Annotated in this window: 401 protein-coding genes, 9 tRNA genes, 13 rRNA genes, 7 pseudogenes and 1 riboswitch (2 of these 431 running past the window's edge); of the genes and pseudogenes, 215 read left to right on the top strand and 215 right to left on the bottom strand. The window is 41.5% G+C overall.

The window, feature by feature from the left end; genetic code table 11:
- Positions 1-969, top strand: the 3' portion of a protein-coding gene (locus FCN25_RS10745) for an electron transfer flavoprotein-ubiquinone oxidoreductase (protein WP_137224601.1). Its footprint begins 681 nt before the window's first position; the window shows 969 of its 1,650 coding nt (coding positions 682-1,650); the start codon falls outside the window, past its left edge; it ends in the stop codon at positions 967-969.
- Positions 970-1,200: 231 nt separating this feature from the next.
- Complete coding sequence (locus tag FCN25_RS10740) at positions 1,201-3,111, top strand: methyl-accepting chemotaxis protein (RefSeq protein WP_137224598.1); 1,911 nt, start codon at positions 1,201-1,203, stop codon at positions 3,109-3,111.
- A gap of 227 nt (positions 3,112-3,338) precedes the next feature.
- Here FCN25_RS10740 and FCN25_RS21155 read toward each other — a convergent pair whose 3' ends face one another.
- Together FCN25_RS21155 and FCN25_RS21150 are read right to left on the bottom strand one after the other, a co-directional pair.
- A complete protein-coding gene (locus tag FCN25_RS21155) occupies positions 3,339-3,827 on the bottom strand; it encodes a transposase (RefSeq protein ID WP_254693771.1) in 489 nt (162 codons plus the stop codon).
- Complete coding sequence (locus FCN25_RS21150) at positions 3,812-4,480, bottom strand: RNA-guided endonuclease TnpB family protein (protein WP_254693628.1); 669 nt, start codon at positions 4,478-4,480, stop codon at positions 3,812-3,814. Before FCN25_RS21150 ends, FCN25_RS21155 begins: the two co-directional genes overlap by 16 nt.
- A 73-nt stretch (positions 4,481-4,553) precedes the next feature.
- On the opposite strand from FCN25_RS21150, the gene tnpA reads away from it, so the two are divergent.
- Positions 4,554-4,913, top strand: a complete 360-nt coding sequence (gene tnpA / locus FCN25_RS21345; RefSeq protein WP_217495339.1) for an IS200/IS605 family transposase — start codon at positions 4,554-4,556, stop codon at positions 4,911-4,913.
- A 944-nt stretch (positions 4,914-5,857) separates the two neighbouring features.
- On the opposite strand, the gene rplQ is transcribed toward tnpA, so the two are convergent.
- From rplQ to FCN25_RS10505, 45 genes are all read right to left on the bottom strand, one after another.
- A complete protein-coding gene (gene rplQ / locus FCN25_RS10725) occupies positions 5,858-6,253 on the bottom strand; it encodes a 50S ribosomal protein L17 (RefSeq protein ID WP_011635664.1) in 396 nt (131 codons plus the stop codon).
- 40 nt (positions 6,254-6,293) lie between these two features.
- Positions 6,294-7,283, bottom strand: coding sequence for a DNA-directed RNA polymerase subunit alpha (gene rpoA / locus FCN25_RS10720; RefSeq protein ID WP_101033750.1), 990 nt, complete (start codon positions 7,281-7,283; stop codon positions 6,294-6,296).
- A gap of 24 nt (positions 7,284-7,307) precedes the next feature.
- Positions 7,308-7,928: a 30S ribosomal protein S4 gene (gene rpsD, locus FCN25_RS10715; protein WP_137224595.1), complete on the bottom strand. Its 621-nt coding sequence runs from the start codon at positions 7,926-7,928 to the stop codon at positions 7,308-7,310.
- 32 nt (positions 7,929-7,960) lie between these two features.
- On the bottom strand, positions 7,961-8,353 hold the full coding sequence (rpsK, locus tag FCN25_RS10710) for a 30S ribosomal protein S11 (RefSeq protein ID WP_011635661.1): 393 nt from the start codon (positions 8,351-8,353) through the stop codon (positions 7,961-7,963).
- Between the two features lie 17 nt (positions 8,354-8,370).
- Entirely contained in the window at positions 8,371-8,727 is a 357-nt protein-coding gene (gene rpsM, locus FCN25_RS10705) for a 30S ribosomal protein S13 (RefSeq protein WP_011635660.1), read from the bottom strand.
- Between the two features lie 116 nt (positions 8,728-8,843).
- Positions 8,844-8,957 (bottom strand): 50S ribosomal protein L36, encoded by a 114-nt coding sequence (rpmJ, locus tag FCN25_RS10700; RefSeq protein WP_011635659.1) that lies wholly within the window; start codon positions 8,955-8,957, stop codon positions 8,844-8,846.
- A gap of 23 nt (positions 8,958-8,980) precedes the next feature.
- Positions 8,981-10,321, bottom strand: coding sequence for a preprotein translocase subunit SecY (gene secY, locus FCN25_RS10695; RefSeq protein WP_137224592.1), 1,341 nt, complete (start codon positions 10,319-10,321; stop codon positions 8,981-8,983).
- A gap of 7 nt (positions 10,322-10,328) precedes the next feature.
- Positions 10,329-10,763, bottom strand: coding sequence for a 50S ribosomal protein L15 (gene rplO / locus FCN25_RS10690; RefSeq protein WP_137224589.1), 435 nt, complete (start codon positions 10,761-10,763; stop codon positions 10,329-10,331).
- Between the two features lie 4 nt (positions 10,764-10,767).
- Positions 10,768-10,950, bottom strand: coding sequence for a 50S ribosomal protein L30 (gene rpmD, locus FCN25_RS10685; RefSeq protein ID WP_137224586.1), 183 nt, complete (start codon positions 10,948-10,950; stop codon positions 10,768-10,770).
- Positions 10,951-10,956: 6 nt separating this feature from the next.
- Positions 10,957-11,460: a 30S ribosomal protein S5 gene (gene rpsE, locus FCN25_RS10680; protein WP_137224583.1), complete on the bottom strand. Its 504-nt coding sequence runs from the start codon at positions 11,458-11,460 to the stop codon at positions 10,957-10,959.
- 12 nt (positions 11,461-11,472) lie between these two features.
- A complete protein-coding gene (rplR, locus tag FCN25_RS10675; protein ID WP_011635655.1) occupies positions 11,473-11,823 on the bottom strand; it encodes a 50S ribosomal protein L18 in 351 nt (116 codons plus the stop codon).
- A 10-nt stretch (positions 11,824-11,833) separates the two neighbouring features.
- Entirely contained in the window at positions 11,834-12,367 is a 534-nt protein-coding gene (gene rplF, locus FCN25_RS10670; protein ID WP_137224580.1) for a 50S ribosomal protein L6, read from the bottom strand.
- A gap of 10 nt (positions 12,368-12,377) precedes the next feature.
- Positions 12,378-12,770, bottom strand: a complete 393-nt coding sequence (gene rpsH / locus FCN25_RS10665) for a 30S ribosomal protein S8 (protein WP_137224577.1) — start codon at positions 12,768-12,770, stop codon at positions 12,378-12,380.
- Positions 12,771-12,794: 24 nt separating this feature from the next.
- Positions 12,795-13,100 (bottom strand): 30S ribosomal protein S14, encoded by a 306-nt coding sequence (gene rpsN, locus FCN25_RS10660; protein ID WP_137224574.1) that lies wholly within the window; start codon positions 13,098-13,100, stop codon positions 12,795-12,797.
- Between the two features lie 10 nt (positions 13,101-13,110).
- Positions 13,111-13,650, bottom strand: coding sequence for a 50S ribosomal protein L5 (rplE, locus tag FCN25_RS10655; RefSeq protein WP_137224571.1), 540 nt, complete (start codon positions 13,648-13,650; stop codon positions 13,111-13,113).
- Positions 13,651-13,663: 13 nt separating this feature from the next.
- On the bottom strand, positions 13,664-13,978 hold the full coding sequence (gene rplX / locus FCN25_RS10650) for a 50S ribosomal protein L24 (RefSeq protein WP_124729279.1): 315 nt from the start codon (positions 13,976-13,978) through the stop codon (positions 13,664-13,666).
- Between the two features lie 10 nt (positions 13,979-13,988).
- Positions 13,989-14,357, bottom strand: a complete 369-nt coding sequence (gene rplN / locus FCN25_RS10645) for a 50S ribosomal protein L14 (protein ID WP_011635649.1) — start codon at positions 14,355-14,357, stop codon at positions 13,989-13,991.
- Between the two features lie 177 nt (positions 14,358-14,534).
- Entirely contained in the window at positions 14,535-14,783 is a 249-nt protein-coding gene (gene rpsQ / locus FCN25_RS10640; protein ID WP_137224568.1) for a 30S ribosomal protein S17, read from the bottom strand.
- A complete protein-coding gene (gene rpmC / locus FCN25_RS10635) occupies positions 14,783-14,974 on the bottom strand; it encodes a 50S ribosomal protein L29 (RefSeq protein WP_137224566.1) in 192 nt (63 codons plus the stop codon). The genes rpsQ and rpmC overlap by 1 nt, the downstream gene beginning before the upstream one ends.
- Complete coding sequence (gene rplP / locus FCN25_RS10630; protein ID WP_137224563.1) at positions 14,974-15,384, bottom strand: 50S ribosomal protein L16; 411 nt, start codon at positions 15,382-15,384, stop codon at positions 14,974-14,976. The genes rpmC and rplP overlap by 1 nt, the downstream gene beginning before the upstream one ends.
- An 11-nt stretch (positions 15,385-15,395) precedes the next feature.
- Positions 15,396-16,085, bottom strand: coding sequence for a 30S ribosomal protein S3 (gene rpsC / locus FCN25_RS10625; RefSeq protein ID WP_011635645.1), 690 nt, complete (start codon positions 16,083-16,085; stop codon positions 15,396-15,398).
- 12 nt (positions 16,086-16,097) lie between these two features.
- Positions 16,098-16,430, bottom strand: coding sequence for a 50S ribosomal protein L22 (gene rplV / locus FCN25_RS10620; protein ID WP_011635644.1), 333 nt, complete (start codon positions 16,428-16,430; stop codon positions 16,098-16,100).
- 15 nt (positions 16,431-16,445) lie between these two features.
- Positions 16,446-16,724 carry a 30S ribosomal protein S19 gene (gene rpsS / locus FCN25_RS10615; protein WP_006083596.1) on the bottom strand — a complete coding sequence of 93 codons (279 nt, stop codon included), beginning with the start codon at positions 16,722-16,724 and terminating at the stop codon, positions 16,446-16,448.
- A gap of 14 nt (positions 16,725-16,738) precedes the next feature.
- Positions 16,739-17,563 (bottom strand): 50S ribosomal protein L2, encoded by an 825-nt coding sequence (gene rplB, locus FCN25_RS10610; RefSeq protein ID WP_137224560.1) that lies wholly within the window; start codon positions 17,561-17,563, stop codon positions 16,739-16,741.
- Positions 17,564-17,579: 16 nt separating this feature from the next.
- The gene (gene rplW / locus FCN25_RS10605) at positions 17,580-17,882 is read right to left on the bottom strand and encodes a 50S ribosomal protein L23 (protein ID WP_124729276.1); all 303 of its coding nucleotides are present in this window, start codon (positions 17,880-17,882) and stop codon (positions 17,580-17,582) included.
- Entirely contained in the window at positions 17,879-18,484 is a 606-nt protein-coding gene (rplD, locus tag FCN25_RS10600) for a 50S ribosomal protein L4 (protein WP_137224558.1), read from the bottom strand. Before rplD ends, rplW begins: the two co-directional genes overlap by 4 nt.
- Positions 18,485-18,501: 17 nt before the next feature.
- Positions 18,502-19,140 (bottom strand): 50S ribosomal protein L3, encoded by a 639-nt coding sequence (rplC, locus tag FCN25_RS10595; protein WP_137224555.1) that lies wholly within the window; start codon positions 19,138-19,140, stop codon positions 18,502-18,504.
- A 27-nt stretch (positions 19,141-19,167) separates the two neighbouring features.
- Positions 19,168-19,479 (bottom strand): 30S ribosomal protein S10, encoded by a 312-nt coding sequence (rpsJ, locus tag FCN25_RS10590; protein WP_124729273.1) that lies wholly within the window; start codon positions 19,477-19,479, stop codon positions 19,168-19,170.
- Positions 19,480-19,833: 354 nt separating this feature from the next.
- Positions 19,834-21,018, bottom strand: a complete 1,185-nt coding sequence (gene tuf, locus FCN25_RS10585) for an elongation factor Tu (protein WP_137224523.1) — start codon at positions 21,016-21,018, stop codon at positions 19,834-19,836.
- A gap of 69 nt (positions 21,019-21,087) precedes the next feature.
- Positions 21,088-23,184 (bottom strand): elongation factor G, encoded by a 2,097-nt coding sequence (fusA, locus tag FCN25_RS10580; protein WP_137224551.1) that lies wholly within the window; start codon positions 23,182-23,184, stop codon positions 21,088-21,090.
- 79 nt (positions 23,185-23,263) lie between these two features.
- Positions 23,264-23,734: a 30S ribosomal protein S7 gene (gene rpsG, locus FCN25_RS10575; RefSeq protein ID WP_124729270.1), complete on the bottom strand. Its 471-nt coding sequence runs from the start codon at positions 23,732-23,734 to the stop codon at positions 23,264-23,266.
- 82 nt (positions 23,735-23,816) lie between these two features.
- Entirely contained in the window at positions 23,817-24,191 is a 375-nt protein-coding gene (gene rpsL, locus FCN25_RS10570) for a 30S ribosomal protein S12 (RefSeq protein WP_137224548.1), read from the bottom strand.
- A gap of 177 nt (positions 24,192-24,368) precedes the next feature.
- Positions 24,369-28,595 carry a DNA-directed RNA polymerase subunit beta' gene (gene rpoC, locus FCN25_RS10565; RefSeq protein ID WP_137224545.1) on the bottom strand — a complete coding sequence of 1,409 codons (4,227 nt, stop codon included), beginning with the start codon at positions 28,593-28,595 and terminating at the stop codon, positions 24,369-24,371.
- Between the two features lie 82 nt (positions 28,596-28,677).
- A complete protein-coding gene (gene rpoB, locus FCN25_RS10560; RefSeq protein WP_137224542.1) occupies positions 28,678-32,709 on the bottom strand; it encodes a DNA-directed RNA polymerase subunit beta in 4,032 nt (1,343 codons plus the stop codon).
- Positions 32,710-32,943: 234 nt separating this feature from the next.
- Complete coding sequence (rplL, locus tag FCN25_RS10555) at positions 32,944-33,309, bottom strand: 50S ribosomal protein L7/L12 (RefSeq protein ID WP_137224540.1); 366 nt, start codon at positions 33,307-33,309, stop codon at positions 32,944-32,946.
- Positions 33,310-33,363: 54 nt separating this feature from the next.
- A complete protein-coding gene (gene rplJ, locus FCN25_RS10550) occupies positions 33,364-33,864 on the bottom strand; it encodes a 50S ribosomal protein L10 (RefSeq protein ID WP_137224537.1) in 501 nt (166 codons plus the stop codon).
- A 274-nt stretch (positions 33,865-34,138) separates the two neighbouring features.
- On the bottom strand, positions 34,139-34,840 hold the full coding sequence (gene rplA, locus FCN25_RS10545; protein ID WP_137224534.1) for a 50S ribosomal protein L1: 702 nt from the start codon (positions 34,838-34,840) through the stop codon (positions 34,139-34,141).
- A 4-nt stretch (positions 34,841-34,844) separates the two neighbouring features.
- Positions 34,845-35,273 (bottom strand): 50S ribosomal protein L11, encoded by a 429-nt coding sequence (gene rplK / locus FCN25_RS10540; RefSeq protein ID WP_137224532.1) that lies wholly within the window; start codon positions 35,271-35,273, stop codon positions 34,845-34,847.
- Between the two features lie 128 nt (positions 35,274-35,401).
- A complete protein-coding gene (nusG, locus tag FCN25_RS10535) occupies positions 35,402-35,953 on the bottom strand; it encodes a transcription termination/antitermination protein NusG (RefSeq protein ID WP_137224529.1) in 552 nt (183 codons plus the stop codon).
- Positions 35,954-35,963: 10 nt separating this feature from the next.
- Positions 35,964-36,335 (bottom strand): preprotein translocase subunit SecE, encoded by a 372-nt coding sequence (gene secE / locus FCN25_RS10530; protein WP_137224526.1) that lies wholly within the window; start codon positions 36,333-36,335, stop codon positions 35,964-35,966.
- Between the two features lie 268 nt (positions 36,336-36,603).
- Positions 36,604-37,788, bottom strand: a complete 1,185-nt coding sequence (tuf, locus tag FCN25_RS10525) for an elongation factor Tu (RefSeq protein WP_137224523.1) — start codon at positions 37,786-37,788, stop codon at positions 36,604-36,606.
- A gap of 116 nt (positions 37,789-37,904) precedes the next feature.
- Positions 37,905-37,977, bottom strand: a tRNA-Thr gene (locus FCN25_RS10520).
- Between the two features lie 9 nt (positions 37,978-37,986).
- Positions 37,987-38,060, bottom strand: a tRNA-Gly gene (locus tag FCN25_RS10515).
- 34 nt (positions 38,061-38,094) lie between these two features.
- Positions 38,095-38,179 (bottom strand) — tRNA-Tyr (locus FCN25_RS10510).
- Between the two features lie 6 nt (positions 38,180-38,185).
- Positions 38,186-38,261 (bottom strand) — tRNA-Thr (locus FCN25_RS10505).
- A gap of 222 nt (positions 38,262-38,483) precedes the next feature.
- Between FCN25_RS10505 and coaA the strand changes: the two genes are divergently transcribed.
- Positions 38,484-39,434 carry a type I pantothenate kinase gene (gene coaA, locus FCN25_RS10500; RefSeq protein ID WP_137224521.1) on the top strand — a complete coding sequence of 317 codons (951 nt, stop codon included), beginning with the start codon at positions 38,484-38,486 and terminating at the stop codon, positions 39,432-39,434.
- A 37-nt stretch (positions 39,435-39,471) separates the two neighbouring features.
- On the opposite strand, the gene birA is transcribed toward coaA, so the two are convergent.
- The 3 genes from birA to FCN25_RS10485 all read right to left on the bottom strand — a co-directional run bounded on the left by birA (position 39,472) and on the right by FCN25_RS10485 (position 42,324).
- On the bottom strand, positions 39,472-40,434 hold the full coding sequence (gene birA / locus FCN25_RS10495) for a bifunctional biotin--[acetyl-CoA-carboxylase] ligase/biotin operon repressor BirA (protein ID WP_137224519.1): 963 nt from the start codon (positions 40,432-40,434) through the stop codon (positions 39,472-39,474).
- Complete coding sequence (gene murB, locus FCN25_RS10490) at positions 40,431-41,447, bottom strand: UDP-N-acetylmuramate dehydrogenase (RefSeq protein WP_137224516.1); 1,017 nt, start codon at positions 41,445-41,447, stop codon at positions 40,431-40,433. The genes birA and murB overlap by 4 nt, the downstream gene beginning before the upstream one ends.
- 256 nt (positions 41,448-41,703) lie before the next feature.
- On the bottom strand, positions 41,704-42,324 hold the full coding sequence (locus FCN25_RS10485) for a TetR/AcrR family transcriptional regulator (RefSeq protein ID WP_137224513.1): 621 nt from the start codon (positions 42,322-42,324) through the stop codon (positions 41,704-41,706).
- 410 nt (positions 42,325-42,734) lie between these two features.
- Between FCN25_RS10485 and FCN25_RS10480 the strand changes: the two genes are divergently transcribed.
- The gene (locus FCN25_RS10480) at positions 42,735-43,970 is read left to right on the top strand and encodes an efflux RND transporter periplasmic adaptor subunit (protein ID WP_137224510.1); all 1,236 of its coding nucleotides are present in this window, start codon (positions 42,735-42,737) and stop codon (positions 43,968-43,970) included.
- Positions 43,971-43,982: 12 nt separating this feature from the next.
- Entirely contained in the window at positions 43,983-47,144 is a 3,162-nt protein-coding gene (locus tag FCN25_RS10475; protein WP_137224508.1) for an efflux RND transporter permease subunit, read from the top strand.
- 221 nt (positions 47,145-47,365) lie between these two features.
- On the opposite strand, the gene FCN25_RS10470 is transcribed toward FCN25_RS10475, so the two are convergent.
- The 5 genes from FCN25_RS10470 to FCN25_RS10450 form a co-directional block, all read right to left on the bottom strand.
- On the bottom strand, positions 47,366-47,926 hold the full coding sequence (locus tag FCN25_RS10470; RefSeq protein ID WP_254693627.1) for a C40 family peptidase: 561 nt from the start codon (positions 47,924-47,926) through the stop codon (positions 47,366-47,368).
- A 113-nt stretch (positions 47,927-48,039) separates the two neighbouring features.
- On the bottom strand, positions 48,040-48,624 hold the full coding sequence (locus FCN25_RS10465) for a TetR/AcrR family transcriptional regulator (protein ID WP_175405851.1): 585 nt from the start codon (positions 48,622-48,624) through the stop codon (positions 48,040-48,042).
- Between the two features lie 129 nt (positions 48,625-48,753).
- Positions 48,754-48,975: a hypothetical protein gene (locus FCN25_RS10460; RefSeq protein ID WP_137224502.1), complete on the bottom strand. Its 222-nt coding sequence runs from the start codon at positions 48,973-48,975 to the stop codon at positions 48,754-48,756.
- Between the two features lie 105 nt (positions 48,976-49,080).
- The gene (locus FCN25_RS10455; protein ID WP_137224499.1) at positions 49,081-49,632 is read right to left on the bottom strand and encodes a BON domain-containing protein; all 552 of its coding nucleotides are present in this window, start codon (positions 49,630-49,632) and stop codon (positions 49,081-49,083) included.
- 390 nt (positions 49,633-50,022) lie between these two features.
- Positions 50,023-50,499 (bottom strand): hypothetical protein, encoded by a 477-nt coding sequence (locus FCN25_RS10450; RefSeq protein WP_137224496.1) that lies wholly within the window; start codon positions 50,497-50,499, stop codon positions 50,023-50,025.
- A gap of 271 nt (positions 50,500-50,770) precedes the next feature.
- Here FCN25_RS10450 and FCN25_RS10445 point away from each other — a divergent pair, with 271 nt between their 5' ends.
- The gene (locus FCN25_RS10445) at positions 50,771-52,138 is read left to right on the top strand and encodes a sigma-54-dependent Fis family transcriptional regulator (RefSeq protein WP_137224494.1); all 1,368 of its coding nucleotides are present in this window, start codon (positions 50,771-50,773) and stop codon (positions 52,136-52,138) included.
- Between the two features lie 17 nt (positions 52,139-52,155).
- Here FCN25_RS10445 and FCN25_RS10440 read toward each other — a convergent pair whose 3' ends face one another.
- From FCN25_RS10440 to FCN25_RS10385, 12 genes are all read right to left on the bottom strand, one after another.
- On the bottom strand, positions 52,156-53,814 hold the full coding sequence (locus tag FCN25_RS10440; RefSeq protein ID WP_137224491.1) for a diacylglycerol kinase family protein: 1,659 nt from the start codon (positions 53,812-53,814) through the stop codon (positions 52,156-52,158).
- A gap of 215 nt (positions 53,815-54,029) precedes the next feature.
- A complete protein-coding gene (locus tag FCN25_RS10435) occupies positions 54,030-54,224 on the bottom strand; it encodes a hypothetical protein (RefSeq protein ID WP_101033394.1) in 195 nt (64 codons plus the stop codon).
- 79 nt (positions 54,225-54,303) lie between these two features.
- Entirely contained in the window at positions 54,304-54,480 is a 177-nt protein-coding gene (locus FCN25_RS10430; RefSeq protein ID WP_011639407.1) for a DUF1328 family protein, read from the bottom strand.
- Between the two features lie 327 nt (positions 54,481-54,807).
- On the bottom strand, positions 54,808-56,025 hold the full coding sequence (gene arsJ, locus FCN25_RS10425; protein WP_137224488.1) for an organoarsenical effux MFS transporter ArsJ: 1,218 nt from the start codon (positions 56,023-56,025) through the stop codon (positions 54,808-54,810).
- A gap of 5 nt (positions 56,026-56,030) precedes the next feature.
- Positions 56,031-57,041 (bottom strand): ArsJ-associated glyceraldehyde-3-phosphate dehydrogenase, encoded by a 1,011-nt coding sequence (locus FCN25_RS10420; RefSeq protein WP_137224485.1) that lies wholly within the window; start codon positions 57,039-57,041, stop codon positions 56,031-56,033.
- Between the two features lie 61 nt (positions 57,042-57,102).
- Positions 57,103-57,597 carry a tyrosine-protein phosphatase gene (locus FCN25_RS10415; RefSeq protein WP_137224482.1) on the bottom strand — a complete coding sequence of 165 codons (495 nt, stop codon included), beginning with the start codon at positions 57,595-57,597 and terminating at the stop codon, positions 57,103-57,105.
- Positions 57,598-57,672: 75 nt separating this feature from the next.
- Complete coding sequence (gene arsB / locus FCN25_RS10410) at positions 57,673-58,692, bottom strand: ACR3 family arsenite efflux transporter (RefSeq protein WP_137224479.1); 1,020 nt, start codon at positions 58,690-58,692, stop codon at positions 57,673-57,675.
- A gap of 64 nt (positions 58,693-58,756) precedes the next feature.
- The gene (locus tag FCN25_RS10405; protein WP_137224476.1) at positions 58,757-59,593 is read right to left on the bottom strand and encodes a metalloregulator ArsR/SmtB family transcription factor; all 837 of its coding nucleotides are present in this window, start codon (positions 59,591-59,593) and stop codon (positions 58,757-58,759) included.
- Between the two features lie 157 nt (positions 59,594-59,750).
- Positions 59,751-61,352 (bottom strand): nicotinate phosphoribosyltransferase, encoded by a 1,602-nt coding sequence (locus FCN25_RS10400; protein WP_137224474.1) that lies wholly within the window; start codon positions 61,350-61,352, stop codon positions 59,751-59,753.
- Positions 61,353-61,362: 10 nt separating this feature from the next.
- Positions 61,363-62,217 carry a ribose-phosphate diphosphokinase gene (gene prs / locus FCN25_RS10395; RefSeq protein WP_137224471.1) on the bottom strand — a complete coding sequence of 285 codons (855 nt, stop codon included), beginning with the start codon at positions 62,215-62,217 and terminating at the stop codon, positions 61,363-61,365.
- A 149-nt stretch (positions 62,218-62,366) separates the two neighbouring features.
- Positions 62,367-63,293, bottom strand: a complete 927-nt coding sequence (locus tag FCN25_RS10390) for a sugar kinase (protein ID WP_137224468.1) — start codon at positions 63,291-63,293, stop codon at positions 62,367-62,369.
- Positions 63,290-64,315, bottom strand: a complete 1,026-nt coding sequence (locus tag FCN25_RS10385) for an SPFH domain-containing protein (protein ID WP_137224465.1) — start codon at positions 64,313-64,315, stop codon at positions 63,290-63,292. Before FCN25_RS10385 ends, FCN25_RS10390 begins: the two co-directional genes overlap by 4 nt.
- A gap of 143 nt (positions 64,316-64,458) precedes the next feature.
- Here FCN25_RS10385 and FCN25_RS10380 point away from each other — a divergent pair, with 143 nt between their 5' ends.
- Together FCN25_RS10380 and FCN25_RS10375 are read left to right on the top strand one after the other, a co-directional pair.
- Positions 64,459-65,157, top strand: a complete 699-nt coding sequence (locus FCN25_RS10380; RefSeq protein WP_137224462.1) for an NUDIX domain-containing protein — start codon at positions 64,459-64,461, stop codon at positions 65,155-65,157.
- Positions 65,158-65,172: 15 nt separating this feature from the next.
- Complete coding sequence (locus FCN25_RS10375) at positions 65,173-65,625, top strand: hypothetical protein (protein WP_137224460.1); 453 nt, start codon at positions 65,173-65,175, stop codon at positions 65,623-65,625.
- A gap of 164 nt (positions 65,626-65,789) precedes the next feature.
- Here FCN25_RS10375 and FCN25_RS10370 read toward each other — a convergent pair whose 3' ends face one another.
- From FCN25_RS10370 to rihA, 3 genes are all read right to left on the bottom strand, one after another.
- Positions 65,790-66,653 (bottom strand): alpha/beta fold hydrolase, encoded by an 864-nt coding sequence (locus FCN25_RS10370; protein WP_137224457.1) that lies wholly within the window; start codon positions 66,651-66,653, stop codon positions 65,790-65,792.
- Positions 66,654-66,840: 187 nt separating this feature from the next.
- Positions 66,841-67,749 (bottom strand): ribokinase, encoded by a 909-nt coding sequence (rbsK, locus tag FCN25_RS10365; RefSeq protein WP_137224455.1) that lies wholly within the window; start codon positions 67,747-67,749, stop codon positions 66,841-66,843.
- A gap of 328 nt (positions 67,750-68,077) precedes the next feature.
- Positions 68,078-69,019, bottom strand: a complete 942-nt coding sequence (gene rihA / locus FCN25_RS10360) for a pyrimidine-specific ribonucleoside hydrolase RihA (RefSeq protein ID WP_137224453.1) — start codon at positions 69,017-69,019, stop codon at positions 68,078-68,080.
- A 317-nt stretch (positions 69,020-69,336) separates the two neighbouring features.
- On the opposite strand from rihA, the gene FCN25_RS10355 reads away from it, so the two are divergent.
- Both FCN25_RS10355 and FCN25_RS10350 read left to right on the top strand, forming a co-directional pair.
- Positions 69,337-69,588 carry a YkgJ family cysteine cluster protein gene (locus FCN25_RS10355; RefSeq protein WP_137224450.1) on the top strand — a complete coding sequence of 84 codons (252 nt, stop codon included), beginning with the start codon at positions 69,337-69,339 and terminating at the stop codon, positions 69,586-69,588.
- A gap of 35 nt (positions 69,589-69,623) precedes the next feature.
- Positions 69,624-70,079 carry an Rrf2 family transcriptional regulator gene (locus FCN25_RS10350; RefSeq protein WP_137224448.1) on the top strand — a complete coding sequence of 152 codons (456 nt, stop codon included), beginning with the start codon at positions 69,624-69,626 and terminating at the stop codon, positions 70,077-70,079.
- On the opposite strand, the gene FCN25_RS10345 is transcribed toward FCN25_RS10350, so the two are convergent.
- The 3 genes from FCN25_RS10345 to gpmM form a co-directional block, all read right to left on the bottom strand.
- A complete protein-coding gene (locus tag FCN25_RS10345; RefSeq protein ID WP_137227383.1) occupies positions 70,054-70,770 on the bottom strand; it encodes a divergent polysaccharide deacetylase family protein in 717 nt (238 codons plus the stop codon). The two genes, FCN25_RS10350 and FCN25_RS10345, sit on opposite strands and share 26 nt — an antisense overlap.
- A gap of 217 nt (positions 70,771-70,987) precedes the next feature.
- Positions 70,988-72,121, bottom strand: coding sequence for a murein hydrolase activator EnvC (locus FCN25_RS10340; RefSeq protein ID WP_137224445.1), 1,134 nt, complete (start codon positions 72,119-72,121; stop codon positions 70,988-70,990).
- 10 nt (positions 72,122-72,131) lie between these two features.
- The gene (gene gpmM, locus FCN25_RS10335) at positions 72,132-73,673 is read right to left on the bottom strand and encodes a 2,3-bisphosphoglycerate-independent phosphoglycerate mutase (protein ID WP_137224442.1); all 1,542 of its coding nucleotides are present in this window, start codon (positions 73,671-73,673) and stop codon (positions 72,132-72,134) included.
- A gap of 253 nt (positions 73,674-73,926) precedes the next feature.
- Here gpmM and FCN25_RS10330 point away from each other — a divergent pair, with 253 nt between their 5' ends.
- The 14 genes from FCN25_RS10330 (at position 73,927) to FCN25_RS10265 (ending at position 93,814) form a co-directional block, all read left to right on the top strand.
- Positions 73,927-74,361 carry a rhodanese-like domain-containing protein gene (locus tag FCN25_RS10330; RefSeq protein WP_137224439.1) on the top strand — a complete coding sequence of 145 codons (435 nt, stop codon included), beginning with the start codon at positions 73,927-73,929 and terminating at the stop codon, positions 74,359-74,361.
- A gap of 206 nt (positions 74,362-74,567) precedes the next feature.
- Positions 74,568-75,041, top strand: a complete 474-nt coding sequence (gene secB / locus FCN25_RS10325) for a protein-export chaperone SecB (RefSeq protein WP_137224436.1) — start codon at positions 74,568-74,570, stop codon at positions 75,039-75,041.
- A 3-nt stretch (positions 75,042-75,044) separates the two neighbouring features.
- On the top strand, positions 75,045-76,061 hold the full coding sequence (gene gpsA / locus FCN25_RS10320) for an NAD(P)H-dependent glycerol-3-phosphate dehydrogenase (protein ID WP_137224433.1): 1,017 nt from the start codon (positions 75,045-75,047) through the stop codon (positions 76,059-76,061).
- 125 nt (positions 76,062-76,186) lie between these two features.
- Entirely contained in the window at positions 76,187-77,368 is a 1,182-nt protein-coding gene (locus FCN25_RS10315) for an NAD(P)/FAD-dependent oxidoreductase (protein ID WP_137224431.1), read from the top strand.
- Positions 77,369-77,939: 571 nt separating this feature from the next.
- A complete protein-coding gene (locus FCN25_RS10310) occupies positions 77,940-79,976 on the top strand; it encodes a TonB-dependent siderophore receptor (protein WP_137224429.1) in 2,037 nt (678 codons plus the stop codon).
- A 10-nt stretch (positions 79,977-79,986) separates the two neighbouring features.
- Positions 79,987-80,523: a YfiR family protein gene (locus tag FCN25_RS10305; RefSeq protein ID WP_137224426.1), complete on the top strand. Its 537-nt coding sequence runs from the start codon at positions 79,987-79,989 to the stop codon at positions 80,521-80,523.
- Positions 80,524-80,895: 372 nt separating this feature from the next.
- On the top strand, positions 80,896-82,938 hold the full coding sequence (locus FCN25_RS10300) for a TonB-dependent siderophore receptor (protein ID WP_137224423.1): 2,043 nt from the start codon (positions 80,896-80,898) through the stop codon (positions 82,936-82,938).
- 10 nt (positions 82,939-82,948) lie between these two features.
- Positions 82,949-83,482, top strand: coding sequence for a YfiR family protein (locus FCN25_RS10295; RefSeq protein ID WP_137224421.1), 534 nt, complete (start codon positions 82,949-82,951; stop codon positions 83,480-83,482).
- 372 nt (positions 83,483-83,854) lie between these two features.
- Complete coding sequence (locus tag FCN25_RS10290; protein WP_137224418.1) at positions 83,855-85,891, top strand: TonB-dependent siderophore receptor; 2,037 nt, start codon at positions 83,855-83,857, stop codon at positions 85,889-85,891.
- 10 nt (positions 85,892-85,901) lie between these two features.
- Complete coding sequence (locus FCN25_RS10285) at positions 85,902-86,435, top strand: YfiR family protein (RefSeq protein WP_137224415.1); 534 nt, start codon at positions 85,902-85,904, stop codon at positions 86,433-86,435.
- 372 nt (positions 86,436-86,807) lie between these two features.
- Entirely contained in the window at positions 86,808-88,844 is a 2,037-nt protein-coding gene (locus FCN25_RS10280) for a TonB-dependent siderophore receptor (RefSeq protein WP_137224412.1), read from the top strand.
- A 10-nt stretch (positions 88,845-88,854) separates the two neighbouring features.
- Positions 88,855-89,388, top strand: a complete 534-nt coding sequence (locus FCN25_RS10275) for a YfiR family protein (protein WP_137224409.1) — start codon at positions 88,855-88,857, stop codon at positions 89,386-89,388.
- The gene (locus tag FCN25_RS10270) at positions 89,385-91,730 is read left to right on the top strand and encodes an ATP-binding protein (protein ID WP_137224406.1); all 2,346 of its coding nucleotides are present in this window, start codon (positions 89,385-89,387) and stop codon (positions 91,728-91,730) included. Before FCN25_RS10275 ends, FCN25_RS10270 begins: the two co-directional genes overlap by 4 nt.
- Entirely contained in the window at positions 91,730-93,814 is a 2,085-nt protein-coding gene (locus FCN25_RS10265; protein WP_137224403.1) for an EAL domain-containing protein, read from the top strand. The genes FCN25_RS10270 and FCN25_RS10265 overlap by 1 nt, the downstream gene beginning before the upstream one ends.
- A 356-nt stretch (positions 93,815-94,170) precedes the next feature.
- Here the strand turns inward: FCN25_RS10265 and FCN25_RS10260 are convergent, their stop codons facing one another.
- Positions 94,171-94,812 (bottom strand): TetR/AcrR family transcriptional regulator, encoded by a 642-nt coding sequence (locus FCN25_RS10260; RefSeq protein ID WP_137224400.1) that lies wholly within the window; start codon positions 94,810-94,812, stop codon positions 94,171-94,173.
- A gap of 119 nt (positions 94,813-94,931) precedes the next feature.
- Between FCN25_RS10260 and FCN25_RS10255 the strand changes: the two genes are divergently transcribed.
- Positions 94,932-95,798: a LysR family transcriptional regulator gene (locus tag FCN25_RS10255; RefSeq protein ID WP_137224398.1), complete on the top strand. Its 867-nt coding sequence runs from the start codon at positions 94,932-94,934 to the stop codon at positions 95,796-95,798.
- 33 nt (positions 95,799-95,831) lie between these two features.
- Here FCN25_RS10255 and FCN25_RS10250 read toward each other — a convergent pair whose 3' ends face one another.
- The 4 genes from FCN25_RS10250 to FCN25_RS10235 all read right to left on the bottom strand — a co-directional run bounded on the left by FCN25_RS10250 (position 95,832) and on the right by FCN25_RS10235 (position 101,355).
- Positions 95,832-97,133, bottom strand: a complete 1,302-nt coding sequence (locus tag FCN25_RS10250; protein ID WP_137224395.1) for an anaerobic C4-dicarboxylate transporter — start codon at positions 97,131-97,133, stop codon at positions 95,832-95,834.
- 296 nt (positions 97,134-97,429) lie between these two features.
- On the bottom strand, positions 97,430-97,789 hold the full coding sequence (locus FCN25_RS10245; RefSeq protein ID WP_137224393.1) for a cytochrome c3 family protein: 360 nt from the start codon (positions 97,787-97,789) through the stop codon (positions 97,430-97,432).
- Between the two features lie 28 nt (positions 97,790-97,817).
- A complete protein-coding gene (locus FCN25_RS10240) occupies positions 97,818-99,338 on the bottom strand; it encodes a flavocytochrome c (RefSeq protein ID WP_137224390.1) in 1,521 nt (506 codons plus the stop codon).
- 487 nt (positions 99,339-99,825) lie between these two features.
- Positions 99,826-101,355 carry a DUF3612 domain-containing protein gene (locus FCN25_RS10235; RefSeq protein WP_137224387.1) on the bottom strand — a complete coding sequence of 510 codons (1,530 nt, stop codon included), beginning with the start codon at positions 101,353-101,355 and terminating at the stop codon, positions 99,826-99,828.
- A gap of 147 nt (positions 101,356-101,502) precedes the next feature.
- Here FCN25_RS10235 and FCN25_RS10230 point away from each other — a divergent pair, with 147 nt between their 5' ends.
- A complete protein-coding gene (locus tag FCN25_RS10230; protein ID WP_240778410.1) occupies positions 101,503-102,021 on the top strand; it encodes a malate synthase in 519 nt (172 codons plus the stop codon).
- Positions 102,022-102,475: 454 nt separating this feature from the next.
- Complete coding sequence (locus FCN25_RS10225; RefSeq protein ID WP_137224384.1) at positions 102,476-103,414, top strand: YeiH family protein; 939 nt, start codon at positions 102,476-102,478, stop codon at positions 103,412-103,414.
- A 69-nt stretch (positions 103,415-103,483) separates the two neighbouring features.
- Here the strand turns inward: FCN25_RS10225 and FCN25_RS10220 are convergent, their stop codons facing one another.
- Both FCN25_RS10220 and FCN25_RS10215 read right to left on the bottom strand, forming a co-directional pair.
- The gene (locus FCN25_RS10220; RefSeq protein WP_137224381.1) at positions 103,484-103,666 is read right to left on the bottom strand and encodes a hypothetical protein; all 183 of its coding nucleotides are present in this window, start codon (positions 103,664-103,666) and stop codon (positions 103,484-103,486) included.
- Positions 103,667-103,925: 259 nt separating this feature from the next.
- Complete coding sequence (locus FCN25_RS10215; RefSeq protein WP_137224378.1) at positions 103,926-105,119, bottom strand: HD-GYP domain-containing protein; 1,194 nt, start codon at positions 105,117-105,119, stop codon at positions 103,926-103,928.
- Positions 105,120-105,470: 351 nt separating this feature from the next.
- Here FCN25_RS10215 and FCN25_RS10210 point away from each other — a divergent pair, with 351 nt between their 5' ends.
- Positions 105,471-106,829, top strand: coding sequence for an isochorismate synthase MenF (locus FCN25_RS10210; RefSeq protein WP_137224375.1), 1,359 nt, complete (start codon positions 105,471-105,473; stop codon positions 106,827-106,829).
- Positions 106,830-107,153: 324 nt separating this feature from the next.
- On the top strand, positions 107,154-107,834 hold the full coding sequence (locus FCN25_RS10205) for a 7-cyano-7-deazaguanine/7-aminomethyl-7-deazaguanine transporter (RefSeq protein WP_137224372.1): 681 nt from the start codon (positions 107,154-107,156) through the stop codon (positions 107,832-107,834).
- A 514-nt stretch (positions 107,835-108,348) separates the two neighbouring features.
- Here the strand turns inward: FCN25_RS10205 and FCN25_RS10200 are convergent.
- Together FCN25_RS10200 and FCN25_RS10195 are read right to left on the bottom strand one after the other, a co-directional pair.
- Positions 108,349-110,439: a HAMP domain-containing sensor histidine kinase gene (locus FCN25_RS10200; RefSeq protein WP_137227381.1), complete on the bottom strand. Its 2,091-nt coding sequence runs from the start codon at positions 110,437-110,439 to the stop codon at positions 108,349-108,351.
- Between the two features lie 56 nt (positions 110,440-110,495).
- Positions 110,496-111,884, bottom strand: coding sequence for a sigma-54 dependent transcriptional regulator (locus FCN25_RS10195; protein WP_137224369.1), 1,389 nt, complete (start codon positions 111,882-111,884; stop codon positions 110,496-110,498).
- 294 nt (positions 111,885-112,178) lie between these two features.
- Between FCN25_RS10195 and FCN25_RS10190 the strand changes: the two genes are divergently transcribed.
- From FCN25_RS10190 to mutM, 8 genes are all read left to right on the top strand, one after another.
- Positions 112,179-113,003, top strand: coding sequence for a substrate-binding domain-containing protein (locus FCN25_RS10190; RefSeq protein ID WP_137224366.1), 825 nt, complete (start codon positions 112,179-112,181; stop codon positions 113,001-113,003).
- Positions 113,000-113,707 carry an ABC transporter permease gene (locus FCN25_RS10185; protein ID WP_137224364.1) on the top strand — a complete coding sequence of 236 codons (708 nt, stop codon included), beginning with the start codon at positions 113,000-113,002 and terminating at the stop codon, positions 113,705-113,707. The genes FCN25_RS10190 and FCN25_RS10185 overlap by 4 nt, the downstream gene beginning before the upstream one ends.
- Before the next feature lie 61 nt (positions 113,708-113,768).
- Positions 113,769-114,458, top strand: coding sequence for an energy-coupling factor ABC transporter ATP-binding protein (locus FCN25_RS10180; protein ID WP_254693770.1), 690 nt, complete (start codon positions 113,769-113,771; stop codon positions 114,456-114,458).
- Positions 114,442-115,032: a molybdenum cofactor guanylyltransferase MobA gene (gene mobA / locus FCN25_RS10175; protein ID WP_137224358.1), complete on the top strand. Its 591-nt coding sequence runs from the start codon at positions 114,442-114,444 to the stop codon at positions 115,030-115,032. The genes FCN25_RS10180 and mobA overlap by 17 nt, the downstream gene beginning before the upstream one ends.
- Before the next feature lie 17 nt (positions 115,033-115,049).
- Positions 115,050-116,864 (top strand): bifunctional molybdopterin-guanine dinucleotide biosynthesis adaptor protein MobB/molybdopterin molybdotransferase MoeA, encoded by a 1,815-nt coding sequence (locus FCN25_RS10170; protein WP_137224355.1) that lies wholly within the window; start codon positions 115,050-115,052, stop codon positions 116,862-116,864.
- 8 nt (positions 116,865-116,872) lie between these two features.
- A complete protein-coding gene (gene moaA, locus FCN25_RS10165) occupies positions 116,873-117,859 on the top strand; it encodes a GTP 3',8-cyclase MoaA (RefSeq protein WP_137224352.1) in 987 nt (328 codons plus the stop codon).
- A gap of 150 nt (positions 117,860-118,009) precedes the next feature.
- Positions 118,010-118,468 carry a hypothetical protein gene (locus FCN25_RS10160; protein ID WP_137224349.1) on the top strand — a complete coding sequence of 153 codons (459 nt, stop codon included), beginning with the start codon at positions 118,010-118,012 and terminating at the stop codon, positions 118,466-118,468.
- Positions 118,469-118,476: 8 nt separating this feature from the next.
- Positions 118,477-119,292: a bifunctional DNA-formamidopyrimidine glycosylase/DNA-(apurinic or apyrimidinic site) lyase gene (gene mutM / locus FCN25_RS10155; protein WP_137224346.1), complete on the top strand. Its 816-nt coding sequence runs from the start codon at positions 118,477-118,479 to the stop codon at positions 119,290-119,292.
- Between the two features lie 104 nt (positions 119,293-119,396).
- Here the strand turns inward: mutM and FCN25_RS10150 are convergent, their stop codons facing one another.
- From FCN25_RS10150 to FCN25_RS10140, 3 genes are all read right to left on the bottom strand, one after another.
- Positions 119,397-120,899: a capsule assembly Wzi family protein gene (locus FCN25_RS10150; protein WP_137224343.1), complete on the bottom strand. Its 1,503-nt coding sequence runs from the start codon at positions 120,897-120,899 to the stop codon at positions 119,397-119,399.
- Positions 120,900-120,903: 4 nt separating this feature from the next.
- Entirely contained in the window at positions 120,904-121,410 is a 507-nt protein-coding gene (coaD, locus tag FCN25_RS10145) for a pantetheine-phosphate adenylyltransferase (RefSeq protein ID WP_137224340.1), read from the bottom strand.
- Positions 121,411-121,506: 96 nt separating this feature from the next.
- The gene (locus tag FCN25_RS10140) at positions 121,507-122,283 is read right to left on the bottom strand and encodes a glycosyltransferase family 25 protein (RefSeq protein ID WP_137224337.1); all 777 of its coding nucleotides are present in this window, start codon (positions 122,281-122,283) and stop codon (positions 121,507-121,509) included.
- 501 nt (positions 122,284-122,784) lie between these two features.
- Between FCN25_RS10140 and FCN25_RS10135 the strand changes: the two genes are divergently transcribed.
- Entirely contained in the window at positions 122,785-123,786 is a 1,002-nt protein-coding gene (locus tag FCN25_RS10135) for a glycosyltransferase family 9 protein (protein ID WP_137224334.1), read from the top strand.
- Between the two features lie 57 nt (positions 123,787-123,843).
- On the top strand, positions 123,844-124,797 hold the full coding sequence (gene rfaD, locus FCN25_RS10130; RefSeq protein WP_137224331.1) for an ADP-glyceromanno-heptose 6-epimerase: 954 nt from the start codon (positions 123,844-123,846) through the stop codon (positions 124,795-124,797).
- Positions 124,798-124,887: 90 nt separating this feature from the next.
- Here the strand turns inward: rfaD and FCN25_RS10125 are convergent, their stop codons facing one another.
- From FCN25_RS10125 to FCN25_RS21335, 3 genes are all read right to left on the bottom strand, one after another.
- Positions 124,888-125,280: an adenylyltransferase/cytidyltransferase family protein gene (locus tag FCN25_RS10125; RefSeq protein WP_137224328.1), complete on the bottom strand. Its 393-nt coding sequence runs from the start codon at positions 125,278-125,280 to the stop codon at positions 124,888-124,890.
- 9 nt (positions 125,281-125,289) lie between these two features.
- Entirely contained in the window at positions 125,290-125,937 is a 648-nt protein-coding gene (locus tag FCN25_RS21340) for a CDP-glycerol glycerophosphotransferase family protein (RefSeq protein WP_368074083.1), read from the bottom strand.
- 68 nt (positions 125,938-126,005) lie between these two features.
- Positions 126,006-126,347 (bottom strand): hypothetical protein, encoded by a 342-nt coding sequence (locus tag FCN25_RS21335; protein WP_368074082.1) that lies wholly within the window; start codon positions 126,345-126,347, stop codon positions 126,006-126,008.
- A 204-nt stretch (positions 126,348-126,551) separates the two neighbouring features.
- Between FCN25_RS21335 and FCN25_RS10115 the strand changes: the two genes are divergently transcribed.
- Positions 126,552-127,667 carry a glycosyltransferase family 9 protein gene (locus FCN25_RS10115; RefSeq protein WP_137224325.1) on the top strand — a complete coding sequence of 372 codons (1,116 nt, stop codon included), beginning with the start codon at positions 126,552-126,554 and terminating at the stop codon, positions 127,665-127,667.
- Positions 127,668-127,731: 64 nt separating this feature from the next.
- Positions 127,732-128,580: a glycosyltransferase gene (locus FCN25_RS10110; protein ID WP_137224323.1), complete on the top strand. Its 849-nt coding sequence runs from the start codon at positions 127,732-127,734 to the stop codon at positions 128,578-128,580.
- A 19-nt stretch (positions 128,581-128,599) separates the two neighbouring features.
- Here FCN25_RS10110 and FCN25_RS10105 read toward each other — a convergent pair whose 3' ends face one another.
- A complete protein-coding gene (locus tag FCN25_RS10105) occupies positions 128,600-129,643 on the bottom strand; it encodes a glycosyltransferase family 9 protein (RefSeq protein WP_175405850.1) in 1,044 nt (347 codons plus the stop codon).
- Positions 129,644-129,752: 109 nt separating this feature from the next.
- Between FCN25_RS10105 and FCN25_RS10100 the strand changes: the two genes are divergently transcribed.
- Positions 129,753-130,481 carry a 3-deoxy-D-manno-octulosonic acid kinase gene (locus tag FCN25_RS10100; RefSeq protein ID WP_137224321.1) on the top strand — a complete coding sequence of 243 codons (729 nt, stop codon included), beginning with the start codon at positions 129,753-129,755 and terminating at the stop codon, positions 130,479-130,481.
- A gap of 76 nt (positions 130,482-130,557) precedes the next feature.
- Here the strand turns inward: FCN25_RS10100 and waaA are convergent, their stop codons facing one another.
- Positions 130,558-131,820 (bottom strand): lipid IV(A) 3-deoxy-D-manno-octulosonic acid transferase, encoded by a 1,263-nt coding sequence (waaA, locus tag FCN25_RS10095; protein ID WP_137224318.1) that lies wholly within the window; start codon positions 131,818-131,820, stop codon positions 130,558-130,560.
- 117 nt (positions 131,821-131,937) lie between these two features.
- Here waaA and FCN25_RS10090 point away from each other — a divergent pair, with 117 nt between their 5' ends.
- From FCN25_RS10090 to glpG, 5 genes are all read left to right on the top strand, one after another.
- Positions 131,938-132,594 (top strand): TetR/AcrR family transcriptional regulator, encoded by a 657-nt coding sequence (locus FCN25_RS10090; RefSeq protein ID WP_137224315.1) that lies wholly within the window; start codon positions 131,938-131,940, stop codon positions 132,592-132,594.
- A gap of 334 nt (positions 132,595-132,928) precedes the next feature.
- Positions 132,929-134,122, top strand: coding sequence for a glycine C-acetyltransferase (locus tag FCN25_RS10085; protein WP_137224312.1), 1,194 nt, complete (start codon positions 132,929-132,931; stop codon positions 134,120-134,122).
- 109 nt (positions 134,123-134,231) lie between these two features.
- Positions 134,232-135,257 carry an L-threonine 3-dehydrogenase gene (gene tdh / locus FCN25_RS10080; RefSeq protein ID WP_137224311.1) on the top strand — a complete coding sequence of 342 codons (1,026 nt, stop codon included), beginning with the start codon at positions 134,232-134,234 and terminating at the stop codon, positions 135,255-135,257.
- Positions 135,258-135,366: 109 nt separating this feature from the next.
- Positions 135,367-135,675, top strand: coding sequence for a thiosulfate sulfurtransferase GlpE (gene glpE, locus FCN25_RS10075; RefSeq protein WP_137224309.1), 309 nt, complete (start codon positions 135,367-135,369; stop codon positions 135,673-135,675).
- Complete coding sequence (glpG, locus tag FCN25_RS10070) at positions 135,672-136,523, top strand: rhomboid family intramembrane serine protease GlpG (protein ID WP_137224306.1); 852 nt, start codon at positions 135,672-135,674, stop codon at positions 136,521-136,523. The genes glpE and glpG overlap by 4 nt, the downstream gene beginning before the upstream one ends.
- Positions 136,524-136,636: 113 nt before the next feature.
- On the opposite strand, the gene elbB is transcribed toward glpG, so the two are convergent.
- Positions 136,637-137,290, bottom strand: a complete 654-nt coding sequence (elbB, locus tag FCN25_RS10065) for an isoprenoid biosynthesis glyoxalase ElbB (protein WP_137224303.1) — start codon at positions 137,288-137,290, stop codon at positions 136,637-136,639.
- A gap of 531 nt (positions 137,291-137,821) precedes the next feature.
- On the opposite strand from elbB, the gene polA reads away from it, so the two are divergent.
- Complete coding sequence (gene polA, locus FCN25_RS10060) at positions 137,822-140,578, top strand: DNA polymerase I (RefSeq protein WP_137224301.1); 2,757 nt, start codon at positions 137,822-137,824, stop codon at positions 140,576-140,578.
- A gap of 663 nt (positions 140,579-141,241) precedes the next feature.
- Here polA and yihA read toward each other — a convergent pair.
- Entirely contained in the window at positions 141,242-141,904 is a 663-nt protein-coding gene (gene yihA, locus FCN25_RS10055; RefSeq protein ID WP_137224298.1) for a ribosome biogenesis GTP-binding protein YihA/YsxC, read from the bottom strand.
- A 263-nt stretch (positions 141,905-142,167) separates the two neighbouring features.
- On the opposite strand from yihA, the gene FCN25_RS10050 reads away from it, so the two are divergent.
- The 5 genes from FCN25_RS10050 (at position 142,168) to FCN25_RS10030 (ending at position 146,230) form a co-directional block, all read left to right on the top strand.
- On the top strand, positions 142,168-142,791 hold the full coding sequence (locus FCN25_RS10050; RefSeq protein ID WP_137224295.1) for a cytochrome c: 624 nt from the start codon (positions 142,168-142,170) through the stop codon (positions 142,789-142,791).
- Between the two features lie 831 nt (positions 142,792-143,622).
- The gene (locus FCN25_RS10045; protein WP_137224292.1) at positions 143,623-144,285 is read left to right on the top strand and encodes a class I SAM-dependent methyltransferase; all 663 of its coding nucleotides are present in this window, start codon (positions 143,623-143,625) and stop codon (positions 144,283-144,285) included.
- Positions 144,286-144,340: 55 nt separating this feature from the next.
- Positions 144,341-144,889 (top strand): Der GTPase-activating protein YihI, encoded by a 549-nt coding sequence (yihI, locus tag FCN25_RS10040; protein WP_137224289.1) that lies wholly within the window; start codon positions 144,341-144,343, stop codon positions 144,887-144,889.
- A gap of 94 nt (positions 144,890-144,983) precedes the next feature.
- Positions 144,984-145,451, top strand: a complete 468-nt coding sequence (locus FCN25_RS10035) for a DUF2489 domain-containing protein (protein ID WP_137224287.1) — start codon at positions 144,984-144,986, stop codon at positions 145,449-145,451.
- A 206-nt stretch (positions 145,452-145,657) separates the two neighbouring features.
- Positions 145,658-146,230, top strand: coding sequence for a lysophospholipid acyltransferase family protein (locus tag FCN25_RS10030; protein WP_137224285.1), 573 nt, complete (start codon positions 145,658-145,660; stop codon positions 146,228-146,230).
- 152 nt (positions 146,231-146,382) lie between these two features.
- On the opposite strand, the gene FCN25_RS10025 is transcribed toward FCN25_RS10030, so the two are convergent.
- Entirely contained in the window at positions 146,383-147,666 is a 1,284-nt protein-coding gene (locus tag FCN25_RS10025) for a mechanosensitive ion channel family protein (RefSeq protein WP_137224283.1), read from the bottom strand.
- Between the two features lie 416 nt (positions 147,667-148,082).
- On the opposite strand from FCN25_RS10025, the gene hutI reads away from it, so the two are divergent.
- The 3 genes from hutI to FCN25_RS10010 all read left to right on the top strand — a co-directional run bounded on the left by hutI (position 148,083) and on the right by FCN25_RS10010 (position 152,210).
- A complete protein-coding gene (gene hutI / locus FCN25_RS10020; protein WP_137224281.1) occupies positions 148,083-149,315 on the top strand; it encodes an imidazolonepropionase in 1,233 nt (410 codons plus the stop codon).
- Positions 149,316-149,584: 269 nt separating this feature from the next.
- On the top strand, positions 149,585-150,364 hold the full coding sequence (locus FCN25_RS10015) for a haloacid dehalogenase type II (protein WP_137224278.1): 780 nt from the start codon (positions 149,585-149,587) through the stop codon (positions 150,362-150,364).
- A gap of 184 nt (positions 150,365-150,548) precedes the next feature.
- Positions 150,549-152,210 carry an amidohydrolase gene (locus FCN25_RS10010; RefSeq protein ID WP_137224276.1) on the top strand — a complete coding sequence of 554 codons (1,662 nt, stop codon included), beginning with the start codon at positions 150,549-150,551 and terminating at the stop codon, positions 152,208-152,210.
- Positions 152,211-152,322: 112 nt separating this feature from the next.
- On the opposite strand, the gene FCN25_RS10005 is transcribed toward FCN25_RS10010, so the two are convergent.
- On the bottom strand, positions 152,323-152,706 hold the full coding sequence (locus tag FCN25_RS10005; protein WP_137224274.1) for a hypothetical protein: 384 nt from the start codon (positions 152,704-152,706) through the stop codon (positions 152,323-152,325).
- Between the two features lie 138 nt (positions 152,707-152,844).
- Positions 152,845-153,129, bottom strand: coding sequence for a hypothetical protein (locus tag FCN25_RS10000; RefSeq protein ID WP_254693755.1), 285 nt, complete (start codon positions 153,127-153,129; stop codon positions 152,845-152,847).
- A gap of 350 nt (positions 153,130-153,479) precedes the next feature.
- On the opposite strand from FCN25_RS10000, the gene FCN25_RS20905 reads away from it, so the two are divergent.
- The gene (locus FCN25_RS20905) at positions 153,480-153,656 is read left to right on the top strand and encodes a hypothetical protein (RefSeq protein ID WP_175405849.1); all 177 of its coding nucleotides are present in this window, start codon (positions 153,480-153,482) and stop codon (positions 153,654-153,656) included.
- Between the two features lie 35 nt (positions 153,657-153,691).
- Here the strand turns inward: FCN25_RS20905 and FCN25_RS09995 are convergent, their stop codons facing one another.
- Positions 153,692-153,931 carry a YdcH family protein gene (locus FCN25_RS09995; RefSeq protein ID WP_137224272.1) on the bottom strand — a complete coding sequence of 80 codons (240 nt, stop codon included), beginning with the start codon at positions 153,929-153,931 and terminating at the stop codon, positions 153,692-153,694.
- Between the two features lie 178 nt (positions 153,932-154,109).
- Between FCN25_RS09995 and FCN25_RS09990 the strand changes: the two genes are divergently transcribed.
- Positions 154,110-155,987: a DUF885 family protein gene (locus FCN25_RS09990; protein ID WP_137224270.1), complete on the top strand. Its 1,878-nt coding sequence runs from the start codon at positions 154,110-154,112 to the stop codon at positions 155,985-155,987.
- Positions 155,988-156,149: 162 nt separating this feature from the next.
- On the opposite strand, the gene FCN25_RS09985 is transcribed toward FCN25_RS09990, so the two are convergent.
- Entirely contained in the window at positions 156,150-157,349 is a 1,200-nt protein-coding gene (locus FCN25_RS09985; RefSeq protein WP_137224268.1) for an alpha/beta hydrolase-fold protein, read from the bottom strand.
- A gap of 213 nt (positions 157,350-157,562) precedes the next feature.
- Here FCN25_RS09985 and mtnC point away from each other — a divergent pair, with 213 nt between their 5' ends.
- Positions 157,563-158,243: an acireductone synthase gene (gene mtnC / locus FCN25_RS09980; RefSeq protein ID WP_137224266.1), complete on the top strand. Its 681-nt coding sequence runs from the start codon at positions 157,563-157,565 to the stop codon at positions 158,241-158,243.
- Positions 158,244-158,307: 64 nt separating this feature from the next.
- On the opposite strand, the gene FCN25_RS09975 is transcribed toward mtnC, so the two are convergent.
- Positions 158,308-159,354, bottom strand: a complete 1,047-nt coding sequence (locus tag FCN25_RS09975; RefSeq protein WP_137224264.1) for a hypothetical protein — start codon at positions 159,352-159,354, stop codon at positions 158,308-158,310.
- 139 nt (positions 159,355-159,493) lie between these two features.
- Between FCN25_RS09975 and FCN25_RS09970 the strand changes: the two genes are divergently transcribed.
- Entirely contained in the window at positions 159,494-159,916 is a 423-nt protein-coding gene (locus FCN25_RS09970; RefSeq protein WP_137224262.1) for a thioesterase family protein, read from the top strand.
- 52 nt (positions 159,917-159,968) lie between these two features.
- Positions 159,969-160,184, top strand: coding sequence for a GNAT family N-acetyltransferase (locus tag FCN25_RS09965; protein WP_137224260.1), 216 nt, complete (start codon positions 159,969-159,971; stop codon positions 160,182-160,184).
- A 349-nt stretch (positions 160,185-160,533) separates the two neighbouring features.
- On the opposite strand, the gene FCN25_RS09960 is transcribed toward FCN25_RS09965, so the two are convergent.
- The 6 genes from FCN25_RS09960 to FCN25_RS09935 form a co-directional block, all read right to left on the bottom strand.
- Positions 160,534-160,941, bottom strand: coding sequence for a thioesterase family protein (locus FCN25_RS09960; protein WP_137224258.1), 408 nt, complete (start codon positions 160,939-160,941; stop codon positions 160,534-160,536).
- A gap of 100 nt (positions 160,942-161,041) precedes the next feature.
- Positions 161,042-161,830: an Mbeg1-like protein gene (locus FCN25_RS09955; protein WP_137224256.1), complete on the bottom strand. Its 789-nt coding sequence runs from the start codon at positions 161,828-161,830 to the stop codon at positions 161,042-161,044.
- A gap of 131 nt (positions 161,831-161,961) precedes the next feature.
- The gene (locus tag FCN25_RS09950; RefSeq protein WP_137224254.1) at positions 161,962-163,755 is read right to left on the bottom strand and encodes a long-chain fatty acid--CoA ligase; all 1,794 of its coding nucleotides are present in this window, start codon (positions 163,753-163,755) and stop codon (positions 161,962-161,964) included.
- Positions 163,756-163,918: 163 nt separating this feature from the next.
- A complete protein-coding gene (locus FCN25_RS09945; RefSeq protein WP_137224252.1) occupies positions 163,919-165,211 on the bottom strand; it encodes an ABC transporter permease in 1,293 nt (430 codons plus the stop codon).
- The gene (locus FCN25_RS09940; RefSeq protein ID WP_137224250.1) at positions 165,208-166,077 is read right to left on the bottom strand and encodes an ABC transporter ATP-binding protein; all 870 of its coding nucleotides are present in this window, start codon (positions 166,075-166,077) and stop codon (positions 165,208-165,210) included. Before FCN25_RS09940 ends, FCN25_RS09945 begins: the two co-directional genes overlap by 4 nt.
- A 44-nt stretch (positions 166,078-166,121) precedes the next feature.
- On the bottom strand, positions 166,122-166,499 hold the full coding sequence (locus FCN25_RS09935) for a GntR family transcriptional regulator (protein WP_137224248.1): 378 nt from the start codon (positions 166,497-166,499) through the stop codon (positions 166,122-166,124).
- A gap of 94 nt (positions 166,500-166,593) precedes the next feature.
- Between FCN25_RS09935 and FCN25_RS09930 the strand changes: the two genes are divergently transcribed.
- The 4 genes from FCN25_RS09930 (at position 166,594) to FCN25_RS09915 (ending at position 170,425) form a co-directional block, all read left to right on the top strand.
- Positions 166,594-168,192, top strand: a complete 1,599-nt coding sequence (locus FCN25_RS09930) for an alpha/beta hydrolase (protein WP_137224246.1) — start codon at positions 166,594-166,596, stop codon at positions 168,190-168,192.
- 2 nt (positions 168,193-168,194) lie between these two features.
- A complete protein-coding gene (locus FCN25_RS09925) occupies positions 168,195-168,929 on the top strand; it encodes an ATP-binding cassette domain-containing protein (protein WP_137224244.1) in 735 nt (244 codons plus the stop codon).
- Positions 168,929-170,062 (top strand): ABC transporter permease, encoded by a 1,134-nt coding sequence (locus tag FCN25_RS09920; RefSeq protein ID WP_137224242.1) that lies wholly within the window; start codon positions 168,929-168,931, stop codon positions 170,060-170,062. Before FCN25_RS09925 ends, FCN25_RS09920 begins: the two co-directional genes overlap by 1 nt.
- A 138-nt stretch (positions 170,063-170,200) precedes the next feature.
- On the top strand, positions 170,201-170,425 hold the full coding sequence (locus tag FCN25_RS09915; protein ID WP_137224240.1) for a hypothetical protein: 225 nt from the start codon (positions 170,201-170,203) through the stop codon (positions 170,423-170,425).
- Between the two features lie 79 nt (positions 170,426-170,504).
- Here the strand turns inward: FCN25_RS09915 and mog are convergent, their stop codons facing one another.
- Positions 170,505-171,038 carry a molybdopterin adenylyltransferase gene (gene mog / locus FCN25_RS09910; RefSeq protein ID WP_137224238.1) on the bottom strand — a complete coding sequence of 178 codons (534 nt, stop codon included), beginning with the start codon at positions 171,036-171,038 and terminating at the stop codon, positions 170,505-170,507.
- A gap of 335 nt (positions 171,039-171,373) precedes the next feature.
- On the opposite strand from mog, the gene FCN25_RS21255 reads away from it, so the two are divergent.
- Positions 171,374-171,874: a type II secretion system protein gene (locus FCN25_RS21255; protein WP_175405848.1), complete on the top strand. Its 501-nt coding sequence runs from the start codon at positions 171,374-171,376 to the stop codon at positions 171,872-171,874.
- A 345-nt stretch (positions 171,875-172,219) separates the two neighbouring features.
- On the opposite strand, the gene FCN25_RS09900 is transcribed toward FCN25_RS21255, so the two are convergent.
- From FCN25_RS09900 to FCN25_RS09870, 8 genes are all read right to left on the bottom strand, one after another.
- Positions 172,220-174,166 (bottom strand): MacB family efflux pump subunit, encoded by a 1,947-nt coding sequence (locus FCN25_RS09900; protein WP_137224234.1) that lies wholly within the window; start codon positions 174,164-174,166, stop codon positions 172,220-172,222.
- Positions 174,167-174,172: 6 nt separating this feature from the next.
- Positions 174,173-175,393: an efflux RND transporter periplasmic adaptor subunit gene (locus tag FCN25_RS09895; RefSeq protein ID WP_137224232.1), complete on the bottom strand. Its 1,221-nt coding sequence runs from the start codon at positions 175,391-175,393 to the stop codon at positions 174,173-174,175.
- A gap of 67 nt (positions 175,394-175,460) precedes the next feature.
- Positions 175,461-176,267 carry a YbhB/YbcL family Raf kinase inhibitor-like protein gene (locus FCN25_RS09890; protein WP_137224230.1) on the bottom strand — a complete coding sequence of 269 codons (807 nt, stop codon included), beginning with the start codon at positions 176,265-176,267 and terminating at the stop codon, positions 175,461-175,463.
- Positions 176,268-176,353: 86 nt separating this feature from the next.
- Complete coding sequence (locus FCN25_RS09885; protein ID WP_137224228.1) at positions 176,354-177,790, bottom strand: ATP-binding protein; 1,437 nt, start codon at positions 177,788-177,790, stop codon at positions 176,354-176,356.
- Between the two features lie 9 nt (positions 177,791-177,799).
- Entirely contained in the window at positions 177,800-177,910 is a 111-nt protein-coding gene (locus tag FCN25_RS21140; protein WP_254693754.1) for a helix-turn-helix domain-containing protein, read from the bottom strand.
- Complete coding sequence (locus tag FCN25_RS09880) at positions 177,871-178,482, bottom strand: response regulator transcription factor (RefSeq protein ID WP_254693753.1); 612 nt, start codon at positions 178,480-178,482, stop codon at positions 177,871-177,873. Before FCN25_RS09880 ends, FCN25_RS21140 begins: the two co-directional genes overlap by 40 nt.
- Positions 178,483-179,340: 858 nt before the next feature.
- On the bottom strand, positions 179,341-179,688 hold the full coding sequence (locus FCN25_RS09875) for a metalloregulator ArsR/SmtB family transcription factor (protein ID WP_011717266.1): 348 nt from the start codon (positions 179,686-179,688) through the stop codon (positions 179,341-179,343).
- 13 nt (positions 179,689-179,701) lie between these two features.
- A complete protein-coding gene (locus FCN25_RS09870; RefSeq protein WP_254693752.1) occupies positions 179,702-179,947 on the bottom strand; it encodes a hypothetical protein in 246 nt (81 codons plus the stop codon).
- Between the two features lie 36 nt (positions 179,948-179,983).
- Between FCN25_RS09870 and FCN25_RS09865 the strand changes: the two are divergent.
- From FCN25_RS09865 to FCN25_RS21120, 5 genes and pseudogenes are all read left to right on the top strand, one after another.
- Positions 179,984-180,811, top strand: a pseudogene (locus FCN25_RS09865) (permease); the annotation flags it as partial.
- Between the two features lie 128 nt (positions 180,812-180,939).
- On the top strand, positions 180,940-181,422 hold the full coding sequence (locus FCN25_RS21135) for a glutathione synthetase (RefSeq protein ID WP_254693751.1): 483 nt from the start codon (positions 180,940-180,942) through the stop codon (positions 181,420-181,422).
- Positions 181,423-181,545: 123 nt separating this feature from the next.
- Complete coding sequence (locus FCN25_RS21130) at positions 181,546-181,671, top strand: hypothetical protein (RefSeq protein ID WP_254693750.1); 126 nt, start codon at positions 181,546-181,548, stop codon at positions 181,669-181,671.
- Positions 181,658-181,924, top strand: a complete 267-nt coding sequence (locus FCN25_RS21125; RefSeq protein WP_254693749.1) for a hypothetical protein — start codon at positions 181,658-181,660, stop codon at positions 181,922-181,924. The genes FCN25_RS21130 and FCN25_RS21125 overlap by 14 nt, the downstream gene beginning before the upstream one ends.
- Positions 181,921-182,055, top strand: a complete 135-nt coding sequence (locus FCN25_RS21120; protein WP_254693748.1) for a glutathione synthetase — start codon at positions 181,921-181,923, stop codon at positions 182,053-182,055. The genes FCN25_RS21125 and FCN25_RS21120 overlap by 4 nt, the downstream gene beginning before the upstream one ends.
- Positions 182,056-182,125: 70 nt before the next feature.
- Here the strand turns inward: FCN25_RS21120 and arrB are convergent, their stop codons facing one another.
- Both arrB and arrA read right to left on the bottom strand, forming a co-directional pair.
- Complete coding sequence (gene arrB / locus FCN25_RS09855) at positions 182,126-182,830, bottom strand: arsenate respiratory reductase iron-sulfur subunit ArrB (RefSeq protein ID WP_137224226.1); 705 nt, start codon at positions 182,828-182,830, stop codon at positions 182,126-182,128.
- Between the two features lie 11 nt (positions 182,831-182,841).
- Positions 182,842-185,406, bottom strand: coding sequence for an arsenate respiratory reductase molybdopterin-containing subunit ArrA (gene arrA, locus FCN25_RS09850; protein ID WP_137224224.1), 2,565 nt, complete (start codon positions 185,404-185,406; stop codon positions 182,842-182,844).
- 364 nt (positions 185,407-185,770) lie between these two features.
- Between arrA and arsD the strand changes: the two are divergent.
- The 4 genes and pseudogenes from arsD (at position 185,771) to arsC (ending at position 189,830) form a co-directional block, all read left to right on the top strand.
- Positions 185,771-186,132, top strand: a pseudogene (gene arsD / locus FCN25_RS09845) (arsenite efflux transporter metallochaperone ArsD).
- A 22-nt stretch (positions 186,133-186,154) separates the two neighbouring features.
- The gene (gene arsA, locus FCN25_RS09840; protein ID WP_137224222.1) at positions 186,155-187,921 is read left to right on the top strand and encodes an arsenical pump-driving ATPase; all 1,767 of its coding nucleotides are present in this window, start codon (positions 186,155-186,157) and stop codon (positions 187,919-187,921) included.
- Between the two features lie 70 nt (positions 187,922-187,991).
- Positions 187,992-189,275, top strand: coding sequence for an arsenic transporter (locus FCN25_RS09835; protein WP_137224220.1), 1,284 nt, complete (start codon positions 187,992-187,994; stop codon positions 189,273-189,275).
- A 78-nt stretch (positions 189,276-189,353) separates the two neighbouring features.
- A complete protein-coding gene (gene arsC / locus FCN25_RS09830; RefSeq protein WP_137224218.1) occupies positions 189,354-189,830 on the top strand; it encodes an arsenate reductase (glutaredoxin) in 477 nt (158 codons plus the stop codon).
- A gap of 112 nt (positions 189,831-189,942) precedes the next feature.
- Here the strand turns inward: arsC and FCN25_RS21115 are convergent.
- Positions 189,943-190,430, bottom strand: a pseudogene (locus FCN25_RS21115) (efflux RND transporter permease subunit).
- 535 nt (positions 190,431-190,965) lie between these two features.
- Positions 190,966-191,742 carry a class I SAM-dependent methyltransferase gene (locus FCN25_RS09820; protein ID WP_175405937.1) on the bottom strand — a complete coding sequence of 259 codons (777 nt, stop codon included), beginning with the start codon at positions 191,740-191,742 and terminating at the stop codon, positions 190,966-190,968.
- 128 nt (positions 191,743-191,870) lie between these two features.
- Here FCN25_RS09820 and FCN25_RS09815 point away from each other — a divergent pair, with 128 nt between their 5' ends.
- A complete protein-coding gene (locus tag FCN25_RS09815; protein WP_137224215.1) occupies positions 191,871-192,716 on the top strand; it encodes a 23S rRNA (adenine(2030)-N(6))-methyltransferase RlmJ in 846 nt (281 codons plus the stop codon).
- Between the two features lie 106 nt (positions 192,717-192,822).
- Here FCN25_RS09815 and FCN25_RS09810 read toward each other — a convergent pair whose 3' ends face one another.
- From FCN25_RS09810 to FCN25_RS09785, 6 genes and pseudogenes are all read right to left on the bottom strand, one after another.
- On the bottom strand, positions 192,823-194,259 hold the full coding sequence (locus tag FCN25_RS09810) for a M28 family peptidase (RefSeq protein ID WP_137224213.1): 1,437 nt from the start codon (positions 194,257-194,259) through the stop codon (positions 192,823-192,825).
- Positions 194,260-194,275: 16 nt separating this feature from the next.
- Positions 194,276-194,896: pseudogene (locus FCN25_RS09805) on the bottom strand (lytic transglycosylase domain-containing protein); the annotation flags it as partial.
- Positions 194,897-195,275: 379 nt separating this feature from the next.
- A complete protein-coding gene (locus tag FCN25_RS09800; RefSeq protein ID WP_137224211.1) occupies positions 195,276-195,815 on the bottom strand; it encodes a hypothetical protein in 540 nt (179 codons plus the stop codon).
- Between the two features lie 416 nt (positions 195,816-196,231).
- Positions 196,232-199,387 (bottom strand): efflux RND transporter permease subunit, encoded by a 3,156-nt coding sequence (locus FCN25_RS09795; protein WP_137224209.1) that lies wholly within the window; start codon positions 199,385-199,387, stop codon positions 196,232-196,234.
- Positions 199,388-199,396: 9 nt separating this feature from the next.
- The gene (locus FCN25_RS09790; protein ID WP_137224207.1) at positions 199,397-200,545 is read right to left on the bottom strand and encodes an efflux RND transporter periplasmic adaptor subunit; all 1,149 of its coding nucleotides are present in this window, start codon (positions 200,543-200,545) and stop codon (positions 199,397-199,399) included.
- A gap of 325 nt (positions 200,546-200,870) precedes the next feature.
- Positions 200,871-201,974 carry an MBL fold metallo-hydrolase gene (locus FCN25_RS09785; protein ID WP_137224205.1) on the bottom strand — a complete coding sequence of 368 codons (1,104 nt, stop codon included), beginning with the start codon at positions 201,972-201,974 and terminating at the stop codon, positions 200,871-200,873.
- 105 nt (positions 201,975-202,079) lie between these two features.
- Here FCN25_RS09785 and FCN25_RS09780 point away from each other — a divergent pair, with 105 nt between their 5' ends.
- Positions 202,080-202,688, top strand: coding sequence for a TetR/AcrR family transcriptional regulator (locus FCN25_RS09780; RefSeq protein ID WP_254693747.1), 609 nt, complete (start codon positions 202,080-202,082; stop codon positions 202,686-202,688).
- 10 nt (positions 202,689-202,698) lie between these two features.
- On the opposite strand, the gene FCN25_RS09775 is transcribed toward FCN25_RS09780, so the two are convergent.
- Complete coding sequence (locus FCN25_RS09775; RefSeq protein ID WP_137224201.1) at positions 202,699-203,388, bottom strand: DNA-3-methyladenine glycosylase I; 690 nt, start codon at positions 203,386-203,388, stop codon at positions 202,699-202,701.
- 115 nt (positions 203,389-203,503) lie between these two features.
- Positions 203,504-204,034 carry a thioesterase family protein gene (locus tag FCN25_RS09770; RefSeq protein ID WP_137224199.1) on the bottom strand — a complete coding sequence of 177 codons (531 nt, stop codon included), beginning with the start codon at positions 204,032-204,034 and terminating at the stop codon, positions 203,504-203,506.
- A gap of 274 nt (positions 204,035-204,308) precedes the next feature.
- Positions 204,309-204,483: riboswitch (FMN riboswitch) on the top strand.
- Between the two features lie 96 nt (positions 204,484-204,579).
- Between FCN25_RS09770 and ribB the strand changes: the two genes are divergently transcribed.
- The 4 genes from ribB (at position 204,580) to FCN25_RS09750 (ending at position 207,942) form a co-directional block, all read left to right on the top strand.
- Positions 204,580-205,236, top strand: coding sequence for a 3,4-dihydroxy-2-butanone-4-phosphate synthase (gene ribB, locus FCN25_RS09765; RefSeq protein ID WP_137224197.1), 657 nt, complete (start codon positions 204,580-204,582; stop codon positions 205,234-205,236).
- A 189-nt stretch (positions 205,237-205,425) separates the two neighbouring features.
- On the top strand, positions 205,426-206,751 hold the full coding sequence (locus FCN25_RS09760; RefSeq protein ID WP_137224195.1) for an IS4 family transposase: 1,326 nt from the start codon (positions 205,426-205,428) through the stop codon (positions 206,749-206,751).
- A gap of 267 nt (positions 206,752-207,018) precedes the next feature.
- Positions 207,019-207,444, top strand: coding sequence for a GNAT family N-acetyltransferase (locus FCN25_RS09755; RefSeq protein WP_137224193.1), 426 nt, complete (start codon positions 207,019-207,021; stop codon positions 207,442-207,444).
- Positions 207,445-207,555: 111 nt separating this feature from the next.
- On the top strand, positions 207,556-207,942 hold the full coding sequence (locus FCN25_RS09750; RefSeq protein ID WP_137224191.1) for a VOC family protein: 387 nt from the start codon (positions 207,556-207,558) through the stop codon (positions 207,940-207,942).
- Between the two features lie 45 nt (positions 207,943-207,987).
- On the opposite strand, the gene FCN25_RS09745 is transcribed toward FCN25_RS09750, so the two are convergent.
- The 4 genes from FCN25_RS09745 to prlC form a co-directional block, all read right to left on the bottom strand.
- Positions 207,988-208,851: an alpha/beta hydrolase gene (locus FCN25_RS09745; RefSeq protein WP_137224189.1), complete on the bottom strand. Its 864-nt coding sequence runs from the start codon at positions 208,849-208,851 to the stop codon at positions 207,988-207,990.
- 15 nt (positions 208,852-208,866) lie between these two features.
- Positions 208,867-209,076, bottom strand: coding sequence for a helix-turn-helix transcriptional regulator (locus FCN25_RS09740; RefSeq protein ID WP_137224187.1), 210 nt, complete (start codon positions 209,074-209,076; stop codon positions 208,867-208,869).
- Positions 209,076-209,651: a DUF2975 domain-containing protein gene (locus FCN25_RS09735; RefSeq protein ID WP_254693746.1), complete on the bottom strand. Its 576-nt coding sequence runs from the start codon at positions 209,649-209,651 to the stop codon at positions 209,076-209,078. The genes FCN25_RS09740 and FCN25_RS09735 overlap by 1 nt, the downstream gene beginning before the upstream one ends.
- Before the next feature lie 278 nt (positions 209,652-209,929).
- Positions 209,930-211,969, bottom strand: a complete 2,040-nt coding sequence (gene prlC / locus FCN25_RS09730; protein WP_137224183.1) for an oligopeptidase A — start codon at positions 211,967-211,969, stop codon at positions 209,930-209,932.
- Positions 211,970-212,464: 495 nt separating this feature from the next.
- On the opposite strand from prlC, the gene FCN25_RS09725 reads away from it, so the two are divergent.
- From FCN25_RS09725 to gorA, 3 genes are all read left to right on the top strand, one after another.
- Positions 212,465-213,157, top strand: coding sequence for a hypothetical protein (locus FCN25_RS09725; RefSeq protein ID WP_137224181.1), 693 nt, complete (start codon positions 212,465-212,467; stop codon positions 213,155-213,157).
- Between the two features lie 80 nt (positions 213,158-213,237).
- Positions 213,238-213,744: a hypothetical protein gene (locus FCN25_RS09720; RefSeq protein ID WP_137224179.1), complete on the top strand. Its 507-nt coding sequence runs from the start codon at positions 213,238-213,240 to the stop codon at positions 213,742-213,744.
- Between the two features lie 87 nt (positions 213,745-213,831).
- Entirely contained in the window at positions 213,832-215,187 is a 1,356-nt protein-coding gene (gene gorA, locus FCN25_RS09715) for a glutathione-disulfide reductase (protein WP_137224177.1), read from the top strand.
- Positions 215,188-215,359: 172 nt separating this feature from the next.
- Here gorA and rrf (FCN25_RS09710) read toward each other — a convergent pair.
- From rrf (FCN25_RS09710) to ccoG, 4 genes are all read right to left on the bottom strand, one after another.
- Positions 215,360-215,475, bottom strand: a 5S ribosomal RNA gene (rrf, locus tag FCN25_RS09710).
- A 147-nt stretch (positions 215,476-215,622) separates the two neighbouring features.
- Positions 215,623-218,526 (bottom strand): 23S ribosomal RNA (locus FCN25_RS09705).
- 382 nt (positions 218,527-218,908) lie between these two features.
- Positions 218,909-220,451 (bottom strand): 16S ribosomal RNA (locus FCN25_RS09700).
- A gap of 573 nt (positions 220,452-221,024) precedes the next feature.
- Positions 221,025-222,452: a cytochrome c oxidase accessory protein CcoG gene (gene ccoG, locus FCN25_RS09695; protein WP_137224175.1), complete on the bottom strand. Its 1,428-nt coding sequence runs from the start codon at positions 222,450-222,452 to the stop codon at positions 221,025-221,027.
- A gap of 76 nt (positions 222,453-222,528) precedes the next feature.
- Here ccoG and FCN25_RS09690 point away from each other — a divergent pair, with 76 nt between their 5' ends.
- The 5 genes from FCN25_RS09690 to FCN25_RS09670 all read left to right on the top strand — a co-directional run bounded on the left by FCN25_RS09690 (position 222,529) and on the right by FCN25_RS09670 (position 228,281).
- Positions 222,529-222,876: a hypothetical protein gene (locus FCN25_RS09690; RefSeq protein WP_137224173.1), complete on the top strand. Its 348-nt coding sequence runs from the start codon at positions 222,529-222,531 to the stop codon at positions 222,874-222,876.
- A gap of 90 nt (positions 222,877-222,966) precedes the next feature.
- Positions 222,967-223,881 carry a 1,4-dihydroxy-2-naphthoyl-CoA synthase gene (locus FCN25_RS09685; RefSeq protein ID WP_137224171.1) on the top strand — a complete coding sequence of 305 codons (915 nt, stop codon included), beginning with the start codon at positions 222,967-222,969 and terminating at the stop codon, positions 223,879-223,881.
- A 174-nt stretch (positions 223,882-224,055) separates the two neighbouring features.
- A complete protein-coding gene (locus FCN25_RS09680) occupies positions 224,056-224,265 on the top strand; it encodes a DUF2061 domain-containing protein (protein ID WP_137224169.1) in 210 nt (69 codons plus the stop codon).
- A gap of 705 nt (positions 224,266-224,970) precedes the next feature.
- Positions 224,971-226,572 carry a methyl-accepting chemotaxis protein gene (locus FCN25_RS09675; protein ID WP_137224167.1) on the top strand — a complete coding sequence of 534 codons (1,602 nt, stop codon included), beginning with the start codon at positions 224,971-224,973 and terminating at the stop codon, positions 226,570-226,572.
- Positions 226,573-227,087: 515 nt separating this feature from the next.
- Complete coding sequence (locus FCN25_RS09670) at positions 227,088-228,281, top strand: class I SAM-dependent rRNA methyltransferase (RefSeq protein WP_137224165.1); 1,194 nt, start codon at positions 227,088-227,090, stop codon at positions 228,279-228,281.
- A 169-nt stretch (positions 228,282-228,450) separates the two neighbouring features.
- On the opposite strand, the gene FCN25_RS09665 is transcribed toward FCN25_RS09670, so the two are convergent.
- The 4 genes from FCN25_RS09665 to FCN25_RS09650 form a co-directional block, all read right to left on the bottom strand.
- Entirely contained in the window at positions 228,451-228,789 is a 339-nt protein-coding gene (locus FCN25_RS09665) for a DUF805 domain-containing protein (protein WP_137224163.1), read from the bottom strand.
- 458 nt (positions 228,790-229,247) lie between these two features.
- On the bottom strand, positions 229,248-229,781 hold the full coding sequence (locus FCN25_RS09660; RefSeq protein WP_137224162.1) for a GNAT family N-acetyltransferase: 534 nt from the start codon (positions 229,779-229,781) through the stop codon (positions 229,248-229,250).
- Positions 229,778-230,047: a DUF1778 domain-containing protein gene (locus tag FCN25_RS09655; protein WP_137224160.1), complete on the bottom strand. Its 270-nt coding sequence runs from the start codon at positions 230,045-230,047 to the stop codon at positions 229,778-229,780. The genes FCN25_RS09660 and FCN25_RS09655 overlap by 4 nt, the downstream gene beginning before the upstream one ends.
- A 350-nt stretch (positions 230,048-230,397) precedes the next feature.
- Positions 230,398-230,925, bottom strand: coding sequence for a hypothetical protein (locus FCN25_RS09650; RefSeq protein ID WP_137224158.1), 528 nt, complete (start codon positions 230,923-230,925; stop codon positions 230,398-230,400).
- 286 nt (positions 230,926-231,211) lie between these two features.
- Between FCN25_RS09650 and FCN25_RS09645 the strand changes: the two genes are divergently transcribed.
- From FCN25_RS09645 to FCN25_RS21250, 3 genes are all read left to right on the top strand, one after another.
- On the top strand, positions 231,212-231,550 hold the full coding sequence (locus FCN25_RS09645; RefSeq protein ID WP_137224156.1) for a cytosolic protein: 339 nt from the start codon (positions 231,212-231,214) through the stop codon (positions 231,548-231,550).
- 122 nt (positions 231,551-231,672) lie between these two features.
- Positions 231,673-231,891, top strand: coding sequence for a hypothetical protein (locus FCN25_RS21330; protein ID WP_368074081.1), 219 nt, complete (start codon positions 231,673-231,675; stop codon positions 231,889-231,891).
- 39 nt (positions 231,892-231,930) lie between these two features.
- A complete protein-coding gene (locus FCN25_RS21250; RefSeq protein WP_257984938.1) occupies positions 231,931-232,062 on the top strand; it encodes a hypothetical protein in 132 nt (43 codons plus the stop codon).
- Between the two features lie 233 nt (positions 232,063-232,295).
- Here FCN25_RS21250 and glmS read toward each other — a convergent pair whose 3' ends face one another.
- The 19 genes from glmS to FCN25_RS09545 form a co-directional block, all read right to left on the bottom strand.
- A complete protein-coding gene (gene glmS / locus FCN25_RS09635; RefSeq protein ID WP_137224152.1) occupies positions 232,296-234,125 on the bottom strand; it encodes a glutamine--fructose-6-phosphate transaminase (isomerizing) in 1,830 nt (609 codons plus the stop codon).
- 34 nt (positions 234,126-234,159) lie between these two features.
- Positions 234,160-234,930: a DeoR/GlpR family DNA-binding transcription regulator gene (locus FCN25_RS09630; RefSeq protein WP_137224150.1), complete on the bottom strand. Its 771-nt coding sequence runs from the start codon at positions 234,928-234,930 to the stop codon at positions 234,160-234,162.
- Between the two features lie 161 nt (positions 234,931-235,091).
- Positions 235,092-236,456 (bottom strand): bifunctional UDP-N-acetylglucosamine diphosphorylase/glucosamine-1-phosphate N-acetyltransferase GlmU, encoded by a 1,365-nt coding sequence (gene glmU / locus FCN25_RS09625; RefSeq protein WP_137224148.1) that lies wholly within the window; start codon positions 236,454-236,456, stop codon positions 235,092-235,094.
- Between the two features lie 139 nt (positions 236,457-236,595).
- Positions 236,596-237,024 (bottom strand): F0F1 ATP synthase subunit epsilon, encoded by a 429-nt coding sequence (locus tag FCN25_RS09620; protein WP_137224146.1) that lies wholly within the window; start codon positions 237,022-237,024, stop codon positions 236,596-236,598.
- A gap of 36 nt (positions 237,025-237,060) precedes the next feature.
- Entirely contained in the window at positions 237,061-238,452 is a 1,392-nt protein-coding gene (gene atpD, locus FCN25_RS09615; RefSeq protein WP_137224144.1) for a F0F1 ATP synthase subunit beta, read from the bottom strand.
- Between the two features lie 34 nt (positions 238,453-238,486).
- A complete protein-coding gene (atpG, locus tag FCN25_RS09610) occupies positions 238,487-239,347 on the bottom strand; it encodes a F0F1 ATP synthase subunit gamma (protein WP_137224142.1) in 861 nt (286 codons plus the stop codon).
- Positions 239,348-239,400: 53 nt separating this feature from the next.
- Positions 239,401-240,942: a F0F1 ATP synthase subunit alpha gene (atpA, locus tag FCN25_RS09605; RefSeq protein ID WP_137224140.1), complete on the bottom strand. Its 1,542-nt coding sequence runs from the start codon at positions 240,940-240,942 to the stop codon at positions 239,401-239,403.
- Between the two features lie 14 nt (positions 240,943-240,956).
- On the bottom strand, positions 240,957-241,490 hold the full coding sequence (gene atpH / locus FCN25_RS09600; RefSeq protein ID WP_137224138.1) for a F0F1 ATP synthase subunit delta: 534 nt from the start codon (positions 241,488-241,490) through the stop codon (positions 240,957-240,959).
- A gap of 16 nt (positions 241,491-241,506) precedes the next feature.
- Positions 241,507-241,977 carry a F0F1 ATP synthase subunit B gene (atpF, locus tag FCN25_RS09595; protein WP_137224136.1) on the bottom strand — a complete coding sequence of 157 codons (471 nt, stop codon included), beginning with the start codon at positions 241,975-241,977 and terminating at the stop codon, positions 241,507-241,509.
- 37 nt (positions 241,978-242,014) lie between these two features.
- Positions 242,015-242,266: a F0F1 ATP synthase subunit C gene (atpE, locus tag FCN25_RS09590; protein ID WP_011639455.1), complete on the bottom strand. Its 252-nt coding sequence runs from the start codon at positions 242,264-242,266 to the stop codon at positions 242,015-242,017.
- A gap of 64 nt (positions 242,267-242,330) precedes the next feature.
- Complete coding sequence (atpB, locus tag FCN25_RS09585) at positions 242,331-243,125, bottom strand: F0F1 ATP synthase subunit A (protein ID WP_137224134.1); 795 nt, start codon at positions 243,123-243,125, stop codon at positions 242,331-242,333.
- A 12-nt stretch (positions 243,126-243,137) separates the two neighbouring features.
- On the bottom strand, positions 243,138-243,521 hold the full coding sequence (locus tag FCN25_RS09580) for an ATP synthase subunit I (protein WP_137224132.1): 384 nt from the start codon (positions 243,519-243,521) through the stop codon (positions 243,138-243,140).
- Between the two features lie 225 nt (positions 243,522-243,746).
- The gene (locus FCN25_RS09575) at positions 243,747-244,628 is read right to left on the bottom strand and encodes a ParB/RepB/Spo0J family partition protein (protein ID WP_137224130.1); all 882 of its coding nucleotides are present in this window, start codon (positions 244,626-244,628) and stop codon (positions 243,747-243,749) included.
- Between the two features lie 9 nt (positions 244,629-244,637).
- The gene (locus tag FCN25_RS09570) at positions 244,638-245,426 is read right to left on the bottom strand and encodes a ParA family protein (protein WP_137224128.1); all 789 of its coding nucleotides are present in this window, start codon (positions 245,424-245,426) and stop codon (positions 244,638-244,640) included.
- Positions 245,427-245,489: 63 nt separating this feature from the next.
- Positions 245,490-246,110 (bottom strand): 16S rRNA (guanine(527)-N(7))-methyltransferase RsmG, encoded by a 621-nt coding sequence (rsmG, locus tag FCN25_RS09565; protein WP_137224126.1) that lies wholly within the window; start codon positions 246,108-246,110, stop codon positions 245,490-245,492.
- A gap of 112 nt (positions 246,111-246,222) precedes the next feature.
- Entirely contained in the window at positions 246,223-248,112 is a 1,890-nt protein-coding gene (gene mnmG, locus FCN25_RS09560; protein WP_137224124.1) for a tRNA uridine-5-carboxymethylaminomethyl(34) synthesis enzyme MnmG, read from the bottom strand.
- A 471-nt stretch (positions 248,113-248,583) separates the two neighbouring features.
- Positions 248,584-249,024 carry an FMN-binding protein MioC gene (gene mioC / locus FCN25_RS09555; protein WP_137224122.1) on the bottom strand — a complete coding sequence of 147 codons (441 nt, stop codon included), beginning with the start codon at positions 249,022-249,024 and terminating at the stop codon, positions 248,584-248,586.
- Between the two features lie 282 nt (positions 249,025-249,306).
- The gene (gene fghA, locus FCN25_RS09550) at positions 249,307-250,152 is read right to left on the bottom strand and encodes an S-formylglutathione hydrolase (protein WP_137224119.1); all 846 of its coding nucleotides are present in this window, start codon (positions 250,150-250,152) and stop codon (positions 249,307-249,309) included.
- Positions 250,153-250,225: 73 nt separating this feature from the next.
- Positions 250,226-251,356, bottom strand: a complete 1,131-nt coding sequence (locus FCN25_RS09545; protein ID WP_137224118.1) for an S-(hydroxymethyl)glutathione dehydrogenase/class III alcohol dehydrogenase — start codon at positions 251,354-251,356, stop codon at positions 250,226-250,228.
- 141 nt (positions 251,357-251,497) lie between these two features.
- Between FCN25_RS09545 and FCN25_RS09540 the strand changes: the two genes are divergently transcribed.
- Positions 251,498-252,364 (top strand): LysR substrate-binding domain-containing protein, encoded by an 867-nt coding sequence (locus FCN25_RS09540; RefSeq protein ID WP_137224116.1) that lies wholly within the window; start codon positions 251,498-251,500, stop codon positions 252,362-252,364.
- Here the strand turns inward: FCN25_RS09540 and FCN25_RS09535 are convergent, their stop codons facing one another.
- From FCN25_RS09535 to rpmH, 6 genes are all read right to left on the bottom strand, one after another.
- Positions 252,365-252,979, bottom strand: a complete 615-nt coding sequence (locus FCN25_RS09535) for a PolC-type DNA polymerase III (RefSeq protein WP_137224114.1) — start codon at positions 252,977-252,979, stop codon at positions 252,365-252,367. It abuts the gene before it with no gap.
- A gap of 10 nt (positions 252,980-252,989) precedes the next feature.
- Positions 252,990-254,351 (bottom strand): tRNA uridine-5-carboxymethylaminomethyl(34) synthesis GTPase MnmE, encoded by a 1,362-nt coding sequence (gene mnmE, locus FCN25_RS09530; protein WP_137224112.1) that lies wholly within the window; start codon positions 254,349-254,351, stop codon positions 252,990-252,992.
- An 81-nt stretch (positions 254,352-254,432) separates the two neighbouring features.
- The gene (gene yidC / locus FCN25_RS09525; protein WP_137224110.1) at positions 254,433-256,061 is read right to left on the bottom strand and encodes a membrane protein insertase YidC; all 1,629 of its coding nucleotides are present in this window, start codon (positions 256,059-256,061) and stop codon (positions 254,433-254,435) included.
- Positions 256,062-256,064: 3 nt separating this feature from the next.
- Positions 256,065-256,319, bottom strand: coding sequence for a membrane protein insertion efficiency factor YidD (yidD, locus tag FCN25_RS09520; RefSeq protein WP_137224108.1), 255 nt, complete (start codon positions 256,317-256,319; stop codon positions 256,065-256,067).
- Positions 256,286-256,642 carry a ribonuclease P protein component gene (gene rnpA, locus FCN25_RS09515; RefSeq protein WP_137224106.1) on the bottom strand — a complete coding sequence of 119 codons (357 nt, stop codon included), beginning with the start codon at positions 256,640-256,642 and terminating at the stop codon, positions 256,286-256,288. The genes yidD and rnpA overlap by 34 nt, the downstream gene beginning before the upstream one ends.
- Positions 256,643-256,654: 12 nt before the next feature.
- The gene (gene rpmH, locus FCN25_RS09510; RefSeq protein WP_006083827.1) at positions 256,655-256,792 is read right to left on the bottom strand and encodes a 50S ribosomal protein L34; all 138 of its coding nucleotides are present in this window, start codon (positions 256,790-256,792) and stop codon (positions 256,655-256,657) included.
- 444 nt (positions 256,793-257,236) lie between these two features.
- Between rpmH and dnaA the strand changes: the two genes are divergently transcribed.
- From dnaA to FCN25_RS09485, 5 genes are all read left to right on the top strand, one after another.
- Positions 257,237-258,622 carry a chromosomal replication initiator protein DnaA gene (gene dnaA, locus FCN25_RS09505; protein ID WP_137224104.1) on the top strand — a complete coding sequence of 462 codons (1,386 nt, stop codon included), beginning with the start codon at positions 257,237-257,239 and terminating at the stop codon, positions 258,620-258,622.
- Positions 258,623-258,641: 19 nt separating this feature from the next.
- Positions 258,642-259,742 (top strand): DNA polymerase III subunit beta, encoded by a 1,101-nt coding sequence (gene dnaN / locus FCN25_RS09500; protein WP_137224102.1) that lies wholly within the window; start codon positions 258,642-258,644, stop codon positions 259,740-259,742.
- Between the two features lie 91 nt (positions 259,743-259,833).
- The gene (gene recF, locus FCN25_RS09495) at positions 259,834-260,916 is read left to right on the top strand and encodes a DNA replication/repair protein RecF (RefSeq protein WP_137224100.1); all 1,083 of its coding nucleotides are present in this window, start codon (positions 259,834-259,836) and stop codon (positions 260,914-260,916) included.
- A gap of 15 nt (positions 260,917-260,931) precedes the next feature.
- Positions 260,932-263,349 carry a DNA topoisomerase (ATP-hydrolyzing) subunit B gene (gene gyrB / locus FCN25_RS09490; protein ID WP_137224098.1) on the top strand — a complete coding sequence of 806 codons (2,418 nt, stop codon included), beginning with the start codon at positions 260,932-260,934 and terminating at the stop codon, positions 263,347-263,349.
- A gap of 116 nt (positions 263,350-263,465) precedes the next feature.
- Positions 263,466-264,512, top strand: coding sequence for an HDOD domain-containing protein (locus tag FCN25_RS09485; RefSeq protein ID WP_137224096.1), 1,047 nt, complete (start codon positions 263,466-263,468; stop codon positions 264,510-264,512).
- Positions 264,513-264,597: 85 nt separating this feature from the next.
- On the opposite strand, the gene glyS is transcribed toward FCN25_RS09485, so the two are convergent.
- Entirely contained in the window at positions 264,598-266,682 is a 2,085-nt protein-coding gene (gene glyS / locus FCN25_RS09480) for a glycine--tRNA ligase subunit beta (protein ID WP_137224094.1), read from the bottom strand.
- Positions 266,683-266,691: 9 nt separating this feature from the next.
- The gene (gene glyQ, locus FCN25_RS09475) at positions 266,692-267,597 is read right to left on the bottom strand and encodes a glycine--tRNA ligase subunit alpha (protein WP_137224092.1); all 906 of its coding nucleotides are present in this window, start codon (positions 267,595-267,597) and stop codon (positions 266,692-266,694) included.
- Positions 267,598-267,709: 112 nt separating this feature from the next.
- On the opposite strand from glyQ, the gene FCN25_RS09470 reads away from it, so the two are divergent.
- Positions 267,710-268,273: a DNA-3-methyladenine glycosylase I gene (locus FCN25_RS09470; RefSeq protein WP_137224090.1), complete on the top strand. Its 564-nt coding sequence runs from the start codon at positions 267,710-267,712 to the stop codon at positions 268,271-268,273.
- A gap of 59 nt (positions 268,274-268,332) precedes the next feature.
- Here the strand turns inward: FCN25_RS09470 and FCN25_RS09465 are convergent, their stop codons facing one another.
- The 5 genes from FCN25_RS09465 to fadB all read right to left on the bottom strand — a co-directional run bounded on the left by FCN25_RS09465 (position 268,333) and on the right by fadB (position 276,084).
- Positions 268,333-271,515, bottom strand: a complete 3,183-nt coding sequence (locus FCN25_RS09465; RefSeq protein WP_137224088.1) for an amidohydrolase family protein — start codon at positions 271,513-271,515, stop codon at positions 268,333-268,335.
- A 293-nt stretch (positions 271,516-271,808) separates the two neighbouring features.
- Positions 271,809-272,252: an MOSC domain-containing protein gene (locus FCN25_RS09460; RefSeq protein WP_137224086.1), complete on the bottom strand. Its 444-nt coding sequence runs from the start codon at positions 272,250-272,252 to the stop codon at positions 271,809-271,811.
- A 3-nt stretch (positions 272,253-272,255) separates the two neighbouring features.
- Positions 272,256-272,501: a sulfurtransferase TusA gene (tusA, locus tag FCN25_RS09455; protein WP_137224084.1), complete on the bottom strand. Its 246-nt coding sequence runs from the start codon at positions 272,499-272,501 to the stop codon at positions 272,256-272,258.
- Positions 272,502-272,747: 246 nt separating this feature from the next.
- Entirely contained in the window at positions 272,748-273,911 is a 1,164-nt protein-coding gene (gene fadA / locus FCN25_RS09450; protein ID WP_137224082.1) for an acetyl-CoA C-acyltransferase FadA, read from the bottom strand.
- Positions 273,912-273,933: 22 nt separating this feature from the next.
- Positions 273,934-276,084: a fatty acid oxidation complex subunit alpha FadB gene (gene fadB / locus FCN25_RS09445; RefSeq protein WP_137224080.1), complete on the bottom strand. Its 2,151-nt coding sequence runs from the start codon at positions 276,082-276,084 to the stop codon at positions 273,934-273,936.
- Between the two features lie 235 nt (positions 276,085-276,319).
- Between fadB and pepQ the strand changes: the two are divergent.
- The 4 genes and pseudogenes from pepQ to hemG (FCN25_RS09425) all read left to right on the top strand — a co-directional run bounded on the left by pepQ (position 276,320) and on the right by hemG (FCN25_RS09425) (position 280,305).
- Positions 276,320-277,638: pseudogene (pepQ, locus tag FCN25_RS09440) on the top strand (Xaa-Pro dipeptidase).
- Positions 277,631-278,245, top strand: a complete 615-nt coding sequence (locus FCN25_RS09435; protein WP_137224078.1) for a YigZ family protein — start codon at positions 277,631-277,633, stop codon at positions 278,243-278,245. Before pepQ ends, FCN25_RS09435 begins: the two are co-directional and overlap by 8 nt.
- 73 nt (positions 278,246-278,318) lie before the next feature.
- A pseudogene (locus tag FCN25_RS09430) lies at positions 278,319-279,775 on the top strand (TrkH family potassium uptake protein).
- Positions 279,775-280,305 carry a menaquinone-dependent protoporphyrinogen IX dehydrogenase gene (gene hemG, locus FCN25_RS09425; RefSeq protein WP_137224076.1) on the top strand — a complete coding sequence of 177 codons (531 nt, stop codon included), beginning with the start codon at positions 279,775-279,777 and terminating at the stop codon, positions 280,303-280,305. Before FCN25_RS09430 ends, hemG (FCN25_RS09425) begins: the two are co-directional and overlap by 1 nt.
- A gap of 276 nt (positions 280,306-280,581) precedes the next feature.
- On the opposite strand, the gene FCN25_RS09420 is transcribed toward hemG (FCN25_RS09425), so the two are convergent.
- A complete protein-coding gene (locus FCN25_RS09420; RefSeq protein WP_011635510.1) occupies positions 280,582-280,887 on the bottom strand; it encodes a metalloregulator ArsR/SmtB family transcription factor in 306 nt (101 codons plus the stop codon).
- Between the two features lie 200 nt (positions 280,888-281,087).
- Here FCN25_RS09420 and hemG (FCN25_RS09415) point away from each other — a divergent pair, with 200 nt between their 5' ends.
- The gene (hemG, locus tag FCN25_RS09415; RefSeq protein ID WP_137224074.1) at positions 281,088-281,633 is read left to right on the top strand and encodes a menaquinone-dependent protoporphyrinogen IX dehydrogenase; all 546 of its coding nucleotides are present in this window, start codon (positions 281,088-281,090) and stop codon (positions 281,631-281,633) included.
- A gap of 179 nt (positions 281,634-281,812) precedes the next feature.
- On the opposite strand, the gene FCN25_RS09410 is transcribed toward hemG (FCN25_RS09415), so the two are convergent.
- The 5 genes from FCN25_RS09410 to def are packed head-to-tail and all read right to left on the bottom strand — an operon-like array spanning position 281,813 to position 287,450.
- Positions 281,813-283,255, bottom strand: a complete 1,443-nt coding sequence (locus FCN25_RS09410) for a TrkH family potassium uptake protein (RefSeq protein WP_137224072.1) — start codon at positions 283,253-283,255, stop codon at positions 281,813-281,815.
- 6 nt (positions 283,256-283,261) lie between these two features.
- Positions 283,262-284,671, bottom strand: a complete 1,410-nt coding sequence (trkA, locus tag FCN25_RS09405; protein ID WP_137224070.1) for a Trk system potassium transporter TrkA — start codon at positions 284,669-284,671, stop codon at positions 283,262-283,264.
- 16 nt (positions 284,672-284,687) lie between these two features.
- Positions 284,688-285,971 carry a 16S rRNA (cytosine(967)-C(5))-methyltransferase RsmB gene (gene rsmB / locus FCN25_RS09400; RefSeq protein WP_137224068.1) on the bottom strand — a complete coding sequence of 428 codons (1,284 nt, stop codon included), beginning with the start codon at positions 285,969-285,971 and terminating at the stop codon, positions 284,688-284,690.
- A gap of 1 nt (position 285,972) precedes the next feature.
- The gene (gene fmt / locus FCN25_RS09395; protein WP_137224066.1) at positions 285,973-286,929 is read right to left on the bottom strand and encodes a methionyl-tRNA formyltransferase; all 957 of its coding nucleotides are present in this window, start codon (positions 286,927-286,929) and stop codon (positions 285,973-285,975) included.
- 8 nt (positions 286,930-286,937) lie between these two features.
- Positions 286,938-287,450: a peptide deformylase gene (gene def / locus FCN25_RS09390; protein ID WP_217495333.1), complete on the bottom strand. Its 513-nt coding sequence runs from the start codon at positions 287,448-287,450 to the stop codon at positions 286,938-286,940.
- Between the two features lie 126 nt (positions 287,451-287,576).
- Between def and FCN25_RS09385 the strand changes: the two genes are divergently transcribed.
- The 6 genes from FCN25_RS09385 to hemF all read left to right on the top strand — a co-directional run bounded on the left by FCN25_RS09385 (position 287,577) and on the right by hemF (position 292,423).
- Complete coding sequence (locus FCN25_RS09385; protein ID WP_137224061.1) at positions 287,577-288,683, top strand: LysM peptidoglycan-binding domain-containing protein; 1,107 nt, start codon at positions 287,577-287,579, stop codon at positions 288,681-288,683.
- A gap of 83 nt (positions 288,684-288,766) precedes the next feature.
- Positions 288,767-289,783 carry a DNA-processing protein DprA gene (gene dprA, locus FCN25_RS09380; RefSeq protein WP_137224059.1) on the top strand — a complete coding sequence of 339 codons (1,017 nt, stop codon included), beginning with the start codon at positions 288,767-288,769 and terminating at the stop codon, positions 289,781-289,783.
- Between the two features lie 2 nt (positions 289,784-289,785).
- Positions 289,786-290,259: a DUF494 family protein gene (locus FCN25_RS09375; protein WP_137224057.1), complete on the top strand. Its 474-nt coding sequence runs from the start codon at positions 289,786-289,788 to the stop codon at positions 290,257-290,259.
- 59 nt (positions 290,260-290,318) lie between these two features.
- The gene (locus tag FCN25_RS09370) at positions 290,319-290,882 is read left to right on the top strand and encodes a topoisomerase DNA-binding C4 zinc finger domain-containing protein (RefSeq protein ID WP_137224055.1); all 564 of its coding nucleotides are present in this window, start codon (positions 290,319-290,321) and stop codon (positions 290,880-290,882) included.
- 37 nt (positions 290,883-290,919) lie between these two features.
- Entirely contained in the window at positions 290,920-291,486 is a 567-nt protein-coding gene (locus tag FCN25_RS09365) for an L-threonylcarbamoyladenylate synthase (protein ID WP_137224053.1), read from the top strand.
- Between the two features lie 4 nt (positions 291,487-291,490).
- Positions 291,491-292,423, top strand: coding sequence for an oxygen-dependent coproporphyrinogen oxidase (gene hemF / locus FCN25_RS09360; protein ID WP_137224051.1), 933 nt, complete (start codon positions 291,491-291,493; stop codon positions 292,421-292,423).
- A 24-nt stretch (positions 292,424-292,447) separates the two neighbouring features.
- Here the strand turns inward: hemF and FCN25_RS09355 are convergent, their stop codons facing one another.
- Positions 292,448-292,882, bottom strand: a complete 435-nt coding sequence (locus FCN25_RS09355) for a group II truncated hemoglobin (RefSeq protein ID WP_137227376.1) — start codon at positions 292,880-292,882, stop codon at positions 292,448-292,450.
- Between the two features lie 159 nt (positions 292,883-293,041).
- Between FCN25_RS09355 and FCN25_RS09350 the strand changes: the two genes are divergently transcribed.
- The 4 genes from FCN25_RS09350 to FCN25_RS09335 are packed head-to-tail and all read left to right on the top strand — an operon-like array spanning position 293,042 to position 296,830.
- Positions 293,042-294,424 carry an amidohydrolase gene (locus FCN25_RS09350; RefSeq protein ID WP_137224049.1) on the top strand — a complete coding sequence of 461 codons (1,383 nt, stop codon included), beginning with the start codon at positions 293,042-293,044 and terminating at the stop codon, positions 294,422-294,424.
- Between the two features lie 11 nt (positions 294,425-294,435).
- Positions 294,436-295,683, top strand: coding sequence for an amidohydrolase family protein (locus FCN25_RS09345; RefSeq protein ID WP_137224047.1), 1,248 nt, complete (start codon positions 294,436-294,438; stop codon positions 295,681-295,683).
- A 56-nt stretch (positions 295,684-295,739) separates the two neighbouring features.
- Positions 295,740-296,573 (top strand): shikimate dehydrogenase, encoded by an 834-nt coding sequence (gene aroE / locus FCN25_RS09340; RefSeq protein ID WP_137224045.1) that lies wholly within the window; start codon positions 295,740-295,742, stop codon positions 296,571-296,573.
- Positions 296,573-296,830: a DUF1488 domain-containing protein gene (locus FCN25_RS09335; protein WP_137224043.1), complete on the top strand. Its 258-nt coding sequence runs from the start codon at positions 296,573-296,575 to the stop codon at positions 296,828-296,830. The genes aroE and FCN25_RS09335 overlap by 1 nt, the downstream gene beginning before the upstream one ends.
- A 417-nt stretch (positions 296,831-297,247) precedes the next feature.
- On the opposite strand, the gene FCN25_RS09330 is transcribed toward FCN25_RS09335, so the two are convergent.
- Positions 297,248-297,793 (bottom strand): gamma carbonic anhydrase family protein, encoded by a 546-nt coding sequence (locus tag FCN25_RS09330; protein ID WP_137224042.1) that lies wholly within the window; start codon positions 297,791-297,793, stop codon positions 297,248-297,250.
- A gap of 561 nt (positions 297,794-298,354) precedes the next feature.
- Here FCN25_RS09330 and FCN25_RS09325 point away from each other — a divergent pair.
- From FCN25_RS09325 to FCN25_RS09305, 5 genes are all read left to right on the top strand, one after another.
- Positions 298,355-299,899, top strand: a 16S ribosomal RNA gene (locus FCN25_RS09325).
- A 382-nt stretch (positions 299,900-300,281) separates the two neighbouring features.
- A 23S ribosomal RNA gene (locus FCN25_RS09320) occupies positions 300,282-303,186 on the top strand.
- Between the two features lie 147 nt (positions 303,187-303,333).
- A 5S ribosomal RNA gene (gene rrf / locus FCN25_RS09315) occupies positions 303,334-303,449 on the top strand.
- 105 nt (positions 303,450-303,554) lie between these two features.
- Positions 303,555-303,631 (top strand) — tRNA-Asp (locus FCN25_RS09310).
- Positions 303,632-304,730: 1,099 nt separating this feature from the next.
- A complete protein-coding gene (locus FCN25_RS09305; protein ID WP_137224040.1) occupies positions 304,731-307,220 on the top strand; it encodes a GGDEF and EAL domain-containing protein in 2,490 nt (829 codons plus the stop codon).
- Here the strand turns inward: FCN25_RS09305 and FCN25_RS09300 are convergent.
- A complete protein-coding gene (locus FCN25_RS09300; RefSeq protein ID WP_137224038.1) occupies positions 307,186-308,160 on the bottom strand; it encodes an alpha/beta fold hydrolase in 975 nt (324 codons plus the stop codon). The genes FCN25_RS09305 and FCN25_RS09300 overlap by 35 nt on opposite strands.
- Before the next feature lie 60 nt (positions 308,161-308,220).
- On the bottom strand, positions 308,221-310,029 hold the full coding sequence (locus FCN25_RS09295; RefSeq protein WP_137224036.1) for a DUF885 family protein: 1,809 nt from the start codon (positions 310,027-310,029) through the stop codon (positions 308,221-308,223).
- A 214-nt stretch (positions 310,030-310,243) separates the two neighbouring features.
- Here FCN25_RS09295 and add point away from each other — a divergent pair, with 214 nt between their 5' ends.
- A complete protein-coding gene (gene add, locus FCN25_RS09290) occupies positions 310,244-311,245 on the top strand; it encodes an adenosine deaminase (protein ID WP_137224034.1) in 1,002 nt (333 codons plus the stop codon).
- Positions 311,246-311,315: 70 nt separating this feature from the next.
- Here add and hemN read toward each other — a convergent pair whose 3' ends face one another.
- The 3 genes from hemN to FCN25_RS09275 form a co-directional block, all read right to left on the bottom strand.
- Positions 311,316-312,692 (bottom strand): oxygen-independent coproporphyrinogen III oxidase, encoded by a 1,377-nt coding sequence (hemN, locus tag FCN25_RS09285; protein WP_137224032.1) that lies wholly within the window; start codon positions 312,690-312,692, stop codon positions 311,316-311,318.
- Positions 312,693-312,909: 217 nt separating this feature from the next.
- On the bottom strand, positions 312,910-313,659 hold the full coding sequence (locus tag FCN25_RS09280) for an NRDE family protein (RefSeq protein ID WP_137224030.1): 750 nt from the start codon (positions 313,657-313,659) through the stop codon (positions 312,910-312,912).
- Positions 313,660-313,721: 62 nt separating this feature from the next.
- Positions 313,722-315,302: a metal transporter gene (locus FCN25_RS09275; protein ID WP_137224028.1), complete on the bottom strand. Its 1,581-nt coding sequence runs from the start codon at positions 315,300-315,302 to the stop codon at positions 313,722-313,724.
- A gap of 316 nt (positions 315,303-315,618) precedes the next feature.
- Between FCN25_RS09275 and FCN25_RS09270 the strand changes: the two genes are divergently transcribed.
- The 3 genes from FCN25_RS09270 to FCN25_RS09260 all read left to right on the top strand — a co-directional run bounded on the left by FCN25_RS09270 (position 315,619) and on the right by FCN25_RS09260 (position 319,387).
- Complete coding sequence (locus FCN25_RS09270; protein ID WP_137224026.1) at positions 315,619-316,218, top strand: YhgN family NAAT transporter; 600 nt, start codon at positions 315,619-315,621, stop codon at positions 316,216-316,218.
- A 245-nt stretch (positions 316,219-316,463) separates the two neighbouring features.
- Positions 316,464-316,778, top strand: coding sequence for a hypothetical protein (locus tag FCN25_RS09265; protein ID WP_137224024.1), 315 nt, complete (start codon positions 316,464-316,466; stop codon positions 316,776-316,778).
- Between the two features lie 2 nt (positions 316,779-316,780).
- Complete coding sequence (locus FCN25_RS09260) at positions 316,781-319,387, top strand: immune inhibitor A domain-containing protein (RefSeq protein ID WP_137224022.1); 2,607 nt, start codon at positions 316,781-316,783, stop codon at positions 319,385-319,387.
- A 100-nt stretch (positions 319,388-319,487) separates the two neighbouring features.
- Here the strand turns inward: FCN25_RS09260 and FCN25_RS09255 are convergent, their stop codons facing one another.
- Positions 319,488-320,063, bottom strand: a complete 576-nt coding sequence (locus FCN25_RS09255) for a chorismate lyase (protein ID WP_137224020.1) — start codon at positions 320,061-320,063, stop codon at positions 319,488-319,490.
- Positions 320,064-320,190: 127 nt separating this feature from the next.
- On the opposite strand from FCN25_RS09255, the gene FCN25_RS09250 reads away from it, so the two are divergent.
- Both FCN25_RS09250 and rlmF read left to right on the top strand, forming a co-directional pair.
- Entirely contained in the window at positions 320,191-320,637 is a 447-nt protein-coding gene (locus tag FCN25_RS09250) for a flagellar basal body-associated protein FliL (RefSeq protein WP_137224018.1), read from the top strand.
- Complete coding sequence (rlmF, locus tag FCN25_RS09245) at positions 320,637-321,692, top strand: 23S rRNA (adenine(1618)-N(6))-methyltransferase RlmF (protein WP_137224016.1); 1,056 nt, start codon at positions 320,637-320,639, stop codon at positions 321,690-321,692. The genes FCN25_RS09250 and rlmF overlap by 1 nt, the downstream gene beginning before the upstream one ends.
- Here rlmF and FCN25_RS09240 read toward each other — a convergent pair.
- The gene (locus FCN25_RS09240; RefSeq protein WP_137224014.1) at positions 321,689-322,543 is read right to left on the bottom strand and encodes a formate dehydrogenase accessory sulfurtransferase FdhD; all 855 of its coding nucleotides are present in this window, start codon (positions 322,541-322,543) and stop codon (positions 321,689-321,691) included. The two genes, rlmF and FCN25_RS09240, sit on opposite strands and share 4 nt — an antisense overlap.
- A gap of 331 nt (positions 322,544-322,874) precedes the next feature.
- On the opposite strand from FCN25_RS09240, the gene FCN25_RS09235 reads away from it, so the two are divergent.
- From FCN25_RS09235 to FCN25_RS09145, 19 genes are all read left to right on the top strand, one after another.
- Positions 322,875-323,342, top strand: coding sequence for a DUF3305 domain-containing protein (locus tag FCN25_RS09235; RefSeq protein ID WP_137224012.1), 468 nt, complete (start codon positions 322,875-322,877; stop codon positions 323,340-323,342).
- Entirely contained in the window at positions 323,339-323,998 is a 660-nt protein-coding gene (locus FCN25_RS09230) for a DUF3306 domain-containing protein (RefSeq protein WP_137224010.1), read from the top strand. Before FCN25_RS09235 ends, FCN25_RS09230 begins: the two co-directional genes overlap by 4 nt.
- Positions 323,999-324,149: 151 nt before the next feature.
- A complete protein-coding gene (locus FCN25_RS09225; RefSeq protein WP_137224008.1) occupies positions 324,150-325,829 on the top strand; it encodes a 4Fe-4S binding protein in 1,680 nt (559 codons plus the stop codon).
- 10 nt (positions 325,830-325,839) lie between these two features.
- A complete protein-coding gene (locus FCN25_RS09220; RefSeq protein WP_137224006.1) occupies positions 325,840-326,505 on the top strand; it encodes a molecular chaperone in 666 nt (221 codons plus the stop codon).
- Positions 326,506-326,554: 49 nt separating this feature from the next.
- Positions 326,555-326,752: a formate dehydrogenase gene (locus FCN25_RS09215; RefSeq protein WP_137224004.1), complete on the top strand. Its 198-nt coding sequence runs from the start codon at positions 326,555-326,557 to the stop codon at positions 326,750-326,752.
- A 16-nt stretch (positions 326,753-326,768) separates the two neighbouring features.
- Positions 326,769-329,618 carry a formate dehydrogenase subunit alpha gene (locus FCN25_RS09210; RefSeq protein WP_137227375.1) on the top strand — a complete coding sequence of 950 codons (2,850 nt, stop codon included), beginning with the start codon at positions 326,769-326,771 and terminating at the stop codon, positions 329,616-329,618.
- 27 nt (positions 329,619-329,645) lie between these two features.
- A complete protein-coding gene (gene fdh3B / locus FCN25_RS09205) occupies positions 329,646-330,242 on the top strand; it encodes a formate dehydrogenase FDH3 subunit beta (protein WP_137224002.1) in 597 nt (198 codons plus the stop codon).
- A 47-nt stretch (positions 330,243-330,289) separates the two neighbouring features.
- A complete protein-coding gene (locus FCN25_RS09200; RefSeq protein ID WP_137224000.1) occupies positions 330,290-331,306 on the top strand; it encodes a formate dehydrogenase subunit gamma in 1,017 nt (338 codons plus the stop codon).
- Between the two features lie 288 nt (positions 331,307-331,594).
- Positions 331,595-331,801, top strand: coding sequence for a hypothetical protein (locus tag FCN25_RS09195; RefSeq protein ID WP_137223998.1), 207 nt, complete (start codon positions 331,595-331,597; stop codon positions 331,799-331,801).
- Positions 331,802-332,046: 245 nt separating this feature from the next.
- A complete protein-coding gene (locus FCN25_RS09190; protein WP_137223996.1) occupies positions 332,047-332,739 on the top strand; it encodes a polymorphic toxin-type HINT domain-containing protein in 693 nt (230 codons plus the stop codon).
- Positions 332,740-333,094: 355 nt separating this feature from the next.
- Positions 333,095-333,892 (top strand): EcsC family protein, encoded by a 798-nt coding sequence (locus FCN25_RS09185; RefSeq protein ID WP_137223994.1) that lies wholly within the window; start codon positions 333,095-333,097, stop codon positions 333,890-333,892.
- Between the two features lie 316 nt (positions 333,893-334,208).
- Positions 334,209-335,132: a formate/nitrite transporter family protein gene (locus FCN25_RS09180; RefSeq protein WP_137223992.1), complete on the top strand. Its 924-nt coding sequence runs from the start codon at positions 334,209-334,211 to the stop codon at positions 335,130-335,132.
- A gap of 68 nt (positions 335,133-335,200) precedes the next feature.
- The gene (locus tag FCN25_RS09175; RefSeq protein WP_137223990.1) at positions 335,201-336,193 is read left to right on the top strand and encodes an alpha/beta fold hydrolase; all 993 of its coding nucleotides are present in this window, start codon (positions 335,201-335,203) and stop codon (positions 336,191-336,193) included.
- Positions 336,194-336,973: 780 nt separating this feature from the next.
- Positions 336,974-337,171: a formate dehydrogenase gene (locus FCN25_RS09170; protein WP_137223988.1), complete on the top strand. Its 198-nt coding sequence runs from the start codon at positions 336,974-336,976 to the stop codon at positions 337,169-337,171.
- 18 nt (positions 337,172-337,189) lie between these two features.
- The gene (locus tag FCN25_RS09165; protein ID WP_137223986.1) at positions 337,190-340,048 is read left to right on the top strand and encodes a formate dehydrogenase subunit alpha; all 2,859 of its coding nucleotides are present in this window, start codon (positions 337,190-337,192) and stop codon (positions 340,046-340,048) included.
- A 28-nt stretch (positions 340,049-340,076) separates the two neighbouring features.
- Complete coding sequence (gene fdh3B, locus FCN25_RS09160; protein WP_137223984.1) at positions 340,077-340,673, top strand: formate dehydrogenase FDH3 subunit beta; 597 nt, start codon at positions 340,077-340,079, stop codon at positions 340,671-340,673.
- Between the two features lie 48 nt (positions 340,674-340,721).
- Positions 340,722-341,738, top strand: a complete 1,017-nt coding sequence (locus FCN25_RS09155) for a formate dehydrogenase subunit gamma (protein ID WP_137223982.1) — start codon at positions 340,722-340,724, stop codon at positions 341,736-341,738.
- Positions 341,739-341,863: 125 nt separating this feature from the next.
- Positions 341,864-342,316, top strand: a complete 453-nt coding sequence (locus FCN25_RS09150; RefSeq protein ID WP_137223980.1) for a GNAT family N-acetyltransferase — start codon at positions 341,864-341,866, stop codon at positions 342,314-342,316.
- Between the two features lie 131 nt (positions 342,317-342,447).
- Positions 342,448-343,317 carry a DMT family transporter gene (locus FCN25_RS09145; protein ID WP_137223978.1) on the top strand — a complete coding sequence of 290 codons (870 nt, stop codon included), beginning with the start codon at positions 342,448-342,450 and terminating at the stop codon, positions 343,315-343,317.
- A gap of 109 nt (positions 343,318-343,426) precedes the next feature.
- On the opposite strand, the gene FCN25_RS09140 is transcribed toward FCN25_RS09145, so the two are convergent.
- Positions 343,427-344,467, bottom strand: coding sequence for a hypothetical protein (locus tag FCN25_RS09140; RefSeq protein ID WP_137223976.1), 1,041 nt, complete (start codon positions 344,465-344,467; stop codon positions 343,427-343,429).
- Positions 344,468-344,686: 219 nt separating this feature from the next.
- Here FCN25_RS09140 and FCN25_RS09135 point away from each other — a divergent pair, with 219 nt between their 5' ends.
- On the top strand, positions 344,687-345,346 hold the full coding sequence (locus FCN25_RS09135) for a hypothetical protein (protein ID WP_137223974.1): 660 nt from the start codon (positions 344,687-344,689) through the stop codon (positions 345,344-345,346).
- Between the two features lie 17 nt (positions 345,347-345,363).
- Here the strand turns inward: FCN25_RS09135 and FCN25_RS09130 are convergent, their stop codons facing one another.
- Positions 345,364-347,217, bottom strand: coding sequence for a tetratricopeptide repeat protein (locus tag FCN25_RS09130; protein ID WP_137223972.1), 1,854 nt, complete (start codon positions 347,215-347,217; stop codon positions 345,364-345,366).
- Between the two features lie 228 nt (positions 347,218-347,445).
- On the opposite strand from FCN25_RS09130, the gene FCN25_RS09125 reads away from it, so the two are divergent.
- On the top strand, positions 347,446-347,778 hold the full coding sequence (locus FCN25_RS09125) for a multidrug efflux SMR transporter (RefSeq protein ID WP_137223970.1): 333 nt from the start codon (positions 347,446-347,448) through the stop codon (positions 347,776-347,778).
- A gap of 207 nt (positions 347,779-347,985) precedes the next feature.
- On the opposite strand, the gene FCN25_RS09120 is transcribed toward FCN25_RS09125, so the two are convergent.
- On the bottom strand, positions 347,986-349,149 hold the full coding sequence (locus FCN25_RS09120) for an iron-containing alcohol dehydrogenase (RefSeq protein ID WP_137223968.1): 1,164 nt from the start codon (positions 349,147-349,149) through the stop codon (positions 347,986-347,988).
- 284 nt (positions 349,150-349,433) lie between these two features.
- Here FCN25_RS09120 and FCN25_RS09115 point away from each other — a divergent pair, with 284 nt between their 5' ends.
- The 6 genes from FCN25_RS09115 to FCN25_RS09090 all read left to right on the top strand — a co-directional run bounded on the left by FCN25_RS09115 (position 349,434) and on the right by FCN25_RS09090 (position 356,635).
- Positions 349,434-350,303 carry an AraC family transcriptional regulator gene (locus FCN25_RS09115; RefSeq protein ID WP_137223966.1) on the top strand — a complete coding sequence of 290 codons (870 nt, stop codon included), beginning with the start codon at positions 349,434-349,436 and terminating at the stop codon, positions 350,301-350,303.
- 116 nt (positions 350,304-350,419) lie between these two features.
- Complete coding sequence (gene yqfB, locus FCN25_RS09110) at positions 350,420-350,743, top strand: N(4)-acetylcytidine aminohydrolase (protein WP_137223964.1); 324 nt, start codon at positions 350,420-350,422, stop codon at positions 350,741-350,743.
- A 317-nt stretch (positions 350,744-351,060) separates the two neighbouring features.
- Positions 351,061-352,398 (top strand): coproporphyrinogen III oxidase family protein, encoded by a 1,338-nt coding sequence (locus FCN25_RS09105; protein ID WP_137223962.1) that lies wholly within the window; start codon positions 351,061-351,063, stop codon positions 352,396-352,398.
- Between the two features lie 216 nt (positions 352,399-352,614).
- Positions 352,615-353,460 (top strand): PfkB family carbohydrate kinase, encoded by an 846-nt coding sequence (locus FCN25_RS09100; RefSeq protein WP_137223960.1) that lies wholly within the window; start codon positions 352,615-352,617, stop codon positions 353,458-353,460.
- 234 nt (positions 353,461-353,694) lie between these two features.
- Positions 353,695-354,858, top strand: a complete 1,164-nt coding sequence (locus FCN25_RS09095) for an MFS transporter (RefSeq protein WP_137223958.1) — start codon at positions 353,695-353,697, stop codon at positions 354,856-354,858.
- A gap of 373 nt (positions 354,859-355,231) precedes the next feature.
- Entirely contained in the window at positions 355,232-356,635 is a 1,404-nt protein-coding gene (locus FCN25_RS09090; protein WP_137223956.1) for a methyl-accepting chemotaxis protein, read from the top strand.
- A gap of 238 nt (positions 356,636-356,873) precedes the next feature.
- Here FCN25_RS09090 and FCN25_RS09085 read toward each other — a convergent pair whose 3' ends face one another.
- The gene (locus FCN25_RS09085; protein ID WP_137223954.1) at positions 356,874-359,009 is read right to left on the bottom strand and encodes a TonB-dependent siderophore receptor; all 2,136 of its coding nucleotides are present in this window, start codon (positions 359,007-359,009) and stop codon (positions 356,874-356,876) included.
- An 874-nt stretch (positions 359,010-359,883) separates the two neighbouring features.
- Between FCN25_RS09085 and FCN25_RS09080 the strand changes: the two genes are divergently transcribed.
- The 3 genes from FCN25_RS09080 (at position 359,884) to FCN25_RS09070 (ending at position 365,436) form a co-directional block, all read left to right on the top strand.
- A complete protein-coding gene (locus FCN25_RS09080; protein WP_137223953.1) occupies positions 359,884-361,563 on the top strand; it encodes a glucan biosynthesis protein G in 1,680 nt (559 codons plus the stop codon).
- An 8-nt stretch (positions 361,564-361,571) separates the two neighbouring features.
- Complete coding sequence (gene mdoH, locus FCN25_RS09075) at positions 361,572-363,764, top strand: glucans biosynthesis glucosyltransferase MdoH (protein ID WP_137223952.1); 2,193 nt, start codon at positions 361,572-361,574, stop codon at positions 363,762-363,764.
- A gap of 241 nt (positions 363,765-364,005) precedes the next feature.
- On the top strand, positions 364,006-365,436 hold the full coding sequence (locus FCN25_RS09070) for an MFS transporter (protein ID WP_175405847.1): 1,431 nt from the start codon (positions 364,006-364,008) through the stop codon (positions 365,434-365,436).
- Between the two features lie 298 nt (positions 365,437-365,734).
- Here the strand turns inward: FCN25_RS09070 and FCN25_RS09065 are convergent, their stop codons facing one another.
- The 4 genes from FCN25_RS09065 to FCN25_RS09055 all read right to left on the bottom strand — a co-directional run bounded on the left by FCN25_RS09065 (position 365,735) and on the right by FCN25_RS09055 (position 368,218).
- Positions 365,735-366,442 (bottom strand): sulfotransferase family protein, encoded by a 708-nt coding sequence (locus FCN25_RS09065; protein WP_254693769.1) that lies wholly within the window; start codon positions 366,440-366,442, stop codon positions 365,735-365,737.
- 225 nt (positions 366,443-366,667) lie between these two features.
- Positions 366,668-366,946, bottom strand: coding sequence for a hypothetical protein (locus FCN25_RS21110; RefSeq protein ID WP_254693745.1), 279 nt, complete (start codon positions 366,944-366,946; stop codon positions 366,668-366,670).
- A 133-nt stretch (positions 366,947-367,079) separates the two neighbouring features.
- The gene (locus tag FCN25_RS21105) at positions 367,080-367,601 is read right to left on the bottom strand and encodes a nucleotidyl transferase AbiEii/AbiGii toxin family protein (protein WP_254693744.1); all 522 of its coding nucleotides are present in this window, start codon (positions 367,599-367,601) and stop codon (positions 367,080-367,082) included.
- A gap of 5 nt (positions 367,602-367,606) precedes the next feature.
- Positions 367,607-368,218 carry a type IV toxin-antitoxin system AbiEi family antitoxin domain-containing protein gene (locus FCN25_RS09055; RefSeq protein ID WP_368074086.1) on the bottom strand — a complete coding sequence of 204 codons (612 nt, stop codon included), beginning with the start codon at positions 368,216-368,218 and terminating at the stop codon, positions 367,607-367,609.
- Positions 368,219-368,613: 395 nt separating this feature from the next.
- Here FCN25_RS09055 and FCN25_RS21095 point away from each other — a divergent pair.
- The 3 genes and pseudogenes from FCN25_RS21095 to FCN25_RS09040 form a co-directional block, all read left to right on the top strand.
- Positions 368,614-368,832 (top strand): annotated as a pseudogene (locus tag FCN25_RS21095) (DUF4172 domain-containing protein); the annotation flags it as partial.
- A gap of 157 nt (positions 368,833-368,989) precedes the next feature.
- Positions 368,990-369,214, top strand: coding sequence for a helix-turn-helix domain-containing protein (locus tag FCN25_RS09045; protein WP_137223950.1), 225 nt, complete (start codon positions 368,990-368,992; stop codon positions 369,212-369,214).
- A gap of 2 nt (positions 369,215-369,216) precedes the next feature.
- The gene (locus FCN25_RS09040) at positions 369,217-371,187 is read left to right on the top strand and encodes a DUF2075 domain-containing protein (protein ID WP_137223949.1); all 1,971 of its coding nucleotides are present in this window, start codon (positions 369,217-369,219) and stop codon (positions 371,185-371,187) included.
- A 302-nt stretch (positions 371,188-371,489) separates the two neighbouring features.
- Here the strand turns inward: FCN25_RS09040 and FCN25_RS09035 are convergent, their stop codons facing one another.
- Both FCN25_RS09035 and FCN25_RS09030 read right to left on the bottom strand, forming a co-directional pair.
- Positions 371,490-372,806 (bottom strand): anaerobic C4-dicarboxylate transporter, encoded by a 1,317-nt coding sequence (locus FCN25_RS09035; protein ID WP_137223948.1) that lies wholly within the window; start codon positions 372,804-372,806, stop codon positions 371,490-371,492.
- Between the two features lie 856 nt (positions 372,807-373,662).
- Positions 373,663-374,526, bottom strand: a complete 864-nt coding sequence (locus tag FCN25_RS09030; protein WP_137223946.1) for a YicC/YloC family endoribonuclease — start codon at positions 374,524-374,526, stop codon at positions 373,663-373,665.
- A 241-nt stretch (positions 374,527-374,767) separates the two neighbouring features.
- Between FCN25_RS09030 and rph the strand changes: the two genes are divergently transcribed.
- On the top strand, positions 374,768-375,481 hold the full coding sequence (rph, locus tag FCN25_RS09025; RefSeq protein ID WP_137223944.1) for a ribonuclease PH: 714 nt from the start codon (positions 374,768-374,770) through the stop codon (positions 375,479-375,481).
- Between the two features lie 72 nt (positions 375,482-375,553).
- On the top strand, positions 375,554-376,195 hold the full coding sequence (pyrE, locus tag FCN25_RS09020) for an orotate phosphoribosyltransferase (protein ID WP_137223942.1): 642 nt from the start codon (positions 375,554-375,556) through the stop codon (positions 376,193-376,195).
- Positions 376,196-376,299: 104 nt separating this feature from the next.
- On the opposite strand, the gene folE is transcribed toward pyrE, so the two are convergent.
- The 5 genes from folE to coaBC form a co-directional block, all read right to left on the bottom strand.
- Positions 376,300-376,950, bottom strand: a complete 651-nt coding sequence (gene folE, locus FCN25_RS09015) for a GTP cyclohydrolase I FolE (protein WP_137223941.1) — start codon at positions 376,948-376,950, stop codon at positions 376,300-376,302.
- 178 nt (positions 376,951-377,128) lie between these two features.
- Positions 377,129-379,078: a S9 family peptidase gene (locus FCN25_RS09010; protein ID WP_137223939.1), complete on the bottom strand. Its 1,950-nt coding sequence runs from the start codon at positions 379,076-379,078 to the stop codon at positions 377,129-377,131.
- A 167-nt stretch (positions 379,079-379,245) separates the two neighbouring features.
- The gene (slmA, locus tag FCN25_RS09005; RefSeq protein WP_137223937.1) at positions 379,246-379,839 is read right to left on the bottom strand and encodes a nucleoid occlusion factor SlmA; all 594 of its coding nucleotides are present in this window, start codon (positions 379,837-379,839) and stop codon (positions 379,246-379,248) included.
- A 35-nt stretch (positions 379,840-379,874) separates the two neighbouring features.
- Positions 379,875-380,333: a dUTP diphosphatase gene (dut, locus tag FCN25_RS09000; protein ID WP_137223935.1), complete on the bottom strand. Its 459-nt coding sequence runs from the start codon at positions 380,331-380,333 to the stop codon at positions 379,875-379,877.
- The gene (gene coaBC / locus FCN25_RS08995) at positions 380,330-381,532 is read right to left on the bottom strand and encodes a bifunctional phosphopantothenoylcysteine decarboxylase/phosphopantothenate--cysteine ligase CoaBC (RefSeq protein WP_175405846.1); all 1,203 of its coding nucleotides are present in this window, start codon (positions 381,530-381,532) and stop codon (positions 380,330-380,332) included. Before coaBC ends, dut begins: the two co-directional genes overlap by 4 nt.
- Before the next feature lie 227 nt (positions 381,533-381,759).
- On the opposite strand from coaBC, the gene radC reads away from it, so the two are divergent.
- From radC to argA, 4 genes are all read left to right on the top strand, one after another.
- Positions 381,760-382,437 (top strand): DNA repair protein RadC, encoded by a 678-nt coding sequence (gene radC / locus FCN25_RS08990; protein WP_137223933.1) that lies wholly within the window; start codon positions 381,760-381,762, stop codon positions 382,435-382,437.
- A gap of 122 nt (positions 382,438-382,559) precedes the next feature.
- The gene (gene rpmB / locus FCN25_RS08985) at positions 382,560-382,796 is read left to right on the top strand and encodes a 50S ribosomal protein L28 (protein ID WP_137223931.1); all 237 of its coding nucleotides are present in this window, start codon (positions 382,560-382,562) and stop codon (positions 382,794-382,796) included.
- A gap of 6 nt (positions 382,797-382,802) precedes the next feature.
- Positions 382,803-382,976 (top strand): 50S ribosomal protein L33, encoded by a 174-nt coding sequence (rpmG, locus tag FCN25_RS08980; protein WP_055025224.1) that lies wholly within the window; start codon positions 382,803-382,805, stop codon positions 382,974-382,976.
- 501 nt (positions 382,977-383,477) lie between these two features.
- Positions 383,478-384,797, top strand: a complete 1,320-nt coding sequence (gene argA, locus FCN25_RS08975) for an amino-acid N-acetyltransferase (RefSeq protein WP_137223929.1) — start codon at positions 383,478-383,480, stop codon at positions 384,795-384,797.
- 110 nt (positions 384,798-384,907) lie between these two features.
- Here argA and rarD read toward each other — a convergent pair whose 3' ends face one another.
- Together rarD and FCN25_RS08965 are read right to left on the bottom strand one after the other, a co-directional pair.
- Positions 384,908-385,816, bottom strand: a complete 909-nt coding sequence (rarD, locus tag FCN25_RS08970; RefSeq protein ID WP_137223927.1) for an EamA family transporter RarD — start codon at positions 385,814-385,816, stop codon at positions 384,908-384,910.
- A gap of 126 nt (positions 385,817-385,942) precedes the next feature.
- Entirely contained in the window at positions 385,943-386,407 is a 465-nt protein-coding gene (locus FCN25_RS08965; RefSeq protein WP_137223925.1) for a thioesterase family protein, read from the bottom strand.
- A gap of 201 nt (positions 386,408-386,608) precedes the next feature.
- On the opposite strand from FCN25_RS08965, the gene recQ reads away from it, so the two are divergent.
- Entirely contained in the window at positions 386,609-388,456 is a 1,848-nt protein-coding gene (gene recQ, locus FCN25_RS08960; protein WP_137223923.1) for a DNA helicase RecQ, read from the top strand.
- Between the two features lie 13 nt (positions 388,457-388,469).
- Here recQ and FCN25_RS08955 read toward each other — a convergent pair whose 3' ends face one another.
- Positions 388,470-390,305, bottom strand: coding sequence for a hypothetical protein (locus FCN25_RS08955; protein ID WP_137223921.1), 1,836 nt, complete (start codon positions 390,303-390,305; stop codon positions 388,470-388,472).
- A gap of 516 nt (positions 390,306-390,821) precedes the next feature.
- On the opposite strand from FCN25_RS08955, the gene leuA reads away from it, so the two are divergent.
- The 6 genes from leuA (at position 390,822) to glpK (ending at position 398,997) form a co-directional block, all read left to right on the top strand.
- Positions 390,822-392,390: a 2-isopropylmalate synthase gene (gene leuA / locus FCN25_RS08950; protein ID WP_137223919.1), complete on the top strand. Its 1,569-nt coding sequence runs from the start codon at positions 390,822-390,824 to the stop codon at positions 392,388-392,390.
- The gene (gene leuB / locus FCN25_RS08945) at positions 392,387-393,481 is read left to right on the top strand and encodes a 3-isopropylmalate dehydrogenase (RefSeq protein WP_137223917.1); all 1,095 of its coding nucleotides are present in this window, start codon (positions 392,387-392,389) and stop codon (positions 393,479-393,481) included. The genes leuA and leuB overlap by 4 nt, the downstream gene beginning before the upstream one ends.
- Positions 393,481-394,893: a 3-isopropylmalate dehydratase large subunit gene (gene leuC / locus FCN25_RS08940; protein ID WP_137223915.1), complete on the top strand. Its 1,413-nt coding sequence runs from the start codon at positions 393,481-393,483 to the stop codon at positions 394,891-394,893. Before leuB ends, leuC begins: the two co-directional genes overlap by 1 nt.
- 21 nt (positions 394,894-394,914) lie before the next feature.
- Positions 394,915-395,520, top strand: a complete 606-nt coding sequence (gene leuD, locus FCN25_RS08935) for a 3-isopropylmalate dehydratase small subunit (protein WP_137223913.1) — start codon at positions 394,915-394,917, stop codon at positions 395,518-395,520.
- Positions 395,521-395,994: 474 nt separating this feature from the next.
- Positions 395,995-397,347 (top strand): outer membrane protein transport protein, encoded by a 1,353-nt coding sequence (locus FCN25_RS08930; RefSeq protein ID WP_137223911.1) that lies wholly within the window; start codon positions 395,995-395,997, stop codon positions 397,345-397,347.
- 165 nt (positions 397,348-397,512) lie between these two features.
- Positions 397,513-398,997: a glycerol kinase GlpK gene (gene glpK, locus FCN25_RS08925; protein WP_137227372.1), complete on the top strand. Its 1,485-nt coding sequence runs from the start codon at positions 397,513-397,515 to the stop codon at positions 398,995-398,997.
- 21 nt (positions 398,998-399,018) lie between these two features.
- Here the strand turns inward: glpK and FCN25_RS08920 are convergent, their stop codons facing one another.
- Positions 399,019-399,339, bottom strand: a complete 321-nt coding sequence (locus FCN25_RS08920; RefSeq protein ID WP_137223909.1) for a hypothetical protein — start codon at positions 399,337-399,339, stop codon at positions 399,019-399,021.
- Positions 399,340-400,418: 1,079 nt separating this feature from the next.
- On the opposite strand from FCN25_RS08920, the gene mraZ reads away from it, so the two are divergent.
- From mraZ to lpxC, 15 genes are all read left to right on the top strand, one after another.
- Positions 400,419-400,877 (top strand): division/cell wall cluster transcriptional repressor MraZ, encoded by a 459-nt coding sequence (gene mraZ / locus FCN25_RS08915; protein WP_137223907.1) that lies wholly within the window; start codon positions 400,419-400,421, stop codon positions 400,875-400,877.
- A 25-nt stretch (positions 400,878-400,902) separates the two neighbouring features.
- Entirely contained in the window at positions 400,903-401,844 is a 942-nt protein-coding gene (gene rsmH, locus FCN25_RS08910) for a 16S rRNA (cytosine(1402)-N(4))-methyltransferase RsmH (RefSeq protein WP_137223905.1), read from the top strand.
- Between the two features lie 14 nt (positions 401,845-401,858).
- On the top strand, positions 401,859-402,173 hold the full coding sequence (gene ftsL, locus FCN25_RS08905; RefSeq protein WP_137223903.1) for a cell division protein FtsL: 315 nt from the start codon (positions 401,859-401,861) through the stop codon (positions 402,171-402,173).
- An 11-nt stretch (positions 402,174-402,184) separates the two neighbouring features.
- On the top strand, positions 402,185-403,933 hold the full coding sequence (locus tag FCN25_RS08900; RefSeq protein WP_137223901.1) for a penicillin-binding transpeptidase domain-containing protein: 1,749 nt from the start codon (positions 402,185-402,187) through the stop codon (positions 403,931-403,933).
- Positions 403,917-405,410 carry a UDP-N-acetylmuramoyl-L-alanyl-D-glutamate--2,6-diaminopimelate ligase gene (gene murE, locus FCN25_RS08895; RefSeq protein ID WP_175405934.1) on the top strand — a complete coding sequence of 498 codons (1,494 nt, stop codon included), beginning with the start codon at positions 403,917-403,919 and terminating at the stop codon, positions 405,408-405,410. The genes FCN25_RS08900 and murE overlap by 17 nt, the downstream gene beginning before the upstream one ends.
- A complete protein-coding gene (gene murF, locus FCN25_RS08890) occupies positions 405,407-406,780 on the top strand; it encodes a UDP-N-acetylmuramoyl-tripeptide--D-alanyl-D-alanine ligase (RefSeq protein ID WP_137223897.1) in 1,374 nt (457 codons plus the stop codon). The genes murE and murF overlap by 4 nt, the downstream gene beginning before the upstream one ends.
- Positions 406,781-407,863, top strand: a complete 1,083-nt coding sequence (mraY, locus tag FCN25_RS08885) for a phospho-N-acetylmuramoyl-pentapeptide-transferase (protein ID WP_137223895.1) — start codon at positions 406,781-406,783, stop codon at positions 407,861-407,863.
- A 22-nt stretch (positions 407,864-407,885) separates the two neighbouring features.
- Positions 407,886-409,208 (top strand): UDP-N-acetylmuramoyl-L-alanine--D-glutamate ligase, encoded by a 1,323-nt coding sequence (gene murD, locus FCN25_RS08880; RefSeq protein WP_137223893.1) that lies wholly within the window; start codon positions 407,886-407,888, stop codon positions 409,206-409,208.
- Complete coding sequence (gene ftsW / locus FCN25_RS08875; protein WP_137223891.1) at positions 409,198-410,412, top strand: cell division protein FtsW; 1,215 nt, start codon at positions 409,198-409,200, stop codon at positions 410,410-410,412. The genes murD and ftsW overlap by 11 nt, the downstream gene beginning before the upstream one ends.
- Positions 410,413-410,423: 11 nt before the next feature.
- A complete protein-coding gene (gene murG, locus FCN25_RS08870) occupies positions 410,424-411,515 on the top strand; it encodes an undecaprenyldiphospho-muramoylpentapeptide beta-N-acetylglucosaminyltransferase (RefSeq protein ID WP_137227371.1) in 1,092 nt (363 codons plus the stop codon).
- Position 411,516: 1 nt separating this feature from the next.
- A complete protein-coding gene (murC, locus tag FCN25_RS08865; RefSeq protein ID WP_137223889.1) occupies positions 411,517-412,983 on the top strand; it encodes a UDP-N-acetylmuramate--L-alanine ligase in 1,467 nt (488 codons plus the stop codon).
- A 113-nt stretch (positions 412,984-413,096) separates the two neighbouring features.
- Positions 413,097-413,867 (top strand): cell division protein FtsQ/DivIB, encoded by a 771-nt coding sequence (locus FCN25_RS08860; RefSeq protein WP_137223887.1) that lies wholly within the window; start codon positions 413,097-413,099, stop codon positions 413,865-413,867.
- Complete coding sequence (gene ftsA, locus FCN25_RS08855; RefSeq protein WP_137223885.1) at positions 413,864-415,099, top strand: cell division protein FtsA; 1,236 nt, start codon at positions 413,864-413,866, stop codon at positions 415,097-415,099. Before FCN25_RS08860 ends, ftsA begins: the two co-directional genes overlap by 4 nt.
- 26 nt (positions 415,100-415,125) lie before the next feature.
- On the top strand, positions 415,126-416,292 hold the full coding sequence (gene ftsZ, locus FCN25_RS08850; RefSeq protein ID WP_137223883.1) for a cell division protein FtsZ: 1,167 nt from the start codon (positions 415,126-415,128) through the stop codon (positions 416,290-416,292).
- Between the two features lie 208 nt (positions 416,293-416,500).
- Positions 416,501-417,421, top strand: coding sequence for a UDP-3-O-acyl-N-acetylglucosamine deacetylase (gene lpxC / locus FCN25_RS08845; RefSeq protein ID WP_137223881.1), 921 nt, complete (start codon positions 416,501-416,503; stop codon positions 417,419-417,421).
- Between the two features lie 4 nt (positions 417,422-417,425).
- On the opposite strand, the gene FCN25_RS08840 is transcribed toward lpxC, so the two are convergent.
- On the bottom strand, positions 417,426-417,878 hold the full coding sequence (locus FCN25_RS08840; protein ID WP_137223879.1) for a DUF721 domain-containing protein: 453 nt from the start codon (positions 417,876-417,878) through the stop codon (positions 417,426-417,428).
- A 27-nt stretch (positions 417,879-417,905) separates the two neighbouring features.
- On the opposite strand from FCN25_RS08840, the gene FCN25_RS08835 reads away from it, so the two are divergent.
- From FCN25_RS08835 to FCN25_RS08790, 10 genes are all read left to right on the top strand, one after another.
- A complete protein-coding gene (locus tag FCN25_RS08835; protein WP_137223877.1) occupies positions 417,906-418,805 on the top strand; it encodes a M23 family metallopeptidase in 900 nt (299 codons plus the stop codon).
- 58 nt (positions 418,806-418,863) lie between these two features.
- Positions 418,864-421,584, top strand: a complete 2,721-nt coding sequence (gene secA, locus FCN25_RS08830) for a preprotein translocase subunit SecA (protein ID WP_137223875.1) — start codon at positions 418,864-418,866, stop codon at positions 421,582-421,584.
- 610 nt (positions 421,585-422,194) lie between these two features.
- Positions 422,195-423,739 (top strand): 16S ribosomal RNA (locus tag FCN25_RS08825).
- A gap of 89 nt (positions 423,740-423,828) precedes the next feature.
- Positions 423,829-423,905 (top strand) — tRNA-Ile (locus FCN25_RS08820).
- Positions 423,906-424,051: 146 nt separating this feature from the next.
- A tRNA-Ala gene (locus tag FCN25_RS08815) sits at positions 424,052-424,127 on the top strand.
- Positions 424,128-424,480: 353 nt separating this feature from the next.
- Positions 424,481-427,385: ribosomal RNA gene (locus FCN25_RS08810) — 23S ribosomal RNA — on the top strand.
- 147 nt (positions 427,386-427,532) lie between these two features.
- Positions 427,533-427,648, top strand: a 5S ribosomal RNA gene (gene rrf, locus FCN25_RS08805).
- Between the two features lie 29 nt (positions 427,649-427,677).
- Positions 427,678-427,753, top strand: a tRNA-Thr gene (locus tag FCN25_RS08800).
- Between the two features lie 33 nt (positions 427,754-427,786).
- Positions 427,787-427,902 (top strand): 5S ribosomal RNA (gene rrf / locus FCN25_RS08795).
- Positions 427,903-428,348: 446 nt separating this feature from the next.
- Complete coding sequence (locus FCN25_RS08790; protein WP_137223873.1) at positions 428,349-429,041, top strand: MOSC domain-containing protein; 693 nt, start codon at positions 428,349-428,351, stop codon at positions 429,039-429,041.
- 586 nt (positions 429,042-429,627) lie between these two features.
- Here FCN25_RS08790 and ccmE read toward each other — a convergent pair.
- The 5 genes from ccmE to ccmA are packed head-to-tail and all read right to left on the bottom strand — an operon-like array spanning position 429,628 to position 432,410.
- Positions 429,628-430,122: a cytochrome c maturation protein CcmE gene (gene ccmE, locus FCN25_RS08785; RefSeq protein WP_137223871.1), complete on the bottom strand. Its 495-nt coding sequence runs from the start codon at positions 430,120-430,122 to the stop codon at positions 429,628-429,630.
- Entirely contained in the window at positions 430,106-430,318 is a 213-nt protein-coding gene (gene ccmD / locus FCN25_RS08780) for a heme exporter protein CcmD (protein ID WP_137223869.1), read from the bottom strand. The genes ccmE and ccmD overlap by 17 nt, the downstream gene beginning before the upstream one ends.
- On the bottom strand, positions 430,318-431,064 hold the full coding sequence (ccmC, locus tag FCN25_RS08775; RefSeq protein WP_137223867.1) for a heme ABC transporter permease CcmC: 747 nt from the start codon (positions 431,062-431,064) through the stop codon (positions 430,318-430,320). Before ccmC ends, ccmD begins: the two co-directional genes overlap by 1 nt.
- Complete coding sequence (ccmB, locus tag FCN25_RS08770) at positions 431,064-431,750, bottom strand: heme exporter protein CcmB (protein WP_137223865.1); 687 nt, start codon at positions 431,748-431,750, stop codon at positions 431,064-431,066. The genes ccmC and ccmB overlap by 1 nt, the downstream gene beginning before the upstream one ends.
- A 9-nt stretch (positions 431,751-431,759) precedes the next feature.
- The gene (gene ccmA / locus FCN25_RS08765; protein WP_137223863.1) at positions 431,760-432,410 is read right to left on the bottom strand and encodes a cytochrome c biogenesis heme-transporting ATPase CcmA; all 651 of its coding nucleotides are present in this window, start codon (positions 432,408-432,410) and stop codon (positions 431,760-431,762) included.
- Between the two features lie 325 nt (positions 432,411-432,735).
- Between ccmA and FCN25_RS08760 the strand changes: the two genes are divergently transcribed.
- Positions 432,736-433,029 (top strand): cytochrome c5 family protein, encoded by a 294-nt coding sequence (locus tag FCN25_RS08760; RefSeq protein ID WP_137223861.1) that lies wholly within the window; start codon positions 432,736-432,738, stop codon positions 433,027-433,029.
- A gap of 95 nt (positions 433,030-433,124) precedes the next feature.
- Here FCN25_RS08760 and ccmI read toward each other — a convergent pair whose 3' ends face one another.
- The gene (gene ccmI / locus FCN25_RS08755; protein ID WP_137223859.1) at positions 433,125-434,378 is read right to left on the bottom strand and encodes a c-type cytochrome biogenesis protein CcmI; all 1,254 of its coding nucleotides are present in this window, start codon (positions 434,376-434,378) and stop codon (positions 433,125-433,127) included.
- Between the two features lie 418 nt (positions 434,379-434,796).
- Here ccmI and FCN25_RS08750 point away from each other — a divergent pair, with 418 nt between their 5' ends.
- From FCN25_RS08750 to FCN25_RS08710, 9 genes are all read left to right on the top strand, one after another.
- Positions 434,797-436,767, top strand: a complete 1,971-nt coding sequence (locus FCN25_RS08750) for a heme lyase CcmF/NrfE family subunit (RefSeq protein WP_137223857.1) — start codon at positions 434,797-434,799, stop codon at positions 436,765-436,767.
- A 16-nt stretch (positions 436,768-436,783) separates the two neighbouring features.
- A complete protein-coding gene (locus FCN25_RS08745) occupies positions 436,784-437,338 on the top strand; it encodes a DsbE family thiol:disulfide interchange protein (RefSeq protein WP_137223855.1) in 555 nt (184 codons plus the stop codon).
- Complete coding sequence (gene nrfF, locus FCN25_RS08740; RefSeq protein ID WP_137223853.1) at positions 437,338-437,820, top strand: heme lyase NrfEFG subunit NrfF; 483 nt, start codon at positions 437,338-437,340, stop codon at positions 437,818-437,820. The genes FCN25_RS08745 and nrfF overlap by 1 nt, the downstream gene beginning before the upstream one ends.
- A 95-nt stretch (positions 437,821-437,915) precedes the next feature.
- Positions 437,916-438,422, top strand: a complete 507-nt coding sequence (locus FCN25_RS08735) for a TlpA disulfide reductase family protein (RefSeq protein WP_254693767.1) — start codon at positions 437,916-437,918, stop codon at positions 438,420-438,422.
- Between the two features lie 548 nt (positions 438,423-438,970).
- Positions 438,971-440,515, top strand: a 16S ribosomal RNA gene (locus FCN25_RS08730).
- A 382-nt stretch (positions 440,516-440,897) separates the two neighbouring features.
- Positions 440,898-443,802: ribosomal RNA gene (locus tag FCN25_RS08725) — 23S ribosomal RNA — on the top strand.
- A 147-nt stretch (positions 443,803-443,949) separates the two neighbouring features.
- Positions 443,950-444,065 (top strand): 5S ribosomal RNA (rrf, locus tag FCN25_RS08720).
- A gap of 105 nt (positions 444,066-444,170) precedes the next feature.
- Positions 444,171-444,247, top strand: a tRNA-Asp gene (locus tag FCN25_RS08715).
- Positions 444,248-444,936: 689 nt separating this feature from the next.
- Positions 444,937-446,211, top strand: coding sequence for a CinA family nicotinamide mononucleotide deamidase-related protein (locus tag FCN25_RS08710; protein ID WP_137223851.1), 1,275 nt, complete (start codon positions 444,937-444,939; stop codon positions 446,209-446,211).
- A gap of 186 nt (positions 446,212-446,397) precedes the next feature.
- Here FCN25_RS08710 and FCN25_RS08705 read toward each other — a convergent pair whose 3' ends face one another.
- Both FCN25_RS08705 and FCN25_RS08700 read right to left on the bottom strand, forming a co-directional pair.
- Positions 446,398-447,579 (bottom strand): flagellar assembly protein T N-terminal domain-containing protein, encoded by a 1,182-nt coding sequence (locus tag FCN25_RS08705; protein ID WP_137223849.1) that lies wholly within the window; start codon positions 447,577-447,579, stop codon positions 446,398-446,400.
- A 4-nt stretch (positions 447,580-447,583) separates the two neighbouring features.
- A complete protein-coding gene (locus FCN25_RS08700) occupies positions 447,584-448,207 on the bottom strand; it encodes a flagellar basal body L-ring protein FlgH (protein WP_175405845.1) in 624 nt (207 codons plus the stop codon).
- A 739-nt stretch (positions 448,208-448,946) separates the two neighbouring features.
- On the opposite strand from FCN25_RS08700, the gene FCN25_RS08695 reads away from it, so the two are divergent.
- Together FCN25_RS08695 and FCN25_RS08690 are read left to right on the top strand one after the other, a co-directional pair.
- The gene (locus tag FCN25_RS08695; protein ID WP_137223845.1) at positions 448,947-449,672 is read left to right on the top strand and encodes a hypothetical protein; all 726 of its coding nucleotides are present in this window, start codon (positions 448,947-448,949) and stop codon (positions 449,670-449,672) included.
- A 109-nt stretch (positions 449,673-449,781) separates the two neighbouring features.
- Positions 449,782-450,237, top strand: a complete 456-nt coding sequence (locus FCN25_RS08690) for an LPP20 family lipoprotein (protein WP_137223843.1) — start codon at positions 449,782-449,784, stop codon at positions 450,235-450,237.
- A 63-nt stretch (positions 450,238-450,300) separates the two neighbouring features.
- On the opposite strand, the gene FCN25_RS08685 is transcribed toward FCN25_RS08690, so the two are convergent.
- The 3 genes from FCN25_RS08685 to argE form a co-directional block, all read right to left on the bottom strand.
- Positions 450,301-450,840 (bottom strand): DUF1439 domain-containing protein, encoded by a 540-nt coding sequence (locus tag FCN25_RS08685; RefSeq protein WP_137223841.1) that lies wholly within the window; start codon positions 450,838-450,840, stop codon positions 450,301-450,303.
- A complete protein-coding gene (gene ppc, locus FCN25_RS08680) occupies positions 450,837-453,485 on the bottom strand; it encodes a phosphoenolpyruvate carboxylase (RefSeq protein WP_137223840.1) in 2,649 nt (882 codons plus the stop codon). The genes FCN25_RS08685 and ppc overlap by 4 nt, the downstream gene beginning before the upstream one ends.
- A 152-nt stretch (positions 453,486-453,637) precedes the next feature.
- Positions 453,638-454,789, bottom strand: coding sequence for an acetylornithine deacetylase (argE, locus tag FCN25_RS08675; protein WP_137223838.1), 1,152 nt, complete (start codon positions 454,787-454,789; stop codon positions 453,638-453,640).
- Between the two features lie 266 nt (positions 454,790-455,055).
- Here argE and argC point away from each other — a divergent pair, with 266 nt between their 5' ends.
- The 6 genes from argC to FCN25_RS08645 all read left to right on the top strand — a co-directional run.
- Entirely contained in the window at positions 455,056-456,036 is a 981-nt protein-coding gene (argC, locus tag FCN25_RS08670) for an N-acetyl-gamma-glutamyl-phosphate reductase (RefSeq protein ID WP_137223836.1), read from the top strand.
- Between the two features lie 30 nt (positions 456,037-456,066).
- Positions 456,067-456,846, top strand: a complete 780-nt coding sequence (gene argB, locus FCN25_RS08665; RefSeq protein WP_137223834.1) for an acetylglutamate kinase — start codon at positions 456,067-456,069, stop codon at positions 456,844-456,846.
- 14 nt (positions 456,847-456,860) lie between these two features.
- Positions 456,861-457,766 carry an ornithine carbamoyltransferase gene (locus tag FCN25_RS08660; RefSeq protein ID WP_137223832.1) on the top strand — a complete coding sequence of 302 codons (906 nt, stop codon included), beginning with the start codon at positions 456,861-456,863 and terminating at the stop codon, positions 457,764-457,766.
- 93 nt (positions 457,767-457,859) lie between these two features.
- Entirely contained in the window at positions 457,860-459,083 is a 1,224-nt protein-coding gene (locus tag FCN25_RS08655) for an argininosuccinate synthase (RefSeq protein WP_137223830.1), read from the top strand.
- Positions 459,084-459,243: 160 nt separating this feature from the next.
- Positions 459,244-460,599: an argininosuccinate lyase gene (gene argH, locus FCN25_RS08650; protein WP_137223828.1), complete on the top strand. Its 1,356-nt coding sequence runs from the start codon at positions 459,244-459,246 to the stop codon at positions 460,597-460,599.
- Between the two features lie 559 nt (positions 460,600-461,158).
- On the top strand, positions 461,159-461,373 hold the beginning of the coding sequence (locus tag FCN25_RS08645) for a hypothetical protein (RefSeq protein WP_137223826.1). Its footprint extends 835 nt past the window's final position; 215 of the gene's 1,050 nt are visible here — the first part of the coding sequence; it begins with the start codon at positions 461,159-461,161; its stop codon lies beyond the right edge, outside the window.

Below are 461,373 nucleotides of genomic sequence, written 5' to 3'. Positions count from 1 at the left end.
CAAGAAGGTAAAGTTGTTCACACTGGTGGTTGGCCACTTGTCAATGGCTCATCTGGTGGAGGTTTCCTATACCACATGGAAGACAACCAAGTCGCTGTGGGATTAATTATTGATTTAAATTATAAAAACCCTCACCTCAGCCCATTTGATGAGTTTCAACGCTACAAAACTCATACCGTTATAGCCAACACATTAGCAGGCGGAGAACGCTTAGTTTACGGTGCTAGAGCCATTGCTAAAGGCGGTTTAAATTCATTACCTAAAATGAGTTTCCCTGGTGGTCTAATTATTGGTTGTAATGCCGGTACCCTTAACTTTGCTAAAATTAAGGGCACTCATACTGCAATAAAAAGCGGCATTATTGCTGCCAAAACCTTAGGCGAAGGCTTAATTGCTGGCTTGGAAGGTGGCAAAGACCTTGATTGCTTCCAAGAGCGTTTCGAAGAAAGCTGGTTACATGAAGAACTTCATAGCTCGCGCAATTTTGGTTCTGCATTGCACAAATTTGGCACCTTACTTGGTGGTGCATTCAACTTTATAGATCAAAATTGGTTCGGTGGTAAATTTCCGGTAACGTTCAGAGATAACACACCTGATTACGCCACAATGGGATTAGCCAGCGACTATAATAAAATTGATTATCCTAAACCTGACGGTAAATTAAGTTTTGATAAGTTATCTTCAGTATATCTATCGAATACTTTCCACGAAGAAGATCAGCTTTGTCATTTGCGTTTAAAAGACCAAAGTATTCCCATTTCGGTCAATTTAGTTAAATTTGATGAACCAGCACAACGTTATTGTCCAGCGGGTGTTTATGAAATAGTTGAAGACGCGGGTGACAAGAAATTTGTGATTAATGGTCAAAATTGTATTCACTGTAAAACTTGTGACATCAAAGACCCAAGCCAGAATATTACCTGGGTAACACCAGAAGGTGGTGGTGGACCAAACTACCCCAATATGTAAGCTAACCAAATAGCCACTCAATAACTAATTTATTGGCTAGCCTCAAAAAACGCACATAAGATAATAGTGCGTTTTTTTTATTTTATCGACTATCATTATCCACATAAAATCAAAACGACCTACGCCAAAAGACTATTTTGCTTATTAAATTAACTTAAACGCAAAATAGTTATCAATTTATTACCATTATTTCCGATATATCTTAAAGATACTCCCTAGAGGCTGTTGTAGATGAATACGTTTACCATTAAACAAAAAATATTACTGACCGTGACCATTGCAGTACTGCTATCAACGATCCTAGTCGGATTATTGAGTCAACGAAGTGCCAAGCAAATCGTCGAACAACGGATGTTAAATTCGGAAATGCCCAGCTTAGTGATGCAAATCCGTAATGAAGTCGATCTTCAAATTAGTAGCTTGATCAATGCTGGGGAGCAGCTAGCGAAGAGTCGTATGTTACTTGGATGGCTTCAAAATGGTCGTCCTACCGACCAAGAAAGCCTAGTCACCGCACAGCTCAATGATATGAAAGATCAATATGATTTGGCTCAAGCATCTTACACAGACCGCGAAACCGGAGCTTACTATACCCAGAATGGTTTTTTACGCATATTAAACCAAGAACAAGATGCTTGGTTTTTTGATTTCCGAGATAGTAAACAAGAACGGATGTTGACTGTCTTTACTGAAGCCAATGGTGAGGTAAAACTTTATATTTCCTACCAACAACCTAATGGTCGTGGCATGGTGAGTTTAGGCAAATCATTAGATGATATGGTTAATTTACTGGCTTCATTTAAAATAGAAGACACTGGATTTGTCTATTTAGTTGATACTAACGGTGATGTCAAACTGCATCAAGACACTACAAAGGTGGGTAAAGCCAAGCTCAGCACTTTATATCCTAATGCAAATACCAACCAATTACTGAATAAAAGCGATTTTAACTTGGTTAAAACAGAAGTAGATGGCCAGAAAATGTTGATCGCCAGTAGCTACATCAAGTCGATGGATTGGTACTTGGTTGCGCAAGTGCCTGAAGCAGAGGTATTTGCCCTATTACAAGAATCCGCTTATCAAATATTAATGTGGACAATACTCATTGCTGTGGTATTTATTGCCATTTCGATTGCTGTTGCAGGGTCTGTCAGTCGTCCTATTGCCCATATTGCAGAGTTATTTCGTAATATTGGTGAAGGCGAAGGCGATTTACGTCAAAGACTACCCGTTAATGGTAATGACGAAATAGCTCAGCTTGCTCGTGGTTTTAATAGTTTCATTAGCAAAATTCAAGATACGGTAGTCGAAGTTGCCAACACCAGCGAACAACTAGGTCTATCAGCCGTTGATGTTTCAAACCAAGCTAATCAAACGTTAAGTGATAGCCAGTTACAAAAAGATCGCACAATCCAGGTTGTGACCGCGATTAACGAAATGGGTGCTACGGTTAATGAGATTGCGTCCAATGCAGCTCAAGCCGCTGTCACAGCCCGTGATGCTGATACCGAATCAATGGAAGGTCAGAAAGTCGTCACGCGCGCACGTTCAACCATTAACCTATTATCTAAAGACGTCGAACAGGTTGGAGAAGTGATTGAGTCACTCGCTACGCACACTAAATCAATTGGTAGTATTTTAGATGTAATCCGTGCTATTTCAGAACAAACTAACCTTTTAGCACTTAACGCGGCAATTGAAGCGGCTCGAGCAGGTGAAGCGGGACGAGGATTTGCGGTTGTTGCTGATGAAGTACGTAACTTAGCATCTCGTACGGCGGTTTCTACCAACGAAGTACAAACTATGATAGATAAGCTTCAGTCAGAAACCACTCGTGCAGTGAGTGCAATGGAGCAATCACGTAGTCGCTCACATGAGGGGGTTACAGCAGTAGATGAAGCCAGCCATTCGTTGAGTGGTATTAGCGAACGAATTGCTGAGATTAGCGACATGAACATTCAAATAGCAACGGCTACAGAAGAGCAGTCAACAGTAGTCGAAGACATTAACCGCAATGTAACCGACATCAACGATATTACTCAGCGTACAGCAAATACCGCACATGCTGCAGCCAATGCAAGTAAATCATTGAATGAGTTGGCAACACGCCTTGATACTCTAGTGGCCCGCTTTAAAGTGTAATGAGTTAATATTTAGCACTAATAAAAAACCACTCCTTTGAGTGGTTTTTATTTGCCTATAATTATTTTTGACTTACCAATAAATCCGAATAGTGAACTACCCACCGACGCACTTCGTGTCGATCAATGGGCTTCTGCAATCTCGTTTTTAAAGACTAGATTGCTTTTTTTCTCAGTTCCCACACCAAACTTTGATTACTCAAAGATTTTCATTTTAGAAGGTGATTTCTACTGAGATTTGGGCAACGCCCTAACTAATATCCCATTAGCTATTAACTCTTTTTCACCAGTATTGGCTACGGATTTAGCGGCCGCTAAATCTCTGCATTGCACCAACCCGCATTTTTCACACTCGAACTCTCTAATACCTAGACCCAATTTATGTTCGTGGGTGCAGCAACTACAGAGCCCTGATGATTTCACATATCGACCGATTTCATGGTAAACAGCACCGTTTACTTCAGCCTTGTACTTGACCAATTCCGTGAGCATACCCATGACGTTATCATTCACCATAGCGCCGTTAAATTGCTGCATTCCTTTTACGTTCAAATCCTCAAACACAATGATATCGCTGGACTTGGCTATCGTACAGCTGATTTCATGTGCAAACGCTAGGCGCTGGCGAGAGATTTTTCCGTGAAGTGTGTTTAAGCGTGATTTTGTTTTGTGCCAGCGATTTGAGCCCTGCTTTCGACGACTTAACTGGACTTGAATTTGCCAGAGGCCTTTTTAAAGGCTTTTGGTTTTTTTACGTACCATCCGTTTGAACCTACAACCGTCAGTTGACTGTTAATATCATAACCAATAAGCGTTGATAATATTTTCTTAGCACTTTTGCATTTAACCTCTTGGGTCAGAGAGACATACCATTTGCCGTGGCGCATTTGGATGGTAGCGGTTTTGATTGCACTTGCCAACTTACGATGTAAAACCAACGGCACTTTGCCGATTTTAGGGAGACTCATCGCGCCTTTTTCTATCCGAATACAATTAGCGTTATTCACGCAACGAAAGCTGTCATCGTGGCGTTTCTTCTGCTTAAAACTAACCTTGAATGTAGGAAACTTCTGTAAACGTTTTTTGTTAAACGAATTCTTTAGTGCTGCATCAAGATCTCGCGCTACTTGTTGTGAGGCCGCTGAATCAAAAGCTTTTAACCAGTCAAATTCTTCAAACTGTTTTAAGTCCTTAATAAGTGCAGCCATTTCGTTGTAAAACAAAAAGGTTTTATCGTACTGATAGCGGCGCATGTTTTCAGATAACAACAAGTTCCACACGCCACGGGCGTATGAACCAAATTCCACTAGCTTGGCTTCCTGCTCTAGTGTCGGCTTGAGCCGATAGTTGTATCTGAGAGTCTTTTTCATACACTGTATAGACTACTGTATACGCCGAGGTTGTCAAGTGGAGTAGCAAACCAAGTCACATTGTAAACATCTAATTGCCCTACACTTAATTCTTGTTGTTAAATATCGAAAACAACTACTTTTGGGTGAGGTTGCCGAGTTTATGAAATTGAAAATAATGGACATAGCATCTCGGTCGGATTTCAAAGTAGAAGAGATCGAAGTTGACAAAGATCATATACACATTCTTCTCACAATCTCACCAACCATCTGTGTTTCGAACTATGTGCGACGAATGAAACAGTCTACAACACAGAGTCTTTGGGCTAGGTACGAGTGGCTTACAAATCAGTTCTGGCGTGAAAGGGCATTTTGGTCAGATGGATATTTTGTTTGCTCTGTTGGAAATACTTCGGCAGAAACAGTTCGGAAATACATTCAAGATCAAGGTTAGTTTAACGATTCATCCCACCGACGCCACTTCGTGTCGATCAGTGGGTTTGCTCGACATTTTCGATAAAATAAAACATACATCACTTAAACATAGTGAATATGAGAACAAGACAATATCGGTGACGAATTACAGAACCTTGCATGGTAATTAGCCATCTTGATGTTTCCATGGCTGTAGGTTTTTATAATTAGAATGTCGGATGCTATCGCCATGACGTGCATGAGAGCCTGGTTGATCACTTGAGGGTTATAACGTTAGGTTGTACGTAGGTATTTGGTCATATGACGAACGTGCGACGGTTGTCTGCACTTTGACCAATGTCTTTGATACAGGAATACAATCAAGTTATGTACTCGAAAGAGAATTTGAACATGTGCTATTTATCCATTATGCCAATGTTGTTATTTAATACACAGCTTGCTTCAAGCAAAACCACTCTGTAGCAAAAGACACTGATTTTTATTGATGAATATATTATTGAATACATGATGAATGGTTAGATAAATATATGTAGATATACGTAACTAGCATAGGAAAGACTATCGCCAATAATTGACAATAAATATCTAGTGTCACGGAATCTGACTGATAAAAAGCAACAACAATAGCTAAGACTTCAATGATGTTAAGAACAATTTTATTGTTGAATAAAAGTCTTTAATGCTAAAAAGCAAGAAAACCTTAAAAGAAACTGCAAAGAATAATTATTATGTGATTGATAGTTTTATGGTTTTGGGGAGTAAAGAATGTTGGATAGATAAGGTTTCTAAAAGAGGGAGATAAGACGTTTTAAACTATAGGGGAAAAAAGCAATATGAAATCAATGGCAACGACTTAATATTACATAGGTGAAAGCTCAAAAAAGTTTAGGGTAATATTGAAAATCCAATTATTAAAGTTAAAAAAAAACCGAGCCTAGGCTCGGTTTTTCGGTGAGTAATTAATTACTCAGCAGCTTCGACTTCAACAGCTTCAGCAGCTTCAGGACGACCTACTAACTCGATGTAAGCCATTGGGGCTTTATCACCGGTACGTAGACCGCACTTAAGAATACGAGTGTAACCACCAGGACGTTCCTGGAAGCGTGGACCCAATTCAGTAAATAACTTACCTACAACTTCAGCGTCGCGGGTACGAGCGAAAGCTAAACGGCGATTTGCAACGCTGTCAACTTTAGCAAGTGTTATTAGAGGTTCAACAACGCGACGCAGTTCTTTCGCTTTAGCTACAGTTGTCTTGATAATCTCATGACGAACTATTGAGCAAGCCATGTTACGGAACATAGCTTGGCGATGACTGCTGTTGCGGTTTAGTTGACGACCACTCTTACGATGGCGCATGACCTAATCCTTATAACCTAAATCTGTACTAACCTGAGACTTATAGGTCGTCTGCCAAACTAGCTGGTGGCCAGTTTTCTAGACGCATACCTAACGACAGTCCGCGTGATGCTAAAACATCCTTAATTTCAGTAAGAGATTTCTTACCTAAGTTAGGGGTCTTAAGCAACTCAACTTCAGTGCGTTGTACCAGATCTCCGATGTAATGAATCGCTTCGGCTTTTAAACAGTTAGCCGAACGTACAGTTAGCTCTAAATCGTCGACAGGACGCAGCAAAATCGGATCAAACTCCGGTTTCTCTTCTACAACAGCCTGCTCAGTAACATCACGTAATTCAACAAACGCATCTAGCTGTTCAGCTAAAATTGTTGCAGAACGACGAATTGCTTCCTCAGGATCGATAGTACCGTTTGTGGTCATATCAATCACAAGTTTATCTAAGTCAGTGCGCTGTTCAACACGAGCAGCTTCAACATTATAAGCAATGCGAGCTACAGGTGAGAATGAAGCATCAATCAATAAACGACCGATTGGGCGATCATCGTCTTCAGTCTGTGCACGAGCCGAAGCTGGCACATAACCACGACCACGCTCAACGCGGATACGCATACTGATATCATTATTACCTGTCAAGTGACAGATAACATGATCAGGATTCACGATGGTAACATCACCATCATGCGTGATATCTGCTGCTGTAACAGGGCCTGTGCCGGACTTGCTTAATGTAAGCAAAGCCTCGTCTTTACCCTCGATGGTCACTGCTAATCCTTTAAGATTGAGCAATATCTCAAGGATATCTTCTTGTACGCCTTCCTTACTGCTGTATTCATGCAGTACGCCGTCAATTTCGACTTCAGTAACTGCACAGCCGGGCATAGACGACAATAGGATGCGACGCAACGCGTTACCTAAGGTATGGCCAAAACCACGTTCTAGTGGCTCTAGTGTAACTTTGGCGCGAGTTGAATTAACCTGCTCAATATCAACGAGACGCGGTTTAAGAAATTCTGTAACAGAACCCTGCATTGTGTCCTCTCTTGTTTGTTAGCTTTACTTAGAGTAAAGCTCGACGATCAGCTGTTCGTTAATATCCGCAGACAAATCGCTACGTTCTGGAATACGCTTAAAAGCACCTTCCATTTTCGCATTGTCGACTTCTACCCATGTAGGCTTTTCGCGTTGGCCAGACACTTCTAAAGCCGCTTTAATACGAGCTTGAGTGCGTGACTTTTCACGGATGCTTACAACATCATTCGCAGACACTTTGAATGACGGAATGTTAACAACACGACCGTTAACCATAACAGTTTTATGGCTTACTAGCTGACGTGATTCTGCACGAGTAGAACCGAAACCCATACGATAAACAACGTTATCTAGGCGGACTTCTAAAAGTTGCAATAGGTTTTCACCGGTATTGCCCTTAAGACGTGCAGCTTCTTTGTAATAATTACGGAATTGCTTTTCAAGCACTCCATAAATACGACGAACTTTTTGTTTCTCGCGTAGCTGTACACCGTACTCAGACAAACGTGGCTTACGTGCGCCATGTTGTCCAGGTGCAGTTTCTAGCTTACACTTCGAATCGATTGCTCTCACACCGCTTTTTAAGAAAAGGTCTGTACCTTCTCTGCGACTGAGCTTGAGCTTGGGACCCAAGTATCTTGCCATGATCTTTCTCCAACTATCCTATATACGCAGTGTTATACACGACGCTTTTTAGGTGGACGACAGCCATTATGAGGGATAGGTGTCACATCGGTAATGTTGGTAATTTTATAACCAACAGCGTTCAGCGCACGAATGGCTGATTCACGACCTGGACCAGGACCCTTCACGAAAACTTCAAGGTTTTTAACACCGTAGTCTTGAGCAGCAATACCTGCACGCTCAGCAGCAACCTGCGCAGCGAATGGTGTTGATTTACGTGAACCACGGAAACCAGAACCACCTGAGGTAGCCCATGACAACGCATTACCTTGACGATCTGTAATGGTGACAATTGTGTTGTTGAAAGACGCATGGATATGAGCCATGCCATCTGCAACCTGTTTACGTACGCGCTTACGCGGAGAACGTGACGGAACTTTAGCCATTTTGGTTTACCTTCCCGTTACTTTCTGATTGGCTTACGTGGACCTTTACGCGTGCGCGCATTGGTCTTAGTACGTTGCCCACGAAGGGGCAGGCTACGACGATGGCGGAGACCACGATAACAACCAAGATCCATAAGACGCTTGATGTTCATTGAAATCTCACGACGCAAGTCACCTTCTACGGTGTATTTGGCGACTTCTTCGCGTAGGATATCTATTTGAGCTTCGCTCAATTCCTTGATCTTAGCATCTTCAGCAATTGAAGTAGATGCGCAGATTGCTCTAGCGCGTGTACGTCCAATACCAAAAATAGCAGTCAAAGCAATGACTGTATGCTTTTGATCAGGAATGTTAATGCCAGCGATACGGGCCACTATGCACTCCTTAAAGTTAAAGGCTATCTGCGAAAAGCCCGAAAGGATACTCGACAGACAACAAATTTGCAAACAATATTTTGGTCAGCCCATTATTGAGCTGACCAAACTTCTTTCTAGCCTTGACGCTGTTTGTGTTTAGGTTCAATACAAATAACACGAACAACACCACTACGCTTGACGATCTTGCAATTACGGCAGATCTTCTTAACGGAAGCTCGAACTTTCATTTCATCACTCCGTAAAACAAATCTTATTTACCAAAACGATCTAAATTCGCTTTGTTAACAAGATTGGCTTTCTTCATCACAGACTCATACTGATGAGACATCATATGGGTCTGAACCTGAGCCATGAAGTCCATGATTACGACTACTATAATAAGTAGTGAAGTACCGCCAAAATAGAACTGTACTTTCCACGCAATTAACATGAACTCCGGAATTAAGCAGATAAAGGTAATGTACAACGCACCCGCTAAGGTTAAACGTGTCATGACTTTATCAATGTAACGCGAAGTCTGTTCTCCGGGACGGATCCCAGGAATGAATGCACCACTCTTTTTCAAGTTGTCTGCTGTTTCGCGAGGGTTAAATACCAACGCAGTATAGAAGAAACAGAAAAAGATAATTGCTGTCGCGTACAATAATGAATACAGCGGTTGTCCTGGAGACACAGCTAAAGCGAAATCGCTTAACCATGACATAGACTCATTTTGACCAAACCACTGAGCCAGTGTGCCTGGGAACAAAATTATGCTGGATGCAAAAATTGGTGGAATCACACCTGCCATATTAATTTTTAGAGGTAAATGGGTGCTTTGCGCTGCAAAAACCTTGCGGCCTTGTTGGCGCTTAGCGTAGTTAACGACGATACGACGTTGACCACGTTCCACAAATACCACTAAATAAGTTACAGCAAATACGATAACTGCGAGCAACAGTAGTACTAATACATTCATGTCACCTTGGCGCGCCTGCTCGGCTGTTGAGCCGATGGCCGATGGTAAACCAGCAACAATACCTGCGAAAATCAAAATCGAGATACCATTACCAATACCACGTTCGGTAATTTGTTCACCTAGCCACATAAGGAACATAGTTCCTGTCACTAAGCTAACAACTGCAACGAAGTAGAAACCAAATCCTGGATTGGCCACAAGGCCAGGCATAAGATTTGGTAAACCGGTTGCAATACCGACAGATTGAAGCGTCCCCAACACGAGTGTACCATATCTAGTGTATTGACTGATTTTCTTACGTCCTGATTCGCCTTCCTTTTTCAATTCAGCGAGTGCAGGATGCACAACAGTCAATAACTGCATTATGATCGATGCCGAAATATACGGCATGATACCTAATGCGAAGATAGAAGCACGCTCTAAGGCACCACCCGAGAACATGTTAAACATGCCAAGGATGGTATCTTTTTGCTGGGCAAACAAATCTGCCAATACAGCTGCGTCAATACCAGGAATTGGCACAAACGAACCGGCTCTAAAGACGATAATCGCACCAATCACGAACAGAAGGCGTGTTTTCAATTCTGATAAACCGCCTTTCGCGCTTTTTAAATCAAGTCCTGGTTTTGCCATCGACGTATTATTCCTCGATCTTGCCACCGGCAGCTTCAATAGCTGCACGAGCACCTTTGGTTACCTTGAGACCTTTTACAGTCACTGGGCGGTCAATGGTACCTGAAAGAACGATTTTCGCAAACTGGATGTTGCGAGTAATAACGTTCGCATCTCTCAGTGCATTCAAATCGACAACATCACCGTTAACTTTTGCTAGTTCGAGTAAACGAACTTCAGCTGTTACCAAAGCGCGACGCGAGGTAAAGCCAAACTTAGGTAGACGGATCTTAAGTGGCATTTGACCACCTTCGAAACCGACGCGAACGCCGCCGCCTGAACGAGACTTCTGACCTTTATGGCCACGACCCGCTGTCTTACCTAAACCTGAACCAATACCACGGCCTACACGCTTAGGAGCAGATTTAGAACCTGCTGCTGGAGATAGAGTATTTAGACGCATTATCTTATTCCTCCACCGAAACCATGTAGTACACTTTATTAATCATACCGCGAACTGAAGGTGTATCTTCAACTTCAACAGTGTGACCAATGCGGCGTAAGCCTAAACCGGTTAAGGTTGCACGGTGTTTTGGTAAACGACCAATGCTGCTTTTAGTCTGTGTGACTTTTAAAGTTTTAGTAGCCATGGTGCATTACCCCCGAATTTCATCAACATTCAGGCCACGTTTTGCTGCGATTTGAGCTGGTGACTTCATGTGCACCAACGCATCGACAGTTGCGCGAACGATGTTGATCGGGTTAGTAGAACCGTATGCTTTTGACAGAACGTTATGAACGCCTGCTACTTCCAATACGGCACGCATTGCGCCACCGGCAATAATACCGGTACCCTCTGATGCTGGTTGCATATAAACTTTAGAACCAGTATGGCGACCTTTAACTGGGTGATGCAAAGTACCTGCATTCAACTCCACGGTTACCATATTACGACGGGCTTTTTCCATTGCTTTTTGAATAGCAGCTGGAACTTCACGCGCTTTACCATAGCCATAGCCGATCTTACCATTACCGTCACCCACTACTGTTAGTGCTGTGAAGCTAAAGATACGACCGCCCTTAACTACTTTAGAAACACGATTAACTGCAATTAATTTCTCTTGCAGATCGTCTTTTTGCTGAGCTTCTAATTTAGCCATTTTTATAACCCCTTAGAACTTCAGGCCAGCTTCACGAGCGGCATCTGCTAATGCAGCAACACGACCATGATACTTGAATCCAGAACGGTCGAACGCAACTGTTGCTACGCCCTTCTCGATCGCACGCTCAGCAACAATTTTACCTACTGCTTTAGCCGCGTCAACGTTACCGGTACTCTTTAGTAGTTCTTTAACCGCTTTTTCAACGGTTGAAGCAACTGCCAACACCTGAGCTTCAGGATTGATTACCTGAGCATAAATGTGACGCGGTGTACGATGTACAACCAGACGATTCACGCCCAGCTCTTGGATCTTCTTACGTGCACGTAACGCGCGACGTAAGCGAGATGTTTTCTTATCCATATCGCGTTACCTACTTCTTCTTAGCCTCTTTACGGCGTACTACTTCGTCGTCATAGCGAACACCCTTGCCTTTATAAGGCTCTGGTGGACGATATCCGCGAATTTCAGCAGCAACCTGGCCAACAACTTGTTTATCAACGCCCGAAAGCACGATTTCAGTTTGGCTAGGACACTCTGCAGTAACGCCTGCGGGCAGTTTGTGTACTAATGGATGTGAGAAACCCAACGTTAAATCTAAGTCACTACCAGCAATTTTTGCACGGTAACCTACACCAACTAATTTAAGTTTTTTCACAAAACCTTGAGATACACCAACAACCATGTTGTTTACTAATGCACGTGCAGTACCAGCCTGTGCCCAAGCGTTAGCAACGCCTTCGACAGGAAGAAACTTAACTTGCGCATCTTCAATAACAACATTTACCGCATTGTTGATTACTCGAGTCAGACTTCCCTTACTGCCTTTCACAGTAAGAGTCTGTTCGTTTAAAGTCACCTCTACGCCAGCAGGAACAGTGACTGGTGCTTTTGCAACACGAGACATTTATAGCTCCTTACGCTACGTAGCAGATAACCTCGCCACCCGAGCCATTTTGGCGGGCAGCACGATCAGTCATCAAGCCTTTAGAAGTGGACACAATTGCGATACCCAACCCGCCCATCACCTTTGGAAGTTCGTCTTTACCTTTGTAAATACGAAGACCAGGGCGACTTACACGCTGGATAGTCTCAACGACTGGTTTGCCTTGAAAATACTTTAACGTAATTTCTAATTCAGGCTTAGCTTCATCTGCTACGGCGTAGTCGGTAATGAAACCTTCATCTTTAAGTAATTTCGCTATTGCTACTTTTAACTTAGCTGAAGGCATCTTTACAGATACGTGGTTAGCAGCTTGGCCGTTACGAATACGGGTTAACATATCCGCAATAGGATCTTGCATGCTCATATTAGCTTACTCCGTGACAAGTGCTTACCAGCTGGCCTTACGCAGACCAGGAACTTCACCACGCATGGTAGCTTCACGTAATTTAATACGGCTTAAGCCGAATTTACGTAGAAAACCATGTGGGCGACCAGTTTGATTACAGCGGTTGCGTTGACGCGCAGCGCTAGAATCACGTGGTAGAGCTTGTAACTTAAGTACAGCTTCCCAGCGATCTTCTTCCGAAGTTGCAGGGCTGCTGATAATAGCCTTAAGTGCTAAACGCTTTTCAGCATATTTAGCTACGAGCTGTGCACGCTTTGCTTCACGTGCTTTCATAGATGTTTTTGCCATTATGCTACCCTTATTTCTTGAATGGGAAGTTAAAAGCGTCTAACAAAGCACGACCTTCTTCATCATTCTTCGCAGTAGTAGTGATAACAATATCCATACCACGAATTTTATCGATTTTATCATAATCGATTTCTGGGAAGATGATCTGCTCACGCACGCCCATTGCGTAATTACCACGGCCGTCAAACGCTTTAGCGCTTAAGCCACGAAAATCACGAATACGTGGTATTGCAATGTCAACTAAACGCTCTAAAAATTCCCACATACGCTCACCGCGTAGGGTCACTTTACAGCCAATAGGGTAGCCTTCACGGATTTTAAAACCAGCAACTGATTTACGAGCAACAGTTACAATTGGCTTCTGGCCAGCGATTGCAGTCATGTCACGGAGCGCATGCTCCATAACTTTCTTATCTGCAACAGCTTCGCCCACACCCATGTTTAGGGTGATTTTTTCAATCCGAGGGACTTGCATGACACTGCTATAACCGAACTTTTTAGCTAGTTCAGCGATTACAGTCTCTTGATATTTATCATGCAGTTTCGCCATCGTTTACTCCAAATTACTTAACGAGTTCGCTGTTCGATTTAAAGAAACGGACTTTTTTTCCGTCTTCAAATCGGAAACCAACACGATCTGCCTTGCCTGTGGCTTGGTTAAAGATCGCAACGTTTGATGTTTGTATCGGTGCTTCTTTCTCGATAACGCCGCCAGTCACGCCCAATTGAGGGTTTGGTTTCTGGTGCTTTTTAACAAGGTTTAGGCCTTCAACAATTAACTTACCAGTAGGTAGAACTTGAGAAACCTTACCGCGGCTACCCTTGTCTTTACCTGCTAATATAATTACTTCGTCTTCACGACGGATTTTAGCTGCCATTTGAAGCTCCTTACAGTACTTCTGGTGCCAGCGAGACAATTTTCATGAATTTATCATTACGCAATTCACGTGTCACTGGGCCAAAGATACGAGTACCAATCGGTGCAAGGTTTGCGTTAAGCAAAACCGCAGCATTCCGATCGAAGCGAATGACAGAACCGTCTGGACGACGTACGCCTTTCTTAGTACGGACTACCACCGCGTTATATACATCACCTTTCTTCGCTTTAGCGCGAGGAATTGCTTCTTTAACAGAAACTTTGATGATGTCGCCGATACCGGCATAACGACGATGAGAGCCACCCAAGACCTTAATACACTGAACTCTGCGTGCGCCGCTGTTACATGCGACGTCTAGAGTCGATTGCATTTGGATCATTTCAAGTGCTCCGCTATCGTTACTACACAATCCCACTATGGGACTATATTTGAACCAAATTTAAGTAATACTTTACCTAAAATTGGCGCGCAAGTATAACACCACATATTTAGAATGCATAGCAAAAAAAACAAACGGCCCCAATTACTGGAGCCGTTTACGTTAACCTAATAAAAATTAGGCTTTTGTCACTACTTCAGCTAGTGTCCAAGACTTAGTCTTAGATAGAGGACGACACTGGCTAATAGCCACATAATCCCCTTCATTACACTGATTAGTTTCGTCATGTGCATGGATCTTAGTTGTACGCTTAATGTACTTCCCATAAATAGGATGTTTCACTTGGCGCTCAATAGCAACAGTAATAGACTTGTCCATTTTATTGCTAATCACTTTACCTTGCAAAGTACGGGCTTTATCAGACATTAGGCACCTGCCTTAGAAGTAATAATGGTCTTAACACGTGCAATGTTACGACGCACTAGTTTCAATTGATGTGTTTGGCTCAACTGACCAGTAGCGTGTTGCATACGCAAGTTAAACTGCTCACGCAGCAGACCAAGTAATTCAGCGTTAAGATCTTCAACGCTCTTTTCTCTTAGTTCGCTCGCTTTCATTACATCACCGTCTTAGTTACGAAGGTAGTCTTCAGAGGTAGCTTGGCAGCTGCCAAAGCAAAGGCTTCACGAGCCAACGCTTCAGGAACACCACCCATCTCATAAAGAACCTTACCAGGTTGAATCTGACATACCCAGTATTCAACGTTACCTTTACCTTTACCCATACGCACTTCAAGAGGCTTAGAGGTAATTGGCTTGTCAGGGAAAACTCGAATCCAAATTTGTCCTTGACGTTTAACATGACGTGTCATGGCACGACGTGCAGATTCGATTTGACGAGCAGTTAAACGGCCACGGCCGACTGCTTTCAAACCGAAAGTACCAAAGCTAACTTCAGTACCGTTCGCTAGACCACGGTTGCGGCCCTTGAACATCTTGCGAAACTTCATACGTTTAGGTTGCAGCATAAAAGTTTCTCCTATTTACCACGAGGCTTACGCTTAGGTTGCTGCTTAGGCTCTTCAATAGCAGGTACCAAACCGTCTAGAACTTCGCCTTTGAAGATCCAAACTTTAATACCAATCACACCATATTGAGTGTGACTTTCTGCAGTTGAATAGTCGATATCAGCACGCAAAGTATGCAAAGGTACACGACCTTCACGATACCATTCTGCACGTGCGATTTCTGCGCCACCTAAACGGCCGCTGACTTGAACTTTGATACCTTGAGCACCAATTCGCATTGCGTTTTGAACTGCGCGCTTCATAGCACGACGGAACATAACACGGCGCTCTAATTGCTGAGCAATAGAGTCAGCGACGAGCTTAGCGTCTAATTCAGGTTTACGGATCTCAGCGATGTTGATTTGAGCAGTAGTGCCAGTGATTTTAGACACATATGCACGTAATACTTCAACGTCTTCACCTTTCTTACCAATCACAATACCTGGACGGGCAGTGTGAATAGTAACGCGGATGCTTTTCGCTGGGCGTTCAATGACAATCTTAGATACTGATGCGGCTTTTAACTTTTCAGTTAAATATTGACGCACTTCCCAGTCGCTGTTCAGATTATTTGCATAGTCTGACTTATCTGCGTACCAGGTAGAGATCCAAGGCTTAGTGATACCCAGACGGATACCATTAGGATGTACTTTCTGTCCCATTGCTCTCTTCTCCTAGCGATCTGCTACAACCACAGTAATGTGGCTGGTACGCTTCATGATACGATCAGCGCGGCCTTTAGCACGTGGCATGATACGCTTCATTGTTGGGCCTTCATCTACGAAGACGGCTCCAACTTTAAGCTCATCAATGTCAGCACCTTCGTTGTGTTCGGCGTTTGCGATAGCTGAGTCAAGTACTTTTTTAACTAGTACGGCGGCTTTCTTGGGGCTGAATGTCAAAATCTCGAGAGCCTTAGAAACAGGCAACCCACGAATTTGATCAGCAACTAGACGGGCCTTCTGCGCAGACGTACGAGCAAAACGATGTTTAGCTAAAACTTCCATCTTATTCCTCCCGTATTAACGCTTCTTCGCTTTCTTATCTGCAGCATGGCCGCGATAAGTGCGAGTTGGTGAAAATTCACCAAGCTTATGACCGATCATTTCGTCAGTTACGAACACAGGTACGTGCTGACGACCATTATGGACAGCGATGGTCAACCCAATCATATTAGGGATGATCATTGAGCGACGAGACCAAGTCTTAATAGGCTTTTTGTCTCCCGCTTCCATCGCTTTCTCTACCTTCTTCAGCAAGTGCAGGTCAATGAAGGGACCTTTCTTGAGAGAACGTGGCATGGCGAATCCTCTTACTATTTATTACGACGACGTACGATGTACTTGTCAGTGCGCTTGTTGCTACGAGTTTTATAACCCTTAGTCGGCACACCCCATGGACTCACTGGATGACGTCCACCAGAAGTACGGCCTTCACCACCACCATGTGGATGGTCTACTGGGTTCATTGCAACACCACGAACTGTAGGGCGTACGCCTCTCCAGCGCTTAGCACCTGCTTTGCCTAACTGGCGTAGCATATGCTCGGCGTTACCAACTTCACCAAATGTCGCGCGGCAATCTACTGGAACTTTACGCATTTCGCCAGAGCGAAGACGTAGAGTTGCATAAGCACCATCACGAGCAACAACTTGTACATAAGCACCAGCTGAACGTGCGATCTGAGCGCCTTTACCAGGCTTCATCTCAACAGCGTGTACAACACTACCTACTGGAATGTTGCGTAACGGCATAGCGTTACCAGTCTTGATTTCTGCATCCAAGCCAGATTGGATTGGGTCGCCAGCTTTCATGCCTTTTGCAGCAAGAATGTAACGACGTTCACCATCGGCATACAATACTAACGCAATGTGCGCTGTACGGTTTGGATCATATTCAAGACGTTCAACTTTCGCAGGGATACCATCTTTGTTGCGTTTAAAGTCAACAATACGATAGTGCTGCTTATGTCCACCACCAATGTGGCGTACAGTGATACGGCCAGTATTATTACGGCCACCACTTTTAGATTTTTTCGCCAACAGGCCAGCAAAAGGTTTACCCTTATGCAGGTCCGTATTCACCACTTTAACTACGTGGCGACGACCTGGAGAGGTTGGCTTACACTTAATAACTGCCATGATAATTCTCCTTTGCTTATTCAGCGCCGCCGACGAAATCAATATCAGCACCAGCCGCTAAAGTAACATAAGCTTTTTTCCAATCGCTACGACGACCTACACGGCCACCGGTACGTTTGGTTTTGCCTTTGTTAACTAAAGTGCGAACTGAATCGACTTCAACTTCAAATAGCTTCGCTACTGCAGCTTTAATCTCTGCTTTAGTCGCATCGATAGCTACGCGGAAAACTACAGTGTTGTTTTTCTCAGCAACCACAGTACTCTTTTCAGAGATATGTGGAGCAAGAATCACTTTTAGCAAACGTTCTTCGCGGATCATGCTAGCATCTCCTCGATTTGCTTCACTGCATCAGCAGTAACAAGAACAGTGTTGAATGCAATTAGACTTACTGGGTCAAGACCCGCTACGTCACGTACATCAACCTTGTATAAGTTGCGAGCTGCTAAGAATAAATTCTCATCAACTTCTGCAGTAACAATTAGAACGTCTTCTAGTTGCATTTCTTTCAATTTAGCTTTCAGCTCTTTAGTTTTAGGAGCTTCAACACCAAAAGATTCGACGACAACTAAACGTTCTTGACGTACCAATTCAGAAAGAATGCTCTTAAGAGCACCACGGTACATCTTCTTGTTAACTTTTTGGCTGTGATCTTGTGGTTTAGCAGCGAATGTTACGCCACCGCCACGCCAGATCGGGCCTTTAACACTACCGGCACGAGCACGGCCTGTGCCTTTTTGGCGCCAAGGCTTTTTGCCTGAGCCAATTACTTCCGCGCGCGTCTTTTGGGCACGAGTGCCTTGACGTGCGTTTGCAGCGTAAGCTACAACTACCTGATGAACCAATGCCTCGTTAAAGTCACGGCCGAAGGTAGTTTCGGAAACTTCAAGAGCGCTCTGCGCGTCTTTCAATACCAATTCCATTACTATCTCCTCAGACCTTAAGCTTTAACTGCTGGCTTGATAATCAAGTCACCATTGGTAGCGCCTGGAACAGCGCCGCGTACTAATAACAAGTTACGCTCTGCATCAACACGTACAACGTGTAGATTTTGAGTTGTTACTTGTACAGCACCCATATGGCCTGACATCTTCTTGCCTTTGAATACACGACCAGGCGTTTGGTTCTGACCGATAGAACCATTCGAACGGTGTGACAAAGAGTTACCATGAGTCATATCTTGAGTACGGAAATTCCAACGCTTAACACCGCCTTGGAAGCCCTTACCTTTTGATTGACCGGTAACGTCTACTTTCACAGTTTCTGCGAAAATATCAACATTAAGTTCGGCACCAACTACAATGCCTTCGCCTTCGCCATCTGCTAAACGCATTTCCCACAAACCACGACCAGCTTCTACGCCGCCCTTGGCAAAGTGACCTGCTTCAGCTTTAGTGATGCGATTGGCTTTTTTGGTACCAGTAGTCACTTGAAGTGCACGGTAACCGTCAGTTTCTAAAGTTTTCACTTGAGTAACACGGTTGCCAGCAACTTCAATTACTGTTACTGGGATTGACACACCATCTTCAGTGAAGATGCGGGTCATACCCACTTTACGACCGATAAGACCGATAGCCATCTCTCAAACCTCTTCTAAGGATCTCAATTAACCTAAGCTAATCTGAACGTCGACACCAGCCGCAAGATCTAAACGCATTAATGCGTCTACTGTCTTTTCTGTTGGCTCTACGATGTCAACTAAACGCTTGTGGGTACGAATTTCGTACTGGTCACGTGCATCTTTATTAACGTGCGGAGAGATCAAAATGGTAAAACGCTCTTTGCGAGTTGGTAGTGGAATAGGACCACGTACCTGCGCGCCAGTACGCTTAGCAGTTTCAACGATTTCCGCTGTAGACTGATCAATCAAACGATGATCAAAGCCTTTCAAGCGGATACGGATTCTTTGGTTCTGCATTGACCAGAGCTCCTAAAATGGACATATAAAAAATCACCCTCTAGCATCTTCCTTATAGGAACGCAGAGCGAGATGATTTAACCGTTCGACTCCCAATCGGAGTCGCTATGTAAATGAGTAACCTAACAGGCTAAACATTATAATTTACGCTGCACTAGTCAGCGAGAGGGCAATTATACAGATCTTCTTTCGTAGATCAAGCCTATTGTGTAAATAGTCTTCATAAAGTCTTTCTACAATCAATTGCTGTTGATTTCTCAGCATGCAGATATTCATTCCTGTATAGATTGTCAGTTTTCAGAAAATAAAAAAGGAAGCCTAGGCTTCCTTTTTTAGTGTTCACTAAACTCGCTATTACGCGATAATTTTAGCTACAACACCTGCACCAACTGTACGGCCACCTTCACGGATAGCGAAACGTAAACCGTCGTCCATCGCGATTGGGTAAATCAGAGTAACGACCATCTTGATGTTATCACCAGGCATAACCATTTCTACGCCTTCTGGTAACTCAATTGTGCCTGTTACGTCTGTTGTACGGAAGAAGAATTGTGGACGGTAGCCTTTGAAGAATGGAGTATGACGTCCGCCTTCTTCTTTTGACAACACGTAAACTTCTGATTCGAAAGTTGTGTGTGGGTTAATTGAACCAGGCTTAGCTAGTACTTGGCCACGTTCAACATCATCACGCTTAGTACCACGTAATAACACACCACAGTTTTCGCCAGCACGACCTTCGTCAAGTAGCTTGCGGAACATTTCTACACCAGTACAAGTTGTTTTAGTTGTTGGACGAACACCAACAATTTCAACTTCGTCTGATACGCGAACGATACCACGTTCAACACGACCTGTTACCACTGTACCACGACCTGAAATTGAGAATACATCTTCAATTGGAAGTAGGAATGGTTTATCGATGTCACGCTCTGGCTCAGGAATATAAGTATCTAGTGCTTCTGCAAGCTCAAGAATTTTAGCTTCCCACTCTGGCTGGCCTTCTAGGGCTTTAAGAGCTGAACCTTGAATTACTGGTAAATCATCACCTGGGAAGTCGTATTCTGAAAGAAGCTCGCGCACTTCCATTTCTACTAATTCTAGTAATTCTTCGTCATCTACCATGTCACACTTGTTCATGAATACGATGATGAAAGGTACACCTACTTGACGTGAAAGCAAGATGTGCTCACGTGTCTGTGGCATTGGGCCGTCTGTTGCAGCAACAACTAAGATTGCGCCGTCCATCTGTGCAGCACCAGTAATCATGTTTTTAACATAATCCGCGTGACCTGGACAGTCTACGTGCGCATAGTGACGAATTGGCGTGTCATATTCGATGTGAGAAGTATTAATTGTAATACCGCGCTCACGCTCTTCTGGAGCATTATCGATTTGAGCGAAGTTACGAGCTTCACCACCATATGTCTTAGACAAAACAGCTGAAATTGCTGCTGTTAAGGTTGTTTTGCCATGGTCAACGTGACCGATGGTGCCCACGTTTACATGGGGCTTGTTACGTTCAAATTTAGCTTTTGCCACGATATATTCCTTTCTTTTCAGAAGTGCTCGATTAGTTCGAGCAATATAACATTGATGCCGTAACCAATATTAGTTACGAGAGTCTATAATCGCTTTTGCAATGTTTTGCGGTGCATCTGCATACTTCAAAAACTCCATAGAGTATGAAGCACGACCCTGAGATGCAGAGCGCAAATCAGTCGCATAACCAAACATTTCAGATAGAGGTACTACTGCGTGGACAAGTTTAACACCTGCGATGCCATCATCCATACCTTCAATTATGCCACGACGTCGGTTTAAATCACCAACAACGTCGCCCATATAATTTTCAGGCGTAGTTACTTCTACTTTCATACAAGGTTCGAGCAACACCGGGGTTGCTTCAAGCGCACCCGTTTTGAAGCCCATAGAACCTGCAATTTTGAAGGCCATTTCGTTTGAGTCCACATCATGATATGAACCGTCAAACAAACTGACTTTCACGTCAAGAACAGGATAGCCGGCTAATACACCATTCTTCATCTGTTCTTGAATACCTTTGTCAACAGCAGGAATGAATTCACGAGGAACCGCACCACCCACAATTTCGTTAACAAATTCGTAGCCCGCACCCTCTTCGAGTGGCTCAATCCTTAACCAAACATGGCCAAATTGACCACGTCCGCCAGATTGACGTACGAACTTACCTTCCACTTCCACTTTAGAACGAATTGTTTCACGATAGGCAACTTGTGGTTTACCTACGTTACACTCTACACCAAACTCGCGACGCATACGGTCAACGATAATGTCTAAATGTAATTCGCCCATACCAGATATGAGTGTTTGTGCCGACTCTTCATCAGTTTCGACTTTGAAAGATGGATCTTCTGCTGCTAATTTTTGCAGCGCAATACCCATTTTATCTTGGTCAGCTTTTGAACGAGGCTCAACGGCAATGGTAATTACGGGTTCTGGGAACTCCATGCGCTCAAGAATCACTCTGTGATCGTTATCGCAAAGAGTATCACCAGTTGTTACATCTTTAAGACCAATAGCAGCCGCTATATCACCAGCACGTACTTCTTTCAGTTCTGTTCGGTCATTTGCGTGCATTTGCACAATTCGACCAACTCGTTCACGTTTCTGCTTAACAGAATTATAAACAGCAGCACCTGATTCTAGTACACCTGAATACACACGGATAAAGGTCAATGTACCAACAAATGGATCAGTCGCAATTTTAAATGCTAGAGCCGCAAAAGGGGCTTTATCATCTGATGGGCGTTCAACTTCTTTATCGTTTTCATCAAGACCCTTAATTGCAGGGACATCAATAGGCGCGGGTAAAAAATCGATTACCGCATCAAGAACCGCTTGCACACCTTTGTTCTTGAAGGCAGAACCACAGGTAGCGAGCACGATCTCATTGTTAATTGTGCGCTGACGCAACGCTGTTTTAATCTCTGCTTCAGATAGCTCACCTTCTTCAAGGTATTTATTCATCAGTTCATCAGAGGCTTCAGCTGCTGCTTCCACGAGATACTCATGCATTTCTGCAGCTTTTGCTGCCAGATGTGCAGGAATGTCTTCATAAGAGAACGTCATTCCCTGATCGTTTTCAGACCAGTTAATGGCTTTCATCTTAATTAAATCAATAACACCCTTGAAGCTTTCTTCTGCGCCAATATTCAAGTGAATAGGGACACAAGTTGCACCAAGGCGGTTACGAATTTGTTTTATAACGCGGTCGAAATCTGCCCCAGCACGGTCCATCTTGTTAACAAACACGATACGCGGAACGTGGTATTTGTCCGCTTGACGCCATACTGTTTCAGATTGTGGTTCAACGCCTGACGAACCGCAGAATACAACTACAGCTCCATCGAGAACGCGTAATGAACGCTCGACTTCAATAGTAAAGTCTACGTGACCAGGAGTATCGATGATATTAATTCGGTGTAGAGCGAATTGGGCATCCATTCCGCGCCAGAATGCTGTTACTGCAGCAGATGTGATAGTAATACCACGCTCTTGCTCTTGTACCATCCAATCTGTCGTGGCGGCGCCGTCATGCACCTCACCGATTTTATGAGACATACCGGTATAGAACAGAACACGTTCTGTTGTGGTAGTTTTACCTGCATCCACATGAGCAACGATACCGATATTTCGATAATGCTCAATTGGGGTTGTACGAGCCACTATTTATACCCTCTCAACTAAAACGATTAGTTTTAGCAATATCAACAATATGGAGTGGGCCGAAGCCCACTCCATCATATTACCAACGGTAATGGGCGAAGGCTTTGTTAGCTTCAGCCATGCGATGCACGTCTTCACGCTTCTTAACCGCAGTACCTTTGTTGTCAGACGCATCTAGCATTTCACCTGCTAGACGTAAAGCCATAGATTTTTCACCACGTTTGCGAGCAGCTTCAACTAACCAGCGCATCGCTAGTGCGTTACGACGCACAGGACGAACTTCACATGGTACTTGATAAGTAGAACCACCAACACGACGAGATTTAACTTCGACTGATGGGCGAACGTTATCAAGAGCTGCTTCAAGGATACTTAAATGATTTTCGCTTTTCTTTTCAGCGACAACATCTAGTGCCTTGTAAATAATTTTTTCTGCAGTCGACTTTTTGCCGTCCTGCATGATGACGTTGATGAACTTAGCCAACAACTCACTGTGAAACTTTGGATCTGGTAGGATTTTACGTTGTCCTACAACGCGACGTCTTGGCATATTAATTCTCCGTATGCTTCAGGTATTTCCAAAACTGGAATGTCAAATAAATACTAGCTTGGCCTTACTTAAACGGGATACGTTAAGACTTAGGACGCTTAGCACCGTACTTAGAACGGCCTTGGCGACGTGAAGTCACGCCAGCACAGTCTAATGCGCCACGAATAGTGTGGTAACGCACACCAGGTAAGTCTTTAACACGACCACCACGGATTAGGATTACACTGTGTTCTTGCAAGTTATGGCCTTCACCACCGATATACGAAGTTACTTCGAAACCGTTAGTTAGGCGCACACGAGCTACTTTACGTAGTGCAGAGTTAGGTTTTTTAGGTGTTGTAGTGTACACACGAGTACAAACACCACGTTTTTGTGGGCACGCGTTCAACGCAGGCACATTAGTCTTTTCGACTTTTGGCGCGCGTGGCTTACGTACCAACTGGTTAACAGTTGCCATGTATAGCTCCGACAGTTGATTTAAACTCAACAATTAGGTGTGAAAAATCTATATCCCACAATGGTGGGACGCGGAATTTTAGAAAGGTAATCGCTATCTGTCAAGAAATAGCCAACTTTTCATGCAAATTCCAATAAAAAAGGCGCCAATGGCGCCTTTTGTTAACATAACATTAACTTAATCTTGGCTACCAGCCAAGTTTAAGAGATCTGCTAGGTTCTGTTCAGCTTCGCTTGCAGTCACAGTTGTCGTTGCCACTTTGCCACGAGAACTTGCCGCTTTGGCGCGTTCTTCGTTACGGGCAATGTGATAAGCATAACCTGTACCAGCAGGGATCAAACGACCTACGATTACGTTTTCTTTAAGACCACGTAATGGATCGCTCTTACCACCAACGGCCGCTTCAGTTAACACACGAGTGGTTTCCTGGAACGATGCTGCTGAGATGAATGATTCAGTAGCCAAAGATGCTTTGGTAATACCAAGTAATTCACGCTCAAACGTTGCAGGAGTCTTACCTTGAGCGATTAACTCACGGTTAGCAATCTTCACGCGTGCAACTTCTGCTTGCTCACCTTCTAAGAAATCAGTGTCGCCTGTTGAAGTGATTAAACACTTACGTAGCATTTGACGAATGATAACTTCGATGTGTTTGTCGTTGATCTTAACGCCCTGTAGACGGTAAACATCTTGTACTTCGTTCACAATGTAGTTTGCTACGTTGTGTATACCACGAAGACGAAGAATGTCATGAGCCGCTTCTGGGCCGTCTGCAATAACTTCACCACGTTCGACTTTTTCACCTTCGAACACGTTCAAGTTACGCCACTTAGGGATCATCTCTTCATAGTGTTCACTGCCATCAGCTGGAGTGATCACTAGACGACGCTTACCTTTAGTTTCCTTACCGAACGAGATAGTACCAGAGATTTCTGCAAGAATTGCAGGCTCTTTTGGCTTACGCGCTTCAAATAAGTCAGCAACACGTGGAAGACCACCGGTGATGTCGCGTGTTTTAGACGATTCTTGTGGAATACGTGCTAATGCGTCACCAACGTTGATTTTCGCGTTATCGTCTTTTGACACAATCGCGTGACCAGGTAAGAAATATTGAGCTGGTACTTCTGTACCAGGGATCTTTAAGTCATTACCATCAGCATCAACTAAGCGTATTGCAGGCCGTAGTTCTTTACCTGCTGAAGTACGCGCACCAACCTCAAGTACAACGACTGAAGATAAACCTGTTAATTCATCTGTTTGACGTGTCATGGTGACACCGTCAATCATATCAACGAATTTAACACTACCTGCAACTTCAGAAATAATTGGGTGAGTATGTGGATCCCAGTTAGCAATAATTTGCCCAGCTGCAACGTCACAATCTTCCAATACCTCTAATACAGTACCGTAAGGTACTTTATAACGTTCTTTCTCACGACCTAGCTCATCGATGACGGCTAATTCAGAAGAACGAGATACGATAACAAGTTTACCGTCGATGTTTGAAACATGCTTAGCATTATGTAACTTCAGAGAACCCGCGTTCTTAACTTGAACGTTGTTTTCTGCAGAAGCTCGAGATGCCGCACCACCAATGTGGAACGTACGCATGGTTAACTGTGTACCTGGTTCACCAATTGACTGCGCCGCAACAACACCAATAGCTTCACCGTGGTTGATAATATGACCACGAGCCAAGTCACGACCGTAACACGCTGCACACACACCGAAGTCTGTTTCACAGGTAATTACAGAACGTACTATCACTTCATCAATACTGTGGTCTTCTAACGTATTACACCAGGCTTCATCAAGAAGTGTGTTGCGTGGAGCAAGCACTTCATTTGTACCAGGCTTCATAACGTCAAGAGCAACAACACGACCTAGAACACGTTCACGTAATGGCTCAACAACATCTCCACCTTCAATAAGTGGTTTCATTGTTAGACCATGTTCAACACCACAGTCATCTTCAATAACGACTAAGTCTTGTGCAACGTCTACTAAACGACGAGTTAAGTAACCCGAGTTAGCTGTCTTCAATGCGGTATCGGCAAGACCTTTACGCGCACCGTGAGTAGAAATAAAGTACTGTAGTACGTTTAGACCTTCACGGAAGTTTGCTGTAATTGGGGTTTCGATGATTGAGCCATCAGGCTTAGCCATCAAACCACGCATACCCGCTAACTGACGGATCTGAGCTGCACTACCACGAGCGCCCGAGTCAGCCATCATATAGATGCTGTTAAACGATGCTTGTTGCTCTGGTACACCATCACGGTTAATCACTGTCTCAGTAGACAGGTTTTCCATCATAGCCTTAGAGACTTTTTCGTTAGCACTTGCCCAAATATCGATGACTTTGTTGTAACGCTCACCGGCAGTAACAAGACCTGATTGGAACTGCTCTTGAATTTCAAGCACTTCAGCTTCAGCTTCTGCAACTAAGGTGTATTTCTCGTCTGGAATAACCATGTCATCGATACCAACAGAGGCACCAGAAATGGTTGCAAAACGGAAACCGGTATACATCAATTGGTCAGCAAAGATAACAGTATCTTTAAGACCTAGTTGACGGTAACAGGTGTTCAACAACTTAGAAATCTGCTTCTTACCCATGTTTTGGTTAACCAAATCATACGATAAGCCTTCAGGCAGAATTAATGATAAAAGAGCACGACCAACTGTAGTATCAATGATACGAGTTGCTTTCGTTCTTTCGCCATCTTCAGCTATATGAGTCTCAGTAATACGCACTTTAACGCGAGCATGTAATTCAGCAACACCTGTGGCGTATGCTTTCTCTACTTCTGATACATCAGAGAAAGCCATGCCTTCACCGAGACCATTAATACATTCACGGCTAGTGTAATACAAACCTAATACAACGTCTTGAGACGGTGTAATAACAGGCTCACCGTTAGCTGGTGACAAAATGTTGTTGGTTGACATCATCAGCGCACGAGCTTCTAACTGAGCTTCAAGCGTTAATGGTACGTGAACCGCCATTTGGTCACCGTCGAAGTCGGCGTTATATGCCGCACAAACTAACGGGTGCAATTGAATTGCTTTACCTTCAATCAAAACAGGTTCAAATGCTTGAATACCTAGTCTGTGAAGTGTTGGTGCACGGTTAAGCATTACTGGATGTTCACGAATCACTTCGTCTAACACATCCCATACTTCAGCCTGTTCGCGTTCAACCATTTTCTTAGCAGCTTTAATAGTAGTCGCTAAACCACGACCTTCTAACTTGCCGTAAATGAATGGCTTGAATAACTCAAGTGCCATCTTCTTAGGAAGACCACACTGATGCAGACGTAAAGTAGGTCCTACGGTAATTACCGAACGGCCTGAATAGTCAACACGCTTACCAAGTAAGTTCTGACGGAAACGACCTTGCTTACCCTTGATCATATCAGCAAGAGATTTAAGCGGACGCTTGTTAGAACCGGTAATAGCACGACCGCGACGACCGTTATCTAATAGCGCATCAACTGACTCTTGCAACATACGCTTTTCGTTACGTACGATAATGTCAGGCGCAGCTAAATCTAACAGACGCTTTAAGCGGTTGTTACGGTTAATAACACGACGATAAAGATCGTTAAGATCTGATGTCGCGAAACGACCACCATCTAACGGCACTAATGGACGTAGATCAGGTGGAAGAACCGGTAATACTTTTAAGATCATCCACTCTGGCTTGTTGCCAGAAGTGAAAAATGCTTCCATCAGCTTAAGGCGCTTAGTGACCTTCTTACGACGGGTTTCAGAGTTAATTGATGGCAACTCTTCACGCATTTGCTCGATCTGTTCTTCTAAGTTGATAGCACGTAGCAATTCAAGAACTGCTTCTGCACCCATCTTAGCTTCAAACTCATCACCGTATTCTTCTAACGCATCGAGATACGTTTCTTCGGTTAGCATTTGGCCGCGCTCAAGCGTGGTCATGCCAGGCTCGATAACAACAAATGATTCGAAATACAGTACGCGTTCAATATCACGTAACGTCATGTCCAGCATTAAGCCGATACGAGACGGAAGTGATTTTAAGAACCAAATGTGGGCGACTGGGCTTGCCAAATCAATGTGACCCATGCGTTCACGACGCACTTTAGTCTGGGTAACTTCTACGCCACACTTTTCACAAATAACACCACGGTGCTTCAAACGCTTGTATTTACCACACAAACATTCGTAATCTTTAACCGGACCGAAGATACGCGCACAGAACAAACCTTCACGTTCAGGCTTGAATGTACGGTAGTTAATGGTTTCTGGCTTCTTTACTTCACCAAAAGACCAAGAACGGATTAGATCTGGCGAGGCCAAACCAATTTTTATACCGTTAAATTCTTCAGTCTTACTTTGCTGCTTAAGAAACTTTAATAAGTCTTTCACGTTTCTCTCCTGAAGGAGTTAAACCAGGTGCTTTGCTGATGCAAAGCACCCTTGGTTACCAAACATTGCTTAAGTGCGATGCTTACTCTTGATCCAACTCGATATTAATACCGAGTGAACGAATTTCCTTCAACAATACGTTGAAAGACTCAGGCATGCCAGGTTGCATCTGATAGTTACCGTCTACAATACTCTTATACATCTGAGTACGACCGTTAACGTCATCTGACTTAACTGTTAGCATTTCTTGTAGAGTATAAGCTGCACCGTATGCTTCAAGTGCCCACACTTCCATCTCACCGAAACGTTGACCACCAAACTGAGCTTTACCGCCCAATGGTTGTTGTGTAACTAAGCTGTATGAACCTGTAGAACGGGCATGCATCTTGTCATCAACTAAGTGGTTCAATTTAAGCATATACATGTAACCAACAGTTACTTTACGCTCAAATTCGTTACCGGTACGGCCGTCACATAATGTCAACTGACCAGACTCAGGCAAGCCTGCAAGAGCAAGCATTTGCTTGATCTCTTTCTCTTTAGCACCATCGAATGCTGGTGTTGCAATTGGAATACCACCTTTAAGGTTAGTTGCCAATCGTACAACTTCATCATCAGTGAATGAATCGATATCAACGCGCTGAAGCACGTCATCACCTAATTCATAAACCTGTTTGATGTAACCACGAAGTTCGGCAATTTCACGCTGCTCTTCAAGCATAGCGGTAATCTTATTACCGATACCCTTCGCCGCTGCGCCCATGTGGACTTCAAGTACCTGACCGATGTTCATACGCGATGGTACGCCCAATGGGTTAAGTACGATGTCTACAGGATTACCTTCTTCATCGTATGGCATGTCTTCAACTGGACAAATCTTCGAGATAACACCTTTGTTACCATGACGACCCGCCATCTTGTCACCAGGCTGGATAGTACGTTTAACTGCAAGGTAAACCTTAACAATCTTCAATACACCAGGTGCCAAGTCATCACCTTGGGTGATCTTACGTCGCTTGATTTCAAACGTCTTATCAAAATCAGCTTTTAGCTCTTCGTGCTGTTCAGCCAACTGTTCTAATTCAGTTTGTTTTGCTTCGTCATCGATAACTTGTATTAACACATCTTTACGTGGGATCTCAGCTAACTTAGCTTCTGAGTAACCAACAGACAGTAACAAGTTACGTGCACGGCCCAATACACCTTCTTCAAGGATCTTGAACTCTTCACCTAAGTCTTTACGAGCTTGGCGAACATGCAATTCTTCGATTTCAAGCGCGCGCTTGTCTTTCTCAACGCCGTCACGGGTAAATACCTGGACGTCGATGATGGTGCCTTTCACTGAGTTAGGAACACGTAACGAGCTGTCCTTAACATCAGAAGCTTTTTCACCAAAAATTGCTCGGAGTAGTTTCTCTTCTGGAGTTAACTGTGTTTCACCCTTAGGTGTCACTTTACCCACAAGAATGTCGCCACCCTTCACTTCTGCACCAATGTAAACGATACCTGACTCATCTAATTTAGATAAAGCAGACTCACCTACGTTTGGAATGTCAGCAGTGATTTCTTCACTACCCAATTTAGTATCACGAGCAATACAAGAAAGCTCTTGAATATGGATAGTCGTGAAACGATCTTCTTGCGCTACGCGCTCAGAAATCAAGATCGAATCTTCGAAGTTATAACCGTTCCAAGGCATGAACGCGATACGCATGTTTTGACCAAGAGCCAAATCACCTAAATCGGTTGATGGACCATCTGCCAATACGTCACCACGAACCACTGGCTCACCAACAGAACAACAAGGACGTTGGTTAATACAAGTGTTTTGGTTTGAACGGGTATATTTAGTTAAGTTATAAATGTCGATACCAGCTTCACCTGCGTGTAGCTCATCTTCATTTACTTTAACTACGATACGGCTAGCGTCAACATAATCAACCACACCGCCACGTTTTGCAGCTACAACCACACCAGAGTCAACAGCAAGAGTACGTTCAATACCCGTTCCGACTAACGGCTTATCAGCACGTAAAGTAGGTACTGCTTGACGTTGCATGTTTGCACCCATCAATGCGCGGTTAGCATCATCGTGTTCTAAGAACGGAATTAATGATGCCGCAACAGAAATAATCTGCTGTGGTGATACATCCATATATTGAACATCTGCAGCACGCATAAAGGTAGATTCACCTTTATGACGACAAGCAATTTGTTCTTCAACCATGCGGCCATTAGCATCAACTTCGATGTTTGCTTGTGCAATAACATAACGGCCTTCTTCGATTGCTGATAAGTATTCAACTTCATCAGTAATCACACCATCAACCACTTTGCGGTAAGGTGTTTCTAAGAAACCATACGAGTTAGTACGTGCAAAACTTGCTAATGAGTTGATTAGACCAATGTTTGGACCCTCAGGGGTTTCAATTGGACATAAACGACCGTAGTGAGTTGGATGTACGTCACGGACTTCGAAGCCTGCACGTTCACGAGTCAAACCACCAGGGCCAAGCGCAGAAATACGACGCTTATGCGTCACTTCTGATAGCGGGTTGTTTTGATCCATAAACTGTGACAACTGTGAAGAACCAAAGAATTCTTTCACTGCTGCTGAAATTGGCTTCGCATTAATTAAGTCTTGTGGCATAAGCTCGTTTAAATCGCCTAAAGATAGACGTTCACGAACAGCACGCTCAACACGGACTAAACCAACACGGAACTGGTTTTCAGCCATCTCACCGACACTACGAATACGACGGTTGCCTAAGTGGTCAATATCATCGACTTCATCATAACCGTTACGGATTTCAATGATTTTCTTCATAACGCAAACGATGTCATCTTTAGACAACACGCCGCGACCTTCATCTTCAGCAATCTCAAGACGACGGTTGAACTTCATACGACCTACTTTAGATAAGTCATAACGTTCTTCACTGAAGAATAGGTTTTGGAATAAACCTTCAGCAGCATCTTTGGTTGGTGGCTCGCCAGGACGCATCATACGGTAGATTTCAACTAACGCTTCTAAGCGATTAGTTGTTGAATCAATACGTAATGTATCCGCAATATAAGCACCATGATCAAGGTCATTGATAAATAACGTATCAATATCCTTAATACCAGCAAGTGATAACTTAGCTAAATCTTCTAAGGTAATCTCACTGTTTGCTGTCACTAAAACTTCACCGGTATCTTCATCGATGTAGTCTTGAGCAGCATACTTACCAACAATATAATCTACTGGTACTTCAAGCTCAGTAGTGTTGGTTTTTTCAAGTTGCTTAATATGACGCGCCGTAATGCGACGGCCAGCTTCGACTAATAAAGTGCCTTCAGCATCTTTAATGTCATAGCCTGCAGTTTCACCACGTAAACGATCAGGCACAAGTGCCATAACTAACGAATCTTTCTTGATCTTAAATTGAATACGCTCAAAGAATAAATCTAAGATGTCCTGAGTAGAGTATTCAAGTGCACGTAAAATAATCGTTGCCGGTAATTTACGACGACGGTCAATACGTACGAATAAAGCATCTTTAGGATCGAATTCAAAGTCAAGCCATGAACCACGGTAAGGAATAATACGTGCGTTATACAGCACCTTACCAGAAGAGTGGGTTTTACCACGGTCATGATCAAAGAACACACCTGGAGAACGGTGTAACTGAGACACGATTACACGCTCAGTACCGTTAATAACGAAAGTACCGTTATTCGTCATCATAGGTATATCACCCATGTAGACTTCTTGCTCTTTAATGTCTTTAACAGTGCCAGCAGCAGCTTCACGGTCAAACAACACCATGCGTAATTTAACGCGAAGTGGTGCAGAATAAGTTACACCGCGGATCTGACATTCTTTCACATCAAAAACTGGCTCACCTAGCTTGTAGCTGACATATTGCAGCTCAGAGTAGCCAGAAAAGCTCTTGATAGGAAAAACGCTACGGAATGCGGCTTCTAAGCCACGCTCACCCGTAGGGTCTTGATCGGTGAACTTCTTAAAAGAGTCTAACTGGATAGACAATAAATAAGGGATATCCAAAACTTTTGGACGCTTACCAAAGTCTTTGCGAATACGCTTCTTTTCAGAATAGGAGTAAACCATGGGTTTCCTCTGCTTACGAGATGTGACCAAGACTGAAATAATATAATTAAATCAGCACGTTTGCCTATCACCGTTGATGGCAAGAACCTAACCAGTAATCTCTGCTAGGGACTGCTAAAACTGGCGACAAACGGTGAAAAAAAATCGCCTGCGCATAGAGCGCAAAAAAGGCCGACGGTTAAAAAACCGCCAGCCTTCACCCAATTACTTGGGTGATGCAAGCTAAATTACAGCTTACTTAACTTCAACAGAAGCACCTGCAGCTTCTAAATCAGTTTTAAGAGTAGCAGCTTCTTCTTTGCTTACGCCTTCTTTAACAGCGATTGGCGAAGATTCAGCCATAGTCTTAGCTTCTTTCAAGCCAAGACCAGTAGCGCTACGTAGTGCTTTAATCACGGCAACTTTGTTTTCGCCGAATGAAGTAAGTACTACGTCAAATTCTGTTTGCTCTTCAGCAGCAACAGCATCGCCACCGCCAGAAACTACTGCAGCAGCAGCAGAAACGCCGAATTTTTCTTCCATAGCTTCGATTAGTTCAACAACTTCCATTACAGACATTGCTGCGAAAGCTTCTAACATTTGGTCTTTAGTGATAGACATTAGAAATTTTTCCTATTGTTCTGAATTCAATTTTATTAAGCTGCCTGCTTAAAATTAAGCGGCATCTTGTTTTTGATCGCGAAGGGCGGCCAATGTACGAACAAACTTACCAGCAGATGCTTCTTTCATAGTCATCATCAACTGAGCTAGTGCTTCTTCGTATGTTGGTAGTTTCGCTAAACGATCAATGTCAGCTGCAGGGATAAACATCCCTTCGAAAGCTGCACCTTTAACTTCAAATTTATCTTGTCCCTTAGCGAAGTCTTTTAATAGACGCGCTGCAGCACCTGGGTGCTCGTTAGAGAAAGCAATTAAAGTTGGGCCAGTGAACGTTTCTGCTAGGCACTCAAAAGCTGTACCTTGAACTGCACGACGAGCAAGAGTGTTACGTACTACACGTACAAACACACCATTTTCGCGAGCAGCTTTACGCAGACCGGTCATAGCACCTACAGTTACGCCACGTGAATCGGCAACAACTGCAGAAAGTGCACCTTTGGCAGCTTCGTTGACTTCAGCAACAATTGCCTGTTTGTCTTCGAGTCTTAATGCCATTGGCTTTACTCCTGGATTCTACCTAGGGAATTCCCTAGTATTTACCAAATTAAACACTTATGTGTTTAATTACTTACGGTGCAGATTTTCCAGTAAAAAAATTTAGCTGGGGCCTGACACCGTCTACGCTGGAAATTAAGTTAATCTCGCGATTAACACCTGCGGTCTTGGACGGAAACCGACTCTAATATGTAAAAGTTCGAAAACGATTACATAAAAGCGGCTTCAACCCACAAAGTGCGCGCATTATAGACTAATACGCGCGCTTTGTATATTACTTAGCTTCTTCCAGAGAACTCTGGTCGATAGCAACACCTGCACCCATAGTGGTAGAGATGCTAACTTTCTTAATGTAAATACCTTTTGCAACTGCAGGCTTAGCCTTTTTCAGTGCAGATATCAACGATTCTAAGTTTTCTTTTAACTGTTCAGCAGTGAAAGTTACTTTGCCAATAGTTGTATGAATAATACCATTCTTGTCATTTCTGTAACGAACTTGACCCGCTTTGGCATTTTTAACTGCTTCAGCAACGTTAGGCGTTACTGTACCAGTTTTAGGGTTAGGCATTAAACCACGAGGGCCTAAAATTTGACCTAACATACCAACAACGCGCATAGCATCAGGAGATGCGATAACAACGTCAAAGTTCATTTCACCAGCTTTAACTTGTGCAGCTAAATCTTCCATACCCACAAGTTCAGCGCCAGCAGCTTTAGCAGCTTCAGCGTTTGCACCTTGAGTGAATACAGCAACACGAACGTCACGACCAGTACCATGTGGCAGTACAGTTGCACCACGCACGTTTTGATCTGATTTACGAGGATCGATACCTAGATTAACAGCAACGTCAACACTCTCTACAAATTTAGCTGTCGCTAATTCTTGTAAAAGTGTTACAGCTTCGTTGATGTCATACATTTTTGTTACATCAACTTTTTCGCGGATAACGCGAGCACGCTTAGTTAGCTTTGCCATTATATTAATCCTCTACTACCAAACCCATTGAACGTGCAGTACCTTCAATTGAACGAGTCATCGCTTCAATATCAGCACCAGTCATATCAGCGGCTTTAGTTTCAGCAATTTCCTGAACAGCGCTACGCTTTATTGTTCCTACTTTTTCAGTATTAGGACGTCCAGAACCTGATTTCAGACCTGCTGCTTTAAGCAGTAGGAAAGATGCAGGTGGAGTCTTAGTTTCGAAAGTGAAAGAACGGTCGTTAAATACCGTGATAACAACAGGAATTGGCATGCCTTTTTCGAACTTTTCAGTACGAGCATTGAATGCTTTACAGAATTCCATGATGTTCACACCCTTTTGACCTAAAGCAGGACCAACTGGTGGAGACGGGTTTGCAGCACCGGCTGCTACTTGTAGCTTAATATAAGCTTCAATTTTCTTTGCCATGTCGACATTTCCTCAATTTGGGTTCAAACGCATGTTGGCGACATGCCAATACGCTCCCCTGAAAACAACGGGTGCGAATTATATAAAAATCCGCACCCGCAAACAATGTTTATTTGTAGTTATTTTAATCAGCTCTTTTCAACTTGATTAAAATCTAATTCTACTGGTGTAGAACGACCAAATATCATCACTGATACTTTGATGCGATCTTTTTCGTAATCAACTTCTTCGATGGTGCCATTAAAGTCAGCAAATGGACCGTCACACACACGAACAACTTCACCTGGTTCATACATGACACGATGAGTTGGAGACTCGACAGTATCTTGAAGACGCTGAAGAATAGCATTAGCTTCTTTGTCAGAAATAGGTGCTGGACGATCTGATGTACCACCAATAAAGCCCATTACACGTGGGATACTTTTGACTAAATGCCAGCTATCGTCATTCATTTCCATCTGGACTAATACATAACCAGGGAAAAACTTACGTTCGCTTTTGCGACGTTGACCTGCACGCATTTCAACAACTTCTTCGGTAGGAACTAAGATCTCACCGAAGTATTCTTCCATATTGTGCATTTTGATATGTTCAAGCAGTGTTTTAAGAACACGGCCTTCATAGCCCGAAAAGGCTTGGATCACATACCATTTTTTTTTCGCTTCTGTAACTTCAGTCATTTTCAGATGCCTATACGCCAGTAATTAAATTGACAACTCTTAACAATACAGCATCAAATCCCCAAAGGATTAATGCCATAACTGCAGTAGCTGCAAGTACAATAAAGGTCGTATTTAACGCCTCTTGGCGAGTTGGCCAAACGACTTTACGCACTTCAATATGTGCTTCTCTAGCAAAAGATTGCGCTAGCTTACCCTTGCTTGTCTGCAGCGCAATGATACCAGCTATAGCGAAGGCAATAATTACCCCAGCAACACGAGCGACTACATTAGCATCTGCATAAAATTGATTGGCTATAACAGCGGCAGCAACTAGCACTGCTGCTACGCCCCACTTAACGATATCCAAAGAATTACTCTGGTTTTCAGTATTTGTTGTCATCGGTTAATTCCGTTACTCACTACGACCTGGGCTTAGCTTGGTAAACAACATATTTACCAAATCCGCATTTCCGAACATTCCCAGAAAATGCATAAGCACAGGGTCAAAAATCGGCCATAGATTGTATTCTTATTCAGCTTTGTTCGCAACAATACAGGTAAAGTAAGGTTAACAAATTAACTAAAAAATCAATTTTTAGTACCAATTTTGCTTTAAAAATAAAAAAGGAAGCCTAGGCTTCCTTTTTTAGTGTTCACTAAACTCGCTATTACGCGATAATTTTAGCTACAACACCTGCACCAACTGTACGGCCACCTTCACGGATAGCGAAACGTAAACCGTCGTCCATCGCGATTGGGTAAATCAGAGTAACAACCATCTTGATGTTATCACCAGGCATAACCATTTCTACGCCTTCTGGTAACTCAATTGTGCCTGTTACGTCTGTTGTACGGAAGAAGAATTGTGGACGGTAGCCTTTGAAGAATGGAGTATGACGTCCGCCTTCTTCTTTTGACAACACGTAAACTTCTGATTCGAAAGTTGTGTGTGGGTTAATTGAACCAGGCTTAGCTAGTACTTGGCCACGTTCAACATCATCACGCTTAGTACCACGTAATAACACACCACAGTTTTCGCCAGCACGACCTTCGTCAAGTAGCTTGCGGAACATTTCTACACCAGTACAAGTTGTTTTAGTTGTTGGACGAACACCAACAATTTCAACTTCGTCTGATACGCGAACGATACCACGTTCAACACGACCTGTTACCACTGTACCACGACCTGAAATTGAGAATACATCTTCAATTGGAAGTAGGAATGGTTTATCGATGTCACGCTCTGGCTCAGGAATATAAGTATCTAGTGCTTCTGCAAGCTCAAGAATTTTAGCTTCCCACTCTGGCTGGCCTTCTAGGGCTTTAAGAGCTGAACCTTGAATTACTGGTAAATCATCACCTGGGAAGTCGTATTCTGAAAGAAGCTCGCGCACTTCCATTTCTACTAATTCTAGTAATTCTTCGTCATCTACCATGTCACACTTGTTCATGAATACGATGATGAAAGGTACGCCTACTTGACGTGAAAGCAAGATGTGCTCACGTGTCTGTGGCATTGGGCCATCTGTTGCAGCAACAACTAAGATTGCGCCGTCCATCTGTGCAGCACCAGTAATCATGTTTTTAACATAATCCGCGTGACCTGGACAGTCTACGTGCGCATAGTGACGAATTGGCGTGTCATATTCGATGTGAGAAGTATTAATTGTAATACCGCGCTCACGCTCTTCTGGAGCATTATCGATTTGAGCGAAGTTACGAGCTTCACCACCATATGTCTTAGACAAAACAGCTGAAATTGCTGCTGTTAAGGTTGTTTTGCCATGGTCAACGTGACCGATGGTGCCCACGTTTACATGGGGCTTGTTACGTTCAAATTTAGCTTTTGCCATGGTATAGCCTCAGTCCAAGTATCTTGGTGATGAAAACACGTATAGTAAAAATCCGATGCATAAAATGACATCGAATAGATTATTTAGGGTTAGGTAATTCATTCATGAAGTGCTGTTGATGGTAGGCAGATTCGAACTGCCGACCTCACCCTTACGAGGGATGTGCTCTACAAACTGAGCCATATCAGCGAACAAATTTGGAGCGGATGGCGGGAATCGAACCCGCGTTATCAGCTTGGAAGGCTGGAGTAATACCATTATACGACATCCGCGCAACCTATTTAGGCTACCTAACTACCTAGAAAATGGTGGAGGGAGAAGGATTCGAACCTTCGAAGGCTGAGCCGTCAGATTTACAGTCTGATCCCTTTGGCCACTCGGGAACCCCTCCAGAAAATGGTGCCGGCACCAAGAGTCGAACTCGGGACCTACTGATTACAAGTCAGTTGCTCTACCAACTGAGCTATGCCGGCGTATCATTTCGGGTTCGGATATTAGGTAAATGTGGAGCCGAGTGCAATAGGCAAATGATAAAAAACCTAAAAAAAGTCTCAAATGACGCTTTTTTGCACTCATTTTAGCCGGAAAGTGTGATTTCTAGACGAATGTAATTGCGATGCAGACAAATGAAGACCAAACTATTGTCGCCATTTATTCGATAGTGTAATGTGCCTGACCAACTTAGAGGAATGGTTATGAATCCAATTAACTCAATACAAGATGCACTCTACTTTGCTTTTCAGCGCAAGCATTGGGCTGAATTACGAAAATCAGTGCCACTTACATTGAGTCAGGCAGAATTAGAAAACCTGCGTGGTATGAATGAGAAGCTGTCTTTAGACGAAGTCACCGACATTTACCTTCCTCTCAGTCGTTTACTGAATTTATTTGTCGGCTCAAAACAACAACGTGGGCTCGTTCTAGACAATTTTCTCGAACAAAAACCTTCCCCTAGTCCCTACATTATTAGTATAGCAGGAAGCGTCGCCGTGGGTAAAAGCACCACTGCTCGTATATTGCAAACATTACTACAGCGCTGGCCTGAGCACCCTAAAGTAGATTTGGTCACCACCGATGGTTTTTTATTTCCACTAGCTGACCTTAAGCGCAAAGGGTTACTGCAACGTAAAGGTTTTCCTGAAAGTTATGATATGAAAATGTTGGTCGAATTTATCTCAGCTGTTAAAGCAGGTAATAAAGAAATTCTTGCACCAATTTATTCCCATGTTACCTATGATAGATGTCACGATGAACATCAAGTCATACATCAACCCGATATTTTAATTTTAGAAGGCTTAAATGTACTTCAAACAGGTTTAGATTCACCTATCGATACTAGAAGACCGTTTGTATCCGATTTCGTTGATTTCTCGATTTATGTTGATGCTGATGAGTCATTATTAAAAGATTGGTATAAAAAGCGGTTTTTACAATTTAGGAAAGGTGCATTTAGTGACCCGAAATCATTCTTTCATCATTATTCATGTCTAACTGATGATGAGGCTAATACTATTGCAGCAAATATTTGGGATACGATTAATGGCCCCAATTTATCACTTAATATTCAACCCACTCGTGAGCGGGCAAACCTCATTTTACAAAAGGGTCCAAACCACTTAATGGACCGAGTTTTACTTAGAAAATAACATTATATGAGCCTATTGCTAGGCTCATTGTTACTTCCTAGATTGCCGCTCTAAGACTAATCTCACCACCGATATAGGGCTTAATACCTTGCTCAGTTTCAAGCAGTAAAGCCCCTTGCTGATCAATTCCACGACAAATGCCACTAACAGAATTCGGTGCCATTAGGAGTGAAACTTCACGATTTACAAATAAATCATACTCATTCCAGCGTTCTAAAAAAGCCCCCAAACCTTTCAGTTCGAATAGTTGTAAATCAGCCTTAAGCGTTTTATGCAGTTTAATCAATAGTTCCGTTTTATCGGGTATTTCTTTTAAGCTAGAGAGATCACTCCAAGGTTGATCGATTAACTCACCTTGTTCCACAGACATACTCATATTAATACCAAAACCAATAACCAGCTCAGTTTGGTTCGCAGAGGACTGCGATATTTCAACTAAAATTCCAGCTAATTTACTATGATCGAGGTAAATGTCATTTGGCCATTTTAGTCCCAATCCCTCGACACCAAAATCTGCTAATGTTTTAACAATAGAGCAGCCAATAACTAAACTTAATCCACTTGCATGGCTAATATCGTTATTTAAACGCCAAAACATTGAAGCATAAATATGATGTCCATAAGGAGAGAGCCATTGCCTTCCTCTTCTCCCCCGACCCGCTGATTGATATTCGGCAATACAAATATCACCCGACTTCAGTTCCGTGGCATGACCCAGCATAAATGCATTAGTGCTGGCCGTTTCATCAAAATAAAAGCAGCGTCCATCAATACCGTTAAGAAGGTCAGATTCATTAACTAAGGAAATGGGATTTGCTAACTTATAACCTCTGCCTTTTACACTGTATATTTCAATACCATAGTCTTTCAACGCATCAATATGCTGATTAATTGCTGCACGAGTAAGAGATAACTGTTGAGCTATAACTTCGCCAGAAACAAAGTGTTGATGACTTAAACACGCTAAAATTTGTCGCTTGCGTAGCCAATGTCCATTCATTGTATTTCTATCTCCTCAACTGAGCCCATAATCCTAGGCTCGGGTTCTAATATAACAGCAAATGTGTCATAGACCTCTTGGATAATATGTCGCGCTAATTGACATATTTCTGCACCAGTCGCATTCCCTAGATTGACTAATACCAATGCTTGATCCTTATGCACGCCAGCATTGCCAATATTAAAACCTTTTAAACCCGCTGTATCTATCAACCAACCTGCAGCAATTTTAAAACGTCCATCAATTTGTTTATAGCCGACCAATTCCGCATAACGACTCTTCAGTAACTCATAACAAGTTGAACTCACGATAGGGTTCTTAAAAAAACTGCCCACATTACCTAATACTTTTGGATCGGGTAATTTTGCTTGGCGAACTTTACACACACTATCAAATATCTGTTTTGCGGTGACCTGTGCCGGATCAAAATGCTGTAATGGTCCATAATTAATTATTGGTTGCCACTGTTTATTTAGTCGTAGAGTCACTTCAGTAATGACCACTAAATTTTTAAGCTGTTGTTTAAATATAGAATCTCGATAACCAAAATGACACTGATCTTTATCAAAATGATTCAATGTTCCAGTGTCGAGCTGCAAAAATTCAACTTGATAACAAAAGCGATTAAACTCAACGCCATATGCACCAATATTCTGTATCGGAGCTGCGCCTACCGTACCCGGTATAAGCGCAAGATTCTCTAGACCATAAATCTGCTTATTCAAACAGAATTCAACAAGGTTATGCCAATTTTCACCCGCTTGAACACTGAGATAATAATAATCAGTGTCTTCAGTAACCTGTATGCCTTTTGTTGCAACTTTTACCACAGTGCCATCGAAGTCATCAGTAAATACGATGTTACTTCCACCGCCCAAAATTAACATGGGTAACTGTTGCTGATATAGATCCTTACAAGTTTCTACTAATTCTGCTTTATGAGTGACTTCAACAAACGAGCTACAAGACTGCTGAAGACCAAGGGTATTAAATACAGCCAGAGAGATAGACATAAGAAGGTTACATTTGAAAATAATGACGCTATTGTAACAGGGAAAATAGCATTAAATTAGATCGTATCGGTTTAAATCCTTAAACAAAGTACAAGCATTCAATTCCGATACTGTGGATGTTTATTACGGTATCACTAGACACCGTTATTAGAGCAGGTAGAAGCGCATAACCAAGAAATAGTAGCAATTCAAACAAAATTGATACTGTAAAATACCATATCAATTAATTTACATAGTGATCGGCTTAACGGGCGACTTAGTGATTAACGTATAAAGCTAACATACCGTCAACCGCCATACTGGCAACTTGTTGCAACTCTTCAATGCTTGCCCCTTCCGATGCTTGTATCGACATGCCCTGAAGTAAAATACTAATGAATCGGGCTAAGACTTCAGGCTGACAATTTGTATTTAGCTCATCTTGATCTTTGGCTTGTTCAAATCGAGCAATCAATTGTTGTCTGTGCAACCCTTTTCGCACCATAACAGCTTGTTTAATAGACTCACTTGCTTCAGTGCAAGAAAGGGTACTGTTGATTAATGCACAACCTTGCGGGTGGCTACAATCAGTAAACTTGGCTGCCGCACCGAATAATAAGCCGCGGAAAACATCAGCGATATGTTCATGTTTAAAAGCGGTATTAAATAAAGAATCTGGGCGGTTTTCATAAAGCTCAATGGCTTTTAAAAATAGTTGCTCTTTATTACCAAATGCGGCGTATAAGCTGGGTTTTTTAATTCCCATGACCTCAGTTAATTCGTTTATCGAAGTACCTTCATATCCATTACGCCAAAATACATTAAGCGCTTGCTCTAATGCTAAGTCGATATCGAACCCTCGAGGGCGACCAACACAAGCTGCTTTTGTTATTGTCATAAATAGTACCTCTTATATTAACGAACCTTTATTTATCATAATCTTAAATATAAGTTTCATGATGAATAATCCGCATATTTTAGCATATTATTAAGCCATATAGGGTTAAGAACATGCAGATTAGTCGTAACTTAGACTAATGTTCAAGCATTAATTAACGCTATTTAATTGTAATTAATCACCCTATTTCACTGTGATATTAATTTATCAACCCGCTAATTGAACGTCTGGTCAAAATAATTTCATACCTAACGGTACAATATCCATTGACAGGGTTATTTTAATCTATATATTACCGTTTGGTACAGAACATTTTATACCAATCGGTATAGAAATGTAGCCAAAGACAAGAATAACGCACCCAATAGCCGGTTAAATAATATAAAAGCTATTGATTAGAGGACAGCAACATGAATACGTATAAATCAATTCAATCCACTTTGTTAGTAAGCCTAACGGCATTACTACTCGTCGCTTGTGGGCAACAATCCCCACAGCAACAAGCAAGTGCGCCTGCTGCCCCTGAAGTGAGTGTTGCTACCGTAATCAATGAACGCATTACCGAATGGGATCAATTTACTGGACGCCTACAAGCACCTGAAAAAGTGACCTTAGTTCCGCGCGTATCTGGATATATTGAGTCTGTTAACTTTAAAGAAGGTGCTTTAGTGAATAAAGGAGATGTGTTATTCACTATTGACTCAAAGGTATTTGCAGCTGAAGCGGAACGTCTTGAAGCAGAATTAACCAGTGCGATGTCGGCTAATCAATTAGCGAGAAATGACTTTGAGCGTGCTAACAAGTTGTTTAATCAACAAGCAGTATCAGAAGAGTTAATTGATACTCGTCGAAGCAACATGCATCAAACCGCAGCGGCAGTGGCCTCAGTAAAAGCGGCGTTAACCAGCGCTAAACTTAATCTCGAATACACCCAAGTTACCGCGCCGATTACTGGACGGGTATCTTTTGCTAATGAAACTGCGGGCAATTATGTTACAGCAGGTCAAACTCAATTAACGAAATTAGTATCGACAGAAAATATGCATGCGTATTTTGATATTGATGAACAAACTTACCTTAAATATGCAACGCTATCAGGTGAAACAAAACGCCAAGACCCACGTTCAGGTAACAACACCGTATTGATGGCCTTAGCAAATGAAACGGAATTTACTCATCAAGGTGTGATCGATTTTGTTGATAATACAGTCAATCAGCAAACAGGTACTATCCGGGTACGCGCCACATTTTCTAACCCTGACAATCTATTAATACCTGGTCTATTTGCCCGTGTCAGCATTGCCGGTAGTGCCTCATATCAAGGCATTTTAATTGATGACAAAGCCATTTTTACTGACCTAAACAACAAGTATGTATTAATAGTCAACGCTCAAAACACCCTTGAATATCGCGGCGTAACCTTAGGCGAGAAAATTCAAGGTTTGCGTATTATTACTGCGGGTTTACAACCAAACGAAACCATTGTGGTTAACAGCTTACAAAAAGTACGCCCTAGCGTAACTATCTCCCCTAAATTGATCGAAATGGCTGAACGCAGTCAAATAGAAGCGATACAACAAGCGCAACTTCTATTCGAAAACCAGCCACTTACAGCACAAGTTACTGATGACGCTAGTCAAGGCTAAGGAATACACACAATGTTGTCTCAATTTTTCATTAAAAGACCGATTTTTGCTGCGGTTTTGTCGTTATTATTTTTTATATGTGGCGCTATAGCAGTTTGGCAATTACCGATCACCGAATACCCTGAAGTTGTGCCGCCAACGATTGTTGTTACCGCTAACTACCCTGGCGCAAACCCAAAAGTCATTGCTGAAACGGTCGCATCACCGCTGGAACAAGAAATTAACGGCGTTGAAAACATGCTTTACATGTCATCTCAAGCCACTTCAGATGGCCGCATGACATTAACCATCACTTTCGCTATTGGCTCAGATGTTGATTTAGCACAAACCCAAGTACAAAGCCGTGTTGAACGTGCAAAACCCCGCTTACCTGAAGAAGTACAGCGCTTGGGGATTGTTACCGAGAAATCGTCTCCAGACTTAACGATGGTAGTGCATTTAACCTCACCAGATAACCGTTATGACATGTTGTATTTGTCCAACTATGCGGTGTTAAAAGTCAAAGATGAACTTGCGCGAATTAACGGTGTGGGTGCTGTACGCGTATTTGGCGCTGGTGACTACAGTATGCGAGTGTGGTTAGACCCAAATAAATTGGCAACACTTGGAATGTCTCCTAATAATGTCGTTGCAGCCATTCGCGAGCAAAACCAACAAGCGGCAGCAGGCAGTTTAGGTGCTCAACCAAGTGGCACTAGTGACTTTCAATTACTGATCAATATTAAAGGTCGTTTAACTGAAGTTGAAGAATTTGAACAAATTATCATTAACGTGGGTGAGCAGGGACAAATTACCCGTTTAAAAGATGTCGCCCGTGTTGAATTAGGCGCAGCAAGTTACGCATTACGTTCCATGTTAGACAATAAAGACGCTGCAGCATTACCTGTATTCCAAGCATCAGGTTCGAATGCAATTCAAATTTCTGATGATGTACGAGCCAAAATGAAGGAGCTATCAGCTGCTTTTCCTGAAGGCCTAACTTATGACATAGTATACGACCCTACCGTGTTCGTACGAGGCTCAATTGAAGCTGTAGTTAAAACCTTAATTGAAGCCATTTTACTGGTGGTATTGGTTGTAGTGCTGTTTTTACAAACATGGCGCGCATCCATCATTCCTTTAGTTGCAGTACCGGTATCGCTTGTAGGTACTTTTGCCTTTATGCACTTAATGGGCTTTTCGCTTAATGCTTTATCGCTGTTTGGTTTAGTGCTTGCCATCGGTATTGTGGTCGATGATGCCATTGTTGTTGTAGAAAACGTTGAGCGAAATATTTCTGACGGTTTATCTCCTGTTGCTGCGACCCAAAAGGCAATGAAAGAGGTCACCGGTCCGATTATCGCCACAACATTAGTGCTAGCAGCAGTATTTATTCCTACGGCATTTATGTCAGGCTTAACAGGTCAATTCTATAAACAGTTTGCCTTAACCATTACCATATCTACCTTTATTTCAGCAATAAACTCACTAACCTTAAGCCCTGCATTATCGGCATTATTGCTTAAAAGCCATGACGATAAACAAGACTTCCTTACCCGCGGCATGGATAAAATGCTTGGCGGTTGGTTATTTACTCCTTTTAACCGTTTCTTTGCGCGCTTATCAGACGGTTATGGTTGGGTAGTAAAAAAAGTCATTCGTTTTGGTGTGGTTGCCGGCGTGTTGTATATCGGCTTAGTTGGCTTAACGGGCTTACAATTTGCCAATACCCCAACTGGTTACGTACCAGGGCAAGACAAACAATACTTAATCGCTTTTGCCCAACTGCCAGACGCAGCATCGTTGGATCGTACTGACGCTATCGTGAAGGAAATGTCACGTATCGCTTTAGATCAACCCGGTGTGGCTCATGCAGTTGCCTTCCCAGGCCTCAGCATTAATGGGTTAACCAACAGCACCAACAGTGCGATTTTGTTTACTCCATTAGAAAGCTTTGCTGACCGTAAAGATCCATCGTTATCAGCAGGAGCCATTGCAGCGGCATTAAACCAAAAGTTTGCCGCTATTGATGGCGCATTTATTGCCATTTTCCCACCACCACCTGTACGCGGTTTAGGTACTATTGGCGGCTTTAAATTACAAATTCAAGATAGAGCAAACTATGGCTATGAAGAATTGTATAAAGTCACCATGCAAGTGGTACAAAAAGCCAGAGCAACACCTGAGCTTGCGGGGATTTTCTCTGGATATCAAGTCAATGTACCGCAACTTGAAATTGACATAGACCGTACTAAAGCTAAACAGCAATCGGTGTCATTGGACGAACTATTTTCAACATTAGAGGGCTATTTAGGTTCTGTGTACGCTAACGACTTCAATCAATTTGGTCGTACTTATCAAGTAAAAGTGCAAGCAGATGAGCAGTTTAGACAAACACCTGAACAAATATCTCAATTAAAAGTACGTAACAATAATGGTGAAATGGTACCTATTGGTTCATTTATTAACGTTGCCAATGTTGCAGGTCCAGATCGCGTTATGCACTATAACGGTTTCACAACAGCAGAGATAAATGGCGGTGCAGCTCCAGGCTTTAGCAGTGGTGAAGCGCAAGCTGCAATTGAAAAGATTTTAGCTGAAACCTTGCCTAATGGCATGAGTTACGAGTGGACTGATATTACTTATCAACAGATTTTGGCAGGTAATGCAGGTGCATATATTTTCCCACTGATCATCCTATTAGTCTTTATGGTGTTGGCGGCTCAGTATGAAAGCTTAAGTTTACCATTGGCGATTATCTTAATTATTCCGATGACCTTATTGTCGGCATTAAGCGGGGTATTACTTTTCGGTGGCGACAACAACATCTTTACCCAAATAGGACTGATTGTTCTGGTGGGGCTGGCGACCAAAAACGCCATCTTGATTGTTGAATTTGCTAAAGATTTACAAGACTCTGGGCTAACACCATTAGAGGCAATTCTTGAAGCGGGTCGTTTACGTCTACGCCCCATTCTAATGACCTCTATCGCGTTTATTATGGGTGTTGTACCTATGGTGTTCTCCAGCGGGCCAGGGGCAGAAATGCGCCAAGCGATTGGTGTGGCGGTATTTGCTGGTATGATTGGGGTAACGATATTTGGTTTGTTACTCACACCACTGTTTTACTATGCCCTTGCTAAGCGCGGTAACCATAAAGCCGAGTTAGCCGAACCGGCCATAGCACACGATTAACTACGTTATTGATTCAATGACAACAAAAAAGAGGTCACCCCTAGGGTGACCTCTTTTTTATGCCTAAACGTGGTTTTGTTTTACTTTACTAGGTAATGCAGAAAATGTATTGATGAAGCTCTAGAGCTACAGTATGTTCTAGGTATTTGATATCACATAGTTAGTATTGAAAAGTAAACGGCACCAGCCTATAAAGTTGGTCACGGATTAGGCTGAAACAATTATAAATTATCTTGTTGTTGAACGTAGTCAACTACGCTTGTTATTGACATGTTTTGTTGTGATGAAGAATGATTTAAGCGTTTGGCAAACCAAAAACGTGGCTTCCAATAGATATTATTCAAACTTGAAATTTTGACCCCTTTTTTAGTCGAAGCATGTAAAAAACGATCACTGCCCATGTAAATGCCTACATGACGTGTGGTTCGGCCTGTTTTGAAAAAAACCAAATCACCGATGATAAGCTGATTGCGAGGAACTTCTTTACCCAAAATGCGCTGTGCATTTACAGTACGAGGTAATTTGTCACCGACAATATCAAGATAAGCTAAATACACAAAACCAGAACAATCAATGCCTTTTCGACTTAAACCGCCCAAACGATACGGAGTCCCTTTCCATTGCTCGTGAAAACTCAATAAGTTTGACTCACTCCATGTTGGTGGCGCAGGCTTAAGCATGGGAGGAACCACCACGGGCTTATGGGCGACAACGACTGGCGGGTTCGACGTGCACGCAGACAACAGCACCATTAAACAAGCAAATAATAATCCTTTAACCAATTCGACCCACTCCAGACCCGATACATCACCAAAATATAAATACGTTTATACAAGCTAACTATCGCAATACGCTATTAAAACATGCTGTAATTTATTGTAAATTTATTAAAAAATTAACGCGTAATAAGCTGCATACACTGTACGATTGATCGTTTTGCAGCCATTTTGTCAGCTTTAATTTGACAGCGTAGCATAGTGCCCTGCCAATTTGACCAAAAAATGCTCGATAATACCGTTGCGGTTAAGTCCTTACGAATAAAACCTTGTTGCTGACCTTGCTCGATTAATCCACAAAACAAGCCCAACCATTGCTCATAAAGTCCGTTAAGTGTTTGATGTAACAAACTCGTTTGTGGACTGACTTCAACCATTAGGTTACCCATTAAGCAGCCGCGCGGCTTATCGTCGCTAAACAAAAAGTCGATCAGTTGATGATACCCAGCTAACATCGAGGTGACATTAGCTTTAAAATTGGCATTCTGATCCATTGAAATCGGCGCAATACGTTGCTGAAAATAATATTCAGCCACTTCTGCAGCAAAGGCTTCTTTACTGGCAAAATAATGATAGAACGATCCTTTTGGAATACCCACTTCATCCAAAATGAGTTTAATGCCAACTGCGCTGTAGCCATGCAGAGCAAATAGCTTTTCACCGACAGCACAAATCGACTGCTTACTAGTGGTATTTTTGTTCATAGGTTCTCCCATTTTGGCGCTACCATAAACAAAATTAGACCAGTCGCCTATATATTTCTAGTCGATTACGCCTGCAACGGCTGATTTTAATGATAAAACAACATTAAATGACGATTATTGGTTGGAAAGTTAATGAGTATTTTGCTTAATTGACTCATCGAGCAATTGCTGATTTTCAGCGCGTTTCTTGATTATTTCATTATCAATATGCTGATCAACTAACTCTTCACACTGCTTTTGTTGCTCATATTTCATTAGCGGATCAGTGGCTTTATCTGTTTGGGCTTGGCATAACATGCTACTGCAACCACCTAAAAATAGCCCACAAGTCGCGACCAATACCATAGACAAACACACTCTTTTTTGTAATAGGACGCTCAACATAGTTAACATTATCCCGTGGTTTGAACATAAAAAAACCAGCCCGAAGGCTGGTTAGTAGTATAACCGAATAAATTACCCGGCTACACGGATCTCACTCACGACATCTTTCACGTCGTCGGTGTTTTTGGCAATGGTCACAGCCAAATCACGCTCAGCATCGCTCGGCACTGTACCTTCTAAGGTCACGACACCGCTTTCTACATCAACATCAATATCGGTGCCCGATACATCAGCCGAAAAGAGTAAACGGGTTTTAACTACGGTAGCGACTTTAGAATCTGTGAGTGAGTCACTTAAATCCTTGCTGTCTTCTTCACTGTGCTGCTTCATCACCGAAAGCTCATTGTTAACGTCTTTTACACCATCTAAGCTTTTAATTAACTCTCCAGCAAGTGACTTATCAACACTGCTGTCGACTTTACCAGTTAGGGTCACGTTACCATCATGCACGTCGGTATTAATATCAAATGAGTTCAGATTTGCATTTAACAAAAGTGTAGTTTCAGCTTTACCATCGATCCACGCATCTTTTGCATCATCTTGCCAACCTTGTGCTGCATTTGCACCGAATGCCATTGAACCCAACATAATGATCATTACTACAGATAATGTGGTCTTGTTCATAAAGTTTTCCTCCGTTGTTAATCTCAAGGAATACAATGCGTGAACCATGCCAATTGTTATAAGCAGCTGTTAATAATGAACTAACAAGTATTTATGGTTATTTTCATCTTACTGATAGATGACGATATCGGACTTTTTTACCGACGCTAGGTAAATTTTTCATCGTCGCGATGAGGATTAATCACTCCCAATTGCATTCGCGGTATAAACCCGATCTAGCATTGAATCAGCTCTCCAGAGAATGAAAAGATGACTAATGCCGTAGGCCAAAAAGCTATTATGTCGTCAATCAGATAAAGCACGCACTACCCAAAATTAACATCAATTAAAACACACAAAAAAAGCGTGTGCCAATATTGATTGGCACAAGCTTTTTTGTGTCGCCGATGGCTAAGTATGAGCAAAAGAGAGATTTTTCATGGTGTCACAGCTCATTTGTAGCCAAGCAATACCTTCGGCAAGTTGGCTAGCAACACGCTGGTTTTTAGTTTTTATAGCAGTTTGCTTTAAATGAACCAAGACCTGTTGTTCGGTTTCAACCAATACCGCTATCGCTTGGGGTAACGGCTCATCCTGTATAACTTGTTCAGCATTAGCATAGTGGCGACGTGAGGATTGTTGATGATAAGTTTGGCTATCTATTGGCCTTGCTTGGCTTGAACGCACCACACTAAACAATGGTGTTAAACGATCCAGCATACATTTTCGAATGTCGGCCATGTGGATAAAAATCCGTTTGATGTTGTAATCGTCAGCCCCTAATGTGGCTTGGACATAAAATTGTTGTCCTTCTTGGCATAAATTAATCGCCTCATGCAATAGCCATACATCGGACTCAACCTGTTCGTCTCGAGTATATGATTTCAATGTAAATCCTCCTGCATTTGATCATTTAACTGGCACTTTGTTATCTGGTTTGTGTAACATTTCCGGGTACACCATATCTAATTTAAGCAAAATCTAAACCATAAGTGCTCCATGTACATGGGAAAAAATTAATTAACCTTATATTTGTAAAAGTTATTATAATTTGTCCGGGTCTGATTTAATTACCTAATTACACGGAATGATCACTTGTGATTGTCAACATGGCATCACTGGTAAACATTAGACTTAACACCGCAGGGAGTGAATCGGTATGCCACGTCCAACACTTTTTTATCATTTACACCGTCGTCAAGAAGGTGAAGCACGACTCCTTACCTTGCCGAGTTGTCAGCACTTTAATAAGATTGCTAGTTCAGTTGACCAGCCTTGGTTAGACCAACTACACAGTAACTCGATAGATGTTGCGATCATTGAATTATCACAATTAAGCCAACAAGAATACGCAGAGTTAACTGACAGTGCGTTAATGTCGGATATTGAGTTCATCTTCTTAAGCGAAGGTAAACCGAATCCTAACTTAGATCATTTAATGTCAAAAAGTGCTGGTTACCATTTTCGTCAGCCTTACGATGCCGATGTAATCAACGATACCTTAGAAGACTTTGCCCAAGACTTGCAATCACAATCGACGAAACAACAACAGCCATTTTCTAGTGAACTAGACCAATACGGTTTGTTGGTTGGCTCATCGCGGGCAATGCACAAGTTGTATCGTACTATTCGTAAAGTTGCCGTAACCGAAAGCAACGTACTTATTGTCGGTGAAAGCGGTGCGGGTAAAGAGCTTGTAGCCAACACCATTCACCTGGCCAGTCACCGAATCAACCAACCATTTATCGCCATTAACTGTGGTGCATTAAGCCCTGAACTGGTCGACAGTGAGCTGTTTGGCCATGTAAAAGGCGCTTTTACCGGTGCTCATCGTGATCACCGTGGTGTATTCGAGCAAGCAGAAGGCGGTACCTTATTTCTTGATGAAGTCACCGAAATGCCGCTAGAACATCAAGTAAAATTGTTACGCGTACTCGAAAACAATGAATATCGCTCTGTCGGCTCACAACAGTTTAAAAAAGCCAATGTTCGCATTGTTGCTGCCACAAATCGCGATCCAACTGAGGCTATCGATGCTGGGCGTTTCCGCGAAGATTTATATTTTCGTTTAGCGCATTTTCCTATCCGCGTGCCACCATTACGCGATCGTAGCAATGACATCAGTGGCCTAGCACAACATTTTTTAGCCTACCGAAATACTGCTGAAAAACTCACTAAAACCTTTTCGGATGATGCTCTTAAACTTATCCAACAACAAAAATGGCCCGGAAATGTTCGCGAACTAAAACACGCAATAGAACGTGCATATATTTTGGCAGAAGATACTATTTTACCGAGTCACATCACGGTGACACCTCAGGAACCATCAACAGAGCCTTTAGATGACGACGTACAAATACCTGCTGGTATGCGCTTAGATGAACTTGAAAAAGTAGCTATTTATCAAGCGCTCGACAACTCATTGGGCAATAAAAATGATACAGCTAAACAGCTAGGTATTAGCGTTAAAACCCTTTATAACAAACTCAGTAAATACGAAGACCAAACTGACTCAGACGAGCCATAGCCCTAAATACCCATTCATTAAACGTATTTGTTCGCTTCTGGAACAAGCACATTTAATGAAGTGGGTTTGACTTTAATACACAGATCTTCCGACTCAAATAACTCACCATCAATCACATACTGGCATGTCGAATCCGTGTTTAAATAGATTGTTTTCGCTTGCTTATGATGAATTCGACTCGCTTGACTGTCTTCTCCTTCACGATCTCCAGTTAATCCTGCAAATAATAACTCGGTCATACTTAATAACTGTTGTGGCGATGTCTCGCTCGATTCAATCCAGGTAATATCTAACAAACCATCGCTAATATTGGGTTCACCATTACCTAGCGCTAACACACTGGTAAAAGGTGCTGCATTAGCAATCACCAGACTTGTAGTGTTAATCACCTGAATATCACCACCATCGATCTGTACTCTCATCGATAATGGCTGATTTTCGTCTATAGCCTCCCACAAACCATTAAGGTAGGCTAATTGTCCTAAATTATTTTTTTGTTCACGGTCTGCTTTTTGAATCATCTTCTGCTCAAAACCTAATCCCGCCAGCAATAACATTAAGTTATTATTGCAGGTTGCCGTATCAATACGTTGATGATGACCTTGAATTAAAATATCGAGCGCTTGTGCAACAGGTACAAATTTACTGGTTATGCCAAACAAGGTATGACTCAATGCATTGGTGGTTCCCATTGGAATAATACCTAAGTAAATATCAGTATCGACAATCACTGATGCCACTTCATTTACCGTACCATCACCGCCACAGGCCACTATAATATCTGCGCCTTTTTGCTTGGCTTGTTCGGCTAATTGCACCGCAGACTTATCTTTAGTGGTATACAAGACTTCAAGCTGAAAGTAGTCCGACAACGTTTGGATTATGTGGTCAGCTTCATCATGCCATTTACCACCACCCGATACTGGATTAACAATTAACCAAGCACGTTTGTGAATATTAATTTTTTGCTGACTATGCATTTTTTCTATAGCGGCCAATTGCCATTTATTTAATCGTGCCGTTTGGCGAATACTATTGATGGATTTAAGCACATCATTAACATCCCGATTTTTCTCACGACACACTAAATAAGCCGCTAACACCAACACCGAACGCCCTCTTCCTAACGCACAATGCACCACTACATTTTTACCGCTACTGACTTGGCTGTGTAACCAATTAATGGCTTGATTTAACTGCGCGACGGTCGGCACGCTGTGATCTAAAATAGGAATATTTAAATAGGCAATATTTTCATCCATCAAGGTCCACTCAAGTGCATCAAATTCAGCAGTAACATCCAAAATTGCGTCAATGTTTTCATGCTTAAGTTGATCAATATCGCTGGGAAACAATCGGCATGCTAAATACAACTGCTTATCTATTTTTTGGATTGCGGGTACTTTGTCGTGTTTTCTCGCCCAAGCGTTATACAGCTGGGAACCCATTAAAAATGGAATAAAACTCCAACTGATATACCAAGGAATACTGCCATCTTGGCTTTTTCGGAAAATGCCTGCGCTATTAAACCAATAAGCTGAACTCACCAGCCCCAAGGATAATGCAATCCAAGCAAAAATAACCTTAAGTAATATATAAGGAAGCGCCACACAAAAGCACAAAGCCAATAACGCGCCAACAGTATAGTAATATTTAATATGAATACGGGTTAGCATGGTGGTCCTCCTGTTGAAAAAAAGCAGCACATGCGTGCTGCTTAGGTTAATACATATCCTAATAACTATCTGGTTACTCCGCAGCAATCAGTCAAACTTTTCACTTCGAATTGCATTGATTTATATAGGCATTACCCTAACGATATTAATGCATTTTCAATAGAGAACTTAACGACTTTCAACGAATAAAATAGTTAATTTGATTGGTATAATGCTTAACAGTCAGGATCTTCTGCTTTCATACCTTCTTTAACATCTTCACATGCATCTTCAACTGCATTACCAGCATCTTGGATCATTTCATCCACTTTCTCGCCTGCGTTTTCAGCTTTGTTATCTGAACATGCTGATAAACCAGCCGTTAAAAACACCATTAAACTTGCCATTGTTAGTAATTTTAATAATTTCATATTCATCTCCAGGATGATGGTTGTAATCGAATAAACTTGTTTAAGTAACCTCAACTCTGATTAAGAGATGAGGTAAATACTATGCTCGGGGAGCTTTTCCTCGAATTGCATTGGCTACTAACGAAATCACTAGCAACACAATAAAAATAAAGAAAATAATTTTCGCGATGCCTGCTGCTGCACCTGCAATACCGGTAAAACCAAATAGACCCGCTATAACGGCTATAACTAAAAACATTAATGTCCAGCCCAACATAAAAACCTCCTTGGTGTACGGTTTACATTGTGATGTGCGTTGAATTTACGCTGACGATTTATACAAATATCTTATCTCCATCGTAAAAACGAACGATTCACACCACGACTATGTATTAGTTAAAGCCAACATCGTGCCAACTTTAACAAAACGTTATAAGACCATGATTTTTAGATATTTTAAATTTAAGGTAAGAAAATCAGTAATGAGGACGCCATAGACGAGCAGGCAATTTTTACCGATGATACGGTAAGAGTTTCAGGCTACCACGCCACCAATGCGAAATATCGATAAGTAAACAAAAATGCATCTAGTGGCTGTAATGGTTTACCCTTTATGAGGCAACTTAAGTGAAATTAAAGCTGCCAGTGCTACAAAGCCACTGGATATCCACAAGCAGGCTTCTAATCCATAGGCTTGATACACCCAACCAGACAGTACAGTTCCAATAAGCCGCCCCATGGCATTAGCCATATAGTAAAAGCCCACATCCAGCGACACGCCATCACTGCCGGCATAGCTAACAATTAGGTAGCTATGCAGTGATGAGTTAATCGCAAATACCACACCAAACACTAATAAGCCGATAACGACACTTTCCAGCACATAAAAATCTGCATGTAGCGCCACTGCAATCGCGGCGGGAATGAGCAATAAGTAAGTTGCCCATGCAAATGCAGCTCGGCCGCTCGGTACTTTGCCCTGTCGTTTACCGGTGAAATAAGGTGCAACAGATTGCACCACACCATAACCAATCACCCAGCTAGCCATAAAGCTGCCGACCCACCAATGATCCCAGCCAAAGGTTGTGGCTAAAAATACCGGTAATGCCACCACAAACCATACATCTCTGGCGCCAAACAAAAACATTCGCGCCGCCGACAGTAAGTTAATAGCCCGGCTTTTAGAAAAAATATCTTTGAATTTTGGTTTATTTTTCGCTTTGCCTAAGTCATCTTTTAAGGTCACTAAACTACATAACCATACAATGCCTAATAGTGAAGCCATTAAGATAATGGCGCCTCTAAATCCTAAGCTTGTGAGCAATACGCCACCTAAAAAGAAACCAATCCCTTTTAAGGCATTTTTAGAGCCCGTTAACAACGCCACCCATTGGTAAAGCTTACCCTCGGCATCTGCCGGCACCAGCGTTTTAATGGCACTTTTGGCACTCATTTTATTTAAATCTTTGGCAATTCCCGACAAGGCCTGCGCTGCCATAACATAAACGACAGTCAACATGTCTGCGGGTACGGTAAGCATAGCTAACGCCACTATTTGCAGACCTAAGCCAATATTCATAGTGTTATTTAGGCCAAGCTTTGCGCCTAACCAACCACCAACAAGATTAGTTACTACGCCAAAAATCTCATAAAACAAAAACAACATCGCTATATTTAACGGGCTGTAACCCAATTGATGGAAATACAACACCACCAGCATACGCAAAGCGCCATCGGTTAAGGTAAATGCCCAGTAATTACCGGTAATCAATAAGTACTGTTTTATCGATGGTGATAAGGAACGCAATGAATCCAGCCCCATAAGCATTATTCCTTATCTGCTAAGCCGACTTTGCGGGCAAGCTCAGCGGTACGATTGGCATATCCCCACTCATTGTCGTACCACACATACAGTTTCACTTGGGTGTCATTCACCACCATGGTTGATAAGGCATCAATAATGCTTGAACGCGGGTCGGTTTTATAATCTACCGACACTAATGGTCGTTCTTCATAACCCATAATGCCCTGCAGTTCAGTATCAGCAGCTTGCTTCAATAGTTGGTTTACTTCTTCAACCGTTGTTCCACGAGCCACTTCAAATACGCAATCGGTCAGTGACGCATTGGCTAACGGCACCCGTATCGCATGGCCGTTTAACTTGCCTTTTAGCTCTGGGAAAATATGGGTAATCGCGGTAGCCGAACCAGTGGTGGTTGGTATTAAACTAATGCCACACGCACGGGCGCGACGTAAGTCTTTGTGGGGAGCATCTAGAATAGTTTGAGTATTGGTAATATCGTGGATCGTGGTCATTGAGCCATGCTTAATACCTATCTTTTCATGAATCACTTTTACCACTGGTGCCAAACAGTTGGTGGTACACGACGCTGCGGTCACGATTGGATGAATGGCTTTGTCGTATAAATCATCGTTTACGCCCATCACAATATTGAGTACGCCGTCTTCTTTTACTGGCGCAGTTACCACAACCCGTTTGACACCTTGATCTAAATAAGCTTGTAGTAAGGCTTTAGTTTTTATCTTGCCAGAGGCTTCAATCACCACATCACATTTTGACCAATCGGTGTCTTGGGTGGCCATGTTACGGCTGCAAGGAATAGCTTTACCCTTAATCACAATGGCATCACCATCATGTGTCGCCTCATGGTGCCAACGACCATGGACTGAATCAAAAGTCATTAAATGTGCCAGCGTGGCTGCATCACCAGCAGGATCGTTAATATGTACAATTTCTACATCGTCCCAATCATACGCCGCGCGCATTGATAAACGTCCCATACGGCCAAAACCGTTAATGCCTATTTTTATCGTCATAATATTGTCCTAAGCTTACTCTCATTTTTAAGTCGTAATATCAAAGGCTAGTCACTAAATACTAACCATTAAATGCATCAAAATATTCACGTTGAACTGGATGAGCCAACGCCTTGGGTCGTAGAGCTTGCACTGCATTAATGACTTTATTTTTAGGCCAGCCTAAGCTTGCTAATATCAGACCAATCACCAACCCCGTGCGGCCCGAACCACCTTTGCAATGCACTGCTATAGTGCCTTGGTCATTTAACAATTTAATAATCTGGGTTTTATGAGCTAACCACTGAATTTCAAACTCTTGTCCTGGCGCTGCATCGTCAGCAATGGGCAGTTGAGCCCAGATAATGTTCTGTATGGTACATTCTGTGGGTAAATCCTCCGCTTCATTGCGCACTATTTCATCATCGAACATCAAAGTGATTAGCATTTTTGTACCAGCCGCCTTCAATGTGGCAATTGATGCCTCGACGGCTTCATCTTTAGTGCCTGGACACGGAGTAAAAATTAACTTAGCACCATTTTCTAACGTTAAAACATCATAAGGATGAGGTTGCATGGTTAACTCCGAAAAGTAACTTTAAAAAATTTTCAATAAATTGATTAATAAAACTGAACTCGTAAAACGACTAAATCAGTGGTTAAACCAATGTTGAGTTCGATTAATAATGGCCACTAGCGACAACATCACTGGCACTTCAACTAATACCCCAACCACTGTAGCCAACGCGGCTCCTGAATGCAGCCCGAAAAGTGATATCGCCACGGCCACAGCCAGTTCGAAAAAGTTAGAGGTACCAATCAAACAGGCTGGAGCAGCAATGTTATGTTTTAATTTAAGCCATTTAGCTGCTATATACGCAATAATAAAAATGCCATAAGTTTGAATAATCAAAGGCACAGCTATTAAGCCAATGGTTTTAGGATCTGACACAATGACCTTGGCCTGAAAACCAAACAGCAACACCACTGTGGCAAGTAAACCGATAATCGACCATGGTTTTAAGGTGGCCAAAAATGAGTTAACTGCGGCTAATCCATGGCGGCGATTAAGCAAGTAACGTGTTGTCACACCAGCAATCAGAGGCAATAGCACATACAACACCACAGAGATCAGCAAGGTTCCCCAAGGCACCTGAATATCGCTCACGCCAAGTAATAATGCAGTGATTGGCGCAAAGGCAAAAATCATAATTACATCATTAACCGACACTTGTACCAAGGTGTAATTCGCATCTCCTTTGGTTAGTTGTGACCACACAAACACCATCGCAGTACATGGCGCAACACCTAATAAAATCATCCCTGCGATATATTCTTGGGCAGATGCAGGGTCAACCATGTCAGCAAACAACACTTTAAAAAACAACCATCCTAATGTCGCCATGGTAAAGGGTTTAATTAACCAATTAATAACCACGGTCAGTAATAGTCCCTTGGGATTTCGACCAACATCTTTTATGGAAGAAAAATCAATTTGCACCATCATTGGGTAAATCATCACCCAAATAAACACCGCTACCACCAAGTTAACGTGGGCGATTTCAAGGTTAGCTATAACTTGAAAGATATCGGGCTGCCATAAACCTAACAACACCCCAGCCAACATACTTAAGCCAACCCATACCGATAAAAACCGTTCAAACATTCCCATAGCAAGACTCCAAACAATGAGGGTACAACACAAAAATATTAATCATGTTTTTTACAACACAGCATTAACGACAAAAACTCACCTTGTTCGGTCTATTTTGCATAATGTCTAACCGCTCTAATGGCGACATAATCAACCCAAGATTGTTTTCAGTGGTTTCTGCTATTACTGATTTGGCCCATAGAGGTAAGTTAGGATTGATACGATAAAACACCCATTGGCCGTGTTTTCTGTCGCTAATAATTGCCGCCTTTTTTAACAAGGCTAAATTGCGCGACACTTTAGGTTGGCTCTCTTCATTCAACGCTTCCATCAGCTCGCACACACACAGTTCACCGTGGTAATGGGCTAACATGATGCTTTTTAAGCGAATGTCATCGGTAAGGCATTTATAAAATGTAATAGGATCGAAATCGGTTAATCGTTCTGGGACAGATTGATTGTGATCTTCGATTTTTGTCTCGATGGCAATCTCATTAGAGGCCTTGGAAGTGACTTTATTTTCCACCAGCAAAAACATCGACAAACGATTGTTAAGCTCGGTCATGGTGCTTGAAAATGGATGATTGCCTTTACGGGTTTTAGGATCGGGGAAATCCCACGCCAATTGTTTACCAGCACCAGGGTAACTTCGACATTCAGTATTAGCTTTTTCACAAAGGGTAATCACATAATCAAACTGTCTACCGTTAAACGTTTGCACGCTTTTAGACACTAAACCTCGGGTATCAGCACCAAAACGCGCTATAGCATCAATGGCTCGGCTATCGACTTCTTCAGGGTGAGTTCCAGCACTAAACACATCAAATTGATCAGCCGCTTTATTGCGTAACAACGCCTCAGCCATTTGCGAACGCGCCGAATTGCCAGTACATAGAAACAACACAGTTTTCTTTTTCATAACGGATAAACAAGAAGTAAAAATATACGACTAAGTATATATATGAAAGTTTATATATACAAGTTCGGGTTAAAAAAAACCTACTTACTGATCTGTAAATAGGTTTCTATTTTTGTCTGTGTGCCTGTTAACCATCGGCTACGACGCGATAGTTAATTTAGCATGAAATCTGGCTATTAATCATTTCTCGTATTTGCGCTAGAGTCGTTTCTTTAACTAGTTGTCCATTTTCAAAAACCACGTCAAGTAAACCTTGAGATTCTTCGAGCTCAGTAACATCATCAAACAATACAAACTCACCATTAACTCGCTCGATTTTGAGTAATCCTTTAGCAGATTTTTTCTTAGTATCTGTTTTAGGATCTTTAAATATCGCCACTCGCTCACCGTTTTTAACCACACTAGTAGCTTTAACTGCTGAACCATGGGTATCACGGGTGACATACTGGTAGCTATAAGAACCAATTCCTAAAACCACTTTAGACGCAAAGCCTTTATCCATTAAACGCTGTAATATCTGACGTTGGCGCGGTAGAGTAATTGCATCGCCATAAATGGCACCAATATGCTCATCAAGTAACTTAAAACCTTTGTCTGTAGTAGTGCCACCAAAAATATCCCAAAGACACTCAATAAGCCCTTTGACTTCAAAGTCCATTAAACTAATGGTTTGCTTTTCTTCAAAACCAAAATACTCCCCATTCCAACGATAAGCTTCATAACCGTTGGTATTAGCATCTTTTTCAGCCTCATTCTGACTGTTAAACAATTCTGCATAATCAGATACTGGAGAGACTTTATATCCGGTCAGAATTTTTACTGGATCACCCGAGTCAGGGCGAATAACTAAGGTACCTTCGCGAGCCATAATCTCTTGTTTTAATTGCGGTAGATACTCAGTTACTAACGTCCAAAAATCCCAAGTGTCTGACACGACACTCAATATACCTTTAGGAGATTGTTCTCTCATTAAATATCTAAAAAACGCTATCTCACCTTCCATGATCCAAGAGCATGTCACCGAGTGCTCCGTGGCATCAACTGAACACCCCACTAGCTCAGCATCCACATTGGCACCATAATACTTTTCTGCAAATAGTACGGCGGGAATCGTATCGGTTCCAACTAGACCTGACGCCAAATGGCCAAAACCACTCATTGCCGCAGCTTGTTTACCAAACATACCTCTAAAGCTGAAGTCGTGCCCCTGAAAAGGCACAAAATCCATTGGTAACCCGGTTTTTTCTGCAAACTCTTTGAATACTTTCAAATAGGCAACTGACGTTGTTGCACTTGTTTGAATGGGCCAGTTTTCACAGCTCAACACAGTTTCAATCATGTTAGTTAACCACTGAAAACCCTCTTTGGTATTGACAACAGTGATCGGTGGAACCAAGTAAGGAACTAGCGAACCTTCAGGTAACGCTTTAATTTTGAGTGGTAAATAACCTAAATCGTGAAGATCTTCTAAGTATTTAACATTAACAGGGTAGCCTAACATTGCACTCAGAATGCGCTTATGATTGGCAACAGCAGAGGCTTTATCCACGTTAAAAAATTCGGCCCATTCGTCCTGTAAATAACTTTTAATAAAGTACTGTAAACCCACAAACGCAACTTTGTCGTTATTCTCAACATTACTTAACTTACCGCTTCTTGAAGTGAAGTTTGCATATACTTCAGTGACATCTGGATGATAAGCACGGCTATGAAATTCTTTATAAACATCTTTTTGCATACTTGCTGCTGTAATAGTCATGAGGGTTTCCTTACATCTCGATGATGTGTAAATTAATGTTTTTATTTTTTGTAAACTCTGCTGCAGGTTTAAACGAATCTGTGGTGTAAATCGTATCGATTAACCCATCAAGAACATCTAGGCCTTTTGAGAAAATACCGTGGGTAATAAATAATGATATTTCGATGGCACCTTTAGCTCTAAGGACTTTTGCCAATTCAATGAATGTACGACCGCCATCACAAATATCATCTGCAATCAGCACTTTTTTGCCTTGAACGTCCCCTATAATTTCGGTACTGATGATGTCACCACTTTTAAGATCTCGAATTTTCTGAGCTTGAATAACCTCAGGTTCACCCTTAAATGCTTCGGCAATCTTAATCGTTTTTTTACTGGCTCCGGCATCAGGAGAGATAAGTGTTAACTCTCCCGTTGCTAAGCGTTGGCATAGCTCTTCGTAACGCATAAGCAATGACAATTGGGGGATATTGACAACTCGGTGTAACAGCGCTGGAGAAACATCACTATGGGCATCCCATATTGTGACTTTAGAAAAATTAAGTTGATTGATGAAGTTTGCCATAACAGAAGCACCTAATGCTTCTCCTTCGACACATACTCTATCTTGGCGAGCGTAAGGGAAATAAGGGATGACTAATTCAATTGGGATGCTGTCATTTGACAGTCTTCTTAATGCGTCTACCGCCACCATTAATTTTACAATTTGAGATGAACTGGTTAAACGAGCAAAAATTTCGATTTTTACTGACGTTAATATCTCTTCTATATTAAAGCGGATGTGCTCTTCGCCGCCAGAAAAAGTAAAAGTGTCGTAGTTAAATACTGTTTTATTTCCTGATAAATCGTGACTAAATACATTCATGTTAACTCCTTTTAATATAGTGTCTGTGGGACACTATATAATGTAACAAAGATTCTAATCTTAAACAAGAACTTTGTGTCAATAGGACACATTTATTACTGTTTAAGAAAAAAAGTAACAGCTAATTCAACTAACTGATAATAAAAAATTTACTCTTTTTTAATTAAATTACCGACACGCGAACTCATTGAAATATAGGCAATCACGCCAGCATTGAACTCAATTGCATCTTGCTCAATACCATCTGAAAAAATCACTCCATTTTCAGGCATTTTTGATGCCATAGAAAAACAGGATTGATTTGAAATTTGACCAAAAACGAGTTTGCAACCGGTTTTAACTGAAGGAAATGGCTCCCTAACGGAATAATAGAGATATGGGCTGGCCCACGGAAAACCGTCTGTAAGCTCATTATGTACAGGCTGCTTTGCGATGCCCCTTGCGCCTGCCAGAATGCTTTTAAACCAACCAGTGGATCCCAATCCGGTACTAATGATCACACCGCTTGAACTTTGCTCTTCATGTTGCTCATTAATGGATAATGTATAACGTGCGGATGAATGTGTTTTGGGACCAATAAAAATATCGTTTACCGCTAATAGAGTCTGACCTAAATTGGTGTTCACTTCAGCCATGGAAATGTTGTCAGTGGTGACAACACCGCTTAAGGTTTGTAAAACAATATCTTTCAGCTCCCCTATCAAAAAAGGTAGCAGTTTACCTTCATACACTGATGGCATTGGATTAATTGCAATAACAGGTTGCCCATTAAGGTACTTCAAAGTATTAGCGACCAAACCATCTTGTCCAATCACTATAACAATGTCATCTGGTGAAAATAGGTAAGTAGACAATACACTTCGTTCAAGCAATTGTACGCGGCTAATCGTTTTAAGATAATCAACAGCAATATTGATAACATTGGTGTATAGGTAGTTTTCTTCTTCGTAGTCAGTAAATGATTCACCTAAATGCTCAAGATAAAACTTAGCTTGGCCTAAAGTACAATATTTTTGCTTAAGTTCTTCAAGTCTAGTTTTGCGAGTCACTACCACCATTTTTCGGTTTGAAATCATCCGCGACTCCCATCTTGTCGATTAGTTAACGCCAATAATAAATCAGGTGAGAGATTTAGATTGCCAACCTTATTGTCCCCTTGAGTCAAGTTTTCGATTGCCTGCGCAATCAATTGCTCTGGCTTCATGCCACTCATACTCATGACTTTAAGCTTTTCAATATCAATATTTTGATAGGCTTGCATCTGCACTTGTATTTTATAGGCTTGCACATCTCCACGCGCTCTTTCGTTTGCAGCATTAATGGTAACTAACTGCTCTAATTGCTTCTCATCTTCTATTTGAGCTTGGATGGTTTCTTGATTAATTTTAAATTGTTGTTGCTTTCGAAGTCGCGCCGCTTCTAACTTCGATGTTTCAAGATCCTGCTGTTTCTTTTGAATCGCTTTTTCTGTCTCTAACTCAGACTCTTTAACACTCTTTTCTTGCTCAATACTGGCTAGACGCCTTGCATAAATTGCGGAGTCAGCTTCTTTCAACAAACTTTCTCTGATTTCCGCCTCCAGTGCCTTGCCTGTTTCTGGCGTTGGTTTGATTGCGGTTAGTGATACATCTGTAATCCCAACCCCTAGGCTCGTAATAGCGTCAATACTACCCAGTCCTTGTTTAAGGTCTAACGTCAGTTGTCGAGCGCATGTTAATGCATTTTTTAACGTCATAGACTCAATATGATTACGCAGTAACACTTGTACAGCTCGCTGAACACGTTCGTCTAATTTTTTAGGGTCATCAGAAACATACTGCCCTGTAGGCTCAATAGTAAAATTGAGCATTTTTGCTGCCTCACGTGGTTTTTCAATCCGATAAGTAATTTGTCCCTGAAGACTTAATTCTTGGAAGTCTGCCGTTTGTAGTCTGAAGACAAAAGGGAGTTCTTTACTATTACTTGGAATAGCAACCAATGATGAGCTTGGCGCATAGTAGAAAAAACTGACTCCTACGCCTTCTTGAATAACATTGCCTTTTTTAAATAGCATCAAGTGTGTAGATGGATCTGCTTTTATATATTTTAAACCAAACATAACAACCTCCAGTTAATGTCTCTTTGACACAATCAATTGTTGTCCCAAAGACACAATCATGTCAATGCTTATTTTTTAATTGACGAAAGTCTGATGAATCATTAATGTGTCGTAAAGACATAAAGAGGTTGTGATAAATAGAAATGACTGAAAAATACGATATCAACCAGTTCAAAAACCCATTATTTACCGTAGATAGTGTGCTATTTACCGTAAAAGATACGGCATTAAAAGTGCTTATGGTAAAGCGTGCTAACCAACCATTTATAGGTTGTTGGGGGTTACCTGGCGGGTTTGTTGATATTGATATTGATGACACAACGGATAAAACCGCACTGAGAAAGCTCAAAGAGAAAACCAGTATTGAGCCGCAGTACATTGAACAATTACAAGCATTTTCAAGCAAAGATAGAGATCCTAGAGGCTTCAGCGTTACTTTGGTTTATTTTGCATTAATTGCTGAACAAGATGTGTCGTCGCATATAGACACGGTTGAAGACGTGCAGTGGATTGATGTTAATCAATTAAAAAGCTTATCTATTGCTTTTGACCATCAATACATTATTGAGCAAGCGAAACTACGCCTCCAACAAAAAGCATTATATTCAATGGTACCCGTTTACTGCTTGCCAGAATATTTTACCGTTGGCCAACTTAAAACAGTTATCGAGACCATTATTGAAAAAACCATTCAACGAAAAAGCTTAATTCGCCGTATTGAAGCATCTGAAATGTTTGCAACAATAGATGAAAAAGTTAAATCAGGTGGCCGTTTAGCTCAACTTTACAAAATAAAACCGGATGTAGACATTGTTAATTTCGAACGTAATTTAAGTGCTTAAGGATAAGATCAAATAGTGCTTATATACATCGACATGGATGATGTGCTCTGTGATTATACCACCGCTTTTCATCAAGCAATTAACCTGACACCATCCATTGCATTCCCGCAGTCACAATATGGTTTTTACGCAAACCTAACGCCAATAATAGGTGCTGTCGAAAGTGTAAATACCCTGATCAAATCTAATAAATTTGATCCTTATATTCTCACTGCCCCATCGAACAAAAATCCACTGTCATATACAGAAAAACGAGTATGGATAGAAAAATATTTTGGTATCGCCTTCACTGAAAAGTTAATTATCTGCGCAAATAAAAGTCTTCTAAAAGGGGATATATTGATAGATGACCAATTAAGTGGCAGAGGACAAGATAAGTTTGACGGGCAAGTCATACATTTTGGATCGATAGAATACCCAAACTGGAAAAGCATCATAAATACACTAACTCAACACAATCTTAGCTAGGCATAATAGCAAATAAGCCATCTAAGAAGGCATACCGTCCTTGCCCATTCAGATAAACTAGTATTGTCTGGCTGTATTATCATTACCAAAACTCTAATCGACAAAAGTAGTTTAGTGGTCAACTATGTTGAAACCCCATATGAGTATCAACATATTAACTAGCATTAATGCTTATCTAGCCAATCCAACGCTAATGGCCACAAGGCTTGAGATTTACTGCTAAAAAACTTCATATGACCGATTTCTGATAACCCATGTTCACTTGGCGTTAGGGTTAAGGTTTGACCATTAAGTTTAGGAAACACCGACATCATGTCTGCTACGTTGGCATTATTGGCAATATCATCATCCACCGCATTCACCCACAATGACGGTAAAGTCAGTTCGTTATAACAATGTTGATGCACCGTTTTACCAAAAGCCGTTTTGACATAACCTTGGCCGTTACACCATTGCTGCCATTGTTTGGCAACGCTCTTTGGCAGTGGCTCTCCCATACCCAGCCACTGAGACTTAGTATGACCAAACATCGCATTACTTAACGGAATAAAAAAGTTCATAAAAAAATGCGCTTGAATTAAATAGGCCAACTTCATATTTGTTAACTGGCCAGAAGAACATGCAAAATTGAACATTGAACTAATGTCCGTCGCATTATGCATTAATCCTATTAGTTGGCCACCAGCACTGTGGCCCACCAAATGGTATTTAGTTTGCGGAAATGTCTGTTGTAAACATTCCAGCACCGCTGGCATGTCTTTTTCGCCCCAACACTGCAACGATGCAGCATTTTGAGCAATTGGCCCGGTTGATGAGCCACCAATACCTCGGTTATCAAACGTAATAACGCCATAATCATTATTAGCAAGGTAGTTAGCAAAACTAGCGTAAAACAGTCTTTTAATCCCTGTAGCAGGCGCCATCATCACCGCACCTTTCACTGTGCTAGTGGGCTGATAAACGGAGGCAGCAAGTGATTCACCGTCGCTGCATGTTATTATTATTTGCTTTACATTTTGCAGACTCATCGTGTTGTCATCACACCTATTTGGGGTTAATCAATATTACCTATATGCCAAAGTAACAGATATTGTCATACAGGCAATAAAACCGTCTATTTCATGTCAAACTGAAATATTAAACGGAAATGCTATGTTTGATTTAAGACCATAAAACATAGCAACAAGTGTGTTGTCGTCAATCCACAAATAGTCATTAAATTAATTCTTTTCTATATGGAATACTGCTTTGCGCCCCATGATGTGTGACGGCAATAGATGATGCTTTATTGGCAAATTCGACGGCATCTTTTATGCTTTTTCCTTCATCTAATGCCACCATTAATGCGCCATTAAAAGTGTCTCCAGCGGCTACAGTATCAACTGCGCTGACAGTGGGAGCGGGAATAATTTGCCCTTGGCCTTGTTCGCTTAGGTAAGCCCCTTTGCTGCCAAGCGTAATGATGACGATATTGATACCTTGTTGATGAAGATACTCTGCGGCTTTTGATGCGCTTTGTTGATCGACAACCTCAATTCCGCTTAATGCCAAAGCTTCTGTTTCGTTAGGGGTGATAATATCGATTAAGCTCAATACAACATGACTAAGTGTCGCTGCGGGTGCGGGGTTTAGAATGGTTGTGCAATGATATTGTTTGGCCAGTGTTAATGCCTGCTGCACACTATCAATAGGCGTTTCTAGTTGAATCAACATGTAATCAGCTTGAGCAAATAATGCTTGTTGTTGCTGGATATGTTGAGCAGACAAATAGGCATTAGCGCCAGGAACCACCCCAATACTGTTTTCGCCATGTTGGTTAACAAAAATCACCGCTGTGCCAGTGCTTTGATTGGCAATCTCATAACAGCCGCTTAAATCGATACCATCAGCGGCCCAAGTTTTTCGCATTGTTGCTGCATTGCTATCGTCACCAAGAGCACTGATAAAATAGATATTTTGGTCAGCATTACGTAATCGTGCCGCTGCAACCGCTTGGTTTGCGCCTTTTCCGCCCAATTCTAGTCGATATTGCTGACTGATTAAGGTTTGCCCTGCTTGGGGTAATTCATCAAATGTTAAAACATGGTCGGCATTGGCACTACCAACAACTAATAAAGTACTCATGGATATCCTTAGTTGCCATGCAAGAACTGCATGGCATGAGTTAACTAGGTGCTGCTGATCTTTTAAGTTTTTTTTGCAGCGAATTTGTTGGTCCATAATTAAAATTATGAGTTACAAGGCTGAGGCTTTATGGTGTCGTTATTCTACATAAAAAGCTGACAACACAGTAAAAACGATCAACAAATGCTGCCCGAAGGGTTCAGCAAAAGCGGTTTACTCTTTGTTGAGCGATTCTTTGATTAGCGAGTGGTGCTTAGATGACTAGGCAGCAATCCACTCGCCTCGATTAAAACGCTTTTATCTCAAACAAAATTTAACCGGCAAAGATCTACAGACCCGAGTAATCGTTTAAACGCTCAACGATGAAATCAACAAAACCAGAGCGATCAATATTAAACAATACTTTGGCATTGTGCGGTTTTCCGGTTAATTGATAACGATCAACCACAGTCATACCTTGGGTATGCTCACCTTTGGTTTCGATACCTACCCAGCAATCGATGGCAGTAAATAGCGACGGATTGAGCAGCCACGCAATAGTACAAGGATCATGTAATGGCGCCCCAGTGAAACCCCATTTGGGATCGCGATGGTAAATCATGAAAAAGTCGAGTAGCTCGGCAACGCATTTAGCTATCGGGTTGTTAATCGCTCTAATTCGCTCAATATCCTCATCCATAATTTGTGCTTCATGAGTAACATCTAGGCCACACATGACAATGGGAATACCTGATTTAAACACCATATCAGCAGCTTCTGGATCGACAAAAATATTAAACTCCGCAGCAGGAGTCCAATTGCCAACGCCAGCTGCACCACCCATTAAGACAATACTGTCTATGTTACTATGAAGTTCAGGATGTGCAGCAAGAAACAGTGCAATATTCGTTAATGGGCCAGTAGGAACCAGTGTGACAGCTTGCTGGCTGTTTCTAACTTTATCGGCCATTAATTCAATGGCACTTTGTGCCACTGGAGCGAATGCAGGATCTGGCAGTTTTGGACCATCAAGGCCACTTTCGCCATGTACGTTGTCTGCAATGATCAATTCTCGCGCTAAAGGCTTAGGTGCACCACCCGCAACAGGAATATCATGACGACCGAGTAATGTTAATACCCGCAGTGCATTATTGAGGGTTTTTTCCGGAGTTTGATTGCCTGCACTGGTTGTTACGGCTAGCACATCGAGCTTAGCAGAACTGAGTGCTAAAATAAGTGAAATAGCATCATCATGACCGGGATCGCAATCGAGAATAACGGGACGTTTCATAGGTAATAGCCTTATTCGAATGTACGGTTAATGTATCACTTGGTGAGCAGAGCATTCATACTTAAACGATAAAAATGTGATCTAATATCAAGATTAAGCAGACAACTCATCGCGATTGAATGCAGTTAATATAAACTCACTTAAGGCAATTGAAGTCTGATACGTGTTTCAAATGTTATAAAAAATAATTATGTAAACAAAACACATATTATCAGTGACATAACATTTACAGTGCGACTTAATTGCAGCTTTTTCCAATAGCGCTTATCTGACTCATATATAATGGGTGTTTTCTGTTTGAAAGCGTGGAGAAGAGTATGGATTGTCGTTTAGGTTGTGGTGCTTGTTGTATCGCACCTTCTATTACAAGTGCGATTCCAGGTATGCCAAATGGTAAACCTGCTGGAGTACGCTGTATTCAGCTAGATGATGATAATTTGTGTATGATATTTGGTCATTCTGATCGTCCCGATGTTTGCGCTGATTTTAGTGCAAGCATTGATGTATGTGGCACAACAAATCAGCAAGCTTTATGGTTGATCACTGATTTAGAATCTTCAACGTGCTAACGTGCTAACTTAATTTACCTTGGATCTTTTAGCTCATGCAACTAACCCGATATACAGATTTTGGTATCCGCATTTTAATGTATCTTGCGGTGCAACCCGAACGAGAAAGCTTGTTTCGAATTGCAGAAGTGACCAGTGTATTTGATCTTTCTTCAAATCATGTGGCCAAAATTATCCACCAATTAGGGAAGCTGGGGTATTTACACACAGTTAGAGGTAAAAGCGGTGGTTTTAGATTAGCAAAAGCGGCTGATGATGTACTGCTTGGACAACTAGTTCGCGATTTAGAACACTCATTAGCGCCAATCGATTGTGAGTCGCCTTATTGCCGTTTTACGACAGTCTGTCGATTAAAAGGCATTTTAGGTCAAGCGGTTGCGGCTTACTTGGCAGTACTAGACCAATATACTCTAACCGATATTGTCGCTAATAGAACCGATATATTGTCTACTTTACCGGATTTGTCTATTTCAGTGTTGCAGTTGGATTAGGCTGGCCAGCGGTTGCAATACCAACTTCATCGAATAATTGAGATGTCGGCACTAATATGATGCCATTTTCTTTTAGACGAGCTAAGTTAGCATTTAAAAATCGAATGGTTTCAGGATAAGGATGAGCAATAGCAACAAGGCTGCCTTGCTGTTTCGATCGCGTTATTATCTGTTGAAATTGTTTCTCTAATGCATCTTCATTAATATCGTTGTCTAGAAACACCTGCCTTCTGAGTAATGGCACGCCCAGTTTTATCGCTTGGTTGCTGGCTCGGGTGTATTTAGTGGTAACACTGTCGACAAAAAACAATTGTTGTTGCTTTAAACTCTGCATTACCCATAACATCGGTTCATCCATCTGAGTCAATAAGCTACCCATGTGATTGTTTGCCCCTTTAGCAAACGGAATACTAGAAAATGCACTTTGTAATTGCTGTTTAATTTGTGCCTCACTCATATCATTAGTTAATCCGCCAGGTCCTAACGCTTTACCATTTAAGGCTTGCATTGGTAGGTGCAACATAATTTCATGGCCTTTTTTGTGACCATCTGTGGCCAGTTTCTGACCCAAGGGAGTATGAGGAAGCACCGATAAAGTAATATTCTGTGGTAATGACAATGCCGCTTCGTCAGTTAGGCGATAACCAATATCGTCAATGATGATGGCAAGTTTAGCGGCGGTAGCAGGCATGATGCTACTGAGTAAGAATAGGATTAATAATAGCTTTGGCACAAATTTAACTTATTTTGGTTAAGTGAGTAATTGTTATTTTTTTGATCTCTGCATAATTATAAGCACAGTTATAGCCAGTGATATAGTGCTAATTGGCAGTCTTACTTATTAACTGGCGCGGTAAGGGACTAAAAAGTGACAAATAATGAGCGAATTAACTGTTGGGTTCTCATGTTTAACGGCAATAATATGCGGGATCAACCGCTTTACCCTTATTACGAATTTCAAAATATAAACCAGGCTCACGTTGCCCGCCTGAACGACCAACAAGTGCAATAGACTCACCGCTTTTTACCATATCACCAGGTTGCTTTAATAGCGTTTGGGCGTGACCGTAGAGGCTCATATAGCCTTTGCCGTGGTCAATCACTAATACCATACCAAAACCACGTAACCAGTCTGCATAAATCACTTTCCCTGATGCCACAGCATTGATATTTTGCCCTTCTGGTGCAGCAAGTACCGCACCTTTCCAAACAATTTGTCCAGAGCGGCTACTACCAAAGCGTTTACTTATTCTGCCGTTAGTTGGCCATTTCAATTTGCCTTTCTGGCTTGCTATTCCGTCCATTGTTGGGTTGGCCTTTGCGGCCAGCATGGCTTGCTGCACAATACGTTTTAAACTCGCCTCTTCTATTTGCAGTTGTTCTAATTCCGCACCTTTACTGGATAAGGTTCGTTGTAATTGAGTCAATGTTTGTTGGCGTTGACCTTGCTCTTTAGTTAATTGCAGTGCTTGTTGTTTTTGGTCTATGACTAACGCATTGAGTTTTTGTTGAGCCGTGACTTGCTGTTGCTTAACGGTATCTAAATCGATACTGGTTTGCTTGAGCTGCTTAATGGCCTTAATTCGGGCATTATTCAAAAATTGATAATAAGCTAGCATACGTTCAACGGCGGCAGGTTTTTGCTGGTTAAGCATCATTTTGGTGTAATCATGATTACCGGCTAAATAAGCACTCGACAACTGATTTGATAAAGTTTCTTGTTGGCTAGTTTTGAGGCTGGCGAGTTCGATTTGTTGCTTGTCGAGTTCGCGAAGTTTGGTATTAACGGTCGCGAGAGATGTTTGTGATTGATTCACTTTTTGAGCTGCTTTGGCAATCGCTTGCTCATCACTTTTAAGTAACGCAATCAGCTTCTCTCGTTGCTTAGCAGTGTCTTTCAGTGAATTTTGCTGCTGGTTTATCTGCACTTGAATAGACTTCAAAGCCGATTGGCGTGAAGACAAATCAGCGCTATTCGCTGTAAGTGAAAAGATTAGAAAGCCAGCTATAATGCTGGCTTTTACAAATAAACGAGTTATCACGAGTTAATGTTTACTCTTTAAGGTCAATGATACAGCGTCCAGTCATTTCTTTCGGGATACTTTGGCCCATTAAGGTTAACATAGTTGGCGCGATATCACTCAAACGTCCACCATCTTTTATAGTGGCGTCACGACCGACATAAATAAAGGGCACTAAGTTACTGGTATGAGCTGTAAATGGTTGTCCGTTAGAAGGATCTTTCATTTTCTCTGCATTACCATGATCGGCTGTAATCAAGCATTCACCATCAACTTTCGCTAACGCTTCGACGACCCGGCCAATGCATGCATCAACCGCTTCACAGGCTTTAACTGCGGCATCAAAGTTCCCACTATGGCCTACCATATCACCATTTGGATAGTTGCAAATGATCACATCATATTTTGTAGACTCTATTGCGGCGACCAATTTATCGGTTAATTCTGCTGAGCTCATTTCAGGTTGCAGATCATATGTAGCGACCTTAGGCGACTGAATTAAAATACGATCTTCACCTTCAAATGGCTCTTCTTTGCCGCCATTGAAAAAGAAGGTCACATGGGCATATTTTTCTGTTTCTGAAATGCGCAGCTGAGTCTTATGCAGGTTTTGCAGGGTTTCACCTAAGGTATTGACTAAATCACTCGATGGATAGGCTACCGGAGCGTTAATGTCTGCAGCATAGTCTGTTAGCATCACAAAGTTGATTTTTGGTGTTTTATTACGTACAAAACCGTCAAAATCAGGATTAACAAAACTACGAGTAAGTTGACGAGCACGATCAGCGCGGAAATTCATAAAAATCAGCGAATCGTTATCGTTTAATACCGCAGCGTCCCCTTGAGCATCAACAATTGCAGAAGCTTTAACAAACTCATCATTTTCATCGCGAGCATAAGCGGCGTCCAATGCTTCTGGCGCCGATGTGTAAGTGTATTGACTTTTGCCTTCGGTAATTAATTCGTAGGCTTGCGATACGCGATCCCAACGATTGTCACGGTCCATCGCAAAGTAGCGGCCAATCATAGATGCAATACGGCCATGACCTAATGAGGCAAATAGCTTATCAAAATGTTCTAAGCTTTTTTTAGCACTACGAGGAGGTGTATCTCGGCCATCTAGAAAAGCGTGTAAATACACTTTGGTTGCACCACGCTCAACGGCCATACGGCACATAGCTTCGATGTGATCTTCATGACTATGTACACCACCAGGGGACAATAACCCCATAATGTGAACAGCACCCTTTGCTGCGATAGCTTTATCTACTGCATCACAAAGCACAGGATTTTTTTCAAACTCATGGTCAGCAATTGCTTTACTGATACGAGTAAGCTCTTGATACACAATTCGGCCAGAGCCAATATTGATATGACCTACTTCAGAGTTACCCATTTGACCATCGGGTAATCCGACGTCCATGCCAGAACCAGAAATAAGACTATGAGGATATTGTGCATTAAGCTTATCTAAAACAGGAGTATTGGCACTAAAAACCGCGTTATATTGCGTATCTTCACTGTAACCCCAGCCATCAAGAATAAGTAATGCGAGTGGACGTTTCTTTGTCATTTTGCAAATACCTTTTTAAGTTAAAAATAGAAGTGTTAGAAAATTTCAATTGAATTAATATTACTACTTATCGATAGTGTGCAAAAGGCATATAGGTTTGAAGATATAACTAAAGCAACGGATAACAATAGGTCAGTTGCAAATAACTCGACTTAAACCGTTTATTTTAGGTGTTTCTTTAATGAAAACTGCCGAGCAAACCGATATACTCGGGGCCATCTCATCTTAGTCATCGTCAGAGAAATCAATAATTATGCAAGAATATATGGAATTTTTTAAAGCAAACCCAATGTTAAGCTTAGCGTGGGTCGGCTTGTTTGTAGCACTTGTTGTTAGTGTCATAAAATCTAGCACATCAAAAGTGAAAAACGTCAGTCATCAAGAGTTAACACTCATGGTAAATAAGCAAGATGCCAAAGTTGTTGATGTGCGTAGTAAAGAAGAATTTAAAAAAGGCCATATTGTTGATGCGCTCAATGTGACCCTAACAGAAATCAAAAATAATCAAGTCACTAGCCTTGAAAAGTTCAAAACTAGCCCCATTATATTAGTATGTAACTCAGGTATGACATCGTCACAAGCAGCTCAACTTCTTACTAAACAAGGGTTTGAAAACATGTTTAACCTTAAAGGCGGCATGGCTGAATGGCAGAGTGCAAATTTACCCGTAGTTAAAAGCAAACGTTAATATTATGACTTAATGGTATGCGGTGTTAATGAATGTAGATATCCGTTAACACGGCTTATTATCAAGATTTTGTTCGTTATCATTTATCGAGCTGGATCAACTTTACGGGATTGCACTAATGTTAGATTAACTCTTTTCATTAGGCGTAACAGCCCAACACAATTAGCTTCACAGAAAAGCTAAATAACATTGATAGGTAGGAAATTATGGCTGAAGTAGCAAACAACGAAGCACAAGCACCACAGTTCAACGTTCAGCGTATTTATACAAAGGATTTGTCTTTTGAAACACCAAACAGCCCTGCTGTTTTCCAGAAAGAATGGAACCCAGAAGTAAAATTAGATTTAGATACTCGCAGCAACAAGCTGTCTGACGACACATATGAAGTCATCTTATCGTTAACGGTTACGGCTAAAAATGGCGAAGATACCGCTTTTTTATGTGAAGTTCAGCAAGCGGGTATTTTCTCAATTGTTGGTTTAACTGAACAACAACTTGCACATTCTTTAGGCGCATATTGCCCTAACGTATTGTTCCCATACGCACGTGAATTAGTGGGTAACTTAGTTGGTCGTGGTACTTTCCCACAACTAAACCTTGCTCCAGTTAACTTTGATGCTCTATTTGCTCAGTACGTTCAACAGCGTCAAACTGCAGCAACTGAAGAAGCTACTGCGTAATTTATGAATAACGCTGCCGAAATTACGGTATTAGGGGCGGGGTCTTATGGCACCGCCCTCGCTATTTCTTTAGCCAGTAACGGCCATAAAACGTTGCTTTGGGGTCACGATCCTAAAAGCATGAAAGTTTTAGCAGATAGTCGCTGTAACGAGCGTTTTTTACCCGGCATTCAGTTTCCTGATTGTTTAGCAATCGAACCGGATTTAGGTAAAGCGCTCGCAGCAAGCCAAAATATCCTAGTGGTCGTGCCAAGCCATGTATTTGGTGATGTACTCAAACAAGCTAAGCCATTATTACGCAAAGATGCCCGGATTGTGTGGGCGACCAAAGGGTTAGAGCCTGAAACAGGTCGTTTATTACAAGATGTTGCACGCGAGCAACTTGGAGAACAATATCCGTTAGCGGTATTGTCTGGCCCTACGTTTGCTAAAGAGTTAGCTGCCGGTTTGCCTACCGCCATTTCTATTGCAGGGACTTGCCCGCAGTTTACCAATGATTTGGTTGAGTTACTCCACAGCCCAAAACGATTGCGCGTTTATGCTAATGACGATTTTACCGGCCTTCAACTCGGTGGCGCGGTTAAAAACGTGATTGCGATTGGTGCCGGTATGTCCGACGGCATTGGCTTTGGTGCTAATGCACGTACAGCATTAATTACCCGAGGTCTAGTCGAACTTAGCCGTTTAGGTGTCGCCCTCGGCGCCGATGCCTCAACTTTTATCGGTATGGCTGGTTTAGGTGATTTGGTATTAACTTGTACCGATAATCAATCGCGTAATCGTCGTTTTGGCCTGGCATTGGGCCAAGGTAAAGATGTCATAACCGCGCAAGAAGAAATTGGTCAAGTAGTCGAAGGTTACCGCAACACTAAAGAAGTGTTTACCCTAGCTAAACGCCTCGGAGTAGAAATGCCGATTACAGAGCAAATCTATCAAGTGTTGTATCAAGGCAAAGCACCCGTTGAAGCAGCAAAAGAGTTACTCAGCCGAGACAAAAAGTCTGAAACACTCAAGAAATAATGCAACAGATCAGTTAACTTAACCGTGAGTAGATACCAAAAAGGATGCTAAAATAGCATCCTTTTTTGCATTTAATGTTTATCCATTAAACACAAAACAACCAATTTCAACGTGTGGAGTATAGCGTGGAACATCATGATGTAATCATTATCGGCGCCGGTGCGGCAGGATTAATGTGTGCTGCTACAGCGGGCTACCGAGGTCGTGATGTGTTGGTATTAGATAACGCCAAACAAGCGGGTAAGAAAATTCTTATCAGTGGTGGTGGCCGTTGTAACTTCACCAATCAAAAAGTTGAACCACATCAGTTTATATGCGGCAATCCACACTTTGTAAAATCGGCATTGGCGCGCTATCGCTCGAGCGATTTTATTGAGCTGGTTGAACGTCATGGCATTGAATACCATGAGCGCGAACATGGACAGTTGTTTTGTAATGACACTGCCAAAGAAATCGTTACCATGTTAATGACCGAATGCGAATGGGCCGGTGTTAAGGTAAAGCTACGTACTGAAATGCTCTCTGTTAGCAAGACCGAAGCAGGCTTTAATTTAAGCACGTCAAATGGCGACTTTAGTTGTGAATCATTAGTGATTGCTACTGGCGGTTTATCCATGCCGAAATTAGGTGCTACGCCTTATGGTTACAAGCTTGCCGAACAATTCGGCTTAAAAGTATTACCTACCAGCGCTGGCTTAGTGCCTTTTACTTGGCATAGCGATCAAAAAATCCGGTTTGAGCCATTATCAGGCATTGCAGTGCCAACCACTATCACGGCACAAGATGGCACCCAGTTTAGCGAAGCCTTATTGTTTACTCATCGTGGTCTATCTGGCCCTGCTGTGTTACAAATTTCAAATTACTGGCATCCAGGTGAAGCGATTTCAATCAATTTACTGCCCGGTGAAAATGCATTAGATAAAATTGAATTTGCACTGAAACATCACCCAAAACAAAGCCTACGCAACACCCTAAGCCAGTGGTTACCAAAACGCTTGGTTGAAGCCCTATTTGAAGAGTCTCAACTGGATAAAGCCCTAAATCAACTCGGGCACGGCGAGCGTGAAAAGCTGGCTAATGATTTAAACGACTGGTCTATTGTTATGAACGGTACAGAAGGCTATCGCACTGCCGAAGTGACTTTAGGTGGCGTCGATACTAATGAATTGTCATCAAAAACCATGCAAGCGAACAAGGTCTCTGGATTATACTTTATTGGTGAAGTTATGGACGTAAGTGGTTGGTTAGGTGGGTTTAATTTTCAGTGGGCGTGGTCATCTGGTGTCGCGGCTGGATTGGCTGTTTAGTTGTTTTTTAATAAGAATGATGTAATTAAACTAAAAAATTATCAAAAAATGAGTGATTACGTTCCACGCTTAGAATACAGCAATTAATTAACCTTCAATGAAGTGATTTACTGCCCGCCCTCAACCTATATATCAGTCACAAAAAATGCAGGCTTAATGGTGGTAATTAGGTCATCGACAACGTCGTCATTTTGACGTGGTTCTGCTTGATATATCGACCATGACAATCCTGCCATGATAATCAAAAATATACTCGAGAATACCTATCCTGCATCGATATCCAACAATAATGTGCAAAAAAGAATAACCCATAAATTTTGTGCTGTGGTGATGAACTTATCTGTTGCTGAATAGTGTCGATATCCATGCTTATGATCTCAAAAATGAGCATAAGTTTACAAACGGATCGATTTGTTGATTCCTTTGATGTTGAATTCCCTCAAAATAGTTCATAATCTTACCCTACGCCATACTATTTTAACTATATAGTGTAAATTCATAGTGTAATTTTTGATGCTTTAATCATTAGATTGACACGCCTGCTATTAGAACAGTGAAGGAATTGTTGAAAATGTTAAAGTTGAATATTACTTTTTATACTGCATTATTAGGGGTGTTTGCGAGTACCAATAGCATTGCAGCCGAATCAAACTCTCTCGATCTGAGTCTACAAGAGTTACTGAATGTTGAAGTGACCTCGGTATCAAAACAAAAGCAGCCCTTGTCAAACTCACCTGCTGCAATCTATGTTGTCACAAGCGAAAATATTCATAATTCTGGGGCTACCTCAATTCCGCAAGCACTTCGCGATGTGCCGGGCCTGCATGTAGCCCAGATTGACTCACAAAAATGGGCGATCAGTAGCCGTGGTTTTAACGGTCGCTACAACAATAAATTATTAGTATTGATGGATGGCAGAACCCTCTATTCTCCTGTATTTTCAGGTGTCTATTGGGAAGTGCAAGATACACTGATGGCCGATATTGAACGTATTGAAGTCATCCGTGGCCCAAGTGCTGCTATGTGGGGGGCTAATGCGGTAAATGGCGTGATTAATATTATTACCAAACACAGTGCTGATACTTCTGGTGGCTATGCTGAACTAGGCGCTGGTGATTATGAGCAAGGATTTGCTGGTTTCCGTTATGGTTCGACATTATCGGACAATGCAACATCGAGAGTGTATGTAAAAGGTCATAGTAAAGATTCTCTTGAGCATGATCCACAAGATCTCGGTGACTACCTTGTGGGGCCTTCTGCAAGTGTTGATAAGGATAACGACTGGACGCATCTACAAGTCGGCGGCCGCGTTGATATAGAGCTTGAGACAGGTACCAGCCTTATGTTGAGCAGTGATTGGTATCGCACTCAAATGCAGCAAACTTCCTATTATCCGACATTAGTTGGTCCGTCATATCTTGAATATAATAGTGACGAAGTAAACAGTGATGGCTTTAATCTGTTATCAAAGTTCACCAAAGCGCTATCGCCAACCTCTCAATATAGTCTGCAAACTTACTACGATTATGCAAAAAGAGACGATGATTGGTATGGTTTTAGTAGTGAAACCCTTGATATTGATTTCCAGCATCAACTGCTTTTAGGCCAAAATCATAATATTGTCTGGGGACTAGGTTACCGCTTTATAAAGGATGATTTCGACCCAAGCACTATTATTGTAAGTAGTGAGTCAGCATCAACTCGAACTAATTTGTGGAGCACATTTGTTCGTGATGAGATGACGTTAATAGACGATGAATTATGGCTTACTTTAGCAACGCGAGTTGAACACTTTGACTACACAGGCTTTGAGATCCAACCCAATATTCGATTAATGTGGCAATTAAATAAAAAAAATAATTTGTGGGCCTCGGTTGCACGTGCAATCAGAACACCATCGCGGGTAGAAAATAATCTCTCTGTTAACGCACAAAATATATCGCCTTCGGTTGAGTCGCCATTGGTCAGTATATGGGTGGCTGGTAACGAGAATTATCAATCTGAAGAAATTATTTCCTATGAATTGGGTTACCGTGTTACTCCTGCAAAAAAATGGTCATTTGACTCAACAATATTTTATAACGACTATAATAAGCTTCGCAGTGCTCTCAACAGCACAACAGATTTCAGCACGTTTCCCAATTACATTTCGCAATACTTAACATTTGAGAATGATCTTAAAGGACATAATTATGGATTCGAGTTCTCTTCTATGTGGGCAGCAACCGATGCTCTCCAATTCAAACTGAACTATAGCTTTATTCAAAATGAGTTTGGTGAAAATCAAAGTCAAAATACTGATGCGCCAGAGCATATGTTGTCAACAATGATGGACTGGAGTATTACTGATGATATCGATCTTAATCTAGTGTGGCGGTTTATGGGTGATGCTTATGTCATCAATACCAATGACCTTAGCACTAAGACCATTGATAGCTACCATGGTTTAGATATTGGGTTGCACTGGGCTGTGACTCCTGATGTCTTGCTATCGGCGTTCGGAAAAAATTTACTTCATCCTGCCCATCTTGAGTATGAAGGAGAGAACTATCAATTCCCTTATAGAGTTGGGCCTAGTTATTACGTTAAAGCAAGCTTAACCTTTTAAGCTTGCAATCATGAAAAAAACGAGCTTTAGCCGAAAGTTGTTGTTTTCATTATGGGTGATGGGAGTCATTCTGCTTCCGCGTACCTCTATGGCGCAGGATGCGTTCGAGTTAAAAGCGGCATTAACTTATAACTTTGCTAAGTTTACCCAGTGGCCTGAATCCCGACTCAATGAAACATCTGCGTGGGAAATCTGTTACTTCGGGAATCAATATCACGACAGTTTTATGGGGCTTTCTAATAAAAAATTGGCCACTCTGCCGGTCACTGTTATTCAATTATCAGACATCAGTAAAATAGAACAGTGTGATGTGGTATTTATTGATGCTAATTCTAGAGGATTAACACATCGTTTGTTATTAGCAGTAGAGAACAAAGCGATTTTAACGGTTTCAGATATCTCGGGCTTTGAAATGCAGGGCGGGATGATTGAAATTGTCGAACAAGATAAGCGGTTATATTTCAAGGTTAATATGCGAGTGTTAGAGGCATCAGGATTAAAAATCAGTTCACAAGTATTAAAATTAGCACTCGAAGTTAAACGATGATGGAAAGTTATCTTACTAATAAAATTATTGTTTATCAGCTCATTCTAGCCATCTAAATCTCCCTCAATAACGTTACAATTTTATACCCAAAAGAACAATACTCACGGAAGTAGCTAACCTTTAGGCTTAAATGATGAGAACGTACACAGCTCAATGGTGCCAATATTCATGCTCATGTTCTCAAAAATGAACATAAGTTTACAAACTGACCGATTTGGTAATTCTTTTGATGTTGAATCATCTAAAAATAGTACATAATCTTACCATACGGCATACCATTTTTAACTTTGTAGCGACAATTCATTGTGTAGCTTTTGATACGTTAATCAATTGACATGTATCCCCTTAGATTTATGAAGGAACCATTCAGAAATGTTAAAGTTGAAAGATACTTTTTTGGCTACACTATTCGTTTTTATAGTCAGTTTCACTGCTATCGCAACCGAGTCAAACTCTCTGGATCTCAGTCTGCAAGAGTTAATGAATGTTGAAGTTACTTCAGTGTCAAAACAGAAACAGCCTTTATCAAATTCACCCGCTGCAATCTATGTCGTCACAAGCGAAAGTATTCGTCGCTCTGGGGCTACCTCAATCCCCCAGGCTCTTCGCGATGTACCAGGACTTCATGTAGCGCAAATTGACTCACAAAAGTGGGCCATTGGTAGTCGAGGTTTTAATGGTCGCTACAACAACAAATTATTGGTGTTGATGGATGGCAGAACCCTCTATTCTCCGTCCTTTTCTGGTGTCTACTGGGAAGTACAAGACACACTCATGGCCGATATTGAACGCATCGAAGTTATCCGCGGCCCTAGCGCTGCGATGTGGGGCGCCAATGCGGTAAATGGCGTGATTAACATTATTACTAAGCACAGCGCCGATACATTAGGGGGATATACTGAGTTAGGTGCCGGAGATTATGAACAAGGTTTTGCTGGCTTTCGTTATGGCTCTACATTATCCGACAAAGTGACCTCGAGAATATACTTAAAGGGTCATGAAAGAGATTCATTTGAGTTTAACCAAAGTGATGTAGATAGTAGCTTGCATAGTGTATTAGACAGTGTGAGTAAAAATAATAGTTGGCAGCATCTGCAACTAGGGGGACGTGTTGATATACAACTAGAAACCGATACCAGCCTTTTTTTCAGCAGTGATTATTACACCACTAAAATGCAACAAGCATCGAATATCGCATCTACAGAGGCGCCGTTATACCGCGAGTTTTATACTGACGAAGTTAACAGCGATGGCTTTAACTTATTATCAAAATACACTAAAGCGCTCTCTGCAACCTCCGAATATAGTGTGCAAACTTATTACGATTACGCAAGTAGAAAAGAAGATAGGTATGATATACGCAGTGATACCTTTGATATTGATTTTCAGCATCAATTAATTATTGGGCAGAATCATAATATTGTTTGGGGATTAGGATACCGTTATATACAAGATGAAGTTGACTCTCGTTTGCGCACTTTTTTAACCAGTAGCGAGTCAACACAAACGAATACTGATTTATGGAGTGCATTTATCAGCGATGAAATAATGCTTATTAAAGACAAATTATGGCTGACTCTAGCTTCGCGCTTTGAGCACAACGATTACACTGGGCTTGAAGTTCAGCCAAATATTCGTCTTATGTGGCAGTTAGACGCAAAAAATAATGTATGGACCTCTATCGCTCGCGCAATAAGAACCCCCTCAAGATTAGAAGATAATATTTCAGTAAATGCGCTGAATATACCGCCTTCGGATGTGTCTCCATTGGTAAAAGTGTGGGTATCAGGTAGCGACAATTTTGAATCAGAAGAAATTATCTCATATGAAGTGGGTTATCGTTTTATACCAGTAAGCCAATGGTCTTTTGATACTTCAGTGTTTTATAACGATTATGACAAACTGCGCAGCACCTCAATTGGTGCAATAGATTTCAGTACATTTCCTAATTATATTTCGCAAGATACCGTATTTGAGAATGACTACGATGGGTATAATTATGGGGTCGAGTTATCTTCATTGTGGGCTGCCTCCAATACACTTCAGTTAAGGGTTAACTATAGCTTCATTAAAAGCGAATTTGGTGACAACTTATCGCAGAATACTGATGCACCTGAGCATATGTTATCGACCATAATCGATTGGAATATTACTGACGATATTGGCGTTAACTTTGTATGGCGTTTTATCGATGACACGATTGTTATAAGCGAAAAAAGCTCAAGCGAAAAGACAATCGATAGTTACAACACTGTGGATATTGGAGTGAGTTGGAATGTGACATCTGATGTCACATTATCAGCGCAAGGGAAAAATTTACTTTATCCATCTCATCTCGAATATGAAGGAGAAAGTTTGCAGTTTCCCTATCGGGTAGGACCAAGTTACTACCTCAAAGCGACCTTAACCTTTTAAGGTCGAAACCATGAAAAAATTTAATTTAAGTCGACAGCTACTGTATTCATTATTAGCTATATTTGCTCTGCTTCCGCATACCTCTATAGCCCAGGACTCGTTTGATTTAAAAGCGGCGTTTACCTATAACTTCGCTAAATTTACTCAGTGGCCTGAATCCCGACTCAATGAAAAATCGCCATGGAAAATTTGTTTCTTTGGTAATCAATATCGCGACAGTTTTATGGGGCTTTCTAATAAAACATTGGCTAATAAGCCAATCACGGCTATTGCGTTATTAGAAACAAGCCAAATAGAACTGTGTGATGTGGTATTTATTGACGCAAACTCTAGAGATTTTATTCGTCGTTTATTCTTGGCTGTCGATAATAAACCTATTTTAACGGTGTCGGATATTTCCGGCTTTGCGGTGCAAGGAGGCATGATTGAAATCGTTGAGCAAGATAAGCGATTATATTTCAATATTAATAGTAAGGTATTAGAGGCATCAGGCTTAAACATCAGTTCACAAGTATTAAAATTAGCACTCGAAGTTAAACGATGATGGAAAGTTATCTTACTAATAACATTATTGTTTATCAGCTCATTCTAGCCACCTAAATATCCCTCAATAACATTACAATTTTATACCCCAAAGAACAAAATCTTCGAAAATAGCTAACCTTTAGGCTTAAATGATGGGAGCGTACATAGCTGAATGATGCCAATATTCATGCTCATGTTCTCAAAAATGAACATAAGTTTACAAACTGACCGATTTGGTAATTCTTTTGATGTTGAATCATCTAAAAATAGTACATAATCTTACCATACGGCATACCATTTTTAACTTTGTAGCGACAATTCATTGTGTAGCTTTTGATACGTTAATCAATTGACATGTATCCCCTTAGATTTATGAAGGAACCATTCAGAAATGTTAAAGTTGAAAGATACTTTTTTGGCTACACTATTCGTTTTTATAGTCAGTTTCACTGCTATCGCAACCGAGTCAAACTCTCTGGATCTCAGTCTGCAAGAGTTGATGAATGTTGAAGTTACCTCAGTGTCAAAACAGAAACAGCCTTTATCAAATTCACCCGCTGCAATCTATGTCGTCACAAGCGAAAGTATTCGTCGCTCTGGGGCTACCTCAATCCCCCAGGCTCTTCGCGATGTACCAGGACTTCATGTAGCGCAAATTGACTCGCAAAAGTGGGCCATTGGTAGCCGTGGTTTTAATGGTCGCTACAACAACAAATTGTTGGTGTTGATGGATGGCAGAACGCTCTATTCTCCTATCTTTTCAGGTGTCTACTGGGAAGTACAAGACACACTCATGGCCGATATTGAACGCATCGAAGTTATCCGCGGCCCTAGCGCTGCGATGTGGGGCGCCAATGCGGTAAATGGCGTGATTAACATTATTACTAAGCACAGCGCCGATACACTAGGTGGTTATGCAGAGTTAGGTGCGGGTGATTATGAACAAGGCTTTGCTGGTTTTCGTTACGGCTCAGCATGGTCTGACAAGGTCACGTCGAGAGTCTATTTAAAGGGCTTTGAAAGAGACTCGTTTGAGCTTGACCCAAACGATCTTGAGAGTGATTTACTGGTTCCATTTGCTGATGCTGGCAAAGATAATAGCTGGCAGCATCTGCAATTAGGTGGGCGCATTGATATTCAGCTTGAGACAGACACAAGTCTCACTTTAAGCAGCGACTTTTACACGTCAAAAATGCAGCAAGCACCGAATATTGCATCAACAGAAGCTCCGCTATACCGAGAGTATTATACTGACGAAGTCAAAAGTGATGGCTTTAATCTATTATCAAAGTACACCAAAGCATTATCGGCAACCTCTGAATATAGCGTTCAAACTTATTACGATTATGCCAACCGAGATGAATACGTGTATAGCTTTCGTAGTGAAACCCTTGATATTGATTTTCAGCATCAGCTAATTATTGGTCAAAATCATAATATTGTTTGGGGATTAGGTTATCGTTATATACAAGACAATTTTGGTCAAAGCTCTGTAATGAAAAATAATGGATCGGCATCGACACGAACCCATTTGTGGAGTGCATTTATCAGTGACGAGATCACATTGGTAAATGACGAATTGTGGCTTACTTTGGCTTCGCGTTTTGAACGCAATGATTACACGGGCTTTGAAGTTCAGCCCAATATTCGTCTTATGTGGCAGTTAAACGCAAAAAATAATGTATGGACATCTATCGCTCGCGCAATAAGAACTCCATCAAGATTAGAAAATAATCTTTCGGTTAATGCTCTCAATATACCGCCTTCTGATCTCTCTCCGCTGGTAAAAGTGTGGTTATCGGATAACGATAATTTTGAATCAGAAGAAATTATCTCTTACGAGGTGGGTTATCGGTTTATTCCGGTAAGCCAATGGTCTTTTGATACTTCAGTATTTTATAACGACTATGACAAACTGCGAAGTATTTCAATTGGTGCAACAGATTCCAGTACATTTCCTAGTTATATTTCGCAATATACCGTATTTGAGAATGACTACGATGGGTATAGTTATGGGGTCGAGCTATCTTCATTGTGGGCTATAACGGATGCGTTTCAGTTAAGAGTCAATTACAGCTTTATTCAAAGTAAATTTGGTGACAATTTAAATCAGAATACCGATGCGCCAAAACATATGTTGTCAACAATAATTGATTGGAATATTACCGATGATGTTGATGTTAACTTCGTATGGCGTTTTATCGATGACACTGACTTGATAAGCCAAAATGGCACAAGTATGAAGACAATAGAGAATTACAACACTGTGGATATTGGAGTGAGTTGGAATGTGACATCTGATGTCACATTATCAGCGCAAGGGAAAAATTTACTTTATCCATCTCATCTCGAATATGAAGGAGAAAGTTTGCAGTTTCCCTATCGGGTAGGACCAAGTTACTACCTCAAAGCGACCTTAACCTTTTAAGGTCGAAACCATGAAAAAATCTAATTTAAGTCGACAGTTACTGTATTCAGTATTGGTTATATTTGTGCTGTTTCCGCATACCTCTATAGCCCAGGACTCGTTTGATTTAAAAGCGGCGTTTACCTATAACTTCGCTAAATTTACTCAGTGGCCTGAATCCCGACTCAATGAAAAATCGCCATGGAAAATTTGTTTCTTTGGTAATCAATATCGCGACAGTTTTATGGAACTGTCGAATAAAACATTGGCTAATAAGCCAATCACGGCTATTGCGTTATTAGAAACAAGCCAAATAGAACTGTGTGATGTGGTATTTATTGACGCAAACTCTAGAGATTTTATTCGTCGTTTATTCTTGGCTGTCGATAATAAACCTATTTTAACGGTGTCGGATATTTCCGGCTTTGCGGTGCAAGGAGGCATGATTGAAATCGTTGAGCAAGATAAGCGATTATATTTCAATATTAATAGTAAGGTATTAGAGGCATCAGGCTTAAACATCAGTTCACAAGTATTAAAATTAGCACTCGAAGTTAAACGATGATGGAAAGTTATCTTACTAATAAAATTATTGTTTATCAGCTCATTCTAGCCATCTAAATCTCCCTCAATAACGTTACAATTTTATACCCAAAAGAACAATACTCACGGAAGTAGCTAACCTTTAGGCTTAAATGATGAGAACGTACACAGCTCAATGGTGCCAATATTCATGCTCATGTTCTCAAAAATGAATATAAGTTTACAAACGGATCAATTTGGTGATTGTTTTAATGTTGAATCATCTAAAAATAGTACATAATCTTACCATACGGCATACCATTTTTAACTTTGTAGCGACAATTCATTGTGTAGCTTTTGATACGTTAATCAATTGACATGTATCCCCTTAGATTTATGAAGGAACCATTCAAAAATGTTAAAGTTGAAAGATACTTTTTTGGCTACACTATTCGTTTTTATAGTCAGTTTCACTGCTATCGCAACCGAGTCAAACTCTCTGGATCTCAGTCTGCAAGAGTTAATGAATGTTGAAGTTACTTCAGTGTCAAAACAGAAACAGCCTTTATCAAATTCACCCGCTGCAATCTATGTCGTCACAAGCGAAAGTATTCGTCGCTCTGGGGCTACCTCAATCCCCCAGGCTCTTCGCGATGTACCAGGACTTCATGTAGCGCAAATTGACTCACAAAAGTGGGCCATTGGTAGTCGAGGTTTTAATGGTCGCTACAACAACAAATTATTGGTGTTGATGGATGGCAGAACGCTCTATTCTCCTATCTTTTCAGGTGTATATTGGGAAGTTCAAGACACACTCATGGCCGATATCGAACGCATCGAAGTTATCCGCGGTCCTAGCGCTGCTATGTGGGGTGCCAATGCGGTAAATGGCGTGATTAACATTATCACCAAACACACAGCTGACACCTTAGGGGGCTATGCGGAACTAGGTGCCGGAGATGTTGAGCAAGGATTTGCAGGCTTTCGTTATGGTTCAACACTCGCGGACAACGCAACATCAAGAGTGTATTTAAAAGGTCAAAGTAGAGACTCTCTTGAACATTATCCGCAAGATCTTGATAGCTCTCTGGTGGAGCCTTCTGCAAGTGTTGATAAAGATAACGACTGGACGCACCTTCAATTCGGGGGGCGTGTGGATATACAGCTTGAGACAGACACAAGCCTCATGTTGAGCAGTGACTTTTATAGCACTCAGATGCAACAGGCTTCCCATATTGCATCCATGGTTGGTCCGTTATATCGTGAATTTAACACTCAAAAAATAAAAAGTGATGGTTTTAATCTATTATCAAAATACACCAAAGCATTATCACCTACCTCAGAATATAGTCTGCAAACTTATTACGATTATGCAAAAAGAGATGAATACGTGTATGGCTTTCGCAGTGAAACCCTTGATATTGATTTTCAGCATCAGCTGCTTGTTGGTCAAAATCATAATATGGTTTGGGGATTAGGCTATCGTTACATACAAGACAATTTTGACCAAAGCTCTGTTATGAAAAATAATGGTTCGGCATCGACACGAACCCATTTGTGGAGTGCATTTATCAGTGACCAGATGACGTTGGTAGACAACGAATTGTGGCTTACTTTAGCATCACGTTTTGAACACAACGACTATACTGGTTTTGAAATCCAACCTAATGCTCGATTAATGTGGCAGTTGAATGAAAAAAACAAACTGTGGGCCTCTATTGCACGTGCAGTTAGAACGCCATCGAGATCAGAAAATAATCTTTCGGTTAATGCGCTAAATATATCGCCCTCTGCAGGTATTCCACTGGTCAAAACATGGGTGATTGGTAACGATAACTATCAATCTGAAGAAATGACATCATATGAGTTAGGTTATCGATTTATTCCTGCACAAAAATGGTCTTTTGATACCACAATATTTTATAACAATTATGATCAACTACGCAGCTCTCTGTATGGCACAACAGATTTCAGTACGTTTCCCAATTACATTTCGCAAAATGTTCCATTTAATAATGATCTCGCTGGATATAACTATGGCGTCGAGTTTTCCTCCATATGGACTGCAACTGATGCGATCCAATTAAAACTAAATTATAGCTACACACAAAATGAGTTTGATAAGAGTCAAAGTCAAAATACTGATGCGCCAGAGCATATGTTATCGACACTGATGGATTGGAGTATTACGGATGATGTTGACCTTAACCTCGTGTGGCGTTTTATTGATGAAGCTAACGTATTAAACCTAAATGACCTTAGTAATAAGACTATTGATAGTTACTATGGCGTAGATATTGGTTTACATTGGCAACTCGATCCTAATATCATATTATCTGCATTCGGCAAAAATTTACTTCATCCTGCCCACCTTGAGTATGAAGGAGAAACCTTTCAATTTCCTTATCGGGTAGGGCCAAGTTACTACCTCAAAGCGACCTTAACCTTTTAAGGTCGAAACCATGAAAAAATTTAATTTAAGTCGACAGCTACTGTATTCATTATTAGCTATATTTGCTCTGCTTCCGCATACCTCTATAGCCCAGGACTCGTTTGATTTAAAAGCGGCGTTTACCTATAACTTCGCTAAATTTACTCAGTGGCCAGAATCGCGTCTCAATGAAAAATCGCCATGGAAAATTTGTTTCTTTGGTAATCAATATCGCGACAGTTTTATGGAACTGTCGAATAAAACATTGGCTAATAAGCCAATCACGGCTATTGCGTTATTAGAAACAAGCCAAATAGAACTGTGTGATGTGGTATTTATTGACGCAAACTCTAGAGATTTTATTCGTCGTTTATTCTTGGCTGTCGATAATAAATCTATTTTAACGGTGTCGGATATTTCCGGCTTTGCGGTGCAAGGAGGCATGATTGAAATCGTTGAGCAAGATAAGCGATTATATTTCAATATTAATAGTAAGGTATTAGAGGCATCAGGCTTAAACATCAGTTCACAAGTATTAAAATTAGCACTCGAGGTTAAGCAATGAAAATAATGAATTTTGCATCAATTCGAACAAAGTTGATTTTTTCAATGCTAGCGATCGCTATTATTGTCATCATCATCATCTCTACATCTTTAATCACTAAGCAATATGTCATCACTAAAGAGAAGGCGGAACAAAGCTTGGCAGTGTTGAGTGATATTGTCGCGAGCAATAGCCTCTCTGCGGTTATTTTTAACGATCCAGTTTCAGCTGAAAAAACCTTATCGGCACTCATTGCACAACCCGATATCGTCCATGCGGCTATCTATGATCTTACAGGTAACGAATTTGCTTTATATCAAGGTAGTGATACTTACCAAGTAGAAACGGATCGGCAGGAATTAATCAACATTGTATCTTCTAAGAAAAAGTTGATTAAATTTAACCGTGATAGTGCTTATTCTTATACCCCTTTGCTCTCTGAAGGCGAGATAGTGGGCGTGTTACAAATCACCGATAATATGAACTCACAATCCCAGCAACTGGATGATTATTTAATTCTGGTTGTTTCCACAAGTGTATTTGCTTTTTTTGCAAGTTTATTGGTTATGTTTTGGTTACAGTCTTTATTCACCAAACCGCTCAATACGCTTTTACATGTCATTGAGCAAATCTCAAATAAAAAAGACTATACCCAGCGCGTTAGCATCAAGTCTCATGATGAGTTCGCTCAACTAGCGCAAAGTTTTAACGTAATGATCGCCGAAGTGGATGCTCGAGGTAGACAACTGGAAGCCATCAATCATGATTTAGAAAATCGTGTTTCAGAGCGCACCTTTGAATTACAACAGACACTCGAGCTTGCCAAAAAAGCGAATCATGCAAAATCTGAATTTTTAGCCGTAATGAGTCATGAGATCAGAACACCGCTAAATGGCATTATTGGATTTTCAGATCTACTTACATCTTTTGAATTGAATAAAGAGGTTTCTAATACAGTTCAAATGATCAACGATTCAGCCCAAACATTACTGGTGTTATTAAATGAGGTACTGGATTTTTCTAAGATTGATGCCAATAAAATAGATTTAGACATCAGAGAGTTTAATTTAACTGATTTTGTCACCTTTACATGCCAATCTCATAAAGTTACAGCACAGAAAAAGAGTCTTGATTTCGATGTTGTCATATCGCCACTAAACCACATAAATTACTTAGGCGACTCACTCAGAATACGACAAATTATTAATAACCTTATCTCAAATGCAATAAAATTTACTCGTCAAGGTTCTATTATTATGCAGGTGAGCGAACACGTTGAAGCTTCAGATACTTTTATTACGTTTACGATTAAAGATACTGGGATTGGCATAGCAACATCCAAATTAAAGACTATTTTTACTCCCTTTATGCAGGCGGATAACTCTATAACGCGTGAGTTTGGCGGAACGGGCCTTGGTTTAGCTATTTGCCAGCAGTTAGTTATATTAATGAATGGGCGTTATGGCGTCGAAAGTACCCTAAATGAAGGCAGTAATTTCTGGTTTAGCATCCCACTTGTACCTGTAGACAATTCACACTCATCTGAAGAAGTGATCATACTTAATAATAGCGTAGAAGGGGTATATCGAAAATCGACAGTGCTTGTTGCAGAGGATAATGTGGTCAACCAACTGGTAGTAAAAAGCTTGTTAGAGTCTCTGGGGCATCAGTGTGAAATTGTCAATAATGGCCAAGAAGCTATTGCCCGAGCGAAAGAGCAAAAATTTGATTTAATCTTTATGGATTATCATATGCCAGTGGTTGACGGAATTGTTGCCACGGAAGCGATCATTAAGCTAGGTGAAAGTTGTATTAATCATCAAACACCTATCATAGCCCTTACAGCAGATATTCAACCCAATGTTAAAAGGTTATTTCGTCAAGCTGGTGCCAAAGATGCACTTTTAAAACCTTTTACCCGCCAGAATTTATCAGAATGCTTGAATAAATGGGTATTTGAACCGGCAAGTCTCCCCGTAAATGTCGATGCAATGTATGATGAGGAAGCGTTAGTGTTGATTGATGGTCCTCTTAATGACATTTATCAAATCTCTCCAGATGACTCAACAGATCTGGTGAAGAGTATCGTGGAGATGTATTTGCAAAATACTCCAGAATTAATCAAGAGTATGATTAAAGGGTTAGCAGATAATAATGCAGATCAGGTATTTAAATCTGCACACTCACTAAAGTCTAGTTCGGCCAATTTAGGGGCGATAAAGATTCAGGCATTAGCGAGTCAAATAGAGTTATTTGCACGTAATGATCAATTGAGTGATGCTAATAATATCTCAGATTCCTTGTTACCGGCATTTGAACAAACTACAGAAGCATTGCTGCTAAAATTAGAGGGGTATGTCTAATGGAATTAAATACTCTTCAAGATGTGGTGTTAATCGTCGACGATGATCCCGTCATTCGACTGCTAATGCGTCGAGCATTGAGTCAGTCCGTGGGTAATATTATTGAAGCCTGCAGTGGAGAGGAGGCCATAGAACAGTTTTCCAAACATGTGCCTGATCTCATACTACTCGATGTATCGATGGATATGATGGATGGTTTTGAATGCTGTTCAGTCATTCGCTCATTACCCGGAGGGGATAATGTCGCCATTATTATGATTACCGCCTTAGATCAGCCTCAAGACATTAAAAAAGCCTTCGATGTTGGTGCTACAGACTTTATGACAAAACCCGTTCAGTGGCCGCTGCTTAGTCATCGAATCCATTATGTTCTTAAAGCAAATAAGACCATAAAGGAGTTAACTAAGAGTAAAAACAAGCTAGCCAAAGCACAAAGCATTGCTCACTTGGGCTCATGGGAATGGGATTTTAAATCCGATTCATTAGACTGTTCTGATGAAGTTTATCGTATGGTTGGTTTAAAGCCTCAAGAAGTGAAAATTACACTACCTTATTTGCTAGAAATTGTTCACCCTGATGATCGGGGGTTTTTAAAGACCACCGTCATGGGAGCCTTAAAGGCCAAAAAACCGTATGATATAGAGTATCGTATTTTTCATAGCAGTGGCGAAGTCATTACTCTGCATGATAGAACAGATATCACTTATCATTTTGGTGAACCACGTCTTAACGGCACATTACATGACATCTCCAATAGAAAAAAATCAGAGCAAGAAATAGCCTATTATGCATTTTATGATACGTTAACGGATCTGCCCAATAGACGTAAGTTTCTTATGCAATTGGACTCCGCTATTGCTTTAGCCAAACGGCAATCAACCAAATTGTCATTACTGTTTATCGATTTAGATCACTTCAAAAGAATCAATGATACTTTGGGGCATCAAGCTGGCGATCAATTATTATGTGAAGCAGCCCAACGTATTAAAGATTCTGTACGTATTTCTGATCAAATCAGTGTGGGAAGTCACCTAGAATACGAAAATGATCATCTTGCACGTTTGGGTGGTGACGAGTTCACGCTGCTTTTATGTCAATTAGAGCAGCTTGAAAACGTTGCTATTATTGCTCAGCGAATTCTTGATTCACTCTCCAAGCCCTTCTTTATTCAGGGGCAGAAAACGTTTATTTCGGCAAGCATAGGTATCTCCTTTTATCCAGATGACGGTGCTACTGGCGATGTATTATTGCAACATGCAGATACCGCCATGTATCAAGTCAAAAATAACGGAAAAAATAGTTACCAACTGTTCTCACATGAGATGCATAAAACATTAATGGATCGACTTAAACTTGAAGCTGAACTTCGAGAAGCCGTAACCTTAGGTAATCAGCTGGTACTTTATTATCAGCCACAAGTGAATTCAGTTGATGGAAAAATTATTGGATACGAAGCATTATTACGTTGGAACCATCCAACAAGAGGTTTGTTATCGCCGATAGATTTTCTTGCGATTGCTGAAAGTAGCGGCTTGATTATCCCTATTGGAGAATGGGCTTTACTTGAAGCGTGTAAAAAAGCAAAAAAAATACACTCTACAGATGTGCACTTTGAGCGAATGGCTGTCAACCTATCTGCCTTACAATTCAATCATGCAAATATTTTAGAGCATGTAACAAATGCCCTGCTTGAGACAGATTTAGCACCCAATATACTTGAGCTTGAAATTACTGAATCAGCCATCATCAGTAATATTGAGGAAGCTATCCCTTTGCTGTTTAAACTCAAAGAATTAGGCTTAAAATTAGCGATTGATGATTTTGGAACGGGTTACTCTTCATTAAGCTACTTGAAGAATTTTCCCATAGATACCTTGAAGATTGATAAATCGTTTGTAGATGGAATCGTCAATAATCAAAAAGATGCCGCTATCGCTCGTACAATCATTCAACTCGCTCTTAATTTAGGCCTCAGTACTATCGCTGAAGGTGTTGAGTATATAGAGCAACATGAACTGCTTAAGGCTATGGGATGTAGTAACTTCCAAGGTTACTTATTTGGTAAACCCTTACCTCAGGAATAGCATAGTTTGGTGTGTGACAGGCAACCTAATTGGTTATTAATGTAGATTAATGGCAGTAAAGCCGCAAGTTTACAATGCCCTAGTCAATACCTATCGCAATGTTAATGGTGGTTTTGATTTATCAGACTCGGGAATATATTGCGTCTACACAAGATAGAATCATGTAACTAAAGCGTCAAAAGTAACAACGATCGATTGGGGGGTATCATCCCAAGTTATCTTCGTTCTAATTTAGATAATATAGAACAGTACCAATAACAAAAACTTGATTTGACGATGTAAATTATTAAATATCAACATTATATTGATATTTAATAATTAGAACTCATATTTCTATTTGAGAATAACCTTTGATCTCAACCTTTCGATTCTTGTTTATCAGCAAGCCACTGTACAAATACTTTAATTGTGGGCATACGTTTGTGAGAGTGACCCATTAGTTGGGTCATGGCGTAGCTAAATTGATAATACATTTCGGCATCGTTGTAATGTTTTTGTGCATCGTCACTGTTAATCATCGCACCACGCAAATAGTCACAAAGCAACTCGTTACGATTAAATCCATCCACCACACCAATTTCTGTCAGGGTTTGTGCATTCCATTGTTGATACTGCTTAAGCACCCGATCAAAACGATCACGGTAATAATCGCCAGCTTGGATTAATATTGACTCATTAGGAATAACTCTGGCAATAACAAAAGATTGCTCAAGTAAGATGTGATACAAACGTTGGCAATGATGAAAAATATACCGTAAATAGGGATCTTTATACTGCTGTGTATCGAGTTCTGCTTGAGTTAACCAGCGGCGGTAATCGGCACAAGCAACGGCCACAATTAAGTCGGCCTCTGAGGTAAAATGATTATAAATAGTGCCTTTAGATATTTGACTGGCTTGGACTAAATGCGAGCGATACAAATCAAAGGTTTTGTGGCCTTTAAGGCAACGTTGCGACACTTCAATTAAGTAATTACCACGTTTTTCCCAGCTACTCATACTCGACTCCATTAAGCTTTAGATGAAATCTTTTCAACTTCACATTTACACCATAGCAAGCTTTGTGGATAGCGCAAATTGAGTAATACTGATACCACTATGAACTTATTCAATAGCCCATGTTAAAAATTGAATTACTTGAAAGTTTTATCGCTATCGCTGAATGTGGCAACTTGTCCAAAGCAGCCGATAAAATTTGCCGAACCCAATCAGCACTCAGTCTACAAGTTAAAAAACTTGAAGAAAGTGTCGGCCAGTCTTTACTAATAAGAGACAACAAAGGTGTCACCTTGACAGAGTCAGGTGAAACGCTGCTTAACTATGCTTATAAAATGATGCAACTTAGCTCGCAAGCGCTCGATGAGTTAAAAGATGGTCAAAATCATGAGGTGATCCGCTTTGGTGTTCCTACCGATTTTATAAAGTGCTATCTAAATAGTTTTTTATTAGAGTTTATACGTGAGTTTACAAGTATAGAATTAGTTATCGATACCGACGTGAGTGGCAATTTATTCAAACGACTGCATCAAGGTGAATTTGACGTCATTGTGGCGACTCACTGGCAATTACCAACAAACGGCGAACTGCTATTTACCCGTCGCTTTCATTGGGTTGCGGCATCTGACGGGAAAGCCCACCAGAGAAAAACCATTCCGGTAGGACTATACCCAGAAAACTGTCCTATTCGAGCCCAAGTATTTGCTAATCATCAATTGTCTATGCGTCCTATTAAAGTATTGCTGTCCACGCCATCACCAGAGGCTTTATGCATGGCGGTCGAGAATGATTTAGTGGTTGCACCTGTAGCCGAATTTAGAATTAGTGACCAGATGCAGATTTTAGATCCTATTGAGTACGGCTTACCGCCACTGCCTGTATTTAACGAGTCGCTTTACCTCAATCCAGACACTCAAACACCTGCAACCATACAATTAATTAACTTAATTAAAGCCAATGTCGAACGCAAAGGCTATAAGCTCTACTAGCCCAACCTCAAAACCTATACGTTCAATAATGCCTTACAGCATGAAGCTGCCAAACAAAAATGCCAGCAACACACTTGAAGCAATGGTCACTACACCTGGTATTAAAAATGGGTGATTAAATACTGCCTTACCTATGCGAGTTGAACCCGTGTCGTCCATTTCGACTGCTGCTAATAAAGTTGGGTAAGTCGGTAATACAAATAATGCACTCACCGCCGCAAATGAGGCAACCGCAGTTAATGGACTCACTCCAATGGCTAACGCCGCAGGCATTAACGCTTTGGTGGTTGCACCTTGCGAATACAACAACATTGAAGCAAAAAATAACGCCACAGATAACAACCAAGGCTGACTTTGAAGTAACGTTCCTGCAACGTCTTTAATTTCATCAATGTGGTTAGACACAAAAGTGTCGCCTAGCCATGCCACACCCAACACACAAATACATGCAGACATACCCGACTTAAATGTAGACGCATTTGAGATCTTACTGGCGTCGATACGACAAAACCACGTTATTGCCGCTGCGGCTGACAACATAAACAGCATAATGGCCACATCTCGTGACAATACAGGATTGACGATTAACCCCACTTTGTCAGATATCGCGGTGGCATAAGACATCACTGCCACAATCGCCACTAAAAAAATCACTACCGACTGTTTGGCTCTAGGCTGAAGTGTAACTTGAGTTTTGCCCCGTATTTTGACTAATCCACTGGCTAAACGTTGTTGATAAATAGGATCTTGTGCCAGCGGTTTACCAAACATTGACGCCACTGCAGCACCAATTAAACAAGCAATAAACGTCGATGGAATACACACGGCTAACAGCACTAAATAATCCACCCCAAAAGGTTCTAATATCCCTGATAAAAACACCACTGCCGCCGAAATAGGTGAAGCGGTTATGGCAACTTGTGAGGCGACAACAGCAATAGACAATGGTCTAGAAGGACGTATGCCCTGCTCTTTGGCTACTTCGGCAATCACAGGTAAGGTAGAAAAAGCCGTATGGCCTGTACCGGCAAATAAGGTCATTAAATAAGTGACCACAGGGGCTAAAAAAGTAATGTGTTTGGGATGTTTTCGGAGAAACTTTTCCGCTATCGACACTAAATATTCCATCCCCCCCGCTTCTTGCATTGTTGCAATGGCGGTAATAACGGACATAATAATCAACATAACGTCGATAGGGATCGCCCCAGGCGTTAACCCTAGTCCTACAGTGAGAATTAATACCCCAACACCACCAGCGAAACCAATCCCCATGCTGCCCATTCTTGCACCGAAGTAAATAACTCCTAGTACAATGATTATTTCTAAAATCATCATAAAATAAACTCAATATTAAACGTTATTTGCTGCTTTTAAATTGCAGAACATAGACCAGCAGAGTGCCAGAGCGGAATACTAGCTTGTTAAGCTTTAGGGAATATAGACATGGATCAATTTACTGAATGATGCACAGATTAATTGATTATTACAGGCAGACTTTATAAAGAAGAAACATGATGACAAAGAAAAGAAAACACGAAACAATAATTTAAGTTTATACCAATATATTTCACATGAAAAATGCCAATCAAGGATTGGCATTTTGTGATAAAAATTAAGCAAAATGACCTAATTTATCCCTTATAACCCTTAAACTTAAACGTATGGCAAGTATTGCATAACGGTTGTTTTTTCGGTGTATGTTCACCATGACATTCTTGGCAAGGTACATCTTTACCGTAATGAAGATTGTTATGTGGATTTTGCCACTTGTCTTCTTCATTAGCAGGCATAGTTTGTTTCGCTAAGTCATCGACATTATGGCACTGCAAACAGGCTTCGTCTGATGGGAACTGCTTGATGCCATTATCATGGCAAGTTTTACAGTCGTTACCGATAACGTCTTTATGATAGTCACGGATTTCAACTGACTGCGCTGATAAACTGGTTAATCCAAGTAGTACCAGTCCAAGTATGATATTAAAGTTTTTCATTAATGATTCCTCTTGTTCACTGGTCTAGTTATACTTTCATAAGACTTCTAGCGGCGGTCATGCCCATCACCATACATTCTGGGATAGAACAACTGCCCAAACGACTCACACCATGAATACCACCACTGACTTCACCTGCGGCATAAAGGCCTGGAATCGACTGACCAGTTAAACTATCTTTCACTTCGGCTTTAGTGTTAATTTTTACACCACCTTGGCAGTAATGTACTTTTGGCCATAAGCGAACGACAGTAAATGGCGCTTCGATCATTTTGTTTTTAGCCATAGTCATATCTTTAGCAAACTGCTTGTCTTCGCCGGTTTTAACAAAACCATTGTATTCTGCAATTTGTGCTTTTAATGCTTCTAAAGGTACATCAAAGTGTTTCGCCAATGCTTCCACAGAATCAAATTTCCAACCGACATTGTACTTAATAACTTTTTCGGTATTGGGATGCACTTTTGAATCTTTATAACTGGTGATTAAAATCGGCGGTAATGCATTACCTTTTTCATCACGACAACTTAACTCAGCATCTGCACGAGTTTTACGGTCGGCAATTTCATTCATAAAACGCTTACCGGTTAAACGGTTAACCGCAATTGAATGTGGGAAGTTGAAAATAGAATAGTTAGACACGTAACCAAAGCCACCTTCATCAGGTGATGCCCAAGGGCCTGACTGAATATATGCCAAATGCACAGGAATAGCCCCTAAACGGAACATTTCAAGCATACCTTCACCAGTTGCGCCTGGCGCGTTGGTACAACCCACTTCAGCAGTTAAGGTCGGATCTTCAGCCATACGTAAATCAACATTTTGTGCAAAGCCACCAGTAGCCATAATCACACCGCGCTTAGCGCGAATGTTCATCACTTTACCAGGCTGGTCTTCTTCAAAGTGGTAATTGCTACGCATTTTAACGCCCACAACTTCGCCTTTATCGCCAAGGAGGAACCCTTCGAATTTTGAACGGTTATGGGTATTAACGCCAATACGCTTACACTCTTTATACATTGGCTGGGTAATACCAGCACCACAACTGACTGCGGTTTGATAGGTACGTGCAACCGAGTGCCCGCCCAACTGTTGTAGGTATGGATGATATTCTGCACCAGCGTCTAAGGTCATTTGCAATGCTTCAACTGCGTGAGATGCAATATGACGCAATAAAACCTCATCAGCGACACCACGACCAGATAACATCTGGTCAGCAACCATTCTGTCTACAGAATCTTCAACGCCTTCTTTCTTTTGCATCGGTGTTCCTGGCGCAGCAAAAAGCCCACCATTAATCGCTGAGTTTCCGCCGAAATATGACATTTTCTCAAAAATATGAACGTCTTTTGCACCCAGTTTAGTGGCTTCGATTGCGGCCGCTAAACCTGCAAAACCAGAACCAATAATGAGTATTTCGACTTCTTTATCCCATTTAACACCGTCAGCCTTTTCAGACATTGCCATTGCTGGTGCTACTACCGCTGCCCCAGCAGCAATACCTAGACCTGCAATAAACTTACGGCGCCCTAATAGATCTATATTGCTCATAGGTTATCACCCCTTTTTATATAATTGACGATTCATCATATCCTTGGAATCAATTCCAAAATGGGAACTATTGTTAATGTTTGATGAAAAAACGAACCGATGTTAAGCAATCAATTATAGGTATAATATTAGAGAGATTTGTTGTGAGGTACGGATTTTGGACTGCTGTCCAAAATGTTAATTAAGGCAATTATTAGTGACTTAGATTGTTAACCTAGAATTTTTCAGACACGGAACATCTTTAACATTAATCTAAATCAAAATGGGTATAATCCGCATATTATTACGTGGGGAGAGTTATCGTTGGCAGTGTTGTGCGTTAATGCGCAATGGTATTAATTTACCATTAACTGAGTAAGTTAATTAAAGCAGGTAATATAGTGCAACCTACTAATTTAAAGTATTAAATTAGATTGAAAATACTTATTTTAAGCCACATCAACTAGTGTTGATGCGGCTTAAACAAGTCACTATTGAACCCCAAAAACTATTTGTCTTCGCATAAATTACGCCCTGCTGCATAACAGCTTGGTTGACGCGGACACACAGCCCCACGCGAGCAAATTAACTGCGCATCTTTTTTAATGCCACGCTCAATCCAGTTAATATTAAGAATTTTAGCTACGCTGTTAAGATCTTTTTGAATGTGCTTAGGAATAGCGACAGCCCCGCCGCCTGTGACACAGGCCTGTTTAAGATCATTAGCAATCGATTGGGCATCCTTTCCTTGCGCCTCAATGGCTGGATTTAAATCTATGCCAGCACATAACACATGCGGATTACCCGCTGAGTCATCGACTTTTATTGATTCGCAGCAATAAATCCGCGGTTCATTACCCACATTTAAAATCGATATTTGCGCAGAGGTGCCTTCGACAGGTTCGCTGATCATTCTAAACACAGCCCAATGCTGACAAGGGTCTTCCACTAACCGCATATTGCCCCAAGGCAAAGGAATGCCATTCCCACGATAAACCGCTTTTAACTTGCCAGGTGCATAGGCATCAAAATAATGCCAATGAGGGTAAGGTGACACCACAGTCATACGGCGCATAGCAACCGATGCCGACACTTGCAATTGTTTATGCACGCTAATTTCATAACCATGACGGTCGAGTAATTGTCGAAATGGTACTTTAGGGCACAATAAGGCACCCGCAAAAAAGCTTGATTCGAAATCGCGCCACGCATGCAAAATATCTTGCGCGTTCAGGGTGTTAGATTGAGGAATGAGCGCATCATCAAAGTCATCACGTCGGCCCGACATCATCACACTTTTTAAGCCATCTTTATTGTGTAAAACACAATGGCCAATATGCACAGCTAAATCGTATTTCAACCTGCTGGGTCTCTTTTTCAAGACATTACTGATATAGATGGTACCCGGCGGTTCAAAAAATGAGGTCACTAATTGCTTAGAGTTTATGCCCATTTCGTTGATAATTTCTTGCGGAACACGATCGATCCATTTAATTTTTAAGCCCACGCCTTTGGCAATATCTAAAATATCTTCGGTAGCAAGTGGCATGCGTTTTAAGCCAACTTCTTCGGCAGCGCGCTCTAAATCAGGAAAATGATTTTGATGATGTTCTTGGTGTGCACGAATAAGCAAATGGGCAAATTGACGCCCACTGGTGCCAGTTTGCGACAACATTTCAGGAATGGCAATTTGAAGAATGTCATTAGAAAACAAAAAACTTGGCTCAAGCGGCATACCACTAATGCCACCTTTGTTGCCTTTTTCGGGTGTAATTGCTTCATCGTCTGGCACATCATCCAGAAACCAGTCCACTTCTTTTTGAAAAACGGCCGCGATTACCGCCAACATAGAGGCGCTTGGTACTCGCTTTCCGCGTTCGATCATCGACAGGTATGACACAGACGGTGCATTTCCTGAGTCGACACGTACACAGCGGGCAGACAAGTCTTCCATTGTTAAGTTATTGCGTTTACGCAAGTTTCTTATCTTTGTGCCCAAAAAATGGGTCTTTCGCATTAAGCTTTTTTCATTTCTCATTTTGTATAATTCACACTGTAAAATTTTTATTGTGAAATTGTTTGTAAAAATAGCATAGACTAAAAATCAAGCTGCGAACAAGACTTAATGATAAACAATAATTAAAAATGTTTTCTGACCTACGACAATACGAAGAGGAATAAGGCTATGAATATGTCTACTCAAACAAGCAATACAGCAACCCAAAACCTTAACCGCTTCATTGGTGAGCAATTTGTGGCAACGACCAATCAACAGGATCGCACTGCAAATGCAAAAGACTTTTTGGATGCACAATTTCCATTAACGAATGGCTCACACCAAGATGTAGGTAGTTATGTGGTTTACTACACCCACTTACTCGCATTTTTAAAAGATGGCACTCAGTGTGGCTTACAAAATCCATGTCAATTTGTGGCATTGACTGGTCATAAAAGTGAACCGACATCTGTTGTATTAAAGAATAATGATACCCATGTTGAGATTTGCTTCGACCGTCAAGGAGAAATGGGCAGCACAGACCAGGCCAATATTGAAGACATTCAGGTTGCGATTCCAATTAAGAATTTACCAACACCATACAAGCAGTGGATTAGCTTAATCCATACAGGTTGTCAGCCAATCGAAGGCAACTGTAAAGTGTTTACCGCTAAAGATGGTAGCGACTATGCATTGCATTTACGTTAATAGGTTATAACAATAACCTTCGCTATTAATAATTATCAAAAGGCTTCTCCCATTTAATATGTGAGAAGCCTTTTCGTTTTTCGTCGTGCATTCATTATTACAATAAGCTGTTGCAACAAAGTGTTTGTAATGAGTGTTAAGCTTTGAAGATTATGGCCAAAAGACTCGTGAGTGTTGCAATCTCTAATTAATAGATTCTACAAGGATTGAATTTTCAAATTTTTGAAGTTTCATCACCCACAATTGCAGTGTTTGATGGCTAATGATGCTAGTTCGCTCACTTCTGAGGCTATTAACCATCAACGAATAGTGCAGTTGGTCTGCCTGTTTTATCGTAATCAAGGTAAAAACTTGTGATCATTGGATGATATTGAAGAAAAACCTCCGTTGTAAAGATCGTTTGAAAGGACCGTACTTGATACAATACTGCATTGTTTTTTAGATGTGCTCTCTCATGCCAAATCCATCAACTACAACAGTAAAATTATGGTTATTTGTCGCCATCGGCTTAGTTTGTCTCACACCATTAATCTCCTCTCCCGTAGCTTTGCTTATTGGCTTTACCTTAGCGAGTGTAGGATTGGTTCCTGAGAGTATCGATTTAAGTAAATGGACTAAAAAGCTATTAGCTTATTCTATTGTCGGTTTGGGATTTGGTATCAATTTACCTGAAGCCATTGCAGCCAGTAGCCATAATCTCGGACTTATTATCGGATCAATCTTTTTCACGTTAACCTTAGGCTTTGTATTAACACGCTTAGTGGGCTTAGAAATCAAAACAGGTCATTTAATCAGTTGTGGTACTGCGATATGTGGTGGTAGTGCCATCGCTGCGGTAGCGCCAGCTATTAATGCGAGAAACGACCAAATAGCAGTCTCTTTAGCTTGTGTGTTTATTCTTAATTCAATCGCGTTATTTGTATTCCCTACCATCGGGCATGCATTGCAGCTTTCACAATATGATTTTGGTGTTTGGAGTGCAATTGCCATCCATGATACTTCATCTGTTGTTGGGGCTGCGGCCTCTTATGGGGATGAAGCGCTTAAAACCGCCACAACGATCAAGTTGGCAAGAGCTTTATGGATAATTCCTGTTGCATTAATCAGTGCCATTGCCTTTGGTGGTGATAAAAGAAAAATTACTATTCCATTGTTTATCGTGTTTTATTGCATCGCAATTCTCATCGCTTATTTTGTACCACAAGGTCAGCCGATTTATAGCCTTCTATTTACTGTGTCTAAACAAATGTTAGTGTTGTGTTTATTCTTAATTGGTGCGGCAATCACAGTGAAAAAAATACGCGCTAATGGACCTAAGCCACTATTGTTAGGTGTGTTGCTTTGGCTTGCTATTGGTGGGGCTTCGTTAACTTATATCGTCAATTTTAGCTAATACGAAGAGAGACAGACTGCGGGGTTTATTTGCTAGAAGCATTGCGGATGCTTGGGTTAACAAAAATGCTTAAGCGTCATTTTGCGGCATATCGGGTTTGGTTAACGCCAGCCAAATGAGCCCACCAAATGCGAGCAACTCAATCAATGCTCGTGTGAGTCCGACGGTTTGAGTCGATGCGATCACTGCTATGATACATAAAGTGATCATAACCGCTATTTTAAGTCGACGTAACAAGAAATACTCTGTCATTTTCCCTCCAATATAATCATAAAAATCTCTTATATTATTCAAGAAAAGTGATCTCTTACGCCAATATTAAATTTAACTATGAAATAACAGAACGATAAAATGTGCGCTAACAGTACTATAGTTAGCGTTAGCCCACGCATGTGCTACCGACATTTACACTGATACATAAAAATATGATGGAGTCGTAATGGTAGATGGGATTGAGCAAGCCGTGTGACTTTACCCATTCGGCACATCTTAATATGATCAAATAGATTTCTTAGTAAAATGGGCTAGGATCGACATCGAGCGAGCCTGGCGATACGCCTCTCTCAATATGTAATTCAGATTTAAGCAAATCAACCATTGTGACTTCGGTATAGCGCTTATGTTTAATAGAATAAAAACATTTTACAATAGGATTCAGTGCATCACGCCCTTTTGAGTCCCAGACAATCCCTACTCGTTGATCCGATAACTGTACAATGGAACCAACAGGATAAATGCCCACACAACGAATAAATTCATATACAAGCTTCTGATCTAAATGAAATGGGGTTAGGCTTATTAAAATTTTAAATGCTGCCGCTGGGCTCATGGCTTCTTTGTAACAACGAGCTGCAGTTAATGCATCAAAAATGTCGACAATACAGCTCATACGTCCATGTTGTGGAATTTCTTCGTCTTTTAAGCCGTTAGGATAACCGCGGCCATCAAGTTTTTCATGATGCATTAGGCACACATCTTTACTTACTTGTGATAAGCCTTTTGTCTCTTTCATAATTTCAATTGCATAGCTCTGATGCAATTTCATATGTTCAAATTCTTCTGGGGTTAGCTTACCTGGCTTGTGCAATATTTCGTTGTCGACTTGAATTTTACCGATATCATGCAAAATACCACCAACAGCCATTTGCTTTAGTAGTTCTCGCTCAAGATTAAGGTGCTTGCCAAAAGTAACCAACAAGAAGGCCACATTAATAGAATGTTCAAGTAAATACGCATCTTTGGTACGTAATGCAGAAATACACTTAAATGCATCCGCATCGTCCATAACTGACTCAATCATTTTATCTGCGATATTTTCAACTTGTCCAACTTCAATAGCTTTACCGCCGAAAGTTTCAGACATCACTTTTTTGATTAATCCCTTAGCTTCCGCAAGCAGTTTTTTGGCCTGAGTTTGTTGGCTATCTCGAGTGACGGTCGCTTTACGCACAAGTAGGCTACTCGCAGAACTGGATCTCGCTGTATTTTTTAATCCACATGTATCTGAAGAGCGATCAACATCAACCCACACAGACAGAATATTGTTTTTTTTCAGTTTTAAAATGGCATCACGATGTTTGATTTGTCCGGGATTGCGAATAGCGACTTTACTTTGTTGATGATCTATTGCTGTCACAAACATGCCTAACGCAAGTTTATCTGTGGGGATTTTAATTAAATGGCTTGATTCTACAGAATCACTCATTGTATAAATTACTCTACGTTAAAATCAAAAATAATATATTTGTCATGTACTACTCGTCATATTTTGTACTATTTTAAGCTACTCATCTATGTTTATTACTTGAATACGACCATATAATCACATTTTTACTCAATTTGTCTGATGAAACTTTAAACAGAAATAATCACTATGATTATTTCTCTTTTATTGCTTAAAATGGGATGATTTATAATTACGTTATTTGCCATACATCCATGTCAGTAAAGAGTAAGCTATATTAGCAATTAAGATCACACGCTTTAATCTTACCAATTGACACAATTTCACTGGTTTATTAACGTTAGCCCTCAGCTGTTATACGAGAGGTTCAGATTGACAGGTCACTTTTTTTCATCACAATTTAGCGAGCTAATTGCTAAGCTTGAGCAACTTCGCCTAGTACCGATCTGTGAACCCATAGTGCAACTGTCTGTTGAGGGGCCTGCACTGCCTTTAATATCTTGGTTAAGCGCTCAGACCTTATACCCAAAAATCTATTGGCACGGACGTGATAGAGATGAAGATATCGCCGCCATAGGCTCATGCAAATCATTTTATTTTGCAGACCAAGTTGACGACAATGCCCTGGCAAATATTTATCAACAACAACGTAATAAAACTAACCATCAAGACATTCGTTATTATGGTGGCTTAGCGTTTGACCGCAGCGTTGAGTGCTGGCCAGAATTTGGTCGTGCACATTTTATACTGCCAAGAATTGAATTACGCCGTAATGGAAACAAGGTTAGGATATTAGTGAATCTTAACTTTGAAAATAATGATCTTGAAGATGAAATTCAAGCGGCGTTAAATGCCATCGCAACAATACAAAAGCCACAGCCTTTATCTCCGCTTAACAAACTCTCGTTAATCAGCCGGAGTGATTTACCCAATTATTCACGTTGGAAAGAATTAGTAGAACAGGTCACTCAGGCCAATTTTATACAATCAACACCTAAAGTCGTATTGTCGCGCCACAGCCAAATTGATGTCGATGATAATATTGATCCTTGGGCTGTTCTAGCATGTTGGCAAGGTCGTAATCCAAATAGTTTTCAATTTGGCTTTCAGTTTAGCCCTGAGCGCGCATTTATTTCCTGCTCTCCTGAACGATTATATTTACGCCGTCAACAAGAGCTATTTACTGAAGCATTAGCAGGAACGACTGTCCGCGGGTTAAATCCGGATGAGGACAATATACTGGCACAAGCATTATTGGACGATTGCAAAAACAGCCATGAAAACCAACTTGTCAGAAAACACATTGTCGATGCACTGACTCCATTAAGTCAGTACGTGGGTGCAGATGAGCAACCAAAAATCTTTAAGTTGAATCATATTCAACATTTACATCGTTCTATCCGAGCGCAATTAAACCCTGGCGTAAGTGACTTTGAATTGTTACGCGCCCTGCATCCGACACCTGCAGTAGGGGGATTACCACGTCATGCAGCACTGAACTTTATCCGTCAACGCGAAGGTTATGCTAGAGGTTGGTATGCGGGAGCCTGCGGTTATTTAAATCACCATGAATCTGAATTCTCAGTTGCTATTAGAAGTGCACTAATCGAACCAAGAAGAATCAATTTATTTGCCGGTGCCGGGATTGTTGCAGGTTCAAACCCTGAAGAAGAATGGCAAGAGCTGGAAAATAAACTCGCGACAGTATTGTCTATTTTAATCGATTTTTAACATCATCCCAGCTTATAGGCATTGCCCTTTAAGGTCATATCAAAACATCGAGTACTGCTTTCGCTTGGATAACACAAGTGTTATCATCCTGCCCCGCGTTTACTCCAGCCAAAGATTACTGGTTAAAATAACCCTTAAAAGGTGCATTTTAGGTAAGCGCTATTGATAAACAAGCTCGACTAAAATAAAAATAATATTCTCTGTGGCAGTCACTAGCATGTTTATTAGCACACTAAGCAGTTTGCTTAATAACATCTAATACTGCTCTATTAATCAATAGCGGGTTCCCTCACCCCGTGCTAACCCAATTAAAAAGGCCACAATATGTTGATGTTAACTCAGGCGAAATATCGCCGTGCACTGATGTTACTAGTCAGTTTTCATATATTAATTATTTGCGCAAGTAACTACCTTGTTCAACTTCCCTTCCAGATTTTTAGCTTCCATACAACTTGGGGTGCATTTAGCTTCCCGTTTGTCTATTTAGCTACTGATTTAACCGTTAGAATTTTTGGTCAACAAGCCGCTAGAGGCATTATCCTCAAAGCTATGGTGCCAGCACTGGTCGTATCATATTTAGTGGGCGTGTTATTTCATCAAGGCCAATTACAATCTTTATCAACCTTAACTGACTGGAACAGCTTTGTATTTCGTATCGCATTTGCCAGCTTTGTCGCTTACTTAATTGGCCAATTAATGGATATCACGGTATTTGCAAAATTGCGTCAGGCAAAAGCATGGTGGGTTGCACCGGCCGCATCTACGTTAATAGGCAACTTGGTCGATACCTTAGTGTTTTTCAGTGTTGCATTTTATGCCTCAAATGATGCGTTTATGGCGACTCACTGGCCAGAAATAGCCAGCGTTGATTACACCTTTAAGCTTTTGGTTAGTCTGGGACTTTTTTTACCTGCGTATGGTGTGCTATTGAAAGTTCTGCAAGACAAAATTTTATTGAGTGCCACCACTGATAATGACAACGTTGTCATTCAAGTATCTAAATAATACGGTTTGATGATTTGTGGATGAGCAAAGCAACTGCTAGCTCCAATAAGTATGTTGTCGCAGTGTTTTGCTCATTCGATCTTCATAACATGAGGACTAGAACTCGATTGACAACTTAGCTCTATAGCTTGGACGTATTAACCACTGGAATGATGTGCCTTGTTGCTCGTTACAATTCAAGATTTGACATCGTTATGATGACCTTAAAAAACTGACATCCTACATTATTAAGTCAACACCTCACAAAATACATCACACGATACTCTATATTTCCCATTAAAATCAGATAGTAAAAATTGTTTACAGCCTGTTTAATGTAAAGATTAGATTAATGTTGATAAATACTTGCAAATACAAATGAGAATGATTACTATTATCTGGCGTTCCAAAACTCGGTTTAGTAATTAAAGACTTCATCACCTTTAATTGGTTTTCAGAGTTCGCAAGCACGACATTGCTCACACACTCTTTGTGGCCGGGTTAATCACCCGGCTTTTTTTTGCCTATTTTTTAGTTATGACTGTTTATCACCAAAATGTAGCCCTTCATAAGGCCCAAGCTGCTGATCATCTTTAGCTTTAGAATAAAGTCCGATAGTAAATATGGTGCCTTTTCCGACGGTAGAGTTCACTTCAATTGTGCCACCAAGTCGTTTAATAATTCCATAACTCAAAGACAGGCCTAAGCCAGTACCATCTTTACGTGTGGTATAAAATGGATCAAAGATACGGCTCAAATCGTCTTTAGTAATCCCCATACCTTCATCTTCAACTTCAATTTTTACCCCAATAGTTTTGCCATCTTCCAGCCAGTCGTAAGTTCGTAACCAAATTCGACCTTTATTTTCAATCGCATGGGCAGCGTTAACCATTAGGTTAATCAGTACTTGTAATAATTGAGGTCGATTGACTTCAACAGAGCCTGTTGCGGTAAATTCCTTAATCAACTTAACTTCTTGTTGTTCAATAGAGTGGCGTGCTAACAACAGCATTTCTTCTACAATCGGCGTCACGGGTTGTGATGTTATAGGTGCATTAAATTCACCAGGGCGACTGTACTGCAGCAAACTACGAATAATAGTGGTGATCCTGCCCACTTGTTGGATAACCAATTCAATTTCTTCTTCAACTACTGCAACATTGTCACCAAGTTCATATTTAAGTAGTTCCATATTTCCCAGAATAACGGCGGTAGGATTATTTATTTCATGAGCAATACCCGCTATAAGCTCTCCCAACGCAGTCAATTTCTCATTCGTAACCAGTTGCTGTCTTGTCGCGTGTAACAAGGCCACATTGCGTTCGAGTTCTTCGGTTTTATCTTGTAAGCTGCGGGTTCGCTGTTCGACTTTAATTTCAAGTTGCTCTGCTGCCGCTTGAATTTGGGCATTACGTCGTTGTAACTGATCAAGCATACTGTCAAATTGCTCTGCTAATTTGGTCAGTTCGTTATCTCTATTTAAGCCTAACTTACCAATTCTGATATTACGCCCAGATTGTACTGCGGTAACAACTTGGTGAATATATTCAATAGGTTGGAGTAAACTATTGGCGCCACGATAAACCAGTAAACCTGAAATTAGCAACACGAAAACTAAAATGGTACCTAGCTCGATAATATTGAGTAAATAATTATGCAAAAAAGGAGACTCTGAAAAACCCGCATAAACCATCCCAATCCTTTTTCCATGTACATCGAGTAAAGGCAGATATCCGGATATATACCAATCATTAAGTACGAAAGCACGATTTATCCACGTTTGGCCTTCAACGAGCACTTGCTGATAAACGTTATCGGATACTAATGTACCAAGCGCCCTGTTAGGTTTTTGAGTATTCTTAGGAAATGGCTCCATCAGCACATTAGTACTGATGCGGATTTTATCCAAAAACACTGTCACTGTTCCGATTGAACGTTCAGGTAATGTGCCTTTTCCGTACACTAAGTCACGAATATGGTCGACGATGACAGTATTATGATTAAATAATATTCCACCATCTAAATACCAAAACACATTTCCAGACAGGTCAGCTATTGGTACTAAGGTTCGGCTGAGCAAACCACGCGTTTCAAGCTTTTGGCTGGGCTGTTGCGCATGCGGTGTTGGGATGATTGTAATTTGGGCTTGTTTAACTAAATTGGCATTGATCCGTTCAAGGCGTTTTGCAGGCAATACCATTAGCCCTGAAAATGCCTTCTTTTGGCTTTGATGTAGCATTCCTCGTAAGTCTGGATCGCCTGCGGCATCTGCAACACTAATTAAGCGTAAAAAATCTAATCCTAACGCTTGTTGCTGTTGTAATAATAGAATATTTATCGTATTAACCGCATCAGGATTTGGTTGCTGCTCGCTGTTTTTTAATATCCGAAATGCATGTTGAAAATCCCATGACTCACTTATTGACGCTAATTGATATTGTTGCTGTTTTTGCACTTGCAACAAAGAACTGTTAGCCACAACCAAATCTGCCTTTACTTTCATAAACAGTTGGTTACCTGTGTATATTACATTCCAATAAATAGTAATAAACACTAGACTCACTAAGGTTAATAATATCGGCAACAAGGTTAAGAATAAAATTCGATAGCGCACTTTGGCTTGCATTTGCTGCCAACTAATACCAAAAACGCGTGTAAAAAGACTGGTAGAATTCACCACGTTTATTGATCCTCGTAGTGTTCTTCTACAGTATTAAACCAATCTTTATATTTACGATCTAACGTTTTTCGAGACACGCCTAAATCACGTGCTGCGGCAGATTTATTACCATTATGACCATCAACAACTTGGGTCACATGTTGCTTCTCTACTTTTTTTAACGGCCAATCTAACGGGTATCCCATAATATCGCTTACAGCAACGGATGCGGGCTTTTTCCAATATTCTGCAGGAGGTTTTCCCAATAAAATACAACGTTCAATCATATTGCGTAGTTCACGAATATTACCTGGCCAATCATACTGTTGCAGTACTTGTAGGTCTTCGTGGCTCCAAATAACATCTTTAATACCCAGCTCTTGCGACAATTGCAATGTAAAAAAATGAGTAAGCTCAACGACATCTTCTGGACGCGATCGCAATGAAGGTATAACAATATTCAACACATTCAGTCGGTAAAATAAATCACGCCTAAAGCGGCCAGCTTCTACTTCATCAATTAATAATCGATTGGTTGCTGCTACAACTCGCACATTAATATCGATTTCTTTTTCACTTCCCACAGGGCGAATAGCCCGTTGTTCAAGCACCCTTAATAAGGCAGTTTGCATATTCATCGGCATTTCGCCAATTTCATCCAAAAAGATAGTGCCGCCAGAGGCATAACTAAATAATCCCTCACGATTACCTTTTGCGCCAGTAAATGCACCCGCGGTATGACCAAACAGCTCACTGGCCAGTAATTCTGGGGCAATAGCGCCACAGTTCACTGGTACAAAAGCACCACTTCGACCACTTAGCTGATGTAATTGTCTGGCCACCAGCTCTTTGCCTGTACCAGATTCGCCTTCAATTAATACGACAGCGTTTGTGGGTGCTATACGCTCGATAACTTCTTTGACATCACGAATGGCTTCGCTGTTGCCGATAATAGTGGATGATTGTCCATGTAATAATTCACGCCTCAACATAAAGTTTTCGCGCTTAAGCAAACGTTTTTCAATACAACGATCAACTGCGGTTATCATTTGCTCTAAATGAAACGGTTTCATAATAAAATCAGATGCACCAGCACGTAATGCTCTGATTGCCACATCCATATCCGCGTAGCCGGTCATAAAAATAATATCAGACTGTCTGTCAGGCTCATTAAGTGCTTCATGCCATTCGATACCAGAGCGATCTGGCAGACGAATATCCACAATCAATAAATCAAAATGACCATGGCTGCGTAACTCTTCGGCCTGAGCAATTGTGGAGGCGGTTTCAACCAGTGCAAATTTCTTTGCCAAGGCTTTCATCAAAAAACTCCGCATACCAGGTTCATCATCAACAATAAGCACTGACATTGTGGTTTTAGTTACTGGGTTAATATGTTCATCTTGACTCATAACGGGACTCTTATTTGGACATTTTGACGTACTTTGTTAACACTCTATCACCGAATATCTATGACTAGGTCACTATGAACCATAGAAAAGTGATCGTGGGACAATTTGTCTCGAATAAATTATCACAGCTTGGGAGCAAGTTCACAGTTTCGATTTTATGCGTGAACAGTATTTGCAATAAAACGGTTTGGCATTTAACTTGCTTATTGCATTAACAATTAAGCAAAGCAAGCTTAAGTTTTATACATTGATTAAATATGAACATCATGATTATTAATATCTCAAGGAGCGGTAATGTTAAAACTAAAAACAAGCGTCAGTATTCTGCTAGCGGCCTCAGTACTTAGTGGAGCAATGTTTAGCCCTGTTACACTCGCAAATGAAGTCATCAAATTAGCAACGACAACCAGTACTGAAAACTCAGGATTACTCGGTGCACTTTTACCTAAATTTGAAGCCGAATCAGGCTATACTGTACAGGTAATCGCTACTGGTACTGGTAAAGCATTAAAGCTGGCAAGTCAGGGAGATGTTGATGTAGTCATGACTCATGCTCCAGACGCAGAAGCAAAGTTCATCGCTGACGGTTTCGGCATTGAACCTCGTGGTATTATGGAAAATGATTTTGTTGTATTAGGACCAAAAAATGATCCTGCAGCAATAAAGTCTAGCAAAAACGTGACAGAAGCATTCAGTAAAATAGCTAATAAGCCAAGTAAATTTGTTTCTCGTGGTGATAACTCTGGCACCAACATGAAAGAGTTGATCATTTGGAAAGCGGCAGGAATTACACCTGATTTTGCAGGCTATACTTCAGTAGGCCAAGGCATGGGTAAAACCTTGTTAATGGCAAATGAATTACAAGCTTATACATTAACGGATCGCGGAACATATATTGCCTATAAAGCTAAACTAGACCTAAATATTGATTTTGAAGGCGGCGCTAAATTAGCCAACCCTTACCAAATAATGTTGATCAACCCAGCAAAATACCCAGAATTAAATCATAAAGGTGCAAGAGCATTAAGCGATTGGTTTATCAGTCCAGCTACACAAACTATGATTAATAATTACAAAGTACAAGGAGAACAATTGTTTAAGGCAACTTATAAAAAATGAGTGACGGTTGGTTAGTCCTATTGCAGCAAGCATTTAGCTTGCTGCTCTCTTTTGACCCTCATGTATGGGCGATTATTAACATCTCATTTTCGGTGTCTTTTGTCGCGTTATTGATCACTATTATTCCGTCGATTATCTTAGGTTTCATCCTTGCCTTTAGCCATTTCCGAGGCCGTTGGGTAGTCACAAACTTAGTACAAACGTTACAATCTATTCCTACTGTAGTGATCGGTTTATTAGTATATTTATTGCTGACTCGTAATGGTGTGTTGGGTGATTTAAAATGGCTATTTACCCAAAAAGGAATGATTTTAGGCCAAATGTTAATATGTGCTCCAGTATTGATAGCATTATCACAAGCTGCTTTTTCCAGTGTCGATCGCCGAGCCTGGGAAACATCACGAACCTTAGGCGCCTCATGGATACACGCGGTTTGGACATTATGCCGTGAATTACGAGTACCACTTTTATTAGCGATTGTTGCTGGGTTTAGTCGAATTTTGACTGAAGTGGGTTGCTCTATGATGGTAGGTGGCAATATTATGAATGTCACTCGTAATATCCCTACTGCAATAGCACTTGAAACCAGTAAAGGTGATTTTGCTCAAGCAATTGCCTTAGGACTAGTGTTACTAATATTAGCCTTAGTGTTAAACTTCATCTTGGGTTCATTGCGAGGCAAGGCCCTCCCAAGGAGTCATTAAGATGCCATCAGCTAATCATTCAGTTAAATCGCCAGTCAGTATTCAGGCTAAGAATATCCTGATGCAGTTTAATCAAAATATTTTATTTCACGCTGATGAACTTAGCTTTAGTCAGGGTGATGTTATTTATCTACAGGGTGACAACGGCTCAGGTAAATCCACCTTAATGAAACTCCTTGCAGGGTTGCTTTCACCAAGCAAGGGCCAAATTCATAGTCATGGTTTTAAGCAGGCCCCTTGGTGGCGAACTCAATCACTTCTTGGTAAGGCAGTTTATTTGCATCAGCACCCTTATCTTTTTGAAGGTTCGGTAAAGTACAACTTAACTTATGCTTTAGATCAACGGTCGTTATTGCCAGAACAACGAAAAAAACGTATTGACCAAGCGATTAATATGGCCCAATTAACAGACTTACTTAGCCACCACGCCACTGATTTGTCTGGCGGAGAGCGACAAAGGCTTGCTATTGCAAGGGCTTGGATTGCGCAACCAAAACTCTTAATGCTTGATGAACCAATTTCGAATATGGATAAACAATCACAGAGTTTAGTTGTTGCGATGATTAATCAATTAAAGCAAGACGGCACAGGATTATTGATCAGTAGCCATCAAACCTGTGGCTTAACAGCGTTATGCCAACAACGCTGGCACATTCAACAAAATACCATTCACACCAGCATGCATGTTCCTACAGTAGAGGCAGTGCATCAGACTAATACAACGGAATTTCATTATGGCACCACAAATTGATGCAGTAATTTTAGCTGGCGGCATGGCAAGGCGAATGGGCGGCAATGACAAAGGGTTAGTGGATCTTAATGGCCAAGCCATGATTTGTCACACTATCGATAAGCTAACAAGCCAAGTCGATGGAATTATGATAAATGCCAACCGTAACCAAGAACAGTATGAACAATGGGGATATACTGTTCTTAGCGATCTAGATAGTGGTTATTTAGGACCCTTAGCTGGAATGGTTACAGCTTTAAAGCAAACTAAAGCAGATTATCTTCTTGTTGTACCTTGTGATTGTCCTATGTTACCGGATGACTTAGTAGCAAGATTATTAGCTGCTTTAGAGCGAGAGCAGGCCGACCTTGCTATTGCAAGTGATGGTGAATATGAACAACCGGTAGTATTACTGTTAAAACCCCATCTAGCGCCATCGATGCAAGCTTTCTTGGATGGAGGCGATCGCAAAGTATTTTTATGGTATAGCCAACATAAAGTGGTGGTAGAGAGTTTTGCCGATCAACCCAATGCATTCGTGAATATCAATACGTTAGAACAGAAACACCGGATAGCAGAAAAAATCGCTAAGTAATTCAGTAGAGGTACTTCATGACAACATTATTTACCAATCCATTGCCGATCCCGGTTTTAGGCTTTTGTGCATACAGTGGCACCGGCAAAACTACCTTACTGAAACAATTGATCCCGTTATTGAACCAACGTGGTTTACGCTTGGCGGTCATTAAACATGCCCACCATAATTTTGATGTGGATATTCCCGGTAAAGACAGCTTTGAAATGCGTAAAGCTGGAGCAAGACAAGTATTAGTGGCGTCCCATGTACGTTGGGCGTTAATGACTGAAGATCTCGTTGAAGATGACCCGCAATTGCAACACTTACTGCGTCAAATTGAAGCCGATAAAGTAGATATTGTACTGGTAGAAGGTTTTAAAAAACTGGCATTACCTAAAATAGAATTACATCGCGCTGCACATAATAAACCGCTAATCCACATTCACGATGACAACATTGTCGCTATCGCGTGTTGTGATGAGACCAAAGTGCCAAGTTCATTAACTCGCCTTGATTTGAACAACGTGGCGCAGATTGCCGATTTTGTACAAAATTACCAACAGACATGGCAGCCAGCTGCGGTGCAGTTACCGATAAACAGTAGCGAACAACAAGCTGCAACACCTAACGATCAACATGGTCTTTCTGTTTCACAAGGTATTGCCAACGTATTAGCTCAAGTTGTTCCGATTAACCGCAATGAGTCACTTAACCTAATTGATGTTGATAACCGAGTATTGGCGCATGACATTATTTCTACCGTAAATGTGCCACAACAAACTAATTCGGCAATGGACGGTTATGCTTTTATTTTCCAAGATCTCAAAAAATCACAATCTTTTAAAGTTGTAGGTGAAGTCCTTGCGGGTCATCATTATTCTGCCACATTACAAGCAGGAGAAGCGGTTCGCATTATGACTGGGGCAACGGTTCCTCAAGGTGCCGATACCATTCAAGCGCGAGAATTGGTCACTGAACAAGATAGTATTATTACCATACTTGAACCTGGACAAGTTGTAGAAGGTCAACACGTTCGTTTGGCTGGAGAAGACATTGCTGAAGGTGACGTTGCACTCGCAGCAGGTTCACGTTTGGGCGCCGCTGAACTCGGTTTGTTGGCCTCGCTTGGATTTAACCAATTACCCCTTATAGAACGTCCTGTCGTTGCGGTATTCTCAACGGGTGACGAAGTAAGTCAACCAGGACAACCACTGAAACCAAACTGCATTTATGACTCAAATCGTTACACCATATTATCAATGGCGAAGAAGCTCGGCTGTCAGGTTATCGATTTAGGCATTATTGAAGACAATGAACAAACGCTCACAGACACATTGCGCAGTGCTGCAAAACAAGCAGATGTGGTAATTAGTTCTGGGGGCGTATCCGTGGGTAATGCCGATTACATTAAAACGGCCTTAGCCAATGTCGGTGACACTCATTTTTGGCGCATAAATATGCGTCCCGGTCGTCCACTAGCTGTCGGAAAAATTGATCAAAGCTTATTTTTTGGATTACCTGGTAACCCTGTCGCTGTCATGGTGGCATTTTTACAGTTTGTGCAGCCTGCTATTCGTAAACTTGCTGGCGAATCTCATTGGCAACCGCAGTTTATGCCAGCTATTGCGCAACATCCGTTACGTAGCAAAACAGCTCGTACTGAGTTTTTACGTGGTATTTATACGATTGGGTCTGATGGCAAAATACACGTTAGCACCACGGGCGCTCAGGGTTCTGGAATGTTGAGTTCTATGGTTGATGCAAATTGCCTCATCGTTATTGGTGATGATATTGCCACGATACCAGCAGGTGAATCTGTTTTTATTCAGCCATTTGCTAATTTACTATAAAGGCTAATATGACCCAACTTATCGACGGCTTCCAACGAAAAATAGATTATTTACGCTTATCGGTCACCGATCGTTGCGATTTTCGCTGTGTGTATTGTATGAGTGAAAATCCTACTTTTTTACCGAAATCACATGTTCTGAGTTTGGAAGAGTTGTCGTGGATTGCCCAAGCGTTTACTGAGCTTGGAGTAAAAAAAATACGCTTAACTGGCGGTGAACCATTAGTGCGCACCGATTGTGACAAACTGGTCAAATTGTTAAAGCAATTGCCTGGCCTTGAAGAGCTATCAATGACCACTAATGGGTCACGACTATCTAAGCTGGCTCAGCCATTGTTTGAAAATGGCCTTAATCGATTGAATATCAGCCTAGATACGTTAAACCCAGACGTTTTTGCACAGCTAACACGTAATGGAAAATTAGATCGTGTCATTGCTGGGATCGATGCAGCAATAGCGGCTGGCTTTCATAACATCAAAATTAATGCGGTGATTTTACGCGGTCAAAACGACCATGAAGTATTAGATTTAGTGGAGTTCTGCCGTCAACGTCAACTCGATATCGCTTTCATTGAAGAAATGCCTATCGGTTATATGGATGAACGTCAACGCAAGCGTCATTGTTCAAGTGATGAAGTCCGTCGCATTATCGAAACGCGCTATCCTTTAATCGCGTCGACTAAGCGTACTGGCGGACCATCTCGATATGTAAAAATGGCCGATAGCTCTATTCGCATCGGATTTATATCGCCACACAGCCACGATTTCTGTCATGAATGTAATCGCGTTAGAGTGACGGTAGAAGGTCAATTACTCTTGTGTTTAGGCAACGAAAATTCCATTGATTTAAAAGCAATTGTTCGTGAATTCCCCGCCGACATAGAACGCCTAAAACGAGCCATTACTGATGGAATGCAACACAAACCTCAATCTCATGATTTTAACATCGACAATGGCACACAAATTCTGCGCTTTATGAATGCCACTGGCGGCTAAATCTTTTTGGTATCGTCAATGATACACTTGAATCATAATTTACAGATGCTGACTGACAACATAACGTATTAATTATTCGTCTTGTCAGTCAATATTTGCTCGCGTTCCTCAATAGTTGAGGCGATATAATTATTCAAGTTAAGGTGGTTTATGGCCCTATCACGTAAAAAATGGAACTACATCATTATGGGTGCCAGCCTATTTATGATTGCGGTGCTGTCTTTAATTAATGACAAAACCGCCAAGGTACCCAGTGACGCCGTCCCCTTATTTGATCAGCAATTACCGTTGAAGCAATTGCAACTTAATGATCACTGGTTAACGCTGCACAATGACCAATGGCAGTGCCAGCCACAAGTCCTCAATTGCCATAAATGGGCCCAAGCATGGCAAACCATTAAGGTCTCACCACTAAGCACAGAACCTTCACACGATAATAAGGTGCAAACACTAACCATTGCTATCAACAATATGCAAGCGGCACAAAAATGGCGTTACTTTCCAAACGAAGGCCTCTTGCAATCATCTAATAACAATTGGTACCAAGTACCACCAAGTTTACGCGCCGAGTTACAACCTATTCTTGCTGTACCTTCTCAATCAAAATAAGAGTTTTTATGCCTGAATTACCAGAAGTTGAAGTGACCCGACAAGGGATCAGTCCTTATCTCATTGACCAAACTGTTAGTGAATTAATTGTCCGTAATGGCTCACTCCGTTGGCCTGTACCAGCTATTGCTCAAAATATTGTTGGTCAGCGTATTACCAATGTCCGCAGGCGAGCTAAGTACTTATTAATTGATACTGATGCCGGAATGACAATAGTGCATCTAGGCATGTCAGGCAGCTTACGTATTTTACCGTGTAATACCCCAATTGAAAAACATGACCATATTGATTTAGTACTCGAAAATGGTCGTATGTTGCGTTTTAACGACCCTCGACGCTTTGGTGCTTGGTTATGGTACGAATTACCAGAAGAAGCCCATCCGTTATTGTCAAAGCTCGGCCCGGAGCCATTAAGCCCTCATTTCACGCCATTACAATTACAAGCAACACTGACTGGCAAAAAAAAGACCATCAAGCAGTGCTTAATGGATAATCACATTGTGGTGGGTGTCGGTAATATTTATGCTAATGAAGCGCTTTTTGCTGCAGGAATACACCCACAGGCAGCAGCTGGTAGTATTGATATAGAACGGTTAACAATTCTCGTCAGTGAAGTAAAACAAATTTTGGCTCTCGCTATTAAGCAAGGTGGTACTACCTTAAAAGATTTTACTAATGCCGATGGTAAACCAGGTTATTTTTCCCAAAAGCTGCATGTTTACGGCCGTGGTGGCGAAACCTGTACCGCCTGCGGCAATTTATTAAGTGAGATAAAGTTGGGCCAACGCACTACGGTATTTTGTGGTGTGTGCCAACAGCGTTAGTCGGATAAATAACGCCTAAATCGCATTTCAATTTACCCATAAAAAGGGAGCCATTTGGCTCCCTCATATCATCAACCTCAACTCGGGTTAATCAACTATAACGCTTAAAATCGATATTCATAAGTAGAGAAAGCAGTACCTTGAGTATCATCGTCTAGCACTTCGAATTCAGAATTAGATACACTGCCACCTAACGTTAACATGCCATTAAACATTGGCAAACGATATGACAGCTCAAGCATCATGAGATCTTCTTTTAAAGGTTGCGGTGCCCATTCATTATTAGTATTAGCACCATCTTTATTCAGTTGAGCATAGCGAAGAATAGAAGTAAAACCATGACTATTATCGAATTGACCAATTAAACCAAGTGCATAAACATTGGCATCACTATCATAGGTACTGCCAAAAGCACGACCATAGTAACGTGAGCCGCTTTGGTATGTTGAATGCTCGTAAAAACAGTTAAATTGATCTTTGTCTTCACCGCAATACACCATAGTATCGGTGTACTCGATAAATAACTTATATTGTTGTTTGGCAATACTAAAACGGGTATCGGCACCTACCATTTTACCGCAATCAACAATTTGCCATGGATCGCCTTTTGAATCTTCGCAGGTACGTTCTAGATACAAGCCCACAGGCACATTAAACCATGTATCAGCATATCTAACATCGAAGCCCGCCATCTGATTGCCATAGTTTGAACAGCCTACTTCATCAACATTATCTGCTCTACAGTCTCGCTGACCAGTAATTGATTTAATTGCGGTATTAAAGCTACATTCTTGCCCTTCACCACAAAACTGGGTTGTCCAAGACAACCCTATCTCTAACTGCTTGAATGGTTTAATAGCACCACGAAGGTTCCATAACAGTGTATGAGGAGCATAACGCTCTTCTTCTGTCATACTAATGCCACCCGTTAAACTCCAATCACCAACCCATGACAACCAAGGCGTTTCAAACGCTTGTGAATTGTTGCGGCTGACCATTAAAGATGGCATTGGTCGGGCATTGTTTGATTTATGTAGAGAAGAGTCAAACCCTGGCCCCCACCATTGGCCAACACTCCCGGCTGTCACAACCCAATTGCCTAGCACCATTGCAACATATGAATCATCTAAGCGAATTTCTTTTTCATCCGCTGGATCATAGTTTGCAGAGGCTGAAATTTTATAAGAAAAACGCTCACCAGTGTATTCATGTGAACCTTGTAGCTCACCTTTTTCACGATAGTCAGAACCAAAATGCTGGAAACGTGCCGCATCTGTTGCCGCAGCCACCTTTATACTGGTGTTACCACGATTACCAACGGCATTTTGGTAGTAAAAATTAACTCGTGCAAAAGCATCCACTAAATCAGGTGTTAGTAAAGCAGGCTCAGTTTGAGCTAAATCAGCTCCAATACCTGACCACATCAATGGAAAAGTATTAATAGGGCCGCTAATCACTCCCGCATCCGCTAAAGCTTGAATATCTGCTCGTAAATAAATATCTGAAGTGTCAACCCATGGTGCGGCTTGAACACTGCTACAGATCATCATTGCACTAAAACCTAGTGCGGTGGCTACCTTAGTTAACCAACTAAATCCATTTGTCATGAAATTACTTTACCTTTTTATTAGCTTGATTTTGCGCTACTTTTTTCTTTAATGCAGCGGCGACCTGTGGGTGAACAAATTGACTAACATCTCCTCCATGTAAAGCAACTTCTTTCACCAGTGTAGAAGAAATAAATGAATTCTCTTCCGCAGGTGTCAAAAAAACACTCTCAAGATCAGGACTTAAACGCCGATTCATATTTGCCAGCTGAAATTCATATTCAAAATCGGATACTGCCCGCAAACCACGTACGAGCACACTCGCATGTTGCTCTTTGGCGAAATCAACCAATAGGCCAGTAAAACCGACGACTTCAACATTGCCTAAATGTGCCGTCACCAAATTAACTTGAGCGACTCGCTCTTCAAGAGAGAACAGAGGTTGCTTAGAAGGGTTTGATGCGATGCCAATAATCACGTGTTTGAATAAGCGTGCTGCACGTTCGATTAAATCAGCATGACCGTTAGTCACAGGGTCAAAGGTACCTGGATAAATTGCTCTTCTGTGCATAATATATCGCCTTTACATCATCTTAATAGTCGTTAGTTTAGCTACTTCTATCCCAGAATAAATCATCATCTGTTTTAAACATTGGGTAATGTTATGTTACATGTCTACATTACTATTTTTGTATTTTTGTATTTTTGGAAGTGGTGGAAGTTGTTGTTTATTCTTCAATAAATCAAACTCGAATTTCACTTTTTGCCAAATACGCAGTAAATGATGTCGCTCAACGTTTTTACGTCTACCTTGTCGATTAATATCACTGTCTAAATCGGTCCCAATTACTGGAAAAGGCCTGATCACAAAACACCGCAACTGTTTTTCGTACCAGTACTGAATATCAATATCCACTGGACGGGCAATAGGATATGCCGTCGCCAATAATTTTTGTGCTCCAACCAATGACACACATTGGCCACGAGTAGAAGCCGGCAATTTTAAACACGTCGATAAGCTAAAGCGATCATCAAGCATTATCGATTTAACAATGTTTTTTTGCTTACGCCCATGACACAGCTTGATGTAATCCCAATCAGCAGACAGATTATTAATATGTTTTATCACATTCATTATTGAGGGATCCAAAACGGAATCGTCTTCAAGAATTAAGGCGTAATCTAACCGCTGTTCGACAATCATTTGCCAACATTGGACATGGCTGAGGTAACAGCCAATTTCACCCAAATTGAGCTTTTTATCATACTTTTGGAGGTTTTTTTGTGGATCATATACTTTAGCAATATCGGCATCGCATAGCTCTTTACCATAAACGGCAGAGATACGCTGGTATTCAATACCTAACTGTTTTAGCTGCTCATCCATGAACGTAAATCGTTCAGTACTACTATCTAAATTAATGAGAAAAACTTTAAAATTCATATATTACTAACCTAAACACTTATTTCCAGTCATGTGTAACTATTGAGACTTAATCTTAGAATATTCAGTACTATTAATAATCTACCGAATAAAATGCTCGAAGCTATAGTTAGGTTACTTTTGTTAGTGACATTTTATTTAATCCATTGAATAAATCAAAAACAACTTATAATTATCACAATCACTACTTCACGACGAACATCCGTTTCACCACTTTTAACAGCGAGAGGTTCAAGAGTATATCACTAATAATCTCGCTTTAGCTTGTTGTCAAAAAAGTTCTTATTAATCACCAGATGGCTTAACAAGAGCAATCTTCATTCGTTGACCCTTGATCAATTCCTAATGCAAAACGATGAACAAACGGTCTTGAGTTGATATACTCAGTGGCAACTCTTACGCCAATTATCATGGTCGTTGAGAAAACCATTAAACGTCACAATACAATGAGCCCCATCATCCGATGGAATTGAGTTAATATTTTATCTTTCAGACAATCATATGAAAAAAATTTTAGTCATCAAACACGATAAAATTGGCGATTTTGTGCTGACATGGCCTGCATTCTATCTGTTAAAAAAAGCCATGCCAGAAGCTACAATTGATGTATTTGTCGCACCAGTTGTGGAGTCCTTTGCTGAAGCCTGCCCATATGTTGATAACACCATTATCGACTCAAAAGATGATGCAAGCATTGCAGAACAAATTGCGAAGCAAAATTACGACGCAGTGATCATTCTGTTATCAGAATTTCGAATTTATAAAATCCTTAATAAAAGCAATATTCCATATAAATTAGTACCTAAACATAATTGGTATCAGTATTTATATAAACATCGGGCAAGTAATGAATACTTAAACAGTGAAGGTTGCTGGCGAGGTGCATGCATGCTGGTAGAGCACTTTTTAACTCATCACGGTTATGCTATCCCTAAACTACCTGATAGATTTTGGGATATGAGTGCTCGCAAAGAACATTGGCAAGAATACTATCAAAAATTAGTCAATGAAAAACTGATTTTTATTCATCCAGGTACAGGCGGTTCTTCTGGTTGCGTACCCGTAGACAAGCTAGTTCAGTTAATGATAAATATTGATAAACTGACTCTATCAGCATGCCACTTTGTTTTAACGTTTAATGGAAGTGAACTGGAACTAGCCAAAGAAATTAAAACTTTATTGGCAAATACCGCAATTAAAGTGTCGCTAGCTAAGCCGCTAGATAACTTAATTGATTTTTCCGAGTCATTGGTCGCGGCAGATATGTTTATTGCTGGCTCAACAGGTCCGCTGCATATCGCAGGATTACATAATGTTCCAACAGTTGGGTTTTACGCCGGAAGACGCTCAACACCTCATATAAGATGGGGAACATTATCTGAACCAAGTAAGCGGTTTGCTTACACGCCTCCAGTCGGAAAAAGAACGGGACGTAATATGGCGTTAATCAATTTTGATCAGGCATCGAATGACATAGCCGACTTTTTGAACAAACAATCTTAGATTGTCGCAGTGTGTTAAATTAAGCTCATCGCGAGCAACAATAATGGAAATACGAATATGATAGTTGTGACAGGCGCAGCAGGGTTTATTGGTAGTAATTTAGTTAAACAACTTAATGCCATGGGGCGAAATGACATTATCGCCGTTGACGATTTAACAGACGGCACCCAGGTGTTCAATTTGGCCGATTGTGAAATTGCCGATTATCTCGATAAAGATGATTTCATCAAGCAAATCCAAGCGGGCGATTTTGATAACAAACTTGAAGTGATTTTCCATCAAGGCGCTTGCTCATCGACCACTGAGTGGGATGGCAAGTTTATGATGACCAATAACTACGAGTATTCAAAAACATTATTACATTACAGCCAAGCCAATAACTGCCAATTTATTTACGCCTCTTCAGCATCAGTTTACGGTGGCAGCGAAAAATTTATTGAGCAACGTGAACTTGAAAAACCACTCAATGTCTACGCTTACTCTAAGTTCTTATTTGATCAATATGTAAGACAGCAAAAACTCATCGGCCAAGTGGCAGGGTTACGTTATTTCAACGTCTATGGTCCACGCGAACAACACAAGGGCGGCATGGCCAGTGTGGCTTTCCACTTTAACAACCAAATTAACACCAATGGTGTGTGTCGTTTGTTTGAAGGTGTTGATGGTTATAAAAATGGTCAGCAACTTCGTGACTTTGTATTTGTCGAAGATGTGGTTAAAGTCAATTTATGGCTATGGCAAAACCCATCAGTATCTGGCATATATAACTGCGGAACAGGCCAAGCGCAAAGCTTTAATGATGTTGCCAATGCAGTTATTGCCTACCATGGTAAAGGACACATTGAATACATTCCTTTCCCAGACAAATTGAAAGGTGCTTATCAGAGTTATACCCAAGCAGATTTAACTCAGTTAAGAGCTGCTGGTTATCAAGGTGAATTTAAAACGGTTGAACAAGCTGTACCAGAATATTTAGATTGGCTTAAAACTCAACATTTTATTGGCCAATAAAATGTTCTAACACGCCTAACGAATTGAAATAATGCTATGGATATGATCATATTCATAGCATTATTTTTTGCATCGAGATAATAGCAATACTTATCTAATTTCTTTAACTACCTCTATCAACATTGTTGTAGAAATAGCAGGTGTTCTCGGTAAGTACACGACTTTGCAGAGATGAGAAAGATGATCAAAACGCCCCTCCCAATCATCTCCCATAACGAGGCAATCAGCTTGATACTTTTGAATGTATTCGGCTTTAAGCTCTAATGACTCTTCAAGAAAAACCTCATCTACACATGATAATGCCGCAACAATTCGCATTCGATCTCTTTCATCACAGATAGGGTTTCGTTGTTTTTTACTAAAATTTAATGCATCAGATGAAACGCCAACGATCACATTATCACCCAGTTCTTTTGCTCTTTCTAAAATATTTAAATGGCCAATATGAAACATATCAAAAGTGCCAAATGTAATAATATTCATATTTACCTTTTACTTTAATAAATAGTCTGTAATACGTTGACTACAAAGACCATCAACAGCCCCAACAAGTTCCGCTGTATATTTGGCTCTTTGTGTGGCAAATAGATCTGGTGAGGTAACTTGTTGATCAACCACTTGCTTTAATTGGCTAAATGTTTTTGCATGCGCAGCCACATCAGCATATTTGTATAAATCTTGATCGACCCGATTTTCAAATCTAAATCTGAAAATCCCTCTATATGACCAACGTAAATGATAAAAGTCACACCATACAACGGGCTTGTTCAGAGCGGCAAACTCAAATAAGGCAGAAGATGCATCACTAATTAACACGTCTGCAGAGGCCATAAAAGGTAATAAATTAGCTTCTTCAGCTTGTGCTAGGTATACATTACTGAAACTAGCCCAATGAGTTAATAAGTCTTTTTGTTTCTTATAATTCGGCTTACTCAAAGAGAAGTAATGAGGTTTAAGCAAAATATTATACTCAGCAAACTGTTCCGGCCAGTTCTTGGCCATTTTTTCAATACTGCTAGGATAAAATGTCGGAGCGTACAACAATGTTTTTTTGTTAGGGTCCATACCAAGAGCAACTAAATCCAAACCACGCTCTACACCTTGAATAATAGGATCGAGCTTTGCGTAACCAGTATCCACAAATATTTTCTCAGGAAACATCTCTTGCAAGCGATTTAAACGATACTGGCCTTCAACGAAACGAACATCTATATCCCCTTAGAAACAGTATAGTAAATAGATTTCGGTCCAACTCCGTGCTGCATTAGAGCCGTTTTACTGACGTTTTTTAATCGGGATGCACCAGAGAACGCATTGCCAAAAATAACCCAAGATGGTTTGGCATCTAAATAATATTCAAGCGCCTGAGCTTCATTATCTACCCATACAACATCTAACTGATGTTGCTTTACTAAAGAGACTAAAACTGATTGCTGGTCGACACTTTTGTATACCACATAAGTGACAGGTATCGAACGTTTCTGTAACTCTTCAGCGACGGGAAGATATTGTGGTAAATAATATGGATGCAGAACATCAAAACAAATCACAGTAAATCAATTCCTATTAGTTAAACGCTGAATTAATGGGATAGATAATATCACATAACAATAAACTTCATCATTATCTCAACCATCTAAGCAAACATTCTGACAATATGAAAAACTGACAGTGAATTTGTTACGGTATTGATTCAAAAATAGGGTTTTTCAAGGTATCCTATCAATTATAAATACTAACAAAACCCTTAATTTATGTCGATTATTACTACTGAGCAATTAAAAGCATGTAAACGATTTTTATTTATATCACCAGTAGCATTAGGTGATTTTCTTTATTTAAAAACATTCTTAATTGCATTAAAGCAACAATACTCCCATATTGAACTCGACATATGGTTAGATGACAACCGTTGCAATACTGATGGTTGGCGTTTATCACGTAGCAAAATTTTGCAACAGTGGATGGAGACGGAGGGTGTATTTAACATCACTTATGGTTGCACTGATTCAAGATTAGCGATGCAAAGTCACATCGAACAAGCTAAAAAGAGACAATATGATATTGTTTTTTGCCATACGGTTAGCAAGAGTCGTCAATACTCTCAAATAGCTCGGACAATAAGTAAAGATGCCTTTATCGTTTCTAGTATTCCTAAAAGTGCTTCTTTTGGCTGGTTCAATAATCTATTTTTTCGTCATTCTGATTATACCTTTGTACTGGATGAGAAAGATTTATCACAATCACATCATATTACAGATAGGTACAATTTGATTTTTAATCAAATAACAGGATTAGCATTAAATAAAAACCAGTTAATGCCAACACTAAAAGTGCCACCTTCTATTGAGCCAATCACCAGTACTTGGCTACAAGCACAATTTAGTGATACAAAAAAACAAGGTAAGCTACTATTTCTCAACCATTTATCGACTAGTGAGAAGAAAAACTGGAAATTATCACAACTTTTTGAATTAATAGTTAACATATCCAAAAATGACCAAACTCAAAGATATATTATCAATGTGACTCCAGAAAACTATGATCAAGTCTGTATTGAGACCCAAAAGTTTGTTAAAAACACAGGTTTACAGGTAGCTGTTTTTACTGTTAATGAACACTTTTTCGAACTTCCTTCACTTATCGCTCATGCAGACTTTGTTATTACAGTTGACACTGCAATTTTACACTTTGCTTTTGCCGCTAAACGTCCATTGCTTGCTATGATGCGTCAAAAGAAGCCGTATTGGGCCCCACCTGAAAGTGCAAGTTCTCATGTAATGTATGCCACTGAAGGAAAAGGCTATATTGAAAATATTTCAGTTGATAGCGTCTTTGCACAATATACAAAAATGAATCTCAGCACCTGACATAGAAAGCTGAAGTCACCACAAATACTTTATACAGCTCAGATATGAGATTGAGGTAACAGGAATGAAAAAAGCTATTTTTACTCTCGCCATTGGTGACAATCCAATGTATCGCGCAGCAGTTGAAAGCTTCAAAGTCTATGGAAAAAAAATAGGTGCCGATGTTATAGTTTCGGATCAATTACACTATAAAATTCATGTCAACAATCCTAAATTTGATGCGAGTCCGGCTTGGTCAGAAAAACTTTATATTTCTGAAATTCTCAAAAAATATGACCGGGTATTATATTTAGATGCTGATATTATCGTCACGCCATGGGCAAGGGACATATTTTCTAAATATCCAGATCTTGATACCGTTTATATGTTTAATGAGGGACTTCATCGCGACCGTAGTGAACAGGTTACTCAAATAAATGCTGTATTAGGTGATGTAAACTGGCCAAAGGAATCCAATCAGATTGTTTATTACAATTCAGGAATGTTCCTTGTTTCAAAAGAAACTGGCTTATTTGATAAAGCCAATATTGAAGAAATGCAGGCTATTTGCAACGAGGTTAAATTTTATGATCAAACCTATATCAACTATCTGATAAGAAGAGATAACATTAAAAGCGTCGGTGTAGAAGCTAATTTTAACCGTATGCAACTTCTAGGGCACGATGATTATCAAAAAGCAGATTTCATTCATTATTCAGGCCGTGGCTACCGCCAAAAAGTGCCAATGAGAGAGCTAAAATACATCATAGATTATTGCGACATGTTTAAAGACAGCTTGAGTGAAGCAGAAATCTTGAAATTTAAGCAACAAGCTTGGCATTGGTACATGTTGAAGCAATACCGAAAAACTAAATTACCTATTCCACTTTTAAGTGCTGTATTTGGTTTATTCCACCCTCAACACAAATATTAATAGCTAAAGCTCGCTATGTTTAGCGAGCTTTTTCATTCTGTTGTAATTTAGCCATAACATTGATGACCATGTCTACTGAGATCATCTGCATCAAATCAGAGCCTTTGGCTCGTTTCCCCCATTTTACATCACCTTCAACCTGTTGCTTTATGACTTGGTCATAAACCGACACGGTATAATCTCGATAAAAATAAGGTCCAGTTCGCCCGGGGTTTGAATGAGCATACAAGCCAATAACCGGTGTTCCCTGAGTGACGGCCATATGCAAAGGTCCGGTGTCAGGTGCGAGCACTAGCTTGGCTTGTTTTAACACTGCAAGTAGCTGAGTCAAAGATGTCTTGCCTACTTGATTATCTAATGGTTGCTGGCTATGGGATTGAATCACATCGGCTAAGGTTTTTTCTAACGCGGTTGGACCGCCGCACAACATTACCCGATAACCTTGAACAACAGCATAATCAGCCACTGCAGCGTAACGTTCTGGTAGCCAATTGCGTTCAGCTTTACTGGCCGCAGCACAAATCACTAATACCTTATCATCACCCACTAATTGTTTGGCAAAGTCAGTATCGGCTTGTGGTACAGGAATGTTCCAGCTTGGCGTTAAGTCTTCTACACCAATGGCTTTAGCAAAGCCCATAAAGCCATCTAATACATGGGGCCTCGCCAAGGGTTCTACAGCATGATTTGTCACCAGCCACTGACCCTCTTTGCCTCTAGCCTTATCAAATCCGACTCGCACTCGTGCGTTAATCATTAATGAGGCTATGGTTGCACGAAGTGCTACTTGCATATGCAGCAACACATCAAAATGTTGACCTTGTAAATCACGGCGCAACTGAACATAGCTACGCCAGCCTTTAGACTTATCGAAAATAACAAATTGAATGCCAGGTAAGTGCTTGAGTAATTGATATTCAACCTTACCAATCACCCAAGTAATATTAAGGTTTGGATATTGTTTTTGAATAGCCTGCACCATCGCCACCGCATGGCAAACATCACCAATGGCAGACAAACGCAGTAAACATAATGAACCTATCGAACTAAAGTCAGCTTTCATTGATAATCCAATATGTTTGAGTGAAGAATAAGGCGATTAAGGCAAGTTAGTGATCTTAAGGTATAATGTTATTTCGATCCACAATCTAACCAATGCTATTGATAATTAGATGCAAATAAAAACCACTCAACTTGGCCATGTCGCATGGTGTGAAACCACTGCCCAGCAATTAGCACCACAAGATTTTGCGGTCGATGGTTGGCGGGACAACAATGCCGTTGTGGGTCAGTCTAAGGGCCGTTACACCACATGGTTTGTCAAAACTGCTAACTCGGACTCATCGCAAACATGGGTGTTACGTCATTATTGGCGCGGTGGGATGATGGAAAAATTCAGCCGAGATGCCTATCTCTATACAGGCCTAAAACGAACTCGCGCGGTGGCTGAATTAACGATACTCGAAACCTTATATCAAGAAGGGTTTGCCGTTCCTCGTCCCATAGCAGCTAACGTTGAACGATTTGGTTTATGGTATCGTGCCGACATTATTATTGAACATGTTGCAGGTGCAAATGATTTAGTAGCTTACTTAAGCCATAACCCAATGACTGAGTCACAATGGTATTTATTAGGCGAAACTATTGCCAAATTCCATCAACGTGGGGTATATCACGCCGATTTAAATGCAAAAAACATCTTACTTGCGCACGGAAAATTCTATTTAATTGACTTTGATAGAGGTGAATTACGTACGCAACACCCTACATGGCAGCAAGCCAATTTAGATCGTTTGCTACGTTCGTTTAAAAAGGAACACGCTAAACTGACTACGCTGCAATTTAGTCAACAGCATTGGCAGCAATTACTTGCCGGTTACCAAAGCGTAAACCCAATCTAAGGCGAACTTTTGTATTGAGGGGTTATAAAAATAGACGCTAATCTGCGTCTATTTTTAGATAGCTGGCTGCAAAATATTAAACAATAAGCTTATTAATCAGTGTGAATTGCTTTAATAATGCACCTCGATTTTGTTCAACCACAGCCAGAGCCGCTGTAGATGCTGATTGGTACATATTGTTATCGGTAAACTTATTCTGTAATTCTTGCGCTAATTCATCTGCAGAACTAATACAGGTTAATGCACCCGCATCAGCAAGTAATTGTGTGATTTCAGCAAAGTCCCAATGATTGGGACCAACATACACAGGCAGCCCCATCGCGGCAGGTTCAAGTGGATTATGACCACCATTATTAATTAATGTGCCGCCAATAAATGCCTGATCTGCAGCGCCATATAACATCACTAGCTCTCCCATAGTATCGCCAAGCAATACTTGAGTTTTCGCATTCACCTCATCATTCATACTGCGCCTAGCTAACGTCAACCCTGACTGGGTGACGGTAATAGCGGCTAAATTAAATTGCTCTGGGTGTCGTGGTGCCATAATTAATAATGCATCAGGAAAAAGACTTAATAGTTGCTTATGGGCGGTCAAAATAGCCTCAAACTCACCGGGATGAACACTACCCGCAACCCAAATAGGAGAGTTAACGCGATGCCACTCTGCACGAAGTGCTATTGCGTGCTGTTTCTTTATAGGGTCAATAGTAAGATCGAACTTTACACTACCACACACATGTATACGTTGAGCTTCCACACCTAAATCAATAAACCGTTCTGCTTCACGCTGAGTTTGTACAGTAATCAAGTTGAGCTTGTTTAGCATTGGCACAGCCAAACGACGTTTTTTAGCGTATTTATTTGCTGACTTTTGTGACAAGCGCGCATTAGCCAAAATCAATGTCACTTGTTGTCGCGCGGCAAAGTAGACTAAATTTGGCCACAATTCAGTCTCCATAATAATGCACACTTTAGGCTGTATTTGACGTAAAAAGCCTTTGATAGCATAAGAGAAATCAAATGGTAGATAGCAATGTTGCACCGTATCGCCAAATGCTTTAAGCACTTCAGCAGACCCTGTTGGGCTGGTTGTTGTAACCGTAAATGTATCATCAGGGTGTGCAGTCATAAGTTGCTTAATCAACGGAATAGCCGCTAGCGTTTCTCCCATAGAAACACAGTGTATCAACACATCTGTTGGCATTAACTTGGTAAAACCAAAGCGTTCAGACCAACGATGACGATAGTCGACACTTTTTATCGCCCGAAATGCTAGATAGAGGATAACCAGCGGAAACATTAAATATAGAAAGAAAGAATAAACAATACGGTTCATGTAAGAAGAGTCATCGATTTTTGCTTGTCAGATAAGCACAATGTTAACATACTCGTATTAAGTCAGCTTAAGGAATTATTTGAGCGACAATAAGTCAATAATGAATATGGAAATCACATGAAAACCCGAGATAAAATCATTTTTGCCAGCTTAGAGCTATTCAATGAACGTGGTGAACGAAATATTACCACTAACCATATTGCAGCACATTTAGGCATTAGTCCGGGTAATTTGTATTATCACTTTCGTAATAAAGAAGACATAATCAACTCCATTTTCAGCCTATATGAAAGTCATTTAGAATCAGGCTTTAATCCTTATGATGATGTCCCGATCACCATTGAATTATTAATGGGTTACTTTGATGCCATGTTCTATACCTTATGGCAGTTTAGATTTATGTATTCCAATCTAGCAGATATTTTAAGCCGTGATGATGCGCTAAAAACTCGCTACTTACATGCTCAACAACAAGTTCTTAACCGTTCAAGCAATATTTTACGCAAACTAAAAAAAGACGGTTTTCTTGATGTAAATGACAATAAAGTCACTGCGCTTGCTGACACTATTAAAATGATGGTCAGCTTTTGGATTAGCTATCAATTAACTCAATCAAGCACATCAACGATTACTAAAGCCACCTTATATGATGGTTTATTAAGAATATTAATGATTTTTCAGGCTTATGAGACTCCTACGTCAAGCGAAACATTCTCCCGTTTAGAACAACATTATTTAGACATAGCCAGTAAAGAACGTCATCTAGCTGAGTAAGTAAATGCTGCCAATACTGTTAATTGCGCTCAAGTAACACATTTTTAAACTCGCTAATAACCCACTACTATTGAATCGGTTATTAGCGGATTTTTTTAGGGTTTCCTCTCACAGCTCAAATCCAGCTACCGACTATGTTAACGATTAGTTTTTATTATGTGAATAAGCCAATAGCCCTAAACTAATTCATGTTGGTCTGACGACTTAAAAAAACGCTGTAGAGCAGCAAAAATAAAGGTTAGAATGCCAACAACTCCAAAGCACCCTGTCACTTATAGCGGTGTTTTACTGCGTGATTTGGATAAGCATAATAACCATATTTAGGAGAACACCGGTGGCATCTACCTCTTTTTACGACAGAATTAACCAGCAAATTACCGATGTAAAAGCCGATGGCTTATACAAAAGTGAGCGAGTCATAGCTTCAGCTCAACAAACTGCCATTCAGGTTAACAGTGAAGAAGTGATTAACTTTTGTGCTAATAACTACTTAGGTTTAGCCAATCATCCTGAACTTATTAAAGCAGCAAAAGCCGGTTTAGATAGTCACGGTTTTGGTATGGCATCAGTACGATTCATCTGTGGTACTCAAGACATTCATAAGCAATTAGAAGCCAGCCTAAGTGAATTTTTAGGCATGGAAGACACCATTTTGTACTCGTCTTGCTTCGATGCTAATGCTGGTTTATTTGAAACCCTATTAGATGCTGAAGATGCTATTGTGTCCGACGCCCTTAACCATGCATCAATCATTGATGGCGTGCGTTTATGTAAAGCTAAGCGTTTCCGTTACGCCAATAACAACATGGCCGACTTAGAAACTCAGCTTATTGCTGCTCAAGCTGCTGGTGCACGTAATATTTTAATCGCCACTGACGGTGTATTTTCAATGGACGGCGTAATAGCCAACCTTAAAGGCGTATGTGACTTAGCGGATAAATACGGTGCATTGGTGATGGTCGATGACTCTCATGCTGTAGGTTTTATCGGGAAAAATGGTCGTGGAACCCACGAATATTGTGACGTGATGGACAGAGTCGATATCATTACTGGTACCCTAGGTAAAGCTTTAGGCGGTGCATCAGGCGGATTTACCGCGGCAAAAAAAGAAGTTGTTGAATGGTTACGTCAACGCTCTCGCCCTTACCTATTTTCAAACTCATTAGCACCTTCGATTGTTAGCGCCTCTATCCGTGTGCTTGAAATGCTAAAAACTGGTCAAGACTTACGTGAAGCCGTTTGGGAAAACAGCCGTTATTTCCGTGAACAAATGTCTGCTGTAGGTTTTACCTTAGGTGGTGCAGACCATGCCATTATTCCCGTCATGATTGGTGATGCTAAATTGGCTGGTGATTTTGCCAACCGTTTATTGCAAGAACATATATATGTTGTTGGTTTTTCTTTCCCAGTAGTACCTAAAGGCCAAGCGCGTATTCGTACCCAAATGTCGGCGGCACATACTCGCGAACAACTTGATCATGCTATTGATGCCTTTACTCGTATTGGTAAAGAAATGGGCATTATCTAATCTATCTTAGGTTCATTGAACCATAAATAAATTAAGCATCGCGCAGCTATAGCTCAAGTTAAAGCTAGCTCAGGCTAAAGATTGCTCAGACTAAAAATAGGTCATCAACATGAAAGCATTAAGTAAGTTAAAGCCCGAAGAAGGCATCTGGATGGTCGATGCACCAAAACCAGAAATGGGTCATAACGATCTGTTAATTAAAATTCGTAAAACAGCTATTTGTGGTACTGACGTCCATATTTATAACTGGGATGAATGGTCACAAAAAACCATTCCTGTTCCTATGATTGCGGGTCATGAATATGTCGGCGAAGTCGTCGACCTTGGCCAAGAAGTTCGTGGTTTCAGCGTTGGTGATCGCGTTTCAGGTGAAGGTCATATCACCTGCGGTCATTGTCGTAACTGTCGTGCAGGCCGAACTCACTTGTGCCGTAACACTTCTGGTGTTGGTGTAAACCGTGATGGTGCTTTTGCAGAATACCTAGTAATACCCGCTTTTAACGCTTTCAAGATCCCTGCTGATATTTCAGATGACCTAGCAGCAATATTTGATCCATTCGGTAACGCTGTACATACCGCATTATCGTTTGATTTAGTCGGCGAAGATGTATTGATTACTGGCGCAGGTCCAATTGGTATTATGGCTGCAGCAGTATGTAAACATGTCGGTGCTCGTCATGTTGTCATTACTGATGTTAATGAGTATAGACTTGATCTTGCCCGTAAAATGGGGGCAACCCGCGCAGTTAATGTCGCTACAGAAAACCTGAAAGATGTCATGAAAGAGCTTGGCATGACAGAAGGCTTCGACGTAGGTTTAGAAATGTCAGGCGTGCCTTCGGCATTCCACGCCATGTTAGATACCATGAACCACGGCGGTAAAATTGCGATGTTAGGTATTCCTGGCGGTGAAATGGCCATTGACTGGAGTAAAATCATTTTTAAAGGTTTAATCATCAAAGGTATTTATGGCCGTGAGATGTTCGAAACCTGGTATAAAATGGCAAGCTTAATCCAATCGGGTCTAGATTTGTCTCCTATCATTACTCATCATTTTAGTATTGATGAATTCCAGCAAGGTTTTGATGCTATGCGCTCAGGTCAATCTGGAAAGGTCATCTTAAACTGGGATTAATCATTAAGATCTAGCTTATGCACACCAACAAGGGGTTGTATTTATACAACCCCTTGTTGCAAACTGGCGTTTAGCCAATCGCTATTAGAACACTTTTATAGGTAATATCATGTCTGGTTTTAAACATCTGTCTATTAATGAGCTTATCCATATGTCCAGCGAATCAAGCGATATACAAATTGTCGATATTCGTGATGCCGCCAGTTTTGCTGCAGGTCATATTGAGCACGCTGTTAACTTGAATAATGAAAACTTAGCCCACTTTATTGCAGATGCTGATATGGATAAACCGCTTGTGGTGGTGTGTTATCACGGCATGAGCAGCCAAAGTGCAGCTAGCTACTTAAATGAACAAGGCTTTGATGACATCTACAGTCTCGATGGTGGTTATAGTGCCTGGAGCTTAGCTAACTCATGATAGAAATTGGCCAACTACCTAATGCACGTGCTGCACAAGCATTTATTGATTACCTAAAAGGGTTAAATATTCAATGTCATGCCGTGACTCATGCTCAAGGTGTTGGCCTAGTCATTGTTAACCCAGCCGATGAAAGCCAAGCTAGAGCCGAGTTAATTGAGTTTGCTAAAAATCCATATCATCATAAGTATTTACAGGCATCTTGGGATAACGGTGCGACAGATACCAAATTTGACTATGGTCCTGGAACCAAGGGGTTATTTCAACAATTTATGACAGGAGCAGGCCCACTTACATTGATGTGCTTTTTTGCTTGTGTTGCCGTTTTCGCAGGTATGAACCTAGGTTTTGCCGATGCCATCTACAGTAAATTATCTTTTTTTAGTGCAGTCCCTGATAGTGACTTCAGCCAAGTATGGCGGGTATTCACGCCAAGCCTAATGCACTTTTCTGCTATGCATATCATCTTTAATTTACTGTGGTGGTGGTATTTAGGCGGTAAAGTTGAAACTAATTTAGGCACTCGCCCCTTGCTATTCTTATTACTCGTCGCTGGCACGATACCTAATATCGTGCAATTTTACATAAGCGGGCCTAATTTTGGAGGGCTATCAGGTGTCGTTTATGCTGTGGTTGGTTACACTTGGTTAATGGGTATTCGAAAACCCAGTTGTGGTATTAATTTACCGCAATCTTACATGGGATTTATGCTCATTTGGCTAGTACTTGGTTTTACCGATGTGCTGGGAATGCCTATTGCAAATGGAGCCCATATTGGCGGGCTTTGTATCGGTCTAGCTCAAGCGTTGTTTGATAGCAGAAAGTCACAACGGGTTAAAACCCACTAATAACATATTCCACTTAGCCGACATCCGATAATGGTGCCACTCTATTTGGCACCATTATTCACCCTCGTTTTGAACACTGACCGACTTATATTTATGATGCTTATAAACTGAACTTAAGCCATTTCAAGTACTTTATTGACTAGTTTTTCAATACCAATATGTGCCTCTAAAATCGATGTCGCTAACATATAAGCTGGCGTGCTGACGATTTTATTCACTTCATCAACAACGATATCTTCTACTTGGGCATTTTTATGCTTACCGCCCATTTCATAAAATGCATGAGCAGTTTCAGCATCAGTCCCAATGGTACCAATGGCTCCTTTGCCATAAATATTAGGGATCATCACAGGTGAAATACACACAAAACCGACAGGTTTATGGGCTAACGCAAAATCACGAATAAAGCTCTCTACAATAGGCTGAATGTCGCAATTGCTACCCGTGGTAGCGAAGTTAGATAAATTTTTAGCGGCACCAAAACCGCCAGGGATCACTAAACCATCAAATTGACTAACATCTAACATACTGGCATTAAGGACTTCACCTCGAGCTATCCGAGCAGACTCAACTAATACATTACGAGTTTCGTCCGTATTGACCTCTCCAGTTAAGTGATTCACCACATGCATTTGGGCAATATCCGGAGCAAAGCATTGATATTGTGCACCCGCCCGCGTTATCGCCAACAAGGTTAATACAGCTTCATGAATCTCAGTTCCATCAAAAACTCCACAGCCACTTAATAAAACAGCAATCTTTTTCATGACATCCACCCTTAACTTTTAATTACTAATGTAAAATTTACAACAAAAAACCAACAAAACGGTTGATCTGATTAAAAATCGTGCTAACTTAGAACGTCGAATTTAGGAGTTGCATGTTTTTTCTCCATAAATCATCACTAAATTCCATTGTGGCTTAACTGACATCAATAAAAAAGTCCACAAATTAGTAATATTTATTAGAATTAATATTCAGCTCACAAAAATAAAAATAAAACATATAATTCAACAGGTTATAATTTTCGTTTCCAGTCGTAAGAAAATCTATCCCGCAACGTTGATTAATTAACTCACAGACTTATCCACAGGCTGAGAGCATATTACTGTGGCTGATTGTTGGCTTTTCTCTATAAAAACACCCACTAAACCTCACTCAATCCATCACTAGTCAGAATTTACAGTAATTAAACACTATCTTGAGTAAATAATTGGCAATCTCACAAGCATCTTGAGGTGCTGTGGGTATAATGTCATTCTATTAGTCTCGCAAAATACTGAATACGAATATTAATTATGCCAATTATTCCTAATAACCCGCTCATCCTTGTTGATGGCTCATCTTATCTTTATCGCGCTTATTATGCGCCGCCTCATTTAACTAATTCAAAAGGTGAAGCAACAGGCGCGGTTTATGGTGTTGTTAATATGCTTCGTAGCTTATTAAGCCGTTATAGTCCTAGTCATATTGCTGTCGTTTTTGATGCGAAAGGCAAAACCTTTCGCAACGATATGTATGGTGAGTACAAAGCCCAGCGCCCACCGATGCCTGATGATTTGCGTACTCAAATAGAACCATTACACAGAATCATTCACGCAATGGGTTTGCCTTTGATCTGCATTTCGGGTGTTGAAGCGGATGATGTGATCGGCACCATCGCCCTTCAAGCGAGTAAAGAAGGCCGTGCGACACTAATCAGTACTGGCGATAAAGACATGGCTCAACTAGTGAATGAGCATGTCACATTAATCAATACTATGACTGACACCATTATGGGCCCTGAAGAGGTCAAAACGAAGTACGGTGTCAGCCCAGATAGAATAATCGACTTTTTAGCACTAATGGGTGATAAATCAGACAATATTCCAGGGTTACCTGGCGTCGGTGAAAAAACCGCATTAGCCATGCTCACCGGCATGGGAAGTGTAGAAAATATCTTAGCGGATCCGCAAAGCGTCATTGATGTCGGCTTTAGAGGCTCAAAAACCATGCCGGCTAAAATTATCGACAACGCCGACATGCTAAAACTGTCTTACAAACTCGCCACCATCAAAACCGATGTTGAATTAGAACAAGATTGGCATGAGCTTAACGTTAAGCCCCAAGATCGAGATGAACTGATTAAATGTTATTCTGAAATGGAGTTCAAACGTTGGTTAGCTGAAGTATTAGATAATAAACAACCTCACGGCACCATCAGTATAGATAGCGATGAAGAGATCACAGTATCACCTATCATTGAAGCTGAATACGAAACAATCCTGACTGTAGAAGCACTCGATAAATGGATTGAAAAACTCAGTAGCGCCGAACTTATTTCTGTTGATACTGAAACCACCAGTCTCAATTACATGGAAGCTGAACTTGTCGGTATATCATTTACAACCGAAGTTGGCAAAGCTGCCTATTTACCGTTAGCGCATGATTACCTAGATGCACCAAAGCAAATTGATAAAGCCATTGCTCTTGAAAAACTGCGCCCGATCCTTGAAAGCGATACTCCACAAAAAGTGGGACAAAACTTAAAATACGATATCAGTATTTTAGCCAACGCAGGTATCACCCTTAAAGGCGTCCGTTTCGATACCATGCTCGAATCCTATGTGTTTAATTCAGTGGCATCACGTCACGATATGGACGGTTTAGCCCTCAAATACCTTGGACACAAAAACATTAGCTTCGAAGATGTTGCTGGCAAAGGCGCAAAACAACTCACTTTCAACCAAGTTCACCTTGATGTCGCCGGACCTTATGCCGCTGAAGATGCCGATATCACTCTGCGTTTACATCAACATCTATGGCCAAGGCTTGAAAAAGAACCAGAGTTAGCCAGTGTATTTAATGAGTTAGAACTACCATTAATTCAAATATTATCCGACGTTGAGCGCCAAGGTGTATTAATCGACTCAATGTTACTGAGCCAACAAAGTGTTGAATTAGCCAAAAAGCTGGATGATCTTGAAAACAAAGCCTATGAAATAGCGGAAGAGAAGTTTAATTTAGCTTCACCTAAACAGTTGCAAACCCTATTTTTTGAAAAACTAGGTTATCCAGTAAAGAAGAAAACCCCAAAAGGGGCACCATCAACATCAGAAGAAGTGTTAGTTGAACTAGCACTAGATTACCCTTTACCTAAAATCATCCTACAACACCGTAGTTTAGCCAAACTAAAAAGCACTTATACCGATAAGCTACCGCTTATGGTCAATGCTACGACGGGTCGAGTTCATACCAGTTACCACCAAGCTAATGCTGCCACCGGGCGTTTATCATCAAGCGATCCAAACTTACAAAATATTCCAATCCGTACTGAAGAAGGTCGCCGTATTCGCCAAGCCTTTATCGCTCCGGCAGGACGTAAGATTTTAGCAGCCGATTACTCACAAATTGAACTGCGGATCATGGCTCATTTGTCTCAAGATGCAGGTTTACTTAAAGCCTTTGCTGAAGGTAAAGACATTCATAAAGCTACTGCAGCTGAAGTCTTTGGGGTACATTTTGAAGAAGTGACTACAGAACAACGTCGTCGCGCCAAAGCAGTTAACTTTGGTTTAATTTATGGTATGTCTGCGTTTGGTTTAGCTAAGCAATTGGATATTCCACGTAACGAAGCGCAAACCTACATAGATACTTATTTTGCACGCTATCCCGGTGTCCTAAAATACATGGAAGAAACTCGAGCCATCGCAGCTGAGTTAGGTTATGTATCTACATTATTCGGACGACGTTTATACTTACCAGAAATCCGCGATCGTAATGCAATGCGTCGCCAAGCGGCCGAACGAGCGGCAATTAACGCACCAATGCAAGGTACGGCGGCTGACATCATTAAAAAAGCCATGATACTCATTCATCAGTGGATCACCCAAGAGACTCAAGGTGAAATTACAATGATAATGCAGGTACACGATGAATTAGTGTTTGAAGTGGATGAAGCTCAAGCTGAAGCGCTCAAAATCAAAGTGTGCGATTTAATGGCACAAGCGGCATCATTAGACGTAACCCTATTGGCAGAGGCTGGAATTGGCGACAATTGGGATCAAGCCCACTAATCATTGGTTTATGCTACGTTGAATTGGCATAGTGTCAGTCACGAAAACACAAAACGCCGTATTCATTGGAATACGGCGTTTTTTTGCGGGTATTTTTTACCGCGAGAGCCCCTTAAACATAGCAATCGATAAACAATACGACTCAAATACCACAACATATTTATCGATCGAGTTAACAAATAAGTACCAATTTGTTTCAAATATCACAGTTATTATATCTTTATATGAAAAACAGTTTTTCATTTTAAGGCGTATGAGCTATTATAATTTTCGTAGGGTACAGAGGTTAAGATGTTCAATCTTTCAAACCTTTATTTCACTAGCGATAGTGACTAGCCAAATTCGGCGCCCCAGCAACTTAGGTTGCTGGGGCTTTTTTTTGGTTTTTTTTGACCATTAAAAATATTTAGAGTAAATACTTTAATGTTTAAAAAAAAACGGTTATTATAGGGTTATTGAGAGTCATCAAATTGAGTTGATGACGCTTGAGTCTTGTTGAATTTAGCTTCTCCCCAAAAGAGCTAATTTATTTGTACCGATGGCCGTTTGGTTATCGGTTTTTTTTGCTTAAAAATCACCACAGTTTTATCACAGACGAAAAAAAACCGACATAAATGCCGGCTATTTAGTGCTTATGAGTAATCTGCTATATCACCCTAACGATTACTCTGAGTCTGAAGCTTGCTCAGCCTTCTGCTCGGCTAACCACTCAGGATGGCACCAGTCATTTAAAATACTCAGCACTTTAGGCTTACCAGTTCCTTTTAGCGACGATAGCGTCTCCACTTGCACTTTATCACCAAAATCAGATAAGGCTGCACGCACATCATTAACCGTCTTCATTTTGACGCTTTGAGTCAACTTATCAGATTTTGTTAATAGCGCTAAGACAGGAATATTGCTTAATACAGCCCATTCAATCATCTGCATATCGAGATCTTTCAAAGGATGACGAATATCCATTAATACTACGACGCCACTTAAACAAGCACGCTTTTGTAAGTATTCACCAAGCGCTTCTTGCCATTTATTTTTTAACGCTAATGGCACTTGTGCAAAACCATAACCCGGCAAATCGACTAGACGACGATCATCATCTAATTCAAAAACGTTGATCAATTGGGTTCGACCTGGTGTTTTACTGGTTCTGGCTAAACTTTTTTGTTCTGTAAGCGCATTTAACGCACTAGACTTACCGGCATTAGAACGCCCTGCGAACGCAATCTCAATCCCGACATCCCCAGGAAGATACTGATCTAAATGCGCAATATCTGGCGCACTAATTAAAAACTTAGCCCTACGGAAATCGATACGAGATTCAGTCACTCTACACTCCAATTAAATTACTTCTAGACAACGCATTACCATAAATTTTTAACAATTGCTTACTTTTGCACATTTTCGTGTAAAATATTAGCTTGATCACATTATATACCCAAGCAACGCTGATATGTGTGATGTCGTTATAAATGATTTTGCTCTATTCGAGCATGACAAACAGCATTAAAGCGCTTGGAAAAACATTTTACCACGCTTGCGGGTCTTCCTAGTAAGCTCAGGACAATAAATTAACTAGAAGTTGGAACGCCATGAAAAAGTTAGCTCTTGCGCTGTCTGTAGTCGCCTTAATGTCATCATCAGTTATGGCTGAAGGTAATGCTGAAGTAGGCAAAACTAAAGCAATCGTATGTTCTGCCTGTCACGGTGTTGACGGCAATAGCATGATTGATATGTACCCTAAATTAGCAGGCCAGCACCCTGAATATCTTGAAAAGCAATTAACAGAATTCAGATTAGCCGCTAAAACCGGCGGTAAAGAGGGTCGTATGGACCCAATCATGATCGGTATGTCTATGGGTCTAAGTGATGAAGACATCGCTGACATATCTGCATTCTTTGCTAGCCAAGTCAAAGTTGTCGCCGATGTTGCTGACGTACCCGCTGCTGGTGAAAGTTTGTATAAAGGCGGTGATGCCGCTCGTGGTATTACCGCATGTGTTGCGTGTCACGGACCTGAAGGTCATGGCGCAGCTGCTGCAGGTTTCCCAGCTGTCGCAGGTCAACACGCTAACTATATCAAAATTCAGCTAAACAAATTCCGTGATGCTAGTCGTCACAATGATTTAAATGGCATGATGCAAGATGTAGCGAAAAAGCTATCTGATGCTGATATAGAAGTATTATCTAAATATATTTCAAGTCTTAATAAATAATAGTACTGAATATTATTTATTAAAGAGTGGGCTTTCGAGCCCATTTTTTTACTTACCAAGTTAACGTTTACGTCAACTTCTTATGTTTTACTTGACAAGGTTCACACTTTTATCGTTAAATACACCCCGTACCGAGATGAACCCAACTGTTTGGAACATAAATCTAACAACATCAAGCAGATTTCGGACGAATACATTTAAGATATAAGAATAAAGCAAATTAATAACAATAATAATTTGAGACCGCTCACTAATAATAACAACATGAGTCGATATTTCAGTTTGAAATACTGGTCGTAAAATTTGTAAGGAATAGACCGATTGGTCGACATGCTATTTAGCACTACCTTACACAACAGAGTGACCCTTAGGTGTTATTTGAATAATTCAAATAACAGCAAAACCAACATATTGTTGAGGATGCATCCACAGGAAGTTTTTACCACTCGAAGGTACAATGTAACAAGGATGGTTAACTATTGTCATTGAAGACAATTAAGATATCGATGAGTCATTGAAGACCATCTACGGAAGCTGTAGTCAGGACGGCAACAGAATATAAAAAAGCGTCATTGATGACCAATAACAACTAAAAACGGCACGGATAGCAAAAAAGTAACGATCTGACCGGGATAGTCACATAGCAAGTACGGATACTTGGAATCAGAATAAGGTGCGTTAAGCACTGTTTTACAAGGTGGCAGTTTATACTGCCACCTTTTTTTATGTCTAAATCATACCAATATTGGTATTTTTCAAATGCTTGGTATTATTTAACCGCATTCGCTATATAATCGTTAATCAAGTAATACCTAGGTACCGCTGTATTTGATGAACGTATGCCCGCTTTGTAATCATTGTGCTGATTTTTTTGTTCAAGACAAAAAAAGAGCCTTCTATGCCTGCCCGCAATGCGGCTTAACTTTTGCTGACTCCAAATCATATCTTATGCCTAACCTAGAGCGTCAACATTATGGTCGAGCACAAAAAAAATCCAAACAAAAACAATTAACACAATTTATTTTGCCTTTACTCGATCAAATCTCTCTGCAACAAACCGGTACGCTAAAGGGCTTGAACTTTGGCCGAGTGCTCGATGAGCAAAGCCAACAAACTATTTTAAACACTGGTAACTTAGTTAATCAGTACGATCCTTTTTTTGCAGCAGATCAGTCGGTGCTAAAGCAATATTATGACTTTGTTTGTTGCTACCGTGTTTTTGAACACTTTCGTCATCCTCACCGAGAATGGATGTTACTCAATCAACTGATTAAACCCGGCGGTTGGTTAGCCATAAGCACTCCCTTATTAACAGATAAAGACCACTTTGCTAAATGGCATTACAAGAATAATCCAACTCATGTCAGCTTTTATCAGCAGGCAACATTCGAATATTTAGCATTTAATAGTGATTTTGAGCTATTATTTGCATCGAAAGATCTAGTTTTGATGCAAAAAGCATCAAAATCTGATATAAAGCGCATCCTTATTTAGTGCCTTGTAGAAATTACTCTGCAAGGACGTGTTTAGAAAACCTAATGAGAACATCATGGCTCGCAGTAAAAAAACTCGCAAAGGCGGCGAAAACGGCGCTAAGTTTGCCCCAAGAGTAAAAAAAGTTGATCGTAACGCGGTTGATGGTAAAAAATCAGAAGCTGGCCATAAATCTGGCAGCCGTCATAATGAAGCTTTGCTTAAACAAGCTTCAGGTACTACATCGGTTAAGAGTAAAGATGCACGTCATGGCAGTAAAAAGCCTGTAGCGTTAACATTACCGACATCTATTACCAAACCGTTGGTAGTTAAGCCTAAACAGCCTAAATTGACTGACGAACAAAAGTTGTTAAAACTTGAAGAAGACCCAAGATTGAATCAATTACTTGACCAACTTGAAGAAGGTCGTGACTTGTCTGATACCGACCAAAAATGGTTAAATACTCAATTAGACAAGATTGAACAACTGATGCTGAATTTAGGCCTTAGTGAAGGTGATGACACGCCAACTCAAAGCCCTAAAAAGCAACAGACTGATGATGAACTATTAAATCGTTTTGAATCAGGTGCAGATTTGCTCAAAGATTATCAGCAGAAAGATTAATCTTCTCGATAAAGTAATACCAAGCTATTTCTTGGTTTGATGTTTAAAAACTGGCGCATATGGCGCCAGTTTTGTATTCAAAAAAGGATAAATTGTGTCTACAACTGTCATCATTATTGCTCTACTCATTATTATTGGTCTTGCAAGCTATGCAACACACTTGCTGTTAACACTTAAACGTCAAACACAAGCTAATCAACAAGCACTGGCAGAGCGTAAGGCTAAAGCCGACAAGCGTAGACAACAAATACTGACAGATATCCGTTACATTGCTGCTGCGATGTTAGAAGAGCGCTGTGAGCTGTCAGAAGGCGTTATGCGCATAGGGAAGTTATTTGACGTATTATCTATGTCGGAACAAGTTATGGGAGACTTCCCTAATCTGTTTACCCATTATGAATTGATTCGAAATCACCCCATCATGGAAGCGCGAACAGACTTGCCTAAGCAACAACGGATGAAGTTTGATTTAGAACGTATGAAATCAGAAGCAGCATTAGAACAACTTATTTTAGACGAGACAAAACACATTGCTGAATTTGATAAACCAATGACTCATTAACGCTGACGTTATCCACATGTCATAAGCAAAGACCAACATTGCAAGTAATACTGTAAAAAGTCTAAACCAAATCATCTCCAAGCAGTTTGCTAAGTGCAGTTAAATAATGCCTAGATTACATGATGAATTCATCGATTACTTCCTACCTTTTACAGTATAAATTTAAATAACAAGAAGCGTTAACGCCCAATGATTGGGAGCAAAATATGTTCTATACACTTTGTTCAGGATTACTTCGCGTTATGGGTTGGAAATTTGAAGGCCAACTCGATACCACTCAACCCTGCGTAATGATTGTTGGGCCACACACGAGCAACTGGGATTTTGTCATTGGGATCCTTGCCCGCAGTGCTTTAAACACTAGAATCCATTTTTTAGGTAAACACCAATTGTTTATCGCCCCTTGGGGATGGTTGTTTCGTGCCATGGGTGGCAGCCCTGTTGATCGACGAAAACACAACAATTTGGTCGATGCCGCGGCTCAACTTTTTCAACAAAATCCGAATTACAAATTAGCGTTAGCACCCGAAGGAACCCGCAGCCCGGTCAATCGTTGGAAAAGCGGTTTTTATCATATTGCAGTGAAATCAGAAGTGAATATTGTGCCTGTTGGTTTAGACTTTGGTCGAAAAACCATAGTGCTGGCACCGCCTATGGTACCCACGGGCAATATCGAAGTCGACATAAATCAATTAATGGACTTTTATCGAACGATTAAAGGCTGCCATCCAAAAGCTATTCCTATATATCTGTTAAGGTCCACACCAGAACGCAACTGAGGATTTAATACGTTAAGTATATTCCCCAAGCTATTCTCAGCTAACAAATTGCCATCACCCAAGGTTAGTGTGCATAGGCGTTACCAATTAGCTTGCGCTGGTATCGCCCAAAACAACGACACCAGCGCCAATGGTTTATCTAGGGCCTCTTATTAATGTTGTTCTTCCGCGTGTTGCTCTTCGCAGTGCTTAATGCTGCGAATATCTGTGCCTGTCGGGATTTGAAATGCCCGTAAACCAAACTCAGGTAATATCGCAAAAATATGATCAAAAATATCTGCTTGAATCGCTTCGTAAAAAGTCCAACGAATATCATTAGTAAAAATATACAATTCAATGGGTAGACCTTCCGTAGTGGGGGCTAGTTGCCTCACCATCAATGTCATGTCTTTGTGTATTTTATCATGGCGACGTAGGTACTCTTGTAAATACGCCCTGAATGTCCCGATATTAGTCAAATGACGACCATTTACCTTCATATCAATATCGCTAATATTGGCATTAGCAGCGCTGATCTCACTAAATATTTGTGGTAAATATTCTTTTAAATAATTCACTTTACCTAAGCGAATACGTTCAGCATCATTTAAAAACTGGATGCTATTTACATCAATATTTATAGAACGCTTTATCCGTCGACCACCTGATTCAGACATACCACGCCAGTTTTTAAAGGCATCCGACACTAAGGCGTAAGCGGGGATCATGGTAAGCGTATTGTCCCAATTACGAACTTTGACCGTCGTTAAAGTAACATCTTCCACTGTTCCATCTGCTTCATATTTATCCATTTGGATCCAGTCCCCCTTGCTCACCATGCGGTTGGCGGCAAGTTGAATTCCAGCGACAAAGCCCAAAATAGTGTCACGAAACACCAACATGACCAAACCAGTAGCCACACCTAAGCCACTAAAGAAATATATGGGTGACCGGTCGGCTAGAATTGAAAATACAATAATTAAGCCGATAAAAAATAGAAATAACTTAATTAATTGAACAAAGCTAGTTACCGGTAAACGTCGATTAATATGATTCATATCAGCGATTTTATCAGCAGCATTGAGTGCGCTATAAATCGCTCGTAAAATAAACAACACCAATAATGAGCTCAGCAAGCGATCAATAACCATACTGGCAACATCATGTGAGGTAAGTACGATAGGTAGCAGTAAATCAAGAATCCCAATAGGCACAAGTAAGGCGACTCGTTCAAACACATTAAAGTGCATAAAGATATCGTCCCACTTCACCGAGGACCGACGGATCATCATATTAATCCCATGTGCCACAAATCGATGTGCAATGAAATAACTAATACCCGCAACCAGTAAACAGGCAAAAATCAATATTGAGGTCGCCAATCCATCTGTTGGCTGGCTATTAACACCTAATCGGGTTAACCAAGCTGCAATTTCAATCCGCACTTCTGTATTCACAAACAAATCCTTAGCCACTTTTGCCTCTTACACAATCAAGAGACTTAAATTAAACCGCATAAAAATAATCAAACACTCGTAGCTCATTATGCCCTGTGTTGATAGAGAACGTTAACTAAACATCAACACTATCCGCCGATAGGCTAAATATAAATCCAAGCCTCTATTTTCACTATGATGTTAACTGTTAAGCGCTGTGGGATGATACCCATAACAGATAATACAAACCTTCATTTTACTTATGGATGAGACAAGATAATAAAAACAATCTTATAGTCCATTATCGAATTTATCATCAACTTATCAACCACTCTCATTTTTTAAATAACAAAGACATTGCTGTTTAAAAACACATCATTCATCCTAGCTTGAATATACCAGTATTGTTTTACATTAACCGATTTGTAAGGAATGTTATGTCGTGGGATCAAGTGTGGATTGATATAAACGTGGCGACCATGGATGCCAATATACAAGGAGCTTATGGCGAAATATATCAAGCGGCCATAGCAATCAAAGACGGAAAAATTGCTTGGATTGGCCCACGCAGTGATCTGCCCGAATTTGATGTACTGGCAACCCCAGTTTACAGAGGAAAAGGCGGCTGGATAACGCCAGGGCTTATCGACTCACAAACCCACTTAGTCTTTGCCGGTAATTGCGCCAACGAATTTGGACAACGTTTACAAGGCACGACAGATACCGAAATAGCTTGTGCAGTTGGCGACATTACCTCGATAGTTAACGCTTGTCGCGATGCAGACGATGTCGAATTATTTGAACTGGGACGGCAACGCTTAAACGCCTTAGCCAGAGAAGGCGTCACCACGGTTGAAATTAAATCCGGCTACGGATTAAACACTGAAACCGAGCTTAAGCTACTGCGGGTCGCACGCGAATTAGGTGAGCATCATCATATTGATGTCTGCACCACCTTTATGGGCGCACATGTTATTCCGCCAGAATATAAAGACAACACCGACGCCTATATCAACTTGGTCATCAACGACATGCTTCCAGCGGTAATCGCCGAAAACCTTGCGGATGCGATTGATGTATTTAGTGACAATATCGCCTTTAATCTTGAGCAAACTGAGCAAGTATTAACGGCGGTTAAACGGGCTGGCCTGCATATTAAACTGCATGCAGAGCAATTAACCAATATGGGTGACAGCACATTAGCGGCCAAGCTTGGGGCTAAATCGGTCGATCATGCTGAGTGTCTAGACGAAGCAGGTGTTAAAGCCATTAGCGAAAGTGGTACCTGCGCAACCTTGTTACCAGGAACGTATTACTTTTTACGAAAAAACCAATTACTGCCAATAGATTTGTTGCGTCAATACAAGGTACCAATGGTAATTGCCACCGATTTTAATCCTGTTTCATCCCCTATTTGCTCCACCTTATTAATGCTCAATATGGCCTGCACTTTATTTAGATTAACCCCAGAAGAAGCCTTACAAGGTGTGACCATAAATGCCGCCAAGGCCTTAGGTATTAATAATCATGTGGGTCATCTTGCCACAGGCATGCAAGCAGATTTTTGTTTATGGGACATCACAACACCGGCGCAACTGGCCTATGCTTACGGGGTTAACCCGTGTCAAACGGTAGTAAAAAATGGTCAAGTAGTTGCATTACCTCGTTAATCAGCCCGATTAACTGCTACTCGTTGTTAGCGCTATATACATACTAACAACGAAATTGTAGTCATAACATTTCCACTCAACAGCCCTGTTAAATCCTCTTCAATAATAAATTAATCAATAATATGGTGATTTTAAGATCAATTTCATTTAGGCTATACGGATTATGAACGAACGTTCAAAATGTTTTTGTTATTGATTATTGTTTGAGTAGTCGTATTGCTCAAGTTTATCTTCTCCATTTCGACCTAACCCAAATTGTCAGAGGTATTATGAAAATCCGCACTTTAATGTCGCTTGCTACTGCATTTGTTCTGCTCCATAGCAGCACTGTGTTTGCTAATGAATCTGTTAACTCCGAAACGCCACAGCTAACTAAGCCCAAAGTGATCATTTTTGATGTAAATGAAACCTTGTTAGATCTTGAAAATATGCGTAAATCAGTTGGCGCAGCGCTTAATGGCCGTGAAGATTTACTGCCTTTATGGTTCTCAACCATGTTACACCACTCGTTAGTTGTATCAGCCACTGGCGATTACCAAACATTTGGCAGCATTGGCGTTGCCTCACTGCAAATGGTTGCCGAAATCAACGGTATTGCCATCACACCAGAACAAGCTAAAACCGCCATTTTAACACCACTTCGTTCATTACCAGCTCACCCAGATGTAGCACAAGGTTTAGCTAAATTAAAAGCTCAAGGCTACAAACTAGTGACCTTAACTAACTCATCATTAGAGGGCGTAACCTTACAGCTTAAAAATGCTAATTTAAGCCAGTATTTCGATGCCAACTTAAGCATAGAATCTGTTGGGGTATTTAAGCCGTATTTAAAAACATACCAGTGGGCCATTAAAGATTTAGGCGTTAATGCAAATGAAGCATTAATGGTTGCCGCACACGGTTGGGATATTGATGGTGCTAATAAAGCAGGCTTACAAACCGCTTTTATTCGTCGCCCAGGCAAGGTGTTGTTTCCGCTAGCAGCACAACCAGACTACAACGTATTGGATGTGAATGAACTCGCCAGCACTTTAGCTAAATTTAAGTAGTCTTAACGATTATCGCCCAGCCAATGCTGGGCGATAAATGTAAACAGAATTAGGGCCTGTATATGGCCTCCTCCACTGCTGTATCAATATTCCCCCTCAAGACCACTTGCACTGCCCCTTGCCATTAACGATTAATTAACATTTAATGAATGTAGATTAATCATCGCATTAAAAGGGAAAACAAATGAGAAAGGCATATTTAGCGCTATCAGTGGCATTATGTTTTGCTAGTGTAAGCGCAAACACCATGGCACAAACCACACTGGTGCATCACGTTAATGGTTACACGCTCGTTGACGGGAAACTGCAAACCTTTAATGCTATCCAATTTACTGACGACAAAATTGATCGACTATTTACCTTAAACCAAGCCTTACCTAGTGCAACTGATATCACCTCAATTGATGGCAAAGGTAAAACCCTGCTGCCCGGATTAATCGATGCTCATGGCCATGTGCTGAGTTATGGTTTGAGTTTGTTAACCGCAGACTTATCCAACACCAGTAGCGAACAACAAGCCGTAGAACGAGCACAAGCATTTGGTAAAAACAACCCGACTGACGGTTGGCTAATGGGCCGTGGCTGGAACCAAGAGTTATGGAACAGCAAACAATTCCCAACGAAAGAAAGCCTAGATAAAGCCTTTAGTGCTAACCCAGTGTCATTTGGCCGAGTTGACGGTCATGCCATTTGGGTTAACAGCAAGGCGTTAGCACTCGCGGGAATTTCCTCAACAACTATGGCACCTGAAGGTGGTGAAATTGTTAAAGACGAGCAAGGTAATCCTACCGGCGTGTTAATCGACAATGCGATGAACTTGGTATTTAACATCATCCCCGATCTTAACCAGCAGCAACTACAATCCACTTTAACCCTCGCAATGGACAGCCTAGCGTCATACGGACTCACCAGTGTGCACGATGCTGGTATCAGCATCGACAACATCAAAGCATACCAACAATTAGCAGCTAACAATGCCATGAGCGTACGCGTAAATGGCATGCTGTCTGTTGAAGACCCTCGCTTTACAACCATTTTAAAACAAGGCCACATCACCACTGCCGATAACATGTTTAAAGTCGACAGTGTAAAAATATCGGCAGATGGCGCGCTTGGCAGCCGCGGCGCAGCGTTAATCAAAGAATATTCAGATCAACCCGGCCATAAAGGATTAATGCTGTATTCAGACGATCAACTCGGCAAACTGATTTTACTGTCGATGAAAGCGGGATTTCAGGTCAACACCCACGCCATTGGCGACAATGCTAATCAAGTGGTACTCGATAAATACCAAACTGCCATTGCAGCAACAGACTCAAAAGCATTACGCCATCGTATTGAACATGCACAAATTCTCGATTTAGCCGACATACCGCGTTTTTCCAAACTTGGGGTTATCGCATCGATTCAAGCAACCCACGCCACCAGCGACAAAAATATGGCCGAAAACCGTTTAGGTAAAGCCCGTCTAGCTGGTGCTTATGCGTGGCGCAAACTGTTAAACGCCAATGCTGTCATCGCCAATGGTTCAGACTTTCCGATAGAATCACCCAACCCATTTTTTGGATTGCACGCTTCAGTCACTCGCCAAGATCATGTAAACCAACCACTAAACGGCTGGCTCGCCACTGAAAAACTCTCGCGCATCGAAGCGCTCAAAAGCTTCACCATCGACGCCGCCTACGCAGGCCATCAAGAACTATTACTAGGCTCATTAGAACCCGGTAAAAAAGCAGACTTTATCCTAGTCGAAGATGACTATTTTACAATCGACCCACAACAGATCTGGCAAAACAAAGTCATCGCCACCTGGGTAAACGGCCGCAAGGTATTTGCACAAGAGTAAACAACATTGAGAATGGTTGGTTGATAAGTAAGACAAGTAGAATTGGTCTAACGCGTTTTAAGGGGAAACGCGTTAAGGCTAATACCTAAAGACTTGCGGGAGCTCATATTTGTTAGGTATTTTGTAACTCAGGCATAATTTCCATTAATTTAGAGAACCAATTTTTTACTAACTGATTGGTTTTATAAATAGGAGTAAAACCTGAACCTGTTGGTGTTAAATAAATAGTATTTTCAACTGAATCAACTATATAACTAATCTTAATACAGTTTAACTTAAAAGGTTTTGCAACCCGAGAGTAGTGAGATATTTCAATATTTTTTATTGAGCTACGAGTAATGGAATAATTAATTTTTTTACCTAGGTATTCTAAACCATCATCTGTAAGCGAAAGCTGACCTTTGTCGGTGTATAGATAAATATACTTTCCATAAAATGTACTTTGATGTTCTAGCGTAGATACATAACAAAATTGGTTTTGAAATTCTGATTCCACGAAATATTCCTTTATTAGTGAACATACCAACGCCTCATTAAGAGGAAAATAATATGTTGGCTAAAATAAGCGACGTAGGAGCAAAATCCAACTGTTATTTGTCCTGATTCATCAAATTGTTAACAGTAATTTGCTAGATTATGATTCTTCAATACACTTAAAACGAATTTCAGTTTTAGGGAAGTTACCAAATATAAATGGCGGTTTTGCATCAATAGTTTCTAGAACCTTAACCATTTTTTTTGACTTTTGACACTGTGCATACGCTTCTGTCATAGCCTCTGATTTTAGCGTACCCATACCAGTAAAACCTGTAGCGGCTTGACGAGAAACCATATAAGTGTCACCGCCCATTGGAATGATACCTGAGTTTTGAGCGCAACCAGCTAAAACAAGAACTAGAGGTATAATTGCATACTTCACGAGATGTAAACTCCTTTTACTGTTAACAACTTATTGAACTGCTAACCAAATAAAGTTGGACATTTAAGTTATTGATTAATATACATCCTACATTTGCTATGTCTTCGATGTAAAGCAGTTATATCTCTTCATGTTCCTACTACATTGAGGCCGTTGAAGAAAATGACGTGAGCTGGCCATGGACGGCCAGCTAGCTTTCGAGGGGAAGGGACGCCCCATCGGAAGCGTTAGCATTTTCGAATAAGGCGGAAGAACACTAAAACGAAGTTAAAAGCTGGATCAATTTCCGTCGCAATTTTTTCGCTGCTGTTGTTTGGTTAAAAAGCGAAAATGTTGCCGGAACGGCAGGGGTGATCCAAGAGGGGATTGCGGTTGATCCCCTTTTGGTCCGTGCAGGGTGGAACCTTGCGACCTTAATTCAAACGAAGTTTGAAAAAGCTGATGTGGCCGTAGGCCATAAATCAAAGATAAAAAAACAAACAAGAGTTACTGAGATAGCAGCAAAAATTGACCACGTCACCACCTAGATGATCACATGGCCAAAAAAGACTAAATAAACGAATTAAGCTTGAGTAAACTGCTCATACAGTTTGTCTTTTAATACCAAACGGTCAAGCTTTGCTTTTTCAATAAACTCATCACTTGTTGGCGTATTCTGTAACTCCAGCTTACGTATTTCAGTATCTAAATCATGATACCGCTTCGCATCAGTTGCGAACTCAGCATCACTAGCAGTTAACGATTTAATTTTGTCTTGATACTCAGGAAAATCTACTAATAACGCATGGTTTTCACCTAACATAACCCTCTCCTTTTCATACTAAACTTAAGCCCGTTAGACCATATTTGAACCCTATCGTCAAACTGACACTACTACTTCACAATACATGCTCATAAAAACTGTAAGAGCTTAATCTTAAGAACTGTTAGGATATAACCATATTCCAACCTGAATGCCACGTAAACTTAATGAGTAATTAATGAAAAAAATTATCCATGTCATTATGTTGAGCCTGCTCGTTAGCGCTTGCACAGACTCCACCACCGCTGACAATAATTCAAACTCTACAGCCACTGACAGCACTGCAAGCAAAACAGCCACCAAGCTCAGTCTAAAACAACAAGTCGCATCAATCACTAAAGACTATTTTTTACTCAGGCCCGAAATTGCCACTTACTACGGCGTGAGTGATACTAGTATCAAAGCCAATGTGATGTCTAAACTCACCGACTACAGTCCATCTGGTGAAACCCACCGTCGCAAAGGACTTAAATCAATACTGAGCCAACTCAACGATATTGATGAAGCAAGCTTAACTCCCTCAGAAATAATCAGCTTAAACGCGATAAAGTCTGAAGTGAAAGGCGCTTTATTACCAGCTCAAGTGGTTAATTATGGCAACGTGTTAGGTGAATACGGCGTATGGTTTTTACCCTATGCCGTTAACCACTTATCTGGTTTACAAATTGAATTCCCTGGTTATATGGAAGACAAATTTGCCGTCACCAATACTGCCGAAGCCGAGGCTTATTTAACTCGCTTAAGCATGTACCCTGCCGCTATGGGCACATTGGTCGATAAACTAAATCACGATGTATCGATGGGCGTCATTCCACCAGACTTTGTCATTGATAACACCCTACGCGGGTTACAAGCTCAAATCAGTGGCCCAGCAAACAGCCATCCTTTAGTGACCAGCTTTAACGCTAAACTTAACGCAGCCAAAGTAGATAATAGCGATACGTTGGTAAAGTCTGCTGCCGAGTTAGTTGACACTAAATACTATGCCGCCACCCGCCAACTGATTGCAGCGTTAGAAGCGGTGCGCCCAAAAGCAACTCATGAAGCTGGAATTGGTCGTTTACCCCAAGGGGCGAAGTTATATCAATCGCTGATCCAACATTTAGGCAATTCGACCAAAACTGCTGATGAAATTCATCAACTCGGATTAGCGGAAGTGGCCCGTATTATTACCGAAATGGACGGGTTACTCAAAAAAGTCGGTTATGTTGACGGTACCGTCGGTGAGCGCATGCAAGTGTTACTCAACGACCCACAATATCTTTACCCTAATACTCCAGAAGGCAAACAACAGCTAATGGCCGATATTCAAGCCGACTTAGCCTTAGTTGATACAAAATTACCAGACTGGTTTGGGCGTTTACCTAATCAAGATGTGGCCATTGAAGCGGTACCAGAAAGTCGCGCCGCTTCGACTAGTGGTGCATTTTATGATGCACCATCACAAGACGGTTCACGCAAAGGCACCTTCTGGATCAGCTTGTATGACACAGCATCACTGCCATCTTATTCATTACAAACCTTGACCTACCACGAGACTAATCCAGGCCATCATTTACAAACCATTATTGGCTTATCTGATGAACTGCCGCTACTAAGTACAGTATTTTATTCCAATGCTGCAGGCGAAGGTTGGGCCTTATATGCCGAGCGTTTAGCCGCCGAAATGGGCATTTATGCAAATGATCCTATCGACAACATTGGCCGTTTGCAGTCAGAGCTACATCGTGCGGTTCGCCTTGTGGTTGATACCGGCATACATGCCAAAGGCTGGAGCCGTGAACAAGCCATTGATTATTCTGTTGCTACCGAAGGTATTCATTTGTCGGAAGCCACAGGCGAAATTGAACGCTATGCCGTTTGGCCGGGCCAAGCACTCGGCTATAAGTTAGGTGAGCTGAAAATTATCGAACTACGCGCAAAAGCCAAACAAGTTTTAGGTGATAAGTTTGATATTAAAGTGTTCCACGATCGCTTATTAGAAAATGGCGCCTTGCCATTAGATTTAATGGAGCAAAAAATTAATCAGTGGTTAGCCAGCGAAATTGCTGCGTAATGAATCTCGACTAGGAATACTAAACCTCAGCTCAGAATAATAGTGTTTGAGCAGGTTACACAATAAAGCCACAGGGCGAACACTCGTACTGTGGCTTTATTGTCATTTATCATTTTTATCGTTTGGTTTAGCTTGATTTTGACACGCTTAGTTTTGAAATACTTATTTTTGAAACTCAGCTAATTGCTTAGTGTATTTGTTTTGATAAAACGGATGGTCGGTACTCGCTAACGCTTGTTGTTCAGCTTCGATAGCCTGAGTCATTTTACCTGTAGCAGCATAAACACTGGCTAACTCATGGTAGGCCGAATGTGCATTAGGGTAGGCTTTCAGCGTATCTTGATAAACCCCAATCGCTTGCTGTGGTGCAGCTTTAACTAAACTATTACCTAAGGCTAACAGCGAATCAATTGCTGGCACATCAAAGCCATAAACCTCATCAGACAACCGTTTATAGTAGGCTAGAATCGCTTTCGTTCCTTGTTGAGATACTTCTGAATCAGCCGCTAAAACAGTGTGAACATCGTTAAATATCATCTCGATGCCCAACGCCGTCGCCAAAATAGGTTGGGTCATATAATAGCTGCCGTCAAAACGTTTGATTTGATAGTTCAATTTATGATTGGCATGGGTTTGAATAATATCTTCAAGCTTAGCAAACGAATCCAGCTGCCTTTGCTCAAAGCCGCTATCACTGGTGCTAATAAATAGAAATCTTGGTTTGCCTTGCATGTTTTTGAGCTTTTTAGACGCATCATTGAGCACATAGGCAAAGTCTGTTGATAACACCGGGCTGGCAGCAATATAGGCATTAAATAAACTAGGACGATTGATTAAGCTGTAGAGCACTAAACCTGCATTGCCAGTAAAGCCGTTAAAAATACGAAAGCCATTGGTGCGATAACGTTTATCAATTGCGGGCAATAAATCTTGCTCAAAAAAGTCCAATAGTGCTTGATCGCCTTGCTGCTCTATCGCACCCTGTTTTAACTTTCCCAAGCCTTGGTGACCGTCGGGCGCGGTAACAATAATGGTTTCTAACCACGGCCAGCCGCCGTTATGGCTCATCCAATCGTGCATGCCCGCTAAATACAAATGGCTGCGGGGATGTAAGTCAAATAACACCACATAACGTTTATCGGTTTGCTTGGTATAACTGTTTGGCAAGGTCACCAAAAAATCGACTTGCTCGCTAAATAAAATGGATTTCACGGTCAGGGTTTCGGTAGTCTGCTGCGGCAATACATCTGTAGCAAACACTAGACTAACGTGAAAAAAACTCAGTAATAACGTGTATATAGATATACTTTGGCGCGATACTTTCGGCCATTTTAAAAAACGACCCGTCCCGATGTTTAGCATACTAGCTTCCTTGTCAGACTTAAGCGTTGAGCAATATTCGAACCTAACAGACCTTCCTAAACAAGGCAATTTAACATTACCTAATATAGTTCACACCTTGCACTAAAAGTCACCTTGTATCGATGCTATATCACGAATAGCACTAGCCTTAGCCGTCAATAAAGCTTAGGATCATCATTAAGCTAATTAATTGTTTTCGGAGTAACAAATCATATGAGTATTAGAGCTATTATCGTTGATACCGCCGGTACCACTACCGATCTTAACTTTATTCAAGATGTGTTATTTCCTTACTCACGAAAAGAGATGGCTAACTTTCTTGAACAAAATCAACATAACGTAATAGTTGATTATTGTATCAGCGATATTAAAGATATTGCCCTAGAGCCAGATGCCACACTCGAGCGTGTAACTGAGATTCTGCAACAATGGATCGATGAAGACCGTAAAATTACTCCTTTAAAAACACTGCAAGGACTCATCTGGAAACAGGGTTATAACCGCGCAGAGTTTACTGGCCACATTTATCCTGACTTTATTGACAGCATTGAACGAATCAAAGAAAAAGGTATTCGCATTTATAGTTTTTCATCTGCCTCTGTTGAAGCGCAAAAACTGCTTTTTAGCCATACCGAGTCAGGTGATTTAACCCTGTCTTTCAATGGTCATTTTGATACCCGCACCGGTAATAAATTAGACAAACAAGCCTATTGTAATATTTGTAATACGATTAGTTTGAAGCCAAAGCAAATTTTATTTGTGTCAGATGTCGCTGAAGAGCTAAAAGCCGCAGAAGCCGCAGGAATGACGACTTGCCAAATGGTCCGTTTTGCAGATCAACGCCAAGCTAAATGTAGAAAAATCAGCAGTTTTAGCGAATTAACTTTCGATTAATACTTTTCTACTCAACATAAAAAACGACCTTTTCAGGTCGTTTTTTATGTCTGTAGCAAATCTATTAACTGGGGAATGCAGGTGAGATACATTTTTTTACTTCAAAATGATAACCGTATTCAGCATTGATATCGGGAGTTATCTCCAGGATTTCATAATCATTAAGCTCAACCACATGCGACAAAGGTAATTTTTTACACCGTGATTTGGTATTAGCCTCTAATTGAAAGGCGAACAACGCAATAGCTTTACGTACACTGGTAAAATACTGGCTGCGTAAATGGTTATAAGGCTGTTTTGCTATCTCATCAATTGCCTCAAGTTCTTGCTCGCGAACTAGCTCGTCAGCCGTTTTAATGACTGGTGGTTCTTCAGCTTTTTTGTCGATGGATTCATCTTTGTCCTTGTCTTGACCTTTAACCGCTAAGGTAGAACCATCATCTGCAAGTATTTCCTCTTCGGTTTCTGCTTCAACTAATTGTACAACTTGCGGATCAGCCAACGCTTTTTCAACTTGGCCATAAAGGTCCATCAGCATAGCAAGGTGATACAACACCACCGCCGCAAGAATAACTCGCACCCAAAAAGTCGTACGATGAAAATGTACGTGATTAATCAGACGAAAGTTTTTCACACCAAAAGGACGGAGTATAAAAGAAATGCCAAACATTAACGGAAAAACAAGCTGTAGTAATAACAGTACAATACAGCTCATTACCACACTCCATGCAGGAATGTAGAGCAAAATGGCGAAGTTATGGGTGTAATTAAAACTACTGGCTGCTACGCCAACCACATCGTTAACCACTGAGCTTGAGCTAGCCAAGGCAAAATTGGCCACAATGGCATAAAACAGTAATAACACTGCTTTGCCTGCCAAACTGTGCCACATGCGCTCAAACAAATGCCAAAACTCAATCGACATCGCCATCACGCTTATCATCGCGACCCACACAACAGAGTCAGTAGTGAACAGTAATATGATTGCCACCAAGTATAATTTTTGCGGAAAACTCAGTTTAGTTTGTAACTCGGTAAACCGTGAACAAAACACCGCCCAACACGAGGATATCCATAAACTTGATGTTGTTAAAAAAGTCTCTTTTCCCAAGGTGAAAATCCTTATGAGGTTACTGGCTACACCGACTGCAAATAGCCACTGTCCCTTGCTGTTCATCAGCCAGACTGTTAAATTAACAGATAAGATTTAAACAAGCGTTTAATTTATTAATTCATAACAGAGAACCGCCATGAATGACTTTTTAGCTCAACATTCTATCAGCACAGATATACAAGTTGCATGGGGTGAAATGGATGCACTGCAACATGTTAATAATTCTGTATATTTTAATTACTTTGAAACCGCTCGTCTCGATTTCTTTAATCAAATTAACTTACTTGGCGATCTTAAATCTACTGGCGTAGGTCCAGTACTTAGCGAAACCAATGCCCGCTTTAAGCGTCCCCTAACGTTTCCGGACGCCATCATTGTTGGTGTTAAGATCAGCGATATCAGTGAAGACCGCTTTGTTATGCATTACACCGTTTTCAGCAAAGCACAGCAAGCGGTTACCACTATCGGTTGGGCAAAAGTGGTGATGTTTAATTTTAAAACGGGTCAAAAAGCCAAATTAACCCCAGAATTACTTGAAGCCCTAAAACAACATGAATAGCGCCGCACATACGATACATACATTAATCATGCGAAAATAGCAGGACACGTCTATGAGTGACCAGAATACCGTGACAGTGCAACACCAAGCTAGCCAACATCGTTTTGTGGTTGTCACTCAAGGCGTCGAAGCCATGCTTGAATATCGCTTAGACGGTCAAAATATCGATTTCCACCGCACCTTTGTACCACCTACGTTACGCGGCCAAGGCATTGCCGAAAAGTTGGTGCGAACAGGATTGGCTTGGGCTAATACCAATCCTCATTAGAATTTGCTCTTTTAGCGAAAATTATCAGTGAGGTATTCGAGGCAGCCTTTTGAAGACATAGTCGTTCTCGGCAACTGCTCCTGCGTTGCTCTACCTCCTGCATCCATGCAGTCGTACGTTAAGAAAGGCTAACAAAGAAGACCACTCTGATAAATTCGCCCTTCGGGGCTGTGTCACACCCCCCATTACTGCTTCAAATGACTTTGATGTAGAAGACTACACCTACAGTCATTTTCATTGTACTGGGCCTAGTGACGCAGCCTAAAATAGATCATATTCTAATAAGGATTGGTATAAGCTTAACGTTAGTGCAAGCTGCAGTTATGTGGTCAAGTTTTTACGTTAACGCTTAAACTGTGCCTGTTAATGCAGCCAATTGTTGACGTACATCGTCAGCAAGTGGTTCACTTTTTTCGGTTTGATAATTGTAATGCACCATGGTGGTAGTCGCTTCGGCGGTTTTGTTACCGTGCTGCCAACAGCTTTGTAATATATCAAAACTGCTGTTACCTAAACGGCTAATGTGCGTTTTTACAATTACCTCCTCGCCATAATACGTTGGCGCAGTAAAGGCGATGGTAAAACCGGCAATAATCATGTTCCACTTGGTTAGGTCTTGCCCGGGGTTAACGATTTCAAAAATCGGCTCACGAGCGGCTTCAAACCACACAGGGATCACTGTGTTATTAATGTGTCCTAACGCATCGGTTTCACAAAAACGTGGTTTTAAGTTCATGCTAAATTGAGTATCTGCCACAAAAATTCCTTTATTATTATTTTAATATGATGACTATAAGTCCATTGACGTTAGTCTTGATGGATAAAACACCTTTGTCCCATTCTAACGACTCAAGTTGTTATAGGTCATCAAAAAAATCTTTATCGCGGATATATTTATGCATGTAGTGCGATACAAATGGTGACAACAACCAACTAGTAAAGCTGAGCAAAAAACGTTTTAGTGGGGAAATATTGTCGTATATACGTTCATTATGCAGCCACAGCATTCGCCCAACATGGCAGAAAAGCCCCGGGAATGGTGGTAAAAACGTGACAATATCTACCCCGCAGCAAATACGGTAGGTTCGCCGATGTAATAAATATTGACGTTGGAAATTCCGAAATCCTGGTGCCGGCTGACCAAAGGTCACGACCCGTTTAATCGATTTTGGAAACTGTCGTTCTAATCTATCAGCCGCCAAAATAGCCATTGCGCCGCCAGACGAATGTCCAGTCAATGTAATGCGTTTACCCAATGAAATAAGTGGATTAACAATGGTATACAGTTGCTGGAAAATACTTTTATCATCCAGATACTCTGGTGATATAGGATTGCTAAGCTGTTCCAATAAATAATCGTAACCGTAATGGACGTGATAATAGCAGTCGTCAAACTGTTTCACTTTAGGCAGGCAGAGCAGATTGATTAACCATTCATGTACAGTTTGCGAACCACGAAATACCACCAGCACTTCAGGATGATCATCACGCCACAACACTCGCGCGCAGATATGTCCCCAACGATTGGCTATTTCGACATAATTGTCGCGTGAGAACCCTAAATATTGCGGATCAAAGTCGGTTTGATACGTTACCTTGCACAACACCGCATAACGTTCATATTGGTAGCGTTTGAGCTTTTTCACATTGATGTTATCGGTCAGGTAAGACTGATTGGAGCATAAGACAAACAGATGACATTTCTGTGAATCCTAGCGATCTCTCAATAACAAAAGGGACGCCATGTGGCATCCCTTTATGATTAAATCACTCGATATCAATGACCATACATGGCGTTAATTTCAGTATGATATTTACTGTAAATCATTTTACGGCGCAACTTTAATGTGGGAGTAATTAAACCCGCTTCCATCGAAAATGCTTCATGTAATAAGGTGAATTTTTTGATTTGTTCAAAACTGGCTAATTCAAACTGCAACTCTTTCAATCGCTGCTCAAAATGCGCTACCACTTGTGAGTGACGTAACAACTCAATTGGGTTTTCAACATGAATACCTTGGGCCAGAGCCCAGGCTTCTAAAGCTTCAAAAGCGGGTACAATTAGCGCTGATACATAGTTACGCGCATCAGCAACAATAGCAACTTGTTCAATAAACGGACAACATGCCACCTTACCTTCAACCCGTTGCGGAGCAATATATTTACCGTTAGAGGTTTTCATTAATTCTTTAATACGATCGGTAATATATAAGTTACCTTGCTCATCAATACGACCAGCATCACCGGTTTTTAACCAGCCGTCTTCAAAGGCTTCAGCGGTATCTTCAGGGCGATTGTAATAACCACGCATCACTGTTTCGCCACGCACCAAAATTTCGTCGTCTTTGCCTAGTTTAATTTGCATAGCATCTAACGGTTTACCGTTTGATCCTGGCACACGATTATCTAAAGTATTACAGGTTACCGTAGCGCAGGTTTCTGTCATGCCATAACCACACAATACTGGAACACCAATACTGTGAAAAAAGCTGCCCACATTAACATCCAGTGCAGCACCACCGACAGGCATAAACTTTAAACGGCCACCCAATACTTGCTGTAGCTTGCTAAAAACCAACTTGTTAGCCAACTTCCACTGTGCACTTAACCATAAACTTCCAGAGGCACGGCCTTGGTTAACTTCGAACTGACGTTTACCTACTGCCATCGCCCAAGCAAAAAGTGCTTGCCTTGGTTTAGAGGCTTTACTGACTTTATCGTGTACGGCGCTGTATATCTTTTCTAAGAATCGCGGCACGGCACATAAGTTATGTGGTCTAACCGCAATTAGAGCTTCTTTAATGCGATGAGTATCATTTAAATACACATTATGGCCACCACGACATAACACATACATGCTCCAACCGCGCTCAAATACATGGCTTAGCGGTAAAAAGGCTAATGATACATCACCCGGAGTGAAAGGTAACTCGCTGTCATGTTGGTTAATCATGGAGGCAAAATTACGGTAGTCGAGCATCACACCTTTGGGATTACCTGTGGTACCAGAGGTGTAAATCAGCGTGAATAAATCATCTAAGCTGGTATTCGCTAATCTGGTATTGAGTTCATCCGTAATAAGGGGATTAAATTGCGCGGTTAATACGTGATCAAAATACACATGATTATCGGCATTCAGGGTCACATTAGCGTCAAACACAACAATGTGTTGCACACATTCAGCTTGTGCGGCAATGGCACATGCCATGTCATATTGTTGTTGGTTATCAGCAAAAATTAATTTTGCCTGAGCATCGTTAACAATAAATACGGCTTGATCAATCGTGCTAGTGGGATACACAGGCACCACCACGTTACGCGCCTTAAGGGCACCGATATCGGCACAAGTCCATTGCGGGCAGTTTTGGGCTAAAATGACTACTTTATCTTGCACTTGTAAACCAAATTCAATTAACAACTGTGCGACAGAGTTTGTAATCGTATTAAATGCACCCCACGTCACCGTATGCCAAGGAGCAGGCATATCAAAGCCTTCAAGGGCAATATTACCACCTAAAGATTGGCTTTGTTGTTGTAGAAGTCTAACGACGTGATATTGATTTAGTAACATATAACAGTGACCTTTTTAGCTTACAAGTGTTCCGCTTTTTGTATTCTACATTAAGCAGCGACAAATCATAAGAGCTTTTGCTCTATTTTTGAGCTAAAGGTCACGTTCATATACTAAACTGATAAGCTGCTAGATCCATAAACCGCTAAATTAACCAACAGAATTAAGGTGTAGTAATACCATTTATCCACAAACGTTTTTTGCCCCACGCTAATACGCCAATACCAATAAGTACCAGTGCCGCATCAATAACTAGCCACACAAAAATACTGTTACCATCTCTTAAAGCGGCAAAGCTCAACGACACCACAACAGAATGAACTAACACTATTAGCATTGCCGCTGTGGCTTGCAGGCTATTACGACTTGCCGAACCTATGCCCAACATAATCGCACAGCCCCAAAAAGTGCTTAGCCCTAAATGCAGTATAAATACCCCATCATATTGAGGATCAATTAAGCTATTTATAAAACAGAGCACGCTTACCATCACCACTAACACAGCAATAAAACGATATTGGCTACGATAAAATGCATTGCGCAATCCACTCAGACCACTATAACTAGGCAATAAAAACAGTGTTTCAGCGGCTCGCCAACGTTGAATTCGGCTCCAATGTACAATGGCACAACTGATCACGCTAAATTGCGCCAATAGAAATAATGACGGTACATCAATATCAAACAGCCACGACAGCAACATTAATCCGAGGGTGATTAATGGCAAACACAACAACATAACCATTAACACTGGGCCGATAAAAAAGTTCATTGGGTGAAACAGCCTCTCCACACGAGTAATCCAAGTGAATCTTTTTATACTTGGCAGCCACATCCAGCCCATTTGCACTGCATTGAGGTGCACCACGCGCGCCTCATTATTCCAGCTGAGTTGGCGGCATAAGGGAATCACCCTAAACAACAGAGCTGCAATCGTTGCCAACATTAGCCAGGTTGGAATATGAAACGCGAGATTATCGATAAACGGCACGGAAACGAAGAGTAAAAACGATAAATGAAAACTGTTACTGCGCCATAAACAAGCCCATATAAACAGTAAACTAACAACTATCCCTAGCAGCAATCTTGGGATGACATCATAAGCAGCAAAAGCAATACAGACCAATAGCTGTATCAATAACATACCCACTGCGATGGTAACCGCCTGAACGAGTACGAGCTGTTGATAATTAGGTATTAGACCGGTCAGCTCGGATGCTGCTAAACGATTTAATTGCCACGCTATTGCTGCCGCTGTAGAGACTGTGGCCATTGAAAAAACTAAACTGACAATATCAGTTTTACCTATGACTAAACACAGAATTCCTAGCGCAAGGCCAAGCCCTGCTGTGGCAATAAAGCTGACACAGCCTAAGTCATATAACCATAAACGCAACATGCCACGGTAAGGTTTACGCCATGATGAAAGCTGGCTATTTTGCAGCGATTGATTCATCGATGCAGCTCCATAAATAACTGTTCTAGGTTGAGTGATTTTTCACTCTGCACACCCGTAATATTTGATGGGTTACCTTGAGTATCCACCAGCACACTTTGTCCGGTTTGGCTCAATATTTTATAATGTGACGGTAACTGAGCGTTGTCGGTTAAGTTGAGTAATTTAACCTCTTCACGCAGGGCGTCGATTTCTTTAAACAGTACCAGTTGGCCTTTTTTAATCAGGGCAACATGGCTGGCAACACGTTCTAAATCTGAGGTGATATGCGATGAAAATAACACAGCAGAACCCGAATCGAGTGCGAGATCGAACAAGTCACTCATAAACTGACGCCGGGCAATAGGGTCAAGGCTAGCAACGGGTTCGTCGAGTAATAATAAGGTTGGTCGATACGCCATGGCCATAATCAATGCCAGCGACTGACGCTGACCCACTGATAATTTTTGCACCGCTTGAGTGACATCCAAATCAAAACGGTTAAGCCAATCTTGTTCGAGTGCCATATCCCAATTTGGATAGAAGCTGCGGTGCAATTCTAACGCTTTATCTATAGTGAAGCCTTCATAACCAAAAGGCTGTTGTGGCACATAACCGATGCATTCTTTGGCTGGTATTGACAAGGTTGCAGGTGTTTCTCCTAATGTTGTAATGTCTCCGCTGTCGATATCGAGAATACCTAACGCACAACGCATTAACGTTGATTTACCCGCACCATTTTGACCTAATAATCCGACTACCATGCCAGGATAAAGTGTCATCGACAGTTCAGCCAACACAGTTTGACCTGCTGCAGATTTATCTTTGCTGGCAAAGGTTTTGCTCACATGATTAAAACATAAAACGGGCTTATCTTCGGCTTCCATATCGACTTCCTAAATGATGTCTTTAAAAATTAGCTCTGCAATCGCTATTCTTTATTCCAAAATTGTTCCAACAATGCTTGTAACTGGTCATAATCGACCCCTAATTGTCGTGCTTGCTCAACCAATGCAGTTAATTGTGGAGCCAGTAAACTGCTGCCAGAATCATTATTAGCTGCGGTTCTAGCAGCCACACGTGACGGCTGACCACGACGACGCTCAACCCAACCTTGGTCGACAAGTTGCTGCATGGCTCGTGATACCGTCATTGGGTTTACCGCTAAATGTTCGGCAAGTTGGCGCACTGATGGCAAAACATCTTCGGGGTGCAATTGCCCGCCGACAATTAAGCGCACGATTTGATCGTGCAACTGTCGGTAAATGGGTTCGCCGCTGCTGGGGTTGACATTTATTAATTCTAACATTAGCCTTTAACAACTGTATTAATTCATTGATACACTCATACACTAGATGCTAAGGTATCATAATCGTCATGAAATGCAAAAAGGAAACGTTCCGATGATCAACAGGAAGTTTATCAACACCGACATAGCCAAGCGGATTGTTCGTCCAGATTTATGCCAATCGGCAACGCGTACTAGTCGATGGCTCGCGGTTGCTATTGCTATTTTACTTGCCAACAATAGCTTTGCTGATACATCGGAAGCCAATGTGGTCGAACCGGCTAAAACCAGCGCTTGTTACTTAGACGGTTTAGATGAGCAATTACAATGCGGTAAAATAACGGTAGCAGAAAACCCTAAGCTACCAGACGGTAAGCAAATTGATATTCATTTTGCTATTTTACCTGCGATTAAAAATACTCATCCAGATGAAGCTTTACTCGCCATTGCTGGTGGTCCAGGTCAATCTGCTATTGAAAATGCTGCTGGCTTTAATCGCATGTTGACCAAAGTTCGCCAGCAGCGTGATATTTTATTGATTGACCAACGCGGTACAGGTCAGTCGAACATTTTATCTTGCGACGATGATACCTCTGTGATGCTTAGCATTAATGATGACGACCTCGATATCATCGCCATGACAGAAAAATGCCTAGGTCAAATTGATGCAGATGTAAGTCAATACGGTAGTAATACCGCGTTAAAAGATTTCGAAGCAGTACGCGAATATTTAGGTTATCAAAAACTACATTTATACGGTATATCCTACGGAACACGTATGGCACAGCTTTATATGCGTCATTACCCAGAAGCCTTACTAACCGTGACATTAGATGGCGTGGTACCGATACAACAAAGTGTTGTAGCCATTGGTGATTCAATAGAGCGTGGTTTAAATGTGTTATGGCGCGACTGTAAAAGCACACCCGCTTGCCAGCAACAGTTTCCTGATTTAGCTGACGAATACAATAAAGTCGACCAACTGCTCGCCACCGCACCGATAAACCAACAAGTACGTGACCCCCAAACAGATGAACTCAGCGACTTTCTACTCACCCGCGGTAAGTTTAGCGGCGCAATTAGAATGGCGATGTACATGGCAAACATCCGTGCACTGATCCCCCATGCTATTCATCAAGCGTCACAAGGTAATTACCAACCAATATTAGGTATTTACGCTTTAACAGCTGACAGCACAGGTATTGCTATGGGCATGCATGCATCCGTGGTGTGTGGCGAAGACATTCACCGCATTACAGATCAAATGCGTAAAGATGCGAAAGAATCGTACATCAGTGGCAACATGTTAGAAGGGTTAGAAAAAACCTGCCAGGTTTGGCCAATACAGCCTGTTGATGACAACTTTAGTGAACCCATTCACAGTGATCTACCCACTTTATTGTTATCTGGCGAATTAGACCCAGCTACTCCACCCAATTGGGGCGCTTTAGCACAAGAGAAACTCACCAACTCAAAACACTTCATCGCACCTTACGCAACCCATGGTGTAGCGGGACAAAGCTGTGGCAATGATTTAGTGGCCCAGTTAGTCGAACAAGGTTCAGTAAAAGATATCGATGCAGAATGCTTACAAAAAGATGTGCGTCGTAGCTTTTATCTCAACGCTAACACCGTAGAAGTGCTGCCGGTTGTCGACACGGCCACAGACATAGAAACAACAGCACCAGCGAATACCGCTGCGGATAAGGAATAGTCATGATTACTGTTGCAAACTTAACTAAAAAAATTGGCGATGTGCAGGCTCTAGATGATTTAAGCTTTAGCGCTGAAAATGGTCAAATTACGGGTTTACTCGGCCCCAATGGTGCCGGTAAAACGACCTGTTTACGTACCTTGTTTGGCTTACTTAAACCAGACTCTGGCACTGCCACCGTCAATCATATTGATGTGGCTGTCGATCCAATAGGAGCCAAAAAGCAATTAGGTTTATTCCCAGACCCTTTTGGTTTGTACGAGCGCCTTACCCCACGTGAATACATTACCTTTTTTGCTGAACTCAGCGGCATGTCGCGTAAACAAGCTAAAGAAGCCACTGCCGATGTGATTGCACAGCTCAAGCTTGAAGACATTAGCGACCGTCGCTGCAAAGGTTTTTCCCAAGGCCAACGAATGAAAACGGCATTAGCACAAGCGATAGTACACAAGCCAAGTAACATCATATTAGACGAGCCCACTCGTGGACTTGATGTCATGAGTACCCGTTTATTGCGTGACATTTTATTGCAACTCAAAGCTGAAGGTCATTGTGTGTTGTTTTCAAGCCACGTGATGCAAGAAGTCGCCGCCTTATGTGACAGAGTAATCGTAATGGCTAATGGCAAAGTGGTTGCTATTGGTAGCCCTGACGAATTGTGTCAGCAAACAGGTAAAGACTCGCTAGAAGATGCATTTATCGAACTTATCGGTACTGACGAAGGGATTGCAGCATAATGAAAATGATACTCGCAATGGTGCGCAAAGAACTCATCGACGCCGCACGAGATAAACGATCGGTTATGGCTGGTTTATATTATGCCATTGGTACGCCGCTGATCATGTGCGGCATGTTTATGGTATTAATTGGCCAACTGTCTAGCCCAGAAGATTTAAATATCAATATTAACAATGCCGATAACGCTCCAGATTTAGTGCGCTACTTAAGTAATAACGGCATCAACCATGGTGAAGATGAACAAGCGAATAAAATAATCTTAACGATTAGTGACGATTACGCCGCCAACATGGCCAAAGCTAAACAAGCTGAAGTGATATTAATAGCCGACAATTCAGATGAGAAGCTGCAAAAATCAATTCGTCGACTAGAGCGTCAACTGCAAGCCTATAGCGCAGAAATGGGCAGTATTCGCTTAATTGCACGCGGTATTAATCCACGTATCACCCAGCCGTTGAAGGTTAATATCGAAGATAAAGCCACACCAGACTCTAAAGGTGGAATGATTTTAGGCATCGCCATTTTCACCATGATGTACTCGGTATTTATTTCCGGCATGAACCTCGCTATCGACACCAGTGCCGGTGAGCGTGAGCGTAATTCACTAGCATTATTGTTAAGCCACCCAATGAGCACCCGCGAATTAGTCATCGGTAAAATCATTGCTGTTACGTGTTTTGCTCTGCTCGGATTAATCTTGATTTTGCTGGTATCAAAAGTGGCTTATCCCTTTGTACCGTGGCAAGAAATCGGCTTTACCATCAACATTAGCCAAGACTTTATGGGCTTAATGTTCCTCGTAGGCATTCCCGTCGCATTGATGGCCGCCACTTTACAATTGTATGTGTCGTTTATGGCCAAAACCTTTAAAGAGGCGCAATCATACTTAACCATGGTGTTATTTGTGCCACTGGCATTGTCAATGGCAGCCAGTTACAACATTGCCCCAGACGTATTGCAGTGGTTACCAGTATCTGGCCAGCAGCAAGCATTAATGGGCTTTATTAAAGGTCGTGAAATTCCAATGATGCAGTTAATTATTTCATCAGTGACCACACTGATCATTGCGATAGCATTAGCCGCAGGCTTAGAAAAATCACTTAAGAGTGAAAAAGTTGTCTTTGGATTATAACGGTTAGCTTATAACGATGAGCCTCAGCCTTATCGAGTAGAGATAAGACTGGGGTTATTAGTAAGAGAGATTAGCTAGCGCTTTTAACAAGAGCAAGTCACAAATCTATTAACAAAAGAGCATTAATAAGGACTCATTATGGAAAACGATATTGCCATTATCGCGCTGGTCTTCATTATTGTGGTTGGCACCACGGCATCTGAAATGTTCAAGTATTATATGAAGCACAAGCAGCAAGCTGACACGGGCAGTGTCAGTGATCTACAAGCACAAAACCAAGCGTTGATTGAACGAGTGCAAGTGTTAGAGAAACTGGTTACCGACAGTGATTTTGATTTAAAGCAGCAGTTTAAACAGCTGTAGTATTGATGCTGAAGTATCATCAATCAGGTCAAATAAAAATGCCGTCAAATTTAGACGGCATTTTTAATCAAGTCTGTTATTACTTCGCTTTAGGTCTAAACGGTTTTATCACCGCTTCGTCACAGACTAGAAATGGACCATCCATTAAGTCAATGCAGTAAGGAATTGCAGGAAATACTGCATCTAAACATTCGCGGATAGACTTAGGCTTGCCGGGTAAATTTACAATCAATGAATCACCACGCAGTCCGGCAGTTTGACGTGACAAAATAGCCGTAGGCACAAATTTTAATGACTCAGCACGCATTAACTCACCAAAGCCAGGCATCATTCTATCGCACACCGCTTCGGTCGCTTCTGGGGTCACATCGCGTTTTGCTGGACCGGTTCCGCCAGTCGTCACAATTAAGCAGCAATCTTGGTTATCAGCTAAGTCGATCAATGTGGCTTCAATAACATCGCCTTCATCAGGGATGACTTTATAAACAGGTTCCCATTCCGAGGTTAGATATTCAGTTAATACATCAATGATCGCCTTACCAGACAGATCTTCATATATACCAGCGCTAGCACGATCACTAACCGTTACGATGCCGATTTTAGCTTTGCTCATGGTTAACTTTCCCTTATGTGGGGTAAATGCAGTAATGCAATTATATGCGCACAATCTAACAAAAAAATCGACGTTCACAAAATCGTATACTGATATATCGGTAACTGTTCAAAAAATTGCTTTCTAGCACAGCGATGACGCCTGATTATGCATTACAATGTATTTTCTGTTCAGGATAGTAAGCGGTTATCAAACAGTCACTTAGTTCATTAGCTGGTTTCGACGGACTTTATTAACCACTTAGCCCCACCAGAGGGTGAGCCACATAAATTTGCGCTTGATTCGACAATATTTTTCACTGGCTAGGTTTTAGCATAGCATGAGAGAACATACGCATGAATAAACAGCGCGGTTTTACCCTTATTGAATTAGTGGTAGTGATTATTATTTTAGGGATTTTGGCTGTAGTGGCAGCGCCCAAGTTTATTAACCTGAAAAGCGATGCTCTTATTGCCAATTTGAATGGCTTACAAGGCGTATTGAAGTCGGCCAATACCTTAGTGTATTCAAAAGCCGTGTTGTCTGGTCAAGAAAAGCTCGATCCGGGTTCGGTGACATTGAATGGGGAAACGATTAGTACCACCTTGGGTTATATTTCGCCTTTAGCTGATAATGTTGCAAAAGCGCTTGATGGTTCGTTTGAGGTGGTAGCAGACCCATCGAAGACTGATATTACTGCCGATTGGGCTGTGTATTATAATTCAGGAACGAATCCATCTGTATCTATTTATCCTAAGGGATTTACATCTTTTGCTGACTGTAGCTTGCGTTATTTGGCAAGTTCATCGGATCCGGCTGAACCAACATTTTATAGTCTTACCACTACCGGTTGTTAGAGTTCATCAAATAAGGTAATTGAGGCAATAGTAAACGGTGAAAAAGCCATTCTCATTGCCATTTATGCGACAAATATTATCTGTGCAATTTGATTTACCATAAAGAGAAAAAATAGATACCTCACTAGCGAGATATCTATTTGCACACCACCTTGTTAGAAAGATATTGTACAAGTGTCATTCAGAGAGGTTGTAAACAGGCTCTTTATCACCTGAAGCTTTTATTGATTTAATCCAAACGAATTGGCGTGAGTTTAGGCGTCGCGATTACCCCCATATTGTCTATGTAAATTGTAGCAATTCTATTGGGCTAAACAATGTCACCATTTATTATCCACCTGAATTTTAGTCTCTTGAGAGTGCATCTACCGGATTCAACTTAGCCGCATTTCGAGCTGGCAGATAACCAAACACAATCCCGATTAACGTCGAACAAGCAAAAGCTGCAACAATTGACGTACTCGAATAGATCATCTGAAAACTGCTGCCTGTGTAGGTAAATATCATGCCGATAAAATAAGCAAGTCCGATCCCCAATGCACCACCACAAAAACACACCAATACTGCTTCAATCAAAAACTGACGCATAATATCGGTTTGTCTAGCGCCAACAGCCATACGAATACCTATTTCGCGCGTTCGCTCTGTTACCGATACCAGCATGATATTCATTACCCCAATCCCGCCAACTAACAAAGAGATAAACGCAATAGCTGATATCAGTAGTGTCATGGTTTCAGATGTTTTTTCGATGCTTTTTCGTATCGTATCTGTATTTATAGTGAAAAAATCAACCGTACCATGGCGCATAGTCAATAAGCTGATAATGCCTTGTTCTGCCGCATCGCTAGATACATTCGCATCTATCCTTACGGTAATATCGTTAACATAATTTTGCCTAAAAATACGCCCGGACACCGTGGTGTACGGCAACCAAACATTCAGTTCATCACTATTGTCGGACACACTTTGAATTGGCTTTGTTACGCCAATAATACGAACAGGTAGACGACCGAGAAAAATGACGCTACCCAACGCATTGCCGTCAGGGAAAAGAGTCTGATCGGTATTGGCGTCAATGACGGCAACCTGCTCTAACGTATCAATACTATCATCGGCAAAATATTGTCCTTTGGCCAACGCATAACCACGAACGCGAAAATACTCAGTACCCACGCCTTGAATTGAGCCTGTGACGGTTTCACTTGCATAACGTATGGCAACATTGGTCCTAACGGTTGGGGTTACGCTGTCCACATAGGGCAATATTTTAAGCGCATTTGCATCGTCTGCCGTGAGCGACCTAACCCGTTCAGACCGGCGATCGCCACGCCCTGTGCCTGGTTTTATTTCAATAGTATTAGTGCCCATTGAAGCAATATTGTCCAAAATCGATTGCTGCGAACCTGCACCTAGCGCGACAACAGACACCACTGAAGCAATGCCAATAATAATGCCGAGCATCGTCAGAAACGTACGCAAACGGTGATTGGACATTGCAATTAATGCCATTTTTAACGCTTCAAGATAACGCGACCAGTTTATTTTCTTACTCGTTTTAGAAGCTTGTTGGTCTGTGCTTAGCTGGTTTGCTTTTACGGGGATACGCTTTTGTTTATCGGCAATGATTTCTCCATCTTTTAGCTCAATGACGCGATCTGCAAATTCGGCAATATGCGGATCGTGTGTCACCAAAATAATGGTGTGACCGTCGCGATTGAGTTCTTGAATGAGCTTCATCATTTCTTCGCCGCTACTGCTATCAAGCGCGCCGGTTGGCTCATCGGCCAGAATAATATCACCGCCATTGATTAAAGCTCTGGCGACACTGACACGCTGTTGTTGGCCACCACTTAGCTGGCTTGGCTTATGATCTAAACGATCGCTTAATCCCAGACGAGTCAGTAGTTTTTTTGCCTTTTCGTGTCGGGTTTGCACCCCCTCATTGGCATATAATGCCGGTACTTCTACATTACCCTGCGCAGTTAAATCACCTAAAAGATGATAGCGCTGAAAGATAAACCCAAAGTATTCACGTCGCAGTGCGGCTAGTTCATTGTCATCCATACGGGATGTGTCCTGACTATTAATGAAATAACTACCTGCACTGGGTTTATCCAGACAGCCAAGGATGTTCATTAATGTTGATTTACCCGAACCAGAAGCGCCAATAATGGCAATCAATTCACCACGACAGATTTGCAGATTAATGTTTTTTAGTACCGTCAACTCCTGCTCTCCGGCAATAAAAGAGCGGCTGACATCCACAATATTTAACAGAACTTCTCCCATGGGTTATTACCTCGTTCCTTTACCAAGACCTGGTACACTTTGTCCGAGCATATTGCCCTTAGATAAGCCGGTCATAGAAATCGCATCGTCATTAGCTGAAGTTTGACCAAGCATGATTTGATCACCTTCGTTAAGCCCTGAGAGGATTTGAGCGTAGACTTTATTGTTAATGCCCACTTCAACATCGCGATATTCAATGTGGTTGTCTACTATCACTGGCACTTGATACGAAGCACTTGGCCCCGTTTTTGTTATCAATATCTGTGATGGGACAATCAACGCATCTTGCGCACTGGCTAAAATAATCGATACCTGTGCCGTCATGCCAAAACGCAACTGATTGCCTGGGTTTTCAACATCAAACAGAGCGTTGTAATAAATCGCCTCATCATCGCCAATCAACAACGAACTGTCGTCCCCGCTAAGCAATGTTGGCCCTGGTTCAATGGTGCGTAATACACCCCGGTACTTTTTCGCTGTCGCCCCCAAAATACTGAAATAAACAGCTTGCCCTGCACTCACATTGATAATGTCAGCTTCAGAAACCTGCGCCTTAATCGTCATTAAATCCAATTGCGCTAGCTCAATAATACTGGGGGTACCTTGATTGTTATTAACGGTTTGCCCCTCTTCTACCGACACGTAAATCACTGTGCCATCAATGGGGGAACGAATAGTTGTGTAACCTAAATTGAGCTTGGCGCTATCGACACTGATGATTGCTTTGTCTTTTTCAGCACTGAGTTCATCTAGCTCAGCCAGATAAACCGCCAATATCGATTCTGCCGAGTCAAAGTCTGATACCGACGCAGCGCCATTAACTAGCATCTTTTTATTACGAGCATATTCAGACTGTGCGACTTTTATTTGAGCCTGCTTTGCCCGATATTGCGCATCAATACTTTGCAATGATGCTTGGGCTTCTTTAAGGGCATTTTGTTGAGTTAAGTTATCGATTTGAGCAATCAAGTCGCCCTGTTTTATGTTTTGGCCAACATTCACGTCCATTGTTTCGATTAACCCCGACACTTGAGCGCCGACACTGACTAATTTAGACGGATAAAGCACGCCGTTTGTGAGTACCACTTTTTCAATATTGCCGCGTTGGACCACATCGGTGGTAAAGATAGGTTGATCCTGTTGTACTTGAGTGTACTTGTATCCTACAACAGCAACCGTTGCGCCAAGGATAAGAAGCAGCAAGGTGTTTTTAATGTTCTTTTTCATACGGATCTCTTGATGTCTTTTCGGTGACTGAATTTGCGCCAATTATCTAGTAATAACGGTTTTGCATTTACTTGCTATCAATAACAGCAGAAGTCGTATTCAACGTTGATTTACACAATGGCAATGTTGACAGCGGATCCATGTTGTCATTATGTGGCTGTGCTTGTTCCGGATGAAATTCTTGCGAATGAGCTTGTGGTGAATGAGCCCGTTGCGGCGTTTGACAGTGTCGTTCAAAACTCACTGTCAAAGAGTCCGAGTCTAGTACAAAGTCTTGCATGCTTTGTCGAAGCATTATTGCAGACACAGGGGCTGAAACTGGGGCTGACGGATCTATTTCTAACGATTTGGATAGTGCATAAAGATGAAAGGTGTAAATTTTGGGGCCGGGCCCTTTGGAACATGGGGGTGCATACTCGTTACGATCATTCACTGTATTGCTGCCAAACGAGCCAACAGATTGCTTTGCTTTACTACCTGAATCAATGCCAGAAGCTTGCGCAGGAATATTATAGACAGTCCAATACCACTTGAGTTCTTCAGGCTGGTTTGGTTTAGGAGCCCGAGAGTCAACTTGAGGTGGGGTGTCGTGTTTATTATCATTCAAGTAAGGATTTGGTGTGCCCTGTTCATTGTTGGTGGGGTGATGATCAGGCATGTGATCCATTATCATCACCAATGATTGGGTTCCGTCGGGTACTCCTTGCCAGCTTAATGGCGGTGAGATCCCCTCTCCCTCACAGGTAAATTCAGTTGGCAATGTACCATTATCTGTAAATGCAGGGCTGGTGAGTTCAAGCGACGGCTTGGCATTAACGGCCGTTGCGGCTAGCAGCGTCAAAGATAAAATGGAGCCAATAATGTGGGTTTTCATGGCCTAATCTCCATAGCAATTAAGTTAACGATTAATGAGTTAACTTAATTGTATCGATTAGGCTTCGCTGATGGATGACAATGTTGTCATTTAACGATGGGTAACAACAGCCGCATAGTCACAACCTCACTCTCGCTGGGCTCAAGCGTAAGATCGCCACCGTGTGCGCGAGCAATTTCTCTGGCTAAACTTAACCCTAAACCACTGCCTGATATCCCTTGGGTATAAGCGGGTTCTCCGCGGTAAAAACGATTAAACAGTTTGACCCTAACGTCGTTTAATATCGGAAGGCAAAAATTGCTAATCACCACCTCTATAACAGACTCGTTTTGGCGGGCGTGAATAGTCACAACTTTGTGAGTAAGGCTATAACGCATTACGTTTACGAGCAGATTATTTAACAGCTGCTTCAACAACACAATATCGCCTTTAGTGATTAAATCTTTCTCAATCGCACAATCAAGCTCCAGTTCATCCGACAGCAAGCTCATATCTGCAATCAACTCATCGACTAATTCAGTAATGTTTATCGGCTCAAAATGCAACGCCATAGAGCCAGAATCCGCCTGTGATAGCAGCAACAATTTACGGGTCATGGCTGACAAATGCCCCACTTCATCAAGAATGGCATTGAGATCTAATTGCGATGGGTTTTCAGACAATACAGCTTGTTCAAGCTTGCCTCTTAGCACTGTGAGTGGTGTTTTTAGCTCATGAGCTGCATCCGCAGTAAAACGAGAAACTTGTCGAAAACTGTCCTCTAAGCGATCGAGCATCGTATTGTATGCATCAATCAACATTTTGAACTCTTTGTCTTCTTTATGCTCAGGTAAACGGTGACTAAGATCTTTTTGGGTCACCTTATCCATTGCTTTATGTAATCTATTTATTGGTCTAATCGTATTGGTCGCGATAAACCATGCCCCTAGAATACTGAGCAGTAGAGAAAAAGGAATAACCACAATCAGCGCTGCCTGCAAGGTGCTCGTTAACTGGCTAGTGGTAGCAGCAACATCCACAGCAATAAAGCTTTGTTGGTTTGATGCTTGAAATAAACTGGCTCGCCATTGGTTTTGCTGATGTTCAAAAAAGGCAAATTGACAAACAGCGTTGGCTTTATTGTTATCGGTTAACGCTAGTGGCTCAGCGCTCACCCAATGTAAGCGACTTATAACATCTTGTACGTCTCCCCCCGTTGACGCGGTTATGAACCCTTGCTCCACAGAGCCTACTGAGATCATTAATTGGTTAGGTGAACTAACTCGCAACTTGTCCGTTAAATCAGTCATTAACCGGCTACCAGAAAGCGAAGTATCGCGTAAATTACTTATATTGTCAGCGGAGTTATTTACATCAAGCAATGTACGTTTGGGTATTAAGCGTTTTGCTTCCATACAAAGACGAGAATCAAGGTTAGTCAATTCTACGGTCATAATACGCGACCAACTTAAGCTGATAACCAACGCAAGCACAGCTGTCACGGTTAAAATTGATATGGCAAAAATACGAGTTCGAAAATACATATTAAAACCTTATCGAATGCTCAGGCGATAACCTGTGCCGCGGATCGACTCAATGGCACCGACCATTTTTCCGGCCTTCTCTAATGAAGCCATTTTACTGCGGATGCGTTTAATGCACACATCAACAACATTGGTACAAGGATCAAAGTCGTATCCCCAAACATGCTCCAACAACTGCCCCGGGTTAATACTTGGTTAGGTGAACGCATTAAGTGTTCAAGCAAGCTAAATTCTCGGCTAGTGAGTTCGACTGATTGACCCTGACAATTAATGCTTCGATTAATACAATCAAGTTGCAACGCGCCTACCTCAACGACATGCTGTTGTGTGCCGCCATGCCGTCGAAGCAAGGCTTGAATCCGAGCATGCAACTCTTCAACATAAAACGGTTTTGCTAAGTAATCATCAGCGCCCATGTCTAACCCTTGAACGCGATCACCCAATTCATTACGTGCCGTAAGCAGAATAATGGGCGTATCGACACCTTGTTGACGCAGCGAACGAAGAATATCCAAACCATCTCTGCCCGGTAGCATAATGTCGAGAATAATCACATCATGAGTATTATTGCTTGCCGCCTTATAACCTTGATTGCCATCGGCACAATGAGTGACGTTGAAATGTTTGGCACGCAAACCTTCACAGATAAAATCTGCAATTTTTTGTTCATCTTCGACAAGCAATACGTTCATTGAGTTTTATCCTTGGGAAACACTTAAAAGTATCTCACCTGACGCATCGCACCCGCAACCTATATGACAACATTGTCATATAACAGAACACCATAGACATTGTTATAGAGCTGAAGTACTCAAGACATAAAAAATGATAAACATTGATTAGAAACGGCTATGCCGAGTAATGTTTATTTTTCAGCATAATGGGACATGCCCCCATTAGGTAATCTTGGTCAAGGGCATCAAAACTTATCAGCAGAAACAGCACAAATTCAGAATGGAACAAAGTATGTTGGTCGGCCTCGGCTACTACAAATCTGAATTTAATCTGTAATTGTCGCTGAACCTAAACACTGACATAACCGCATATAAAATAACAATCACTTAGCTGAATGATTAACCCATACTTTGACATAAAATAAACCCATAGTCTGACAAATCGGAACATTTAAAAATAGACATCTATGGGAGGATGTTATTTTCTTACGAAAAGCAAAATGGCTTATGTTCTATCTAACAAACTTTTGAACATAAACGTTAGAGCTTAAACTATTAAAGAGTCGATTAGCATTAGGGAAATTATAGAAATCCGATATGTACTAACTCCATTAGCTGGAAAATATAATTATTTTTCAAGTTAGGGAAGCTAGCTCCTGCTTTAACAGTCAGAATCGATATAAAAACAGCTGGAGCATCAATAATAATTTTGGTATTTATTGCTCCGTCGATTAGAGATGAACTGCTACGACAGGCATTGTGGGTACATAGAAAGAGCACTTGTATAGCAGGTGCCATATCAACCTCTGGCGACTTAATATGTGAAATTTCATATATTTTGGATTAAATTTTTTATTTATTTGCTACGGACAATCTTTAGCAACAGGCTCTAGCACGCTCGGGGCGGCCACCCATCTTACATAGATTTCGCATATTTTCTTCTAGAAATACCGGATTGTGACTGGTAACCTCACTCAAAACTAATTTACTCCATTCGGGTAAATCATTACTGATACTATAGAAAATCCATTGCCCCTGACGGCGATCGACTAATAATCCGCACTTACGTAATTGGGCTAAATGCCGTGAAATCTTGGGTTGAATTTCCTGCAACGCTTCGGTCAACTCACAGACGCAAAGCTCACCCTCGTGCTGAATAAGCATCAAACAACGCAGGCGCGTTTCGTCGGCTAAACATTTAAAAAATTGTGTAGGATTAATCATTAAGATCCTTAGACTAAACGAGTACAAACATTTTTATTCTTTCGTTGAGTTCTCTAAAAGTTTGTTCAAACCCACGAGTGTCCGATTCTATTCTAGGAACGGGATAATCCCAAGCAATAATCTTATCTGCTAAGAGAAAACTCTGGCATTCTTGCGTGGATTTTTCATAGAGGCTGATCACAAAATCAAAGGATTGCCCACTGAATTCACTGACAGATTTAGAACGTAATTTGCTCGTGTCTAGATTATTTTTCTGCAAAACATATAAGGTTTGTTCGTCTATCGGCTCTGGTTCAGAGCCCGTGCGGGATTTGGCCCTATGATTGTATTCCTATTTGCCAGCCCATTACTTAATCCAGTGATTATCGGGCTTTTTGTGGTCACCTTTGGATTTAAGGTCACGCTATTTTATTTTACGGTCGCTATGGGCGTATCTGTAATAGCAGGTTACTTGCTGGAAAAACTCGGATTTGAACAATATGTGTGTCATGAGGCCTATGCTCAGGCAGATACAGCCACGGCCTCTTCATGTTGCGATACTAAACCGTCACCGACTGCGAGTAGCGGTTGCGATGTAAACCCTGCCCCCGTTGCCAGCACATGTTGTGATAGTAAAACCGCACCCGCGGTGACCTTATGTCGCGCTACTCAACCTGAGCCTATTACAACTTCGTGTTGCCCATCCCAAACCGTGCCGCAAAACAAACCTCAGAGCCGCAGGGTAAAGGTTTGGCGCGTCACTTGGAAGGACTTCAAACAAGTGCTGCCTTATCTGTTTATCGGTGTGCTATTGGGTTCAATGATCTACGGTTTTATGCCAACGGAGTTAATCGTTCAGTATGCTGGAGAAGCCACATGGTATGCGATCCTCATTGCCGCATTAATTGGGATCCCACTCTATATTCGCGCCGAAGCGGTTATCCCACTCAGCGCCGCGTTAATCCCAAAAGGCATGGCGATGGGCTCAGTAATGACATTGATCATAAGGAGCCCCGGAGCAAGTTTGACCGAAGTCATATTACTTGAAGCCATTTTTAAAGGTCAGATGATTGCCGCATTTCTCAGCGTTATTTTAGGCATGACTGTGGGTGCAGTGTTTCTGTATAGCTATCTCTTTAGCTAATACACAAAATAGTGATCTAGTTCGATGTGGCACTCACTATATGCCCTTAAAGTGAGTGCCTTAGGGTCTACCCTACAAATGCACAAACGGGTATTGCCAATAATCGCTGTCAGTTTAAGAGAATCAACATGAGTTTAACTGTGCCACTAGCAGCCAAAGATGATGCCATAGAATGGGCGCTAACCCATGGGATGGCCTTTAAAGAAACCGCGTATTCCGCCCGCCACGCTCCATTTACCCTAACGCCCAGTTTAATCAGTAAAGCACACTATCAATATCTCAAACGTGCGGTGGAGCCACAGGGTAAACTTATCCATTATGTGTCTGAAGCACATGCCTTTTTAGTTGATGCTATTCAACCTATTACAACAAGCGATCCCTTCTTTGTTGCGCTATTGAAAGCGCATCAACAGTTGCATGGTTCTGCACATAGCTCTACAAATAGCTCTGGCACCCAAGCCCCAAGAATGCCACGGCTTATTATACGTAGCGATTTTATGAACGATCGGGACTTAGGACCCAAACTGGTGGAGTTTAATGGCATAGCGGCTGGCATGAGCCCCTTTGGGCAGCGGGCCCATCAACTTCATCGCTATTTACAGCAGCAATAGTCTATACAGCCTAAGGGAGAGCTGGTTAAAAATCATGCCATTGAACAATTATCCGTCGGCATAGCAACCGCAACCTTTAAGATAAAACAGGAATTTGAAGATTCAGGACCGGCAAGATTTTTGATGATAGTGCAAGAAAATGAAGACAATGTGTTTGATCAGCATTTGCTCGAACTCGCGCTGCAACAAAAAAGAATACAGACCCGGCGCACGACAAAGGCTAATACTCGAAGGCGTGGGGACTATTGATACCTTCTATCTGCGTACAGGCTATCAATTTGCAGATTATGCAACCGTCGACATCAATGGTAACAGGGGTTACCTAGCCCTGATGGGGATCCGGGTGTTGTTTGAACAACATTGTATCGCTCTCAATGCGGCCTTAGGCCAGCAGTTGGCAACCAGTAAACGAATGCAAATGCTGCTCTCGACTATGGATGAACAAGCCTTAACTCTGTTTGGATTAACTCAGCCAGAAGCCAGCGTGGTCACGCCTCGGTGAAATGCGCCCTGTCACCGCACAGAACTCCCAGTTATGCGGGATATTTAATTCGCAGCAAATCCGCCAAAGTCACAGAGGGCGGTGTTCACAGCGGCCAAGGGGTATTAGATTCGCTGATGTTTAGCGATTAACAGGGCGCGTATAAAGTAAAAAGCCACAGAATCTCACCAGTGGCTTTCACTAACAAATTAACCTATATGATTAATAAGCGGTTTTAACACCAAAACTGCGAATATAAAATATCCTTGGACCCGTTCCCGCTTCAGGTTTCAACTGCATCGGTTTATGCAATTTAATCAACTGGGATACCTTGCTCTGCGGATCATCTAAATCACCAATCACCCGCGCTTCAGATGGACAAGCGTCAACACAGGCAGGATTTAACCCCTTATCAAGCCTATGATCACAGAAAGTACATTTCTCTGTAGTGCGCTTTGGCCGTATCATCGGATAGGTATCACCCCGTTCTGGGTTTTCATTAGGTGTTGCCGTAGCCCCTGTACGTTTAAGTAACATAAGTGGAGATACAGTGCCGTTCGAGACCACCTCTGAGTCATCCTGCCAACGACGATGCGGTGTTGAGGAGTTAAAGCTAATCACGCCGTATGGGCAAGCCTTCATACACTTCTTGCAACCAATACATTCATCATTATTTTGCAATGTTAGGCCACGTTCATCTTTATACATTGCGCCAGTTGGACACACATTAACACAAGCGGCATCATCGCAATGATTACACAATGTTGGTATATAGGTATATTTTACGTCAGGAAAAATCCCTTCAGTAGTCGCAATATGATGCGACCAATGAATACCATCACTCGTGTTGTTTTCTGATTTACAGGCTAAACTGCAGCCACCGCATCCTACACATTTTTGTAGGTCAACTACCATTCCTAATCTCATAATGGATTACCTCATACTTTCTCAACACGAACACGGATATGACCATAAAATGCCGACGCACCACTTAACCGGTCGTATTTATCAGCAATAAGATCATTATTTGAACCACCTCTAGCGGTAACCCCAAACTCAGCGCTGGCGTAACGACCATAGGCCCAATGGCCTTGTCCAAAGCACTTTGCAATCGTGCCAGGACGCACCCCTTCCCATAACTTGGCTTTACAGGTAAGCGAGCCAACAGGGCTTGAGATCCGAATATCATCGCCGTCTTTTAGCCCCAATGCTTTACCATCAATGGGATTAAATTTAGCGACATCTTGATTGGCAACATCACCAGGGTCGACATCTTTAAACTCGTAAACCCATGGGCTATTTGCTGAACGACCTTCTTTATTAAGACGAGATTTTTGATCCACTAGTAATAATGGGAATTGCGCTTCATCACCAACGCGGTAAGGTTGCTCATAATGGGGTACAAAGGCTAACTGGCCACGAGCCTGGTATTCACAGACCTCCATGACGTCATCAATACTAACTTTGTGTTTATCGGCGTGGCCTTGTAAGGCTTTTTCTAATGTTTTACTGTAAAACTCAAACTTGTGAGTTTCAGTTTTAAATTTGCCCCAACGAGATTCGAGCTTGTAATCACTGCTATTCCAGACGCCTTTTTCGACAAAGTCATCCCAAGAAGCCAGTTTGTCGCCATATTTAGATGCATCTTCATGCCATAAAGGAGAGGTGATATATCTAACCATGACTTTAGCGAAATCGACTTCATTGTCTGCCGGTTTACCGGTTTCAGGATCGACAATTTGTTCGTTAATATAACGCCATGGCGCATCAAAACCTTTTTCAGCCATTTTTTTAGCCAGCATATAAGGGATTTCTGACTCATCAATACGCGTATCCCATAAGCGCTTAATCGATGGTTGTTGTACTGAAACCTGATGAACACCATTACCGATAGAATCTAATACGCCCCACTTTTCGAACATGTGATGACTTGCAGGGAGTAACACATCTGCAAACCAGCTGAACTCCGAAATGTTAGTGGTAATGTGTGCCATAAAGTCAACTTTGCTTAACGCTTCATCCCAACGCTGACCTTCTGGATTGGAGAAATTGAAATTATTAAAGTACGCGAGTATGACTTTAATATCATATGGGTCGGCATTAAAAATACCATTGGCCACGTTTGCAGTCACCACTCCACCACCAGACTTTCCTTTCTTTAATGCTGGAAATTCAAGTCGGCCGCTGTGGTCTATTTTTGAATACTTGACCCCTTTATTAGCGATGTCATCCATGTAAGCATGTTCGTCTGGATATTCTTTTAACAAAGGTATTTTGTTGCCCGGAAATAACCCACCTTTACTATCAATCGCACCAAACAAACCATTTAATGCATGGCAAGCTAGAGAGGTATAGGTTCCGCGCACTTGCATGACGGCACCACGAGCAGTCCAAACTTGTACAGCAGGCGCTGCGGCTCCCATATCTTTAGCAATAGCAATAATGGTTTTGGGATCGATACCGGTAATCTTTGACGCCCATTCAGGCGTGTAATCTTTAAGTGCCTCGTTCCACCAAGCAACTAAACCATAGGTGTGAGTTTCTTTAAAACTCTCATCTTTAACATGTTGGCCTGCTTTAAACTGATTATTACCGTCAACAAAATCACCAACAAAAGGCTTGTGCCACAACCCTTCTACCAAGGCTACGTGTGCAATAGCCAAAGCCAATACACTATCTTGGCCGGGCTCTATTGGTATCCATTTATGTGCTTTCGCTGCAGAAGCTGAAAATCTTGGGTCAACGACAACCACTTTTGTATGATCAAGTGCATCGCCCCATGTTTGTGAGTAATAAGACACCTGGCGATTACTTGCTATAGGATCTGCGCCAAATGACAAAATAAATTTAGCATTCTTAATATCGTATTGGTTGTACCCCCAGTTTCCGTCTAAATAATATGGCCCCATTTTATGTGCTTCGGCGCATACCGCACTGTGAGAGATACTATTAGGTGAACCAATTAAATGGGTCATTTTTTTATAAAGCAAATCATTGATATGTGAATAACGACCACGAAGGAGTGCATATTTGTGTGACTCATCAGCTTCACGCAACGCAATAATTTTATCGGCCAACATATCGAGCGCTTTATCCCACGAGATAGGCACAAACTTAGGGTCTTGACCCCGACCTTTTTTAGGATTGGTTCGCATCATTGGCGTACGCAATCTATCAGGGTCGTAAACCTGCTGTAGACTCAAGTGTTGTCGAGGACAACTCGACATGCCATGTACACCAGAGTTTGGGTTACCACGAACTTTCACCGCTCGGCCATCCATGACATAAATTTGTTTTGCACACCATGAAGTACAGCCTTGGCAGGTAGTGGCTACCCATTCTCCGGTACCTGTTCGTAGCAAAGGTGCTGGTAATTCTGCAGCAATACTCTCGACAATGGGTGTAAACGATAACGTCCCACCTAGACCTGTTAGCACCGTGCCAGCAGCCGTTGACCTGAGTAACTGACGCCGCCCCAAGTTCACTTGATTCTCATTTTTCATTTTCCACACTCCTTATAAAGGTATGAAATTTAATATATACGGTTTAAGGTATATGTTTGCGATTTAGATCAATTAACAAACATTTTATCTTTACTAAAATTTACAATTGTGAAACCAAGTTGAAAAAAATAAAAAATGTGATCAGCAACAAATAGGAGTTATGTCACTTTTTTCTGGTATAGAGATGATCAACTTCAGATTTTTTAGATTTGAGCGCTGAATATCCCTAGGGGATTTGACTCTGATTTTTTGAAGCGTATAGTATATATGAAATTTCATATATACTATCTAGGTGATTTTTTAAGGTGTCTATCTCCATTTATCGCCTCCTATTCAAATCAAAATTTTTTTACGAGGAACAGCGATGACTCAATTTTCGATATTCGATCCTGCTTTATGTTGCAGCACTGGCGTATGTGTACTGACGTTGATCAAACACTCGTTACCTTTGCCGCGGATTGCCAATGGCTGAAACAACAAGGCATTACCGTCGAGCGATTCAACTTATCCCAACAGCCTATGGCCTTTGTTGAAAATGCTCTGGTCAAACGCTTTTTAGACACCTCAGGTGCTGAGTCATTACCCGTGATTCTACTGAATGGCGAGATGCTTTTGGCTGGCCGTTATCCTAGTCGGCAGGAACTGGCCCGTTGGGCCAAAATCACTATCGAAGCACCGGCCAAAGAAACGACGTCTTGTTGCAGTGGCAAGAGCGCTTGCTGCTAATCAACGAACTAAGGATAAAAGCATGAAATTTATTCAGAATCCGCCCGCATTTCTCTTCTTTACCGGTAAAGGCGGGGTGGGTAAGACTTCGCTATCCTGCGCCACTGCAATCAACTTAGCCGACAAAGGAAAACGAGTGTTGTTGGTCAGTACCGACCCCGCCTCCAATGTGGGCCAGGTTTTTGGGCAAGCTATAGGTAATCAACTTACCCCTATCGATAGCGTTGCTGGACTCACTGCTCTGGAAATTGATCCCCAAGCCGCCGCAGCACAATACCGTGCTCGAATTGTCGATCCCGTCAAAGGGATCTTACCGCCTGATGTGGTTCGCAGTATTGAAGAGCAACTCTCCGGTGCCTGTACTACTGAAATTGCCGCCTTCGATGAATTTACTGGCTTATTGACCGATGATTCATTACAGCAAGATTTCGATCATATTATTTTTGATACAGCGCCAACGGGACATACTATTAGGCTGTTACAACTCCCAGGGGCTTGGAGCAGCTTTATCGAGACTAACCCCGAGGGGGCATCCTGTCTTGGCCCATTAGCTGGCCTCGAAAAACAGGCGGAGCGTTACGCGCGGGCCTTAACAGCACTGGCCGATCCCGATAAGACACGCTTGATCTTAGTTGCGCGCCCACAGCAATCCACTCTGATTGAAGTGGAGCGCACTCACCAAGAATTACGTCAAGTGGGCCTTAAAAATCAATATCTAGTGATTAACGGCGTATTACCCCAAAACGCTGCACTTGATGATCCCCTTGCCAATGCGCTCTACGGACGAGAACAAACTGTACTCACCAATTTATCCCCCATTCTCGCGGCATTGCCCCATGAAAGCTTGCCGTTGCAATCCATGAACATGGTGGGTGTTGCACCATTACGCCAACTCTTGCTGCCAGCGCAACCCAATGACTTACTTAACATTAATGAGCATGAGCAATCTCATCAAGATAGCCAGCCCCAAGTGCCAACACTAGATAACCTCATCAGTGAAATCGCTAAACAAGACCATGGCCTTATCATGTTGATGGGCAAAGGCGGTGTCGGTAAAACCACCTTAGCGGCCGCAATTGCGGTGAGATTGGCGGAGCTCGGTTTAGATGTGCATCTGACGACTTCAGATCCCGCTGCGCATTTAGAACACACACTTCATGGTCAATTAGCGAATTTGCAAGTCAGCAGAATCGATCCTGTTGAAGTCACCACTCGCTACCGTGAACAAGTGTTAGCCACCAAAGGCAAAGAATTAGATACCCAAGGTAAGGCCTTGCTAGAAGAGGATTTACGCTCACCTTGCACCGAAGAAATCGCTGTATTTCAAGCATTTTCGCGCATTATCCGCGAGGCGGGTAAACGCTTTGTCGTCATGGATACCGCGCCCACAGGGCATACCCTATTGCTACTCGATGCCACGGGAGCCTACCACCGTGAAGTCGCCAAACGTATGGGAGAAACGACTCACTATTCAACCCCTATGATGCAGTTACAGGACAAAGAGCGCACTAAGGTGTTATTAGTCACCCTACCCGAAACAACACCCGTGTTCGAAGCCGCTAATTTACAAGAAGATTTGCGCCGTGCAGGGATCGAGCCTTGGGCATGGCTTATCAATAACAGCCTCGCCGTTGCGAGAACATCCTCGCCACTATTAAAAGTGCGCGCTCGCCATGAAGTGGCACAAATCGACAAAGTACAACAGGGTTTAGCCTCTAGATTGGCATTAATCCCACTGCAAGAAGAAGAACCCATTGGTATTAAACGATTAAGCCAATTGGCAAAATAGCGTTAATGTGCCTCAATGGGCATTATTTTATGATTATGGACAGGCAGTAGCTACCCTTTTTGGAGGTTTTATGTGGTTGGCAGGGGCGATTTTTGTTCTCACCATAGTGTTAGTGATTTGGCAACCTAAGGGTTTAGGCATAGGTTGGAGTGCCACCTTGGGCGCCGTATTGGCCTTGCTATTAGGCGTAGTGCAGTTAGGGGATATTCCCGTGGTGTGGAATATCGTCTGGAATGCGACCGCCACCTTTATCGCCGTGATCATCATCAGTTTATTATTGGATGAGTCAGGATTTTTCGAATGGGCCGCGCTGCATGTGGCCCGTTGGGGTAAAGGTCGTGGCCGTTTACTCTTTACTTACATAGTGTTACTCGGTGCTACCGTTGCCGCCTTATTCGCGAATGATGGCGCGGCGTTGATCCTCACCCCGATCGTGATTGCGATGTTACTGGCACTGGGCTTTAGCGCCGGAGCCACCTTAGCCTTTGTGATGGCCGCAGGTTTTATTGCCGATACTGCAAGTTTGCCGTTAATTGTCTCTAACCTAGTGAATATCGTTTCGGCGGACTTCTTTAAGATAGGTTTTAACGAATATGCCGCTGTAATGGTGCCCGTCGATATTGCCGCGATTAGCGCCACATTAGTGATGCTGCATGTGTTTTTCCGCAAAGATATTCCAGCCACCTACGACCTAGAAAAACTGCGCGAGCCTAAGGCTGCTATCCGCGATCCCAATACCTTTAAAACCGGTTGGGGAGTTTTAGTCTTACTCTTAGTCGGCTTTTTTGGCTTAGAGCCCCTAGGCGTGCCCGTGAGTTTAGTCGCTGCCGTAGGCGCGCTTATCCTGTTCGTAGTCGCCAAGAAAGGCCATGGGATAGATACCACTAAGGTACTGCGCGGCGCGCCATGGCAGATAGTGATCTTTTCACTGGGTATGTATCTGGTGGTTTATGGTCTTCGCAACGCCGGCTTAACGGATTATCTATCTAACGTGTTGGACAGCTTGGCAGAACAAGGACTTTGGGTGGCCACTATGGGCACGGGCTTCTTGGTCGCATTTTTATCTTCCATCATGAACAACATGCCAACAGTGTTAGTCGGCGCCCTGTCGATAGACGGTAGCAATGCAACCGGCGTGATTAAAGAAGCCATGATCTACGCTAACGTGATTGGCAGCGATTTAGGCCCAAAAATCACCCCCATAGGCAGTTTAGCAACCCTGTTATGGCTGCATGTACTGGCGCAGAAAAATATCAATATAACCTGGGGTTACTATTTCCGCGTCGGCATTGTGATGACAGTACCAGTGCTGTTTGTCACCCTAGCGGCACTGGCACTGCGCCTCTCCTTCTGATCTATGGCCATAGGCACTTAATCATCCATTTAGTGCCTATGGATAAATATATAAGCGATTATTTATCAGAGACATTTTATGGCTAATATCACTGACAACCATCCTGAAAAACAAAGCGTTGAAACACACAGCAGCATTAGGATTTACCACAATCCAGCCTGTGGCACCTCGCGTAACACCTTAGGACTTATCCGCAATACAGGGGTTGAACCAACCATTATTCTCTATCTTGAGACGCCGCCAAATCGCCAAACGCTGTTACAACTGATTGCGGATATGGGGATTTTGGTGCGCAGTTTACTGCGGCCAAATGTCGAGCCCTTTGCAACATTAGGCTTAAGTGAAGATAAGTTTAGCGACAGTGAATTAATCGATTTTATGCTTGAGTACCCCATCTTAATCAATCGCCCCATCGTCGTTACGCCATTAGGCTCTTGCCTGTGCCGCCCCTCGGAACAGGTATTGGATATTTTACCTAATCCCCAACTGGGCGCTTTTACTAAGGAAGACGGTGAAGTAGTGATTGATGCCAATGGGCAGAGAGTCGCTCAATAACATTCCGTGTAAAGATTGCGCCTTAAATGGCTCTAGAATCGAAAATGCCTGCAAACTATCAGTTTTGCAGGCATTTTTTACCTAATGAACACATTCATAACCAGACTAAAACTTAAGCAACATCTATGGATGTTGGTTCTGGCGTAGATGCCATAAAAGTATACAAAACAGGCACTAGGAATAATAACAAGCCTCCGATGGTAGCGGCTGCCATCAGGCGCAATAACTCGCCTCCTTCTTCAAATGCAAATGCTAACGGCATAAATCCCAACACTGTGGGTAATATCGTCATCAATCGAGGCCGAAGGCGGCTCAAACCTGCATCGAATGTAGCCTTGTGCAAAGTGATACCCTGCTGTTTTTGACGTTCAGCAGTTTGGATTAGTAGCACCCCATCAATAACATTAGCTGCGAGCACTATCATAGCCGCAATGATCTCGGTAGCTCCAAAAGGTTGGCTCGCGAAGAATAGCCCATACCCAATACCGGTAAGGCAAACAGGATCACCAAAGGAAGCCGAAGATTATTAAATTGCACAGCTAAGACAATGAAGGAAAAAAATACTGCATAGCCCAGAAGACTTTGCACTGTTGTTTGCATTTGCGTCATTTGCAATGCCTTACCGCCTATCGAATAAGTGTATCCCGTAGGCTAAGTTGTCTCTGTAAGAATATTGGTGACCAACTCTTTTGCTGAGTTAAGATCCGTTGCTGACGGATCACAACGTACAATCATTTGTTTTATCTGATTTTTTCTAATTATTTCAACAGGACCTGTTGCTGCGGTCACTTTAGCTACGTCTTTAAGGTGCACATAATGACCAGAAGGCGTGGCTATAAAGATATTTTCAACATCAGGGCGCGACTGTAACTATGACTCAGGCATAATGATTCGGATATCATACAACTCACTCGCCTCTCGATAACGTGTCGGTACACTTCCATTAATGTAGCCGTTAAGAACGTGGGCAATTTTAAATATATTTTTATTAGGTGACGGTTTACGTAAATCTCTCATATTTTCGATAAAAATTGAACAATTCAAGTACGTTTAGTGTGCTAACATGCAAGAATTTGTCAATGTATGGGTTCAGCGACAGTAGTATCTAATAAAAATGAGTCTACTTTACAAAAAGCTATTTCATTGCGGATTTTACATATACATCAAAGCGGTTTTTCTTGGTTGCGATAACCATACTAGGTTTAACACCGTCTAAGTCTTCAGCGTAATCAGGGCGTTTTACCACCACGCGCTTAGTGGCGAGTGCTATTGCGGGTGCTAACAGTCCATCGGCATCTAAGTCTGCACCGACTAAAGTTTGAAACACGCGCATTTCTTTTTTAACCAGGGCTGATTTTTCACGGTGCGGGTACATAGGGTCGAGGTAAACGACATCGATCTCGGTGCCAGATGACTGAGCGGCGTCGGCTAATGCACTAATACTTGAGCCATGAAATAAGCTCATCAAATCGCGCATCCAATGGCCTATTTCGGCGTCTTCATAAGCTCGGCGTAAACCATCTTCAAGCAATGCAGCCACAACAGGATGACGTTCAACCATAATGACCTTACAACCTAAACTGGCCAATACAAAAGCATCTCGACCAAGCCCTGCTGTGCCATCAACTACAGTAGGTGTGACACCTTGCTTTAGCCCAACCGCTTTGGCAATAGACTGACCTCGACCACCACCAAATTTGCGACGATGCGCCACAGCTCCAAACACAAAGTCAACACTAATACCGTCGAGCTTAGGTTCATCTCGCTTATGCAAACTTAAACAGTTTTGCTCAAAACGCAATTCAAACGCGGCGTCTTTGTCCCACACAAGCTGCCAACGCTGGGCGATGTCGACTAATGAAGGATACTGCTGATTAAAGAAGATAGGTGTCTGCAACAAGATGATTACCATGCCAATATAAGAAACTACACCATTATGCCAAAAGCCATCACTAGTGAACACCTATACCTCGCGCGCTAGACCACTTATAATGTGGCGATTACACAGTTTTGCTGTCTCATTAGTTAATGGAAATACCCATGCTCAGTTATCGTCACGGTTATCATGCAGGCAATTATGCCGATGTGCTTAAGCACTCAATGCTTATTCAAGTATTAAAAGCGATGCAGAAAAAAGATAAACCTTATGTGTATATCGATACTCATGCAGGTGCAGGTGCCTACTCATTAACCGATGAGTTTGCGCAAAAAACTGGCGAGTATTTAGAGGGTGTTGCCAAATTATGGAACCACACTAATTTACCCACTGCATTGGCCAACTATGTTGAAACAGTGCAGCACTTTAACGCTGAGTTTGATGGCGAGTTAACCGTGTACCCAGGCTCACCGGCGATTGTAGACGTTGAGCTTCGTCCACAAGATCGTATGGTGTTACACGAACTGCATGGTACTGACCATGAGTTGCTAGCAGACTATTTTGCTGAAGACAAACAAGTCAAAGTGATTAAAGGTGATGGTTTACAGGGATTAATTGCCGCGGTACCGCCATTAGAGCGCCGTGGGGTAATATTAATTGACCCTAGCTATGAAATGAAAACTGACTATCAAGATGTGGCTCAAGCTATCATAAAAGCCCACAAACGTTTTGCAACAGGCACATTTCTTTTATGGTATCCAGTGGTTAAACGGGAGCAAACAGAAGCAATGTTAACCCTGCTAAAAAATAGTGGCATTAAGAAACAACTGCGTATTGAGCAAGCGATTAGTGCTGACAGTGACGAGTTTGGTATGACAGCAGCGGGTTTATGGGTGATTAATCCGCCTTGGCAATTGGATGAACTCGCCAAAGAAACACTGGATTATTTAGCGCCTTTACTAGGCGGTGCCGATGGAAGCATTAGCGTAAAATGGGAAGTAGGCGAATAATTTACCCTATCTAATATTTATTTCAGCAGTGTAATGATTACTGATATAAAAAATGCCCAAACCGCAGAAACGGTTTGGGCATTTTTGTTTGTTGTTTCAATAGCTTTTATTTAAAGAATGCACCCGCTGCGCCCGGAAACACTACAGGGCTAACATTGCCATTGGCGGCGACACTCGCGACACCATACAAATAATTATCGATTACCATATTATCTAGCGTGAACTGATTAACCTTGCCGACATAACGACTATGAGTCCATTCAGGTACAGTAGTTAATCGCCAATATACGCGATAACCAACGACCGTTTTATCGTCACTATCAGCCCAACTTAACTTGGTACTTGGTGATACTTGCCCTGCAACAATTACTTTAGTTGGTGGTGCTGGTGCCCATGCTTGTGACGCTAAACTAATCGCATTAAGCGAGGTCAATTTGGCAGTAAAGTCAAAATCCACCCCTTCAATCACATCGCCATAAGCAATGCCGTTTTCGACACGAATATCTTGATGCTGACGATTATAGTTTTCGTTGGTTTCCATAATACGCACAGCAGGTAAACCAGCCTGATTAAACGGTAAATGATGTCCACCACGACCAAAACGATCGAGTCGATACACGAGCATCACCTCTAAATTAGTCATGTACTGGTCGGCTAGCGACTTAATTTTACGAGCTAAATTACGTGAAGCAGAATCATTTTCGCCGCCACTAAAATACCTTTCTTTGGCTTCATCTGCCGTTTCGGCAAAACGTACACCTTCAGAAAACACCCGTACACTACTGTTATTCATCACGCCATTAATGCCAGATATATTGCCAATCATGTCATTATTTAATACTGCTTGAACCTGCCAATTTTGTGCTTTGGCATAGTCAGCTAAAATATTGCCGCCATACAAACCTTGTTCTTCACCCGACAATGCAGCATAAACAATAGTGCCGTTAAATTGGTATTTTGATAATATTCGTGCAGCTTCTAATACCCCAGCTACACCCGATGCATTGTCGTTAGCACCAGGAGAAATTGAGGTGGCATCCAGCACATCACTAACTCGCGAATCAATGTCGCCGCTCATCATCACTACACGGTTAGGATCCGTTTTACCGCGCTGAATAGCGATAACGTTAACCACTTCTGTTGGGTTCGCGATTCGCTTGCCTTGAACGGTGTCACCAACCGTCACCACGTCTAAACAACCACCACACTCTTTGGATATACGATTAAACTCAGCTTCAATCCAACGTCTAGCGGCGCCAATACCTTGGGTGTCAGATTTTGTATCAGACAAGGTATGCCGAGTACCAAAACCGACTAAAGTACGAATATCTTGTTCAATACGCTTAGCTTGTGGTGCGATAGCAATGTCGTATAAACGCACATCTTCTTGTGATGGGGCAACAAACGATGATTTGTCTGCAGCAAATGCTGGCACGGTTACAGCGCCCAATATCAGCAACCCAGCCATACCAGCTAAACAATAACCGTTATTACGACTGAGTTTAACGCGTTTAGGTTGTACTTTATGAATTAAATGGTTCATTAATAAATACCTTAAATTAACTGGCTAATGCTTTTTGGTAGCGTTTTAATAATATTTTCACCCGCTTCACATAAGCTTGTGTTTCAGGATAGGGAGGTATACCGCGGTATTGCATAACCGTCGTTGGGCCGGCATTGTATGCCGCACAAGTAAGGTCAATGTCGCCGTTAAATTGGCTTAATAACTGCGCAAGATAACGACTGCCACCACGAATATTCTGTTGAGCATTAAAAGGATCATCGACGTCCATATCACTAGCAGTACCAGGCATTAATTGCATTAACCCTTGGGCTCCAGCTTTGGATAAAGCGCCGATTTTAAATGCTGATTCTGCATGAATTACAGCTCGAATGAGCGCAGGGTCAAGCTGATACTGCCGCGCAGCTAAAGCCACGTCGGTAGCAAAATGTGAGGTAAATAGTGGGATCTTATACCAATCGATAACAGAATCGACTCGACAAGCAAAACATTCATACAATAACACTTGATAGTCTGCATCCAGCGGTTGCTGATCGCTAAACACCATCACCCCATTGGTTTGTTTGTATTGAAACACTTTACGCTTTTCAACGCCTAAATCACTGACAATACCATTTTCAGAATAATTGGCCTTAACACGAGGCTTACTCGATACTGTGCCTGTTTTCATTAACGAATAATTGTTGGTTAAGGTACGCGGTTTCTGTTTATCGCCCACATAACCAGCATTCAACGACAGCTGATCATTAATTGATTGCTCATCGATTGGCTCAGTGTTGCGGCGACTCAACACGTTATATGTATCAATAGTTGGCACGAGGCGATTTTCAGCGGTGGAAGTTTGAGATTGCTGTAACGACAACTGTTTCTTTACTGCAGCTTGCTCAGGAATATACTTAGCTTTGATTTGCGGCTTTTCAACGTCTTCCACGGCAGGGTAAATCACTTGCTTGGCTCGTACATGCATAGGTACACAAACGCAAGCCAGCAACGTAGCGATACCCCATAGCGTCTGTCGATTACGCCATTTCATGAGGTTATTCCTTCACTTGATCAAATATCGGCATCGGCGCGATATGAGCAAATTTAGCAACTGCCGAACCAGGGAAAATTTTTACACCACTGTTTAGCTCCTCTACAGCTTTGCGATAAAAGTCTTCCGCATGCACAAAGTCGAGCTCTAACTGGATATACTCGGCAAGCTGGTCGGCACACAATTTGTCTTTGTTCACAGTGGTTAACAATGCCTCTAAACCTTGGTCAATTTGTTGCCAAGCTGCTATCGATACAGACAAGGAGCCACCAGCCACATTTGATTCATCAATAGGCTGATCCCAATCATACTGAGGTTGTAGCTGTTTCAGGTGCTGTAATTGGGCTTGTTGGTCATCTGTCAAAGGACGTGGATAAGAAGGTTTTTCCTGACATAGCTCGGTAAACAATGTCAGTCTTTTATCAATTTTTGAGTCGATCACTTTTAGCGCTTCAATGGCTGAAGTGCGTTTTTTAAGTAAACTGGCATACCAAAGATAAGCCAGAATAGCGGCTAAAATAAGGCTAATAAACAGCGCCGGCATGGTGTCATCCTTTATTCTTGTTATTCACTATAATAATCATAATTTAATTAAAAGTTCATCTTTATCAGCGATATCTTCGCTAAAAAGTAACCACAAAAGTACTTACCATGTTCAAAAAGATGTTAAAAATCTGTTTTAATTAAGATTTTAAGCATAACATAAATAATAATGAGTATTAGGGTATTAAATACACAGCTAAAATTTTAATAGTCAATTTTTTCAAATGCCTAATGCTAATTTTTCATGAGTGTTTTTTAAACACTATTTAAGTTTCGTTACTATAAATGAACAAAATACTCTTTTGAAATGATCACTTAATGCTTGTTAATAAGTTTATTAATGCTTAGGTTAATATTGTTATTACTGGCACAAAAAAGCCCAGCAAAACTGGGCTTTTTCTTAATCGAATTTACAAATTAAACCGACTTTCTATCGTTATCAACAATTTCATCTTCTTCCTCGGTCGGTTTTTTACGCTTGCTGAAAATACTTTCAACGACCACAAAGAACACCGGAATAAAGAAAATACCTAAGAATGTCGACGATAGCATACCGCCCACTACAGCAGTACCAATGGCATTTTGGCTACCAGAACCGACGCCCGTACTAAGCGCTAACGGCAGAACTCCTAAACCAAATGCCAGTGAGGTCATTAAAATAGGACGTAAACGCACTCTAACTGCATGTAAGGTTGCCTCAAATAAGCCAGACCCTTTCTCGTAGTATTCCTTCGCAAACTCAACAATCAAGATAGCATTTTTAGTTGCCAGTCCCACTGTCGTTAACAAGCCCACTTGGAAAAATACATCGTTAGATAAGCCGCGACTACTCATGGCCACTAGCGCACCGATAACCCCAACAGGAACCACTAAAATAACGGATAATGGTATTGCCCAGCTTTCATACAGTGCCGCTAACACCAAGAACACGATTAATACCGATAAAGCATATAAACTTGGCGCTTGGTTACCCGATAAACGTTCCTCATAGGATAAACCATTCCACTCTAAAGCATATCCAGGCGGAAGTTGTTTAGCCATTTCTTCAAGTGAATCCATAGCATCACCAGTACTGTAACCGGGTGCCGTTGCGCCTTGAATGTTAACCGCTGGAACACCGTTAAAACGTTGTAGCTGTGGTGAACCATACTCCCATGAGCCAGTAGCAAAAGCCGAAAATGGTACCATTTCGTCATTACTATTGCGCACATACCAAGAGTCTAAGTCACTTGGCTGCATGCGGTATTTGGCTTCGCCTTGCACATAGACTTTTTTCACGCGGCCGCGATCAATAAAGTCATTGACGTAAGAGCCACCCCACGCAGTTGCCAACACTGTGTTTGCATTACTAATATCAATATCTAATGCACGTAATTTGGCATGATCTAAATGAATTTGATACATAGGCGCATCTTCTTGACCGTTAGGCCTTACCCCAACTAAGTTCGGGTTTTGCGCTGCTAAGCCAAACAGTTGATTACGAGCTTCAATTAACTTTTCATGACCTTGGCCACTCAAGTCTTTTAAATACAAGTCAAAACCATTTGCGGTACCCAGCTCAATAACTGATGGCGGTACAAAAGCAAATACTAGGGCTTCTTTAATTTGCATAAAGCGTCCCATTGCTCGACCTGCCAACGATTTCACATCTTCACCAGGCGCTTCACGGGTAGACCAATCTTTTAAGCCAACAAACGCGATACCCATGTTTTGACCTGAACCCGCAAAACTAAAGCCGGATACGGTAAACACTGATCTAACAATGTCTTTCTCGTCATTTAGGTAATAGTCAGACACCTTTCGCAACACTTTTTCAGTACTTTCTTGGGTCGAGTTAGTAGGTAAAATAGCTTGGGTAAACAAGATACCTTGGTCTTCATCGGGTAAGAAAGCGGTTGGCATACGTAAGAAAATCCAAGCCACTGCGATAACCAACACAACGTAAACCATCATGGCACGGAATGAACGCTTAATAATACCGCCTACAGTATTCCCATAACGTACAGTAAGAGCATCAAACTTACGGTTAAACCAGCCAAAAAAGCCTGTTTCAGCGTAGGTATGACCTTTTTTAACGGGTTTCAACATCGTGGCACATAATGCTGGTGTCAGTACAATTGCCACAAATACTGATAAAGCCATCGCGGCCACAATAGTAATGGAGAACTGACGATAAATTACCCCTGTGGACCCCGACATAAAGGCCATAGGAACAAATACCGCCGATAAGGTTAATCCGATACCAACCAAGGCACTGGTAATTTGATCCATTGATTTCCGAGTGGCCTCTACAGGACTTAAGCCCTCTTCAGACATGACTCGTTCAACGTTTTCTACGACAACAATGGCATCGTCCACCAGCAAGCCAATAGCTAATACCATCGCAAACATGGTGAGCGTGTTAATGGTAAAACCTGCTGCTGATAACACAGCAAACGTACCTAGCAATACCACAGGTACAGCAATAGTAGGAATAAGCGTTGCTCTAAAGTTTTGCAAGAACAGATACATAATCAAGAATACCAATATAACGGCTTCTATCAATGTATGCACAACACCTTCAATTGATTGCTCTACGAATGGGGTAGTATCATAGGGATAAACGACTTCTAGCCCTTGCGGGAAAAATGCTTTCATCTCATTAATTTTGGTTTTAACGCCTGTAGCTGTGTCCAGTGCATTGGCACCGGTAGCTAATTTAACAGCTAAACCTGACGCGGGTTTACCATTATAATAAGAAGTGACAGCGTAACTTTCTGCACCGAGTTCAACTTTAGCGACATCTTCAAGATAAACATTTGCCCCTGACGAATCAGATTTAAGAATAATACGTTTAAATTGCTCAGGTGTTTGTAAACGACTTTGAGCTGTCACTGTCGCGTTAAGTTCTTGACCAGCAAGCGATGGCGCACCACCTAACTGACCCGCTGAAATTTGCGCATTTTGCTCACCAATCGCCGTAGTAACATCAATACTGGTTAAGTTGTATTGGGTTAATTTAAGCGGGTCCAACCAAATTCGCATAGCATATTGCGCACCAAAAAGCGTGAGTTCACCCACTCCAGGTACGCGACTCATTGGGTCTTGAATGTTGGCAGCAACATAATCAGCAATGTCACTTTTTCCCATTGAACCATCTTGAGACACAAAACCTAATACCATTAAAAACCCAGAACTGGACTTGTTAACTTTTACGCCTTGTTGTTGAACTTCAGTCGGTAACAATGGTGTAGCAGCTTGTAGCTTGTTCTGAACTTGAACTTGGGCAATATCAGGATCGGCCTCTGCATTAAACGTTAAGGTAATCTTGGTATTACCAAAACTATCACTGGTGGAGGAGATATAACGTAAGTGATCCAAGCCAGTCATTTGCTGTTCAATCACCTGAGTGACCGTATCTTCCATGGTTTTAGCCGAAGCACCTGGATAGTAAGCACTGATCACCACGGTTGGCGGTGCAATACTCGGATACTGTGCAATGGGTAAGCCTTTAATGGCTAGTACACCTGCGAGCATAATTAATAATGCAATCACCCAAGCAAAGATAGGGCGATCAATAAAAAAGCGAGCCATAATTTATCCCTACTTTTGTGGTTGGTCAGCCGTTAATGTTTGTGGTGAAACGGGTGCGCCTGCGCGAATTTTTTGTAACCCTTCGACAATTAATTTATCTCCCGCAGCTAAGCCATCAACAATACGCCATTGATTGCCAATTACTTCGGCGGTTTTTACCACGCGCATTTCAACGTTATTGTCTTTATCAACGAGCATCGCGACGGCTTGACCTTTACTATTACGCGTAATAGCGCGCTGTGGTACTAAAATAGCTTGAGGGTCTTGGCCAGCATTTAATATCGCACGAACGTACATACCAGGTAACAATGTGCCATCAGGATTAGGGAACTCGGCACGTAATGTGACTGAACCAGTGGTTTCATCAACATTAACTTCGGCAAACTGCAATATACCTTCATGCTCATAAGTACTGCCATCTTCAAGCATTAAGGTCACTTTAGCATTGTCACTTTTCAATAACTGGCCTGAACGCAAATTGGCTTTTAAACGTAATAGTTGCGCACTTGACTGAACAATATCGATATTAATCGGATCAAGCTGTTGAATGGTCGCGAGTGTTGTACTTTGATTTGCGGTAACTAGCGCACCAGCAGTCACAGACGACTTACCAATATGACCAGAAATCGGTGCTTTTACCTCTGTATATTCAAGATTAATTTTTGCTGTATTAATGGCTGCTTTAGCCACAGTCACTGCTGCTTGTGCTTCTTTGTAAGCCGCTTCTGTTTCGTCAAAATCTTGCTTACTCACTGCATTAGTTTTAATCAATTGTGCATAACGAGCAGCTTTAGCTTTAGCTGATGCTAACGAAGCTTTGGCACTGGCTAAATCGGCTTCGGCACTGATTAATGCAGCTTTATAAGTGGCAGAATCAATTTGATAAAGTGACTGACCTTGTGTTACTTCGGTACCTTCAACAAAGGCACGTTTAGTAATAATTCCTGATACTTGTGGGCGCACCTCGGCTTCCAAAAAAGCGCGGCTACGGCCAGGTAATTCAACCTTAATAGCTTGTGAAACTGCTTCAACAGTCATCACACCAACTGGAGTAGGTGGACGTTGTTGTTGCGCCTGGGCATTTTCATCCCCTTGACCACAAGCGGTAATCCATAATGCTGCAGATATTACTGCAGCGACTTTCAATGCTTTATGCATGGTTGCTCCTACTCCGATTTATATCAATATGGCATGCTTAATTTTGAGCTGCTTATTTGATAATAGCTAATTATTAATCTATAAAAATTTCTGGGTTCTTTATCGCATAGGTATAAAATTCAAACAACTTAACAATAGATATTAAATTGTAAATAAATAATAAGTTTACGTTATCTATAGTTAATTTGTTAATTGATTGTGATATCTGAATAAATAATCAAACAAACCAGACCGAACACCTCATTAAATTCACTGTTTAATAACATGTTGGTAAAATCGTTTTTGACTCACACAACTTAATTGTATGCACTATGAATATAATAATTTAGTGGTTACTCGTGACAACCTCATTTAATTCATCCATCTTTTTAGGATCAACCATAATGGCATGCCACCACAGCTCATTAGCTTGTGGGTCGGCCAACATGACTGCTTGACCAAATTTTGGTGTTAGTAAGGTGACATTATACTGCTTGGCTAGCAGATTAATGCGCTCAAATGGTTCAAACCAATCATGTAATGCTAAATCGAACGTGCCATTGTGAACGGGCATCATTGCTTTGGCTTTAACATCAATATGCGCTTGTAAGCTCTGCTCTGGCAACATATGAATATCGCTCCATAATTCATTATAAGCCCCCGTTTCAATCATGCTCAGATCAAAGGGGCCAAAACGCTCACCTATTTGTTTAAAACCGTTAAAATAGCCACTGTCACCACTATAAAATACTTTGTGTTTTAACCCTTGGATCACCCAACTCGCCCATAACGTTTGGTTACGATCGAATAGGCCGCGGCCAGAAAAGTGTTGTGCCGGGGTTGCAGTAATACTTAGGCCATTTAATTCAACAGATTGCCACCATTCCAGTTCGGTCACTTGAATAGGGTCAACTCCCCAAGCGGTTAAGTATTCACCGACGTTAAGTGGCGTCACAAAATGCTGAACGTTAGCAGCCAATTGTTCAATTGCAGCTTTATCAAGATGGTCGTAATGGTCATGGCTGATAATAACGGTTTTTATCGCCGGTAAATCAGCAATGCTAATGGGTGATTGATGAAATCGTTTTGGACCAGCCCACTGTACGGGTGATGCTCGTTCGCTGAATACCGGATCAATTAATAAGTATTCGCCGTCTATACGCATCAATAATGTTGAATGGCCTAAGCGATATACTGCATCTTCTGTCGATTGTGCCAATATATCTGCTGTTAATGCTATCAAAGGAACGGCATCTTTAGGGGCTGGTGCCTGACGTTGCGTTTTCCAATAAGCTTTGGCAATCGGCCATATACTACTTAAACCAGCTTGGTATGCTTTTTCGCTATTGGTAAATGGTTTATTTTTTTTGTTTGCCGTCCCAATTTTTGTTAACCAAATAATGGCTGCGAGCACCATAAAAACAATGATAACACCTGATAAAACCTTCATTTTGGCACCAACAAGTATACTACACGGTGTAGTTTAATAATCTCCCATTGAAAAGTAAACTGCTCAGTGTAAAATATATCAAATAAATCCTTTGTCGTGATTATCATGAATACAGAAAAACAAACTCGTAGCCAAATTAAACGTGCCGCGATTATTGAAGCAGCCAGAACAACCTTTAAAGAATTAGGGGTTACAGCTACTAGTATGGATAAATTAGCCGAAGTGGCTGGGGTATCTAAACGTACGGTATACAATCATTTTGCGACAAAAGAATCTTTGGTCATAAGCTTAATGACCGACCTATGGAAGCAAGCATTAGCTCAACCTTCTTTAGTATACAATTCACATCAATCTTTGGCGGATCAACTGCAACAGTTGGTGCGAATAGATATTGATTACATTCAATCAGAAGAACACATTGAAGTATCACGAATGGTGATTGGACATTTATTTTATACGACTGAAATACAAGAAGAAATACAAAAAATAATCAAGGAAGAAACGGCCACTTTTCGTTGGATAAAAGCGGCAATTCAAGATGCTCGATTAAATGTAACTAGTGTTGAACAAGCCCAAGCAGAATTACAAAGCTTGATTAAGGGTCAATGTTTTTGGCCTTTAATATTTCAAATAGAAAAACCATTAAATGACCAACAAAAAGATGAGGTAGCTTCGTCCATCGTTGTTATGTTCCTATCTCGATATCAAGCATAAGTACATTAAGCTATACCCGATTATCACCAACACCAAGCGAAATAACTCGGCTAATATGCGCCAAGCTCATGCCCGATTCTTGTTGCCATTGATTGAACGCCGCTTGGGACTGACGCAAAGCTGTTTGCGATGTAAAACCCGCGTCTACCACTTTATGCCCTGTTAAATATGCCTGTACATCTTGGGTAAGTAAAAAAGTATCTTTGCCTACAGTACGTAAAAAATAAGGCCCGGTATTACCGCCTAAACGAGTGCCACGCTTTTTAAGTGATTGCCATAAACCGGTAATATCATCCGTTGGCCATTGAGCAATAAACTCCGCAAAACTACCATACTCTTCACTAATACGTTGGATCATGTAGGCATTATCAACAATGGCTTGGGTTTTCTTTTGATGTCTAATTAATCCAGGATCGCTAGCACGTTGTTGAATTTGATCAGGTGATAACATTAGAACCTTCATCGGCTCAAAGTCAAAAAAGGCTTTTTCATAAGCAGCCCATTTGTTGACCACAACCCGCCAAACAAAGCCACTTTGAAAGACTTGCTTACTGAGCGCTGACAATAAAATGGCATCTGAATATTCGCGAATATCATCAGCCATTAAGGTTTTTGGCAATAATGACGTTACCGCTTCTGGACCACCTTTACGTTCACAAGCGCGCGACCATATATCATTAAACTTTTCTAGCTTCGCCACACAATATCCTCACAATAAATCAACGACACGGCAAAATAATATATCAACACTGAGCCACAGATACGTTACAGCCAGCAATTCAGTTTACTTTGGAATATATTTCAACTTTCGGAGATTAAATATTACGCTCTTTTTTAAGTTGTAAAAACTGTTTCCACTTAACGACTTCTGGTGGCATTTCAGGCATGTCATCAGTATATCCTGCTGCTGCAATTAAGGTTTCAACAGGAACTTGCTTGCCTCGACACATAAATACCCCGCGAACGTGGGCAATACAATGCAGACCACGCTTAGTAAGAATACGGTGTTCAATATAAAAGTACTTTTCATCCCACCCGACCATTTTAGTTTCGATGGTAAATTTTTCAAACGGTTTGATATCGCGGATATAAGTAAATTCTGCAGCATTGACTATGGGTAACCATTTATTTTTTAAAAACTGTTTCATCAAGCCTAATTCGGCAATCAAATAGGTTCGTGCTAAATCAAAAAAAGCAGGATAACGAGAGTTGGTTAAATGCAAATTGATATCACAATCTAACGGCAACACACGATAATCAATGCGGCTAGTACCTAAAAAACTTACTTTTTTACAATGACCTATTCGCCATAAAAACAACCAAATAAAACGAAAATACAGGTTCATGAACAATTTACTCCTAATGTAAGCGCAATAGGCTAACAAAGGTCATACCAGCGAGCAAGCACGTTCACTTCATTCGACACATAATATGCCAAGGTCATACTTGAAGTGAGTGAGAAATAGTATTGTTCCTCTCATAAAACAGTCATTAGCAATGCTTTATTACATTAATGCGACCGATCCCCCTTTTCATCTTAATCTGAACTGATTACCATAGTTGCGTGTATTTTGGGGAGTCACACTTTAAGCTCCCATTATTTAACACAAACTTATTGTTTATAATTCTCAGGGCGGGGCGCAATTCCCCACCGGCGGTATACTTGAAAAAGTGAGCCCGCGAGCGCTCGATTCGTCGAGGTCAGCAGATCTGGTGACATAGGCTATAACTCTTAAACGGGTAAAGCCTAACAGTCCAGAGCCGACGGTTATAGTCCGGATGAGAGAGAATAGAGATACATCGATAAGCTTCGGCTTTTAGGTGCAATTTGTTTTGGATTTATATCCCTCTTTACTAAAGCCCTGATTCTGGTCATTTTAGGAGTACAACCATGAATCAGCTATCACTACTTGCCGTATTTGGCGAACCGATCACTCGTGTAGAAAACGCATTAGCCGCATTAAGAGAAGGTCGAGGCGTATTATTACTAGACGATGAAGACCGCGAAAATGAAGGCGACGTTATTTATTCAGTAGAGCATTTAACCAACGTCCAAATGGCATTAATGATCCGCGAATGCAGCGGCATTGTGTGTTTATGTTTAACCGACGAGCACGCGAATAAACTGCAATTACCACCGATGGTTGTTAATAATAACAGTGCCAATCAAACCGCCTTTACCATCTCTATAGAAGCAAAGCTTGGTGTAACAACAGGTGTTTCAGCTCAAGATCGTGTTACCACGATTAAAACAGCGGCAAACCGCGACGCTAAAGCTTCTGACTTAGCTCATCCAGGGCATGTATTCCCATTACGAGCTCGCGCTGGCGGCGTAATGACTCGCCGTGGCCATACGGAAGGCACGGTTGATTTAATGCAAATGGCAGGATTAATGCCAGCTGGTGTTTTATGCGAATTAACCAACGAAGATGGCACTATGGCCAAAGCGCCAGAAATTGTCGCTTTTGGTCGCAAACATAATATGCCCGTATTGACCATAGAAGACATGGTGATGTACCGCAATCAGTACGATTTAAAATTGGCGTAATGTGTTACCAAGGCGTCATTCATCGCGAGATATTTATCGGCTGCGAATCAACATGAAATGACACGAAAAAGAGGTGCAAAGCACTAATGCCGATCAGTTAAGAACTGAAGTTATAAAAAAATAAACCGATCTCTTGACCGATCTTTTCAGTCTGCCAAAATCCGATAATCTTCATTATCGGATTTTTTTATGGAACTTTCAGAAGCTCTTGCCCGCACTTCAATTAACCGCCAGACTGAATTCTCATGCCTTGCTGATGTCCTTGAGCCCGATATTATTCAATCTTGTCTAGACTCCAACGGTGTTGCCACATTAAGACGACGAAAACTCCCCATGGATGCTATGGTTTGGGCTGTTATTGGTATGTCTTTATTTCGCAATGAATCCGTTCGTCAATTGATTAACAAGCTTGATATTGTGCTACCACAAGAAGTTGATTATGTCGCTAGAAGTGCTGTAACACAGGCTAGAAAAAAGTTGGATAGTAATGTGGTGCGCGATATATTCTATCGTTCAGCCGCCACTTGGCATCAACGCGCTGAACATCCTCATTGGTGTGGTTTGAACCTCTTTGGTGTTGATGGCGTGGTATGGCGAACGCCTGAAACGAAAGAAAATAGCGCAGCTTTTGCGCGTACAGCAAACAAAGCAAGTGAGTCAGGTTACCCGCAAGTTCGAATGGTTTGCATGATGGAGCTCAGTAGCCATTTACTCGTAGATAGCGCCTTTGACAGTGTTGCTGAAAATGAAATGAACTTAGCCGCTAAGCTTATCAAACGTGTGCCTGACAACAGTTTGACCTTATTTGATAAGGGCTTTTATTCGCTCGGTTTATTACATGATTGGCAGTCAAAAGGTGTCAATACTCACTGGTTATTGCCATTAAAAAAAGGCACTCAATATGAGGAAATTCGCAGCTTAGGTAAGCACGATAAGCTTGTCAGGCTAAGTACAACGCCCCAATCGAGAAAGAAACGTCCTGATTTGCCAGTCACAATCGAAGCCAGATTAACCACTCGTCAGATAAAAGGTAAACAGGTTAGTGTCCTTAGCTCAATGCTTGATCCTATGGCCTATCCGAGTGCTGAGATTGTTGATTTATATGCCCATCGCTGGGAGATAGAGCTGGGTTATCGAGAAATGAAGCAATATATGCTAGAAACTCGATTTACGCTGAGAAGCAACCTTCCAGAGCTGATACACCAGGAGTTATGGGGGTTATTATTAGCTTATAATTTAATACGTTATAAAATGATATTAATGGCGAAATCCCTTAAAAGCGTATTTCCAAATCAGCTCAGTTTTCGAGATGCTTCATCTCATATTATTAATAAACTCACCCATATGCCGTTATATGCACCAGGCAATGTCCCCAAACTCATTTTAGATATAGAGAGAAATGCCAAACAGTTTAAGTTGGAGGGTAAACGAGAAAGAAGTTATCCAAGGTGCTTAAAAGTCAGTAAAAACAAGTACCCTGTGGCAAAAAGAAAAAATGCCGCTCACCTTAAGTGAACGGCATTATGCAAAGCACCTCTTTTTTATGCTTGAAATCATGGTGGTTGTAAACAATAAAACCATGTGAATTAATGCTTGTTTGACTCGCTATTCGCCATCCATGACAGCTCGATGGTTCCCCTCCTGAAACAGAAGATTACAGCAGCATCACCCCATCGGCTTTAATTTGAACCAAACTAGTATGCATAAAAAATTGAAAGCCTTTACATCACAGGTAGATAATGACTTACTTAATGTGCTGTCTTACGAAAAATGGAGCCTCACTTGAAAATTGAATTAGCATCCTCACCGTCATCGGACGACCTAAAAACAATCAGCGAAGGCATTCAAGAATTTAATCAACAGCATATGCCAACCGAGGTAGTGCTTGAGCCTGATACTCGTTTTGCGGTATTTGCTCGAAACGAAGCGGGTCAGGTTGTTGGCGGTATTCGCGCTAATGCATTTTGGAACTACTGCATTATCGAATTACTCTGGCTGTCCGAAGAAGCCCGTGGTCATCGACTCGGCTCTAAACTGATGCATGAAGCTGAAGCGTATGCAAAGTCAAAAGGCTTTCAATATATTCGCACTGAAACACTCGACTTTCAAGCCAAGGTATTTTACGAAAAACTCGGCTATAAGGTCTTTGGTGAATTGCCAGAATACCCAAAAGGCCACATTACTTACTGCTTAGTTAAAACCTTATAGTGGCGGGTAAGATATAACGAAAGAGTTGATTTGAACTTAACTAATGCAAATAAAAAAACAACATATTAATATAAGTAAATCAATTTTAAGAAGATAACATCGGAGGTTCACATGAAACGAGTCACTGGTATCGGCGGCATATTTTTTAAAGCAAAAGATGCTCCTGCATTGCAAGCCTGGTACAAGCGTCATCTCGGCATTGATGTTCAGGAATGGGGCGGCGCGGCTTTTTCTTGGAGCGACTCAAATGACAAGCCCACTGGTGGAACCACTATCTGGGCGGTAAGTTCAGATAAAAGCGACCAATTTTCCCCAAGCCAAGCCCCATTTATGATTAACTACCGCGTTGAAGACCTTCACGCTGTCGTCGCAGCCCTCAAAGCAGAAGGCTGTAATGTCCTCGATAAAATAGATGAATCTGAATACGGCAAGTTTGCGTGGGTCATCGATCCTGAAGGTAATAAAGTCGAGTTATGGCAGCCGCCTTTAGATCAATAGCAACACTGTCCACATCCATGTGAAATTATCTTGGATAAAACTAAATCACAATCCTTTCAAAAATGCCTGATACTGACTCATGGTATTGGCATCGTCTAACATGCCTTGATGGCCAACGTTGGGCACCATAATTAACTGCTTATTGGCTGATTGACTAGCTACAAACAGTTTTTCAGACAGTTCAGGCGGGACTTCTTCATCATCTTCTGCCGCAATCACCAATAATGGCCCTTGATAATATTGCGCTACCACTTGCTTATTATCTGTTTTACGAAAATCTTCTGACATTTCCAAAGTCATAAACGGTGCCATATACCACGGTGTTTTTTCATCAACCCAGTCGTCGGCATTAGTTGCTGAACCGTGTAAAACCAGCGCATCTATTTTATTATTTTTTGCTAAATCAGCGGCAATAAAACTGCCTAATGAGTAACCGTGCAATATCACTTTTTCAGGCTGATATTGCTGATGTAAATAATCCAGTTGTTGCTGTGCATCTGCAATAATATTGTTAATGCTTGGTTGGCCTTCACTTGCCCCTAATCCACGACGATCCATTACTAAAATGTCGGTATTGAGCGTTGATAATGTGGTCAGTACCGACAGGCCATGTGGTTGGATTTTCATGCCGTTGCCTTGATAAAAAACCAAGGTTGTAAGGCTATTGGGGTTATCGATATAAAAACCATTTAACTTAACGTGATCAATTGACTCTAAGCTGACTGGGGTAATCAAATGATTAGGCATCGCCTGCTGTAATTGTTGAGTAAACTCAGCGGTAAAGGCTGCGGGGACTTCATCGCTGGCAATAAAGGTGCTTTCACTTAGGCGCATAGTACACCCTGAAGTAACCAGCATTGTGGTGCCTAACATTGCAACTGTGGTTATTTTTTTAAGCAAATTTTGCATATTATTGTCCTTAATTTATTCATCGTCCTTGTGGACTAAAATGTCACCTGGCGAGCATTGTAAATGCTCGCAAATAGCGTCTAGTGTCGAAAATCGAATCGCTTTTGCGCGGCCACTTCTAAGCACCGACAAATTTTGAGGGGTTATACCTATCAATTCAGCCAGTTCAGTGGACTTCATTTTTCGCCTTGCCAACATCACATCCAGCTCAATAATTATGGCCATTAAATTGTCAACTCCGCCTCTTCTTGAAGCTCAGTTGCATGCTTCATTACCCATGCCACACAGTAAAAAACCATTCCGAAAAGTGCATACTTTAATTCTTGGCTGCCAAGGCTAAAATAAACAGGTACCGCACTAGATGTACCGCTAAAGTGCAATGTAAATGCGATGATCATCGGGTAGAAAAGGCTGAGTAAAATCCAGACTAAAAATACTAAGGCAATACGGCTCAAGCAACGGAAGTTACTTGGAGTAAACACATCACCTTGCTGATACAGACCAAAAAGTTGGTAGAGAAAATAGTAAATAAACAGGTAAGGTAGAATTTCAACACTGCCCAGAATGATCCCAGGATGAAATCCCGCATCATAAAGGCTTTGAGCGAGTGCTTGCCAAGGTGTACCAAAGTCGACGGCTAGATAGCTGCTAAACCAACCCCACCAGTCAATGGTTAACACATATTCACCCGCTTGGAATGTTCCGAACACCATAGTGCCGCTATAACTAGTGACTTGTAATAAAGCTAAAAATACAATCAGCAATTTAATCCATTTACTTAACGAGACAATTCTATCCATGATCATTCTAAGCTGGTTAATGTTAAACTGAAGTTAACACACAAACCTTTTATCAGCAATAAATTATCGATAAACGATACTTTTTAAGTTTGTCGTAACGATATATATAACGTGAACAGCAAGATCAGTTTGTTGAATTTAATACCTAAAGTAGATGCTGTAGTTTACTGACAATGATGAATTTGGTGCAAAATAGGGATACTGACTTTCGATTTAACAAAAAAAAGCATAAACTCACGTTTATGCTTTCAACTTTTTAACGATTACTATTCGTTAGTTTACACCGCTATACCACTGTGACGTAATAAAGCATCAGTGTTTGGTTCACGTCCCATAAAGCGTTTAAATAATTCCATAGGCTCTTCACTACCGCCCATTTCAAGAATGTTGTTTAAGAAGCTTTTACCCGTTTCCGAGTTAAAGATGCCTTCAATTTCAAAACGTGAAAATGCATCTGCAGATAAAACCTCGGCCCACTTATAACTGTAATAACCTGCAGCATAACCACCCGCAAAAATATGGGCAAACCCGTGTTGAAAGCGATTAAAGCTTGGCGGTGTTAATACCGCTATTTGACTACGAACTTCATCTAAAATCCCCTGAATATCGACACCCTTTTTAGGGTCAAATTCATGGTGCATTCTAAAATCGAATAATGAAAACTCAAGTTGGCGTAACATCATCATGCCCGACTGGAAATTTTTGGCCGCTAACATTTTATCAAGCAACTCTTTTGGTAATGGCTCACCCGTTTCATAGTGGCCAGATATTTCCGCTAGCGCTTCTTCTTGCCAGCACCAATTTTCCATAAACTGACTTGGTAGCTCTACCGCATCCCATGGTACTCCATTAATACCCGATACACCGCCCACATCAACCTTGGTTAACATGTGGTGAATGCCGTGGCCAAATTCATGAAACAATGTAGTCACTTCATCATGGGTAAATAGCGCAGGTTTGCCATCCACCGGGCCATTAAAGTTACACGTTAAATATGCTACTGGTTTTTGCAGCCCGGTAGAGGTTACACGGCGACCGCGACAATCGTCCATCCACGCGCCACCACGCTTACCGCTACGAGCATATAAATCGAGATAAAAACTGCCACGATGCACTTTATCGGCATCATGAATATTGAAAAAACGAACATCTTTATGCCAAGTATCTACACCTTTTTGTTCACTAATGGTTAAGCCAAATAAACGATTTACGGTGTAAAATAAACCCGACAATACTTTGTTTTCAGGAAAATACGGACGCAATATTTCTTGCGATACTTCATACTTGTGTTGTTGTAGTTTTTCAGCATAAAAGCTTAAGTCCCACGACGCCATTTCAGTGACGTTATAGTGCTCTTTAGCAAATGTGCGTAGCTCGGCTAACTCAGTTGCTGCCTGTTCTTCAGAGCGTTCACCTAACTCATTTAAAAATCCCAATACTTGTGCTGGATTCTCGGCCATTTTGGTCGCTAACGATTTTTCAGCATAGTTGGCAAAACCGAGTAGATTTGCTAACTCATGACGCAGCGCAATAATTTCGTTCATATTGTCGGTGTTATCAAATTCACCAGCATTAGGGCCTTGATCAGACGCGCGGGTTACAAATGCACGGTAGCATTCTTCGCGTAGTTGACGGTTTTCACTATAAGTCATCACAGGTAAATAAGATGGAAAATCGAGGGTAAATAGCCAACCCTTTTGCTCTTTCGCGTCTGCCATGGCTTTTGCTGCTGCGATGGCTGACTCTGGTAAACCAGCTAAATAGGCTTCGTCAGTAATCAGTTTGGTCCATGCTTGAGTTGCATCTAATAATTGGTTAGAAAAGTTGCTGGTTAGCTCAGATAAACGCTTAACCATTTCGCCATAGCGTGCTTTCTGTTTGTCATCTAAACCAATACCTGACAATTCAAAATCGCGTAAGCTTTGTTCAACCACCATTTTTTGCGCTTGAGTTAGTTGTGCAAAGTCTGCCGATTCATGGATCGATTTATACGCCTCGTACAAACCTTGATGCTGTCCAACATAAGTGCCGTAATCTGACAGTAGTGGTAAACAAGCATCATGGGCATCACGTAATTCATCGCTACTGATCACCGAATTCATGTGTGACACAGGCGACCAGATTTTACTTAATTCATCATCAACCTCTTCTAGAGGTGCAATCAAGTTATCCCAAGTGTATTGGCTATTTTTAGCTAACAGTGCATCAATGGTCTCACGACATTTAGCAATGCCTTGCTCAACCGCAGGCTGAATGTGTTCAGGTTTAATTTTTGAAAATTCTGGTAATTCTGCGCTACTTAGCAATGGATTGCTCATAAAGATTCCTCGAAATATGTCTCGTGAGTATTTAACCTCAATTTGGGTTAAAAGATGGGATTTTATTATTCAGATCCCGGGCTGAGAGTATCTACCTTATATTGGGTTTCCTGATGTCATTTTCAAGCGTTGAAACAATTTCCCCAACAAACATAACTGGCCTTTCTAAATGATACATAAGCCTTTTATAACCATTTTTGACTGTATCATTTTAACTAAATACAAAGCCATTTCTTCCTAGCTCAATTACTAGGCAATTAAAGTGATCGACATCTCAAATTCAGTTTACAATTAATTTACAAAACTAATATTGACAGATAGATCCCAAACAAAATTGATTATCATTTAAACTTTCTATAAATAGACTACCATACGCTTTATTAAGACATACTTATTTACATTTTAACTACGAGCATAACAAATATGACCTTTTATACTTCCATCTTTAGCAATAAAAATTGTGAATGCACTGTTTTTCTTTCTTTAGTTGCAGTTATGAGTTTAATGTTTTCAATACCAGCACTTGCCACAACAGATAACCAACCAATTATGGGATTTGATATAGCTTGGAGCAATCATTACATATCAGAAGGTCGGAATAATTTAAATGAAGGTGGTATTGCTTGGGGAGTTGTCAGTTTTGAACAAGACGATGTGGCGCTTTATGCCTTAGTAGGACGAGCAGACCAAGTGCATTATATTGAATGGAATGCTGGTATAGAATACACCCTACATTTACATGATGACGTCGACGCCACTATTGGCTATCAACGTTTAGAGTTTTATGGTGATGAGCGCGCATCCGACAATGAGTTTTTCAGTTCATTAACTTATAACGGTTTTAGCTGGCTTATTCCTGCTATTAATTACACATTTGCTACTGAGGCTGGCGGTTATTTTGTTGAACTGAGTTTGCATAGCCCATGGGAAATTAATGAACTACTCACGTTAACGCCCTATGTAGTACAAGGTGTTGACTTTCAATACAGCAGCGAACAACACGATGGTGCTAATCATTTTCAATTTGGGTTAGAAGCTGAACATCAAATCAGTGATTCGATGTCATTATCTGCACACATTAGCCACAGTATTGCTCAAGAAGACATTAAACAGCAAGCTAGTGCTGATGGTGTTCAGGGCAGCTTAGATCAAACTTATGCAGGAGTGTATTTAAACTTAACTTTTTAACATAGTTCACTGGCATTTGAGTGTTTCAAGGCTAAACTTAAGAGCAAAAGGAAGCCCAATTTACTCAAGCAAGGAAGCTTATGTTAACGTCACTTACCCGAAATTCAACTAGCTTATTTATTGTGTTATTAACATTCCCAAGTAAGCTATTAATAGCTGGCGAGCTAACTGATCTCATTACAAAAGAGCGTAATCAACATACACAACTAACCAATGATAATGCTAGTTCACTACCTCCGCAACATGCTAGTGATCATCTGGGTAAGGTTATCATTGTCCCCGAAAAACCACGCTCTGGGTTAGAATATAAATCAGATGATATTTACCTTAAACCTAGTCTTAAAAGCCAAATAACAAAACAAACAAATAATCGCTCATCAAGGTCCACAATAGCCAATGATCCAAGTTGTCGCTGGCTCGATAATCGCCTTAAACACCTGCAAAAGAAACTACACCAGACAAGAAATAATCAATTTAGTCATTATCAAGATGAAATTGATATTAGAAAAAAAGAATTCACTTGCCTTAAGTGCGCCAGCACTGGTCCCACGGATGTTGATCGCAGCATTTGCCAGCCCAAACGCTAAGCTTTGCCATGTTTGCAATAACTTAACGACTAGATTGCAAACACAAACCCCCTTACAATGGTGGCATTAACCGTAATGGAGATCATCATGGCTCAACATTTTGACTATATCGCGCTTGGCGCAGGCAGTGGCGGCATAGCCTCAGCAAACCGTGCAGCAATGCGTGGCGCGAAAGTATTAATTATTGAAGCAAAACAAGTTGGCGGAACTTGCGTTAACGTTGGCTGTGTACCTAAAAAAGTCATGTGGTATGGTGCTCACGTCGCCGAAGCACTGAATTTGTACGCTAAAGACTATGGCTTTGATGTTACCGTCAATAAATTCAATTGGAATACTCTAGTCGACAATCGTGAAGCTTATATTAGCCGTATTCATGATGCTTACGGTCGTGGGTTTGCAAGTAATAAAGTCACCTTATTAAATGGATATGGTCGATTCGTCAATAACAACACAATTGAAGTCGATGGCGAACATTACACAGCAGATCATATCGTTGTTGCAACGGGTGGAGCACCAAGCATTCCAAATATTCCTGGTGCCGAATATGGTATAGACTCTGACGGTTTTTTCGCCTTACGCGAACAACCTAAACGTGTTGCCGTTATAGGCGCGGGTTATATTGCCGTAGAAGTTGCTGGCGTATTACATGCGCTAGGAAGCGAAACCCATCTATTGGTACGTAAGCATGCTCCTTTACGTAACTTTGACCCTATTCTGACAGACGCTTTAGTTGAAGCAATGGCAACTGATGGCCCTACGCTGCACACTAATAGTGTGCCAAAATCAGTCAATAAAAATACCGATGGTAGCCTAACTTTAGCTCTTGAAAATGAAAAAATGTTAACTGTTGATTGTCTAATTTGGGCCATTGGCCGTTCACCATCTACTGGCAACATCGGCTTAGAACATACTGATGTGAAGCTAGATGCAAAAGGCTACGTCATTACAGACGAACAGCAGAATACTACGGCTAAAGGTATTTACTGTGTTGGTGACATTATGGCTGGAGGTGTTGAGTTAACCCCTGTAGCAGTTAAAGCTGGTCGGTTATTGTCTGAGCGGCTATTTGGTAACATGCAAGATGCCAAAATGGATTACAGCTTAATTCCAACCGTAGTCTTTAGCCATCCTCCTATTGGCACTATGGGTTTAACAGAACCAGAAGCTACTGATAAATACGGAAAAGAAAACATTAAAGTGTATACCTCAACATTCACCTCTATGTACTCTGCGATAACCTCGCATCGTCAAGCCTGTAAAATGAAACTAGTTTGTGCAGGTGACAATGAGGTTGTTGTCGGCATACACGGTATTGGCTTTGGAATGGATGAAATACTTCAAGGTTTTGGCGTAGCGATGAAAATGGGCGCAACCAAAGCCGACTTTGACTCAGTTGTTGCGATACACCCAACGGGCGCTGAAGAGTTCGTTACCATGCGGTAAAGTGAGTATTTAAATTATTAACTCTCATATTACTAACCGAGAATGACGATAACTGTTGTTCTCGGTTTTTTATTCCTGTTTATCCGCTAACCATTTCACAACAAATTACAGATGTAAAAAAGCCCGCTATATAATAGCGGGCTGTCTCACGACTCTTTCAAGTCAATTAGGCGCCTGGAAATGACCTACTCTCACATGGGGAGACCCCACACTACCATCGGCGATACTGTGTTTCACTTCTGAGTTCGGAATGGGATCAGGTGGTGCCACAGCTCTATGGTTTCCAGACAAATTTTGCTTATCTAACGCATTTTTCTTAATGCATTAAATAATAATTCGAAAAGCTGATTATGCTTTATTAAAGCTTACTTGAGGTCTCGCACTGCTTAAGCGCTCTATTCTAACACTAAGGTCAGTAAAACCCATCTGGGTTGTATGGTTAAGCCTCACGGGTCATTAGTACAAGTTAGCTCAACGCCTCACAACGCTTACACACCTTGCCTATCAACGTAGTAGTCTCCTACGGCCCTTTAGAGAGCTTAAAGCTCTAGGGATGACTCATCTTAGGACTCGCTTCCCGCTTAGATGCTTTCAGCGGTTATCGATTCCGAACGTAGCTACCGGGCAATGCTATTGGCATAACAACCCGAACACCAGCGGTTCGTCCACTCCGGTCCTCTCGTACTAGGAGCAGCTTCCTTCAATCATCCAACGCCCACGGCAGATAGGGACCGAACTGTCTCACGACGTTCTGAACCCAGCTCGCGTACCACTTTAAATGGCGAACAGCCATACCCTTGGGACCGACTTCAGCCCCAGGATGTGATGAGCCGACATCGAGGTGCCAAACACCGCCGTCGATATGAACTCTTGGGCGGTATCAGCCTGTTATCCCCGGAGTACCTTTTATCCGTTGAGCGATGGCCCTTCCATTCAGAACCACCGGATCACTATGACCTACTTTCGTACCTGCTCGACGTGTATGTCTCGCAGTTAAGCTGGCTTATGCCATTGCACTAACCGTACGATGTCCGACCGTACTTAGCCAACCTTCGTGCTCCTCCGTTACTCTTTGGGAGGAGACCGCCCCAGTCAAACTACCCACCAGGCACTGTCCCGAACCCCGATAAGGGGCCGCGGTTAGAACATCAAAACTACAAGGGTGGTATTTCAAGATTGACTCCACTCTGACTAGCGTCAAAGTTTCAAAGTCTCCCACCTATCCTACACATGTAGGTTCAATGTTCAGTGCCAAGCTATAGTAAAGGTTCACGGGGTCTTTCCGTCTAGCCGCGGGTATACGGCATCTTCACCGCAATTTCAACTTCACTGAGTCTCGGCTGGAGACAGCGTGGCCATCATTACGCCATTCGTGCAGGTCGGAACTTACCCGACAAGGAATTTCGCTACCTTAGGACCGTTATAGTTACGGCCGCCGTTTACCGGGGCTTCGATCATGAGCTTCTCCGAAGATAACCCAATCAATTAACCTTCCGGCACCGGGCAGGCGTCATACCGTATACGTCATCTTGCGATTTTGCACAGTACTGTGTTTTTGATAAACAGTTGCAGCCACCTGGTATCTGCGACTGCCGTCAGCTTAGGGAGCAAGTCCCATCACCGACAGCAGCGTACCTTCTCCCGAAGTTACGGTACCATTTTGCCTAGTTCCTTCAGCCGAGTTCTCTCAAGCGCCTTGGTATTCTCTACCCGACCACCTGTGTCGGTTTGGGGTACGATTTCTACTAACCTGAAGCTTAGAAGATTTTCCTGGAAGCATGGCATCAACTACTTCATCACCTTAGTGACTCGTCATCAGCTCTCAACCTGTACATTTAAGTACGTATTCCCGGATTTGCCTAAGAATACAGCCTACTACCTTAAACGCGGACTACCAACGCCGCGCTAGCCTAGCCTTCTCCGTCTCTCCATCGCAGTTAGCAAAAGTACAGAAATATTAATCTGTTTCCCATCGATTACGCCTTTCGGCCTCACCTTAGGGGTCGACTCACCCTGCCCCGATTAACGTTGGACAGGAACCCTTGGTCTTTCGGCGAGGGAGTTTTTCACTCCCTTTATCGTTACTCATGTCAGCATTCGCACTTCTGATACGTCCAGTGTGGGTTACCCCTTCACCTTCAACCGCTTACAGAACGCTCCTCTACCGCGCACTTCTAATGAAATGCACCCGTAGCTTCGGTGGTATGTTTAGCCCCGTTAAATCTTCCGCGCAGGCCGACTCGACTAGTGAGCTATTACGCTTTCTTTAAATGATGGCTGCTTCTAAGCCAACATCCTAGCTGTCTAAGCCTTCCCACATCGTTTCCCACTTAACATACACTTTGGGACCTTAGCTGACGGTCTGGGTTGTTTCCCTTTTGACAACGGACGTTAGCACCCGCTGTCTGTCTCCCGAGTAGTACTCATTGGTATTCGGAGTTTGCAAAGGGTTGGTAAGTCGGGATGACCCCCTAGCCTTAACAGTGCTCTACCCCCAATGGTATTCGCTCGAGGCGCTACCTAAATAGCTTTCGAGGAGAACCAGATATCTCCGAGTTTGATTGGCCTTTCACCCCCAGCCACAAGTCATCCGCTCATTTTTCAACATAAGTCGGTTCGGTCCTCCAGTTGATGTTACTCAACCTTCAACCTGCCCATGGCTAGATCACTCGGTTTCGGGTCTACGCCTTGCAACTAAACGCGCAGTTAACACTCGGTTTCCCTACGGCTCCGCTATTCGCTTAACCTCGCTACAAAACGTAAGTCGCTGACCCATTATACAAAAGGTACGCAGTCACGGTCTCAAGAACCGCTCCCACTGCTTGTACGTACACGGTTTCAGGTTCTATTTCACTCCCCTCACAGGGGTTCTTTTCGCCTTTCCCTCACGGTACTGGTTCACTATCGGTCAGTCAGGAGTATTTAGCCTTGGAGGATGGTCCCCCCATATTCAAACAGGATGTCACGTGTCCCGCCTTACTCGTTTTCATCTATGGTTAGTTTTCATGTACGGGCTATCACCCTGTGCCGCTGTGCTTTCCAACACATTCCACTAACACCCCATAGACTTAAGGGCTAATCCCCGTTCGCTCGCCGCTACTAGGGGAATCTCGGTTGATTTCTTTTCCTCCGGGTACTTAGATGTTTCAGTTCCCCGGGTTTGCCTCACTACACTATGTATTCATGTAGTGATAACAGCTTATGCTGCTGGGTTTCCCCATTCGGATATCGTTAGCTCAAATGCTTATTACTAGCTCGCCAACGCTTTTCGCAAGTTATTACGTCCTTCATCGCCTCTGACTGCCAAGGCATCCACCGTATACGCTTAGTCACTTAACCATACAACCCAAATGAGTTTCACTTGCGTGAACCACCTGCGTTATATCGCAACTAGCTGGTTTTTACTTGTCTCACCTCCAGGGTAGGAAGTGGACTCGCCTTAGTTTTTAGAATATTCAAGACACTTAAACAGTGTTTTGAGAACTCAAGATACTGATGCTTTCGCATCAGTATTATTTTTCGCACTAACGTAATCACACAAACGACAACGAATTATCATCTATGCGCCTTTAGTTAGTACTATCAGCTTTCCAAATTGTTAAAGAACAATGCTAACCGGCTCGCGGCGCATTTCACTCTACTTCCGAAGAAGTTAACAAGTAATCTGTGTGAACACTCACATGCATCTCTGCACTTTTAGGTATTGAGTTAGTCGTATAGGTAAGGAGGTGATCCAGCCCCAGGTTCCCCTAGGGCTACCTTGTTACGACTTCACCCCAGTCATGAACCACAAAGTGGTGAGCGTTCTCCCGAAGGTTAAACTACCCACTTCTTTTGCAGCCCACTCCCATGGTGTGACGGGCGGTGTGTACAAGGCCCGGGAACGTATTCACCGTAGCATTCTGATCTACGATTACTAGCGATTCCGACTTCATGGAGTCGAGTTGCAGACTCCAATCCGGACTACGACGTACTTTGTGAGATTAGCTCCACCTCGCGGCTTTGCAACCCTCTGTATACGCCATTGTAGCACGTGTGTAGCCCTACTCGTAAGGGCCATGATGACTTGACGTCGTCCCCACCTTCCTCCGGTTTATCACCGGCAGTCTCCCTAGAGTTCCCACCATTACGTGCTGGCAAATAAGGATAGGGGTTGCGCTCGTTGCGGGACTTAACCCAACATTTCACAACACGAGCTGACGACAGCCATGCAGCACCTGTCTCACAGTTCCCGAAGGCACACCAGAATCTCTTCCGGCTTCTGTGGATGTCAAGAGTAGGTAAGGTTCTTCGCGTTGCATCGAATTAAACCACATGCTCCACCGCTTGTGCGGGCCCCCGTCAATTCATTTGAGTTTTAACCTTGCGGCCGTACTCCCCAGGCGGTCTACTTAATGCGTTAGCTTGGGAGCCCAGTGACTAAGTCACCAAACTCCGAGTAGACATCGTTTACGGCGTGGACTACCAGGGTATCTAATCCTGTTTGCTCCCCACGCTTTCGTACATGAGCGTCAGTCTTTGTCCAGGGGGCCGCCTTCGCCACCGGTATTCCTTCAGATCTCTACGCATTTCACCGCTACACCTGAAATTCTACCCCCCTCTACAAGACTCTAGTTCACCAGTTCTAAATGCAATTCCCAGGTTGAGCCCGGGGATTTCACATCTAGCTTAATGAACCGCCTGCGTACGCTTTACGCCCAGTAATTCCGATTAACGCTCGGACCCCTCGTATTACCGCGGCTGCTGGCACGAAGTTAGCCGGTCCTTCTTCTGTAGGTAACGTCACAGCAGCGTGCTATTAACACGCTACCTTTCCTCCCTACTGAAAGTGCTTTACAACCCGAAGGCCTTCTTCACACACGCGGCATGGCTGCATCAGGGTTTCCCCCATTGTGCAATATTCCCCACTGCTGCCTCCCGTAGGAGTCTGGGCCGTGTCTCAGTCCCAGTGTGGCTGATCATCCTCTCAGAACAGCTAGGGATCGTCGCCTTGGTGAGCCATTACCTCACCAACTAGCTAATCCCACCTAGGTTCATCCAATCGCGAAAGGCCCGAAGGTCCCCTCCTTTCCCCCGTAGGGCGTATGCGGTATTAGCAGTCGTTTCCAACTGTTATCCCCCTCGACTGGGCAGATCCCTAGGCATTACTCACCCGTCCGCCGCTCGTCAGCAAAGTAGCAAGCTACTTTCTGTTACCGCTCGACTTGCATGTGTTAGGCCTGCCGCCAGCGTTCAATCTGAGCCATGATCAAACTCTTCAATTAAAGTTTTTTGAAATACTCTGTTAGGAATATCTCGGCTCAATGAATTCTGATTTACACCTTATAAACTCGGAAGAATCTATAAAATGCTTGTTACATATTGCTATGAACATTCATCGTTGCATTGAGTTGAAATTTTTTGATTGCCAACATTCCGAAGAACAGAAGACAATTTCGAATAACTCAATACCTGTGAATGTCCACACAGATTTCTTGTTTAAATTGTTAAAGAACGTTGCTCACTATGAAGAAGTTTAAGTCTTTCATGTTAGCAGCCTAAGACGCTAGGTCGTTGGCTTGGGGTGCGTATTCTACGCTTCCCCGTGTTGGCGTCAAGTGTTTTTTCAAACTTTCTTTTCGCTGCTGAACTCAGTGTTTTGAAGCACTTAATTCAACCTAACCCGGTGACCGCTTGCGCTGTCTGCCGTGTCAGTGGATGCGCATTATAGGCAACACAGGATTTAGTGCAAGCATAAAAAGCTTAAATATTAGATAAACATGACTAACAGGTGTTTTTTCAAACGAAAAGAACAAAAAAGGGACTATTCGTCCCTTTTATGGCTATTTCACTCGGTTCTAATCACCGAAAAATCGAGTTTCCTGTTTTATCTCTATTGGATTACCGTCTATCTGTGCAGTGATTTTGATATCGATTTTGGTGATACTTCTCTTAAGCTCGATAGGATCAACAGCGATACTAATTGGTAAGGTCAAAACTTCACCCGATTCTATTGATACATGTTGTGGGCCAATCCATCTGGCATTAGGCAAGCCTTCAACACTTAGCTCATATTCTTGCGGCTGCTCAGTCTTATTCAGAATTTTAATGGTGAAGGTGTTCTCTGTGTTGCCTTGGTTGTTTTCTCTATAAAGAGAATTTCTGTCTCTAATGACATCCATACGTACTGGGGCGATGGTCGCACTAGCGTAGACGAAGACTAGGATCATAACCGTCAGTACCACGCCATAACCAACTAACTTTGGTCGCAACACCTTTTCTTGCACACCTTCAAGCTTGTTTTCTGTTGTGTAACTAATGAGACCTTTATCGTATCCCATCCGTTCCATGGTGTTATCGCATGCATCAATACAGGCACCACAGTTGATGCATTCATATTGCAGGCCATTACGAATATCAATTCCTGTTGGGCACACTTGGACACATAAATCACAGTCTATACAATCACCTAACCCCATTTCTTTAGGATCTTGCTTGCGGGTACGTGGGCCACGGGTTTCTCCACGTTGGCTATCGTACCCTACTATATAGGTATTTTTATCAAACATTGCTGCTTGAAAACGCGCATAAGGACACATGTGGATGCACATAATCTCACGCATCCACCCGGCATTACCGTAAGTAGCAACCGTAAAAAATACGACCCAAAAATAAATCCCGCCACTGGCGTTAAGTGTAAAAAAGTTGATATAGAGTTCGTGACTTGGAACAAAGTACGAAACAAACGTAGTGGCCGTTAATAGTGAGACAAATAACCAAGCGGTATGTTTAGCTGTTTTACGCCAGAGTTTATTAACACTCCATGGCATTTGATCAAGCTTTATACGTTTATTACGTGCACCTTCAAACTTTTCTTCAAACCAGATGAAAATAAAGGTCCATACTGTCTGTGGGCAAGTAAAACCACACCACACTCGACCTAAATAAGTGGTAACGAAAAACAACCCAAACGCGGCGATCATAAATAGTGCAGCGAGCAAGGTTAAATCTTGTGGCCAAATAGTTAAACCAAACACGTGAAACTTTTGCTCAGCAAGATCAAACCAAACTGCTTGTCTATTTCCCCATGGTATCCAAGGCAAAAGTAAGAAGAATAACATGGCAATCCAACCCATCTTACGGCGTATCGATGTCCATAAGCCATCGACAGCTCTTACGTAAATACGGTTGCGCGGATTAAAACGGTCTGCTTTACTGGCATCTGGTTGATGGATTTGAATACGCTGTTGCTTGGAAAAGTCCTTGGGGTTAGATTCTTTCGTCATTTTACAGCCTTACTGCTTTAATATTGAACGATAACTAGCTTATTATATAGGTAATAACACATTATTGGATAGAAAAATGAGAGGCTGGATTATTTTAGCAATAATCGCGGGGGGTATTTATTACTTCGCGACTGAAACAGATAAACTTGATAAGCCAATTAATGATATTAAAAGTATGTTTAATAAGGCAGATAGAAAACTTGATTCGATGACGGGTACCAAAATTATCCGAGTTGATAAACACATACCACAAATAAAAACAGAAATTGATGATCGTTTGTCGACCATTGAGATCCGCGAACTAGATGGTGTATTTACTAGTAATGAAGCTATTAGCGAGTTTAAAAACCAATACTGTCATAGTAGTGCTCGTCACCCTGTGTTTACCAAAGATAACTTACAATTTATTTGCGATAAGATCTGAGTTCGTTAACTATTTTTTGGTAACAAATTGACCTAAGTATCAAATAAGCCTAGCCTTTGTGTAATATTTACAACAGGGGCTAGCTTTTTTATGACACAAACACAAACTGAATCGGTATCTGACATCTTTGATCCTAGCTTATGGGATGTTGTCGAAGGATTCAACTTTGAAGACATCACTTATCATCGCGCAAAATCTCAAGGTACTGTCCGTATCGCCATAAATCGCCCTGATTGCCTTAATTCATTCCGTCCAAAAACAGTAGATGAGCTCTTTATGGCTTTAGACCACGCTAGACAATGGTCTGATGTTGGCTGTGTACTTTTGACAGGTAATGGTCCATCAGCAAAAGGTCAATACTCATTCTGCGCAGGTGGTGATCAACGAATTCGTGGTAAAGATGGTTATAAATACGAGGGGGCTGAAGACGGTAAGCCCGATGTTGCTCGTATGGGGCGTTTGCATATATTAGAAGTGCAGCGTTTGATTCGTTTTATGCCTAAAGTGGTGATTGCTGTAGTACCCGGTTGGGCGGTTGGTGGTGGCCATAGTTTGCATGTGGTTTGTGATTTAACATTAGCCTCTAAAGAACATGCTGTTTTCAAGCAAACCGACCCAGATGTAGGCAGTTTTGATTCGGGTTATGGTAGTGCTTACTTAGCTAAGATGATCGGCCAAAAACGTGCCCGCGAAATCTTCTTTCTTGGGTTTAATTACTCTGCAGAAGAGGCATTTAATATGGGTATGGTAAACCGTGCCATTCCACATGCTGAATTGGAAACAGAAGCATTAGTTTGGGCCAAAGAGATTAACTCTAAATCACCCACAGCCATGCGTATGCTTAAATATGGCTTTAATATGGCTGATGATGGCTTAGTGGGCCAACAACTGTTTGCCGGTGAAGCAACACGCCTAGCCTATGCTAGTGAAGAAGCTCAAGAAGGCCGAGATGCATTTTTAGAAAAACGAGATCAAGACTTTTCTCGTTTCCCTTGGCATTACTAGCCTGAATTGATTCATATTATTCGCTAACATAAAGGCCCTTTTAAAGGGCTTTTACTGTTTTTATAATTAGGAAAAAAATCTTAATCGATATTTTCATTTACAATAATCTAACCAACCCTCTTTACATGATAATGATAACTGTTATCATTTATATAAATCAAATAGGGGTCCACCATGAAAAAGACTATTAGCTTTGCCATTTTACATTTTAGTGTCGCATTTACGATTACTTACTTACTAACCGGTAGTATTATTATCGGTGGCACCATAGCCCTGCTTGAGCCAGCAGTTAATACCGTAGTGTTTTACTTCCATGACAAAGTGTGGAAAAACATTGAGCTAAAAAAAATGCAGCAAACTGAGATAACAACAGTGTCAGTATAGTTTGAACGCTAAGATCATGGCCACATTGATGACCTGAATCTAACGACTAACTAACATATGCTTGCAGTCACACAATGCGAATTTAACGATAGCAACATTATAAGCAGCAAAACTTGTACAACCTAATACGTATTGGCCTTGGAACTCACTAGCCACCGTTTGCGAGTAACTAGAATAGCTAAATACGTAAATATCATGACCGAGCAACATAAAACGCACGTCTTTAGGTTATATGAAGAAACTTAACGCTATAGCAAATAAACACATCATAGGTTAACGTCAGTAACCAACTGGGAGTTTAATCGCTAACCAATGTATAGTTACTGTCATGATAAGACGCGATGACACTTACTCCATAAGCTAGTCCTCACTACTCTTGCCAACACTTATTTTCAAATAACTAAAAATATTGACGAAATTAATCTTAATAATCCATTTAAAAATAAAATTATTAGAAGCGATTGATTCTTACTAAAAGTTCCCCTTTTTAATAATAAAGCTAACAATGCTTAATTTTTCTGGTAAAAAATAGATTTTCTATTGGATGGTTGTTCTTTTGCTTAAAGAAATCATTAAAAATGCCGATATATTGATTCAAGCTAATGTTCAGCTAACATCTATAATGAATACAATAAAATAACTTGAATAGAAAACTATTTTTATCCGGTCTTATTCATTCTGACAAAAAATGTAAGGTAATTACCCATGCTTAATGCTTTTAATACTATCAAAGCTCGTATTCTATTGGGATATGCCGCCATTTTGATAATGACCTTAGTTGCGGCAGGCTTACTAAGCAGTAGCAATCAAACCGTTAAGAATGAAGTCGCCGGATTTATTGATGGGACATTACCCGCACTTAATAGCATTACCAAAGTGCAAAGCCATGCCAAAGAATTAGTATTAATGGGGTATTCACTTTATGGCACAACGATTAGTGTTGATGAATTTAGCGAACAAAAAAACACATTAACCCAAAGTCTGAACAAACAGTACCAACAATTAAGTGACGTCACATCGACACAGTTAATGCCACAAATAGATGCATTAAATACTGCTTTGTCGGCACTTGAAACCACTATGAGCAAATCGTCAGTTGATTGGGATAATGCCCGCGAGCAGTTAAGTAGTCTAAACAATAGCGCCAATGAATTAAAAGATCGCCTAGATACACTAGCGCAAGATATATCAAACCAAGCCAATCAAAATGCTATAAACATTCAAAAAGAACTTGGCGACAATACCTTACTGATATATGTACTCGTGGGATTAATGGTACTAGTAGCAATAGGTGCTTTCTTAGCCGCTCAAAAACAAATTGCTAACCCTATACAACAACTATCAAACGATCTGACTAGTATTGCTCAAAATCGTAATCTAAAAGCAAAATTATCAGATGAATGTATTATTGAAATTGGTAATGTTGCCACCAGCGTTAACGGTTTAATTAATGTATTCCGCCTAGGTATGAATGATGTACACGACGCGATTGCCAGTATTAGCCAAACAGTAGCTCAACTGAGCAATACCACTGAAAAATCATCAGCCTCTGTTGATGAACTTCAATACACCATTGTGAGCTTAGTAGATGTAATGTCGCAGCTTGAACAACAAATGGAACAAAGTGTAGAACACTCTCAAAGTGCATCAGATTCTGCTCAACAGGGTGCGCAGAGCATGGTTGAAGGGCAAAAAGAAGTTAAACAAACAGCAGAAAGCATTAGCGTACTGGCTCAAGACATTGAAACGACTGCCAGCATGCTACTAACACTGCAAAATTCAGGTAAACAAGTGGCAACTGTGGTAAAAACCATTGCCGATATTGCCTCTCAAACTAATTTATTGTCATTGAACGCAGCCATTGAAGCGGCTAGAGCCGGTGAAACAGGAAGAGGTTTTGCGGTAGTTGCTGATGAGGTTAGAACGCTAGCCTTACGCACACATAATTCAACTGTAGAAATAAATACAATGCTCGCCAATATTGTCGATTCAATTCAATCTGCAGTCGATAATATGGCTTCAAACCAACAAAAAGCACAACACTCAGTATCATTAGCAAATCAATTAGTGTTAACTCTTGAACAGAGCCGCCAACTCATTCTATCACTCGCCACCGTCAGTCAAGAGTCTGCCATGCTAGCGCAAGCTTCACAGCAGCAAGCGCATACAGTTAAGCTTAAAGTGCAAGATTTTAGGTTATTAGGTGAAACGGTATCTGTTGGTAATCATCAAATTAGTGAAGCAGGTTTAGAACTCAATTCTCTTGCTGGTAAATTAACAAATACAGTTGAGTTGTTTGAGCGTTAGAAAATGAAATTAGTGTCAGTAAAACTATTATCAGAATGTTTTTTACCAATACAAAAAGCCACTTAAGAATATTGGCCCGTATTAATACCACAAACAAGCCGTTAATCCCTATTTAATGTACATTTTAGGCACATTAAATAAACGCAGTCTAAAGCTGATAATTAGTCATAAACAAAGTTATCAGCTAAGTTTGGGCTTCGAGTGATCCCAAAATTAATGGCTTGATAAACAGCAGTCACAGCCATCATGTTAGAACTAAATAATATGCTGATCTTCCCCATTTGTTATTGATTATGATGATAACAATCTAACACCAAGCCAATCATTTAATTATTTGTCAGGTTTTTAAGCTAAAAAAAGGCTATGATCTCCATTCGTCATCCCGATTTTTTGAAACAAACAATTAATTGATGGCATGCATACCTCTAACTAAGTCGAAATAAAGGCTTACAATCACCTTTTAACGACTGCGACGTGAATATTAGTCCCCTTTACATTTTACATTAGGCAATACCATGGCTATCAGAATTAAACTTAAACCTGGCCGCGAACGTTCATTAGAGCGACGCCACCCTTGGATATTTTCCAACGGTATTCATAACGTCAATGGCGGAAAACCGCAAGCTGGCGACACGGTTGAAGTCGTGGCACATGACGGACATTGGCTCGGACGCGGTGCCTGGTCGCCAGAATCTCAAATTCAAGTGAGGATATGGACCTTCGACAAAGAAGAAACCATCGATGCTGATTTTTTTGCCAGACGGTTAAAAAGAGCCCAAGCAGGACGCGGTAATCTTATCCGCGAACAGGGTCTAACGGGTTATCGTTTAATCGCGGCAGAATCGGACGGTTTACCTGGTATAACCATAGACCGTTATGCCAACGTATTCGTTTGCCAACTATTAAGTACTGGAGCTGAAAAGTGGCGCGACACGATTGTTGAGCAACTGGTACTTCAGTATCCAGACTGCGCTGTCTATGAGCGTTCAGATGTAGACTCAAGAAAGAAAGAGGGTCTAACTCCAGTTGTAGGATTACTCCACGGAGAGTTGCCTCCAATGCCTATCATTATCGAAGAGAACGGTATTAAGATTGCCGTCGATGTTGTTAAAGGCCATAAAACAGGATTCTATCTGGATCAACGAGATAACCGCGCCATGGCAGCTCGTTTCGTTAAAGGTAAATCGGTACTTAACTGTTTTTGTTATACAGGAACATTTGGTTTATATGCAGCTAAAGCGGGGGCGGCTAGTATTGAAAACGTTGATGTATCAGCGCTTGCTCTACAAACTGCTCGAGATAACATGGCCATTAACAACTTTAATGATGACCACGTGAACTATAACGAAGCCGATGTGTTCAAATTGTTACGCCAGTACCGAGATGAGGGTAAAACCTTCGATGTTATCGTACTAGACCCACCTAAATTTGCTGATAATAAATCACAGTTAGATGGCGCATGTCGTGGCTATAAAGACATCAATATGATTGCGATGCAATTGATGAATCCCGGCGGAATATTACTAACGTTCTCGTGTTCAGGCTTAATGCAGTCTGACCTATTCCAAAAAGTGGTTGCCGATGCTGCACTAGATGCAAAACGTGAAGTTCAGTTTATTGAGCGTATGCACCAAGCCAGCGATCATCCCATTAGCAGCGCATTCCCTGAAGGTTATTACCTCAAAGGTTTGGTTGCTAGGGTTTGGTAAATTAACAAATAACAGATAGTAAAAAGGGAACAATATTTGTTCCCTTTTTGTTGATTAAAAATCGCTGCAAGCTCTATGAATTATAGTGCTAATAATATCAGCCACACAATTTAAACGTGTTCAAGACAACTTAACTGTTATTAGCATCACCACAATATCTTGCTCGATTTTATGTTGGGACACCTAATTTAGGGTTAACGCCGTAATCATTCGTACCATGGCTGTCTTGAGCTAAGAAAACAATCAGAACAATTAAACCAATAATTGGAATTAATAGTATTAATTGCCACCATCCAGAACGACCAGTGTCATGCAGCCTTCTAGCTGCAATACTAAGACTTGGAACTAATAATCCGAGACTCACTATCGCTGAAATGGTATCTAAACCAAGCACGGCCAAAATTACATTGATAATGGTATAAATAAGTATAAACATCCAATATTCTTTTCTTCGCGCCCGACCAGTGAAGTCAGCATACTTTTTTAATGCGCCTACAAAATAATCCATTAAAAACCTTCCTTGTTATTGATAAATAATTAACTGGATATTAGCAGAATATCGACAAATACTCTAAATATCCTTAGTTAACACAAAATTTAATATTTTCAGTAGCTTACCAGCACATTTAAGTTAAATCAATCATCCTTTAATAACTTTGTCATAGTATGTTGTCATTTTTAATGGTTCATAACTAAAATCGAAAATTTAATAATATTTCAATGGGATGTCTTATTTCATTTGTATCATAATCAAAAATAGGACAACAAAAAGGCTTCTAAAGAAGCCTTTGAACGACCATATTAAAGTTTGATAAAAATTTATGTCATCATCAACGGTAACAACCCAAAACTTTGATAATTAATTTGAGAACGAATGTCGTTTTTTGATAATAAAGCTTGATCATTTTCCCTCTCACTTTTGGACATTTTTGAGCTAACAGGATTAAGCACTGCCTAATTATTAACTCATTGGTTAAAAAGTCTTTCTATCGTTTTCATTGGTAGAAACATGCGAATGCGTCCATTATGTTCACACAATACTTCAAAGCCAAATTTTGTATAGAATGCCTGTGCTGGATCAGTGAGACAGTCCACGACAATAGCATAAGCCCTCATATGGTGGTTAACTTCCCAAAGGTACTTCAGAGCACGGATTAAACTGACTTTTCCTAGCCCAGAGCCGTGAAATTCCTTATGCACAGCTAACTGAGCTAAAAGAAACACTGGAATTGGGTATCGAGGAAGTTTCTTTGCTAGTTGCTCTGGTAAGGTTTCTCGATTGATTGAGCTAGGCGCAACACTGTAAAATGCACATATTGCAAACTTCTGATTAAGCAATGGCTGAGCACTAGGGAGAATCATTGTTCGACTAATACCTGCTTCCATATGCTTTGCTGCTTGAGTTTTGATAAATGTATTTAGCTCTTGCTCACCACAGTCGAATGAGTTGCGGTCGTGATATGATTTACTAAGTTCTACGAACTCTTTACCCCAACTCACTTGATACCGCTCTCATCTGTGAATTTTGCAGCATTCAACAAAGCTTGATTTGGCGATTTTGCTTTGTTACAAGCAGCCATAAATGCGTCAAAGACACTATCTTGAACCACGATACCTTCGTGGTTCTCAATTACGTTTGTTGCATCTTCGTCCATAAGCCTAACTACATATTCAGTTAAACTTTTCAGACCAAGCAATGCTGATGCCTTTTCTGCTTTCGCTTTTATCTCTTCATCAAGACGGATATCTAAACGTGCTGTTGCCATAACTCCTCCAGTGTACGGACATATTCCGTAACGACAGAGATTATAGTTCAAACATTGAACACATTCAACTTGTACGGAAAGATTACGGATTATAAAAAGCGTAATAATCTCGATACGACACTGAGATGCATTAATTCGTCGGGAGCTGAGTTCAGATAACTAGTATGACAAATGCACATTAACAGCATGTGAATGTGCATTTACTACACTTTAACGAATAAAGGGGCAATAACTGCTTAGAGTGGCCACTCTAAATCGTACCTGGACAAAAGCGTGCTAGAGCCAAAGTTCTAAAAAAGGCTATTGGTGTTGGGAACAGTATGGGAATAGAATCTGAGATTAGCTTTTTATTATATTTCAATAGCCTTCGCGCTCCACTTTATTTGGTCAATAGGTATAATTACTATTTTATAATCAAACGTACTATCTTTTTCGCTGAAGAGAATATGGTCAAGTGGACAATCGATACTATATAGCCCACCCTCAACCGAAACAAAACCATCGAAATCAAATTTTGATAGGTTTATAGACGCACCAGTAAGAAAATCTATTGCCGATTCTTTAGCTAGACATATTACCTCATGCGTTGGCTTTAACTTTTGAAAGAAAACACGGCTATGAGCTTCTACTTCATAGTCGCTCCCACGACCATAAACCACTAGACTTTCCTGTGGTGAGCATACAACGCGTTCGACAAGTAATTCCCAATTTGACTGAGCCCAATCATGAAAAAAATCATCAAATGAAACCGCAAAATCATTATCTCGAGAGATCGCTTCATCAGCGTATAATTTATAAGCTAGTTTCATAGAAGAGAAACCACTTAGCAAATGACTCCTGAAGTTCTCTATTGCTCCTGATGGCAGCTCTACATTCATAAATTAGTGATGAACCTTATTTCAAATAAAACGTTCAAGTGTTTATGCGTTGTTTGCAAGGCATAAATCGCTTGTTAACTTGGCCGATGCCACATCCATATAATCGGTAACGTTTACTCAACATAAGATGCTATAGGAATTCGTTTTTTTGCGGTAGTTATTTTTCGTACAGCCTTTTCCATAATGTACCTTGCTGACACATAAATTGCACAGAATTACTAAATCTCTACTACGTTCTGCCCCTGATAATGTTAAAATCTCCGCATCAGAATTACCGAGAAACTCAATGTTTATCCATCATGTTAACGGCATCGACTGGCTAGTGATCACAGCTTTTGAAGAACTGAAAACTATGTTTATCGAAGACGCCGGTACGATACCCTCTTGCTTCTCTACCGCCAGCGAATTGAACCTCGTTGATCAAGCAAAGCTAACTTATAGATATTTGCCTACTCTCAGCGGCGTAATCACCGATATCGGCACATATGAAAGACAGGGTAACGAAGAAGATTTGAACCCGCAGCTTGCCTGCATAGTTGAAGGGCATGGTCGGGTATTTATCTATCACGGCGGCTTTGTAGCTTTTGTGGATGACGAGCAAACCTTTATTACCCGAATAGACTGAAAATTATTCAGTAAGTTGAAATCGGCGAATTGGCATCCCTAGTAAGGAATGGGGCAAAAACGTTTTAACAAAGTTTAGTATCAAACGAAATATGATGATGCCCTTAATGCATAATCATTGGAATGATTTCTATTAAGAATCTGCTTAAAAATAACTCTTGCATTGTTCTTTTTTTGACCCAATATAGGATTCAAGGAGATATATTTATGTTGAGCACAGGCGAAAAACCAGGGAAAGGTGTTTATACATGCACAAAATGTGGACAAAAAGTCATTTTAGATGATAACTCCGATACACTTCCTCCTTGCCCTAAATGCGAAGCAACAAACTACACACCTTAAAATAATAGCCTATATAAATTTATCAATAAGGTGAGCGGAATGAGCATAAAACCAGGCCCTAAGCCAAAAGCTGAATCTACAGGTAAAACAGATCAAAGACGTAGTGTTACCCCTGAGAACAAGTCTAAACATCCTAGTTTAGATACTCATAAACATAAACCGGGTAAATAGTTTTGCGTTACAAACGCTATTGTCCTGGAGTTTAACTACCCATGAGATTGTATTAACATAACTTTTTATCTTAAAAAAAAAGCGACCACTCAATGAGTCTGTCGCTTTTTTTTAGTTTCGAACATTTCACAGTAGCGAACTTGTTTAGTTTCTAACTTTTCAGTTAGTAGCTATCTTTATGACTAGTTTCGAACTCTATTTAACTCCCACACTTTTTTATTAAAAAATAAAACTTACTCTACCGTTACAGACTTAGCCAAGTTACGCGGTTGGTCTACGTCGGTACCTTTAATTAATGCCACATGGTACGACAATAACTGTAATGGAATGGTGTAGATCAACGGTGCCATAAATTCATCACAATGTGGTACTTGGATAACTTTCATGGTGTCGTCTGACTCAAACTCAGCGTCAACATCTGCAAATACATACATTAATCCACCACGAGCACGAACTTCTTCAACGTTTGATTTTAGCTTTTCGAGTAATTCATTATTTGGTGCAACCACGATGACTGGCATATCAGCATCAATTAACGCTAATGGACCGTGCTTTAACTCACCGGATGCGTAAGCTTCAGCATGAATATATGAAATTTCTTTTAACTTTAGTGCTCCTTCCATGGCAATTGGATATTGATCACCACGGCCTAAAAATAACGCATGCTGTTTGTCGGCAAAATCTTCTGCTATTTCAGCAATAGCATCGTCTAAACCTAATGCTTGTTCAACTTTTGCAGGCATTGATAAAAGGCTTTGAGTAATCGCAGCTTCCATTTCAGTTGTCATGCCGTTATGACGACCAATAGCCGTTGTTAACATTAATAAACCAGCAAGTTGCACGGTAAAGGCTTTAGTTGACGCAACACCAATTTCTACGCCAGCTTTCATCATATAAGCCATGTCAGATTCACGTACTAATGATGAACCAGCTGAATTACAGATGGTTAATGTGGCTTTGTAGCCCATTTCTTTTGCAAGGCGCATAGCCGCTAAAGTGTCAGCGGTTTCACCAGACTGTGAAATAGTGACTAACAAGCTATTTGGGAACAGATGCGACTTGCGGTAACGGAACTCAGATGCTATTTCGACGTTACACGAGACACCAGCCCAATCTTCTAACCAATAGCGAGCAGCCATACCGGCATGATAACTGGTACCACAGGCAATTATCTGCACATGTTTAATATCTTTTAGCAATTCAGATGCTTTTTCACCAAAGGCAGAATCTAATACCTTACCACCAGCAATACGACCTTCTAAAGTATGTGCTATGGCAGTAGGTTGCTCATAAATTTCTTTCAGCATGTAGTGACGGTATTCACCTTTGTCACCTGCATCATGTACAACTTCAGACTCTTTCTTTTCACGCTTAACAGCGTTGCCATTAACATCAAAAATGTTAACTTCACGACGAGTGATTTCAGCTACGTCGCCTTCTTCTAAAAATGCGAATGAACGAGTGACGGGTAACAATGCTAATTGGTCTGATGCAACAAAGTTTTCACCCAAGCCATAACCAATAACTAATGGGCTACCGCTTCGAGCAACCACCATACGATCACTATCACGACGGTCAATAACCACTGTGCCATAGGCACCTTCAAGCTGTTTAACTGTCGCTTGTACTGCAGCTAATAAGCTGGCTGCGGTTTTTAACTCATGATGGACTAGATGGCAAATAACCTCAGTATCGGTGTCTGATGCAAATACATAACCTAAGCCTTTTAGCATTTCGCGTAGTTTATTGTGATTTTCAATAATACCGTTGTGAACAACCGCGATATCGCCTTCAGATAAATGAGGGTGTGCATTGCGCTCATTAGGTTCACCATGAGTAGCCCAACGAGTATGAGCAATACCTGTGCCGCCAGCGAGTGGTGTGGTATTTAGTGCTAAAGACAACTCTTGAACTTTACCGACTCGGCGAGTTCGAGCTAATTCTCCATTATTGATGACTGCAATACCCGCAGAGTCATAACCACGGTATTCAAGACGACGTAAGCCTTCTACTAAAATTTCTGCAACATCCCTTTGCGCCACAGCGCCTACGATTCCACACATGTTAGTTTCCTTTACTGTTTCAATTTAATTTTGTTTACTTAGCGTATGGCGCGAGTATGACTCTTACACCATGTGCTGAAATAGTGTTAACGGATTCTTGAGTGATGTTGTCGTCGGTAACTAAGACATTAACCACATCCCAAGGTAATTCTAGATTAGGGATCCGTCGGCCAATTTTAGTCGACTCTAATAGCACTACGACTTCACGAGACATTTCAGCCATCACTTTGCTTAGGCCGGTTAGTTCGTTAAATGTGGTGGTACCACGATCCAAATCGATGCCATCTGCACCGATAAATAATTGATCGAAATTATATGAACGTAATACTTGCTCTGCTACCTGGCCCTGAAAAGACTCTGAGTGAGGGTCCCAGGTGCCACCGGTCATCAATAATGTCGGCTCATTTTCAAGTTCATGAATGGCGTTTGCCAGTTGCAATGAATTAGTCATCACCACTAAATCGCGCTTATCATTAAGTTGCTGCACAAGACCAGAAGTAGTACTGCCGCTATCAATAATAATTCGGTTATGATCACGAATAAGCTCAGCAGCTTTAGCAGCAATCGCTTGCTTGTTTAAAGACAGTTTCTCATTGGTAATTTGAGTCATTTCTTGAGGAACAGGAACAGCCCCGCCATAACGTCGTAACAATAGCCCATGGGTTTCAAGCATGGCTAAGTCTTTGCGAATAGTGACTTCTGAAGTGGCAAATAAATTAGCCAGCTCATCGACACTGACTTCACCTTGCTCATTAACCAATTTAATGATCGAATGGCGACGTTGTTGGGTATTACGTTTAGTCATTAAGCTTAATATCTTTCACATAAGTTTCAAAACGAAAGATATTTTAGCACCAAATGAAACTTTATCTAGTTTTTATGACCTGAATTTGAAATAAAAGCATAAAAAAACCTCTGTGATAAGCAGAGGCTTTTGACGTTTTTAGTTTTTAATTAAATCTGAATTTACTTTTTAATTTTTACTGGACGCTGCCAACCGGTAATATGGCGCTGTTTAACACGAGTGATCACCAGTTCATTTTCAGCAACATCTTTGGTGATAGTTGAACCAGCACCTAAAGTAGCATTTTTGCCTATGGTAACAGGTGCAATTAACTGAGTATCACTACCGACGAATACGCCATCTTCAATGGTAGTAATAAACTTATTAGCACCGTCGTAGTTACAGGTAATAGTACCTGCACCTATATTAACGCCTGCACCAATAACAGCATCGCCTAAATAAGCCAAGTGGCCTGCTTTAGAACCTTTACCTAATACACTCTTTTTAATTTCTACAAAGTTGCCAATATGAGCGTCTTCTTTAAGCTCTGCTCCAGGGCGTAAACGAGCAAAAGGCCCAGCACTGGCAGCTTGTCCAAGCTTAGCGCCTTCAACAATAGTATAAGGTTTAATTTCGGCATTATCGGCAATATCACAATCAATCAAAATCGCACCAGCACCAATTATGACGTTATTGCCTAAGGTCACTTTACCTTGAAAAATAACGTTAACATCAATCATCACATCCATACCAACCGTCACGTCGCCGCGAATATCAATACGAGCAGGATCACGTAAATTAGCCCCATCTAACATGAGTTTTTCTGCTTGGAGGATTTGGTAAGCTCGTTCTAACTGCGCAAGTTGAACACGGTTATTAGCCCCTTCAACTTCAATGTTTGATTGTGGTTGTGAGGTGGTAATTTCTACACCATCGGCATTAGCCATAGCAATAATGTCAGTTAAATAGTATTCGCCTTGAGCATTGTTATTAGATAGACGATTTAACCATTCTTTTAACTGCTTACCTGGTACAGCCATAATGCCAGTATTTACTTCATTAATGGCTAACTGTTCATCGTTGGCATCTTTTTGTTCAATAATTCCAACTACGCGACCCTGCTCACGTACGATACGACCGTAACCAGTAGGGTTGGGCAAATTCACCGTCAATACTGCAAGACCATTAGCTGGGCGTACTGCCAATAATTCCTTTAGAGTTGATTGCTGAATAAGTGGTACATCACCATAAAGAATTAATACTGTATCATCGTCGTTAATGTTCGGGTTTGCTTGAGCAACCGCATGGCCAGTACCCAGTTGTTCAGCTTGTAATACCCAATTTAATGGTTGTTCACCTAAAGCCGTTTGTAATTTATCAGCCCCATAGCCATATACTAATTGAATAGCTTGCGAACCAAGTGAATTAGCAGTGTCGATAACATGCTGAACCATACTTTTGTGGGCGATGGGATGCAGCACTTTAGGCAGATCTGAGCGCATCCGAGTTCCTTTACCTGCAGCTAAAATCACAACATTTAACGACATTGAGCATTCCTTTAATGAACCGATAGAGATTTGCTGACATTTTAACGGAATATCAACCAAAGGGAAAACACAGCTGGAGATTTAACCAATAAAAAAGGCGACTCATAAAGAGTCGCCTTTTAAGCGTCAAATAATCAGATTATCTGGTGATATTTTTTTTGATGCATTCAACAACACGTAATTGAGCCATAGACTTGGCTAACTCGATTACTGCAGCTTCATAATTGAAGTCAGATCCCGCGTTAGCAATTGCTTGCTCAGCATGTTCTTTGGCTGCTAAAGCAGCTTTCTCATCAATATCATCGGCACGTAATGCTACATCAGCAAGCACTGAAATTGCAGTCGGTTGCACTTCAAGTAAACCACCTGATAGATACAACACTTCTTCACTGCCATCTTGCTTGATAAAGCGCGCCATACCAGGCTTGATTTTTGTCAGTAACGCAACATGGTTAGGCATAATACCTAACTCACCTTCAGCACCAGTAACTTCTAAAAAGCTAACTTGGCCGTGGTAGATGCTATTTTCTGCACTAACAATATCAAGTTGGACTGTTTTGGCTGCCATCAAGTTCTCCTTAAAGAACTAAGCTTTACGGCCTAGTTATTTCTTTTTGTTAGCTTTTTCGACAGCTTCATCGATTGAGCCAACCATGTAGAACGCTTGCTCAGGGATGTGATCGAACTCACCATCCAAGATACCCTTAAAGCCACGAATAGTGTCTTTAAGAGAAACGTACTTACCTGGAGAACCAGTAAAGACTTCTGCTACGAAGAAAGGCTGAGACAAGAAACGCTCAATCTTACGTGCTCTGAATACCATGGTTTTGTCATCATCTGACAATTCATCCATACCCAAAATAGCAATAATGTCTTTCAGCTCTTTATAACGCTGTAATACAGTTTGTACACCGTTTGCAACATCATAATGTTCTTGGCCAACAACCTGTGGATCTAACTGACGTGAAGTCGAATCCAATGGGTCAACCGCTGGGTAAATACCCAAAGAAGCAATTTGACGAGACAATACAACAGTCGCATCTAAGTGAGCGAAGGTTGTTGCTGGTGACGGATCAGTCAAGTCATCCGCGGGTACATATACTGCTTGTACAGAAGTAATCGAACCAGACTTAGTTGAAGTGATACGTTCTTGAAGAACACCCATCTCTTCAGCTAGTGTTGGCTGATAACCTACTGCAGAAGGCATACGACCTAATAGTGCAGATACTTCAGTACCAGCTAGGGTGTAACGGTAAATGTTGTCCACGAACAACAATACGTCACGACCTTCGTCACGGAACTTTTCAGCGATACTCAGGCCAGTTAACGCTACGCGTAAACGGTTTCCCGGAGGCTCGTTCATCTGACCATAAACCATGGCTACTTTGTCTAATACGCCTGAATCTTCCATCTCGTAGTAGAAGTCGTTACCCTCACGAGTACGCTCACCAACACCAGCGAAAACAGAAAGACCAGAGTGGGCTTTAGCGATGTTGTTAATCAGTTCCATCATGTTAACTGTTTTACCAACACCAGCACCACCGAACAGACCAACTTTACCACCTTTAGCGAAAGGACAAACAAGGTCGATAACCTTGATACCTGTCTCTAATAGCTCGGTTGAATTTGACTGATCTTCATATGAAGGAGCTGCACGGTGAATTTCATATCGTTCTTCTTCACCGATTGGACCCGCTTCATCAATTGGCTCGCCCAATACGTTCATAATACGGCCAAGGGTCTTAACCCCTACCGGAACAGAAATTGGTGAACCTGAGTTTGCTACCTCTAGACCACGACGCAGACCATCAGAAGAACCCATAGCGATGGTACGAACTACACCACCACCTAGTTGCTGCTGAACTTCCAGCACCAAACCATTGCAGGCGCCTTCGCCAGTGATCTTCAGAGCGTCATATACTCGAGGTACAGAATCTTGTGGAAACTCTACGTCCACAACCGCGCCAATTACTTGGACAACAGTACCTGTGCTCATGATTAATCCTCTAAACTTGATTTCGTTACCTAACCTAAACCGCTGCAGCGCCTGATACAATTTCCGACAGTTCTTGCGTAATCGCAGCCTGACGGGCCTTGTTATAGACGAGTTGCAGATCATCGATCATTTCGCCAGCGTTATCTGTTGCCGCTTTCATTGCTACCATACGGGCAGCCTGTTCAGAGGCAATATTTTCAACAACACCTTGATACACTTGAGACTCTATATAACGAGTTAACAGTAAATCCAAAACTTCTTTTGGATCAGGCTCGTAAATATAATCCCAAGGGTAACTCGCTACTTCTTCATCTGACTTAGGTAAAGGTAGCAGCTGTTCGATCACAGGAGTCTGGCTCATAGTATTAACAAACTTGTTAAACACAATGTACAGACGATCCAGTGTACCTTCGTTGTAAGCTTTTAACATGACACGTACCGTGCCAATTAAATCAGCAAGTTTTGGCGCATCGCCTAAACCTGATGCATGGGCGGATATTTCACCACCAAAGCTTTTAAAAAACTGAACAGAACGGGCACCAATTGGGCAAAACTCAATATCGGCGCCCTGTTCTTTCCATTTTTTAACGTCTGACACAACCTTTTTAAAGAGGTTGACGTTCAAACCACCACAAAGACCACGGTCGGTTGCTACAACAATATAACCAACCCGCTTGGCATCTCTCACCTCTAAATAGGGGTGTTTATACTCGAGAGTACCTTGCGCTACGTGACCGATCAACTTACGCATATTTTCAGCATATGGACGGCTCGCTGCCATGCGTTCCTGCGCTTTGCGCATTTTGCTAGCGGCTACCATTTCCATAGCAGAAGTGATCTTCTGAGTATTTTTAACACTCGCGATCTTAGTTTTAATCTCTTTAGCGCTGGTCATCTCTACTCTCCAATCTGGGACCAGAGGTGCCTAATGACACCCCGTGTTCATTATTACCAGGTTTGGGTTTCAATGAACTTGTCCATGCCCGCCTTTAACTCACCTTCAATATCAGCGTTATAATCGCCGCTAGCATTGATGGTGTTTATTAGGTCAGCATGTTGACTGTTCATGTATGAAAGCAGAGCGGCCTCAAAGCGACCGACTTCATTTAAAGCAACACCTTTAAGGTAGCCTTTTTCAGCTGCGAAAATAGACACAGCCTGGGCAGCAACGCTCATAGGAGCATATTGCTTTTGCTTCATTAATTCGGTTACACGCTCACCATGCTCAAGTTGAGCACGTGTTTCATCATCTAAATCAGATGCGAACTGTGAGAAAGCAGCAAGCTCTCGATACTGTGCAAGTGCAGTACGAATACCGCCAGACAGTTTCTTGATAATCTTTGTCTGCGCAGCACCACCAACACGAGAAACAGAAATACCTGGGTTAACAGCTGGACGTAAGCCCGAGTTAAACAAGTCTGTCTCAAGGAAGATCTGACCATCTGTAATAGAAATTACGTTGGTCGGTACGAACGCTGATACATCACCAGCTTGGGTTTCAATAATAGGTAAAGCCGTTAACGAACCGGTTTGACCTGTTACTGCACCTTTAGTGAATTTTTCTACATAATTTACGTTTACGCGTGAAGCACGCTCTAATAAACGAGAATGTAGATAGAATACGTCACCTGGGTATGCTTCACGTCCTGGTGGACGCTTCAATAGTAATGAAATTTGACGGTAAGCAACTGCTTGCTTAGACAAATCATCATATACGATTAAAGAATCTTCACCGCGATCACGGAAGTATTCACCCATAGAACAACCAGAATATGGTGCTAAATATTGCAGTGCTGCAGCTTCAGAAGCTGAGGCAACAACAACAATAGTGTTAGATAATGCACCATGTTCTTCAAGCTTGCGTACTACGTTAGCGATGGTAGAAGCTTTCTGACCAATAGCTACATAGACACACTTAATGCCTGAATCTTTCTGGTTGATAATTGCATCAATGGCCATCGCTGTTTTACCAGTCTGACGGTCACCAATAATCAATTCACGTTGACCACGACCAATAGGGATCATGGCATCAACGGCTTTATAACCAGTTTGAATTGGTTGATCTACTGATTTACGTTCAATAACACCTGGTGCAATCACTTCAACAGGAGAGAAACCATCGTTGTCGATAGGTCCTTTTCCATCAATAGGCTCACCTAGAGTGTTAACAACGCGGCCAAGTAGACCACGACCCACTGGTACTTCAAGAATACGACCAGTGGTTCTTACTTTATCACCTTCAGCTAAATTAGCGTAAGGTCCCATTACTACGGCGCCGACAGAATCACGTTCTAAGTTCAACGCGATTGCAAAACAGCCACCAGGCAGTTCGATCATTTCACCTTGCATTACATCGGCAAGGCCGTTAATGCGAATGATGCCGTCACTTACTGCAACGATTGTACCTTCGTTGCGAGCTTCACTAACGACGTCGAACTGCTCGATCCGCTGCTTAATCAGATCGCTGATTTCAGTGGAATTCAGTTGCATGCTCAAACTCCCAATTACGACTGCAGCTTATCAGACAAACGCGATAATTTACCGCTTACCGAGCCATCAATGACTAGGTCGCCTGATTTAATAATTACACCGCCAATAAGCGATGCATCGATGCTGCAATTCAGCTTAACTTTGCGTGCGAGACGTTTCTCTAGAGAAACACTAATTTGCTGCTGTTGCTCAGAGCTTAACTCAGTAGCAGAAACCACATCGGCTTCAACTTCTTTTGTCCACTCATTACGGTATTCAGCAAAAAGTAGCGATACTGTTGACAGTATCCCTAAACGACCGTTTTCAGCCATTACCTTTATCAGGTTTTGACCTTGCTCATTGACTTGCTCACCACATACTTTTATAAATAGTGAGGCAAGTTCAGTACTCGCTAAAGTACCATTAAGCAGTGGCTTTATTGATTCGTTTTCACTTACCAATGAAGCGAAAGTTAACATTTCTGTCCAACTTTCTACTGCTTTATGCTCAACAGCAAAATCAAAAGCTGCCTTTGCGTAAGGGCGAGCGATGGTGCTTAATTCAGCCATAACTCAACTCCCTTAATCAAATTTCAGCAACAAGTTTATTAACAATGTCACTGTGGGCTTCTGGATCAATCGCACGTTCTAGAATTTTCTCTGCACCAATAATGGCTAAAGAAGCAACTTGCTTGCGCAAATCATCTTTCATACGATTTCGTTCGTTTTCAATTTCTGCCTGACCCTGTGCGACTATTTTAGCTCGCTCAGTTTGTGCTTCAGCTTTTGCTTCTTCAACGATTTGAGCCTTACGCTTATTAGCTTGCTCAATAATTTCGTTGGAAGTAACTTTCGCATCTTTAATATGCTCAGTAGCTTTAATTTGTGCTAACTCTAGATCTTTTGCTGCACGGCCGGCATCTGCCAGACCATCAGCAATTTTCTTCTGGCGTTCTTCGATGGCATTCATCAACGGAGGCCATACAAACTTCATGCAAAACCACACGAAGAGAATAAAGGCAACCGTCTGACCGAATAGGGTAGCGTTGAAATTCACAACAGCCTCCTAGTTAGATTAAAGACAGAAGCATTAATTAAAGCATTGCACCCAATGGGTTAGTAAATAGCATAAATAGCGCAATACCTACACCGATCATAGTTACGGCGTCTAATAGACCCGCTACGATGAACATTTTAACTTGTAACATAGGAGCCATTTCTGGCTGACGAGCAGCACCTTCCAAAAACTTTCCACCTAAAAGGCCGAAACCGATAGCTGTTCCTAATGCACCCATACCAATAAGTAGAGCAACAGCAATAGCCGTCATTCCTAATACAGTTTCCATATCTATCTCCAATATTCTAAATCTTTGTTATTAATGATTTAGGTCAAAAAATTTTCGGTTACCCTTAATGATCTTCATGAGCCATGCTTAAATAAACAATGGTCAACATCATGAAAATAAATGCTTGTAAAGTAATAATTAAAATATGGAATATTAACCAACCTAGTTGTAATCCTACACCTAGAGCAGATAACGCCACATTAGAACCGTACATCAATGCAATAAGGATAAATATCAACTCACCAGCGTACAAGTTACCAAATAGTCGTAGAGCCAATGAAATAGGCTTCGCAACTAGAGTCACTGTTTCTAATAATAAGTTGACGGGTATCATTGCCCAATGGTTAAAAGGTTGAAGTGTTAACTCTTTAACAAAACCTGAAACACCTTTGACTTTAATGCTGTAGTAAATAATCAGCACAAACACACCAAGAGCTAAGCTGAAGGTAATGTTAACGTCGGTAGTTGGAACAACTTTTAGGTATGGTATACCTATGAAACTAGCTGCCCAAGGCAACCAATCTACAGGGAGCATATCCATGAAGTTCATCATGAAAATCCACACAAAAATTGTCAACGCTAAAGGTGCAATAACAGGATTGCGACCGTGAAAAGTTTCTTTCACGCTGCTATCAACGAACTCAACAATGATCTCGACAAAACATTGAAATTTGCCAGGAACACCAGTTGTCGCTTTTTTGCCGGCACTGTAAAACAGCCATAAGAACAACATTCCAAGCCCAACCGAAAAGAACAATGAATCAATGTTCCAAGTCCAAAACCCTTCACCAACAGTTAAATTGGTAAGGTGATGTTGGATATAGCTCTGCTGTGTTAACGCTTCACCAGTTGCAGACATGATTCATCCCACTTAACTTTGCTTGAAATATAAAGGTGCTATCCAATGTACTACTAGCGCTAACGAATAACAGCTAAAAAGTGGCATGAATCCGACTTTTAAATTGATAAACACTAACGAAAACAATGCAATGGTTAATAGCATCTTTACCGCTTCCCCCCAGTAAAAGCTTTTAATCACTTTTGCTGCTGAGCTTGCTCCACTATGTGAAAAAGCTAGGGTTGCGAATACAAAATTAGGAAGTACAGCGATAACTCCACCTGCAAGTGCAGATAGACCATACTGTGCTCCCCACATAACGAAAAAAAATATTGAAATAATACTCGCGACTGCCGCTTGTACCAGCACTAATTTATAGGCTGCTAACCTGCCACGACGCGCTAAAACATTACTCAACTTCATCTCTCCGCATTAATGCCTTTCGCGGTCTTAATGTTAAATTTAATATATTAAACTAGCCTTAAGATTCAAAAAGCCTGCAAAGTATACCTTTTCGCGCTTTGTTTGCAACTTTGATGATAGCAAAACAACGATTATGCACACGATTTAGCGCTAAATAATCAAAAACGAAAATAAGAGCTATGTCACAAACTTACTAATGAAATTGCTTTAATTCATATTTCATCGAATTTTACTCAAAATTCCGTCTAATTCAGCAAGATTCTGGTAATTTATTACAATTTTGCCTTTACCTTTACTGCCATGATTAATCGCAACCTTGGCACCGAGTCTTTCAATTAACTCTTGTTCTAAACGGCTAACATCATGATCTTTAGCTGGTGTTTCGGCCTCTTTAGCCGGATTCAAGGCTTTGTTGACTAATCGTTCAGTTTCTCGAACAGTCATTTCTTTTGAAGCCACTAATCGAGCCAAATTAGTCTGCTCATCACCCTCTAACGCTAATAGTGCACGGGCATGGCCCATGTCGATATCACCATTTTCCAACAAACGTTTAACAGGCTCATTTAGACTATTCAAACGTAATAAATTTGACACACTAACACGTGATTTTCCTACAGCATCAGCCACTTGTTGATGAGTTAACTCAAATTCTTCAAGTAATCGTTGTAATGCTATAGCTTCTTCCATTGCATTTAAATCTTCACGTTGAATATTCTCAATGAGAGCAATGGCAACTGCAGCATCGTCGGCAACTTGCTTAACAATACACGGGACGTTATTAAGTTTAGCTAATTGAGCCGCACGCCAACGACGTTCACCCGCGATGATTTCATAATTAGTTTCAGAAATTTTTCGGATAACAATTGGTTGTATAACACCTTGAGCACGAATAGATTCCGCAAGTTCTTCTAATGCTTCAGGCGACATATCTTTACGGGGTTGATATTTACCTGGCTGTAATAAATCAAGCTCAAGGTAAATTAAGTCGCTTTGTTTTGTTGTTTGTTGTTCTTCTGCTTGAGCATTTTTACGACTAGCGGCATTACTGTGGCTTAATAAGGCATCCAAGCCTTTACCTAAACCGCGTTTTTTTAACGTCATTTTTGTATCCTACGCTTGTTTGGGTTGAGTTAGCTGTTCTGCTCGGCGGATTATTTCACCTGCTAAGGCTAAATAGGCTTTAGCTCCAGCACTTGATTTGTCGTAATACATGGCAGGGGCACCAAAACTAGGTGCTTCAGCTAAACGAACATTTCGCGGTATGACCGTACGATACACTTTTTCACCAAAATGCTGTTTGAGTTGATCCGATACATCATTAGATAAACGATTACGCGGATCGTACATTGTACGCAAAATACCTTCGATGCTTAATGTTGGATTAACCATGGCACTGAGTTTAGTAATAGTGTCAATTAATGCAGTTAAGCCTTCTAATGCATAATATTCGCATTGCATTGGCACAAGTACAGAATCGGCAGCAGACATTGCATTGACAGTTAACATATTGAGCGATGGTGGACAGTCAATAAAAATAAAATCGTAATCATCTTTGATCGGCGCCAATGCGTTACGTAAGCGGATCTCACGGGCATAAAACTCCATCAATTTAATTTCAGCAGCGGTGACATCACCGTTACTTGCGATCAAATCGTATTTACCAATAGTATTTTTAATAACAATATCAGCAAACGGTTTTTCTTCGACCAATAAATCATAAGCTGTGTTGTCTACATCATATTTGTCGACTCCACTACCCATTGTTGCATTGCCTTGAGGATCTAAATCGACCAATAATACTTTACGCTTTGTGGCGGCAAGTGATGCGGCGAGATTAACGCAAGTTGTTGTTTTTCCAACGCCACCTTTCTGATTGGCTACGGCAATGATTTTACCCACAATGTCATCCTATCTGAATAATTATTGATGTCCGGTTAGCTTAATTAGCAAATGAAATATGCTTTATTGCTTAGCAATTTTTAATAAATGTCGCTGTTCATCTAACTTTGGTACATGCAATACAATGGTTTCTACCAACGAAAAACCTGCTGGTATCTCTTGTAATTCTTGTTGATTTAACTGGCCTTTTAACGCATAAAAAGTGCCTTTTTCAGTCGGCAAATGGTGACACCAACTAAGCATATCTTGTATTGATGCAAATGCGCGACTTAACACACCATCAAATTTAATCTCTGGCTCATATGCTTCAACACGACTTTCAACTGAAGTAATGTTTTTAATTTTTAATTCGAACTGAACCTGCTTTTGAAAACGGATCCGTTTCCCTAAACTATCAAGTAGTACAAACTCTTTATCTGGATTCATAATAGCTAATGGGATCCCTGGTAATCCAGGACCTGTACCTACATCGATAAAACGTGGCCCTTCAAGGTAAGGAGAAACAGTCAAACTGTCCATAACATGACGAATTAACATTTGCTCAGGATCGCGAACCGAAGTGAGGTTATAAGCCTTATTCCATTTATCGAGCATTTCAACAAAACCCACTAATTGTTTTTGTTGTAATTCAGTGGCTGACATTTTCATTTCAGCTAAATAGGTTTTTAGTTGGGCAGATAACACAGAAAGCCTCGTAGGTTGCATGATAAAGACGGCAGTTATTATGAAGCCGTAGAAGCACTAAGGGAAGTCTTATGACTTCCCTCGTGTTATTGATTTGAAAAAAGAGCTAAATTTATGCTATTTTTCGCAATAAACCGCGTTTTTTCATATGTACTAACAGGATTGATATCGCAGCTGGAGTAATTCCAGAGATCCGCGATGCTTGTCCTACTGTATCAGGTTTATGGCTATTTAATTTGGCAATCACTTCATTTGATAACCCCGGCACTTCTTGATAATCCAGATCTAATGGTAATAATGAATTTTCATGGCGGATAGCTTTATCAATTTCTTCCTGTTGACGTTGTATATAACCCGAGTATTTAACTTGAATTTGTACTTGTTCAGCAGCTTGATTATCTTCGAGTCCAGGACCAAAACCCTCTAATGACATCAATTTTGCATAGTCCATTTCTGGACGACGTAATAAATCTTCAAATGATGCTTCACGTGAAATAGGAGTATTTAATTCTGGATTAAGTACGCCCAGTAAAGCTGAATTAGGGTGAACCCATTGGCTGCGTAAACGCTGAAGTTCTAATTCAATCGATTCTCTTTTGATAATAAATGATTCCCAGCGATTATCATCAACTAATCCAAGTTCACGGCCTTTTTCTGTTAAGCGTAAATCAGCATTATCTTCACGAAGTAATAAACGGTATTCTGCACGACTAGTAAACATGCGGTACGGTTCTTTTGTACCTAATGTAGATAAATCGTCAACTAAAACACCTAGATAAGCTTCATCACGACGAGGACACCAAGCAGTTTTGCCTTGTACTTGCAATGATGCATTCATCCCTGCAAGTAATCCTTGTGCTCCGGCTTCTTCATAACCTGTTGTTCCGTTAATTTGACCAGCAAAAAACAGTCCTTCAATGGCTTTGGTCTCTAATGAGTTTTTAAGATCGCGTGGATCAAAATAATCGTATTCTATGGCATAGCCAGGACGCATAATTTCAGCGTTTTCCATGCCTTTTATTGAACGAACTAAATTTAACTGTACATCAAATGGCAAACTGGTTGAGATGCCGTTTGGATAAATTTCATTAGTGCTTAGCCCTTCAGGCTCAATAAATATTTGATGCGACGATTTGTCTGCAAAACGGTGGATTTTGTCTTCAATAGATGGGCAATAACGTGGTCCGATCCCTTCTATAACACCTGAATACATAGGGCTTCGATCTAGTCCTCCACGGATAATGTCGTGGGTTTTCTCATTGGTATGAGTGATAAAACAAGAAACTTGTCTTGGATGCTGACTTACATCACCAATAAATGACATTACAGGTAATGGTGTGTCACCTTTTTGCTCGGTCATTTGTGAAAAATCAATGGTATTAGCATCAATACGTGGTGGGGTTCCGGTTTTTAAACGGCCAACACGGATATTTAATTCTCGTAAACGATTTGCTAATGCAATTGCCGGTGGATCACCTGCGCGACCACCACTGTAATTTTGCATACCAATATGGATTTTACCGCTTAAGAAAGTACCCGTTGTTAATACAATTGCTGGTGCTTCGAAAGCCAAACCCATTTGTGTTACTACACCAACAACTTTATTATTTTCAACAACTAGGTCATCAACAGCTTGTTGGAAAATACGTAAATTAGGTTGATTTTGTAAAATATGCTGGATTTTTTGACGATATAACGCTCTGTCTGCCTGGGCTCGTGTAGCACGAACTGCTGGGCCTTTACTGGAATTTAACGTTCTAAATTGAATACCTGCAAAGTCAGTGGCTGTTGCCATTGCGCCACCTAAGGCATCAATTTCTTTTACCAAATGCCCTTTGCCAATTCCTCCAATAGCAGGATTACAAGACATTTGCCCAAGTGTGTCGATGTTATGGGTCAACAATAATGTTTTTGAGCCCATTCTTGCAGCTGCAAGTGCTGCTTCAGTTCCGGCATGACCACCACCAACAACAATTACATCAAACCGTTCATGAAAATGCATTATCTGACCTTTGATAGCTAAGAAAGTTAAATTCGAATTTAATCTTTTTTCGATTGGATCATTTTAGCACTTGCTTGTCTGAACGTGAACGATCATTTTTCACTGATTGATCAAGATGCGGTTTGCTTAATAGATCTTAAGATCTTTATATAGATCTTTTTATTATGTTTATTATTAGGATCGGACTTTTCTGTTGATAACTTTAATTTTGTTTTAAAATCATATGGTAAAGTTAAAACTAACCTGTGATCTGATCGCGATCAAACTCAAGATAACATGGGGATAGATCGGGTAGTTATCCACAAGGGTGATCATTGAGCAGATCGGACTGTGAATAGTACAGAGTTATGATCGCTAAAAATAATAGCTTATCCACAAAGTTATACTAAGAAGTAACATATTGTGGATAAGTATGATCTAATCTGTGGGTTGATCATGATTTATGCAGAAAATGATCTGACCTATATATGCTTAGATAAGATGTTGCCATTGCAATAACCACGCTAGAGCAGGTTCTTCAGGTATTGGATCTCGTTGGACGTCTATTTGGATCTTATCCACAATAGGCTTAGATCCATATTGTAAAAGTAGTGAGGTTATTTTTTCTGGTCCTTGGCAGAAAGTATCGTAACTAGAGTCACCAATTGCACATAAAGCGAACTTTATATGGTTAAGATCGGGCATTTCGATCATTAATTGCTTATGAAACGGTACTATATTGTCGGGCAGATCGCCTGCTCCATGAGTAGAACAGACAAGAATCCACACTGAAAAATCTGCTAATTCATCTATATTGGGATCAATAAAGACCTCTGTTTGATGGTTTAACTCAGCAAGTTTAGCCGCCATTTCATCGGCAACATATTCTGAACCGCCTAATGTTGTGCCTACTAATAATGCTACTTTTGCCATCTTGACTCCAAATTATCTGTGTATTTCATTATTGCATACCTATTTTTATCGCTGTGGGGCGATGCATTTGGCTATTTTACTCGTTCAATTGCGATTAATGTTGGCTTATTTGTGTTTATAAAGGGGGATAACGGTGTAAATAAGTGTGATTTAGGCGTTTTAAGTGCTTTTATTTAGGCTTTGTTCATCGGTTAACATGAGTTTTTAATGTTTTTAGCATAAAAAAACGAGCCTTATAAGGCTCGTTGATATGGGGTTAATACTGCAGTATTATTTGAATAGCTAACTTAATGACAAATACTTTGCATGAAAACGCAAATGGTCTTCAATAAATGTCGCGATAAAATAATAGCTGTGGTCATAACCAGGCTGCATTCTTAGCTCAAGCGGATAACCTTTGTCTTTTGCTATTTTAACTAAGTCTTGTGGCTTTAATTGCTCATTCAAAAAATTGTCATTACTGCCTTGGTCCACCAGCGCGGGCACAAATTGTTGGCTATTGGCCATTAACTCGCAGCTATCGTATTGTTTCCATTGTTGCTGGTCATCACCTAAGTAACCGCGGAATGCTTTGATGCCCCATGGACAGTCCATTGGGTGACAAATAGGACTAAATGCTGACAAACTGTTATATTTGTGCGGATTTTTTAATCCGATAGTTAACGCGCCATGTCCACCCATTGAATGACCGCTAATACTGCGTTGATCTGTTACTGGGAAATGGGCTTCAATTAATGCTGGCAATTCGTTTACCACGTAATCATACATTTGGTAATGCTGACTAAATGGTGGTTTAGTGGCATTTAGATAAAAGCCTGCACCTAAACCAAAGTCATAAGTGCCGTCAGCATCATCTGCGACATTTTCACCTCGTGGGCTGGTATCGGGTGCGACAATAGCCATGCCTAGCTCTGCTGCTATTCGCTGTGCACCTGCTTTTTGCATAAAGTTTTCATCAGTACAGGTAAGCCCTGACAACCAATATAAAACCGGTACTTTTTGGCTTTCGGCTTGTGGTGGTAAGTAAATAGCAAATCGCATGGTGCAATTAAGTGCACTTGATTGATGACTATATTGTTTATGCCAACCACCAAATGCTTTGGTACTGCTGATACTTTCAATGGTCATGATGTGTCCTTATTTGTCAGAACGCAGTTAAGTGGTTTTACACTTAACTGCGCCTGTCATGATTAATTAAACGTTACTTGGCAAAGTGGATCACGCTGCGAATACTTTCACCGTTGTGCATTAAATCAAATGCATCGTTAATACCTTCAAGCCCCATAGTGTGAGTTATAAAGTGGTCAAGTTTAAATTCGCCAGCTAAGTATTGCTCAACAATACCCGGTAATTCACTACGTCCTTTAACGCCACCAAATGCACTTCCACGCCATACGCGACCAGTGACTAACTGGAATGGACGGGTTGATATTTCTTGGCCTGCACCTGCTACACCAATAATGACTGACTCGCCCCAACCTTTATGACAGCACTCTAATGCACTGCGCATTACATTGACATTACCAATACATTCAAATGAGAAATCGACACCACCGTCGGTCATTTCTACAATCACTTCTTGAATAGGCTTATCAAAGTTTTTAGGGTTAATGCAGTCGGTTGCACCTAATTTTTTGGCAAGTTCAAATTTAGATTCATTAAGATCAATACCAATAATCCGGCTCGCGCCAGCCATGGTGGCGCCAATAATTGCCGATAAACCAATACCCCCTAAACCAAAAATAGCGACAGTATCACCTTTTTGAACTTTAGCTGTTTTCAGTACTGCGCCCATACCTGTTGTTACGCCACAGCCTAATAAACACACTTCTTCTAATGGCGCATCTTTACTGACTTTGGCTAATGATATTTCCGGTAATACGGTGTACTCAGAAAATGTTGAACAGCCCATGTAGTGAAAAATGGGCTCACCATCTTTAAAGAAACGCGTGGTGCCGTCTGGCATTAAACCTTTGCCTTGAGTTTCACGTACTGCGCTGCAAAGGTTAGTTTTACCAGAAGTACAGAACTTACATACCCCACATTCTGCTGTGTATAACGGAATAACATGATCGCCTACTTGTACGCTGGTAACCCCTTCACCGACCATATGAACTATGCCGCCACCTTCATGACCAAGAATTGCTGGGAATACTCCTTCAGGATCATCACCAGAAAGCGTAAATGCATCGGTATGACAAACCCCAGATGCCACAATACGTACCATGACTTCACCCGCTTTTGGGTACATTACATCGACTTCTTCTACCGATAATGGCTGGCCAGGTCCCCAAGCAATAGCGGCTTTTGATTTAATAAATTGTGCTGACATAAATGATTTCCTTAACATTAACGACCATGGTCAACATGGTTAAGAGGTATTACTACAGTGTAGTGTATTTAGTTATTGTATTTGTTTATCATAGAATGATAATCAGCTTATTTCGCAAATGACTTTTACGAGAATGTAATAATGATGAAATGGGAAGGCATTTTCGAATTTGTGGCAGTGGCTGAAACTGACAGTTTTACTGTGGCTGGTAAACGTTTGAGCATTTCAACAGCTCAAGTAAGTCGACAAATCAGTCAGCTTGAAAACCGTTTAAACACCAAATTATTTTATCGCACCACCCGTAAAGTATCGTTAACCGAAGAAGGTTCGGTTTATTATCGGCATTGTCGCCAAGTATTAAACAGTCTTGATGAAGCAGAACGAGCCATTTCAAGTTTAAAAGATAAGCCACAAGGACTTATTAGAATTACTGCGCCAGTGACTTACGGTGAAAAGTTTATCATGCCGATAGTGATTGATTTTATGCAGCAGTATCCTGACATTGAAGTAATTTGTGAGCTGACTAATCAGCAACTTGACTTAGTTGATGGTGGTTATGATTTGGCTATTAGGTTAGGGCGGTTAACTAATTCAACTATGATGGCAAAGCGGCTTACTAGTCGAAGCCAATATGTGTGCGCAGCCCCGAGTTATATAGCTAAATACGGTACGCCTTATGCGTTATCGGAGTTAAGTCAGCATAATTGTTTAATCGGCAGTCAGTCTCATTGGCATTTTGTTGAGCAAGGTAAACCTAAGACGGTAAAAGTGCATGGATCTTTAGCTTGTAGCAGTGGCTTGAGTTTATTGAATGCAGCTACATGTGGTTTGGGGATTGTGCAGTTACCAGGATATTACGTCAATGATGCTATAGCAGAGGGGCAGTTAGTAGTATTGCTGGCATCTTTTCAACAACCTAAAGAAGGTATTTGGGCTTTGTATCCGCATAATCGCCATTTATCACCCAAAGTCAGATTGCTGGTCGATAAGTTATCGCAAGAGTTGTAACTAGCTCATCGTTCGCAAATAACGTGCAATTTGAGCTTTTGGAAGGCTGGATATTTTATTGATTAGTTCAATGGTAATAGCTTGCTTGGGCAGTTGCTGCTGTAATACATCAATTTGATGTAACCATAAATGGCTGGTCATGGTGGCATCAGCCAAGGCTCGGTGAAACACACCATCGTTAGGTAACTGGTGATGATCTACAAGCGTGCCAAGCTTATGGTTGGGGGCTTCTTGGCTAATACGTCGAGACAATAATAACGAGCAAGCAAACTGACCATTGTAATGCAGTTTGCTATGACTAAATTCAGCATCGAGAAACTTTTTATCAAAGCTGGCATTGTGTGCCACCAAATTAAAACCATCAATAAACTTGGAAAACTGCCCCATAACTTGTTTGGATACTAGGGCATGTTTGAGCATGTCATTGCTAATACCTGTGTATTGCTCAATAAAGCTATTGACTCGCTGACCAGGATTAATCAATTCCTGAAAAGTATCGACTATTTGACCATTAACTAACTTAACCGCACCAATTTCTATGGCTCGGTCACCGTTATCTGGTGATAATCCTGTGGTTTCAAAATCGAGCACCACAACTTGGTTAGCGAGTTTCATCAATTTACACCTATTTGCCAATACAGAATGAGCCAAAAATCTTGCCCAATAGATCATCTGAAGTAAATTTACCGGTGATTTCAGATAAGGCCATTTGTGTCATGCGCAGTTCTTCTGCTAGTAACTCTCCAGCTAAATACACTTCAAGCTGTTCTTTGCCCAACTGTAAGTGATTAGCGGCTAAGTCGAGAGCTTCTAAATGGCGACGACGGGCAATAAAGCCACCCTCTAAGTTACTTTGATAACCCATTAATGATTTAAGGTGATGCTTTAACTCATCAACACCTAAACCTGTTTTAGCTGATATCCGGTAAACACAACTGCCTTGTTCTTCGGTTTTATCTAAGGTTTCACCCGTTAAATCTGCTTTATTTCGTACTACGGTTACCCCTAGTTTTGCCGGTAAACGGTCGATAAAGTCGGGCCAAATTTCGTGAGGATTCACAGCTTCGGTTGTGGTGCCATCGACCATAAACAAGACTCTATCGGCACTGGCTATTTCTGCCCATGCGCGTTCGATACCTATTTGTTCAACAGTGTCGAGTGTATCTCGTAACCCAGCCGTATCGATAATGTGCAGTGGCATACCGTCTAAGTGGATATGTTCGCGAAGTACATCGCGAGTCGTTCCTGCAATTTCAGTCACAATGGCTGACTCTTTACCGGCTAATGCATTAAGTAAGCTTGATTTACCGGCATTAGGGCGCCCAGCAATCACAACTTTCATTCCTTCGCGGATGATTGAACCTTGCTTGGCGCTAGCTTGTACAGTGTCTAGTTTACTGATGATTTTATATAACGCGTTGGCAATTTTACCGTCGGATAGAAAGTCGACTTCCTCATCGGGAAAATCAATCGCGGCTTCTACATATAAGCGTAGATTGGTGACTTGGTCGACAAGCTCATGAACTTCTTTTGAGAATTCACCTTGTAGTGATTGCAACGCACTTTTTGCTGCTTGTTCACTGGTGGCATCAATTAAGTCTGCAATGGCTTCTGCTTGAGTTAAGTCGAGTTTATCGTTCATAAAGGCTTGTTCGCTGAACTCACCAGGCCTAGCAATACGAATACCGTCTATTTCCATTACTCGCTTAATTAGCATATCAAGTACTATTTGGCCGCCATGGCCTTGGAGTTCTAAGACATCTTCGCCAGTAAATGAATTTGGTCCTTTAAAAAATAGCGCAATACCTTGATCAATCACCTGACCGTCTGCATTGTTAAAGTCACAATATTCTGCGTAACGAGTTTTAGGCACATGGCCAATAATCGCTTTTGCTACATTAGTGGCTAAATCACCAGAAATACGAATGATACCTACGCCACCTCGTCCTGGGGCGGTGGCTTGTGCCACAATAGTGTCTGTTGTCACGGTATTACCTATAAAATTGATAAAGGAAAAGGCGGCTAATCAGCCGCCTTTTTAATCAGTTATACCACATTGAGCTTAGGCTTATTTTATGCCATTTTTCTCAAGGCCTGCATAAATAATTTTCTGCTGTGTGATTGCAACTAAGTTACCCACTAACCAGTAAAGTACTAGACCTGCTGGGAACCATAAGAAGAATACGGTAAAGATAACTGGCATCCACTGCATCATTTTCACTTGCATTGGATCCATTGTTGGCGCTATCGGTTGCATTTTCTGCATCAAGAACATTGATAAGCCCATTAACAATGGTAATACATAGTATGGATCTTGAACCGATAAATCAGTAATCCAAAGCATGAATGGCGCATGGCGTAATTCATAGCTTTCTAGTAGTACCCAGTATAATGCGATGAAAATTGGCATCTGTAACAGAATAGGTAAGCAACCGCCCATAGGGTTTACTTTTTCTTTTTTATACAACTCCATCATAGCCTGACCCATCTTTTGACGGTCATCACCAAAACGTTCTTTCATCTCTGCCAATTTAGGCTGGAGATTACGCATTTTGGCCATAGAGGTATATTGCTTCTTCGTAAGCGGATATAGACCACCACGGACGGTGAGTGTTATCAAAATAATAGCCACACCCCAGTTACCCACAAATGATTGATAGAACATCAATAACCAATGGATTGGAATAGCTAACCACCATAAGAAACCGTAATCAACAACCAAGTTTAAGGTTTCAGAAATAGCTGAAAGTGCTTTTTGATTTTTTGGGCCGACATAAAACTGTGAGCTAATTTCTTTTGCTGTACCTGGTGCAATATCATATACCGCGCCACGGAAACCAATATTAGCTAATCCACCAGCACTCATACTTGAGAAAATGGTGTTTGAATCTGTTGCTGGTGGAACCCAAGCAGACACAAAGTAATGTTGTAGCATCGCAGCCCAACCACCCAGTGTGACTTTATTGAGATTCTTTTCAGCCATATCGTCAAAGTTATATTTCTCATAACGAGTATCTTGAGATGAGAATGCTGCACCACGATAGGTTGGCATCATCATGCTGCTTTCTGATTCTTTAACCGATTGCTTGATTTGGCCATACATTTGCACTTGTAAAGGTGCTGCAGAGGTATTGTTGATACTGTAATCAACTTTTACATCGTATTGACCCCGTGTAAAAGTAAAGTTTTTTATGTAGGTAACACCGTTGTTTGCAGTATAAGTTAATGGCACTGTTAGTGTGTCTTTACCATCAGCTAACGAATATGAATTAGCTTGAACACTATAAGTTGCACGACCATTAGCACTACTATCTATACCATCTCGACCAATGAGTCCACTTTGAGCTATATATGTAAAATCGTTGTGTTGCTCTAAAATGACAAATGGATCATTACTGTTTATTTCGCGTTTATGAGCCACTAATGCTGCATAAACAATGTCACCACCAATCGGGTTGATTTTAATATCAAGCTGATCAGTTTTAACGCTAATAAGGTTTTTAGTTGCAGGTAATTCTACTGGTACTCCAGTTATATCTGCTTCAGGAACGTCAGCACTGTGTTGCGATGCCGCGTTAGTTTGACTAACAGTTTGAGTCGCTGCTGGTTGTGGTGCTTTATCTGTTTGCCATTGCTGCCACATTAAAAAGCTGACAAACAGTAAACCGATTAGCAATATATTGCGTTGAGATTCCATAGCCTATTTATTACACCTGTCATTTTTAGGGGGGACGGGATCACTACCGCCGGGATGTAAAGGGTGACATTTTAATATGCGTTTCATAGCAAGCCAACTACCTTTCACTGTTCCATGAGTTTTTATTGCTTCTATAGCGTAATAAGAACAAGTTGGATTGAACCGACACCGCGGTCCCAATAAAGGGCTGATAATAATTTGGTAACCACGAATAACCGTAGTTGCTAGCCATTGTAACGGCGATTGAGTTTGCGCCATAGCTTTTCTATTAATTTGTGTAGTTCTGCATTTTCCATTTCCATCACGCCATTTCTGACTAATACAACGATATCGATATCTGGGATGTCGTGTTGATGTAAACGAAAACTATCTCTTATCACACGCTTAATACGATTACGTTGGTTTGCACGTTTAACAAAACGTTTGGCCACAGTTAATCCTAAACGAGGATGTTGCTCTGAATTTGGAATTGCGAGCAGAGTTATTTCAGCAGAGGATGCTTTGATTGGATTGGAGAATACAGATTTAAATTGCGCGGGAGTTAACAAACGTAACTCCCGCGAAAAGGTATAGCTAGTCACCTAGTTATCTACTTACGCAGATAAACGAGCGCGACCTTTCGCACGACGACGTGCAAGCACCTTACGGCCGCCTACAGTAGCCATACGAGCGCGGAAGCCGTGAGAACGCTTGCGCTTCAGGTTGCTAGGTTGAAAAGTACGTTTACTCATGATGGCAATCCGTCTTTGTTAGTGAATTTACCTTAGCTCCAAAATTAGAGGTAAGGGCAAAAAAGAGGCCGAATTGTAATCACTTTAAATGCTACCGTCAATAACGAAAGTACTTATATGATAAATTTCTGCCAAACTTTATTTTGAGCTACTATCGATTAAGCACCAGAAGATGTGGATAAGTCTGTGTACAGACACTATATCTTGTGGATCTTTACTCGTATTAATAGATCAAAGAATCGCTATTATAGATCAAGTTGGATCGGTTAATAAAGCTGGATCTGCTTGAATTTTACAAATAATGGATCGAATTTGATCTTTGATGATCACTGATCTATACACAGAATGATCCCGTTGGGGATAATTATTCTTTTAAGGATAGCGATCATTGTGATCTCACTATAGAATACACCTCCTTTGATTAAAGATATTGGGGATAAATAAGTGGCGGTTTCACTTTGGCAACAATGTATCGGCAGACTGCAAGACGAGTTATCAGCGCAGCAGTTCAGTATGTGGATCCGTCCGTTACAGGCTGAAATGGATGGTGATACATTGGTTTTGTATGCGCCAAATCGTTTTGTGCTCGATTGGGTACGCGATAAATACATCAATATCATTAATCAATTTTTTACTGAACAAATGGGCAGTAATGCACCTATGTTACGTTTTGATATTGGTAGCCGTCCTTCTGCACGTCCTGTTGCACCCGCTCCAGTAGCAGCTAAGCCTGTTAATCGTCAAACAAAAGCCCAAGTAGGAACGACATCTTTTAATACTCAGGCCGAACCCATTATTAATGCCAATCACCGTAGCAATATTAATCCTACATACCAATTCGATAACTTTGTTGAAGGTAAATCGAACCAATTAGGTAAAGCGGCGGCGTTACAAGTATCTGAAAACCCAGGTGGTGCTTATAATCCATTATTTTTATATGGTGGCACCGGTTTAGGTAAAACACATTTATTACATGCAGTTGGTAATGGGATTATTAAAAATAATCCCAATGCTAAAGTGGTGTACATGCATTCTGAACGATTTGTTCAGGACATGGTGAAAGCGTTACAAAATAATGCCATTGAAGAATTTAAGCGTTATTACCGTAGCGTAGATGCATTATTTATTGATGATATTCAATTTTTTGCCAATAAAGATCGTTCACAAGAAGAGTTTTTCCATACCTTTAATGCATTACTTGAAGGCAATCATCAAATTATTTTAACTTCTGACCGTTATCCAAAAGAGATCGACGGGGTAGAAGATCGCTTGAAATCGCGTTTTGGTTGGGGTTTAACGGTTGCTATTGAGCCACCAGAGTTAGAAACCCGCGTGGCGATTTTAATGCGTAAGGCACAAGAAAGTGGCATTAATTTACCTGATGAAGTGGCATTCTTTATTGCCAAGCGTTTACGTTCAAACGTACGTGAATTAGAAGGTGCACTAAACCGTGTGATTGCCAATGCCAACTTTACTGGCCGTCCGATCACTATCGATTTTGTGCGTGAAGCATTAAGAGATCTCTTGGCACTGCAAGAAAAATTAGTCACTATAGATAATATTCAGAAAACGGTTGCTGAATACTACAAAATAAAAATGGCAGATATGCTGTCTAAGCGTCGCTCTCGTAGTGTCGCTAGACCTAGACAAGTGGCAATGGCGCTATCTAAAGAACTTACAAACCAAAGCTTACCGGAAATTGGTGATGCTTTTGGTGGTCGAGACCACACGACAGTCTTACATGCATGCCGTAAAATCGCGCAATTACGCGAAGAAAGTCATGACATTAAAGAAGATTATGCTAACTTGATTAGAACTTTGTCTTCGTAATTCAGGGAATGTAGACACGATGAAATTTTCAATTGATAGGGATGCCCTATTAAAGCCATTGCAGCTAGTGTGCGGCGCAGTAGAGCGCAGACACAATTTACCTATTTTAGCCAACTTGCTCGTTGAAGTTAGTGAGTCCTCACTTAAGCTTACAGGTACTGATTTAGAAGTTGAGTTGGTCGGCCAAGCGGCAATTCATGGAGATATTGTTGTTGGTCGTACGACTGTTCCGGCTAAAAAACTATTGGATATTGTTAAATCATTACCAGAGCAAAGTGAATTAAAAGTCGAACAACAAGACAATAAATGGTTATTGCGTTCAGGTCGCAGCCGTTTTTCATTGGCAACATTACCCGCCGAAGATTACCCTAACGTTGAAGAGTTTCAAGCAGATATTGAATTTAACTTAAAGCAAGGTGTGTTGAAATCGATTATTGATTCTACTCAGTTTTCAATGGCTAACCAAGATGTTCGCTATTATCTCAACGGTTTGTTATTTGAAACAGAAGGTAATGTATTACGTGCAATTGCCACCGACGGTCACCGTTTAGCATTAAGCCATCGTACTATTGATATTTCATTACCTGAAAAACAAGTCATTGTGCCTCGTAAAGGTGTTGTTGAAATGGCGCGCTTGCTCGACAGTGATGAGCAAGACATTACTATTGCCATTGGTGATAATGCCATTCGAGCCATAACTAGTTCAGCCGTGTTTACCAGTAAACTTGTTGATGGTCGTTTCCCTGATTACCGACGTGTATTACCTAAGGGTGGCAATAAAGTCGTTATAGCCAGTCGTAACCAGCTAAAACAGGCATTGACTCGTGCTTCTATTCTGTCGAATGAAAAATTCCGTGGAGTACGTATTCAGCTCGAGCCTGGTTTATTGAAAATAACTGCCAATAATCCCGAGCAAGAAGAAGCAGAAGAGATTATTGATGTTGATTATAACTCTGAAGCTTTAGAAATTGGTTTTAACGTTAGTTATCTTCTTGATGTGCTAAATAACTTAGCCAGCGATGAAGTGCGTATTACCTTAATTGATGGTAATTCTAGTGCTTTGATAGAGAACCACAAAGAAGAAGATTCTATGTATGTAGTGATGCCAATGCGTCTGTAACGGTTTATCTGCTTATTGTTTATTAAGGTGCTGTAAGGCACCTTATTTGTCTGTATAGGATTATTAACTGCATTTATCACAATAGGTTTTCATGAGTTTATCGCGTATTACCATTGGTTCATTCCGCAATATTACCTCTGCGTCATTGCAGCCTTGCGATGGCTTAAACTTGATTTACGGCCAAAATGGCAGTGGCAAAACCAGTATCCTCGAAGCTATTTACTTTTTGGGTATGGGGCGCTCATTTCGAAGCCACTTATCACAGCGTGTCATTAACCATGATGACGATAAACTTACTTTATTCGCACATTCAATTACAGCAGATACAGACTGTAAAATTGGCTTACGTCGCCATCGAAGTGGTGAGATAGAAGTTAAAATTGATGGTGAAAAAGTGAAGCGCCTATCAACGTTAGCCGAAACTTTACCTATCCAAGTTATTACTCCAGAAAGTTTTTCTTTATTGTTCGAGGGGCCTAAAGCTCGACGTCAATTTATCGATTGGGGGGCATTTCATTCTGAGCCACATTTTTATCAAGCTTGGGTCAATACTAGAAAGGTTTTAAAGCAACGCAATCAATTACTTAGAAATCAAGCTCCCTATAGCCAAATACAATTTTGGGATAAGGAGTTGGTACGGTATGCTGAACAGGTTACCGAGATACGAAATCAATATGTAGACTCGTTAAATGTGCTACTTAAGGGTATAATCGGAGTGTTTTTACCTCAGATTGATATTAAGGTCTCTTTTACTCGAGGATGGGACAGTAAAACGGATTATTCCCAATTACTTGAAAACCAATACTCAAGAGATTTAGCCACTGGAAATACGGGCAGTGGCCCCCATAAAGCAGACTTACGTTTGCGTGTGGGCACTTTACCAGCGCAAGATGCGTTGTCCCGTGGACAATTAAAATTATTAGTCTGTGCACTGCGTATTGCACAGGGAAAGTTGCTCAAACAACAGCTAGATAAAAATAGTATTTATCTGGTTGACGATTTACCGTCAGAGTTGGATGCACAGCATAGGCAGCTATTGCTAAAGCAGTTAACCGAAACCGGTGCACAAATTTTTGTCACTGCTATCGATCCGCTAGCAATAGTCGATTCGTTATCTAGCCCTCCAAGCAAGATGTTTCATGTGGAACAAGGGCAAGTAACGGTTATTGAATAACAATGAGAGATAAATATGTCAGAGAATAGTTACGATTCTTCGAGTATCAAGGTATTAAAAGGCCTTGATGCAGTCCGTAAGAGACCTGGTATGTACATTGGTGATACTGATGATGGCACAGGTCTTCATCACATGGTATTCGAAGTGGTTGATAACTCTATCGATGAAGCTTTAGCCGGCCATTGTAGTGAAATCACCATTACCATTCATTCCGATGGTTCTGTCTCAGTAAAAGATGATGGTCGTGGTATTCCTGTTTCGATACATGAAGAAGAAGGGATCTCCGCTGCAGAAGTTATTATGACGATACTTCATGCTGGTGGTAAGTTCGATGATAACTCTTATAAAGTCTCCGGTGGCCTTCATGGTGTGGGTGTATCGGTAGTTAATGCTTTATCGAAAAAACTGCAGTTAACTATTCGTCGTGCCGGTAAAATATACGAGCAGTTTTATACTCACGGTATACCAGATGCACCCATTAAAGAAATTGGTGATTCGGTTAAAACAGGTACCGAACTTCGTTTTTGGCCAAGCACAGATACGTTTACTGACGTTGAATTCCATTTTGAAATTTTGGCCAAACGCGTACGTGAACTATCATTCCTGAACTCAGGAGTGGGCATTCGCTTGGTTGACGAGATTGAAAATAAAGATGAATTCTTTAAGTACGAAGGTGGTATTAGTGCCTTTGTTGATTACTTAAACCGTAACAAAACTCCAATTAATAAAGACGTATTTCATTTTTCTCAAGAAAGAGATGACGGCATTACCGTAGAAGTGGCAATGCAATGGAATGACGGTTACCAAGAAAATATTTTTTGTTTTACCAATAATATTCCACAACGCGATGGTGGTACTCACTTAGCCGGTTTCCGTGGTGCTCTAACGCGTAACTTGAATAACTACATGGAACGTGAAGGATTTAACAAAAAAGGTAAAACTAATGCTACTGGCGATGATGCGCGAGAAGGCTTAACGGCAGTTATTTCGGTAAAAGTTCCTGATCCTAAGTTCAGTTCACAAACTAAAGATAAACTAGTATCTAGTGAAGTGAAAAGTGCAGTTGAACAAACAATGGGTGAGCAGTTAAACGATTACCTATTAGAAAACCCAGCAGATGCTAAATTAATTGTTGGTAAAATTGTTGATGCATCCCGTGCGCGTGAAGCTGCACGTAAAGCGCGTGAAATGACTCGTCGTAAAGGCGCATTAGATTTAGGTGGTTTACCAGGAAAACTTGCTGATTGCCAAGAAAAAGATCCTGGCCTTTCTGAAATATACATAGTGGAAGGGGACTCTGCTGGTGGATCAGCTAAGCAGGGACGTAACCGTAAAAACCAAGCGATTCTTCCGCTAAAAGGTAAGATTTTAAACGTAGAAAAAGCGCGTTTTGACAAGATGTTATCTTCACAAGAAGTGGCAACGCTGATTACTGCATTAGGTTGTGGTATTGGTCGCGATGAATACAATCCAGATAAAACTCGTTATCACAACATCATCATCATGACCGATGCTGATGTCGATGGATCGCACATTCGTACCTTGCTATTGACCTTCTTCTTCCGTCAAATGCCTGAGCTTATTGAGCGTGGTTATATCTATATTGCTCAGCCTCCTCTTTTCAAAGTGAAGAAAGGTAAACAAGAGCAGTATTTGAAAGATGAACCTGCATTGACTGAGTATTTAACCACTCAAGCACTCGATGGTACCAATGTTTATCCAAGCCCTGGTGCTCTAGGTATGTCTGGTGAACCTTTAGAGCGTTTAGTGGCGCAGTACCGTGAAGTTGAACGTATTATTACGCGCTTAGAAAAACGTTTCCCTGCTAACTTACTCGACCGCATGCTATATCACCCAGAAGTGACAGCAGAGATGTTGAGTGATGAAGCACAAATGCTCACATGGTGTAATACTTTTATTGCTGATTTAGTTGAGCGTGAAAGCAGTGGTATTATTTTTACTGCCAATGTCATGCTTGATCCTGAGCGTAAAGTTTACACTCCTAGCGTGACGATCCGTAAGCATGGTATTGATACTAACTATTTATTTGGTTATGACTTTTTCAATTCAGCTGATTACCACCGTATTGCCAAGTTAGGTGCGGCATTGCACGGTATGATTGAAGAAGGTGGTTATGTACAACGTGGCGAACGTGTTAAAGAAGTTGAAAGCTTCTTAGAAGCACTAGATTGGACGATTAGCGAAGCTAAACGTGGTTTGTATATTCAACGTTATAAAGGATTGGGTGAAATGAACCCCGAGCAATTGTGGGAAACTACAATGGATCCAGAATCACGTCGTATGTTACGAGTTACTATTGATGATGCGGTTGCTGCAGATCAATTATTCACCTGCTTAATGGGCGATCAAGTTGAACCACGTCGTGAGTTTATTGAAACCAATGCTCTGAATGTCGCAAACTTAGATGTATAAGACATTTTAGATAAATAATGGGCGCCTCAGGGCGCCCATTTTTGTTTTTATTGCTATGGTTATAAAGAAAGTATCAATTAATTTGATTGGTACAAGATCTCATAAGGCTTTCAATCGTGGTGACAGATTTCTTTAAAAGGTTATTTAATATTCGTGACCGCAATGAACAAGCCAAATTTACAGGTGTCACCGCAGTAGAAAAACGTCAACAAGCTAAGCAACAAGCACCAGTCATTGAGGTAACAGAAAAGCAAGCTGTTGAATCACAGTTAGATTTATCGGCTTTATTTTATAGTTTATTATTTGCAACGCCATCCACAACGACTACAGGTATTGCTAATAACCTTGAACGTAACGTAATGCAAAATATTGAACAGGCATTAAGTTCACCACAAGCAATTGCGGAAAATGTTTTAAAGCTACCGAGTAAAATACTCGAGCTCGATAAAAAACTTAGCGATGACGGGATTAAAACCCAAGAGCTAATTCAACTTATTGAACAAGATCCTTTGTTGTGTGTGGACGTGCTCAAGCTGTGTAATTCCCCCGCGTTTAAACGATCTGATAGTGATGTTAATAGTATTAAGCAAGCATTAGTTCAAGTTGGCAGGCAACAACTAAGACAATTTATTACAGTGTGTTTAGCGCGAGAGTTAATTGATATAAAACCGATTTATTTCAGGCGTTTTGGCGCTGAAATTTGGCGTCATTCAATGCAGGTCGCTTTTTTGGCCAGTGAGTTATCGAGTCCAGATCAACGAGATAGCTCATTTCTTTTGGGATTACTGCATGATGTAGGGAAAATTGCGATTTTTAAAATGCTGGTGGACTCTTTTTATCAAGCTGAACCTGGAGAGCAACCTAACTCAATGCTTTTTAAGCAGGTAATGACCACTAAGTCGTTAACCTTAAGTGCGCTTCTTGCTCGTCATTGGCAATTACCTCGACACTTTGAAACACCGCTAACGTTACTTGCTAATACTAATATTAAACCTGACGATGATATGGCATTGCTGATTTGGAAAGCCAATATTATTAGTGAATGTTCGATGTTGCTGCAAGCGGATAAATTACCTAAACCAGCTTTAGCCCTTTTATTAGCTCAAGTAGAGTTTAGCGAAGAACAGTTTATCGAATTGCATCAACAACTCATCAATTTCTAGATATTATTCTGTTATTAATTTTTGTAGTTTTTTTAATAATAAAAAAGCGCCTAAAAGGCGCTTTTTTTGCTTTGGTTAGTATTCATTACTGCAGTAGTGAAATATCAGCAACGTGCAAGAACTGTTCACGAAGATTGGTTAATAACGCTAAACGGTTATTTTTTAATGCTTCATCATCAGCCATTACCATCACATCTTCAAAGAACTGATCGACGCTTTCACGTAAGTCTGCCAATAAGATTAATGCTTGTTGGTAATCTGCGTTTGCAAATAATGGTGCTAACAAAGGCTGCAATTGAACAAGTTTATCTGCCAAGGCTTTCTCTGCTGTTTCCGTTAATAGCGCTTGGTTGATGTTTTCAGGCAATTTACCTTCAACCTTAGCCAAGATATTAGAAACGCGTTTATTTGCAGCAGCAAGGGCGGTAGAGGCTTCTAAACTACGGAAATGTGATACGGCTTTAACACGGCTGTTAAAATCAGCAGGACGTGTTGGACGACGAGCAAGTACAGCCAAAATTACGTCAACTTGAATGCCTTTATCGTGATACCAGCTGCGGAAACGGGCCATTAAGAACTCAAGCACGTCATCGGCAGTATTGGCGTTACTGACATTGTCCGCGTGTAATGCCTGCGCTTTAGCAATAAGGTCAACTAAGTCTAGTGGCAAATTGTTTTCAACAATAATGCGTAAAATACCGATAGCCGCGCGGCGAAGTGCAAATGGGTCTGCTGCACCTTTTGGTGCCTGGCCAATGCCAAAAATACCGACTAACGTATCTAATTTTTCTGCTAGTGCAACAGCACATGACACTGTAGCCGTTGGTACAGTATCACCAGAAAATTTAGGCTTGTACTGTTCTTCAAGTGCAATTGCAACGGCTTCTGTTTCGCCGTCTAAGCGTGCGTAGTGCATGCCCATTGTGCCTTGAGTATCTGTAAACTCCATCACCATGTTCGTCATAAGGTCTGTTTTAGACAATAAACCGGCACGGCTAGCGTCAACACTGTTGGTGTCTACGTTGTGGTTATTCAATTGAGTTGCAATGAAACCTGCTAACGCTGAAATACGTTCAACGCGTGCTTTTAACGTACCAAGTTGTTTTTGAAAAACAACGGTCTCTAAACTGGCTATACGAGATTTAAGCGTTTGCTTTTTATCGGTATTAAAGAAGAACTCAGCGTCAGCTAAACGTGGACGAACCACTTTTTCGTTACCTGAAATAATCTGCTGCGGGTCTTTAGATTCAATGTTGGTGACAAAGATAAAGTTGGGTAACAATTTGCCTGCTTTATCAAATACTGGGAAGTATTTTTGGTCACCTTTCATGGTGTAGACCAATGCTTCAGAAGGGACATCTAAAAACTTTTCTTCAAAGTTAGCTGTTAATACAATTGGCCATTCAACCAGTGAAGCAACCTCTTCTAACAGATCATCTTGAATATCTGCTACACCGCCTAATTTAGTCGCAGCAGCTTCTGCATCAGCTTTAATCAGTGATTTACGTAATTCATAGTCAGCAAGCACTTTGCCTTGCTCTTTCAGTGCGCTTAAATAATTGTCAGCATGGTCTAGTTCAAAACTAGCTTTACCCATAAAGCGGTGTCCACGAATAACTCGTGCTGACTTAATGCTTAATAATTCAGCGTCAATTAATTCGCTACCCAGTAGAATAGTAACCGTGTGAACAGGGCGTATAAATTGGGTTTTATTGCTGCCCCAACGCATTGGTTTTGGAATAGGTAATTTATCGAGTGCGCGTTGCGCCATGTCAGCAATTAAGCTTTTAGTTTCAACGCCTACCACTTTAGCCTGGTGAACTAACCATTCACCTTTGTCTGTCACTAAACGTTCAGCTTGTTCAACGGTAATACCATTGCCACGAGCCCAACCTTGTGCTGCTTTAGTCGGGTTACCATCTGCATCAAATGCTGAACTTACCGCAGGACCGCGTTTTTCAACAATTTTATCTGCCTGTGCTTGCGCTAAGCCAATAATGTTAATGGCTAAACGACGAGGCGCGGCATACCAAACTGCAGATTCAAAAGGTAAATCTGCTTTGGTTAATTCATCGGTAAAGTTAGCTAAAAATGATTCAGCCAAAGTGCGTAATGATTTTGGCGGTAACTCTTCAGTACCAATCTCAATGAGTAAGTTTTCAAAATTCATTCGTTACCTCTACTTACACAATGGGAAGCCAAGCGCTTCACGTGCTTGATAATAAGATTCTGCTACGCCTTTGGCCATAGTACGAACGCGGAGAATATAACGCTGACGTTCGGTGACTGATATTGCATGGCGAGCATCAAGTAGATTAAAAGCATGCGATGCTTTCATTACTTGCTCGTAAGCTGGCAGTGGTAACGGTTTTTCTAGTGAAAGTAAGTGCATGCACATTTTTTCACATTGATCGAATAGGGTGAACATAAAGTCGACATCGGCATGTTCGAAGTTATAGGTAGATTGTTCTACTTCATTTTGATGAAAAATATCACCGTAAGTCACACGACCTAATGGGCCATCTGTCCATACAAGGTCATAAACACTGTCTACTTCTTGTATATACATGGCTAAACGTTCAAGTCCGTAGGTTATTTCACCTGTAACGGGACTACATTCAATACCACCAACTTGCTGGAAGTAAGTGAACTGACTTACTTCCATACCGTTTAGCCAAATTTCCCAACCTAAGCCCCAAGCACCTAATGTTGGCGATTCCCAGTTATCTTCAACAAAACGAATGTCATGCACTAACGTGTCAATGCCAAGCGCTTCAAGTGAGCCTAAATAAAGCTCTTGAATGTTATCTGGAGATGGTTTTAGCACTACTTGGAATTGGTAGTAATGTTGTAAGCGGTTAGGGTTTTCACCATAACGTCCATCAGTAGGACGGCGAGACGGTTGCACGTATGCACTGCTCATTGGCTCTGGGCCTAATGAACGTAAGAACGTCTGCGGGTGAAAAGTACCAGCACCAACTTCCATATCGAGAGGTTGAACAATTGCGCAACCTTGCTGCGCCCAATATTCCTGAAGGGTTAGTATGAAACCCTGAAATGTCTTTACGTCGTGTTTCGTCGTCATGTCTACTACTGTCAGGCTATTAATAGAAAATGGTAGTGATTATACCTTGTAGAGCAAGGCAGATGTAGGTTATTTTTTAACGTATTCATAAAAACGTTAATGGAACCGTACCATGCAAGTTAACCGATGTGGCTGGGTAAGTGAAGATCCTTTATATCAGCATTACCATGATACCGTTTGGGGACGGCCTGATTTTGATGCTAAACATCTTTTTGCAAAACTCTGTTTAGATGGGCAGCAAGCCGGTTTATCTTGGTTTACCATTTTAAAAAAGCAAAAAAACTACGAGCAACTGTTTTTCGGTTTTGAACCAAGTGTTATTGCTGAGTTTGATCAAGATAAGGTTGAAGCATTAATGCTTGAGCCAGGCATTGTGCGTAACCGCCTTAAAATTAACTCGATCATCAAAAATGCTAAAGCGTATATGGTATTTGTAGAGCAGGGTAATGATTTTTCTATTTTTTTATGGGATTTTGTTGGTGGCTCACCTATCGTTAATCAATTCGAGTCTTTAAGCCAAGTACCTGCACAAACACCTGAGTCTGAAGCTATGTCTAAAGCGTTAAAAAAGCTTGGTTTTAATTTTGTTGGCCCGACAATTTGTTATGCCTTTATGCAAGCTGTGGGCATGGTGAATGATCACACCACAGATTGCCATTGTTACGGTCAGTATTGATTTTAAGGATAAAAAAGGGTGTTCCACGTGAAACACCCTTTTTATTGGAAGTTTAAGCGTTAGATTTTTTCAAAGAAAAAAGGTTTACGTTTATGTTTATCACCATTGAGTAGATTCATGGTTTCTGAATTAAATAGCTTACCATTGACCATGGTGTAGGTGACCTTATCTGTCGATCTTATATCGGTTAATGGATCGCCATCAATCACAATTAAGTCTGCTAATTTACCGACTTTAATAGAACCTAGTTGATGGTCCATACCAAAGGTAGTAGCAGGGTTAATAGTTGCTGTTTTTAAAACTTCCATATTACTCATGCCGCCTTGAGCAAACATCCACATCTCCCAATGCGCAGCTAATCCCTCGCGCTGACCATGAGCACCAATATTAGGTTTAACGCCTATTTTGTTTAACTCATTAGCTACGCGGGCAACATTAAAATGATTGTAATGTTCATCAGGCGCAGTAATGCGTCGCATTGAACGCGCATCTAAAATATCGTGTGGAACATACATGCTTAGACGAGGGTGAGCCCATACATCCGTTTTGTCATACCAGTAATTTTCGCCGGAAATACCACCATAAGCGACAACTAAAGTTGGTGTGTAGTGAACTTCTGTTTGGCTCCAGAATTGTTTAATGTCGTTGTAAATTGAAGCAGCAGGTAACGAATGTTCTACTGTTGTATGCCCATCCGCTATCATGGATAAATTGTGCTGCAGTAAACTTCCACCTTCAGGCACAACCATCATTTCGAGTTCACGCGCCGCTGCAATAATCTGTTGACGTTGATCTCGGCGTGGCTGGTTATAACTTTTAACGCTAAATGCACCTACTTTTTTAAGACGCTCTAAGTGGAACTTTGCATCATCCAGTGAATCTACATGCGAGGTATAACCTGGTAAGTTGGCTCCATATAAAATAGTGCCTGTTGAGAAAATTCGCGGACCAACAATGTTGCCTGCTTTTTGTTGTTCAGAAGCTGCAAAAATTTCGGTAGTGTCATTTGATGGGTCGTGAATAGACGTTACCCCAAGTGACAGGCCTGAATATAAGGCCCAGTTTTGTTGTGGAATAATTTCATCATCTGCTTGGCCGCCATGTGCATGGGCATCAAATAATCCTGGCATAATGGTTTTACCGCTAATATCGATAACTTGGGCATTTTTAGGTATAACGGTATTAGCATCACCAACACTGACAATTTTATTGTCTGTAACGATAACGACACCATTTTCAATGACATGGTCATTTTCCATAGTGATTACTTTACCGCCGCTAAATACCACTGTTCCACGTGGAACATCGACTTTATTTTTAAAACCAATTGAAGTGATTTTAGGATCGACCTTGGTTTCAGCTTTTGCATATTGAGTATCGACTTCAGCTTGATATAAATCTGGGCCCAATGTCCAATATAGTTGGTTGTTTTTTCCGTTCCAACTAATGCTTTCACCTGCACGAGCACTTAGTTGAGTTATTGGTAAGTTGGTTGCTTTAGGTCCTATAGCGACGGTTTCACCATGTTTAGCAAAAGGAGTGACATACACTCTAAAGCGCTCTGCAAAAGCCAAGTGTTCACCGTTTGGAGATAAACGAAACTCGGTAGCATGGTCGCTGGTGTAATGAGTACGCTTTTCAAAACCATTCATGCCGATAGAAGCAAACTCTGGTGTTTTATTGAAATCCATAAAATAAACACGGTCTGAATCAGCGCCAAATTGTGGTTGGTGACCACTGGCAGAGAGCTTAGTACTTTTTCTGCCTTTGACATCCACTTTATATAAACCGGGTTCTTGTGACCAAGTGCGTGGTGTCATGTATCCACCGCGAGCCTTTCGATAAACAATATATTCGCCATCAGGCGAAAAGGTCGGTTCAACATATTTGCCGGGCTCGTTGGTCAATACCTTGGCTTTACTGCCTCTAGCACTAACGACACTGACAGTACCTTGCTGTTGATCATTCCAGGTAGTGAATACAATGTCTCTACCGTCGCGTGACCACTGTGGAAACAGCTCATTGATGTCATCATCTAAACGGGTTAATCGTTTATGTTTACCATCTTTAACATCACGAATCCAAATTTTACCTAAGGCTTCAAATACCACTTTTTCGCCGTCAGGTGACACTTGTGCCATACGCAGCATTTTTACATCAAATTCATCTTGATCTAAGTTTTGAGTAAAGCGGACTGATGGCTGAATATCTCTTTGAGATTTAACACTGAATGGAATGTCAGATATTTTTTTACTGTCGACATCAAGTTTATTAATTTTACCTTTAGCCCAAAATACGATGTGCTTATTGTCTTTGGTCCAAGACATTGTTGGATACACGCCATGAATTGCCCAGGTTTCTTGCATATCACGATCGAGTTTGTCATACAGCTTAGTTTCTTCACCAGACTTTAAATCCAGTGAATATAGTGTCGATTGGAATCCATCACGTTTGATGTAAGCAAGCGTTTTGCCATCAGGGCTTGGTGTTGGGCGGATAGCACCACCAGTTCCTTCAATTAATACTTCAATATCGCCCGTTTGGGTGTCATAGCGCTTAATTTTATAAATACCTTTGACAGAATCTTTTGAGTAATGAAAGGTCTTGCCTGGGGTCGCATCTTGGCTAAAGTAGATATATCTACCATCTGGCGAGTAGGCCGGTTCACCCAAATCTTTTTGTTCGTTAGGGCGCTCTGTTAGTTTAACTCCTTCACCACCAGCAACGTGAAACATCCACACTTCACCAGCTCCAAGGCTGCGGGTGCCGGTAAAATGTTTACGTGCCACTAAATACTGTGAATCAGGACTCCAGGCCGGGCTGTTCAGTAAACGGAATGTTTCAGCAGTGATAGGGTGTGGATTGGTACCATCGGCATTCATTATCCAGATATTGTCGCCACCATCTTCATCAGAGGTGAAAGCTATATACTTACCGTCTGGGCTATATACTGGCTGCATTTGCCAAGCTATACCTTTTGCCAGTGGTTTGGCTTCGCCTCCTGCTATCGGTATTTGATAAATATCACCTAATAAATCAAATACAATGTGTTCACCATCTGGTGATACATTGACGTTCATCCATGTGCCTTCGGTTACATTGATATCAATTTTACTTAATGGCGCATTTTCTGGAGCATTTACATGCCATTTTACTTTGTCATCTTCGGCATAGGCAAAGCTAGACATACCTAGAGTAAGTGCCATTGCCGTGTAAAGTGGAGTGAGTTTTTGAGTCAACATAGAGTAGATTATCCGTTGTCGTTTTTATTTTCAGTGGATTTAATCAAGCCCAATACCCGTTTAGGAAATGTCATTTTGCCTGATTAGATGACCTAAAGAGTATTTGGCTTTACTGCGTTTGTCGGTTTGAATAGTTCCTTTATCGCATAAATTACCAATAAGGTGTACAACAAATCTGTATCAATTAATGACAGACATTAACACATATGTCTGTTATCGATTAATAGACAATGAGTGCTATAGTGTTAGATTTTATTATGAAAGGCTTAAACGAAAATGATTTATCGGTTTTACTAATCTATTTTTACTGAGTCATCTAGTTGTATTAATCCAGTTCGAATCACGCGGCAGGTCACACCGCCACGCCAATCTGGCATTAATGCTTGCTCTAGGCCGGGATGAGCTAGTTCCATTTTGTTGCACGGATCAGTTTCGCCAGTAATCTGTAACTGTAATTCTGTTCCAATCTCAATAATTTTACCTACATCAGTGGCACTAAATTCATAACCACTAATTAATAAATTTGCTCTACGAGTTAACCAGTCAAGGTCTACATTAATTTGCTGACAGGCCATTAGCCATTGTTGTTTTGACATCACGGTCACTTGACGTTTACTTGGTCGGCCAAAAACATCATTTTCGACACCTCGCTCTAATGTTACATTGGCACAAAAGGCTGGTTTCATTATGCCGCGCTTTGCTATTTTATATGCGATAGCGTCCAATGTAATTGTCATTAATTACAATCCTTTTTTAAGCAAGTACTGGTAAGGGGTTTTGCTGGTATCACTGGCAATTAACGTGTGATCCATAAATTCACAAAAACTCGGAATATCTCGAGTCGTTGCAGGGTCATCAGCAATGACAAGTAATACCTCTCCATCAGCCATTTTTCGTACCGTTTTGCGGATCATCATAACGGGCTCTGGGCAGCGTAGGCCAAGAGCATCTAAGTGGTGCTGTGCTTGAGTATAAATATCGGTCATTGAATGCTATCTATATTACTAATCTAATTATCGCTAATGTTACTCTTGTCATTTAATCTTGCCAAGTTTGCTTCACTCTTAATGTTATTTTAGTTTTTAATTGATTTTTTATTTTCCATAAAACATGTTTCACGTGGAACATTAGCCAAAGTAGACAAATTAAAAAAATAAAAAACGAGCCTTATGGGCTCGTTTTTTTCAACTCAGTTGATATAAATGAAAAGTATCAGCTTGGTTTTATAACCATTAAACGCGTTCGAATACAGTTGCGATACCTTGGCCTAAACCAATACACATAGTGGCAAGACCAAGTGTTGCATCTTTTTCTTCCATTAAGTTTATCAGTGTTGTCGAAATACGCGAACCAGAACAACCTAATGGATGACCTAATGCAATTGCGCCACCGTTAAGGTTAATCTTTTCATCGACGACATCTTGCAAGCCAAGATCTTTAACACAAGGTAATGACTGTGCTGCGAAGGCTTCGTTTAATTCAATAAGGTCTAAATCGGCAACCGATAAACCTGCGCGAGCTAATGCTTTTTGGGTTGCTGGTACTGGGCCATAACCCATAATTGCAGCATCACAACCAGCAACGGCCATAGAACGAATACGTGCACGGATTGGTAAACCTAAGGCGCGAGCTTTAGATTCTTCCATAACCAACATTGCAGAAGCACCATCTGACAATGCAGAAGATGTTCCCGCCGTAACAGTACCATTAACTGGGTCGAATGCAGGGCGTAAAGTCGCAAGTGATTCAAGTGATGTTTCAGGACGAATAACCTCGTCGGTCAACACTTTTATCAAGGCACCTTTTGCATCGTGACCTTCGATTCCCCAAATCTCTTTGGCGAAACGACCTTCAACTGTAGCGGCATGGGCACGCTGATGAGAGCGTACTGCAAATGCATCTTGTTGTTCACGAGTTATACCATACATTTTACCTAACATTTCAGCAGTTAAGCCCATCATTCCAGATGCTCTTGCTACACGCTTTGACATGCCGGGATGGAAATCAACACCGTGGCTCATAGGTACGCTACCCATGTGCTCAACACCACCAATAATGAAGGTGTCACCTTGGCCTGTCATAATTGCACGAGCCGCTTGGTGAAGAGCATCCATTGATGAACCACACAAACGGTTTACGGTAACAGCACCAGCCGTTTTTGGAATGCCAGCGATTAATGAAGCATTACGCGCAATGTTAAAACCTTGTTCAAGAGTTTGCTGCACACAACCCCAAATAACATCTTCAATGTCGTTAGGGTCTAATTGTGGATTACGCACCATCAGTGCTTTCATTAATTCTGCAGACAATGTTTCTGCACGTACATTTCTAAATACCCCTGCCTTAGAACGGCCCATTGGGGTACGAATGCAGTCTACGATAACAGCTTGTTTCATGATTTAATTCCTTTCCCACTGATTAGGCTTGGTAGTAACTACCGTTGTTGGCTGCAAGTTCACGCATCGCTTCGGTTACTTGATACAAACCACCAAGGTGCGCGTATTTGTCTGCTAGGGCAACAAAGTTGGCTACGCCCATGGTGTCTAAGTAACGGAATACACCGCCACGGAATGGAGGGAAACCAATACCGTAAACTAGACCCATATCGCCTTCAGCAGGTGATGCAATAATGCCTTCTTCTAAACAACGAACCGTTTCGATGATCATCGGGATCATACAACGAGCGATGATGTCATCTGACTCGAATGCTTTTAATTCACCGAACTCAGCGCTTAATAACTCGTAGCTTGTTGGATCAATGTCCTTTTTCGGCTTACCACGACGGTCAACAGAATAAGCATAGAAACCTTTAGCATTTTTCTGACCTAGCCGCTTGTTTTCAAACATTATATCAATAGCATCTTTGCCGTTTTTACCCATGCGGTCAGGGAAGCCTTCTGCCATTACTGCTTGCGCGTGATGACCTGTATCTAAACCAACGACGTCAAGTAAGTAAGCTGGGCCCATTGGCCAGCCAAATTGTTTTTCCATGACTTTATCGACAGCAGCAAAATCAGCGCCTTCTGCGAGTAGAGCGCTAAAGCCTGCAAAGTAAGGGAACAATACGCGGTTAACGAAGAAGCCTGGGCAGTCGTTTACTACAATTGGGGTTTTACCCATTTTGCTTGCATAGGCTACAACAGTGGCAATGGTTTCTTCAGAGCTGTGCTCACTGCGGATAATTTCAACTAATGGCATTTTGTGCACTGGATTAAAGAAGTGCATACCGCAGAAACGTTCTGGTTTCTTAAGGCTTTTAGCTAATAAGTTGATTGAGATAGTTGAAGTGTTAGATGCAATAATGGCATCTTCAGATACATATTGTTCAACTTCAGCTAGCACAGTGGCTTTCACTTTCGGATGTTCAACAACCGCTTCTACTACAATGTCGCTATTTTTTATGGCAGCATAATCAAGTGAAGGAGTTATGTGGTTGAGAACTTTAGCCATTTTTTCTGGTGTAGAACGTCCACGGGCTACTTGTACTGTCAATATCTTCGCTGCTTCATTTAAGCCTAAATCAAGCGCAGGTTGAGCGATGTCTTTCATTACGATTGGCGTGCCTTTACTTGCACTTTGGTATGCAATACCACCACCCATTATACCAGCACCCAATACAGCTGCTTGGTTAACATCGTGAGCCAATTTACCCGCTTTCTTTGCTTTAGCTTTAACGTACTGGTCATTTAAGAAAATACCAATTAATGCCTGGGCAACTTCTGTTTTAGCTAATTTAATAAAAGCCTGAGCTTCCACTTTTAATGCATCATCACGACCTAAACCTGCAGCTTGTTCAACAACATTCACAGCAGCCATAGGTGCTGGATAATGCTTGCCTGCAACAGAGAATACCATCCCCTTAGCTGTGCTAAAACACATCAAGGCTTCTAGTTTAGGTAGCATTAATGGTGATTGCTTTAGGGTACGACGAGCTTGCCAATCGATGCTGCCATCAAGTGCTTCTTTCAGCATTTGAATTGCTGAAGCTTCTAAATCTTCTGGAGCTACAACGGCATCAATAGCGCCAACTTTTAATGCGTCTGCTGGTCGTTGATCTTTACCTGAGGTAATCCACTCAAGTGCATTATCAGCGCCGATAATTCTAGGTAAACGCACTGTGCCACCGAAGCCAGGAATGATACCTAGTTTGGTTTCAGGTAAACCAATACGTGTATTGGTATCAACAACACGTAAGTCAGTGGCTAAAATAGTTTCGAAACCACCACCAAGAGCAAAACCGTTAACGGCAGAGATAGTTGGAAAAGGTAAATCTTCAAGTTTGTTGAATACTGCATTGGCTTGTTCAACCCATGTGAGCAGTGTTGCATCATCTTGCTTAAATAAACTTAAAAATTCGGTGATGTCTGCGCCAACGATAAAGGTGCTTTTTGCTGATGTCAGCATTAAGGCTTTAACCTTGGTGTTTTGTTTGATGCTATCTAAGGCTGCATCAAGTGAGGCTAGAGTTTCTCTGTCAAATTTATTTACCGAACCTTGTGCGTTAAAACACAACTTGGCAATATTATCTTCAAGTAACTCAACCTGAATAGTAGGGCTTTGGTAGATCATTGCTTGCTTCCTTATTGCTTAAAAGCGACTTCCACATCTTATTTACTGTGCAGTTATCAAGCTTGAATCACAGTAGTTTAGGCCATCTCTTGACCAACTAAATATCAGTGTGCGACTAAATGAGACAAATTACAACACCCAATTTAAACGGCCGTTTAATTTATTGTCATTTAGCGAGGAGTTTTTATCTTTGTGATAGACTCAATAAGTTAATATTTATGAAAAGGGATAGTCAATGGATCAGTTAGCCCATTTATATCATGCACACATCGGTGAGCTAAATCGTCGTGTTGCTGAAATTTGCCAACGTGAAAATATATCGGGTTTAGTGATTCACTCGGGACAACCTCATCGACAATTTTTAGATGACTTAAACTATCCCTTTAAAGTGAACCCACAATTTAAAGCTTGGTTACCTATTTTGGATACAGCTAATTGTTGGTTAATTGCGAATGGCCAAGATAAACCGACTTTAGTTTTTTATCGTCCGGTCGACTTTTGGCATAAAGTCAACGACGTACCACAAGCTTTTTGGACTGAACATTTTGATATTCAGTTACTGACTAAGCCTGATCGTATTGCTGACTATTTGCCTAAAAGTCTGACATCATGGGCTTATATAGGTGAGCATTTAGACGTGGCTGATATATTAGGTTTTACCGCTCGGAATCCGGATGCGGTAATGAACTATTTACATTATCACCGTGCAGATAAAACTCAGTATGAGCTTGAGTGTATGCGCCGAGCCAACCAAATTGCGGTAAAGGGCCATTTAGCCGCTAAAAATGCCTTTTATAATGGTGCGACTGAATTTGAAATCCAACAGCAGTACTTACTTGAAATTGGTCAGGGTGAAAACGAAGTACCTTATGGCAACATTGTGGCTTTAAACCAAAATGCGGCCATTTTGCATTACACTGCTTTAGAACATGTAAATCCTGTACAACGTTTATCGTTTCTTATCGATGCAGGGGCTAGCTATCACGGATATGCTGCCGATATCACTCGAACTTATGCATTTGAAAAAAACCGTTTCTGTGAGTTAATTGCCGCACTCAATAAGGTACAGTTAGCCATTATTGATACTATGAAACCCGGAGTTAAATACACTGACTTGCATATTGCGACTCATCAACATATTGCACAATTACTAATTAATTTTGATATTGCAAAAGGCAGTATTGAGCAGTTAATTGAGCAAGGTATTACTCGAGCATTTTTCCCTCATGGATTAGGGCACATGCTAGGGCTTCAAGTTCATGATATGGGGGATATGCTCATGATGAACGTGGTACCAATATTGCTGCACCAGGCGATCACCCATTTTTGCGTTGTACTCGGGTGTTAGCACCAAATCAAGTATTAACGATTGAACCCGGTTTATACATTATTGATACCTTACTTGAACAATTATCAATATCAGCTAAACAAGCGATTAATTGGAATACTATTGATGAGCTTCGCCCATTTGGTGGTATTCGTATCGAAGACAATGTCATTGTTCATCATAATTGTAATGAAAATATGACAAGAGAGTCTGGTTTAGTTGATTGAGTCATATTTAATACCACAAGCTAACATATTGATAGAAGAAGAGATAAAGTATAGCCGCTTTATCTCTTTGTTATTTCATTGCCCGCAACCTAGTAATATGAAGTTAGTACTTACCAACATGAAACAGCAATACCCAGGAGCAAGCCATTATTGCTATGCATTTGTTGCTGGTAGCCCTGAAAATACCATTGACATGGGCGCCAGTGACGATGGTGAACCATCAGGTAGCGCTGGCAAACCCATGCTAGCGTGCTTACAAGGCGCAAACATTGGCGAGCTAGGGGTTATTGTAGTGCGTTATTTTGGTGGTACTAAATTGGGCGTTGGTGGTTTAGTGCGTGCTTATACCTCGGGTATAAAGCAAGGATTAACTCAAATACAAACTCAAGTTAAGCATATAAGGTACCCTGTAAGCTTAGTGTGTCATTATTCCAAACTAACAGATGTTGAGTATTTAGTGGCTCTGCATGATGGTGAGATTGTTGATAAAGTATTTTCCGAGATTGTAGAAATACACTTTGAATTGGCTAAATCGCATCATCTGGCTTTTAATCAAGCATTAGCGACGCTGACCCAAGGTCAGCTACAAGTAAAGTTTACAGTTTGAGCTATGACTAACTTATGCCAAAATGTCACTTAATTGTTAAATTCGACGCAGTACAACTTAAACAGAATCCTTAATGCAATATAAAACAATTATTAGAATCACCGGTTTGCTGATGGGATTATTTTCAATCACCATGTTGCCATCAGCATTAGTGGCTATCTTATATAAAGATGGTGGCGGTACCGCTTTTATTCAGGCCTTTTCTGTCAGTATTTTTTTAGGCTTTTTATTATGGTATCCCAACCGTCATGAAAAAGGTGATCTTAGAACTCGCGAAGGCTTCTTGATTGTAGTGCTGTTTTGGACAGTACTAGGATCAATTGGTGCACTGCCATTTATTTTTTCTAATAATCCAGATTTAAGTTGGACTGATAGTTTTTTTGAATCGTTTTCGGCCTTAACAACAACGGGAGCAACGGTCATCGTTGGGTTAGATGACCTCCCTAAATCAATATTGTTTTATCGCCATTTACTACAATGGATGGGGGGATGGGTATTATCGTACTGGCTGTAGCTATTTTACCGCTACTGGGTATTGGTGGTATGCAACTCTATAAAGCAGAAGTACCTGGGCCAGTGAAAGATACCAAGGTTACGCCGCGAATAGCCGAAACAGCGAAAGCGTTATGGTACATCTACTTTTTACTTACTACCGCTTGTGCATTGGCATTTTATTTTGCTGGCATGGATGCATTTGATGCTATTTGCCATTCATTTTCGACCATTGCTATTGGTGGCTTTTCCACCCACGATGCCAGTATAGGTTATTTTGAAAGTCCGCTGATTAACGTTATTTGTGCGGTTTTCTTGTTGATTGCAGCGGTTAATTTTAGCTTACATTTTGCCGCATTTACTCGCCGCGGTATTAACGTTAAAGTCTATTTGAAAGACGCCGAATTTAAGGTGTTAATTGCTGTTCAGCTGTTGCTTACGGCAATTTGTTTTACGACTTTATATCAGTCTGGTATTTATGATTCTCCAGAGAAAACCCTCGATTATGCTTTTTTTCAAGTCGTTTCTATTTCAACAACTGCGGGGTTTGGTACTGAAAGCTTCCATTCTTGGCCGTTGTTCTTACCTATTCTATTAATTTTTTCTAGCTTTATTGGTGGTTGCGCTGGTTCTACTGGTGGTGGTATGAAAGTGATTCGCTTAATTTTGCTTATCTTGCAAGGTTCACGTGAAATGAAACGATTAATCCATCCTAAAGCAATGTATTCGATTCGAATTGGAACAATGGCATTGCCAGATAGAGTTATTGATGCCGTTTGGGGTTTCTTTTCTGCCTATGCGTTGGTGTTTGTTGTGTGTATGGTGATATTAATGGCCATGGATATGGATGCCATCACAGCATTTAGTGCGACCGCAGCAAGTTTAAATAACTTGGGACCAGGACTCGGGGACGTCGCCTCTAATTATGCCAGTATTACAGACGGCGCTAAGTGGGTACTGGTAATGGCAATGCTATTTGGTCGATTAGAAGTATTCACCTTACTGGTATTATTCACTCCTACGTTTTGGAAAAATTAATGTTAAATACAGTTATTTTATATTCAACGGTTGATGGCCAGACACTGGCAATTTGTCAGAAAATTAAGCAAGTACTAACTGAACAAGGTGAGCAAGTAAGTGTAGTTAATTTAGCGGCTGCTGATGTTAATGATTTAGCTTCTGTGGACAAAGTGGTTATAGGTGCCAGTATTCGATACGGCAAACATCGACCTGAATTGTTCAAGTTTGTTGAGCAACACCAAGCGATACTCGATACCAAGTTAAATAGTTTTTTTACCGTCAATGTCGTCGCAAGAAAGCCTGAAAAAAATACTCCAGAAACCAATCCATATATGCAAAAGTTTTTAGGATTATCGGCTTGGAAACCTAAGCTATTAGGCGTTTTTGCGGGCAAGATTGATTATCCTCGTTATCGTTTTGTTGATAAGTTCATGATTCGATTTATCATGTGGATGACGAAAGGACCGACAGATACTCAGGGAACGTTCGAGTTTACGGATTGGGGTAAAGTAGACGAGTTCGCTAAACAAATCGCAGCGCAAAAATAACCTCATCATATTTGTAGTAAATTTAATGCGTTTTTAGTTAACACGATTAATCCCTTCTCGGTATAACAGTAGGGACAACTCGGTAAAGTGGCTTTATTTAACACCTGTAATATCAAAGTTACCATTTGTTGTGCGAACCAAGCACTTTTACGTGTTAATAACAGATTTTTTGCAAATCAAACCAACCAAAGGTAACGGGATGATGGTAGTTTGATAAACATTTATTATCCCAGAGCTTGTTAACGGCCAATGTAGCGGCCTAAACTTCAGTGTTGTTTAAGCACAGTAGCGGCGATGAAGAATAGAAATAACTTCAGTGACTTGCTCATTTTTCAGGGTGTAATAAACCACTTGTGAACTCTTGCGAGTGTTAACCAAATCTTGGGTGCGTAATACCGCTAAATGTTGTGATAATGCCGATTGGCTCAAAGGAACCGTTTCATTTAACTCAGTGACACTTAGTTCTTGTTCTAACAATAAACATAAAATCATTAAGCGGTAAGGATTGGCAATGGCTTTTAGCCATTGTGCTGCCGTTTCTGCATTATTTAGCATTGTTGCAACGTCAATATCTTGCTTCATGAGTGTCCTTATATATGACCTGTAATTACGTAGAGGGTGAGTGCTATTAAATTTCTTGTATCATCATACTGCTGCATCACAGAGATCTCAATTTTAACTATTAAATATATGAGCTATTTCTAATTTGTGATCATTGCAGGGGTTTAAAATCGCTTTTATTGCCAAAATGAGACAAATTATCCAATAATGAGAATTAAAAAATGGCCAATATTTTAGTGTTATATTATTCCCGAGGTGGTCATACGGCACATATTAGCCGAGTAATTGCACAGCAAATTGAATCCAAAGGTAATCATTGTGATGTTGTTAATATTCAAGATAAAGCGACTATTGAATGGTCTAAATACCAAGCCGTTGCGTTAGGTGCTTGTGTGTTATATGGCTCATATCATAAATCAGTATTTAAGTTTGTTCGCGAAAACAAGCAGCATTTATCACAAATACCAAATAGTTTTTTTTGCGTTAGCGTTGTGGCTCGTAAACCAGAAAAACGAATTCCAGAAAATAATACCTATTTGCAAAAGTTTTTAACCTTGTCAGAGTGGAAACCGCAGGATGTTAAAATTATTGCTGGTAAAGTCGATTATCCTTCATGGCCTTGGTATGACAGTTTTATGATCCGTCTAATCATGAAAATGACTGATGGTCCTACTGACCCCACCGCAATTATTGATTATACCGACTGGGAAGATGTAAAGGTTTACGGTGATCATATTGTCGAATTAGCGACGGCTGTACCTGCGTAGTCGCTGTTGTACCAACTCAACCTCCTGATAAATGATCTGTGTCAGGGGGAATCAACATTTATCCTTAGTACTTAATTCTCCTAGCCGCTTACTTACGTAACTGGTTTTTAATATATTATCTTTGTTGTTTTTAGTAGTAAAGTCTATATGTATCAAATAAATATCACTATATATCGATATTAAAAATGCCAGAACTTAGGATGAAATAACACTGCAACAGTCAGTATTTCTAAGCGCCCCAATAACATTCCTAATGCCAATGCCCATTTAGCAATATCGGGAAGGGGAGCAAAATTTCCGGCTGGACCTATAATTGGACCAAGGCCTGGTCCTACATTGGCTACTGCTGTAATAGCACCAGTAAAGCTGGTCATAGGATCTAATCCGGTCAGTACCAGAATAATTGAAAGTGTTAATATAACGATAACCATCAACATAAAAAAAGCCATGATTGAGCGGACGATATCATTTCGAATACTATGGCCGTTATATTTGTCTTTAAACACACCATTAGGATGGAATTGTTGTTTAATTTGCTGGCGCATTATTGAGAAGGCAATTTGAAAACGAAATATTTTTATCCCGCCAGAGGTTGAACCTGAGCAACTGCCGATAAACATTAAAAATAGAAATACGACACTAGCGACAGCCCCCCAAGATTGATAGTCCGTTAATCCATAACCTGTGGTTGTGATAACTGAAATCACATTAAAGCTGGATAACCTAAATGCATCTAAAAAATCTATGCTTTGGTGTTGCCACAACCAACATGCCAATGAAAATGACACCAGTAATACCAAGGTTAAAAAGCCTCTTACTTGTTGATCATTCCATATGCGCAAACTGCCTTGTTGAATGGTTTGCACAAACATTAGTAGCGGTAACCCGCCGGCTAACATAAACACGATACCAACCCAATGCGCCGAGTGTGAAAAGGCCGCCATCGAACGATCGGAGGTCGAGTATCCTCCTGTTGATAATGTGGTCATTGCATGATTAATTGCTTCAAACCAATGCATGCCAGCAAGATGATAGGACAATGCGCATAACAGCGTTAATACGACATAAATAAGAAATAAGTGTTTGGCCATATGCTGGGTTCGAGGCGTAGTCTTGTCGCTCCAATCTGACGATTCCGTTCTAAATAGGCGCATTCCTCCCACATTCAAAAATGGCAAGATTGCTACTGCCATTACAATAAAACCAATACCGCCAAGCCATTGAAGTAACGAACGCCAGATTAAAATGCTGTGGTCCATGGTGTCTAACCCCGATAGTACCGTTGAACCGGTAGTGGTGATCCCTGACATGGTTTCAAAAAAGGCATCTGTATAATTAATACCGTGATAAAGAGTGAAGGGCAGTGCGGCAAATAGACTGACAACAAACCAAGTGATACTGGTGAGTAAATACATATCACGAATATTGAGATTAAAATGATGGTTACGGCCATTTTGAATACACAAAATAGCAATCAAACCGGTAAATAAACCAGATATCATAAAGTCACCAATGGTTTCTTCGCTATAAAATAGCGCAAAACCCATTGGTATTAACATAAATCCTGTCAGTATCGAGAGGAAAATACCGAGAATGAAAACAATCTGTTTTACATTAAACATTGTAAATTAGAAGAAAAACGCACTAGGTTGGAACAACTTTTCTACATCACCGATAAACTTCTTATTTACTAAAAATAAAATGACATGGTCACCCTGTTCTATTACCGTTTTATCGTGGCCCATTAATACTTCATCATTACGTACAATGGCACCAATGGTGGTGCCCGGCGGTAATTTAATGTCGCCAATTTTTTTCCCCACAACTTTTGAAGTGCTTGAGTCACCATGGGCGATAGCTTCAATAGCCTCTGCCGCGCCGCGACGTAATGAGTAAACATTACAAATATCACCTTGGCGAATATGAGTTAATAAAGCTGAAATAGTGGCTTGTTGAGGGGATATGGCAATATCGATGTTAGCTTCTTGCACAATATCGACATAGGCTTCACGCTGGATCAACACCATGACTTTTTTAGCGCCCATGCGTTTGGCTAAAAGTGCAGACATAATATTGGCTTCATCATCATTGGTGACGGCAATAAATACATCGGTTTGATCTATGTGTTCTTCAAGCAATAATTCTTGGTCTGATGCATCACCACAAAACACCGTAGTTTTTACGAGTTTTTCCGACAACATCTCGGCGCGCTCTTGACGGTGCTCAATCAATTTAACCGAGTGAGTGCGTTGCAGTTTTTGGGCAAGACCAAAACCAATATTACCGCCACCAGCTATCATGATATTGCGGTAAGAATTATCCAGTTTTTGCATCTCACTCATTACCGCACGAATATGACGACTATCAGCGACGAAAAATACTTCATCATCGGCTTCAATAATCGTGGTGCCGCGCGGCATAATAGGTCGGCCTTGTCTAAAAATAGCCGCGACTCGGGTATCAATATTCGGCATATGCTCACGTAATGTCGCTAACGCATTGCCGACTAATGGACCACCGTAATAAGCTTTAACTGCCACGAGACTGAGTTTTCCTTTTGCAAATTCAAGTACTTGAAGTGCTCCTGGGTATTCAACTAATCTTTGTATGTAAGTGGTTACTAACTGTTCTGGTGCGATGAGTTCATCAATAATAAAACCGCCACGGGGCTTAGCATCACCACTTTTAATTTCGCTACTGATAAATAGTTTATCTTGAAGCTCCAAATAAGCTTCTGAGCGAATACGAGCAATTTTTGTCGGTGTACCAAATAAGCTGTAAGCGATTTGGCATGCTGACATGTTGCATTCATCACTGTTGGTTACTGCAATGAGCATGTCTGCATCTTCTGCTCCTGCTTCTTTTAATACACTTGGATGGGCGCCATGACCGACAACAACACGCAAATCAAATTTGTCCTGCAACAATCTTAATCGAGCTCTATCACTGTCGACTAGTGTGATGTCGTTATTTTCACCGACCAAGTTTTCAGCTAATGTGCCACCAACTTGCCCTGCGCCTAAAATAATAATTTTCATGGCTTGAAGTACATCCTTAAAGTGCTTTAACTAGGCGCGCGTAATAAAAGCCGTCCATATTATTTTGCCCTGGCAAAATTTGCCAACCGATATCATCGCGATGAGTTTGTTGCTCTATCGGTACTAAATTCGCATCAGGCGTACGAGCTAGAAACTGTTCAACTTGCTGGCTATTTTCTTGGGGCAAAATAGAACAAGTTGCATATAATAAGGTGCCACCCGGTTTAAGCCATTGCCAGCAATGATCTAATATCTGTTTTTGTAAGTTAGCTAACTCTTCAATATCGCTATTCTTACGTAACCATTTTATGTCTGGGTGACGGCGAATTACCCCAGTGGCAGAGCAAGGTGCATCAAGTAATATTCGATCGAATTGCTGTCCTTGCCACCATGATGGGATGTCTGCTGCATCGCCGTGAATAAGTTGCGCTTTTAAATGTAACCTGTCCAGATTTTGTTGTACTCGATCAAGCCGTTTTTGATCAAAGTCGACAGCGACTAAATTGATATTGGGAGCTAGCTCTAGTAAATGGCAACTCTTGCCACCTGGTGCGGCACAAGCATCTAAAATAAGTTCATCTGCTGTTGGTGCAAGTAAGGTTGCTGCCCATTGTGCTGCGCCATCTTGCACCGATGCTGCGCCTTCCATAAAGTCTGGTAACGCTGCGACATCTTTTGCGCTTTCGAGCAATATAGCATCTTGGCTTAAACCAACTTGGGTTTGAATATCATGTTGGGCTAGTGCTGCTAAATAGACCTCACGTGTTTGTGATTGTTGATTGTTTCGGAGCCACATTGGTGGACGCTGGTGGCTTTGTTCGATAATGGCTTGCCAGCTTTCTGGATACGCTTGTTGTAAACGCTTAATAAACCAAGCCGGAGTATTAAAACGTAATGTATCTGAGTCGGTATTTAATGCGGCATCTTGGCGCTGAATATTACGCAATACACCATTGACCACTTTGACCAAACCATCGAAACGTAACTGTCTGCAGGCTTCCGCTGTTTCAGAAATAGCGGCATGTGCAGGAATGCGAGTAAAGTAAAGTTGGTAACAACCAACAATCAATAGTTGATGTAATATTCGCTGCTTACCTTTAAACGGTTTAGCTAGGCAGTCGCTTACACATTTGTCTAGCTGTGGTAATTGACGCATTACGCCGTAACATAACTCTGCCAGTAAGGCTTTGTCTTTGCCGTTTTCTAAGTGTTGTTGTTGATCGGGTAGCGCTACTGATAATGACGTACCTTTTTCGAGTACTTCATAAATCGCTTTAGCTGCCAGTGCGCGCACATTCATGCTAGTTAGCCTCTTGGTTTAAACACACACCAGCAGCGAACCAATCACTACGAGCATTAAGAATGTCAGCCACATTAAGGGGCTTTTTGTTAGGCAGTTGCATGGTTTGAATAATTAACTTGCCGTCCGCTGTCGCAACTTCAATACCTTGTTTAGTTGCAGCAATAATCGTTCCCGGTGACTCGGTGCATATCTCATCGGAATAATCAGCTTGCCAGACTTTAATGGTACTTTGTTGATGTTCAAAATAACTGACTGGCCAAGGATTGAACGCACGGATGTCTTGCCATAATTGCTTAGCACTTTTATGCCAATCAAGACGAGCTTCTTCTTTTGATAGTTTCTCTGCGTAATTTGCGAGTGTTTCATCTTGCTTTTTAGCGGTTAAGGTCCCTTCGCTTAATCCTGATAAGGCCTGAATTAATGCTTGTGGGCCTTGAACTGCCAACTTTTCATATAGACTCGCTGAAGTGTCAGTATTGTCGATAGGTAGAAATGTTTTTAATAGCATATCGCCAGTATCTAGGCCTATATCCATTTGCATAATGGTGACACCCGTTTCGGCATCTCCAGCCCATAATGCTCTTTGTATAGGAGCCGCTCCGCGCCAACGAGGTAAAATTGAACCGTGAACATTAATACAACCTAAACGCGGAGTATCAAGCACTATCTTCGGTAAAATCAATCCATAAGCCACTACCACCATAATATCTGCATTAAGGTGTGCTAACTCAGCCTGAGCCTCTTCTTTACGTAATGATGCTGGTTGAAATACCGCAATATCATGCTCTAAAGCCAAGGTCTTTACTGGACTAGCTGTGAGTTTCTTGCCTCGTCCTGCGGGTCTATCTGGTTGAGTATAAGTGGCTACTACATCATGTTCAGAATCGATGAGTGCTTGTAAATGTCTAGCCGCGAAATCCGGAGTACCGGCAAAGATGATTTTTAACGGTTTCAAATGACTTCCTATGCTTCTCTAGCATCTAAACGAGCTTCTTTTTCAAGCTTAGTTTTAATGCGCTGGCGTTTTAATGGCGATAAATAATCGACAAATAACTTGCCATTAAGGTGATCTATTTCATGCTGAATACAAATGGCAAATAACTCGTCAGCTTCAACAGTAAATTCATTACCATGGCGATCTAACGCTTTTAAAGTGACATATTCTGCACGATCAACTTTGGCGTAAATCCCCGGTACTGAAAGGCAACCTTCTTCATTTGCCAAGTCGCCACTACTGGCCATTATTTGAGGATTAATAAAAACGGTTGGACGATCAACTTCATCTTGTAAATCCATCACAATAAGTCGCTGATGAAAATCGACTTGCGTGGCGGCTAGGCCAATACCTTTTTCTAGGTACATGGTCTCGAGCATGTTATCTATTTGTGTTTGTAGTTGCGGACCAAAATCCGTTACTGGTTGAGCTATAGTACGTAAACGCTCATCTGGAAATCGTAAAACATTAAGTATTGGCATATATAAACTCTTAACAAGTCTGTTAAATTTCAACCAGAAAGCTATACTGGCAATTGTAATTAGGGTAATTTTAATCCTTACGGGCTATCAATAACAGTAAAAAGCTCTAATAAAGAGCTAAACAACATGGATTTCACCATGAAACGCTTATTATTACTTGTTTTTCTATGTTTAAATTTTTCTTTGGCTAGTGCGGATACATTAACACTGAAAGTTGGTCATCCAGATACGTATGTCGTTAAAAAAGGCGATACGTTATGGGATATTTCTGGCTATTTTTTAAATGATCCCTGGCGTTGGCCTAAATTGTGGGGAAATAATCCATTAATTGCGAATCCGCATTTAATTTATCCCGGTGATCGACTGACTTTGGAATTTATTGATGGTCAACCTCGTTTAGTGGTTAAGCAACACATCAAAAAGAGCCCTGAAGGTCGTGTTATATCGAAAAATGGCCCTGTTCCAGCTGTAGATCTTGCCTTAATTAAGCCCTATTTGGTACAGAATAGGGTGGTTGATCCTGGATGGTTAGATGGGCAGCCAATTGTTATGAGCGGTGAGAGTCCTTCGATTCATCATGTCGTCAATGACGTTGTATATGTTAATGCAATGCTTGAACAAGGCCTTAAAGTTGCTATTTACCAAACTGGCCGTGAGTTTTTCTCCCCTGAGAGTGGTGAGTTATTAGGGCGAGAAATTATTTTAGCGTCAACAGGCCGAGTTATTGAATCTGGGACTGTGTCGAAAGTTGAACTGCTCAGCAGTTTACGCGAAACCAAAGGTGGCTATCATGTGACACCTGTTGAGGATGAAGCATTAATGTCGGCATATTTTATTCCTAAAGCCGCAGACTTAAGTGTGCCTACCTCAATTATTGCTACTATAGGCAATATTCGTGAAGCGGGTAAACTTGACGTGGTATATATTGATCGTGGTGCAGATGATGGTGTCAAGACTGGTCATGTTTTTTCAATGTTCCGCGATGGTGAAAACATTGTCATTGATAACGATGGTAATCCTGTCCGTCCCCTTGATAGTTCAACTTACGATAAAGTCCTTGCACAGTTTTCAGAAGAGACGGCTTATAAAATGCCTGATGTTTTCCATGGTAATTTAATGGTCTTTAAAGTGTTTGATAAAACTAGTTTAGGATTGATTATGTTTAGTGGCCGCCCTGTTCGAGTGGGTGATAAGTTATCTAAACCAGAGCCATTAACGATTAAAGGTGAATAATTTCAGATAAACTGGTCGACTGGCTAGTTGTTTGTGCAGTATCTGGGCTAGGACCGGCCCGGGTTCAACAATTATTAACTCAGATTGACGTTGAAGAAATTCGTCAACGTTTAGAGTTTGAACCACAGGCTTTGCCCTTGCCGGCAAACCTGTTGGCTAAGTGCCATATAGACTTTAACAAAGTGGAGCAAGCCTTAGCATGGCTTGATTCGCAACCAAATCACTATATTGTGACTCTTTCTGATCCACTTTATCCTCCATTACTTTCTCAGATTACCGATCCGCCACCAGTGTTATTTGTTAAAGGTCAGATATTGTCCCTAGTTTTGCCTAGTATAGCGGTGGTTGGCAGCCGTAATGCCTCTCGTGGTGGCTTAGATATGACAGCCGATCTAGCTTATCAGTTAGCCAACCAAGGCTTTGCTATTACTAGTGGTATGGCGACTGGCATTGATGGTGCTGCACATAAAGCGGCAATAAACGCGAATGGTAAGACAATTGCGGTTCTTGGCACTGGGGCCGAGTGTATTTACCCTAAACGTCATCAAAATTTGTATCACAATATTATCAATACGGGTTGTGTCATCAGTGAGTATTGGCCAAATATCGGGCCTTTCTCTGGTAACTTTCCTCGACGTAACCGTATTGTCAGCGGCTTAAGTTTAGGTACCGTAGTCGTTGAGGCAAGTCGTAAAAGTGGCTCATTAATTAGTGCTCGGCTGGCTATGGAGCAAAACCGTGAGGTGTTTGCTGTTCCGGGGTCTGTATTAGGCGGTTATAGCCAAGGTTGTCATGATTTAATTAAAAATGGAGCAAAACTTGTCGAGTCTGCTGCCGATATAATAGAAGAATTAGGCTGTTTATCGGATTATCACCTTGAACAATTGCATCAACGGCACCATATACAGGATAATGAAGTTTGTAATTTGCCATTTCCTCCGCTGTTAGCTAGTGTAGGATATGAAACGACAGCCATAGATGCTGTGGTTGAGGATAGTGGGAAGACAATAGATCTGGTGTTAATACAAATGCTTGAACTCGAGTTACAAGGGTGGGTTGCAGCAGTGCCCGGTGGTTACGTCAGACTAAAGAGGAGTTAGCCATGTTTGATATCCTCATGTATTTATTTGAAAATTATGTTCATAGTGAAATTGAACTATTAGTTGATGAAGATGAACTCACTAAAGAGTTAACTCGTGCGGGTTTTCATCAAGTAGATATTATAAAAGCACTTTCTTGGTTAGAGCACCTTGCTGATCTACAAGAAAGCGATAAACCGTACTTGTGCAATCATGCACAACATTCATTCCGTATCTATACCAAAGCGGAAATGGCTAAATTAGATGTTGAGAGCCGTGGTTTTTTACTGTTTTTAGAACAGATCCAAGTGCTCAGTGTTGAAACTCGCGAAATGGTCATTGACCGTGTCATGGAGTTAGATGAGCCAACATTGGTGTTAGAAGATCTTAAATGGGTGGTATTAATGGTACTATTTAATGTGCCTGGAAATGAGTCTGCTTATGAGCAAATGGAAGATTTAATCTTCGATCAGCCAGAAGGGCGATTACACTCATAATAAAAAGGAGGCTTGGCCTCCTTTTTTAGGACTCTAAAATATTATTTATTGAGAACACCATGTCGAAAATTGATCCACAGCTGTTTAATGTCCACGAGCATGCATTAGATAAAGAGTTTGAGCTTTGTCCTGCTTGTGGATCTGAGTTGTCGGTTAGACATAGTAAGCATGGTGGCTTTGTCGGTTGTAATAATTATCCAACATGTGATTATACTCGTCCATTAGTGCAACATGAGTCGATAGAAACTCAAGTCATCAGCGGTTCAGTGTGCCCTAAATGTGGTAATGAACTGGCGGTTAAATCGGGGCGTTTTGGTATTTTTATCGGTTGTACGCATTATCCTGAATGTACCCATATTGAAAAACACGATAATACTAATCAAGCTGAACAGATTACCTGTCCTCAGTGCGCTAAAGGCCACCTTGAGTCTCGAACCAGTCGATATGGGAAAACTTTTTTTGCTTGCAGTGCCTACCCAAAATGTAAGTTTATCGTAAACTATCCTCCATATAATGAAGCTTGCCCTGATTGTGGCTTCGGAATTTTAGTAGAACGAAAAGGGGCGGCTGGTAGTCGAGTCGAGTGTCCGCAAAAATCCTGTAAATATAAGCGAGCTTTATAGTTTTCGTTTTAAAATTAATTTGATGCAAGGGAATTTAATGTTGCAATTGCAGCCATCTGCTGTCGCCGCCATTATAAACCAAGGTGGAGTGATTGCTTATCCTACTGAAGCCGTATTTGGTTTAGGATGTGATCCTGACAACGACAGTGCTATCGAAAAATTGTTAGCAGTTAAACAGCGTCCTTGGCAAAAAGGGTTAATTTTAGTTGCCAGTTCTTTGGAGCAACTTGTTCCTTATATTGATATCACTCAACTAACATGGGAGCAATTGCAGTTTGTGCAATCTAAATGGCCTGGACCATTTACGTTTATCATGCCTATTAAAGCGCATGTATCTAAATTACTTTGTGGTGAGTTTGACTCTATCGCCGTGCGTGTCTCAGCTCATCCCGTCGTGCGTGAGTTGTGCAATACTCTCAATAAACCTTTAGTATCGACAAGTGCCAATTTAGCTGGTGAGTTACCAGTAGTCGATGCGCAACATATCATCACTGATTTTAGCGATAAAATTGAGGCATTGATTTTAGGTCAGCTGGGCGAACAACGTCAGCCATCAACTATTATAGATGCCCGTAGTGGTCAGATCCTTCGTACTGGAAGTTAATATTATGTCAAACAATCTTTCTCAAGTGCCTGACGCACAAAAAGTAAAATCATTTTTACTCGTATTGCAGCAAAATATTTGTCAGCGTTTAGAGCTACTCGATGGCAAAGCCACTTTTAAAGCTGATTCATGGGAGCGTGAAGAAGGCGGTGGTGGTACTAGTCGGGTATTAACCCAAGGCAAGGTATTTGAACAAGCTGGAGTTAATTTTTCACATGTGATGGGTGATGCTATGCCTGCCTCAGCCACTGCGCATCGTCCTGAATTGGCTGGCCGTAGTTTTGAGGCAATGGGTGTATCTTTAGTTATCCACCCTAATAATCCCTATATTCCTACAACCCATGCCAATGTGCGTTTTTTTATTGCTCATAAAGAAGGGGCCGACCCTGTGTGGTGGTTTGGTGGTGGATTCGATTTAACGCCATACTATCCATTTAAAGAAGATGTGATCAGCTGGCATCAAATGGCTAAAGATATTTGCGATCCATTTGGCGAAGAAGTTTATCCTAAATACAAAAAATGGTGTGATGAGTACTTCTTCTTACCTCACCGTAATGAAACGCGTGGTGTAGGTGGACTCTTTTTTGATGATTTAAACAAACCTGGTTTTGAACGTAGTTTTGAGTTTATGCAAGCGGTTGGTAATGGTTTTATTGAAGCTTATGAGCCAATAGTCGAACGCAACAAAGAATTGGTATTTGGTGATGATGAACGTCAATTCCAACTTTATCGTCGTGGCCGCTATGTTGAGTTTAACTTGGTTTACGACCGAGGTACCTTGTTTGGCTTACAAACGGGTGGGCGCACTGAATCTATTTTAATGTCGATGCCGCCATTGGTGCGCTGGGAATATGGATATACTCCAGAAGAGGATAGCCCTGAAGCTGAATTGTATGACATCTACTTAAAACCACAAGACTGGTTAGCTAAATTCTAGTACTTAGTACGCTGTTGTATTGAGTCATCGGTTACGCATGTTGTCTGCTAGGGTCGAAATAGCCTGAATAATCACTTGTTGATGTTCAGGTTTTTTTATCGTGTTTTTAATGGCTGCACGCATACACATTAACCATTGTTCTCGCATCGACTCATCAATCGCAAAGGGCATGTGTCTCGCGCGCAAAGCTGGATGACCATATTTTTGTTGATACAGTTGCGGCCCACCTAACCAACCGCTTAAAAATTCATACAGTTTTTGTTCTGAATCTGCAATTGGCGATCGATGTATGGCTAATAATGCTTGGGCTTCAGGGCGTTGTTGCATTTGTTGGTAGAAGTCATGAGCAATTGCGCGGATGACTTTATCTCCACCAATAATGTCGTAGGCATTAGATTGGCTTGTGTCTCTACTAATATCGGCTTGAGGTTTGGTGAATAATTTACGTAACCAGTTCATATTATCTGCCATTAAGAATATCGGCTTCATTATATCTAAATCATTACCGATACAGTGATTCTTTTTTGTTAACATTTTGATACCAACTATTTAACGATTAGTCTGTATTTTGATAATTATCTTAGTTAGATTGGAGGTCAAATAACAAAGGAGATCCCAATGGTAAAACTGATGCCTTCATTGGTTGCTGTAGCTTTTTCAACCGCAGTAATAGGTTGTAGCCCTGCAGAACAACAAGATCAAAAAATTACAATCAATGCTAACCCGTATCCAAGTACTTACCATGTGCTGCCCAATTCAACCACGCTACTTAAAAATGCCATTGTGTTAACCGGTACAGGTAAACGTATTGATGAGGCTGATGTGTTAATTAAAGACGGTAAAATTAGTGCTGTAGGAAAACAGTTAGTTGCTGAAGGTGCTGTGGTTATTAATGCTAAAGGCAAGTGGATTACTCCGGGTATTATTGATGTACATTCGCACTTAGGCGTATATCCAAGCCCGAACGCCGAGTCACATAATGACGGTAATGAAATGACGAATCCCGTTACCGCTGAAGTTTGGGCTGAGCATAGTGTGTGGCCACAAGATCCTGGTTTTAATCGTGCCCGTGAAGGCGGTATTACAACATTACAAATCTTACCTGGTTCTGCCAATCTTATTGGTGGCCGAGGCGTGACACTCAAAAATGTTCCCGCTACTACCATGCAAGCTATGAAGTTCCCTAATGCCCCTTACGGTTTAAAAATGGCCTGCGGTGAAAACCCTAAAAACCTTTATGGAAGCCGTAATGAATTACCCATGACACGTATGGGGAATATGGCGGGTTACCGTACTGCATTTATTCAGGCTACAGAATATAAACGGGCATGGGACAAATATGATGCTGATTATGCTGCTGGTAAAAATCCTGAGGTACCAGAACGAGACTTGATGAAAGACACGTTAAAAGGTGTGCTTGAAGGTGACATTCTTATTCACAATCATTGTTATAAAGCTGAAGAGATGGCAATGATGATCGACTTAGGCAAAGAATTTGGTTATCACGCAGGAACATTCCACCATGCTGTAGAAGGTTATAAAATTGCAGGTTTACTGGCTGAAAACGGTAACTGTGCCGCTATGTGGCCAGATTGGTGGGGCTTTAAATTAGAAGCTTATGACATGGTGCTTGAAAATGTTGCAATGGTTGATGCGGTTAAAAACTCTTGCGCAATAGTACACTCCGATTCAGGTGTAACGATTCAACGCTTAAATCAAGAAACTGCCAAAATAATGCATAGGGCTAATGAAAACGGATTTGATTTGAAAGAAGAACACGTGATTGGTTGGCTTACCGCTAATGCGGCAAAATCATTGGGGATTAGCGATAAAACCGGCTCTCTTGAGCAAGGTAAAAATGCTGATTTAGTGGTGTGGAATACCAACCCGTTTAGTGTTTATGCTCAAGCGGAACAAGTATTTATCGATGGCGCGAAAGTATATGACCGTCAAGACCCAGCCTATCAGGCACAAAGTGACTTTATGTTAGGTCAGCAATAAGGAGCAAGATAATGACACTATTCAATAAATCCGTGATTGCATTAAGCTTGTCATTCAGCCTTGCGTTAAGTTGTGCTGCTCAAGCTGAAAGTGTAGCCATTATTCATGCAACCGTGCATACAGTGACTGATCAAGGTGTATTAACCGATGCCACAGTTGTGATTGAAGACGGTACGATTGTGGCCATTAATCCACAATCGCCCACTGCCGATACCATTATTGATGCCAAAGGCGCAATATTAACACCAGGCTTTATTGCTAGCATGAATGACTTGGGGCTAGTAGAGATCGGTGCCGTATCTGCATCACGTGATACTTACGAAAAAGAAGCCGATATTATTTTTGACCCCAGCTTAGCTTATAACCCCAAAGCTTCTACCGTACCATTTGCTCGCAAAGGTGGCATAACCCGCAACATCGTATCATCTGGTGGTGGCGAAGGCATTTTTTTGGGGCAAACTTTCACAGTGGATTTAAGTGGTAATTGGGATAGCCTACTGGCAGCTAATACGGGATTGGTGGTTGCTTTGGGAGCCTCGAAAGAGGGGTCCCGTGCGACAGGTATGCAACAATTAATTAATAAGCTCGAAGATGCTAAAAAAGCCCAAGTGAAAAAAACACCAAAGACCGCTAAAGCCAAGGATGAACCTAGTCGGGAAGACAGTGTTGTTAACGCAGTGCTTGCGGGCGAGAAATCATTAATCGTTTCAGTTGACCGTGCCAGTGATATCTTGCATTTAATTAAGCTTAAACAGGAATTTGGCCTTGATCTCATTTTGGTTAATGCAGCCGATGCCATAATAGTGGCAGATCAGTTAGCGAAAGCGAAAATCCCAGTGGTTATCGACAGCATGCGTAACTTGCCAGAAAGTTTTGATTCATTACATAACTCACTTGAAAATGCAGGTAAGCTAACTAAAGCCGGAGTGAAAGTGGCCATTGCCTTGCCTGGTGATAGTCATAGTATTTATGCTCTACGTTTTAGTGCCGGAAATGCCGTTGCTAATGGGATGGATTATGATGATGCACTGGCTGCTGTGACAGCAAATGTAGCTGATATTTTTCATTTAGATTCAGGACAAATAGCCGTGGGGAAACCTGCTGATTTAGTTTTATGGAGTGGCGACCCTTTCGAGTTTAGTAGTAAAGTAAAAAAGATGTGGATAGCTGGTGAAGAGCAAAGTACTGACAGCCGTCAAGACAAACTACGTGATCGCTATTTACAAAAAACAGCTATGCCAAAAGCATATAGCCGTTAACATCTCACGATGGATGTGAGATGTATCCCTAAATCGTTAACCAAGAGATGAAGCGAATGACAGATAAGTATGCTGTATTTGGTAACCCAATAGCGCAAAGTAAGTCGCCATTTATTCATACTGAGTTTGCTAAGCAAACTCAGCAAGACTTAAGCTATGAAGCCATTCTCGCCCCTGTTGATCAATTTGAAACTTCGCTAACGGCATTCTTTGCCGATGGCGGAAAAGGTGCCAATGTCACTGCACCATTTAAAGAGCAAGCATTTGCTATGTGCGACGAGCTCAGTGAAATCGCTAAACTCGCTGGCGCAGTCAACACCTTGTTTAATTTACCTGATGGTAAAATTGGTGGTGACAACACAGATGGTGTTGGTTTGGTGAACGATTTAGAAATGCTGTTTGGTTCACTAAAAGGTAAGCGAGTTTTATTGGTGGGTGCTGGTGGCGCGGCAAGAGGTTGTATTTTACCTATATTGCAGCACAATGTGGCTCAGTTGATTATCTGTAATCGGACTCATGAAAAAGCAGCGCAACTCCAAGACTTATTTAATGAATACGGCAACTTTTTTGCTCAACCCATTGAAAAATTACTATCGCCATTTGATTTAGTTATTAACTCAACCTCAGCAGGACTATCCGGGCAGCTCATTACTTTACCTAACGTTATCGTCGATGAAACCACAGATTGTTACGATATGACCTACAGTCAAGATACCACGGTATTCAATCAATGGGCGCAAGAGCGGCATGCTCGTAAAACCGCAGATGGGTTAGGGATGTTGGTTGGTCAAGCTGCGGAAAGTTTTAAGCTATGGAGAGGTGTCACCCCTGATAAAGGACCTGTAATGCGTAAATTACGAGAGTTATTGGCACAAGAGGTATCAGACTAATGAATCAAAGCGTCATTTTTAGTGACCAACTCTATGTTGAAACAAATCAAGTAAGGTTTATTGCTCAACAACAGGGGATGAATATTAATTGCTTTGCTAGCTTTGCTGTTATTAGCGAACTTTGTGATGATCAACTAGTGAGTGAAAATAACGTTATAAATATGTTTGAAAAGTGTCGTTTTGACCTAGAAGACAAAGCAGAACTCTTGATTGAGCAAGAGCAGTTTAATGGCAAGGGCGATATTAGTATTAAATAATAGATTTAATACTATCGACTTGTTTTGAGGTGCTGTTGGTTTCAACCTTTTTGTCGTTTTTAGGAGTACATATTGTTATCTACTTTTCTAAATACAATTGTCAAATCTTGATCATATTGTGCAAAACCATAGTTAAATCGAATGGCCGGTGAGTATGCTGTTAAAGTTTATGCCAATAACTTAATTTGCTGCTCTAAAGTCTCTATTGGGTCATAACATAAAGCCACAAACTCATCGTGGCCTTAATGTGCCAGCAAAAATTTGGAACTATAGTGCATTTAATGACTATCTATTAATATCAGTCATTAGAAGCATGGTGTTAATTTTTTCAAGGTATGTATAGATGGATACATTTGACAAGGTTTAAAGTAAATGAACCAATGTGGAATTGGTCCATCGTGCGATTCTACATTATGATTACTGCTGTAAATCCACTAAGTATTCATTTTTTAAACGGACATAATTGTCAGAAGACTGAGGTAAAAAAGCGCGCTCTGCGGCTGTTAAAAGCCGAACTTGTTTGCATGGGCTTCCTACATATAAGTAACCACTTTGCAAAACCTTATTCGGTGGCACTAATGAACCTGCACCCAAAATCACGTCATCCTCTACAACTGCACCATCAAGCAATATAGATCCCATACCTATTAACACCCGATGACCAACCTTACAGCCATGCAACATTGCTTTATGACCTATAGTTACGTCATCACCGATGATCAATGGATGGCCATCAGGATTTGCTGCTGATTTACGGGTTACATGCAATATACTGCCGTCTTGAACATTACTGCGTTTACCGATACGGATTTTATTCACATCGCCGCGAGCAGCCACTAATGGCCAAATACTCACATCACGGTCTAATTTTATATCACCAACAAGCACTGCAGACTCATCAACATAGACGTTATCGGCTAAATCGGGGTGTATTCCTTGGTAAGTTCTTACATTCGTAGACATAACAATCCTTATATTCGTTGTTTGGGACAGTATAATGCTTAAAAACTAGCTGGTCAGGCTAAATTATCCGCAAACAAGCCTAGAATAACAAATAACCTTAAAAAAGGGGTTGCACTAAATCTTGTGTTGCCTATAATGCGCATCCACTGACACGGCAGACAGCGCAAGCAGTCACCGGGTTAGGTTGAATTAAGTGCCTCAAAACACTGAGTTCAGCAGCGAAAAGAAAGTTTGAAAAAACACTTGACGCAGCAAGCGGAACGCGTAAAATACGCCTCCCAAGCCAACGACCTAGCGTCTTATGGCGATACCTGAAAAATCGGTATCAACGCTCTTTAACAATCTAAACAAGAAATCTGTGTGGACATTCACAGGTATTGAGTTATTCGAAATTGTCTTCTGTTCTTCGGAATGTTGGCAATCAAAAAATTTCAACTCAATGCAACGATGAATGTTCATAGCAATATGTAACAAGCATTTTATAGATTCTTCCGAGTTTATAAGGTGTAAATCAGAATTCATTGAGCCGAGATATTCCTAACAGAGTATTTCAAAAAACTTTAATTGAAGAGTTTGATCATGGCTCAGATTGAACGCTGGCGGCAGGCCTAACACATGCAAGTCGAGCGGTAACAGAGAGGAAGCTTGCTTTCTTTGCTGACGAGCGGCGGACGGGTGAGTAATGCCTAGGGATCTGCCCAGTCGAGGGGGATAACAGTTGGAAACGACTGCTAATACCGCATACGCCCTACGGGGGAAAGGAGGGGACCTTCGGGCCTTTCGCGATTGGATGAACCTAGGTGGGATTAGCTAGTTGGTGAGGTAATGGCTCACCAAGGCGACGATCCCTAGCTGTTCTGAGAGGATGATCAGCCACACTGGGACTGAGACACGGCCCAGACTCCTACGGGAGGCAGCAGTGGGGAATATTGCACAATGGGGGAAACCCTGATGCAGCCATGCCGCGTGTGTGAAGAAGGCCTTCGGGTTGTAAAGCACTTTCAGTAGGGAGGAAAGGTAGCGTGTTAATAGCACGCTGCTGTGACGTTACCTACAGAAGAAGGACCGGCTAACTTCGTGCCAGCAGCCGCGGTAATACGAGGGGTCCGAGCGTTAATCGGAATTACTGGGCGTAAAGCGTACGCAGGCGGTTCATTAAGCTAGATGTGAAATCCCCGGGCTCAACCTGGGAATTGCATTTAGAACTGGTGAACTAGAGTCTTGTAGAGGGGGGTAGAATTTCAGGTGTAGCGGTGAAATGCGTAGAGATCTGAAGGAATACCGGTGGCGAAGGCGGCCCCCTGGACAAAGACTGACGCTCATGTACGAAAGCGTGGGGAGCAAACAGGATTAGATACCCTGGTAGTCCACGCCGTAAACGATGTCTACTCGGAGTTTGGTGACTTAGTCACTGGGCTCCCAAGCTAACGCATTAAGTAGACCGCCTGGGGAGTACGGCCGCAAGGTTAAAACTCAAATGAATTGACGGGGGCCCGCACAAGCGGTGGAGCATGTGGTTTAATTCGATGCAACGCGAAGAACCTTACCTACTCTTGACATCCACAGAAGCCGGAAGAGATTCTGGTGTGCCTTCGGGAACTGTGAGACAGGTGCTGCATGGCTGTCGTCAGCTCGTGTTGTGAAATGTTGGGTTAAGTCCCGCAACGAGCGCAACCCCTATCCTTATTTGCCAGCACGTAATGGTGGGAACTCTAGGGAGACTGCCGGTGATAAACCGGAGGAAGGTGGGGACGACGTCAAGTCATCATGGCCCTTACGAGTAGGGCTACACACGTGCTACAATGGCGTATACAGAGGGTTGCAAAGCCGCGAGGTGGAGCTAATCTCACAAAGTACGTCGTAGTCCGGATTGGAGTCTGCAACTCGACTCCATGAAGTCGGAATCGCTAGTAATCGTAGATCAGAATGCTACGGTGAATACGTTCCCGGGCCTTGTACACACCGCCCGTCACACCATGGGAGTGGGCTGCAAAAGAAGTGGGTAGTTTAACCTTCGGGAGAACGCTCACCACTTTGTGGTTCATGACTGGGGTGAAGTCGTAACAAGGTAGCCCTAGGGGAACCTGGGGCTGGATCACCTCCTTACCTATACGACTAACTCAATACCTAAAAGTGCAGAGATGCATGTGAGTGTTCACACAGATTACTTGTTAACTTCTTCGGAAGTAGAGTGAAATGCGCCGCGAGCCGGTTAGCATTGTTCTTTAACAATTTGGAAAGCTGATAGTACTAACTAAAGGCGCATAGATGATAATTCGTTGTCGTTTGTGTGATTACGTTAGTGCGAAAAATAATACTGATGCGAAAGCATCAGTATCTTGAGTTCTCAAAACACTGTTTAAGTGTCTTGAATATTCTAAAAACTAAGGCGAGTCCACTTCCTACCCTGGAGGTGAGACAAGTAAAAACCAGCTAGTTGCGATATAACGCAGGTGGTTCACGCAAGTGAAACTCATTTGGGTTGTATGGTTAAGTGACTAAGCGTATACGGTGGATGCCTTGGCAGTCAGAGGCGATGAAGGACGTAATAACTTGCGAAAAGCGTTGGCGAGCTAGTAATAAGCATTTGAGCTAACGATATCCGAATGGGGAAACCCAGCAGCATAAGCTGTTATCACTACATGAATACATAGTGTAGTGAGGCAAACCCGGGGAACTGAAACATCTAAGTACCCGGAGGAAAAGAAATCAACCGAGATTCCCCTAGTAGCGGCGAGCGAACGGGGATTAGCCCTTAAGTCTATGGGGTGTTAGTGGAATGTGTTGGAAAGCACAGCGGCACAGGGTGATAGCCCCGTACATGAAAACTAACCATAGATGAAAACGAGTAAGGCGGGACACGTGACATCCTGTTTGAATATGGGGGGACCATCCTCCAAGGCTAAATACTCCTGACTGACCGATAGTGAACCAGTACCGTGAGGGAAAGGCGAAAAGAACCCCTGTGAGGGGAGTGAAATAGAACCTGAAACCGTGTACGTACAAGCAGTGGGAGCGGTTCTTGAGACCGTGACTGCGTACCTTTTGTATAATGGGTCAGCGACTTACGTTTTGTAGCGAGGTTAAGCGAATAGCGGAGCCGTAGGGAAACCGAGTGTTAACTGCGCGTTTAGTTGCAAGGCGTAGACCCGAAACCGAGTGATCTAGCCATGGGCAGGTTGAAGGTTGAGTAACATCAACTGGAGGACCGAACCGACTTATGTTGAAAAATGAGCGGATGACTTGTGGCTGGGGGTGAAAGGCCAATCAAACTCGGAGATATCTGGTTCTCCTCGAAAGCTATTTAGGTAGCGCCTCGAGCGAATACCATTGGGGGTAGAGCACTGTTAAGGCTAGGGGGTCATCCCGACTTACCAACCCTTTGCAAACTCCGAATACCAATGAGTACTACTCGGGAGACAGACAGCGGGTGCTAACGTCCGTTGTCAAAAGGGAAACAACCCAGACCGTCAGCTAAGGTCCCAAAGTGTATGTTAAGTGGGAAACGATGTGGGAAGGCTTAGACAGCTAGGATGTTGGCTTAGAAGCAGCCATCATTTAAAGAAAGCGTAATAGCTCACTAGTCGAGTCGGCCTGCGCGGAAGATTTAACGGGGCTAAACATACCACCGAAGCTACGGGTGCATGCCATTAGGTGTGCGCGGTAGAGGAGCGTTCTGTAAGCGGTTGAAGGTGAAGGGGTAACCCACACTGGACGTATCAGAAGTGCGAATGCTGACATGAGTAACGATAAAGGGAGTGAAAAACTCCCTCGCCGAAAGACCAAGGGTTCCTGTCCAACGTTAATCGGGGCAGGGTGAGTCGACCCCTAAGGTGAGGCCGAAAGGCGTAATCGATGGGAAACAGATTAATATTTCTGTACTTTTGCTAACTGCGATGGAGAGACGGAGAAGGCTAGGCTAGCGCGGCGTTGGTAGTCCGCGTTTAAGGTAGTAGGCTGTATTCTTAGGCAAATCCGGGAATACGTACTTAAATGTACAGGTTGAGAGCTGATGACGAGTCACTAAGGTGATGAAGTAGTTGATGCCATGCTTCCAGGAAAATCTTCTAAGCTTCAGGTTAGTAGAAATCGTACCCCAAACCGACACAGGTGGTCGGGTAGAGAATACCAAGGCGCTTGAGAGAACTCGGCTGAAGGAACTAGGCAAAATGGTACCGTAACTTCGGGAGAAGGTACGCTGCTGTCGGTGATGGGACTTGCTCCCTAAGCTGACGGCAGTCGCAGATACCAGGTGGCTGCAACTGTTTATCAAAAACACAGTACTGTGCAAAATCGCAAGATGACGTATACGGTATGACGCCTGCCCGGTGCCGGAAGGTTAATTGATTGGGTTATCTTCGGAGAAGCTCATGATCGAAGCCCCGGTAAACGGCGGCCGTAACTATAACGGTCCTAAGGTAGCGAAATTCCTTGTCGGGTAAGTTCCGACCTGCACGAATGGCGTAATGATGGCCACGCTGTCTCCAGCCGAGACTCAGTGAAGTTGAAATTGCGGTGAAGATGCCGTATACCCGCGGCTAGACGGAAAGACCCCGTGAACCTTTACTATAGCTTGGCACTGAACATTGAACCTACATGTGTAGGATAGGTGGGAGACTTTGAAACTTTGACGCTAGTCAGAGTGGAGTCAATCTTGAAATACCACCCTTGTAGTTTTGATGTTCTAACCGCGGCCCCTTATCGGGGTTCGGGACAGTGCCTGGTGGGTAGTTTGACTGGGGCGGTCTCCTCCCAAAGAGTAACGGAGGAGCACGAAGGTTGGCTAAGTACGGTCGGACATCGTACGGTTAGTGCAATGGCATAAGCCAGCTTAACTGCGAGACATACACGTCGAGCAGGTACGAAAGTAGGTCATAGTGATCCGGTGGTTCTGAATGGAAGGGCCATCGCTCAACGGATAAAAGGTACTCCGGGGATAACAGGCTGATACCGCCCAAGAGTTCATATCGACGGCGGTGTTTGGCACCTCGATGTCGGCTCATCACATCCTGGGGCTGAAGTCGGTCCCAAGGGTATGGCTGTTCGCCATTTAAAGTGGTACGCGAGCTGGGTTCAGAACGTCGTGAGACAGTTCGGTCCCTATCTGCCGTGGGCGTTGGATGATTGAAGGAAGCTGCTCCTAGTACGAGAGGACCGGAGTGGACGAACCGCTGGTGTTCGGGTTGTTATGCCAATAGCATTGCCCGGTAGCTACGTTCGGAATCGATAACCGCTGAAAGCATCTAAGCGGGAAGCGAGTCCTAAGATGAGTCATCCCTAGAGCTTTAAGCTCTCTAAAGGGCCGTAGGAGACTACTACGTTGATAGGCAAGGTGTGTAAGCGTTGTGAGGCGTTGAGCTAACTTGTACTAATGACCCGTGAGGCTTAACCATACAACCCAGATGGGTTTTACTGACCTTAGTGTTAGAATAGAGCGCTTAAGCAGTGCGAGACCTCAAGTAAGCTTTAATAAAGCATAATCAGCTTTCCGAATTATTATTTAATGCATTAAGAAAAATGCGTTAGATAAGCAAAATTTGTCTGGAAACCATAGAGCTGTGGCACCACCTGATCCCATTCCGAACTCAGAAGTGAAACACAGTATCGCCGATGGTAGTGTGGGGTCTCCCCATGTGAGAGTAGGTCATTTCCAGGCGCCTAATAACTCGAAAGAGTAGCTTCAATATGAAGCGAGTCTCCTAGCCATGACACGTTAGCGACTTAAAAAGTATTTAGCATCGTGCGTAAGCAATTTGCTAAAGGAGCGGTAGTTCAGTTGGTTAGAATACCGGCCTGTCACGCCGGGGGTCGCGGGTTCGAGTCCCGTCCGCTCCGCCAATTACATCGAAGCCTCGTCATTAGACGAGGCTTTTTTGTATCTGAAATAAACAAGATAACAGCTTAGCTTATTAATTTTCCGTTATACAAGTTCCATTCATTATGTGCTCAATCAATCAGAATCACTCAGGTTTCAGTTTGAGGTGCATTGTTAAAAGAATGGTTATTCCACAATGCAACAACGAAATGGTACATAAAGTGGCCCATCTCGTATGTTGGACAGATGTAGGTTAGCATCCACCAGTCAAATCGAAGCCTTGCTATTAGATAGACGAGATTATTTGTTTCACATCATGGAACAAATCAGTTGGATAGAACGTCAGTTATTTCCATCATAGCGATTTAAATTTATGACTAAATTATCGTGGTCTGCCTTGTACATCAAGGTTTTATATTTATCTGATATGCGCCGTTCACTGAAAGTTTCTGCAATCATGCGAGGGTGTTTGGTTATCAAAATTTGAATTAGTTAATAATACCAATTACCTTTGTTACCTAATACACATAAAAATGGTAACAAATGACGCCACAAATCAGTTATAAATAATCATTCCAGTCATACTATTTACACTATCAATGTCTGTTAATTATTAAGTACAATTGTGGGGGGGCTATCATTAGAAATCGCTTTGATAGATCAACAAAATATAATTATTGACCATTACTCCATTACTTCATTACTCTCAATAAATAAGTAATACTTAAGAGGAAGTGTTTTAGTCAATCGATGAATTGCAGCATTTTAAAAATTGCCAAATATGGTTAATTGTCTGATTATGTTTAAGAGAAATCATCTACAATTATCTTTTATGCGTATGGGATAAGTGAAATTGGACAATTATTAGTGCTATTTATATCACGTAAATATAGCGATCAACGCTTGAATCAGCCATATAGTATATGTAAATAAAATTACACTCCTAAGCTAAACAAGGTAAAGTAGTCTTATCACATTTTGAAATGCTTAGATTATTTTATCGCTATTCATAAATACTACATTTTGATGTTCTTTATGCTATTAGCTTTCATAACTATTCCTTTACTTATTGATAAGATTACAGTTAGCATATCTTTGTATATTTAATTTGGTGGGTTTATTTTGCCTCGTTTGCCAACACTCTCTTTGTCTATTCTCGTACCTGTATCTATCTTTATCCTTTACCTTGGTTTGGTATGTGGGGAGTATGTCTATGAGCATGCAGAAATCAATGAACAACTTGCATCCAGACAGTCAGAACAAATCCAGAAAGACTTGTTCAGAATGCGTCATGTAGTTGAATCATCGATGTTAACTCAAGATTATGAACGACTTGAACAGGAAGTGGCTTTAGTTTCAACAGACCAAAATATGATGGTGTACGTCATACTTGATGCCGAAAGTAAAATTCGCTTCGCGAATCATATTATTTGGCGCGAAAGTAATGCGACGAATGTGTTGGAAGGCTATTCTGCCAGTTTGCATAGAAGTGTCATTACCAGTAATAAACTCTATCTAAAAGTAAACTTCGACCGTTTATCCATCCAAGTTTATTATCCACTAAATTCAAACTCAAATTCAAATTATAGTTACTCTAACTCAGTTGAGCTTATTTATTTAGAGTATGACATTGCAAATACCTTAGCTGAAGCCGTTGACAGTCTCTTAAAGCGTTTCATGGAAGTATGGGGGATTGGTGCTTTATTATTGTCGCTATTTTGTGTCATGTTGCATTACTTGCTTATTAGGCCAATAACACAATTAAGCTTAGCTGCAAAAAATATAGACTCACCAGATTTTAATACCGATATTATATGCTCTTCCACCGAATTGATTAACCTACGTGATTATCTTAATCAGGTAAACGGGCGTTTATGTCGAAGCAAAAAACGTCTAAATGATGCTGAACAACGGTGGCTTTTTGCTGTTGAAGGTGCTCGTAATGGTATTTGGGATTGGTGTATTGCTACTGGAGATGTGTTTGTTTCTGACCGCTGGAAAGACATATTAGGCTATAAACCCTATGAGCTCGATAATGATTATTCTGTGTGGGAATCACGTTTACATCGTGATGATAAGGCGCAAGTTTTAAATACTTTACAAAATTACATTAATAATCAACATGAATATTATGAAAGCGTTCACCGTTTGCGGCATAAAGATGGGCGTTATATTTGGATCTTAGATCGTGGCAAAATAGTTGAGTGGGATGAGTCTGGTCAACCATTACGGATTATTGGGACAATAACAGACGTTTCTGGCGATGTTAAAAATCAACATATAACAAATGAAAAACAAAATAATAACGGGCTTACAGATTTAATTAACCGCGAAGTCCTTGCTGATGAGCTATATGACTTACAAGTATTTAGCCGTAAGACAGGCCAGTTTTCAGCACTGTTAATGATTAATTTAGATAACTTGAAGTTAATTAATGATGCCTTGGGTCGTCAATTAGGTGATCGGCTGCTAATGCAAATCGCTGCCAGACTTTCTGGGACATTCTCGAGTGCCGGTCTTGTCGCTAGGTTGGGTGCTGATGAATTTGTAATCTTAGCAAAGAACTTTGGTCATGATATTGATCAAGCCAATAAACGAGCGTTAGCATTGGCGAGTGAAGTGAGGCAATTAATTGGTCGTAGTTTTACTATTTCAGATCAACACTTGTCAATATCAGCGAGAATTGGCCTAGTGATTTTTGATGGCATAGAGTCATTAGAACCTCAAATATTGTTAGCTCGTGTTGATAGTGCTTTAGAGCAGGCTAAAGATAGCCGATCTAATGGTTGCGCCACTTACCAAGCCGAATTAGATAAGGATCAAATTCAACCATTTAAGTTACAAAATGAGTTAAAACTAGCTATTGATAACCGCCAGATGTCATTGATGTATCAACCCGTTGTTGATCAGGCTGGACAACTAAACAGCGTAGAAGTATTAATGCGTTGGTATCATCCGCAACATGGGTATATTAGTCCTCGCAAGTTTATTGCAGCCGCGGAACTGTCTGACTGTATTTTTGAATTAGAACTTTGGGCACTGGATCAGGTTTGTGATTTGATTAAACAACTTCAGCAACAAAATGAAATAGTCCCACTGATGTCATTAAATGTATCTTCGCGCCATTTTCACCAAGAACATTATGCAAATGTAATTATTAATCGAATTAATAAAGCACAAATATCACCTAAATTATTTCAATTTGAATTAGCTGAAGATGTATTTGTTGTGAACGCTAAGGTAGCAAGAAGCAAAATTGCTGAATTACAACGATATGGGGTCAATATCGCGATGGATAATTTTGGTGGTGGGTCTTGTGCCGTACATCTATTACAAGGTGTTGGCTTTTCGCAGGTGAAGTTAGCCGCTGTCTATCTGGAAGATATTGAGTTTAATCCGGAAATCTTTAATATTGCGACGGCCGTTGTTGAGTTTGCTACTAACTTAAATTTTCCTGTCGTCGCGAAACAAGTTGAAAATAAACAACAGCTCAATTTACTGACTCATGCTAAGTGTACTTGGTTCCAAGGTTATATTATTAGCCGACCATTAAATCAAGACGATATTATACAATTAATTAAAACGCAGTTATCGTTGAGTGTTGTGCGATAAAATCAATGGTGTAAGACAGTGCTAGATTACGCATCGTATCACTTTCGATAAACACTTCGTGAGATGCTCCTTCAATGACCACTTTATGGCAATTGATACTCAATGCTTGGTTTTGTGCCTCATTAGAAACGATACTGTCTTTTTCAGCTTGTAAGATGAGTATCGGCGTTTCACTGTATTTAGCATAGTTGATACTTTTCTCAGCAGCAGACATTGCTTCAAGTAACCAATGATTGGTCGGAGATCCTAATTGCACCGCAGGTGTTCTGTCGAATAAGTCTCGATAATGTAGGTAACGCTGTTGACTGTGAGTGAGCCGATTGCTCCTAAAGCTATCTGGTTTATATTGCGTTCCACCTAACACAAACCTGCTGTGAATTTTACCTGCTTCAAGACGATTATGATCTAATTTTTGAGCTAACCAACGTATCACTGATTGTGCGATAGGCAGTTTTATACCAAACATTGGGGCAGAAAAAACCGCAGCAGTAAATGTGTGAGGGTATTGATTAAGATAATCACTGGCGATGGCACAGCCCATAGAGTGGGCAATTAGACATAACTCATCATGTTGCTGTTGAAATACTATTTGATTAATAAATTGAGTAAAATCTGCAGTGTAATCAGTAAACTTATCAATATAACCCTGATGTGGGTTATGCGTTAGCCTGTCGGATAAGCCCTGACCTCGGTGATCTAAAGCGTAAACACTAAATCCTTGTTGGTATAAATCAAACATCAATTCTTGATACTTGATATAGGATTCTACCCTGCCATTACTAATCACTATGGCGCGTTGATTATTTGGATGTTGGATCATCGCATAGGCAATATTGATACCGTCATAGGCACAAAAACTCGATTGCTGTACTTGTTGCCAAAAACATTGCTGTTCAATAGTATCAAGCTTTAATTCTGATGAAAATTTCATGAAATGCATTCTTGTATGCCAAATAGTTAAAATCTTAAAATTATTTATGCTTAAGTATGAATCGAACTACTATACGTTACTCTCGTCTTTTATCATTTTTTGCTGAAGAATAATAAACTCATCAACCATTTGCTCTAGTACTGACATCGGAATTGATCCATTTTCTAAAATAGCATCATGGAATTGTCTTATATCGAAATCTTTTCCAAGCGACGTTTCTGCTTTAGCGCGTAAGCGTTTTATGGTTAATTCACCAATTTTGTATGATAGCGCTTGGCCTGGCCATGAAATATAACGGTCTATTTCAGTTGTGACGTTGTGCATTGAAAGTGCCGTATTATTGGCCATAAAGTCGATTGCTTGTTGGCGACTCCAACCTTTAGCATGCATTCCAGTGTCGACGACTAAGCGTGCCGCACGCCACATTTCATAAGTTAATCGACCAAAGTTACTATATGGGTCTTTATAAAATCCAGCTTCCAAACCTAAATATTCAGAATATAAACCCCAACCTTCACCAAATGCAGATATATAACTGTAACGTCGAAAATTGGGTAAGTTTGTAAGTTCTTTATTAAGTGATATTTGTAAATGATGCCCAGGAACGGCTTCATGCAAGGTCAGTGCTTCAAGTTCGTAGAGCGGTCGTTTGTCCAAAGCATAGGTATTAACCCAATAATAGCCGGGTTCATCGTCGCGGTTTGAACCTGAATAGCGTCCAGTAGTATATTTAGGTGCTATTTCTGCTGGAACAGGCGCAATGCCATAAGGTGTTCGTGGTAATTTTCCGAAATACTTAGGCAAGATTGCATCGGCTTTTTTTGCAATAAATGCTGCTTCTTTTAGTAATTCATCGGCTGTTTTGGGATAGAACTGCGGGTCAGTGCGTAAAAAACTTAAAAAATCGGCAAAACTACCTTTAAAATTAACTTCTTTAATAACTTGTTCCATCTCAGTTTTTATACGAGCAACTTCTTGTAAACCTAGTTGATGGACTTCTTCAGCTGTCATTGGCAGTGTGGTGTAATATTCCACTCTGTTTTGATAAAACTCAGAGCCATTGGGTAAAGATGATGCTGCAATCTGGATACGTGCGTTTGGGATGTATTCTTGAGTCATGAAATCATAAAACTGTAGATACAGAGGTAATACGGTTTGCTCTATTGTAGATCGACCTTGTTGGGTTAATGCTTTTTTTTCTGCTGCAGTAAAATAATCTGGATAGTGGGTAAATGGAGTAAAGTAGCCGCTGTCTTCTATCGGGACAATAAAAGCACTAATACTGTCTTCAAAACCTCTTAAAGTGATTTTTGCTGGCGTTATCCCATTGGCTAAACCTTGTTTGAGCCAATAAGTTTGTTGGGAAAAATAACGTGGTAATTGCTCTAGCTTAGCTAAATATTGTTGATAATCTTCAACACTATTAAAACGGCCTTTGGCAATAGAAGCTATGTAGGCATGAAAACCACTTTCTGCCGTTATAGGTAAATAGTGATCATGAAAACGATACATATCAACTTTATTTTGCAGCTGATCTTGCAGTATTTTGGCATTGATGACATCGGATTTTGACAAGTACTTTCGGTCAAGCCGTTTGAGCTTATTAAGGATAGCAAGAGTCTGTTTATTTTTTTGCGCTAAAGTTTCAACTGATAAATCATCAAGTTTCCCTGCCGCTGAGGTATCGCCTAAACTGGCCGCTAGCTCTGGTGAGTAAGCTAAATTGACAGCCCAGCTTTGGTCTATAATAGCTTGTAAATTACTGTCTATTTGCGTTTGTTGACGTGTGATTGGCCTATCAATCTGAGTTGTACTTATATGACTATTACAAGCAGGTAAACTTAACATTATCAGTGTAGGTAGGATCAGCAAGCGCATCGATAGTCCTTTATAACTTTATCTGTTTTGTCAGCATTAGAGTATGCCCGATTTAAGTACAAAAAACACATCACAAATTAGCATGTGTTTTTAGTGTGTTAGATCCCATAAAAATATAGGTCATCAAAATTTATTTAAATACATGTTAAACTGACATTTATTCTCTGACCAACAAAACCATACAAATGGCAGGGTAAGTTTATAGGGGTTAATTATGATAGATCCAACTATTCCGCTGGTTGATTTACATCGGCATTTAGACGGTAATGTTAATGTAAAAACTATTTGGGAATTAGGCCATCAACATGGCATTAAATTACCTGCTAATTCTTTAGAAGAGCTTGCGCCATTTGTGCAGATCCAAGGTAAAGAAAATAGCCTAGTGGATTTTTTAAAGAAACTGGATTGGATGGTTGCTGTATTAGCCGATCTTGACGCAGTGAAGCGTGTAGCTTATGAAAATGTTATCGATGCTGCAGCACAAGGATTAGATTACGCTGAATTACGCTTTAGTCCTTATTATATGGCGATGAATCATAATTTACCCATTGAAGGTGTTGTTGAAGCTGTTATTGACGGTGTCCGTGCTGGAGTGAAAGAGTATGATATTAAGATTAATCTTATTGGTATTATGTCGCGATCATTTGGGCAAGAAAAATGTCGTTTAGAACTTGAAGGTATTTTGGCTCATCGTGATTGTATCGTCGCGATGGACTTAGCTGGTGATGAACTTGGGTTTCCTGGCGATTTGTTTTCCGAACATTTTAAACGTGTTCGAGATGCTGGGCTACAAGTCACCGCTCATGCCGGTGAAGCTGCTGGTGCCGAAAGCATGTGGCAAGCCATCAACGTATTAGGTGCAACGCGAATAGGTCATGGTGTTAATGCTATTCATGATCCTAAGTTAATGGAATACCTTGCTCAACATCGAATTGGTATTGAGTCATGCCCAACCAGTAATTTACACACCTCAACAGTTAAAGATTATACAGTGCATCCTCTGCGTAAATTTATGGATGCTGGTGTATTAATTGGCTTAAATACTGATGATCCAGGTGTGAGTGCGATTGATATCGCCCATGAATATAGAGTAGTGAAAAACGAAATGGGTTTTAGCGATGTTCAATTGGCAACATTACAACGTAATGGTGTTGAAATGGCCTTTATGTCAGACAGTGACCGTAAGAGCCTATATGCTAAAAAGCTCAGTAAATAGCATGTCTTAGTTAAAAAGATAGCCAGCAAATGCTGGCTATTTTTTTATGTAGTGCTCAATAACTAGTGGACTAGATCACTCTTGAAAACTGTTGCTGACGGGCTTTTTGACGATAATAGACATCAAAGCACATACAGATATTACGAATTAGTAGACGACCGGTCGTGCTAACGGTTAGCTTGCGATCGGTGATATCAACTAATTTATCATTAATGAATGTCTGTAACAGTTTGAGATCTTCAACAAAATATTCATCAAAGTTAATCGCAAACTTCTGCTCTATTTTGTTCATGTCTAAATCAAAATGGCAGATAATCTGTTTAATTACCGCACGACGAATTTCATCATCTTGATTTAAGCTACAACCTTTCCATAGTGCATGTCCATCGGCATCAATAGACTCATAGTAAGGACGAATATCTTTTTGATTTTGAGCATAACAATCGCCAATTTGGCTGATTGAAGATACCCCTAACCCCAGTAAATCACACTCTTCTTGAGTCGTATAACCTTGGAAATTTCGGTGTAGTTTACCGGCATTTTGTAACTTGGCTAATTCGTCATTAGGTTTAGCAAAGTGGTCCATACCAATAAATTGATAGCCCGCACCTGTTAACGATTCAATCGTTTGGCGCAGCATATCTAATTTCTGTTGTGGAGCAGGCATATCATGTTCTTTAATTTTACGCTGTGCAGCAAAACGTGATGGTAAATGTGCATAGTTAAATACAGACAAGCGATCTGGCGACAGTTCAATAATGCGCGCAATCGTTTTAGCGAAGGTTTCTGGCGTCTGTAGTGGTAAACCGTAAATTAAATCAACGTTAGTCGACACGAAACCTAGCTCTTTTGCTCGAGCAATTAAGTCGAAAATAAACTGTTCGTCTTGTTCTCGATTAACGGCAATTTGTACTTCTTTATTGAAGTCTTGAACACCTATAGATACTCGGTTAAACCCAGCTTCTTTTAAGGTGTCCAACATACTTAACTCGATTTCTCGAGGGTCAACTTCAATTGAGTATTCACCCACCTCGGCAAAATTAAAATGCTCTTTAATCAGAGTGGTTAATTTAAGAATTTGTTCTGGACTTAAAAAAGTGGGTGTTCCTCCGCCCCAATGCATTTGGGTTACGGTGTAATTTTTGAATAATGGGGCTCGTTTAATAATTTCAGTGGCCAGATACTCAATATATTGATCAGCTTTATGTGAGTGGCGAGTAATTATTTTATTACAGCCACAGTAGTAGCAAAGCTTGGCGCAAAAAGGGATATGTACATATAACGATAGTTTATCGGATTTACTATTTTTAATTGATGTCAGTAAATCTTGTTCAGTAAAAGCATCGTCAAATTCTAATGCAGTCGGGTAAGAAGTATAACGGGGACCGCTGTAATTGTATTTTTCGATCATCGACTGATCCCAACTAATCTGAGTGGGCTGCTTCAAGGCGTGTCCTCCAGGGGGTAAATTAGCAACAACCGAATTATGCTATGTTCATAACCAAATAACCTTGATCTAGGTTGTAAAAATGAATGTTGCCTACAGGAATAAATACACTTTAGCTGTGTCTTATATGAGATATTACTGGGAATGAGGTGTAAGTCACAGTTTGCTATATGTTGTATGAAAGTCTTCAGTAAGTCACACTGTCAAAGCGAATGAATTAATTAATCGTAAATTGTTGCATACCTAAATTACGTGCCTTGCCATCGTATCTCACTTCAGTAAATTGCACCTTACCACTTCGATGCTTCAATACTATGCTGGTTGAGCGGGTGCCGTATTCTTCATGTTGAATAAAAATAGAGGATAGACGTCGTTCCCATTCAAGGCTAATGCCTGTTTGGGGTAAATCTTGATCTTTTGGCTGAGAGGTATCACGCATGATATCAAGTAGTCGGTCTATGCAAGGTGATTGCATTTGTTTGATATAGTTTTGCAGCTGTTGCTGGCCTTTAGCCATTTTAGGCCATATATCATCTAAGGCGCCATTGCTTACGGCATGAAAACCAGGCTTAAGCTGGGTAGTCGTTGATGTTTTACTGTTAAAGCAAAACAATTGATTGTGTTGTTCAAAGACCAAATTAAATGGATTGTAATTTACCGAGTGTTCAATTAACCATTGGCTATTGGTCTGGTGTTTAGTGAGTGCATCGACGACTAATTCGCCACGACTGCGCACACCCTCTTGCTGTTCAGTTACCCGGATGTTAGTTAGTCCTGCAAACTGGCCTTGTTCATTCATGCCTAACCAAGTGCCGCCTGCTTGTTTGTCTTGTCCGGCATAAATAGGCGGAGTTGTTGTCCAACGATAAGCTGGGGCTGTTGCTCTATGGTGAAATTCATCGCGGTTAGCACAAACGATTAAGGGGTAATCTGGGTGTGCCTCAACGGCAATAAATAAAATACACATTGTTCTTTCCCCTTCAATATAGCGACTTAACCAACCAGCATCACAAATCAATAGCTCACCAATTAGTGATGATGTTTATGTGCAGAATCGTGGTGATGTGAAGTCTTTGTCTCTGAATCTTGGGTGTGATCATGAGTATGCTGCGTTGATTTTAAGTTGACCATTAAACGGCTTAAAAACTTCCTAGGTCCAAGACGCAATAAACTGGCTCCAAATAATAAGGTTATCGCCACTAAGCCAACGATATTGACCGATTCGGGCAGTTGCAATGTCAATGATGAGACCAGTGTTAATTGATCTGCCACCATTAAGCCTACGAATAAAATACCGCCTAACATGAGCCCTTGTTTCCAATTCATTAATTTCAATTGGCCAATATTAAGTACTGGAGCGGCTAATAAGGTAAAGGCCACAGCTATCTGACTCCAACCACTATAAGCCAAAGCAAGGGCTAAAATTACAGTGCCTAGATTACAAAAACGCATTGGCAAAAATACTAATAATAAGATAAATACCTGTAATGCCGGATTTTCTAATGGAACGGATGGATGACCTATAAGGTTTGCTAATACTAAGCTAAGAATAATCCACGGCGCACTACGGTCGATTAATTGGTTAAAGCCAAAACGCCATGGTGATTCAGATACCGTTGGTTGGGGATCAGTCAGATTGACTTGAGTCAATGTCATTAATAACCCTATGGCTAATAAGCCGATTATTTGATAAAGCGCAAACCAAGGCCCTAGCAGTAATAAGGTGATTAACAATGCTTCTGGACCCGCTAAACGTTGTAGCCAACGCAGTCCCAAGGAAGCATTAGCAGGTCTAAGCCCGAATGCAAACCTAGCGGTAGCAATAAAATAGCTACCTAATAAGATGGGGGAAATGGTTAATAACCAGCTGACGAATTGTTCAGAACCATGTTCTGGATGAGCATGTTCGTGACCGCCAGTTTCCATTAATAATAGCAGTGCCAATAATCCTAAGCCTAATAGGCTGCCAATCCCTGCTTGGTATTGATATTTACCTTGCTTATCTTCTTGGGGATGAACATGAGGCTGATGTAGTACTACATGCAAAATAGAACCCGTTACGAAGGCTTGTAAATAAACGGTGTTTTCAAGGCTTAACTGAGCCAGTAAATGTTCGCCAGCAAAGTAACCTATGCTCGTTAATATCATCATTGCAGCGAGTACAGCACTGGTCCATCGGGTACCAATTTGAGGTTTGAGTAACCACCAAATAGCAACACCAACTGGTAAACGATGCATAATCACACCTAAGGCAAGGAGTGTAGAATTACCATCTTGTTGAGCCAATACCATTGCTCCACCATCTGTAATAGTGTGCAGTAACAGACCGCCAGTGCCTAATATGAGCGTAATGTTGTGGGTGATATCTGAATATTGATGAAATAGCTTTTCGCTGGCTGTTGGACCCCAAACGCCAAGCATGACAAACAATAGCGTTATAAATCCGCCATGTTCCAGTAGTTCTGGCAAAATATGAATGAGCACCAATCCGCCAAGAGAGACGAAAATAAATCCATCCAAGCCTTTTTGCAACCCGCTACCTGATGAAAAGAAGCGGTAAAAAGTTGGCCCAAACAGTAATGCAATACAGCTAGAGATTAGATAGAGCATATTATCCAGAAAATAAATCGGAAAAAACAACGTAGTATAACAATTTTTATTCAACATTGTAGCGTGAGAACATCTCAAGCTGCATAATTTACATAGCATTAGGTGGTAAATATAACGTAGACATTGAAACGGGGTTCAGATTTTTGAGATTATCGACGAGGCAATTGTTTTATCGATCCTTAATGAAGCGAACTTGTTCATAATTATTTAGTATTGTGCTTCTATAGCTATGAATAAGTTAGCCTTCATATCGCTTATTTTGTTACCTTTGGTATACAATGTAACTCATATTTTGTTAATTAAAAGATTGTTGTTCATGGATATTTTTTCTGTAGCCGTCATGTTGTTCTTGATTATGGACCCATTGGGTAATCTCCCTATATTTGCTTCCATTTTACGCCATATCGATCCCAAAAAGCGTCGCCAAGTATTAATCCGTGAACTCCTATTTGCATTGGTTATTATGTTGTCCTTCTTATTTGCCGGCGAAGCAATTCTTAATTTCCTAAACTTACGCTCTGAGTCGGTCAGTATTGCGGGTGGCATTATTCTGTTCTTAATTGCGATTAAGATGATTTTTCCTTCACCAGGTGGTGTCGCGGGATTAGCTGCGGGTGAAGAGCCTTTTATTGTCCCAATGGCAATCCCATTGATGGCGGGTCCGTCTATTTTAGCTGCGTTGATATTATTGGCGCATACCGATAGTGATCGTATGGGGGATTGGACTATCGCATTAGTCTCTGCTTGGGCTATGAGTGCTGTTATTTTAATGTTCTATAAGTTGTTTACTCGGATACTCGGTGAAAAAGGCTTAATAGCGGTAGAGCGGTTAATGGGCATGGTATTGGTGATGATAGCGGTGCAAATGTTACTTGATGGCATTTCAAATTATCTTAAAACAGCTGCTGCGATCTAAACCAATTCTATTAAACAAGGATTATACGAAGTGACTTCAACCTTGAATATTAACTGATTGAACATGTGATTTGTCCTAATGTAGGTTAAAAACCGGTTCAGCAGAGTCGGTTTTTCAAGCTAGCTTAATAAATGTTTAATTAAATGTTAATTGAGCAGATTTATTTACATTAAATAATGTCTAATTTAATTGTAGCCTAGTGGTTACAGCTGTTAATGTTGTGTAGTTATTTATTGGGATGAATTATGAAAAATCTTATCGTCATGTTGGGACTTGCTTTTATGAGCTTACAAGGTTGCCAAAATCAGTCCGCGGCATCGAAGGTCGACGAGCAAACAGACACCGAAGTGGTAACCAAGCCGTTACTTAAAGATTGTGGTCCTAGTGGGATGCCGCCTTTACGAGATCGGACTAAATTAACTGAAAATTTGCGGGCGCAAGGGCTAATCACCGCGGATATGGATCAAGCACAAATTGATAAAATTGTTGCTGATTACATCGCTAAACGCCAAAAAGCATTTGAAAAATGCCATAAGCCAACACCCAATATAGGTAAGTAGTAATGAGTAAATCGACTAAATTTCAAGGTTTTGCCGCATCAGCTTTGTTGCTTACCTCTTGTAGTATGGCTGCATTTGCAGCTCCACAAACGGGCACTCCTGCTGATGGCGCGCTGATCAATCAAGAACAAGTGCTATATTGGTTGATCAAACGTGGTGAAGTTGCTGCAGACGCCACAGATGTGGTTAAACAAGCCGCTGTAGATGCCTTTATCCGTCGAGGTAATCATGCAAGCTATAAACCCGCAACGATCGAAGTCAAAGCGGAACAAATGCGCATTAAACAAGTTGAGCAAAAAAGCACTGCAAGTGCTCAATATGTTTCTGCAAATAATAACGTTCTAGCCGATCAAGATATCACTAAAACGGTCAAGGTTTTGGCTGTACTAGTGGACTTTCCTGATTTACCTCATGATGCCAACCAACTAGAGGTGCGTGATACTGAAATGTATTACAGCAGCTATCCTGCGTCGCATTATCAGCAGATGCTATTTTCAGAAACTGGGTATACAGGCCCAAGCAATCAAACCTTACAATCAGCTTATCAATATTACCAAGCTGTATCGGGTAGTAGTTTCTTTTTCACTGGTGATGTACAAGATTGGGTTACTGCAGACAAAAATGCAGATTATTATGGTGCTAATGATGCTGACGACAATGACCAAGCAGTACCTGAACTAGTTAAAGAAGCGGTTACCAAAGCGGTTGCAAGTATGACAGACGCTGAGCTAGAAAGCTTTGATGTTGAAGACCCGTACGATTTAGACAATGATGGTAATTACGATGAGGCAGACGGCATTATTGACCATGTTATGTTGTTTCATTCTAGTATAGGGGAAGAAGTTGGTGGCGGAGTATTAGGTACGGACGCCATTTGGTCGCATCGTTACTATGTAGATTCAACTACCAATGGCTATGAAATTCCTGGCCACGGTATTAAAATATTTGGTTATACCGTTCAACCTATCGATTCTGCGGTTGGCGTATGTACTCACGAGTTCGGTCATGATTTGGGTCTACCAGATGAATATGACACCACTTACAGTGGTGATGGTTCACCTGTAGGCTCTTGGTCTTTGATGTCAGGCGGTAGCTGGAGTGGCAGTCCAGCAGGCTCCCAGCCAAGTGGCTTTAGCCCTTATGCAAAATCTTTTTTACAACAAAAGTACAAAGGTAAGTGGGTCAATGAGCAAAATGTTTCATTGGCTGATTTAACCAGTAACGGTACGGCTGTAGCGCTTAATCATGCCATTAACGCTAATGCCGTTAATCAGTTATCAATAGCGCTTCCCGCCGCGGATATTACATTTACAGCACCATTAACGGGTCAATATCAGTATTACTCAGGTCAAGGCGATTTGATCAATAATGCCATGTCATTTGATGTGACATTGCCATTAGATACGCCGTTAGCATTATCTTTCCAAGCTCACTGGGATATTGAAGACGATTATGACTATATCCAAGTCATGGTGGACAGTGTGGCGATACCTGGCGATCACACAATTACAACCAACTCTATTTATCCAACCGTTAAAAACTTTATTAGCGGTAAGTCGAGTGATATTCGTACCTCATATGGTGATGATGATTGGGTTGGGATGAGCTTCGATTTGAGTAGTTATGCGGGACGTGATGTGCAGATCAGTGTGGTATACAAAACTGATGAAGCCGTTGGTGATTACGGCATGGCGATCGATAATATTCAATTAACCAACCAAGACACTGTATTTTATAGCGATGGAGCCGAAACTGACGGAATGGCTACCTTGGCTGGTTTTAGCCGCATTCAAGATAGCTTTCCTGGTAAAGCAAGACGCTATATTGTGCAATTACGCAGTCATCAAGGTGTAGATGCGGGGCTGGTTTCTGATAATTACGAACCTGGAGTATTACTGTGGTTAGAAAACCTTAATTATACCGATAACAATGTGTCAGAACATGAAGGTGAAGGTTTGATTGGTGTAATTGATGCTGACCAAAATTTGATTGGTACTCAGTCAACCGATATTCAAATTCGCGATGCTGCATTTAGTTTATACCCTCAAAGTGCTTATTTCGGTGACAGTTATTTGGGGGCGGAGTCTCTATTTGATGATAGTACTGACTACAGTGCGCCATTAAAACCACAGGCAGGTATGATATTGCCTGAACTAGGTTTTACCATGCAGGTGACGGAGCAAGCCAGCAACAGTAGTACCGCGACGGTTGAATTTGCCTTGGCTGACAGTAGCATATTACCAACCGTGACTCTTGATGCTGACATTACGGCTCAAGTTACTGGTGCTGATGTGAACTTTAGTGTGGTTGTCAGTGGTGGCAGTAATTACACTTACGCATGGTCGTTTGGGGAAGCTAATGCAACCAGTACAGATGCTGCACCAAGCTATACATATTCCGCATCAGGTGACTATAACGTCAGTGTATTAGTCACCGATGGTGCGGGTAATACGGTGACAGCGACAGAAAGCGTAAGTGTAGTTATTGCGACAACACCAACGTCTACTGAAACCTCAACTGAAACTAATGACGATAGTAGCGGAGGAAGTATAGGCTGGTTAAGTGTGCTGATGCTTGGTTTACTCGGCTATTACCGCAAACGGATTTAATACCACGGATGTAATAACAAAACGCCCATTAAAGGGCGTTTTTTTTGTTTTAGGTAAACAAGATTTTATTAACGAGATTGGATTAACTTAATACATTAGATTAGGCACTTTTATTAATATACTCGACAGCTGCAGGTAGAAATATTTCACTAACAATAAGCTGTGAGTTGTATACATTGAAGTAGCGTCTCCGGCCCCATAAGCTATGATTCACTTGCTGATTTAAGCTGTTGGCTAATGCCGCCAAACGGCCACAGGTTTCAAATTGGGCTACTTCAATGTTACCAGGAGTTATATCTGGGCTGCTAAATAACAATTCACCCAAAGGTCGAGTGCCAAGGCCGGTAAAATCGTTATGCTGGGATTGAACTCCTAAAATTGTTTGTGGGATGAGTGTACGGGCAAATACCCACGGAATACCGTCAAGGCACAATAATACTTCGCGGATCCAAACAGGATCAGTCTGGGTAGGAAATTCATCCGCTAGAGGCGCAAGTAAATGCTCACCTAACACTTTTACTTCAAAGTGTTTACAGTGTGTCTTGAGGCGCTGGGTTAAACTTCCTGTGGCTAATAACCATTCTTTAAGCGGACTATGGGGCAAAGAATCGATTTTTTGTGGCGAAAACCAATGAATTGATTCACCATAAGGAAAGCTAATACTGGTCACGTTCATCTAAAACTCGTTACAATATATCTCAACGGCAATAGTCTATCATGGCAAAGATGATCAAACACTCCTAAGGGGGTGAACTACATGGCTTATTTAATTAACGTTCCACATTAACGGAGTTTATCTCACTATGAAAAAATTGGTTTCAACGTTAGTTATGTTGTGCTGTTTCGCATTTAGTGTTTATGCAGCAGATGAGAAAGTTGAAGAGAAGCAAGTTTCAGATGAAAAAGTTGCAGAAAAACAAGTGACCGAGGATTACGCATACTATGGGTTTGAGCCAGACATTGTCACTAATTATATTTCAAACCGCAAAAAGTTAGGTTTTGTTAAGATCAGTATTGAATTGATGGTAAAAAATCCCGATGATTTGGTTATCTTAGAACATCATGATCCTTTATTACGTTCGGCGATAGTTGAAATATTAGGTAATCAATCTGAGGATAAAGTGAAATCGTTATCTGGGCGAGAAGAAATTCGCCGTGAATGTTATAAAACGCTTAATCTTCTTATGGAAAAAGAAGTAGGACGTTCGGTTGTGGTTAACTTATTATTTACTAAGTATTTATACGATTAATGACCCGTTCAACCACCACGCCAGTGCGAGCAAAGCATAACGTCACTAAGCGCTTGCCAAATAAATCGGCAGCTGTAAAACCTGTGCTATCAAAAGCATTACATCCACGTAATGCTCATCAACAAGGGTATGACTTTGCTGCCCTCATCAGAGCAATGCCAGTACTCGCGACTTTTGTACGGCCAAACCCTTATGGTAATCCATCGATTGATTTTGCTGATCCTAAAGCAGTAAAAAGCCTCAATACGGCATTATTGTTGAGTGAGTATCATATTAGTGATTGGGATATTCCTGAGGGGTACCTATGCCCACCAGTGCCCGGGCGAGTAGACTATATACATTACATTGCTGATTTGTTGGCTGTTAAAGGCAAAGTGATTAAAGGGACAAGAATTCGTGGATTAGATATTGGTACTGGTGCCAATGGTATTTATCCGTTGTTGGGTATCCAAACCTACGGTTGGCAGTTTGTTGCGTCAGATATTGACTCTATATCGATAAATAATGTAGCCAAAATTGCGCAGAACAATCCTAATATTGCGACTAAATTGCAGCTAAGACTACAGTATCAACCAGAACATATTTTTAAGGGGATCATTGCGCCAGATGAACGATTTGATGTCACTTTGTGTAATCCACCATTTCATCGCTCACTCGCTGAAGCATCTATGGGCTCATTGCGAAAAACCAATAACTTAGCTAAAAGTCAGCAACAAAAACATGGTCAACAATCGAAAAAGTTGATAGCAGGTAATACTCAACCGACACTTAATTTTGGTGGTCAAAAAGCGGAGTTATGGTGTGAAGGTGGCGAGCAACAATTTTTGGCTAACATGATCACGCAAAGCCATGAGTATGCAAACCAAGTGTTATGGTTCACCTCATTAATATCAAAGTCAGAAAACCTCAAACCTTGTTATCAATTACTTAAACAGGTGAACGCAGTTGAGGTGAAAACCATTGAGATGACTCAAGGAAATAAAGTGACCCGCATTTTAGCTTGGAGTTTTTTAACCCCAACATTGCGTCAAAAGTGGGCCACATTGCGGAGTTAATCTTTTTTTACATCAAAAGTGACGGTTTCACTACCGTGGTATATCAAAAAATGTCGACCTTTAGCACGAGCGATTATCGTTATTCCCATTTTCTGAGCTAAGTCCAAACCCATTTGGGTTACACCACTGCGCGACAGCAGTACGGGTATTCCCATCTTGGCGACTTTAATGACCATTTCTGATGTAAGTCTACCCGTGGTGTAGAAAATCTTATCATGTCCCGATTGTTGATCTAACCACATATCACCTGCTAAGGTATCTACTGCATTGTGACGGCCTACATCTTCAACAAAAGCTAAAATGTTTTCGTCTTGGCATATGCCGCAACCATGGACAGCTCCTGCATTTTTGTAGGTTTCGTTGTAATCGCTTATGTTACTGAGCAAGGCATAGATGGTTGATTGCTTAAGTGATGGTGTTGGTAAATCAATATCATCTAATCCGAGTAAAAAACCTCCGTAAACCGTACCCTGACCACAACCGGATGTGACAGTTTTTTCAGATAGTTGTTGTTCAATATCCTCTGATACCTCTTTGGTAATTACCGCAGCGGAGCTGACATCCCAATCTACAATAACGGACTCTAATAGGCTTAAATCACTAATAAACCCTTGGTTTTTTAAATAACCAAGAGTCAGTGACTCTGGTTTTGCACCTAATGTCATTAACGTCACGATAGGGCGCCAATTTAAATACAAGGTTAAGGGACGTTCACAAGCAACGAATTTATCAACTACCTGACCTTGCTCGTTTATGGCTTTGACAGGAATGGTAAGTGGTACCTGAGTATTGGTTTTAACAAACTTTATCGCGTTGTGCTGCTTGGCGGTTGCAGAAACAGATTGAGTCATAAACAGCTTAGCCTCTAATAGGTATTTATTGATGGTAATAATAGGTGTGTTGAGTTACTTGATCACTTAAATAGCATAGCAATTATTATTCCCTAAATTGTAAACTACTTACCTAAGCGTGATCTGACGCAAGTCTTGTTAAACTCAGCGTTTTTGACGTGTATATATGTCCCACCTAGTATTGCACTATGGACATATTGTCCTATTCTTAATAGGTGTTTCGGGATCTAGTTCAAAGTTAGTTTTACTTTTTAGTTGGCATCAATTTTGCTGCTATTAACCATTAGAGTGTATTCCAATACACATATTCATGTCAGAGGTAAGCATCACCATGCAACATACCGACACACTTTGGCCAATGTATGTTTCACTAAAAAAAGTGCAAACCCAAGTAGGACGCTGGACTTCAGTCCGTTGGGAGCTTGACCAAATGATTCCAGCAACACAAGAGCAGCCAGAAAATTCGGTTTTAGTTCCATTGGAATTATACAAAGATCAACGTGGTAGCTATCGTATTAACCTGGATATGGATAATTCAACGCTTTTTATCGTGTGTGACGAACTGATTGATGGAACATGGGTTCCGGCAATGGTTTCTGCCGACCAACACGTTAGCGCGGGTTGTCTTGAGTCAGATACTCCAGTACTCAATATTCCAATGCCTAGCGCTATAGCTTGTTGGATCGAAGCCTTCATCACCCGCCATGGCGAGGTTGAGATTAGCGCCCATCGACGTAAACATGTTAACCGTCGTAAAAATGAAGGCCCGAGCGCAAACCGCACAGGGAAAATACAATGAATGATAAATCTGAGGGCCTTCTTAATCGTTGGGAACTTAGGCGTCAACGGGTTGCTGAAGAGGCTGAGCAAGAAGCATTGCTACAGCAAGCACAAGCACACGCTGATGAAATTAACACTCCCACAACAGAGTCGACTCAAGACGTTAGTACAATAGACTTAAAGTCTGATGAAGCTTTAGAGTCTGAACCATTACCCGATCCAAGTACCATAGAAGTCGGCGGCAGCTTTGCTCGTTTTATGGCTAAAAGTGTTGATCCAACGACTAAAGCTGCTGCACTAAGAGCGTTATGGAAGCAGCCGCAATATGGTCACATTGATGGGCTAATCGAATATGCGCTGGATTATACCAATCAGCCGTTATTATCAGCGGATGTTTCAGCCGAACTAGCCAGTAAAGTATTTCGCTATGTTGTTGAAAAAGAACTGCCTGAGCCAGAATTAGAAGCTGACTTAGCGCCAACAGATTTAAGTTCAACGGAGTTAGCACAAGCTGAGATCGATGAGCAAACCGATTTAGAAGTAGATGAAGAGCTAAACGTGTTAGCTGATGAAAATGAACAACAGATTGTGGCGATATCGCCTGAAGAACAACCGCTTAGTCAGAATGATGACCTGATAAAGCAAGCTGCCGTCAGTGATGAGGCGAAAGCGTAATAACGACAGTCACTCATAATGTGACCTAGATAAAATCGTTATTTAAAGATTATAGAAAGAGTTATTGTCAATTAATGACGAGCAATAAGCGTGAACAGTGAACTGAGCTATCACTGTTAATGAGGTATAAAAACCGAGAATTGGGAACGCAATGAGTATCAGAAAAAACCAGCCACAGCTGAAACAAGCACGACAACAGGTGATGGCAAGTACGCAGATTTTGCAAAATTTAATACCACCAACTGTCAGCTATACGACCAAGGGACATGTGCTCATTATTGGGCCTGAAGATCTTGCGCGATTAACGGCAGACAAATTGTCCACTATGGCAAGCCGAGTCATTTTAGCTAATGAAGCGATCACTAGCCAAGATGAAGCCCACCTTGAAGCTGTGATGAATGCGGCCACTGATGTTGAAAGTTACTACAACAAGTTGGCTAGCGTAAAAGGGTTTCTAGGACAATTTCAAGTCAAAATTGAAGGTGAAAATGGCATAGCAGACTTAAGTGTTGTTGCCATTCGTCAAGCGCATTTTGATATTGTGCTCGATTTAAGCCATAGCCCATGTATCAACCTCGAAATGCTGCCTCCAGGATATTTTTATGTTGGCCAAGACACAGCGTTACTCGCTGACGCCATTGCCAATATTCCTGATTTAATTGGTGAGTTTGATAAGCCGCGCTATGTAAGGGTGAACAGTGATATTTGTGCCCATGACAAACATGGTCTAAGCGGTTGTAACCGTTGTTTAAATTTTTGCCCTGCGGATGCCATTAGCAGCGTAGCGTATAAAATTGAAATCGATCCTTATCTTTGCCATGGTGCAGGTAGTTGTACAAATGTGTGCCCAACAGGGGCGCTAAGCTACGATTTACCTACCCCAGCATCACTGCATACCTATCTCGAAAAGTTAGTCAGTCGTTATCGCCAAGAAGCGCAAACCGCTCCAGTTATTTTATTTCATGATAACGAAGCGGGTGCAGAATTGGTTACTGAGCAGTTAAGCGGTGACGTGTTACCTGTTGCAATGGAAGAAATCACCGTAGCAAGTATTGATCATTGGTTGGCTGCACTGGCTTATGGTGCGCGTGAAATTTTAATCTTACAAACGCCTCAAACTGCACCTACATTGCTGCAAATGCTGAAAGGTGAGTCAACATTGGCGAATCGTATTCTTGACCAAATGGGCCAACCACAACGGATACGTCTTATTACCCCGTCAGAGCTAAACCAATTAGATAATAATTTAGCCGTTAGCATAGCTTGGCCAGTAATCATGCCAATGACCTTAAATGCTATCGAACCTAATACCAATGTAAAACGCAGTATTGTATTCCAAGCTATCGATCATCTTAATAGCCAGGCTGCAGCAGTCGATGATGTGTTAACAATGGCTAATATTCCATACGGTATGGTAAGCATAAACAGCGACAAGTGCACATTATGTATGTCATGTGTTGCCACTTGTCCAACCCAAGCGTTAATGGATGGCGGTGATACTCCGGCACTTAAGTTTGTTGAGCAAGATTGTGTTCAATGTGGCTTATGTGAATCTGCCTGTCCTGAAAAAGTGATTAGTTTAGTACCACAAATCAACTTTAATCAATCAGCAAGACAACAAGTCCAAATGTTAAAGGAAGAGCCTCCATTTGAATGTATTCGATGTGGTAGTGAGTTTGCGACCCAATCAATGATACATAAAATAATTGAGATGGTGGGAACACATAGCGCGTTTAGCGCCAATATTGAGCGTTTACAAATGTGTGGCGATTGCCGTGTAAAAGACATGTTTGAAGACATCCTTGACGATCCAGAAAAGCAATTGCAATAAGAGATCTGCTATGACAGAAACAGTAAGACAAATAAGTGAGAATGATCAGTTAAGAGCCGATATCTATCAATTATTAGCTGCATTACTCCGCCGTCAACCTAGTACTGAATTATTAGCTTTTTTAGCTAATTTAGAGGTAGAAGCCCAGGATGGCAATACCATGAGCCATGCATGGATTGCGTTAAAAGAGACCGCCGCAAACAGTGATACTGATACTTTAGAAGATGAATATTTTGATATATTTTTAGGTGTTGGCAGTGGTCAAATTATGCCTTATGGCAGTTGGTTTATGACCGGTTCTTTAATGGATAAGCCTTTAGCGGCCTTGCGTAGTGACCTAATGCAACTGGGTTTTGAACGTGAAGATAACGTTAAAGAACCAGAGGATCATGTCGCTGCCTTATGCGAAGTAATGGGTTGCTTGATTTTAGAGGCGCCAGGTTATCGTCAATTGGCATTTTATCAACGCCATATGGCAAGTTGGATTATACGTTTTTGTGACAATTTAGCTAAAACGCCAAGTGCCCGTTTTTACCTAAGTGTCGCGCAACTAGCTAAAGCATTTTTTATTGCTGAAGCAGATGAATTTGAACAGCTGAGTTTAGATATTCCGGTGAATTGTCCAGGCAGTGCTGACTTAGATCCGGTTGAAGACGAGATTGTACAAATTAACTAAATCGGATGATGGCTTACCAGCCTCATCTTTTTATCAACAAGGAGACAATATGAAGAAGCAAGCTTCCGACATGGGTCGTCGCCAAATGCTAAAAGCATTAGCGCTCGGCAGTGCGGCAGGTGCTGTGGCTAGTGTCAGTGCACCCGCACTTGCCCAAGTCACTAAACCGTCTACAGAAGAGCCTACGGGCAGTAATTATCGCGAAACAGAGCATATTCGTAACTACTATGCTTCGTTAACCAAATAACAGAGGAGAGTGTGTGATGCGATTAACCCGCAAAACAGACACAGCCGTCAAAGCTGAAAAGTCGAGCCTAGGCCTTAACCGACGTCAATTCCTAAAGTCTGCCAGTTTGGCAGCTGGTGGTATTGCCGCGGCTTCAATGCTTGGTGCTGGAATGATGCGTCGTGCTGAAGCCAAAGATGTACCATACGATGCGCCAACTGAAATTAAACGAACTATTTGTTCACATTGTTCAGTGGGTTGTGGTGTATATGCCGAAGTTCAAAATGGAGTATGGACAGGGCAAGAGCCTGCGTTCGATCACCCGTTTAACCAAGGTGGACATTGTGCTAAAGGTGCTGCACTACGTGAACATGGTCACGGTGAAAAACGCTTAAAGTACCCAATGAAACTAGAAGGCGGTAAGTGGAAACGTCTATCTTGGGAACAAGCTATTAATGAAGTGGGCGACAAAATGGAGTCGATTCGTCAAGAATCAGGTCCAGATTCTGTTTACTTTATGGGTAGTGCTAAGTTTTCAAACGAACAAGCTTATATGTATCGCAAATTAGCGGCAATGTGGGGCACGAACAACGTCGACCACTCTGCTCGTATTTGTCACTCTACCACGGTAGCCGGTGTTGCTAACACTTGGGGCTACGGTGCGCAAACGAACTCGTTTAACGATCTTCGTAAAACAAAATGTATATTATTTATTGGTTCTAACCCAAGTGAAGCTCATCCAGTAGCGATGCAGCACATTCTGACGGCAAAAGAGCGCGGTGCCAAAATCATAGTAGTCGATCCACGCTTTACTCGTACAGCAGCTAAGTCAGATGAATATGTCCATATTCGTCCAGGTACTGACATCCCATATATTTATGGTTTGTTATGGCACATTTTCGAAAACGGCTGGGAAGATCAAACTTTCATCGACCAACGTGTATACGGCATGGAACGTATCCAAGAAGAAGTGAAAAAATATCCTCCAGAAGAAGTCGAACACATTGTTGGTGTTAAAAAAGAGCAAATGTACCGTGTGGCTAAAATGATGGCCGAAACTAAGCCTGGCACTGTTGTATGGTGTATGGGTGGTACTCAGCATCATATTGGTAATGCCAACACACGTGCTTACTGTATTTTGCAGCTTGCTCTTGGCAACATGGGTGTCGAAGGTGGCGGAACAAACATTTTCCGTGGTCACGATAACGTACAGGGTGCTACTGACTTTGGTTTGTTATTTGATAACTTACCGGGTTACTACGGTTTAACCTCTGGCGCATGGGACCATTGGGCTAATGTATGGGATCTTGAACCAAAGTGGGTTTCCGAGCGTTTTGACCAAGGTGAATACTTAGGTCAATCACCACAAACATCAGCGGGTATTCCTTGTTCACGCTGGCACGATGGTGTGTTAGAAGACAAAACCAAAATTGCCCAAAAAGACAATATTCGTCTAGGATTCTTCTGGGGTCAGTCTGTTAACACCGAAACTCGTGGTCGTGAAGTGCGTGAAGCACTAAACAAGATGGACACAGTGGTTGTTGTTGATCCATTCCCTACTATGGCTGGTGTAATGCATCAACGCCAAGATGGTGTGTATCTATTACCTGCGGCAACTCAGTTCGAAACTTATGGTTCAGTTTCAGCTTCTAACCGTTCGTTACAGTGGCGTACACAAGTTATCGAACCATTATTTGAGTCATTACCTGATCACATCATCATGTATAAACTGGCCAAAAAATGGGGCGTAGCTGACCAATTCTGTAAGCATATTAAAGTTAATGGTGAAGAGCCATTGATTGAAGATATCACTCGCGAGTTTAACTCAGGTATGTGGACTATTGGTTACACAGGTCAAAGCCCAGAGCGTTTGAAAATGCACCAAGAAAACTGGGGCACATTCGACGTTAATTCACTTGAAGCACCCGGCGGCCCAGCTAAAGGCGAAACCTATGGTTTACCTTGGCCATGTTGGGGCACCCCAGAAATGAAACATCCAGGTACGCAAATTTTGTATCGTACTGGACGTGAAGTTAAAGATGGTGGTGGTAACTTCCGTGCACGCTATGGTGTTGAACATAATGGTACTAACATTCTTGCTGAAGGTTCTTTCTCAAAAGGATCTGAAATTCAAGATGGTTACCCAGAGTTTACCGCTGACATGCTTAAACAGCTTGGCTGGTGGGACGACCTAACAGCAGAAGAGAAAGTTAAAGCTGAAGGCAAAAACTGGAAAACAGATATTTCTGGCGGTATTCAACGTGTGGCTATCAAGCATGGTTGTATTCCTTACGGTAACGCTAAAGCGCGTTGTGTTGTTTGGAACTTCCCTGATGATATTCCATTACACCGCGAACCGTTATATACCCCTCGTCGTGACTTAGTGGCTAAATACCCAACTTATGAAGACCGTATGGTGGCTCGTCTACCAACACTTTATAAGACTATTCAAGACAAGGACTTTGCTACCGACTACCCATTAGCGGTAACAACCGGACGTTTGGTTGAATACGAAGGTGGTGGTGAAGAAAGCCGTTGTAACCCATGGCTTGCTGAATTACAGCAAGAAATGTTTATCGAGATCAACCCAGCAGATGCTGCAGATCGCGGTTTACGTGATGGTGATGACGTGTTTGTTCACAGTCCAGAAGGTGCCAAAATTACTGTTAAGGCGATGGTGACACCGCGTGTTATTGCGGGTGAATGTTTTATGCCATACCACTTTGCTGGTGTATTTGAAGGCGAGAGTTTAGCCAAAAACTACCCCGAAGGTACAGTGCCTTACGTGATTGGCGAAGCTGCCAATACTGTCATGACTTATGGTTATGACGTCGTAACGCAAATGCAAGAAACCAAAGCCAGCTTATGTCAGATAAGCAAAGCCTAATAACACTTGATGAGGAGATAAGCCATCATGGCAGTCATGAAATTTCTGTGTGACACCAAACGCTGCATCGAGTGTAACGGTTGCGTCACAGCTTGTAAAAACGAAAACGACTCTGCTTTAGAGTGGGGAATTCAACGTCGCCGCGTGGTGACACTTAACGACGGCGTTCCTGGAGAAGCGTCAATCTCAGTCGCATGTATGCATTGTACCGATGCACCATGTATGGCTGTATGCCCGGCCGATTGTTTCTACCGTACAGAAGACGGCATCGTACTCCACAACAAAGATACGTGTATCGGTTGTGGTTACTGTTTCTATGCTTGCCCATTTGGTGCACCGCAGTTCCCTAAAAAGACTGCATTTGGTAGCCGTGGCAAAATGGATAAATGTACGTTCTGTGCTGGTGGCCCAGAAGAAGATCATTCTGAAGCTGAGCGTCTAAAATATGGTTCAAACCGTATTGCAGAAGGCAAGTTACCAATGTGTGCTGAACTTTGTTCAACTAAAGCATTGTTGGCCGGTGATGCAGGCATAGTGTCTGACATTTATCGTCAGCGTATGGCTGCACGTGGTAATCCAAATACTATTTGGGGCTACAATCCTAAAACAGGCGAGTTGATCTAATCAGAGCATAGGCTGCGACGTGTTCGCAGCCGTATTAAGGAGTGACAATGTTAACTTTAACGTTAAACAAATCACTGCGCAGGATATTTGCTCTGTTGGTTCTGTGTATGGGATTGGGGTTGGTTACATCGCCGGTGTATGCCGCTGATGAACAATCAAGCCAGCAACAAGCAACGTCAAAAACCAGTGATGCAGATCTCTGGCGCGCAGTAAAAGCTGGCGAACCTGGTTACAGTACAGACAAAGGCCTTGATGCTGATGTGCTGATTAATGTAGCGGGTAATGAAGGCAAAATATTGCGAAATACTTATCTAAAACCCGCACTTGGCTTAGCTTTTGTAGGTGTTTTTGCCGCCTTTTTAGTGTTTTACTTTGTGAATGGTCCAGCTACATTAAGTAAAGGCTTTTCGGGTAAATTGGTATTTCGTTGGAGCAAAGTTGATCTTTGGATACATTGGATTATGGCCGTATCGTGCCTAATCATGATGCTAACCGGTTTGGTCATTATGCTCGGGCGCCATTTCTTAGCTCCCTATGTCGGTGACGGTATTTGGGCGGGAACAATCGCGTTCTGCAAGTTTGTACATGACTGGTCTAGTCCCATTTTTATGGTGTCTTGGCTAGTCTGTATAATCAAGTGGATGCCATTACAAACCGTTAAGTTGTACGATTTAAAATGGTTTTTAGTGGTCGGTGGCTACATTAACTTTGGTCCGTTTAAAGGCAAACACCCAGACAGTGGTTTTGCTAATGCGGGTGAAAAAATGTGGTTCTGGAGCTTGGCCATTTTCGGTCTTTGCATCAGTGTATCTGGGATAATGTTAGTCTTCCCAATGCTCGATTTAACACGTGAGCTGTCAATGATCGCACTTCTTGTGCATGGTGTAAGCGCAGTGATTATCGTCGCGTTTACCATAGTGCATATATGGATGGCGACAGTACTCAGTGAAGGTGGTATGGAGTGTATGGTTTCTGGCTATTGTGACGAAAACTGGGCTTCGCAGCACCACAACTTGTGGTACGACGAAATCAAGGCCAATGGCACATTAAAATACAAAGAGTAAACCTGTAACGCGGGTGTGAACACACTCGTTATGGCAGAAATAAAACACCTTGTTAGGTCACTGACAAGGTGTTTTTTTATTGGTTTTTAATATACCTATAATTCAATATCGCTGATAAATGTATGTACAGGGATAATCAAAGACTATCGCTATAACCTTTAAAAGACGATATGTTGCTGATGATAAAAATAGGTGGCTATGTTACTTGCGACTATCGTTTTAGAATGGGCTTTTAATAAGTAAAATGGCTTTAAGATGGCTTTAAAGTGGCACAAAAGGTAGGTAATAATGACAGCTAAAAATAATGATGATATACCCGATGATGATATCATTGAGTACGATATGTCACAGCGAGGCAATCAAGTTGATGATCCACTCGCGACAGTTAAAACTATGCGTTTAGAGCAATTGGCTGTTTGTCGCCTAAAAGCCGAGAAAGAAATGCAAGTTATGGAATGCAATGCGAAAAAGAACAAAGCTGAAGTCGAAGAATAAGGAACGGTAACTCATTTTATACTTTGACTAAAAGTATTGAGCCGTCACTAAAGAATGAACATTAGCCTAAGCTTTATTGTCGGTAATGATGATTAGAATTGGTTTTTTAGGTTTAGTCTGTGGTTTAACTGTCTCTATTGATATGTTGTTCTGGTAAGTTATTGATGTTATTTGTTAGATTTCTCAATGTCTAAGGTGCTTAACGACCACCAATTTAACAACTACTTGGAAGTGTTGCTGACGTTATGCTAGAGATTAAATATTCCATTGGTGAATTAACAACCTTGATGCTTGTGGTGGAAGAACATCAATTTTATCTCATTGCTGAGGAATGGATAAAGGCTGTCGATCTGAAGATTGGTGACAAAATACTGGCCTGTAGTGATGCCATCGCTAAAATAGAAAACATAAACAAAGTTGAACATTCACGCCATAATCACGATTTAAAAATAAGCCACAATCATAATTATTTTGTCACCACTAGCCGTCCTGTATTTCATGACATCCTGTGTGACAGAGCCCCAACAGATCAGCTTGAACTCATAGCGTATGAATTGGCAAATAGGCCCTCTAAGTTTCCTGATGGAAAATCAACGGGTTACCATAGTGGACCTTGGGTGGCGGCCAAATATGTACATTCCGATCCCAGTAAACAAGTCATAGGCTGGGGCCGTGCAAATGACAATATGTGTGCTGAAGATGCAGCTGTAACTGATTTAAGGAATAAATTAGCCGATGTTATTGAATTACATCAAGGTAATGTAGTGATTTCACATGCCTATTTGAGGAAGTATACAAAAAAAGGTCGCTTCGTGAATAAGATGAGCCCTTGTATTCACTGTCGTGATAATTATGGCCGCGCGCTAAATGACGCAACAGAAGGTGTGAGTGATTTAACTAAAAATGGTCGTGGGTATTTACCTCCTATCGATAAATAATACCAAGCTATTTTTTATCTATCATTTCGTTACTTGAAATCATTTCTTGTTTAATAGTCAGTTTCCTCAGCCGTTTTACATCAACCACACACCTAATATTTCGAGATCGGAAGTCTATTTATAGATAAAAAACCTTCACTTTTTGCATATAAATTATGCATTAAAAGGCATTGTGATAAATGTTGAAACAAACGATGTTATTTCATTAGGAAATTGGACAGCTTAGTAGGAATATACTCGAGTAAACGCTTCCAGTTTATTTGCCACACGTGGCATTTTGTTTAAAATTGATTTTAGTTTTGTCTGCTAGATGTAAAATAACTCAGGTGCGTTGCTTCACCACTAAGGGGTTTAGTTGAATATTTCAGAATCACATAAAAAAGAGCTTTTAGTTGCCAAATCACTATTAGAAAACCCTGGACTCGCGGTAAAAATGACTAATCTTATAGGGACTCCTATTGAAAAAGGCTTAGCGTTACTACCTGATAACTGGAATAAAAATATCGCGAAAGTGACCGAGAAATCGCTAATTAAAGCGTCAGAAGCGGCGATATTTACTATGAAAGATATTCCAGGAGAAGAGTCGTCTAATCTTTGGCACAAATTAGGCGTCGCAGTGAGTGGTGGTGTCGGTGGTTTCTTTGGCTTGGCTGCAATAGCGGTTGAACTTCCTATTTCAACATCAATTATGTTGCGCTCGATCGCTGATATTGCTCGTAGTGAAGGCGAGTTGATTACCACACTGGAAACCAAAATGGCTTGTTTAGAGGTGTTTGCTTTAGGAGGCGAAAGTGATTTAGATGATGGTAGTGAATCTGGATATTTTGCAGTAAGAGCAGCCTTGGCAAAATCAGTCTCAGAAGCGGCTGAATTTATGGTAAAAAAAGGTATGACAGATGAGGCCGCGCCTATTTTAGTTAAGTTAATTACTAAAATTGCAGAAAAATTTGGTATTCAAGTGACCCAAAAAGCCGCTGCACAAGCCGTACCGGCTGTCGGTGCCGCAGGTGGTGCAATCATTAATACTTTATTTATTGATCATTTCCAAGACATGGCGAGAGGGCATTTTATTGTACGAAAACTAGAACGTATTTATGGATATGATACCGTAAGGAACGCTTACAATTCGTTACCTAAAAAAGGTAATAAATAACCTAGGAATGGGATATAAAGTTCTTTGCTCCGTTAATGGTGTCGCACTGATTTACTCTTAACTCGCAATAGCCCGTCAATGTGCCAGTTAGCAAACCCAATGACAAGCTTGATATGAATTAGCTTAAAGATTCTGATTTTGATTTGCTTATCCCATCTATTAACCTAGGTTAATGTTAAATAACCATGCTGCCATAGTATATTGCCGACTATTAATATAGTATTTTTAAGCATCATAGTGGCTTACCGATCCTGTTGAATTGATGATATAAGCCGTCTATTGTTTAAGTCAGGTTAAAGACCGAAAGGATAATAATATGACACAGAATGGACCTGACCAGGCCGACAAAACCAAATCGTCCAGCAATGATAATGAACAGTCTAGCAATAAGGTTGAAATGCGTGAGGCGCGGGAGAATGAACCAACGCCAACAGAGATAGCGCTGACAGGTTCGGAACGTGATGCGGTAATCGAGCACGGTAGTCTGTCATCACTTACTGTTTATTCAATTATTCTGCGTGAAGGCCTGGAAGAATTGGAACGACCGCTGAGGTCTTTGTGGTGGTCTGGGATTGCTGCTGGTATCGGTATTTCATCGTCGGTTTTGACTGAAGGTATCATCCGCAGCAATATAGGCTCCGAACACCCGTATTTGTCGATTATTGAAAGCCTTGGTTACACTTTCGGTTTCGTGCTGGTCATTCTAGCAAGACTACAACTTTTTACTGAAAATACTATAACCGTGGTACTGCCACTGCTAGCGAATACCACTCAACGTCGTCTCGTTTGTACCGCACGCCTGTGGGCCATAGTGCTGGGGGCCAATTTTGTTGGTACATTTCTCACCGCGGCTATTTTCGTTCACGGTGGCATACTGACAGAAGAGATCCTGAGCGCTATTTTGCAGATATCACGGCATGTTGCAGAGTTAACGCCTTCAGAGACATTAATGCGTGGCATACCAGCCGGATTTTTTATTGCTTCTTTGGTGTGGATGTTGCCCTCAGCAAAAGGCTCTGAGGTACTCGTTATCATTATGTTTACATGGCTAATCGCAGCGGGAGAGTTTACCCATGTTATTGCTGGCTCCAATGAGATATTTAGCCTTGTGCTCAATGGGGAAATGAATTTTATCACTGCGCTGTCACACCATATTGGACCAATGTTAATAGGGAATATTATTGGCGGCACAGGATTGTTTGCGATGTTAGCCTACGGTCAAATTAAGCAAGAAATGTAGATTTAATATCAAATTGGCTATCATGGTTCATTTGTGGCTGTTTTTCGATTGATTTAAGAGAGATTAATATGAAGAAATTTTGTGTTGTATTATTTGCCCTATTTGCTGTGGTAACACAGGCATATGCGGCAAATTCCGTTAAATATGATAAAGAGTTGGATGGGTTTGATTATCCATTTGACGTTAAGACATTTAATTTTAATTCTCAAGATAAAGATTTAAAAATGCGCTACATGGATGTGGGCGATAAACGCGCAGAAAAAGTCATCGTATTATTACATGGCAAAAATTTTTCAGGCTACTATTGGGACCGCGTGGCAAACGACCTGCTAAAAAGAAACTACCGAGTCATTATTCCAGATCAAATCGGCTTTGGTAAATCTTCAAAACCTGAGGCTTATCAGTATAGTTTCGGCCAATTAGCCTTAAATACCAAGTTATTATTGGACAGTTTGGATATCAAAAAATTTGATCTTGTTGGTCACTCAATGGGTGGCATGTTAGCGACTACATTTACGGCTAACTATGCTAATGCCGTGAATAAATTGATTCTGATTAACCCTATTGGTTTAGAAGATTACGGCAAATATGTGCAGTTTAAAGATGTTAACTTTTTTTATAAAAATGAGCTCGCTAAAACACTCGACAAAGCGAGAAACTATCAGAAGAAAAATTATTATGATGGCAAGTGGTCAAGCGAATACGAGAAACTTTTAGTGCCTTTGAAAGGCATGCTTGCTGGTGATGATTGGAAGATCGTAGCTTGGAATAATGCATTAACTTATGGTCCGATTTTCTCAGAAAACATTGTCGATAGGTTTTCACAAATTAACAATGAAACTGTGCTGATTATAGGCACCAGAGATAAAACCGGCCCAGGTAGAGGATGGTTAAAAGAAGGTGTAACCAGACAATTAGGCGAATATCAAAAACTCGGCGTTAATGCTCATAATTTGATTAAAGGCTCAGTGCTTATTGAGTTGCCAGGATTAGGTCACATGCCGCAATTTGAAGACTATGATGCTTTTATAAAAGCATTCCATCAGGCGCTTGATAAATAATAAATACCCAAACAGATTATCTGTAGCTTGTTGGCCAGTGAGTGTTTTATTTTATTCATTGCCTCTTAACCAGATGACAGCGAGAAATATAAATACTTACCGACGCCTTTAACGTTAGAACTGCACTCCAAGGTTATTCCTCGGGGTGTTTTTTATGTCAGGTATAAAATAAACACAACATTAATAAAATCGATAAGTCAGATTCAACGGCCTCTCTACATCTTAAATTAACCAATACCCATTACATTCATTATTTGTTCAGTAAGAGCACATTACGCATGTTGCTTAAGGTGAATTAATATCGAAATGGTGGTTGCCATCTTAATGAATTCAATGCTGCAGTGGAATGCATAAATCGATTCTGTTGCACGTGCCAAAATCAAGTTCTTTAGCGCTAAAGCTATCGACTTAGGGTAAGTCTATACACCAAATATAAACCAACTTAAGTGTCATTACTGAACAAAACATTGTCTTAAAAGCTTGCCTTTGATTAACCCTATTTGATTTCCCGCTGTTTGATGAAGAAATTCGTTAGCTGGATTGGTGATCTTGGTTGGTTTCAAACCATCCCCAGTGTGATCTAACTGACATTTCTAGATTTTTTATTAATTAACTACTGAGTTTCTAATGTAGATCAAATAAACAAATCTCCATTGTTTCTACTATGGCTCCGAAAATAATCACTACCTACTATGAAGTAGTATTTATTCAATATTATACAACAAAAATGCAACCTCTATGAGGTGCGGCAGAAGACAATCGTTTTCGATGGGAGATTAAATGAGTAAGCAACAACCTGATTTAAATCGTAGATCTTTGCTGAAAGCTATCACTCTTGGTGGTACAGCAAGTGTCGCGATTGCCGTAACAGGCATTAAGGTTGCCCAAGCAACTGAGAAAAGTGCTAGCACTTCGCACACTAATGGCTATCAAGAAACGGCCCACATCAACAGTTATTACGATAGCTTACGCGGCTAGTTTAGGAGAATTTAAGCGATGAAATTAACTCGCAAGTCAATCACGGCTCCTACCAATGAAGCTTCAAGTAAGCTTGGTATTAATCGTCGTCAATTTATAAAACAAATGGGTATTGCTACCGGTGGTATTGCGGCTGCATCAATGATGGGCACAGGCATGATCCGTCGTGCTGAAGCGAAAGATGTACCCTACGATGCACCAACAGAAATCAAGCGCACTATATGTAGTGCTTGTGCGGTAGGGTGTGGTTTATACGCTGAAGTACAAAATGGCGTGTGGACAGGCCAAGAACCTGCATTCGATCATCCATTCAATGCTGGCGGACATTGTGCCAAAGGTGCTGCATTACGCGAACATGGCCATGGCGAAAAACGCGTTAAATACCCAATGAAATTGGTTGGCGGCAAGTGGAAAAAAATATCTTGGGAGCAAGCTTTTAACGAAGTGGGTGACAAGATGTTGGATATTCGTAAAGAGTCTGGTCCTGATTCAATTTACTTTATGGGTAGTGCTAAGTTTTCGAACGAAGGCTGCTATATGTATCGCAAATTTGCAGCAATGTGGGGTACGAACAATATCGACCACTGTGCGCGTATTTGTCACTCTACCACGGTAGCCGGTGTTGCTAACACTTGGGGCTACGGTGCGCAAACCAACTCTTTCAATGATATTCAAAACGCCAATGCAATCTTTTTTATCGGTTCTAATCCTGCCGAGGCGCATCCAGTTGCAATGCAACATATCTTGATCGCGAAAGAGAAAAACAATGCTAAAATAATTGTTGTAGATCCACGCTTTACTCGTACTGCTGCACATGCAGACTTACATTGTGGCCTACGTCCTGGTACTGACATCCCGTTTATCTACGGTATGTTATGGCACATCTTTGAAAACGGTTGGGAAGATAAAACCTTTATCCAAGAACGTGTTTTCGAAATGGAATCTATTCGTGCGGAAGCCAAGAAGTTCCCACCAAAAGAAGTAGCCAGTATCACAGGTTGTAGCGAAGAAGAGGTTTACCAAGCTGCGAAACTGATGGCCGATAACCGTCCAGGTACTGTTATTTGGTGTATGGGTGGTACTCAGCATCACGTAGGTAATGCTAACACTCGCGCTTATTGTATTTTACAACTTGCACTTGGCAACATGGGTGTATCAGGTGGTGGTACTAACATTTTCCGTGGTCACGATAATGTGCAGGGCGCGACTGACTTAGGTTTATTATTCGATAATTTACCAGGTTATTACGGGTTAACTTCTGGAGCATGGGCACATTGGACCAATGTTTGGAGCCTAGATTTAGATTGGGTTAAATCACGCTTTGATCAAAACGAATATTTAGGCAGTTTGCCAATCAACACTCCGGGTATTCCATGTTCTCGCTGGCATGATGGTGTGTTAGAAAGCGCTGAGAATTTAACTCAAAAAGACAATATTCGTATGGGTTTCTTCTGGGGACAGTCAGTTAACACCGAAACCCGCCAGAATGATGTTCGTGATGCACTAGACAAGATGGACACTGTGGTTGTAGTTGATCCATTCCCAACCATGGCAGCCGTTATGCACCGTCGTACAGATGGCGTGTACTTGTTACCTGCAACGACTCAATACGAAACAGAGGGTTCAGTCTCTAACTCTGGTCGTAGCCAACAATGGCGTGAAAAAGTGATCGAGCCATTATTTGAATCGAAAACTGACCTTGAAATTATGTACCGCTTATCGCAAAAGCTTGGCTTTGATAAAGAGTACACCAAGCGTATCGCTAAAGATGCCAACGACATGCTAGTGATAGAAGACGTGACTCGCGAAATTAACCGCGGTATGTGGACTATTGGTATGACAGGCCAAAGCCCTGAGCGTATTAAATTGCACACCCAAAACTGGGGATTATTCAGCAATAAAACGTTGGAAGCTCCTGGTGGCGAAGTTAAAGGTGAAACTTATGGTTTGCCTTGGCCATGTTGGGGTACGCCAGAACAGAAACACCCAGGTACACAAATTCTGTATGACACAAGTAAACATGTGTCAAAGGGTGGTGGTAACTTCCGTGCCCGTTTCGGCGTTGAATACCAAGGCGAGAATCTGTTAGCAGACGGCAGCTTTTCTAAAGGTGCTGAAATTGAAGATGGTTATCCAGAGTTCACTGCAGACATGCTTAAGCAGCTTGGCTGGTGGGATGATTTAACGGCCGAAGAGAAACAACACGCAGAAGGTCATAACTGGAAAACCGATATTTCTGGTGGTATTCAGCGTGTCGCTGTTAAGCATGGTTGTACTCCTTATGGTAATGCTAAAGCACGTTGTATCGTGTGGAATTTCCCTGATCAGGTGCCTATTCACCGCGAACCACTGTATACACCACGTCGTGACTTAGTGAGTAAATATCCAACTTACGATGATATGCGAGTTTATCGTTTACCAACTTTATATAAAACAATTCAACAGCATGATAGTTCAGTTAAATATCCATTAATACTGACATCTGGTCGTTTGGTTGAATATGAAGGTGGTGGTGAAGAGTCGCGTTCTAACCCTTGGCTTGCAGAACTACAACAAGAAATGTTTGTTGAAATGAACCCTGCAGATGCTGCTGATCGCGGTTTGCGTGATGGTGACTCAATATGGTTAGAAGGTGCTGAAGGCGGACGCATTAAGATTAAGGCGATGGTAACTCCACGCGTTAAGCCTGGTGTGACTTGGATGCCATATCACTTTGCTGGTGTAATGCACGGCGAAAGTTTAGCGGCTAATTACCCTGAAGGCACAGTGCCTTTCGTTATCGGTGAATCAGCGAACACTGCAATGACTTATGGTTATGACCCTGTGACTCAAATGCAGGAAACCAAGGCGTCGCTTTGTCAGATTGAAAAAGCGTAATTGCAGTTAAGCGAGGAGAATTGCCAAAATGGCTACAATGAAATTTCTATGTGATACCAAGCGCTGCATCGAATGTAATGGCTGTGTCACCGCATGTAAAAACGAAAACGACTCTGCTTTAGAGTGGGGTATTCAACGTCGCCGCGTGGTGACATTAAACGATGGTGTTCCTGGTGAAGCGTCAATTTCAGTCGCATGTATGCATTGTTCTGATGCTCCATGTATGGCTGTATGTCCGGCCGATTGTTTCTACCGTACCGAAGACGGCATAGTGCTACACAACAAAGATACCTGTATTGGTTGTGGCTACTGTTTTTATGCTTGTCCATTTGGTGCACCACAGTTCCCTAAAAAGACTGCATTTGGTAGTCGCGGAAAAATGGATAAATGTACTTTCTGTGCTGGTGGCCCAGAAGAAGATCATTCCGAAGCTGAGCGCCAAAAATACGGTTCTAACCGTATTGCGGAAGGTAAATTACCAATGTGTGCCGAGTTGTGTGCGACTAAAGCATTGCTTGCGGGCGACGCCAATATCGTGTCTGACATTTATCGTCAGCGCATGGCTACACGTGGTAATCCAAATGCCATTTGGGGTTACGATCCTAAAACGGGTGAATCAGTCTAATTAGAGCATGGGCTGCGACTTTGTTCGCAGCCATATAAAGGAGTGACAATGTTAACTTTAACGTTAAACAAATCATTGCGCAGAATATTTGCTCTATTAGTTCTGTGTATGGGATTGGGATTTGCTACATCGTCGGTGTATGCCGCCGATGAAAAATCAAGTCAAGAACAAGCAAGGTCGATGACTGGAGATGCAGATCTCTGGCGTGACATAAAAGCGGGTAAAGCTGGCTATAGTACATATAAAGGCGTAGACGCAGGTGTGTTGGTAAACGTTGCAGGTAACGAAGGTAAAGAATTACGAAATACTTACCTTAAGCCTGTATTCGCTTTCGCTTTTGTCGGCGTTTTTGCCGCTTTTCTCGTGTTTTACTTTGTGAATGGCCCAGCTACGCTGAGTAAAGGCTTTTCGGGTAAATTGGTATTTCGTTGGAGCAAAGCTGATCTGTGGATACATTGGATTCTGGCCATATCGTGCTTAGTTTTGATGTTAACCGGTTTAGTCATTATGCTTGGACGGCATTTTATCGCCCCCTATGTCGGAGACGGTATTTGGGCGGCAACAATTGCATTCAGCAAGTTTAGTCATGATTGGTCAGGCCCTATATTTATGGTGTCTTGGTTAGTGTGTGTTATTAAGTGGATGCCGTTACAAACTATTAAACTATATGATTTAAAATGGTTTTTAGTGGTTGGTGGTTACATTAACTTTGGTCCGTTTAAAGGCAAACACCCAGACAGTGGTTTTGCCAATGCGGGTGAAAAAATGTGGTTCTGGAGTTTAACTATTTTTGGTTTTTGCATCAGTGTCACTGGGGTTATGTTAGTTTTCCCTATGCTTGATTTACCTCGCATTTGGTCAATGCTCGCTCTGCTTATACATGGTGTTAGCGCAGTGGTTATTGTCGCGTTTACCATAGTGCATATTTGGATGGCAACTGTACTCAGCGAAGGCGGTATGGAATGTATGGTTTCAGGTTATTGCGACGAAAACTGGGCTTCACAGCATCACAACTTGTGGTACGACGAAATCAAAGCTAATGGTACGTTAAAATACAAAGAATAAACGGGTAAAACGAGTGTAAACACACTTGTTAACTGCATAAATAAAACACCTTGTTAGGTCACTAACAAGGTGTTTTTTTTATTGAAAATAATGCAAAGTAATTAAAACGTGTAATGGGTGGTTTTATGAAATATAAATGCGATCTTGGAACGATATCAGACATTGTATCTGTATTGGCGCAAGTACCTGAATTGGGTTCTGAAATATCTGCAGACATCATTGAAAAGAGACTGGCAGAGAAAAAACATCTCATTTTAATTGCTCGGTACCATAACGTTCCTGTTGGTTTTAAATTGGGTTACGAGTTAACTGATGTTCTGTTTTACAGTTGGTTAGGCGGTGTTGCACCTGAACATCGAAAAATGAAAGTGGCTTCTCAACTGCGTTTACTTCAGGAATCATGGGTAATTGAAAATGGTTTTAACACTATTAGGGTTAAATCTATGAATCAGTTTCCGGCTATGCTGCAAATGCTTATTGCTAGTGGTTATCAAATTTGTGGTTATGAAAATAATGGCTCGATTACTAATAGTAAAATTGAATTTATAAAATATTTATCATCACAACAACCAGAGTAAAATATATTGTCGTTTGAATGTCTTTATTGCTTAACTGCAATCTAGATTGTGGATGATAATAATTACTGCAGGGATTCACTTGTCTCAGGTAGAATGCCTCCTCTTGTATTTTCATTTTTGGATATATTTTAATGCAAATCAATCGTGGACTGCTAATGGCTGTAGGTTGTGTTTTATTGGCTATGATCACCATACAGTCTGGTGCATCTTTAGCTAAGCAACTTTTCCCTATCGTTGGGCCTGAAGGCACAACAGCTTTGCGTTTAGGTTTTGCTGCAGCTGTACTTTGGTTAGTGTTCCGTCCTTGGCGTGCATTACCTCAAGGCAAAGAATGGCAGAGCATTATTATTTATGGTTTATGTTTAGGTGGGATGAACATTTTATTTTATCTCGCCATTGAACGTATACCCTTAGGGATCGCCGTTGCCCTTGAGTTCACAGGCCCATTAGCTGTAGCCTTATTTAGCTCGAAGAGAAAAAGTGATCTCTTTTGGGTCGTTTGCGCCATCGCTGGGATTTTGCTGTTGCTGCCTAATTTATCCAGTGAACAAGGACTTGACCTTGGCGGTGCATTAATGGCACTGGGTGCCGGAGCATGTTGGGCTGGTTATATTTTGTTTGGCACCCGTACTGGCAAGCAAGGATCGGGTGGTATTACCGTTGCTTTAGGCATGACTGTGGCGGCGTTAGTGCTGGTACCTGTTGGTGCTGTAAGCCAAGGATTGGTATTAATTAGTTGGGAAGTATTACCTCTTGGGTTATTGGTTGGTGTGTTATCCAGTGCCTTACCTTATTCTTTGGAAATGGTGGCCCTAAGAAATATGCCAACACAGGCTTTTAGTGTGCTAATGAGTTTAGAGCCCGCGATTGCCGCATTAGCTGGCTTTATTATATTGAGTGAACAACTGACTTTATTGCAGTGGTCTGCCATCGGGTTGGTTATTATCGCATCTATAGGCAGCAGCTTTACCCCTAAAAAAGCCATTGAGATGAGCGTGTAATATTAGCGATAGTTTGGTTTTAGTTCTGGCTTCTATTTATCCTTGTTATATTGTTAAAAAAGTCAGTGGGGTTACCCACTGATTTTTTTATCCATTGTTAATGCCTATTTTATCGCTGCTTCAATGGTTTCATTTCTGCTCTTTGCATTTCTCGTGGGATCGGCTTACCAGGTTTATTTGGCTTAATTGGGCCTAAGTGCTTCTTACTAGAAGGTACACAGAACAGCTCTCGTTGATCATTCATTAGTTCATCGGGTGCGAACTGATTATTGATCTCAAGATTGTGGTTTTTTACTTTATTTTGTTTTACAAAGTCGTAGCACACCAAATGGCGTTTTTCATTACGAATTTTGTAGCGTTTTTCGTTATGGATTTTGCTTGACGGATTACACAGCAATACGGGTTTGCCTAACACTGCGCGGGTTTTACCAAATTGATCTTCAATCATGATGGTTTCTTCGCGAAGTTTATCTGCTTTTCGCACCCCATAACATTGGAAATGTTCCCCTGGCATATTGACAGCGACGGGTATCTCTTTAACGATATCACCACAGGCCGCAGTAAATACCGAATAAGTTCTTTTTGCGAGATTATTCGTCGACCATGCCCAGCGAAAATTGTTGCTATTAACATTGTTGGCAAGGGGAAAGCTCATCGTCCCCCAAGGTGAAGTTCCGCCAGCGACAGAACCGGGGAATAAATAGGGTGACTGACCATTAGATAACGATCCAGCAATCAAACTATTAATTTGACTCGCATTAGGTCCACCTGTTTGCGCCCAGCCAGACGATGGAATCGTTGACTGATATGCTTTGAAGTGGCCAGACCCAGTATAAATAGTGTTGTCACCTTTGAAGATAGCTGCCATGCCTTGTGACACCGCACCATCACCCCACGCAATCACACTCACCGAACAGGTCTTTAATGATTGTGGACTACTATCGATGTCGAACTTGAATGATTCTATTTTTTTCCACTGGCTACCATTCGCACCACGATATACCACCGTAGGTGAACTACCATTACCTGGTGAATGTACCACAATGAAATCATTGTCTGCGGTAACGTTTGCTGTAATCGGAGTGGCTGCAACCATACCTGATGCACTAATTAGGCACATACTGATTAATGTTTTTTTGAGTATACTCATCCTGACTTTCCTTATTCTGGTTTAGTAAGTTTTTTGAATCATGCTTAATGACTTAAGCTGAGTTAAAACTAACAGTTAAGGTGAAAAAGTCAGTAAAGTTAGAGGGTTAAAAAGGGGGTGTTTTGTGTTTTACCCAAATTTACCCTAATATTTAGTAGACTATAAAAAAGGAAATGCATAGCGTCTAAGGTGATGCATTCATTCTAAAAAGGATATTTTATGAAATATATACTTCCCCTAGTGACTCTGCTTAGTTGTATTGGTAGCGCATCTGCGCATCAACTTGCATTTAATGAACTCACACCAGTTAGCACTGCGATTAAAACTGAAATCACTTTTGAACTGAGCGAGATGGATATGATTAAACAGTATCATTACCGTGCTCAGTACTTTGATATTGAAAAGTGGATGATGAATAAACAACTGACATTACATAATGATCATACAGCAGCATCAAATGGTGCACAGCAGTCGATGAACACTCGTCAAATGCAGCAGCCGGAAGTTGAAATCGATGAATTAGGTGGCTTTCACGGTGTGATAGACCCATTCACGAAGCTACAAGACAATAATGTTAATTCCCCCGATCTTAATAGCGTGACAAATAGAATTAACATTGCAGGGCTTGTGGCTGTGTCGATGTGTAATGCTTATGCTTCGATTAATATCAAAGATCAAAATAATAATCTAATGCCTAAGTTTATAGCACCCAATAGCTTTTTAGTGGGAATAAATCCTGCGACAGCACAGCAAAGTGATTACCGATTGTCCCAAGGATTAAAGTTTAGTTGTGTGTATAAAAACATTAAAAAGCCCTTGGTAAGAGACAGTGTGCACGACATTAAAAGACAGCAACCATTACTCAAAAAAGGTGGGTAAGCAGCGAAGGTAAAAAATTACTTTGCGTCTAAAGACTCGCTCTTGATCACTTGCATAATGCGGTCAAGATGCGAGGTCAGTAATGATCTATCATCATTAGACAGATGGCACTCTGATAAAATGAAGTGACATGTTTTAACTACATTGCGCCATCGTGGATTGTTGGGTAACTTTTTTACATGTAAATATTTATCTAAAGAGCGTGTTCTTAGGCGGCCTGAGTCGATAGATATAGTCCAAATTTTACTCCTATCGGCTAATTCGACTTTGTTGGTTTTCGTGCATTTTTCCCAAATGCTGATGCAATCAATCATGGTATTCACCAATAACTCCGCAAAAGAAGCCGTTAATTCTAAAGGTGATAACTGCATAGATTCCTGCTGTTGGGTGTCGCCTTGCTCTTGTTTATCATCATTAGATAATAAAAATAATTGCTGCTTATGCGACTCTATTATGGTCATTAAATGCTGCTGAGCTTTACGTTTTCTATAAATATAAAAGCTCACAATAAAACCAACCAGTAAACCCATACTAGTGATACCAAGGATTAAATTAAGCAATTTATCTATTTTTTGGCTCTTTTGTTGGCTGGTAATCTGTTCTTCTGCTAATGCGCGTTGTACGCGTTCATTTTCAATATCACTTTGGATAACCTTAATGTTCTCACTGTATTTTTTTTCAAGTAATGCTTCGTGCAATACTTGATATTTCTTCAAGTATACGAGGGATTCATAGGGGCGACCATTGTCATAATACAACTCACTGGCATAGCGGTAGATGTTCATTTTTTGCAGTGAATCTTGTTTTGTATCACTATAATCCATTGCGCTTTCGATAAATTTTATTGCTTGAGTCGTATCTTTTTGGTGTGTTGCTATTTGGGCTTTTAAATAGAAAATTACATCATGAAATGAATGGTCATCGCGGGTTAAATATTCCGATAATGTATTAGCTACCTCTAGGGCGGGAGAAAATTCATTAGCATTAATATGGATGGTGGCTAAATTAATTAACGCTGAAAGTTTATCATCGCCAACAAGGTTATCGTTATAAGCTTCGATAACCTTGTTGCTATAAAAGTTCTTTTTATTGAATTCATTGTTTATATTATATATTTCAGCAAGATTACCATAGAGGTGTGACATATAACCGATGGCATGAATATCTAAGTTATTACTGGTGTAGCGTAAGTAATGATCAAGAGAGAGTTCAAAATAGCGTTGAGATTCGGTGTATTTTTCGAGTTTTTTATAAATAAGCCCGAGATTACTTAAGGTTATCGCCGTATAAAAGTCATTACCTAAGGCTTCTTTAATGGCCAAACTTTTCTGGTAGTAACCCAAAGCTTTGGCGTAGTGATTCAAATACTGTTCAGTTAGTGCTAAATCGTTATAACTTTTTGCCAACCAAATATCGGACTCTTGGGCGTTAGCAATGCTAAAAGCTTGCTCAAATAAACTTTTAGCTTCTAGGTAGGATTTTTTATAGAGTTGTTCAGCAGCCTTCTTTCGTAGCCACAGATATTGAATTTCGACATACTGGTTGAAAGCTTTACTATTTTTAACGTCAATAAGCTTATTTTCAGCGGCTGAGCTATCACCTAGCTCTTGGTAAATGTCATATAAGGTGAGTTGTAATTTTGCTGCGATAAGAGGGTGCTTCTCTGTGTTTAACATTTTTAATTTTTTGTCACAAAAACGTAAACTGGCTTGGGGCGATACCTGTTTTATACGGGTTTTACATTGTACTAATGCTAAGTTGGCTTGTTGTTTAGTTTCTTTTTGAACAGTTAAATTAGCCGCCGTCACTGGCATGTAAATCGACCATTGCGATAACAATAAAAATAGAAAAATTGCTGTAAGTCTATGCACTCCGCCACCAAGTTTGATCATCAATATTATTTTAGCCCATATTACCCCGTTCAATATAGGTAATGTTAGTTAACATATTAACAACATAAACCGATAGTCAATGTAAATACAAGGGATAGTAGTGATTCGTAATGTATAGCGCGAAGTAACAAATCTAATATCGAAGGCTGGTTTTTTATTGTTTAGTCTTTATACTGCGCGGCTGTTTTGTCTTCGTAGAAAGTAAAAATGAAAAGTTGGATATTTTTAAGTGTGGCTATCTTAACTGAAGTTGTTGCCACTTCAGCGCTTAAAGCAAGCGATGGGTTTTCAAAATTAGCACCTTCACTTGTGGTGGTGGTTGGCTATGTATTGTCTTTTTACTTTCTATCGTTAGCGTTAAAAAACATTCCTGTTGGTATCGCTTATGCCACTTGGGCTGGGCTTGGAATTGTATTAATCACAGTTATCGCTTGGGTGATGTATGGACAAAAATTAGATGTAGGTGCACTGGTGGGGATGACGTTAATTCTCGCTGGTGTTGTGGTAATGAACCTATTCTCAAGCGTTACTCCGCATTAGTATGTTGTTGAGTTTTCAATTTTCGAATCAAGCTTGTTAAAATTTAGCTAGCCGTCATCATGTCTCACCAATAGTACGAATGTGCAGCGCCTTTGGCTAAACAAAAAAGGGCTTAACAATGAAAATCATTGTTAAGCCCTTTTTTAGTATCAGATAGTCACTCAAGTCTAAACGATGAATGAGTTCATCGTTTAGTGATAAGCACTATTACCACGCCATGTCTAAAATCTTGCGGCTGGTGGCCAAGTCTACTTTGCCACTTTCAGATAATGCGGTCATACCATGTGCTTCTAAAGCATCGACTACTAGACCTAGTTGATCTTGCGTTACACCGTGATCGCGTAAACGTACAGGTAAGCCTACTTGCTTGAAGAAAGCTTCAGTTTTGTCAATGGCTTGATCTACGCGACTGTCTTCGTCACCTTCTGTGATATCCCAAACACGTGCTGCGTATTGTACTAATTTAGCGTGTTTTTGCTCTTTCAACACACGCCATAGCGATGGTAATACTACGGCTAAGGTTTGTGCGTGGTCGATATGGAATAGTGCGGTTAGCTCATGTCCAATCATGTGAGTTGACCAATCTAATGGCACACCTGTACCTATCATGCCGTTTAGGGCAGATGTAGCGCTCCACATTAAGTTAGCGCGGGCATCGTAGTTAGTTGGCTCTTCAACAGTGATAGGGCCAATTTCGATTAAGGTGCGCATAATGCCTTCTGCCATGCGGTCTTGTACGCGGGCATCAACAGGATACGTTGCATATTGCTCAAGCACATGCACAAACGCATCGACAACACCGTTGGCCACTTGAATTTTTGGCAAGCTGAAGGTTAATTCAGGATCAAGCATGGCAAATGTTGGGTACACACATGGGTGGTTTACTGGATACTTACCGCCTTGATAACTGACGACTGCAAAGGCGTTCATTTCTGAACCCGTAGCCGGTAGGGTAGCAATAACGCCAAGTGGAATAACCTTGTCATTAGCCACTGGAACCGGTGTAAAGCCGTGATGTAATAGACTTGCTGTGTCGCCATCAAACTGAGTCGCCAGTGCGATAAACTTAGTGCCGTCCATAACCGAACCACCACCAACAGCCAGTAAGAAGTCGATTTTTTCTTTACGGGCAACGTCTACAGCTTGCAACAGTGTTTCGTATTTAGGGTTGGCTTCAATGCCACCAAATTCAAATACTGTACGATTACCTAATGCGGCTTTCACTTTATCGAGTGTACCGAAACGTTTCACGCTACCGCCACCGTAAGTGATTAATACTCGCGCATTGGCTGGAACAAGTTGGTCTAACTCTGCAATACGGTCTTTACCGAAAACAACATGAGTAGGGTTACGATAATCAAAATTAAGCATAATTGGTGCCTTTTGGTTTAGCGGTGAAACAAATAATTGGCTGATGTTTGTATATAAAGAGTACATGTACAACTTGTTGATGTATGGATTTCTTATACATAACAGCAAGGATAAATCATGTGGCTATGATAGCCCTTTGAGTCAAAATAAACATACACAGAACTATCGCGTTCATGCCTATTCCTATCTTTATTGTATAAATATGATGGTTTTTTGATAAATTTAATACCTTTTACTGCTTTTTTGCTAGTATCGGTTTCATGATTTTTTCTGAGGCGAAGGATATGAGTGAGATAGCAACATTAATGGCACAGCTAGCCCCAAAAGAAGGGATCAATGATACTCATTTATCTGGCGTGCATGTGTTTCGCAGCTCACAATATGGCGCACGCGGGCCATTGTGCTATTCACAGGGAGTGCTTATTGTTGGCCAAGGTAAAAAGCGGGTTTATGTAGACAATCAAACTTTCGACTATGACCGCCAGCGCTCATTAGTGATGACAGTCCCCTTGCCGGTAGAATGTGAAACCTTTGCCAGCATTGAAGAGCCAGTATTGGTATTGATGGTGGATATCGATTTAGTGCAACTTAATTACATTATTCGACTGATGGACGAACATCATCAAATCCCCAAAGATTTAAACGGGTCACGCCAGAGTGGTTTTTTTGTTGCCGATAACACTGAAGACATGGACTGCAGCGTTATTCGACTATTACAAGCATTGCAGTCGCCATTAGAGGCTAAAGTAATGGGCGAAGCGCTCGTGCTTGAGTTGTTATATCGCTTGTTAGATTCGCCCAATGCGGCACCGCTTTTTGCGTTGTCGTTAAGTCATACTCGTTTATCTAGGGTGGAAAAAGCCCTTAATTACATCCATAAACATTATGGTGAGTCGGTTGAAGTAGACACATTAGCTGGCTTGGTTAATATGAGTCCGTCGGCATTCCATCGTAGTTTTAAAGAAGTTACCGCTTCATCACCTATACAATATTTAAAGAAAATTCGCCTGAACAAAGCTAAGGCGTTGTTACAACTGCAACATTTAAAGGTAAAAGAGGTATCAACTCAGGTGGGCTATGAAAGTACCGCCCAATTTAGTCGCGAGTTTAAACGTTACTTTAATCAAAGCCCGGGCGAGTACGCGAGGTTATAAATCTGATTTTAGCTTGAGTCATTAGCGCTGACGTGGCGCTTTATGTCGTTAATTTATATTATTAATTTAAATCATTAGTTTAAATCATTAATTTAAATCATTAATTAAGGTTGCTAATGATTACTGCACCCACAGAAATAACCTTTTTTGAGTTTTTAACGCCGTTCGTTGCATCAGGGCAAAAAACGATTACTATCCGCGATGCCAGCGAGAATCATTATTTACCAGGTAGCCAAGTTGAAGTGTTCACCCTCGAAAGACATACAAAGGTGTGCGACATTATCATTTTGGCGGTGGAACCATTAAGGTTTGATGGCATTAATGAGTTTCATGCTACTCAAGAAAGCTTACCATTAGCTGAGTTAAAGCAGTTAATCCAAACTGTGTATCCTAATCAGCAAACCTTATTCATGATTTCATTTAAATTGGTTGATGTTTAATAATTTTTATCAATAGCTTAATAATTAATCTCCCTCACTTTATTCCCATACGCGTCCAACGTTGGCAGCCCGTGCCGCTTGCTTTGTGTTATTGATGAGTCATTAAATTTTTTAAGATAAAACAGCCGTGTCTAAAACATGATCTGCTTAACAAATAGGTAGAGATAAGCATGTTAGTTTGTATATTTATTGGCTAGTTCACATTTTAGCTATCTCTAAAGTGATATTTTTGTTTTTCTGCTTATGGTACGCGTCTTTTATTGTGCGCTTTTTATCAATGGTTTTGCTCTCAGGGCTTAATTCAATTAGGATTTTTTATGTCTCCAATTATTCAATCAGCCAGTCAAGAGTTGATTAAACCTTATCAGTCTAATATTACGGTACCCAATTGGATGATCAGCTCTATGGAGAAGGTGATGCAATTTTATGTTGATAAAAATTTGCGTCTCGACACCATCTCTACTGACCGTATGCCAAAGCCTGTCGAAGGCAAAAGATACATGTTGTATGCACATATTCCGTTTTGCCATACCTTGTGTTCTTTTTGCACCTTTCACCGATTTTTATTCCGCGAAGACAAAGCGCGCGAATACTTTGTTGCTCTGCGTAAAGAAATGCAAATGGCTAAAGATTTGGGATATGAGTTCCAATCTATGTACATTGGCGGCGGTACCACAACCGTGCTTGAAGATGAATTAGCCCGCACCATCGAACTGGCAAAAACGTTATTTCCAACGATTAAAGAAGTGTCTTGTGAGTCAGATCCACAGCATTTAGCTAACCCTGAGTTTAAGCAATTAAAAGGCTTAGTTGACAGAATGTCGATTGGGGTACAAAGCTTTGATGATGGCATTTTAAAAATGACCGATCGCTTAGACAAGTTTGGTTCAGGACAACAAACTTTTGACCGTATTATGGCGGCTAAAGAACTGTTTCCGATTATTAACGTTGATATGATTTTTGGTTTTCGTGGTCAAACTGATGAGATTATCCAATCCGATCTCGAAATGGCATCTAAACTTGATCCTCGCCAAATTACCACCTATCCGTTAATGATTACCCACCAAACCCGTAAAAGTGTTAAAGGCAGCTTAGCAGCACCCCAAGGTGAAATGGTTAATCAATATCGCCAGATTTTAAACCACTTAACAGGACAATATACACAACTGTCAGCGTGGGCATTTGGTAAAACCAATGACGAAGGTTTTGATGAGTACGTTATTGATTATGATGAGTATTTAGGTATAGGTTCTGGTTCGTTTAGTTTTTTAAATGACACCTTGTATGTGAATACATTTTCACTGAAAAAATACCAACAACGCATTGCTGAAGGCCGCATGGCTGTTGAGCAACAGAAAAAATATCAGCTAAAAGAAGTGATGCAATATCGCTTTTTACTAGGGATGTTTTCTGGACGCTTATCGCGTAAATATTTCCGCGACACATTTAACGTTAATTTAGACACCGCCTTATTCAAGGAAATGTCTTCAATGAAAGCTATGGGGGCACTTAAAAATGACCCTGTTAATCCTGACGAATTGATTGTGACTGATAACGGCAAAATGATTGGGTTATTGATGATGAAAGAGTTTTACTCTGGCATGGACAATGTGCGCGCCCAATTACGTCAACCACTTGCCGAAGCAGATATGTAACCTTGTCTTGTGATGAGCAATTTAAGGCCGTGATTATCACGGCCTTTTTGTTGCGTCAATGGTAGTCATTATCTTTTATTCAAGTGTTCATCTTCTTCTTATATTTTACTCTCATGCATCGAAAAGCCTGAATCTACCTGAACGGTACAGATAATTAACCTGATTGGTATTATACTCAAGGTTCTTTTTAGGTATATTTTTTTTGGGGTGAGTTGCATGGCCAATATTCTTTTGCTTGCCAATATCAATTGCGACCGAATTTTACGTCTCGATAAACCACTGCAAACCGGTGGTCGATTTCATTATCAAGACGGTGGGCTGCGTTTAGGCGGCGGTGGTGCTAATACCGGGTTGGGTTTAGTGTGGGCTAAACACAATGTGGCATTGGTGAGTGAGGTCGGTAGTGATGAAATAGGTGACTGGATTTTAGCAAAAGCGAGTACTTTAGGACTCGATTGCCGTCTAGTGCATCGTTTTAATGGTAATACTTGCGAAATGTTATTGGTCATGACACCTGATGGTGAGCGCACTATTATTCGTCCACAACGGCCTATATTTGAACTGCCTGCACCACCTGATTGGCAATATTGGGATGTTTTTTATATTAACTCTTCTGCAAAAGGTGCGGGTGCTTGGGCAGCGAATGCTATAGCGTCTAATCCTAATTGCAAAGTGATATCACAATTGGCGAAAGATGAACGCAACCGACCTTGCCATGTGTTGATAGCTTCAATTACCGATATGCAAGGCCGCTGTAACCAAGACCCATGGTCGTTTGCTCAAGCCATTGCAGGTGATACATTAGCGTATTTTATTGTCACAGATGGTGAAAAAGGTGCCACGGTTTATAGTGAGGCAGATGAACAGCATGTGCCGGCCATTATTGCTGATGTAGTTGATACGACAGGGGCGGGCGATGCTTATGCCGCTGGGGTCATCCATGGTATATGCCAACATATGTCGATTACCGATGCGATGCATGAAGGCGCGTTGTGGGCATCTTTTGCTGTGGCGACACAAAGTTCGATCCCCGGAAATGCATTAAAACGGTATTTAGCATAATTGTTCAAGTTAACTCAGACAATTGGTCATTTAATAGTGTGTCATAGTCTTTTTTGTAATCGTCACTTTTTCATTATGGGACTATGACTCAATCTGTATCAATGGTTAGCCGCTATTGCTTAGCTCAACTACCGTCGGTAGTTGTTATGTGTAGCTTGTTTTACTCTGGCTAAGCTTTTAGTTAATACCCACTTAAGGCCATATCTCACCAATAGACTGGAAGCTGGAGCGGTTATGCATTCACTCAAAAATAACATCTATGCAGTGTCATTGTTATTTATCTTTAATGGTTGTTTGTTTGGCTCGTGGGCGGCAAAAGTGCCATTTTTCAAACAGAAATTTGCCTTAGATGAACAAACATTATCGCTGTTTTTGCTATTACTGGCATTCGGTGCGGTGGTGTCATTTCCGTTGGCGGGAAGGCTAAGCGATAAGCTGGGTGTACAAGTTATGTCAAAACTGGCTTATGTGTTGTATCCCATTCCTTTTATTGGGTTAGCCTTAAGCAATAATCCTATTTGTCTCGCGGTCGCATTGTTTTGTTTCGGCTTTTTGCACGGCGGGATGGATGTGGTGATGAATAGCTGGGCGGCCAAAACAGAAGGATTGTCGAATAAAAAATTGATGCCTTTCTTTCATGCCATGTTCAGTTTAGGTGCAGGGGTTGGAGCGGCCAGTTCGGTGTTATTGATGTGGGCTGATATCGGTACCTTAGTTCATTTTATTATTATCTGTGGCTTTTTCGCGCCATTTTACATGTTACTTCGTCAACCTAAACTTATTACCGCAACAACCGTGCAGAGTGCTACAGGTGTTGTTGATGACAACACTAAGTTACCTAAGCTATTTTTGGTTTCAATAGGGTTGATTGCGATGTTTTGTGCTTTGGGCGAGGGGGCTGTAGCCGACTGGAGTGCGGTTATTATGCGCCAAGAGTTTGCTACCGATATGAGCTTTGCAGGTTGGGCATACGCAATATTTTCAATCTTTATGGTACTTGCAAGGTTATTCGGTCATACCGTTATTGATAAATATGGTGTCACTTTAGTCGTTAGAGGATGTGCATTATTCAGTCTTTTGGGGGTGATGATGATTATATTGGTGCAATCACCTTATATTGCTCTGCTTGGCTTCGCATTTATGGGGGTAGGTTACTCTATTATTGTGCCGCTAGTGTTTTCAAAAGCTGCTTCTGTTAATGAGCACAAGTCGGGCGTTGCGATTGCATTTGTCGCGACATTTACCTATGGAGGTTTGTTGTGTGGCCCCGTTATTATTGGTGTGCTAGCGCATCATACTTCGTTAAAAGAAGCCTTGTATTTATTGGCCGTGTTACCCGGATACACGTTAATGAGGGCTTTTTTGCTGGCCCCCAACTATCAGAAGATCAATCAATAACCTCAATTTTAGCTAAAGTATATTTAATCACGCAACGACAAGATTAATTAAGCTGTCTTGTTAGTTTAATGCGTTTTTGTCAGCTATCGCTTCAAGTGCAGTGTTTTCAGCATTCGGTGTTTCTTGATACCACAAAGGCCTTTTAGTTAACGTTATCCATTTGTGTTTAAGCAGTAGCAATAACGGTCTTTTATGGTATTTTTACGTGATCTAAACGTCAACTTTGTAATTTAAAGACTCTTTAAACAAATAGTCATATATTATTCACCTAATTGTGTGTGTTGTTATATGTGTGTGTTGTTATATTAGTATAATCGGTTAAATGAGTGTTTATTGACCTCAATAATCATTGCTCATTTTTGGAGATATCATCGTGAAAGAAGTTGCATTTCGTTGGATAGACAAGTACTTAATCAACGTAAAACTGCAAGAGAATTTTCTTGTTCTTTTCTTTACTGCCGTGCTTGCCATTGTGGTTATTGGCATTTGTTTCATCGATGCGGCATCTTCACAACGCACCGGAGAGGCAAAGCAACAAGTGGACTTGATTGCTCAATTAGCCTCCTCCACACAATTATCTTCATCTGAATTAGCACCACTGTTGCAAAACACCCCGATTAACATTGGTAATAATACTGATATTTCAGCACAGGTGTCAGGGCAGAACTATTCATTGAGTTATGTCGATAGCAATAGCTTTGTAAGTGGATTAGGTTTATGGCACATCATGGCCATTAGTTTGAGTTTGTTGTTGATGATTGTCTGCTCTCACTATATTAAGACGTTTATTGGTGGTGGTTTATTCCATATTTATCATGCATTGAGAAAGCTAGCTGAGGGCGACCTTGCTTCTCGTATCGGCTATGCACCGTCACGAAATGAATTTAATTTGATCGCAAGAACGGTGGATAGGGTTTCAGAACGTGAACATAAGTTGGTGAAAGCTACCCAAGAAACCATTGCGCTTATCCAACAGATTAGTGCTCAATTGCGTGTTCGTAGCGATGAAAATACCCAGTTGGCTAGTGTGCAGCAAGAACGTATTGATTCGCTAGCGAGTGCCACTGAGGAAATGGCCGTGTCGATTCGAGAGGTTGCTAGTCACGCTCATGAGTCATCTACACAAATATCGCGAGCAACGGAAAAAACAACTCAAGGCCAAGCTCAAATCCAAAAAACCTTGGTTGAGATTAATCAACTCGCGGGAGACGTTCGTGGTGCCTCTGTTGCTGTTGCCGAACTCGATACCAGTACCACTAAAATTGGTGATGTAATATCAACAATTAATGCCATATCGGAGCAAACCAACTTACTCGCCCTTAATGCTGCTATTGAAGCTGCAAGAGCAGGTGAACAGGGTCGTGGATTCTCAGTTGTTGCAGATGAGGTAAGAACCTTAGCGGGTAGAACTCAAGCTGCTACCGTCGAGATTCAAAAAATCATTGAGACGCTGCAAACCAATAGTAAAGGTGTGATGAGCGTGATGGCGAAAACAGTAACAGAAGCTCAGACCAGCGAACAGTTTATGACAGATGCAAGCCAAAATATGAGTGAAATTGCTGAGCAAAATCAACATATCTCTGACAGAAGTTTGGAAATTGCCGCCGCGGCAGAAGAGCAAGGTGCCGTCGCTGATAATATTGCTAATGATGTTGATTCTGTCAGAAGCAGTTCTATTCAAGTGATGGATTTAGTTAATGCCACAGCAACAGAAATTGAGAGTTTGAGTCGTCAGGCTGATGTGTTGGAAGAATTGATGAAAGATCTGATTGTTTAATATTAATTGGGGATTGTTATTAGCATCACCCTAGCATCATGGTTTTATGATGACCACGGTCAACCATAATCTTCTTTTTGACCAAGGCTAAAACGGCGTTAATTTATCCGTGAAGTATTAGGTCAGTCTGTATTTATATAATGAAGAAGCCTCAACATATTTGTTGAGGCTTTGTTTTTTTAGGGCATGTATACATTTCAATTTGAGCTAACAATACGCTCTTAGAAACGGATGTCAGTTAGAAGGTGTAACCGACATCTAAGCTCAGTGAACGACCCGATGCTGGCACTCGTCCCGCTGGCGATACATCTAAGCCTCTAAAGTAGTATTCGTTATCAAATAGATTATTGACGGATAATCCCACTTTTAGGCCGTGACTATCTTGTTTGAAAAACTCAGTACCAATATTGAAGTTAACCACGGTATACGCAGGCACTTCTCCCGATGTACCAGATACATTCTCTTCAACTGTGTTAGCCAGGTCGGAAAATGATTTGCTGTAATAAAAGGCCATTAATCCTAAATCAACATCCTTAATACTGTATAAAGCACTGGCAGAAAGTTGATGTTTAGACACATAAGCCAATTCGTTACCGGCAAATTCTCCATCAAGTTGTTCAGTATCTAAATAGTTGTAGGCACCCGTTAGAACCAGATCTGGTAGCGACATAGGTGAGTAAGTGCCTTCTAGCTCAATACCTTGGTTACGGGTTTGGCCAATATTGACGAACAGACTAACGTCACCGTCGTACTCTATTTTATTTTCAAAATCGATACGGTAAGCCGCAATACTTAAGTTACTGCGTTCTGTTGGGGTAAAGCGTACGCCTGCTTCATAGTTCCACGATAGCTCTGATTCTAGAGTTTGATCTTTAGGCCATAATTGTGAAATTTGCGGCGTTCTCAATGAGCGTTGAGCATTGGTATACGCAAACCAATTTGAACTGAATTCGTAACCTAAAGTGATGCCAGGAAGCCACTCGGTCACGTGATTATCTTGGCTATAACCTTGTCCAACATTGGTAAAGGTCATGCGGACATCTTCATATCTTATGCCAGGGGTAATCGAAAATGTGTCGTCAAAGAATCCCACTTTATTACTCACATAATAGGCCATGGCATTAGTATCCATTTGCCAGTCGCGCGGACGAGTTGCAGTTTGAGTCGATTTTTCTATGTGGTTTAGTTGGTAACTAATGTCTTCATTAATATAACGAGCACCAGCGATAATGTGCTGACTAATATCACCATCAATAAGCAGACTTGCAGTTGGCTCAATGCCAAACACGGTAAAGTCGCGTGGAGAGTTACGCAGATGAGTGGCTTCTTGCGTAGTATCACTCCAGCTAGTACCTAAATTACCGTCGGTGTCTTTGCTTGAGTCATAAAAATCCCACTGAAAATTACGTGAACTCTTATTACCAAATACTCTGAGATCAATCTCACCATAATCGATAATTTTCGAATCATCGAGAACATGGCTATATTTCAATGACACTCGTTTAGTATTGGCATTAAATTCATCATTAGGACGTAGAGATTGTTCTCGATCAGCTTCATATGCGGCGGTATTTAAGGCACCCGGTAGCTCAGAAAAAGCATCGTAATATTGAAGCGTGGCGTCTAAGCTGTTTTGCCCATCGATATTCCATAGGGTCTTTAACATTAGGTTTTTAATGTCGGTTTCGGAGTGTTCACGAAACGATTCCCCTTTGGTGATGTTGCCATCGAAACGCATCGAAAAATCTTCATTAACCGCGCCGCCAGTGCTGACGTTAGTATCAAATAAGGTATTACTGTCACCAAAGAAGGTCATGCGTTCATTAAGGCTGGTTTCCCAGTCTGTTGGGATTGGCTTTGAAATAAGGTTTATTACGCCGCCAACGTTGTTAGGGCCATATTGAATCGATGCTCCACCGCGTGCTACATCAATTCTATCTATCATGAATAAGGTGGCAGGGAATAATGACTGGCCAGTGTGCCCATATGGCGCAAGTGTCATTGGGATCCCATCGAGTAAGACTTGGGCGTAGCCACTGCGGCTGCTGTCTAAACCTCGTACTGATATGTTAGGTAAAACCCCTGTTCCAGTTTCATCTTTAATTTTAATCCCAGGGACTTGTTGTAATGCAGTGTCAATTGATCTGGCTGCAGTGCGCTCTATTTGATCAGAGGTAATAATTGAGCGGTTACCGGTATAGGTTTTTAAATCAGCAACTTCAGAATTGCCCAATAAGCTCCCCGTCACCACAATGACTTCGGGTTTGACTTCTGTCTGACTTTTGTCGTCAGCAAATGCCGCTGAACTAGCAAGGCTGGCTGCAATGGCCACCGCAATGGTGGTCAAAGTGAATCTGGATTTTTCAGGTAACATGCATATTTCCTATGTTTGTTTGGTCTGTTTTAAAGTGATAAGTTGGCTTTTAAAGTTCATGCCTCTATCTTCAGCAATCAAAAATGTTTCGGTGTAAATAAGCTTGTTGTTTAGGCGTGTTATCGATGACGTAAAAAGGAGTGTTTTCTGATGAGAAAGGAATTGTTAAGTTTTCGATTCCCAAAATAGCTTGTTGGTTATTGGGAGCTAATTTCAATGGGCTGGTGGCGATAAAGCTGGAGGTAAACATAATGATCAAAGTATATGTCGGTATTGATTTTGATAATTATTCTCATTTATGGCGTAGCAGTCAAGACTCGTACTTGTACTTATGGTGTAGTTACTACAAAACCCCTATTTTAATAAGTTACTCCATCTTTATTTATTCAATAAAATCATTAGCATGAGCTATTTTAGATACCTTGTTTTTGTAGATGTAAATTTTCAGTAAATTGTCAATGTGAATGAACTTGTATACAGAAATGAAATTGATAACTGAACAATTCACCCAAACTCGTTTTATCTTAAATAGAGAGTGCTTCTATTGGTTTGGTCTTAGAGTAACTTATTGCATTTAAAGAGGATTAATAATTAATAGCACAGTTAATATATTCATTACGATTGGAATGAATAGCCTATAAATCTGATAAATAACAATGCGGTAGTTTTTCCTCCCCCTTTTGTGCTATTTCGATATATCAATAGATTAAAATGTTATAGGTACTAATGGTATTTATTGATGAATAGTTGTGCAAAATTTTGACGTTCTGATATCGTTCGCGAAATAGAGCATAGGGTTGTGTACCAAGACATTTTGCCGCAATAACCGCTCTGGAACTCGCATATTAACGCTGTATTTTTTAGGTAGCCTATTATGGTTAGCTTACTGAGTAGTCGTACTTCGGCCTCATCTCAAACTATCAAAAAATCACTAACGTGTTTGTCGTTAGCTATAGCTGCAGGGTTTTGTTTTAATCTTGCTGCACAAGAACCCACTCCGCCGATCATTGCACCAACATCGCCTAGCGTGACCATACCGCAGCGAACTTATGTAGATGAACAAGCGATTGTGAAATCACCTAATAATTTGAACACAGAAACCAAAGTTCGTTTTGCTAAAACGGCTAACTTTGACTCTGATTCGGTGGTTAAGATTGCGCGCAAATTAGCGCAAAACCCCTATGTGGATCTTAAGGACCCTTTACCGCCTGGGTTGGCTAAAATATCTTACGATGAATATCGCGACATTCGCTTTAAGCCAGAAGCTTCTATTTGGAAAGCCGAAGGTTTGCCATATCAAATGCAATTGTTCCATCGGGGTTTTTATTTCCAAGACTTGATTGAAATTGCCCTAGTTGAAGGTAAGCAAGCCACCCACTTAGCCTATAACTCAGAGTTTTTTACTGCAGGTGATGTGTTGAGTCAGCGTTTGCCGACCCAAGATATTGGCTATTCTGGTTTACGTATCCATTATCCATTAAATACCCCAGCGTATTTTGATGAGCTTATGGTATTTCAAGGGGCGAGTTATTTTCGTGCATTGGGTAAAGGCAACGATTACGGCTTGTCTTCAAGGGGCTTAGCGTTAAATACCGCTGAACCTGAAGGCGAAGAATTTCCTATATTTCGTGCTTTTTGGGTTGAACGCCCAAACACCGACAGTAACTTAATTGTGGTGCATGCATTGTTAGACAGCCCTAGTGTTGCTGGGGCATATCGATTTTCAGTTAGACCTGGCGAAAACACTCATATTGATGTGGAAGCGACCTTATTTCCGCGCAAAGAGTTAGTTAAAGTCGGTTTAGCACCAAGCACAAGTATGTTTTTACATTCAATGAATGGTCGTCAAAACACCGATGACTTTAGACCAGAAGTACATGATTCTGATGCGCTATTGATCTTAAATGGTCGCGGCGAGCGTTTATGGCGTCCATTAGCTAATCCAAAGCAATTGCAAGTGAGTGCCTTTATGGACAACTCTCCTCAAGGTTTTGGCTTAATTCAGCGGGAACGCAGTTTTGATGCGTATCAAGATCTCGAAGCCCACTACGAGCGTCGCCCAAGTTTATGGGTTGAACCGGTCGGAAATTGGGGCGCGGGTGAAGTGGTGTTAACCGAAATACCAACCGACTCTGAAATACATGACAACATCGTCAGTTACTGGAAACCTAAACAACCTATTGCAGCGGGTAGCGAGTTTCATTTTACTTATCGATTAATTTGGGGCAACGAGCCCGAAGTTGACGACGGCACCGTAATTGTTGCCCGAACTGCCAGTGGTCGAGCAGATCTCGCTAAAGCGACACCGAGACGTTTATTTGTTATCGACTATCAAGTTAAAGAAGGCAATAACGATGAAATTCCGGTGGCCAAAGTGCAGAGTTCTGCGGGTGAAGTGACCAATGTGGTGGTATCTCGTCAGCCTAAAACTAATGGCTATCGTTTGGCATTTGAAATGGATCCACAAGATGCTGAATTGATTGAACTACGTGCTGAGCTTAAGTTTACTGGCCCACGCGATGTAGAAACCTGGCTTTATCGTTGGACTAAATAGTAGCAAACATGATGCAGACTGAATCTACTATTAGCGACATTGAAACCACACTGGTTGGCGGTACGGCTATGCCGTTAGAACGACCAAGCCCAATGGAGCCGCAAAGTTTACGTGCGTTGTCAGAAGGCATGCCACGTAAAAGTATTATCGCCAATGGTGTAAAGTCAGACGGATTACGTCGCCTTTTAGTGGTTGGTAGCGCTGCTATTATGTCGGTAATGGCTATTTATGAAATGGTGTCGGTATTTAATGTCGGCGGTGTAACTCCGCTGGAATACATTGTTTTAGTCTTGTTTGCGGTTAACTTTTGTTGGATTGCATTGGCATTTAGTGGCGGCATAGCCGGCTTTATTATGTTACTCAAAAAGCCTTCTACAAAAACTGCCGAAAGCATAAAGCTACATACCCGCACCGCGATATTAATGCCAACTTATAATGAATCGCCAGATCGCGTTTTTGCTGCGGTCGAAGTAATGGTAATGGCAATGGCATTGGTTGAGTCGGGCGAAGCACATGCTTTTGATTGGTTTATATTAAGCGATACTACCGACCCCGATATTGCGTTAGCGGAAGATCAGGCATTTTTAATATTGCGTCATCAAGTGAGCAAAGATGCGCGGGTCTATTATCGTCGCCGTCGTAAAAATGATGCCCGTAAAGCCGGTAATGTGGGTGACTTTTGTAAACGCTGGGGCGCCCGATACGACCATTTGTTAGTGCTAGACGCCGACAGTTTAATGGAAACCCACACTATTGTTAGTTTAGCTCAGCGTATGCAGGCCGATCCTGATGCAGGGCTTATCCAAACCATTCCGTATTTAATCAATGGCAACACCTTAATGGCGCGGCTACAGCAATTTGCTGCACGTATTTATGGTCCTGTTATTGGTACTGGTTTGTCTTGGTGGGCGGATAAAGAAGGTAACTTTTGGGGCCATAATGCCATCATCCGTACACAGGCTTTTATGAGCGCTGCGGGTTTACCCAATCTTGCAGGAAAACCGCCTTTTGGCGGTCATATCATGAGCCACGACTTTGTTGAGGCTGCGTTGATTCGACGTGCTGGTTGGAACGTAGTGATTGCAGCTGATCTTCCTGGATCTTACGAAGAATGCCCTCCGTCTATTATCGATTTAGCGGTGCGCGATCGTCGTTGGTGCCAAGGAAATTTACAACACTCGCGAGTATTGTTTGCCAAAGGATTGCATTGGGTGAGCCGTTTACATTTGCTCTCTGGGATTATGGCCTACTTGTCATCTTCTTTTTGGTTATTGCTCATTCTATCTGGGTTAATGCTGGCATTGCAGGCACATTTTATTCGCCCAGAATATTTTACTGATCAGTTTTCGCTATTTCCCACTTGGCCAGTAATGGACTCAGACCGTGCATTACGCTTGTTTTACATCACCATGGGAATATTATTTGGCCCCAAAATATTTGGCGTGTTGTTATTACTGAAAAATAGCCAGATGAGCCGGCAATTGGGCGGTCGGGATAAAGTGATAATTAGCGTTGTGGTGGAAGTTATTTTATCGGCACTTATCGCACCGATTATGATGCTTATTCATTGTGGCGCTGTAATATCGATTTTAGCCGGACGCGACAGTGGCTGGGCGCCACAGAGGCGTGACGATGGCAGCTTACCTTGGTTAACACTGACTTATCGCCATCGTTGGCATATGTTAATTGGAGTGCTATTAGGTTACGCGGCTGTATTGGATTCGCTTACTTTACTCGCTTGGATGAGCCCAGCGCTAATCGGTTTATGGCTAGCTGTGCCGCTTTCTGCCATGACAGGTTCGGAACGTTTGGGGTTGTGGGTCAAGCGTATGCACATTTTGGCCACTCCTGAAGAGATATGCCCGCCAAAGCTTAGCCTTGAGTCGCTATCACGTCGTGAAGAATATAGTAATGCCATTGCTCAACCGTGGACCTTATCAAGGTTGTTGCAAGACCCAGAGTTAATGGCGCTTCATTTAGACATTATTGATAAAAGACCACACCGTTTACCCGGTTCTGCGGTTGAGTCACTCGAAGCCATTACTCGAGTAAAAGTACAAGAAGCACAATGCCAATATAGTATTACCGACCTATTTACGCGCCAAGAGTTAGCGTATTTACTGGGCAATCCTTTATTGCTAAAACAGTTACAAAAGCTGCCCGAGCAATATGTCACCGAAGGCATAGTGTCTTTTTGTTAGGTGAGTGTTTAATTTAGTATTGATGTGCAAAAAGCCCTGCCGATGAATATCGACAGGGCTTTTGTGTTTATGGTGCTTTCAGTACGCACTTAAACTTACAATGACAATAGCGGATTATGTGATCGCTATAGATTGTGAGCTGGGCACTTATCGGCCATAATTTTAACTCGTGACGTTAATCCGTTACGTTAACCAGTATCCTTAGTCACTCACTTATCAATGGCGTGTATTCATACCTCTTATGGCTTTAGATTATTCATCTAGTTCCGCTAATGCTTGTTCACGCAGTCGCGATAGATTGTCGTGGCTGAGGTGTACCTTGCGCCGCAGCCAGCAAGAGGCGGTGGCGTCGTCTACCATGACTGCCACCAGTGATAACTTTTTTAATGCTTATGCCATATTCTTAGGGGCAAGCCTAGGCCAAATGGGTTGGGTGACGGGCTTACCGCAGCTGTTTGGTGCCATGACACAGCTGTTGTCTGTTTGGTTGGCGAGTCATTTTAGCCGTCGGCAGTTCATTGTCGCATGTGCGGTTTTGCAGGCCGTTGTGGTATTGGCCATGGGCGCACTTGCGGCGTTTAGACCAGATAATGCAGTGTGGATATTTATTGGCTTGGCGGTGCTATATCAAGGATTTATCAATCTCATTCAACCGCACTGGCGTGCTTGGATGGGCATGATAGTGCCGCAGCGTCGTCGTGGAGCCTTTTTTGCTTCTCGCACCCGCTTAACCATGATGGCATCGCTGAGTGTGTTCTTTGTCGGCGGTGGCATATTAACGCTAACCGACTCAGTACAAATGGCATGGTTAGGGTTTAGCTTACTGTTTTCGATTGCTGCTATGGGACGTTTTGCATCTGCTTGGTTGCTATTGCAAATGCACGACCCAGAACCGAGAGTGGCAAAAGCATCAGGGGTGTTTACTCAAACCCTATATAACTTTCGCCAAGCATGGAAAGATAGAACCTTCCGGCATTACAGTTTATTTGTGGCGGGTATGCAGTGCATGGTAGCAATTTCGGCACCGTTTTTTGCTGTGTATATGTTGGACGATCTGCAATTTAGCTATTTTGAATTCGTCCTTTCAAGCGTAGCTTCTATTTTTACTCAGTTCATCACGTTAAGATTTTGGGGCCGCTTTAGCGATTTATATGGCAATCGGTTAGTGATGATTATCACCAGCTGTTTAATTCCGAGTTTGCCATTATTATGGTTGTTCTCTGATAATTATTTATACATTCTTGCCATTCAAGCATTTGCCGGTTTTGGTTGGAGCGGCTTTACCTTAAGCACCGCTAATTATCTTTACGATATTCGCCCCTTTCGCAGTGACTTTGCCATCTATGCAGCCTTACAAGCAGGCTTAAGTGCCGGTTTTGTATTTGTTGGTGCTATGGTCGGTGGCGTAATTGCTTCATATTCTGAAGCATTTCTAATTTGGTCAGGGTTGGACGCTTGGTTAAGCAGTCCAATATTTGTGGTGTTTATTGTATCAACCTGTATGCGGTCGTTAATGGCATTGTGGTTTATTCCACGCTCGGTCGAGCCCAAAACTCGTCCAAGGCCTCAATTACTGACACTTATTTTCCGTATTCGTGGCTTTAATGCCATTTCAGGCGTTAGCTTAGACTGGCTAACCGTCGCTAAGAAAAAGCGCAATAAAGATAAATAACCTGAATTCGGGATAATAAATGCCTTTCAAACAGCCCTTTGCCTTCCTAACTGCGTTATTCTTTACACAAGAAGACTTGCAATAGACTAGCTATTGACGTGTTAATTCGCCTTGTTAGTAAAACAAATGACAAGCTTGAAAGTGAATTTTAGTTAAAGTATTGATTTTGTAAAGTCATCAACACATTCCTGATCCCGAGTTCAGGTTAAATAACCGCTACGAGATATATGAACGGTTAAAAGCTGCTACTGCCGCGCGAGTAGTGCTGTATTAAGTGGCTCATTCTAAATTTAAATCGTTACAGTCGATAATCAAAAAACTTACGTTTATCTGGGCCAGAAGCATTAGCGCTAATTTTATTTGGGTGTTTATATTCATCCCAGCTGGCCACATTGCGGCCCATGTTTAATTGTGGAAAGTTTAACGGTGGAAAGTTTAACGGTGGAAAGTTCAGTTGCGGGAGTTCGGCCGTATCAGGAGCCGCTATATCAATAAACTGCAGCAACGTAGCAAGGCTACCAGCAATGCTGATATCAATGGTTATAAAGTCATCTCGCCCTGCAAAATAGCTCAACACTTGCTGCTGGTGGCGTTGATAACAAGCCGTTAAATGGTCGTCATCAAACACATCTTCAACCTGCCATATATCAAAGCAATGATTAAAGCTGCGTTTCATTATTGGATGAAAGCGACCATTGTCTTTATCTAAATGTACTAACATTTTGCTCAATAGCATTTGCATCGACGGCAACCACTTATCTAGCGGCCTATCTAAATACACAAACTTGGCGTTGGGAAATAACGTATCTAATTGTTGGTAATCACTAAAGCACGGCGCATCAGATACCGCATCGGCCAACATAAATGCCTGTTTAGTAAAGGCCTGATGGGCAACCGTTAATCCTTGCTCAAGCAAGGCCACACTCACACTGGTAGTGCCGGTACGCGGCAGGCCAATAATAAACACTTTATTAGCCACCTTGTTCGTCAAAGTGGGTTTAGGCATATCGGCTTGTGGCGTTGTTGATAGTTCAGTCGGCTTGGGTGTCATTAATTACAGTCGCATTGAGTTATAAAAATTGAAGGTTATTGAATCAATAAATGATTATACCGAAATGCCAGCCAAGGTGTTATCGAGCTTGCTAGTAGGAGCCATGAGGCAATTAACCATGTTATTCGCCTCATTTGGTGAGGCGAATAAATTGCTATTTTCACAAATTGAATGCTTAAATTAAACTGGAGTTGCGGGCTTGGCAGCAAGCACTCTTTTAAGCCGGTCATAAGCAAATGCATGCTTATCTGGAGGCATCTTAGTTAAATTTTGCTGCTTCCAAAGTATGGCGGGTAATTGTTCAACACCGGAAAGTCCAAGCAATGACCAGCTGGGTGATCGGTTTTTGAATGACAATAAAAATGTTCGTTCTTCTCGTGTTAGCGAGATGTTTATTATTTTCACTAATTGTTCCCGTGCTGCCTCAAGCTCTGTCTGTGGGATATCGTATTCAGCCATGTTAATAAATTCACCTCGATACACATCTGAGATGTCTTTAAAATGAGGATTTAGTAGTTCGGCGATTGGACGAGGGTGACTGATAATATATACCAGTAGTGCTTTACGTAGTTCATCGGTAAGTCCCTCGTTATCAAGTAATTGCCTTTATGTCGAAAAGATCTCTTGGATGTTGGCGATCGAGCGCTGCACAAATCTTACCCGCATACAGATCGGCAAAACTCACAACTACCATTTCAGCAAAACCAAATTCATCTTCAACAGCTTCATTTACAGAAATGAGTTTTGACTCGTAAACCGTCCCACGTAGAACTGGAGAAAGCTCTATTTTAATTTGAACACCATTTCGTTCTACTAATAGACGTAGCGCATCAATTTTATCTTGGTATGAACGAATAACGCGGGTGTTATCGATGCTGTTTATGATGGATGAAGCCAATGTAGCTAAGTTCTCTTTAATTGTCAGTAAGGCTTGTTGCCTTGCCATCATGGGCAGGAATACCAGATCAATATCAACGGAAAGCCTTGGAAAGTCACGAACAAACAAATTGATTGCAGTCCCTCCTTTAAGAGCAAAACAATCGTGCTGGGCAACAAAGGGAATAACTTGTAGTAACAGTTGGACCTGTCGATAATAATGGCTTTTTCTATCCATCTTGGTTACATCTCCTTGGGTATAGTGATTTGCCAAGTTGGCTCTAGTTTGCCGTTTTGTGCGATAAGTCGCTTGCCTGTGCCTAGGTCATATTGTTCAGGTGTCAGATACTTAAGCCAGGCATGTTGTTGTCTATTTGCCAGCCAAAGAAACAGCCGTTTAATTTTGATGCTGCAGCAGGCTTTAAGTAAGACATCCAACTTACGTGGTGAAAGATTGCTCAACCCCTGCATAATTTGATCCGCGTGTTCAAAGCTAGTGTGTTGGGGCACTGTTGTTAAGAGCTCAAGAATCGCTTTTTCTGGACAAGAATAAAAAAGCGGAGGGAGTGATTCTCTCCACGTGTTTTGTCGTAGATATTGACTATTGTGCATCAGTGTTTCTGGCCATATACGTTTTGTGCCATGCCATTCAAACTCTGCTGAAATATCGATTCTGTCCAGCCAGCGAGGTAATGCGGAATTAGAATAAAGCTGTATTTTAGGTTTATCGCCGATAGACACATAATGCCCCAAACCCTCAAGCTCTAACGCTGTTAAGCCTCCCACATGAATAGGACTATCTGACATACGTTGTACAGAAGCAACAAGACCTTTCCAGGAGAGATTTGCCTCCAGTCTTACATAAACCCAGCGGTGAGGGGAATTAAAGTTCGGCTACGTACAGCATTGTCCAGAAAGTGCAGGCTGAGCCCTTGTGCTTCAAGCCATGGTTTTGTGGCTACCATATCCAAAGGCAGTGCATTCTGTAGTTGTGTTCTGGCTTTAGTATTCAGCATGTTCGACTATCGCATCTGGTTTGATTAGGCTTAAATATACGTTGATTATTGACGTATTTTGTTCATTATTCAAACTTTATTATCTATAAAAGTTTAAACTTTGTCATTTACACGTTAATCATTGCCGTAAAAGTTTAGTTTTTCAAACTAAGTTTTTTTACTTTTCAACGTTAGTTTAGAGCTCGTAAGATGTGGTGATACAGATAAATCAGTCAGCTTAGATGTCATTAACTTGCTATTAATAGCATTGAACAAACCATCACGAAAACCCAATTCTGGCTTTGTGTCGATCGACGCTTACTCACTCAGGCGTTAACAACAGAACAAGTTAAGGTTCTTAACCGGCTGCTGGATGGTGATTTTAGTGATGGGATCAGCAGTAGCCAATATCAAAAAGTGGTTAAAGTCAGCCGCGCAACCGCAACCCGCCATTTAGCTCAACTAGTTGAATAACAATGTTTGGTTAAAACCGGTGCGGGCGGAAGAAGCACAAGGTATGTGTTGGTGTTGTGAATTTAATATCATAACAATCTTAATATGTGACTCATAGTCCGTAGACTCATTGTCTACATGTTCGCATCATCATGAAAACCTTTTTTTAGGATTTTTCATGGAAGATTTGATACTAGTTTCATTTGGTGCCTACTTTAAAAAATTACGGCTTTCAAAGGGATTATCACAAGAACAACTTGCGCTAAAAGCTGATTTAGATCGGACGTATATCAGTGGAATCGAAAGAGGGAAAAGAAATGTTAGTTTGATCAATATTGTCAAGTTAGCAGAAGCTTTGGGGTTACCTCCTAAGCAACTTCTTGACTTTAAGTTCAAGGAATAAATATGTCTAACAGAGCATTTTATTCCGCTACCCTCGAGCAGTTTTTAGTTGCTAACGCCTTGTCTATAAGTGGTGAAATATCCGCGGCTCATACTCAGCAACTACAACATCAGCAATCTAGAGCTTGGGGGGCTGAAATAGATATACTCAAAAGAGAACTCAAATTATGTGATGCTAATAATACACATATCTTTTTTGAGTTTATGATCCCGAGAATGGGACGACGTGCTGATGTTGTTCTCGTGGTGAAAGGCGTCATCTTTGTTATCGAATTCAAAGTTGGTGCACAACAAATTAATCATGCCGATTTAAGGCAAGCTCATGGCTATGCACTCGATCTAAAAAACTTTCATAGTGGCAGTCATGATAAGTTTATCGTACCCATTTTAATTGCTACGGATTTAGCTAAATCAACAAAGCAGAAAGAATTATTCAAATTAGACTTTGCATTTGATAGCGTGGCTTCTCCGATTGCTATTCATTCAGGTCAGATACTTAACGCAATTAATCAAATTACAACATCTTTAAAGCAAGTTGCGATTGATGCTAATCAATGGGCAGCATCTGGTTACTTACCGACTCCAACAATCATCGAAGCTGCACAAGCTCTTTATGCTCAACATAACGTTGAGGATATTGCTAAAAGTGAAGCGGATACTCAAAATATCGGCCAAACAAGCAAACAACTATTGCAGCTAATACACGACGCCCGTGAAAGAAAACGCAAAGTGATTTGTTTTGTCACCGGCGTCCCAGGTGCTGGCAAAACACTCGTTGGATTGAACATCGCGAGCACTCATTCTAATCCAAAAGAGAAAGAGTACTCAGTATTCTTGAGTGGTAATGGTCCTTTAGTTTCGGTGTTACAAGAGGCCTTAGCACGTGATCGAAAAGTAAGAACTGGAGATACACTGGCATCTTGTAGACGAGAGACAGAACAGTTTATTCAAAATATCCATAAGTTTAGGGACGATTCTTTATTGGGTGGTGTTCCGCCTGAGCAGGTCGCAATATTCGATGAGGCACAAAGAGCTTGGAATAAAGAGCAAACTAGTAAGTTCATGCAAACAAAGCGTAACCAAGTAGGATTTAATAAATCTGAGCCTGAATACCTAATAGAAGTTATGGACCGTCACGAAGATTGGGCCGTAATTATTGCGCTGATTGGTGGAGGACAAGAAATTAATACCGGAGAGGTGGGGTTGTTAGGTTGGCTTAATGCACTAGACGAAAAATTTAGTCATTGGGATGCTTATTACTCTGCAGATTTACTAACTGGGGAATATGTTGCATCAGATTTAACCGCTAGCAATTTATCAAAAGGAACAGTCTTACCGTGTTTGCATTTAGCAACTTCGATGCGGTCATTCAGGGCGGAAAAACTATCAAGCTTTGTTCATTATTTGATTAATGGTGATAGCGGATTAGCCCGTGAATTATTTACTACGTTCTCGCACTTATATCCTATTAAAGTGACTCGAGATTTAGACGCTGCAAAGAAGTGGATAAAATCGCAGAGTCGAGCTACTGAAAGTCTCGGTATGCTTGCTTCATCCAATGCGATACGTTTAAAAGCGGAAGGTATTTTTGTAAAAAACAAAATTGAGCCTAAAGATTGGTTTTTAGGTCCGCCGGAGGATATTCGTTCATCTCATTTCTTGGAAGATATTGCGACCGAGTTTGATGTTCAGGGCTTAGAGCTAGATTGGTGTTTAGTTGCTTGGGACGGTGATTTCCGATTTAAATCTACAGGGAAAGAACATTGGCGATTTCGCGGGAGTAAATGGGAAAAGCGCCAACAAGAACAAACTCAAATTTATTTAGAGAATGCTTACCGAGTTCTTCTGACTAGATCGAGGCAAGGGATGGTTATTTTTGTTCCTAGTGGAGATGACTCTGATAAAACAAGGCTGTCTGAGTTTTATGATGACACTTTCGATTTCCTACAACGTTGTGGTATTACCATTATTTAGGATTATTTGATCCCTCTAAAGCTAACCATATTGGCACCTGCTGCTGTTGAAAACAGGATGTTTTCGTCAAGCCCCATGGATGGGTTTACGGCGTGTTGCAGAGGACCATATGGTGGGCGGATTAACGAATAAACCTACCGTTAACTCGCAAGATAATCTTAGTTTTATAGGTCTTAGAACTTGGCTTCTCAATAATTAAAAACAAAAATGGCAGCCACTGTGGCTGCCATTTTTATGGTTGCTAGTGAGTCACTAGCGGTTTATCGCTTTATTCAAAGCTCAAATCAAAACATAAGTTGAGATTAGTTAATTGCCATTGATATGAAGTAACCAACAACAGTTGCAGTACCTACACCGATAAATCCAGGAATAATAAAGCTGTGGTTAAGTACATATTTACCAATATGAGTTGTGCCAGTTCTATCAAAACTAATCGCCGCTAAATCGCTTGGGTAGAATGGGAAGAAGAAGTAGGCATAACACGCTGGTAGTACACCGATTAATACTGGTGCTGGGATCCCTAATGAATACCCTAATGGCAACATAATGGTTAATACCGCAGCCTGACTTTTTAAGAATATTGATGACACAAACATCGCGATAGCGAATGTCCATGGATAAACACTCACAAGGTCACTTACGGCAGCAATCAAAAAGCTTTTGTGGTGAGTAATAATGGTGTCACTCATCCACGCAATACCGAAAATAATAATGACCGCGGTCATACCGGCTGTAAACACATTACTGGTGACAATTTTTTTCGGTGAAACGTTAGTGGCTAACAATATCAAACCACCGACGGTCAACATCATAAACTGAATCGCGACCGACATTTTCACGCCAGCAGGCAGAACTTGCTTACTAAACATCGCTACCATGATAACGGCAAAAATACCGAGTAAGAATATGATTAAGCCTTTCTTCGCCGTAGACTTCGCTTCTGGTGTTTGAACCTTGTCAGCTGCTGGGTCTGTTAATGCTTCGCGGAACTCTGTATCAATAAGGCGCGCCTGAAAATCTTCATCTTTATCTAAATCTTTACCGCGCTTTAAGCTCCAAGTACACGCCACTAGCAAACCTGTTAAGGTAGCTGGGATGGTCACCATTAGTACATCAAGTAAGTTAATATCAAGATTGTTATCAACAGCGGTTGCTAGTACTACTGCGGCTGCAGCGGCAATTGGACTGGCTGTAATACCCATTTGCGAAGCAACAGTTGCCATTGCCAATGGACGCTCTGGACGGATACCTTTTTTGTACGATACATCGTAAATAACAGGAAGTAGTGGATAAACAGAATGGCCTGTACCAACTAATACCGTTAACGTATAAGTACAAAGAGGGCCTAAAAAGACAATATGTTCAGGATGTTTGCGTAACAGTTTTTCGGCAAACTTTACTAACAGCGTTAAACCACCAGTGGCTTCTAATGTCGCAGAGGCAGCTACAACCGCTAGAATAATTAACATTACACTGACAGGTGGTGTACCTGGCGCGATGCCAAATACGAAAGCGAGTACCGAAACTCCTAACCCACCGAGTAAACCAAAGGCGACACCGCCATGGCGTATACCTACAAATATCACCGCTAATAACAGCAGCATGTGTACATAAAACATAGTATTTCTCCCAATGGATTTAGGTATTATTTTCAGGACTTAGCCATTGAAAGATATATCACAATGTATTTTTGGTTAGTGACTCAATTCAAGCTATTGAGTGACATATTCTTTTAATGTTAAAAATGTGAACAATATGACAAACCATCACGTTTTCTCATGTTCACGTGTTCACTAGGTTGTTGAATTACGTACTTAACGGGTTCATGTTATTCGAGTTAGTAGAAACTAACCGCAATAGAATAGTGTTGATTAAATAAAACAGTGCATGCAGTCGTTGTGTTAAATCAGCTAAATATTAAATGGAGGGCTGTTACATTTGATAAGTCAGATAACTCATTTACTTGCGCATTACGTACTGTATTGAATGCGGTAAACGAATTAAAACACGAGGATAACTCGCCATTGTAGGTCGAATTTTATATTAGAGTACATCTCGCTGGTTATGATAGGTCTCTATAATTAACAGCAAGAGGAAGTTGTTATGTGAGTGTTTTACACGTTAAAGCGTGTAAGTTGTATTTTTACGGCTATAGCGTGTAAGGGTACGTTGCACAAATCTTCCCTATACACTTTATTCAAACCGCCAAGGCGGTGGGTTTTGATGCCGATACTATGAATACTATTTTGCTTGAAACAGTTAATCAGATTGACGCGGTGATAAAGACAGTAATAGCACAAATACCGCATGATTTTCCTATTTATATACGGGATTCAATATTAGATGGATTGACTGAAAGCGCTAAGCGGATTACCCCAGAAAGCGTGATACAAACTAAGATGTAATCCACTCGCTCAGACAAACAATTAAGCCCAGCAATGCTGGGCTTAATATTACTAGGTCCAAACTTAAATCTTATTCAACGTTTTGGATCTGCTCGCGCATTTGCTCAATTAATACTTTTAATTCTACCGCTGCTGAAGTGATTTCTGCACTGATTGATTTTGAGGCTAAAGTATTTGATTCGCGGTTAAACTCTTGCATCATAAAGTCTAAGCGGCGGCCTTCGCTGCCACCTTTTTTAAGAATACGACGAGCTTCTACTACGTGGGCTTCAAGACGGTCCATTTCTTCGGCGACATCTTGTTTTTGCGCCAGTAATACCATTTCTTGTTCAATACGAGCAGGATCTAACTCGCCTGCAATGTCTGCTAAGCGGTTAGTGAGTTTTTCACGTTGGTACTTCATTACGGTTGGCATGTGCTCACGAACAATGTTCACTTGTTCCATTACGCCGTCTAAGCGAGTCAGTAGCATGTCTTTAATGGCCTCACCTTCACGTCCACGGGCTTCGATAAATTGATCGATAGCACTGTCGAACGCTGTCATTAGCTCTGCGCCAATGCTGTCCATGTCTTGTTCGGCTGAGGCTAGCACGCCAGGCCAGCGTAATACGTCTGTTAGGCTGAGTTCGCCTTGACCTGCTTCTTGCTTTAACCAGTTGGCCGCATTAAGCAATTGTTTGGCTAGGTCTTGGTTTAGTTGTAATTCGTTGCTGCTGTTATCGGCGAGTTCATAACGCAAGTTCACTTCTACTTTTCCACGGTTAAGGCGTTTACGTAGACGATCGCGTAAGACAGGTTCAAAGCTGCGGAACTGCTCAGGTAGGCGCAGGTAGGTTTCTAGGTAGCGCTGGTTAACTGAACGGATTTCCCATGAGGCGGTGCCCCATTGTGCTTTGTGCTCGATACGAGCGTAGGCTGTCATGCTTTGGATCATGAAGTGTCCTATTATATTATTTCGCGAATGTGGGTTGATTATAGCTGTTTTAGGTGGTCAGATTAAAGGATTTGTCGATAGAATTATTGCTTATCTTGGCCTATATCAATTACATCGAGTGTTGAAGCACAACTGTTTAAGCAACAGATAGAGAATAGCGTGGGTTTGTCGTGGCATCTCACGGCATGAAGCTCTATAATATGCGCTCAAATATGATCTAAAATCGACTACAGGACTTTTCATGCGCCCAAGTAACCGTACACCAGCTCAAACTCGCCCTATCACTATTACGCGTTCTTTTACTGCACATGCTGAAGGCTCTGTTTTAGTTGAGTTTGGCGACACAAAAGTATTATGTACTGCCAGTTTCACCGAAGGCGTACCGCGTTTTCTTAAAGGTCAGGGCCAAGGTTGGGTCACTGCTGAATATGGTATGTTACCGCGTTCAACCCATAGCCGTATGGACCGTGAAGCGGCTCGTGGTAAGCAGTCTGGCCGTACCCAAGAAATTCAACGTTTAATTGGCCGTGCATTACGTGCCGCTGTAGACATGAAATTGTTAGGTGAAAACACCATCGTTATCGATTGTGATGTGATTCAAGCTGATGGCGGTACACGTACTGCTGCTATTACTGGTGCTTGTGTAGCATTGGTTGACGCACTTAATTGGGCTCGTGGTAAAGGCATTATTAAAGCTAACCCACTTAAGTTTTTAATTGCCGCAGTAAGCGTTGGTATTTTTGATGGCGAAGCGATCAGTGATTTAGAATACATTGAAGACAGTGCTGCAGAAACAGACATGAACGTAGTGATGACTGAAACCGGTAAAATTATTGAAATTCAAGGTACTGCAGAAGGCGAACCCTTTAGCCATGAAGAGTTACTTGAGTTGTTAGTGTTAGCTAAAAACAGTATTCGCGAAATTGTCGATGTACAGAAAGCCGCATTAAGTTAATATGCTGTTGAAAAATTAGGACCGATTACGGTCCTTTTTTTTAAGCTAAATTTTGATTATAGAGGAATAACCGTGAAAGCCTATCAACGCGAATTTATCGAGTTTGCCTTAGCCCGCCAAGTATTACGTTTTGGTGAGTTTACCCTTAAATCTGGCCGTACGAGTCCGTACTTCTTTAATGCTGGATTATTTAATACCGGTAAAGACTTAGCGCGTTTAGGTCGCTTTTACGCTGCGGCATTAATGGATTCGGGTATTGAGTTCGATTTATTGTTTGGTCCGGCGTATAAAGGCATTCCGATTGCGACAACCACAGCCGTTGCTTTGTGCGATCATCACGATGTAGACATTCCATACTGTTTTAACCGCAAAGAAGCCAAAACTCACGGTGAAGGTGGCAGTTTGGTGGGCAGCGAGCTAAAAGGCAAAGTTATGCTGGTGGACGATGTGATCACCGCCGGTACGGCTATTCGTGAATCGATGGAAATCATTAATGCTCACAATGCTCAGCTTGCAGGCGTGTTGATTGCATTAGATCGCCAAGAAAAAGGCAAGGGTGAGTTGTCGGCGATTCAAGAAGTTGAACGTGATTTTGGTTGTCAGATTGTGTCGATTATTAAGTTGGCCGATTTAATTAATTATCTGTCTGAAAAGCCGGGTATGGAAGCAGAGTTAGCATCCGTTAGTGCTTATCGTGAGCAATACGGGATTTAATATTTTATATTATTTTTCTTATTAATCATTATCAACAAAAAAGCAGCCTCTAGATTATTAAATTAGAGGCTGCTTTTTTTATTGGCTTGCGCGATGATTCAAACCTATTTTACAAGATGTAAAAACTCAGCGCGGGTTGCAGGGTTTGATTTAAAAATACCGCCCAATGCAGTGGTGGTAGTCGAGCTGGTTGAGTCCATCACGCCGCGGGATTTAACGCAGTAATGCACCGCATCCATTTTTACCGCTACGTCTTTGGTTTCTAATAAGGTTTGCAGTGCCACTAACACTTGTTGGGTTAGGCGCTCTTGTACTTGTGGACGTTGGGCAAAAAATCGCACGATTCGGTTTATTTTCGATAGACCGATAATTTTTGTGCGGGGTAAATAAGCGACAGTCGCGAATCCATCAATGGTTACTAAGTGATGTTCGCAGGTGCTGGTAAGACTGATGTCTTGTACACGCACCATTTCATCAACGCCCATTTTATTTTCGATAACAGTGATTTTAGGGAAGTTTTCGTAATCAAGCCCCGAGAAAATCTCATCAACATACATTTTTGCAATGCGGCGTGGAGTATCAGCCAAGCTGTCGTCGCTTAGATCGAGTGACATAAGGGTCAAAATTTCACGCATGTGATGTTCAATTTTGACTTTACGTTCTTCAGGCGTGAACGTTTTAGGCAGCATTGGGGTTTCAAGACCGAGATCTTTTAGTGCGGCTTGTACTTTTATTGCGGCTTCACTGAGTGCCATAAATCCTCCAACTACTCGACATTACTGTTTGTGTTAGCGTACGTTAAAACCCACTTTGGCGACCGCTAAGGGACGAGGAGAATAGCGCGATTTGCTGTAAATTAATACTGCAGGTAACAAAAAAGCCGACCCCTTTAGTCGGGTATCGGCTTTTTGTGTGTAAACGTTTAAGTGATAACTACTTTACGTTTAAGTTCTCTTTGATAAATGTGAGCATGATATCGTAATACTTAGCCCGATTTTCTGCGTTAAAGAAACCATGGCCTTCTTTTGTCCAAATCTGTTTTTGAAATGGATAGTTAGCTTGTTCTAAGGCTTTTTCCATTGCTTCAAACTGTTCGATTGGCGCACGTTCGTCTTCTTCGCCATGAATTAATAGCACTTTAGCTTTAAGTTTGTTGACGTTATGTGTTGGTGACATTGCACGTAGTTGTTGGATATCTGTACCCAATACGTCTTTTAGGTATGCCTCACCACCATAAGAGTCTGGTACATCGCCCGTTTTATACATTTGCTCTAAATCATAAACACCGGCAACACCAACGGCACATTTAAACATGTCTGGCGCTAACATCGGGCTCATCAATGCTGAGTATCCGCCAAAGCTGCCACCAGAAATACATACTCTGTCTTTGTCGGCATAACCTTGATCGATGACATATTGAGTTGCGTCGATAATATCGTATTGAATTTTGCTGCCCCAAGCGAGGTAACCAGACTCTTCAAACGCTTTACCATATCCACCAGAACCACGGAAGTTAACTTGTAACACGGCGATGCCATTTTGGGCTAATAGTTGGTTTTCTGGATTAAATACCCATAAGTCGCGAGGGCCATGTGGTCCACCATGTGGATTAACCACGAGAGGCATATTTTTATGCTCTTTAAGGCCGCTAGGTAGGGTTAAATAGCCATGAATAGTGACGCCATCACGGTTAGTAAAACTAATTGGACGCACTTCTGACATTTCACTAGGATCTAGCGCAGCATTTTCAGCAAACAAGAATTTTAATTTGAGTTCTTTGCGGTTAAATAAATAGTAGTCACCAGAGTTTTTGTCGTTCATCGCAACAACGATAAGTGTATTGCCGTCGATGGTTTCGCTGACAATACGAATACGGTGATCTGGAATAGCAGCCATTAGCTGTTGTAATGCTTTGGCTTTAGCACTTTCTGTGTCTACAAAACGATACTCAGGATATCCGTTTTCGAACTCTACTGCGTAAAGGGCGTTTGTTTGATCGCTTACCCATGTTTTGAATGGGTCGACAACATCATGTTGGATGATTTTTTTATGTTTAGCTGTTGCCAGTTCGACTTCGTAAATAGCCCTAGTAGCACCTTCACCATTAGCTATAGCATAAATTGATTTGTTGTCTTCTGTGAACGAAATAGGGTAGAAATCGGTTAGTCCGCCTTTAATTCTTTCTGCATCAACCCATTCACCATTCTCATAGTAGAACAGTTGATCATCGTTTTTCTTATCTCTTGCAAAACTAAAGCGAACGTCTTCTTTATTATCAACAAGGAAACCTGCATTTGCGATAGGTGAAGTGGTAAGGCGTTTGCGTTTGCCTGAATAAACATCAACGCGATAAACTTCTGTATATGCGTAATTTTGCTTATTCCAAGGATAAGCCATCACAAGGATATCATCTGCACTATTCTGTAAAGTATCGAGTACGAATGCACTAGCTTGAATGCCACCATTACTTTTTATTTTTGTACTTGCAGATGTATCACTGTTGTAACCAAACAAGTATTTAGATTTGCTACCATCATAATTTACAGCCAGTAACTCACCATAATAATCTGACATTTCACGCTGGGCGTGCTTATAGAGTTTTTGTAATACAATCCGTTCATCATTGACCCAATAATAGCGGCCCACTTCTTCATCACCATTGAATTTGACAGCATAAGTCGGTTTCATCGTTTTGAGATTGAGAATTAGTAAAGTGCGCTTTTCATCTTCAATCAAAATAACGCCGAGGTGTTTACCGTCGGGTGAAATTTTAACTTCAGAAAACTCTGAATCGGCACTGAAGTCTTTGATTTGAGGAGTCGCAAAGGTTTGAGAGGTTAATAGAATAAGCAAACAAAAAGTAAGATATAAAATACGCAGCATGACTACAGTCCGTGTAATAAATGTTAAAAATGTAACGGCATTGTATTTTATCTGGGTTTTATGAGCAACAGTTGCAGGTTAATTATTCAGTTGAATTAAGCAGATATGGTCTTTAGATGATGTAAGATGTAGGGCCATATGGCAATTGTCATACAGCCCTAAATAATTTAGCTTCTTAGCAATTGTTGCTGAATAAATGTCCATTGCTCATCAAAGTGTAGTGTTGGCTTTTGTTTGAATTCGCTACGAACAAATTGTGAAATACGCCCTTCGACAAAGGCCAACAATAGGTTGGCTAGTATGGCTTCGTCGATGTTAAAGCCTACACCTTCACGTAAGGTCTTTTCACGTAGGATTTGTTTTATTTGAGTTTCAATTTTGGCAAATAATGCGTCAATACGACTACGTAAACGTTCATTTTCACCCAGTAATGCATCGCCATTTAATACTCTGGAAATACCTGGATTACGTTCAGAAAATACCAGTAATAACTGCAGCACTAACTGACAGCGGGCCATGGTGTCTTTTTCTTCATCCATGATGAGGTTTAAGCGCGATAATATCGCATCTTCAATAAATTCGATTAAGCCTTCGAACATCCGCGCTTTACTTGGGAAATGACGGTATAGCGCGGCTTCTGATACACCAACTTCAGCGGCAAGCTTTGCGGTGGTAATGCGTTGACCAGGACTGGTTTCAAGCATTTGTGCCAAGCATTGTAAAATATGCTCGCGGCGATTTATTTTAGGGCTTTCAGCCATTATGTGTTCCTTGGCTCAGTGACTACTTGAAAAGGTTATTTGGTTCCTGAGTGACCAAATCCGCCTTCTCCACGATCTGAGCTTTTAAACTCATCCACTAGGGTAAATGTTGCCTGTACAACGGGTACAAACATCAATTGGGCTAAACGATCGCCTATTTCGAGTGTGAATGGCTTATCACTTCGGTTCCAACATGACACCATTAACGGTCCTTGGTAATCGGAGTCAATTAAACCCACTAAGTTACCCAGTACGATGCCATGCTTATGACCCATACCTGAGCGCGGTAAAATCACCGCTGCAAGGCTTGGGTCGGCTACATGAACAGCTATGCCTGTTGGAATTAATACGGTTTGGCCTGGTTCAATGACCATGGTGGTGTCGGTCATAGCACGTAAGTCCATGCCTGCACTACCTGGGGTAGCATAAGCTGGCAATGGAAATTCACTGCCAATACGCGAGTCGAGAATTTTTAGTTCAATGGGTGTTTTCATGATTTTTTTAGTTGTTGTTCTATCAATGTGAGTAATTGGCGCGCCAGAGTCAGTTTATCTGTTGCGGGCAGTTGTTGGCTGCCATCTTGCCAAAAAACCTGTAATGCATTGCTATCGGCATTAAAGCCTAAGCCTTGAATAGAGACATCGTTCGCGGCGATCATATCAAGCTTTTTACGTTGCAGTTTACCGCGAGCGTATTGCTCTACATCGTTAGTTTCAGCAGCAAAACCGACAGTGAAAGGTCGGATAGTGTGCTGGGCTACCGCGGCTAAGATATCAGGATTACGCACTAGTGCAAGCTGCATTTGTTCCGCTGACTTTTTGATTTTTTGCTGGGCAACATCGGCAATTCGATAATCTGCGACTGCGGCGCAGCCAATAAAAATATCATGTTGTTCAACCTGTCCCATCACTGCGTCGAGCATTTGTTGTGCTGAATCAACATCAATACGGGTGACGCCAGCCGGTGTGACTAAATTAACTGGGCCAGACACTAATGTTACCTTGGCACCCATTTCTGCCGCTGCTTGGGCTAAAGAAAAGCCCATTTTCCCCGAACTGTGATTAGAAATATAACGCACAGGATCTATGGCTTCGCGCGTTGGGCCTGCTGTAATCAGGACTTGATGACCTTGCAAGGTTTTAGGACCAAAAAATTGTACTAGTTGCTCGGCAATGGCGACAGGTTCTTGCATACGCCCAGGACCAACTTCGCCACAGGCTTGGCTACCTGAGGCTGGCTGCCAAATAGTGAGACCTTTGCGAGCTAAATTAGCCATGTTTTCTTGGGTGGCGATGTTTTGGTACATTTGTTGATTCATCGCAGGACAGACAATGACGGGAGCGCTGGTTGCTAAACACGTTGTTGTTAATAAGTCATCTGCCATACCTGCATTGATACGCGCCATTAAGTTAGCCGTAGCAGGTGCGAGTAGAACAACGTCAGCCCAGCGTGCTAGCTCAATATGACCCATAGCAGCTTCTGCAGCTGGATCGAGCATATCAGAGGCTACAGGATGGCCTGAGAGCGCTTGTATGGTGAGTGGAGTAATAAACTCCATGGCGCTTTGAGTCATAATGACGCGCACATCAGCACCGCGCTCTTTTAAACGGCGGATTAGGTCCGCACTTTTGTATGCGGCAATGCCGCCTGCAATTCCAAGTAATACTTTTTTATTTGTCAGCATGATGCACATTATCCGACTCAAATATAATTGCGGCTAACAATATCACAAACTTGTGACAAGTTGCGTCGATCCAATCTCAAAAATATCGACCATACTGTGTAATCAATTCGAACTCTGTTTTTGAAAAAGGCAACAACCCGTTAATGGTCAAGTGGTAGCTCATCCGGTGTTGTATTTGTTAATAGAGCCGATTTAATGCGTGTATTTTCGTTTCACATTGAATATAAGGGACATTCATGGGGATTAAAGATTGGCCACAAGGAGAAGGGCCGCGAGAAAAGTTATTGCTTAAAGGTGCTGGGCATCTTTCCGATGCTGAATTACTCGCTGTGTTACTTCGCAATGGTTTAGCAGGGCAAAATGCGGTGGATTTGGCCCGAGAGATGATAAATCAGTTTGGCGGTTTGCGTAGTTTACTTACCGCATCGAAAACCCAAGTATGCAAATTAGCCGGTGTTGGACCGGTAAAATATGCTCAATTACAAGCCGCAGCCGAAATTTCTAAGCGAATAGCTCATGAAAATCTACAAAGAGGGCAAATTTTGACAAATCCTGATTTAACTCGGGACTATTTAATGAGACAATTAGCTGACCGATCCTATGAAGTGTTCGCCTTACTATTGTTGGATACCCAACATAGAGTCATTCAATTTGTAGAATTATTTCGTGGCACCATCGATTCCGCTTCTGTTTATCCTCGCGAGGTAGTTAGCCTTGTTTTGGAGAAAAAAGCCGCTGCGGTGATAGTGTGTCACAATCATCCGTCTGGCATTGCAGAGCCAAGTCAGGCTGATCGGCGAATAACTGAGCGAATAAAAAATGCATTGGCAACCATAGATGTTTCTTTGTTAGATCATATGGTTGTAGGTGATCAGGAGATAGTCTCCTTTGCCGAGCGAGGATGGATTGTATAAACACTGCTTGATCTTCTATGGTCAATCGTGTATAAAATGCGCCCTCTTTGTGCCTCGGGCGACGGCCATACGAGGCACATTAATGCTCGAGCGTTAAAAATTTGTTTTTGGAGAAGATTGACATGTCAAGAGTATGCCAAGTAACTGGCAAGAAGCCAATGGTTGGTAACAACCGTTCGCACGCTAAAAATTCGACTCGTCGTCGTTTTTTACCTAACCTACAAAACCACCGTTTTTGGTTAGAAGAAGAAAAACGCTTCGTACAACTACGCGTATCTACTAAAGGTATACGTATTATCGATAAGAAAGGTATTGAAGTTGTTGTTGCTGAACTTCGTGCCCGTGGCGAGAAGGTATAATAGAAAATGGCTAAATCTAAAGGTAATCGTGAGAAGATCAAATTAGTATCTAGTGCTAAAACTGGTCACTTCTACACTACTGAAAAGAACAAGCGTAACATGCCTGAGAAAATGGAAATCAAGAAATTTGATCCAGTTATTCGTCAGCACGTTATCTATAAAGAAGCTAAAATCAAGTAATTGATTTTTGACTCTTAAAAAAGCCCCTTAATTGGGGCTTTTTTTATGCCTGTTTAAAAGTAGTCTATACTGAATAGAATGATTAATATGTTTGTGAAGTTGTATTCTAACTAATTGAATCATAAATATGTTCAGTTAGTTTACTCATGCAGTACCGCATTAATCTGATGGTATTTTAATAGACATTATTTTCGTATTGTTAACGTGTAATAATGTTTACATATTGCTGAGTATGTGTGATTTTTGTGTAATGCAAATATTATAAATAAATACGTAAAATATGATTAAGTGCTAAATCGAGCTAACTTTTTGGCTGTAATGATTTTTTAATATAAAAATGAGATAATTTATTTCATCATAAGTGAAATAAAATGCTTTAAAAGTGAATTAAAATGCAATAATATCTTTGGGTACACCAAATGAATAAAACAACCGGTCATGTGACATGTTTTGTCATAGCCATTATTGAACATCAAATTTAATACCGAGGTAACGTTGCCTGTGAGAACCACTGAATTGGTTGATGGATTTCGTCATTCTGCTCCTTATGTTAATGCTCATAGAGGTAAAACTTTTGTCGTCATGTTAGGTGGCGAGGCATTAGCACATCCACAATTTCGCGGCATTTTAAATGATGTGGCGATGTTGCATTCACTTGGGATAGAGGTGGTATTGGTTTATGGTGCACGACCGCAAATAGATGCAGGGTTAAAGATTGCTGGAATTGAACCGGCTTATCACAATGGTATTCGTATTACCGATGAAGAAACCTTAAAGATTATTAAACAGGTTGCAGGAGCCACTCAATTTGATATTACCGCAAGGATGTCAATGAGCTTAGGTAATACGCCGATGCAAAATGCCCAAATCAATTTAGTGAGTGGTAATTTTGTAATTGCCCAACCGTTGGGGGTCGATGACGGTGTCGATTTTTGTTTAAGTGGTAAAGTTCGTCGTATTGATGCGCTAGGATTACGTCGTCAGTTAGACAATAACGGTATTGTGTTAATGGGACCTATTGCCGCTTCTGTTACGGGCGAAAGCTTTAATCTCACCGCTGAAGAAGTGGCAACCCAAGTCGCGATTAAGTTAAAAGCCGATAAAATTATTGGTTTTAGTGATACTAACGGAATTATTGGCAAAAAAGGCGAGGTGATTGCTGAGTTAATGCCAGATGAAGTTGAAGAAATGCTTCAAAGTATGGCTGACGATGACCATACTTCAGTGTCGACAATTGCTTTTTTAAAAGCAAGCGTCGAAGCTTGTCGCCGAGGTGTACCTCGTTGTCATTTGGTGAGTTATTTAGAAGACGGAGCACTGTTACAAGAGCTGTTTTCACGAGAAGGAATTGGTACCCAAATCGTCACGCAAAGCGCAGAACGTTTGCGTCGGGCTACGATTGGCGATATTGGCGGGATCCTAAACCTTATTCGCCCATTAGAAGAGCAGGGGATTTTAGTGCGTCGTTCTCGCGAGCAGCTTGAAATGGAAATTGAGCAATTTATGCTGGTTGAGCGCGATAACCTTGTTATTGGCTGCGCGGCCTTGTATCCGTTTGAAGAAGATAACGCTGGTGAGTTTGCTTGTTTGGTTGTGCATCCAGATTATCGTGATGCTGACCGTGGTAGTGTGTTGTTAAATAATATTATTGGCCAAGCACGTACACGTGGTTATTCGCGTTTATTTGCACTCACTACGCGCAGTATTCATTGGTTTTTAGAGCATGGTTTTAGCATTGTGGATGTCGATGAGTTACCTAATAAGAAAAAGCAGCTTTATAACTATCATCGTCGCTCGAAGATCCTTGCGTTAGATTTATAACCGTAACGATAGGGTCAACATAAAAAATGCCGGATTAATCCGGCATTTTTTATGGATGAATAAATATACTAATATCATTCTTCAATCTGATTAATAAAAAGTCAGCTTAATCATACTTGGGCTTTTGCTAATGTATTGCGTTTTTGGCGTTGCACTAGCATGTCGCCAATAAAAATAACCAGTGCACCCCAAATAAAGCCGAAGGTAATGCCTTTTTCAATATCAAACGGCTCGTTAAATAATTGAACCGCCAAGATAAACATGATGCTAGGGCCAATATATTGGAAAAACCCTAGGATAGAGAATGGAATTCTTACTGCGGATCCTGCAAAGCATAATAATGGGATGGTAGTGACAATACCTGCTGCAATCAGTAGTAAGTTTAGATTCAAGCTATTGGTTAGCATGCTTACTGAGGATGTCTCTAAGGTGACGAGCAAGTATCCTAAGGCTATCGGTAATAAGATCGCTGTTTCGACTAATAACCCTGTTTTAGCATCAATATTAACTTTTTTACGTAATAAACCATAAAAGCCAAAACTGGCGGCCAAGGCTAATGACAACAGCGGAATGGAGCCAAAAGAGATTAACTGAACCAGTACGCCGGCACTGGCTAAACCTACCGCTACCCATTGTAATTTACGCAAACGTTCGCCTAAAAACAGCATTCCAAGTAAAACGTTAAACAGTGGATTGATAAAGTAACCCAAGCTAGCATCAAGCATATGGTCGTTGTTGACTGCCCAAATAAAAATGAGCCAATTTGCTGCAATAAGAACTGATGTAACAAAGAGTACCGCGAGTTGTTTTGGGTGTTTGAGAACAAGGCGCAGACGACCAAATCCACCTATAAATTGCATCAGAATGATCATAAATAAAAATGACCATATGACACGATGCATTAATATTTCTGTCGCGGGGACATGATGCAAAAGTTTAAAATACAGTGGTGCGATACCCCAAATGGTGTAAGCACAAACTGCCAGTAAAACTCCTTTACGGTATTCTAAATCAGGCATAGTCAATCAATAATGGGCGTAACGAGAAGAAGATGGCGATTGTAGGTCGCCATTTTGGATGACACAAGTGATTAAGCGAATTCTTTTATTGTATGGCTGTTAGCTTTGCAAGACAGATCTTTATTGTTAACCCACCATATAAGTTCCTGTGCCAAATGCAATATGGACACCTTGTTCATTATGTAATTCCATTCGGCACACTGATACCCGGTTACCAGAACGGATAACACTACCTGTGCCAGTAAAAATCTCGCCACGACCTGGGCGTAAAAAATCTACCCGCATATCGATCGTGCCCAAGGTTGTAAGACGCTGTTGTAACTCTTCTATGGTCCAATCTTCTTTACTGGCAACTAGCCCTGCAAAAACCGTAAGTCCACCAACAACATCAAGTATTGTTGCGGTGACACCGCCATGAAGAATATTTTGATGGATATTACCGATGAGTTCTGGCTTCATTTTTATCACGACTTCAACCCCATTGATGTCGTAATGTTTTATATCTAAACCAAGCAGATTATGGAATGGAACATGTTGGTCAAAAATATCTGCAACTTGCTGTAAAATCTGAGTTTTAATGGTGGTGGTCATGAGCAATCCTTGTCGGTCATTATTATTATTATTTTATTAATTCTAAGGCAGCTTGCTGCCATAGAGTATTTAATCTAACCCTAAAGTGACCTCAACTCAAACTTCTATCTTGAATGAAAACATCGCAAAAGTGTTTTGGTTCAAGACTTCTGTGACTGAGTGCTTTAAAATGAGTGCCCCTTGAATGATAATGTAGTGTGAATGGATACTCCGATTTCGGCCAATATTGCGACCTCAGATGAGTTGACGACAGAGCAAGATGTGCTTGCCACTAGCTTGCAGCAAGTTTTTGGTTATCGTGCCTTTCGTGAAGGGCAGCGAGAAGTTATAGAGCAAAGTTTACAAGGCCAAGACACCTTAGTTATTATGCCTACGGGTGGCGGCAAAAGTATATGTTATCAATTGCCTGCTATTGTGTTGCCTGGTGTGGCAGTGGTGGTGTCGCCATTAATTTCGTTGATGAAGGACCAAGTCGACAGTTTGATACAAAGTGGGGTATCGGCGGCTTATCTCAATTCATCTTTACCGCGCGAGGAAAGTGCGGAGGTACTTCGTAAGCTTCACGCTGGTGAGATTAAGTTGTTATATGTGTCACCGGAGCGTTTGTTGCGCCCTGACTTTATTGAACGCCTTCAATCAGTTGATGTTTCTATGTTTGCCGTTGATGAAGCGCATTGCATTAGTCAATGGGGTCATGATTTTAGACCTGAATATGCGGCATTAGGGCAGTTAAAACAGTATTTCCCCTATTTACCTTTAATGGCATTGACTGCGACAGCCGATCACGCGACGCGTTTAAGTATTTGTGAACGTTTAGGTGTGACGCCTTATACTTTGTTATCAAGTTTCGATCGCCCTAATATTCGTTATACCGTGGCTGAAAAGCTTAATGCGGCTAATCAATTACGTCAGTTTTTAACTATCCAAAATGGCACCAGTGGAATTGTGTATTGCAGTAGCCGACGTCGAGTGGATGAGGTTGCTGAGCGTTTACGCTTACAGGGATTTAATGCCCAAGCTTATCATGCCGGTTTAAGCCAGGATGAACGTGGCAATGTTCAAGATAAGTTTTTAAAAGACCAAGTTGATATTGTGGTGGCAACTGTGGCATTCGGCATGGGGATTAATAAATCAAATGTGCGTTTTGTGGTGCACTACGATATTCCCAAAAGTATTGAAGCTTATTACCAAGAAACAGGCCGTGCTGGTCGTGATGGCTTGGATGCTGAGGCGTATTTGTTGTTTGACCCTGCCGATATTGGTCGCGTTAGACATTTGATTGAACAATCTGAACCAGGGCCACAGCAGCAAGTCGAATTTCATAAATTGAATACCATGGCAGCATTTGCAGAAGCGCAAACTTGTCGCCGCCAAGTGTTGCTAAATTATTTTGATGAAGTGGCATCAAAGCCTTGTGGTAACTGTGATATCTGTCTTGATCCACCTAAGCGATATGATGGAACTGAAGACGCACAAAAAGTGCTGTCTTGTATTTATCGTTTACAGCAACGTTTTGGTATCCATCATGTTATTGAAGTCTTGCGCGGGTCTAAAGCGGCTAATGTGGTCGATAGAGGTCATGATAAATTATCGACATGGGGCATTGGTAAAGATAAGTCCACCGAGTTTTGGCTCAGTGTGATCCGCCAATTAATTCATTTAGGTTTAATGAGTCAGGACATCACTCGGGGATCTGCGATTAAGCTTAATCCTGCCGCAAGGCCGATATTGAAAGCTGAGTTATCGCTTATGTTAGCCGTACCGCGGATTCAACTGCTTGATGTTAAACGTAAACCAAATTCCCGTGCGCCGCAGCAATACGATCGTAAACTCTTTGCGCGTTTAAAATTATTGCGTCGTGAACTTGCTGAGAAAAACGACATTCCACCTTACTTAGTGTTTAACGATGCAACCTTAGCAGAAATGTCGGCTATGCTACCCACTAGTCCGGGTGAGATGCTTGCGGTCAATGGGGTTGGACAGATTAAACTGGACCGATTTGGCGGCGAGTTTTTAGATGAAATATCTGATTATCTGACACAAGGCTAACCATCAACATTTATTATAATTTCTGATTATGTTCTTGGGACTTTATTTTGTTTAATTGATTTAATACCGCTTTTTTCAATAATGCATCAAAACTATCAAGTTGGTGCAAACTGGCTACACCAATATTTACTTTACCTTCAGTTTGCCATTCTTCGAGCACATGCTCTATTTGGCTTACCACTCTTGCGGCTCCAATTGGCGATGTATGTGGTAACAGGATAATCAGTTCATTTGGACTGTGGTGGAATAACTGGTCTTGTTCTCTAAGGGTATTTTTTAGCCTAGGAGTAATAAACGGCATATCCGTAGTAAGAATATGGCTCATATCGATAAGCAACATGCTTAGTTGATAATGTCCATGCTTAGCATTATCTAACATGTTATTGATATTTAATTGTTGATTTTCAATATTATTCTTAACGTTGTTGGTGTTGCGAGGGTTTCTGGTTATAAATATCACTAATCCAATTGACATTATTAGGATGATGAGTGCCGTTAATATCAAGCTTTGGTTAATGTTACTAGACTTTTCAGGCGGATCGATAGGCTCACTTTGTGCCGTTATTTTAGCTTTGTATTGCATAAAATGAGCATTGTTTAATTTTTCAGCCGCTTGTTTTGCAGCATCAAAACGCTGCACTTGAAATTGATAAGCGGATTCAAATTGATTTTTTTCGGCATAGTATTGGCTGATTATCTGGTTAAATTCTTCTAAATCCGAAAACTGTTTAAGCTCTGTGGCTTGTTCAATAATATCATTCAGTAACGATAATGCTTGATTGTCTTTATGTTGTGCAAAATATACTTTAGCTAATGTACGCTTGATGCGCATGACGTAGATAGGTTCTTGGTACTTACTGAAAAGTACAATACTTGAGCTTGCTAGTTGTTCGGCGACATCGTAATCGCCAACATATAAATGAATACTAGCTAGTAAGGCATTACCGGTTGCGAAATCTCTTTCTGATGTGTTTTTGTTATTTTCAGTTTCTGCCTTGTTGAGGTAATATAACACTTGTGCTCTATCTTTCAGTGCCATATTAATTCGCGCTAAGTTAATCGCAAATGCAAAGTTAAGTTTACCAAAGGTCGATGATTCTTTATAAGCTAGTTCTGCAAAGTATAATGCCTCTTCAATATCTCCCATTGAGAAAAATACATTGGCTATTTCTGATTGTAGGTATGATTTCGGTAATAAATACCAATTCTGAAATTGTGTTTGTGCCTCATCAAAAATAGCTAACGCATAACGTAAGTCTTCAATGGCAGAATTAAAATTTTCAAGGCTAGTATTTTGCCTACTTCGATCGTAAAGGTTATTCACGATTGCCTGCTTCTCTGAATAAAGATTAGCCAATCTCAATGATTCCTCTGTAAGAATTTGTTCTTGAAGCACATTGCCCAAGTTTTGTTGTGCTTCTGCTTGGCATTGAATAAAGTAAGGACGAGCGGTGTCATACTTATATTGTCGAGCATTAATCTCACCTTGTTTTGCCAAAATAATAGCTTGATTAAATTCACCAAATTCCAATAAATTAAAACAATGTAATAGGCTTAATCGTAGCGCATCAATATTGGTTAATGGTTGCCGAGCATGTTGTTGAACAAGTGAATCAATAAGTACTTTGGCTTCTGCAGATCGTTGAGTATTGATATTGTTGATCACATCGAGTTGTTCGCGAGTGCTGAGCTGTTGAGTTTGGACAATAATATCGTCTGGTAGTAATAAACGTTGAGATGGTTGAGCAAAAACAGAAGAGGTCACAAAATATAGCGTTAGCCCCATGAGCAAAGCGACAATGAGACTAAAGTTATAATTAATGTTCTTTTTCGCTAACGTCATCGTCATTTGTCTACTCAATATGGGGAATGTCAGTATACGGTTATTTCTGTCGTGAGACATAATAATATAATTGATGCAGTGACTTAGGTCTGAGTTTATTTGTATATATCGAAATGACGTAGTGTTAACTGGCAGCCATTAAATTTAGTCTGTTAAATGTTATTATCACTGTAATGAAGCACTAGTACATCATCATCTTTTTCATCTTGACCAAATTAGGGTTGACACAGAAGGCTGCTCGCGTTATTTATTAAGCACAGACATATTTTATGCATCGCATATTTAGTTATTTAAAGTGAATATTAACGTTATGAACACAAAATTGATTCTACTCGGACTCCTTCTCCTCTCACGCATATCCTGCGCGGAGTCCTTTGTGTCACATGCAAAATAATTCATTAAGCATACACAAACCCCGCGCTGATAGCCGCGGGGTTTTTTGTTTCTAGCCCTTTTGAAATGTACCAGTTGTGATATTTGCAGTTAGGTAAATAGATACATGATGGTCGATGGAGAAATTCGATGTCCGACAGAGTGATAATTTTTGATACTACCCTACGTGATGGCGAGCAAGCACTAGCCGCAAGTTTAACGGTTAAAGAAAAGCTGCAAATTGCCTTGGCTCTAGAACGTTTAGGTGTTGATGTCATGGAAGTCGGGTTTCCGGTGTCTTCTCCTGGTGATTTTCAATCGGTGCAAACCATTGCAAAAACGATTAAAAATAGCCGAGTGTGTGCGTTATCTCGAGCACTTGAAAAAGACATTGATGCCGCAGCTCAAGCATTATCGGTAGCCGATCAATTTCGTATTCATACCTTTATATCAACCTCGACTATTCATGTTGAAAGTAAATTAAAACGCTCTTTTGATGATGTATTAGAGATGGCCGTTAATGCGGTTAAGTATGCTAGACGATTTACTGATGATGTAGAGTTTTCATGCGAAGATGCGGGCCGCACGCCAATTGATAATTTGTGCCGTATGGTTGAGGAAGCCATTAAAGCAGGTGCTCGAACCATTAATATTCCAGATACCGTCGGTTATACAGTACCAAGTGAGTTTGGTGGCATTATTCAAACACTATTTAATCGGGTTCCGAATATAGACCAAGCCGTAATCTCGGTTCATTGTCATGATGATTTGGGCTTGTCAGTAGCTAATTCTATTGCAGCGGTCGAGATGGGCGCACGTCAAGTGGAATGTACCATTAACGGTATTGGCGAACGTGCTGGTAACTGTTCATTAGAAGAAATTGCCATGATTTTGGCAACCCGCAAAGATTTACTTGATATAGATTGTGGCATTAACGCTAGAGAAATTCACCGTACGTCATCATTGGTAAGCCAATTATGTAATATGCCTATTCAAGCTAACAAGGCAATAGTTGGCGCAAATGCATTCTCTCATTCGTCGGGCATTCACCAAGATGGCATGCTAAAAGCCAAAAATACTTATGAGATCATGACGCCTGAAAGTATTGGCTTAAATCGTAATAACTTGAATATGACCTCGCGTTCGGGACGTCATGTGATTAAACATCGCATGGAAGAAATGGGTTACCAGCCAAGCGATTATGATATGGATAGCCTATACGAGCAGTTTTTAACCTTGGCAGATAAGAAAGGCCAAGTATTCGATTACGATTTAGAAGCCTTAGTGTTTATGGAGTCTAAAACACAAGATGATGATAAATATCAACTTAAACACATGATGGTACATTCTGATTCCACTGAAGGTGTGGCAACTGCGACGGTGCGTATTGCGGTTGATGGCCAAGATATTACAGAAGCCGCAACAGGTAATGGACCTGTTGATGCTGCTTATAATGCCATTGCGCGAGCGACTGGTCGTCAAATCAATATTACTAATTATAAATTAGGTGCCAAAGGTGAAGGTCAAAATGCCTTAGGACAAGTTGATATAACAGCTAAATATCATGAGCAAAGATTCCACGGTGTCGGCTTAGCCACCGATGTGGTTGAGGCGTCAGCCCAAGCACTCGTGAATGTGATGAACTTAGTGTACCGCGCAGATAAGGTCGCTGATTTTAAACAACAGATCCATAAGAATAGGGAGTTAGGTGGAGTATGAGTTATCAAATAGCAGTTTTGTCGGGTGATGGTATCGGTCCTGAAGTGATGGCAGAAGCACGTAAAGTGCTGGGTGCGATTGAATCTCGTTTTGGATTAGATATTAACTATACCGAATACGATGTTGGCGGCATTGCCATTGATAACCATGGTTGCCCTTTACCTGACGCTACCTTAAAAGGTTGTGAAGCGGCAGATGCCATTTTATTCGGTAGTGTGGGTGGCCCTAAGTGGGAGCATTTACCCCCTAATGATCAGCCTGAACGTGGTGCATTATTGCCATTACGCGGCCATTTTGAGTTATTTTGTAATTTACGCCCAGCCAAATTACATGACGGCTTAGAGCATATGTCACCACTTCGCAGTGATATTTCCGCTCGTGGTTTTGATGTGTTGTGTGTTCGTGAATTAACAGGCGGTATTTACTTTGGTAAGCCTAAAGGACGCCAAGGTGAAGGTGATGATGAAGAAGCCTTCGATACCATGCGTTATAGCCGTCGCGAAATTAGCCGTATTGCCCGTATTGCTTTTGAAGCCGCGCGTGGACGTAAAAATAAGGTGACTTCGGTAGACAAGGCAAACGTATTAGCGTGTTCTGTATTATGGCGCCAAGTGGTTGAAGAAGTTGCTAAAGACTTTCCTGATGTCACTTTAGAGCACATCTATATTGATAACGCGACTATGCAGTTATTGCGTCGTCCTGATGAATTTGACGTGATGTTATGTTCTAACTTGTTTGGCGATATTTTATCAGACGAAATTGCCATGTTAACGGGCTCTATGGGGTTATTGTCTTCGGCAAGCATGAACAGTACAGGCTTTGGCTTATTTGAACCCGCTGGTGGCAGCGCGCCTGATATCGCCGGCCAAGGTATTGCTAACCCGGTAGCGCAGATTTTATCAGCAGCATTAATGCTACGTCATAGTTTACAGCAAGAAGACGCTGCCAATGCCATTGAACGTGCGGTGACTAAAGCCCTATCCAGTGGTTATTTAACGGGTGAGTTACTTGCTGCAGATAAACGCAGTGAGGCTAAATCGACAGCACAAATGGGTGATTTTATCGCTCAAGCAGTAAAGGAAGGTGTGTAATGGTCCAAGTGACAGGTAAAACTTTATATGAAAAAGTGTGGAATGCCCATATTGTCGCCTCTCCGGAGGGAGAAGCGCCAGTAGTTTATGTGGATCGCCATTTAGTTCACGAAGTGACTTCGCCGCAGGCATTTAGCGGGTTAAAGGTGGCAGGCCGCAAACTACGTGCACCACAAAAAACCTTTGCTACTATGGATCATAATACCTCTACTCGCAGTGCCAGTTTAGATGCGTTAAGCCCTATGGCGCGTACTCAAGTTGAAACTCTAGCGCAAAATTGTAAAGAGTTTGGGGTGCGTTTGTACGATATTCACCATCCTAATCAAGGTATTGTCCATGTAATGGGACCTGAATTAGGCATTACCTTACCGGGCGCTGTTATTGTGTGTGGTGACTCCCATACCGCAACTCATGGTGCATTTGGTGCATTAGCATTTGGTATTGGTACATCCGAAGTTGAACACGTGTTGGCTACACAAACCTTACGCCAGTTAAAAGCCAAGAATATGAAAGTTGAAGTGCGTGGCAAAGTAACCGATGGCGTTACGGCTAAAGATATCGTATTAGCGATTATTGGCAAGCTCGGCATGGATGGTGGTACAGGTTTCGTGGTTGAGTTTTGTGGTGAAGCCATTGAAGCATTAACCATGGAAGGTCGGATGACCTTATGTAACATGGCCATCGAAATGGGCGCTAAAGCTGGCATGATTGCGCCTGACCAAACCACATTTAATTATTTAAAAGGTCGTGAGTTTGCACCCAAAGATGATGTGTGGGAGCAAGCTGTTGCAGCATGGTCTGAGCTTAACACTGACGCGGATGCTGTTTTTGATGCCGAAGTGGTATTTGATGCTAACGATATCGCACCGCAGTTAACCTGGGGAACTAACCCTGGTCAAGTGGTTGCTATTGATGGCGTGGTGCCGAACCCTGATGTTGAAACTAACAGCACTAACCGCACCAGCATGATTAAAGCATTAGAGTATATCGGCCTTACACCGGGCACTAAGATGACAGACATTAGCATCAATAAAGTGTTTATTGGTTCTTGTACTAACTCACGTATTGAAGATTTACGTTCAGCTGCTGCGCACGCTAAAAACCGTAAAGTAGCCAATGGTGTTGTCGCTATTGTGGTGCCGGGTTCTGGCCAAGTGAAGTTACAAGCAGAAGCTGAAGGTTTAGACAAAATCTTTATTGAAGCTGGCTTTGAATGGCGTTTACCAGGATGCTCCATGTGTTTAGCCATGAATGATGATCGTTTAGAAGCAGGCGATCGTTGTGCTTCAACCAGTAACCGTAATTTTGAAGGTCGTCAAGGCCGTGGCAGTCGTACCCATTTGGTCAGCCCTGCTATGGCTGCGGCAGCTGCTGTTGCGGGTCATTTCGTTGATATTCGTCAACCTTACTAATTAGCTAAACAAGGATATTTTATGCAAGCTTTTACAGCACATACCGGTTTAGCGGTAGCCATTGATAGTGCCAATGTCGACACTGATCAGATTATTCCAAAACAGTTTTTGTCTAAAGTGACCCGTGATGGTTTTGGGGTGCATTTGTTCCATGATTGGCGATATTTAGATGATGCAGGCGATAAGCCTAATTCTGATTTCAGCTTAAATCAGCCTCGTTATAAAGGCGCTTCTATTTTATTGGCACAAGAAAATTTTGGCTGTGGGTCGTCGCGTGAACATGCGCCATGGGCATTGGCTGATTTTGGCTTTCGAGTGGTTATTGCGCCGACGTTTGCCGATATTTTTTACGGTAACTCGATTAATAATGGTTTGTTACCCGTTAAGCTAACTTCAGTTCAAGTACAGCAATTAATCGATGAAGTCGCCGCTAAAGAAGGGGCGCAGATTACGGTAGATTTACAAGCGTTAACTGTTACATCACCTTCTGGTAGTGTGTTTGATTTCACTATTGTCGAGTCAGCAAGGCACAAGTTATTGAATGGTCTTGATGCTATCGGATTAACTTTGTCATTTGGACAACAGATCAGTGATTATGAAACGCATATACCAGCTTGGTATGCATAATGTGATGTGATATCGCATTGTAAACACAGTGTTATTTCTTTGTTTGAAACCTCTTTATGTTGTCATAAAGAGGTTTTTTTCGTTTTTTAATTGTAATTATTTTTATGTGACCAATTTGTGTATGGATAGCCATCAGTCAAATGCCAAACGATTGCACTTAATCCAATAAGCACACCTTTGTATTGAAATTTATTTTTTTAATTGATTGTAATTAAATTAAAAATTGTAATATTGCCTAAAAATTTAGTTGATTAAGTTTACAGTCATATCTGTTTTTACTGTCAGTTTACTTAATGAAAGTTAAAAATTTGATCGCGATCACAATTTAAAATTGAATGACTCACAGGTTATTCAGCCCTACCACGGTATTGCAAAGCATCTTTTGATCGGTAAACTGACAGCTTCATTTAAATCGAGCTTTTACTCTATGCAGGTCGATTTATGCAGTTTGAAACTAAAACACAGAGAATCATAATGAAAAAAACAGTGTTAACGTTGGCGATTAGCGCCATTGTTTTTGGGGCAACAACTCAAGTGAACGCAGCTGGCTTTCAGCTTTCAGAATATTCAGCCACAGGCCTAGGTCGTGCATTTGCTGGTGAAGCCGCGATGGCTGACAATGCTTCTGCTCAGGCTCGAAACCCAGCCATGTTGTCATATTTAGAAGGCCGCCAATTGTCTGGTGGTGGTATCTATGTGATGCCAAATGTCGATGTTGTTGGTGATGTTGCCCTTTCTTCATCCTTGTTAGGTTCAGAGCCATTAGTTATAAATGCTGATGCCTATGATGTAGCAGACAATGCACTTGTGCCTAATTTTTACTATTCTAATCAATTGAATGACCAATGGACTTGGGGTCTAGCGGTGAATTCTAATTATGGTTTAGCGACCGATGTTCCAGTATCGGATGCCGCCGCTATTTTTGGCAGCAAGACGTCGGTTACCACTGTAGAGTTCAATCCTAGTGTTGCTTACCGTATTGATGAGACATTTACCGTAGGTGCTGGTTTACGCATTGTATATGGTGAAGGTGAACTGGATGCGACTACGCCGAGTTGGATGGATTCAATTAAATCTAATGCTAATGTACCTGAAAGCATCAGTGAACTTTTACCCGATGGTGGTACGAGTTTGAAGTCAATGGAAGGTAATGATATTGGCTATGGCTGGAAAGCGGGTGCCAGTTGGCAGGTTAATTCGGCGAACCGTATTGGTTTGGCTTACCATAGTGGTGTCGACCTTAAATTAGACGGTCATGTTTCAGGGCTACTTTATACTGGTGATCAAGATAGCGAGATTGATGCATACTTGCCTATTGAGTTACCAGCATTTGCTGAGCTTGCTTCTTATCATCAGTTAACTGAAAATTGGGCTATGCATGCCAGTATCAATTGGACAGAATGGAGCGTTTTTGACAAACTAGAGGCGCATTTCACTGGTGACGTAAAGCCTGTTGGTGACTTAGAGTCTGATGTAGTAAAAGAAGAAAACTTTAAAGATAACTGGCGTTATGCAATTGGTACAACGTACTTGGTAAATAACCAATGGACAATTCGTGCTGGCATGGCGCTTGATAAAACGGCTGTTGACGATCAAGATCGCACCACGACTATCCCCGACACTGACCGTTTATGGTTTAGTGTGGGTACTGGTTACCAAGTATCCCAAAATTTGAATGTTGATGTAGGTGTTACTTATATTCGCACTCATGGTGATGCCCCGATTAACGAGACACAAGATCTATTGGGTATCGCATCAGTTGGGTTTACTGGTGAAGCGACGGGTGATGTTTGGCTCGCTGGTGTACAGTTAAGCTATAAAATGTAGTTCAATATTATTGATAACTAGGCCTCGCAATTGCGGGGCCTTTTAATATGAAATTGATGCTCAAAGAGGAACATTGTTTACAGTAATTTTAGATGTCTATGTAGGAAATGATACTATTATGATTAAATAAAATAATCATATAAAAATGATATAGGGCATCAGATGGTGGCTAAAAAATACATTGTTGCGTTAGATCAGGGAACTACAAGTTCTCGTGCTATTGTGTTCGATCATCAAGTAAATATTGTAGCGGTTGCTCATCGTGAGTTTACGCAACATTATCCGCAAGCGGGTTGGGTAGAACATGATCCGATGGAGATATGGTCTTCACAAAGTTCAGTTCTCATTGAGGTTCTGACTCGTGCGGGGATCAGTCATCGTGAGGTTGCTGCGATTGGCATTACCAATCAGCGTGAGACGACAATAGTCTGGAACAAACACACAGGTAAGCCAGTATGTAATGCGATCGTATGGCAGTGTCGTCGTAGCCAAACTATATGCCAACATCATAAAGCGCAGGGTGCTGAAGAGATGGTTCGTCAGAAAACTGGGCTGGTACTAGACCCTTACTTTTCAGCGTCCAAAATTGAGTGGATTTTAAATAACATTGAAGGCGCGCGTGAACAAGCCGAAGCTGGGGATTTATTGTTTGGCACTGTCGATACTTGGTTAGTGTGGAAACTCACGCAAGGTGAAGTCCATGTGACCGAACCGACCAATGCTTCAAGGACAATGTTATTTAATATTCATGATCAACAATGGGATCAAGAGCTCCTCGATCTGTTTAATATACCTAGGGCAATGCTACCTGAAGTGAAACCTTCTTGTGCAATATACGGTTATACCGAACTTGCAGGTAATCACACTCCTGTCGCTGGGATGGCTGGGGATCAACAATCGGCATTATTTGGCCAATTGTGCATTGAACCTGGGATGGCAAAAAATACTTATGGAACAGGATGTTTCTTATTGATGAATACTGGCGACAAAGCCGTAGAGTCCACTCATGGGTTATTAACAACCATTGCCATTGGTGCAGACGCTAAGGTAAATTATGCTTTAGAAGGTTCGGTATTTATGGGTGGCGCGGTTATTCAATGGCTGCGCGATGAGTTAGGGTTAATTGACGATGCGTGTGATACCCAATATTTTGCTGATAAAGTAGAAGATACCAACGGTGTTTATTTGGTTCCAGCATTTGTGGGACTTGGTGCGCCTTATTGGGATGCAGATGCTCGAGGAGCGATTGTTGGGCTCACCCGTGGTGCTAATCGCAACCATATTATCCGTGCAGCATTAGAAGCGATTGCTTATCAATCTCGTGATGTACTTGATGCCATGAGTAAAGATTCTAACGTGCCACTGACACAAATTAGGGTCGATGGTGGTGCAGTTTCTAATGACTTTTTAATGCAATTTCAAGCTGATATTACAGGGGTAACTGTTATTCGTCCGCGAGTGATTGAAACCACCGCGATGGGTGCGGCATTTCTTGCTGGCTTGGCAGTTGGCGTGTGGGAGTCGACCGATGAATTACAAATTATGCTGTCTACTGAGCGTGAGTTTACTTCCACAATGGATATAGAAACCCGCGAAAAGTTATATCTTGGTTGGAAAAAAGCGGTAGCGCAAGTAAGCCCTAATGCATAACTCAATGAGTATTAAGATTAATTAGACTTCAATATCAATATGTTGACTCGAGCTTTCTCCGCGAGTAGAGAATCGATCATCAGATTTCATTCGTCTAATGCGGCTACCGATGTTTTTTTTATCATTGACGGTTCGCGGTTTGGCTCGTCTTTCTTGGCGTGGTGCGTCTTGACGTTGAATGGCTATTTTATGGCTAACGCTCGGTGGCAATTGTGATTGAGGCGCTTCGTGACTGTCCGCACTAATTGGACTCACATTGCTGACCTGTTTAACAATACGTTTATGTTCACTCACGGCCTGTACAGGCCGAGCTAACATGGCATAAATGCTGTCAATACTCATGTTGTGCTCCTTTGGCTGTGAAAAACTGTGATTGTTATCATCATAACTGTTTATCGACCTTTTTTGATTAAAATTTAATCTTTTTTAGGTTGCGAGTCGTCTGGTTGATATTTCCGTTGGCGGTTAATGGCCTCACATCCGTTTCTCGCTGAAAGTGGTCATCAGTAATGATGCTTATTTTTTGATTATGAATAGTTATTTTAAATCTGTTAGCCCAAGCTAACTGAACTATATCAATATCACGGCGCTTTACCCGCAATTTACTTAGACTATGCTACTTGTAGCTGGATTAAAATTCTGTTCACTATCCGGCTATTATTCTGATCTAAGGTTAGTCACTCCCTATCAATTTGTTCTTTTTCTCTTTGGTTATCATATTGCTTTTAAGTATTTAAATTGTGTGATCGCCACTTTTTTCCTTTTGAGGCATTAAGAATAATTAACTGTGATTGAGAGTTGAGTTGATAAAATGCTTGCCCTTAACATGATTAATATCATATCTAGCACTCTGTTGTTTAGCGACGCGTTCTCGCTCATATTTAGCGGGTAATGACTTAGATAGTGTGGTGGACTGGATATTAATAGGCACGATGATGTGTATTAAGGTGCTAACTATCTTGAAAAACACCGTTTAAGCCTTTTTGAAATGCTGTGATGGGCCATAAGGGCATGCAAAAATATAATATAAAGCGGTATTTAAATGGCTAAAAGTTGACTCAGTCGATTATTTATTGATTTTTAATACAATTAATGTTGAGTTTTTTGGCTGTATTGCCCCTGAATATGGTGTATTCGAACGATAACAGATAATTAATTAAAAAGATTGCGAGACTATTTTAGCCGATAAAGTGACCGTTATGTCTCTGGTTTAACTCATTTACCCTGATTTTTAGCTGTTTTCTACAGATAGCTCAGTCATTCATCCTACTTGATATTAATTTGCTGCTAACCCGCTTGGGGTCTGGATTTAATATATCAGTCCATCCCTTGACAACACTTGCATAGAGTCCCTAAACTTAGCATTTGTGGGATAAAGTGGATCATTGTGGATCGAATGTTAATAAAAGGGGCTAAATAACGTGTTTCGTGGTGCCAGTGCAATCAACATGGATGCTAAAGGGCGGATCGCTATTCCAGCGAGATACCGTGATGCGTTACGTGTGGAGCATGCTGGAACTGTGATTATGACCGTTGACATTGAAGCTGCTTGTTTGTTGATTTATCCATTACATGAATGGGAGCAAATTGAAGCAAAGCTAAGATTGCTTTCAGATACCGATCCACTTGAACGTTCCTTTAAACGAAAATTACTAGGCCACGCACAAGATTGCGAACTAGACAGCCACGGACGTATTGTTATTCCGCCGGCATTGCGAAGTTTCGCCAGTTTAGAAAAGAAAACTATGCTGGTGGGCTTACTGAATAAATTTGAACTATGGGAAGAGAGTGCTTGGCAGCAACAAATGGATGATGGCAATACGCTCATTCAAAGCCAAGATTTAGCCAGCAATGAACGTCTGGCACACTTTTCACTGTAGTGACCAAAAAGGTTAGAAGAACCCAATGAGCCAAGAGTTTGCCCATTTATCTGTATTACTGAATGAGACCGTTGAAGGACTCAATATTCAAAGTGATGGTATCTATATTGATGGCACCTTTGGCCGTGGTGGGCATTCGCGTCATGTATTAAGCCACTTGGGTGAAAAGGGTCGTTTAATTGCAATTGATCGTGATCCACAAGCTATTGAAGCGGCGAAACAGTTTGCAGATGATCCACGTTTTCAAATCGTACACGGTGGCTTTGGTCAATTAGCTGAGTATGTCGAGGAACTTGGATTAACTGGCAAAATCAATGGTGTATTACTTGATCTTGGCGTGTCGTCACCACAGCTAGACGATGCAGAGCGTGGTTTTAGTTTTTTACGTGATGGTCCACTCGATATGCGTATGGACAATAGCCAGGGTCAAACTGCAGCTCAGTGGATAGCGCGTGCTGAAATTGAAGACATGGCATGGGTATTTAAAACCTATGGTGAAGAAAAAAATTCGCGTCACATCGCCCGTTGTATTGTTGCCGATCGTGAGAAAACACCATTTTTACGAACCAAAGACTTAGCCGATTTAATTGCGCGTATTACCAAAAACAAAGAACGTAATAAACATCCGGCGACGCGTGTATTCCAGGCTATTCGTATTTATATCAACAGTGAGTTAGAACAAATAGACCAAGCACTCGAAGGCGCGTTAGCGGTATTAGCACCTCAAGGGCGATTATCGGTGATCAGTTTCCATTCGCTTGAAGATCGTATGGTGAAGCGTTTTATTCGTCGCAATAGTCAAGGTGAAAGTGTGCCACATGGCTTGCCGATTACCGAAGCTGAGATTAATAAATCCCGTAAATTAAAAGCGGTTAGTAAGGCGATGAAGCCTTCTGATGCGGAAATAGAGCAAAATCCACGTTCACGTAGCTCGGTATTACGAGTTGCTGAGCGTCTGGATTACTAACTACTGAGGCTAATGTGAGCCAATCATCATTAAATTTACCTCGGATTGTGTTACATGACATTTGGCACCATAAGTGGGTATTGCTGTTGAGTGTACTGGTTGTTTTGAATGGTGTAGCCGTAGTTTATACCAGCCATGTAACACGTAAGTTGATTACTCAATGGGATCAACTTCTGCAAGAGCAAGATCGCTTAGATATTGAATGGCGAAATTTATTATTAGAAGAGCAATCGCAATCTGAACACAGTCGCGTGACTCGGATGGCAACCAAAGAATTAAATATGTCTCGGCCGCTTCCTAAGGAGGAAGTTATCATTCGAGTCCAGTGAGCATAGGGAATATGGCTAGACAAGCAAAGAAAAAATTAGGTCACGAACTGATTCCATGGCGTTTATACGTTGTGGTGGGATTCGTATTGCTGTTATTTTGCTGTCTAATTGCTCGTGCTGCTTATATTCAAATTATTGAGCCAGATAAACTGCGTCACGAAAGTGATATGCGGACATTGCGCACAACCAGTAACCAAGTTCAACGAGGCTTAATAACCGATCGCAATGGCGATATGCTGGCAGTCAGTGTTCCTGTACAAGCCGTGTGGGCTGATCCGAAACATGCTCATGATCAAGATGCATTTAAAGATATGCGCCGTTGGCAAGCGCTTGCTGACGTACTGCAAGAACCCGTCGAAGAATTAGTTAATAAAGTCAAAAATAATCCTAAAAAACGTTTTGTATACCTTAAACGTCAAGTGCCGTCTGCTGTTGCTGATTACATTGAGCAGCTTAAAATTGGTGGTATTTACCTTAAATCTGAATCTAGGCGTTATTACCCCGCAAGTGAAATAACCGCACAATTAATCGGTATTACCAATATTGATGATGTGGGGATTGAGGGGATTGAAAATACTTATAATACTTGGCTTACGGGAACGCCTTCGAAGCAAAAGGTACGTAAATCGCGTGATGGCAGTGTGGTCGAACGCTTAGATATTGTGCAACAAGGCGAAAGCTCAAATGATTTAGTGCTAAGCATTGATCAGCGTATTCAACAATTAGCATATCGCGAACTAAAGCGTGCTACCGAAATATACCAAGCGACCTCTGGGTCTGTCGTGGTCATTGATGTTCATACTGGTGAAGTACTCGCGATGGCGAACACTCCTTCTTACAACCCCAATTCTCGCGATAACTTACAGCCGCATCGGATGCGTAATCGTGCATTAACTGACACATTTGAACCGGGCTCAACCATTAAACCTTTCGTTGTAGCGGCTGCACTTGAAGCTGGTAAAGTGAAAGCAAATGAATTGATTTCGACATCACCTGGTTGGATGCGCATCGGTGGTCGCCAAGTACGTGATTCTCATAATTATGGTGAAATCTCATTAGCTAAAATTTTGGTTAAGTCTAGTAACGTGGGTATTAGTAAGCTTGCCTTATCGATACCGGTAGAACAGTTGTTAGGCACTTACCAATCAATGGGTTTAGGTAATTATTCGGGTATTAATTTAACCGGTGAAAGCGCGGGATTAATTCATAATCGTCATCGCTGGTCCGATTTTGAGCGTGCGACTTTATCTTTCGGTTATGGCTTTACCGCAACACCATTACAAATTGCACGTATGTACGCGACGTTAGGCAGTGGCGGTATTCTTTATCCTGTGTCGATTTTAAAATTGAGACAAGCACCTAAAGGTGAACAAGTTATTTCATCTCAAGTGGCCCATGACGTGATGGAAATGCTAGTTGGCGTGACTGAAACGGGAGGAACAGCAACCAAAGCACATATTGATGGTTATCCTGTTGCAGGTAAAACCGGTACTAGTCGCAAAGCCGTTGCAGGTGGTTATGGAGATGACTATGTTGCCTTATTTGCAGGCGTTGCACCTGTTCATAACCCACGGTTAGCCATCTCGGTTGTGATTAATGAACCTAAAGGTGATAAATATTACGGTGGTGATGTTGCGGGTCCAGCGTTTGCGAAAATAATGTCCGGCGCCTTACAAATGCTTAATGTTGAACCGATTTCAGAGCGGGAGGCTGTTCAATTGGCCGCTGCGCAGGGGGCGCTGAATAATGTTATTAAATGACCTATTAGCGCCATGGTTCCATTACTCTGGTCGCGAATCTATTAATGGATTAACGCTCGATAGCCGTGAAGTTAAAGTGGGTGGTTTATTTGTAGCCTTGCCAGGTTATAACGTTGATGGCCGAGCATTCATTTCCCAAGCTATTGATGCGGGTGCGACGGCAATACTGGTGCATACCGATAATCCTGATGAGCACGGTATAGTCGATCGTATTCAATATGCCGTTCCATTAGTCTATTTTTTCCAATTAGGCCGTCAATTATCGGCCGTTGCGGCGCAGTTTTATTTATCAAACAACCAATCCTTATCTTTGATTGGGATAACCGGTACCAACGGCAAAACCTCAGTAAGCCAAATTATTGCTCAAATTGTACATTTACTCGGGCATAAAGCCGCTGTGATGGGAACGTTAGGCAATGGTTTATGGGGACAACTTGTTGATAGTGGTAACACCACGGCTGATGCTGTGACTGTAATGCGTCAACTTAGCGAGTTTTCTGCCCAAGGCGCAGAGTTGTGTGCCATGGAAGTATCAAGCCATGGCTTAGTGCAAGGGCGTGTTGAGGCGGCCCCATTTGAGATTGCAGTCTTTACCAATTTAAGCCGTGATCATCTTGATTACCATGGCGATATAGATTCTTACGCTGCTGCCAAAAAACGTTTATTTAAATTTCCTAGCCTAAAACATGGTGTTATTAATATTGATGATGATGTCGGAGCCAAATGGCTGACCGAATTGGCCGATGGGAAAAACAAATCCTTCAGCATTGAAGGTGATACTTCAGCCGATTTTTATTGTGATGCTATTGAATATCATGATGCAGGTGTGACCGCTCAATTACACTATCCAGCATTAAATGGACATGGACAATTATCAGCACAAATTCAGTCACCATTATTAGGTGCATTTAACTTGTCCAATCTTGTTGCGGCTATTGCAGCCTTGTATTTACAAGGTACTGCAATGGCTTCAATATTAACGGTTGTGTGTAAATTAATACCTGTAGCGGGTCGTATGGAACGATTCTCATCACTTAATAAAGCCACTTTAGTCGTCGATTATGCTCATACTCCGGATGCCATTGAACAAGCCTTAAAAGCATTGCGAGTTCATTGTAATGGCACTCTTTGGTGTGTATTTGGTTGTGGTGGTGACCGTGATAAAGGTAAGCGACCATTAATGGCACAAGCAGCTGAACAATATGCAGACAAAGTGATGATCACTAGCGATAATGCTCGCAGTGAAGATCCACAAGACATTATTAACGATATTTTACAGGGTATTAGCCAATCTCAAAGTGTGCTAACCCAGGTCGATCGTATTCAAGCTATTACCCAAGTCGCAGCATTAGCAAAGGTGGATGACATTGTATTACTTGCAGGTAAAGGCCATGAAACCTATCAAGAAATAGCCGGTCGACGTATTGATTATGATGAACGAGCTCTAGCCCTTAGACTGTCTAAGGAGGCGTTATGATCCGTTTATCTTTATCTGCTTTAGCGCTACATCTTAATGGCACATTAACAGGTGATGATCAGGTAATTAGTGCTGTTAGCACTGATAGTCGAAAAATTGAATCTCAATGTTTATTCATCGCCTTAAAAGGCGAGCGTTTTGATGGTCATGACTTTGCTGAAACCGCAATAAAAAATGGCGCACAAGCCCTCTTAGTTGATCATCTACTGCCTTTTGATGTGGCACAAATTATTGTAACCGACACACAAAAATCCATGGGTAACATTGGCGCACTTGTACGTCAACAAGTTGGCCCTATTTGTGTTGCCCTTACTGGCTCTAATGGCAAAACCAGCGTTAAAGAAATGCTGGCTACTATTTTGTCGCAGCATCATCAGGTGTTGTTTACTGCCGGTAATTTTAATAATGAAATTGGTGTGCCATTAACTTTACTGCGTTTAAGTGAAGGTGATGAGTATGGGGTGTTTGAACTAGGGGCAAATCATCGAGGTGAGATTGATTACACCTCATCATTAGTTCAGCCCCGTGTCGCACTGGTTAACAATGTCGGCAATGCTCATCTTGAAGGTTTTGGTTCGCTGGAAGGTGTTGCTCAGGCTAAGTCTGAAATTTTTAATCATCTCGCACCAGATGGCACTGCGATTATTAATGCAGACGACAAGTTTGCCGGTTTTATGTTGCAGCGTTCTCAAGGGCACAAGCAACTGTGTTTCTCTTGTCAAACAGCTGTAGATGCCGAAGTAAAAGCCACTGATATCGAAGTCGATATTCATGGTTGTTACCGTTTTACTTTAGGTTTTAAAACTCAGCAAGAAGCGGTGCAGTTGCCTTTGGCTGGTCTGCATCAAGTGAGTAATGCGCTTGCGGCGGCTTCGATGTGTATAGCTTTAGGGTTGTCGCTAGTTGAAATTGCGCAAGGCTTTGCATTGCTAAAACCTGTGAAGGGACGAATGCAACCACATGTTCTTGGTCGGGTGTTATTAATTGATGATAGTTATAACGCAAATCCAACATCAGTAAGTGCAGCGATTAATTGGTTGCAACAACGTGATGGATATCGCTGTTTAGTGCTGGGAGATTTGGGTGAATTAGGCGACAATGCTGCCCCTTTGCACGCGAGTGTTGGTTTGCAGGTTAAGAATGCAAACATAGAGTCGCTATTTTGTTGCGGCCCGTTGTCGGCAAATACCAGTGAAGCATTTGGCAGTGAACACTTTTGTGCTCAAGAGCAATTAATCGTAGCACTGCAAAAACAGTTAGCAAGTACTACAGGTTATATCACCGTTTTAGTTAAAGGTTCCCGCAGCGCTGCTATGGAGCGAGTTGTGGACAGTTTATTAGATGCCTATGGGCGTGGGGAGTTAGTGTAGATGCTGGTTTATCTAGCCGAGTATTTGACCCAGTTTTATTCAGGGTTTAACGTTTTTTCATACGTAACGTTTCGGGCTATTTTAGGCTTGTTAACTGCTCTGGTGTGTAGTTTGTGGTGGGGACCTATTTTGATCAAGCGTTTGCAAATGTTGCAAATTGGTCAAGTGGTACGAGATGACGGTCCAGAATCTCATTTTAGCAAACGTGGTACACCAACAATGGGTGGACTACTGATCCTCGCCGGTATTTTTATCAGCGTACTGTTATGGGGTGATCTATCCAACCGTTATGTGTTGGTCACCTTATTTGTATTGGGTAGTTTTGGTGCTATTGGCTTTATCGATGATTATCGTAAAGTCGTGAAAAAAGATACTAAGGGTTTGATTGCGCGTTGGAAATATGCATTTCAGTCTATAGCGGCATTAGTTGTAGCTGTGTTTTTGTATAGTACAGCAAGCTTGCCCGGAGAAACTCAATTAGTGGTGCCATTTTTTAAAGATATCATGCCTCAACTTGGCATGATGTTTATCGTTTTAGCTTACTTCACCATTGTGGGTGCCAGTAATGCGGTGAACTTAACCGATGGTTTAGATGGCTTAGCTATTATGCCTACCGTAATGGTGGCAGCGGCATTCGCATTAATTGCATATTTGTCTGGTCATGCGCAGTTTGCCAGTTATTTGCATATTCCACATCTGCCATTAGCGGGTGAGTTAGTGATTGTTTGTACTGCTATCGTTGGGGCGGGTTTAGGCTTTTTATGGTTTAACACTTATCCAGCACAAGTCTTTATGGGTGATGTGGGGTCACTAGCATTGGGCGCTGCATTAGGTGTGATTGCTATTTTAGTTCGCCAAGAGATTTTACTGGTGATTATGGGTGGCGTTTTTGTAATGGAAACAGTGTCTGTCATTTTACAAGTGGGTTCGTACAAATTACGAGGCCAACGTATTTTTCGGATGGCACCTATCCATCATCATTATGAGTTAAAAGGGTGGCCAGAGCCGCGTGTCATTGTGCGCTTTTGGATTATCTCGTTGTTTTTAGTGTTATTGGGTCTCGCGACATTGAAATTACGCTAAACAATTAAGAAAGGTCAGTATTATGCATTCTCAATATACGCACATTGTTTTAGGTTTAGGGGCCACAGGGCTCTCGATCGTGCGTTTTTTAGCAACTAAAGGGATTAAACCTTTAGTGATGGACAGTCGACGTCAACCGCCAGGTGCAGAGGCGTTAGCAAAAGAGTTTGCCGATATTGAGTTATTAGCGGGTGGGTTTGATTGCCGTTATTTAGTCCAAGCAAGTCAGATTATTATTAGCCCGGGTGTGCCCATTGATACTCCTGAAGTACGCGCGGCAATTGATATGGGCATTGAGGTAATTGGCGATATTGAGCTGTTTGCTCGCGAAATTGCCGACCGTAAACCTTGTGTTGTGGGAATTACTGGCTCAAACGGTAAGTCTACCGTGACGACACTGGTTTACGAAATGTTGCTTGCCGCCGATAAGTCGGTAGCGATTGGCGGCAATATTGGCACGCCAGCACTGGATTTATTGCCTCAAGGTGCAGATATTTTTGTACTTGAGTTATCAAGCTTTCAACTTGAAACAACCCATTCACTAAATTGTATTGCGGCAACGTGTCTTAATATTAGTGAAGACCATATGGATCGTTATAGTGACTTGAATACCTATCGCGAAGCCAAGTTACGTTTATATCCTCAAAGTCGTTTTGTGATGTATAACCGTGACGATCAACTGACTTACCCATTAGAGCCAATGAATCAAAATAATTTCGGTTTGGGTGTACCAGAAGGCGATGAGTGGGGATTAAGTGATGGCAAAATTTTTCATGGTGACAGTGAGATCATTAATTTAAGTGAAGTGAAATTAATTGGTAGTCATAACCATGCAAACTTATTAGCTGCAATGGCATTAGCAGATGCTTGTGGTGTAGCTAAAGAAGCCATGATTGAAGTAGCCAAAAGCTTTGTTGGTTTAAGTCACCGTTGTGAGTTGATTGCGGTTAAACAAGGTGTGTCTTATATCAATGACTCTAAAGCAACCAACGTTGGTGCAACAGTAGCAGCACTTGAAGGGCTTAGTTCACATTTAGGCGATATATATTTGATTGCTGGTGGTGATGGTAAAGGCGGTGATTTTAGCCCGCTTGCTGAACCATTGGCGAACATAACTCAATTGATTACGCTAGGCAGAGACGGGCCTAAAATAGCCAAATTAAAAGCGGGTTCATTGCAAGTCACTAGCATGGCTGAAGCCGTGGCTAAAGCGGCTGAATTGGCAACCTCTGGAGACATTGTATTGTTGTCTCCAGCTTGTGCCAGTTTAGATATGTATAAAAGCTTTATGGCGCGTGGTGATGATTTTAAGCATTGTGTGGAGTCGTTAGACGATGGCGAATAACGAGCAGCAACTGAGCTTGTTTAAACGGGGACTTAATTGGTCTTTACCCTCGTTGCTATCGGACGGTCATGCTCCTGGCATGCCGTTGTACGACCGTAGTTTTTTAGTCGCGATTGTTGGCTTGATGTGTTTTGGTTTTATCATGGTGATGTCAGCTTCGATGCCCGAAGCGACCAAACTGACGGGTGATCCATTTTATTTTATGTATCGTCATGTGCTTTACCTTGTGGGCTGCGTGATAATTTCATATGTGGTACTTAAATTTGAAGTCAGCTATTGGGAAAAAAACAGCGGCATGTTGATGTTAGCTGTGCTGGTTTTATTGATAGCCGTGTTGTTTATTGGTACCTCGGTTAATGGTGCCCGTCGTTGGTTGTCTGTCGGCCCTATTCGGATTCAAGTTGCCGAAATGGCCAAGTTTATATTTATTGTTTATATGGCGGGGTACTTAGTTCGTCGTCATGGTGAATTGCGCGAAAACCGTAAAGGTTTTTACAAACCGATTGGGGTTTACGGTTTGTTTGCTGTATTGATTTTATTGCAGCCTGACCTTGGTACTGTGGTAGTACTGTTTGTGTGTACGGTAAGCTTATTGTTTTTAGCTGGCGCACGCATTACTGACTTTATGGTATTGGTGTTACTTGGCGTAGCTACATTCGTATTACTGGTATTGTTTGAGCCTTACCGTATGCGACGAGTTACTTCGTTTATGGATCCATGGGAAGATCCCTTTGGTAGCGGCTATCAATTGACGCAATCTTTAATGGCTTATGGACGGGGTGATTGGCTTGGTCAGGGATTAGGTAACAGTATTCAGAAGTTAGCTTATTTACCCGAAGCTCACACAGATTTCATTTTTGCGGTCATTGGTGAAGAACTTGGTTTTATCGGTATCATTGTGGTGTTATTAACACTATTTTTCATTGCAATTCGTGCTATTAGATTAGGCAATTTATGTTTGAAAATGCAGCGTCCATTTGAAAGCTATGTTGCTTATGGTGTGGGTATTTGGGTGTGTTTTCAGACCGTTGTTAACGTAGGCGCCAGTATTGGTATGTTACCAACCAAAGGGCTGACTCTACCGTTTATTAGTTACGGTGGCAGTAGTTTATGGATTATGACTGCGGCGGTGATGCTGCTCGTTAGAATAGATCATGAACGGCGAGTTAGTCTGGTACAAGCCGTGAAAGGGAGAACCAGTTAATGAACAGTAATATGAGTCACTCTCCTAAAATATTAATTATGGCTGGTGGTACGGGTGGACATGTTTTTCCTGCTCTGGCGGTGGCAAAATATTTAGCCAAAAATGGCTGGCAGGTCCGTTGGCTAGGTACTGCTGATCGTATGGAAGCTCGTCTTGTTCCTCAGCATGGATTTGATATTGAATTTATTGACATTAAAGGTGTTCGCGGTAATGGACTTATTCGTAAGTTAGCGGCTCCGTTTAAGATTATCCGTTCAATCATTCAAGCTAAAGCTGTGATTGATGATTTCAAGCCTGATGTCATTTTAGGAATGGGTGGTTTTGCCAGCGGCCCTGGTGGCGTGGCAGGAAAATTATCTGGTATTCCAGTGGTGTTGCATGAACAAAATGCGATTCCAGGTTTGACCAATAAATTGTTATCTAAGATTGCGAAAAAGGTGTTGTGTGCGTTCCCCAATACCTTTGCCAGTAACGTGGCCAATGTTGAGGTTGTGGGCAACCCCATTCGTCAAGAATTGATAGAGTTAGGCGAACAAATTAAAACACCTCAAGCAGATGCATTAAGAGTGCTAGTGGTGGGTGGCAGTTTAGGTGCAAAGGTTCTGAATGATGTAATGCCTGCCGTGGTTGCCCATTTAAGTAAGCATCATTCACTGACGGTTTGGCACCAAGTGGGTAAAAACAACCAGACTGCGGTGAAAGCCAGTTATCAGCAATTAGGCCAGCTAGACACGGTCAACGTTGCTGAGTTTATTGACGATATGGAAGCGGCTTACCGTTGGGCCGATGTAGTGGTCTGTCGTTCTGGTGCATTAACTGTATCAGAACTTGCAGCGGTAGGATTACCGAGTATTTTAGTACCGTATCCTCACGCTGTTGACGATCATCAAACAATAAATGCATCGGTATTAGTCGATGCAGGGGCAAGCTTCTTATTGCCGCAAACGATTTTAAATGCTGATAATCTTGCAGAAAAATTGCAGTTATTTGCTGAAAATAGACAACAACTAACCCAAATGGGTCATAAAGCAAGAAGCGTTGCGGTATTAGATGCAACACAAAGAGTAGCAGATATTTGCGCCTCATTTGCCACAAAGGGTTGAAATGACAAAAACAGAAAGATACGCACACCTTCGTAGCATGATCCCTGAAATGAGACGGATCAAGCGCATTCATTTTGTTGGCATTGGTGGTGCTGGCATGGGCGGTATTGCAGAAGTGCTGGTGAACGAAGGTTATCAAATAACTGGTTCAGATATCGCTATCAATAGTGTTACAGAACACTTAGCGAGTTTAGGTGCAAAAATCATTATTGGTCATCAGGCCCAAAGTGTTGCACAGGTTGATGTGGTTGTCGTGTCTACAGCCATTAACCCGCAAAACCCTGAGATTCTTGCCGCGAAAGAACTGCGTATTCCAATCGTTCGTCGTGCAGAGATGCTCGCAGAGCTGATGCGTTATCGTCATGGGGTTGCCATAGCGGGTACTCATGGAAAAACTACGACTACAAGTTTGATAGCAAGCGTGTATGGTCAAGCCGACCGCGACCCAACATTTGTTATTGGTGGGCTGCTAAATAGTGCTGGCACTAACGCACGTTTAGGCACTAGTCGTTATCTTATTGCCGAAGCCGATGAAAGTGATGCAAGCTTTTTACATTTGCAACCGATGGTCAGTGTGATCACCAATATTGAAGCCGACCATATGGACACGTATGGTGGCGATTTTGAAAAATTGAAAACTACTTTTGTCGACTTCTTACATAATTTGCCATTTTATGGCGTAGCAGTAATGTGTCTTGATGACGATGTCATCCGTGAAATTATGCCGCGTATTGGTCGTCATGTAGTGACCTACGGCTTTAGTGATGATGTCGACGTACAGGCAATTAATTTTGTCCAAAATGGCTATCAATCAAGTTTTACTGTGAAGCGTCATGGTAAAGATGATTTAGATTTCGTATTGAATTTGCCTGGACGACATAACGTTCTAAATGCATTAGCTGCGATTGCTGTAGCGACTGAAGATGACATCAATGACGATGCGATTGTGCAAGCATTAGCAGAATTTGAAGGTATCGGCCGTCGTTTTCAGCACTTAGGTGAATTTGATACACCTAATGGCAGTGTGATGTTAGTAGACGATTATGGTCATCATCCAAGTGAAGTGTTAGCAACGATCAAAGCGGCGCGAGCAGGTTGGCCTGATAAACGATTAGTGATGGCATATCAACCACACCGATATAGCCGTACTCGTGACTTATATGAAGACTTTGTTGATGTATTGTCGCAAGTTGACTGCCTGTTGTTGTTAGATGTTTATGCTGCAGGTGAAGCGCCAATTCCTGGTGCTGATGGACGAGCTTTGTGCCGTTCAATTCGGCTTCGAGGTCAAATAGACCCCATTTTTATTGCGAGTCCAGATCAACTTGCAACGGTATTACCGGATGTATTGCAGGATGGGGATTTATTTATGACTCAAGGTGCAGGTAATATTGGGGCATTATCGAAACAATTGGCCCAGAGCGAATTAGGATTTAAAAACTGGGAAAAACCACAAGGAAGCAATTGATTTTTAAATCAATTGTTGTGTTTGAAAATCGAGCTTTAATCCTGCAGAGTTGGTCTATATAATGACCGATCTTTTGGAGCTAAGACCGAAACAACGTCAGAGGCGGATTTAAGGTGTCGTGGAGCGATAAAGGGCGGCAACTAAAAAATAAACTGGCTCGAGTAAACTGGTATTTTTGTACGGGTGTAGTGTTTTTATGCAGCGTGATTGGTACCGTCGTCTGGGCTGGCGTGCAGCTGCATGTTCTGCTAAATGATGCTGATGCACTACCAATTGAAGCTGTTGCCATTAAAGGTGAGCGAACCTATACCACTGATGATGAGATTAAAAATGCATTACAGTCATTAATGTTAAGTAGTTTTTTTAGTGCCGACGTGGTGGACGTACAAAAAGCATTAGAAGCTTTACCGTGGGTTTACCATGCATCAGTTAGGCGAGAATGGCCGGCAAAGTTCAAGATAACCTTGCAAGAGCAACAAGCTGTAGCACATTGGAATCAAGTATCTTGGCTCAATATTAACGGTGAGGTTTTTGAGGCATTAGCGCATTCTGAGCATGATGCATTACCGATGTTATCTGGTCCAGAAGGGACCGAAATAGAAGTATTAACCAGCTATCAGCAGTTAGATGATTTATTGACAATAAACGAATTTAAGTTGGAAAGTTTACGGTTAAGTCCACGCCATGCTTGGCACGCCGTACTGGCCAATGGGATTGAAATTGAGCTTGGACGAGAAGATAAAATTTCACGGATACAACGCTTTATTAATGTGTATCCAACTTTGAAACAAAGTAATAAACCAGTTGCAACCGTTGATTTACGTTACGATACCGGATTTGCAGTAGGCTGGGGTGATTCAACACAGAGAGTCGACAATAAATGACCAAAAATCAGGAAAGAAACCTCATCGTGGGGTTAGATATAGGGACATCCAAGGTCGCAGTGATCATTGGTGAAGTATTACCTGATGGTGAAATTAGTGTGATTGGTTTAGGTAATCATCCTTCTCGTGGCATGGATAAAGGCGGCGTGAATGATCTCGACTCTATTGTGCGCAGTGTACAACGCGCTTTGGATCAAGCTGAGTTAATGGCTGATTGTCAGGTTTCATCGGTTTATTTAAGCATTTCAGGCAAGCACATAGCTTGCCAAAATGAGAATGGCATGGTGTCCATTAATGACGAAGAAGTCACCCAAGAAGACGTCGATAATGTGATCCACACGGCTCGCTCAGTCAAGATCCCGACAGAACGTCGTATTTTACACGTGTTGCCACAAGAATATTCTATCGATGTTCAAGATGGGATTAAGAGCCCAATTGGCATGTCGGGAATGCGTATGGAAGCCAAAGCGCACATTGTGACGTGTGCTAATGATATGGCAAAAAATATTACTAAAAGTGTCGAGCGTTGTGGCTTAAAAGTTGATGATTTAGTTTTTGCCGGTATTGCATCAGCAGATTCTGTGCTCACAAATGATGAGAAAGATTTAGGTGTCTGTATTGTTGATATTGGTGGTGGAACAACCGATATTGCTGTATATACCAACGGCGCATTACGTCATTGTGCAGTGATCCCTGTTGCGGGTAATCAAGTCACTAGTGATATTGCTAAAATTTTCAGAACACCATTAACACATGCCGAGCAAATTAAAGTGCAGTTTGCCAGTGCAAGGAGTTCAACAGTAAGCCGTGAAGACAGTATTGAAGTACCGTCAGTGGGCGGGCGTCCATCACGCAGTATGTCTCGTCATACACTGGCCGAAGTTGTAGAGCCAAGATACCAAGAATTGTTTGAGCTTATTCTCAAGCAGTTACAAGATAGTGGTCTAGAAGATCAAATTGCAGCAGGTATAGTACTCACTGGAGGCACGTCCTCAATATCGGGTGCAGTTGAGATTGCTGAGGCAACGTTTGGTATGCCAGTTAGAGTGGCGTCACCATTGCCAGTAAAAGGGTTATACGAATATGTGGATCAACCTATTTACTCAACCGGAATAGGATTGCTTCATTATGGTGCGAGGCGAGTTATCGAACGTCAGTTCGAGCGACCTGAGCGTCAAGGGGTTACCAGCTTTTTAAATCGGGTTAAAAGTTGGTTTAAAGGTGAATTTTAATAACGCAGACAAATGGAGATCAGACAATGTTTGAGATCATGGACACTCATTCAGACGAAGCGGTGATTAAAGTCATCGGCGTCGGTGGCGGCGGCGGAAATGCTGTCGAACATATGGTAAAACACAGCATCGAAGGTGTTGAATTTATCGTCACAAATACAGATGCACAAGCATTACGTAAATCAAGCGCAGGTTCAACTATCCAGCTTGGCCGTGATGTGACCAAAGGTCTTGGTGCTGGCGCAAACCCAGATGTGGGCCGTCAAGCAGCAGAAGAAGACCGTGAGAATATTCGTGCAGCAATAAAGGGATCTGACATGATCTTTATCGCTGCCGGTATGGGTGGTGGTACCGGTACAGGTGCAGCTCCTGTCGTGGCAGAAATAGCTCGTGAAGAAGGTATTCTTACCGTTGCTGTTGTAACTAAGCCGTTTCCATTTGAAGGCAAAAAACGCATGGCATACGCAGAGATTGGTATCGCTGAGCTAGCAAAGCATGTGGATTCGTTAATTACTATTCCCAACGAAAAATTATTGAAAGTACTTGGCCGCGGAACATCATTGCTTGATGCCTTTGCAGCAGCCAACAATGTATTACTAGGTGCTGTGCAAGGTATTGCTGAGCTAATTACTCGCCCAGGTCTTATCAACGTCGATTTCGCCGACGTGAAAACCGTTATGTCTGAAATGGGTAATGCCATGATGGGTACCGGAGTCGCTCGTGGTGATGATCGCGCTGAAGAAGCGGCAGAAGCTGCTGTTGCCAGCCCATTACTTGAAGATATCGATTTAGCGGGTGCTCGTGGTGTGTTAGTGAACATTACTGCAGGTATGGATATCACTATTGAAGAGCTTGAAACAGTGGGTAACCACGTTAAAGCTTATGCATCAGATAACGCAACCGTTGTAGTGGGTGCAGTTATTGATCCAGAAATGAGTGATGAATTACGTGTAACTGTTGTTGCTACAGGTATTGGTGCCGAGAAAAAGCCAGACATCCAATTAGTGTCTAAGCCTGTTGCTCGTCCTGAACCCGCGGTAATAGAACCTCGTCCAGAACCTGTAGATGAAGCTATTCCACAACAAAGTTATGCCGTGCCAAAAGGTAATGCTGTTCCACAGTCTCAACCTGTACAGCGTACCGATGCTGATTATCTTGATATACCAGCATTTTTGCGTAAACAAGCTGATTAATTCATAAATAAAACATATGTTTTTGCGTGACTAATGAGTGTGATGTGCTGAAGGGTTATTTTGTAAATTAGGTTTGCAGGTTACTATGTGTTGGGCAATTTTTTTGTCAAAAGTCAAACTTATGGTAGAATGCTAAACCAGTTATGCATGATAGCCTAAGGCTGTCAAAGTAACTATTTGTTTAATATTGATATTTATGGGCTACTGAATGATTTTTCAAAGAACTGTTCAAAAAATGGTGAAGAGCACTGGGGTCGGATTGCATTCTGGCAACAAGGTGACTCTGTGCATTAAGCCCGCACCAGTAAATACAGGGATTGTACTTAAGCGTACCGATCTTAGCCCCGCTGTGTCTATTCCAGCAAAGGCTGATATGGTTCGTGAAACCACAATGTGTACCGCCCTAGTAAATGATGCTGGTATTAGAATTTCAACGATTGAGCATTTGTTTGCAGCTCTTGCCGGCTTAGGCATCGATAATGCTATTATCGAAGTTGATGCACCAGAAATCCCGATTATGGATGGTAGTGCAAGTCCATTTGTGTTCTTACTGCAAAGTGCAGGAATTAAAGAACAAGCTGCAGCGAAAAAATACCTGAAAATTACCAAATCTGTGCGTGTTGAAGATGGCGATAAATGGGCAGAGTTAAAACCGTTTAAAGGTTTTAGAGTTGATTTTAGAATTGACTTTGATCACCCAGAAATAGCTCGTAGTCAACAACACATGGTGATGGACTTTTCGACCTCAGCGTTTGTAAAAGACATTAGTCGTGCCAGAACATTTGGTTTTATGCGTGATATTGAATACCTACGTGCTAATAATCTCGCACTAGGTGGCAGCATGGAAAATGCCGTTGTGCTTGACGAATATCGTGTATTAAACCCTGATGGTCTGCGTTATGAAGACGAATTCGTAAAGCATAAAATTCTCGATGCATTTGGTGACTTATATGTTGCTGGTCATGCGATAGTCGGTGAGTTTTCAGCTTACAAAACTGGTCATGCATTAAATAATCAACTTGTACGCGCATTGCTTGCGCAACAAGATGCATGGGAGCTAGTGAGTTTTGACAAAGAGGCTGATGCACCTGTCAGCTTCATGGTTCCGGGTGCGTTAGCGCACGCGTAACCGGTTAAGATTGCCTATTACGGCTGGCTAATGCAGCCAGCCGTTTTAGTTTTTCACCTAAAGAACCATCGACATGTTCTGCTAATGCTTCAATATGTTGAGCTGCAGTAGTGCTGATCACATTTTGGTTAAGTTGAGATTGTGGTTTCATTAAAGCAAGTCCAGGATTGACTTTCACCTCAATAGCGGTAAGCATCGGAAGTGTATCAGTTTGAAGTTGTTTTAATAACTTCTGCTTTTGAAAGTTTATTCTCGCAGCCCATGCTGCAGAGGTCGTTTCAATAACAAGAACACCCTGGCGGAGATTAGCGACTTTTAGCTGCTCTGCCACAGGACCATTTAATGTCTGTTTTACATAACGATTCAGGTTATTGAGTAGTTCTGCTTTCTCGGCCAGTTCAGGTAGTCTCCCAGACACATGGACTAAATTGCTGAGATCTTGAGGGGGCTTTTTCATATGATAATAAGATGGCTGAATTAGGCTATGAGTGTAACAGTTTTTATCCAAGGTCGAAATGGTGTAACGCGCTGGCAACCTAGTAAGCGTTGGTTACTCCTACCTATTATTCTAATGGCTACTGGCACAGGAATATATCAATACAGCACTGAGCGTTTTGCTAACCAACAAGCGAAAGTTGATCAAAATAAACAACTGCGCCAACAGCAAAAACAACAAGTGCTCGAACTCAAAACGGCAACTGAAATCCAGTTATCTACCTTGGTTGCACATGTGGCCAAGATGCAAGCCAAAATCACCCGACTTGAAGCCCTTGGGCAGCAAGTAGCGCAAAATAACCTCCTTGATGATCAATTTGATTTCTCTACAGAAGTTGGGATCGGTGGTTTAAGCGAAATAGGCAGTGGTGTCGAATTAAGTCAGCTTATTGATGACATGAATAAGCTAGCATCTAGAATTGATAATAATAATGTTCAGCTATCACTACTTGAAACAGTAGCATCTAATCTCCATATAGATGAAGAGCGTTATATATCAGGGCGACCAATCGATAAAGGTTGGTTATCTTCGCCCTATGGTTTACGAAATGACCCTTTTAGCGGCCGGCGAACAATGCATAAAGGTATTGATTTTGCGGGTAAAGAAGGGGCAGATGTTACTACGACTGCAGCAGGTGTAGTAACATGGTCAGGAAGCATGCTTGGATATGGTGAGTTAGTCGAAATAGACCATGGTAATGGTCTTCGCACTCGCTATGGCCATAATAAATCTCTGTCAGTAAACGTAGGTGACGTCGTTGCCAAAGGCGATAAAATTGCCAGTATGGGAAGCACAGGCCGCTCAACCGGCCCCCATGTGCATTACGAAGTGTTGCGCGGTAAACAACAAATAGATCCACAGAAATACGTTTACCGCAAAGCAAGTTAATAATATTAACGGTTAATGCGCTCAATTGAGCCAAACCTACAACAGATAAGTGATTAAGATGTTAGGCAAACTACTGACAAAAGTATTCGGAAGTCGCAACGACCGCACCCTGAAAAGTCTTGGAAAAATTGTTACTCAAATTAATGCATTAGAAGCTGATTACGAAAAACTTTCTGATGAAGAACTTAAAGCGAAAACCGCTGAGTTCCATAACCGTTTAGAAAATGGTGAAACGTTAGATAGCATCATGGCTGAGGCATTTGCCGTGGTTCGTGAAGCTTCAAAGCGCGTGTTCGATATGCGTCCCTTTGATGTCCAACTTCTTGGTGGCATGGTATTAGACAGTAATCGTATTGCGGAAATGCGAACCGGTGAAGGTAAAACGCTTACTGCAACGTTACCAGCATATCTTAACGGGATAACAGGTAAAGGTGTTCACGTCATTACTGTGAACGATTACTTAGCAACGCGTGATGCTGAAAATAACCGTCCATTGTTTGAATTTTTAGGCTTAAGTGTCGGTATTAATATCGCTGGTATTGGTCAAATCGAAAAGAAAGCAGCCTATGAGGCTGATATTACTTACGGTACCAATAATGAATTTGGTTTCGACTACCTTCGTGACAATATGGCATTTTCTCCACAAGAACGTGTTCAGAGACCATTACACTACGCACTTATTGATGAAGTCGATTCAATTTTAATTGATGAAGCCCGAACACCGTTGATTATCTCAGGTGCGGCTGAAGACAGCTCCGAGTTGTACGCTAAAATTAATTTATTAATCCCAAGTCTAATCCGCCAAGATAAAGAAGACACAGAAGACTATATTGGCGAAGGTGATTACAGTATTGATGAAAAGGGTAAACAAGTTAATTTAACTGAACGTGGTCAAGAGAAGGTTGAAGTGCTTTTAATAGAAAAAGGCATGTTAGACGAAGGTGACTCGCTTTATTCAGCTACGAATATTTCATTATTGCACCATGTTCATGCCGCACTTCGTGCCCATACCTTGTTTGAAAAAGATATCGATTATATTGTTCAAGATGATGAAGTTATTATCGTCGATGAACATACAGGTCGTACTATGCCTGGTCGTCGTTGGTCAGAAGGTTTACATCAAGCGGTAGAAGCGAAAGAAGGTGTTAAAATCCAGAATGAAAATCAAACTCTGGCTTCTATCACTTTTCAAAACTATTTCCGTCAGTACCAAAAACTTGCGGGCATGACTGGTACTGCAGATACGGAAGCATTTGAATTTCAACATATCTATGGTTTAGATACCGTTGTTGTTCCTACAAACCGTCCAATGGTGCGTAATGATATGGCTGATTTAGTCTATCTTACTGCCCCAGAAAAATACGCCGCCATTATTAAAGATATAGAAGGTTGCCGCGAACGAGGTCAACCTGTACTTGTTGGTACCGTATCAATTGAGCAATCTGAGATTTTAGCTGAATTACTTAAAAAATCTAAAATTCCACACAATGTACTGAATGCCAAATTCCACGAAAGAGAAGCGGAAATTATTGCTCAGGCAGGCCGTGTCGGTGCAGTAACAATTGCAACCAACATGGCAGGGCGAGGTACAGATATTGTACTCGGTGGTAATTGGAAAGTTGACATTGAAGCGCTAGTCAATCCAACCGATGAACAAATTGCTAAAATTCGTGCTGATTGGCAAATTCAGCATGACAAAGTGCTAGAGGCTGGTGGTTTACATATCTTGGGTACTGAACGTCATGAATCTCGTCGTATCGATAATCAGTTACGTGGTCGTGCTGGTCGTCAAGGGGATGCCGGTTCTTCGCGCTTTTATCTGTCTATGGAAGATAGCTTAATGCGTATTTTCGCATCAGACCGTGTATCAGGGATGATGAAAAAGTTAGGAATGGAGCACGGTGAAGCTATCGAACATCCTTGGGTCTCTCGTGCAATTGAAAATGCCCAACGTAAAGTAGAAGCTCGAAACTTTGATATTCGTAAGCAATTACTTGAATACGATGATGTTGCAAATGACCAACGTCAAGTTGTCTATGCGCAGCGTAACGAGTTAATGGATGCTGAAAGCATTAAAGAAACTATCCAAAATATCGAACAAGATGTTATCAGCGGAATTGTAGAGCAATATATTCCACCGCAATCAATTGAAGAGCTCTGGGATATCCCAGGACTTGAACAACGTCTTGGTAATGAGTTTAATTTAAAGCTAACGATTCAAGAATGGTTAGATAAAGAAGAAGACTTACATGAAGAGACACTTCGTGAACGTATTGTTACGTCATGGAGTGATGCATATAAAGCTAAAGAAGAAATGGTTGGTGAACAAGTTTTACGCCAATTCGAAAAAGCGGTAATGCTACAAACATTAGATGGACTATGGAAAGAACATTTAGCGGCTATGGATCATTTGCGTCAAGGTATTCATTTACGGGGCTATGCACAAAAAAATCCGAAGCAAGAGTACAAGCGTGAATCGTTTGAGTTATTTCAACAATTGCTTGAAACACTCAAAAATGACGTGATAAGTGTACTCTCTAAAGTACAAGTTCAAGCACAGTCAGATGTAGACGAAATGGAACAACGTCGCCGTGAAGAAGAAGCAAAGATCCAGCTTGCTTATCAACACGCATCATCAGAAGCATTAAGTAATAATGATGAGCAGTCAGTTGAGGCTCCTCAGACCGTGATCCGCGAAGGGGAAAAGATAGGACGTAATGATCCTTGTCCCTGTGGTTCTGGTCAAAAATATAAGCAATGCCATGGTAAACTGAAATAACGTTTAGTTAACGATAGATATGACGTAAAAAAGGTAGCGATTAATCGCTACCTTTTTTATTTTTGATAACTCAAAACTGACTGATAAATTTACTATTGTGGATAACTTTGGGGGTAAATAGTGTGTATTCTGTTGTTAACTAGCGAAAAGCATAAAAGATCATAAAAAGATCATTTTTCTGAACAAAATCACTTGCACTAAATCTTCAGCTGCCTATAATGCGCATCCACTGACACGGCATACAGCGAAAGCAAAACCGGTTAGTGTTATTAACAACTACTTAGTAGTGTTGATAACAGGCAAAAAGAAGTTTGAAAAAACACTTGACGCCATAAAGGGAATGCGTAAAATACGCACCCCTGACCTACTTAAACGGTCAACGCTCTTTAACAATTTATCAAGTAATCTGTGTGGACATTCACAGGTATTGAGTTATTCGAAATTGTCTTCTGTTCTTCGGAATGTTGGCAATCAAAAATTTCAACTCAATGCAACGATGAATGTTCATAGTAATATGTAACAAGCATTTTATAGATTCTTCCGAGTTTATAAGGTGTAAATCAGAATTCATTGAGCCGAGATATTCCTAACAGAATATTTCAAAAAACTTTAATTGAAGAGTTTGATCATGGCTCAGATTGAACGCTGGCGGCAGGCCTAACACATGCAAGTCGAGCGGTAACAGAGAGGAAGCTTGCTTTCTTTGCTGACGAGCGGCGGACGGGTGAGTAATACCTAGGGATCTGCCCAGTCGAGGGGGATAACAGTTGGAAACGACTGCTAATACCGCATACGCCCTACGGGGGAAAGGAGGGGACCTTCGGGCCTTTCGCGATTGGATGAACCTAGGTGGGATTAGCTAGTTGGTGAGGTAATGGCTCACCAAGGCGACGATCCCTAGCTGTTCTGAGAGGATGATCAGCCACACTGGGACTGAGACACGGCCCAGACTCCTACGGGAGGCAGCAGTGGGGAATATTGCACAATGGGGGAAACCCTGATGCAGCCATGCCGCGTGTGTGAAGAAGGCCTTCGGGTTGTAAAGCACTTTCAGTAGGGAGGAAAGGTAGCGTGTTAATAGCACGCTGCTGTGACGTTACCTACAGAAGAAGGACCGGCTAACTTCGTGCCAGCAGCCGCGGTAATACGAGGGGTCCGAGCGTTAATCGGAATTACTGGGCGTAAAGCGTACGCAGGCGGTTCATTAAGCTAGATGTGAAATCCCCGGGCTCAACCTGGGAATTGCATTTAGAACTGGTGAACTAGAGTCTTGTAGAGGGGGGTAGAATTTCAGGTGTAGCGGTGAAATGCGTAGAGATCTGAAGGAATACCGGTGGCGAAGGCGGCCCCCTGGACAAAGACTGACGCTCATGTACGAAAGCGTGGGGAGCAAACAGGATTAGATACCCTGGTAGTCCACGCCGTAAACGATGTCTACTCGGAGTTTGGTGACTTAGTCACTGGGCTCCCAAGCTAACGCATTAAGTAGACCGCCTGGGGAGTACGGCCGCAAGGTTAAAACTCAAATGAATTGACGGGGGCCCGCACAAGCGGTGGAGCATGTGGTTTAATTCGATGCAACGCGAAGAACCTTACCTACTCTTGACATCCACAGAAGCCGGAAGAGATTCTGGTGTGCCTTCGGGAACTGTGAGACAGGTGCTGCATGGCTGTCGTCAGCTCGTGTTGTGAAATGTTGGGTTAAGTCCCGCAACGAGCGCAACCCCTATCCTTATTTGCCAGCACGTAATGGTGGGAACTCTAGGGAGACTGCCGGTGATAAACCGGAGGAAGGTGGGGACGACGTCAAGTCATCATGGCCCTTACGAGTAGGGCTACACACGTGCTACAATGGCGTATACAGAGGGTTGCAAAGCCGCGAGGTGGAGCTAATCTCACAAAGTACGTCGTAGTCCGGATTGGAGTCTGCAACTCGACTCCATGAAGTCGGAATCGCTAGTAATCGTAGATCAGAATGCTACGGTGAATACGTTCCCGGGCCTTGTACACACCGCCCGTCACACCATGGGAGTGGGCTGCAAAAGAAGTGGGTAGTTTAACCTTCGGGAGAACGCTCACCACTTTGTGGTTCATGACTGGGGTGAAGTCGTAACAAGGTAGCCCTAGGGGAACCTGGGGCTGGATCACCTCCTTACCTATACGACTAACTCAATACCTAAAAGTGCAGCAATGCATGTGAGTGTTCACACAGATTACTTGATAGAAAGAAAGAGAAATTACGTTGGGTCTGTAGCTCAGCTGGTTAGAGCGCACCCCTGATAAGGGTGAGGTCGGTGGTTCAAGTCCACTCTGACCCACCAATCTTTCCTACTCTGCGTGGGTTAATCACTCGTTTAGTGTACTAAACGTCATGATAAACCGCCTTGATTAGAAACGATTGGCAAGCCAAATCTTTTTTGGTAAGACCTTCTTAGAAGGTAAACGTAAAATCTCACTGCATGTAAATGGGGCTATAGCTCAGCTGGGAGAGCGCCTGCCTTGCACGCAGGAGGTCTGCGGTTCGATCCCGCATAGCTCCACCATTTACACTTATCATGATGATAAGCATATGCATAGGTTAGAGATGCCAAAGATAAATGAAATTTTATCTTTGGCTTTTTTAAGCCCGCTCTTTAACAATTTGGAAAGCTGATAGTACTAACTAAAGGCGCATTGATGACGATTCGTTGTTGTTGATGTGATTACGTTAGTGCGAAAAATAATACTGATGCGAAAGCATCAGTATCTTGAGTTCTCAAAACACTGTTTAAGTGTCTTGAATATTCTAAAAACTAAGGCGAGTCCACTTCCTACCCTGGAGGTGAGACAAGTAAAAACCAGCTAGTTGCGATATAACGCAGGTGGTTCACGCAAGTGAAACTCATTTGGGTTGTATGGTTAAGTGACTAAGCGTATACGGTGGATGCCTTGGCAGTCAGAGGCGATGAAGGACGTAATAACTTGCGAAAAGCGTTGGCGAGCTAGTAATAAGCATTTGAGCTAACGATATCCGAATGGGGAAACCCAGCAGCATAAGCTGTTATCACTACATGAATACATAGTGTAGTGAGGCAAACCCGGGGAACTGAAACATCTAAGTACCCGGAGGAAAAGAAATCAACCGAGATTCCCCTAGTAGCGGCGAGCGAACGGGGATTAGCCCTTAAGTCTATGGGGTGTTAGTGGAATGTGTTGGAAAGCACAGCGGCACAGGGTGATAGCCCCGTACATGAAAACTAACCATAGATGAAAACGAGTAAGGCGGGACACGTGACATCCTGTTTGAATATGGGGGGACCATCCTCCAAGGCTAAATACTCCTGACTGACCGATAGTGAACCAGTACCGTGAGGGAAAGGCGAAAAGAACCCCTGTGAGGGGAGTGAAATAGAACCTGAAACCGTGTACGTACAAGCAGTGGGAGCGGTTCTTGAGACCGTGACTGCGTACCTTTTGTATAATGGGTCAGCGACTTACGTTTTGTAGCGAGGTTAAGCGAATAGCGGAGCCGTAGGGAAACCGAGTGTTAACTGCGCGTTTAGTTGCAAGGCGTAGACCCGAAACCGAGTGATCTAGCCATGGGCAGGTTGAAGGTTGAGTAACATCAACTGGAGGACCGAACCGACTTATGTTGAAAAATGAGCGGATGACTTGTGGCTGGGGGTGAAAGGCCAATCAAACTCGGAGATATCTGGTTCTCCTCGAAAGCTATTTAGGTAGCGCCTCGAGCGAATACCATTGGGGGTAGAGCACTGTTAAGGCTAGGGGGTCATCCCGACTTACCAACCCTTTGCAAACTCCGAATACCAATGAGTACTACTCGGGAGACAGACAGCGGGTGCTAACGTCCGTTGTCAAAAGGGAAACAACCCAGACCGTCAGCTAAGGTCCCAAAGTGTATGTTAAGTGGGAAACGATGTGGGAAGGCTTAGACAGCTAGGATGTTGGCTTAGAAGCAGCCATCATTTAAAGAAAGCGTAATAGCTCACTAGTCGAGTCGGCCTGCGCGGAAGATTTAACGGGGCTAAACATACCACCGAAGCTACGGGTGCATTTCATTAGAAGTGCGCGGTAGAGGAGCGTTCTGTAAGCGGTTGAAGGTGAAGGGGTAACCCACACTGGACGTATCAGAAGTGCGAATGCTGACATGAGTAACGATAAAGGGAGTGAAAAACTCCCTCGCCGAAAGACCAAGGGTTCCTGTCCAACGTTAATCGGGGCAGGGTGAGTCGACCCCTAAGGTGAGGCCGAAAGGCGTAATCGATGGGAAACAGATTAATATTTCTGTACTTTTGCTAACTGCGATGGAGAGACGGAGAAGGCTAGGCTAGCGCGGCGTTGGTAGTCCGCGTTTAAGGTAGTAGGCTGTATTCTTAGGCAAATCCGGGAATACGTACTTAAATGTACAGGTTGAGAGCTGATGACGAGTCACTAAGGTGATGAAGTAGTTGATGCCATGCTTCCAGGAAAATCTTCTAAGCTTCAGGTTAGTAGAAATCGTACCCCAAACCGACACAGGTGGTCGGGTAGAGAATACCAAGGCGCTTGAGAGAACTCGGCTGAAGGAACTAGGCAAAATGGTACCGTAACTTCGGGAGAAGGTACGCTGCTGTCGGTGATGGGACTTGCTCCCTAAGCTGACGGCAGTCGCAGATACCAGGTGGCTGCAACTGTTTATCAAAAACACAGTACTGTGCAAAATCGCAAGATGACGTATACGGTATGACGCCTGCCCGGTGCCGGAAGGTTAATTGATTGGGTTATCTTCGGAGAAGCTCATGATCGAAGCCCCGGTAAACGGCGGCCGTAACTATAACGGTCCTAAGGTAGCGAAATTCCTTGTCGGGTAAGTTCCGACCTGCACGAATGGCGTAATGATGGCCACGCTGTCTCCAGCCGAGACTCAGTGAAGTTGAAATTGCGGTGAAGATGCCGTATACCCGCGGCTAGACGGAAAGACCCCGTGAACCTTTACTATAGCTTGGCACTGAACATTGAACCTACATGTGTAGGATAGGTGGGAGACTTTGAAACTTTGACGCTAGTCAGAGTGGAGTCAATCTTGAAATACCACCCTTGTAGTTTTGATGTTCTAACCGCGGCCCCTTATCGGGGTTCGGGACAGTGCCTGGTGGGTAGTTTGACTGGGGCGGTCTCCTCCCAAAGAGTAACGGAGGAGCACGAAGGTTGGCTAAGTACGGTCGGACATCGTACGGTTAGTGCAATGGCATAAGCCAGCTTAACTGCGAGACATACACGTCGAGCAGGTACGAAAGTAGGTCATAGTGATCCGGTGGTTCTGAATGGAAGGGCCATCGCTCAACGGATAAAAGGTACTCCGGGGATAACAGGCTGATACCGCCCAAGAGTTCATATCGACGGCGGTGTTTGGCACCTCGATGTCGGCTCATCACATCCTGGGGCTGAAGTCGGTCCCAAGGGTATGGCTGTTCGCCATTTAAAGTGGTACGCGAGCTGGGTTCAGAACGTCGTGAGACAGTTCGGTCCCTATCTGCCGTGGGCGTTGGATGATTGAAGGAAGCTGCTCCTAGTACGAGAGGACCGGAGTGGACGAACCGCTGGTGTTCGGGTTGTTATGCCAATAGCATTGCCCGGTAGCTACGTTCGGAATCGATAACCGCTGAAAGCATCTAAGCGGGAAGCGAGTCCTAAGATGAGTCATCCCTAGAGCTTTAAGCTCTCTAAAGGGCCGTAGGAGACTACTACGTTGATAGGCAAGGTGTGTAAGCGTTGTGAGGCGTTGAGCTAACTTGTACTAATGACCCGTGAGGCTTAACCATACAACCCAGATGGGTTTTACTGACCTTAGTGTTAGAATAGAGCGCTTAAGCAGTGCGAGACCTCAAGTAAGCTTTAATAAAGCATAATCAGCTTTTCGAATTATTATTTAATGCATTAAGAAAAATGCGTTAGATAAGCAAAATTTGTCTGGAAACCATAGAGCTGTGGCACCACCTGATCCCATTCCGAACTCAGAAGTGAAACACAGTATCGCCGATGGTAGTGTGGGGTCTCCCCATGTGAGAGTAGGTCATTTCCAGGCGCCTAATAAGCTCAAAGCAATACGAGTTTGCTGATATGGCTCAGTCGGTAGAGCGCATCCTTGGTAAGGATGAGGTCCCCAGTTCGATTCTGGGTATCAGCACCATGAATAAACTAGTGTATGTCCTAGAAAAATTTGTCTGGAAACCAAAGAGCTGTGGCACCACCTGATCCCATTCCGAACTCAGAAGTGAAACACAGTATCGCCGATGGTAGTGTGGGGTCTCCCCATGTGAGAGTAGGTCATTTCCAGGCGCCTAATTGACTTGAAAGAGTCGTGAAATAGCCCGCTATTGTATAGCGGGTTTTTTTACGTCTGTAATTTGATGCCTCTCAATGTAAAATATTAAATAGCGCACAATAGTTTCTAGAATTTTTGGATGACAACGCTTTGATGTTTTATGATAAACCTCTGTGGCTTAAAAATTTTAATTGATCTTAATAATGTTGGATTATCGTAACTTTATAAACACATAACTAGAACAGCATTTTTGTCACACCAATGTCATTATCAGCCTTTATTATAACTGCGTCTGAACAAGTATGTAGCATGGAATGGTTTATATTATTGTTAACCATTATTTTTACTGTGTTATCTCCCATATTATTTACAGCCTTACTCTCACTCCGTAAGGCTTTTTTTTGCCCACAAATTAGGTATATTGACGGTATGTAATAATATTTAGGCAAGGATCGGTCAGATGATTAAGCAATTGGTTAATAATATTTCTGGTTTGTATTTAGGTGACCAAGTGCAAATGCATAATGGAGTCAGTAGTTCTATCAATCATAAACATGCCGTTAGTCAGTTAACGGTCCAATTCGACAGTGTCCTCGGTAATGATGAGGCTGACGCTAAACATCATGGCGGCCTTGATAGAGTACTGCATCATTTCCCTAGGGAGCATTATGGTCAATATCGACGTTGGGATTTAATAACGACATTTGGTGATGCACCGTCAATGGGTGAGAATATAAGCACTGTTGGTCTTAACGAGACACAAGTGAATATCGGTGATGTGGTACAGATAGGAGATGTTACATTACAAGTCACTCAACCTCGGTCACCTTGTTTTAAGTTAAATTTACAGTTTGGTCATCCTAAGTTTGCTTTAGCTATGCAAGAAAGTCGGATGTGTGGCTGGTTTTATCGGGTTTTATCAGAAGGAGATATCTTCTTAAATAATAAAATATTATTGCTCGAAAGAAAAACAGATATCAGTGTGGCTAAAGCGATGCAGATATATTTTTCAGCGGAATTTGATATAGCGCAATATAAGATTTTACTTGATTGTGATGGGTTAGCGCAAAGTTGGGTTAATTCATTACAAAGACGGATTGACCTGCAAAGTATTGAAGATTGGGACATGCGTTTATACGGTAAGGTTAGCTAATTATAAATCGTTGTGATGCTGTGCTTAGATTTTATTTTTTATAAATAAACTGACGACAATAACTGTAACTTAATGAGATCTATTTTCAGGGTCAAGAAATGAGAGTCAAATACGGCCAGAGTTGGTGGTTATTTTCAAGCATATGCCTTTAGCAAAGTAATACCAATCTCATTAAATATCTGGTCAGTTCAGAATCACTCAGGTTTTTCAATTCAAGGCGCATTGATGTAGAAATGGTTGTTCCCTTTTAAACGATGTAACACAGAAGTGGAATACCTGAGAGACTCCATTCTGGCGGGTTTCAAAGTCCTTTATCCTTCGTTAGATGCTTTCAAAATAGAATCACTATTCGCTTCAATCATCTGCCTTGCCTACAGCACTTTGAACTCCCGATGAAAGATCACATATTTAATAGGATTGGTATAAATATACAACCCACATAGTTAATCAAATAAATTCGTTTATCCATGCTTTGACATGTAACTATGGCTTCATTCTTTTGATGCTAAGAGTGTTTTATAGGTATAAAAATGCCAATCATAAGATTGGCATTCGTCATTTTAGATATTTGATTGTCTAAATTTGTCTATTGATACTTGTAACCTTCAGCTTGTTTTTCTGAATATTCCGGCTTTTCATGCTTTTGTCCCATAGCTTCAGCAACTTCGGGTGGCATATAATTTTCATCATGCTTAGCAAGCACTTCTGTTGCTTCTAACTTACCTGACTCTACAAGTACCCCTTGGGCAACAATACCTTGGCCTTCTCTAAATAAGTCAGGCAATAAGTCATCATATGTTACGAACACAGTTCCGCCCGCTGAATCATGTACCGCAAATTCAACATGCAAACTTTCTGGATCTCGTTTCATTGAACCAATAGTTACCATGCCACCAACTCTAAGCCGTTGACCCACCTCAGGCATTACACCTGTATCATTTTTTCCGTGAGTAATTTCATACGGTGTATAGAACAAATTTAAATTTGAATTTAATGCGAACAGCAATAATGAAGCAACTGCTGCGACGCCTCCAATTAATCCAACTGCCAGCGTTAATCTTTTTTTACGTCTTGGATTCACGGTTATTACCTCTTGTTTCTTTCAAGCGTTGTTCGCGGGTTATCTTTTTAGCAATTTCAATCAGAACCTTACGTTTTTGTCTAACGCTAAGAGTGATTAAAACAGCCAAACAGCCAAACGTTACACCATAGGATAGCCAAACATAGAATGCATAACCGCCCATATCAAGAAAATCTTTGAATGAATCAAATTGCATTATTTTGCCTCCTCTACGGTTGCTAAGTCTCTCACCCATGGACGCATTCCATTTCGAGCAAGAATCTCTGTTCTATATCTAATGAGGGTAATCGCCCCGATCATTAGGCCAAATCCAGCCATGTTAATTAATAATGGGTACAACATATCACTCGACATTGTAGATTTTTCAGTAATTTTAATAGTAGATGGTTGATGTAAACTACTCCACCAATCAACAGAGTATTTTATAATAGGGATATTAATTACACCTACAATAGCAAGAATGCCAGAAGCTCTAGCGGCAAGAACTTTATCTTCGAATGATGCATAGAGTGAAATAACACCCAGATATAAAAACAACAATACTAGCTCAGATGTTAGACGTGCGTCCCATACCCACCAAGTACCCCACATCGGTTTTCCCCAAGCAGAGCCCGTGAGCAAAGCGATAAAGGTGATGATGGCACCAACAGGAGCAATTGCAGCAGCAGCCCAATCAGCAGATTTAATTTGCCACACCAAACCAACAAATGAAGCTGATGCCATCGCCATATAAGCTGCCATTGACATAGATGCTGCTGGAACATGGATATAGATTATGCGAAAGCTATCTCCTTGTTGATAATCCATAGGAGCAAACAATAACCCCCATGTTGTCCCTAAACCAATTAACGCGATTGCTAGACAGGCAAACCAAGGCAATAGAGTGCCAGATAATTTGTATGCTCGTTCTGGGTCTGCATATGTATGAAGCCATTTCCACATTAGTTTGTACTCACACGTAAAGAGGCGCCAATTGCGAAAGGTGCCAAGATTAAAGAACCGATCAACATCGCTGCAAGTATCGCAAGCTGACCATTATAAGCCATGTTAAGTCCCGCAGCATCAATTGCACTTGTGGCAAAAATCAGTACAGGTATATATAAAGGTAGAATGAGTAAGCTTAGTAACACTCCTCCTTTTCTGAGTCCAACGGTTAGTGCAACACCTATTGCACCTAGTAATGATAATATTGGTGTACCTAATGCTAGTGTTGACATTAATGCACCGTAACTATTGTCGTCTAAATGTAATAGTACTGCGAGTAATGGTGCAACTAAAATCAACGGAACGCCTGTGAGTATCCAATGCGCAAGTACTTTTGCTAATACCATTAATGCTAATGGTTGTGGGCTCAGAAGCATTTGCTCTAAGCTGCCATCATTGTAATCCGCTTTGAATAATCGCTCTAACGACAACATTGAAGCTAATAACGCCGCTACCCAAATTATCCCTGGTGCTACTCTAGTTAACACTTGAGGTTCTGGTCCAATTCCTAAAGGGAAAAGAGTGACTACTAGAATAAAAAATAACAGTGGGTTAAAAATATCACCACGATGTCGGATTGCAATTCTTAAGTCACGTTGCAAAAGCGTCATGAATGCGTTGGTGTAACTGATTCCTCGTTTCATTCAAATACCTTATACAAAGCGATAGTCGAGAGTGATTTTACGTAATATGGCATCATTAATAATGCCCATATCTTGGTGAGTGGTTAACACCACACACCCTCCCGATTGGGCGTGTTGAATAAAAAGTTGTTCTAGTTCTTCAACACCTTTTTTATCAATCGCGGTAAATGGTTCATCGAGGATCCATATCTTACAGTTACTATGCTGTAACCTTGCTAATGCAGTTCGTCGATGTTGCCCCGCAGATAAGTGGCCCGCAAGAGCTTCTTCAAAACCCGCTAAATTCACTTTCTCTAAAATCTCTGTGGTATCAAAATCATCATAACCACTAATTCTTAAATTGAAATTAAGGTTTTCTTCCGCTGTAAGCTCACTTTTTACTCCAGCTAAATGTCCAAGGTACAAAAGGTCGAGATTAAATTCGTCTCTACATCGATTGATGTTTTCGCCATTATATTCAACTTCACCTGCATATGGGCGTGATAAACCAGCAATAATACGCAATAGACTGGTTTTTCCAGCACCATTAGGACCTTCAATTTGGACAATATCACCGGCATTGATATTAAAACTAAGTTCATCAAATAAAATGCGTTCTTCCCGAATACAGGTTAATTCGTTGGCACTTAATAGTACTTGTGATTGGTTTGATATAGTCACTTATCCCTCTTAATTTACGCGTGAGGATGAATTCAAAAAGATATTAACACAAACACTTTTATCGGTTTAGTGTTGCTACTGATTAAGTGTTAGCAATTTGATATGGTTCCAAAATAATGAATCTAGTTTGAACTTTTTTAACAATTACTAATATATTACCTGAACTACACAGATTGTCTTAATTTAGGGACTAAGCTGAGATTGTTATCACAAAAAGATGAGTTTTTTTGCTATTTGTAGTAACCTAGTGTTGCTAAAATGAGTCTGCCTTCTAAATCAAAGGGCGGCGTTAAGCTTTGTATATTTGCAATTAGGAACGTTAAACATGAAAAAATTGTTAGCAATGACTGCAGTAGCTGCACTAACTTTGTCTGCAAATGTATTTGCTCAAGAAGGTGAAGCTGTATTTAATAAAGCGTGTCAAGTATGTCATACAATGGGTGTGGCCGGTGCGCCTAAAGCTCATGATGCTGCGGCATGGGAACCACGCCTAGCGAAAGGTTTAGATACCTTAGTAGGTTCAGTTAAGTCTGGTTTAAATGCAATGCCACCAGGTGGTATGTGTACTGACTGTACTGATGAAGATTACAAAAACGCAATTCAGTTTATGTCCAAGTAATTTTCAATTAGATCAAAAAACCGGCTTAATAGCCGGTTTTTTTATGGGGAAATATGAGTAATGTTAACCTATAACATCACTCATATTGATCGTTGTTACTGTACTAAGGTATCTAGTATTAGTACAGCATTTCCACCCACTTTGACAGCTTTAACCATACCTTTTAAATCGCCTGATTGTGGTTTAACGCTGCCATTCTTAGACAATACAGCAATGACTTCTACTTCTTGTGCTGAACTTAGTGTTACATCGCCACCCATTGAGGTACTGTCATCTAGAGTAATCGTCATCGGTAAACTACTTGCACTAATCTTAGTTGCAGCTAATGGTACTTTCGGACCTTGAGTTGAACGAGCGAAAATAAAGACCGTATCTGTATCTGCTACTTTATCAGCTAAATCCGGTGAAATAGATATTTCAATGGCTACAGTTTTTTCATTGTTAGCTATAACAGATTTGTGATTGGCATCATTAGGCATTGCACTTGAATCTTCACCAAGGCGCATATTAGCAGACTGAATTGCGTTCATTAATGCAGTTCTATCAACATCATCACGGTCACTGTCTAAGATCATTTGCCAAGCATCAATAGCTTTCTTGTAGTTTGCGGTAAAGAACGCATCCATACCTACGAGAAGTAGTGTAGAAGGGTCTTGTGGGTCTAACGCTAAAGATTGATCAATTATAGCTTGAATCGCCGGTGACATCTGTTGATTAGCTTTATAATACAAAGCTGTTGCTTTAGGCCCGAGAAGTTCAGCCTGAGTGCCCACGAGTTCCATGACTTTATCAAATGCAGAAATCGCTTTATCATATTGGTTAGCAGAAATATAAGCATGACCAAGACTAAACCAAGCTTGGCTATCGTCTGGCTGCGCTTGCACTTTGGCTTCCATCATCTGTACTTGTTGCGACATAATTTGCCCCGCGTCCATACCTTGATGCGGGTTACTTGCCTGTGGTGGATTAGCTAATTCGTCGTAAGCACCAAGTTGTTGATATAAATAACCAGATATCGCTAGCAAGCAAAAGGTCATAAAAACAGGCCACAAAGCACTTTTAGGCTTCATTTCGACATCAAGAGAGTCATCCCCCTTCTGTTGCATGTCTTGAAGCAGATTTATTTCAAGCTCTTTTTTTAATGCATCAAATTCGACTTGATCTAAATGTTCGTTGTGTAATTCTTTTTCAAGTATAGCTAAACGTTCTGCATATAGTTCAAGGTTAGTTTGTCTACGAACGCCAGACTCTTCAGCTTGTAACAGCTTTGTCTGGCGAAAATGCGGAACCCAAATCATGATTAGGCCGATAACTACGACAAGCGCAATAAAAATCCAAAATGTGGTCATGGTGTCAATATTCACTTTTAGGTTAACTGAGAAAACGGTATATACCGCCGTGCTTGGAAACTTGATTATACGTAAAGATTATTCATTGAACAGTAATATAAGAAAAGATATGAATCCAAATCCTGAGAGTTGCGTACTGGTTCACATATTGAATACTTGGTCTAACTAATGGTTAAACTTTACAGAGGTAAATTTGTCAGATAGGTAGTTAAAAGTTTTTGTTTTGATCAAATCGATGTTCATAATGAGACTAGTGACCCAATTTTGTACGAAAATGGCAGACAGAAGCCATAGCAAGTTTTAGAATGCGTTAAAATTCGTTTAAGCTAATGTGCGTATATTAGTTTCATCGCATAAATTAGTACTGCCGTGATTTGTTTGTTTCAAATCCGCTCATCTTTTAGACTAAGGAATACCCATGATCCCAGAACTTGGACATTTCTCGCTAATTCTCGGTTTGGCTTTTGCCCTACTGTTAGCGACCGTACCGTTATATGGTGCCGCTCGTAAAGACCAGTATCTCGTTCGTTATGCTTGGCCACTGACATATGGAATGTTTTTCTTCATCACTCTATCGGTTATCGCACTCGGATACAGCTTTGCTGTTGATGATTTCTCTGTGGCTTATGTTGCACATCATTCCAACTCCGAACTACCTATATTCTTCAAAATTGCTGCTGTGTGGGGTGGTCATGAAGGGTCATTGTTATTCTGGGTCTTCGCATTATCTGTATGGACAGCATCTGTTGCACTATTCAGTAAAGGTTTAGAAGAAGTATTTACTGCTAGGGTATTATCAATACTAGCAATGATTGTCGTCGGCTTTAGTTTATTCATGATACTTACATCAAGCCCATTTGAACGACTATTCCCTATACCTCTAGAAGGGCGAGACTTAAACCCAATGTTGCAAGATGTTGGCTTAATTTTCCATCCGCCGATGCTATATCTAGGATATGTAGGTTTTTCTGTCTGTTTCGCTTTCGCTATTGCAGCGTTAATGAGTGGCAGACTTGACTCTGCATGGGCCCGTTGGAGTCGTCCTTGGACATTAGCTGCTTGGATATTTTTAACCGGTGGTATTTCATTAGGTTCTTGGTGGGCGTATTACGAATTAGGTTGGGGCGGTTGGTGGTTCTGGGACCCAGTTGAAAATGCTTCATTTATGCCTTGGTTAGTTGGTACTGCACTCGTGCACTCGTTAATTGTGACTGAAAAACGTGGTGCATTCCGTAACTGGACTGTATTGCTATCTATTTTCGCATTCTCATTAAGTTTACTTGGTACCTTTATTGTACGTTCGGGCGTGTTAACGTCAGTGCATTCATTCGCTGCTGACCCTAGTCGTGGTTTATTCATCCTATTGTTATTGGGTATTGCTATTGGTGGATCGTTAACACTATTTGCATTCCGTGCCAGTGAAATGAGTAGTCCAGCACGATTTGAACTAAAATCGAAAGAAACCTTGCTGCTGATTTGTAACGTATTACTGACTGTTGCAGCGGGTACCGTATTACTCGGTACACTTTACCCACTACTTATTGATGCATTGGGTATGAGCAAGATTTCGGTTGGCCCTCCATATTTTAATGCCGTATTTGTGCCTATTGTATTAGTCTTATTTGGCTTTATGGGTATTGGTCCAATTATACGTTGGAAGAAATCTAAACCTGGTGAAATCAAAAGACAGTTACTTGTCCCAGCTATCATAGCGTTAGTTGTGGGTGTTGCTGCTCCTTTTGTTGCAGGCGGCGAGTTTAACGCTTGGGTAATGTGTGGTGTCGGTGCGACAACGTGGATAATGCTAGCTACTCTACGTGCAGCTTATAATATGGTGAGTAATAAAGACGGAAGCATCAGTCTTAATAAAATGGGACGCAGCCAATTAGGGATGCTCTTCGCTCACTTTGGTATTGCCGTCTCTGTTTTAGGTGCCACTATGGTGTCTAATTATTCAATCGAAAAAAGCGTACGTATGGGACCTGGTATTAGTCAGGAACTGGCTGGTTATACATTTAAGTATTTAGAAACTAAAAATGTTGTCGGTCCTAACTATACTGCGAAGCAAGGTCAGATTGAGGTTTATAAAGATGATGAATTACTCACTTTATTAAAGCCTGACCGTCGTCAATATAACGTACGTACTATGGATATGACCGAAGCTGGCATTGATTGGGGATTATTCCGAGATCTCTATGTCACTATGGGTGATCCGATTAGCTTAACTGAGTTTGCAGTACGCCTTAATTACAAACCTTTTGTTCGTTGGTTGTGGTTTGGTTCAATCTTTATGATGATTGGGGGCTTCCTCGCAGCGTCAGATAAGCGCTATCGTGTGAAGCAAGTCGCTACAGTAAATGCAGTAAAAGAAAAACTAGCGACAGCTTAATTAACTCGGAGACATTATGAAGAAGTTAGTTCTGTTTATACCTTTGGTCATATTTTTGGTTATGGGTGTATTTTTATACCAGGGGTTATTTCTTAATCCTAAGGTGCTCGATTCTGCATTAGAAGGAAAGCCATTACCGGCTTTCCAACTTGAGCGTTTAGAAGTGCCTAGTGAACTTGTCACTGAGAAAGATCTTCCAGCAAAAGTGTCTATGCTGAACTTTTGGGCGACTTGGTGTCCAGCATGTAAATATGAACATCCTTATTTACTGATGTTATCTAAACGTAACATATTGCCTATTTACGGCATCAATTACCGCGACGAGCGTGCATTAGCGGTAAAAGAGTTAAGGACTCAAGGCGACCCATATACCATGAACCTCTTTGACGTAAATGGTCGAATGGGTTTAGATCTTGGAGTTTATGGTGCTCCCGAAACATTTATTGTTGATCATAACGGTATTATTCGATATCGCTATGCAGGACCAATAGATCAAACGGTTTGGACACAAACTTTGTATCCGATGATTCAGCAATTACAGGCTGAAGCTAAAATAGATGGAGCATCGTAATGAAAATTATCACTCATTTTTTACTCGGTTGCGCGAGTCTATTATTTGCTGGGTCTGTTATGGCTACACCAGTAGATACTTACGAGTTTAAATCTGTAGAGAATCAGGAAAGAGCATTGGCACTCTCGGACCAATTACGTTGTCCACAATGTCAGAATCAAAACTTGGTCGATTCAAACTCTCCAGTTGCGAAAGATTTACGTCTTGAAGTATACAAGATGGTTGATGGCGGGAAATCTGATGATGAAATTATCAATTTTATGACCAGTCGCTATGGTAATTTTGTTTTGTATAAACCAAAGTTAGATTCTGAAACGTATATTCTATGGCTTGGTCCATTCGGTTTACTTATTTTGGGTCTTTTTATTGGTTTTATCTTTGTACGGAAACAACGTATCCAAGAATCTGAATCAACAACCTTATCGACAGAGCAGCAGGCTGAGTTGGATGCACTTTTAAATAATGATAAGACAACTAAGTAAACAATGGAGTATTAACCTTGAAACAGTGGTTTGCAATTATCTTCAGTAGCTTCTTTCTTATTGGTATTATAAGCGTGGCTAATGCATACCCTGGTATGCAGGCTGCCGCAGAGCAAACCTCTGAATCAACCCTTGAGCGGATTAATGTACTACCACAGCCATTTCCAGTTGCTTTAGTCGATTTTACTGACCTCGTAGGTGAGTCTGTCAATTTTGAGCAATATAAAGGAAAAGTGGTAGTTGTTAATCTTTGGGCTACTTGGTGTCCTCCATGTGTTAGAGAGCTCCCTGCATTACATCGCTTAAATCAAACGCTCAATGCTGAACAATTTGCATTAGTGCCGATTTCAATTGATGCTGAAGCGGCAAAGATTGTACAGCCATTTTTAGCTGACTTAGGTTTATCGGCTTTTGATTCTTACTTTGATCCACACCAACAACTACGTGATGTATTTCCACTCGACACAATACCTGCAACATTTATCTTAAATGAGCAAGGTGAGCTGGTGGCCTATGTTCGTTCATACGTTGATTGGGATGATGAAAATGCCATAACGTTTTTGTCTCAATTCAGCACAAAGTATAAAAAGCACAATAAATAAGCAAAAATAAAATTAAAAAGAATAAAAGGATCGCTATTGGTGAAAAGATCGCCAAGCGATCCTTTTTTATTAAAAAAGGGGTTGCACTAAATCTTGTGTTGCCTATAATGCGCATCCACTGACACGGCAGACAGCGCAAGCGGTCACCGGGTTAGGTTGAATTAAGTGCTTCAAAACACTGAGTTCAGCAGCGAAAAGAAAGTTTGAAAAAACACTTGACGCCAACACGGGGAAGCGTAAAATACGCACCCCAAGCCAACGACCTAGCGTCTTAGGCTGCTAACATGAAAGACTTAAACTTCTTCATAGTGAGCAACGTTCTTTAACAATCTAAACAAGAAATCTGTGTGGACATTCACAGGTATTGAGTTATTCGAAATTGTCTTCTGTTCTTCGGAATGTTGGCAATCAAAAAATTTCAACTCAATGCAACGATGAATGTTCATAGCAATATGTAACAAGCATTTTATAGATTCTTCCGAGTTTATAAGGTGTAAATCAGAATTCATTGAGCCGAGATATTCCTAACAGAGTATTTCAAAAAACTTTAATTGAAGAGTTTGATCATGGCTCAGATTGAACGCTGGCGGCAGGCCTAACACATGCAAGTCGAGCGGTAACAGAGAGGAAGCTTGCTTTCTTTGCTGACGAGCGGCGGACGGGTGAGTAATGCCTAGGGATCTGCCCAGTCGAGGGGGATAACAGTTGGAAACGACTGCTAATACCGCATACGCCCTACGGGGGAAAGGAGGGGACCTTCGGGCCTTTCGCGATTGGATGAACCTAGGTGGGATTAGCTAGTTGGTGAGGTAATGGCTCACCAAGGCGACGATCCCTAGCTGTTCTGAGAGGATGATCAGCCACACTGGGACTGAGACACGGCCCAGACTCCTACGGGAGGCAGCAGTGGGGAATATTGCACAATGGGGGAAACCCTGATGCAGCCATGCCGCGTGTGTGAAGAAGGCCTTCGGGTTGTAAAGCACTTTCAGTAGGGAGGAAAGGTAGCGTGTTAATAGCACGCTGCTGTGACGTTACCTACAGAAGAAGGACCGGCTAACTTCGTGCCAGCAGCCGCGGTAATACGAGGGGTCCGAGCGTTAATCGGAATTACTGGGCGTAAAGCGTACGCAGGCGGTTCATTAAGCTAGATGTGAAATCCCCGGGCTCAACCTGGGAATTGCATTTAGAACTGGTGAACTAGAGTCTTGTAGAGGGGGGTAGAATTTCAGGTGTAGCGGTGAAATGCGTAGAGATCTGAAGGAATACCGGTGGCGAAGGCGGCCCCCTGGACAAAGACTGACGCTCATGTACGAAAGCGTGGGGAGCAAACAGGATTAGATACCCTGGTAGTCCACGCCGTAAACGATGTCTACTCGGAGTTTGGTGACTTAGTCACTGGGCTCCCAAGCTAACGCATTAAGTAGACCGCCTGGGGAGTACGGCCGCAAGGTTAAAACTCAAATGAATTGACGGGGGCCCGCACAAGCGGTGGAGCATGTGGTTTAATTCGATGCAACGCGAAGAACCTTACCTACTCTTGACATCCACAGAAGCCGGAAGAGATTCTGGTGTGCCTTCGGGAACTGTGAGACAGGTGCTGCATGGCTGTCGTCAGCTCGTGTTGTGAAATGTTGGGTTAAGTCCCGCAACGAGCGCAACCCCTATCCTTATTTGCCAGCACGTAATGGTGGGAACTCTAGGGAGACTGCCGGTGATAAACCGGAGGAAGGTGGGGACGACGTCAAGTCATCATGGCCCTTACGAGTAGGGCTACACACGTGCTACAATGGCGTATACAGAGGGTTGCAAAGCCGCGAGGTGGAGCTAATCTCACAAAGTACGTCGTAGTCCGGATTGGAGTCTGCAACTCGACTCCATGAAGTCGGAATCGCTAGTAATCGTAGATCAGAATGCTACGGTGAATACGTTCCCGGGCCTTGTACACACCGCCCGTCACACCATGGGAGTGGGCTGCAAAAGAAGTGGGTAGTTTAACCTTCGGGAGAACGCTCACCACTTTGTGGTTCATGACTGGGGTGAAGTCGTAACAAGGTAGCCCTAGGGGAACCTGGGGCTGGATCACCTCCTTACCTATACGACTAACTCAATACCTAAAAGTGCAGAGATGCATGTGAGTGTTCACACAGATTACTTGTTAACTTCTTCGGAAGTAGAGTGAAATGCGCCGCGAGCCGGTTAGCATTGTTCTTTAACAATTTGGAAAGCTGATAGTACTAACTAAAGGCGCATAGATGATAATTCGTTGTCGTTTGTGTGATTACGTTAGTGCGAAAAATATTACTGATGCGAAAGCATCAGTATCTTGAGTTCTCAAAACACTGTTTAAGTGTCTTGAATATTCTAAAAACTAAGGCGAGTCCACTTCCTACCCTGGAGGTGAGACAAGTAAAAACCAGCTAGTTGCGATATAACGCAGGTGGTTCACGCAAGTGAAACTCATTTGGGTTGTATGGTTAAGTGACTAAGCGTATACGGTGGATGCCTTGGCAGTCAGAGGCGATGAAGGACGTAATAACTTGCGAAAAGCGTTGGCGAGCTAGTAATAAGCATTTGAGCTAACGATATCCGAATGGGGAAACCCAGCAGCATAAGCTGTTATCACTACATGAATACATAGTGTAGTGAGGCAAACCCGGGGAACTGAAACATCTAAGTACCCGGAGGAAAAGAAATCAACCGAGATTCCCCTAGTAGCGGCGAGCGAACGGGGATTAGCCCTTAAGTCTATGGGGTGTTAGTGGAATGTGTTGGAAAGCACAGCGGCACAGGGTGATAGCCCCGTACATGAAAACTAACCATAGATGAAAACGAGTAAGGCGGGACACGTGACATCCTGTTTGAATATGGGGGGACCATCCTCCAAGGCTAAATACTCCTGACTGACCGATAGTGAACCAGTACCGTGAGGGAAAGGCGAAAAGAACCCCTGTGAGGGGAGTGAAATAGAACCTGAAACCGTGTACGTACAAGCAGTGGGAGCGGTTCTTGAGACCGTGACTGCGTACCTTTTGTATAATGGGTCAGCGACTTACGTTTTGTAGCGAGGTTAAGCGAATAGCGGAGCCGTAGGGAAACCGAGTGTTAACTGCGCGTTTAGTTGCAAGGCGTAGACCCGAAACCGAGTGATCTAGCCATGGGCAGGTTGAAGGTTGAGTAACATCAACTGGAGGACCGAACCGACTTATGTTGAAAAATGAGCGGATGACTTGTGGCTGGGGGTGAAAGGCCAATCAAACTCGGAGATATCTGGTTCTCCTCGAAAGCTATTTAGGTAGCGCCTCGAGCGAATACCATTGGGGGTAGAGCACTGTTAAGGCTAGGGGGTCATCCCGACTTACCAACCCTTTGCAAACTCCGAATACCAATGAGTACTACTCGGGAGACAGACAGCGGGTGCTAACGTCCGTTGTCAAAAGGGAAACAACCCAGACCGTCAGCTAAGGTCCCAAAGTGTATGTTAAGTGGGAAACGATGTGGGAAGGCTTAGACAGCTAGGATGTTGGCTTAGAAGCAGCCATCATTTAAAGAAAGCGTAATAGCTCACTAGTCGAGTCGGCCTGCGCGGAAGATTTAACGGGGCTAAACATACCACCGAAGCTACGGGTGCATGCCATTAGGTGTGCGCGGTAGAGGAGCGTTCTGTAAGCGGTTGAAGGTGAAGGGGTAACCCACACTGGACGTATCAGAAGTGCGAATGCTGACATGAGTAACGATAAAGGGAGTGAAAAACTCCCTCGCCGAAAGACCAAGGGTTCCTGTCCAACGTTAATCGGGGCAGGGTGAGTCGACCCCTAAGGTGAGGCCGAAAGGCGTAATCGATGGGAAACAGATTAATATTTCTGTACTTTTGCTAACTGCGATGGAGAGACGGAGAAGGCTAGGCTAGCGCGGCGTTGGTAGTCCGCGTTTAAGGTAGTAGGCTGTATTCTTAGGCAAATCCGGGAATACGTACTTAAATGTACAGGTTGAGAGCTGATGACGAGTCACTAAGGTGATGAAGTAGTTGATGCCATGCTTCCAGGAAAATCTTCTAAGCTTCAGGTTAGTAGAAATCGTACCCCAAACCGACACAGGTGGTCGGGTAGAGAATACCAAGGCGCTTGAGAGAACTCGGCTGAAGGAACTAGGCAAAATGGTACCGTAACTTCGGGAGAAGGTACGCTGCTGTCGGTGATGGGACTTGCTCCCTAAGCTGACGGCAGTCGCAGATACCAGGTGGCTGCAACTGTTTATCAAAAACACAGTACTGTGCAAAATCGCAAGATGACGTATACGGTATGACGCCTGCCCGGTGCCGGAAGGTTAATTGATTGGGTTATCTTCGGAGAAGCTCATGATCGAAGCCCCGGTAAACGGCGGCCGTAACTATAACGGTCCTAAGGTAGCGAAATTCCTTGTCGGGTAAGTTCCGACCTGCACGAATGGCGTAATGATGGCCACGCTGTCTCCAGCCGAGACTCAGTGAAGTTGAAATTGCGGTGAAGATGCCGTATACCCGCGGCTAGACGGAAAGACCCCGTGAACCTTTACTATAGCTTGGCACTGAACATTGAACCTACATGTGTAGGATAGGTGGGAGACTTTGAAACTTTGACGCTAGTCAGAGTGGAGTCAATCTTGAAATACCACCCTTGTAGTTTTGATGTTCTAACCGCGGCCCCTTATCGGGGTTCGGGACAGTGCCTGGTGGGTAGTTTGACTGGGGCGGTCTCCTCCCAAAGAGTAACGGAGGAGCACGAAGGTTGGCTAAGTACGGTCGGACATCGTACGGTTAGTGCAATGGCATAAGCCAGCTTAACTGCGAGACATACACGTCGAGCAGGTACGAAAGTAGGTCATAGTGATCCGGTGGTTCTGAATGGAAGGGCCATCGCTCAACGGATAAAAGGTACTCCGGGGATAACAGGCTGATACCGCCCAAGAGTTCATATCGACGGCGGTGTTTGGCACCTCGATGTCGGCTCATCACATCCTGGGGCTGAAGTCGGTCCCAAGGGTATGGCTGTTCGCCATTTAAAGTGGTACGCGAGCTGGGTTCAGAACGTCGTGAGACAGTTCGGTCCCTATCTGCCGTGGGCGTTGGATGATTGAAGGAAGCTGCTCCTAGTACGAGAGGACCGGAGTGGACGAACCGCTGGTGTTCGGGTTGTTATGCCAATAGCATTGCCCGGTAGCTACGTTCGGAATCGATAACCGCTGAAAGCATCTAAGCGGGAAGCGAGTCCTAAGATGAGTCATCCCTAGAGCTTTAAGCTCTCTAAAGGGCCGTAGGAGACTACTACGTTGATAGGCAAGGTGTGTAAGCGTTGTGAGGCGTTGAGCTAACTTGTACTAATGACCCGTGAGGCTTAACCATACAACCCAGATGGGTTTTACTGACCTTAGTGTTAGAATAGAGCGCTTAAGCAGTGCGAGACCTCAAGTAAGCTTTAATAAAGCATAATCAGCTTTCCGAATTATTATTTAATGCATTAAGAAAAATGCGTTAGATAAGCAAAATTTGTCTGGAAACCATAGAGCTGTGGCACCACCTGATCCCATTCCGAACTCAGAAGTGAAACACAGTATCGCCGATGGTAGTGTGGGGTCTCCCCATGTGAGAGTAGGTCATTTCCAGGCGCCTAATAACTCGAAAGAGTAGCTTCAATATGAAGCGAGTCTCCTAGCCATGACACGTTAGCGACTTAAAAAGTATTTAGCATCGTGCGTAAGCAATTTGCTAAAGGAGCGGTAGTTCAGTTGGTTAGAATACCGGCCTGTCACGCCGGGGGTCGCGGGTTCGAGTCCCGTCCGCTCCGCCAATTACATCGAAGCCTCGTCATTAGACGAGGCTTTTTTGTATCTGAAATAAACAAGGTATCAGCTTAGCCGAGTCATTTTTAGTTATCACCAAGCGACTTAACTCATATGTGCAAAGCACTCGGGTTAGCGCCATGTTACCTCGGCCAGTTACATCGAAGCCTTGTCTTAAGCTGTGGCTATTTTGTCTTACAGAGTTACACCCTCGATTGAACCTTAATTGTCCCCATATTAGCGTTTTAAATTAATTAATAAATTATCTCCTTTTTAGCATGTTATGTAAGGATCTTCTCATAAAGAGAGTATCGTTATATTTTATGTACGTATCTGATTTTTAATAATTTATTTTTCTTTTTAAAGGGCTTTATCAGCTTCTTCCATACATTGATTAAAGCTTCGGTCTTACAACCAATTAAGAAAAATCTCCAAAAAATTAATCTACGAAAGAATATGTTGAGGGACAGATAAGACTGTAAGGTATTCATTGTCTGATAAAAAGTGTCCAAGTCTGTTTTTGTGATTAGTTATGGCAATTTATGACAGGTTTAGTGTTGAAAAATACCTTTATGCTTGCTATTGATTTATAAGTTACTTAAGTTAGCAGCTATTGAATATGCTTTAAGAATTAAGCTGATGATATTTAGGATACTCTTTATTTATTTGCTTAATATATTATTGTTGAGAGGCACACATGAAGTTAGAAATGATTTGCACTGGTGAAGAGGTCTTGTCTGGCCAGATAGTCGATACTAATGCAGCTTGGGTTGCTAATACCATGATGGAATTGGGTATAGAAATGCAATATCGAGTGACGGTTGGTGATCGAATGGATGATCTGGTTGCTGTATTTCAAGAACGCAGTAAGCACGCAGATGTAATTATTGTAAATGGTGGTTTGGGGCCAACCAGCGATGATATGTCCGCATTAGCCATGGCTAATGCTAAGGGTGAAGACCTTGTTGAGAATGTTGAATGGCGTGAACATTTAGAAGACTGGTTTAGTCGAAACAATCGCGTTATGGCCAAAAGTAATTTAAAACAAGCTTGGTTACCCGCTTCTGCAGTAATGGTTGATAATCCTGTAGGTACCGCATGTGGTTTTAGAGTAAAGCTGAATAATGCTTGGTTGTTTTTTACACCTGGTGTGCCATTTGAATTAAAGCACATGATTACCGAGCAGTTTATTCCATTTATTACAGAAGAGTTTGGTATTCAACAAAAGTCTGCTTTAGAAAAACTACTGACTATCGGCCATGGCGAGTCATCATTAGCCGATACACTGTCAGAGATCACTTTACCGGCAGGGATAGAGTTAGGCTATCGCTCTTCAATGCCACATATTGAAATTAAGATATTCGCACGTGGTGATAAAGCTATACGTCAATTACCAGATGTAACCAAGCAGGTTAAAGCCTTATTGGGCTGTGCGGTTGTTGCTGAGAATCGAGCAACATTGTCTGAAGAGATCCATCATCGTTTATACCAGTCCGGTTTAAGTCTTAGTGTGGCAGAGTCTTGTACTGGTGGCATGATCACCAGTCAATTAATCGATTTTGCCGGAAGTTCATCATACTTGCATCATGGATTAGTGACTTACAGTAATGAGTCTAAAGTGAAGGTATTAGGCGTTAATCCACAGATTTTAGATGATCATGGTGCAGTGTCTATTCCTACCGTTGAAGCAATGGCACAAGGTGTAAGAGGGATCTTAGACAGTGATTTTGCGTTAGCCACTAGCGGTATTGCTGGCCCTGATGGAGGAACCGATGACAAACCTGTAGGGACCGTTGCAATAGCATTGGCAACTAAACACGGGGTATACAGCCAAATGGTGAAATTGCCAAAGCGGTCACGTCAGCTTGTGAGGAGCATGAGTACGGCAATCGCTTACGATATGCTTCGCCGCGCATTGTTTGAAGAAGCCGTTATTGTTGATTACCCGTCAATTCCTCGGTTCGCAAAGTAAATCTATATTTGTCTAGCTTGTTTGCCCTGAGAGTAAGCAAGTTAGATTTAATGACCAAACTTGCGGATACTTTAGATAAGTAATATTGCGAGGATATTAATATTTTAGATAACAACCACTTAATGCATATTCGCTTGGATAAAGACACCTGGTTCACTCATTATGCCAGTGGTCATCACGCCGATGTTATTGTGGGACTGTAGTGACAACATCATAAAGGTCAATTTGATGTTGCTTCATGCCATTTAGGTCCTGTTTAGGTGGCACTCTTAATAGGCTTATTTTCTTACTTACCTGGACAACTTCTAAATATGTTGCTTCATTTGGTGGCATCAATGTAGTTAAAATACTTTGATTCAATGGGATATTTTTAAGTTTAATGTGCTTAAAAATATCGCCTGTTTTTACCCCATGCAATGTACCAATATTAATGGTGATAAATGCATCATCTTTATTAATTACCTTGGCTTTTGTCGCCTCGCAACTCAGCGTCTCATTAATGTCCTTTGCCGCCTTGAAGAGCGTATCAACAATGGTTTGTCCATATTCACTTCGCCAAAAAAGACTGTTAGATAAATCGACTCGGTTAAATGAATTGAAACTCCAACCTCCTTCTCCGTGATATTCATTCTCTAATACAATACTGTCGCTGATCCTATCGTACATGAAGACTTTCATCGTAAAATTACGTTTAGGTGATGTTGTGCTATTGAGTAATCCTGATTTGGTTTCATTAAATAATCCTATGTCGCGTAGATAACCAAACACTAGATATTGACTCTGATATTGGCTGCTTAGTGCATGCGATATACGATTAACGGACCGTAAATTGACTGTATCCATGCTGGAATTTGGTTTAAACACCATTTGAGGTATGAGTTCTTCGACGAACACATTGGGTTGATTGATGAGCTCATTTTTAAAGCGTGATACGACATGAAAAGGGAGTGTATAAATATCACCTGCAGCCGCTTGTGCTGGTGTTAATAATGGAAATTGAGCAATAACCAGTTGTTTCTGATATTGATCTTTAGTGCAATTCAAACTCGTTTGTAGATTTACCTTAACATTAATCGTTAGTGTGTCATTGGTGACAGACTCATTTAGAATTTTTATCTCACTAATTTGGTGTTCTGATTGAATATTACTGGTGCTTTTACTCAAGATCCCATCAGAAACCGTGGTTTCAATTTTAATATAACTGCTTGCTTGTAATGAAGCATTCTCAATGGCTTGTTGGATAACTTTCTTTCGTATGTCATTGTAATCTTTACCATCAATAGGTGATGATGCTTGTCCTGTGTACCATTGAGCATACAAGGTTGATGGCATGAGGCATATTACTATAAGTAATAGAATTTTTGTCATGTCTTTACCCAAATATGTTGAGTAGTTTGCTGATCAATGACGGGTCTTGATTGTCTTGTTGTTCACCTTTAGCGCTGACTTCGATGATTGAATTGCCCACCATATTTGAGTTAATTGAGTGGTCTGATGCAATATCGGTTATTCTGATTTCACCTGAAAACCTAACGTACTCATCACCTTTATTGAGTTTGAGCCATTTTTCTCCAGCAACAATTAAATTTCCATTAGGCAGTTTTTCTCTAACCGAAACCGTGATGGTTCCAGATAAAGAGTTATTTTGATTACTTTCCGATGAGCTGTCGAAACTTTTTTCTTGCGTATAATCAGCACTTAGATTATCAGTATTAATGTTAATGTTGCCCGCTGTAATTGAAGGAGATAAAGCAAACTCATTAGAGTTATCTCTCTGATAGCTTACAGATTTTTTGGATGTCATTTCTTCATTTAATCTAATGAGGATCATGTCGCCAATTTCATAGCGATTATTATTTTGATAGATACTGTATATATTATTTGGGTTAAATAGTGATCCTGTAATTTGAGGGACTTGTTGAATATTATTATTTCGAACAGGACGGAATTGGGGATCTCCTTTAATCGCTTCCTCACTATTTTCTACTACATTCATAGTAGTATTTTCTTTTACGGGGCTTTTTATTTCAGCTACTTCTGTCGTTGAACAAGCGGAAATACAAGTTAGAAATAGTGGAAATATAATTATTTTAAATTTCATTATGATTATAAGTGAGATTATTGTGGCTTCATTTTATATTTAACTTTATCGTATTTCCTAAGAATTATTTGAATTCTTCTTTATTTTTACTTGGGTTTACCTGGGTTTACTCATATTTACATACATTTACTTTTATTTGATTATCATACATTATTAGTTGATTCTTAGATGTTTTCTATATAGTTTTACTAAATTTATATTATGAAGTTGTATATTGTGATCTTGATTGTAGAATCTATTTTGTAATTGCTGTATTGGGCCGGCAAGTATAATTAATAGTCAGTATTATTCTGTTTGGTATACGTTTTTTTGATAAGAGTGGTTGGTATATTTTAATTCAATATCAGTTTGTAATCGTTATTTTTCTCTCAGGCGTTGACTGATTTATATGGTTTTGTAAAATGCGGTTCGCCTAATTTTGATGTGGGTTGTATATTAAGTTAGAACCATAAATCTAAAAATTATATTAGTAAAATAATAACTTAAGTAGTCAGTTTTTAATAAGTTATTTTTTATTATAATGCTTAAGGTTAATACTCGATGTTTTATATTAGCCTTTTTACATATTATAGTGCATTAAATATACGCTGTTGCAGTGCTGTATTTATGATTTCTATTAGTTGAGATAATAAAATTGAGCTTAGTTAATAATTTAGATACGACAACAAGTAATGTCAATAATGTTATAAGTCAGTCGCAGCCGGCTGTTGATTCAAGTAATGAACAAAACAGTTTTGGGACAATACTTGAATCGTTATCATCTGGTGCAGATACCATCAGTACATCGTTAACATCACTCACTAATTTTGACATTCTTCCTGTCGATAGTTTTCAGAGTAAACTACTACTTGAAACTGGGCTCAGTGATGCAAACCTTTTATCATTAAATGTATCCGACGATCTGATTTCTCAAATGCAACAAGAGTTATTATCTTCCTTGCAGACAAGTATGATAAAAAATACTTCTGTAATGTCACCATCTTCAACGACTGAGTCAACAGAATCAATCGAAGGCATTACCACAACACCACAGGTAGAAGAGATTAGCGATTCAAGTGTTTTAGATGACATTTATACGTTTACATTTGGCGAGGATGGATTAGACCAAAATGATTTTTTTGATTCCATTAATGTGTTAAATCATATTCCTATAGTGTCTGATATCTATCAAATTTCTACAGACACCGACATAAGTCCGGTATCGAAACTCGTGGGTAGTATGCTCTATTCTGGTGCGATTGGAGTGGGTGTTACAGCGGTTGAAATGGGGCTAAATTATTTAACGGGCTATAACACCAAAGACATCGTTGCCGATACCGGATTACTTTTATCATTAACCGATGAGCAAGACGACAGTTAGCCTCCGCAACCATTAATACCAGCCCTAGAATAATACGGATGGGCTGAGATTATCTGCCGTTTTGTGCTGAGTTATATTTCAATAAAACTAAAATGAGCGAACGCTATCAATGATAAAATATCTAATCGTACTGTGCTTGTTTATTTCGGGGTGCAACTTACTTCAAGGTGAGTCCAGTCAGTATCGCCCTAGTGTTTTCCCTGTGTTAACAGCGGTGGGTTATGCGCCGATAGATCGTCAACCAGCAGAACTTCGCTCTGAGCAAATTTTAATGGCAATGGAGTCATCAAAGATTTTGGCTTACCGAGAGTTAGCTGAACAAGTATATGGCCTACAGCTTAATTCCAGCACAGCGGTTCGTGATTGGTCGATGAAAAGCAGTGATACAAAAATATTGGTTTCTGGGTTGATTAAAGGTGCCCGAGTCGTTAAAACGTACCCCGTGGATGGATTTTATGTCACCGAATTAGAGCTCGACTATAAGCTGGTTTGGGATTTATATGAGCAATCTGAAAGTCCGCAGCAAAATAGCATTTTAGTCATCGAACCTGTACAGAATTTTTAGACATTACTGAGCAATAATAAAAAAAGCACCTTAAGGTGCTTTTTTTAATTGCTGCGATAAACGTTAAAACTTCACTACTAATTTACCTTTTTGCACTGCTATCTCTTTGGTCATTTTAGCCATTAATGCTTGGTTACTGTCTCGAGTGTCAAGTGTGTACACTGGTTGATTTTCGAGATAATTACGCAAAAAGCCCATTAATTGTGGCGTCGCTTGGCTGATGTAACGTTCAATATCAGCAGGTTCTGACTCAACCTTGACTAAGTTTAGCTGACGAAGATAAACACTTTTAGTATTACTGTCATACCAAGGCACTGCTTCAAATGTCGTTTTTAGTTTGGCGTGTATCGGGAGTAATGGGTTATTCACCGTGATGACTGTTGCTGCTGTCACCGCCATAGTATTTGGCTTGGCGCCCAATACTACCTGCATATCATTTAGTTTAAGCGAGACTCCAATTAACCTGTTGCCTTGTTTTACCTCAAAATGCATATCTTTATTAAGATATTGCTCTATTTCTGACTCGGTGATGCTGTACTGACTGGCACAGCCAGTCAGTAGTAATAACAAACCAAGTCTAAGGGTTTTAACCAAGGTTATCATCCAGTGTTTCTCATTCCTGCTGCTACGCCGGCAATGGTCAGCATAAGTGCTAGTTGAACATCGGCAGATGGCTCAACTTCTCTACGTGTACGGGCTAATAGCTCGGTTTGTAAGAAGTTAAGTGGGTCGATGTATGGGTTACGTAATTTAACAGACTCACGACTCCAAGGAGTGTGTGCCATTAACTCTGTAGCCTGAGTTAATGATAATACCGCATCAATTCCTAATTGCAGGCGCTGACGTAGTTTTTCACCTAAATGATGTAGCTCTGGTTTGACTAAACATAGTTCGTAATACGCGGCTAGATGAGGCTCTGCTTTGGTGTAGACCATTTCTAGCATTGAAATACGGGTTTCAAAAAATGGCCATTGCTGTTCCATTTCACGAAGTAGTTCAAGCTCACCTCGATCTGCAGCGGCTTGCAAGGCTTCGCCAGCACCAAGCCAAGCGGGTAACATTAAGCGGTTTTGCGACCAAGCAAAAATCCACGGAATAGCACGTAAACTTTCAATACCGCCATCGACCTTACGTTTTGCAGGGCGACTGCCAAGAGGCAATTTCCCGAGTTCTACTTCGGGAGTGGCTGTTCTGAAGTACTCAACAAAGTCAGGCTCTTCACGAACAATACTGCGATAAGACTTTACAGACTCTTCAGCAATGCGTTGCATACAATCACGCCATGATTTTTTGGGCTCTGGTGGCGGTAATAGAGTTGCTTCTAATACGGCTGAGGTATATAGCGCTAAACTCTGTACCGCTAATTTTGGCAAACCAAACTTAAAGCGGATCATTTCGCCTTGTTCGGTTACGCGGATACGACCATCAACCGAACCTGGTGGTTGCGATAAAATGGCTTTATGAGCTGGTCCGCCCCCACGGCCGATTGAACCACCACGGCCATGGAATAGCATCAATTTAACGTCGGCTTTTTTACACACTGCAACTAACTGCTCCTGAGCACGATATTGCGCCCAAGCCGCAGCCATTACACCAGCATCTTTAGCTGAGTCAGAGTAACCAATCATCACTTCTTGCATGCCTTTAGTGTAACCTCGATACCAATCAATATTCAGTAGTGAAGTCATGCAATCGGCGGCACCCTCTAAGTCCGCTAGGGTTTCAAATAACGGTACTACACGCATTGGGTTAGTGCAGCCAGCTTCTTTTAATAGTAATAATACGGTTAATACATCAGATGGTTTACTCGCCATAGAGATAACATACGATCCTAAAGCATTGGCGGGTTGTTGGGCGACTAAATTACAGGTTCTCACAACTTCTGCTACGTCATCACTTGGTTGCCAATGTGTTGGGATCAATGGGCGCTTATTGGTTAATTCTCGTAGTAAAAACGCCTGTTTTTCATTCTCGTCCCAATGATTGTAATCGCCCATCCCCAAATAACGGGTGAGTTCGGCTATTACGTCGCTGTGGCGAGTTGCATCTTGGCGAATATCTAGGCGTAGCATGTGAATACCAAAACACGCTAAACGACGTAAAATGTCGAGTAACAGCCCATTGGCGATCAGCTTCATACCGCAATCGCACAAGCTTTTATAAAGTAGTTCAAGTGGCTCAAGTAAATCTGTTTTGTGCCAAATTAATTCGCGGGTATCAACGTCAGGTTTTTTACCTTCAAGACGAGCATTAAGGTAATCGATAGTGTTTCGTAATTGGCAACGTAATTTACGCAATACTTCGCGGTATGGTTCTTTGCTGTTGTCTGTTAATGCAGATAATTCAGCATTAGCTTGATCCATCGACAGTTCGCCAAGCAAAGTAACAATATCTTTTAAGTACAATCTTGCTGCAGCATGACGATTACGGTCTAACACTTCTTGGGTGACGGTTGACGTCACAAAAGGATTACCGTCGCGGTCACCGCCCATCCAGCTTGAAAATCTTACTGGAGAGACATCAATAGGCAATTGTTGACCAGTCTTTTGCTCAAGTTGATCATTGAGTTGACGTAAAAAATCAGGAATAGCCTGCCATAATGATGTTTCGATAGTGCTTAAACCCCAACGTGCTTCATCAACAGGGGTTGGGCGTTCGCTGCGGATCTCGTTGGTATGCCAAATTTGCGCTATAAGCTGACGAAGGCGCAGGGTACTTTGTTTACGCTCGCGATCAGTCAGTTGAGAATTTTCTTGCTCAGTTAAGCAATCTACTACCGCAGCGTATTTTTGAATTAACGTACGACGAGAAATTTCTGTTGGATGCGCGGTTAATACCAAATCAATGTCTAAGTTCTTTAAGCTCTTAATAACATCTTTTTTATCTAAATCGGTATCAAGCATGCGTCCAAGAAGTTGTTCTACTGGGTCGGGCACACAAACTAATTCATCGCAATTGCGGCTAATGGTGTGAAATTGTTCTGCAATGTTAGCTAAATTCAAAAATTGGTTGAAAGCTTTAGCGAAGGGAACCAGTTGTTCATCGGGTAAGGAAGTTAATAACGCTAACATTTGCTCTCGAGACGCTTCGTCACCTTGACGAGATTTTTTCGCTAAAATACGAATTTGTTCTACTTTTTCTAAAAATGCATCACCTAAATGATTCTGCATTGTCTCGCCTAATATCTGGCCTAAATGCCCCACATTTGATCGAAGTGACGCATACATATCTGCCGTTTGCTCTGTCATACCTACTCCCGAAAAAAGAACGATTTTGCCTATAGCTTACTTATAACAATACTCAGCGTATTAATATTGGTCAATACACGAACTGACTGTTTGGTAATTTTATTTCGTAAAAATGTTACATTCATGTAATGACATAAAACCTAAATCAACAATCACTTAATACAAGCGTGATAAATCATTTTCTTAATTAAATCGACCGTTGGTGTTAAGTACTCTAAGCCAATAAATTCGTCTGGCTGGTGGGCTTGATTAATGCTTCCTGGGCCGAGAACCAGAGTTTGGCAACCTAGCTTGTTTATATAAGGTGCTTCAGTCGAATAATTCACCACTTCGGCTTCGTTACCAGACAGCTCTGCCACTAATTTAGTCCATGGATTATCTGCTTTTCCAGCAAATGATTCAGCCCCTGGATACAAGGTGCTGACACTAATGCTACCAGGATACTCCTTACTGATATCTGATAAGTAGTGCAGTACCATTAATTCGAGTTCAGCTAACTCCATACCGGGCAATGGGCGAATATCTAAGTGCAAATCGCAACAACCACAAATACGGTTAGCTGCATCACCGCCATGAATATGACCAAAGTTCATGGTAGGGTAAGGCACTGTAAATGCATCTTCGCGGTAGTTTTCACTTAAATGCTGCTTAAGTTTCATTAATTGACTAATCACTTTATGCATAACTTCAATGGCATTTAAGCCGCGGGCCGGATCTGATGAATGACCGCTACGACCAATGACATGGATCCCTTGAGCTATTTGCCCTTTATGCATATATACCGGCTTTAAGCTGGTGGGTTCACCAATAACGGCAAAGTCAGGGGCGACAACCTTTGAATCCGCAAATGCTTTGGCGCCACTCATGGTTGTTTCTTCGTCAGCACTAGCAAAAATAGTCAATGGACGTTTAAATTGATCAAGTGGCATGTCTTTTAATGCTTCAAGTACTAAAGCAAAAAAACCTTTCATGTCACACGTACCCAATCCATACCAACGATTGTTTTTTTCTACCATCTCAAATGGGCTTTGGCTCCATAGTCCTTCATCAAAAGGCACTGTGTCGGTGTGACCCGCAAGCAATAATCCACCGCTGCCTGAGCCAATTCTAGCAATTAGATTCTGTTTATTACGCGAATCGGCAACCGTGGGAGTTTCACATTCAAAACCAAGTTCACTGAACCAATTTTGCAACAAGTTAATAACTGCATGGTTACTCATATCATGTTCAGCTTCGAGTGCACTGATTGATGGAGCTGCAATCAGCTGTGTAAAACAACTTTTTAGATCTGGTAGTGTGCTCATGGGTTACCTTAAAAAATAATGTGTAAAATACTTATTCACATATATTGCATAATTAATATCTTGTGGTAGTCTAGCAAACAGCATTAACCGACACCATAAATAGAACGTTAGAAATGAAAATAAATATGTGCTTTCACACTGCTAAAACCACTATATCAATAATCAACGCGAACTTCCTGCGACGATAGTTAAATATTAGGCGGCTCCCGTCTAAATAGGCTATGCTGACACTTTCTCTCAATCATTATCAAAAAGAAACCAAACTTATGAAAAGCATCGCAATTATTGGCGCTAGTGGTTATACCGGCGCACAAATTACCTCGTTGATTAATGCCGACAGTCACTTCAGTGTACAAGGGTTGTATGTGTCGGAAAACAGTTTAGATAAAGGCCGTAAATTAGCAGATCTATATCCTACTTATAGCCATATGGCTTATACGCTATCGCCGTTATCGGATGAAGCAAAAAAGCAGATTGTTGCCGAAGCCGATGCAGTGATTTTAGCGACTGAGCATTCAGTAAGCTTAGAGCTTGCGGCATGGTTTTATCAACAAGGGCTAGCGGTATTTGATTTAAGCGGAGCTTATCGTTTTGCCGATGTTGCTCAGTACCCTAAATGGTATGGTTTTGAACATACTCATCCTGAAGTATTAGCTGAAGCGGTATATGGGTTAGCAGAATGGAATCGCGAAAAAATTAAACAAACCAGAATGATTGCCGTAGCAGGTTGCTACCCAACGGCATCTTTATTGGCATTAAAACCACTCAAGCCGTTTTTAACTTCTATGTATCCGGTTATCAATGCCGTTAGTGGCGTCACTGGTGCAGGACGTAAAGCACAATTGCACACTAATTTCTGCGAAGTCAGCCTAACACCATACGGTGTATTAGGTCACAGACATCAACCTGAAATAGCGACTCATTTGGGTCAAGAAGTGATTTTCACGCCGCATCTAGGCAACTTTAAGCGTGGTATTTTGGCGACTATTACCGTGCAGCTAAAACCGGGTACTACCGAAACTGACGTAGAAAAAGCCTATAGCGTATATGACAGCGAGCCAATAGTGACAGTTAAACACAATATGTTCCCTAAAGTTGATGATGTGGTGCACACACCTAATTGTCATATAGGTTGGAAGTATGATGCTAATAGTGGTTATTTAGTGGTCGCCAGTGCAATTGATAATTTAATGAAAGGTGCTGCTAGCCAAGGGCTACAGTGCATGAAAATCCATTTCGGTGTGTAATCGAGTTGCATTAGCAAAGGAATAACAATAATGGCTACAAAATCAGTATTAGTGTTAAAAGTCGGTGGCGCATTACTTCAATGTGAAATGGGTATGGCGCGTTTAATGACCGCTGCAGCAGAAATGCTTGCTGCGGGTCAACAAGTGATATTAGTGCATGGTGGTGGTTGTTTGGTCGACGAACAATTAACGGCTAATGGTAAAGAAACGGTTAAATTAGATGGTTTACGAGTTACGCCAGAAGATCAAATTCCTATTATTGTGGGTGCATTAGCGGGTACCTCGAACAAAATTTTACAAGCTGCGGCAGCCAAAGCTGGCATTATTAGTGTGGGCATGAGTTTAGGCGATGGCAACACGGTAACGGCTAAAATTAAAGATGAGCGTTTAGGGCTAGTGGGCGAAGTTGAACCCAAAGACGCCACCTATTTAAACTTTATATTAAGCCAAGGTTGGATGCCAATTTGCAGTTCGATTGCAATTTCCTGTCAAGGTGAAATGTTAAATGTTAACGCAGATCAAGCCGCGACAGCCTTAGCTAAATTAGTTAACGGTATGCTAGTGCTGTTATCCGATGTGTCGGGTGTGCTAGATGCTAAAGGCCAGCTAATTAGTAGCTTAAACAAAAGTGAAATTGAATACTTAGTCGCCCAAGGGGTGATTGAGAAAGGCATGAAAGTTAAAGTGGAAGCCGCTTTGGAAGTTGCTCAATGGATGGGAAAACCTGTGCAAGTAGCTTCATGGCGCGACGCCGAACAGTTAAAAACCTTAGTTAAAGGTGGGTCCGTCGGGACTCAAATACAACCTTAATGGAGTAGTAGAATATGCAGCACCTATTGTCGATAAAAGAGTTAACTCAATCTCAGCTTTTAGCCATTATTGATCTGGCTAAAAAAATTAAGAATAACCCCGCTGAGTACCGTCGTGCCTTAGATGGAAAAAGCGTTGTGATGCTATTTGAAAAGCCATCACTGCGCACCCGAGTCAGCTTTGACATTGGCATTAATAAATTAGGTGGTCACTGCTTATACTTAGACCAACAAAATGGTGCATTGGGACAACGTGAAACGGTTGCTGATTTTGCGACAAACATTTCATGTTGGGCCGATGCCATTGTTGCCAGAACATATTCACACACAACCATCGAAAAATTAGCTCAACATGGCAGCGTACCGGTCATTAATGCTTTATCTGACTTGTATCATCCATGCCAAGCGTTAGCTGACTTTTTAACACTATCAGAACAGTTTGATGATGTCAGCCAAGCCAAATTAGCTTATGTTGGTGATGGTAATAATGTCACGCATTCATTGATTTATGGCGCTGCGATTTTAGGCATGACCATGACAGTGATTTGCCCAGAAGGCGCATTTCCTGACGCTCTTATTGTGACTGAAGCTCAGGCATTAGCACAAAAGAATGGTGGTAAATTAACCCTAAGTGCTGACATTAATGCCATAGAGGGTCATGATGCAATTTACACTGACACATGGATTTCCATGGGTGATGAAACACCGCTTGCCGATATTAAAGCCCGTTTTGCACCGTACCAAGTTAATAGTGAGCTAATGGCTCAAGCTGGCGCCAAATTCTTTATGCATTGTTTACCAGCACATCGTGGTGTAGAAGTGACTGATGAAGTGATGGATGGCGAAGGCTCATTGATTTTACATCAAGCAGAAAATCGCATGCATGCGCAAAATGCAGTACTAGTGACCTTATTAAGTTAGTCACCTTATTTAAGTTATTCAAAAGATTAAGAAAATAGTGCCGATGGCGTTATTGAAATTGACCATATACGTAATTGATTCTAGGAAATAAACATGTCTAATGCAGTGAAAAAAACCGGTGTTAAAAAAGTGGTATTGGCATATTCGGGTGGTTTAGACACCTCAGCTATTATCCCGTGGCTAAAAGAAACCTATGACAACTGCGAAATCGTCGCATTTTGTGCCGATGTAGGCCAAGGCGAAGAAGAGTTAGTTGGCTTAACTGAAAAAGCCTTAGCTTCAGGCGCTTCTGAGTGCCATATCGTTGACCTAAAAGAAGAGTTTGTTGCTGATTATATTTACCCAACAATCGCAACGGGGGCCATTTACGAAGGCACTTACTTGTTAGGTACATCAATGGCGCGTCCTATTATTGCCAAAGCGCAAGTAGAAGTCGCACGTAAAGTTGGCGCCGATGCGGTATGTCATGGTTGCACCGGTAAAGGTAACGACCAAGTTCGTTTTGAAGGTTGTTTTGCCGCATTAGCACCAGATCTAAAAGTGATCGCGCCTTGGCGTGAATGGGAAATGCGTAGCCGTGAAGACTTACTCGATTACCTTGCTGAGCGTAATATTAAAACCAGCGCATCAGCGACCAAAATTTATAGCCGTGATGCCAATGCATGGCACATTTCGCATGAAGGTGGCGAGTTAGAAGATCCATGGAATGAACCATCAAAAGGCGTGTGGACACTAACAGTTGCACCAGAAGATGCACCAAACGAGCCTGAATATGTCTCGTTAGCGATTAAAAATGGTCGTGTGACCCATGTCAATGATGAAGCATTATCACCCTATGCTGCACTCATGAAGCTAAACGACATTGCAGGCAAGCACGGTGTAGGTCGTATCGACATTACAGAAAACCGTTTAGTGGGCATGAAGTCTCGTGGTTGTTATGAAACACCAGGCGGCACAGTAATGTTTGCAGGTCTGCGTGCCATTGAAGAATTGGTACTAGATAAAACCAGCCGCACTTGGCGCGAGCAAATTGCTGGCCAAATGTCGCACCTAGTATACGACGGTCGTTGGTTTACACCTTTATGTAAATCACTTATCGCAGCGTCAGAGTCATTAGCTGAATCCGTTAATGGTGATGTAGTGATTAAGCTTTACAAAGGTCAAGCGACAGCCGTTAAAAAGCGTTCGCCAAACAGTTTGTATTCAGAAGCTTTCGCAACGTTTGGTGAAGATGACGTATACGATCAAAAACATGCAGAAGGCTTTATCCGTTTGTATTCTTTAGCGAGCCGTATTCGCGCGCTAAACACTAAATAGATTTTACGCCAACGATATAAGGCGCTGCAAAGCGCCTTTCTTATAATGACTTTTGACAAACAGAGAGTCATTACAAGAAAGAGAATATAACCTACACCTAGATTATTGAACACCCAGTTCTTAAAACAGTTTTCAAAACAGAGGATACCGACATGGCGTTATGGGCGGAAGATTTCAGGGCGAAACCAGTGCACTTTTCAAGTTATTTAATGACTCACTGCCAGTGGATTATCGCTTATTTGAACAAGATGTTGTCGGTTCTATCGCATGGGCTGACGCCATTGCTAGCGTCGGTATTATTACTGCCAAAGAATGTACTGATCTAAAAGCAGCATTAAACGAATTGCTGGTGGAAGTAGGTAACGATACTCAAGCTATTATTAGCAACGGCGCTGAAGATATTCACAGCTTTGTGGAACAAAAGCTGATTGCCAAAGTGGGTGATTTAGGTAAAAAACTTCACACGGGCCGTTCACGTAATGACCAAGTTGCGACTGATTTAAAATTGTGGTGCAAAAAAGAAGGTGCAGCATTACTTGCTCGTTTAGGCACATTACATACTGAGTTAGTTGCATTAGCCGAGCGTGAAGTCGATGCAGTTATGCCGGGTTACACTCATTTACAGCGTGCACAGCCGGTTACTTTTGGTCACTGGGCGTTAGCTTATGTGGAAATGTATGAGCGTGACATTAGCCGTCTGCAAGATGCATTAAGCCGTGCCGATTCATGTCCGTTAGGTTCAGGCGCATTGGCGGGCACAGCATATCCGATTGATCGCCATGCGTTAGCATCAGCGTTAAACTTTGCTCGACCAACCTTAAACAGTTTAGACAGTGTGTCGGACCGTGACCACGTAGTTGAATTATGCAGCGCTGCGTCAATCAGCATGATGCATTTAAGCCGTATGGCCGAAGATTTAATATTCTTCAACTCTGGTGAAGCTAACTTTATCTCACTAGCCGATGAAGTCACTTCTGGCTCATCACTGATGCCACAAAAGAAAAACCCAGATGCGTTAGAGCTTATTCGTGGTAAAACCGGCCGTGTTTATGGCAGCTTAATGGGAATTTTAACCACAATGAAAGCCTTGCCATTGGCTTACAACAAAGACATGCAAGAAGATAAAGAAGGCTTATTTGACGTGGTCGACAGCTGGGCTATTTGCTTAGATATGGCGGCACTAGTATTGTCTGGCTTAAAAGTAAATCGTCCACAAGCCTTGGTAGCCGCTCAACAAGGTTATGCTAATGCAACCGAATTAGCTGATTATCTTGTCGCTAAAGGCATGCCGTTCCGTGAAGCGCATCATGTGGTGGGCGAAGTGGTGGTATTTGCCATTGACCAGCAAAAGCCAATTGAAGACTTAACCGTAGCTGAGTTACAACAGTTTGCTAAAGTGATTAGTGACGATGTTTATCCTAACTTAACCATTAAAGCCTGTTTAGAAAAACGTGATGTATTAGGTGGCACCGCCATCAATCAAGTGCAAGCTGTTATCGCGGCTAAAAAATCTTAATTATCCTTAGCTTGGGTTAAGAAATGAGATAATAATTGACGTTAAGTACATATTTGTATAATTAAGCGTTGAATGAATGCCTATAAAAGCCCTGTCGATATTAGTCGATGGGGCTTTTGTGTTTAATCACTCAGACCGATTATGCATAGCGTTTATGTTATTAGTGTTAATAGCCTCTAAGGTTGCCGCATGATTTTTCTGAATGTCATCTCAAATACTTTCGCCATATATTGTTGTGTAAAGGCTGTTTAAATAAGTTTTTATTCAATATTGGAGTAAAAGCTTAAAACATACGTGTTAATTCCTCCTTTTCGGCTTATACCCGCATGAGTGACTGCCTGTAAACATATCCCATGTTCCTTATCACAGACCGCTCAACTTGATTCAAACACCAAGGCTATTTGTGGCCTGTAAAGCCGAGTTTTTAAGGGTTGCATTGTTTTTTTTCTGCTCTATCTTGAAGCTGGAGTTGTAACAAAATAGATCAATTCGGCAACAAAAAACAAAAAACACAACCGCGGGCGCGAGCCGATGTAGCGAATAAATATGAGGGCAACCCATGAATAAAATAATGTTATTACTGTTAGCAGGGCTATTTAGTGGCGCAACACAGGCTGCCGTTGGCGGCTATCCAGTGGTATTAGTGCACGGCTTTCAACCTGATAATTTACAAAGCAAACCAACTGGGGAGATGGTGAGCGAAAATGGTGCTGAATATTGGGCACAGTATTGGCTTGACCGTGCAGACGAGCGGATTGATTGGCCGTCGCAAGA

Origin of the sequence: Shewanella sp. MEBiC00475, assembly GCF_005234075.1 — a bacterium.
GTDB lineage: Bacteria > Pseudomonadota > Gammaproteobacteria > Enterobacterales > Shewanellaceae > Shewanella > Shewanella polaris.
Note: the sequence above shows the minus strand (reverse complement) of the source record. Positions and strands in the feature narration are given on the sequence as shown.

Bases quoted from the DNA above. Each gene is read 5' to 3' on its own strand.
- FCN25_RS10740 (WP_137224598.1), top strand. From the start codon at position 1,201: ATGAATACGTTTACCATTAAACAAAAAATATTACTGACCGTGACCATT.
- FCN25_RS21150 (WP_254693628.1), bottom strand. From the start codon at position 4,480: ATGAAAAAGACTCTCAGATACAACTATCGGCTCAAGCCGACACTAGAG.
- rplQ (WP_011635664.1), bottom strand. From the start codon at position 6,253: ATGCGCCATCGTAAGAGTGGTCGTCAACTAAACCGCAACAGCAGTCAT.
- rpoA (WP_101033750.1), bottom strand. From the start codon at position 7,283: ATGCAGGGTTCTGTTACAGAATTTCTTAAACCGCGTCTCGTTGATATT.
- rpsD (WP_137224595.1), bottom strand. From the start codon at position 7,928: ATGGCAAGATACTTGGGTCCCAAGCTCAAGCTCAGTCGCAGAGAAGGT.
- rpsK (WP_011635661.1), bottom strand. From the start codon at position 8,353: ATGGCTAAAGTTCCGTCACGTTCTCCGCGTAAGCGCGTACGTAAACAG.
- rpmJ (WP_011635659.1), bottom strand. From the start codon at position 8,957: ATGAAAGTTCGAGCTTCCGTTAAGAAGATCTGCCGTAATTGCAAGATC.
- secY (WP_137224592.1), bottom strand. From the start codon at position 10,321: ATGGCAAAACCAGGACTTGATTTAAAAAGCGCGAAAGGCGGTTTATCA.
- rplO (WP_137224589.1), bottom strand. From the start codon at position 10,763: ATGCGTCTAAATACTCTATCTCCAGCAGCAGGTTCTAAATCTGCTCCT.
- rpmD (WP_137224586.1), bottom strand. From the start codon at position 10,950: ATGGCTACTAAAACTTTAAAAGTCACACAGACTAAAAGCAGCATTGGT.
- rpsE (WP_137224583.1), bottom strand. From the start codon at position 11,460: ATGGCTAAATTAGAAGCTCAGCAAAAAGACGATCTGCAAGAGAAATTA.
- rplR (WP_011635655.1), bottom strand. From the start codon at position 11,823: ATGGATAAGAAAACATCTCGCTTACGTCGCGCGTTACGTGCACGTAAG.
- rplF (WP_137224580.1), bottom strand. From the start codon at position 12,367: ATGTCTCGTGTTGCAAAAGCACCAGTCACTGTTCCTGCTGGCGTAGAG.
- rpsH (WP_137224577.1), bottom strand. From the start codon at position 12,770: ATGAGCATGCAAGATCCTATTGCGGATATGTTAACCCGTATTCGTAAC.
- rpsN (WP_137224574.1), bottom strand. From the start codon at position 13,100: ATGGCAAAAACATCTATGAAAGCACGTGAAGCAAAGCGTGCACAGCTC.
- rplE (WP_137224571.1), bottom strand. From the start codon at position 13,650: ATGGCGAAACTGCATGATAAATATCAAGAGACTGTAATCGCTGAACTA.
- rplX (WP_124729279.1), bottom strand. From the start codon at position 13,978: ATGGCAGCTAAAATCCGTCGTGAAGACGAAGTAATTATATTAGCAGGT.
- rplN (WP_011635649.1), bottom strand. From the start codon at position 14,357: ATGATCCAAATGCAATCGACTCTAGACGTCGCATGTAACAGCGGCGCA.
- rpsQ (WP_137224568.1), bottom strand. From the start codon at position 14,783: ATGTCTGATAAAGCCCGTACTTTGCAAGGTAAAGTGATTAGCAATAAA.
- rpmC (WP_137224566.1), bottom strand. From the start codon at position 14,974: ATGAAAGCGAGCGAACTAAGAGAAAAGAGCGTTGAAGATCTTAACGCT.
- rplP (WP_137224563.1), bottom strand. From the start codon at position 15,384: ATGCTGCAACCTAAACGTATGAAGTTTCGCAAGATGTTCAAGGGCCGC.
- rpsC (WP_011635645.1), bottom strand. From the start codon at position 16,085: ATGGGACAGAAAGTACATCCTAATGGTATCCGTCTGGGTATCACTAAG.
- rplV (WP_011635644.1), bottom strand. From the start codon at position 16,430: ATGGAAGTTTTAGCTAAACATCGTTTTGCTCGTACGTCTGCGCAGAAG.
- rpsS (WP_006083596.1), bottom strand. From the start codon at position 16,724: ATGCCACGTTCTCTCAAGAAAGGTCCCTTCATTGACCTGCACTTGCTG.
- rplB (WP_137224560.1), bottom strand. From the start codon at position 17,563: ATGGCAGTTATTAAGTGTAAGCCAACCTCTCCAGGTCGTCGCCACGTA.
- rplW (WP_124729276.1), bottom strand. From the start codon at position 17,882: ATGATCCGCGAAGAACGTTTGCTAAAAGTGATTCTTGCTCCACATATC.
- rplD (WP_137224558.1), bottom strand. From the start codon at position 18,484: ATGGAATTGGTATTGAAAGACGCGCAGAGCGCTCTTGAAGTTTCCGAA.
- rplC (WP_137224555.1), bottom strand. From the start codon at position 19,140: ATGGCTATCGGTCTTATCGGTCGTAAAGTGGGTATGACCCGCATCTTC.
- rpsJ (WP_124729273.1), bottom strand. From the start codon at position 19,479: ATGCAGAACCAAAGAATCCGTATCCGCTTGAAAGGCTTTGATCATCGT.
- rpsG (WP_124729270.1), bottom strand. From the start codon at position 23,734: ATGCCAAGACGTCGCGTTGTAGGACAACGTAAAATCCTACCAGATCCA.
- rpsL (WP_137224548.1), bottom strand. From the start codon at position 24,191: ATGGCAACTGTTAACCAGTTGGTACGTAAGCCACGCGCGCCAAAAGTC.
- rpoB (WP_137224542.1), bottom strand. From the start codon at position 32,709: ATGGTTTACTCCTATTCTGAAAAGAAGCGTATTCGCAAAGACTTTGGT.
- rplL (WP_137224540.1), bottom strand. From the start codon at position 33,309: ATGTCTATCACTAAAGACCAAATGTTAGAAGCTTTCGCAGCAATGTCT.
- rplJ (WP_137224537.1), bottom strand. From the start codon at position 33,864: ATGGCATTAAGACTCGAAGACAAACAGGCAATTGTTGCTGAAGTCAAC.
- rplA (WP_137224534.1), bottom strand. From the start codon at position 34,840: ATGGCAAAGCTAACTAAGCGTGCTCGCGTTATCCGCGAAAAAGTTGAT.
- rplK (WP_137224532.1), bottom strand. From the start codon at position 35,273: ATGGCAAAGAAAATTGAAGCTTATATTAAGCTACAAGTAGCAGCCGGT.
- nusG (WP_137224529.1), bottom strand. From the start codon at position 35,953: ATGACTGAAGTTACAGAAGCGAAAAAAAAATGGTATGTGATCCAAGCC.
- secE (WP_137224526.1), bottom strand. From the start codon at position 36,335: ATGACAACAAATACTGAAAACCAGAGTAATTCTTTGGATATCGTTAAG.
- tuf (WP_137224523.1), bottom strand. From the start codon at position 37,788: ATGGCAAAAGCTAAATTTGAACGTAACAAGCCCCATGTAAACGTGGGC.
- coaA (WP_137224521.1), top strand. From the start codon at position 38,484: ATGAATCCAATTAACTCAATACAAGATGCACTCTACTTTGCTTTTCAG.
- birA (WP_137224519.1), bottom strand. From the start codon at position 40,434: ATGAATGGACATTGGCTACGCAAGCGACAAATTTTAGCGTGTTTAAGT.
- murB (WP_137224516.1), bottom strand. From the start codon at position 41,447: ATGTCTATCTCTCTGGCTGTATTTAATACCCTTGGTCTTCAGCAGTCT.
- FCN25_RS10485 (WP_137224513.1), bottom strand. From the start codon at position 42,324: ATGACAATAACAAAAGCAGCTTGTGTTGGTCGCCCTCGAGGGTTCGAT.
- FCN25_RS10480 (WP_137224510.1), top strand. From the start codon at position 42,735: ATGAATACGTATAAATCAATTCAATCCACTTTGTTAGTAAGCCTAACG.
- FCN25_RS10475 (WP_137224508.1), top strand. From the start codon at position 43,983: ATGTTGTCTCAATTTTTCATTAAAAGACCGATTTTTGCTGCGGTTTTG.
- FCN25_RS10465 (WP_175405851.1), bottom strand. From the start codon at position 48,624: ATGAACAAAAATACCACTAGTAAGCAGTCGATTTGTGCTGTCGGTGAA.
- FCN25_RS10455 (WP_137224499.1), bottom strand. From the start codon at position 49,632: ATGAACAAGACCACATTATCTGTAGTAATGATCATTATGTTGGGTTCA.
- FCN25_RS10445 (WP_137224494.1), top strand. From the start codon at position 50,771: ATGCCACGTCCAACACTTTTTTATCATTTACACCGTCGTCAAGAAGGT.
- FCN25_RS10440 (WP_137224491.1), bottom strand. From the start codon at position 53,814: ATGCTAACCCGTATTCATATTAAATATTACTATACTGTTGGCGCGTTA.
- FCN25_RS10435 (WP_101033394.1), bottom strand. From the start codon at position 54,224: ATGAAATTATTAAAATTACTAACAATGGCAAGTTTAATGGTGTTTTTA.
- FCN25_RS10430 (WP_011639407.1), bottom strand. From the start codon at position 54,480: ATGTTGGGCTGGACATTAATGTTTTTAGTTATAGCCGTTATAGCGGGT.
- arsJ (WP_137224488.1), bottom strand. From the start codon at position 56,025: ATGGGGCTGGATTCATTGCGTTCCTTATCACCATCGATAAAACAGTAC.
- FCN25_RS10420 (WP_137224485.1), bottom strand. From the start codon at position 57,041: ATGACGATAAAAATAGGCATTAACGGTTTTGGCCGTATGGGACGTTTA.
- FCN25_RS10415 (WP_137224482.1), bottom strand. From the start codon at position 57,597: ATGCAACCTCATCCTTATGATGTTTTAACGTTAGAAAATGGTGCTAAG.
- arsB (WP_137224479.1), bottom strand. From the start codon at position 58,692: ATGGGAATGTTTGAACGGTTTTTATCGGTATGGGTTGGCTTAAGTATG.
- FCN25_RS10405 (WP_137224476.1), bottom strand. From the start codon at position 59,593: ATGAAAAAGAAAACTGTGTTGTTTCTATGTACTGGCAATTCGGCGCGT.
- FCN25_RS10400 (WP_137224474.1), bottom strand. From the start codon at position 61,352: ATGACTATTACAGCAGCAAGTATGCAAAAAGATGTTTATAAAGAATTT.
- prs (WP_137224471.1), bottom strand. From the start codon at position 62,217: ATGAATGTATTTAGTCACGATTTATCAGGAAATAAAACAGTATTTAAC.
- FCN25_RS10390 (WP_137224468.1), bottom strand. From the start codon at position 63,293: ATGATTTCAAACCGAAAAATGGTGGTAGTGACTCGCAAAACTAGACTT.
- FCN25_RS10385 (WP_137224465.1), bottom strand. From the start codon at position 64,315: ATGTTTGGTTTAAAATATATAAAAGCAGATCCATCTACACACTTGATG.
- FCN25_RS10380 (WP_137224462.1), top strand. From the start codon at position 64,459: ATGACTGAAAAATACGATATCAACCAGTTCAAAAACCCATTATTTACC.
- FCN25_RS10370 (WP_137224457.1), bottom strand. From the start codon at position 66,653: ATGAGTCTGCAAAATGTAAAGCAAATAATAATAACATGCAGCGACGGT.
- rbsK (WP_137224455.1), bottom strand. From the start codon at position 67,749: ATGAGTACTTTATTAGTTGTTGGTAGTGCCAATGCCGACCATGTTTTA.
- rihA (WP_137224453.1), bottom strand. From the start codon at position 69,019: ATGAAACGTCCCGTTATTCTCGATTGCGATCCCGGTCATGATGATGCT.
- FCN25_RS10355 (WP_137224450.1), top strand. From the start codon at position 69,337: ATGGATTGTCGTTTAGGTTGTGGTGCTTGTTGTATCGCACCTTCTATT.
- FCN25_RS10350 (WP_137224448.1), top strand. From the start codon at position 69,624: ATGCAACTAACCCGATATACAGATTTTGGTATCCGCATTTTAATGTAT.
- FCN25_RS10345 (WP_137227383.1), bottom strand. From the start codon at position 70,770: ATGCCTGCTACCGCCGCTAAACTTGCCATCATCATTGACGATATTGGT.
- gpmM (WP_137224442.1), bottom strand. From the start codon at position 73,673: ATGACAAAGAAACGTCCACTCGCATTACTTATTCTTGATGGCTGGGGT.
- FCN25_RS10330 (WP_137224439.1), top strand. From the start codon at position 73,927: ATGCAAGAATATATGGAATTTTTTAAAGCAAACCCAATGTTAAGCTTA.
- secB (WP_137224436.1), top strand. From the start codon at position 74,568: ATGGCTGAAGTAGCAAACAACGAAGCACAAGCACCACAGTTCAACGTT.
- gpsA (WP_137224433.1), top strand. From the start codon at position 75,045: ATGAATAACGCTGCCGAAATTACGGTATTAGGGGCGGGGTCTTATGGC.
- FCN25_RS10310 (WP_137224429.1), top strand. From the start codon at position 77,940: ATGTTAAAGTTGAATATTACTTTTTATACTGCATTATTAGGGGTGTTT.
- FCN25_RS10305 (WP_137224426.1), top strand. From the start codon at position 79,987: ATGAAAAAAACGAGCTTTAGCCGAAAGTTGTTGTTTTCATTATGGGTG.
- FCN25_RS10300 (WP_137224423.1), top strand. From the start codon at position 80,896: ATGTTAAAGTTGAAAGATACTTTTTTGGCTACACTATTCGTTTTTATA.
- FCN25_RS10295 (WP_137224421.1), top strand. From the start codon at position 82,949: ATGAAAAAATTTAATTTAAGTCGACAGCTACTGTATTCATTATTAGCT.
- FCN25_RS10290 (WP_137224418.1), top strand. From the start codon at position 83,855: ATGTTAAAGTTGAAAGATACTTTTTTGGCTACACTATTCGTTTTTATA.
- FCN25_RS10285 (WP_137224415.1), top strand. From the start codon at position 85,902: ATGAAAAAATCTAATTTAAGTCGACAGTTACTGTATTCAGTATTGGTT.
- FCN25_RS10280 (WP_137224412.1), top strand. From the start codon at position 86,808: ATGTTAAAGTTGAAAGATACTTTTTTGGCTACACTATTCGTTTTTATA.
- FCN25_RS10275 (WP_137224409.1), top strand. From the start codon at position 88,855: ATGAAAAAATTTAATTTAAGTCGACAGCTACTGTATTCATTATTAGCT.
- FCN25_RS10270 (WP_137224406.1), top strand. From the start codon at position 89,385: ATGAAAATAATGAATTTTGCATCAATTCGAACAAAGTTGATTTTTTCA.
- FCN25_RS10265 (WP_137224403.1), top strand. From the start codon at position 91,730: ATGGAATTAAATACTCTTCAAGATGTGGTGTTAATCGTCGACGATGAT.
- FCN25_RS10260 (WP_137224400.1), bottom strand. From the start codon at position 94,812: ATGAGTAGCTGGGAAAAACGTGGTAATTACTTAATTGAAGTGTCGCAA.
- FCN25_RS10255 (WP_137224398.1), top strand. From the start codon at position 94,932: ATGTTAAAAATTGAATTACTTGAAAGTTTTATCGCTATCGCTGAATGT.
- FCN25_RS10250 (WP_137224395.1), bottom strand. From the start codon at position 97,133: ATGATGATTTTAGAAATAATCATTGTACTAGGAGTTATTTACTTCGGT.
- FCN25_RS10245 (WP_137224393.1), bottom strand. From the start codon at position 97,789: ATGAAAAACTTTAATATCATACTTGGACTGGTACTACTTGGATTAACC.
- FCN25_RS10240 (WP_137224390.1), bottom strand. From the start codon at position 99,338: ATGAGCAATATAGATCTATTAGGGCGCCGTAAGTTTATTGCAGGTCTA.
- FCN25_RS10235 (WP_137224387.1), bottom strand. From the start codon at position 101,355: ATGAGAAATGAAAAAAGCTTAATGCGAAAGACCCATTTTTTGGGCACA.
- FCN25_RS10230 (WP_240778410.1), top strand. From the start codon at position 101,503: ATGAATATGTCTACTCAAACAAGCAATACAGCAACCCAAAACCTTAAC.
- FCN25_RS10225 (WP_137224384.1), top strand. From the start codon at position 102,476: ATGCCAAATCCATCAACTACAACAGTAAAATTATGGTTATTTGTCGCC.
- FCN25_RS10220 (WP_137224381.1), bottom strand. From the start codon at position 103,666: ATGACAGAGTATTTCTTGTTACGTCGACTTAAAATAGCGGTTATGATC.
- FCN25_RS10215 (WP_137224378.1), bottom strand. From the start codon at position 105,119: ATGAGTGATTCTGTAGAATCAAGCCATTTAATTAAAATCCCCACAGAT.
- FCN25_RS10205 (WP_137224372.1), top strand. From the start codon at position 107,154: ATGTTGATGTTAACTCAGGCGAAATATCGCCGTGCACTGATGTTACTA.
- FCN25_RS10200 (WP_137227381.1), bottom strand. From the start codon at position 110,439: ATGCAAGCCAAAGTGCGCTATCGAATTTTATTCTTAACCTTGTTGCCG.
- FCN25_RS10195 (WP_137224369.1), bottom strand. From the start codon at position 111,884: ATGAGTCAAGATGAACATATTAACCCAGTAACTAAAACCACAATGTCA.
- FCN25_RS10190 (WP_137224366.1), top strand. From the start codon at position 112,179: ATGTTAAAACTAAAAACAAGCGTCAGTATTCTGCTAGCGGCCTCAGTA.
- FCN25_RS10185 (WP_137224364.1), top strand. From the start codon at position 113,000: ATGAGTGACGGTTGGTTAGTCCTATTGCAGCAAGCATTTAGCTTGCTG.
- FCN25_RS10180 (WP_254693770.1), top strand. From the start codon at position 113,769: ATGCAGTTTAATCAAAATATTTTATTTCACGCTGATGAACTTAGCTTT.
- mobA (WP_137224358.1), top strand. From the start codon at position 114,442: ATGGCACCACAAATTGATGCAGTAATTTTAGCTGGCGGCATGGCAAGG.
- FCN25_RS10170 (WP_137224355.1), top strand. From the start codon at position 115,050: ATGACAACATTATTTACCAATCCATTGCCGATCCCGGTTTTAGGCTTT.
- moaA (WP_137224352.1), top strand. From the start codon at position 116,873: ATGACCCAACTTATCGACGGCTTCCAACGAAAAATAGATTATTTACGC.
- FCN25_RS10160 (WP_137224349.1), top strand. From the start codon at position 118,010: ATGGCCCTATCACGTAAAAAATGGAACTACATCATTATGGGTGCCAGC.
- mutM (WP_137224346.1), top strand. From the start codon at position 118,477: ATGCCTGAATTACCAGAAGTTGAAGTGACCCGACAAGGGATCAGTCCT.
- FCN25_RS10150 (WP_137224343.1), bottom strand. From the start codon at position 120,899: ATGACAAATGGATTTAGTTGGTTAACTAAGGTAGCCACCGCACTAGGT.
- coaD (WP_137224340.1), bottom strand. From the start codon at position 121,410: ATGCACAGAAGAGCAATTTATCCAGGTACCTTTGACCCTGTGACTAAC.
- FCN25_RS10140 (WP_137224337.1), bottom strand. From the start codon at position 122,283: ATGAATTTTAAAGTTTTTCTCATTAATTTAGATAGTAGTACTGAACGA.
- FCN25_RS10135 (WP_137224334.1), top strand. From the start codon at position 122,785: ATGAAAAAAATTTTAGTCATCAAACACGATAAAATTGGCGATTTTGTG.
- rfaD (WP_137224331.1), top strand. From the start codon at position 123,844: ATGATAGTTGTGACAGGCGCAGCAGGGTTTATTGGTAGTAATTTAGTT.
- FCN25_RS10125 (WP_137224328.1), bottom strand. From the start codon at position 125,280: ATGAATATTATTACATTTGGCACTTTTGATATGTTTCATATTGGCCAT.
- FCN25_RS10115 (WP_137224325.1), top strand. From the start codon at position 126,552: ATGTCGATTATTACTACTGAGCAATTAAAAGCATGTAAACGATTTTTA.
- FCN25_RS10110 (WP_137224323.1), top strand. From the start codon at position 127,732: ATGAAAAAAGCTATTTTTACTCTCGCCATTGGTGACAATCCAATGTAT.
- FCN25_RS10105 (WP_175405850.1), bottom strand. From the start codon at position 129,643: ATGAAAGCTGACTTTAGTTCGATAGGTTCATTATGTTTACTGCGTTTG.
- FCN25_RS10100 (WP_137224321.1), top strand. From the start codon at position 129,753: ATGCAAATAAAAACCACTCAACTTGGCCATGTCGCATGGTGTGAAACC.
- waaA (WP_137224318.1), bottom strand. From the start codon at position 131,820: ATGAACCGTATTGTTTATTCTTTCTTTCTATATTTAATGTTTCCGCTG.
- FCN25_RS10090 (WP_137224315.1), top strand. From the start codon at position 131,938: ATGAAAACCCGAGATAAAATCATTTTTGCCAGCTTAGAGCTATTCAAT.
- tdh (WP_137224311.1), top strand. From the start codon at position 134,232: ATGAAAGCATTAAGTAAGTTAAAGCCCGAAGAAGGCATCTGGATGGTC.
- glpE (WP_137224309.1), top strand. From the start codon at position 135,367: ATGTCTGGTTTTAAACATCTGTCTATTAATGAGCTTATCCATATGTCC.
- glpG (WP_137224306.1), top strand. From the start codon at position 135,672: ATGATAGAAATTGGCCAACTACCTAATGCACGTGCTGCACAAGCATTT.
- elbB (WP_137224303.1), bottom strand. From the start codon at position 137,290: ATGAAAAAGATTGCTGTTTTATTAAGTGGCTGTGGAGTTTTTGATGGA.
- polA (WP_137224301.1), top strand. From the start codon at position 137,822: ATGCCAATTATTCCTAATAACCCGCTCATCCTTGTTGATGGCTCATCT.
- FCN25_RS10050 (WP_137224295.1), top strand. From the start codon at position 142,168: ATGAAAAAGTTAGCTCTTGCGCTGTCTGTAGTCGCCTTAATGTCATCA.
- FCN25_RS10045 (WP_137224292.1), top strand. From the start codon at position 143,623: ATGAACGTATGCCCGCTTTGTAATCATTGTGCTGATTTTTTTGTTCAA.
- yihI (WP_137224289.1), top strand. From the start codon at position 144,341: ATGGCTCGCAGTAAAAAAACTCGCAAAGGCGGCGAAAACGGCGCTAAG.
- FCN25_RS10030 (WP_137224285.1), top strand. From the start codon at position 145,658: ATGTTCTATACACTTTGTTCAGGATTACTTCGCGTTATGGGTTGGAAA.
- hutI (WP_137224281.1), top strand. From the start codon at position 148,083: ATGTCGTGGGATCAAGTGTGGATTGATATAAACGTGGCGACCATGGAT.
- FCN25_RS10015 (WP_137224278.1), top strand. From the start codon at position 149,585: ATGAAAATCCGCACTTTAATGTCGCTTGCTACTGCATTTGTTCTGCTC.
- FCN25_RS10010 (WP_137224276.1), top strand. From the start codon at position 150,549: ATGAGAAAGGCATATTTAGCGCTATCAGTGGCATTATGTTTTGCTAGT.
- FCN25_RS09995 (WP_137224272.1), bottom strand. From the start codon at position 153,931: ATGTTAGGTGAAAACCATGCGTTATTAGTAGATTTTCCTGAGTATCAA.
- FCN25_RS09990 (WP_137224270.1), top strand. From the start codon at position 154,110: ATGAAAAAAATTATCCATGTCATTATGTTGAGCCTGCTCGTTAGCGCT.
- FCN25_RS09985 (WP_137224268.1), bottom strand. From the start codon at position 157,349: ATGCTAAACATCGGGACGGGTCGTTTTTTAAAATGGCCGAAAGTATCG.
- mtnC (WP_137224266.1), top strand. From the start codon at position 157,563: ATGAGTATTAGAGCTATTATCGTTGATACCGCCGGTACCACTACCGAT.
- FCN25_RS09970 (WP_137224262.1), top strand. From the start codon at position 159,494: ATGAATGACTTTTTAGCTCAACATTCTATCAGCACAGATATACAAGTT.
- FCN25_RS09965 (WP_137224260.1), top strand. From the start codon at position 159,969: ATGAGTGACCAGAATACCGTGACAGTGCAACACCAAGCTAGCCAACAT.
- FCN25_RS09950 (WP_137224254.1), bottom strand. From the start codon at position 163,755: ATGTTACTAAATCAATATCACGTCGTTAGACTTCTACAACAACAAAGC.
- FCN25_RS09945 (WP_137224252.1), bottom strand. From the start codon at position 165,211: ATGAATCAATCGCTGCAAAATAGCCAGCTTTCATCATGGCGTAAACCT.
- FCN25_RS09940 (WP_137224250.1), bottom strand. From the start codon at position 166,077: ATGGAAGCCGAAGATAAGCCCGTTTTATGTTTTAATCATGTGAGCAAA.
- FCN25_RS09935 (WP_137224248.1), bottom strand. From the start codon at position 166,499: ATGTTAGAATTAATAAATGTCAACCCCAGCAGCGGCGAACCCATTTAC.
- FCN25_RS09930 (WP_137224246.1), top strand. From the start codon at position 166,594: ATGATCAACAGGAAGTTTATCAACACCGACATAGCCAAGCGGATTGTT.
- FCN25_RS09925 (WP_137224244.1), top strand. From the start codon at position 168,195: ATGATTACTGTTGCAAACTTAACTAAAAAAATTGGCGATGTGCAGGCT.
- FCN25_RS09920 (WP_137224242.1), top strand. From the start codon at position 168,929: ATGAAAATGATACTCGCAATGGTGCGCAAAGAACTCATCGACGCCGCA.
- FCN25_RS09915 (WP_137224240.1), top strand. From the start codon at position 170,201: ATGGAAAACGATATTGCCATTATCGCGCTGGTCTTCATTATTGTGGTT.
- mog (WP_137224238.1), bottom strand. From the start codon at position 171,038: ATGAGCAAAGCTAAAATCGGCATCGTAACGGTTAGTGATCGTGCTAGC.
- FCN25_RS21255 (WP_175405848.1), top strand. From the start codon at position 171,374: ATGAATAAACAGCGCGGTTTTACCCTTATTGAATTAGTGGTAGTGATT.
- FCN25_RS09900 (WP_137224234.1), bottom strand. From the start codon at position 174,166: ATGGGAGAAGTTCTGTTAAATATTGTGGATGTCAGCCGCTCTTTTATT.
- FCN25_RS09895 (WP_137224232.1), bottom strand. From the start codon at position 175,393: ATGAAAAAGAACATTAAAAACACCTTGCTGCTTCTTATCCTTGGCGCA.
- FCN25_RS09890 (WP_137224230.1), bottom strand. From the start codon at position 176,267: ATGAAAACCCACATTATTGGCTCCATTTTATCTTTGACGCTGCTAGCC.
- FCN25_RS09885 (WP_137224228.1), bottom strand. From the start codon at position 177,790: ATGTATTTTCGAACTCGTATTTTTGCCATATCAATTTTAACCGTGACA.
- FCN25_RS09880 (WP_254693753.1), bottom strand. From the start codon at position 178,482: ATGAACGTATTGCTTGTCGAAGATGAACAAAAAATTGCAGATTTTATC.
- FCN25_RS09875 (WP_011717266.1), bottom strand. From the start codon at position 179,688: ATGATTAATCCTACACAATTTTTTAAATGTTTAGCCGACGAAACGCGC.
- FCN25_RS21135 (WP_254693751.1), top strand. From the start codon at position 180,940: ATGAGTTTAACTGTGCCACTAGCAGCCAAAGATGATGCCATAGAATGG.
- FCN25_RS21130 (WP_254693750.1), top strand. From the start codon at position 181,546: ATGATAGTGCAAGAAAATGAAGACAATGTGTTTGATCAGCATTTGCTC.
- arrB (WP_137224226.1), bottom strand. From the start codon at position 182,830: ATGAGATTAGGAATGGTAGTTGACCTACAAAAATGTGTAGGATGCGGT.
- arrA (WP_137224224.1), bottom strand. From the start codon at position 185,406: ATGAAAAATGAGAATCAAGTGAACTTGGGGCGGCGTCAGTTACTCAGG.
- arsA (WP_137224222.1), top strand. From the start codon at position 186,155: ATGAAATTTATTCAGAATCCGCCCGCATTTCTCTTCTTTACCGGTAAA.
- FCN25_RS09835 (WP_137224220.1), top strand. From the start codon at position 187,992: ATGTGGTTGGCAGGGGCGATTTTTGTTCTCACCATAGTGTTAGTGATT.
- arsC (WP_137224218.1), top strand. From the start codon at position 189,354: ATGGCTAATATCACTGACAACCATCCTGAAAAACAAAGCGTTGAAACA.
- FCN25_RS09820 (WP_175405937.1), bottom strand. From the start codon at position 191,742: ATGGTAATCATCTTGTTGCAGACACCTATCTTCTTTAATCAGCAGTAT.
- FCN25_RS09815 (WP_137224215.1), top strand. From the start codon at position 191,871: ATGCTCAGTTATCGTCACGGTTATCATGCAGGCAATTATGCCGATGTG.
- FCN25_RS09810 (WP_137224213.1), bottom strand. From the start codon at position 194,259: ATGAACCATTTAATTCATAAAGTACAACCTAAACGCGTTAAACTCAGT.
- FCN25_RS09800 (WP_137224211.1), bottom strand. From the start codon at position 195,815: ATGCCGGCGCTGTTTATTAGCCTTATTTTAGCCGCTATTCTGGCTTAT.
- FCN25_RS09795 (WP_137224209.1), bottom strand. From the start codon at position 199,387: ATGGCTCGCTTTTTTATTGATCGCCCTATCTTTGCTTGGGTGATTGCA.
- FCN25_RS09790 (WP_137224207.1), bottom strand. From the start codon at position 200,545: ATGCATAAAGCATTGAAAGTCGCTGCAGTAATATCTGCAGCATTATGG.
- FCN25_RS09785 (WP_137224205.1), bottom strand. From the start codon at position 201,974: ATGAAGGTTTTATCAGGTGTTATCATTGTTTTTATGGTGCTCGCAGCC.
- FCN25_RS09780 (WP_254693747.1), top strand. From the start codon at position 202,080: ATGAATACAGAAAAACAAACTCGTAGCCAAATTAAACGTGCCGCGATT.
- FCN25_RS09770 (WP_137224199.1), bottom strand. From the start codon at position 204,034: ATGAACCTGTATTTTCGTTTTATTTGGTTGTTTTTATGGCGAATAGGT.
- ribB (WP_137224197.1), top strand. From the start codon at position 204,580: ATGAATCAGCTATCACTACTTGCCGTATTTGGCGAACCGATCACTCGT.
- FCN25_RS09760 (WP_137224195.1), top strand. From the start codon at position 205,426: ATGGAACTTTCAGAAGCTCTTGCCCGCACTTCAATTAACCGCCAGACT.
- FCN25_RS09750 (WP_137224191.1), top strand. From the start codon at position 207,556: ATGAAACGAGTCACTGGTATCGGCGGCATATTTTTTAAAGCAAAAGAT.
- FCN25_RS09745 (WP_137224189.1), bottom strand. From the start codon at position 208,851: ATGCAAAATTTGCTTAAAAAAATAACCACAGTTGCAATGTTAGGCACC.
- FCN25_RS09740 (WP_137224187.1), bottom strand. From the start codon at position 209,076: ATGGCCATAATTATTGAGCTGGATGTGATGTTGGCAAGGCGAAAAATG.
- FCN25_RS09735 (WP_254693746.1), bottom strand. From the start codon at position 209,651: ATGGATAGAATTGTCTCGTTAAGTAAATGGATTAAATTGCTGATTGTA.
- prlC (WP_137224183.1), bottom strand. From the start codon at position 211,969: ATGAGCAATCCATTGCTAAGTAGCGCAGAATTACCAGAATTTTCAAAA.
- FCN25_RS09725 (WP_137224181.1), top strand. From the start codon at position 212,465: ATGAGTTTAATGTTTTCAATACCAGCACTTGCCACAACAGATAACCAA.
- FCN25_RS09720 (WP_137224179.1), top strand. From the start codon at position 213,238: ATGTTAACGTCACTTACCCGAAATTCAACTAGCTTATTTATTGTGTTA.
- gorA (WP_137224177.1), top strand. From the start codon at position 213,832: ATGGCTCAACATTTTGACTATATCGCGCTTGGCGCAGGCAGTGGCGGC.
- ccoG (WP_137224175.1), bottom strand. From the start codon at position 222,452: ATGACGAAAGAATCTAACCCCAAGGACTTTTCCAAGCAACAGCGTATT.
- FCN25_RS09690 (WP_137224173.1), top strand. From the start codon at position 222,529: ATGAGAGGCTGGATTATTTTAGCAATAATCGCGGGGGGTATTTATTAC.
- FCN25_RS09685 (WP_137224171.1), top strand. From the start codon at position 222,967: ATGACACAAACACAAACTGAATCGGTATCTGACATCTTTGATCCTAGC.
- FCN25_RS09680 (WP_137224169.1), top strand. From the start codon at position 224,056: ATGAAAAAGACTATTAGCTTTGCCATTTTACATTTTAGTGTCGCATTT.
- FCN25_RS09675 (WP_137224167.1), top strand. From the start codon at position 224,971: ATGCTTAATGCTTTTAATACTATCAAAGCTCGTATTCTATTGGGATAT.
- FCN25_RS09670 (WP_137224165.1), top strand. From the start codon at position 227,088: ATGGCTATCAGAATTAAACTTAAACCTGGCCGCGAACGTTCATTAGAG.
- FCN25_RS09665 (WP_137224163.1), bottom strand. From the start codon at position 228,789: ATGGATTATTTTGTAGGCGCATTAAAAAAGTATGCTGACTTCACTGGT.
- FCN25_RS09655 (WP_137224160.1), bottom strand. From the start codon at position 230,047: ATGGCAACAGCACGTTTAGATATCCGTCTTGATGAAGAGATAAAAGCG.
- FCN25_RS09650 (WP_137224158.1), bottom strand. From the start codon at position 230,925: ATGAATGTAGAGCTGCCATCAGGAGCAATAGAGAACTTCAGGAGTCAT.
- FCN25_RS09645 (WP_137224156.1), top strand. From the start codon at position 231,212: ATGTTTATCCATCATGTTAACGGCATCGACTGGCTAGTGATCACAGCT.
- FCN25_RS21330 (WP_368074081.1), top strand. From the start codon at position 231,673: ATGATTTCTATTAAGAATCTGCTTAAAAATAACTCTTGCATTGTTCTT.
- FCN25_RS21250 (WP_257984938.1), top strand. From the start codon at position 231,931: ATGAGCATAAAACCAGGCCCTAAGCCAAAAGCTGAATCTACAGGTAAA.
- glmS (WP_137224152.1), bottom strand. From the start codon at position 234,125: ATGTGTGGAATCGTAGGCGCTGTGGCGCAAAGGGATGTTGCAGAAATT.
- FCN25_RS09630 (WP_137224150.1), bottom strand. From the start codon at position 234,930: ATGACTAAACGTAATACCCAACAACGTCGCCATTCGATCATTAAATTG.
- glmU (WP_137224148.1), bottom strand. From the start codon at position 236,456: ATGTCGTTAAATGTTGTGATTTTAGCTGCAGGTAAAGGAACTCGGATG.
- FCN25_RS09620 (WP_137224146.1), bottom strand. From the start codon at position 237,024: ATGGCAGCCAAAACAGTCCAACTTGATATTGTTAGTGCAGAAAATAGC.
- atpD (WP_137224144.1), bottom strand. From the start codon at position 238,452: ATGAGCACAGGTACTGTTGTCCAAGTAATTGGCGCGGTTGTGGACGTA.
- atpG (WP_137224142.1), bottom strand. From the start codon at position 239,347: ATGACCAGCGCTAAAGAGATTAAAACTAAGATCGCGAGTGTTAAAAAT.
- atpA (WP_137224140.1), bottom strand. From the start codon at position 240,942: ATGCAACTGAATTCCACTGAAATCAGCGATCTGATTAAGCAGCGGATC.
- atpH (WP_137224138.1), bottom strand. From the start codon at position 241,490: ATGGCTGAATTAAGCACCATCGCTCGCCCTTACGCAAAGGCAGCTTTT.
- atpE (WP_011639455.1), bottom strand. From the start codon at position 242,266: ATGGAAACTGTATTAGGAATGACGGCTATTGCTGTTGCTCTACTTATT.
- atpB (WP_137224134.1), bottom strand. From the start codon at position 243,125: ATGTCTGCAACTGGTGAAGCGTTAACACAGCAGAGCTATATCCAACAT.
- FCN25_RS09575 (WP_137224130.1), bottom strand. From the start codon at position 244,628: ATGACGTTAAAAAAACGCGGTTTAGGTAAAGGCTTGGATGCCTTATTA.
- mnmG (WP_137224124.1), bottom strand. From the start codon at position 248,112: ATGCATTTTCATGAACGGTTTGATGTAATTGTTGTTGGTGGTGGTCAT.
- mioC (WP_137224122.1), bottom strand. From the start codon at position 249,024: ATGGCAAAAGTAGCATTATTAGTAGGCACAACATTAGGCGGTTCAGAA.
- fghA (WP_137224119.1), bottom strand. From the start codon at position 250,152: ATGACCATTGAAAGTATCAGCAGTACCAAAGCATTTGGTGGTTGGCAT.
- FCN25_RS09545 (WP_137224118.1), bottom strand. From the start codon at position 251,356: ATGTCAGCACAATTTATTAAATCAAAAGCCGCTATTGCTTGGGGACCT.
- FCN25_RS09540 (WP_137224116.1), top strand. From the start codon at position 251,498: ATGATGAAATGGGAAGGCATTTTCGAATTTGTGGCAGTGGCTGAAACT.
- FCN25_RS09535 (WP_137224114.1), bottom strand. From the start codon at position 252,979: ATGAAACTCGCTAACCAAGTTGTGGTGCTCGATTTTGAAACCACAGGA.
- yidC (WP_137224110.1), bottom strand. From the start codon at position 256,061: ATGGAATCTCAACGCAATATATTGCTAATCGGTTTACTGTTTGTCAGC.
- yidD (WP_137224108.1), bottom strand. From the start codon at position 256,319: ATGGCGCAAACTCAATCGCCGTTACAATGGCTAGCAACTACGGTTATT.
- rpmH (WP_006083827.1), bottom strand. From the start codon at position 256,792: ATGAGTAAACGTACTTTTCAACCTAGCAACCTGAAGCGCAAGCGTTCT.
- dnaN (WP_137224102.1), top strand. From the start codon at position 258,642: ATGAAATTTTCAATTGATAGGGATGCCCTATTAAAGCCATTGCAGCTA.
- recF (WP_137224100.1), top strand. From the start codon at position 259,834: ATGAGTTTATCGCGTATTACCATTGGTTCATTCCGCAATATTACCTCT.
- gyrB (WP_137224098.1), top strand. From the start codon at position 260,932: ATGTCAGAGAATAGTTACGATTCTTCGAGTATCAAGGTATTAAAAGGC.
- glyS (WP_137224094.1), bottom strand. From the start codon at position 266,682: ATGAATTTTGAAAACTTACTCATTGAGATTGGTACTGAAGAGTTACCG.
- glyQ (WP_137224092.1), bottom strand. From the start codon at position 267,597: ATGACGACGAAACACGACGTAAAGACATTTCAGGGTTTCATACTAACC.
- FCN25_RS09470 (WP_137224090.1), top strand. From the start codon at position 267,710: ATGCAAGTTAACCGATGTGGCTGGGTAAGTGAAGATCCTTTATATCAG.
- FCN25_RS09465 (WP_137224088.1), bottom strand. From the start codon at position 271,515: ATGTTGACTCAAAAACTCACTCCACTTTACACGGCAATGGCACTTACT.
- FCN25_RS09460 (WP_137224086.1), bottom strand. From the start codon at position 272,252: ATGACAATTACATTGGACGCTATCGCATATAAAATAGCAAAGCGCGGC.
- tusA (WP_137224084.1), bottom strand. From the start codon at position 272,501: ATGACCGATATTTATACTCAAGCACAGCACCACTTAGATGCTCTTGGC.
- fadA (WP_137224082.1), bottom strand. From the start codon at position 273,911: ATGAAACAAGCTGTTATCGTAGACTGCATTCGTACCCCAATGGGCCGT.
- fadB (WP_137224080.1), bottom strand. From the start codon at position 276,084: ATGATCTACCAAAGCCCTACTATTCAGGTTGAGTTACTTGAAGATAAT.
- hemG (WP_137224076.1), top strand. From the start codon at position 279,775: ATGTTAAATACAGTTATTTTATATTCAACGGTTGATGGCCAGACACTG.
- FCN25_RS09420 (WP_011635510.1), bottom strand. From the start codon at position 280,887: ATGAAGCAAGATATTGACGTTGCAACAATGCTAAATAATGCAGAAACG.
- hemG (WP_137224074.1), top strand. From the start codon at position 281,088: ATGGCCAATATTTTAGTGTTATATTATTCCCGAGGTGGTCATACGGCA.
- FCN25_RS09410 (WP_137224072.1), bottom strand. From the start codon at position 283,255: ATGTTTAATGTAAAACAGATTGTTTTCATTCTCGGTATTTTCCTCTCG.
- trkA (WP_137224070.1), bottom strand. From the start codon at position 284,671: ATGAAAATTATTATTTTAGGCGCAGGGCAAGTTGGTGGCACATTAGCT.
- rsmB (WP_137224068.1), bottom strand. From the start codon at position 285,971: ATGAATGTGCGCGCACTGGCAGCTAAAGCGATTTATGAAGTACTCGAA.
- def (WP_217495333.1), bottom strand. From the start codon at position 287,450: ATGCCAATACTTAATGTTTTACGATTTCCAGATGAGCGTTTACGTACT.
- FCN25_RS09385 (WP_137224061.1), top strand. From the start codon at position 287,577: ATGGATTTCACCATGAAACGCTTATTATTACTTGTTTTTCTATGTTTA.
- FCN25_RS09375 (WP_137224057.1), top strand. From the start codon at position 289,786: ATGTTTGATATCCTCATGTATTTATTTGAAAATTATGTTCATAGTGAA.
- FCN25_RS09370 (WP_137224055.1), top strand. From the start codon at position 290,319: ATGTCGAAAATTGATCCACAGCTGTTTAATGTCCACGAGCATGCATTA.
- FCN25_RS09365 (WP_137224053.1), top strand. From the start codon at position 290,920: ATGTTGCAATTGCAGCCATCTGCTGTCGCCGCCATTATAAACCAAGGT.
- hemF (WP_137224051.1), top strand. From the start codon at position 291,491: ATGTCAAACAATCTTTCTCAAGTGCCTGACGCACAAAAAGTAAAATCA.
- FCN25_RS09355 (WP_137227376.1), bottom strand. From the start codon at position 292,882: ATGAACTGGTTACGTAAATTATTCACCAAACCTCAAGCCGATATTAGT.
- FCN25_RS09350 (WP_137224049.1), top strand. From the start codon at position 293,042: ATGGTAAAACTGATGCCTTCATTGGTTGCTGTAGCTTTTTCAACCGCA.
- FCN25_RS09345 (WP_137224047.1), top strand. From the start codon at position 294,436: ATGACACTATTCAATAAATCCGTGATTGCATTAAGCTTGTCATTCAGC.
- aroE (WP_137224045.1), top strand. From the start codon at position 295,740: ATGACAGATAAGTATGCTGTATTTGGTAACCCAATAGCGCAAAGTAAG.
- FCN25_RS09335 (WP_137224043.1), top strand. From the start codon at position 296,573: ATGAATCAAAGCGTCATTTTTAGTGACCAACTCTATGTTGAAACAAAT.
- FCN25_RS09330 (WP_137224042.1), bottom strand. From the start codon at position 297,793: ATGTCTACGAATGTAAGAACTTACCAAGGAATACACCCCGATTTAGCC.
- FCN25_RS09300 (WP_137224038.1), bottom strand. From the start codon at position 308,160: ATGCATTTCATGAAATTTTCATCAGAATTAAAGCTTGATACTATTGAA.
- FCN25_RS09295 (WP_137224036.1), bottom strand. From the start codon at position 310,029: ATGCGCTTGCTGATCCTACCTACACTGATAATGTTAAGTTTACCTGCT.
- add (WP_137224034.1), top strand. From the start codon at position 310,244: ATGATAGATCCAACTATTCCGCTGGTTGATTTACATCGGCATTTAGAC.
- FCN25_RS09280 (WP_137224030.1), bottom strand. From the start codon at position 313,659: ATGTGTATTTTATTTATTGCCGTTGAGGCACACCCAGATTACCCCTTA.
- FCN25_RS09275 (WP_137224028.1), bottom strand. From the start codon at position 315,302: ATGCTCTATCTAATCTCTAGCTGTATTGCATTACTGTTTGGGCCAACT.
- FCN25_RS09270 (WP_137224026.1), top strand. From the start codon at position 315,619: ATGGATATTTTTTCTGTAGCCGTCATGTTGTTCTTGATTATGGACCCA.
- FCN25_RS09265 (WP_137224024.1), top strand. From the start codon at position 316,464: ATGAAAAATCTTATCGTCATGTTGGGACTTGCTTTTATGAGCTTACAA.
- FCN25_RS09260 (WP_137224022.1), top strand. From the start codon at position 316,781: ATGAGTAAATCGACTAAATTTCAAGGTTTTGCCGCATCAGCTTTGTTG.
- FCN25_RS09255 (WP_137224020.1), bottom strand. From the start codon at position 320,063: ATGAACGTGACCAGTATTAGCTTTCCTTATGGTGAATCAATTCATTGG.
- FCN25_RS09250 (WP_137224018.1), top strand. From the start codon at position 320,191: ATGAAAAAATTGGTTTCAACGTTAGTTATGTTGTGCTGTTTCGCATTT.
- rlmF (WP_137224016.1), top strand. From the start codon at position 320,637: ATGACCCGTTCAACCACCACGCCAGTGCGAGCAAAGCATAACGTCACT.
- FCN25_RS09240 (WP_137224014.1), bottom strand. From the start codon at position 322,543: ATGACTCAATCTGTTTCTGCAACCGCCAAGCAGCACAACGCGATAAAG.
- FCN25_RS09235 (WP_137224012.1), top strand. From the start codon at position 322,875: ATGCAACATACCGACACACTTTGGCCAATGTATGTTTCACTAAAAAAA.
- FCN25_RS09230 (WP_137224010.1), top strand. From the start codon at position 323,339: ATGAATGATAAATCTGAGGGCCTTCTTAATCGTTGGGAACTTAGGCGT.
- FCN25_RS09225 (WP_137224008.1), top strand. From the start codon at position 324,150: ATGAGTATCAGAAAAAACCAGCCACAGCTGAAACAAGCACGACAACAG.
- FCN25_RS09220 (WP_137224006.1), top strand. From the start codon at position 325,840: ATGACAGAAACAGTAAGACAAATAAGTGAGAATGATCAGTTAAGAGCC.
- FCN25_RS09215 (WP_137224004.1), top strand. From the start codon at position 326,555: ATGAAGAAGCAAGCTTCCGACATGGGTCGTCGCCAAATGCTAAAAGCA.
- FCN25_RS09210 (WP_137227375.1), top strand. From the start codon at position 326,769: ATGCGATTAACCCGCAAAACAGACACAGCCGTCAAAGCTGAAAAGTCG.
- fdh3B (WP_137224002.1), top strand. From the start codon at position 329,646: ATGGCAGTCATGAAATTTCTGTGTGACACCAAACGCTGCATCGAGTGT.
- FCN25_RS09200 (WP_137224000.1), top strand. From the start codon at position 330,290: ATGTTAACTTTAACGTTAAACAAATCACTGCGCAGGATATTTGCTCTG.
- FCN25_RS09195 (WP_137223998.1), top strand. From the start codon at position 331,595: ATGACAGCTAAAAATAATGATGATATACCCGATGATGATATCATTGAG.
- FCN25_RS09190 (WP_137223996.1), top strand. From the start codon at position 332,047: ATGCTAGAGATTAAATATTCCATTGGTGAATTAACAACCTTGATGCTT.
- FCN25_RS09180 (WP_137223992.1), top strand. From the start codon at position 334,209: ATGACACAGAATGGACCTGACCAGGCCGACAAAACCAAATCGTCCAGC.
- FCN25_RS09175 (WP_137223990.1), top strand. From the start codon at position 335,201: ATGAAGAAATTTTGTGTTGTATTATTTGCCCTATTTGCTGTGGTAACA.
- FCN25_RS09170 (WP_137223988.1), top strand. From the start codon at position 336,974: ATGAGTAAGCAACAACCTGATTTAAATCGTAGATCTTTGCTGAAAGCT.
- FCN25_RS09165 (WP_137223986.1), top strand. From the start codon at position 337,190: ATGAAATTAACTCGCAAGTCAATCACGGCTCCTACCAATGAAGCTTCA.
- fdh3B (WP_137223984.1), top strand. From the start codon at position 340,077: ATGGCTACAATGAAATTTCTATGTGATACCAAGCGCTGCATCGAATGT.
- FCN25_RS09155 (WP_137223982.1), top strand. From the start codon at position 340,722: ATGTTAACTTTAACGTTAAACAAATCATTGCGCAGAATATTTGCTCTA.
- FCN25_RS09150 (WP_137223980.1), top strand. From the start codon at position 341,864: ATGAAATATAAATGCGATCTTGGAACGATATCAGACATTGTATCTGTA.
- FCN25_RS09145 (WP_137223978.1), top strand. From the start codon at position 342,448: ATGCAAATCAATCGTGGACTGCTAATGGCTGTAGGTTGTGTTTTATTG.
- FCN25_RS09140 (WP_137223976.1), bottom strand. From the start codon at position 344,467: ATGAGTATACTCAAAAAAACATTAATCAGTATGTGCCTAATTAGTGCA.
- FCN25_RS09135 (WP_137223974.1), top strand. From the start codon at position 344,687: ATGAAATATATACTTCCCCTAGTGACTCTGCTTAGTTGTATTGGTAGC.
- FCN25_RS09125 (WP_137223970.1), top strand. From the start codon at position 347,446: ATGAAAAGTTGGATATTTTTAAGTGTGGCTATCTTAACTGAAGTTGTT.
- FCN25_RS09120 (WP_137223968.1), bottom strand. From the start codon at position 349,149: ATGCTTAATTTTGATTATCGTAACCCTACTCATGTTGTTTTCGGTAAA.
- FCN25_RS09115 (WP_137223966.1), top strand. From the start codon at position 349,434: ATGAGTGAGATAGCAACATTAATGGCACAGCTAGCCCCAAAAGAAGGG.
- yqfB (WP_137223964.1), top strand. From the start codon at position 350,420: ATGATTACTGCACCCACAGAAATAACCTTTTTTGAGTTTTTAACGCCG.
- FCN25_RS09105 (WP_137223962.1), top strand. From the start codon at position 351,061: ATGTCTCCAATTATTCAATCAGCCAGTCAAGAGTTGATTAAACCTTAT.
- FCN25_RS09100 (WP_137223960.1), top strand. From the start codon at position 352,615: ATGGCCAATATTCTTTTGCTTGCCAATATCAATTGCGACCGAATTTTA.
- FCN25_RS09095 (WP_137223958.1), top strand. From the start codon at position 353,695: ATGCATTCACTCAAAAATAACATCTATGCAGTGTCATTGTTATTTATC.
- FCN25_RS09085 (WP_137223954.1), bottom strand. From the start codon at position 359,009: ATGTTACCTGAAAAATCCAGATTCACTTTGACCACCATTGCGGTGGCC.
- FCN25_RS09080 (WP_137223953.1), top strand. From the start codon at position 359,884: ATGGTTAGCTTACTGAGTAGTCGTACTTCGGCCTCATCTCAAACTATC.
- mdoH (WP_137223952.1), top strand. From the start codon at position 361,572: ATGATGCAGACTGAATCTACTATTAGCGACATTGAAACCACACTGGTT.
- FCN25_RS09070 (WP_175405847.1), top strand. From the start codon at position 364,006: ATGGCTTTAGATTATTCATCTAGTTCCGCTAATGCTTGTTCACGCAGT.
- FCN25_RS09065 (WP_254693769.1), bottom strand. From the start codon at position 366,442: ATGCCTAAACCCACTTTGACGAACAAGGTGGCTAATAAAGTGTTTATT.
- FCN25_RS21110 (WP_254693745.1), bottom strand. From the start codon at position 366,946: ATGGCTGAATACGATATCCCACAGACAGAGCTTGAGGCAGCACGGGAA.
- FCN25_RS21105 (WP_254693744.1), bottom strand. From the start codon at position 367,601: ATGGATAGAAAAAGCCATTATTATCGACAGGTCCAACTGTTACTACAA.
- FCN25_RS09045 (WP_137223950.1), top strand. From the start codon at position 368,990: ATGGAAGATTTGATACTAGTTTCATTTGGTGCCTACTTTAAAAAATTA.
- FCN25_RS09040 (WP_137223949.1), top strand. From the start codon at position 369,217: ATGTCTAACAGAGCATTTTATTCCGCTACCCTCGAGCAGTTTTTAGTT.
- FCN25_RS09035 (WP_137223948.1), bottom strand. From the start codon at position 372,806: ATGTTTTATGTACACATGCTGCTGTTATTAGCGGTGATATTTGTAGGT.
- FCN25_RS09030 (WP_137223946.1), bottom strand. From the start codon at position 374,526: ATGATCCAAAGCATGACAGCCTACGCTCGTATCGAGCACAAAGCACAA.
- rph (WP_137223944.1), top strand. From the start codon at position 374,768: ATGCGCCCAAGTAACCGTACACCAGCTCAAACTCGCCCTATCACTATT.
- folE (WP_137223941.1), bottom strand. From the start codon at position 376,950: ATGGCACTCAGTGAAGCCGCAATAAAAGTACAAGCCGCACTAAAAGAT.
- FCN25_RS09010 (WP_137223939.1), bottom strand. From the start codon at position 379,078: ATGCTGCGTATTTTATATCTTACTTTTTGTTTGCTTATTCTATTAACC.
- slmA (WP_137223937.1), bottom strand. From the start codon at position 379,839: ATGGCTGAAAGCCCTAAAATAAATCGCCGCGAGCATATTTTACAATGC.
- dut (WP_137223935.1), bottom strand. From the start codon at position 380,333: ATGAAAACACCCATTGAACTAAAAATTCTCGACTCGCGTATTGGCAGT.
- coaBC (WP_175405846.1), bottom strand. From the start codon at position 381,532: ATGTGCATCATGCTGACAAATAAAAAAGTATTACTTGGAATTGCAGGC.
- radC (WP_137223933.1), top strand. From the start codon at position 381,760: ATGGGGATTAAAGATTGGCCACAAGGAGAAGGGCCGCGAGAAAAGTTA.
- rpmB (WP_137223931.1), top strand. From the start codon at position 382,560: ATGTCAAGAGTATGCCAAGTAACTGGCAAGAAGCCAATGGTTGGTAAC.
- rpmG (WP_055025224.1), top strand. From the start codon at position 382,803: ATGGCTAAATCTAAAGGTAATCGTGAGAAGATCAAATTAGTATCTAGT.
- rarD (WP_137223927.1), bottom strand. From the start codon at position 385,816: ATGCCTGATTTAGAATACCGTAAAGGAGTTTTACTGGCAGTTTGTGCT.
- FCN25_RS08965 (WP_137223925.1), bottom strand. From the start codon at position 386,407: ATGACCACCACCATTAAAACTCAGATTTTACAGCAAGTTGCAGATATT.
- recQ (WP_137223923.1), top strand. From the start codon at position 386,609: ATGGATACTCCGATTTCGGCCAATATTGCGACCTCAGATGAGTTGACG.
- FCN25_RS08955 (WP_137223921.1), bottom strand. From the start codon at position 390,305: ATGACGATGACGTTAGCGAAAAAGAACATTAATTATAACTTTAGTCTC.
- leuA (WP_137223919.1), top strand. From the start codon at position 390,822: ATGTCCGACAGAGTGATAATTTTTGATACTACCCTACGTGATGGCGAG.
- leuB (WP_137223917.1), top strand. From the start codon at position 392,387: ATGAGTTATCAAATAGCAGTTTTGTCGGGTGATGGTATCGGTCCTGAA.
- leuC (WP_137223915.1), top strand. From the start codon at position 393,481: ATGGTCCAAGTGACAGGTAAAACTTTATATGAAAAAGTGTGGAATGCC.
- leuD (WP_137223913.1), top strand. From the start codon at position 394,915: ATGCAAGCTTTTACAGCACATACCGGTTTAGCGGTAGCCATTGATAGT.
- FCN25_RS08930 (WP_137223911.1), top strand. From the start codon at position 395,995: ATGAAAAAAACAGTGTTAACGTTGGCGATTAGCGCCATTGTTTTTGGG.
- FCN25_RS08920 (WP_137223909.1), bottom strand. From the start codon at position 399,339: ATGAGTATTGACAGCATTTATGCCATGTTAGCTCGGCCTGTACAGGCC.
- rsmH (WP_137223905.1), top strand. From the start codon at position 400,903: ATGAGCCAAGAGTTTGCCCATTTATCTGTATTACTGAATGAGACCGTT.
- FCN25_RS08900 (WP_137223901.1), top strand. From the start codon at position 402,185: ATGGCTAGACAAGCAAAGAAAAAATTAGGTCACGAACTGATTCCATGG.
- murF (WP_137223897.1), top strand. From the start codon at position 405,407: ATGATCCGTTTATCTTTATCTGCTTTAGCGCTACATCTTAATGGCACA.
- mraY (WP_137223895.1), top strand. From the start codon at position 406,781: ATGCTGGTTTATCTAGCCGAGTATTTGACCCAGTTTTATTCAGGGTTT.
- murD (WP_137223893.1), top strand. From the start codon at position 407,886: ATGCATTCTCAATATACGCACATTGTTTTAGGTTTAGGGGCCACAGGG.
- ftsW (WP_137223891.1), top strand. From the start codon at position 409,198: ATGGCGAATAACGAGCAGCAACTGAGCTTGTTTAAACGGGGACTTAAT.
- murG (WP_137227371.1), top strand. From the start codon at position 410,424: ATGAGTCACTCTCCTAAAATATTAATTATGGCTGGTGGTACGGGTGGA.
- murC (WP_137223889.1), top strand. From the start codon at position 411,517: ATGACAAAAACAGAAAGATACGCACACCTTCGTAGCATGATCCCTGAA.
- ftsA (WP_137223885.1), top strand. From the start codon at position 413,864: ATGACCAAAAATCAGGAAAGAAACCTCATCGTGGGGTTAGATATAGGG.
- ftsZ (WP_137223883.1), top strand. From the start codon at position 415,126: ATGTTTGAGATCATGGACACTCATTCAGACGAAGCGGTGATTAAAGTC.
- lpxC (WP_137223881.1), top strand. From the start codon at position 416,501: ATGATTTTTCAAAGAACTGTTCAAAAAATGGTGAAGAGCACTGGGGTC.
- FCN25_RS08840 (WP_137223879.1), bottom strand. From the start codon at position 417,878: ATGAAAAAGCCCCCTCAAGATCTCAGCAATTTAGTCCATGTGTCTGGG.
- FCN25_RS08835 (WP_137223877.1), top strand. From the start codon at position 417,906: ATGAGTGTAACAGTTTTTATCCAAGGTCGAAATGGTGTAACGCGCTGG.
- secA (WP_137223875.1), top strand. From the start codon at position 418,864: ATGTTAGGCAAACTACTGACAAAAGTATTCGGAAGTCGCAACGACCGC.
- FCN25_RS08790 (WP_137223873.1), top strand. From the start codon at position 428,349: ATGATTAAGCAATTGGTTAATAATATTTCTGGTTTGTATTTAGGTGAC.
- ccmD (WP_137223869.1), bottom strand. From the start codon at position 430,318: ATGCAATTTGATTCATTCAAAGATTTTCTTGATATGGGCGGTTATGCA.
- ccmC (WP_137223867.1), bottom strand. From the start codon at position 431,064: ATGTGGAAATGGCTTCATACATATGCAGACCCAGAACGAGCATACAAA.
- ccmB (WP_137223865.1), bottom strand. From the start codon at position 431,750: ATGAAACGAGGAATCAGTTACACCAACGCATTCATGACGCTTTTGCAA.
- FCN25_RS08760 (WP_137223861.1), top strand. From the start codon at position 432,736: ATGAAAAAATTGTTAGCAATGACTGCAGTAGCTGCACTAACTTTGTCT.
- ccmI (WP_137223859.1), bottom strand. From the start codon at position 434,378: ATGACCACATTTTGGATTTTTATTGCGCTTGTCGTAGTTATCGGCCTA.
- FCN25_RS08750 (WP_137223857.1), top strand. From the start codon at position 434,797: ATGATCCCAGAACTTGGACATTTCTCGCTAATTCTCGGTTTGGCTTTT.
- FCN25_RS08745 (WP_137223855.1), top strand. From the start codon at position 436,784: ATGAAGAAGTTAGTTCTGTTTATACCTTTGGTCATATTTTTGGTTATG.
- nrfF (WP_137223853.1), top strand. From the start codon at position 437,338: ATGAAAATTATCACTCATTTTTTACTCGGTTGCGCGAGTCTATTATTT.
- FCN25_RS08735 (WP_254693767.1), top strand. From the start codon at position 437,916: ATGCAGGCTGCCGCAGAGCAAACCTCTGAATCAACCCTTGAGCGGATT.
- FCN25_RS08710 (WP_137223851.1), top strand. From the start codon at position 444,937: ATGAAGTTAGAAATGATTTGCACTGGTGAAGAGGTCTTGTCTGGCCAG.
- FCN25_RS08705 (WP_137223849.1), bottom strand. From the start codon at position 447,579: ATGACAAAAATTCTATTACTTATAGTAATATGCCTCATGCCATCAACC.
- FCN25_RS08700 (WP_175405845.1), bottom strand. From the start codon at position 448,207: ATGAATGTAGTAGAAAATAGTGAGGAAGCGATTAAAGGAGATCCCCAA.
- FCN25_RS08690 (WP_137223843.1), top strand. From the start codon at position 449,782: ATGATAAAATATCTAATCGTACTGTGCTTGTTTATTTCGGGGTGCAAC.
- FCN25_RS08685 (WP_137223841.1), bottom strand. From the start codon at position 450,840: ATGATAACCTTGGTTAAAACCCTTAGACTTGGTTTGTTATTACTACTG.
- ppc (WP_137223840.1), bottom strand. From the start codon at position 453,485: ATGACAGAGCAAACGGCAGATATGTATGCGTCACTTCGATCAAATGTG.
- argE (WP_137223838.1), bottom strand. From the start codon at position 454,789: ATGAGCACACTACCAGATCTAAAAAGTTGTTTTACACAGCTGATTGCA.
- argC (WP_137223836.1), top strand. From the start codon at position 455,056: ATGAAAAGCATCGCAATTATTGGCGCTAGTGGTTATACCGGCGCACAA.
- argB (WP_137223834.1), top strand. From the start codon at position 456,067: ATGGCTACAAAATCAGTATTAGTGTTAAAAGTCGGTGGCGCATTACTT.
- FCN25_RS08660 (WP_137223832.1), top strand. From the start codon at position 456,861: ATGCAGCACCTATTGTCGATAAAAGAGTTAACTCAATCTCAGCTTTTA.
- FCN25_RS08655 (WP_137223830.1), top strand. From the start codon at position 457,860: ATGTCTAATGCAGTGAAAAAAACCGGTGTTAAAAAAGTGGTATTGGCA.
- argH (WP_137223828.1), top strand. From the start codon at position 459,244: ATGGGCGGAAGATTTCAGGGCGAAACCAGTGCACTTTTCAAGTTATTT.